At 68.4% G+C, this 447,605-nt stretch carries 432 protein-coding genes, 5 tRNA genes, 1 other RNA gene, 3 pseudogenes and 2 riboswitches (1 of these 443 running past the window's edge); of the genes and pseudogenes, 176 read left to right on the forward strand and 265 right to left on the reverse strand.

Annotated features, from left to right (window positions below):
- Positions 1-196: integrase core domain-containing protein (locus tag LHP98_RS08415; RefSeq protein ID WP_227252089.1), on the forward strand; the 196-nt coding region annotated here is incomplete at its 5' end.
- A gap of 409 nt (positions 197-605) precedes the next feature.
- Positions 606-1,001, forward strand: coding sequence for a hypothetical protein (locus LHP98_RS08420; RefSeq protein ID WP_227252090.1), 396 nt, complete (start codon positions 606-608; stop codon positions 999-1,001).
- A 348-nt stretch (positions 1,002-1,349) separates the two neighbouring features.
- Here the strand turns inward: LHP98_RS08420 and hisN are convergent, their stop codons facing one another.
- Together hisN and LHP98_RS08430 are read right to left on the reverse strand one after the other, a co-directional pair.
- The gene (gene hisN / locus LHP98_RS08425; RefSeq protein ID WP_227252091.1) at positions 1,350-2,153 is read right to left on the reverse strand and encodes a histidinol-phosphatase; all 804 of its coding nucleotides are present in this window, start codon (positions 2,151-2,153) and stop codon (positions 1,350-1,352) included.
- Positions 2,154-2,219: 66 nt separating this feature from the next.
- A complete protein-coding gene (locus tag LHP98_RS08430; protein WP_227252092.1) occupies positions 2,220-2,579 on the reverse strand; it encodes a helix-turn-helix domain-containing protein in 360 nt (119 codons plus the stop codon).
- Positions 2,580-2,914: 335 nt separating this feature from the next.
- Here LHP98_RS08430 and LHP98_RS08435 point away from each other — a divergent pair, with 335 nt between their 5' ends.
- Positions 2,915-3,889, forward strand: a complete 975-nt coding sequence (locus tag LHP98_RS08435; protein ID WP_227252093.1) for an NADPH:quinone oxidoreductase family protein — start codon at positions 2,915-2,917, stop codon at positions 3,887-3,889.
- Here LHP98_RS08435 and LHP98_RS08440 read toward each other — a convergent pair.
- Positions 3,877-4,728, reverse strand: coding sequence for a LysR family transcriptional regulator (locus LHP98_RS08440; protein ID WP_227252094.1), 852 nt, complete (start codon positions 4,726-4,728; stop codon positions 3,877-3,879). The genes LHP98_RS08435 and LHP98_RS08440 overlap by 13 nt on opposite strands.
- 124 nt (positions 4,729-4,852) lie before the next feature.
- On the opposite strand from LHP98_RS08440, the gene LHP98_RS08445 reads away from it, so the two are divergent.
- Positions 4,853-5,077, forward strand: coding sequence for a DUF1127 domain-containing protein (locus LHP98_RS08445; RefSeq protein WP_227252095.1), 225 nt, complete (start codon positions 4,853-4,855; stop codon positions 5,075-5,077).
- 154 nt (positions 5,078-5,231) lie between these two features.
- Positions 5,232-5,966 carry a Bax inhibitor-1 family protein gene (locus tag LHP98_RS08450; RefSeq protein WP_227252096.1) on the forward strand — a complete coding sequence of 245 codons (735 nt, stop codon included), beginning with the start codon at positions 5,232-5,234 and terminating at the stop codon, positions 5,964-5,966.
- A 64-nt stretch (positions 5,967-6,030) separates the two neighbouring features.
- Here the strand turns inward: LHP98_RS08450 and LHP98_RS08455 are convergent, their stop codons facing one another.
- From LHP98_RS08455 to gatC, 7 genes are all read right to left on the reverse strand, one after another.
- The gene (locus LHP98_RS08455; protein WP_227252097.1) at positions 6,031-6,723 is read right to left on the reverse strand and encodes a VIT family protein; all 693 of its coding nucleotides are present in this window, start codon (positions 6,721-6,723) and stop codon (positions 6,031-6,033) included.
- 70 nt (positions 6,724-6,793) lie between these two features.
- Entirely contained in the window at positions 6,794-6,961 is a 168-nt protein-coding gene (gene rpmG / locus LHP98_RS08460) for a 50S ribosomal protein L33 (RefSeq protein WP_227252098.1), read from the reverse strand.
- Between the two features lie 302 nt (positions 6,962-7,263).
- Positions 7,264-7,658, reverse strand: an RNA gene (rnpB, locus tag LHP98_RS08465) — RNase P RNA component class A.
- 11 nt (positions 7,659-7,669) lie between these two features.
- On the reverse strand, positions 7,670-8,353 hold the full coding sequence (locus tag LHP98_RS08470; RefSeq protein ID WP_227252099.1) for an N-acetylmuramoyl-L-alanine amidase: 684 nt from the start codon (positions 8,351-8,353) through the stop codon (positions 7,670-7,672).
- Positions 8,353-9,081, reverse strand: a complete 729-nt coding sequence (locus tag LHP98_RS08475; RefSeq protein ID WP_227252100.1) for a hypothetical protein — start codon at positions 9,079-9,081, stop codon at positions 8,353-8,355. The genes LHP98_RS08470 and LHP98_RS08475 overlap by 1 nt, the downstream gene beginning before the upstream one ends.
- Positions 9,082-9,142: 61 nt before the next feature.
- Positions 9,143-10,645 (reverse strand): Asp-tRNA(Asn)/Glu-tRNA(Gln) amidotransferase subunit GatA, encoded by a 1,503-nt coding sequence (gene gatA / locus LHP98_RS08480; RefSeq protein WP_227252101.1) that lies wholly within the window; start codon positions 10,643-10,645, stop codon positions 9,143-9,145.
- Positions 10,642-10,929: an Asp-tRNA(Asn)/Glu-tRNA(Gln) amidotransferase subunit GatC gene (gene gatC, locus LHP98_RS08485; RefSeq protein WP_227252102.1), complete on the reverse strand. Its 288-nt coding sequence runs from the start codon at positions 10,927-10,929 to the stop codon at positions 10,642-10,644. Before gatC ends, gatA begins: the two co-directional genes overlap by 4 nt.
- Before the next feature lie 157 nt (positions 10,930-11,086).
- Between gatC and LHP98_RS08490 the strand changes: the two genes are divergently transcribed.
- Together LHP98_RS08490 and LHP98_RS08495 are read left to right on the forward strand one after the other, a co-directional pair.
- On the forward strand, positions 11,087-11,794 hold the full coding sequence (locus LHP98_RS08490) for a metal-dependent hydrolase (protein WP_227252103.1): 708 nt from the start codon (positions 11,087-11,089) through the stop codon (positions 11,792-11,794).
- Positions 11,795-11,906: 112 nt separating this feature from the next.
- Positions 11,907-12,368 carry a CBS domain-containing protein gene (locus LHP98_RS08495; protein WP_227252104.1) on the forward strand — a complete coding sequence of 154 codons (462 nt, stop codon included), beginning with the start codon at positions 11,907-11,909 and terminating at the stop codon, positions 12,366-12,368.
- On the opposite strand, the gene LHP98_RS08500 is transcribed toward LHP98_RS08495, so the two are convergent.
- Complete coding sequence (locus LHP98_RS08500; protein WP_227252105.1) at positions 12,359-12,835, reverse strand: nucleoside deaminase; 477 nt, start codon at positions 12,833-12,835, stop codon at positions 12,359-12,361. The genes LHP98_RS08495 and LHP98_RS08500 overlap by 10 nt on opposite strands.
- A 76-nt stretch (positions 12,836-12,911) precedes the next feature.
- Between LHP98_RS08500 and LHP98_RS08505 the strand changes: the two genes are divergently transcribed.
- The 8 genes from LHP98_RS08505 to LHP98_RS08540 all read left to right on the forward strand — a co-directional run bounded on the left by LHP98_RS08505 (position 12,912) and on the right by LHP98_RS08540 (position 22,562).
- The gene (locus LHP98_RS08505; protein ID WP_227252106.1) at positions 12,912-14,225 is read left to right on the forward strand and encodes a pseudouridine synthase; all 1,314 of its coding nucleotides are present in this window, start codon (positions 12,912-12,914) and stop codon (positions 14,223-14,225) included.
- Between the two features lie 181 nt (positions 14,226-14,406).
- Complete coding sequence (locus tag LHP98_RS08510; protein WP_227252107.1) at positions 14,407-15,279, forward strand: 5-bromo-4-chloroindolyl phosphate hydrolysis family protein; 873 nt, start codon at positions 14,407-14,409, stop codon at positions 15,277-15,279.
- A 23-nt stretch (positions 15,280-15,302) separates the two neighbouring features.
- Positions 15,303-16,499, forward strand: a complete 1,197-nt coding sequence (locus LHP98_RS08515) for a toxic anion resistance protein (protein WP_227252108.1) — start codon at positions 15,303-15,305, stop codon at positions 16,497-16,499.
- Positions 16,500-16,801: 302 nt separating this feature from the next.
- Positions 16,802-17,752: a hypothetical protein gene (locus LHP98_RS08520; protein WP_227252109.1), complete on the forward strand. Its 951-nt coding sequence runs from the start codon at positions 16,802-16,804 to the stop codon at positions 17,750-17,752.
- A gap of 158 nt (positions 17,753-17,910) precedes the next feature.
- Positions 17,911-18,879 (forward strand): DUF2927 domain-containing protein, encoded by a 969-nt coding sequence (locus LHP98_RS08525; protein ID WP_227252110.1) that lies wholly within the window; start codon positions 17,911-17,913, stop codon positions 18,877-18,879.
- Positions 18,880-18,909: 30 nt separating this feature from the next.
- Entirely contained in the window at positions 18,910-20,004 is a 1,095-nt protein-coding gene (locus tag LHP98_RS08530; RefSeq protein ID WP_227252111.1) for an SPFH domain-containing protein, read from the forward strand.
- Positions 20,005-20,007: 3 nt separating this feature from the next.
- Positions 20,008-21,162: a primosomal protein N' (replication factor Y) - superfamily II helicase gene (locus LHP98_RS08535; RefSeq protein WP_227252112.1), complete on the forward strand. Its 1,155-nt coding sequence runs from the start codon at positions 20,008-20,010 to the stop codon at positions 21,160-21,162.
- Between the two features lie 104 nt (positions 21,163-21,266).
- Positions 21,267-22,562 carry an aspartate aminotransferase family protein gene (locus LHP98_RS08540; protein ID WP_227252113.1) on the forward strand — a complete coding sequence of 432 codons (1,296 nt, stop codon included), beginning with the start codon at positions 21,267-21,269 and terminating at the stop codon, positions 22,560-22,562.
- Between the two features lie 12 nt (positions 22,563-22,574).
- On the opposite strand, the gene LHP98_RS08545 is transcribed toward LHP98_RS08540, so the two are convergent.
- The 5 genes from LHP98_RS08545 to LHP98_RS08565 all read right to left on the reverse strand — a co-directional run bounded on the left by LHP98_RS08545 (position 22,575) and on the right by LHP98_RS08565 (position 27,466).
- Positions 22,575-23,291, reverse strand: coding sequence for a GNAT family N-acetyltransferase (locus tag LHP98_RS08545; RefSeq protein WP_227252114.1), 717 nt, complete (start codon positions 23,289-23,291; stop codon positions 22,575-22,577).
- Positions 23,292-23,351: 60 nt separating this feature from the next.
- A complete protein-coding gene (locus tag LHP98_RS08550; RefSeq protein ID WP_227252115.1) occupies positions 23,352-23,825 on the reverse strand; it encodes a DUF1993 family protein in 474 nt (157 codons plus the stop codon).
- A complete protein-coding gene (aspS, locus tag LHP98_RS08555; protein WP_227252527.1) occupies positions 23,825-25,603 on the reverse strand; it encodes an aspartate--tRNA ligase in 1,779 nt (592 codons plus the stop codon). The genes LHP98_RS08550 and aspS overlap by 1 nt, the downstream gene beginning before the upstream one ends.
- 145 nt (positions 25,604-25,748) lie before the next feature.
- On the reverse strand, positions 25,749-26,357 hold the full coding sequence (locus tag LHP98_RS08560) for an aminotransferase class IV family protein (RefSeq protein WP_413687634.1): 609 nt from the start codon (positions 26,355-26,357) through the stop codon (positions 25,749-25,751).
- Entirely contained in the window at positions 26,315-27,466 is a 1,152-nt protein-coding gene (locus LHP98_RS08565) for an aminodeoxychorismate synthase component I (RefSeq protein ID WP_227252117.1), read from the reverse strand. The genes LHP98_RS08560 and LHP98_RS08565 overlap by 43 nt, the downstream gene beginning before the upstream one ends.
- Before the next feature lie 165 nt (positions 27,467-27,631).
- Between LHP98_RS08565 and carB the strand changes: the two genes are divergently transcribed.
- Complete coding sequence (gene carB / locus LHP98_RS08570) at positions 27,632-30,961, forward strand: carbamoyl-phosphate synthase large subunit (RefSeq protein ID WP_227252118.1); 3,330 nt, start codon at positions 27,632-27,634, stop codon at positions 30,959-30,961.
- Between the two features lie 10 nt (positions 30,962-30,971).
- Here the strand turns inward: carB and LHP98_RS08575 are convergent, their stop codons facing one another.
- Both LHP98_RS08575 and LHP98_RS19695 read right to left on the reverse strand, forming a co-directional pair.
- Positions 30,972-31,451, reverse strand: a complete 480-nt coding sequence (locus LHP98_RS08575; RefSeq protein ID WP_227252536.1) for a hypothetical protein — start codon at positions 31,449-31,451, stop codon at positions 30,972-30,974.
- Positions 31,452-31,526: 75 nt separating this feature from the next.
- Positions 31,527-31,682 (reverse strand): annotated as a pseudogene (locus tag LHP98_RS19695) (HNH endonuclease); the annotation flags it as partial.
- 492 nt (positions 31,683-32,174) lie between these two features.
- On the opposite strand from LHP98_RS19695, the gene LHP98_RS08585 reads away from it, so the two are divergent.
- On the forward strand, positions 32,175-33,497 hold the full coding sequence (locus LHP98_RS08585) for a DEAD/DEAH box helicase (RefSeq protein ID WP_227252119.1): 1,323 nt from the start codon (positions 32,175-32,177) through the stop codon (positions 33,495-33,497).
- Here LHP98_RS08585 and LHP98_RS08590 read toward each other — a convergent pair.
- Positions 33,490-33,942: a hypothetical protein gene (locus LHP98_RS08590; RefSeq protein WP_227252120.1), complete on the reverse strand. Its 453-nt coding sequence runs from the start codon at positions 33,940-33,942 to the stop codon at positions 33,490-33,492. The two genes, LHP98_RS08585 and LHP98_RS08590, sit on opposite strands and share 8 nt — an antisense overlap.
- A 385-nt stretch (positions 33,943-34,327) precedes the next feature.
- Between LHP98_RS08590 and LHP98_RS08595 the strand changes: the two genes are divergently transcribed.
- Positions 34,328-34,906, forward strand: coding sequence for a thymidine kinase (locus LHP98_RS08595; protein ID WP_227252121.1), 579 nt, complete (start codon positions 34,328-34,330; stop codon positions 34,904-34,906).
- A 9-nt stretch (positions 34,907-34,915) separates the two neighbouring features.
- Here the strand turns inward: LHP98_RS08595 and LHP98_RS08600 are convergent, their stop codons facing one another.
- Complete coding sequence (locus LHP98_RS08600) at positions 34,916-36,550, reverse strand: methyltransferase domain-containing protein (RefSeq protein ID WP_227252122.1); 1,635 nt, start codon at positions 36,548-36,550, stop codon at positions 34,916-34,918.
- A 91-nt stretch (positions 36,551-36,641) separates the two neighbouring features.
- On the opposite strand from LHP98_RS08600, the gene LHP98_RS08605 reads away from it, so the two are divergent.
- Positions 36,642-38,261: an AMP-binding protein gene (locus LHP98_RS08605; protein ID WP_227252123.1), complete on the forward strand. Its 1,620-nt coding sequence runs from the start codon at positions 36,642-36,644 to the stop codon at positions 38,259-38,261.
- Positions 38,262-38,324: 63 nt separating this feature from the next.
- The gene (locus LHP98_RS08610) at positions 38,325-39,344 is read left to right on the forward strand and encodes a hypothetical protein (RefSeq protein ID WP_227252124.1); all 1,020 of its coding nucleotides are present in this window, start codon (positions 38,325-38,327) and stop codon (positions 39,342-39,344) included.
- Between the two features lie 25 nt (positions 39,345-39,369).
- Here the strand turns inward: LHP98_RS08610 and LHP98_RS08615 are convergent, their stop codons facing one another.
- The 6 genes from LHP98_RS08615 to LHP98_RS08640 form a co-directional block, all read right to left on the reverse strand.
- On the reverse strand, positions 39,370-40,572 hold the full coding sequence (locus tag LHP98_RS08615) for an SPOR domain-containing protein (protein WP_227252125.1): 1,203 nt from the start codon (positions 40,570-40,572) through the stop codon (positions 39,370-39,372).
- A 72-nt stretch (positions 40,573-40,644) separates the two neighbouring features.
- Positions 40,645-41,277 carry a uracil phosphoribosyltransferase gene (upp, locus tag LHP98_RS08620; protein WP_227252126.1) on the reverse strand — a complete coding sequence of 211 codons (633 nt, stop codon included), beginning with the start codon at positions 41,275-41,277 and terminating at the stop codon, positions 40,645-40,647.
- Between the two features lie 134 nt (positions 41,278-41,411).
- The gene (locus LHP98_RS08625; protein WP_227252127.1) at positions 41,412-42,608 is read right to left on the reverse strand and encodes a phosphopentomutase; all 1,197 of its coding nucleotides are present in this window, start codon (positions 42,606-42,608) and stop codon (positions 41,412-41,414) included.
- Between the two features lie 3 nt (positions 42,609-42,611).
- Positions 42,612-43,919 (reverse strand): thymidine phosphorylase, encoded by a 1,308-nt coding sequence (locus LHP98_RS08630; protein WP_227252128.1) that lies wholly within the window; start codon positions 43,917-43,919, stop codon positions 42,612-42,614.
- Entirely contained in the window at positions 43,919-44,311 is a 393-nt protein-coding gene (locus tag LHP98_RS08635) for a cytidine deaminase (protein WP_227252129.1), read from the reverse strand. Before LHP98_RS08635 ends, LHP98_RS08630 begins: the two co-directional genes overlap by 1 nt.
- A 74-nt stretch (positions 44,312-44,385) precedes the next feature.
- Positions 44,386-45,486, reverse strand: coding sequence for a cupin domain-containing protein (locus LHP98_RS08640; protein WP_227252130.1), 1,101 nt, complete (start codon positions 45,484-45,486; stop codon positions 44,386-44,388).
- 430 nt (positions 45,487-45,916) lie between these two features.
- Here LHP98_RS08640 and LHP98_RS08645 point away from each other — a divergent pair, with 430 nt between their 5' ends.
- Together LHP98_RS08645 and LHP98_RS08650 are read left to right on the forward strand one after the other, a co-directional pair.
- Positions 45,917-47,809 carry a propionyl-CoA synthetase gene (locus LHP98_RS08645; protein ID WP_227252131.1) on the forward strand — a complete coding sequence of 631 codons (1,893 nt, stop codon included), beginning with the start codon at positions 45,917-45,919 and terminating at the stop codon, positions 47,807-47,809.
- A 126-nt stretch (positions 47,810-47,935) separates the two neighbouring features.
- Positions 47,936-49,351, forward strand: a complete 1,416-nt coding sequence (locus tag LHP98_RS08650; protein ID WP_227252132.1) for a sigma-54-dependent transcriptional regulator — start codon at positions 47,936-47,938, stop codon at positions 49,349-49,351.
- A gap of 186 nt (positions 49,352-49,537) precedes the next feature.
- On the opposite strand, the gene LHP98_RS08655 is transcribed toward LHP98_RS08650, so the two are convergent.
- Positions 49,538-50,314 (reverse strand): NAD kinase, encoded by a 777-nt coding sequence (locus tag LHP98_RS08655; protein WP_227252133.1) that lies wholly within the window; start codon positions 50,312-50,314, stop codon positions 49,538-49,540.
- Positions 50,315-50,482: 168 nt separating this feature from the next.
- Here LHP98_RS08655 and glyA (LHP98_RS08660) point away from each other — a divergent pair, with 168 nt between their 5' ends.
- Both glyA (LHP98_RS08660) and LHP98_RS08665 read left to right on the forward strand, forming a co-directional pair.
- Entirely contained in the window at positions 50,483-51,766 is a 1,284-nt protein-coding gene (gene glyA / locus LHP98_RS08660; protein WP_227252134.1) for a serine hydroxymethyltransferase, read from the forward strand.
- Between the two features lie 113 nt (positions 51,767-51,879).
- Positions 51,880-52,710, forward strand: a complete 831-nt coding sequence (locus tag LHP98_RS08665) for a DUF817 domain-containing protein (protein WP_227252135.1) — start codon at positions 51,880-51,882, stop codon at positions 52,708-52,710.
- Here LHP98_RS08665 and LHP98_RS08670 read toward each other — a convergent pair.
- Positions 52,683-53,054: a hypothetical protein gene (locus tag LHP98_RS08670; RefSeq protein WP_227252136.1), complete on the reverse strand. Its 372-nt coding sequence runs from the start codon at positions 53,052-53,054 to the stop codon at positions 52,683-52,685. The genes LHP98_RS08665 and LHP98_RS08670 overlap by 28 nt on opposite strands.
- Before the next feature lie 101 nt (positions 53,055-53,155).
- Here LHP98_RS08670 and LHP98_RS08675 point away from each other — a divergent pair, with 101 nt between their 5' ends.
- Positions 53,156-53,929 carry an alpha/beta fold hydrolase gene (locus LHP98_RS08675; RefSeq protein ID WP_227252137.1) on the forward strand — a complete coding sequence of 258 codons (774 nt, stop codon included), beginning with the start codon at positions 53,156-53,158 and terminating at the stop codon, positions 53,927-53,929.
- 10 nt (positions 53,930-53,939) lie between these two features.
- On the opposite strand, the gene LHP98_RS08680 is transcribed toward LHP98_RS08675, so the two are convergent.
- The 10 genes from LHP98_RS08680 to LHP98_RS08725 all read right to left on the reverse strand — a co-directional run bounded on the left by LHP98_RS08680 (position 53,940) and on the right by LHP98_RS08725 (position 60,425).
- The gene (locus tag LHP98_RS08680) at positions 53,940-54,119 is read right to left on the reverse strand and encodes a CTP synthetase (RefSeq protein ID WP_227252138.1); all 180 of its coding nucleotides are present in this window, start codon (positions 54,117-54,119) and stop codon (positions 53,940-53,942) included.
- A 144-nt stretch (positions 54,120-54,263) separates the two neighbouring features.
- On the reverse strand, positions 54,264-54,617 hold the full coding sequence (locus tag LHP98_RS08685) for a TrmO family methyltransferase (protein WP_227252139.1): 354 nt from the start codon (positions 54,615-54,617) through the stop codon (positions 54,264-54,266).
- Positions 54,618-55,672: 1,055 nt separating this feature from the next.
- Positions 55,673-55,748, reverse strand: a tRNA-Ala gene (locus LHP98_RS08690).
- A 205-nt stretch (positions 55,749-55,953) separates the two neighbouring features.
- Positions 55,954-56,166, reverse strand: coding sequence for a hypothetical protein (locus LHP98_RS08695; RefSeq protein ID WP_227252140.1), 213 nt, complete (start codon positions 56,164-56,166; stop codon positions 55,954-55,956).
- Between the two features lie 141 nt (positions 56,167-56,307).
- The gene (locus LHP98_RS08700; protein ID WP_227252141.1) at positions 56,308-56,985 is read right to left on the reverse strand and encodes a response regulator; all 678 of its coding nucleotides are present in this window, start codon (positions 56,983-56,985) and stop codon (positions 56,308-56,310) included.
- Positions 56,982-58,331: a sensor histidine kinase gene (locus LHP98_RS08705; RefSeq protein WP_227252142.1), complete on the reverse strand. Its 1,350-nt coding sequence runs from the start codon at positions 58,329-58,331 to the stop codon at positions 56,982-56,984. The genes LHP98_RS08700 and LHP98_RS08705 overlap by 4 nt, the downstream gene beginning before the upstream one ends.
- A 109-nt stretch (positions 58,332-58,440) precedes the next feature.
- The gene (gene trxC, locus LHP98_RS08710; RefSeq protein WP_227252143.1) at positions 58,441-58,890 is read right to left on the reverse strand and encodes a thioredoxin TrxC; all 450 of its coding nucleotides are present in this window, start codon (positions 58,888-58,890) and stop codon (positions 58,441-58,443) included.
- Between the two features lie 61 nt (positions 58,891-58,951).
- Entirely contained in the window at positions 58,952-59,269 is a 318-nt protein-coding gene (locus tag LHP98_RS08715; RefSeq protein ID WP_227252144.1) for a DUF3775 domain-containing protein, read from the reverse strand.
- Positions 59,270-59,394: 125 nt separating this feature from the next.
- Positions 59,395-59,718: an AzlD domain-containing protein gene (locus LHP98_RS08720; RefSeq protein ID WP_227252145.1), complete on the reverse strand. Its 324-nt coding sequence runs from the start codon at positions 59,716-59,718 to the stop codon at positions 59,395-59,397.
- Positions 59,715-60,425, reverse strand: coding sequence for an AzlC family ABC transporter permease (locus tag LHP98_RS08725; protein ID WP_227252146.1), 711 nt, complete (start codon positions 60,423-60,425; stop codon positions 59,715-59,717). Before LHP98_RS08725 ends, LHP98_RS08720 begins: the two co-directional genes overlap by 4 nt.
- A gap of 196 nt (positions 60,426-60,621) precedes the next feature.
- Here LHP98_RS08725 and LHP98_RS08730 point away from each other — a divergent pair, with 196 nt between their 5' ends.
- Positions 60,622-61,284 carry a hypothetical protein gene (locus LHP98_RS08730; RefSeq protein WP_227252147.1) on the forward strand — a complete coding sequence of 221 codons (663 nt, stop codon included), beginning with the start codon at positions 60,622-60,624 and terminating at the stop codon, positions 61,282-61,284.
- A 34-nt stretch (positions 61,285-61,318) separates the two neighbouring features.
- On the opposite strand, the gene gcvP is transcribed toward LHP98_RS08730, so the two are convergent.
- The 6 genes from gcvP to LHP98_RS08760 form a co-directional block, all read right to left on the reverse strand.
- Entirely contained in the window at positions 61,319-64,159 is a 2,841-nt protein-coding gene (gene gcvP / locus LHP98_RS08735; RefSeq protein WP_227252148.1) for an aminomethyl-transferring glycine dehydrogenase, read from the reverse strand.
- Positions 64,160-64,258: 99 nt separating this feature from the next.
- Positions 64,259-64,618, reverse strand: coding sequence for a glycine cleavage system protein GcvH (gene gcvH, locus LHP98_RS08740; protein ID WP_227252149.1), 360 nt, complete (start codon positions 64,616-64,618; stop codon positions 64,259-64,261).
- A gap of 9 nt (positions 64,619-64,627) precedes the next feature.
- Entirely contained in the window at positions 64,628-65,737 is a 1,110-nt protein-coding gene (gcvT, locus tag LHP98_RS08745) for a glycine cleavage system aminomethyltransferase GcvT (protein WP_227252150.1), read from the reverse strand.
- A gap of 151 nt (positions 65,738-65,888) precedes the next feature.
- A riboswitch (glycine riboswitch) is annotated at positions 65,889-65,983 on the reverse strand.
- Positions 65,984-66,055: 72 nt separating this feature from the next.
- Positions 66,056-67,420 carry an MATE family efflux transporter gene (locus tag LHP98_RS08750; protein WP_227252151.1) on the reverse strand — a complete coding sequence of 455 codons (1,365 nt, stop codon included), beginning with the start codon at positions 67,418-67,420 and terminating at the stop codon, positions 66,056-66,058.
- Between the two features lie 87 nt (positions 67,421-67,507).
- Positions 67,508-68,839 (reverse strand): glutamate--tRNA ligase, encoded by a 1,332-nt coding sequence (gene gltX / locus LHP98_RS08755; protein WP_227252152.1) that lies wholly within the window; start codon positions 68,837-68,839, stop codon positions 67,508-67,510.
- 86 nt (positions 68,840-68,925) lie between these two features.
- Positions 68,926-69,354, reverse strand: a complete 429-nt coding sequence (locus LHP98_RS08760) for a DUF1801 domain-containing protein (protein WP_227252153.1) — start codon at positions 69,352-69,354, stop codon at positions 68,926-68,928.
- Between the two features lie 147 nt (positions 69,355-69,501).
- Between LHP98_RS08760 and LHP98_RS08765 the strand changes: the two genes are divergently transcribed.
- On the forward strand, positions 69,502-69,912 hold the full coding sequence (locus LHP98_RS08765; protein ID WP_227252528.1) for a metallopeptidase family protein: 411 nt from the start codon (positions 69,502-69,504) through the stop codon (positions 69,910-69,912).
- Positions 69,913-70,019: 107 nt separating this feature from the next.
- Entirely contained in the window at positions 70,020-70,949 is a 930-nt protein-coding gene (locus tag LHP98_RS08770) for an MBL fold metallo-hydrolase (protein WP_227252154.1), read from the forward strand.
- Positions 70,950-70,955: 6 nt separating this feature from the next.
- On the opposite strand, the gene LHP98_RS08775 is transcribed toward LHP98_RS08770, so the two are convergent.
- Entirely contained in the window at positions 70,956-72,746 is a 1,791-nt protein-coding gene (locus tag LHP98_RS08775; RefSeq protein WP_227252155.1) for an ABC transporter transmembrane domain-containing protein, read from the reverse strand.
- 138 nt (positions 72,747-72,884) lie between these two features.
- Here LHP98_RS08775 and LHP98_RS08780 point away from each other — a divergent pair, with 138 nt between their 5' ends.
- The 8 genes from LHP98_RS08780 to LHP98_RS08815 all read left to right on the forward strand — a co-directional run bounded on the left by LHP98_RS08780 (position 72,885) and on the right by LHP98_RS08815 (position 80,926).
- On the forward strand, positions 72,885-73,559 hold the full coding sequence (locus LHP98_RS08780; protein ID WP_227252156.1) for a haloacid dehalogenase type II: 675 nt from the start codon (positions 72,885-72,887) through the stop codon (positions 73,557-73,559).
- On the forward strand, positions 73,559-74,383 hold the full coding sequence (locus LHP98_RS08785; protein WP_227252157.1) for an alpha/beta fold hydrolase: 825 nt from the start codon (positions 73,559-73,561) through the stop codon (positions 74,381-74,383). The genes LHP98_RS08780 and LHP98_RS08785 overlap by 1 nt, the downstream gene beginning before the upstream one ends.
- Positions 74,380-75,342: a threonine/serine dehydratase gene (locus tag LHP98_RS08790; RefSeq protein WP_227252158.1), complete on the forward strand. Its 963-nt coding sequence runs from the start codon at positions 74,380-74,382 to the stop codon at positions 75,340-75,342. The genes LHP98_RS08785 and LHP98_RS08790 overlap by 4 nt, the downstream gene beginning before the upstream one ends.
- 152 nt (positions 75,343-75,494) lie before the next feature.
- Positions 75,495-76,280, forward strand: coding sequence for a 3-oxoadipate enol-lactonase (pcaD, locus tag LHP98_RS08795; protein WP_227252159.1), 786 nt, complete (start codon positions 75,495-75,497; stop codon positions 76,278-76,280).
- Complete coding sequence (locus tag LHP98_RS08800) at positions 76,273-77,004, forward strand: alpha/beta fold hydrolase (RefSeq protein ID WP_227252160.1); 732 nt, start codon at positions 76,273-76,275, stop codon at positions 77,002-77,004. The genes pcaD and LHP98_RS08800 overlap by 8 nt, the downstream gene beginning before the upstream one ends.
- A 30-nt stretch (positions 77,005-77,034) precedes the next feature.
- Positions 77,035-78,252 carry a TCR/Tet family MFS transporter gene (locus LHP98_RS08805; protein ID WP_227252161.1) on the forward strand — a complete coding sequence of 406 codons (1,218 nt, stop codon included), beginning with the start codon at positions 77,035-77,037 and terminating at the stop codon, positions 78,250-78,252.
- Positions 78,253-78,391: 139 nt separating this feature from the next.
- Positions 78,392-79,633, forward strand: a complete 1,242-nt coding sequence (locus tag LHP98_RS08810) for a mandelate racemase/muconate lactonizing enzyme family protein (protein WP_227252162.1) — start codon at positions 78,392-78,394, stop codon at positions 79,631-79,633.
- A gap of 48 nt (positions 79,634-79,681) precedes the next feature.
- The gene (locus LHP98_RS08815) at positions 79,682-80,926 is read left to right on the forward strand and encodes a hypothetical protein (RefSeq protein ID WP_227252163.1); all 1,245 of its coding nucleotides are present in this window, start codon (positions 79,682-79,684) and stop codon (positions 80,924-80,926) included.
- A gap of 7 nt (positions 80,927-80,933) precedes the next feature.
- Here the strand turns inward: LHP98_RS08815 and LHP98_RS08820 are convergent.
- Together LHP98_RS08820 and LHP98_RS08825 are read right to left on the reverse strand one after the other, a co-directional pair.
- Positions 80,934-81,010 (reverse strand) — tRNA-Arg (locus LHP98_RS08820).
- Between the two features lie 11 nt (positions 81,011-81,021).
- Entirely contained in the window at positions 81,022-81,483 is a 462-nt protein-coding gene (locus LHP98_RS08825; RefSeq protein WP_227252164.1) for a GNAT family N-acetyltransferase, read from the reverse strand.
- A 22-nt stretch (positions 81,484-81,505) separates the two neighbouring features.
- On the opposite strand from LHP98_RS08825, the gene LHP98_RS08830 reads away from it, so the two are divergent.
- Both LHP98_RS08830 and LHP98_RS08835 read left to right on the forward strand, forming a co-directional pair.
- A complete protein-coding gene (locus LHP98_RS08830; RefSeq protein WP_227252165.1) occupies positions 81,506-81,763 on the forward strand; it encodes a hypothetical protein in 258 nt (85 codons plus the stop codon).
- A gap of 152 nt (positions 81,764-81,915) precedes the next feature.
- On the forward strand, positions 81,916-82,632 hold the full coding sequence (locus tag LHP98_RS08835) for a hypothetical protein (RefSeq protein ID WP_227252166.1): 717 nt from the start codon (positions 81,916-81,918) through the stop codon (positions 82,630-82,632).
- A gap of 6 nt (positions 82,633-82,638) precedes the next feature.
- Here LHP98_RS08835 and LHP98_RS08840 read toward each other — a convergent pair whose 3' ends face one another.
- Positions 82,639-82,950: an ETC complex I subunit gene (locus tag LHP98_RS08840; protein WP_227252167.1), complete on the reverse strand. Its 312-nt coding sequence runs from the start codon at positions 82,948-82,950 to the stop codon at positions 82,639-82,641.
- A gap of 519 nt (positions 82,951-83,469) precedes the next feature.
- Here LHP98_RS08840 and uvrB point away from each other — a divergent pair.
- Complete coding sequence (gene uvrB / locus LHP98_RS08845) at positions 83,470-85,653, forward strand: excinuclease ABC subunit UvrB (RefSeq protein ID WP_227252168.1); 2,184 nt, start codon at positions 83,470-83,472, stop codon at positions 85,651-85,653.
- Here the strand turns inward: uvrB and LHP98_RS08850 are convergent.
- Both LHP98_RS08850 and LHP98_RS08855 read right to left on the reverse strand, forming a co-directional pair.
- Positions 85,650-86,282 (reverse strand): NYN domain-containing protein, encoded by a 633-nt coding sequence (locus LHP98_RS08850; RefSeq protein ID WP_227252169.1) that lies wholly within the window; start codon positions 86,280-86,282, stop codon positions 85,650-85,652. The two genes, uvrB and LHP98_RS08850, sit on opposite strands and share 4 nt — an antisense overlap.
- 95 nt (positions 86,283-86,377) lie before the next feature.
- On the reverse strand, positions 86,378-86,695 hold the full coding sequence (locus LHP98_RS08855) for an antibiotic biosynthesis monooxygenase family protein (protein WP_227252170.1): 318 nt from the start codon (positions 86,693-86,695) through the stop codon (positions 86,378-86,380).
- Positions 86,696-86,744: 49 nt separating this feature from the next.
- Here LHP98_RS08855 and LHP98_RS08860 point away from each other — a divergent pair, with 49 nt between their 5' ends.
- Positions 86,745-86,921, forward strand: coding sequence for a hypothetical protein (locus LHP98_RS08860; RefSeq protein ID WP_227252171.1), 177 nt, complete (start codon positions 86,745-86,747; stop codon positions 86,919-86,921).
- Here LHP98_RS08860 and LHP98_RS08865 read toward each other — a convergent pair.
- Positions 86,911-87,180, reverse strand: a complete 270-nt coding sequence (locus LHP98_RS08865; protein WP_227252172.1) for a hypothetical protein — start codon at positions 87,178-87,180, stop codon at positions 86,911-86,913. The two genes, LHP98_RS08860 and LHP98_RS08865, sit on opposite strands and share 11 nt — an antisense overlap.
- A 261-nt stretch (positions 87,181-87,441) precedes the next feature.
- Here LHP98_RS08865 and LHP98_RS08870 point away from each other — a divergent pair, with 261 nt between their 5' ends.
- The 3 genes from LHP98_RS08870 to LHP98_RS08880 all read left to right on the forward strand — a co-directional run bounded on the left by LHP98_RS08870 (position 87,442) and on the right by LHP98_RS08880 (position 88,307).
- Complete coding sequence (locus tag LHP98_RS08870) at positions 87,442-87,642, forward strand: hypothetical protein (RefSeq protein WP_227252173.1); 201 nt, start codon at positions 87,442-87,444, stop codon at positions 87,640-87,642.
- Positions 87,643-87,765: 123 nt separating this feature from the next.
- Positions 87,766-88,041 (forward strand): type II toxin-antitoxin system Phd/YefM family antitoxin, encoded by a 276-nt coding sequence (locus LHP98_RS08875; RefSeq protein ID WP_227252174.1) that lies wholly within the window; start codon positions 87,766-87,768, stop codon positions 88,039-88,041.
- A complete protein-coding gene (locus LHP98_RS08880) occupies positions 88,038-88,307 on the forward strand; it encodes a type II toxin-antitoxin system RelE family toxin (protein ID WP_227252175.1) in 270 nt (89 codons plus the stop codon). Before LHP98_RS08875 ends, LHP98_RS08880 begins: the two co-directional genes overlap by 4 nt.
- Positions 88,308-88,519: 212 nt before the next feature.
- On the opposite strand, the gene LHP98_RS08885 is transcribed toward LHP98_RS08880, so the two are convergent.
- Together LHP98_RS08885 and lepA are read right to left on the reverse strand one after the other, a co-directional pair.
- Positions 88,520-89,206, reverse strand: a complete 687-nt coding sequence (locus tag LHP98_RS08885) for a hypothetical protein (protein WP_227252176.1) — start codon at positions 89,204-89,206, stop codon at positions 88,520-88,522.
- A gap of 159 nt (positions 89,207-89,365) precedes the next feature.
- Positions 89,366-91,165, reverse strand: a complete 1,800-nt coding sequence (gene lepA, locus LHP98_RS08890; protein WP_227252177.1) for a translation elongation factor 4 — start codon at positions 91,163-91,165, stop codon at positions 89,366-89,368.
- A gap of 123 nt (positions 91,166-91,288) precedes the next feature.
- Here lepA and LHP98_RS08895 point away from each other — a divergent pair, with 123 nt between their 5' ends.
- The 3 genes from LHP98_RS08895 to LHP98_RS08905 are packed head-to-tail and all read left to right on the forward strand — an operon-like array spanning position 91,289 to position 93,313.
- Complete coding sequence (locus tag LHP98_RS08895; RefSeq protein ID WP_227252178.1) at positions 91,289-92,314, forward strand: LLM class flavin-dependent oxidoreductase; 1,026 nt, start codon at positions 91,289-91,291, stop codon at positions 92,312-92,314.
- Between the two features lie 38 nt (positions 92,315-92,352).
- Complete coding sequence (locus tag LHP98_RS08900) at positions 92,353-92,544, forward strand: 4-oxalocrotonate tautomerase (RefSeq protein WP_227252179.1); 192 nt, start codon at positions 92,353-92,355, stop codon at positions 92,542-92,544.
- A gap of 4 nt (positions 92,545-92,548) precedes the next feature.
- Positions 92,549-93,313: an alpha/beta fold hydrolase gene (locus LHP98_RS08905; RefSeq protein WP_227252180.1), complete on the forward strand. Its 765-nt coding sequence runs from the start codon at positions 92,549-92,551 to the stop codon at positions 93,311-93,313.
- Here LHP98_RS08905 and LHP98_RS08910 read toward each other — a convergent pair.
- Entirely contained in the window at positions 93,252-93,860 is a 609-nt protein-coding gene (locus LHP98_RS08910) for a TetR/AcrR family transcriptional regulator (protein ID WP_227252181.1), read from the reverse strand. The genes LHP98_RS08905 and LHP98_RS08910 overlap by 62 nt on opposite strands.
- A gap of 241 nt (positions 93,861-94,101) precedes the next feature.
- Here LHP98_RS08910 and LHP98_RS08915 point away from each other — a divergent pair, with 241 nt between their 5' ends.
- Entirely contained in the window at positions 94,102-94,416 is a 315-nt protein-coding gene (locus LHP98_RS08915; RefSeq protein ID WP_227252182.1) for a hypothetical protein, read from the forward strand.
- On the opposite strand, the gene LHP98_RS08920 is transcribed toward LHP98_RS08915, so the two are convergent.
- The 7 genes from LHP98_RS08920 to hrpB all read right to left on the reverse strand — a co-directional run bounded on the left by LHP98_RS08920 (position 94,401) and on the right by hrpB (position 100,848).
- A complete protein-coding gene (locus LHP98_RS08920; protein ID WP_227252183.1) occupies positions 94,401-94,847 on the reverse strand; it encodes a low molecular weight protein-tyrosine-phosphatase in 447 nt (148 codons plus the stop codon). The two genes, LHP98_RS08915 and LHP98_RS08920, sit on opposite strands and share 16 nt — an antisense overlap.
- Positions 94,844-95,524, reverse strand: coding sequence for a pyridoxamine 5'-phosphate oxidase family protein (locus LHP98_RS08925; protein WP_227252184.1), 681 nt, complete (start codon positions 95,522-95,524; stop codon positions 94,844-94,846). Before LHP98_RS08925 ends, LHP98_RS08920 begins: the two co-directional genes overlap by 4 nt.
- Positions 95,525-95,646: 122 nt before the next feature.
- On the reverse strand, positions 95,647-96,129 hold the full coding sequence (locus LHP98_RS08930) for a copper chaperone PCu(A)C (RefSeq protein ID WP_227252185.1): 483 nt from the start codon (positions 96,127-96,129) through the stop codon (positions 95,647-95,649).
- Positions 96,130-96,175: 46 nt separating this feature from the next.
- Positions 96,176-96,535 carry a DUF2946 family protein gene (locus LHP98_RS08935; protein WP_227252186.1) on the reverse strand — a complete coding sequence of 120 codons (360 nt, stop codon included), beginning with the start codon at positions 96,533-96,535 and terminating at the stop codon, positions 96,176-96,178.
- Positions 96,536-96,651: 116 nt separating this feature from the next.
- Complete coding sequence (gene rpmB, locus LHP98_RS08940) at positions 96,652-96,939, reverse strand: 50S ribosomal protein L28 (protein WP_227252187.1); 288 nt, start codon at positions 96,937-96,939, stop codon at positions 96,652-96,654.
- Between the two features lie 188 nt (positions 96,940-97,127).
- The gene (meaB, locus tag LHP98_RS08945) at positions 97,128-98,114 is read right to left on the reverse strand and encodes a methylmalonyl Co-A mutase-associated GTPase MeaB (protein ID WP_227252188.1); all 987 of its coding nucleotides are present in this window, start codon (positions 98,112-98,114) and stop codon (positions 97,128-97,130) included.
- Between the two features lie 322 nt (positions 98,115-98,436).
- A complete protein-coding gene (gene hrpB / locus LHP98_RS08950) occupies positions 98,437-100,848 on the reverse strand; it encodes an ATP-dependent helicase HrpB (RefSeq protein WP_227252189.1) in 2,412 nt (803 codons plus the stop codon).
- Positions 100,849-100,957: 109 nt separating this feature from the next.
- Between hrpB and LHP98_RS08955 the strand changes: the two genes are divergently transcribed.
- A complete protein-coding gene (locus tag LHP98_RS08955) occupies positions 100,958-102,148 on the forward strand; it encodes an MFS transporter (protein ID WP_227252190.1) in 1,191 nt (396 codons plus the stop codon).
- Between the two features lie 76 nt (positions 102,149-102,224).
- Here LHP98_RS08955 and LHP98_RS08960 read toward each other — a convergent pair whose 3' ends face one another.
- A complete protein-coding gene (locus tag LHP98_RS08960; RefSeq protein WP_227252191.1) occupies positions 102,225-103,130 on the reverse strand; it encodes a LysR family transcriptional regulator in 906 nt (301 codons plus the stop codon).
- A gap of 110 nt (positions 103,131-103,240) precedes the next feature.
- Between LHP98_RS08960 and LHP98_RS08965 the strand changes: the two genes are divergently transcribed.
- Genes LHP98_RS08965 through LHP98_RS08985 form a run of 5 tightly spaced genes read left to right on the forward strand, consistent with a single transcriptional unit; the run spans position 103,241 to position 107,429 of the window.
- Positions 103,241-103,963, forward strand: coding sequence for a LamB/YcsF family protein (locus LHP98_RS08965; RefSeq protein ID WP_227252192.1), 723 nt, complete (start codon positions 103,241-103,243; stop codon positions 103,961-103,963).
- 12 nt (positions 103,964-103,975) lie between these two features.
- Complete coding sequence (locus tag LHP98_RS08970; RefSeq protein ID WP_227252193.1) at positions 103,976-104,209, forward strand: acetyl-CoA carboxylase; 234 nt, start codon at positions 103,976-103,978, stop codon at positions 104,207-104,209.
- The gene (locus LHP98_RS08975) at positions 104,209-105,585 is read left to right on the forward strand and encodes an acetyl-CoA carboxylase biotin carboxylase subunit (protein WP_227252194.1); all 1,377 of its coding nucleotides are present in this window, start codon (positions 104,209-104,211) and stop codon (positions 105,583-105,585) included. The genes LHP98_RS08970 and LHP98_RS08975 overlap by 1 nt, the downstream gene beginning before the upstream one ends.
- Before the next feature lie 10 nt (positions 105,586-105,595).
- The gene (locus tag LHP98_RS08980) at positions 105,596-106,471 is read left to right on the forward strand and encodes a 5-oxoprolinase subunit B family protein (protein WP_227252195.1); all 876 of its coding nucleotides are present in this window, start codon (positions 105,596-105,598) and stop codon (positions 106,469-106,471) included.
- Complete coding sequence (locus tag LHP98_RS08985) at positions 106,461-107,429, forward strand: biotin-dependent carboxyltransferase family protein (protein ID WP_227252196.1); 969 nt, start codon at positions 106,461-106,463, stop codon at positions 107,427-107,429. The genes LHP98_RS08980 and LHP98_RS08985 overlap by 11 nt, the downstream gene beginning before the upstream one ends.
- A 31-nt stretch (positions 107,430-107,460) precedes the next feature.
- On the opposite strand, the gene LHP98_RS08990 is transcribed toward LHP98_RS08985, so the two are convergent.
- Positions 107,461-108,408, reverse strand: a complete 948-nt coding sequence (locus tag LHP98_RS08990) for a helix-turn-helix domain-containing protein (RefSeq protein WP_227252197.1) — start codon at positions 108,406-108,408, stop codon at positions 107,461-107,463.
- A gap of 254 nt (positions 108,409-108,662) precedes the next feature.
- Here LHP98_RS08990 and LHP98_RS08995 point away from each other — a divergent pair, with 254 nt between their 5' ends.
- The 10 genes from LHP98_RS08995 to LHP98_RS09040 all read left to right on the forward strand — a co-directional run bounded on the left by LHP98_RS08995 (position 108,663) and on the right by LHP98_RS09040 (position 119,796).
- Positions 108,663-110,447, forward strand: a complete 1,785-nt coding sequence (locus LHP98_RS08995; protein WP_227252198.1) for a hydantoinase B/oxoprolinase family protein — start codon at positions 108,663-108,665, stop codon at positions 110,445-110,447.
- A 10-nt stretch (positions 110,448-110,457) separates the two neighbouring features.
- Positions 110,458-112,548, forward strand: coding sequence for a hydantoinase/oxoprolinase family protein (locus LHP98_RS09000; protein ID WP_227252199.1), 2,091 nt, complete (start codon positions 110,458-110,460; stop codon positions 112,546-112,548).
- Positions 112,548-113,312, forward strand: coding sequence for an ABC transporter ATP-binding protein (locus LHP98_RS09005; RefSeq protein ID WP_227252200.1), 765 nt, complete (start codon positions 112,548-112,550; stop codon positions 113,310-113,312). The genes LHP98_RS09000 and LHP98_RS09005 overlap by 1 nt, the downstream gene beginning before the upstream one ends.
- On the forward strand, positions 113,309-114,043 hold the full coding sequence (locus LHP98_RS09010; protein WP_227252201.1) for an ABC transporter ATP-binding protein: 735 nt from the start codon (positions 113,309-113,311) through the stop codon (positions 114,041-114,043). Before LHP98_RS09005 ends, LHP98_RS09010 begins: the two co-directional genes overlap by 4 nt.
- Complete coding sequence (locus LHP98_RS09015; protein WP_227252202.1) at positions 114,043-114,957, forward strand: branched-chain amino acid ABC transporter permease; 915 nt, start codon at positions 114,043-114,045, stop codon at positions 114,955-114,957. The genes LHP98_RS09010 and LHP98_RS09015 overlap by 1 nt, the downstream gene beginning before the upstream one ends.
- A 3-nt stretch (positions 114,958-114,960) precedes the next feature.
- Complete coding sequence (locus LHP98_RS09020; protein WP_227252203.1) at positions 114,961-116,016, forward strand: branched-chain amino acid ABC transporter permease; 1,056 nt, start codon at positions 114,961-114,963, stop codon at positions 116,014-116,016.
- A 39-nt stretch (positions 116,017-116,055) separates the two neighbouring features.
- Complete coding sequence (locus tag LHP98_RS09025; RefSeq protein ID WP_227252204.1) at positions 116,056-117,234, forward strand: ABC transporter substrate-binding protein; 1,179 nt, start codon at positions 116,056-116,058, stop codon at positions 117,232-117,234.
- Between the two features lie 307 nt (positions 117,235-117,541).
- Positions 117,542-118,405, forward strand: a complete 864-nt coding sequence (locus LHP98_RS09030) for a LysR substrate-binding domain-containing protein (RefSeq protein WP_227252205.1) — start codon at positions 117,542-117,544, stop codon at positions 118,403-118,405.
- Positions 118,406-118,417: 12 nt separating this feature from the next.
- Positions 118,418-118,861: a GNAT family N-acetyltransferase gene (locus LHP98_RS09035; RefSeq protein WP_227252206.1), complete on the forward strand. Its 444-nt coding sequence runs from the start codon at positions 118,418-118,420 to the stop codon at positions 118,859-118,861.
- Between the two features lie 146 nt (positions 118,862-119,007).
- Positions 119,008-119,796 carry a hypothetical protein gene (locus tag LHP98_RS09040; RefSeq protein ID WP_227252207.1) on the forward strand — a complete coding sequence of 263 codons (789 nt, stop codon included), beginning with the start codon at positions 119,008-119,010 and terminating at the stop codon, positions 119,794-119,796.
- 3 nt (positions 119,797-119,799) lie between these two features.
- Here LHP98_RS09040 and argF read toward each other — a convergent pair whose 3' ends face one another.
- The 3 genes from argF to LHP98_RS09055 all read right to left on the reverse strand — a co-directional run bounded on the left by argF (position 119,800) and on the right by LHP98_RS09055 (position 123,434).
- Complete coding sequence (gene argF, locus LHP98_RS09045; RefSeq protein ID WP_227252208.1) at positions 119,800-120,726, reverse strand: ornithine carbamoyltransferase; 927 nt, start codon at positions 120,724-120,726, stop codon at positions 119,800-119,802.
- Positions 120,727-120,800: 74 nt separating this feature from the next.
- The gene (locus LHP98_RS09050; RefSeq protein WP_227252209.1) at positions 120,801-121,979 is read right to left on the reverse strand and encodes an aspartate aminotransferase family protein; all 1,179 of its coding nucleotides are present in this window, start codon (positions 121,977-121,979) and stop codon (positions 120,801-120,803) included.
- Between the two features lie 309 nt (positions 121,980-122,288).
- Positions 122,289-123,434, reverse strand: coding sequence for a serine hydrolase domain-containing protein (locus LHP98_RS09055; protein WP_227252210.1), 1,146 nt, complete (start codon positions 123,432-123,434; stop codon positions 122,289-122,291).
- A gap of 130 nt (positions 123,435-123,564) precedes the next feature.
- On the opposite strand from LHP98_RS09055, the gene LHP98_RS09060 reads away from it, so the two are divergent.
- The gene (locus LHP98_RS09060) at positions 123,565-124,197 is read left to right on the forward strand and encodes a GcrA family cell cycle regulator (RefSeq protein ID WP_227252211.1); all 633 of its coding nucleotides are present in this window, start codon (positions 123,565-123,567) and stop codon (positions 124,195-124,197) included.
- A gap of 357 nt (positions 124,198-124,554) precedes the next feature.
- Positions 124,555-125,595 carry a cytochrome-c peroxidase gene (locus tag LHP98_RS09065; RefSeq protein ID WP_227252212.1) on the forward strand — a complete coding sequence of 347 codons (1,041 nt, stop codon included), beginning with the start codon at positions 124,555-124,557 and terminating at the stop codon, positions 125,593-125,595.
- A 76-nt stretch (positions 125,596-125,671) separates the two neighbouring features.
- On the opposite strand, the gene LHP98_RS09070 is transcribed toward LHP98_RS09065, so the two are convergent.
- From LHP98_RS09070 to LHP98_RS09090, 5 genes are all read right to left on the reverse strand, one after another.
- A complete protein-coding gene (locus LHP98_RS09070) occupies positions 125,672-127,681 on the reverse strand; it encodes an AsmA family protein (RefSeq protein WP_227252213.1) in 2,010 nt (669 codons plus the stop codon).
- A 198-nt stretch (positions 127,682-127,879) separates the two neighbouring features.
- Positions 127,880-128,908 (reverse strand): hydroxyacid dehydrogenase, encoded by a 1,029-nt coding sequence (locus tag LHP98_RS09075; RefSeq protein ID WP_227252214.1) that lies wholly within the window; start codon positions 128,906-128,908, stop codon positions 127,880-127,882.
- 23 nt (positions 128,909-128,931) lie between these two features.
- Positions 128,932-129,438 (reverse strand): hypothetical protein, encoded by a 507-nt coding sequence (locus LHP98_RS09080; RefSeq protein ID WP_227252215.1) that lies wholly within the window; start codon positions 129,436-129,438, stop codon positions 128,932-128,934.
- Positions 129,439-129,752: 314 nt separating this feature from the next.
- Positions 129,753-130,817 carry a hypothetical protein gene (locus LHP98_RS09085; RefSeq protein WP_227252216.1) on the reverse strand — a complete coding sequence of 355 codons (1,065 nt, stop codon included), beginning with the start codon at positions 130,815-130,817 and terminating at the stop codon, positions 129,753-129,755.
- 584 nt (positions 130,818-131,401) lie between these two features.
- Positions 131,402-131,776 (reverse strand): hypothetical protein, encoded by a 375-nt coding sequence (locus tag LHP98_RS09090; protein ID WP_227252217.1) that lies wholly within the window; start codon positions 131,774-131,776, stop codon positions 131,402-131,404.
- 88 nt (positions 131,777-131,864) lie between these two features.
- Between LHP98_RS09090 and rimO the strand changes: the two genes are divergently transcribed.
- A complete protein-coding gene (rimO, locus tag LHP98_RS09095; protein ID WP_227252218.1) occupies positions 131,865-133,238 on the forward strand; it encodes a 30S ribosomal protein S12 methylthiotransferase RimO in 1,374 nt (457 codons plus the stop codon).
- Positions 133,239-133,573: 335 nt separating this feature from the next.
- On the opposite strand, the gene LHP98_RS09100 is transcribed toward rimO, so the two are convergent.
- The 7 genes from LHP98_RS09100 to LHP98_RS09130 all read right to left on the reverse strand — a co-directional run bounded on the left by LHP98_RS09100 (position 133,574) and on the right by LHP98_RS09130 (position 139,892).
- Entirely contained in the window at positions 133,574-133,933 is a 360-nt protein-coding gene (locus LHP98_RS09100; RefSeq protein WP_227252219.1) for a diacylglycerol kinase, read from the reverse strand.
- Between the two features lie 35 nt (positions 133,934-133,968).
- Positions 133,969-134,331: a YigZ family protein gene (locus LHP98_RS09105; RefSeq protein ID WP_227252220.1), complete on the reverse strand. Its 363-nt coding sequence runs from the start codon at positions 134,329-134,331 to the stop codon at positions 133,969-133,971.
- Positions 134,332-134,562: 231 nt separating this feature from the next.
- Complete coding sequence (gene metK / locus LHP98_RS09110) at positions 134,563-135,729, reverse strand: methionine adenosyltransferase (RefSeq protein WP_227252221.1); 1,167 nt, start codon at positions 135,727-135,729, stop codon at positions 134,563-134,565.
- 6 nt (positions 135,730-135,735) lie between these two features.
- Positions 135,736-135,783: riboswitch (SAM-SAH riboswitch) on the reverse strand.
- Positions 135,784-135,818: 35 nt separating this feature from the next.
- Entirely contained in the window at positions 135,819-137,303 is a 1,485-nt protein-coding gene (gene lnt, locus LHP98_RS09115) for an apolipoprotein N-acyltransferase (protein ID WP_227252222.1), read from the reverse strand.
- Positions 137,304-137,308: 5 nt separating this feature from the next.
- Entirely contained in the window at positions 137,309-138,208 is a 900-nt protein-coding gene (locus LHP98_RS09120) for a transporter associated domain-containing protein (protein ID WP_227252223.1), read from the reverse strand.
- A gap of 40 nt (positions 138,209-138,248) precedes the next feature.
- On the reverse strand, positions 138,249-138,752 hold the full coding sequence (ybeY, locus tag LHP98_RS09125; RefSeq protein ID WP_227252224.1) for an rRNA maturation RNase YbeY: 504 nt from the start codon (positions 138,750-138,752) through the stop codon (positions 138,249-138,251).
- Positions 138,753-139,019: 267 nt separating this feature from the next.
- Positions 139,020-139,892 (reverse strand): glycosyltransferase family 2 protein, encoded by an 873-nt coding sequence (locus tag LHP98_RS09130; protein WP_227252225.1) that lies wholly within the window; start codon positions 139,890-139,892, stop codon positions 139,020-139,022.
- A gap of 119 nt (positions 139,893-140,011) precedes the next feature.
- Between LHP98_RS09130 and miaB the strand changes: the two genes are divergently transcribed.
- The 4 genes from miaB (at position 140,012) to LHP98_RS09150 (ending at position 143,639) form a co-directional block, all read left to right on the forward strand.
- Positions 140,012-141,325, forward strand: coding sequence for a tRNA (N6-isopentenyl adenosine(37)-C2)-methylthiotransferase MiaB (gene miaB / locus LHP98_RS09135; protein ID WP_227252226.1), 1,314 nt, complete (start codon positions 140,012-140,014; stop codon positions 141,323-141,325).
- A 190-nt stretch (positions 141,326-141,515) separates the two neighbouring features.
- Positions 141,516-142,079 carry an OmpA family protein gene (locus LHP98_RS09140; protein ID WP_227252227.1) on the forward strand — a complete coding sequence of 188 codons (564 nt, stop codon included), beginning with the start codon at positions 141,516-141,518 and terminating at the stop codon, positions 142,077-142,079.
- A 5-nt stretch (positions 142,080-142,084) separates the two neighbouring features.
- Entirely contained in the window at positions 142,085-142,465 is a 381-nt protein-coding gene (locus LHP98_RS09145; protein WP_227252228.1) for a hypothetical protein, read from the forward strand.
- A 166-nt stretch (positions 142,466-142,631) separates the two neighbouring features.
- Complete coding sequence (locus LHP98_RS09150; RefSeq protein ID WP_227252229.1) at positions 142,632-143,639, forward strand: PhoH family protein; 1,008 nt, start codon at positions 142,632-142,634, stop codon at positions 143,637-143,639.
- Positions 143,640-143,939: 300 nt separating this feature from the next.
- Here LHP98_RS09150 and irrA read toward each other — a convergent pair whose 3' ends face one another.
- Positions 143,940-144,356, reverse strand: a complete 417-nt coding sequence (irrA, locus tag LHP98_RS09155; protein WP_227252230.1) for an iron response transcriptional regulator IrrA — start codon at positions 144,354-144,356, stop codon at positions 143,940-143,942.
- Between the two features lie 154 nt (positions 144,357-144,510).
- Here irrA and fabA point away from each other — a divergent pair, with 154 nt between their 5' ends.
- From fabA to LHP98_RS09170, 3 genes are read left to right on the forward strand one after another with little or no spacing between them, the layout of a single operon-like run.
- Positions 144,511-145,020: a bifunctional 3-hydroxydecanoyl-ACP dehydratase/trans-2-decenoyl-ACP isomerase gene (fabA, locus tag LHP98_RS09160; protein ID WP_227252231.1), complete on the forward strand. Its 510-nt coding sequence runs from the start codon at positions 144,511-144,513 to the stop codon at positions 145,018-145,020.
- A 24-nt stretch (positions 145,021-145,044) separates the two neighbouring features.
- Positions 145,045-146,271: a beta-ketoacyl-ACP synthase I gene (fabB, locus tag LHP98_RS09165; RefSeq protein WP_227252232.1), complete on the forward strand. Its 1,227-nt coding sequence runs from the start codon at positions 145,045-145,047 to the stop codon at positions 146,269-146,271.
- A gap of 10 nt (positions 146,272-146,281) precedes the next feature.
- Positions 146,282-147,070 carry an enoyl-ACP reductase gene (locus LHP98_RS09170; RefSeq protein WP_227252233.1) on the forward strand — a complete coding sequence of 263 codons (789 nt, stop codon included), beginning with the start codon at positions 146,282-146,284 and terminating at the stop codon, positions 147,068-147,070.
- A 65-nt stretch (positions 147,071-147,135) separates the two neighbouring features.
- On the opposite strand, the gene LHP98_RS09175 is transcribed toward LHP98_RS09170, so the two are convergent.
- A tRNA-Gly gene (locus tag LHP98_RS09175) sits at positions 147,136-147,209 on the reverse strand.
- 534 nt (positions 147,210-147,743) lie between these two features.
- On the opposite strand from LHP98_RS09175, the gene urtA reads away from it, so the two are divergent.
- The 5 genes from urtA to urtE all read left to right on the forward strand — a co-directional run bounded on the left by urtA (position 147,744) and on the right by urtE (position 153,793).
- A complete protein-coding gene (gene urtA / locus LHP98_RS09180) occupies positions 147,744-149,012 on the forward strand; it encodes an urea ABC transporter substrate-binding protein (RefSeq protein WP_413687704.1) in 1,269 nt (422 codons plus the stop codon).
- Positions 149,013-149,096: 84 nt separating this feature from the next.
- Positions 149,097-151,049: an urea ABC transporter permease subunit UrtB gene (gene urtB / locus LHP98_RS09185; RefSeq protein ID WP_227252235.1), complete on the forward strand. Its 1,953-nt coding sequence runs from the start codon at positions 149,097-149,099 to the stop codon at positions 151,047-151,049.
- Between the two features lie 5 nt (positions 151,050-151,054).
- Positions 151,055-152,356, forward strand: coding sequence for an urea ABC transporter permease subunit UrtC (gene urtC, locus LHP98_RS09190; RefSeq protein ID WP_227252236.1), 1,302 nt, complete (start codon positions 151,055-151,057; stop codon positions 152,354-152,356).
- Positions 152,353-153,096, forward strand: a complete 744-nt coding sequence (gene urtD / locus LHP98_RS09195; protein WP_227252237.1) for an urea ABC transporter ATP-binding protein UrtD — start codon at positions 152,353-152,355, stop codon at positions 153,094-153,096. Before urtC ends, urtD begins: the two co-directional genes overlap by 4 nt.
- A gap of 1 nt (position 153,097) precedes the next feature.
- Positions 153,098-153,793 carry an urea ABC transporter ATP-binding subunit UrtE gene (gene urtE / locus LHP98_RS09200; protein WP_227252238.1) on the forward strand — a complete coding sequence of 232 codons (696 nt, stop codon included), beginning with the start codon at positions 153,098-153,100 and terminating at the stop codon, positions 153,791-153,793.
- 112 nt (positions 153,794-153,905) lie between these two features.
- Here urtE and LHP98_RS09205 read toward each other — a convergent pair whose 3' ends face one another.
- The 31 genes from LHP98_RS09205 to LHP98_RS09355 all read right to left on the reverse strand — a co-directional run bounded on the left by LHP98_RS09205 (position 153,906) and on the right by LHP98_RS09355 (position 181,083).
- Positions 153,906-154,115, reverse strand: a complete 210-nt coding sequence (locus tag LHP98_RS09205) for a TOBE domain-containing protein (protein WP_227252239.1) — start codon at positions 154,113-154,115, stop codon at positions 153,906-153,908.
- Between the two features lie 150 nt (positions 154,116-154,265).
- Complete coding sequence (locus LHP98_RS09210) at positions 154,266-155,087, reverse strand: SIR2 family NAD-dependent protein deacylase (RefSeq protein ID WP_227252240.1); 822 nt, start codon at positions 155,085-155,087, stop codon at positions 154,266-154,268.
- Positions 155,084-155,302 (reverse strand): putative nitrogen fixation protein NifT, encoded by a 219-nt coding sequence (gene nifT, locus LHP98_RS09215; RefSeq protein WP_227252241.1) that lies wholly within the window; start codon positions 155,300-155,302, stop codon positions 155,084-155,086. The genes LHP98_RS09210 and nifT overlap by 4 nt, the downstream gene beginning before the upstream one ends.
- Positions 155,299-155,583, reverse strand: coding sequence for a nitrogen fixation protein NifZ (locus LHP98_RS09220; RefSeq protein ID WP_227252242.1), 285 nt, complete (start codon positions 155,581-155,583; stop codon positions 155,299-155,301). The genes nifT and LHP98_RS09220 overlap by 4 nt, the downstream gene beginning before the upstream one ends.
- A complete protein-coding gene (locus tag LHP98_RS09225; RefSeq protein WP_227252243.1) occupies positions 155,570-156,322 on the reverse strand; it encodes a 4Fe4S-binding leucine-rich repeat protein in 753 nt (250 codons plus the stop codon). Before LHP98_RS09225 ends, LHP98_RS09220 begins: the two co-directional genes overlap by 14 nt.
- 4 nt (positions 156,323-156,326) lie before the next feature.
- Positions 156,327-156,521, reverse strand: coding sequence for a 4Fe-4S binding protein (locus LHP98_RS09230; protein WP_227252244.1), 195 nt, complete (start codon positions 156,519-156,521; stop codon positions 156,327-156,329).
- Between the two features lie 18 nt (positions 156,522-156,539).
- Positions 156,540-158,015 carry a nitrogenase cofactor biosynthesis protein NifB gene (gene nifB / locus LHP98_RS09235; RefSeq protein ID WP_227252245.1) on the reverse strand — a complete coding sequence of 492 codons (1,476 nt, stop codon included), beginning with the start codon at positions 158,013-158,015 and terminating at the stop codon, positions 156,540-156,542.
- A gap of 137 nt (positions 158,016-158,152) precedes the next feature.
- The gene (nifA, locus tag LHP98_RS09240) at positions 158,153-159,919 is read right to left on the reverse strand and encodes a nif-specific transcriptional activator NifA (RefSeq protein WP_227252246.1); all 1,767 of its coding nucleotides are present in this window, start codon (positions 159,917-159,919) and stop codon (positions 158,153-158,155) included.
- A gap of 257 nt (positions 159,920-160,176) precedes the next feature.
- A complete protein-coding gene (rpoN, locus tag LHP98_RS09245) occupies positions 160,177-161,457 on the reverse strand; it encodes an RNA polymerase factor sigma-54 (protein ID WP_227252247.1) in 1,281 nt (426 codons plus the stop codon).
- A 51-nt stretch (positions 161,458-161,508) separates the two neighbouring features.
- Positions 161,509-161,811, reverse strand: a complete 303-nt coding sequence (locus tag LHP98_RS09250; protein ID WP_227252248.1) for a ferredoxin family protein — start codon at positions 161,809-161,811, stop codon at positions 161,509-161,511.
- The gene (locus tag LHP98_RS09255; RefSeq protein WP_227252249.1) at positions 161,808-163,118 is read right to left on the reverse strand and encodes an FAD-dependent oxidoreductase; all 1,311 of its coding nucleotides are present in this window, start codon (positions 163,116-163,118) and stop codon (positions 161,808-161,810) included. The genes LHP98_RS09250 and LHP98_RS09255 overlap by 4 nt, the downstream gene beginning before the upstream one ends.
- Entirely contained in the window at positions 163,118-164,218 is a 1,101-nt protein-coding gene (locus LHP98_RS09260) for an electron transfer flavoprotein subunit alpha/FixB family protein (RefSeq protein WP_227252250.1), read from the reverse strand. Before LHP98_RS09260 ends, LHP98_RS09255 begins: the two co-directional genes overlap by 1 nt.
- A 1-nt stretch (position 164,219) precedes the next feature.
- Positions 164,220-165,116, reverse strand: a complete 897-nt coding sequence (locus LHP98_RS09265; RefSeq protein WP_227252251.1) for an electron transfer flavoprotein subunit beta/FixA family protein — start codon at positions 165,114-165,116, stop codon at positions 164,220-164,222.
- Positions 165,113-165,448, reverse strand: coding sequence for a nitrogenase-stabilizing/protective protein NifW (locus LHP98_RS09270; protein ID WP_227252252.1), 336 nt, complete (start codon positions 165,446-165,448; stop codon positions 165,113-165,115). The genes LHP98_RS09265 and LHP98_RS09270 overlap by 4 nt, the downstream gene beginning before the upstream one ends.
- Positions 165,441-166,592, reverse strand: a complete 1,152-nt coding sequence (gene nifV / locus LHP98_RS09275) for a homocitrate synthase (RefSeq protein ID WP_227252253.1) — start codon at positions 166,590-166,592, stop codon at positions 165,441-165,443. Before nifV ends, LHP98_RS09270 begins: the two co-directional genes overlap by 8 nt.
- Positions 166,582-167,760 (reverse strand): aminotransferase class V-fold PLP-dependent enzyme, encoded by a 1,179-nt coding sequence (locus LHP98_RS09280; protein ID WP_227252254.1) that lies wholly within the window; start codon positions 167,758-167,760, stop codon positions 166,582-166,584. The genes nifV and LHP98_RS09280 overlap by 11 nt, the downstream gene beginning before the upstream one ends.
- Positions 167,757-168,335, reverse strand: coding sequence for a NifU family protein (locus LHP98_RS09285; RefSeq protein ID WP_227252255.1), 579 nt, complete (start codon positions 168,333-168,335; stop codon positions 167,757-167,759). The genes LHP98_RS09280 and LHP98_RS09285 overlap by 4 nt, the downstream gene beginning before the upstream one ends.
- Positions 168,336-168,347: 12 nt before the next feature.
- Complete coding sequence (locus LHP98_RS09290; RefSeq protein WP_227252256.1) at positions 168,348-168,668, reverse strand: iron-sulfur cluster assembly accessory protein; 321 nt, start codon at positions 168,666-168,668, stop codon at positions 168,348-168,350.
- 156 nt (positions 168,669-168,824) lie between these two features.
- Positions 168,825-169,361: a nitrogen fixation protein NifQ gene (locus LHP98_RS09295; RefSeq protein ID WP_227252257.1), complete on the reverse strand. Its 537-nt coding sequence runs from the start codon at positions 169,359-169,361 to the stop codon at positions 168,825-168,827.
- Positions 169,348-169,635: a ferredoxin III, nif-specific gene (gene fdxB / locus LHP98_RS09300; RefSeq protein ID WP_227252258.1), complete on the reverse strand. Its 288-nt coding sequence runs from the start codon at positions 169,633-169,635 to the stop codon at positions 169,348-169,350. The genes LHP98_RS09295 and fdxB overlap by 14 nt, the downstream gene beginning before the upstream one ends.
- Before the next feature lie 13 nt (positions 169,636-169,648).
- The gene (locus tag LHP98_RS09305; protein WP_227252259.1) at positions 169,649-169,846 is read right to left on the reverse strand and encodes a CCE_0567 family metalloprotein; all 198 of its coding nucleotides are present in this window, start codon (positions 169,844-169,846) and stop codon (positions 169,649-169,651) included.
- 5 nt (positions 169,847-169,851) lie between these two features.
- Complete coding sequence (locus tag LHP98_RS09310; RefSeq protein ID WP_227252260.1) at positions 169,852-170,328, reverse strand: NifX-associated nitrogen fixation protein; 477 nt, start codon at positions 170,326-170,328, stop codon at positions 169,852-169,854.
- Positions 170,325-170,798, reverse strand: a complete 474-nt coding sequence (gene nifX / locus LHP98_RS09315) for a nitrogen fixation protein NifX (protein ID WP_227252261.1) — start codon at positions 170,796-170,798, stop codon at positions 170,325-170,327. Before nifX ends, LHP98_RS09310 begins: the two co-directional genes overlap by 4 nt.
- The gene (gene nifN, locus LHP98_RS09320; protein WP_227252262.1) at positions 170,773-172,158 is read right to left on the reverse strand and encodes a nitrogenase iron-molybdenum cofactor biosynthesis protein NifN; all 1,386 of its coding nucleotides are present in this window, start codon (positions 172,156-172,158) and stop codon (positions 170,773-170,775) included. Before nifN ends, nifX begins: the two co-directional genes overlap by 26 nt.
- Position 172,159: 1 nt before the next feature.
- On the reverse strand, positions 172,160-173,659 hold the full coding sequence (nifE, locus tag LHP98_RS09325) for a nitrogenase iron-molybdenum cofactor biosynthesis protein NifE (RefSeq protein ID WP_319638934.1): 1,500 nt from the start codon (positions 173,657-173,659) through the stop codon (positions 172,160-172,162).
- Between the two features lie 162 nt (positions 173,660-173,821).
- Positions 173,822-175,357 (reverse strand): nitrogenase molybdenum-iron protein subunit beta, encoded by a 1,536-nt coding sequence (gene nifK, locus LHP98_RS09330; protein WP_227252264.1) that lies wholly within the window; start codon positions 175,355-175,357, stop codon positions 173,822-173,824.
- 81 nt (positions 175,358-175,438) lie between these two features.
- Positions 175,439-176,941 (reverse strand): nitrogenase molybdenum-iron protein alpha chain, encoded by a 1,503-nt coding sequence (gene nifD, locus LHP98_RS09335; protein WP_227252265.1) that lies wholly within the window; start codon positions 176,939-176,941, stop codon positions 175,439-175,441.
- 63 nt (positions 176,942-177,004) lie between these two features.
- A complete protein-coding gene (gene nifH / locus LHP98_RS09340) occupies positions 177,005-177,883 on the reverse strand; it encodes a nitrogenase iron protein (protein WP_227252266.1) in 879 nt (292 codons plus the stop codon).
- A 204-nt stretch (positions 177,884-178,087) separates the two neighbouring features.
- Positions 178,088-179,854 carry a cation:proton antiporter gene (locus LHP98_RS09345; RefSeq protein ID WP_227252267.1) on the reverse strand — a complete coding sequence of 589 codons (1,767 nt, stop codon included), beginning with the start codon at positions 179,852-179,854 and terminating at the stop codon, positions 178,088-178,090.
- 143 nt (positions 179,855-179,997) lie between these two features.
- Positions 179,998-180,252, reverse strand: coding sequence for a DUF6455 family protein (locus tag LHP98_RS09350; RefSeq protein WP_227252268.1), 255 nt, complete (start codon positions 180,250-180,252; stop codon positions 179,998-180,000).
- 111 nt (positions 180,253-180,363) lie between these two features.
- Positions 180,364-181,083, reverse strand: a complete 720-nt coding sequence (locus tag LHP98_RS09355) for a M48 family metallopeptidase (protein ID WP_227252269.1) — start codon at positions 181,081-181,083, stop codon at positions 180,364-180,366.
- Between the two features lie 98 nt (positions 181,084-181,181).
- On the opposite strand from LHP98_RS09355, the gene LHP98_RS09360 reads away from it, so the two are divergent.
- Complete coding sequence (locus LHP98_RS09360) at positions 181,182-181,427, forward strand: hypothetical protein (protein ID WP_227252270.1); 246 nt, start codon at positions 181,182-181,184, stop codon at positions 181,425-181,427.
- A 22-nt stretch (positions 181,428-181,449) separates the two neighbouring features.
- Here the strand turns inward: LHP98_RS09360 and LHP98_RS09365 are convergent, their stop codons facing one another.
- Both LHP98_RS09365 and LHP98_RS09370 read right to left on the reverse strand, forming a co-directional pair.
- Positions 181,450-181,947, reverse strand: coding sequence for a DUF4405 domain-containing protein (locus LHP98_RS09365; protein WP_227252271.1), 498 nt, complete (start codon positions 181,945-181,947; stop codon positions 181,450-181,452).
- A gap of 97 nt (positions 181,948-182,044) precedes the next feature.
- The gene (locus tag LHP98_RS09370; protein ID WP_227252272.1) at positions 182,045-182,296 is read right to left on the reverse strand and encodes a DUF167 domain-containing protein; all 252 of its coding nucleotides are present in this window, start codon (positions 182,294-182,296) and stop codon (positions 182,045-182,047) included.
- 63 nt (positions 182,297-182,359) lie between these two features.
- Here LHP98_RS09370 and LHP98_RS09375 point away from each other — a divergent pair, with 63 nt between their 5' ends.
- Complete coding sequence (locus LHP98_RS09375; RefSeq protein WP_227252273.1) at positions 182,360-183,460, forward strand: class II histone deacetylase; 1,101 nt, start codon at positions 182,360-182,362, stop codon at positions 183,458-183,460.
- A 306-nt stretch (positions 183,461-183,766) separates the two neighbouring features.
- Here the strand turns inward: LHP98_RS09375 and LHP98_RS09380 are convergent, their stop codons facing one another.
- From LHP98_RS09380 to LHP98_RS09390, 3 genes are read right to left on the reverse strand one after another with little or no spacing between them, the layout of a single operon-like run.
- The gene (locus tag LHP98_RS09380) at positions 183,767-184,243 is read right to left on the reverse strand and encodes a DUF2948 family protein (RefSeq protein WP_227252274.1); all 477 of its coding nucleotides are present in this window, start codon (positions 184,241-184,243) and stop codon (positions 183,767-183,769) included.
- The gene (murA, locus tag LHP98_RS09385) at positions 184,243-185,514 is read right to left on the reverse strand and encodes a UDP-N-acetylglucosamine 1-carboxyvinyltransferase (protein ID WP_227252275.1); all 1,272 of its coding nucleotides are present in this window, start codon (positions 185,512-185,514) and stop codon (positions 184,243-184,245) included. The genes LHP98_RS09380 and murA overlap by 1 nt, the downstream gene beginning before the upstream one ends.
- A gap of 11 nt (positions 185,515-185,525) precedes the next feature.
- Entirely contained in the window at positions 185,526-185,705 is a 180-nt protein-coding gene (locus tag LHP98_RS09390; protein ID WP_227252537.1) for a hypothetical protein, read from the reverse strand.
- Positions 185,706-185,806: 101 nt separating this feature from the next.
- On the opposite strand from LHP98_RS09390, the gene LHP98_RS09395 reads away from it, so the two are divergent.
- Both LHP98_RS09395 and LHP98_RS09400 read left to right on the forward strand, forming a co-directional pair.
- Positions 185,807-185,881, forward strand: a tRNA-Thr gene (locus LHP98_RS09395).
- A 415-nt stretch (positions 185,882-186,296) separates the two neighbouring features.
- Entirely contained in the window at positions 186,297-187,091 is a 795-nt protein-coding gene (locus LHP98_RS09400) for a lytic transglycosylase domain-containing protein (protein WP_319638929.1), read from the forward strand.
- 19 nt (positions 187,092-187,110) lie between these two features.
- Here the strand turns inward: LHP98_RS09400 and LHP98_RS09405 are convergent, their stop codons facing one another.
- From LHP98_RS09405 to LHP98_RS09430, 6 genes are all read right to left on the reverse strand, one after another.
- Entirely contained in the window at positions 187,111-188,229 is a 1,119-nt protein-coding gene (locus tag LHP98_RS09405; protein WP_227252276.1) for a sensor domain-containing diguanylate cyclase, read from the reverse strand.
- Positions 188,222-188,818, reverse strand: coding sequence for a heme NO-binding domain-containing protein (locus LHP98_RS09410; protein WP_227252277.1), 597 nt, complete (start codon positions 188,816-188,818; stop codon positions 188,222-188,224). The genes LHP98_RS09405 and LHP98_RS09410 overlap by 8 nt, the downstream gene beginning before the upstream one ends.
- 112 nt (positions 188,819-188,930) lie before the next feature.
- A complete protein-coding gene (locus LHP98_RS09415; protein WP_227252278.1) occupies positions 188,931-189,581 on the reverse strand; it encodes a hypothetical protein in 651 nt (216 codons plus the stop codon).
- 136 nt (positions 189,582-189,717) lie between these two features.
- The gene (locus tag LHP98_RS09420) at positions 189,718-191,271 is read right to left on the reverse strand and encodes a trimethylamine methyltransferase family protein (protein WP_227252279.1); all 1,554 of its coding nucleotides are present in this window, start codon (positions 191,269-191,271) and stop codon (positions 189,718-189,720) included.
- Positions 191,272-191,371: 100 nt separating this feature from the next.
- Positions 191,372-192,064 (reverse strand): HAD family hydrolase, encoded by a 693-nt coding sequence (locus LHP98_RS09425; RefSeq protein WP_227252280.1) that lies wholly within the window; start codon positions 192,062-192,064, stop codon positions 191,372-191,374.
- A gap of 67 nt (positions 192,065-192,131) precedes the next feature.
- Entirely contained in the window at positions 192,132-192,410 is a 279-nt protein-coding gene (locus LHP98_RS09430) for a DUF3572 family protein (protein ID WP_227252281.1), read from the reverse strand.
- 163 nt (positions 192,411-192,573) lie between these two features.
- Between LHP98_RS09430 and LHP98_RS09435 the strand changes: the two genes are divergently transcribed.
- Entirely contained in the window at positions 192,574-193,968 is a 1,395-nt protein-coding gene (locus LHP98_RS09435; RefSeq protein WP_227252282.1) for a diguanylate cyclase, read from the forward strand.
- Between the two features lie 33 nt (positions 193,969-194,001).
- Here the strand turns inward: LHP98_RS09435 and LHP98_RS09440 are convergent, their stop codons facing one another.
- From LHP98_RS09440 to LHP98_RS09455, 4 genes are read right to left on the reverse strand one after another with little or no spacing between them, the layout of a single operon-like run.
- Positions 194,002-194,535, reverse strand: coding sequence for a periplasmic heavy metal sensor (locus LHP98_RS09440; RefSeq protein ID WP_227252283.1), 534 nt, complete (start codon positions 194,533-194,535; stop codon positions 194,002-194,004).
- Positions 194,536-194,540: 5 nt separating this feature from the next.
- Entirely contained in the window at positions 194,541-194,915 is a 375-nt protein-coding gene (locus LHP98_RS09445; protein WP_227252284.1) for a dihydroorotate dehydrogenase, read from the reverse strand.
- 3 nt (positions 194,916-194,918) lie between these two features.
- Positions 194,919-195,518 (reverse strand): RNA polymerase sigma factor, encoded by a 600-nt coding sequence (locus tag LHP98_RS09450; RefSeq protein WP_227252285.1) that lies wholly within the window; start codon positions 195,516-195,518, stop codon positions 194,919-194,921.
- Between the two features lie 45 nt (positions 195,519-195,563).
- A complete protein-coding gene (locus tag LHP98_RS09455) occupies positions 195,564-196,100 on the reverse strand; it encodes an EF-hand domain-containing protein (RefSeq protein ID WP_227252286.1) in 537 nt (178 codons plus the stop codon).
- A gap of 196 nt (positions 196,101-196,296) precedes the next feature.
- Between LHP98_RS09455 and LHP98_RS09460 the strand changes: the two genes are divergently transcribed.
- Both LHP98_RS09460 and LHP98_RS09465 read left to right on the forward strand, forming a co-directional pair.
- A complete protein-coding gene (locus tag LHP98_RS09460) occupies positions 196,297-196,719 on the forward strand; it encodes a DUF983 domain-containing protein (RefSeq protein WP_227252287.1) in 423 nt (140 codons plus the stop codon).
- Entirely contained in the window at positions 196,709-197,302 is a 594-nt protein-coding gene (locus LHP98_RS09465) for an NUDIX hydrolase (protein ID WP_227252288.1), read from the forward strand. The genes LHP98_RS09460 and LHP98_RS09465 overlap by 11 nt, the downstream gene beginning before the upstream one ends.
- 105 nt (positions 197,303-197,407) lie before the next feature.
- Here LHP98_RS09465 and LHP98_RS09470 read toward each other — a convergent pair whose 3' ends face one another.
- From LHP98_RS09470 to LHP98_RS09485, 4 genes are all read right to left on the reverse strand, one after another.
- Positions 197,408-198,520, reverse strand: coding sequence for a fatty acid desaturase (locus LHP98_RS09470; RefSeq protein WP_319638930.1), 1,113 nt, complete (start codon positions 198,518-198,520; stop codon positions 197,408-197,410).
- 249 nt (positions 198,521-198,769) lie between these two features.
- On the reverse strand, positions 198,770-199,279 hold the full coding sequence (locus tag LHP98_RS09475; RefSeq protein WP_227252289.1) for a lipocalin family protein: 510 nt from the start codon (positions 199,277-199,279) through the stop codon (positions 198,770-198,772).
- Complete coding sequence (locus tag LHP98_RS09480) at positions 199,267-199,887, reverse strand: hypothetical protein (protein ID WP_227252290.1); 621 nt, start codon at positions 199,885-199,887, stop codon at positions 199,267-199,269. Before LHP98_RS09480 ends, LHP98_RS09475 begins: the two co-directional genes overlap by 13 nt.
- Positions 199,888-199,943: 56 nt before the next feature.
- Entirely contained in the window at positions 199,944-200,984 is a 1,041-nt protein-coding gene (locus LHP98_RS09485; protein ID WP_227252291.1) for an aldo/keto reductase, read from the reverse strand.
- 110 nt (positions 200,985-201,094) lie between these two features.
- Here LHP98_RS09485 and LHP98_RS09490 point away from each other — a divergent pair, with 110 nt between their 5' ends.
- From LHP98_RS09490 to LHP98_RS09505, 4 genes are all read left to right on the forward strand, one after another.
- Positions 201,095-201,727 (forward strand): ImuA family protein, encoded by a 633-nt coding sequence (locus LHP98_RS09490; protein ID WP_227252292.1) that lies wholly within the window; start codon positions 201,095-201,097, stop codon positions 201,725-201,727.
- 178 nt (positions 201,728-201,905) lie between these two features.
- Entirely contained in the window at positions 201,906-203,624 is a 1,719-nt protein-coding gene (gene metG / locus LHP98_RS09495) for a methionine--tRNA ligase (protein WP_227252293.1), read from the forward strand.
- Positions 203,625-203,833: 209 nt separating this feature from the next.
- The gene (locus LHP98_RS09500) at positions 203,834-204,256 is read left to right on the forward strand and encodes a hypothetical protein (RefSeq protein WP_227252294.1); all 423 of its coding nucleotides are present in this window, start codon (positions 203,834-203,836) and stop codon (positions 204,254-204,256) included.
- A 288-nt stretch (positions 204,257-204,544) separates the two neighbouring features.
- Positions 204,545-204,703: a hypothetical protein gene (locus LHP98_RS09505; RefSeq protein WP_227252295.1), complete on the forward strand. Its 159-nt coding sequence runs from the start codon at positions 204,545-204,547 to the stop codon at positions 204,701-204,703.
- Between the two features lie 51 nt (positions 204,704-204,754).
- On the opposite strand, the gene selD is transcribed toward LHP98_RS09505, so the two are convergent.
- Positions 204,755-205,822 carry a selenide, water dikinase SelD gene (gene selD / locus LHP98_RS09510; protein ID WP_227252296.1) on the reverse strand — a complete coding sequence of 356 codons (1,068 nt, stop codon included), beginning with the start codon at positions 205,820-205,822 and terminating at the stop codon, positions 204,755-204,757.
- Positions 205,823-205,964: 142 nt separating this feature from the next.
- Between selD and LHP98_RS09515 the strand changes: the two genes are divergently transcribed.
- Positions 205,965-206,345: a winged helix-turn-helix domain-containing protein gene (locus LHP98_RS09515; protein ID WP_227252297.1), complete on the forward strand. Its 381-nt coding sequence runs from the start codon at positions 205,965-205,967 to the stop codon at positions 206,343-206,345.
- A 127-nt stretch (positions 206,346-206,472) separates the two neighbouring features.
- Here LHP98_RS09515 and LHP98_RS09520 read toward each other — a convergent pair whose 3' ends face one another.
- Complete coding sequence (locus LHP98_RS09520; RefSeq protein ID WP_227252298.1) at positions 206,473-207,240, reverse strand: DeoR/GlpR family DNA-binding transcription regulator; 768 nt, start codon at positions 207,238-207,240, stop codon at positions 206,473-206,475.
- A gap of 124 nt (positions 207,241-207,364) precedes the next feature.
- Between LHP98_RS09520 and glpD the strand changes: the two genes are divergently transcribed.
- Positions 207,365-208,927, forward strand: coding sequence for a glycerol-3-phosphate dehydrogenase (gene glpD / locus LHP98_RS09525; protein WP_227252299.1), 1,563 nt, complete (start codon positions 207,365-207,367; stop codon positions 208,925-208,927).
- Between the two features lie 25 nt (positions 208,928-208,952).
- Complete coding sequence (glpK, locus tag LHP98_RS09530) at positions 208,953-210,437, forward strand: glycerol kinase GlpK (protein WP_227252300.1); 1,485 nt, start codon at positions 208,953-208,955, stop codon at positions 210,435-210,437.
- 95 nt (positions 210,438-210,532) lie between these two features.
- Here the strand turns inward: glpK and LHP98_RS09535 are convergent, their stop codons facing one another.
- Positions 210,533-211,273: an SDR family oxidoreductase gene (locus LHP98_RS09535; RefSeq protein ID WP_227252301.1), complete on the reverse strand. Its 741-nt coding sequence runs from the start codon at positions 211,271-211,273 to the stop codon at positions 210,533-210,535.
- A 128-nt stretch (positions 211,274-211,401) separates the two neighbouring features.
- Between LHP98_RS09535 and LHP98_RS09540 the strand changes: the two genes are divergently transcribed.
- The gene (locus LHP98_RS09540) at positions 211,402-212,523 is read left to right on the forward strand and encodes a hypothetical protein (RefSeq protein ID WP_227252302.1); all 1,122 of its coding nucleotides are present in this window, start codon (positions 211,402-211,404) and stop codon (positions 212,521-212,523) included.
- Here the strand turns inward: LHP98_RS09540 and galE are convergent.
- From galE to LHP98_RS09555, 3 genes are all read right to left on the reverse strand, one after another.
- Positions 212,520-213,506 carry a UDP-glucose 4-epimerase GalE gene (gene galE / locus LHP98_RS09545; protein ID WP_227252303.1) on the reverse strand — a complete coding sequence of 329 codons (987 nt, stop codon included), beginning with the start codon at positions 213,504-213,506 and terminating at the stop codon, positions 212,520-212,522. The genes LHP98_RS09540 and galE overlap by 4 nt on opposite strands.
- A gap of 67 nt (positions 213,507-213,573) precedes the next feature.
- Positions 213,574-214,230 carry an ABC transporter ATP-binding protein gene (locus LHP98_RS09550; RefSeq protein WP_227252304.1) on the reverse strand — a complete coding sequence of 219 codons (657 nt, stop codon included), beginning with the start codon at positions 214,228-214,230 and terminating at the stop codon, positions 213,574-213,576.
- A 15-nt stretch (positions 214,231-214,245) separates the two neighbouring features.
- Positions 214,246-215,433: a capsule biosynthesis protein gene (locus tag LHP98_RS09555; RefSeq protein WP_227252305.1), complete on the reverse strand. Its 1,188-nt coding sequence runs from the start codon at positions 215,431-215,433 to the stop codon at positions 214,246-214,248.
- A gap of 275 nt (positions 215,434-215,708) precedes the next feature.
- On the opposite strand from LHP98_RS09555, the gene LHP98_RS09560 reads away from it, so the two are divergent.
- A complete protein-coding gene (locus LHP98_RS09560) occupies positions 215,709-216,527 on the forward strand; it encodes an ABC transporter permease (RefSeq protein ID WP_227252306.1) in 819 nt (272 codons plus the stop codon).
- 8 nt (positions 216,528-216,535) lie between these two features.
- Here LHP98_RS09560 and LHP98_RS09565 read toward each other — a convergent pair whose 3' ends face one another.
- The 8 genes from LHP98_RS09565 to LHP98_RS09600 form a co-directional block, all read right to left on the reverse strand.
- Positions 216,536-217,498: a glycosyltransferase gene (locus LHP98_RS09565; protein ID WP_227252307.1), complete on the reverse strand. Its 963-nt coding sequence runs from the start codon at positions 217,496-217,498 to the stop codon at positions 216,536-216,538.
- 4 nt (positions 217,499-217,502) lie between these two features.
- Entirely contained in the window at positions 217,503-218,405 is a 903-nt protein-coding gene (locus LHP98_RS09570; RefSeq protein WP_227252308.1) for a hypothetical protein, read from the reverse strand.
- Positions 218,406-218,421: 16 nt separating this feature from the next.
- Positions 218,422-219,699 (reverse strand): rhamnan synthesis F family protein, encoded by a 1,278-nt coding sequence (locus tag LHP98_RS09575; RefSeq protein WP_227252309.1) that lies wholly within the window; start codon positions 219,697-219,699, stop codon positions 218,422-218,424.
- 35 nt (positions 219,700-219,734) lie between these two features.
- On the reverse strand, positions 219,735-220,610 hold the full coding sequence (rfbA, locus tag LHP98_RS09580) for a glucose-1-phosphate thymidylyltransferase RfbA (protein WP_227252310.1): 876 nt from the start codon (positions 220,608-220,610) through the stop codon (positions 219,735-219,737).
- Entirely contained in the window at positions 220,607-221,461 is an 855-nt protein-coding gene (gene rfbD / locus LHP98_RS09585; protein WP_227252311.1) for a dTDP-4-dehydrorhamnose reductase, read from the reverse strand. The genes rfbA and rfbD overlap by 4 nt, the downstream gene beginning before the upstream one ends.
- 138 nt (positions 221,462-221,599) lie before the next feature.
- On the reverse strand, positions 221,600-222,640 hold the full coding sequence (gene rfbB, locus LHP98_RS09590; RefSeq protein ID WP_227252312.1) for a dTDP-glucose 4,6-dehydratase: 1,041 nt from the start codon (positions 222,638-222,640) through the stop codon (positions 221,600-221,602).
- Entirely contained in the window at positions 222,637-223,209 is a 573-nt protein-coding gene (rfbC, locus tag LHP98_RS09595) for a dTDP-4-dehydrorhamnose 3,5-epimerase (RefSeq protein ID WP_227252313.1), read from the reverse strand. Before rfbC ends, rfbB begins: the two co-directional genes overlap by 4 nt.
- Before the next feature lie 105 nt (positions 223,210-223,314).
- Positions 223,315-225,717 (reverse strand): M10 family metallopeptidase C-terminal domain-containing protein, encoded by a 2,403-nt coding sequence (locus LHP98_RS09600; protein WP_227252314.1) that lies wholly within the window; start codon positions 225,715-225,717, stop codon positions 223,315-223,317.
- 149 nt (positions 225,718-225,866) lie between these two features.
- On the opposite strand from LHP98_RS09600, the gene LHP98_RS09605 reads away from it, so the two are divergent.
- Positions 225,867-226,796 carry a glycosyltransferase gene (locus LHP98_RS09605; RefSeq protein WP_227252315.1) on the forward strand — a complete coding sequence of 310 codons (930 nt, stop codon included), beginning with the start codon at positions 225,867-225,869 and terminating at the stop codon, positions 226,794-226,796.
- On the opposite strand, the gene LHP98_RS09610 is transcribed toward LHP98_RS09605, so the two are convergent.
- From LHP98_RS09610 to LHP98_RS09630, 5 genes are all read right to left on the reverse strand, one after another.
- A complete protein-coding gene (locus tag LHP98_RS09610; RefSeq protein ID WP_227252316.1) occupies positions 226,797-228,101 on the reverse strand; it encodes a UDP-glucose dehydrogenase family protein in 1,305 nt (434 codons plus the stop codon).
- Positions 228,102-228,201: 100 nt separating this feature from the next.
- Positions 228,202-230,541, reverse strand: a complete 2,340-nt coding sequence (locus LHP98_RS09615; RefSeq protein WP_227252317.1) for a DUF2793 domain-containing protein — start codon at positions 230,539-230,541, stop codon at positions 228,202-228,204.
- A gap of 84 nt (positions 230,542-230,625) precedes the next feature.
- Positions 230,626-231,525, reverse strand: coding sequence for a DMT family transporter (locus LHP98_RS09620; RefSeq protein ID WP_227252318.1), 900 nt, complete (start codon positions 231,523-231,525; stop codon positions 230,626-230,628).
- A gap of 22 nt (positions 231,526-231,547) precedes the next feature.
- Positions 231,548-232,150, reverse strand: coding sequence for a LysE/ArgO family amino acid transporter (locus LHP98_RS09625; RefSeq protein ID WP_227252319.1), 603 nt, complete (start codon positions 232,148-232,150; stop codon positions 231,548-231,550).
- Positions 232,143-232,535, reverse strand: coding sequence for an ACT domain-containing protein (locus tag LHP98_RS09630; protein ID WP_227252320.1), 393 nt, complete (start codon positions 232,533-232,535; stop codon positions 232,143-232,145). Before LHP98_RS09630 ends, LHP98_RS09625 begins: the two co-directional genes overlap by 8 nt.
- A 155-nt stretch (positions 232,536-232,690) precedes the next feature.
- Between LHP98_RS09630 and LHP98_RS09635 the strand changes: the two genes are divergently transcribed.
- Positions 232,691-233,584: a LysR family transcriptional regulator ArgP gene (locus LHP98_RS09635; protein ID WP_227252321.1), complete on the forward strand. Its 894-nt coding sequence runs from the start codon at positions 232,691-232,693 to the stop codon at positions 233,582-233,584.
- A 153-nt stretch (positions 233,585-233,737) separates the two neighbouring features.
- Here LHP98_RS09635 and LHP98_RS09640 read toward each other — a convergent pair whose 3' ends face one another.
- The 7 genes from LHP98_RS09640 to LHP98_RS09670 all read right to left on the reverse strand — a co-directional run bounded on the left by LHP98_RS09640 (position 233,738) and on the right by LHP98_RS09670 (position 242,257).
- Positions 233,738-235,876, reverse strand: a complete 2,139-nt coding sequence (locus tag LHP98_RS09640; RefSeq protein ID WP_227252322.1) for a methyl-accepting chemotaxis protein — start codon at positions 235,874-235,876, stop codon at positions 233,738-233,740.
- A 48-nt stretch (positions 235,877-235,924) separates the two neighbouring features.
- Entirely contained in the window at positions 235,925-237,337 is a 1,413-nt protein-coding gene (locus tag LHP98_RS09645; RefSeq protein ID WP_227252323.1) for a phosphomannomutase, read from the reverse strand.
- Positions 237,338-237,480: 143 nt separating this feature from the next.
- The gene (locus LHP98_RS09650) at positions 237,481-238,221 is read right to left on the reverse strand and encodes a YebC/PmpR family DNA-binding transcriptional regulator (protein ID WP_227252324.1); all 741 of its coding nucleotides are present in this window, start codon (positions 238,219-238,221) and stop codon (positions 237,481-237,483) included.
- Between the two features lie 170 nt (positions 238,222-238,391).
- The gene (locus LHP98_RS09655; protein ID WP_227252325.1) at positions 238,392-238,745 is read right to left on the reverse strand and encodes a hypothetical protein; all 354 of its coding nucleotides are present in this window, start codon (positions 238,743-238,745) and stop codon (positions 238,392-238,394) included.
- Between the two features lie 13 nt (positions 238,746-238,758).
- Positions 238,759-240,537, reverse strand: a complete 1,779-nt coding sequence (locus tag LHP98_RS09660) for an SLC13 family permease (protein ID WP_227252326.1) — start codon at positions 240,535-240,537, stop codon at positions 238,759-238,761.
- Entirely contained in the window at positions 240,525-241,445 is a 921-nt protein-coding gene (locus tag LHP98_RS09665) for a DMT family transporter (RefSeq protein ID WP_227252327.1), read from the reverse strand. Before LHP98_RS09665 ends, LHP98_RS09660 begins: the two co-directional genes overlap by 13 nt.
- Positions 241,442-242,257 carry a YmdB family metallophosphoesterase gene (locus tag LHP98_RS09670; RefSeq protein WP_227252328.1) on the reverse strand — a complete coding sequence of 272 codons (816 nt, stop codon included), beginning with the start codon at positions 242,255-242,257 and terminating at the stop codon, positions 241,442-241,444. Before LHP98_RS09670 ends, LHP98_RS09665 begins: the two co-directional genes overlap by 4 nt.
- Before the next feature lie 375 nt (positions 242,258-242,632).
- Here LHP98_RS09670 and LHP98_RS09675 point away from each other — a divergent pair, with 375 nt between their 5' ends.
- The 3 genes from LHP98_RS09675 to LHP98_RS09685 all read left to right on the forward strand — a co-directional run bounded on the left by LHP98_RS09675 (position 242,633) and on the right by LHP98_RS09685 (position 246,547).
- Complete coding sequence (locus LHP98_RS09675; RefSeq protein ID WP_227252329.1) at positions 242,633-245,026, forward strand: ligase-associated DNA damage response DEXH box helicase; 2,394 nt, start codon at positions 242,633-242,635, stop codon at positions 245,024-245,026.
- A gap of 252 nt (positions 245,027-245,278) precedes the next feature.
- Complete coding sequence (pdeM, locus tag LHP98_RS09680) at positions 245,279-245,926, forward strand: ligase-associated DNA damage response endonuclease PdeM (RefSeq protein WP_227252530.1); 648 nt, start codon at positions 245,279-245,281, stop codon at positions 245,924-245,926.
- Between the two features lie 60 nt (positions 245,927-245,986).
- Positions 245,987-246,547, forward strand: a complete 561-nt coding sequence (locus LHP98_RS09685) for a hypothetical protein (protein WP_227252330.1) — start codon at positions 245,987-245,989, stop codon at positions 246,545-246,547.
- Here LHP98_RS09685 and folD read toward each other — a convergent pair.
- The 15 genes from folD to ybgC form a co-directional block, all read right to left on the reverse strand.
- Positions 246,544-247,434 carry a bifunctional methylenetetrahydrofolate dehydrogenase/methenyltetrahydrofolate cyclohydrolase FolD gene (gene folD / locus LHP98_RS09690; protein ID WP_227252331.1) on the reverse strand — a complete coding sequence of 297 codons (891 nt, stop codon included), beginning with the start codon at positions 247,432-247,434 and terminating at the stop codon, positions 246,544-246,546. The two genes, LHP98_RS09685 and folD, sit on opposite strands and share 4 nt — an antisense overlap.
- A 4-nt stretch (positions 247,435-247,438) precedes the next feature.
- Positions 247,439-247,750: a chorismate mutase gene (locus LHP98_RS09695; RefSeq protein ID WP_227252332.1), complete on the reverse strand. Its 312-nt coding sequence runs from the start codon at positions 247,748-247,750 to the stop codon at positions 247,439-247,441.
- 65 nt (positions 247,751-247,815) lie between these two features.
- Complete coding sequence (locus tag LHP98_RS09700; protein WP_227252333.1) at positions 247,816-249,492, reverse strand: formate--tetrahydrofolate ligase; 1,677 nt, start codon at positions 249,490-249,492, stop codon at positions 247,816-247,818.
- 158 nt (positions 249,493-249,650) lie between these two features.
- Positions 249,651-250,265 (reverse strand): MOSC domain-containing protein, encoded by a 615-nt coding sequence (locus LHP98_RS09705; protein ID WP_227252334.1) that lies wholly within the window; start codon positions 250,263-250,265, stop codon positions 249,651-249,653.
- Positions 250,238-251,029 (reverse strand): methyltransferase domain-containing protein, encoded by a 792-nt coding sequence (locus tag LHP98_RS09710; protein ID WP_227252335.1) that lies wholly within the window; start codon positions 251,027-251,029, stop codon positions 250,238-250,240. The genes LHP98_RS09705 and LHP98_RS09710 overlap by 28 nt, the downstream gene beginning before the upstream one ends.
- Complete coding sequence (locus tag LHP98_RS09715) at positions 251,026-252,003, reverse strand: magnesium transporter CorA family protein (protein ID WP_227252336.1); 978 nt, start codon at positions 252,001-252,003, stop codon at positions 251,026-251,028. Before LHP98_RS09715 ends, LHP98_RS09710 begins: the two co-directional genes overlap by 4 nt.
- A gap of 92 nt (positions 252,004-252,095) precedes the next feature.
- Complete coding sequence (gene ftsH, locus LHP98_RS09720; protein ID WP_227252337.1) at positions 252,096-254,009, reverse strand: ATP-dependent zinc metalloprotease FtsH; 1,914 nt, start codon at positions 254,007-254,009, stop codon at positions 252,096-252,098.
- Between the two features lie 78 nt (positions 254,010-254,087).
- Positions 254,088-255,347 carry a tRNA lysidine(34) synthetase TilS gene (gene tilS, locus LHP98_RS09725; protein ID WP_227252338.1) on the reverse strand — a complete coding sequence of 420 codons (1,260 nt, stop codon included), beginning with the start codon at positions 255,345-255,347 and terminating at the stop codon, positions 254,088-254,090.
- A 20-nt stretch (positions 255,348-255,367) separates the two neighbouring features.
- Positions 255,368-256,198, reverse strand: coding sequence for a tol-pal system protein YbgF (ybgF, locus tag LHP98_RS09730; protein ID WP_227252339.1), 831 nt, complete (start codon positions 256,196-256,198; stop codon positions 255,368-255,370).
- A gap of 4 nt (positions 256,199-256,202) precedes the next feature.
- On the reverse strand, positions 256,203-256,730 hold the full coding sequence (gene pal / locus LHP98_RS09735; protein ID WP_227252340.1) for a peptidoglycan-associated lipoprotein Pal: 528 nt from the start codon (positions 256,728-256,730) through the stop codon (positions 256,203-256,205).
- Positions 256,731-256,818: 88 nt separating this feature from the next.
- Entirely contained in the window at positions 256,819-258,156 is a 1,338-nt protein-coding gene (gene tolB / locus LHP98_RS09740) for a Tol-Pal system beta propeller repeat protein TolB (RefSeq protein WP_413687673.1), read from the reverse strand.
- A gap of 110 nt (positions 258,157-258,266) precedes the next feature.
- A complete protein-coding gene (locus LHP98_RS09745; RefSeq protein WP_227252341.1) occupies positions 258,267-259,475 on the reverse strand; it encodes a cell envelope biogenesis protein TolA in 1,209 nt (402 codons plus the stop codon).
- Positions 259,476-259,479: 4 nt separating this feature from the next.
- Positions 259,480-259,959, reverse strand: a complete 480-nt coding sequence (gene tolR / locus LHP98_RS09750; RefSeq protein ID WP_227252342.1) for a protein TolR — start codon at positions 259,957-259,959, stop codon at positions 259,480-259,482.
- A gap of 3 nt (positions 259,960-259,962) precedes the next feature.
- The gene (gene tolQ / locus LHP98_RS09755) at positions 259,963-260,658 is read right to left on the reverse strand and encodes a protein TolQ (protein WP_227252343.1); all 696 of its coding nucleotides are present in this window, start codon (positions 260,656-260,658) and stop codon (positions 259,963-259,965) included.
- Positions 260,659-260,845: 187 nt separating this feature from the next.
- On the reverse strand, positions 260,846-261,253 hold the full coding sequence (gene ybgC / locus LHP98_RS09760) for a tol-pal system-associated acyl-CoA thioesterase (RefSeq protein ID WP_227252344.1): 408 nt from the start codon (positions 261,251-261,253) through the stop codon (positions 260,846-260,848).
- A gap of 99 nt (positions 261,254-261,352) precedes the next feature.
- Here ybgC and LHP98_RS09765 point away from each other — a divergent pair, with 99 nt between their 5' ends.
- Positions 261,353-261,805 (forward strand): CreA family protein, encoded by a 453-nt coding sequence (locus LHP98_RS09765; RefSeq protein WP_227252345.1) that lies wholly within the window; start codon positions 261,353-261,355, stop codon positions 261,803-261,805.
- Here the strand turns inward: LHP98_RS09765 and speD are convergent.
- From speD to ruvC, 6 genes are all read right to left on the reverse strand, one after another.
- A complete protein-coding gene (speD, locus tag LHP98_RS09770) occupies positions 261,802-262,230 on the reverse strand; it encodes an S-adenosylmethionine decarboxylase (protein ID WP_227252346.1) in 429 nt (142 codons plus the stop codon). The two genes, LHP98_RS09765 and speD, sit on opposite strands and share 4 nt — an antisense overlap.
- 11 nt (positions 262,231-262,241) lie before the next feature.
- On the reverse strand, positions 262,242-262,688 hold the full coding sequence (locus LHP98_RS09775; RefSeq protein WP_227252347.1) for a chlorhexidine efflux transporter: 447 nt from the start codon (positions 262,686-262,688) through the stop codon (positions 262,242-262,244).
- A 116-nt stretch (positions 262,689-262,804) separates the two neighbouring features.
- Positions 262,805-263,428: a hypothetical protein gene (locus LHP98_RS09780; protein WP_227252348.1), complete on the reverse strand. Its 624-nt coding sequence runs from the start codon at positions 263,426-263,428 to the stop codon at positions 262,805-262,807.
- A 144-nt stretch (positions 263,429-263,572) separates the two neighbouring features.
- Positions 263,573-264,598 carry a Holliday junction branch migration DNA helicase RuvB gene (gene ruvB, locus LHP98_RS09785; protein WP_227252349.1) on the reverse strand — a complete coding sequence of 342 codons (1,026 nt, stop codon included), beginning with the start codon at positions 264,596-264,598 and terminating at the stop codon, positions 263,573-263,575.
- A gap of 3 nt (positions 264,599-264,601) precedes the next feature.
- Positions 264,602-265,273 carry a Holliday junction branch migration protein RuvA gene (gene ruvA, locus LHP98_RS09790; protein WP_227252350.1) on the reverse strand — a complete coding sequence of 224 codons (672 nt, stop codon included), beginning with the start codon at positions 265,271-265,273 and terminating at the stop codon, positions 264,602-264,604.
- Positions 265,270-265,782, reverse strand: a complete 513-nt coding sequence (ruvC, locus tag LHP98_RS09795; protein WP_227252351.1) for a crossover junction endodeoxyribonuclease RuvC — start codon at positions 265,780-265,782, stop codon at positions 265,270-265,272. The genes ruvA and ruvC overlap by 4 nt, the downstream gene beginning before the upstream one ends.
- Before the next feature lie 319 nt (positions 265,783-266,101).
- Between ruvC and LHP98_RS09800 the strand changes: the two genes are divergently transcribed.
- Complete coding sequence (locus LHP98_RS09800; RefSeq protein WP_227252352.1) at positions 266,102-266,305, forward strand: DUF1127 domain-containing protein; 204 nt, start codon at positions 266,102-266,104, stop codon at positions 266,303-266,305.
- Positions 266,306-266,482: 177 nt separating this feature from the next.
- Here LHP98_RS09800 and LHP98_RS09805 read toward each other — a convergent pair whose 3' ends face one another.
- From LHP98_RS09805 to LHP98_RS09825, 5 genes are all read right to left on the reverse strand, one after another.
- Complete coding sequence (locus tag LHP98_RS09805) at positions 266,483-266,830, reverse strand: hypothetical protein (RefSeq protein ID WP_227252353.1); 348 nt, start codon at positions 266,828-266,830, stop codon at positions 266,483-266,485.
- A gap of 121 nt (positions 266,831-266,951) precedes the next feature.
- Positions 266,952-267,824: a 50S ribosomal protein L11 methyltransferase gene (locus LHP98_RS09810; protein WP_227252354.1), complete on the reverse strand. Its 873-nt coding sequence runs from the start codon at positions 267,822-267,824 to the stop codon at positions 266,952-266,954.
- A gap of 98 nt (positions 267,825-267,922) precedes the next feature.
- Entirely contained in the window at positions 267,923-268,582 is a 660-nt protein-coding gene (msrA, locus tag LHP98_RS09815) for a peptide-methionine (S)-S-oxide reductase MsrA (protein WP_227252355.1), read from the reverse strand.
- Positions 268,583-268,632: 50 nt separating this feature from the next.
- Positions 268,633-269,865, reverse strand: coding sequence for an MFS transporter (locus LHP98_RS09820; protein ID WP_227252532.1), 1,233 nt, complete (start codon positions 269,863-269,865; stop codon positions 268,633-268,635).
- A 73-nt stretch (positions 269,866-269,938) separates the two neighbouring features.
- Entirely contained in the window at positions 269,939-271,468 is a 1,530-nt protein-coding gene (locus tag LHP98_RS09825) for a cryptochrome/photolyase family protein (RefSeq protein ID WP_227252356.1), read from the reverse strand.
- A 253-nt stretch (positions 271,469-271,721) separates the two neighbouring features.
- Between LHP98_RS09825 and LHP98_RS09830 the strand changes: the two genes are divergently transcribed.
- The gene (locus tag LHP98_RS09830) at positions 271,722-273,296 is read left to right on the forward strand and encodes a 2-isopropylmalate synthase (RefSeq protein WP_227252357.1); all 1,575 of its coding nucleotides are present in this window, start codon (positions 271,722-271,724) and stop codon (positions 273,294-273,296) included.
- Positions 273,297-273,609: 313 nt separating this feature from the next.
- Here the strand turns inward: LHP98_RS09830 and LHP98_RS09835 are convergent, their stop codons facing one another.
- On the reverse strand, positions 273,610-274,365 hold the full coding sequence (locus LHP98_RS09835; RefSeq protein ID WP_227252358.1) for a PGN_0703 family putative restriction endonuclease: 756 nt from the start codon (positions 274,363-274,365) through the stop codon (positions 273,610-273,612).
- A 2-nt stretch (positions 274,366-274,367) separates the two neighbouring features.
- Positions 274,368-275,126: an SDR family NAD(P)-dependent oxidoreductase gene (locus LHP98_RS09840; protein ID WP_227252359.1), complete on the reverse strand. Its 759-nt coding sequence runs from the start codon at positions 275,124-275,126 to the stop codon at positions 274,368-274,370.
- 249 nt (positions 275,127-275,375) lie between these two features.
- Here LHP98_RS09840 and LHP98_RS09845 point away from each other — a divergent pair, with 249 nt between their 5' ends.
- The 8 genes from LHP98_RS09845 to LHP98_RS09880 are packed head-to-tail and all read left to right on the forward strand — an operon-like array spanning position 275,376 to position 283,629.
- The gene (locus LHP98_RS09845) at positions 275,376-276,413 is read left to right on the forward strand and encodes a rod shape-determining protein (RefSeq protein ID WP_227252360.1); all 1,038 of its coding nucleotides are present in this window, start codon (positions 275,376-275,378) and stop codon (positions 276,411-276,413) included.
- 37 nt (positions 276,414-276,450) lie between these two features.
- Entirely contained in the window at positions 276,451-277,470 is a 1,020-nt protein-coding gene (mreC, locus tag LHP98_RS09850) for a rod shape-determining protein MreC (RefSeq protein ID WP_227252361.1), read from the forward strand.
- Positions 277,463-278,002 (forward strand): rod shape-determining protein MreD, encoded by a 540-nt coding sequence (locus LHP98_RS09855; protein WP_227252362.1) that lies wholly within the window; start codon positions 277,463-277,465, stop codon positions 278,000-278,002. Before mreC ends, LHP98_RS09855 begins: the two co-directional genes overlap by 8 nt.
- Positions 277,999-279,945, forward strand: a complete 1,947-nt coding sequence (mrdA, locus tag LHP98_RS09860; RefSeq protein WP_227252363.1) for a penicillin-binding protein 2 — start codon at positions 277,999-278,001, stop codon at positions 279,943-279,945. The genes LHP98_RS09855 and mrdA overlap by 4 nt, the downstream gene beginning before the upstream one ends.
- A gap of 13 nt (positions 279,946-279,958) precedes the next feature.
- Positions 279,959-281,098 (forward strand): rod shape-determining protein RodA, encoded by a 1,140-nt coding sequence (gene rodA / locus LHP98_RS09865; protein ID WP_227252364.1) that lies wholly within the window; start codon positions 279,959-279,961, stop codon positions 281,096-281,098.
- A 9-nt stretch (positions 281,099-281,107) separates the two neighbouring features.
- Entirely contained in the window at positions 281,108-281,752 is a 645-nt protein-coding gene (locus LHP98_RS09870) for a DUF1345 domain-containing protein (protein ID WP_227252365.1), read from the forward strand.
- Positions 281,753-281,772: 20 nt separating this feature from the next.
- Positions 281,773-282,702 (forward strand): 2-hydroxyacid dehydrogenase, encoded by a 930-nt coding sequence (locus LHP98_RS09875; RefSeq protein WP_227252366.1) that lies wholly within the window; start codon positions 281,773-281,775, stop codon positions 282,700-282,702.
- Between the two features lie 54 nt (positions 282,703-282,756).
- Positions 282,757-283,629 (forward strand): DMT family transporter, encoded by an 873-nt coding sequence (locus tag LHP98_RS09880; protein WP_227252367.1) that lies wholly within the window; start codon positions 282,757-282,759, stop codon positions 283,627-283,629.
- A gap of 62 nt (positions 283,630-283,691) precedes the next feature.
- Here the strand turns inward: LHP98_RS09880 and LHP98_RS09885 are convergent, their stop codons facing one another.
- Positions 283,692-284,567: a MurR/RpiR family transcriptional regulator gene (locus tag LHP98_RS09885; protein ID WP_227252368.1), complete on the reverse strand. Its 876-nt coding sequence runs from the start codon at positions 284,565-284,567 to the stop codon at positions 283,692-283,694.
- Positions 284,568-284,771: 204 nt separating this feature from the next.
- Here LHP98_RS09885 and LHP98_RS09890 point away from each other — a divergent pair, with 204 nt between their 5' ends.
- The 7 genes from LHP98_RS09890 to LHP98_RS09920 all read left to right on the forward strand — a co-directional run bounded on the left by LHP98_RS09890 (position 284,772) and on the right by LHP98_RS09920 (position 293,001).
- On the forward strand, positions 284,772-285,278 hold the full coding sequence (locus LHP98_RS09890) for a TRAP transporter small permease subunit (protein ID WP_227252369.1): 507 nt from the start codon (positions 284,772-284,774) through the stop codon (positions 285,276-285,278).
- Positions 285,278-286,621: a TRAP transporter large permease gene (locus LHP98_RS09895; protein ID WP_227252370.1), complete on the forward strand. Its 1,344-nt coding sequence runs from the start codon at positions 285,278-285,280 to the stop codon at positions 286,619-286,621. Before LHP98_RS09890 ends, LHP98_RS09895 begins: the two co-directional genes overlap by 1 nt.
- Positions 286,622-286,667: 46 nt before the next feature.
- On the forward strand, positions 286,668-287,708 hold the full coding sequence (locus LHP98_RS09900; protein WP_227252371.1) for a TRAP transporter substrate-binding protein: 1,041 nt from the start codon (positions 286,668-286,670) through the stop codon (positions 287,706-287,708).
- Between the two features lie 77 nt (positions 287,709-287,785).
- Positions 287,786-289,153: a glutamine synthetase family protein gene (locus LHP98_RS09905; protein ID WP_227252372.1), complete on the forward strand. Its 1,368-nt coding sequence runs from the start codon at positions 287,786-287,788 to the stop codon at positions 289,151-289,153.
- Between the two features lie 42 nt (positions 289,154-289,195).
- The gene (locus tag LHP98_RS09910) at positions 289,196-290,575 is read left to right on the forward strand and encodes an aldehyde dehydrogenase family protein (RefSeq protein WP_227252373.1); all 1,380 of its coding nucleotides are present in this window, start codon (positions 289,196-289,198) and stop codon (positions 290,573-290,575) included.
- Position 290,576: 1 nt separating this feature from the next.
- The gene (locus LHP98_RS09915; protein ID WP_227252374.1) at positions 290,577-291,737 is read left to right on the forward strand and encodes an iron-containing alcohol dehydrogenase; all 1,161 of its coding nucleotides are present in this window, start codon (positions 290,577-290,579) and stop codon (positions 291,735-291,737) included.
- Positions 291,738-291,759: 22 nt separating this feature from the next.
- Positions 291,760-293,001, forward strand: coding sequence for an NAD(P)/FAD-dependent oxidoreductase (locus tag LHP98_RS09920; protein ID WP_227252375.1), 1,242 nt, complete (start codon positions 291,760-291,762; stop codon positions 292,999-293,001).
- Positions 293,002-293,015: 14 nt separating this feature from the next.
- Here LHP98_RS09920 and LHP98_RS09925 read toward each other — a convergent pair whose 3' ends face one another.
- The 3 genes from LHP98_RS09925 to LHP98_RS09935 form a co-directional block, all read right to left on the reverse strand.
- Positions 293,016-293,759 (reverse strand): hypothetical protein, encoded by a 744-nt coding sequence (locus LHP98_RS09925; protein ID WP_227252376.1) that lies wholly within the window; start codon positions 293,757-293,759, stop codon positions 293,016-293,018.
- Between the two features lie 179 nt (positions 293,760-293,938).
- Positions 293,939-294,619 (reverse strand): TerC family protein, encoded by a 681-nt coding sequence (locus LHP98_RS09930; protein WP_227252377.1) that lies wholly within the window; start codon positions 294,617-294,619, stop codon positions 293,939-293,941.
- A 113-nt stretch (positions 294,620-294,732) separates the two neighbouring features.
- Positions 294,733-295,719 carry a 2-hydroxyacid dehydrogenase gene (locus LHP98_RS09935; RefSeq protein ID WP_227252378.1) on the reverse strand — a complete coding sequence of 329 codons (987 nt, stop codon included), beginning with the start codon at positions 295,717-295,719 and terminating at the stop codon, positions 294,733-294,735.
- A 136-nt stretch (positions 295,720-295,855) separates the two neighbouring features.
- On the opposite strand from LHP98_RS09935, the gene LHP98_RS09940 reads away from it, so the two are divergent.
- The 5 genes from LHP98_RS09940 to LHP98_RS09960 all read left to right on the forward strand — a co-directional run bounded on the left by LHP98_RS09940 (position 295,856) and on the right by LHP98_RS09960 (position 301,148).
- A complete protein-coding gene (locus LHP98_RS09940; protein WP_227252379.1) occupies positions 295,856-296,422 on the forward strand; it encodes an SH3 domain-containing protein in 567 nt (188 codons plus the stop codon).
- A 239-nt stretch (positions 296,423-296,661) separates the two neighbouring features.
- Entirely contained in the window at positions 296,662-297,561 is a 900-nt protein-coding gene (locus LHP98_RS09945; RefSeq protein WP_227252380.1) for a cation diffusion facilitator family transporter, read from the forward strand.
- A 139-nt stretch (positions 297,562-297,700) separates the two neighbouring features.
- Positions 297,701-298,393, forward strand: coding sequence for a TetR/AcrR family transcriptional regulator (locus LHP98_RS09950; protein WP_227252381.1), 693 nt, complete (start codon positions 297,701-297,703; stop codon positions 298,391-298,393).
- Positions 298,390-299,577, forward strand: a complete 1,188-nt coding sequence (locus tag LHP98_RS09955; RefSeq protein ID WP_227252382.1) for a pyridoxal phosphate-dependent aminotransferase — start codon at positions 298,390-298,392, stop codon at positions 299,575-299,577. The genes LHP98_RS09950 and LHP98_RS09955 overlap by 4 nt, the downstream gene beginning before the upstream one ends.
- Positions 299,574-301,148, forward strand: a complete 1,575-nt coding sequence (locus LHP98_RS09960) for a 5-guanidino-2-oxopentanoate decarboxylase (RefSeq protein ID WP_227252383.1) — start codon at positions 299,574-299,576, stop codon at positions 301,146-301,148. Before LHP98_RS09955 ends, LHP98_RS09960 begins: the two co-directional genes overlap by 4 nt.
- Here LHP98_RS09960 and LHP98_RS09965 read toward each other — a convergent pair.
- Positions 301,136-302,296 (reverse strand): MFS transporter, encoded by a 1,161-nt coding sequence (locus LHP98_RS09965; RefSeq protein WP_227252384.1) that lies wholly within the window; start codon positions 302,294-302,296, stop codon positions 301,136-301,138. The two genes, LHP98_RS09960 and LHP98_RS09965, sit on opposite strands and share 13 nt — an antisense overlap.
- Positions 302,297-302,699: 403 nt before the next feature.
- Between LHP98_RS09965 and LHP98_RS09970 the strand changes: the two genes are divergently transcribed.
- Entirely contained in the window at positions 302,700-303,296 is a 597-nt protein-coding gene (locus tag LHP98_RS09970; protein ID WP_227252385.1) for a 50S ribosomal protein L25/general stress protein Ctc, read from the forward strand.
- A gap of 54 nt (positions 303,297-303,350) precedes the next feature.
- Here LHP98_RS09970 and LHP98_RS09975 read toward each other — a convergent pair whose 3' ends face one another.
- Entirely contained in the window at positions 303,351-304,025 is a 675-nt protein-coding gene (locus tag LHP98_RS09975; protein WP_227252386.1) for an FkbM family methyltransferase, read from the reverse strand.
- Positions 304,026-304,118: 93 nt separating this feature from the next.
- Between LHP98_RS09975 and pth the strand changes: the two genes are divergently transcribed.
- On the forward strand, positions 304,119-304,832 hold the full coding sequence (pth, locus tag LHP98_RS09980; RefSeq protein ID WP_227252387.1) for an aminoacyl-tRNA hydrolase: 714 nt from the start codon (positions 304,119-304,121) through the stop codon (positions 304,830-304,832).
- A gap of 114 nt (positions 304,833-304,946) precedes the next feature.
- Here the strand turns inward: pth and LHP98_RS09985 are convergent, their stop codons facing one another.
- Positions 304,947-305,984 (reverse strand): YcjF family protein, encoded by a 1,038-nt coding sequence (locus LHP98_RS09985; protein ID WP_227252388.1) that lies wholly within the window; start codon positions 305,982-305,984, stop codon positions 304,947-304,949.
- The gene (locus LHP98_RS09990) at positions 305,981-307,396 is read right to left on the reverse strand and encodes a YcjX family protein (RefSeq protein ID WP_227252389.1); all 1,416 of its coding nucleotides are present in this window, start codon (positions 307,394-307,396) and stop codon (positions 305,981-305,983) included. The genes LHP98_RS09985 and LHP98_RS09990 overlap by 4 nt, the downstream gene beginning before the upstream one ends.
- An 88-nt stretch (positions 307,397-307,484) precedes the next feature.
- On the opposite strand from LHP98_RS09990, the gene truA reads away from it, so the two are divergent.
- Both truA and LHP98_RS10000 read left to right on the forward strand, forming a co-directional pair.
- On the forward strand, positions 307,485-308,258 hold the full coding sequence (truA, locus tag LHP98_RS09995; protein ID WP_227252390.1) for a tRNA pseudouridine(38-40) synthase TruA: 774 nt from the start codon (positions 307,485-307,487) through the stop codon (positions 308,256-308,258).
- A gap of 381 nt (positions 308,259-308,639) precedes the next feature.
- Positions 308,640-308,924 (forward strand): hypothetical protein, encoded by a 285-nt coding sequence (locus LHP98_RS10000; protein ID WP_227252391.1) that lies wholly within the window; start codon positions 308,640-308,642, stop codon positions 308,922-308,924.
- 30 nt (positions 308,925-308,954) lie between these two features.
- Here the strand turns inward: LHP98_RS10000 and LHP98_RS10005 are convergent, their stop codons facing one another.
- From LHP98_RS10005 to LHP98_RS10025, 5 genes are all read right to left on the reverse strand, one after another.
- The gene (locus LHP98_RS10005) at positions 308,955-309,356 is read right to left on the reverse strand and encodes a response regulator transcription factor (protein ID WP_413687689.1); all 402 of its coding nucleotides are present in this window, start codon (positions 309,354-309,356) and stop codon (positions 308,955-308,957) included.
- Between the two features lie 99 nt (positions 309,357-309,455).
- On the reverse strand, positions 309,456-311,507 hold the full coding sequence (locus LHP98_RS10010; RefSeq protein WP_227252393.1) for an MFS transporter: 2,052 nt from the start codon (positions 311,505-311,507) through the stop codon (positions 309,456-309,458).
- 266 nt (positions 311,508-311,773) lie between these two features.
- Entirely contained in the window at positions 311,774-312,448 is a 675-nt protein-coding gene (locus LHP98_RS10015) for an adenylate kinase (protein WP_227252394.1), read from the reverse strand.
- A 1-nt stretch (position 312,449) separates the two neighbouring features.
- On the reverse strand, positions 312,450-314,414 hold the full coding sequence (gene acs / locus LHP98_RS10020; protein ID WP_227252395.1) for an acetate--CoA ligase: 1,965 nt from the start codon (positions 314,412-314,414) through the stop codon (positions 312,450-312,452).
- 437 nt (positions 314,415-314,851) lie between these two features.
- Entirely contained in the window at positions 314,852-316,501 is a 1,650-nt protein-coding gene (locus LHP98_RS10025) for a SulP family inorganic anion transporter (protein ID WP_227252396.1), read from the reverse strand.
- A 110-nt stretch (positions 316,502-316,611) separates the two neighbouring features.
- Between LHP98_RS10025 and LHP98_RS10030 the strand changes: the two are divergent.
- Positions 316,612-317,113 (forward strand): annotated as a pseudogene (locus LHP98_RS10030) (HugZ family protein).
- 75 nt (positions 317,114-317,188) lie between these two features.
- Here LHP98_RS10030 and LHP98_RS10035 read toward each other — a convergent pair.
- Together LHP98_RS10035 and LHP98_RS10040 are read right to left on the reverse strand one after the other, a co-directional pair.
- The gene (locus LHP98_RS10035; protein ID WP_227252397.1) at positions 317,189-319,477 is read right to left on the reverse strand and encodes a glycosyl hydrolase family 28-related protein; all 2,289 of its coding nucleotides are present in this window, start codon (positions 319,475-319,477) and stop codon (positions 317,189-317,191) included.
- A gap of 138 nt (positions 319,478-319,615) precedes the next feature.
- Entirely contained in the window at positions 319,616-320,014 is a 399-nt protein-coding gene (locus tag LHP98_RS10040) for a DUF4864 domain-containing protein (RefSeq protein WP_227252398.1), read from the reverse strand.
- A gap of 154 nt (positions 320,015-320,168) precedes the next feature.
- Between LHP98_RS10040 and LHP98_RS10045 the strand changes: the two genes are divergently transcribed.
- Positions 320,169-321,032, forward strand: a complete 864-nt coding sequence (locus LHP98_RS10045) for an alpha/beta hydrolase family protein (RefSeq protein WP_227252399.1) — start codon at positions 320,169-320,171, stop codon at positions 321,030-321,032.
- Between the two features lie 88 nt (positions 321,033-321,120).
- Here LHP98_RS10045 and LHP98_RS10050 read toward each other — a convergent pair whose 3' ends face one another.
- Positions 321,121-322,704 carry a lysine--tRNA ligase gene (locus LHP98_RS10050; protein WP_227252400.1) on the reverse strand — a complete coding sequence of 528 codons (1,584 nt, stop codon included), beginning with the start codon at positions 322,702-322,704 and terminating at the stop codon, positions 321,121-321,123.
- Between the two features lie 117 nt (positions 322,705-322,821).
- On the opposite strand from LHP98_RS10050, the gene LHP98_RS10055 reads away from it, so the two are divergent.
- Complete coding sequence (locus tag LHP98_RS10055; protein WP_227252401.1) at positions 322,822-323,241, forward strand: tellurite resistance TerB family protein; 420 nt, start codon at positions 322,822-322,824, stop codon at positions 323,239-323,241.
- A gap of 87 nt (positions 323,242-323,328) precedes the next feature.
- Here LHP98_RS10055 and dacB read toward each other — a convergent pair whose 3' ends face one another.
- Together dacB and LHP98_RS10065 are read right to left on the reverse strand one after the other, a co-directional pair.
- On the reverse strand, positions 323,329-324,789 hold the full coding sequence (dacB, locus tag LHP98_RS10060; RefSeq protein ID WP_227252402.1) for a D-alanyl-D-alanine carboxypeptidase/D-alanyl-D-alanine-endopeptidase: 1,461 nt from the start codon (positions 324,787-324,789) through the stop codon (positions 323,329-323,331).
- A 372-nt stretch (positions 324,790-325,161) separates the two neighbouring features.
- Positions 325,162-325,758, reverse strand: coding sequence for a nicotinate-nucleotide adenylyltransferase (locus LHP98_RS10065; protein WP_227252403.1), 597 nt, complete (start codon positions 325,756-325,758; stop codon positions 325,162-325,164).
- Positions 325,759-325,977: 219 nt separating this feature from the next.
- On the opposite strand from LHP98_RS10065, the gene ettA reads away from it, so the two are divergent.
- The 5 genes from ettA to LHP98_RS10090 all read left to right on the forward strand — a co-directional run bounded on the left by ettA (position 325,978) and on the right by LHP98_RS10090 (position 331,611).
- Positions 325,978-327,633: an energy-dependent translational throttle protein EttA gene (gene ettA / locus LHP98_RS10070; protein WP_227252404.1), complete on the forward strand. Its 1,656-nt coding sequence runs from the start codon at positions 325,978-325,980 to the stop codon at positions 327,631-327,633.
- 4 nt (positions 327,634-327,637) lie between these two features.
- Entirely contained in the window at positions 327,638-328,618 is a 981-nt protein-coding gene (locus LHP98_RS10075; protein WP_227252405.1) for a PIN domain-containing protein, read from the forward strand.
- A 1,284-nt stretch (positions 328,619-329,902) separates the two neighbouring features.
- Positions 329,903-330,088, forward strand: coding sequence for a hypothetical protein (locus tag LHP98_RS10080; RefSeq protein WP_227252406.1), 186 nt, complete (start codon positions 329,903-329,905; stop codon positions 330,086-330,088).
- A 164-nt stretch (positions 330,089-330,252) separates the two neighbouring features.
- The gene (locus tag LHP98_RS10085) at positions 330,253-330,459 is read left to right on the forward strand and encodes a cold-shock protein (RefSeq protein ID WP_227252407.1); all 207 of its coding nucleotides are present in this window, start codon (positions 330,253-330,255) and stop codon (positions 330,457-330,459) included.
- Between the two features lie 240 nt (positions 330,460-330,699).
- Entirely contained in the window at positions 330,700-331,611 is a 912-nt protein-coding gene (locus LHP98_RS10090) for an alpha/beta hydrolase (RefSeq protein WP_227252408.1), read from the forward strand.
- Here LHP98_RS10090 and LHP98_RS10095 read toward each other — a convergent pair.
- The 7 genes from LHP98_RS10095 to LHP98_RS10125 all read right to left on the reverse strand — a co-directional run bounded on the left by LHP98_RS10095 (position 331,608) and on the right by LHP98_RS10125 (position 340,073).
- Positions 331,608-332,441: an alkaline phosphatase family protein gene (locus LHP98_RS10095; RefSeq protein WP_227252409.1), complete on the reverse strand. Its 834-nt coding sequence runs from the start codon at positions 332,439-332,441 to the stop codon at positions 331,608-331,610. The two genes, LHP98_RS10090 and LHP98_RS10095, sit on opposite strands and share 4 nt — an antisense overlap.
- Before the next feature lie 75 nt (positions 332,442-332,516).
- A complete protein-coding gene (locus LHP98_RS10100) occupies positions 332,517-334,154 on the reverse strand; it encodes an ABC transporter ATP-binding protein (protein ID WP_227252410.1) in 1,638 nt (545 codons plus the stop codon).
- The gene (locus LHP98_RS10105) at positions 334,147-334,962 is read right to left on the reverse strand and encodes an ABC transporter permease (RefSeq protein ID WP_227252411.1); all 816 of its coding nucleotides are present in this window, start codon (positions 334,960-334,962) and stop codon (positions 334,147-334,149) included. Before LHP98_RS10105 ends, LHP98_RS10100 begins: the two co-directional genes overlap by 8 nt.
- Complete coding sequence (locus LHP98_RS10110) at positions 334,959-335,915, reverse strand: ABC transporter permease (RefSeq protein WP_227252412.1); 957 nt, start codon at positions 335,913-335,915, stop codon at positions 334,959-334,961. Before LHP98_RS10110 ends, LHP98_RS10105 begins: the two co-directional genes overlap by 4 nt.
- Before the next feature lie 12 nt (positions 335,916-335,927).
- A complete protein-coding gene (locus LHP98_RS10115) occupies positions 335,928-337,514 on the reverse strand; it encodes an ABC transporter substrate-binding protein (protein WP_227252413.1) in 1,587 nt (528 codons plus the stop codon).
- Positions 337,515-337,629: 115 nt separating this feature from the next.
- Positions 337,630-339,666, reverse strand: coding sequence for a CocE/NonD family hydrolase (locus tag LHP98_RS10120; protein ID WP_227252414.1), 2,037 nt, complete (start codon positions 339,664-339,666; stop codon positions 337,630-337,632).
- A gap of 263 nt (positions 339,667-339,929) precedes the next feature.
- The gene (locus LHP98_RS10125) at positions 339,930-340,073 is read right to left on the reverse strand and encodes a hypothetical protein (protein ID WP_227252415.1); all 144 of its coding nucleotides are present in this window, start codon (positions 340,071-340,073) and stop codon (positions 339,930-339,932) included.
- Between the two features lie 301 nt (positions 340,074-340,374).
- Between LHP98_RS10125 and betC the strand changes: the two genes are divergently transcribed.
- Entirely contained in the window at positions 340,375-341,880 is a 1,506-nt protein-coding gene (gene betC, locus LHP98_RS10130; protein ID WP_227252416.1) for a choline-sulfatase, read from the forward strand.
- A gap of 303 nt (positions 341,881-342,183) precedes the next feature.
- On the opposite strand, the gene LHP98_RS10135 is transcribed toward betC, so the two are convergent.
- Positions 342,184-342,840 carry an SOS response-associated peptidase gene (locus tag LHP98_RS10135; RefSeq protein WP_227252417.1) on the reverse strand — a complete coding sequence of 219 codons (657 nt, stop codon included), beginning with the start codon at positions 342,838-342,840 and terminating at the stop codon, positions 342,184-342,186.
- The gene (locus LHP98_RS10140; protein ID WP_227252418.1) at positions 342,840-343,454 is read right to left on the reverse strand and encodes a class I SAM-dependent DNA methyltransferase; all 615 of its coding nucleotides are present in this window, start codon (positions 343,452-343,454) and stop codon (positions 342,840-342,842) included. Before LHP98_RS10140 ends, LHP98_RS10135 begins: the two co-directional genes overlap by 1 nt.
- A gap of 84 nt (positions 343,455-343,538) precedes the next feature.
- Here LHP98_RS10140 and LHP98_RS10145 point away from each other — a divergent pair, with 84 nt between their 5' ends.
- Complete coding sequence (locus LHP98_RS10145; protein ID WP_227252419.1) at positions 343,539-344,441, forward strand: phosphotransferase family protein; 903 nt, start codon at positions 343,539-343,541, stop codon at positions 344,439-344,441.
- 106 nt (positions 344,442-344,547) lie between these two features.
- Here LHP98_RS10145 and LHP98_RS10150 read toward each other — a convergent pair whose 3' ends face one another.
- Positions 344,548-346,056: a bifunctional metallophosphatase/5'-nucleotidase gene (locus tag LHP98_RS10150; RefSeq protein WP_227252420.1), complete on the reverse strand. Its 1,509-nt coding sequence runs from the start codon at positions 346,054-346,056 to the stop codon at positions 344,548-344,550.
- 141 nt (positions 346,057-346,197) lie between these two features.
- Between LHP98_RS10150 and LHP98_RS10155 the strand changes: the two genes are divergently transcribed.
- Positions 346,198-346,536 carry a DUF952 domain-containing protein gene (locus LHP98_RS10155; RefSeq protein WP_227252421.1) on the forward strand — a complete coding sequence of 113 codons (339 nt, stop codon included), beginning with the start codon at positions 346,198-346,200 and terminating at the stop codon, positions 346,534-346,536.
- Entirely contained in the window at positions 346,533-347,594 is a 1,062-nt protein-coding gene (locus LHP98_RS10160) for a quinone-dependent dihydroorotate dehydrogenase (protein ID WP_227252422.1), read from the forward strand. Before LHP98_RS10155 ends, LHP98_RS10160 begins: the two co-directional genes overlap by 4 nt.
- A 130-nt stretch (positions 347,595-347,724) precedes the next feature.
- On the opposite strand, the gene LHP98_RS10165 is transcribed toward LHP98_RS10160, so the two are convergent.
- The 5 genes from LHP98_RS10165 to LHP98_RS10185 all read right to left on the reverse strand — a co-directional run bounded on the left by LHP98_RS10165 (position 347,725) and on the right by LHP98_RS10185 (position 352,695).
- Complete coding sequence (locus LHP98_RS10165; protein WP_227252423.1) at positions 347,725-347,961, reverse strand: Lrp/AsnC ligand binding domain-containing protein; 237 nt, start codon at positions 347,959-347,961, stop codon at positions 347,725-347,727.
- A gap of 28 nt (positions 347,962-347,989) precedes the next feature.
- Positions 347,990-349,519 carry an ATP-dependent DNA helicase gene (locus tag LHP98_RS10170; protein WP_227252424.1) on the reverse strand — a complete coding sequence of 510 codons (1,530 nt, stop codon included), beginning with the start codon at positions 349,517-349,519 and terminating at the stop codon, positions 347,990-347,992.
- A gap of 59 nt (positions 349,520-349,578) precedes the next feature.
- A complete protein-coding gene (locus LHP98_RS10175) occupies positions 349,579-349,767 on the reverse strand; it encodes a hypothetical protein (RefSeq protein WP_227252425.1) in 189 nt (62 codons plus the stop codon).
- Between the two features lie 162 nt (positions 349,768-349,929).
- Positions 349,930-351,222 (reverse strand): crotonyl-CoA carboxylase/reductase, encoded by a 1,293-nt coding sequence (ccrA, locus tag LHP98_RS10180; RefSeq protein WP_227252426.1) that lies wholly within the window; start codon positions 351,220-351,222, stop codon positions 349,930-349,932.
- A gap of 108 nt (positions 351,223-351,330) precedes the next feature.
- A complete protein-coding gene (locus tag LHP98_RS10185; protein ID WP_227252427.1) occupies positions 351,331-352,695 on the reverse strand; it encodes a 1-acyl-sn-glycerol-3-phosphate acyltransferase in 1,365 nt (454 codons plus the stop codon).
- A 182-nt stretch (positions 352,696-352,877) separates the two neighbouring features.
- On the opposite strand from LHP98_RS10185, the gene LHP98_RS10190 reads away from it, so the two are divergent.
- The 7 genes from LHP98_RS10190 to mtnA all read left to right on the forward strand — a co-directional run bounded on the left by LHP98_RS10190 (position 352,878) and on the right by mtnA (position 360,404).
- Entirely contained in the window at positions 352,878-354,848 is a 1,971-nt protein-coding gene (locus LHP98_RS10190; RefSeq protein ID WP_227252428.1) for a protein meaA, read from the forward strand.
- A 121-nt stretch (positions 354,849-354,969) separates the two neighbouring features.
- A complete protein-coding gene (locus LHP98_RS10195; RefSeq protein ID WP_227252429.1) occupies positions 354,970-355,332 on the forward strand; it encodes a DUF1127 domain-containing protein in 363 nt (120 codons plus the stop codon).
- Between the two features lie 60 nt (positions 355,333-355,392).
- Positions 355,393-356,094: a purine-nucleoside phosphorylase gene (deoD, locus tag LHP98_RS10200; RefSeq protein ID WP_227252430.1), complete on the forward strand. Its 702-nt coding sequence runs from the start codon at positions 355,393-355,395 to the stop codon at positions 356,092-356,094.
- Positions 356,095-356,105: 11 nt separating this feature from the next.
- Positions 356,106-357,425, forward strand: coding sequence for a serine hydroxymethyltransferase (gene glyA, locus LHP98_RS10205; RefSeq protein WP_227252431.1), 1,320 nt, complete (start codon positions 356,106-356,108; stop codon positions 357,423-357,425).
- Entirely contained in the window at positions 357,422-358,405 is a 984-nt protein-coding gene (locus tag LHP98_RS10210) for an aldo/keto reductase (protein ID WP_227252432.1), read from the forward strand. Before glyA (LHP98_RS10205) ends, LHP98_RS10210 begins: the two co-directional genes overlap by 4 nt.
- Positions 358,406-358,452: 47 nt before the next feature.
- The gene (locus LHP98_RS10215; protein WP_227252433.1) at positions 358,453-359,244 is read left to right on the forward strand and encodes a cation transporter; all 792 of its coding nucleotides are present in this window, start codon (positions 358,453-358,455) and stop codon (positions 359,242-359,244) included.
- A gap of 77 nt (positions 359,245-359,321) precedes the next feature.
- Positions 359,322-360,404, forward strand: coding sequence for an S-methyl-5-thioribose-1-phosphate isomerase (gene mtnA / locus LHP98_RS10220; RefSeq protein ID WP_227252434.1), 1,083 nt, complete (start codon positions 359,322-359,324; stop codon positions 360,402-360,404).
- A gap of 6 nt (positions 360,405-360,410) precedes the next feature.
- Here the strand turns inward: mtnA and LHP98_RS10225 are convergent, their stop codons facing one another.
- The 11 genes from LHP98_RS10225 to LHP98_RS10275 all read right to left on the reverse strand — a co-directional run bounded on the left by LHP98_RS10225 (position 360,411) and on the right by LHP98_RS10275 (position 367,921).
- Positions 360,411-361,190, reverse strand: coding sequence for a succinate dehydrogenase iron-sulfur subunit (locus tag LHP98_RS10225; RefSeq protein ID WP_227252435.1), 780 nt, complete (start codon positions 361,188-361,190; stop codon positions 360,411-360,413).
- Positions 361,191-361,203: 13 nt separating this feature from the next.
- On the reverse strand, positions 361,204-361,485 hold the full coding sequence (locus LHP98_RS10230; protein ID WP_227252436.1) for a hypothetical protein: 282 nt from the start codon (positions 361,483-361,485) through the stop codon (positions 361,204-361,206).
- Positions 361,482-361,811, reverse strand: a complete 330-nt coding sequence (locus tag LHP98_RS10235; protein WP_227252437.1) for a hypothetical protein — start codon at positions 361,809-361,811, stop codon at positions 361,482-361,484. The genes LHP98_RS10230 and LHP98_RS10235 overlap by 4 nt, the downstream gene beginning before the upstream one ends.
- Positions 361,796-362,206 carry a hypothetical protein gene (locus LHP98_RS10240; RefSeq protein WP_227252438.1) on the reverse strand — a complete coding sequence of 137 codons (411 nt, stop codon included), beginning with the start codon at positions 362,204-362,206 and terminating at the stop codon, positions 361,796-361,798. The genes LHP98_RS10235 and LHP98_RS10240 overlap by 16 nt, the downstream gene beginning before the upstream one ends.
- Positions 362,206-364,008 (reverse strand): succinate dehydrogenase flavoprotein subunit, encoded by a 1,803-nt coding sequence (gene sdhA, locus LHP98_RS10245; RefSeq protein WP_227252439.1) that lies wholly within the window; start codon positions 364,006-364,008, stop codon positions 362,206-362,208. The genes LHP98_RS10240 and sdhA overlap by 1 nt, the downstream gene beginning before the upstream one ends.
- A gap of 10 nt (positions 364,009-364,018) precedes the next feature.
- A complete protein-coding gene (locus tag LHP98_RS10250; RefSeq protein WP_227252440.1) occupies positions 364,019-364,390 on the reverse strand; it encodes a succinate dehydrogenase, hydrophobic membrane anchor protein in 372 nt (123 codons plus the stop codon).
- A 9-nt stretch (positions 364,391-364,399) separates the two neighbouring features.
- Entirely contained in the window at positions 364,400-364,786 is a 387-nt protein-coding gene (gene sdhC / locus LHP98_RS10255; RefSeq protein ID WP_227252441.1) for a succinate dehydrogenase, cytochrome b556 subunit, read from the reverse strand.
- 374 nt (positions 364,787-365,160) lie between these two features.
- On the reverse strand, positions 365,161-366,189 hold the full coding sequence (locus LHP98_RS10260; protein ID WP_227252442.1) for a MaoC family dehydratase: 1,029 nt from the start codon (positions 366,187-366,189) through the stop codon (positions 365,161-365,163).
- Between the two features lie 81 nt (positions 366,190-366,270).
- Positions 366,271-366,474 carry a DUF1737 domain-containing protein gene (locus LHP98_RS10265; protein WP_227252443.1) on the reverse strand — a complete coding sequence of 68 codons (204 nt, stop codon included), beginning with the start codon at positions 366,472-366,474 and terminating at the stop codon, positions 366,271-366,273.
- A complete protein-coding gene (locus tag LHP98_RS10270) occupies positions 366,474-367,022 on the reverse strand; it encodes an NnrU family protein (protein ID WP_319638932.1) in 549 nt (182 codons plus the stop codon). The genes LHP98_RS10265 and LHP98_RS10270 overlap by 1 nt, the downstream gene beginning before the upstream one ends.
- Before the next feature lie 38 nt (positions 367,023-367,060).
- The gene (locus tag LHP98_RS10275) at positions 367,061-367,921 is read right to left on the reverse strand and encodes an HpcH/HpaI aldolase/citrate lyase family protein (RefSeq protein WP_227252444.1); all 861 of its coding nucleotides are present in this window, start codon (positions 367,919-367,921) and stop codon (positions 367,061-367,063) included.
- Positions 367,922-368,120: 199 nt separating this feature from the next.
- Between LHP98_RS10275 and LHP98_RS10280 the strand changes: the two genes are divergently transcribed.
- Both LHP98_RS10280 and LHP98_RS10285 read left to right on the forward strand, forming a co-directional pair.
- Positions 368,121-368,429, forward strand: coding sequence for a hypothetical protein (locus LHP98_RS10280; protein WP_227252445.1), 309 nt, complete (start codon positions 368,121-368,123; stop codon positions 368,427-368,429).
- Positions 368,430-368,506: 77 nt separating this feature from the next.
- Positions 368,507-368,719, forward strand: coding sequence for a CsbD family protein (locus tag LHP98_RS10285; protein ID WP_227252446.1), 213 nt, complete (start codon positions 368,507-368,509; stop codon positions 368,717-368,719).
- A 118-nt stretch (positions 368,720-368,837) separates the two neighbouring features.
- On the opposite strand, the gene LHP98_RS10290 is transcribed toward LHP98_RS10285, so the two are convergent.
- Positions 368,838-369,590: a sulfite exporter TauE/SafE family protein gene (locus LHP98_RS10290; RefSeq protein WP_227252447.1), complete on the reverse strand. Its 753-nt coding sequence runs from the start codon at positions 369,588-369,590 to the stop codon at positions 368,838-368,840.
- 168 nt (positions 369,591-369,758) lie between these two features.
- On the opposite strand from LHP98_RS10290, the gene mdh reads away from it, so the two are divergent.
- The 17 genes and pseudogenes from mdh (at position 369,759) to lpdA (ending at position 386,056) form a co-directional block, all read left to right on the forward strand.
- Positions 369,759-370,721, forward strand: coding sequence for a malate dehydrogenase (gene mdh, locus LHP98_RS10295; protein WP_227252448.1), 963 nt, complete (start codon positions 369,759-369,761; stop codon positions 370,719-370,721).
- 85 nt (positions 370,722-370,806) lie between these two features.
- The gene (locus LHP98_RS10300) at positions 370,807-372,021 is read left to right on the forward strand and encodes a hypothetical protein (protein WP_227252449.1); all 1,215 of its coding nucleotides are present in this window, start codon (positions 370,807-370,809) and stop codon (positions 372,019-372,021) included.
- An 18-nt stretch (positions 372,022-372,039) separates the two neighbouring features.
- Positions 372,040-372,228 (forward strand): hypothetical protein, encoded by a 189-nt coding sequence (locus LHP98_RS10305; RefSeq protein WP_227252450.1) that lies wholly within the window; start codon positions 372,040-372,042, stop codon positions 372,226-372,228.
- The gene (locus tag LHP98_RS10310) at positions 372,225-372,890 is read left to right on the forward strand and encodes a class I SAM-dependent methyltransferase (protein WP_227252451.1); all 666 of its coding nucleotides are present in this window, start codon (positions 372,225-372,227) and stop codon (positions 372,888-372,890) included. The genes LHP98_RS10305 and LHP98_RS10310 overlap by 4 nt, the downstream gene beginning before the upstream one ends.
- Before the next feature lie 200 nt (positions 372,891-373,090).
- A complete protein-coding gene (locus tag LHP98_RS10315; protein WP_227252452.1) occupies positions 373,091-374,284 on the forward strand; it encodes a hypothetical protein in 1,194 nt (397 codons plus the stop codon).
- Positions 374,285-374,498: 214 nt separating this feature from the next.
- Positions 374,499-375,692: an ADP-forming succinate--CoA ligase subunit beta gene (gene sucC, locus LHP98_RS10320; protein WP_227252453.1), complete on the forward strand. Its 1,194-nt coding sequence runs from the start codon at positions 374,499-374,501 to the stop codon at positions 375,690-375,692.
- Positions 375,693-375,783: 91 nt separating this feature from the next.
- Entirely contained in the window at positions 375,784-375,942 is a 159-nt protein-coding gene (locus tag LHP98_RS10325) for a hypothetical protein (RefSeq protein WP_227252454.1), read from the forward strand.
- 74 nt (positions 375,943-376,016) lie between these two features.
- Positions 376,017-376,901, forward strand: a complete 885-nt coding sequence (gene sucD, locus LHP98_RS10330; protein ID WP_227252455.1) for a succinate--CoA ligase subunit alpha — start codon at positions 376,017-376,019, stop codon at positions 376,899-376,901.
- A gap of 2 nt (positions 376,902-376,903) precedes the next feature.
- Positions 376,904-377,416 (forward strand): DUF805 domain-containing protein, encoded by a 513-nt coding sequence (locus LHP98_RS19700; protein ID WP_227252456.1) that lies wholly within the window; start codon positions 376,904-376,906, stop codon positions 377,414-377,416.
- 22 nt (positions 377,417-377,438) lie between these two features.
- Positions 377,439-377,624: pseudogene (locus LHP98_RS10340) on the forward strand (succinate--CoA ligase subunit alpha); the annotation flags it as partial.
- A 3-nt stretch (positions 377,625-377,627) separates the two neighbouring features.
- Positions 377,628-378,305, forward strand: coding sequence for a hypothetical protein (locus tag LHP98_RS10345; protein WP_227252457.1), 678 nt, complete (start codon positions 377,628-377,630; stop codon positions 378,303-378,305).
- Positions 378,306-378,441: 136 nt separating this feature from the next.
- The gene (locus tag LHP98_RS10350; RefSeq protein ID WP_227252458.1) at positions 378,442-381,411 is read left to right on the forward strand and encodes a 2-oxoglutarate dehydrogenase E1 component; all 2,970 of its coding nucleotides are present in this window, start codon (positions 378,442-378,444) and stop codon (positions 381,409-381,411) included.
- A gap of 74 nt (positions 381,412-381,485) precedes the next feature.
- On the forward strand, positions 381,486-382,742 hold the full coding sequence (gene odhB / locus LHP98_RS10355; protein WP_227252459.1) for a 2-oxoglutarate dehydrogenase complex dihydrolipoyllysine-residue succinyltransferase: 1,257 nt from the start codon (positions 381,486-381,488) through the stop codon (positions 382,740-382,742).
- Positions 382,743-382,826: 84 nt separating this feature from the next.
- The gene (locus LHP98_RS10360) at positions 382,827-383,234 is read left to right on the forward strand and encodes a hypothetical protein (protein WP_227252460.1); all 408 of its coding nucleotides are present in this window, start codon (positions 382,827-382,829) and stop codon (positions 383,232-383,234) included.
- A complete protein-coding gene (locus LHP98_RS10365; RefSeq protein WP_227252461.1) occupies positions 383,231-384,196 on the forward strand; it encodes a glycosyltransferase family 2 protein in 966 nt (321 codons plus the stop codon). Before LHP98_RS10360 ends, LHP98_RS10365 begins: the two co-directional genes overlap by 4 nt.
- The gene (locus LHP98_RS10370) at positions 384,193-384,588 is read left to right on the forward strand and encodes an MAPEG family protein (RefSeq protein ID WP_227252462.1); all 396 of its coding nucleotides are present in this window, start codon (positions 384,193-384,195) and stop codon (positions 384,586-384,588) included. Before LHP98_RS10365 ends, LHP98_RS10370 begins: the two co-directional genes overlap by 4 nt.
- A 79-nt stretch (positions 384,589-384,667) precedes the next feature.
- On the forward strand, positions 384,668-386,056 hold the full coding sequence (lpdA, locus tag LHP98_RS10375; RefSeq protein WP_227252463.1) for a dihydrolipoyl dehydrogenase: 1,389 nt from the start codon (positions 384,668-384,670) through the stop codon (positions 386,054-386,056).
- A gap of 40 nt (positions 386,057-386,096) precedes the next feature.
- Here lpdA and LHP98_RS10380 read toward each other — a convergent pair whose 3' ends face one another.
- From LHP98_RS10380 to LHP98_RS10390, 3 genes are all read right to left on the reverse strand, one after another.
- Complete coding sequence (locus LHP98_RS10380; protein ID WP_227252464.1) at positions 386,097-387,008, reverse strand: pirin family protein; 912 nt, start codon at positions 387,006-387,008, stop codon at positions 386,097-386,099.
- A gap of 102 nt (positions 387,009-387,110) precedes the next feature.
- Positions 387,111-387,761: a GntR family transcriptional regulator gene (locus LHP98_RS10385; RefSeq protein ID WP_227252465.1), complete on the reverse strand. Its 651-nt coding sequence runs from the start codon at positions 387,759-387,761 to the stop codon at positions 387,111-387,113.
- Positions 387,762-387,793: 32 nt separating this feature from the next.
- Entirely contained in the window at positions 387,794-388,486 is a 693-nt protein-coding gene (locus LHP98_RS10390) for a M48 family metallopeptidase (protein WP_227252466.1), read from the reverse strand.
- A gap of 124 nt (positions 388,487-388,610) precedes the next feature.
- Between LHP98_RS10390 and LHP98_RS10395 the strand changes: the two genes are divergently transcribed.
- Both LHP98_RS10395 and LHP98_RS10400 read left to right on the forward strand, forming a co-directional pair.
- A complete protein-coding gene (locus LHP98_RS10395; RefSeq protein WP_227252467.1) occupies positions 388,611-388,943 on the forward strand; it encodes a TIGR02300 family protein in 333 nt (110 codons plus the stop codon).
- Between the two features lie 104 nt (positions 388,944-389,047).
- Positions 389,048-389,123: transfer RNA gene (locus LHP98_RS10400), tRNA-Ala, on the forward strand.
- A gap of 203 nt (positions 389,124-389,326) precedes the next feature.
- Here the strand turns inward: LHP98_RS10400 and LHP98_RS10405 are convergent.
- The 13 genes from LHP98_RS10405 to LHP98_RS10465 all read right to left on the reverse strand — a co-directional run bounded on the left by LHP98_RS10405 (position 389,327) and on the right by LHP98_RS10465 (position 404,616).
- Positions 389,327-390,133 carry a methyltransferase domain-containing protein gene (locus LHP98_RS10405; RefSeq protein ID WP_227252468.1) on the reverse strand — a complete coding sequence of 269 codons (807 nt, stop codon included), beginning with the start codon at positions 390,131-390,133 and terminating at the stop codon, positions 389,327-389,329.
- Positions 390,134-390,136: 3 nt separating this feature from the next.
- The gene (locus LHP98_RS10410; protein ID WP_227252469.1) at positions 390,137-391,750 is read right to left on the reverse strand and encodes an amidohydrolase; all 1,614 of its coding nucleotides are present in this window, start codon (positions 391,748-391,750) and stop codon (positions 390,137-390,139) included.
- Complete coding sequence (locus tag LHP98_RS10415) at positions 391,743-392,594, reverse strand: dimethylsulfonioproprionate lyase family protein (protein WP_227252470.1); 852 nt, start codon at positions 392,592-392,594, stop codon at positions 391,743-391,745. The genes LHP98_RS10410 and LHP98_RS10415 overlap by 8 nt, the downstream gene beginning before the upstream one ends.
- Entirely contained in the window at positions 392,591-393,430 is an 840-nt protein-coding gene (locus LHP98_RS10420; protein WP_227252471.1) for an ABC transporter permease subunit, read from the reverse strand. The genes LHP98_RS10415 and LHP98_RS10420 overlap by 4 nt, the downstream gene beginning before the upstream one ends.
- On the reverse strand, positions 393,427-394,341 hold the full coding sequence (locus LHP98_RS10425) for an ABC transporter permease (RefSeq protein ID WP_227252472.1): 915 nt from the start codon (positions 394,339-394,341) through the stop codon (positions 393,427-393,429). The genes LHP98_RS10420 and LHP98_RS10425 overlap by 4 nt, the downstream gene beginning before the upstream one ends.
- Before the next feature lie 4 nt (positions 394,342-394,345).
- On the reverse strand, positions 394,346-395,425 hold the full coding sequence (locus tag LHP98_RS10430) for an ABC transporter ATP-binding protein (protein WP_227252473.1): 1,080 nt from the start codon (positions 395,423-395,425) through the stop codon (positions 394,346-394,348).
- A gap of 31 nt (positions 395,426-395,456) precedes the next feature.
- The gene (locus LHP98_RS10435) at positions 395,457-396,560 is read right to left on the reverse strand and encodes a polyamine ABC transporter substrate-binding protein (protein WP_227252474.1); all 1,104 of its coding nucleotides are present in this window, start codon (positions 396,558-396,560) and stop codon (positions 395,457-395,459) included.
- Between the two features lie 68 nt (positions 396,561-396,628).
- Positions 396,629-397,834 carry an aromatic ring-hydroxylating oxygenase subunit alpha gene (locus LHP98_RS10440; protein ID WP_227252475.1) on the reverse strand — a complete coding sequence of 402 codons (1,206 nt, stop codon included), beginning with the start codon at positions 397,832-397,834 and terminating at the stop codon, positions 396,629-396,631.
- A gap of 1 nt (position 397,835) precedes the next feature.
- Positions 397,836-398,969 carry an aromatic ring-hydroxylating oxygenase subunit alpha gene (locus LHP98_RS10445; protein WP_227252476.1) on the reverse strand — a complete coding sequence of 378 codons (1,134 nt, stop codon included), beginning with the start codon at positions 398,967-398,969 and terminating at the stop codon, positions 397,836-397,838.
- Complete coding sequence (locus LHP98_RS10450; RefSeq protein ID WP_227252477.1) at positions 398,969-400,153, reverse strand: aminomethyltransferase family protein; 1,185 nt, start codon at positions 400,151-400,153, stop codon at positions 398,969-398,971. Before LHP98_RS10450 ends, LHP98_RS10445 begins: the two co-directional genes overlap by 1 nt.
- Positions 400,150-401,667 carry a phytoene desaturase family protein gene (locus LHP98_RS10455; RefSeq protein WP_227252478.1) on the reverse strand — a complete coding sequence of 506 codons (1,518 nt, stop codon included), beginning with the start codon at positions 401,665-401,667 and terminating at the stop codon, positions 400,150-400,152. Before LHP98_RS10455 ends, LHP98_RS10450 begins: the two co-directional genes overlap by 4 nt.
- A complete protein-coding gene (locus LHP98_RS10460) occupies positions 401,648-403,261 on the reverse strand; it encodes a phytoene desaturase family protein (RefSeq protein ID WP_227252479.1) in 1,614 nt (537 codons plus the stop codon). The genes LHP98_RS10455 and LHP98_RS10460 overlap by 20 nt, the downstream gene beginning before the upstream one ends.
- Complete coding sequence (locus LHP98_RS10465; RefSeq protein WP_227252480.1) at positions 403,258-404,616, reverse strand: aspartate aminotransferase family protein; 1,359 nt, start codon at positions 404,614-404,616, stop codon at positions 403,258-403,260. Before LHP98_RS10465 ends, LHP98_RS10460 begins: the two co-directional genes overlap by 4 nt.
- A gap of 135 nt (positions 404,617-404,751) precedes the next feature.
- Here LHP98_RS10465 and LHP98_RS10470 point away from each other — a divergent pair, with 135 nt between their 5' ends.
- Positions 404,752-405,393 carry a TetR/AcrR family transcriptional regulator gene (locus tag LHP98_RS10470; protein ID WP_227252481.1) on the forward strand — a complete coding sequence of 214 codons (642 nt, stop codon included), beginning with the start codon at positions 404,752-404,754 and terminating at the stop codon, positions 405,391-405,393.
- Positions 405,394-405,408: 15 nt separating this feature from the next.
- Here the strand turns inward: LHP98_RS10470 and LHP98_RS10475 are convergent, their stop codons facing one another.
- The 7 genes from LHP98_RS10475 to LHP98_RS10505 all read right to left on the reverse strand — a co-directional run bounded on the left by LHP98_RS10475 (position 405,409) and on the right by LHP98_RS10505 (position 411,300).
- Positions 405,409-406,041 carry a class I SAM-dependent methyltransferase gene (locus LHP98_RS10475; protein WP_227252482.1) on the reverse strand — a complete coding sequence of 211 codons (633 nt, stop codon included), beginning with the start codon at positions 406,039-406,041 and terminating at the stop codon, positions 405,409-405,411.
- Between the two features lie 19 nt (positions 406,042-406,060).
- Positions 406,061-407,383, reverse strand: a complete 1,323-nt coding sequence (locus LHP98_RS10480) for an ABC1 kinase family protein (RefSeq protein WP_227252483.1) — start codon at positions 407,381-407,383, stop codon at positions 406,061-406,063.
- Positions 407,384-407,435: 52 nt separating this feature from the next.
- Entirely contained in the window at positions 407,436-407,819 is a 384-nt protein-coding gene (locus LHP98_RS10485; protein WP_227252484.1) for a NifB/NifX family molybdenum-iron cluster-binding protein, read from the reverse strand.
- 24 nt (positions 407,820-407,843) lie between these two features.
- The gene (locus LHP98_RS10490) at positions 407,844-408,344 is read right to left on the reverse strand and encodes a lysozyme inhibitor LprI family protein (RefSeq protein WP_227252485.1); all 501 of its coding nucleotides are present in this window, start codon (positions 408,342-408,344) and stop codon (positions 407,844-407,846) included.
- 34 nt (positions 408,345-408,378) lie between these two features.
- Positions 408,379-408,570, reverse strand: coding sequence for a hypothetical protein (locus LHP98_RS10495; protein ID WP_227252486.1), 192 nt, complete (start codon positions 408,568-408,570; stop codon positions 408,379-408,381).
- A gap of 256 nt (positions 408,571-408,826) precedes the next feature.
- Positions 408,827-409,606, reverse strand: coding sequence for a GntR family transcriptional regulator (locus LHP98_RS10500; RefSeq protein ID WP_227252487.1), 780 nt, complete (start codon positions 409,604-409,606; stop codon positions 408,827-408,829).
- Between the two features lie 2 nt (positions 409,607-409,608).
- Positions 409,609-411,300 carry a glycerol-3-phosphate dehydrogenase/oxidase gene (locus LHP98_RS10505; protein WP_227252488.1) on the reverse strand — a complete coding sequence of 564 codons (1,692 nt, stop codon included), beginning with the start codon at positions 411,298-411,300 and terminating at the stop codon, positions 409,609-409,611.
- Between the two features lie 286 nt (positions 411,301-411,586).
- Here LHP98_RS10505 and LHP98_RS10510 point away from each other — a divergent pair, with 286 nt between their 5' ends.
- The 8 genes from LHP98_RS10510 to LHP98_RS10545 all read left to right on the forward strand — a co-directional run bounded on the left by LHP98_RS10510 (position 411,587) and on the right by LHP98_RS10545 (position 421,085).
- Entirely contained in the window at positions 411,587-413,122 is a 1,536-nt protein-coding gene (locus LHP98_RS10510; protein WP_227252489.1) for an FGGY-family carbohydrate kinase, read from the forward strand.
- Positions 413,123-413,166: 44 nt separating this feature from the next.
- A complete protein-coding gene (locus LHP98_RS10515; RefSeq protein ID WP_227252534.1) occupies positions 413,167-414,204 on the forward strand; it encodes an ABC transporter ATP-binding protein in 1,038 nt (345 codons plus the stop codon).
- A gap of 3 nt (positions 414,205-414,207) precedes the next feature.
- Positions 414,208-415,293, forward strand: coding sequence for an ABC transporter ATP-binding protein (locus LHP98_RS10520; protein WP_227252490.1), 1,086 nt, complete (start codon positions 414,208-414,210; stop codon positions 415,291-415,293).
- Positions 415,293-416,168 carry a carbohydrate ABC transporter permease gene (locus tag LHP98_RS10525; protein WP_227252491.1) on the forward strand — a complete coding sequence of 292 codons (876 nt, stop codon included), beginning with the start codon at positions 415,293-415,295 and terminating at the stop codon, positions 416,166-416,168. The genes LHP98_RS10520 and LHP98_RS10525 overlap by 1 nt, the downstream gene beginning before the upstream one ends.
- Complete coding sequence (locus LHP98_RS10530) at positions 416,165-417,022, forward strand: carbohydrate ABC transporter permease (RefSeq protein WP_227252492.1); 858 nt, start codon at positions 416,165-416,167, stop codon at positions 417,020-417,022. Before LHP98_RS10525 ends, LHP98_RS10530 begins: the two co-directional genes overlap by 4 nt.
- Positions 417,022-417,423 carry a DUF2160 domain-containing protein gene (locus LHP98_RS10535; protein ID WP_227252493.1) on the forward strand — a complete coding sequence of 134 codons (402 nt, stop codon included), beginning with the start codon at positions 417,022-417,024 and terminating at the stop codon, positions 417,421-417,423. Before LHP98_RS10530 ends, LHP98_RS10535 begins: the two co-directional genes overlap by 1 nt.
- Before the next feature lie 91 nt (positions 417,424-417,514).
- A complete protein-coding gene (locus LHP98_RS10540) occupies positions 417,515-419,218 on the forward strand; it encodes a carbohydrate ABC transporter substrate-binding protein (RefSeq protein ID WP_413687705.1) in 1,704 nt (567 codons plus the stop codon).
- Between the two features lie 73 nt (positions 419,219-419,291).
- Entirely contained in the window at positions 419,292-421,085 is a 1,794-nt protein-coding gene (locus LHP98_RS10545; RefSeq protein ID WP_227252495.1) for a thiamine pyrophosphate-binding protein, read from the forward strand.
- Here LHP98_RS10545 and LHP98_RS10550 read toward each other — a convergent pair.
- The 7 genes from LHP98_RS10550 to LHP98_RS10580 all read right to left on the reverse strand — a co-directional run bounded on the left by LHP98_RS10550 (position 421,082) and on the right by LHP98_RS10580 (position 428,877).
- Positions 421,082-422,224 carry an iron-containing alcohol dehydrogenase gene (locus LHP98_RS10550; RefSeq protein WP_227252496.1) on the reverse strand — a complete coding sequence of 381 codons (1,143 nt, stop codon included), beginning with the start codon at positions 422,222-422,224 and terminating at the stop codon, positions 421,082-421,084. The genes LHP98_RS10545 and LHP98_RS10550 overlap by 4 nt on opposite strands.
- 153 nt (positions 422,225-422,377) lie before the next feature.
- Positions 422,378-423,811, reverse strand: coding sequence for a gamma-aminobutyraldehyde dehydrogenase (locus LHP98_RS10555; RefSeq protein WP_227252497.1), 1,434 nt, complete (start codon positions 423,809-423,811; stop codon positions 422,378-422,380).
- An 11-nt stretch (positions 423,812-423,822) separates the two neighbouring features.
- Complete coding sequence (locus tag LHP98_RS10560; protein WP_227252498.1) at positions 423,823-424,629, reverse strand: ABC transporter permease; 807 nt, start codon at positions 424,627-424,629, stop codon at positions 423,823-423,825.
- Complete coding sequence (locus tag LHP98_RS10565; protein ID WP_227252499.1) at positions 424,619-425,563, reverse strand: ABC transporter permease; 945 nt, start codon at positions 425,561-425,563, stop codon at positions 424,619-424,621. The genes LHP98_RS10560 and LHP98_RS10565 overlap by 11 nt, the downstream gene beginning before the upstream one ends.
- Complete coding sequence (locus LHP98_RS10570; RefSeq protein ID WP_227252500.1) at positions 425,563-426,558, reverse strand: ABC transporter ATP-binding protein; 996 nt, start codon at positions 426,556-426,558, stop codon at positions 425,563-425,565. The genes LHP98_RS10565 and LHP98_RS10570 overlap by 1 nt, the downstream gene beginning before the upstream one ends.
- A gap of 94 nt (positions 426,559-426,652) precedes the next feature.
- Positions 426,653-427,831 carry an ABC transporter substrate-binding protein gene (locus LHP98_RS10575; protein WP_227252501.1) on the reverse strand — a complete coding sequence of 393 codons (1,179 nt, stop codon included), beginning with the start codon at positions 427,829-427,831 and terminating at the stop codon, positions 426,653-426,655.
- A 143-nt stretch (positions 427,832-427,974) separates the two neighbouring features.
- Positions 427,975-428,877 (reverse strand): LysR family transcriptional regulator, encoded by a 903-nt coding sequence (locus tag LHP98_RS10580; protein WP_227252502.1) that lies wholly within the window; start codon positions 428,875-428,877, stop codon positions 427,975-427,977.
- 492 nt (positions 428,878-429,369) lie between these two features.
- On the opposite strand from LHP98_RS10580, the gene LHP98_RS10585 reads away from it, so the two are divergent.
- Positions 429,370-432,009 carry a caspase family protein gene (locus LHP98_RS10585; protein WP_227252503.1) on the forward strand — a complete coding sequence of 880 codons (2,640 nt, stop codon included), beginning with the start codon at positions 429,370-429,372 and terminating at the stop codon, positions 432,007-432,009.
- Positions 432,010-432,148: 139 nt separating this feature from the next.
- Here the strand turns inward: LHP98_RS10585 and LHP98_RS10590 are convergent, their stop codons facing one another.
- The 6 genes from LHP98_RS10590 to LHP98_RS10615 form a co-directional block, all read right to left on the reverse strand.
- A complete protein-coding gene (locus LHP98_RS10590; protein WP_227252504.1) occupies positions 432,149-432,286 on the reverse strand; it encodes a helix-turn-helix domain-containing protein in 138 nt (45 codons plus the stop codon).
- A complete protein-coding gene (locus tag LHP98_RS10595; RefSeq protein WP_227252535.1) occupies positions 432,267-433,208 on the reverse strand; it encodes a response regulator in 942 nt (313 codons plus the stop codon). The genes LHP98_RS10590 and LHP98_RS10595 overlap by 20 nt, the downstream gene beginning before the upstream one ends.
- An 81-nt stretch (positions 433,209-433,289) precedes the next feature.
- The gene (locus tag LHP98_RS10600; RefSeq protein ID WP_227252505.1) at positions 433,290-433,889 is read right to left on the reverse strand and encodes a DUF4118 domain-containing protein; all 600 of its coding nucleotides are present in this window, start codon (positions 433,887-433,889) and stop codon (positions 433,290-433,292) included.
- Between the two features lie 176 nt (positions 433,890-434,065).
- Positions 434,066-437,398: a hypothetical protein gene (locus tag LHP98_RS10605; protein WP_227252506.1), complete on the reverse strand. Its 3,333-nt coding sequence runs from the start codon at positions 437,396-437,398 to the stop codon at positions 434,066-434,068.
- A 12-nt stretch (positions 437,399-437,410) separates the two neighbouring features.
- Entirely contained in the window at positions 437,411-440,788 is a 3,378-nt protein-coding gene (locus tag LHP98_RS10610) for a hypothetical protein (RefSeq protein WP_227252507.1), read from the reverse strand.
- A 1-nt stretch (position 440,789) separates the two neighbouring features.
- Positions 440,790-447,605: the 3' portion of a hypothetical protein gene (locus LHP98_RS10615; RefSeq protein ID WP_227252508.1), read on the reverse strand. It continues 1,521 nt past the right edge of the window; only the last 6,816 of its 8,337 coding nucleotides appear in the window; the start codon falls outside the window, past its right edge; it ends in the stop codon at positions 440,790-440,792.

The following is a 447,605-nucleotide window of genomic DNA, read 5'->3' on the forward strand; positions in this document are numbered from 1 at the left end:
CAAGGGCGAACTTGAAACCGCCATCGCCGCCTTCATCGATCACTATAACAACCACCGCTGTCACGAGAGCATCGGCAACCTGACCCCGGCTGATGTCTACTTCGGTCGCGGTGAAACCATCCTGGCCGAAAGGAGACGCATCAAACAGCAAACCATCCAAAACCGCCGCTTGAACCATCAGCGTCAAGCCGCATAGCCTGAAACAGGTGAGCCAGAGCCCTCTGCTCCAAAATCAGGTCGACTGCTCCAAATCTCTCGACGACGGACAGATGGAAAGTGAATCGGTTTCGCTGTTCGGAGGCGGAAACGGAGTTGCGCGCGAGCCACCGTCTAACGCCGAAGGAAGAACTGGGCACACCAGGCAGAGCTCGAATATCAGCTACCTCTCGGATCACTTCGTGCCGCCTTGGGATGCTTCCAACGGCCGCGAGACAAGAGCGGCGGCCTTCGGGCCGTTCCAGTTTCCGATCACAGCCTTGCGCGCGTTCTGAGTGCAGACGCCATCCTTGCTGCACCAGGCGTGAAAACCAGTGCCTTGCGCGACGAACCCAGCCCAGATGAGCGCTCAGCTATGGTCATTCTGGGTAGACGGCGATGCGCTCCCCATGTTCCATCCTGCCCCAAATCTGGGTCAACAAGAGCCTCAGATTTGGGTAACGCTTGACAAGTATATGCTCAGAAGCGGGGCGAGCCTGCCCGGCTTCGAAGCAATCTGCGCAATCTCCAAGGGGCTCGAGGTGTCGCTGGACTGGCTCGTTTCCGGAGCTGATTCCGCAGGCGACGGCGTTGAGCTCTTCGCGAAACGAGCGGCGAGACATGTTGTTCAGCTCTTTGCGGCGACCCTTCTCAGACACCGTGCAGAAGGCGCCGTGAGCTTGGTCGATGCGAGCACGATCCTCAAGCTCGCACCTGAAGAATCGGCCGCCGACCTTGGGGCGAGGGCAGGAGAAAAGGCGCGGGAACTGGTTGCGCAAGGCACCACAAAGGAAGACCATTCTTGAATGGAGACAGCGCCGCGCGGAACGCGTTGAAGAGCTTCCAAGGGAGCGGGTCGCAGACCTTACAGCATCGGCAACCGGCAACCGGCAACTGAAAGGTTGCCATCCTGCGCTGCGGCAAATCTTTATTCCATTGATTTCACTACATATTTTCTTGACACCAGAGTCTGCACACGACGAGAACCCGCCATTCCGGCGGTGTCTCGTCAAACCCTTTGATCAGCCCATGCGCCAAGCCGTTGAAAAACACCGCGCCGTTTTCGCGCCGTCCTCGGACCTTATGATCGCGCTCACTGAAAGGCGACGACGAGACCAGGGACATGCGGCGCGGCGGCGCGCCGCGCCGCTGGATCACCCTGCGTTCAGCAGCGCCAGCGCCTCGGTATGGATCGCCCGGTTCGCACAGGCCAGCACCTGGCCGCCCTGCGGGCAGGGCCGGCCCTGCCAATCGGTGACGATACCCCCGGCGGCCTCGATCACCGCGATCGGGGCCTGCACGTCATAGGGCTGCAGCCCGGCCTCGATCACCAGGTCGATCTGACCCGCCGCCACCAGCGCATAGGCATAGCAGTCGCAGCCATAGCGTGTCAGCCTCGCCCGGGCCGAGACGCGCCGGAAGGCTGCGCCCTGGTCGGCCGTGCCCACCTCGGGAAAGGTCGTGAACAGGATCGCCTCGGCCAGCGGTCGCGGCGCGCGGCAACGCAAGGCCGCCCGCCCCATCGGCCCGCTGACCAGGGCCCGGCCCAGGCCGCCTTCGAAGCGCTCGCCGATATAGGGCTGGTCGATCAGGCCGTAGATCGGCCCCGCCGCGTCCGACACCGCGATCAGCACGCCCCAGGTCGGCGTGCCCGAAAGATAGCTGCGCGTGCCGTCGATCGGGTCCAGCACCCAGGTCAGCCCGCTGGTGCCCGCAACCGCGCCGAATTCCTCTCCCAGGATCGCATCCTGCGGACGGCGGCGCGCCAGGATCGCCCGCATCCGTTGCTCGGACAGCCGGTCGGCCACCGTCACCGGATCGAAGCGGTCCGCCTCCTTGGTTTCGGCCGAAAGGCCGGATCGGCGGAAGTGCAGCAGCGTCGCCGCGCGTGCCGCTTCCGCCAATTCACGCGCCGTGGCAAACAATTCTGCCGCGACATCTTCGCTTACTCGCATCATCCGACGCTCCGTTGTCCTGCCCCGGCGCTATCGGTCGCCGGGAGGCAGGTCAAGCGGCGGGTGCAGTCAAGCCGCGTCCGACAGCACGCGGGCCAGGTCGAACAGCCGGCGGCGCTGCGCCTCGGGAATGGCATAATACGACCGCACCAGTTCCAGCGCTTCCTTGTCGGCCATGAAATCGCCCTGCGCGCCCTGCAGGGCTTCGTCACCGGACAGGCCTTCGAAGAAGAACGAGATCTGCACGCCAAGCGCGTCGGCGATGTCCCACAGGCGCGAGGCGCTGACGCGGTTCATGCCGGTCTCGTATTTCTGGATCTGCTGGAACTTGATACCGACCTTGTCGGCCAGTTGCTGCTGGGTCATGCCCACCATCCAGCGGCGATGCCGGATGCGCTTGCCGACATGGGCGTCGACGGGATGCTTCATTCTTAACTCCAGTACATGCGCAACACTCGCGCGGGTTCCCCCGACTGAATATAAGCAGATTCCGTGCCAAACTCTCCCAAACCGGGAAAAGAAAGTTGAAAATGCAATCGAATCGAAAACCTGTCCATTTGGACAGGTAGCATTATACAGCCGTATAACAAAACCGGCGTCAAGTGAGGTTAACACTCAGGGATGCCAACCTGCCCCGCCACTCGCCTTTAGGGCGATTTCCATTTCGCAATGCAAATCAAGCCTAATATTCGCATAATGCAACGGCTTGCCTTCCCACCGGGCGCCCGCCACCCTTGCAATGTCACGGCAAGGAAGGACGCCGCATGCGGGCATGGATGATTCGACAGCTGGACCGGCCGGCCGGCATCGAGACCGTCACACGGCCGGTTCCCGGCCCGGGCGAGGCGCTGGTGCGGGTGGCGGCGGCAGGGCTGAACTTCGCCGATCTGCTGATGGCCGAAGGCCGCTACCAGACCCGGGTCGCGCCCCCCTTCGTCCCCGGCCTGGAACTTGCGGGCACCGTTCAGGAGCTTGGCCCCGGGACGCAAGGTCCGCCGCCCGGCACCCGGGTGGCTGCGCATGTCGCGGGGGGCGCCTTCGCCGACTATGCCCTGGTGCCCGCCGACCGCCTGCTTGCGCTGCCCGACGCGATGCCGTTCGACATCGCCGCCGGCTTCCAGATTGCCTATGGCACCGCGCATCTGGCGCTGACCCATGCCGCCCGCCTGACCGCCGGCGAGACGCTGTTCGTCACCGGCGCTGCCGGCGGCGTGGGCCTGACCGCCGTCGAGATCGGCCACGACCTTGGCGCGCGGGTGATCGCCCAGGTCCGCGGGCCGGACAAGGCCGCTCTCGCCCGCGCCGCGGGGGCCGACGCGGTCATCGACAGCGCCGAGCCCGACCTCAAGGCCGCGCTCAAGGCGCTGGGCGGGGTGGACGTGGTCTATGATACTGTCGGCGGCCCCGGCTTTGACGCCGCGCTGCGCGCCACCCGACCGGGCGGGCGGCTTCTGGCCATCGGCTTTGCCGGCGGCGAGGTGCCGAAGGTGCCGCTCAACCTGCTGCTGGTGAAGAACGTCAGCGTCATCGGCTTCTGGTGGGGCGGCTACCTGGACTTCGCGCCGGACCTGCTGACTGCCAGCCTGGCCGACCTGATCGCCCGCTGGCAGGCCGGGCGCCTGCACCCGCATATCGGCCAGATCCTGCCGTTCGAGGCCCTGCCCGAAGGGCTGGCGCTGATCCGCGACCGCAAGGCGCAGGGCAAGATCGTGCTGCAGGTTGCCGATCAGGCGCGATAGGCGCAGCGCAACTCGGCGATCAGCGTGTCGATCACCTCGTCGCGCCGCGCCCCGCCGCGATAGAGGCACAGCGAGGTGCGCCCCAGCGCCGGCAGGGCCGTCTCGGCCGCAACCGGCGCGGTGCCGTCGGGCAGCGTGCCCTCCATCCGCACGGTCACCGCCAGGTCGGCCGCCACCGTCGCCTCGACCGCCTGTTCGCTTTCGCCGCCCGTGGCCATTTCCCAGGGAATGTCGGCTGCATCCAGCGCCGCCGTGGCGATCGGCCGGAAGATGCAGGTGTCCTTGAACCCCAGCCGCAGCGGCCGGCGCAGCCAGATCGCGCCGTCCGGCGCCCCCACCCAGACCAGCCCGCGCGACGACAGCACCTCGGCCGCCGGGTCGGGGCGTTCCTCGGTGGTCACGATCACGTCGAACTCGCCGCGGGCGAAGCCGTCTTTCAACAGCAGGGTGAACGACGACACCAGGTTCACCCGCACCCGCGGATAGGCCTGCGCCAGCCGCTTCAGGATGCCGGGGATCGCCGGATAGACCACGTCATGCGGCACCCCAAGCCGCACCTCGCCCTCATAGACGCCCGAGCCGAAGCGCGACAGCACCTCGTCGTTCAGCGCCAGCATCCGGCGCCCGTAGGACAGCAGTTGCTCGCCCTCGGCCGAAAGCGCCAGCTTGCGCGCGGCGCGCGAGAACAGCGACTGGCCAAGCGAGTCTTCCAGACGCTTGATCTGCATCGAGACGGCTGACTGGGTCAGATTCAGGAACCCCGCTGCCCGCGTCACCCCGCCGACGTCGGCGACGGTGACAAAGGACCGCAGGGCGGCAAGGTCAAGGTTGCGAGGCATATCACGATTCCTGAACGTTCGCGTCACAATCATTCGTTTCAAGAATACATCGAACAGGCGCATATATCAAGCATCCCGATCAGTGACTTGTCCAAGATCACGCAAACCGATGAAAGGTCACGCCATGCCCCGGTTCGTCTCTGCCCTCGGACGCCGCCGTCCCTTGCCGACCCTGTCCTGGCGGGCGGTGCTGCGCCACCTGTCCGACCGCCTGGCGCTTCGCCGCGAGCGTCTTCGCCTCGGCAGGCTTGATCCGCACCTCTTGCGCGACATCGGCCTCAGCGCCGAGGCTGCCGCCGCCGAAGCAGGCCGCCCGATCTGGGACGTCCCCGACCACTGGCGCCAGTGATGGCCAGTGATCGGGCGTGATCGGCGCTGCGACGGCACGGACGGATTTTTCGGCCGGAAATTCTTGAAATCGGCCGCGGCCTTCCCGATATTCGTCCCATGAGGTCGCGCCGGTTCCCCCGGCGTTGCCCTAAGGGACAACATCGGAGGCTTCAATGGCTCAATATGAAACGATCCGGACGGTGGGTGTCGGCACCCGCGCCCAGATCGACGAAGGGCTTCGCGCCCACATGAACAAGGTCTACGGGCTGATGTCTGTGGCAATGCTGGTGACGGGTGGCGTTGCCTGGGCGGTCGGCACCTCGGACGCGCTGCTGTCGATCCTGCGCAACCCGGCCGGCGGCATGACGATCCTGGGCTGGGTGGTGATGTTCGCGCCGCTGGCGATGGTCTTCGCCTTCGGTGCGATGATCAACCGGCTGTCCTATGCGGCGGCGCAGCTGTTCTTCTATGCCTTCGCGGCCGTGATGGGCCTGTCGCTGGCCTGGATCTTTCAGGTCTTTACCGGCGCCTCGATCGCGCAGACCTTCCTGGTGACGTCGATCGCCTTCGCCTCGCTGTCGCTTTGGGGCTATGTCACCAAGCGTGACCTCAGCGGCATGGGCACCTTCCTGATGATGGGCCTGGTCGGCCTGATCGTCGCCTCGCTGGTGAACCTGTGGCTGGGCTCGATGGGCCTGTCGTTCGCGATCTCGGTGATCGGCGTGCTGATCTTCGCCGGCCTGACCGCCTATGACACGCAGCGGATCAAGACCGACTACATCCAGCACGCGCAGGCGATGGACCAGGAATGGCTGGGCAAGTCGGCCATCATGGGCGCGCTAAACCTGTACATGGACTTCCTGAACCTGTTCATGTTCCTGCTGCAGTTCCTGGGCAACCGCGAATAAGGCTCAGGCAAGGTGCCAAGACCAAGGGCCGGGGGAAACCCCGGCCCTTCTTCGTTGCAGCGGCCTAGACCACCGCGCCGAAGAAATACCCCACGGCCCAGGTGACGGCCATGGCAACCGCCCCCCAGAAGGTGACGCGCGCCACCCCCCGCACCACCGGCGCGCCGCCCGCCCTGGCCCCCACCGCGCCAAGCACGGCCAGAAAGATCAGCGACAGCACCGTCACCCAAAGCGGGATCGACGCCTCGGGCACCAGCGCAGCGGTGGCCAGCGGCAGCGCTGCGCCCACCGCAAAGGTCAGCGCCGAGGCCCCTGCGGCCACCAGCGGCTGCGCCTCGGTGTGCTCCGACATCCCCAGCTCATCACGCTTGTGGGCGGCGAGGGCATCCTTTTCGTGCAGCGCCTCGGCCACCTGCCGGGCCAGGTCGGGCGTCAGCCCGCGGCCCTGGTAGATCGCCGCCAGCGCCCGCAGCTCCTCGGCCGGGTCGGCGTCGATTTCCTGCTGCTCGCGCGCCAGATCGGCGGCTTCGGTATCGGCCTGGCTTGAGACCGAGACATATTCCCCCGCCGCCATGCTCAGCGCGCCCGCCGCCAGCCCGGCCGCGCCGGCGATCATCACCTCGGCCCGGCCCGAGGCGGCGGCAACCCCGACAATCAGCGAGGCCGTCGAGACGATGCCGTCGTTCGCCCCCAGAACGGCCGCGCGCAGCCAGCCCACCCGCGAGACGAAATGGCGTTCATAGTGACTGCGTTCCATGGCCCGACTCCGCAAACGAAAACCGCGCCCAAGAGGCGCGGTCCGGCCGGAATCGTCAAGCAGCGTGCGCTTACTTGATCTTGCCTTCCTTGTAATCCACATGCTCCCGCTTCACGGGATCGTACTTCTTCACGACCATCTTCTCGGTCATGGTGCGGGCGTTCTTCTTGGTCACGTAGAAGTGCCCGGTGCCCGCCGTCGAGTTCAGACGGATCTTGATCGTCGTCGGCTTCGCCATCGTCGTGTCTCCTGTGCCGGGAAAACCGGTGCTTCCCCGCGAAATCCTTGAAGCCCGCCTTTTACGCGCGGCACAAGCGGAGTCAACAGCGAAACACCAGCGGCCGCAGCGAAATCGCGCGCCTTCGGCGCAGGCCTCTTGTCTCGGCTCTGGCCTGCGGCCAACCGCCTCGGACGGCGGGGGCGCTTCGCCCCCCGCACCCCCAGAGGGTATTTTGGCCAAGATGAAGCTGCATGGTCTTCATCTTGGCCAAAATACCCCGGGGGTGAGGGGGCAGCGCCCCCTTTCGACGCTATGGCAAAGCGCGCGGATGGCCTGTAAGCCGGATTCTGTCCCGGCGGTTGCCCGCCATGGATGACCATTCCTCTGCCGACCGCGTTGCCGCGGCGGTCAAGCTGCCAACCCGGGCCTCTCGGGCTGAAGCGTCCCTGCGGCGGTATCGGTTTCCCGACCAGCCCCGCGCGAGGCCCCTATTCGGCATTGCTCCGGGCGGGGCTTGCCATGCCGGTCCGGTTGCCCGTCCCGCGGTGGGCTTTTACCCCACCGTTTCACCCTTGCCCCGGGCGGACCCGGGGCGGTCTCGTTCTCTGTGGCGCTTTCCCTGGGGTTGCCCCCGCCGGGGGTTACCCGGCGCCCTTGCTTCATGGAGTCCGGACTTTCCTCGGACGTTGCCGCCCGCGGTCATCCAGCCATCCGCGCGAGGAGGACTTAGGCGGATGCGGACGGCCCGTCAACCGGGAAGCGCGCGGCCAGGTCGGCGGCCAGCGCGGCATCGGTGGCGTCAAGCGGGCCGCGCGCCCAGGGGCGGAACCGCAGGCGGAAGGCGGCAAGCAGGCGGTCCGGCGCGGCATCGGGGTAGCCGAAGCATCGGGCATCGGCGGCAAAGCGGGCCGGGTCGCCGGGGGCGGTCGCCTTGGGCCAGACCGCAAGGCCGGCCAGGGCCAGACGGCGCCAGTCGAAACGCGGACCGGGGTCGGCCTTGCGGTCCGGCGCCAGGTCGGAATGGCCGATCACCCCCTGCGGGACAATGCGCCACCGGTCCCGGATGCCCGACAGCAGCCGTTCCAGCGCCGCCATCTGCGGCTCGGCAAAGGGTTCGGCGCCGGTGTTCTGCAACTCGACGCCGATGGACCGGGAATTCACATCCCCCGCCCCGGCCCAATCCCCCGCGCCGGCATGCCAGGCCCGACGGGCCTCGTCGACCAGTTGCTCGGCCCGGCCGTCGCGGTCGATCAGCCAATGCGCCGAGACCTCGGCCGTCGGGTCGCAAAGCCGCGCCCGCGCCTCGGCGGCCGAGGGCATGGCGGTATAGTGCAGCACGACCAGCGATGGTCTGAGGCCCGCCCGCCGTTCGCCGTGGTTCGGCGAGGGCAAGCCTGCCGGCCCCGGCATCACTGCAATGCGGTGCGGAACGGGCGCGGGTCCCACGAGCAGGCAAAGCCGTCGCCGTCGGGATCAAGGCCCAGCTTGTCCTTGTCGGGGCCGCCCCTGGCAAGAAACTCCTGCTGTGCCTGGTCGGGCGAGGCGTATTTCGCACAGGCCGCCAGCGGGTCCTTCTTCACGATGGAAAAGCGTTCGTGCATCTGGGTGCCCGGGTTGTGCGTCGTGGCCAGCGCATATTCCACGATGTTCGGACCGGTGTCGCCGGGCCGCTGCGGCAGGTCCTTCGGCTGCACCACCACGTATTGCGCGCGGTTCTGTTCGATGCGGGCCTTGTCGCTTTCGATGGTCTCGCGCGATGCCACCGCCTGGAAGTCGTTCTCATCCGAGATGCCGGGGGCGGCATGGATCATCTCGCCCGATTCCTCCTTGATCCCGGCTGGCGCACCGCCGCGCGGCTTGTCGGTAGAGGTCGGAGCTGCAACCGGGGCGGCCGTCGACTTGCCCTCGGCGCGGTCGATGGCCGCCGAGGCAGAAGCCGCGTCGAAGCCTGGGGCGGGCGCCGCGGTGGCCCCGGGCGGCGGCGTATAGGTGTTGCGGATGTAGCTGTTGTAGTCCTGAAAACCGACGCCGCCGGAATCGGGCACCGACGGGGTGCAGGCGGCCAGGCCAAGCAGGGCGACAAGGGCGACCAGGGCGACTGGGGCGACTGGGACGACTGGGGCGGAACGGCGGATCATTGCTGCCTCATGCGGTCTTTGCGCAGGGAACCCACGGTTCCGAACGCCATTTTGGGCGCGCTTACCACCATTTTTCCGGCTTGGCCACAAATCCCGCCGCGCGCTCCAGCACATGGGCGTGATTGAGCAGGTTGCCCTCGTCCCAGGGGCGGCCGATCAGCTGCAGGCCCAGGGGCAGGCCCTGGCCGTCCAGCCCCACCGGCACCGCGATGCCCGGCAGGCCGGCTAGGTTCACCGTCACCGTGAAGACGTCGTTGAGATACATCTCGACCGGGTCGGCCGATGCCATCTCGCCCAGGCCGAAGGCGGCCGAGGGCGTGGCGGGGGTCAGGATCGCATCCACCCCATCGGCGAAGACGGTCTCGAAATCGCGCTTGATCAGGGCGCGCACCTTGCGGGCGCGGTTGTAGTAGGCGTCGTAGAAGCCCGCGCTCAGCACATAGGTGCCGATCATCACCCGGCGCTGCACTTCCGGCCCGAAGCCCTCGGCCCGGGTCTTCTCATACATCTCGGTGATGCCGTCGCTCTGCGCCAGTTTGGCGCGGTGGCCGTATTTGACGCCATCGTAGCGGGCGAGGTTGGACGAGGCCTCGGCCGGCGCGATCACATAATAGGCCGGCAGGGCGTATTTGGTGTGCGGCAGGCTGATGTCGCGGATCGTGGCACCGGCGTCGCGCATCATCGCGATGCCGCTCTGCCACAGCGCCTCGATCTCGGCCGGCATGCCGTCCATCCGGTATTCCTTGGGAATGCCGATGACCTTGCCCCGGATGTCACCAGTCAGGGCCGCCTCGAAATCCGGCACCGGCAGGTCGGCACTGGTGGAATCCTTCGGGTCGTGCCCCGCCATGGCTGCCAGGAAGATCGCCGCGTCGCGCACCGATTTGGTCATCGGCCCGGCCTGATCCAGCGACGAGGCGAAGGCGACGATGCCCCAGCGGCTGACCCTTCCATAGGTCGGCTTGATGCCGGTGATGCCGGCAAAGGCCGCCGGCTGGCGGATCGAGCCGCCGGTGTCGGTGCCGGTTGCGCCCAGGCACAGGTCCGCCGCCACCGCGGCGGCCGAGCCGCCGGACGACCCGCCGGGGGTCAGCGAGACGTTCGAGCCCTGCCGCCGCCAGGGGTTCACCACGTTGCCATAGCAAGAGGTCTCGTTGCTGCTGCCCATGGCGAATTCGTCCATGTTCAGCTTGCCCAGCATCACCGCGCCATCACCGAACAGCTTCGTCGTCACCGTCGATTCATACTCGGGCCGGAAGCCGCGCAGGATGTTCGACGCGGCCTGCGACGGCACGCCCCTGGTGCAGAACAGATCCTTGATGCCCAGGGGGATGCCGCAAAGCGAGGGCGCCTCGCCGGCCGCCAGCCGCGCATCGGCGGCGCGGGCCTGCTCCAGCGCGATCTCGGGGGTCTTGAAGACAAAGGCATTCAGCCCGTCGCCCGCATCCATCGCGGTCAGGCAGGCCATGGTCAGATCGACCGCCGAGATCTCGCGTTTGCGCAGCGCGTCGCGGGCGCCGGCGATGGTCAGGCTGTTCGCGCCAGTCTTGTCGGAAAAGCTCATTCCACCACCTTCGGCACCGCAAAGAACCCCTCGCGCGCTTGCGGCGCGTTCTTCAGCACCTGCGGCTGGATGTTGCCGTCCGTCACCACATCCGCCCGCCGCGCCAGCCGCATCGGCGTGACGCTGACCATCGGCTCTATGCCGGTCACGTCCACCTCGTTCAGTTGCTCCATGAAGGTCAGGATGCCCGACAGCTGCTCGGCCAGGGCCGGCAGAGCCGCTTCCTCGACCCGGATGCGCGCCAGATGCGCCACTTTCCGCGCCGTATCGATGTCGATCGACATTTCGATGTCTCCGCAGGGTTTCGCCCCGTTTAGCGGCCCCCGCCCGCCCCTGCAAGCACGAGGCGCCGCACCGCTGGCCCGGCCGCGGAAAGGTTGCCGCAGCGCGGCAATCGCTCTAGGCTGCAAGGCTGATCAGACCGGCACAAGGAGAAGCGACATGCAGATCACCTGGCTCGGCCATTCCGGCTTTCGCATCCAGATCGAGGACGCCGTCCTGCTGATCGACCCCTGGCTGACCGGCAACCCGATGTTTCCCGCCAACGGCCGGGCCGAGGCGCTGACCGGCGCGACCCACATCCTGCTGACCCACGCCCACGGCGACCATGCCGGCGAGGCGCGCGCCATCGCGCAGGAAGTCGGCGCCCCGATCGCCTGCATCCACGAAATCTCGGAATGGCTGAACGCGCAAGGCGGGGTGGAAACCATCGGCTTCGGCAAGGGCGGCACGCTGACCCTGGGCGGCGCCAAGGTGACCATGGTCAACGCCACCCACTCGGCCTCGATCGACTTTGCGGGCAAGGGCCTGATCCCCGGCGGCTCGGCCGCGGGGTTCATGATCGCCGGCGAGGGGCACGTGATCTATGTCACGGGCGATACCGACATCATGGCCGACATGGCCTGGATGGGCGAGTTGCACGCCCCCGACATCGGCATCCTGTCCTGCGGCGGGCATTACACCATGGACATGGAACGCGCGGCCTGGGCGGCACGCAAGTACTTCAACTTCCGCACCGTGATCCCCTGCCACTACCGCACCTTTCCGATCCTGGCGCAGGACGCCGAGGCGCTGCGGGCCGGCCTGCCACCGGGGATTGAACTGATCGAACCACAGGTGCTGGTGCCCGTCGCCTTCCCGAAGGGCTGACGCCTTTCCAGAGGAACCGGAATTCGAAGTCGAATTCCGTCCACGATTTCCGACTTCGGAAATCGTCTCCCGGCCGTTGCGTTTTCCCTTCCTTTCCCCGGTACGGCGCGGCATGGTCGCCGACGCCCTTGCCCGGACCCGTATCGCCATGTTCATCCGCTCGATCCACGACATCGTCGCCAACCGCCCCGCCCCCACCGTCGCCCCCGGCGACAGCATCCGCGAGGCCGCGCACCGGCTGGACCGGCACGACGTCGGCGCGCTGGTGGTGCTGGACGGCGCCCGTGTGGCGGGCCTGTTGTCGGAACGCGACATCATCCGCAAATGCATCGGCCAGGACCTGTCGCCCGACACCACTACCGTCGCCCAGGCGATGACGGCCGACCCGGTCACCGTGCAGGCCGACGACGGCCTCGCGCAGGCCATCGCCCATATGGAGGCCGGTCATTTCCGCCACCTACCGGTGCTGGACGACAGCGGCGCCTGCATCGGCCTGCTGTCGATCCGCGACATCCCGACCGAATACCGCATGATGGTCGAGCGCTTCCGCGAGATGAAATCCGCTCAGCCCTGATTGCGCCGCCCTGCGAAGAAGGCCTTGAGCAGCGCTTCGGCCTCTGTCCCGCCGATCCCGTCGTAGACCTCGGGTACATGGTGGCATTGCGGGTGCGAAAACACCCGCGCGCCATGCGCAACGCCGCCCGACTTCGGATCGCTGGCGCCGTAGTACACCCGCCCGATCCGCGCGAAAGACAACGCCGCCGCGCACATCGGACAGGGCTCCAGCGTGACGTACAGGTCATGCAACGGCAGCCGCTCGGACCCCGCCGCCGCGCAGGCCGCCCGCAAGGCCAGCACCTCGGCATGGGCGGTGGGGTCGCACAGCTCGCGCGTGCGGTTCCCCGCCTGCGCCACCACCGCCCCCTCGGGCGAGACGACCACGGCGCCCACCGGCACCTCGCCGCGCGCGCCCGCCGCCCGCGCCTCGTCCAGCGCGATCTCCATGAACGACCGGAACCGGCCCACTGATTGCCCTTTCATCTGTCCTCAAATATCCTCGGGGGTCCGGGGGCAGACAGCCCCCGGGGCTGGCCACCCCGCGCCAAGGATGACCGCCATGGCGCCGAATGAAAAGCCACCCGCAACCCCCAGCCCCCCGGGCGAGCGGATCGCCAAGGTGCTGTCGCGCCGCGGCGTCGCCTCGCGGCGCGAGGCCGAGCGGCTGATCGCCCTGGGCGAGGTCACCGTCAACGGCCGCGTCATCGACAGCCCGGCGCTGAACGTCACACCTCGGGACCGCATCACCATCTCGGGCCACCCGCTGCCCGCAGAAGAACCGCCCCGCCTCTGGCTGTACTACAAACCCGAGGGTCTGGTGACCTCGGCCTCGGATGAAAAGGGCCGCGACACCGTCTTCGACCACCTGCCGGAAGACATGCCCCGCGTCATGTCGGTCGGCCGGCTTGACCTCAACTCCGAGGGCCTGCTGCTCTTGACCAACGATGGCGAACTCAAGCGCAAGCTGGAACTGCCCTCGACCGGCTGGCTGCGCAAGTATCGCGTGCGGGTCAACGGCACCCCCACCGAGGCGCAACTGGACCCGCTGCGCCGGGGCATCACCGTGGAAGGCGAACGCTTCCAGCCGATGCAGGTCACGCTGGACCGGGTGCAGGGCGCCAACGCCTGGCTGACCGTGGGCCTGCGCGAGGGCAAGAACCGCGAGATCCGCCGCGCCATGTCGGCCATCGACCTGTATGTCAACCGGCTGATCCGCATCAGCTATGGCCCGTTCCGCCTGAACGAGCTGCAGCCCGGCCAGGTGGAAGAGGTCCGCCCCCGGGTGCTGCGCGACCAGCTGGGCGAATCTCCCGCCGAGGCCGGGGAAGACGCGCCGAAACCCCGCGCCCGCCGGCCCGCCGCGGCGGCAAAGGACGCCCCGGCGCCGCGGCCGCGCAATCCCGGCGACGGCATCAAGGCCCTTTCGAAGGCCTGGAAAGCGGCCACCACGCCGCGCCCCGGCCCGCGCCTGCGTGCCGAGGCGACCGGGGAGGACACCCCGTCCCGTCCGACACGCGGCGGCCGGGGGCCGTCCGCGGCGGCGCCGGCGCCACGCACGCCAGGCAAGGCCGCGGCCGGCGTGACGGGCAAGTCCGGTGCGGGCAAGTCCGGCGCGGGCAGATCTGCGGCGGCCAAATCCGCAGCGGGCGCCGGCGACCGGCCGGCGGGCGCGGGACGGGGTCCGAAGGGCGCAGGACAGGCGCCTCGGCCGGCGGCAAAGGCGGGGGCAAAGGCGGCGGCGAAGGCGGGGGCAGGCCGGGCGACCGAACGGCCGGCCCCCGGCAAACCGGCAACGGTGCGGCCGGCGCGAGACGGCGGGCGGACCGGCGCGGGGCCGGCCGGACCGAAGGGCCGACCGCGCGGCAAAGGCTGATCCGGGGAACATTCCTGCCGATTTCCCCCTGCCGCCGCTGGCAAGGCCCCCCACCTTGGGCTAGGATCGGGCGCAACCGCCGTGTTCGGAAGGAAAAGATGTCGCCCTCCGGCCTTCGCAACCTCTCGCTTGTGCTGTTGGTGATGCTGGTGCTGTACGTCGCCGGCTCTGGGGGCATGTGATGGCCCAGCGCTATGGCGGCCGCCATTCGCCACAAGGCAACCGCCCCGACGGCACGCCGCCCGCGCCGATCCCGGCCGCCGGCAAGCCGCCCGGAAGCTGGCGGACGACGGTGCTGTTCCTGACCGCCTTTGCCTTCCTGTTCCCGGCTTTCGGCGATGCGCCCTCGGCCATGCTGCTGGGCCTGGTCGCCGGCGGCCTGCTGGTCCTTTCGGCCTGGCTGTCGCGCGAAGGCTTGCGCGCCCGGGCCGCCTGGGAGGCGCGCAAGGTCGCCCGCCGCCCGGCGATCCCGCGCCTTCTGCTGGGTGCCGCGGCCACCGGTGCTGCCCTGTTCACCGGCGGCGTCATCGCGCATGGGCTGTCGATCTACCCCGCGTTCTACGCCCTGCTGGGCGCCGCCCTGCACCTGGGCGCCTTCGGCTTGGACCCGATGGCCGACAAGGGCATGGAGGGCGTCGATCCGTTCCAGACCGACCGCGTCGCCCGCGCCGTGGAGGAGGCCGAAAAGCGCCTGGCCGAGATGAAGAGCGCCATACTGCGGGCGGGCGACCGCGGGCTGGAGGCCCGGGTGGACCGCTTCGCCGCCCAGGCCCGGGCGCTGTTCCGCCGGGTGGAATCCGACCCGCGCGACCTGACCGCGGCGCGCAAGTATCTGTCGGTCTATCTGGCCGGCGCCCGCGATGCGACCGCCAAGTTCGCCGACCTCTGGGCACAGTCCCGCGACGCAAAGGCCCGCGCCGACTGGGAGGCGCTGCTCACCGACCTGGAAACCACCTTCGCCGACCGCTCGCAGGCGCTGCTGGAAAACGGCCGCACCGATCTGGATATCGAAATCGGCGTGTTACGCGATCGGCTCAAGTTCGAAACGCGCTGACACCCCCCCGCAGGAGGACACCCATGGCCACCGATACCACCCGCTCCGAAGCCGAGGCCCTGCTGGCCGAGGTGGACAAGGTTTCCGCCGTACTTCTGCCCGAGCCGATGTCCGAGGTGGTGGCCCTGCCGCAGGCCGCCCCCGACAAGGCCGCCGCGATCCGCAAGCGGATGGACGAGCTGGACCTGTCGAACACCCAGTCGGTCATCGCCTTCGGCTCGTCCGCACAGGCCGAGTTGCAGGTGATCAGCCAGGCCATGCTGCAGGACGTGAAGAACAAGGACGTCGGCCCCGCCGGCGAATCCCTGCGCCAGATCGTCAGCACCATCCGCGGCTTTTCCGGCGACGAACTGGACGTCAACCGCAAGCAAAGCTGGTGGGAATGGCTGACCGGCCAGGCCGCGCCGCTGGCCGAATTCGTCGCCCGGTATGAAGAAGTGCAGGCCCAGATCGACCGCATCACCGAGGAACTGCTCAGCCACGAGACCAAGCTTCTCAAGGACATCAAGTCGCTGGACCTGCTGTATGGCAAGACGCTGGCCTTTTACGACGAACTGGCGCTTTACATCGCGGCGGGCGAGGCCAAGCTGGCCGAGGCGGACGCCAGAGACATTCCGGCCAGAGAGGCGGCGATGACCGCGGCCGCCGAGGCCGACAAGGTGATCCGCGCCCAGGAACTGCGCGACCTGCGCGCGGCGCGCGACGATCTGGAACGCCGGGTGCATGACCTGCGGCTGACCCGGCAGGTGACGATGCAAAGCCTGCCCTCGATCCGGCTGGTGCAGGAAAACGACAAGAGCCTGGTCACCCGGATCAACTCGACGCTGGTCAACACCGTGCCCTTGTGGGAAACCCAGCTGGCGCAGGCGGTGACCATCCAGCGCTCACGCGAGGCGGCCGAGGCGGTGCGCGACGCCAGCGACCTGACCAACGACCTCTTGGAAGCCAACGCCCGGAACCTGAACGAGGGCAACCGCGTGGTGCGCGAGGAAATGGAACGTGGCGTGTTCGACATCGAGACGGTGAAGCGGGCGAACGACACGCTGATCGCCACCATCGAGGACAGCCTGCGCATCGCCGACGAAGGCAAGGCGCGGCGCAAGACGGCCGAAACGGAACTGGTGAAGATGGAGGCCGACTTGCGCGAAACCCTGGCAGCGGCAAGGGCGCGGACGATCCCGTCGCCCGCGGCTTCGGACACCGCCGCTCCCTTCGCCTGAGATCGCCGTCCGGTCCGGGCGGGTCTTTGTGCCGGCCGGACAGGGTGCGCGCTGACGTGATCGTTGCGCCGCGCGGTGCGGATTGCACTGTCCCGGCCTGTGGCGTCCGGGCGGGGTATCGGATGCGGTCGGACCAGATGACGGAACTTGTCATTCGACCACCCGGCCCTGTCGGGATTATACATCTCCCATAGCACGACCGGCCGGAAGCGGCCGCAGCCAAGACCCCGAAAACCAAGGTAAACCAACCGCCGGCGGGCCTGCGCCTGGCCGGGGCGTCTAGAGATTTGGGAGCAACGACCATGACCGACACCACCACCCGTCCTGCAGGCATCGGCGGCATCGACCTGTCCGGGATTGACGTCGCAGCCGCGATCTTCAAGGCCACCGGCGGCGGCTACGGCGCGCCGGGCACCAACCAGCCGGCTTCCGAAGGCACCCTGTCGAACTCGTCCGACTGGCTGACGAACTGGGGCAACGGCACACTCGTCGACGCGTTCGACTTCGACCAGCCGCCGCCTGCCGACCGCGACGCCCCGATCAAGCTTCTGGCCGAGCCCGAGGGCAGCCACCCGCTGATCGACCTGATGAAGGGCGACGACCAGCCCGCCTTCACCAATGGCGGACCCGAGGGAAATGCCTGCGCCCCGGTCGTCGTCGGCGCAATCGTGATCATCGCCGCGGTCGCCGTGGCCGCCGCCTATCTGGGCGGGGCCTTCGACGACAAGAAGCCCGACGTCGAAAAGCCCAAGCCCGAGGGCGAGAAGGACCCCGAAACGGGCCTGACCATCTGGCAGAACGACTACAGAGACCCCGACACCATGACCGACACGCTGCAATCGCCCGCCGAGATGATGGCCAGCCTTCTTGGCAAGGCCGGCGTGCAGGGTGTTGATCCCACCTCGGTCGAGATCACCGATCTGCTTGGCCGGCTGTCGGACAACATGGGCAAGGTCACCGACCTGGTCGGTACCGTCACCGGCGCGGCGAAATCGGGCGACACCGGGATGTTCGAAAGCGCCACGGCCGAACTGATGAAACTGGCCGGGCTCGACGGGTTCGAGTTCGACTTCGGCACCCCGGCGCCACAGGACCTGATGGACGGCGTGTTCGATGCCTTCGGGATTGCGGGCGGGCTGGACGGCGCCGCCTACAAGGAGGCCATGCACGACCCGGACTATCTGGTGACCATCACCGAAGCGACGACCGAGCTGTCTGCCTGGGTCAGCGCCTGGGGCGACGATTTCGCCTGACGGCCGGATCGGCGGCTCGTCTGACAGGTCGGGGCGGGCGGCGCACTGGCGCCGCCCGCCTCGGCCCGCTAGAGTGGCATCGAACGAACCACAGGACCGGACGCCAGCATGCAGCCCTACCTCTGTCTCCTGCACGCCTGGCGCGGCGGTGCCGTCTGATGCGCGGGCGCATTCCGGCCCGGAGCTTTCCGCTGACGGCGCGCCCGCTGGCCGCCGTTCTGGCCGCTGCACTGGCCCTGTCGGCCTGCGTCTCGCTTGTCCCGCCGCCGCCCGGCCCGGCGCCAGGGCCGGTGCCGGGGCCAGCCGCCCCGCAGCCGGAAACCGCGAAAAGTGCGGCCGCGCGGGCGTATTTCGCCAAGGTGCAGGCCTCGCTTCTGTCGCAGGGCCTTCTGCGCACCGATGGCGGCGGGCCGGACACGCCCTTCACCGACCGGATGCTGGCCGAGAACTTCCTGCGGATCGGGCTTTACGACGAGTATTCCCGCCTGGGCGGTGGTTTTGTGCGCGAAGAGGCCAGTTCCATCCTGCGGCGGTGGGAGATTCCGGTGCGCGTGGGCCTGCGCTTCGGCGCCTCGGTCCCGTCCGATCGCCGCGCCGCGGACCGCGCCCGCATCGGCTCGTATCTGGCCCGACTGTCGCGGACGACGGGTCACCCCATCGCCCTGGTGGACGGCGGCGCCAACTTCATCCTGCACATCGTGTCGGAAGACGAACGCGAGGCGCTGGGGCCCAGCCTGCAGGCCGACATGCCCGGCCTTTCGGCCCGCGACATCGCCGATGTGACGCATATGCCGCGCACCACCTACTGCTTGGTCTATGCCCTGTCCGAGGGCAACACCGGCGCCTACAGCCGCGCCGTGGCGGTGGTGCGGGCCGAACACCCCGACCTCTTGCGGCAATCCTGCTTTCACGAGGAAATCGCCCAGGGTCTTGGCCTGGCCAACGACAGCCCCGCCGCGCGGCCTTCGATCTTCAACGACGACGAGGAATTCGCCCTGCTGACGCGGCAGGACGAGCTGATGCTGAAGATGCTCTACGACCCCGCCCTGCGCCCCGGCATGAAGCTGACCGAGGCGCGGCCCATCGTCTTGTCGCTTGCCAACCGCCTGATCGGCGGGGATTCATGATCCCGCAACACGGCGGGAAAGGAGTGCACCATGGTCTTCGATTTCCTCAAGGGCGAATTCATCGACGTCATCTCCTGGCTGGATGACACCCGCGACACCATGGTGTGGCGGTTCGACCGGCGCGGCCAGGCCATCAAGTACGGCGCCAAGCTGACGGTGCGCGAAGGCCAGTCGGCGGTGTTCATCCACGAAGGCCAGCTGGCCGATGTCTTCGGCCCCGGCCTTTACATGCTGGAAACCAACAACCTGCCGATCCTGACCACGCTGCAGCACTGGGACCACGGCTTTTCCAGCCCGTTCAAGTCCGAGGTCTATTTCGTCTCGACCACCCGCTTCAACGACCAGAAGTGGGGCACCAAGAACCCGATCATGGCGCGCGACCCGGAGTTCGGCCCGATCCGCCTGCGGGCCTTTGGCACCTATGCGATGCGCGTCGGCGATCCGGGCAAGTTCATGACCGAGATCGTCGGCACCGATGGCGAGTTCACCGCCGACGAGATCAGCTTCCAGATCCGCAACATCATTGTCCAGGCCACCAGCCAGGTGCTGGCCAGTTCGAAGATCCCGGTCCTGGACATGGCGGCGAACCTGGAACAGCTGGGTCGCATCATCGCCGACCAGATCGGCCCCAAGGTCGCCGACTATGGTCTGACCATTCCGGAATTCTACATCGAGAACATCAGCCTGCCGGAAGAGGTGGAAAAGGCGCTGGACAAGCGCAGCTCGATCGGCGTGGTCGGCGACCTGACGAAATACATGCAGTTCAACGCCGCCGAAGGCATGGCCCAGCCGGGCGGCCTGGGCGGCGTGGTCGGCGCCGGGATGGCCGCCGGCATGGGCCTGGGGCTGGGTCAGGCGATCGGCCCCTGGGGGGCGGCGCCTGCCGGCCAGACCGCGCCGCCACCGCCACCGCCGCCCTCGACCGGACGCACCTGGCACCTGGCCGTCGATGGCGAAACCAGGGGGCCTTATGCCGAGGCCGACCTTGCAGCGCTGGCCGCCAAAGGCACGCTGACGCCCGCCTCGCTGGTCTGGACGGCCGGGCAGGACGGCTGGAAGGCCGCCCAGCTGACCGAGCTGCGGCGCCTGCTCTCCGAGGTTCCCCCGCCGCCGCCTGCCCCCTGAGCCATGCCCCTGCCCCCGCCCGCGACCGGGACCGAACACCGCTGGCCCTGCGCCCAGTGCGGCGCGCAGCTACGCTTTGCGCCCGGCCAGACCGAGCTGGTCTGCGACCATTGCGGCCATGTCCAGACCATCCCGCAGGCCGGCGACCGCCGCCGCGCCCGCGCGCTGCACGAACATGACCTCGCCGCCGGCCTGCGCGACGACCTGCCGGTCTCGGCGATGCAGGACGTGCGCACCACCACCTGCACCTCCTGCGGCGCGCAGATCGAATTCCGCGCCGCGACCCATGCCACCCAGTGCCCGTTCTGCGCCTCGCCCGTGGCGCTGGACAGCGGTTCCCACCGGCTGGTCAAGCCGCAGGCGCTGGTGCCCTTCGCGCTGACCCAGGCCCAGGCCCGCGCGGCGCTGATCACCTGGCTTGGCAACCGCTGGTTCGCGCCGTCGACGCTGCTGGAATATGCCCGCAAGGGCCGCGCGATGGACGGCATCTATGTGCCGTTCTGGACCTTCGACGCGGCCACGCAGTCGGACTACAGCGGCCAGCGCGGCGAGCATTACTACGAGACCGAGATGGTTCGCGTCACCGTGAACGGCCGCAGCCAGATGCAACCGCGCCAGGTGCGCAAGACCCGCTGGTATGCCGCCTCGGGCCATGTCGCGCGCGACTTCGACGATGTGCTGGTGATGGGCTCGGCCAGCCTGCCGGCCCGACTGGGCAACGAGCTGACGCCCTGGGACCTGTCGGCGCTGGTGCCCTATGACCCGGATTTCCTGGCCGGTTTCACCGCCGAGGGCTACACCGTCGCGCTGACCGAGGCCGATGCCGCCGCGAAGGCACAGATGGCCACGGTGATCGAGCGCGACGTCCGCCGCGACATCGGCGGCGACGAACAGCGGGTGCACTCGGTCGACACGCGGTTCTCGGACGAGACCTTCAAGCACATCCTGCTGCCGGTCTGGATGGCGGCCTACAAGTACAACGGCAAGAGCTTCCGCTTTCTGGTCAACGGCCAGACCGGCGAGGTGCAGGGCGAACGGCCCTGGTCGGCCTGGAAGATCGCCTTCGCTGTGCTGCTGGTGGCGCTGCTGGCCCTTGGCGCGGTCTACCTGAACGACCCCGCCAACCTGGGCCTGCCACGGCCGGACTGGATGAACTGACGCCGGGAAGCGGAATTCGAAGTCGAATTCCGTGCACGATTTCCGAAGTCGGAAATCGGCTGCCTGGCGCCACCCGCGCGCCCGCAACGAACCAAGGGAATGCCATGCAGACCGACTGGGAAACCGACGCCATCATCGACCGGCGCGACGCCTTCTACGCCGCCTCGCAGCGCGCCTTCATGCCCTACCGGTCGCCGCTGATCTTTCAACGCGGCGAGATGCAGTATCTGTGGGACGAGACAGGCCGGAAATACACCGACCTTCTGGGCATGAATGTCTGCATCTCGGTCGGCCATGCGCACCCCCGGGTGAATGCGGCGGTGAAAGCGCAGATCGACGAAATGCAGCATTGCACGACGATGTTCTACCACCCCGTGCCCGCGCATTTCGCCGAAGAGCTGGTGGCCAGGATGCCCGCAGGGCATGACTGGGTGGTGCATTTCACCGTCTCGGGGACCGAGGCCGTGGACCTGGCCCTGGTCATGGCCCAGGCCCACACCCGCAACATCGACATGCTGGCCTTCCGCAACGCCTATCACGGCGCCACCATCGGGGCGCAGTCGCTGACCGGGATTTCCGGCTTTCGCCACGACATGCCGCTGTTGGGCGGCATCCACCACATCGCCAACCCCGACCCCTACCGCGGCATCTTCGGCGACGACACCGGCGCCTATCTGGACGAGATCGACCGCACCATCGCCCATTCCACCAACGGCCGTCTGGCCGGCTTCATCTTCGAGGCGATCCAGGGTTACGGCGGCATCGTCGAGGTGCCGCCGGGCTACCTGAAGGCCGCCGCCGAGAAGGTCCGCGCCCGCGGCGGGGTGCTGATCGCCGATGAGGTGCAGTCGGGCTTCGGCCGCACCGGCAGCCATTTCTGGGGCTTCCAGGCGCATGACGTGGTGCCGGAAATCGTCGTCATGGCCAAGGGCATCGGCAACGGCTTTCCCCTGGCCGCCGTGGTGGCGCAGCGGCACGTGGCCGAATCCCTTGCCGGCAAGTTCTTCTTCAACACCTACGGCGCCAGCCCGATGTCCTGCGCCGCCGGCCGGGCGGTGTTGCAGGTGATTCAGGAAGACGGGTTGCAGGCGAACGCCGCCCGCGTCGGCGCCGGCCTGCGCGCCATCCTCGACCGGCTGCACCAGCGCCACGAGGTGGTGGGAGATGTGCGCGGCCGCGGGCTGATGCAGGCGATCGAGCTGGTGACGGATCGGCGCACGAAAACCCCGGCGACCGAGATCACCGCGCAGGTCTTCGAGCGCACCCGCGAGGCGGGCCTTGTGGTGTCGAAATCCGGTGCAAACCGCAACATCCTGCGGATGGTGCCGCCGATGTGCCTGTCTCAGGACGACCTGCCGCGGATCGAGGCGGCGCTGGAGGCCAGTTTCAAGGGCTTCTGACCGCGCCGCGCCTCAGGTCTCCAGCTCGGGATCGCCACCCGCACGGACCAGCCGCGTCAGGTCGGACAGGCGTTCGCGCTGGCGGCCCCTGGCGTCGAAATTGGCCGGTGCCAGCCAGGCCGCGAAGGCCTCGGTCAAGGCCGGCCATTCGCTGTCGATCACCGAGAACCAGGCCGTGTCGCGGTTGCGCCCCTTGACCACCAGGTGCTGCCGGAACACGCCTTCGAAGCTGAAGCCCAGCCGTTGCGCCGCCCGCCGCGAGGCCAGGTTCAGCGCGTTGCACTTCCATTCATAGCGGCGGTATCCGGCGCCGAAGGCCCAGCCCATCATCAGCCACATCGCCTCGGTCGCCGCCACCCCGCGCTGCATCTCGGGCGCAATGCAGATGTGCCCCACCTCGATCGACCCGGCCTCGGGGGCGATCCGCAGATAGCTGGCGATACCGCCGCAATGCCCCGTGGCCCGGTCGCGCAGCACCCAGAACCGCGGATCATCACCCGCCTCGCGCTCCTTGGCCCAGCGGTGATAGGCGCCAGAGGAGACGAACGGCCCGTAGGGCATGTAGTCCCACAGCCGGTCATGCCCGTTGAAGGCCCGGTGCAGGTCGGCGGCATGGATATCAGCCGACAGCGGTTCCAGCCGCACCACCCGGCCTTCCAGCGGCTCGTGCCCCGGTCGCGGCGGTGGCGTCCAGTCGGGCACCGGCGCGCCAAGTCTTGCCTCGTCCAACCTCAGCCCCCTGCCTGTCCTTCGCGCCAAGGCTACGCCGCGCCCTTGCGCGCCACAAGATCAGTCCTCGAACCGGAAGTCGGCCGGATAGCTGTGAAAACCGTCGAAATCCGCCTTGCCCAGCGGCACGCCCACGGCGCGCAGGGCAGCATAGCCCATGGTGATGTGGAAGAAGAAGTTCGGCAATCCGTAGAGGAACAGGAACTCGGCCCCGGTCTGCTCGATCTCGGCAAAGCCGGCGCGGTGGCGGATGATCCGCTCTTCCGCGCCTTCGAACTCGGCCGGCTTCATGGCGCCCAAGAGCGCCCGCGCCACCGCCAGCCTTGGCCCCAGCGCCTGCGGCAGGTCGGGCACCTCGCGCCCGGCCAGCGGGCAGGCGATCCGCAGCGCATACCCCGCTGCCACGCCGAACTGCCGCCGGGCGGGAAAGGCATCGGCCAGCCGCGCATCCAGCGCGTCGGGCCCCGCCACTGCCACCATGTCCGCGATGCGCGACAGATAGTGGCGAAAGACGGGGACCGAGGCCTGATACATCAGCTTTCCTTCGGAACCACCCGCAGCCGCAATTCGCGCAACTGCTCGTTCAACGGCTCGGAAGGCGCGCCCATCAGCAGGTCTTCGGCGCGCTGGTTCATCGGGAACATGATGACCTCGCGGATGTTGGTGGTATCGGCCAGCAGCATCACCAGCCGGTCGATGCCGGCAGCACAGCCCCCGTGCGGCGGCGCGCCATACTTGAACGCCTTGACCATGCCGCCGAAGCGCTTTTCCACCTCGCCGGCCGGATAGCCTGCCAGCTCGAAGGCCTTGAACATGATCTCCGGCTTGTGGTTGCGGATCGCGCCCGAAATCACCTCATAGCCGTTGCAGGCCAGATCATACTGATAGCCCAGCACGTCCAGCGGGTTGCCGTTCAGGGCGTCCATCCCACCCTGCGGCATCGAGAACGGGTTGTGCGAAAAGTCGATCTTGCCCTCGTCGTCCTTCTCGTACATCGGGAAATCGACGATCCAGGCAAAGCGGAAACTGTCGGTCTCGGTCAACCCCAACTCCCGCCCGATCTCGTTGCGCGCCTTCGCCGCCACCGGCTGGAACGCCTCGGCCTTTCCCGCCAGGAAGAACACGGCATCGCCTTCCTTCAGGCCCAGTTCCCCCCGGATCGCCTCGGTCCGCTCCGGCCCGATGGCCTTGGCGATGGGGCCGGCGGCCTCGGTCGTTCCATCCTCGGCCTTGCGCCAGAAGATGTACCCCATCCCCGGCAGGCCTTCCTTCTGGGCAAAGGCGTTCATCCGGTCGGCGAACTTGCGGCTGCCGCCCCCCGGCGCCGGAATGGCCCGCACCTCGGTGCCCTCGTTTTCCAGCAGGCTGGCGAAGATGGCAAAGCCCGAGCCGCGGAAATGCTCGCTGACGTCGCTCATCCGGATCGGGTTGCGCAGGTCCGGCTTGTCGTTGCCATACCACAACAGCGAATCCTTGTAGGCAATCCGCGGCCAGTCAGCATGCACCTTCCGGCCGCCCGCGAAATGCTCGAACAGCCCCTGCAACACCGGCTGCACGGCGGCAAAGACGTCGTCCTGGGTGACGAAACTCATCTCCACATCCAGCTGGTAGAAGTCGGTGGGGGAACGGTCCGCCCGCGGGTCCTCGTCGCGGAAACACGGTGCGATCTGGAAATAGCGGTCGAACCCCGCCACCATGATCAGCTGCTTGAACTGCTGCGGCGCCTGCGGCAGGGCATAGAACTTGCCCGGATGCAACCGGCTCGGCACTAGGAAGTCGCGCGCCCCCTCGGGGCTCGAGGCCGTGATGATCGGCGTCTGGAACTCGGTGAAGCCCTTGTCCCACATCGCCTGCCGCAGCCAGCGCACGACGTTCGACCGCAGCATCATGTTGGCGTGCATGCTGTCGCGGCGCAGGTCCAGAAAGCGATAGGTCAGCCGGGTTTCCTCGGGGTATTCGGTGTCGCCGAAGACCGGCAGCGGCAGCTCGTCCGAGGCGCCCAGCACCTCGACCCCGGTGACATAGACCTCGATCTCGCCGGTCGGGATCTTGGGGTTCACCAGTGCGGCATCGCGCGCCTTCACCCGGCCGTCGATGCGCACCACCCACTCCGCCCGCACCTTCTCCAGCGCCGCAAAGGCGGCACTGTCGCCATCGCACAACACCTGGGTGATGCCGTAGTGGTCGCGCAGGTCGATGAACAAGACGCCACCATGGTCGCGCACCCGGTGCACCCAGCCCGCCAGCCGGACGGTCTGGCCGACATCGGCCTTGCTCAGGCCCGCACAGGTGTGGCTGCGATAGGCATGCATCATCGTTCCCCTTTCCAAGGGCAGAAATTCCATCGCGCCGATACACCGCGCCCGGCCCCCCAAGTCAACCCCGCCGCCCCCCGCCCCGGCTTCATCTTGGCCAAAATACCCTCTGGGGGTCCGGGGGGCGAAGCACCCCCGGCGGTCAGCCGGCCCAGCGCGCCGGGATCAGCCCCCGCAGCGCATTGCCCAGCCACAGCCGCACCCGCGGCAGATCCTCTGCAGCCAGCACCTCCTCGGGGCAGCCGACCTCGGCCCGCAGCACCCCCGGCAACAGCCCGCAAGACAAGGGCGGCGTCCGCAGCCCCTGGCCGCGATCAAAGAAGACCGAGGTGATCGACCCGTCGCAAACCTCGCCCCGCTCGTTCAGGAACAAGACCTCGTCCAGCCCCGCCGCCAGCGACGCCCGCGCCCGGTCATAGGCCCCCCGCCTTGTGGACTTCACCCGCAACCACGGATCACCCGACGACAACCGCTCGGCCGCCAGCCCCACGCGCCACTCGGCCTTGACCGGGGGCAGCGCCGCCACCTCCCAGAGCACCGCGCCAAAGGCATCCAGCGTCAGCCGCAGCCGCGCCGGATGATCCGGCCCTGCCGGCACCACCTCGGGGCAGGCCCAGCCCAGCCATCCCGCGCTGCGCCGCAGCCGCGCCGCATGCAGCGGCCAGCGCGGGGCGGCCGTGCCATCCCACAGCACCGTCTCGATCAGCCTCAGCCCCGGCGCACCGCCGCCTTCACGAAGCGCGCTTTCCACAGCGCCTCCTCCCATTCTCCTTCGGCGGTGGACCCATGCACCACGCCACCGCCCACGTTCATCACGATGTCCGACCCGCTGACGGCCAGCGTCCGAATCGCCACGCTGAAATCCGCCCGCCCGAAGCCTGATCCGTCGTCCGGCGCCATCCACCCCACCGCGCCGCAATAGACGCCGCGCGGGAACGGCTCCACCTCGCGGATGATCTCCATCGCCCGGATCTTCGGCGCCCCGGTCACGCTGCCGCAGGGGAACAAGGCCCCCATCAGCCCCGGCAGCCCCACCGGCCCCGCCAGAACGCCTTCGACCGTGGACGTCATCTGATGCACCGTCGCATAGGTCTCGACGGCGAACAAAGACGGCACCCGCACCGACCCCACCTTCGCCAGCCGCGAGATGTCGTTGCGCAGAAGATCCACGATCATCAGGTTCTCGGCCCGGTCCTTCCCGGCCGCCCGCAACTCGGCCACGATCGCCGCGTCCTCGGCTGCATCCGCCCCCCGCGGCCGCGTGCCCTTCATCGGCCGGGTGACGATCCGCCCGCCGTCCACCCGAAAGAACAGCTCGGGCGAGCGCGACACCACCACCGGCCCCACCCCCAGATCGACAAAGGCCCCGTGCCCCACCGCCCCGGTCCGCCGGAGCGCGCCATAGAGCCCCAGCGCAGTCCCCGACACCAGCCGCGCCCGCATCGGAAAGGTCAGGTTCACCTGATAGCAGTCGCCCGCCGCGATGTACTCCAGCACCCGCGCCGCCGCCCGGCCATAGGCCCGCCGCCCCACCACCGGCTCGGGCGCCGTCATCCAGGTGCCCCGCCCCTCCTCGGCCGCCCGCGCCAGCACCGCCTCGGCCGACACCGGCCCGTCATACACCCCCAGCGCCAGCAGCGGCCCCGCCCGCCGCCGCGGCATCCGCCGCCGCAACCGGGCCTCCAGCGCATAGCCGGCCTCATAGCCCACATAGCCTGCCACCCAGGCCCCCGCCGCCCGTACCGCCTCGGCCCGCGCCAGCGCCGGCGCCACCTCGGCCCCCTGTTCAGCGATGATCACCTCACGCGGCCGGTCAAAGGCCGCCGGCCTCCCCTCTGGCCCATGTTCGACAAGGATCACCGCGCGCCCCCCTTTCGGACCCCCAGCAATAGGCCCATCCACCGCCCCGATCCAGCCCGCCGCAGACACCCCGGCCGCCGTTCCCGACAGGCGCCTTTGCCCCTTGCGCCCGGGCCGCGCCTGTCTATAACCCGCACAATTTTGCGCGACAGATGGGGGCCGACCATGCCGAAGCGGACAGACATCCATTCGATCATGATTATCGGCGCAGGCCCCATCGTCATCGGCCAGGCCTGCGAGTTCGACTACTCCGGCGCCCAGGCCTGCAAGGCGCTGCGCGAGGAAGGCTACCGCGTCATCCTGGTGAACTCGAACCCCGCCACCATCATGACCGACCCAGGGCTGGCCGATGCGACCTATATCGAGCCGATAACCCCCGAAGTCGTCGCCAAGATCATCGAGAAGGAACGCCCCGACGCCATCCTGCCCACCATGGGCGGGCAGACCGGCCTCAACACCGCCCTGGCGCTGGCCGACATGGGCGTGTTGGATAAGTTCAACGTGGAACTGATCGGGGCCAAGCGCCCGGCCATCGAAATGGCAGAAGATCGCAAGTTGTTCCGCGAGGCGATGGACCGGATCGGGCTTGAAAACCCCAAGGCAACCATCATCGCCGCCCCGAAGAAGGCCGACGGCAAGTATGACATCGCCGCCGGCGTGGCCGAGGCGCTGGCCGCCATCGAATACGTCGGCCTGCCCGCCATCATCCGCCCCGCTTTCACCCTGGGCGGCACCGGCGGCGGCGTCGCCTACAACCGCGACGACTATGAGGCCATCGTGAAATCCGGCCTCGAAGCCTCGCCCGTGGCGCAGGTTCTGGTCGATGAATCCCTCCTCGGCTGGAAGGAATTCGAGATGGAGGTGGTCCGCGACAAGGCCGACAATGCCATCATCGTCTGTTCCATCGAGAACGTCGATCCGATGGGCGTGCACACCGGCGATTCCATCACCGTGGCGCCCGCCCTGACGCTGACCGACAAGGAATACCAGATCATGCGCAACGGCAGCATCGCCGTCCTGCGCGAGATCGGGGTGGAAACCGGCGGCTCGAATGTGCAGTGGGCGATCAACCCGGCGGACGGCCGCATGGTCGTGATCGAGATGAACCCCCGCGTGTCGCGGAGTTCCGCACTGGCGTCGAAAGCCACCGGCTTCCCCATCGCCAAGATCGCCGCCAAGCTGGCCGTCGGCTACACGCTGGACGAGCTTGACAACGACATCACCAAGGTCACCCCCGCCTCGTTCGAACCCTCCATCGACTATGTCGTGACCAAGATCCCCCGCTTCGCCTTCGAGAAATTCCCCGGCTCGGAACCCAACCTCACCACCGCGATGAAATCGGTGGGCGAGGCGATGGCCATCGGCCGCACCATCCACGAAAGCCTGCAAAAGGCCCTGGCGTCCCTGGAAACCGGCCTCACCGGCTTCGACGAGATCGCCATCCCCGGCGCGCCCGACAAGGCCGCCATCTCCAAGGCCCTCAGCCTGGCCACCCCCGACCGGCTGCGCACCATCGCCCAGGCCATGCGCCACGGACTGTCGAACGACGAGATCGAAGCCATCACCGCCTTCGACCCCTGGTTCCTGGCCCGCATCCGCGAGATCATCGAAACCGAGGCGCAAATCCGCCGCGATGGCCTGCCCGTCACCGCCGAAGCCCTGCGCGCGCTGAAAATGATGGGTTTCACCGACGCCCGCCTCGCCAAGCTGACCGGCCGCGACGAGGCGCAAATCCGCCGGGCCCGGCAACGCCTCGGCGTCCGCGCCGTCTTCAAGCGCATCGACACCTGCGCCGCCGAGTTCGAGGCCCAGACCCCCTACATGTATTCCACCTACGAATCCCCCGCGATGGGCGACGTGGAATGCGAATCCCGCCCCTCGGCCGCGAAAAAGGTGGTCATCCTCGGCGGCGGCCCCAACCGCATCGGCCAGGGCATCGAGTTCGACTACTGCTGCTGCCACGCCTGCTTTGCCCTGACCGCGGCGGGCTATGAGACCATCATGGTCAACTGCAACCCGGAAACCGTCTCGACCGACTACGACACCTCGGACCGGCTGTATTTCGAACCGCTGACGCTGGAACACGTGCTGGAAATCCTGCGCGTGGAACAGGAAAACGGCACGCTGCACGGCGTGATCGTCCAGTTCGGCGGCCAGACGCCCCTGAAACTCGCCAACGCCCTGCACGAAAGCGGCATCCCGATCCTCGGCACCACCCCCGACGCCATCGACCTGGCCGAGGACCGCGAGCGGTTCCAGGGCCTCCTTCACGCCCTTGGCCTCCGCCAGCCCCACAACGGCACCGCCCGCTCGCGCGACCAGGCCTTCGCCGTGGCGCGCGACGTCGGCTATCCGCTGGTCATCCGTCCCAGCTTCGTCCTCGGCGGCCGCGCGATGGAGATCGTCCGCTCGGATGAGCAGCTGGAACGCTACATCACCACCGCCGTGCAGGTCTCGGGCGACAGCCCGGTGCTGCTGGACAGCTACCTTTCCGGCGCCGTCGAGGTCGATGTCGACGCCCTGTCGGACGGCACCAACGTCCACGTCGCGGGCATCATGGAGCATATCGAAGAGGCCGGCGTCCATTCCGGCGACAGCGCCTGCTGCCTGCCGCCGCACCAGCTCTCCGCCGCCACGGTCGAGGAGCTGAAGCGCCAGACCGTCCAGATGGCCCGCGCGCTGAACGTCGTCGGGCTGATGAACGTGCAGTTCGCCATCAAGGACGGGGTGATCTACGTGCTGGAGGTGAACCCCCGCGCCAGCCGCACCGTGCCCTTCGTGGCCAAGGCCACCGACAGCGCCATCGCCAGCATCGCCGCCCGCCTGATGGCGGGTGAGCCGTTGTCGAACTTCCCCATGCGCGCGCCCTACGCCGCCGATGTCGGCCCCGACAGCCCCCTGCCGCTGGCCGACCCGATGACGCTGGCCGACCCGATCACGCCCTGGTTCAGCGTCAAAGAGGCCGTCCTCCCCTTCGCCCGCTTCCCCGGCGTCGACCCGCTCCTCGGCCCGGAAATGCGCTCGACCGGAGAGGTGATGGGCTGGGACCGCACCTTCGCGCTGGCCTTCCTCAAGGCCCAGATGGGCGCAGGCACCCACCTGCCCGAAACCGGCCGCGTCTTCCTGTCCGTCAAGGACACGGACAAGACCGAGCCCCTTGCGGCCGCCGCCCGCGACCTCGTGGCGATGGGCTTCCAGATCGTCGCCACCCGCGGCACCTCCACCTGGCTAAGCGGGCACGGAGTGCCCAGCGAAAGCGTCGCCAAAGTCTACGAAGGCCGCCCGAACATCGTCGACCGCCTGAAGAACGGCGACATCGCCCTGGTGCTGAACACCACCGACGGCACCCAGGCCGTTTCCGACAGCCGAGACATCCGCCGCGTCGCCCTGATGGACAAGATCCCCTACTTCACCACGGCCGCGGCGAGCATCGCGGCCGTGGAGGCGATGAAGGCGCGGGGCGAAGGGTATGGGGTTAGGACGTTGCAGGGGTAAGTTTGCGTAACTAAACCCGCACTTCGACAAATCGATAATCCGGTTCTGGCAATTTCTCCAAATCAGTCGGTAAGATCTCTTTTGTTAGCGGAACAAAGAAGTCAAAACTGCCGATATGAAAGTGAAGCATGTTCCAGCGGTCCTCTACGTGTAAGAGTGTTGCCGAAGCTGATCCATCGTCATCGTTTAGCAGATGAGTTCCACAAATCAAATACCACCAGCGATCACCTCGTCTCGGTGATCGGGCAAAACTTCTTGCGGCGTTGTATTTGTCTCTTTGGGCGAAGGCTTCATCTGCGAATGAAACAGCCTCGAGTCCCATCTTGATGAGTAGCCGACATTGTGCGACTGGCTTTCTGGGCTCAGCGTAGACAAGCATTCTGTCTAAGCCGCCAGAAAGAATTCTGTTTTCAATTTCAACGTTCTTTGGATCGAGACCAATAGTATTCTTCCAAGGGGATGCGCTGAGTCTCCCAAGATCTGATTTCATCGAAGCCCATTTTCCACGCTTTGTGATGATGCCATTCGATATCCTCAGAATATTGAACGGATAGTCATCCAGCGCCTCACGCTCAACCGTAGTTCCAAAGTACTGATTGCATCGATTGCAGACTGAACCTTTAGGCGCGCAAAAAGAATCATCGCCTCCCAGAGACTCCGGAACAATATGCTCACGTCGGTCCGCTGGCTCGGTATTTGAACGGCAAAAAAGGCAAGGCATGGACAGCAACAACTCGCTGTGGTCAAGGTCTGGCGCACTCTTAGCTGCACGTCAGCATAGGCGAAAAGGGCTAGACGTCACATGCCAAAAGTCGCCTACCCCGCCCGATTTGTCCCGCGACAAATCGGGCCGCGCCTGCCTGCCCCTCGGCAGGCGCGTTCCGCGCCCGCCCAGGCAGGCGCGTCCCGATTTCCAACCCGCAGACCCAGCCGCACCCCCCTTGCCCTGCGGCCTCACGGCCTGCGGGCAATCGGGCCGGGCGACCGTCCACTGGACGGTCGCTCTCCGGCCCTCTGGGCGTCCCGTCCCACGCGGCGCTTGACTTGTCGCGCCGGAAGGCCCATCTCCGACCGGTCCGATGCCCGTGCCGCGTGAGCACCTTCTGGCCCGGACACCAGGTTCCCACCATCACGCAGGGGCGCCGCAAGCGGCACGGTCACCGGGGTTCCCTGGCGACGAGGGTCGTTTGCCCTCTGACGGAACGGACCTGACATGACCACCTTCGAAGCCCTGGGCCTTTCGCCCAAACTGCTGAAAGCCCTTGAGAAAACCGTGATGCGGGTGCCGACGCCGATCCAGGCGCAGGCGATCCCCGCGATCATGGCCGGCAAGGATCTGCTGGGCCTGGCGCAGACCGGCACCGGCAAGACCGCTGCTTTTGGCCTGCCGCTGCTGCACCGCCTGCTCGACATCGGGCATCCCCCCGGCCCCAAGAACGTGCGCGCGCTGATCCTTGTGCCCACCCGGGAACTGGCCAACCAGATCCGCGAGCATCTGGAGATCTTCACCAAGGGCACCGCGATCAAGGTGGTCATGGTGGTCGGCGGGGCCTCGATCAACAAGCAGTCGCAGGCGCTGGTGCGCGGGGCCGACGTGCTGGTCGCCACCCCCGGCCGGCTGCAGGACCTGATCGACCGCGGCGATGTCTCCCTTGAGAAATGCGGCTATCTGGTGCTGGACGAGGCCGACCACATGCTGGACATGGGCTTCATCCACGCCCTGCGCCGGATCGCCAAGCACATTCCCCTGCGGCGCCAGACCCTGATGTTCAGCGCCACCATGCCCAAGGACATCGACGAGATCGCCGCCACCTACCTGCGCGACCCGGTCAAGGTGCAGGTGGCCCCCCCCGGCAAGCCGGCCGAGAAGGTGTCTCAGGCGGTGCATTTCATTCCCAACGGCGACAAGGCCAAGCTGCTGGAGACCTACCTCAAGACGCATGAAGGCGAACAAGCGCTGGTGTTCTGCCGCACCAAGCACGGCTCCGACAAGCTGGCCAAGGTGCTGGGCGTCTGGGGCTTCAAGGTCGGCGCCATCCACGGCAACCGCAGCCAGGGCCAGCGTGACCGGGTGCTGGCCGAATTCCGCGCCGAGGAACTGGACGTGCTGGTCGCCACCGACGTCGCCGCGCGCGGCATCGACATTCCCACGGTGCGCCACGTCTACAACTACGACATGCCCAACGTGCCGGAAAACTACGTCCACCGCATCGGCCGCACGGCGCGGGCGGGGGCCAATGGCTCCAGCATCAGCTTCTGCGCCCCGGCCGAGATGGGTGAGTTGCAGGCCATCGAGAAGATCCTGAAAAAGGTGATCCCGGTGATCGGCGGCGCGCCCTGGGCGGCCGATGTGGTGGCGGCAGCGCCGCGGCCCGGCCAGAACCGCGGGCAGCGGGCGCAGGGCGGCGGGCGCCAGGGCCAGCAGCAGACCAAGAACCCGGCGAAGTCGGGGCCAAAGCCGGCTGGCCGGCCGCAGGCGCCCAAGCCGCGGGCGGCAGGCGGCGGGCAGGCCCCGAAGCGCAGCCGGACTAGCTGACCTCGTCTTCCAGGTTCAGCTTCATCTCCAGCAGCACCTGCTGGATGGCCAGGGTCTCGCGCAGCATCCGCTTGGCCTCGTTGATGGTGATCCGGCCGTCGCCGATGGCCGAGTTGTATTCGCTCATCAGCATGGCAAAGCGCTGCGCCAGGGCGACCACGTCCTGGTTCACCCCCTTGGACGCGGCGTTGCGCTTCTCGGCATCGTAGCTGAGGGTGATGCCGCGCAGGTCGCACAGCGCCGCCGTCACATGCGGAAAGCGCGCGGCGGACTCCAGCTCGGCCACCACGTCGATCGGCATGAAACGGTCGTCATGCTCGTCGCTGTCCGAATAGTAGCGGCCCAGCGTCGCCTTCGACTTGCCGGTGATCGCGCAGGCTGCCTCGATGCCCACGTCCTTCACCAGGGCTTCGGTGTGCTTCTTGAGATAGCTTGCTGTCGACATCCTGCGCCTCCGCGCCTTTGCGGCGACTCGTTCGGGGAAAACACCATCGATTTTCCCATTAATCCCGCAACAAGTCTTTGTCATGGATAAAGACGTTCCGGGCAACCGGGACTGTAGCGAGTGGCCGGTGTCCCCAGCATCGGCTTAGGGTGGGGGTTCGCCGTGCACGTGTCCTTCGGGGCGTGGGTCAGGCAACTTTGCAGTTGGCGGGTCTGGTTCGAGTGAATGGTTTGACCGGCGCTTGCCGGTCGCGTGGATGGTTTCAGGCCCGACGCACCCCCGCCCGTGTCTTTCCGGACCGTGTCGTTTCATGCCACCACCGGAACGCGGCCCCCACCCGCTCGCGCAGGCTTGCGTGCCGCTTTTTGCGGCGGTAGGCGGGGGCATGGCCAAGCTTCACTTCCATTATTCGACCATGAATGCGGGCAAATCGACCCTGCTTCTGCAGGCGGCCCACAACTACCGCGAAGGTGGCATGGAGACCTATCTGATCACCGCGCGCTTCGATGGCCGCGCGGGGGTGGGACGGATCGGCAGCCGGATCGGGATCGGCGCGGATGCCGATACCTTCGAGCCTGGCGAAGACATGTTCGCCAAGATCCTGGCCCGGATGGCGCAAGGGCCGGTCGCCTGCGTCTTCATCGACGAGGCGCAATTCCTGTCGCAGGATCAGGTCTGGCAACTGGCCCGCGTGGTCGATGACCTGAAGGTGCCGGTCATGGCCTACGGGCTGCGGGTGGATTTCCAGGGCAACCTGTTCCCCGGATCGGCCGCACTGCTGGCCTGGGCCGACGAGATGCGCGAGGTCCGCACCATCTGCCATTGCGGCCGCAAGGCGACGATGGTGGTCCGCAAAGGGCCGGACGGGCGGGCGCTGAAGACCGGCGAGCAGGTGGTGATCGGCGGCAACGAGACCTACCAGAGCCTGTGCCGCAAGCACTGGCGCGAGGCGATGGGCAAGTAGACCGCCGTTTCAGGCCGGTCTGGTGGCAACAAGGCCAACCACGGCCGACAGGCCGGAATGGCCCGCGCCTTCGTCCAGCACCTCTTCGGTCTCCTCAAGCAGGTCGATCCGAAGGTCGCCGAAGGCGTCGCGCAACAGCGCGGGGGTGTAGAGGTTCGCCTCTTCCGAGGGGCCGCCGGTGCGGTGGAGCAGTTGCCGCGGCGTGTAGCCGACCACGATCAGCGCGCCGCCGGGGCGCAGGGCGCGCAGCATCCCCTCCCATTTGCGCGCCCGCTGCTGGGGCGTGCTGAACTGCGAGAACACGTCGACCACGAGGTCGAAGGCGGCCTCGGGGTAGGGCCAGTCATGCACGTCGGCCTCGACCAGATGCAGCGTCACGCCATGGCGGGTGGCCAGATCGGCCGCCTTGCGCTGCGCCACGGCCGAGAAATCAAGGCTGGTCACCTGCCAGCCCCGCGCCGCCAGCCAGACGCCGTTGCGGCCCTCGCCATCGGCGACGCAAAGGGCCTTGCCCGCGGGCAGGTCCGCGGCGTGACGGGCGAGAAACGTGTTGGGCCCCTCGCCAAAGACGAAATCGGCGGTGTCGAAGCGGCTGTTCCAGCGGGCCAGGTCGGGGCGGATCAGGTCGGGGCGGATCAGGGCGGGGCGGGGCATCGGGGCGGCTTCCTCCTCGGGCGGGTCGAAGGCGGGGGCGGCGTGATCCTCGGCCGTGTCGGGGCAGGCATGGGCCGCCTTGCCGGCCCGCGCCCGCAGCGCGATCATCAGCCCGGCGACCACGATCAGCGCCATGCCGATCCAGGCCAGGGCCGACAGCGTTTCGCCCCAGATCGCCCAGGACCAGAAGGCCGAGGCGGGCAGGATGACGTATTCCAGCACGCTGACCCGGCCGGCATCGGCAATCTGGTAGGCCCGGATCATCATCCCGACGCCCAGAAGCGAGCCGGTGGCCTGGATGAAGGTCCAGAAATAGAAGGTCGAAGAGGGCCAGACCGGCCCGCGCATCAGGAACCCCTCCGGCCCCGCCGGCGCGACCACCGGCAGGACGGCCAGCACCGCCATGCCGATCAGGCCGAACAGGCCCAGCGCGGTGAAGAACCCCGCCAGCAGGGTCTCGGCGCTTTCCTCGGCGCACCACTCCTTGGTGGCGATGTTGCCCAGGGCATACATGGCGCCCGCTGCCACCGGCAGCACGGCCGCCAGCGAGGCGCCGGACAGGGCCTCGGGGCCAAGCACCAGGATGACGCCCAGGAAACCCGCGGCCACGGCCAGGATGCGGATGGGGCCGATGCGGTGGCCGTAGACGAAGCGCGAGATCAGCAGCACGAAGATCGGCGCGGTGAACAGGCCGGCAGCGACGATGGCCACCGGCAGGAAGGCCAGCGCGCCGAAGTAGATCAGCATCGCGGTGCCATGGATCGCCGACCGCGCCACCACCGACCGCAGCCTGACCGGTCGCAGCCGCAGGCCCAGAAGCGGCATCATCAGCCCCAGCAGCGCAAGCGCCATCACGGCCCGGGTGACGTGGAATTGCCAGAGGCCCGCCTCGGCCGCGATCACCCGGACATAATTGTCGGTGAAGCCGATGACCGTGGCATAGATCAGGATCAGCCCGGCGGCAAAAAGCGTTCTGTCGGCCTGGGCCATGATTGCGGAAAATCCTTCGCTTCCGTCCGCAGTCAAGCCTGCTAACCTGCGGACTGCGCGCTTGAAAGCGACATGCGGGGGAGGAGAAGAGATGGGCTGGCTGGCCGACGAGACGGGGTTGGGCAAGTGCGCGGCGAACCATGTGCCGCTGACGCCGCTGTCGCATCTGAAACGCGCGGCGGATGTCTTTGCCGAACGGACGGCGGTGGTCTGGAAGGACAGGCGACTCAGCTATGCGGACTATGCGGCGCGGGTGACGCTTCTGGCCAGCGCGCTTACCCGGCGCGGCATAAGGCCGGGCGACGTGGTGGCGACGCTGTTGCCGAACATCCCCGCCCAGGCCGAAGCGCATTTCGGCGTGCCGGCCTGCGGGGCGGTCTTGAACACCATCAACACCCGGCTGGACGTGGACACGGTGGCCTATATCTTCGGCCATGCCGGGGCCAAGCTGGTGCTGTGCGACAGCGCCTTCATCGCGCTGGCCGAGCAGGCGATCCGCAAGATGGACGGCGCTGCGCCGCAGATCATCGAGGTGGTGGACCACGGGCACCAGGCCTCGGGTCACTACCTGACCTATGAGGGACTGCTGGAAAAGGGCGATCCCGGGTTCGACTGGCTGATGCCCGAGGATGAATGGGAATCGCTGGCGATCAACTACACCAGCGGCACCACGGGGCGGCCCAAGGGTGTGGTCTACCACCACCGCGGCGCCTATCTGGCGACCACGGCGAATGCCATCGGCTGGCGGATGACGCTGTTCCCGGTCTACCTGACCATCGTGCCGCTGTTCCACTGCAACGGCTGGTGCCACACCTGGATGCTGCCGATGCTGGGCGGCACCCTGGTCTGCTGCCGCGACGTGACGGCGAAGGCGATCTACGATGCCATCGCCGACGAAGGCGTCACCCATTTCGGCGGCGCGCCGATCGTGTTGAACACGATGGTGAACGCAAGACCCGAGGAGCGGCGCGAATTTTCGCATATCGTCGAGGTGTTCACCGCCGGCGCCCCTCCGCCCGCCGCAACGCTGGCGGCGTTCGAGCCCTTGGGGTTCAACGTGACCCAGGTCTACGGGTTGACCGAGACCTACGGACCTTCGACCGAATGCCTGTGGCAGCCCGACTGGGACGGGACCGAGGGCGCCCGGCGGGCCGACTACAAGGCGCGGCAAGGCGTGCGGATGGCGATGCTGGAGGGCGCCGAAGCGCATGACACCCACGGCGTGCCGGTGCCGCGCGACGCCCATCACCTGGGCGAGATCGCGATGCGCGGCAACCTGGTGATGAAGGGCTACTACCGCAACCCCGAAGCCACCGCCGAGGCCTTCAAGGGCGGCTGGTTCCGGTCGGGCGACATCGCGCTGCAGCACCCCGACGGCTATCTGCAGATCACCGACCGGGCCAAGGACATCATCATCTCGGGCGGCGAGAACGTCAGTTCGGTCGAGGTCGAGGGCGCGCTGATGAAACACCCGGCGGTGAACCTTTGCGCCGTGGTGGCCAAGCCCGACGAGAAGTGGGGCGAGGTGCCCTGTGCCTTTGTCGAGCTGAAGCCGGGGCAATCGGCGACCGAGGCGGAGCTGATCGCGCATTGCCGGGACCTGCTGGCCGGGTTCAAGACGCCCAAGCACGTGATCTTTCACGAATTGCCGAAGACCAGCACCGGCAAGATCCAGAAGTTCGAACTGCGCGCGGTGGCCAAGCTGATCTGATTGTGCCCTGCGGCGGCGGCGGCTAAGGTTCCCCGGGGCAGGGAACGGGGCTGGCAGGGGCCGATGACGGCACTGAAGAAGTATCAGCGGCTAGAGACCTCGGGGCTTTGGCGCGAGGCTGCGGGTGGCCAGCGGCAAGAGGTGGTCGTCCGGCTGGGCGAGGCCACGCTGATGCTGACCGACCCGCGGTCCGAGGCCGTGCTGAGCCACTGGTCGCTGCCGGCGGTGGTGCGGCGCAACCCGGGCGAGCGGCCGGCGCTGTTCGCCCCGGGCGAAGAGACGGCCGAGACCCTGGAACTGACCGACGACGACATGATCGCCGCCTTGAAGACGGTGCAGGCGGCGGTGCGCCAGGCCACGCCGCGGCCAGGCCGGCTGCGGGCGGTGCTGATCGGCGGCACCACGCTGGCAATCCTGCTGGTCGCGGTGCTGGTTCTGCCGGGGGTGCTGAAGACCCACACCGCCAGCGTGGTGCCGGCGGCCAAGCGGGCCGAGATCGGCCAGCGCGCGCTGGACGACGTCACCCGCCTGACCGGCGCGCCCTGCGACGGGGCGCTGGGGCTACCGGCGCTGGCCAAGCTTTCGGAACGGGTCTTCGGCCCCGAGGACACGCCGATCCTCTACCTGCTGCCCGAAGGCCTGCTGCGCCCCGCCCACCTGCCCGGCGGCGTGATCCTGCTGCCAGGAAGTCTGGTCGAGACCGACACCCCCGAGGCACTGGCCGCTGCCGCCCTGGCGGAAGGCGTGGCCGCACGGGGCGATGACCCGCTGCTGCCGATCCTTGACCACGCCGGGCTGCGGGCAAGCTTCGAACTGCTCACCTCGGGCGAGTTGCCCGCCGCGGCGCTGGCGGGCTATGGCGAGGCTTTCCTGAGCGCCGCCCCGCCGCCGCTGGCCGATGCCACGCTGATCCAGGCCGCAAGGGACGCACAGGTGCCGCTCTCGGCCTATGCCCGCTGGCGCGATCCTTCGGGCAAGGCCACCGCCGGCCTGCTGGAGGGCGATCCCTACCGTGGTCTGATGCCCAGCCCGCTGTTGCCCGACGACGACTGGATCTCCCTGCAATCGGTCTGCAGCGACTGAACCGCCAGGCCGCCGCGCCGCCGGCCTAGCGGACGATCATCGCATCGCTGAAGCCGGCCTTGCGGGCGGCCGCCAGCGCCGCCCCCGCCTCGGCCGCCGAGGCGAAGGGTCCGGCATAGACCACCGTCAGCGCCCCACCCTTGAGCGACCCGCGTGCCACCGGCAGGCCCAGGGCGCCAAGCCGCCCGGCCGCGCCTTCGGCGTTCGAGGGCACGCCGAAGGTGCCGACCTGCACCATCAGCCGCCCGGCCGAAGCTTCGCCGATCTGCACCACGCGACGCCCGTCCGACTTGGTCGAGACCACCACGCCCTCATGCTCGGAGGTGCTTCCGTCCCGGTGGCGCACGATCACTGTCAGCGGGGGCTTCGGCTTTTGCCAGTCTTCGCGCAGTTCGGCCGGCACCGTCCGGGTCCAGACCTCGTCCTGCTGATAGACGCCGTCGACGGTCTGCTTGCCGCGGTTCGGGTTCAGTCGGTCATCCGTCCAGGCCAGCTTGTAGCCCGGCGGCGGCACGCCCGCAGGCAGCTTGTCCGAAGTCTTATCCACCGCCCCCGCGCCAGCGCCGGCGGTCGCCGTCACCTCGCCAGAAGCCGCGCCGCCATCGGCCGCCCAGGCGGCATAGCCGACCGGAACCCCGTCCAGGCTGCCGTCGACCAGGATCGGCAGGCTGGCCCCGTCCAGCGACCCGTCGCCCCGGGTGCACATCACCTTGGAGCCGCCGCCGCGCAGCTTGAGCCGCTGCGCGACCGGCGTGTCGGCCGGGCAGGCCAGGCGCAGATCGGCCCCCGGCGGCGGGGCCTCGGGCACCAGCCTGACCGTCTCAACCCCGGCCCGGGGCTTTGCCTTCGCCTTGGCCGTGGTCTTGGCCACCGGCTTCGGCGCCGGCTCGGCCGCCGCCATCGCGGTGTCGGCCGGAGCCGGGGCCAGAGTCGGATTCGGGGCCGGCGCGGGGGCTGCAGATGCAGCGCCCGCCATTTCGGTCGGGGCCACGGGGGCGCCCGAGGGCGGATAGCCGCACAGTTGCTTGCGGTCGCGCGTCACCCGCGGCACCCAGGTCACCTTGCCGCCGAAGCCCGCGCGCAAGAACACGCAGCCGGCGCTGTCGACGTATTGCTGGCCCTTGTAGGAACTGGGCGGCACTTCGGCCGGCTCCCTGAGCTGGGCCAAGGCCGGCGCGGCGGCACACACAGCGGCGAGGCAGGCCGCCGACAGAACTTTCCCGAACATGAACGACCCCCAAGCAGTCGCGCAAGTGTGGAACAACCGCTTGAGCGAGTAAAGAGGCTGCGCGCCGGGCCGCTACTTGGTGCCGAACATCCGGTCGCCGGCGTCGCCCAGGCCCGGCACGATATAGCCGTGGTCGTTCAGGTGGCTGTCCACCGCCGCAGTAACGATCGGCACGTCGGGATGCGCCTCCTTCATCCGGGCAATGCCCTCGGGCGCCGCCAGAAGGCAGAGGAACCGGATCTGCCTGGCCCCGGCCTTCTTCAGTAGCGACACCGCGGCGGCGCTGGAATTGCCGGTGGCCAGCATCGGATCGACCACGATGGAAATCCGGTCCTCCAGCTGGTCGGGCAGCTTGCAGTAGTATTGCACCGGGTGCAGCGTCTCGGGGTCGCGGTAAAGCCCGACAAACCCCACCCGGGCGGCCGGGATCAACTCAAGGATGCCGTCCAGAAGGCCGTTGCCGGCCCGCAGGATGCTGACCAGCGCCAGTTTCTTGCCCTCGATGACGGGGGCGTCCATCTCGCAGAGCGGGGTCTCGATGCGGCGGGTCGTCATCGGCAGCTCGCGGGTGACCTCATAGGCCAGAAGCAGGCTGATCTCGCGCAGCAGCTTGCGGAAACTGGCGGTCGAGGTGTCCTTGTCGCGCATCAGGCTCAGCTTGTGCTGCACCAGCGGGTGGGTGACGACGGTCAGATGATCCAGCATGGGCAGCCCTCCTCAGCGATCCTGCCCCGGTATCGACGCCGCGACGGACGCCGTCAAGCGCACCCCGCCGCCCGCCGCTTCATCTTGGCCCAAATACCCCGGGGGTCCGGGGGCAGCGCCCCCGGGGCGTCCGGTCAGAGGAAGCTCCGGCCCGCCCCCTGCGGCACGACCTGCAGGTGTCTCGCCACCGAGGCCGCCACATCGACAAAGCCGCGCAGCCCGATCCTGCGCGGGACGGCGCCCCAGCCCACCACCGGAACCCGCTCGCGGGTGTGCTCGGTGCCGTGCCAGGTGGGGTCGTTGCCGTGGTCGGCGGTGAAGATCGCCAGATCGCCGGGCCGCAGGGTGGCCAGGAACCGCGGCAGCGCGGCATCGAACCATTCAAGCGCGCGCGCGTAGCCCGACACGTCGCGCGGGTGGCCATACAGGCTGTCGAACTCGACAAAGTTCGCAAAGGTCAAGGAACCTGACTTGGCCTTCGCCCCCAACCGCACCAGATGTTCGAAAAGGTCAGCGTCGGATTTGCCCTTCCAGAGCTGACCCACCCCCCGCATCGAGAAGATGTCGCCGATCTTGCCGATGGCATGGGTCTGTCGCCCCGCGCCCTGCACCCAGTCCAGGAGCGTGGGCGAGGGCGGCGCGATGGCATAGTCGTGCCGGTTGGCGGTGCGGTGGAAGTCGCCGCATGTGCCGGTGAAGGGCCGCGCGATCACCCGGCCGACCTTCATCGCATGCAGATGCGGGGCCAGGTCGGCACACAGCTGCAACAGCCGGTCCAGCCCGAAGGCCTCTTCATGCGCGGCGATCTGGAACACGCTGTCGGCGCTGGTATAGCAGATCGGCCAGCCGGTCCGCAGATGCGCTTCGCAATGCTCGGCAATGATCGGCACGCCCGAGGCGTGGCAGTTGCCCAGGATGCCGGCTGTGCCGGCCAGCTTGCAGACCAGCGCCACCAGGTCGGGCGGAAAGGCCGGCACCGTCTTCGGGAAGTAGGTCCAGTCCCAGGGCACCGGCACGCCGGCCAGTTCCCAATGCCCCGAGGGCGTGTCCTTGCCGCGGGACACCTCTTCGGCCGCGCCCCACAGGCCCCGAGGCACCGCCGCAAACCCCTCCATCGCCGCGCCCGAGGCCAGCCGCACCGCCGCCCCCAGCCCCAGCCCGTCAAGGTTGGGCATCCGCAAGGGGCCCGACCGCCCCTCTTCTGCCTGGCCGGCAGCACAGGCCGCCGCGATATGTCCCAGGGTGTTTGCGCCCTCGTCGCCGAAGGCCGCCGCATCCGGCGCGCCACCGGCACCGACCGAATCCATCACGATCAGAAACGCCCGTGCCATCTTTCAGGCGATCCTCTTCATCACCAGGGGCGGCTCGTCCGGCACATCCGGGACAATCCGGTAGGCCGCCTGCACCGCCTTTACCGCGGCCTCGGCCGCCGCATCGCTGGCGGCATGCACCATCGCGATGGGCACGCCCGCGCCGGTTTCCTCGCCGATTCCCGCCAGGTCCGACAGGCCGACCGAGGGGTTGACCTTGTCGCCTTCGCGCAGCCGGCCGCCGCCCAGGTGCACCACGGCATTGCCCAGCACCTGGCCGTCGATCGCCGCCACATAGCCATCGGCCAGCGCCGGCACCTCGCGCACCACCGGAGCGGCCGGCAGCCGGTCTGGCCAGCGCTCGACGAAATCCGCCGGCCCGCCCTGCGCCGCCACCATCTGGCCGAAACGCTCGGCCGCCGCGCCGCTTTCCAGCGCCCGGGAGATTCGGCCGCCACCATCCTCGGCATCCGCCGCCAGCCCCGCCAGCGCCAGCACCTCGCCGCCCAGCGCCACCGTCAGGTCGCGCAGCGCCACGTTGACCGAGGTGCCGGTCAGCGTCTCCATCACCTCGATCACCTCAAGCGCATTGCCGGCCGCGGTGGCCAGCGGCTGCGACATGTCGGTGATCAGCGCCGCGGTCATGCAGCCCGCCCCCTGCGCCGTGCCGACCAGCGCCCGCGCCAGCGCTTCGGCATCGTCAAGCGTCTTCATGAACGCACCCGAGCCGCATTTCACGTCCAGCACCAGCGCCTCAAGCCCCGCCGCCAGTTTCTTCGACAGGATCGAGGCGGTGATCAGGTCGATGCTTTCCACCGTGCCGGTCACGTCGCGGATGGCATAGAGCCGCTTGTCGGCAGGCGCGAGGTCGGCCGAGGCCGCCACGATGGCGCAGCCGATCCGGGCCACCTGGGTGCGGAAATCGGCCTCGCTCAGGCCGGTGCGGAAGCCGGGAATCGCCTCGAGCTTGTCCAGCGTGCCGCCGGTGTGGCCCAGTCCGCGGCCCGAGATCATCGGGTTCATCGCCCCGCAGGCCGCCAGCGCCGGGGCCAGCAACAAGGACACGCAGTCGCCGATCCCGCCGGTGGAATGCTTGTCCACCACCGGGGCGGGCAGGTCCCAGGCCATGACCTTGCCGCTGTCGCGCATGGCGCGGGTCAGGGCGACGCGGCCCGCCTCGCCCAGGCCCTTGAGCAGCACGGCCATGGCAAAGGCCCCGGCCTGGGCATCGGTGACAGCCCCCGACGCCAGGCCCTGCGCGAACCAGGAGATCTCGTCCGCCGACGGCGGCACCCCGTCGCGAAGCTTGGCGATGATCAGGCGCGCGTCCATCAGGCCCGGCCCATATGCGCGGCCGAGAACACGCCGGGCAACAGGTCGGCCACCGTCATCACCTTGCGCTTGCCCTGGGTCGTGGCCAGGGTCACCCGCACCCCCTGCGCCGCAAATTCAGCGATCTTCTGGCGGCAGCCCCCGCAGGGCGGCACCGGCTCGGGGCTGTCGGCGATCACGCAGACCTCTTCGATCACGGTATCGCCGCCGGCCACCATGGCCGCAATGGCGCCGGCCTCGGCGCAGGTGCCCTCGGGATAGGCCACGTTCTCGACGTTGCAGCCGACATAGACGCGGCCCGAGGCGGCGCGGATCGCCGCCCCCACCTTGAAACGTGAATAGGGCGCCCAGGCGTGCTCGCGCACCTCGGTTGCGGCCTTCAGAAGATCCATGCCTGCGCCTCCGCCCGGTCTTGTTGCCCCGACTGTGGCCCTGCGCCGGGCCGAGTGCAAGCCGGGCGCGCGGGTCAGGGTGCGGGCACGGCGCGGGTGGGCGGGTTGCCGGGCAGGGTGACCTCAAGCAGTTGCAGGTCCTCGGTCGGCTCGGCGTAGCGGGTCGCAAGGCCCGGCGGGATGACGAAGGCATCGCCGGGCGACAGGCGGAACGGGTCCTTCCCCTGCCCTTCCAGCACCATGTGGCCCGAGATCACGAAGCTGAAGAGGATATCGCCCTCATGCACCGTCCAGGGCGAGGGTGCGGCGAAGGCATTGTCCAGCGGCCGCGCGACCAGCACGCTGGCCACCCCCTTGGTGGCGGCGTTCACCCCGGTATCGCGGGCCTCGAAGCCCGGAATGCGGAACGCGGCGAAGACGCCCTTGTCGCCGATGTCATGCACGAAGCGCTGGCCGTCCCATTCGCGGTCGGGGCGCAGTTGCGGGGTGGGCAGGGTCATCTCGTGGTCGATCTCGGTCAGGTGTTCGGCCGGCACGCCGATTTCCACCACCTGCACGCCTTCGGAATGCAGCACCTTGTGGCGGATGCCGGGCGGCTGGATGAAACAGTCGCCGGCATGGATGCGCAGCGGGCCGCCCTGGTCCTCGTACAGCACGTCGACCCAGCCGGCGACGCAGAAGATCAGCTGGAAGCCGACCTTGTGGTAATGCACCATGTCGGGCACCGGGCCGTCGGGCACCCGGATGTGGCTGGCGATCATCGCGCCGCCCAGGCGCGAGGGCACCAGATCGCGGTATTCCATCCCCGCCCGGCCGATCACCCAGGGCGCGCTGTCGGCCAGCCGCCGCACCACGAAGGCATGTTCGGTGGCGGGCAGGACGAGGGGCGGGTTCAGCTCGTCGATCTCGACGCGGGTGCCGTTCGGCGCGGTCAGTTCGCGCAGGCCGCCGGCAAAAGCGTCGGGGGCTTCGGTCAGGATGCGGATGGTGCCGGGGCCTTCCGGCGCGCCCTTCTCGATCCGCAGGCGCAGCCCGTGGCCCGAGACCACCGCGATCTGCGGGTTGTCGGCCGGATAGATCATGTCCAGCCGCATCCCCAGCGTCCCGGTATAGAACGGCAGGTCATCGCGCAGTTCCTTCGTCGGCAGCCGGATTTCGGCGCGCGTGTCCGTCATGTCTCTCTCCCTGGTCTTTGCTCCCATGGTGCGGGCGGCTCCGGCGATTTGCAAGCCGCGGCGTTTGCTGCCAGGGCCGGTCGATGACCAGGGTCAGCCGATAGTTCAACGTTAAACCATCAAGGCCTCGGCGCGCGCCGGCAGGCGTCGCGGCGGGGGTTTCACACCCCCGCACCCCCGTGGGATATTTCTCAGAGAGGAAGGCAGGGCCGAGGGGAATCGGGGGCCGGCGGGGCGGCGGGCAACTTTGCAAAATCGGCCGCAGTTCGCGGCAGGTTTCGCGGAAACCTGGGCTTTGCAAAAATTCGCAAGCTGAATACGCGAAATCCTGCAAACATTTTGTCACAGCCGTACGTTGTTCCCGGTAACATTGTTGCGCGGCAGGGGGGCCTGCCGTAACAGGGAAGCGCTTTGGGAGGAGGGCTGGCTGATGGGATACGCCGAGATCTATGCGCGCTGGAAGACCGATCCGGAGGGATTCTGGATGGATGCTGCGGGGGCCATCGACTGGGTGCGCAAGCCGACCACCGCCCTGAACGACAGCCGCGCGCCGCTCTACGAGTGGTTTACCGATGGCGTCGCCAATGCCTGCTGGAACGCGGTGGACCGGCATGTGCTGGCCGGACGCGGCGCCCAGCTGGCGATCATCCATGACAGCCCGGTCACGCATCTGCGCAAGGGCATCACCTACAAGGAACTGCAGGCCCGCGTCGCCAGCCTGGCCGGTGCGCTGCGCGCCAAGGGCGTGGAAAAGGGCGACCGCGTCATCATCTACATGCCGATGATCCCCGAGGCGCTGGAGGCGATGCTGGCCTGTGCGCGGCTGGGCGCAATCCACTCGGTGGTGTTCGGCGGCTTTGCGGCGAACGAACTGGCGGTGCGGATCGACGACTGCACGCCCAAGGCGATCATCGCCGCCTCTTGCGGGATCGAGCCGAACCGGATCGTTCACTACAAGCCGCTGCTGGATGCCGCCATCGACATGGCCGAACACAAGCCCGACTTCTGCGTGATCTTCCAGCGCGAGCAGGAAGTGGCCAAGCTGGTCGAGGGCCGCGACGTGGCCTGGCACACCTTCCAGTTCGGCGTGGAACCGGCCGATTGCGTGCCGGTCGAGGGCGATCACCCGGCCTATATCCTGTACACCAGCGGCACCACCGGCGCGCCGAAGGGCGTGGTGCGCCCGACCGGCGGCCACATGGTGGCGCTGATGTGGACCATGCGCGCGATCTATGACTGTGGCCCGGGCGACGTGTTCTGGGCCGCCAGCGACGTGGGCTGGGTCGTCGGGCACAGCTACATCTGTTATGCGCCGCTCTTGGCGGGCTGCACCACGGTGGTGTTCGAGGGCAAGCCGGTGGGCACGCCGGATGCCGGCACCTTCTGGCGGGTGATCAGCGAGAACAAGGTGAAGGCGCTGTTCACCGCGCCCACCGCGTTGCGGGCGATCAAGCGCGACGATCCGGCGGGCGAGTTGGTCACCGACTACAACATGAAGACGCTGAGGACGCTGTATCTGGCGGGCGAGCGGGCCGACCCCGACACCATCCTCTGGGCGCAAAAGCATCTGAAGGTGCCGGTGATCGACCACTGGTGGCAGACCGAGACCGGCTGGGCGATCGCCGCCAACCCGATGGGGATCGAGGCGCTGCCGGTCAAGATCGGCTCTCCGTCGGTGGCCATGCCCGGCTATGACGTGCAGGTGCTGGACGAGGGCGGCCACCCGATGGGCCCCGGCACGCTGGGCGCCATCGCGGTCAAGCTGCCGCTGCCCCCCGGCACCCTGCCCACGCTGTGGAACGCGGACGACCGGTTCCGCAAGTCCTACCTTGCCCATTTCCCCGGCTACTATGAGACCGGTGATGCCGGCTACATCGACGAGGACGGCTATCTCTACATCATGGCGCGCACCGACGACGTGATCAACGTCGCCGGGCACCGGCTGTCGACCGGGGCGATGGAAGAGGTGCTGGCCAGCCACCGCGACGTGGCCGAATGCGCGGTGATCGGGGTGGCGGACGAGTTGAAGGGGCAGTCGCCGCTGGGCTTCCTGTGCCTCAACAAGGGGTCGAACCGGCACCATGACGATGTGGTGAAGGAATGCGTCAAGCTGGTGCGCGAGCGCATCGGCCCGGTCGCCGACTTCAAGCGCGCGGTGGTGGTGGACCGGTTGCCGAAGACGCGCTCTGGCAAGATCCTGCGCGGGACCATGGTCAAGATCGCCGACAGCCAGCCCTGGAAGATGCCGGCGACGATCGACGACCCGGCGATCCTGGACGAGATCGCCATGGCGCTGAAATCGCTGGGGCTGGCGCGCGGCTAGGGCCGCGGACAGGAAACCGGGTGCGAGGCTGGACTTGCGCCCCGCGCCCGTGGCAGCCTGTGGGCGTGCAGCAGGGGCCAGACGCATGACGGCACTGAGCAGCGATCAGGCAAGAGGGCGGGCGCGATGACGCCGGGCCGCGCCGATCCGGCCCTGGTCCTGGCGGTGGGCGATCTGGCGTTGCCACAGGCGGCGCTGCGCCAGTCGCTGGCGGCGGCGGGGTTCACGCTGCAGCTTGCAGCCACGGCCGAGGATGCGCGGCGGCTGTTCCGGGCGCTGACCCCGCGGATCGTGGTTCTGGACCTGGGTCTGTCCGCGGCCGGTCCGCTGCTGGCCGAGATGTTGCAGGCCAAGCCCGACCTGGCGGTTCTGGCACTGGCCGCGTCGGAGGCGACCGACAGCGGGGGGGCGACCGCTCTGGCGGGCGCGCGCGACCTGCTGTTGCGTCCGCTTGACGCCGACCGCCTGCTCACCGCGCTGAAGACCGTCTGCGAGGCCGCACCCAGGCCCGGGGCGCGGCCACCGGCCGAACGCCGCAAGCCGGCGGGCGATCTGGCCTCGGTTCCGCCCGAACGGGCCGCCTTCATCGGCTCGTCCGAGGCGATGGAGCGGGTTCACCGGATCATCGCCTCGGTGGCCCGGTCGCAAGCGACGGTGTTCATCACCGGCGAAAGCGGCACCGGCAAGGAACTGGCGGCGCTGGCGCTGCACGCGCGGTCGAACCGGGCAAACGGCCCCTTCATCGCGCTGAACTGCGGCGCGATCCCGCCGGACCTGCTGGAAAGTGAGGTCTTCGGCCATATGAAGGGCAGCTTCACCGGGGCGATTTCCGACAAGCCGGGGGCGGCGGCGGCGGCCGATGGCGGCACCCTGTTCCTGGACGAAGTCTGCGAAATGGCCCTGCCCCTGCAGACCAAGATGCTGCGCTTTCTGCAGACCTCGACGATCCAGCCGGTCGGGGCAGTCAAGCCGCGCCGGGTGGACGTGCGCATCGTCTGCGCGACGAACCGGGACCCGCTGGAAGCCGTGCGCCGGGGCCATTTCCGAGAGGACCTGTTCTACCGGCTTTACGTCGTGCCGGTTCACATGCCGCCCCTGCGCGACCGCGGACCCGACATTATCGAGATCGCCGAGGCCGCACTTGAGCGTTTTGCAGCCGAGGAGGGCAAGCGGTTCGAAGGCCTGGCGCCCGAGACGCGGGCCTTTCTGCTGACGCAGGACTGGCCGGGCAACGTGCGCCAGCTTCTGAACGTGATGCGCAACGCGGTGGTGCTGAACGACGGCGGGCCGGTGACGCCCGAGATGCTGCCGCTGGCGATGGCGGGCACGGCGCTGAACTTCGACCTGCCGCGCGACGCCGAGACCCGCCCGGCCCTGGTGCCGGTTTCCGAGCCGGGGCTGTCGCTTGCCGAGATCGAGCGCCGCGCCATCGAGGCGGCGCTTGCCCGCCACGACGGCTCGATCCCGCGCGCGGCGCGGGAACTGGAGGTCTCGCCCTCGACGCTGTATCGCAAGCTCGACGCCTGGTCGAACCGGCGGTGAAGCAGCGGCGCGGCGCCGGGGCGCCGCAAGCCTCTTGCCTCGTCGTCGCCTTTCAGGCTCCTCCTCGGGCAGGGGGCGCTGCCCCCTGACCCCCGGGATATTTGCAGACAGATGAAAGCCAAGGGGCACCTTGTTGTTTCATCTGGCTGCAAGCACCCCGCCGGAGGCAAGGCCCGGTGGCCCCGGTCAGGCGAATTGTTCGGTCAGCAGGCGCTCTTCCAGGCCGTGGCCGGGGTCGAACAGCAGATGGTGGCGGATGTCGGGTTCGGATCGCACCGCCACCCAGGCCACGTCGCGCACCGACGACCGGCTGTCGGCGTCGGCCATGACCGGACGCCGCTCGGGTTCGATCACGTCGAAGCGCACCACTGCCGCCTTGGGCAGAACCGCGCCGCGCCAGCGGCGGGGGCGAAAGGCGGCCATCGCGGTCAGCGCCAGCACGTCAGAGCCGATGGGCAGGATCGGGCCATGCGCCGAATAGTTGTATGCGGTCGAACCTGCCGGGGTCGAGACCAGCGCGCCGTCGCAGACCAGTTCCTCCAGCCGCTCGCGTCCGTCGATCGAGATCTTCAGCTTGGCCGCCTGCGGCCCCTGGCGCAACAGCGACACTTCGTTGATCGCCAGCGCCTCGGTCACCTTGCCGCGGGTGTTCTCGGCCCGCATCGACAAGGGGTTCAGCACCGCCTCCTCAGCCTCCGCCAGCCGCTCGGACAGGCTTTCGTCGGAATAGGCGTTCATCAGAAAGCCGATGGTTCCGCAGTTCATGCCATAGACCGGCAGCACGTGCGCCGCATTGGCGTGCAGCGTCTGCAACATGAAGCCGTCGCCGCCAAGCGCCACGATCACCTCGGCCCGGCGCAGGTCCGATTGTCCGTAGCGCGCGGTCAGACGTTCCAGTGCCGCCATTGCCGCCGGTGCCCTGGATGCCGTGAACCTGATGCGCTGCGCCGCCCGAACCGCCATGCGCCCCCCTGTCTGCCCCGCCACCTTGGCCGGGCGATCCGGCAAACTCAACCCCTTGCGCCGTGTCGATTTCGCAGCCACCGCGACATCTGTCGTTTCCGGCCTTTTCCGGGGCATCCGCCTGCTCTACAACGCCGGGCAACCCGCCCCGCCCTGATGGAGACGCGCATGTCCGACACCGGCTTTTTCACCGAAACCCTGTCCTCGCGCGACCCCGCGATCTTTGGTGCAATCACGCAGGAACTGCACCGCCAGCGCCACGAGATCGAGTTGATCGCCAGCGAGAACATCGTCAGCCGCGCGGTGACCGAGGCGCAGGGCTCGGTGATGACGAACAAGTATGCCGAGGGCTACCCGGGCCGGCGCTACTATGGCGGCTGCGAGTTCGTCGACGTGGCGGAAAACCTGGCCATCGAGCGCGCCTGCCAGCTGTTCGGCTGCCGCTTTGCCAACGTCCAGCCGAATTCGGGCAGCCAGGCCAACCAGGGCGTATTCATGGCGCTGTTGAAGCCCGGCGACACCATCCTGGGGATGAGCCTGGATGCCGGTGGCCACCTGACCCATGGCGCGGCACCGAACCAGTCGGGCAAGTGGTTCCACGCGGTGCAGTATGGCGTGCGCAAGCAGGATCTGACGCTGAACTACGACCAGGTCGCGGAACTGGCGGCCGCGCACAAGCCGAAGATGATCATCGCCGGCGGCAGCGCCATCCCGCGGATCATCGACTTTGCCCGCATGCGCGCGATTGCCGATTCCGTCGGCGCGCTGTTGCTGGTGGACATGGCCCACTTCGCGGGACTGGTGGCGGCGGGCCTGTATCCCAGCCCCTTCCCGCATGCCCATGTCGCCACCACCACCACCCACAAGACCCTGCGCGGCCCGCGCGGCGGCATGATCCTGACCAATGACGAGGACATCGCCAAGAAGGTGAACTCGGCGATCTTCCCCGGCATCCAGGGCGGCCCGCTGATGCACGTCATCGCCGCAAAGGCCGTCGCCTTTGGCGAGGCGCTGCGGCCCGAGTTCAAGGTCTACCAGGCCCAGGTCATCGCCAATGCCAAGGCGCTGGCGGATGAGCTGATGAAGGGCGGCCTCGACATCGTCACCGGCGGCACCGACAGCCACCTGATGCTGGTCGACCTGCGGCCCAAGGGCGTGAAGGGCAATGCCACCGAAAAGGCCCTCGGCCGCGCCCACATCACCTGCAACAAGAACGGCATCCCCTTCGACACCGAAAAGCCCACCATCACCTCGGGCGTCCGCCTCGGCACCCCGGCGGGCACCACCCGCGGCTTCGGCGAAGCCGAATTCCGCCAGATCGGCCGCTGGATCACCGAGGTGGTGGACGGGCTGGCCGCGAACGGCGAAGACGGCAACGGCGCGGTCGAGGCCAGGGTGAAAGCCGCGGTCGAGGCGCTGTGCATCCGCTTCCCGATTTACCCGGACCTCTGATCCGCCTGCCTTGACAGCCGCAGGGCGCGCACCGCAGGGTCGCGCCCTGTTCCTTTCCGGCCAAGGCCCCGATGCCCCTCGCCCCGCCTGAAACCCGCAGTCTTGAACGCCGGATGGGTGACTGGGCGCGCGCCCGCCTGCCCTATGGGGTGGCCGAACTGGCGATGTTCGTGCTCAAGCAGGGCTGGGCCTGCCTGTTCGGCGGGCTGCTCCTGATCGCCATCGTCGCCTCCAAGGCAGTGTGGCAACCCGACTGGCCGCTGGCCCGCTACGACGCGCTGTTCCTGTTCGCCCTGGCCACCCAGGCGCTGTTCCTGTGGCGCAAGCTGGAAACCTGGGAGGAAGCGCGGGTGATCCTGCTGTTCCACCTGACCGGCACGGCGATGGAGTGGTTCAAGGTCCACGCCGGCAGTTGGGCCTATCCCGAGCCGGCGCTGTTCAAGGTGCTGGGCGTGCCGCTGTTTTCCGGCTTCATGTATGCCAGCGTGGGCAGCTACATGGCCCGGGTGATCCGCATCTTCGACATGCGCTTCGCCCCCTACCCACCGTACGCGCTGACCCTGGCTCTGGCCGCGGCCATCTACATCAACTTCTTCGCGCATCATTTCGGGCCGGACATCCGCATCGGTCTTTTTGCGGCCACCGTCCTGATCTATGGCCGCACCCGCATCTGGTTTCGCATCCATGACCACGACTGGTGGATGCCGCTGCCGCTGGCGGCCTTTCTGTCCAGCCTCGCGTTGTGGGTGGCCGAGAACATCGGCACGGCCACGGGCACCTGGCTGTACAACGGCCAGCGTCCAGACCACTGGGTCAGTCTGGCCAAGCTGGGGTCCTGGTATCTGCTGCTCTATGTCGCCTTCGTGACGGTCACGCTGGTGGTCCGCTCGGCGCTTTATCCGGCAGGCCGGGCGGTTCAGACGTATCCGCGCCAGACCAGATAGGCGATCACCCCGCCCGCCACGACCAGAAGGGAAAACGCGATCGAGGCCGCGATCGAGGCGAGCGTGGCCTTTCGCCGTGCGCTGCGGCCCAGTCGGGACAGGTAACGCAGACAGATGTCGTAGTCCCGCGCCACGCGGGATTCGTCCACCTGCACCAGAAGCTTGGGGTTCTGCGCCTTGAGCGCGGACAGGGCCAGGGCCTCGGCCGCGGCCCGCACATGGTGCGGCAGCCGGCGCCCGCCGCGGCGCAGCTTGTCCTCAAGCCCCTGACCGGAAATGCCCAGCCGGTCCTCAAGCAGAGAAGCCACCCGATCCGCCATCTGCGTGATCGTCACCGCACCCATGCATTCCCACCCGCGTTCTGCAGCGCGTCCGAGTATCCACGACGCACGGGCGCGCAGCAACGGCTCTGGCGGGCCACAATGCGTTTCGCTATGCAAACCCAATGCTTGCGACAATCCGCCACCACGCCCACCAGGCTGCCAGCGCCCCACCCCTGGTGGTCGCGCATGGCCTCTATGGCTCGGCCCGCAACTGGAATGTGATCGCCCGCCGCCTGGCCGACCGGCGCGAGGTCATTGCGGTGGACATGCGCAACCATGGCCAAAGCCCGCGGATGCCCAGCCAGGGCTATCCCGAGATGGCCGCCGACCTGGCCCAGGTGATCGGGTCGCTGGGCGGGCAGGCCGATCTGCTGGGCCATTCCATGGGTGGCAAGGCGGCGATGCACCTGGCGCTGACCGAGCCCGGGCTGATCCGGCGGCTGGTCGTGGCCGACATCGCGCCGGTCGCCTATGATCATGACCAAAGCCGCCACGCCCGGGCCATGCGGGCGCTGGACCTGGCCGGCCTGACCACCAGGGCCGAGGCCGACCGGCGGCTGTCGGAGACGGTCGAGGATCCGGGCTTGCGCGCCTTCTTCCTGCAATCGCTGGACCTGCGGGCCGAGGGCGGCCCGCGCTGGCGGCTGAACCTCGAGGTGCTGGAGACAGAGATGCCAAGGATCGTGGGCTGGCCGGGCACCGAAGGCCGCTTCGACGGCCCGGCCCTGTTCCTGACCGGAGCCGACAGCAGCTATGTCCGCCCCGAACACCGCGACCTGATCCGCGCCCTGTTTCCGAAGGCGCGGTTCGCAAAGATCCCCGGTGCGGGCCACTGGCTGCACGCCGATGCCCCGCGCGCCTTCGAGGAAACCGTGCGGGTCTTTCTGGACGCCTGAAGCTCCGGCCTCAGATCGTCGCCACCTTCTTGGCGACCAGCCAGGTCACCGGCAGGCCGATGGCAGCGCCAATGGCAGCGGAAATGACGATCGGCCTGAGCGTGTCCATCCCCATGGTCAGCGCCACAACCATGGCAATCCCGGCCAGAGTGGTCCCGATCACCGGGTAAAGAAGCAGGAACAGGCGCATGAGACAGTCCTCCGAAAGGGCGCGTCCGGCATGAAGCAGCACGCCCGGCCGCCAAGGGCCATGATCCACATCAAGACACATGCGTATTGCTGCATGTCATGCGGCACCGGCACGGCGAAACACCCGCGAATCGCGGCGCCCGGGTCAACTGCACGGCGCCTCGGCCTGGGGCGGAACGTCCACCCCGGGCAACCAGGGCTTGAGGTCCAGAACCGGCGTGCCGTCGAAGGCGTCGATGGCGTCCAGTTCCAGTTCTCCGGTTTCGGCGTCCAGTGCCAACAGCCGGACCACTGCCACCGCGATCGGGTTCGGCCTGGCCGGAGAGCGCAGGGCAAAGGTCCCGGTCGGCACGGTCCGGTGCGATGGCGTCTGCACGATCAGGTCGCGCCGGGCCTCGCCTGTCCAGTAGAGCAGGATCACCGACTCGCCTGCCGTCAGCCCGTCCAGCCCGCGCCGGTAAGGCGCGTCGATCAGAACGAAGAAACGCCCGCCCCGCATGCGCGCCTCGCGCAGGTTCCTGGGGCAGTTCCCCCGGCTCCAGGGCGACCGGATCCGGCCGATGAATGCAACGCCTGCAGACAGGGTTTCGGCGGGATCGAAAGGCAGGGTCTCTTCGCCGGGACGGCTGGTCCCTGCCGGATCAGGCTCTGCCGCGGGGCGCTCTGGATGCTGGTCCGGCCTGCGCATGTGCTGCCTTTCGCTGGCCGCCGGCGGCGCTGCGGTCAGGCGAAGGCCGCGCTCGGGATCGGGTCAGTCTTTCGCGGCGGGTCTTGCCTGCATGGAAGACGTGGCACAGAGATACACCTTCCCGGCCCCGTTGGCCGCGACCGGGGTAGCAGAGCAGCCGGTGACGCGGTCGTGGTGCGCCGCAGCAACGGCGCGCAGGGCCTGGAGGGCAAGCCAGACATGCGCGCGATCACGGCCGGGAGAAGCAGCAGGGGCGGCATTTACCGAATAGGCGTGGCTTGGCATTGGCGAAACCTCGGTATCGGGAGATGGACAATGCGGCCCTGAGCAGCGGGCCGCAACGAGGGACGTTTGGATCAAGGTTGCGGAGAGGCGCGCAGGCCATGTGACAGCATGGAACCCCGACCGCGCGACGGCGTTCCGACCAGCGGGTCGACAGGTGGGCCGCCAGGCATACCGCGAAGAACCACCCATGCCACGGGGGCAATGGGTTGCGTCGAAGAACCGGCTGATCTGCCAGGGCGCTGTTCGATCATGGGCTTCATTCTTCGACTCGTGCCGCAGATCGGCCGCTGGATCAACCGGGAACTGTATTGTGATCGTGGTCGCATTGTCGCAGGTGTTGACGTAAGGTAAACACGGCGCCCGCTCAGCCCATTGCTTGGGCATTCGGGAGTCTCTCCGGCCCGCCGCGCACGGGCCTATCCAGCCCCTGCCCCGAATCGCCCACGCCTTTCGGCCGATGCGGCCAGCGCCAGGGCGGCCGTGCCTCGACCGCCGCCAGGCCGCCTTGCCAGGACGGCCGCCCGGAATTGAAACGGGCCGCACGACGGCGGCCCGGGTTCAGCGTGGATGGCTCAGGTCTTTGGTGGAGCAGAGGGGGATCGAACCCCTGACCTTATCATTGCGAACGATACGCTCTCCCAACTGAGCTACTGCCCCAACGACCTTGGGCCGGGTAATTGGCCCATCGGGCGGGCGTTGTCAAGCCGGCCAGACGGCGGTCGCTTGCGGCGGCGGGCGGGTCGTCAGGGGGCAGGAAGGGGGCGGGCCGGCCGCCCCTCGACGGCTCCGGCCCGCCCTGGCCCGGCCTGGCCCGCCCCGGCCCGGGCTCGCTACCGCAGGGTGAACTGCGGCTGCCGGTCGGTCAGCGGCAGGCGGGATGTTCGGCGATGTCGCCCGCGTCGTCGCAGCCCGAACCGCCCTTGATGCGCGGCTTGCGGCGCTTGTCCAGGCTGTCGTCGGTCCGCGCCTGGACGAAAGCCTGGTCTGCCATGTCCCGGGCAAGGCTGGGCAGCGCGGAGAGGGCGATGGCGGCGGCGATGGTGATGGTGGTTGCGGACAGGATCAGGGGTTTCATGGCGTCCTCCTTGGGGGTTGTCGGTCGGATCAGCCTAGCCCCGCGGCAGGGTTCGGCGCAGGGCCGGAAGTCCGCCGAAGTTGTCTGCTTCGGTCAGACCATGGTCCCGCCGGGGAACCGCCCGCTTCGGATGCCGCGCCGTCAGTCCTTGCCGTGTTCCCGCGCCAGCATCGCCGCTTCCACCCGGTTGCGGACCTGCAGCTTCTGCAGGATCGAGGTCATGTAGTGCTTGACCGTCTTTTCCTGCAGGTCCAGCGCCTCGCCCACCTCGCGGTTGCTGCGGCCTTGCGCCACCAGCCGCAGGATTTCGCTCTCGCGGTGCGACAGCTCGTCCAGCGGGTTCGGCGGTGGGCGGTCGGTGCGACCGCGCATCAGCACCAGCAGGCGGCTGGCCAGCCCGGGCGCGACATAGGGCCGGCCTGCCGCAAGGTCGCGCACCAGCGCCACCAGTTCGCCGGCGCCCAGCCCCTTGAGCAGATAGCCCAGTGCCCCGGCCTTCATCGCCGCGACCAGGTCTTCCTGGTCTTCCGAGGCGGTCAGCATCGCCACCTGCGGCGGCTGCGGCAGGGCCCGGATCGCCGCCAGCGCCCCCAGGCCGCCGCCGCCCGGCATCGAGATATCCAGCAGCACCAGGTCGGGCGCCAAGTCGGCCGCCAGCCGGGCCGCTTCGATCCCGTCGGCCGCCATGCCCACAACGTCGATGCCGGGGGCATCGCGCAGCGTCCGGGCCAGCCCGTCGCGGTAGATCGGGTGGTCGTCGGCCACCACCACCCGGATTTGCGGCGGCGCTGCCCTGTCGTCCGGATCCGTCGCGCTCATCCCGCAGCCTCCCCGATGTCCAGTGTCATCCGCAGTTCGGCCCCGCCGTCGGGGCGGTTGCGCGTCTCCAGCCGGCCGCCCAGGCTTTCGACCCGGTCGGCCAGTCCCGACAGACCCATGCCGTCGTCGTCGTCGGCGCCGGGACCGGCGCTGCCGAAGCCGGGACCGCGATCCAGAACCGACAGCTGCAGCCGGTTGCCCTGCAGCCGCAGCCGCAGTTCCTGGCCCTGACCGCCGGCATGCCGCCAGGCGTTGGTCAGCCCTTCCTGCGCCACCCGGTAGGCACAGGTCTTTGCGGCCACCGGCAGGTCGGCACCGGGTGGGATGTCGATCGATGGCTGCACCGCGGCCCCGGAGCGTTCGGCATGCGCCTCGGCCAGCGCCCGCAACAGCGTGTCAATCGGCCGCCGCTCGATGTCCGGCAGCGACAGGCCGCGGGCGACCGAACGGATCTCGGAGATCGACCCGCGCACCGCGCGCTCGACCGCGTCCAGGTCGGCACGGGCCGCGCCGCCTTCGGGCACGGCGGCGCGCAACGCGTCCAGCCGCAGCGCAGCGAAACCCAGCAGCTGCGCCGGTCCGTCGTGCAGGTCGGCGCCGATCCGCTTGATCGTGCTGTCATTCAAGGCGGCCACCCGACCGGCCGCATCCTGCGCGCGCAGCCGCAGCGCGTGGTTGCGGCGCGACAGGCTTTCCAGTTCCGCCATCTGGCGGTCGATCGTCCAGCTGCCGCGCAGCACGATGGCGAACAGGCTGACGCCGATCGCCCCCATCACCGCCGTGACCGCCGCAAAGCTGGCCAGCCGGGCGCGGCGCAGATCGTTCTCCAGCTGCGTCGCCACCTCGTAGAACTCGGCCACCGCGATCACCTCGCCGCTGCCGATCTCGCGGATCGGGCTGTAAATTTCCAGCAGCGGCAGACCCAGCGCCGCCTCGGCCACGTCCTCGGCATCGCCGGTGTCATCGAAATCGGCGCGGACCTGGCCATCCCAGGCCAGCCGCAGGTTCTCGGTGACCTCGAAGCGCCGGCCGACCAGCGCCGCGGTCGAGGCATCGGCCAGCAGCCCGCCCTTGCGCCACAGCTTGAACGACAGCACCCGCTGGCCCAGCGCGGTGTCCTTGATCAGCCGGTCGATCTCGAGCCGCGCCTCGGGGGTCAGCCGTTCCCGTTCGGCCAGGTCCTGCATCAGGGGCGCGATGAAGCTTTCCATGTAAAGCGCTGTCGCGTTGGCAGAGTTGCGGACCACCACCTCTTCGATCCAGCGCGACACCCAGAGGCCCACCGCCAGCACCGCGAACAGCATCACCGCGCCGCCCGCCAGAGCGAACTGGCGCGCCAGGGACATCCGGGTCCACGGCCAGTCTGTTCCCGTCATACGCCCCCCGCACCACCTACTGCGGCAAGCCTAGCGCAGCCGGGCCGTCTTGGCACCCGTGGCGTTTGGGCCGAGGCTGTCAGCCCCCTGTGTGCTGGCGCACAAATGCCATGATATCGGCGGCCGGGCGGGCGCCCGCCAGCCGGGCAACCTCGCGGCCGCCGCGATACAGGATCAGGGCCGGGATGCCGCGGATGCCGGCGCGCGAGGCGATCTCGGGGTGGTCCTCGGTGTTCAGCTTCATCAGCCGCACCTGCGGCGCCAGCATCTTCGCGGCCTTGGCGAATTCCGGTGCCATGCTGCGGCAGGGGCCGCACCAGGGCGCCCAATAGTCCACCAGCACCGGCAGCCCGTCGCCGCGGGTCACCTTGTCATGCGTCGCGGCGTCCAGTTCGGCCACCCGTCCATCGGCCAGCGGGTCGCCGCAAGAGCCGCATTTCGGCCCCGCGGCAAGCCGCGCCACCGGCACCCGGTTGGCCTGCCCGCAGGTCGGGCAAATCAGCTTGACGGCATCCATCGTTGCAGGCATCGCGCACCTCACATTCCGCTTTCGGAATATATGTGCGACCGGGCGCGGCGGTTCAAGGGCCTCAGAGCAGGTCTTCTTCCTCGCCCGAGACATCCACGCCCATGGCGTCAAGACCCGCCTCAAGGTTCTCGGCCAGGTGCGGCATGCCCATCAGATAGTCGGCCGTCGGCGTGGTCGCCTCGGTAATGGCGGTCTCGACCGCCTCTTCGTAATCCTCGGCGTCGAAGGCCCCGCGACCCACCCAGGCCAGCGCCGTGAGATGCGCCTTCTCTTCGGCATTCATGCCGTCGATGAAGGCCCAGAGCTGGGCTTCCCCGGCCGCCTCCTCGCGCGCAAGGAAGATGACGTGCACAACCTTGCTGGGACTGATCTCGATCATCGGACGGGCCTCCTTCGCCACCATGGTCGCGCGCATCGCGGCGCGGTGCAAGGGCCAAGCCGGCCGCGCCCCCCGGAAGTGCTGCGAATTCCGGTCGCGGCATCTGCATGAAAAGATTTTTCGCATCACGCCAGAAGGCCGAAGGCCAGGCCATAGACCGTCGCCCCGATCAACGTCGCCGCCGCCACCGAGCGGCGGGGCAGGAAAGCCAGGACCGTGGCCGCCGCGCCCGCCGCCAAGGGAATCAACGCGCGCGGCACCGGGTGAAGCTGCGGCAGCACCGAGGCCACCACCAGCGTGGCAATCGCCGCCGGACCGGTTGCGGCCAGAAACCGCGCCATCATGCCGCCGGGATGCGGCTCGCGCCGCATCAGCAGCGTCGGCAGCGCCCGGAACCCCCAGTTCGCCGCCCCGGCCAGCACCGCCAACACCACCAGGTCCAGGTTCATCGCCGCAGCACCCCGGCCAGCGCGCCGGCAATCATCCCGGCCAGAATGCCCGTGGTGCCCGAAACCGCAAGGGTGCCGATCACCGTCGCCACCGCCGCCACCGCAATTGCCGGCAGCGCGGCGCGGCTGAGGATCGACAAGAGCAGCGCCAGGAACAGCGCCGTCAGCATGAAGCCCAGGCCGGCGCTGACCGCCGGAAAGGACTCGAGCGCCCCGCCGCCGGCCAGCGCGCCGACGCCGGTTCCGCCGACCCAGGCGACATAGGCCCCCAGGCCAAGGCCGAACATCCAGGGCTCTGAGAACCGCTGACCGCGCGCCAGCGCCCCCAGGGCCTGGCCGAAGACCTCGTCCGTCAGGCCCCAGGCCCAGGCCCAGGCATGGCGCCGGCTGGCCCCCGTGCCCGCCTGTTTCATCAGCGCCGGGCCATACAGAACATGCCGCAGGTTCATCGCGATCAGGGTGAAGGCCGCCACCAGCACCGGCGCCCCGCTGGTGACCAACGCCAGTGCCAGGAACTGCGAGGCGCCGGCATAGATCACCAGCGACAGCATCACCGCCTCGGGCGCGGTCAGCCCGGCGCGGGTGGCGGCGACGCCGAACGAGAACGCGATGGGGAAATAGCCCAGCGCAATCGGCAACGACTGGCCAAGGCCGGCAAGAAAGCCTGGACGAGGCGGGGAGTTCTGGACGAGACGCCGGTCGGTCATGCTGCGCCATCGCTAGCGGCCGCCGCGGCCGGTGTCAAAGCCTGTCGCCCGCGCCGCCGCGACGCCGGGTCGGGAATGGCCACCCTTGCCAGCCCGGCCGCTTCTGTTAGCCTTCGACCTTGCGCCTTTGGCCGAAATCCGTTTGTTTCCAGTCCAGACCGGCCGCGGCGCCGCCCTTTTCTCAAGGAGCCCGTCCATGCGCCTTTCGCAGCCTCCGACCGCCATTCTGCTTTCGCTTGGCCTTGTTACCGCCGCCGCCGCCCTGGCCGCCGCGCCCGCCTCCGAAGACATTCCCGGCAGCCAATTCACCTCGGGCAACTGGTCCGGCGGCGCCTGGGCAGACGACTCGGGCGCCTTCGTCGACTGCTACGTCGGCGTCGGCTACAACGAAGGCGCGCAGCTGTCGCTGTCGCTGACCGCCGACGATACGCTGACCGTCTACCTGTCGGCGCCCGGGGCCAGCTTCACGCCGGGGCAGTCCTACGACGCCGCGCTGATGACCGAGGTCGGCCTTCCCGCTGTCGGCCCTGCCTTCGGCTCGAACGAGGCCTATGTCGGCTTCGCGCTGGCCGGCATCGACGCTTCGATCGATTTCCTGACGCAGGGATCCTACCTGCGGCTCTACGGCATCGGCATCGACCAGGCCTTCGACGTCCGCGGCATGGGCGGCGCGCTGGCGCAGGCGCGGATGTGCCTCGAGGCGCAGACCGGCCCGGCGCAGACCGTCGCCACCTCGCCCGCGCAGCCGGAGAAGCCAGCGCTGGGCCGCCCTGCGGGAACCAAGCCGGCACAACTGTCCGGCCAGACCGCGGTGTTCAAGCGCCAGCACATGCCGTGCAAGGACGACACCTGCAAGTAACCGCCAAGCCGGGGGTGCGGAGCAGCGCCCCCGGCTATTCGGCCGCCTCGGCATAGGCCTCGACCGGCGGGCAGGTGCAGACCAGGTTGCGGTCACCATAGACATTGTCCACCCGCCCGACCGGCGGCCAGTACTTGTCCTCACGGAACGATCCGGGCGGGAAGCAACCCTGTTCGCGCGGGTATTTCCGCGTCCAGTCCGCCACCAGGTCTTCGACCGTGTGCGGCGCATGGCGCAGCGGGCTGTCCGCGGCTGCGATCTCGCCGCGCTCGACCGCCCTGATCTCTTCGCGGATCGCCAGCAGCGCGGTGATGAAGCGGTCGATCTCGGCCTTGGTCTCGGATTCCGTCGGCTCGACCATCAGCGTGCCCGCCACCGGCCAGCTCATGGTCGGCGCGTGAAAGCCGTTGTCGATCAGCCGCTTGGCGATGTCGTCCACGGTCACCCCCGCCTCGGCGAACGGCCGGGTGTCCAGAATGCACTCATGCGCCACCCGGCCGCGGTTGCCCATGTACAGCACCTCATAGGCCCCGCGCAGCCGCGCCGCGATGTAGTTGGCGTTCAGGATCGCCACCCGCGTCGCCTGGGTCAGCCCCGGCCCGCCCATCATCAGGCAATAGGCCCAGCTGATCAGCAGGATGCTGGCCGAGCCATAGGGCGCCGCGCTGACCGGCCCTTCGGTGCCCCCCGTCTCGGGGTGCCCCGGCAGGTGCGGCGCCAGATGCGCCTTGACCCCGATCGGCCCCATTCCCGGACCGCCGCCGCCATGCGGAATGGCAAAGGTCTTGTGCAGGTTCAGGTGGCTGACATCGCCGCCGATCTCGCCCGGCTTCACCAGCCCGACCATGGCGTTCATGTTGGCGCCGTCGATATAGACCTGCCCGCCGAACTGGTGCGTGATCCTGCAGACCTCGCGCACGGTTTCCTCGAACACCCCATGCGTGGACGGATAGGTGATCATGCAGGCCGCCAGCCGGTCGCCGGCCGCTTCGGCCTTGGCACGGAAATCCTCGACGTCCACGTCGCCGTTGGCCGAGGCCTTGACGACCACCACCTCCATCCCCGCCATCTGCGCAGAGGCCGGGTTGGTGCCATGCGCCGAGGTCGGAATCAGGCAGACCTTGCGGTCTTGCTCGCCGCGCGCCCGGTGATAGGCCAGGATGGTCAAAAGCCCGGCATATTCGCCCTGCGCACCGCTGTTGGGCTGCATCGAGAAGGCATCATAGCCGGTGATCTCGCACAGCTTCACGGTCAGATCGTCAATCGCCTCACGGTAGCCCGCCGCCTGGTCCGGCGGCACAAAGGGGTGCAGGCTGGCGAACTCGGGCCAGGTGATCGGCATCATCTCGGCCGCCGCGTTCAGCTTCATCGTGCAAGACCCAAGCGGGATCATCGCCCGATCCAGCGCAAGATCGCGGTCGCTGAGCCTTCGCATGTAGCGCATCATTTCCGACTCGGCCCGGTTCATGTGAAACACCGGATGCGTCAGATAGGGCGTCTCGCGCAGCATGTCCTCGGGAAAGCCCAGGGCCGCGCGGTGCGGCGGCAGGCCGTGAATGCCAAAGGTGCGCAGCACCCGGATCAGGATGCGCTCGTCCGTCGTCTCGTCAAGGCTGATGCCCACCCGGTTCAAGCCGATCTTGCGGAAGTTCAGCCCCTCGGCCCGCGCCGCGGCCAGGATGCCGGCCTGCCCCACGCCCACCTCGACGGTGATGGTGTCGAAGAACGCCTTGGGCGACACCTTCGCCCCCGCCGCCTTCAAGGCCCGCGCCAGCCGCTGGGTGCGGAAATGCACCCGCTCGGCAATCGCCCGCAGGCCCTTGGGGCCATGGAACACCGCATACATGGATGCCATCACCGCCAGCAGCGCCTGCGCCGTGCAGACGTTGCTGGTCGCCTTTTCCCGCCGGATGTGCTGCTCGCGGGTCTGCAGCGACAGGCGATAGGCCTTGTTGCCGTTCGAATCGACCGAGACCCCGACGATCCGCCCCGGCATCTGCCGCTTGTGCGCGTCGCGCGTGGCCATGAAGGCGGCATGCGGCCCGCCATAGCCCATCTGAACCCCGAAGCGTTGCGCGCTGCCGATGGCAATGTCGGCCCCCATCGCGCCCGGCTCCTTCAGCAGGCACAGCGCCAGCAGGTCGGTCGCCACCACCGCCACCGCTCCCGCCGCGTGCAGGGCCTCGATCTGAGGGGTGAAATCGCGGACATGGCCATAGCTGCCCGGATACTGGAAGATCGCCCCGAACACCTTCGACGGGTCCAGCGCCTCGATCCTGTCCTCGATGATCTCGATGCCCAAGGGCAGCGCCCGGGTGCGGATCACCGCAATGGTCTGCGGATGGCAGAACCGGTCCACGAAGAACCCCTTCGCCTTCGCCTTCGCCACCCGCTCGGCCATCGCCATGGCCTCGGCCGCCGCCGTCGATTCGTCCAGCAGGCTGGCATTGGCCACGTCCAGCCCGGTCAGGTCGCAGACCATGGTCTGGAAGTTCAACAGCGCCTCCAGCCGCCCCTGCGCGATCTCGGGCTGATAGGGCGTATAGGCCGTGTACCAGGCCGGGTTCTCCAGGATGTTGCGCTGGATCGCCGGCGGCGTGACGGTGCCGTAATAGCCCTGCCCGATCAGGCTGGTCATCACCCGGTTCTTCGCCGCCACCTCGATCATCTTCGCCGTCAGCTCATGCTCGGACAGCGGCGCCCAGCCCAAAGGCCGCGCCTGCCGGATGCTGGCCGGCACCGTCTGGTCGATCAGCGTCTCAAGGTCGGGCACGCCCACCGCCTTCAGCATCGCCTCCATCTCGGCCGGCGAAGGCCCGATGTGGCGACGGTTGGCAAAGTCGTAGGGGTTGTACTCGGTGGGCGTGAACGTCATCCGCTTCCGGGCCGCGCAATCCCGCGCCCTTTCATCTGTCCCACAATATCCCGGGGGGTCCGGCGGGCTGGCCCCCCGGTCCTCCGCCGGCCGCAAGGCCTAACCGATCAGTTCGGCATATTCGTCCTCGTCCATGAACTCATCCAGCACCGACAGGTCGGCGACCTTCATCTTGAAGAACCAGGCCGCCCCGGTCGGGTCTTCGTTCACCAGGCCGGGGGCATCGACCAGCTTCTGGTTCACCGCGACGATCTCGCCATCCAGCGGCGCCAGGATGTCCGAGGCCGCCTTGACGCTTTCGATCACGCAGACCTCGTCACCGGCCGACACCATGGCGTCGGTATCGGGCAGTTCCACAAAGACCACGTCGCCCAGCTGGGTCGCCGCATGCTCGGTGATGCCGACGACGACCACATCGCCCTCGACCCGCAGCCATTCATGTTCCTTGGTGTATTTCATCGTCTTGCCTCAGCGTTTGTAGGTTGTGGGATGGAAAGGCAGCGCCGCCACCGTCACTGGCAGCTTCTTGCCGCGCACCTCGCCCTGAAGGGGGGTGCCGACATCGGCAAAGGCGCGGGGCACATAGCCCATGGCGACAGGCGCCTCGACCGAAGGCCCGAACCCGCCCGAGGTCACCTGGCCCAGCGGCGTCTCGTCCGCCGCGAACAGTCCGGTCCCCTCGCGCATCGGCGCCCGGCCATCGGGCCGCAAACCCACGCGGCACCGCTCCGGCCCCTCGGCCAGTTCCTGCAGGATCCGTGCCGCGCCGGGAAAGCCGCCCTCGCGCGCGCCGCCGGTCCGGCGGACCTTCTGGATCGCCCAAGGCAGCCCCGCCTCGACCGGGCTTGTCGTCTCGTCGATGTCATGGCCGTAAAGACACAAGCCCGCCTCCAGCCGCAGGCTGTCGCGCGCGCCCAGGCCGACGGGCTGCACTTCGGGCATTGCCAGCAGGTCGCGGGCAAAGGTCTCGGCCCAGCCCTGCGGGACCGAGATCTCGAAACCGTCCTCGCCGGTATAGCCGGACCGGCTGACCCAGACCTCGCCGAACACGCCCACATCCATGAACCGCAGCGCCGCCACGTCCGGCACCAGCCGCGCCAGCGCGGCCTCGGCCAGGGGCCCTTGCAGCGCCAGCAGCGCCCGGTCGGTGATCGGCACCACCTCGGCCACCGCCGCCAGATGCTCGGCCATGTGCGGAATGTCATGCGCCTTGCGGGCGGCGTTGACCACCACGAACAGGTGATCGCCCCGGTTGGCGAACATCAGGTCGTCCAGGATGCCACCGGTCTCGTTGGTGAACAGGCCATAGCGCTGCCGCCCCTCGGCCAGCCCCGCCACGTCGACCGGCATCATCGCCTCGAACCCGGCACAGAGCGCCGCCATCCCGGCCTTGGGCCGCAGGATCACCTGGCCCATGTGGGACACATCGAACAGCCCCGCCGCGGCGCGGGTGTGCAGGTGTTCCTGCATCACCCCGGCGGCGTATTGCACCGGCATCTCGTAGCCCGCAAAGGGCACCATCCTGCCCTGCAATCCGACATGCAGGTCATGTAGCCCCAGCCGCAAAAGGTCGGTCACCCCGCCTCTCCCCAATGCTTGCCGGAACGCACCCGGCACCGTTCGCAGCAGTTCCCCTGCCGCCCGGTGCCCCCTCTGTCCCTGCCCGTTGCGGACGCCTGAGATCGTTATCCCTTCGGCGGGCGCCTGACGCGCCACTCTCCAGAGTCTTTTCGCAGGAACGGTCCCTTGCGCCTGAGAGTTTACCGGGGCGGTTGCTCCTTCGGCACCGGGGCAAGCGGCCCCGGATTCTCCCGATTCTGCGATTTCGGGATTACCGCATCGGCGCGGGGGCGGGCAAGCGAAAAGCAGGATGCGACTGTATACGGTCCGAAACCGTCAGACACCGGCCGGGGCCGGCGCGGTGCGCCGAAGGACCACCCGCCAGGCCAGCCAAGCCGAGATCAGACCGAAGACCACGCCCCCCGCCGCCTGCCCGATCAGCACGCCCGCCGCCCCCCACCACTGCGCGCCCAACAGGGCAAAGGGCAGCGTGCCCAGCGTGTGCCGGGCCCAGTTGATCAGCGTCGACTGATAGGCCGCGCCCAGATTGTTGCAGGTGGCATTGGCGACAAAGATCAGCCCGTTGAAAAAGAACAGCAGGCTCAGCGGGCCGCAGAACAGATAGACCAGATCGCGCGTCACCCCCTCGGCATGGAACATGTCGGCCAGGGGCGCGCGCAAGGCAAACAGCACCGCCGAGACGGCCACGATCACCATCCCGGTGAACCGGATCGCATCGCCGAAGCTCTGCCGCACCCGGTCCATCCGCTTTGCCCCCAGATTCTGGCCGATGATCGGCCCCAGCGCCCCGGCCAGCGCGAACAGCACCGAGAACGCCACCGGCGTCAGCCGCCCGGCAATCGCCATCCCCGCCACCGCCGCCTCGCCAAAACCGGCAACCAGCCGCGTCACCAGCGCCTGCCCCACCGGCGTCGCCAGCTGGGTCAGGATCGCCGGCCCCGAGATCGCCGACAACGGCCGCAGCACCCCCGCCAGCACCCGCCGGTCCAGGGGCGCAAAGCCGCCGATCCGCCGCCAGACCGGCCACAGCGCCATGCCCGCCATCACGATCCGCGACCCCGCCCCCGCCAGCGCCGCCCCCGTCAGGTCCAGCCGCGCCCACAGGATCAGAACCGGGTCCAGCGCCGCCAGCGCCACCGCCGCCCAGACGGTGACCATCATCGCCCGCCGCGCCTCGCCAAAGGCCCGCAGGATCGCCGCACCGACGATGCCCAGAATCAGCAAGGGCTGGCTGGCGGTATAGACCTGCAGGAAATGCACCGTTTCCTCGGCCGTCCGCCCGGTGGCGCCCAAAAGCCCCACGATCTGCGGCAACAGCACCCAGACCAGCGCCGAGAACGCGCTGCCGAAGCCCAGGCTCAGCACCAGCCCCGCCGTCGCCCGCTCCCGCGCCAACCCCGGATCGCGCGCGCCCACCGCCTGCGCCACCAGCGCCGAAACCCCGATCGACAGGCCAATCCCGAAGGCGGTGACGAAGAACATCACCGCCCCGCCATAGCCCACCGCCGCGGTCAGCACCGGGTCCTTCAGCCAGCCGATGTAGACCATGTTGATCAGGTCGACGACGAAGATCGCCATCAGCCCGACCGAAGAGGTCAGCGACATCACCACGATGTGCCGCAGCAGGCTTCCCTCGACGAACTTCGCCTGCGCCCCGCCCACCCGGCCTAACCCCTTCATCTTGGTTCAAGTACCCCACGGGGGTCCGGGGGTGTGAAACCCCCGGCTTCGCAACGGGTCCGGGGGTGTGAAACCCCCGGTGGTCGGTCACACAGCGGGACGCTTGGGCAGAAGCGGCATCACGTCGGCCATCTCGGGGCCCGCGTCCAGCCCCGTCAGCGCGCGCCGCAGCGGACGGAACAGCTCCTTGCCCTTGCGCCCCGTCGCCGCCTTCACCGCGGCGGTCCACTCGCCCCAGGTGTCGCGCGTCCAGGGCTGCGGCGGCAACAGCGCGAAGGCCTGCGCCACGAACTCCCGATCCGCCTCATCGACCACCGGCGCAGCCCCATCGCGGAACAAGGCCCACCAGCCCTCAAGGTCGGCCAGTACGGTGATGTTGCCTTTGGCCACCGCCCAGAACGCCTCGGCCTGATCCGCCGGCACGCCCAACCCAGCAATCCGCGCCTGCACGGCCGCAAACGGCAGCCCCTGCACATGGTGCCGGGTCAGCGGGAACAGGTCTTCCGCATCGAACTTCGTCGGTGCCGCACCGAAGCTGTCCACGTCGAACCCCTCGGCCAGCTCATCCAGACTCCCCGCCAGTTCCACCGGCTTCGACGACCCCAGCCGCGCCATCAGGCTCAGCAGCGCCATCGGTTCGACCCCCCGCGCGCGCAGGTCGCGCAAGCTCAGCGTGCCAAGACGCTTCGACAGCTCTTCCCCCTGCGCCCCGGTCAGCAGCGAATGATGCGCAAAAGCCGGCGGCGTGCCGCCCAGCGCCTCCATGATCTGGATCTGCGTCGCGGTGTTGGTCACATGGTCCGACCCGCGGACGATGTTCGTCACCCCCATCTCGATGTCATCCACCGACGAGGCAAAGGTATACAGCACCTGCCCGTCGGCCCGGATCAGCACCGGATCGCTGACGCTTGCCGCATCAATCGACACCGGCCCGATGATGCCGTCCGGCCACTCGATCCGCGTCTGGTTCAACAGGAACCGCCAGTAGCCCACCCGCCCCTCGGCCCGGAACGCCGCCTTCGCCTCCTCCGACAGCCCCAGCGAGGCGCGGTCATAGACCGGCGGCTTGCCCATCCCCAAGAGCTTCTTGCGCTTCAGGTCCAGCTCGCCCGGCGTCTCGAAACACTCATAGAACCGCCCGTCCGCCCGCAGCCGGTCGGCCGCATCGCGGTAGCGGTCATAGCGCAGCGACTGCTTCTCCAGCCGGTCCCAGTGCAGGCCCAGCCAGTCCAGATCGGCCATGATCCCGTCGGCATATTCCTGCTTGCTGCGCTCCTGGTCGGTATCGTCCAGCCGCAGGATGAACTGCCCCCCGGCCTTGCGGGCGATCAGGTAGTTCATCAGCGCGGTGCGCAGGTTGCCCACATGGATGTAGCCGGTGGGCGACGGGGCGAAGCGGGTGACGACAGGACGGGACATGCGGGCGGCTCCTTGGACGGCAACCTCCTGTCACAAGCACCGCCCCTTGTCCAGTTTGCCGCCCCCCCGCCGCACCCCGGGGCGGGTCACACCGGATGCACCGGCCAGCGCGCCGCGAGGTCCGCCAGCCCGACGCGGACCAGCTCCTCCAGCGCCGCCAGGTCCAGCCCCGCCAGCCGCTTCAGGTAAAGGCAGGCCTTGCCCACCCGGTGCGGCCCCAGCCGCGACAGGATCGCGCCGTAGTCGCGATAGCCGGGCGGGATGTAGAGCACGATCTCGGCCTTGCGCGGCGAAAATCCCGTCGCCGCCGCCTCGCCGCCATGGCCGCTGTCATAGCGATAGACATAGCGCCCGAAGCCCACGATCGACGGCCCCCACAGCCGCGCCTCCCACCCCGTCACCCGCCGGAACAGCGCCAGCAGCGCCTCGGCCTCGGCCTGCCGCGCCGGGTCCACCCCGGCCAGCCAGATCGCCACGTCCAGCGGCGCGCTTGTGGTCTTCGCGACATGGGCCATGCCGGATCCTACACCAGGACCGGCGACTTGCGCAGCCACCTCCGCCCGCCGGAATTCGAATTCGAATTCCGTGCACGATTTCCGACTTCGGAAATCGCCGCCCCCCGCCCCCTTCCGCCGCCGCCGCCGACGCCCTATCCTTGCGTGATGACAAACCCCGCGCCCGACTCCATCGCCCCCTCGCTGGACCTGATCGAGACCCTCGCCCGAGAGGCAGTGGCGACCCTGCCAGAGCCCTGGCGCGGCCCGGCCACCCAGGTCGTCCTGCGGGTCGAGGACTTCCCCTCGGACGACATCCTCCAGGCGATGGACCTGGAAGATCCGTTCGACCTGACCGGCCTTTACGAAGGCACGCCCCTGACCGAGAAATCGGTCGCCGACCAACCCACGCACCCCGACCTGATCTGGCTGTTCCGCCGCCCGATCCTGGACGAATGGGCCGAACGCGGCGACATCGCCATCGGCGATCTGGTCACCCATGTGATGATCCACGAGCTTGCCCACCACTTCGGCTGGTCCGACGAGGACATCGCCGCCATCGACCCCTGGTGGGAATGACGCACAGCTTCTGTGCATTGCCGCACCCCTGTTGACGGCCGCGTGAAACGCGGGCCGCGCCGGACGCTTTATCCTGTCCGTCGCGATCAACCGAAGAGGAGGACCGAATGACGACCCTCACCCGCCGTCAGGCCCTTGCGGCCGCCGCCACCCTGCCCCTGGCCGCCGCGCTGCCGCGCCCGACCCTGGCCCGGGCCGAGATGCAGGGGTCGGCCCTGCCGCCCTTTCACCGGTTTCGCCTGGGCAGCTTCGAGGTGACGACGCTGCTTGCCGGCACCCGCTCTGGCGACAAGCCGCAAGAGACCTTCGGCCTGAACGCCAGTGCCGAGGATTTCGCCACCGCATCGGCCGCGGCCTTCCTGCCGGCGGACAAGACGATGACCTTCTTCACCCCCACGCTGGTCAACACCGGCACCGAACTGGTGCTGTTCGACACCGGCCTTTCTGCCGACGGCCTTGGGGCCGCGCTGGCCGCCGCCGGCCTTGCGCCCGAGCAGGTCGATGTCGTCGTGCTGACCCACATGCACGGTGACCACATCGGCGGGCTGACCACGGCCGACGGCGCCGCGCCGTTCTTTCCGAACGCCCGCTACGTGACCGGCAGCGTCGAGCACAACCACTGGTCCGCCGCCGGAAACGAGGGCTTTGACAAGAACGTGCGGCCACTGAACGAGAAGACCAGCTTCGTCGAAGGCGGCGGCAGCGCCGCCCCGGGCATCACGGCCATCGAGGCCTTCGGCCACAGCCCGGGCCACATGGCCTGGATGGTCGAATCCCGGGGCCAGCACCTGGCGATCACCGCAGACACTGCCAATCACCATGTCTGGTCGCTGCAATTCCCCGACTGGGAGGTCAGGTTCGACGCCGACAAGGCGGCCGCGGCGGCCACGCGCAAGCAGCTTTTCGGCATGATCGCCGCCGACCGCATCCCGTTCATCAGCTACCACATGCCGTTTCCGGCCGTGGGTTACGTCGAACCGAAGGACGCCGGCTTCCGCCTGGTGCCGGCAAGCTATCAGATGCTGCTGGACGGCTAGGTCCGCCTAGAGCGCGCCGTCGGTGAACTGCAAACGGGCGAGGCGGGCGTAAAGTCCGCCTTCGGCCACCAGTTCGTCATGGGTGCCTTGCGCGGCGATGCGGCCGTCTTCGAACACCACGATCCGGTCGGCCCGCTTCACCGTCGCCAGCCGGTGCGCCACCACCAGCGTGGTGCGGCCCTGCGACAGATGCTCGACCGCCTCTTGCACGGCGCGTTCCGATTCGGCGTCCAGCGCGCTGGTCGCCTCGTCCAGCAGCAGCACCGGCGCGTCGCGCAGGATGGCGCGGGCGATCGCCACGCGCTGCTTCTGGCCGCCCGACAGCATGACGCCGCGTTCGCCCAGGAAGGTGTCATAGCCCTGCGGCAGCGCCGTCAGAAAGTCATGCGCGGCGGCGGCGCGGGCGGCGGCCTCGACCTCGGCGTCGCCGGCCTCGGGGCGGCCGAAGCGGATGTTCTCGCGCGCCGAGGCCGCGAAGATCACCGGGTCCTGCGGCACCAGTGCCATCGCGCGGCGAAAGTCGGCGCGGGCCAGGTCGCGCAGGTCGATGCCGTCCAGGGTGATGCGGCCGGCCTGCGGATCATAGAACCGTTGCAGCAGTTGCAGGATGGTGGACTTGCCCGCGCCCGAAGGCCCGACCAGCGCCACCGTCTCGCCGGGCCGGACGGTCAGCGTCACCCCGTTCAGGGCCGAAACCTCGGGCCGCGCCGGGTAGCGGAAGGTCACGGCCTCGAAGCCGATCTCGCCGCGCACCGGGCGCGGCAGTTGCCGCGGCGCCACCGGGTCCAGCACGCTGTCCCTGGTGTTCAGTATCTCGACCAGGCGCTCGGTCGCGCCCGAGGCCCGCTGCAACTCGCCCCAGATTTCCGACAATGCCCCCACGGCGCCGGCGACCAGAACGGCGTAGATCACGAACTGGATCAACTCGCCGATCGACATTTCGCCCGCCCGCACATCGCGCGCGCCAACCCACAGGACGCCGACGATGCCGGTGAAGACCAGGAAGATCACGATCACCGTCATCACCGCCCGGGTGCCGATGCGGCGGCGGTTGGCCTCGAAGCTCTTCTCGGTGACCTCGGCAAAGGTGGCGCGGGTCTGGCCTTCGTGGGTGTAGGACTGCACCGTCTGGATGGCGCTCAGCGCTTCCGAGGCCGACCCCGAGGAGGACGCGATCCAGTCCTGGCTTTCGCGCGACAGCGACCGCAGGCGGCGCCCGAGAATGATGATCGGCACCACCACGGCGGGAACGATCAGCAGCACCAGCCCGGTCAGCTTGGCCGAGGTCAGCATCAGCAGGGCCAGCCCGCCCAGCAACAAGAGCAGGTTGCGCAGGGCAACCGAGATCGACGAACCGATCACCGACAGGATCAGCGTGGTGTCGGTGGTGATGCGGCTCAGCACCTCGCCGGTCAGCACGCGCTCGAAGAAGGCCGGGCTCAGCGAGGTGACCTTGTCGAAGGTGGCACGGCGAATGTCGGCCACCACGCGCTCGCCCAGCCGGGTGACCAGATAGTAGCGCAGGCCGGTGCCCAGAGCCAAAAGCGCGGCGATCAGAAGAAAGGCGCCGAAGTATTCGTCCAGCATCGCCACGTTGTTCGAGTTGAAGCCGTCAACCACCCGGCGCACGGCCAGTGGCAGGACCAGGCTGATCCCCGCCGTCAGCACCAGGGCCGCCAGCGCGGCCAGGGTCAGCGCGCGATAGGGCCGCAGAAACGGGACAAGCCCCGATAGCGCAGCGACCCGGCGCGAGGTCGGGCGGTCTTCGGTCGGGGCTGTTTTCGGCTGTCGGGCCATGTCGTCCCTTCGGGTCTTCGGTCCTGCGGCGTTCCGGGGTTTAGTCGGCGCCGGTCCGGGGGGCAAGCCTTCCCTGCCACCTTGCCCCCCTTCCGTCGCCCGTCGCGCCGTGCAAGTGTCGGGGTCAGAGGAGGGTTCATGCCGAAATCCGTGATCGTCTTCGATGCCTATGGCACGCTGTTCGACGTGGCCGGTGCCGCCCGTCAGGCCGCCGTCAGCGCGCCGCGGCTGGCCGAGGTCTGGCCGCGGCTAGCCGAGGACTGGCGCCGGAAACAGCTGGAATATTCCTGGCTGCGGGCGATCATGGGCGCGCATGCCGATTTCGCCGAAGTGACCGCCGACGCGCTGGACTGGGCGCTCGAGGCCGCAGGCCTGGGCGCGGCGGCCGGTCCGTTGCGGCCACTGCTGCTGGACCTTTACCGCCGCCTGCCCGCCTATCCCGAAGCCGCCGGCGTTCTGGCGCAGCTTCGGGCACAGGGCAAGCGGCTGGCCATCCTGTCGAATGGCGCGCCGCCGATGCTGGCCGAGGCGGTGGCCTCCGCCGGCCTGGAAGGCCTGTTCGAGGCCGTGATCAGCGTCGAAGAGGTCGGGGTCTACAAGCCCGACGCCCGCACCTATGCCCTGATTCCCGCCCGCCTGGGCGCAAACCCGCGCGACGTCCTGTTCGTCTCGTCGAACGGCTGGGACGTGGCCGGGGCCGCGCGGTTCGGCTTCACCGCGGTCTGGGTGAACCGCGCCGGCCTGCCGATGGACCGCCTGCCGCACGGCCCCGCCCATGTGGTCCGCGACCTGACCCAGCTCGGGGGGCTGTGATGCCCGGCGTCTTTGCCGCCACCGACGGGGCCCGGCTCGCCTACCGCGACCAGGGCGACGGCTTGCCGGTGCTGTGCCTGGCCGGCCTGACCCGCACCATGGCCGATTTCGACGATGCCCTGCCGGCGCTGGCCGGTTGCCGGGTGATCCGGATGGACTATCGCGGCCGCGGCGACAGCGCCTGGACCGGGGCCGCGAGCTATTCCGTTCCGCAAGAGGCGGCGGATGCGCTGGCGCTGCTTGACCACCTCGGATTGGCGCAGGCGGCCGTGCTGGGCACCTCTCGCGGCGGGCTGATCGGGATGGTCCTTGCCGCCACCGCAAGGCATCGCCTGCTGGGCCTTTGCCTCAACGACGTCGGGCCGGAGATCAACCGCCCGGGCCTTGACCGCATCAAGGATTACCTCGGCCGCCGCCCCGCCGCGAAGACGCTGGCCGAGATGGCCGAGCGGCTGCCCGCCACCTCGCCCGGGTTCGACGGCGTGCCGGCGGTGCAATGGGCAGCCTTCGCCGCGCGGCTTTACCGCGAAAGCGACCGCGGGCTGGAGTTGCGCTATGACCCGGCCCTGCGCGAGGCCTTCCTCGCCGCCTTCGACGGCCCGCCCGCCGACCTCTGGCCGCTCTGGGCGGCAACGGCGGGCCTGCCGGTCGCCCTGATCCGCGGCGCGAATTCCGACCTGCTGTCGCCCGGGACGGTGGCGCGGATGCAGGCGATGCGCCCCGACCTGATCTTCGCCGATGTGCCCGGCCGCGCGCATGTGCCGTTTCTGGACGAACCCGCTGCCGTCGCCGTGCTGCAACGCTGGCTCGAGGCGATGCGATGACCCCCGAGGCCATACAGGCCGCCGCCGCCCGGATGCGCGGGCATGTCCGGGTGACGCCGCTGCTGAACGCGCCTTTGCTCGACCGGCTGGCCGGGCGGCGCATCTTCGTCAAGGCGGAATGCCTGCAGGTGACCGGCAGCTTCAAGGCCCGCGGCGGCTGGGCGGCGGTCTCGACCCTGCCGGCCGGCGCCAGGGGCGTGCTTGCCATGTCATCGGGCAACCATGCCCAGGGTGTGGCCTGGGCGGCGGCGGCGCATGGGGTGACGGCGGTGATCGTGATGCCGTCCGACGCGCCGCCGGTGAAGATCGAGCGCACCCGCGCCTATGGCGCCGAGGTGGTGCTCTATGACCGTGCCTGCGACGACCGCGACGCGCTGGCGGCGCGGATCGCCGCCGAACGCGGGCTTGCGCTGGTGCCGCCCTATGACCACCCCGAGGTGATCGCCGGGCAAGGCACGGTGGGCCTTGAGATCGCCGCCCAGGCCGCCGAGGCCGGCATCGACGTCGCCGAAGTGCTGGTCTGCTGCGGCGGCGGAGGCCTGGCCGCCGGCATCGCCACGGCGCTTGAAGTGCGCGCGCCCGGCCTGCGCGTCCGCACGGCCGAACCCGCGGGTTTCGACGACATGGCCCGCTCGCTGGCCGCCGGTCAGCGGCTGCGCAACCTCGCCGCCACCGGATCGGTCTGCGACGCGATCCTGACGCCCACGCCCGGTGCGCTGACCTTTCCGATCCTGCGGCGCCTGGCCGGCCCCGGCCTGGCGGTCACCGACGATCAGGCCCTGCGCGCCGTCGCGCTGGCGTTCTCTCATCTGCGCCTTGTCGCCGAACCCGGCGGCGCGGTGGCGCTGGCGGCGGCACTGCACGCCGACGACCTGCCCGAGACCGTCATCTGCACCGTCTCGGGTGGCAACGTCGACCCGCAGGTGTTTCGCGCGGCACTCGACCGCTTCGGGTGCTAGATGGCCGCCGTCAAGAAACGATTTCCGAAGTCGGAAATCGGGGACGGAATTCGACTTCGAATTCCGGTTCCCGGGGTCGGCGTTTCGCCAAACCGGAACATTTCCTGGCCCCCAATATGTTTCTCTGGCTCCTGTGCTTGAGGTTTCCGAACATGCCCCCGGTCTTTCTGCCCGACCTGCGCCTGAATGCCCGCCTTGACGGCCCCGAGGGCGCGCCGCCGCTGGTCTTCGTCAACGCCCTGGGCACCGATCTGTCGATCTGGGATGACATCATCGCTTGCCTGCCCGCCCATCGCATCCTGCGCTTCGATGCCCGCGGCCATGGCGCCAGCGACGTGCCCCCGGCGCCCTATGCCATGGGCACCCTGATCCGCGATGCCGAGCGGCTGATGGATCATTTCGGCCTGAAGGGCGCCGTGGTCGTCGGCCTGTCCATCGGCGGCCTTGTCGCCCAAGGGCTGGCCGTCAAGCGCAGCGATCTGGTCCGCGGGATGGTGCTGTCGAACACCGCCGCCCGCATCGGCACGGCCGAACAATGGCAGGCCCGCATCGCCAGCGTCCGCGACGGCGGCCTTGCCGCCATTGCCGAGGCCACGATGGAGCGCTGGTTCGGCCGCAAGTGGCGCGATACCCCGGCCATGCCGCGGCTGCGCGACATGCTCTTGGCCTGCCCGGTGCAGGGCTGGATGGGCTGCGCCGCCGCCATTGCCGGCACCGACTTCTACCAGACCACCGCCACCCTGCGCCTGCCCACCCTGGCCCTCGCCGGGGCCAACGACGGCTCGACCCCGCCCGATCTGGTGCGTGAAACGGCAGACCTGATCCCCGGCAGCCGCTTCCAGCTGATCCGCGGCGCCGGTCACCTGCCCTTTGCCGAACAGCCCGAGGCCTATGCCACCGCCCTGCGCACCTTCCTGACGGAGATTGGCCATGACTGAGATCCTGCTGATCCACGGCTCTTGCCACGGCGCCTGGTGCTGGCACCGGGTGATCCCGGCACTGGCGGCCCTGGGCCACAGCGCCCGCGCCATCGACCTGCCGGCGCATGGCAACGACCGCACCCCTGCCGCGCAGGCCACGCTGGACAACTATGCGCAGGCGATCCTGGACGCCCTGCCGCGCCCGGCCCTGGTGGTCGGCCATTCCGCCGGCGGCTACGCGATCACCGCCGCGGCCGAGCGCGACCCCGCCCGCATTGCCGGTCTGCTCTACCTCTGCGCCTATGCCCCGGCCTCGGGCCAGTCGCTGGCCGAGATGCGCCGCGCCGGCCCGCGCCAGCCGCTGGCCCCGGCGATCCGCGTCAGCGCCGACCGCAGCGCCTTTGCCTTCGACCCGGCCCAGACCGAAGCGCTGTTCTACCACGACTGCCCGCCCGAAGACCGGGCGCTGGCCGCACACCACCTGTGCCCCGAACCGCTGCGGCCGCAGGAAACCCCGCTCACCCTGACCAAGCGGTCGCAGTCGCTGCCCCGTTTCTACATCCGCTGCAGCGAAGACCGCGCCATCCCGCCCGAGTATCAGGCGGTGATGGCGCAAAGCGTCCCGCCCGGGAACCGCTTCACCCTGCCCACCTCGCATTCGCCGTTCTTCGCCGCCCCCCGGGCGCTGGCGGAAATCCTTGACCGCATCGCGCAAGGGGCTTTCGGCGCCAGCCCGGCCTGATATGGTCCGCGCCGACCAAAGGGCCCCCCGATGCCGAACCCGCGCCTTGCGCTGACCTTCATCCTGATCACCGTGGCGCTGGACGCCATCGGCATCGGCATCATCTTCCCGGTGATGCCTGACCTCCTGCGCGAGGTGACGGGCCTGTCCCTGTCGGACGCCGCCCTCTGGGCCGGCACCCTTGGCACCGCCTTTGCGGTGATGCAGTTCCTGTTCGGCCCGATCCTGGGCGCGCTGTCCGACCGCTTCGGCCGCCGTCCGGTGCTGCTCGTGTCCCTGGCGGTGATGTCGGTCGACTACCTGGTCATGGCCACCGCGGGCACGATCTGGCTCCTCCTCGGCGCCCGCATCGTCGCCGGCATCACCGCCGCCACCTACTCTACCGCCACCGCCTTCATCTCGGACATCACCCCGCCGGAACAACGCGGCGCCCGTTTCGGCCTGATCGGCGCCTGCTTCGGCGTGGGCTTCGTGATCGGCCCGCTGATCGGCGCCGGGCTGGCCGGCATCGACACCCGCGCGCCGTTCTTCGCCGCCGCGGCAATGGCCGCAGGAAACCTGGCGCTGGGCTGGTTCACCCTGCCCGAGACGGTGACCGACGCCACCCGCCGCCCGTTCCGCTGGTCCCGCGCCAACCCCCTGGGCGCGCTGCGCTCGGTCGGCCGCCTGCCCGGGGTGGGTGTCACGCTGACCTGCTGGCTGATCCTGGCCATCGCGATGAACGTCTACCCGACGGTGTGGAACTTCTACGGCCAGGCCCAATTCGGCTGGTCCTCCAGCATGGTCGGCGTCTCGCTGGCGCTTTACGGCGTCAGCTTTGCGCTCGGCCAGGCGGTGATCGTCGGCCCGGTGATCCGCCGCTTCGGCGAACACCGCGCGGCCCAGTTCGGCATGGCGGTCGACATCGTCACCCTCACCGCCCTTGGCCTGGTCACCTCGCCCGCAATCGCGCTGGCCATCATCCCGGTCACCGCCCTGGGCGGCACCGTCACCCCCTCGCTTCAGGCGCTGGCCTCGCGCGCCGCCCCCGCCGACGCGCAAGGTGAAATCCACGGAGTCCTCTCCAGCCTGAACGCCATCGCCACCATGGTCTCGCCCCTGCTGATGACCACCACCTTCGCCCATTTCACCAGGGCAGACGCCCCCCTGCACGCCCCCGGTGCGCCCTTCCTCCTGTCGGCTGCCCTGATGATCGGCTGCCTCGCGCTCCTCAGTCTCGCGGCCCGCCCGCGCCCCATCGCCGCCTGACCGCCCGTTTCCGCCACCCCAAGGTCGCAAAGGAACCGGCCCCCGGCCCGCCCGGCCCTTAGGCTTGCCCACTAGGAAATACTCCACGGGGGCCCGGGGGTGTGAAACCCCCGGCCCGTCGCCAGCCAGAGGCATGCCGATGAAACTCAAGGACCTCGAGATTTTCACCGTCGCCCCGCCCGCACCCGGCTGGGGCGGCCGCTACTGGATCTTTCCGAAGATCACCACCGACGACGGCATCGTGGGCTACGGCGAATGCTATGCCTCGACCGTCGGCCCCAAGGCCATGCAGGCGGTGATCGAAGACGTCTTCGACCGCCACATGCGCGGCACTTCCGCCGAAAACATCGAACTGATGTATCGCCGGGTCTATTCCTCAGGCTTCACCCAGCGCCCCGACCCCACCGTCATGGGCGCCTTCTCCGGCCTGGAAATCGCCTGTTGGGACATCCTCGGCAAGGCCCGCAACCGCCCGGTCTGGGCGCTGCTCGGCGGCCGGATGAACGATCGCGTGCGCAGCTACACCTACCTCTACCCCGAGCCGGGCCAGGACCAGGCCGAATTCTGGGTCAACCCGGACTGGCAGGCCGAGGCCGCCGCAAAGGCCGTCGCCCAGGGCTTCACCGCCGTCAAGTTCGACCCCGCCGGCCCCTACACCATCCGCGGCGGCCACCAGCCCGCAATGTCCGACATCTCGCGCAGCGTTGCCTTCTGCCGGGCCATCCGCGAAGCGGTGGGCGACCGCGCCGACCTTCTGTTCGGCACCCATGGCCAGTTCACCACCGCCGGCGCCATCCGCCTCGGGCGCGAACTGGAACCCTACAACCCGCTCTGGTACGAAGAACCCATCCCGCCCGACAACCTGCTGGAATTCGCCGAGGTGGCGCGGGCCGTCCGCATCCCGCTTGCCACCGGAGAGCGGCTGACCACCAAGACCGAATTCGGCATGCTGCTGCGGGCCGGCGGAGTGAAAATCCTGCAACCCGCCCTCGGCCGCCTCGGCGGCATCCTCGAAGGCCGCAAGCTGGCCGCCATCGCCGAGGTCTTCAATGCCGAGATGGCCCCGCATCTTTACGCCGGACCGGTGGAATGGGCCGCCAACATCCACCTCTCGGTGTCGATCCCCAACCTTCTCATCGCCGAGACCATCCAGACCGGCGGCGCCTTCCACCTGGCGCTGATCCGCAACAGCCTGACATGGGAAGACGGCTACATCCTGCCGCCCGAGGCGCCGGGCCTGGGCATCGACTTCGACGAAGACCTGGCCCGCGCCCACCCCTACACCGGCACCGGCCTGCACCTGCAGATGCAAGAGGCGCCCTGCGACCACCGCCACGGCAACCGCTTCGAAGGCGGCGCGCCCGCCAAGGCCCCGGCGTAACCGGATCGCAAGGGACTGCGCGCAGCATGGACCCAAAAGGGGCGCACCATGCTGCCAACGGGCCTTTCAATTCGCACGACCACGCTGCTGGCCCAGACCGGGCCGGGCGGCTCTGTCGCGGCGGTTGCCATCCTTGGCCCCGCTGCGCCCGCCAAGGATGCCGCGGGCATACTCAAGGCCTACCGCGCCGAAGTGGGCACCGAAGCCGAACAGAATGCAGCCATGCTGGCCCGCACCAAGGCCTCCGAAAAGGCGCTGGCCCAGGCGCGAAAGGCGCCGGAGGCAGAGGTTATCCGCCAGATCAACCGGATGAACCAATACCTCAAGGCAATGGAAAAGCTGGGAATTGATGCCACCGTCCGGCCCAACGTCCTGACCATCGCCACGGGCAAGGACGGGCTGACCCTACAGGCCACGCGCGGCGATAACCGGCTGGCCATCGCGGCAGACCGCATCGCGCAGATCGATACCGGCGGCGGGGCCGACGCGCTGACCGTTCAGGCCGATCGCGTTGGCACCATCTCCACCGACCGCCCCGATTCGCGCGCCGACCGCGATATCGACCGCGAAGCGCAGGGCAACGACGCGCTTGCCATCGCCGCCCGCATCGTGCGGTCCATCGAGTTGGGCGGCGGGAATGACGTGCTGGCCGCGCAGACGCAGATGATCTTCGCCGATCTTGGCGCGGGCAACGATGTGGCCGCCATCACCACAGACATCGCCCTTGGCGTTGCCGGCGGCGCGGGGGATGACGTCATCACCCTGACCGCCAGCCTTGGCGGCAGCGCGGCCCGCAGGCTGACGGAAACCGCCGACGGCACCCCCATCGCCGCCGCTCAGGCCGCCGCCACGCTTTACGCCGACACCGCCACCCGCCTTGCCGCCGCCGCCGCCGCCGCCAACACGGCCGACGTGGACGGCGGCGGGGGCAATGACGTGATCGCCGTCTCCGGCGCGCTGATGATCGGGGTTGCGGGTGGGGCGGGCGATGACCTCATCCGGGTCGAAGGCCGCACCGTCGCCCTGCACTACGGCCAAGGCGATGGGAAAGACGTGGTGGCCATCGGCGCGGGCACCGATGTGCTGGTGCAACTTGCCGCCCGGCCCGATGGCGGCTCCGATCCCAAGGGATTTACCGTTGAGCGCGACGCAGACCGGATGATCCTCCGATTCGCCGGCGGCTCCATCACCTTCACCGGGGTGCAGCAGGCCGGAACCATCGCCATCGCCCGCGGCTTCGGGGCGGCCGAAATCCTGTCGACACCCGCGCCGCCGGTGGACCTGCTTCTCTGACAGAAAGTGGCGGCCCCGGAAGGACTCGAACCCTCGACCCGCTGCTTAGAAGGCAGCTGCTCTATCCAGCTGAGCTACGGGACCTTGCGACGTTTCTAGCGAAGGGTTTTCGTCATGAAAACCGAATTCGGATCGTCCCAATAGCCCTCGAACGGCCCGCATTCCACGAACCCCGCCCGGGCATACAGCGCGCGGGCGGCAACGAAGGTGGGCTGCACACCGGTTTCCAGCGACAACCGGGCATAGCCGTCGCGGGCGGCCTCGGCCAGCAGATGGTCGAGCATGGCGCGCGACAGGCCGCGGCCGCGGTCCTCGGCCAGGACGTGCATCGACTTGATCTCGGCGTGGCCCGCGTCGATCCGCTTGAAGGCGCCCATGGCCACCGGACGGCCGCCGTCGCGCATCACGAAAAAGCGGATGCCGGGCGCGGCCAGCGCGGCCTTGTCCATCATGTGGATCGATTCCGGCGGCGTGTCGGCGTGCATGTCGGCGGTGTGGCGCTGGAACAGCAGCTCCAGGTCCGGCGTCAGCGGGGGCTCTTCGGCAATGGTCGGCATCGGCGTCTCCTTGCGCCCTTCAATGACCAAGCGACGTGCTGCCCGCAAGCCCCCCTCGGCCGATGCCGGAGAAGCCGACGTGCCAGCCGGACTGCGGCCTGGAACCGTCGCGCCATGCGCATCGCCCTGGCCCATGCCGACGGCGCCGCCCGCCGCCGCCGAGACGCGCCAGCACGGCAACATCGTCTTTGCCCCGCCTGCCGGATGGGCACTGGGCGCGGTTCAGGACGGCGGCACGCAGATGCTCTCGGACCGGCCGAACGACGAATGCAAGGACTGACGCATGTTCATCACCCCCGGCTACCGCGGTCAGGGTCGGCTTGACAGGTGCCTGTTCAGCCAGGTCACCCGCTTCATCGACGATGACAAGACGCCAAGCGGAGGGGGGCTGATCCCGCCCGCGTTCACGCCGTCAATGGCCGGCTGCTGGCGGTGCGACTTGTCGGCCGCATCGAGCAGATTGCCGTCCGGGCCGGCGCCCCGGACGAGGCGCAGGCCGCCGCCTCGCTGGCCATGTTTCAGCGCGACGTCGTGGCGATGCCGGACGCCGCGGCCCTTGTCAGCGAAGGCGCCGCACCGCTGATGCCGGCGCCGCGGCCGGGCAGTGTGCAGGGCCTTTTCTCGGGGTGTTCCATCCCCTGGGCCCTGGGCCTTGACGGCATGATGCAGATGCAGTGGGCGCATCGCTTGCTGAGCTTCTGGCCCGATTGCCTGTTCCATGACGGCACACCGCCCGCAGGCCTTGCCGCGTTCGACCGGCAGGCCCGGCTGGACAAGGGCGAACCGCTGTCCGACGGCACCCGGATCGACGGCGCGCTGTCCAGCGTCTTCTCTTCCGGCTGCACCCCCGGCAGCAGCGGCGAGCGCGGCGCCTTTGCCTCGACCTACACCGCGTTCTCGTCCGACGGTCGTCGGACCCAGGACGCCAGCGGCGGCGCCTTCGGCAATCTGATGAACGGCAGCGGCGATCTGACCGGCGGCTATGCGACAAGCAGCGAAAGCACCACCGCCGGCACCTACGAGGTGAAGGACGGCCTGCTGATCCGAACCCCGAACCATGGCGGCACACCGCAGGCTGAGCTGATCTTCAAGGTCGGGGACGAGACCATGATCGGCAGCCTGACGCTGGCCGGCGGCACCGCAAGATAGGCAGGCTCAGTGCGTCCAGGCGCCCTTGCGCTCGGTCGCGAAGTTCTCGCCATAGCCGCGCGGCCGGATGTTGGCCTTGCGCGCCTTCGGCTCGACCACCTCGGCCTCGACGCCTTTTTGCGCCGCATAGGCCAGTGCCGCCTCGCGCGTTTCGAATCGCAGCTTGACCTGGGTCTGGGTGTCGGTGGATGAGGTCCATCCCATCAGCGGATCAACTTCGCGCGCGCTGCCTTGCGCGAATTCCAGCACCCAGCCCTTGGCCTTGGCGGTTCCGGACTGCATGGCCGTCCTGGCCGGCTGGTAGATGCGGGCACGCATGAATATCCCTCCGTCACTTGGGCCGTTTGTCCCGCAAGGCGAGGGAAAGCGCAAGCGGCACGTATCCTGCGCGAGGTGGCATCGGAGGACATGGAAGGTGCTGTCGGCCGGTCACGGGGAGTGTGGGTGGGGTGTGGGGTGCGACCGGCCGACAGCCTAGTGTGCTGCTTGCCCGATCAACATGCCGCAAGATTTCCGGTCGCACAACCGAAAGATGCGCCTTTGACGATGATTTTCGCTAAAATTGCAGAAGATGCGTTAAGTCTTCATCAAGGGGACTGCAACCGAAGGCTGTATCTTCGGCGCCGGTCCCGGATCCGCCCCGCGGTTTCGGCCAGCCGGGCTCCCGGGCGCCGGCCGGCCCGAGGGCCGCCCCGGGCCGGTTTGCACAAGGGGCACCCGGGCCGCAGGCCCGCCGGCTGCAACGGGGCCGGACGGCAGGCCTGCGCCTTGGCGCGTTCCAGTGCTTGAACCGGAACAAAAACGGATCAAATCTGTAGGACCTAGGGAATCACCCCAATGCCCCACAACAACGCCAATGCCCTCGCGCCGCGCCCCGACGTGCTGACCAAGCCCAAGCTGGAGGGCGGGCGCAGCTTTGTCCTGCAGACGCCGTTCCAGCCCGCCGGCGACCAGCCCACCGCGATTGCCGAGTTGACGGCAGGCATTCAGGCCGGCGAGCGTGACCAGGTGCTGTTGGGCGCCACCGGCACCGGCAAGACCTTCACCATGGCCAAGGTGATCGAGGAAACCCAGCGCCCCGCCATCATCCTGGCGCCGAACAAGACCCTCGCAGCCCAATTGTATGGCGAATTCAAGGGCTTCTTCCCCGACAACGCGGTCGAATACTTCGTGTCGTATTACGACTACTACCAGCCCGAGGCCTATGTCGCCCGCACCGACACCTATATCGAGAAGGAATCCCAGATCAACGAACAGATCGACCGGATGCGCCACTCGGCCACCCGGGCGCTGCTCGAGCGTGACGATGTGATCATCGTCGCCTCAGTGTCGTGCATCTACGGTATCGGCTCGGTCGAGACCTATTCGGCGATGACGCAGGACCTGATCGTCGGCCAGACCTATGACCAGCGCAAGGTGATCGGGGAACTGGTTACCCAGCAATACCGGCGGCTTGAGGGCAGCTTTCAGCGCGGCTCGTTCCGGGTGCGGGGCGACAGCCTTGAGGTCTGGCCCGCCCACCTGGAGGACCGCGCCTGGCGGTTTTCCTTCTTTGGCGAGGAACTGGAAAGCATCGTCGAATTCGACCCGCTGACCGGGGCCAAGACCGACACCTTCCGGCAGATCCGCATCTACGCGAATTCCCACTACGTCACCCCCCGCCCGACCCTGGCCCAGGCCATCAAGGGCATCAAGGACGAGCTGTTCCACCGCCTCAAGCAACTGACCGGCGAGGGCAAATTGCTTGAGGCGCAGCGGCTTGAGCAGCGCACCCAGTTCGATCTGGAAATGATGGAGGCCACCGGCAGCTGCGCCGGGATCGAGAACTATTCGCGCTGGCTGACGGGCCGCGCCCCCGGGGAACCGCCGCCGACGCTGTTCGAATTCATCCCCGACAATGCCATTGTCTTTGCCGACGAAAGCCACGTCTCGGTGCCGCAGATCGGCGGCATGTACAAGGGCGACTTCCGCCGCAAGTTCACCCTGGCCGAACACGGCTTCCGCCTGCCCTCTTGCATGGACAACCGCCCGCTCAAGTTCGAGGAATGGGATGCGATGCGGCCGCAATCGGTGTTCGTCTCCGCCACCCCGGCAGCGTGGGAACTGGAACAGACCGGCGGCGTCTTCACCGAACAGGTCATCCGCCCGACCGGCCTGATCGACCCGCAGGTCGAAATCAGGCCCGTCGAGATGCAGGTCGACGATCTGCTGGACGAGGTGCGCCGTGTGGCGGCCAAGGGCCTGCGCACGCTGGTCACCACCCTGACCAAGCGCATGGCGGAAGACCTGACCGAATACCTGCACGAACAGGGCATCCGCGTGCGCTACATGCACAGCGACATCGACACCATCGAACGCATCGAGATCCTGCGCGACCTGCGGCTGGGGGCCTTCGACGTGCTGGTCGGTATCAACCTGTTGCGCGAAGGGCTGGACATCCCCGAATGCGGGCTGGTCGCCATCCTCGACGCCGACAAGGAAGGCTTCCTGCGGTCGGAAACCAGTCTGATCCAGACCATCGGCCGGGCCGCGCGCAACGCCGAGGGCCGGGTGATCCTTTATGCCGACCGCATCACCGGCAGCATGGAACGCGCCATGGCCGAAACCGACCGCCGGCGCGAAAAGCAAAGGGCCTACAACACCCTGCACGGCATCACCCCGCAGACGATCCGCAAGAACGTCGAGGACGTGCTGGCCGGCCTCTGGCAGGGCGACACCGACATGGCCCGCGTCACCGCCAAGGTGGAAAAGGCCCAGGTCGGCCAGAACCTGGCCGCCCACCTGGACGCGCTGCGTACCGCCATGCGCAAGGCCGCCGAGAACCTTGAGTTCGAGGAAGCCGCCCGCCTGCGCGATGAGGTCAGGCGGCTGGAAGCGGTGGAACTGGCGGTCGCCGACGACCCCCTTGCCCGCCAGGCCGCAGTCGAGGAAGCCGCGGAGATGGCGGTGAAATCCTCGGGCCGGTCCAACGCCGGCCGCGCCGGCCAGCGCGGCGGCGTGAAACGGCGGGGGCGTCGCTAGGCGGCGTCGTCCTTCGGCACCAGAGCCAGGTCCTTCAGCATGGGCCCGTCGGGACCATAGCTGCCACGGATCAGAAAGCCCGGCCGCAACACCTCGGGGTGAGTCGGCACCCAGTCGCGGAAGCGGTCGTTCGTCACCACCGAAGCCCGGCGCTTGCGGGCCTCGGCCAGAACCAGCGGGTCGGCCGGCTGGCCGCTGGCGGCCACCAGCACCTGTTTCTGTGGCAGGCCCAGGTCCTTGGACAGCTCTTGCGGGCCGATCCAGCCGTTGCCGATCTTGTAGCCGATGTTGGCGTCGAACCAGACCACCGGCTGGAACCCTTGCGCCTCAAGCGCCCGAAGCACCTGCGCCACCGTCAGAAGCGAAGGCCCCTCGGGGTTCCAGAACAGCACGTTCGAGCCGTCCACCACGATCCAGCGCGGCGGCGGCCGCTTGCCCCGGCCCGGGCGGCGCTTCGGCTCTTGCCTTGGCGTCTGGGTCGCCGGGCCGCGCGCGGATCGCAGCGCCATCACGAAACTGGCCACCGCAGCCAGCACAGCCAGCACAGCCGGCGTTGCCTTCGGGTCAAGGACCACGATCGTGATCACCACGAAGGCCAGGATGAAGAGGGCGAAGTAGACCAGGCGCATGTGCGTTCAGTATACCAGAGCAGTGGCGTGGCGACATCCGCGAAGCGGCGGACCGGCACGCCTATGCCAATACTCTGTCTTGATGCGGGTTTCCATCAGAACGCGGCGACAACCTCGTACATCACCGGCTCATAGCTCTTGCTCAGCTCGTTGATGTGGCGGTTGCGCTCGCGCATCTCGGGGGTGCGCAGCATGGCCTGGAAATCCTCGCGCCGCTGCCACTGCGAATAGTTGCACACGCGGGTGCGGGCGTCGTTCATGTGCAGGCCTGCGGCAATGAAGCCGGGCTGCTTCGAGATGCATTCGGCATAGGCAGCCTCCAGCGCCTCCATCAGGTCGAAGGCCATCGCTGGCGTGGTGTCGAAGGTGGTGATGACGGTCTGGCCTTGAAAATCCTTGGAAATCTGCGGCATGGTGTGGGCCTCCTTTTGCCCCATCCTGCCACGGGAGCGCGCAGAAATCATGCCCCTAATCGACCCCAAAGACCCTTTCTTTGCAAAGACTTGGGTTCGCTGGTCGGTCACCCTGGTGCCGTTGGGCTGGGGTCTGGTGGAATTCGCCACCGGCAGCCCCGGCTGGGGGGCGCTGTTCGCCGCCGCTGGCGCCTATGCCGGCTGGGTGCTGCTGGTCAGCAGGTGAGCAGGCCCCGCATCTCGCCGCTGTCGCCCTGCAGCGAGGTCTCGCGCAGCTTGCAGCCGGTCACCTGGGGAATCAGCGCAATCATGTCGGCGCGGATCTGCTGGTGCTCGCCGCGGTGGGCGTAGCCCAGGCGGATGACCTCGACCGCGTTGCCCTTCTGGTAAACGACATAGTGCCGGCCCGAACGGGTGACATCGGTGCGCTGCGCGCCGAACATCGTGGGGGTCGGCTGCGCACCGCAGGCCGCAAGGAAAATCAAGGGGATAAGCCGCTTCATGCCGGCAGGATGGCAGGCCGTGGTTAACAGGGCGTTAATCGGCGCCCGGGTCTGCGCGGCGACTGGCTGAGGTCTGGCAGACGTATGGCCTTGCGCCTGACGCTGCCAGACGGCCGCAACGGATTGCCCCCGGATCGGCGGCGGATTCCCGCGCACCGGGCGCCAACACCAACTTGTGGCAGTGCGGGGCGCGGCGCCGCGGTGCAGGCTTGCGCGGTCAACCCTTGAACCGGAGTTTCCCCGATGACCCTCAAACCGCTTCTTCTGCTGATCCCCGCCGCCCTGGCTCTGTCGGGCTGCCTGACCACTGACACCGAGCGCGGCCTGGCCGGCGCCGCCGGCGGCGCGGTGATCGCCGACGTCACCGGAGGCAGCGCCGTCACCGGCGCCGTGATCGGCGGCGCCGCGGGCGTGTTCTGCGACGACCTCGGCGTCTGCAAGTAAGACCCGGACGTCTTGCCGCCGGCCAGAGCGGTGGGGCTTGCGCCCCCGTGGCCGGCGACTTGATTTTCGGACAAAAGTGACGTATCTTCAGAAACGTCACTTTTGTACGAAACGGACAAAACCATGATCGAAGTCACCGTCTCCGAAGCCCGCGAAGGCCTGGCTGACCTGCTGGGCCGCGTGCAGCACGGGCATGAGGACGTGACCATCACCAAGCACGGCAAGCCGGTGGCGGTGATGATCTCGGTCGAGGCCATGGCCTATTACGAGGCCCTGGAAGACGCCGAACTGGCGAAGATGGGCCAGGCGGCCTATGCGGAATACCTGGCCGACCCGTCGACGGCCATCAGCCACGAAAAGCTGTGGGCCGAACTTGAGGCGGGCTTCAAGTCGGAATGACGCGCTACAGCATCGACTACGCCCCCAAGGCGGAAAAGCAGTTGCGGGCGGTCAGGGATGCCCGGCTGGCCCTGCGCCTGAAACGCGCCATCGACCTTCTGGCCGAGAACCCGCGCCCGGACGGCTGCCTGAAGCTGGTGGGCGAGGTGGACCAGTGGCGGGTTCGGGTGGGGGATTGGCGGATCGTCTATGTGATCGAGGACGGCCGGCTGCTGGTGCTGGTGGTGACGGTGGCGCCGAGGGGCGGGGCGTATCGCGGCTTGTGAGCGCCGCAAAGGACTCGGTTCAGCCCGGCGGCACGCCGGGCAGCGCCCGACCCGCCCCCCACGGGGCGGGCGCTACTCGCCCACCCCGCCGGGCCGGGCGCTGCGCTGGTCCAGAACCGATTTGGTGGCCTCTGCCGATTCTTGCGGGTTGGTACCCACTACACGAAAGCTGAACGCTTCGGTTGCACCGACCGAAGAATTGACAGCCTCAGCTATATAAACAGAATCTCAACTGAAGTTATTACGGTAGGGACCACAAGCAGAACGCCTCCGAAGGCAAGAAGAAAGGCGCATAGATAGCGTTGGATCACGCGCGAGTAATCGCTTGCTGTGAAATCCAAGTAAAGAATGTCTCTCGTCTTTGCCTTGTAAGCAATGTCGAGAAGTTCCTCCCATAGAGCCCGCTCCACTCTTCGACGCGAAGAAATTACATCAATCACAGCCTCTGAATTGACGTATCCTGAACCGGTGTAGAAGTGACCAGCAGCTTCGGCCTCAAATTCTTCCTCTATGACATTAGGTGACCGGCTTTCGAAGATTTCACTAATAAACTCATGGAAAGACTCCTGCAGCGAGGCCGGGAAACTCAATGAATCCCCGTTGAAAAATGGCGACGAGCTCTCACCCTGCAAACTCACATTGAAACGCGCGATGACCCTATCGAGGGCTGCGACAGTCAGTGCTTTCGTCTGGGTCTTTTCGGATTCCTCAATCATCCTTTGGGCTGTTGAAAACCGCGACACCTGTGTTGGGCAAAAGAGCAGAAACAGAAAAGAACCCAATCCAAAGACAAGGAGTCCAAAATACAAGAAATGCAAGCGCTTCTGTTCAACACTATCCCACCATCCTTGGACATCCATCGAAGGATTCGATAATTGATTCAGTCCGAAGAAGTCCAAGAAGAAATGATTGTATATAATTAGGTAGCCAATAAATGGCGCAAGAACGGTAGCGCGGGATACTCCAGACCCACCGACCCTAGCGAGAGAAGACCATTTCGTAAACTCGTTCAAATTGTGAAAGAACTTTCGCGCCCTTCCCATCCGACTAGCTGTCCCTCACCCATCCATCTTCAACGCCGAGATGAACGCCGTCTGCGGGATTTCCACTTTCCCGAACTGGCGCATCCGTTTCTTGCCCTCTTTCTGCTTGTCCAGCAGCTTGCGCTTCCGCGTGGCGTCCCCGCCATAGCACTTCGCCGTCACGTCCTTGCGCATCGCCGAAATCGTTTCGCGCGCGATCACCTTGGCGCCGATGGCGGCCTGGATGGGGATCTGGAACATGTGGCGGGGGATCAGTTCCTTGAGCTTTTCGCACATCATCCGGCCGCGGGCCTCGGCGCGGTCGCGGTGGACCAGCATGGACAGGGCGTCCACCGGCTCGGCGTTGACGAGGATCGACATGCGGACGAGGTTGTCTTCGCGGTAGTCGGTCAGGGTGTAGTCGAAGGACGCATAGCCTTTGGTCACCGATTTCAGCCGGTCGTAGAAGTCGAACACCACCTCGTTCAGCGGCAGGTCGTATTCGACCATGGCGCGGGGGCCGGCGTAGGTGAGGTTCAGCTGGATGCCGCGGCGGTCCTGGCAGAGTTTCAGGATGTCGCCGAGGTATTCGTCGGGGACCATGATGGTCGCCTTGATCCGCGGTTCCTCGATATGGTCGATGTAGGTGACGTCGGGCATGTCGGCGGGGTTGTGCAACTCGCGCATCGTCCCGTCCTTCATGTGCAGGTGGTAGACGACCGAGGGCGCGGTGGTGATCAGGTCAAGGTCGAACTCGCGTTCCAGCCGTTCACGGATGACCTCAAGGTGCAGCAGGCCCAGGAAGCCGCAGCGGAAGCCGAAGCCCAGCGCGGCCGAGGTTTCCATCTCGGCGGTGAAGGAGGCGTCGTTGAGGGCCAGCTTCTCGATGGCGTCGCGGAGGGATTCGAAGTCGGCGGCGTCGACCGGGAACAGGCCGCAGAACACCACCGGGACCGAGGGCTTGAAGCCCGGCAGCGCCTGGGCGCAGGGGCGGCGCTCGTGGGTGATGGTGTCGCCGACGCGGGTGTCGCGGACCTGCTTGATGCTGGCGGTCAGCACGCCGATCTCGCCCGGGCCCAGTTCGGGCCAGTCCACCATTTGCGGGCGAAGGACCGCCAGCTTGTCGATGCCGTAGGTGGCGTTGGTCGCCATCATGCGGATGCGGTCGCCCTTGCGGATGACGCCGTCGATGACGCGGATCATCACCACGACGCCCAGGTAGGCGTCATACCAGCTGTCCACCAGCATCGCCTTCAGCGGCGCCTCGCGGTCGCCCTTCGGCGCCGGCAGGCGGGTGACGATGGCCTCAAGCACCTCGGGGATGCCGAGGCCGGTCTTGGCCGAGATGGCGATGGCGTCGCTGGCGTCAAGGCCGATCACGTCCTCGATGTTGGCCTTCACCCGCTCGGGCTCGGCGGCGGGGAGGTCGATCTTGTTCAGCACCGGCACGATTTCGTGCCCCGCGTCGAGGGCCTGGTAGACGTTGGCCAGGGTCTGTGCCTCGACCCCCTGGGAGGCATCGACCACCAGAAGCGAGCCTTCGACGGCGCGCATCGAGCGCGACACTTCGTAGGCAAAGTCGACGTGGCCGGGGGTGTCGATCAGGTTCAGCACATAGGTCTTGCCGTCGCGGGCCGGGTATTCCAGCCGCACGGTGTTGGCCTTGATGGTGATGCCGCGTTCCCTCTCGATATCCATCGAGTCCAGCATCTGGGCCTTCATGTCGCGTTGCGCGACGGTGCCCGTGGTCTGGATCAGCCGGTCGGCCAGGGTGGATTTGCCGTGGTCGATGTGCGCCACGATCGAGAAATTGCGGATAAGGGAAAGTTCGGTCATGGGAAGGGCATATAGCCTGCCCTGCAAGGGCAAGGAAGGGGCCAGGTGGCGGGTCAGTGGACGCTTGACGCATCTGGTACGTATGTACAGGATATCGGATATCCCGCAGCGGGGGGGGCCGCGATGGACTGTGTGCATTTCCTGTCGACGCATCTGCTGGACCCGGCCAAGGGCGGCAAGCAGCTTTATGCGGACACCGTGGCGCAGGCGGTGCAGGCCGAGGCCTGCGGATACCGGGGCGTGGCGATCCCGGAGCACCACCTTGTCAACATCCTTCTGGTGCCCTCGCCCTTGCAGATGGCGGTCAAGATCGCCGCCCACACCCGGCGGCTGGCGCTGATGACCTCGATCTGCCAGTTGCCCTTGCGCGACATGCGCATCTTTGCCGGCGAGGTGATCCAGGCCCAGGCGCTGTGCGAGGGGCGGCTGAGCCTGGGCGTGGGCAAGGGCGCCTTCGGCTATGAGACGGCGCGCTGCGGCGTGCCGATGGACGAGACCAAGGCGCGCTTCGAAGACGCGCTGGCCCTGCTTGAGGCGCTGCTGACGCGGCCAGAGGTGGGCTGGGACAGCCCCTGGTACCGGTTCGACCCGCTGACCGTGATGCCGCGCCCGGAAGACCCCATTCCCTTGATGCTGGGGGTGATGGCGCCGCCCGGGATCGAGGCGGCGGCGGCGAAGAACTATCACGTCCAGACCACGCCGCTGTCGGCCACGCATGGCGTGCTGGAAAGCCAGGTCGCCGCCTTTCACCGCGGCCGGGCGCAGCACCCGGCGCCGACCAACCGGCTGTCGTTGCAGCGCGGCGTCTTTCTGGTGCGATCCGAGGCCGAGCGGCGCCGGATGGTCGACCTGGCGCAGCGCTATTACATGAGCTTCGACAATGTCTTTGGCGGGCCGGGGATCGTCGACCACGGGGTGATCCGGCCGCTGCCCCGGGCCCAGACGGCCGAAGAGCTGGGCGCGAACATCCTGATCTGCGAGAAGGACCAGATGATCGACCGGCTGGCTGCCTATGCCGAAATGGGCATCGACGAGGTCATTGTCACCTCGATCTTCGGCCAGCCGCAGGACGAGACGCTGGAGATGATGGCGCGGTTCGGGGCCGAGGTGATGCCGCACCTCTTGGCCCTGAAGCGCAAGGCCGCCTGAGCGGCGGGGTTCGAGTTCTGCAAGGAAAGGGGAAGGCGATGCCAGTCATCCGCATCGAAATGTTCGAAGGCCGCACGGTCGAGCAGAAGCGCGCCTGCGCCGAAGCGGTCACCCGCGCCTGGGCCGAGACCTGCAACGGCGATCCCGCACAGGTGATCGTGGTGTTCGAGGACCTGAAGCGCGAGAACTGGGCCACCGGCGGGCGGCTGGCCAGCGACCCCAGGGTCTGAGGCCATGCGGTCAGCCTATTCGGTGGCGGGCGACGGGCCGGCGCTGTTCCTGATTCACGGCATCGGCGCGCGGCGGGCCACCTTCGACAGCCTTGTCGCGGGCCTGAAGGACCGCTTCACCTGCATCAGCTATGACCTGCGCGGGCACGGGCTTTCGCCGCTGCCCGCGGAGCGGTTCGGGCTGGACGATCTGGTCGACGATCTTGAGGAATTGCGCGCCCGGCTGGGGGTGGACCGGGCGCATTTCGCCGGGCACAGCCTGGGCGGCATGATCGGCCCCGCCTATGCCCTGCGCCACCCCGAGCGGGTGCTGTCGCTGGGCCTGTGGTCCACCGCCGCCTTCCGCACCGACGACGACAGCGCCAAGGTGCGCGGCGTGGTGGCCCAGATGCGCGCGCAGGGCATCGGCCCGGTGCTGGACACGCTGACCGCGCGCTGGTTCACCGATGCCTTCTGCGCCGCGCGGCCGGATGTCATCGATTGGCGCAAGCGGCAGGTGATGGACACCGACCCGCAGGTGTTCCTCAACGTCTTCGACATCTATGCCGAGACCGAGATGGCGCCCTGGCTGCACCGGGTGACGGCCCCGGCGCAGATCATCACCGGAGAGCTGGACGGCGGCTGCAACCCGCGGCTCAACGCCGAGATCAACCGGGCGCTGCCGGGCAGCGAGCTGGTGATCCTGCCGGGCCTGAAGCACGCCATCTTCATCGAGGCGACGGACCGGGTGCTGCCGCATGTCCGCCGCTTTCTGCTGGCGCAAGGCTGAGGCGGATCAGGTCTTCGCAGCCTTGCAGGCCGCGTTCCAGCGCCGCCGCGTCCTGGCGGCGGGCATAGTCGGCCCAAAGCCCGTCAAGGGCGGCCATCACCGTGTCGGCCACCCGGTCGCGCGCCGGCTCCGGCCCGCCCGGCAGCAGGTCCAGCAGCGCGGCGCGGTAGGCCGCGTAAAGCGCGCGCTCGGTGGCGGCGATCTGGGGGTGCCATTGCGCGGCGGCCCAGAGGTCCAGCCGCAACCGCAGGTGATCGGGGGCCAGAAAGCGGTCGGAAAAGCCGGCCCGCAGGAACGCCCGCAGCCGGTCCTGTGGCCCACCGGCGGCGGACAGGGCGGCCTCGGTCGCGGCGCGCAGGTCGTTCGAGGCCAGCCGGTAAGCCTCGGCCAGCACCTCGTCCATGCCGGCGAAGTTGTAGGTGATGTGGCCCAGCGCCAGCCCGGCCTCGGCCGCCACCTTGCGGGCGGTCAGCCGGGCATGCCCGTCGCGCGCCAGCACCCGCAGCGCGGCGGCGGCAATCTGGGCGCGGCGGGCGGCGCGGGTCATCGCGGTTGACCGCGGCGAATCAGGTGCGCCCTCTGCCCCGGTCTGCCGCCTGGCGCGCGCTGCATGATCCCGCCCCCTATCTGGTGGTTTGCGGGGGCCAGCCTTCCATCCCTTGCGGATTTCGGCAATCCCCTGCCCAGCCGCGGTGCAGCATTGAAAGATTCGGTGGAAATCGGCATAATTCCGCTCAAACAATGACCGCAGTCAGAGGGTGACCCTGTCGGCGGCGATGAGGCAGAAGATGAAGAAATCTCTCGTTGTGGCGGCCTTTGCCGTTTGCGTGCTTCCCGTCACAGGCACTGTTGCAGCCGCCGGGCCGATCGAAAGCGCCTGCCTGCGGTCGGGCCGCGATGCCGCCAGCCGGGCGCTGTGCGGCTGCATCCAGGAAGTCGCGGACATGACGCTGAAGGGCAATGACCAGCGCCGGGCCGCCAAGTTCTTCCGCGACCCCGAACTGGCGCATGAAGTCTGGATCTCGCAGCGGCCCGACGACGATGCCTTCTGGAACCGCTACAAGCAGTTCGGCGAGATGGCCGAGGCCTACTGCGCCTTCTGAGGCCTGCGCAGCGCGGAAATCAGCCCCCGGCAGCCGGTCTCGATCAGGTCAAGGGTGCGGTCGAATTCGCCGGTGTACCAGGGGTCGGGCACATCGGCATCGGCCAGGAACAGCCGCAGCTCCGCCCCCGGCCCGGGGTGCAGCGCGCGCAGGTCTGACAGGTTGCTGCGGTCCATCGCCAGGATCAGGTCGAACCGGGTGAAATCCGCGCGGGTCACCTGCCGGGCGCGCAAGTCTGACAGGTCATAGCCGCGCCGCGCGGCGGCGGCCACGGCGGGGGGGTGCGGCGGGTCGCCCGCGTGCCAGCCGCCGGTGCCGGCGCTGTCGGCGGTGACGTTCAGGCCGGCGTCGAGGGCCAGGCGGCGGAACACGCCCTCGGCGGTGGGCGAGCGGCAGATGTTGCCCAGGCAGACGAACAGCACGGCGGTCATCGGGCACGGTCTCCGAACCGCCAGCGGGCGACGCTTTCGGGCAGCGCCAGCCCGGGCGGCAGGTCGGGGGCGGCGACGGGCGCGGCGGTGGCCAGCGCCAGCGGGATCAGCCCGGCCCAGACCGGCCAGGCGCGATCTTCGCCCGGGTCGGTGCCGCCGGGGGGTGCGGCGGCGATCTTGGCCGAGGCCTCGGTCAGGGGCAGCGACAGGATGGCGGTGGCCTTGAGTTCCTGTTCGGTCATCGGGCGCAGGGTGTCCCAGCGGCCGGGCCACAGGGTCTCGACCATGGCGCGCAGATGCGCCCGCTTGGCGGCCGGGTCGGTGACCGGCTGCGCCGTGCCGAAGACCATGACCGAGCGGTGGTTGACCGAATGCTCGAAGGCCGAGCGCGCCAGCACCATGGCGTCGGTAAAGGTGACGGTCACGCAGACCTGTGCGCCCCGCCCCGCCTTCAGGCTGCGCGAGGCGGCCGAGCCGTGCCAGTAGATCCGGTCACCCTCGCGCCATTGCAGGGTGGGAATGACCACCGGCGCGCCGTCGATGACGGTGCCGACATGGGCCACCGGCATGGCGTCGAGGATGGCCTCGATCAGGGCGCGGTCATAACCCGCCTTTTCCGGCATCCGGCGCAGCCGGGTGCGGGCCGAAGGGGCTGCGGCAGGGCGGGGGTGGGTCATGGCAGGCGGCGCCTTTTCGACGGGGTCGCGAGACACTTCCGCAACCCGGCGCAAGGGTCAAGGCAGGCCGGGGGCCAACGGGCCGGAGAGGATGTCTCCCCTCCGGCCGCCGCACGCGCCGATCAGCCGCCGGTGCCGTGGTCCATCTCGCCCTTGGCGGGCATGCGGGCATTGTCGATCGGCACTTCGACGGTGACTTCGGTGCCGGATTCGAAGACCAGCGTCAGCGGGAAGCTGTCGCCGTCCTTCAGTTCCGTGGTCAGGCCCATCAGCATGACGTGGTCGGCCCCACGCTTCAGCTCATGCATGCCGCCGGCGGCGACGGGAAAGCCCTCTTTCACCTCGACCATCTTCATCACGCCCTGGTCGTCCATGATATGGGTGTGCAGTTCCACCTTCTGCGCCACGTCGGCCTTTGCGGCGACAAGGCGGTCATCGGTGGCCCCCATGTTGTGCAGGGTGAAGAAGGCCGCGCCAGAGGCGCCGATGCCGCCCATGGTGCGGCCATAGGCGTCCATGACGTGGATCGAGGCGTCCTCGGCAAAGCCGGGGGACAGGGACAGGATGGCCGCGGCGGCGGCCAGGAACGTGCGACGGGACAGCATCTTGATGCTCCTTGCTGGTACAGTCTGGATCGGTTGCGAAGACGGCTCAGGCCGCCGCCGGGGGGCCCCGGGACCGCACCCGCAACCGCCGGCGCAGGCGCGGGGCGGGGGCCGAGACCGGCCGGCCCAGTCGCGCCCGCAGTTGCCGCGGCAGCAGCAGGGGCATCGGCAGCGCGGATGCCAGCGCCAGCCCGCCCAGCACGCAGTCGGGGCAGGCATGGCGATGCACCGCCGGCTTGCCCTCGGCATCCAGGCTGACAACGGCGGTGCCGCCGTCGGCGCAAATCTCCACCAGGACCGCGCCGCGCGCCTCGGCCCGGCCGATGGCGGTCTGCCCCGAGACCAGCGCAACGGCCAGCGCAACGGCCAGCACAAGCAACAGGCGAAGGGCATGGATCAGCCGCATGCCCCGTTTCTAGCGGCTTCGATCCGGCATTTCCAGCCCATCGGCCGGCGGCACAACGGCAAAGGCCCCGCGCGGGTGACGCGCGGGGCCTTGCATGGGTGCCTTGCGGCGCAGCGTCAGACCGCGGCCTGGGCCTTTTCGATCTCGCGCTTGATCTTGAGGGCGCTCGACGACAGCTCGTCATCCTTGGACTTGGCCAGGAAGGCATCAAGCCCGCCGCGGTGATCGACCGTGCGCAGCGCCGCCGCCGAGATGCGCAGGTTGAACGAGCGGCCCAGAACGTCGGACAACAGCGTCACTTCGTTCAGGTTCGGCAGGAAGCGGCGCCGGGACTTGTTGTTGGCGTGGCTGACCATGTTGCCGGTCATCGGGCCCTTGCCCGTCAGTTCGCAGACGCGCGACATCGCGGTGATCCTTCAGTTCTGGCAAAGGGACGTGGTGCAGGGAATCCCCGCCGTCCGAATTCGATTGCGGGCGTATAGGCGCATGGCCGGCGGGCGTCAAGCGATTCACCGCGGGGCAAAGTGCGGGCCAAAGCATGGGCAGAGCGCGGCAAAGTCTGGGTTCGCGCGCGGGCCTGCGCGCTCTGGCGTCAGCCGCGCCCCAGGGCGGCAAGCATCTCGGCCGCCGCCGCCTCGGGCGTCTTTGCCCCCTGCCCCACCTCGGCCGCCAGCCGCCCCATCAAGCCTCGCGCCGGTTCGCGGTCCAGCGCTGCCAGAAGGCCCTGGCGCACCTCTTGCCCGAACCAGTGCGCCGCCTGTTCGGCCCGCCGCGCCGCCCAGTGGCCCTGGGCGCGGCGCCAGTCGGCCAGGGCCTGCATCTCGGCCCAGGCCTGCGCGAGGCCCGCACCGGTGACCGCGCTGACCGGCATCGCCTTGGGAAAGCCCGGCGGGTCTTGCGGCCGGTGCCGCAACAGGTTCAGCGCCCCGGCATAGTCGGCGCAGGTGCGGGTGGCGGCGGCCAGCAGGTCGCCATCGGACTTGTTGACCAGGATCAGGTCGGCCATCTCCATGATGCCGCGCTTGACCCCCTGCAACTCGTCGCCGCCCGCCGGGGCCATCAGCAGCACGAACAGGTCGCAGGTCTCGGCCACCATGGTCTCGGACTGGCCGACGCCCACCGTCTCGATCAGGATGACGTCGAACCCCGCCGCCTCGCACAGCGCCACCGCCTCGCGGGTGCGGCGGGCGACACCGCCCATCTGGGCCTGGCTGGGCGAGGGCCGGATGAAGGCCTGCGGCTGGCGGGAAAGCCGTTCCATCCGGGTCTTGTCGCCAAGGATCGAGCCGCCCGAGCGCGCCGAGGAGGGATCGACTGCCAGCACGGCGACGCGCAGGCCGGCGTCGACCAGCATCATCCCGAAGGCTTCGATGAAGGTGGACTTGCCGACGCCGGGCGTGCCGGACAGCCCCAGCCGCAAGGCCTGCCGGTCGCCGAACGGCGCCCGGCCCAGCGCCGCCAGCAGCGCCACCGCCAGTGCCCGGTGATCGGCGCGCGCGCTTTCGACCAGGGTGATCGCCCGCGCCAGCGCCCGCCGGTCGCCGTTCCGGATCGCCGCCGCCGTTCCGCCGATGTCCATCCTGCGCCTCCGCCGTTTTCCGCCTTCTGCCCGACGCCGCGGGATTGCGCCAGAGAAAGGCTGAAGCAGCGGCGCGGCGCAAGGGCGCCGCAAGCCTCTTGCCTCGTCATCGCGCGCCAGGGGCGCGCGCCGCCTCGGTCAGGGGGCGCTGCCCCCTGACCCCCGGGGTATTTTCGCCAAGATGAAGATCCTTGCCGCTTCATCTTGGTCCAAATACCCCCGCCGGAGGCAAATCCGGCAAGACAAGGCAAGACAAGGCAAGACAAGGCAAGACAAGGGACGTGCGGCCGCGGTTGTGGCCTCTCCGCCTGACCGGCCCCGGTCAGGTGCCGCGCGGCTTGGCACGCAGGGTGGGTTCGGCCTGGGTCGGGTCTTCCGGCCAGGGATGCCTTGGGTATTGCCCGCGCATGTCCTTGCGCACCTCGGCGTAGGTGGTGGCCCAGAACCGCGGCAGGTCCAGCGTGACCTGCACCGGCCGTTGCGCCGGCGACAGCAGGGTGACGCGCAGGGGCAGCCGGTGCTGGCCCACGGTCGGGTGACGGGTGACGCCGAACATCTCTTGCAGACGCACCTCGATGGCGGGGTGGTCGCCGTCATAGTCGATCGGCACCGACCGGCCCAGCGGGGTGGTGAACTGCGACGGCGTCAGCCGGTCCAGCGCGGATTTCTGCTCGTGCGAGAGCAGCTCCAGCAGCGGCTTTGTCAGGTCCAGCGCCCGCAGGTCGGCCTCGCTGCGGCGACCCTTGAGATGCGCCAGCAGCCAGTCCGCCGGGCCGGCCAGCAGCGCCTCGTCCTCGACCTCGGGCCAGTCCGTGCCGCGCGCCAGCCGCATCCGCGCCCGCAGCCGGCGGGCGGCCGGCGTCCAGGGCAGGCCGATCTGGCGCAGCCCGTCCAGCGCCGCCCGGGCCAGCGCCTCGGGCGGGGCCTCGGGCCAGGGCCGCTCGTCCAGCACCAGCGCACCGAACACCTCTTGCCGCCGCGCCTGCACCCGGCCGTCGCGGCGGTTCCATTCCACCGTCTCGCGCCAGCCGATCTGGCCCGCGTGCAGGGCGCGGAACTCGGTCTCGGGCAGTTCGACCGCCTGCCGCACCATGGCTTCGCGCGGGTCGCCGTCCAGGTCGGTGGCCACGATCATCCGCGCCCTGGCCAAGCCCGAGCCTGCGGGCAGCAACGCGCCCTTGCCGCCCGACAGAAGATAGCGCGGCGCCTCACCCGGGCGGCGCAGGCCGATGCGGTCGGGGTAGGCCAGTGCCGCCGCCTGCGCCACCGACAGGCCTGGCACGGTGCCCAGCGGCACGGCGCGGGCCAGCCGCGCGGCCTCGAGCCGGATGCGGTCCAGCGTCGGGCGATGCGCGTCCGCCGGCGGCCGGTCCAGCGCCTTCAGCCGCAGCATCAGGTCCGGCCCCGCCCCGCGCAGCGGATCGCGGTCCTCCAGCAGCGCGGCCAGCGGCGCGGCCCCCGGCCCGGCCACCGCCAGCATATGCGCCAGCCGCGGGTGCAGCGGCAGGCCGGCCAGCAGCCGGCCATGCGCGGTGATGCGGCCGGTGTCGTCCAGCGCGCCCAGGCCCGCCAGCAGCGCCCGCGCCTCGGCCAGCGTGCCCGGGTGCGGCGGGGTCAGGAAGGGCAGCGCCCCGGACCCCCAGAGCGCCAGTTCCAGCGCCAGCGGGGTCAGGTCCGCGGCCTCGATCTCGGCCGGGGGATAGGCGCGCAACGCGCCTTCCTCGCCGCGGGTCCACATCCGGTAGCAGGTGCCTTGCGCCACCCGGCCCGCCCGGCCGCGGCGCTGCTCGGCCTCGGCCCGGGTCACCCGTTCGGTCACCAGCCGCGACATCCCCGAGGCCGGATCGAACCGCGCCCGCCGCGCCCGGCCGCAATCGACCACCACCCGGATGTCGGGCAGCGTCAGCGAGGTCTCCGCGATGGCGGTCGCCAGCACCACCTTGCGCCCCGGCGCCGGCGCCAGCGCGGCGCGCTGCGCGGCAAAGTCCATTGCGCCGAACAGCGGCCGCAGGCTGCAGCCCGGCAGGCCTTGCAGCAGGCCCTCGACGCGGCGGATCTCGCCCTCGCCCGGCAGGAAGACCAGCACCCCGCCGTCGGTTTCCTCGACCGCCTGCCGCACCAGCGCTGCCGCCGCCGCCTCGAACCGCAGGCTGGCGTCCAGCGGTCGCGGCAGCCAGCGGGTTTCCACCGCAAAGGCGCGGCCCTCGGCGGTGATCACCGGCGCATCGCCCATCAGCGCGGCCACCGGCGCGGCGTCCAGCGTCGCCGACATCACCAGCACCGCCAGGTCGGGGCGCAGCGCCGCCCGCACCTCCAGCGCCAGCGCGAGCCCAAGGTCGGCATGCAGGCTGCGTTCGTGGAATTCGTCGAAGATCAGACAGGACACGCCGGGCAGTTCTGCCTCGGACTGGATCATCCGGGTCAGGATGCCCTCGGTCACCACCTCGATGCGGGTGGCCGCCGAGACCTTCGCCTCGCCCCGGATGCGATAGCCGACGCGCCCGCCGACGGTCTCGCCCAGCGTCTCGGCCATCCGTTCGGCGGCGGCACGGGCGGCCAGGCGGCGCGGCTCGAGCATCAGGATGCGGCCGGGAAACAGGTCCGCCGCCAGCAGGTCCAGCGGCACCACGGTGGTCTTGCCCGCGCCCGGCGGGGCCTGCAGCACGGCGCGGCCGGCGGTCGCCAGCGCGGCGCGCAATTCGGGCAGGATGGCGGTGACGGGCAATGCGGTCATCCCCGCCTCTTGCCACGCCGGGCCGGCCTGTAACAAGCCGTGAAGGCCGGGGGCTTCCGGGTTGCCGTCCCGGGCGCTAGGGGAGTGTTTGCGCAAGCAGGAGACCGGCATGACCCTGGACGAAGCCAAGCGCGCCCGCGCGGCGGTGGCGGCGATGTTTGCCGCCAACGGGTTCACCATGGGCGCCTGGGCACCGCAGATTCCGCTGCTGCTGCCGCGCCATCAGATCAGCGAATTCACCCTGGGCCTGCTGATCCTGGTGCTGGGCCTGGGCGCGGTTTCCGCCATGCTGTTTGCCGGCCGGCTGATCGCCCGCTTCGGCACCGTGCCGGTGCTGCGCGTCTTTGCGCTTGGCATCGTGCCCAGCCTGCCCGCCGTGGTGCTGGCCCCGTCGCTTTGGCTGCTGGCCCCGGCCATGGCCGCCCTGGGGGCACTGATCGGCTGCATGGACGTGGCGATGAACGCCAACGCGGTCGAGGTCGAACGCCGGCTGGGCCGGGCGATCATGTCGTCGTCGCATGGCTTCTGGTCGCTGGGCGGCTTTCTGGGCGGCACCTTCGGGGCGGCGCTGATCGCCCGCGCCTCGGCCGAGGCGCAGGCGCTGGCGACCGCCGCGCTGGTGGCCGGGGTGGTCCTGCTTGCCCAGGCCGCCCTGAAGGGAGAGCCGCCGCACCCGGTGCCTGCCCCCGCCGGCGGCCGTCGGCGCGGGCTGTTGCCCCGCGCGGCGGGGATCTGGGTTCTGGGCGCGATGGCGCTGTTCTCCATGGTGCCGGAAGGCGCGGTGCTGGACTGGGCCGCGCTCTATCTGCAGGACGAGCTTGCCGCCTCGACCTTCGCTTCGGGCCTGGGCTTTGCGTTCTTCGCCGGGGCGATGGCGGTGATGCGCTTTGCCGGCGACGGCCTGCGCAACCGCTTTGGCGCGGTGCAGACGCTGCGGCTGTCCGGGCTGATCGGCGCGGCGGGGCTGCTGATCGGCGCGGTCGCCCCGGCGGCCCCCCTGGCCATCGCCGGCTTTGCGCTGGCCGGTCTGGGGGTGGCGAACATGGTGCCGATCCTGTTCTCGGCGGCCGGGAACTATCCTGGCCAGGCGGCGGGCGCGGCGATTTCGGCCGTCACCATGGTCGGCTATACCGGCATCCTGGTCGCCCCCGCCTCGATCGGCTTCGTGGCCGAGCATATCGGCTACCGGCCGACCTATGCCGTGCTGGCGGGGCTTCTGGTGGTGGTGGCGACGCTGGCCCCGCGCACCGCCATGGCCGACGCCCGTCATGCGCCCCCGGCGGCTCCGACCGCCCGCTGAAGCAGGCCCGCCGCCGGATCGGCGGCCAACAGCCGGACAAGGTCGCAGGCCTGCCGCAGCGGCATGACCGGCGAGGTCAGCCGCCGCGCCCCAGCGTCAGCGACAGGAAGGCGCGGAACACCTGCGCCGGGGCGGTCAGCGGGCGGTTGCGCGCCCAGCTCAGCCCGACGTCCATCGAGGGCACCGGCTCTTGCGTCGTGCGCTGCTCGATGCGCTGGCCTTCCAGCGACCAGGGCCGATAGACCATGTCCGACAGGATCGTCACGCCCATTCCGGCAGCGACCATCGAGCGCACTGCCTCGACCGACGAGGTCGAGAACACCACCTGCGGAACCAGGCCGTGCTGGTCCCAGTAGCGGCCGGCGGTGCGGCTGGCCTCATCCACCGTCAGCATGATGTATGGTTCGCGGGCAACGTCGCGCAGCGACACCTCGGGGGCCGAAAGCAGCGGGTGTTCCGACGGCAGCCAGACCCGACGGCGCGACCGGAACAGGGTTTCGGCCTCAAGCTCTTCGGCATTGCCCAGGTTCGAGGTCAGCATCACCGCCAGGTCCAGCCCGCCGGTGACCAGCGCGTTCTCGATCGCCGAGCGCGAAAGCTCGGACAGTTCCAGCGTGACGCCCGGATAGCTGCGCCGGAAGGCAGCGGTGTGGCGGGCCATGAAATAGCCGGCGACCGTATAGGTGACGCCCAGCCGCAACCGCCCGGTGACGCTGCGTTCCTCGCCCAGCGGGCTGCGTTCGGCATCGTCCACCGCGGCCATGATCGCCCGTGCCCGGCCCAGGAAGCGCGCGCCCTCGGGGGTGACCGACACGCCCTGCGCGCCGCGCTGCAAAAGCTGCACCCCCAGCCGCGCCTCAAGCCCCTGGATGCCCGCCGTGACCGCCGATTGCGAGATGTTCATCTCGACCGCCGCCTGGCTGATCTGCCCGGCCTCGGCGGCAGCGATGAAGTAGCGCAACTGTCTCAGCGTCAGGGCCATGGCGGCGTCTCATCGGATTTTTCGATACTGTAATGCAGATTTTCGTATTTGCCTATGCGAACCGAGTCGGTCCAGCATCGGGGCAATCCAGAAGAAAAAAGGGGGGTGCGATGCCGGTCACGGTGAATTGTGACATGGGGGAAGGCTTTGGCCTGTACCGCATGGGCGACGACGCGGGCCTGATGCCGCTGATCGACATCGCCAACGTCGCCTGCGGCTTTCACGCCAGCGATTTCAACCACATGCGGGCCACGGTCCGGCTTGCCAAACAGCATGGGGTCAAGGTCGGCGCACACCCCTCGCTGCCCGATCTGCAGGGCTTCGGCCGGCGCGAGATGAAGATCGGCCGCGAGGAAATGACCAACGCGCTGATCTACCAGATCGGCGCTTTGTGCGGGTTCCTCAAGGCCGAGGGGCTGCCGCTCAACCACATCAAGCCGCACGGCAGCCTCTATGGCATGGCCGCCCGTCAGGACGACATCGCCCAGGCCGTCTGCGACGCCGCCGATATTTTCGGCGTGCCGCTTCTAGGCATGACCGGCACGCTGCACGAAACCGTCTACCCGGCCCGCGGCCACGGCTTTGTCGCCGAGTTCTATGCCGATCTGGATTACCGCCCCGACGGCAGCCTGATCGTGACGCGCGAGCATGAGGCGAAGGACCCGGCGCTCATGGCCGCCCGCTGCGTGCGCGCCATCACGGAAGGCCGCGGCACCGCCATCGACGGCAGCGACATCCCGGTGCGCTGCGACAGCATCTGCATCCACTCCGACACGCCCAACGCCATCGACATCGCCCGCGCCGTCCGCGCCGCCATCCAGCCCTACACCTGAAAGGCCCCTCCGATGCCCCAGATCCAATCCCCCCTGCCCGGCACGTTCTACCGCAGCCCCTCGCCCGACAAGCCGCCCTTCAAGGCCGACGGCGACGCCGTCGCCGTGGGCGACGTGATCGGGTTGATCGAGGTGATGAAGTCGTTCCACGAGGTGAAGTCCGAAGTGGCCGGAGCCAATATCCGCTTCGCCTGCGACAACGAGGAGCCGGTGATGGCCGGCGCCGTGCTGGCGGACCTCGACTGATGCTGAAGAAACTCCTGGTCGCGAACCGGGGCGAGATCGCGGTGCGGATCATCCGCGCCGCCCGCGACCTTGGGATCGCCACCGTCGCGGTGCATTCCGACGCCGACACCGAAAGTCTGCATGTCCAGATTGCCGATGAGGCGGTGAACATCGGCCCGCCAGCGGCGAAGAAAAGCTATCTGAACATTCCGGTCCTCCTGAAGGCTGCAGAAGACACTGGCTGCGACAGCGTCCACCCCGGCTACGGCTTCCTGGCCGAGAACGCCGGCTTCTCGGACGCCGTCACCGCCGCCGGCCTGACCTTCGTCGGCCCCAGCGGAGACGCCATCCGCCTGATGGGCGACAAGGTCGCCGCCCGCTCGGCCGCCCATGCGGCGGGGGTGCCGGTGGTGCCCGGATCGGCGGGGCGCATCCATGACATCGACGAGGCCCGCCACATCCTGATCGACACCGGGTTCCCGGTGATGATCAAGGCCGCGGCGGGCGGCGGCGGGCGCGGCATCCGCATCGCCAACTCGCTGGCCGAATTCGAGACCGCCTTCCCCCAGGCCGCGACCGAGGCCCTTGCGGCCTTCGGCGACGGCGGGTTGTACATGGAAAAGGTCATCACCCAGGCCCGCCACATCGAGGTGCAGGTGCTGGGCGACGGCACCGACGCCATCCACTGCTTCGAACGCGAATGCTCACTCCAGCGCCGCCGCCAGAAGGTCTGGGAAGAAGCCCCCTCGCGCGCCCTTTCGCCCCGTCTGCGCGACGAGCTTTGCGCCTCCGCCGTGCGGCTGGCCCGCGCGGTGGGCTATTCCGGCGCCGGAACCATCGAATACCTCTACGACGACGCGGCCGACCGCTTCTACTTCATCGAGATGAATACCCGCATCCAGGTGGAACATCCGGTGACCGAGATGATCACCGGCATCGACCTGGTGGCCGAGATGCTCCGCATCGCCGGGGGCGAACCGCTGCGGCTGCGGCAATCCGAGATCACCCCGCGCGGCCACGCCATCGAGGTGCGCCTCAACGCCGAAGACCCGGCCCGCGACTTCGCCCCCTTCCCCGGCACCGTCACCGACCTGCGCATTCCCGGCGGCCCCGGCGTGCGCTTCGATTCGATGCTCTACGCCGGCTACACCGTGCCGCCGTTCTACGACTCGCTCCTGGCGAAGCTGATCGTCCACGCCGAGACCCGCGAGGCTGCGATTGCCCGCCTCACCCGCGCGCTGAGCGAGCTGCGGATCGACGGGCTGAAAACCACCAAACCGCTGTTCCTTGCCCTGGCGGCCGATCCGGCCGTGCAGGCGGGCGCGGTGCATACCCGCTGGCTGGAAGGCTGGCTTGAAACACACGCCGCCCGGCTGGTGCCGGAGCTGGAGCCATGAGGGAGGGACCATGACGATCCGTTTCAGCTTTGGGGGGGACGAGCACATCTTCGGCGAAGTCTCCGAGGAAATGTCGCTTGAGGCCTTCTTCACCTCGCTTTCCATGACCAACGCCGTCCGGCAGGCCGGCATCAAGGGCGTGACCGAGATCTGCCCGGCCAACGCCAGCTTTCAGGTCAAGTTCGACCCCGATGCGATCAAGCCGGCCGACCTGCTCAAGGAACTGCAGTCGATGGAAAGCGCGGCGTCGAAGTCCGACGCCAGCCTGCAGACCCGGATCATGGAAATCCCGGTGTTCTACCAGGACCCCTGGACGCATGAGACCCTGATGCGGTTCCGCGAGCGGCACCAGGACCCGTCCAAGACCGACCTCGAATACGCCGCCGACGTCAACGGCCTCGGCACGGTGGAAAACTTCGTCCAGGCGCATTCCAGCCAGCCCTGGTTCGTCTCGATGGTGGGTTTCGTCGCCGGCCTGCCGTTCCTCTACCAGATGGTCGAACGCAAGCGGCAGCTGCAGGTGCCGAAGTACCTGCGGCCCCGCACCGACACGCCCAAGCTGACCATCGGCCACGGCGGCTGTTTTTCCTGCATCTACTCGGTGCGTGGCGCCGGCGGCTACCAGATGTTCGGCATCACGCCGATGCCGATCTACGACCCGAACCAGCAGGTTTCCTATCTGCATGATGAGATGTGCCTGTTCCGCCCCGGCGACATCGTCAAATGGAAGCCGATCAGCCGTGACGAGTATGACGCCGACCTGCAGGCGGTCGAGGCCAACCGCTATGAGCCGGTGATCCGGCCGGCGACCTTCAGCCTGTCGGAGTTCAACCGCGACATGGCCGGCACCAATGCGCGTCTGATGGAGGCCCTTCATGGCCGTTAAGATCATCACCCCCGGCCTGTCGACCACCGTGCAGGACCTTGGCCGCCCGGGATATTATCACCTCGGCATCCCGATTTCCGGCGGGATGGACCGCTTTGCCCTGCGCGCGGCGAACATGCTGGTCGGCAACGACGAAGGCGCGGCCGTGCTGGAAGCGGTGTTCCTGGGCCCCGAGATCGAGTTCACCGCCGCCGCCACCGTCGCCGTCACCGGCGGCGATCTGCCGCCCAGACTGAACGGCGAGGAACGTGCCGGATGGGAGGCGTTTCCGGTCAAGGCCGGCGACCGCCTCTCCTTCGGCTTCCTTAAGGCGGGCGCGCGGGCCTATATCGCGGTCTCGGGCGGCATCGATGTGCCGGTGAAACTCGGCTCGCGCTCGACCTACACCCTCGGCGCCCTCGGCGGGCACGAAGGGCGCGCGCTGAAGGCGGGGGACGAGTTGCCGGTGGGCCAGGGCGCGGGCGGCAAGGGCAGCGTCCCGGCCAACCTTCGCCGCATGCCCGGCAGCCCGGCGGAACTGCGCATGCTGCCGGGGCTTTACTGGCACCGGATCACCGCCGAGGCCGGGAAGCAGTTCTTCGCCGATACGTGGAAGGTCGCCCCTGAGGCCGACCGCATCGGCTACCGCTTCCGCGGCGGCAAGGCGCTGGATTTCGTGCCGCGCGAGCCGCCGTTCGGCGCCGGCAGCAACCCCAGCAACATCGTCGACGCCTGCTATCCCTATGGCAGCATTCAGGTTCCCGGCGGCACCGAACCCATCGTGCTGCACCGCGACGCGGTGTCGGGCGGCGGCTACATGATGCTGGGCTGCGTGATCAGCGCCGACATGGACCTGATCGGGCAGTTGCAGCCGCACAGCCCGGCGCGGTTCGTCGAGGTCAGCATGGACCAGGCCCTGCAGGCCCGCCACGACCGCCAGGCCGCGCTGGCCCGCGTCCGCGCGCATCTTGGCCGCTGAAGGGGGCGCGGGGCGGATGGCCGTGATCAGATCAGGCCCTGCCGCCCCGCGCCTCTTTCGGCGTCACCCCGAAGCGCGCCCGGAAGGCGCGCGAGAACTGCGCCTGGTCGGTGAAGCCGCGGGCATAGGCGATCTCGCCGATGGCGCGGCGGTCGGCGGGGTTCTTCAGGTCTTCCAGCGCCGCCTGCAACCGGGTGTCCCTGATCCACTGACCCAAGGTGGTGTTGGTGTCGCGCAACAACTCGTGCAGGTAGCGCACCGAGATGCCGCAGCCCGCCGCCACCTCGTCCGGCCCCAGGTCGGGGTCGTCGATGTGGCGCCGCACGAAGGCCTCGATCCGCGCCAGATGCGCCGCCCGCACGCTGGAGGCGCCCGAGGTCAGCACCCGTTCGTCGGACTGGATGGCGAGGGCGAGCAGGTCCACCAGCTGGCGGCCGACGATGGCGCGGGTTTCCTCGGTCATCGCGTCATAGCGACCGGGGATCAGGTGGACCATGTCGACGAAGAGGCCATTCGCGCCGTTGGTGGCGTCGAATTGCAGGCTGCAAAAGCGGTCCGGCGCGCGGACGCGGCCGCCGAGCAGCGCCTTGGACAGCTTCATCACCCACAGGTCGGCCGGCTCGGCATGGCTGAATTCATAGGGCTCATGGCTGCGTTCCATGAAGAAGCAGCCCGGATTGCCGCGGATTTCCTTGCCGCCTTGGGAAAAGCGCAGCTCGGACTTGACCGGCAGGGTGACGAGGAATTCCTCGGGCCCCGGTTCGCGGAAATGCTTGGGCAGGCGGCGGTAAAGCAGCGGGTCCGAGGTCAGCCGCGACAGCGACACGCCGCCCAGGTCCCAGCTGGACAATTCGCCGTCAAAGGCCTCGGGCCGCGCGAAGGTCAGGTCCAGCGGGAAGTAGGCGCGGGCGATGGTTTCGTGCCAATGCCGGCTGCGCCCCGCCTGATCCACCCCTTGCGTGCTGATCGTGGTCTTCATCGCGGCACCCCCTGGTGGCGCTATCAGGCCACGCGCCGAACCACCTGTAAAGCGCCCGCTGCGACCCGCCGCAAAGGGTGCACGGAAACACAAGAACCCATGCGCCCGGCGCAAAGACGCTGTGCAAAGATCGCCGCTAGCCTTCCCCGATCAACGGCGCAACAGACGCCGCGCGACAGGGAGTTTCGGCGATTCGCACCGGCCATTGGCCGGGCCCGCCCCCTATTGCGCGGCTTCCCAAGGGAGGCTTCGGCATGACGAAGGGAACTGCAAGGAAACGGGCTGAGGTCGATCCGATCACGCTATCGGTCGTCCGCGGCATCCTGGAGACGACCCAGCGCGAAATGACGCTTTCGCTGGAGAAGACCGCGCGGTCGAGCGTGTTCAACCTGGCGCACGACTATTCCACCGCGCTGTTCAACGCGGTGCCCGAGATGATCCTGCAGGGCCAGGATATTCCGATCCACCTTGGGTCGCTGATCCCGGCGATGAAGGTGGTGGCGGGCTATTTCGGCGACGACATCCACGAAGGCGACCTGCTGATCCACAACGATCCGGCCTGGGGCGGGTCGCACGCCATCGACACCTGCTTTTACAAGCCGGTGTTCTGGAAGGGCCGCCTGAAATACTGGACCGTCTGCAAGGGCCACCTCACGGACGTCGGCGGCCCGGTGCCGGCCGGCTACAACCCGGGCGCCAAGGAAATCTACGCCGAATGCCTGCGCATTCCGCCCGTCAAGGTCTGGGACCGCGGCGTTCCGCGCAAGGACGTGCTGAACTTCATCTTCACCAACATGCGCGCCCGCCGCGACCAGGAGGGCGACTTCAACGCCCTGATCGGCGCCTGCCAGGTGGGTGAACGCGCGCTGCTGGCGATGCTGGAGAAATACGGCGAAGAGCAGGTCGATGCCTGCATCGAGACCCTGCTCGACATGGCTGAGAAACAGATGCGGACGCTGATCGCCAGCGTGCCGGACGGCGTCTACGAAGGTGCGGCGATCGTCGAGGATGCGGGCCACGGCTTTGGCGACATGACCATCACCGCCAAGGTGACGATCAAGGCCGACACCTGCCACATCGAGATCTCGTCGCCCCCGCAGATCCCTTATTTCATCAATAGTTACGAGGGGAACAGCTATTCCGGCGTCTATCTGGGCCTGATGATGTTCGCCCAGCTGCCGCCGCCCTACAACGAGGGCCTGTATCGCTGCGTGACGGTGAACATGGGCCCCAAGGGCACGCTGTGCAACGCGCAGGAACCGGCGCCGCACATGAACTGCACCACCACGCCGATGGAGACGCTGACCGACGCGGTGCGGCTGGCCTTCGAAAAGGCGGTGCCGTCCAAGGTCTCGGCCAGCTGGGGCCATGCCAACGGGCTGAACATCGCCGGCTGGGACAAGCGGCATAACGAGGAATACGTGACGATGGTGCTGGCCACCATCATCTCGGGCGCCGGGGCGACGCCGTCGCAGGACGGCTGGCACGCCTGCGGGCCGGAATGCTGCTTCGGCGCGCTGACCAGCGGCGACGTGGAACTGCTGGAATACAGCTATCCGATCATCATCCACCGCTACAGCCTGATGACCGACAGTGGCGGCGCGGGCAAGAACCGCGGCGGGTCGGGCACGGCCTGGGAGGTGGAACCGCTCAACGACGACATGACCTTCATCACCTTCGGCGAAGGCCGCCGCATCCCCGCCGTGGGCGCGGCGGGGGCCGCCAGCACCATGATCGACGAAAAGGTCGGGCGGCTGGAGCTGGTGGAAGGCGACCATACCCAGACCATCCGCGAGAACGTCATCAAGGTCATCAAGCCCGGCGACCGCATCACCAACATGAACCCCGGCGGCGGCGGCTACGGCAACCCGATGGAACGGGCCGTGGAAAAGGTCGTCTGGGACGTGAAGAACGGCCTCGTCTCGATCAACGGCGCGAAGGAGGATTACGGCGTCATCATCAAGGACCCCGCCACGCTGGACGTGGACATGCGAGCGACCGAAGCCCTGCGCGCCCGTCGCGCCGTGGCAGCGATTTAAGGGGAAGATGATGAAATCCGAATACAGACTGGGCATCGACGCCGGCGGCACCTTCACCGACTTCGTCCTCGCCGACCGCGAGGGGCAGGTGCGGCTTTACAAGGCGCTGTCCACGCCGCAAGACCCGACGCTGGCCATCCGCAACGGGCTGGCGCTGATTGCCGAAGACCTGGGCGTGCCGGCCGAACAGGTGGTATCGAACTGCGACCTCTGCATCAACGGTACCACTGTCGGCCTGAATGCGCTGATCCAGCACAAGGGCGCCAAGGCCGGGCTGATCTGCACCGCGGGGCATGAGGATTCGCTTGAAATCCGGCTGGGCCACAAGGAAGACGGCTACCGCTACGATCCCGAATATCCCCCCGCCACCATGCTGGTGCCGCGCTACCTGCGCAAAGGCATCCGCGAGCGCATCCTGTCGGACGGCAGCATCCGCGAGCCCCTGAACGAAGACGATGTCCGCGCCGCCTGCGAGGCGTTCAAGGCTGAAGGCGTCGAGACGGTGGCGATCAGCTTCGTCTGGTCGGTGCTGCACCCGGCGCATGAGGCCCGCGCCGGGCAGATCGTGCGCGAGATGATGCCGGGGGTGATCCTGACCCTGGGGTCGGAACTGTATCCCCAGGTCCGCGAATACACCCGCACCTCGACCGCGGTGGTCAACGCCTACCTCGCCCCGATCATGAAGCGCTACGTCGCCGCCGTGGACGCCTATTTCCAGGGCCTCGGGGCCAAGCAGCCGGTGCGCTACTACCAGTCGAACGGCGGCCTTGCCATCGGCCAGGCGATGACGGACCGCTCGGTCTATGCCATCAACTCGGGGCCGGCTTCCGCCCCGGCGGCGGGGCTGTATGTCTGCGAGCCGTTCGGCAAGACCGACGTCATCACCGTCGACATGGGCGGGACGTCGTTCGATATCACACTGACCAAGGACGGCAGCACCAACATCAACAAGAACATCGACTTCCTGCGCTATCGCATCGGCGTGCCGATGATCCAGGTCGAAACCCTGGGCGCCGGTGGCGGCTCGATCGGCTGGATCGACGAGATGGGATTGATGCAGATGGGCCCGCAAAGCGCGGGGTCCGACCCCGGCCCGGCCTGCTATGGGCAAGGGGGCAAGCTGCCCACCGTCTCGGATGCCAACATCGTGCTGGGCTACCTCAACCCCGATGGCCTGGTCGGCGGGCGGTTGCCGCTGGATGCCGGCAAGGCCCGCGAGGCGGTGAAGACCCACCTTGCCGACCCGCTGGGCATGAGCGTCGAACGCGCCGCCTATGGCATGTTCACCATCGTCAACGCCAATATGGTGAACGGCATCCGCCGCGTTACCGTGGAACGCGGCTATGACCCGCGCGACTTCGTGCTGGTCGGCGCCGGCGGGGCCACCGCGGCCCATATCACCGCGCTGGCCGATGCGATGGGGATCGATACCATCGTGCTGCCGAAGCTGGCCTCGGGGCTTTGCGCCTTTGGCCAGATCATCAGCGACGTGAAGTACAACTACATGGCCACCGCCCCCCTGCGGCTGGACAACGCCGCCGCCTACGCCCGCATTGATGAGCTGTTCGGCCAGATCGAGGCGCAGGGCATGGCGCATCTGAAGACCGATGGCTTCCACAAGAAAGACACCCGCACCCAGCGCAGTCTTGACATGAGATATGTCGGGCAAGTGCATGAATGCACGGTGGAAATCGATACCTTCAAGGTCGATGCCAAGTCGATTGCCAAGGTGATCGAGGCCTTCCACCGCCGGCACGAGCAGCTTTACACCTACGCCGAACCGCATTCGACCGTGGAAGTGGTGAACATCGAAAGCACCGTCTACGGGCTGGTGGACAAGCCGGAACGGATGATCATCGGCCACGGCGCCACGCCCGAAAAGGCGCTGAAAGGCCACCGCGACGCGGTGTTCAGCGCCGACGGCAAGCGGGTGAAGACGCCGATCTACGACGGCACCCCCTTGGGCGCCGGGGCCACCATCAAGGGGCCGGCGGTGATCGAAGAGGTCACCACCACCATCGTCATCGAACCCGGCTGGACCGCGCGGCTGAACGAAAGCGGCTCTTACCTGATCACCCGCGACCACAAGAAGGGGGCCTGATGAGCGTTCTGCATGCCGACAAGGTTTCGGTCGCCTTCGCCGGGCTCAAGGCCCTGGCGGAGGTGGACCTGACGGTCTCATCCGGCCAGATCCTGGGGCTGATCGGCCCGAACGGGGCCGGCAAGACCACCCTTGTCAACGTGCTGACCGGCTTTCAGGCCCCGACCTCCGGCGCCGTCCTGCTGGATGGCGCCCCCCTCACCGGCCTGAAACCCCACCAGCTGCGCCGCCGCGGCATCGCCCGCACCTTCCAGGGCGGACGATTGTTCAAGGACCTGCCGGTGCTGGACAACCTCGAAGTCACCGGCGTCGGCCTTGGCCAGTCCCGCCGCAGCGCCATTGCCGAGGCCGAGGCGATGCTCGACTGGATCGGCATCGCCGACCTGGCCCCCCGCATCGCCGGCACCCTGCCCTATACCGACGAACGCCGCGTCGCCATTGGCCGGGCGCTGATGGGCAAGCCGGCCTTCCTGCTGCTGGACGAACCCGCCGCCGGGATGAGCGCGCAGGAATCCCGCGACCTTGCCGCCTTGATCCGCCGCATTGCCGCCGACATGGGCTGCGGCGTGCTGCTGATCGAGCACAACGTCGGGCTGGTGCTGGACCTGTGCCATGACATCGTGGTGCTGGACAGCGGCGCAGTGATCGAGACCGGCGACCCCGCCGCCATCCGCGCATCGGAGAAGGTGCGCCACGCCTACATGGGCACCGCCGCCGAGACCGATTTGCCGATCCTGGAAGCCGGGCTGGAGGTGGCGGAATGAGCCTCTTGTCGCTCGCCAACGTCTCGGTCCGTTACGGCCGGCTGACCGCGGTCCGCAAGGTCAGCTTTGCCATGAAGGAAGGCGAGATCCTGTTCATCACCGGGCCGAACGGCGCCGGGAAATCCTCGCTGTTGCGGGCCATTGCCGGGGTGACGCTGCCCGCCAACGGCCGCATCGACTTTGACGGCCATGACATCACCGGCCGCGCGCCGGAGGACATTGCCCGGCTGGGGATTTCCATGGTGCCCGAGGGGCGCGACGTGTTCGGCGGCCTGAGCATCGAGGAAAACCTGATGGTCGGGACCGGGATGCACAGCCATGAGCGCGGCTGGCGGGCCCGGGCGCAGAACGAGCTGGCGGCGGTCTATGCCACCTTCCCGATCCTCAAGGAGCGCCGGCATTCGCAGGCGGGCCTGTTGTCCGGCGGCCAGCAGCAGATGCTGGTGATCGGCCGCGCCCTGATGACTCACCCGCGGCTCATCGCCATCGACGAACCCAGCCTGGGCCTGGCCCCCAACATCACCGACCAGGTCTACGAGCGCCTGATCGCGCTGCAAAAGGAACGCAAGCTGACCCTTCTCATCGTCGAGCAATCCTCGACCCGCGCCATGCTGGTGGGCGGGCGGATGATGCTGATGCGCGGCGGCGAAATCCTGCTGGACGGCGATGCCCGCGCGCTGGGGCAAAGCGAAGCCATGCAGGCCGCCTATTTCGGCTACGGAGACCATTGATGGGCCAGATCCTTCAGGTCGTCTTCGACGCGCTGTCGCTGGGGTCGCTCTACGCCTTGGCCGCGCTTGGCATCGCGCTGATCTTCGGGGTGATGAAGCTGGTCAACTTCGCCCATGGCGACGTGATCGCCTTTTCCGTCTTCGCCCTTCTGTGGCCCTCGGTCGATGCCGTCGCCATCATCTTCGCCGGCAACCTGCCGTGGTTCCTGCTGATCCCCTTCGTCCTCGCCATCGGCGCCGGTCTGTCGGTGCTGTCCGAGATCGTCGTCTTCCGCCGCTTCCGCCGCGCCAACCCGGCGACGATGATGATCGCCTCCTTCGCGCTGGGCTTCGTGATCCGCTATTTCCTGCTGATGCTGTTCTCCAGCCGGCCGAAAAGCATCTCGCTCCTGCCCGCCCTGTCGCAGCCGGTCGAGATCTTCGGCGCCCGCATTCCGCTGCTGCAACTGATCACCATCCTGATCACCATGGCGGTGCTGATCGGCCTGACCGCCTTCCTGCGCCGCACGAGGTTCGGCCTGGAAATGCGTGCGGCGGCTGAGAATTTCACCATGGCGCGAATGCTGGGCGTGCGCGCCAACCGGGTGATCATGGGGGCCTTTGCGCTGTCGGGTGCCCTCGCGGCCGCCATCGCGCTGATCCTGGGGTCGCAGACCGGCACCGCCAACATCATGATGGGGGCCAACGTGATGCTGATGGCCTTCATCGCCACCGTGATCGGCGGCATGGGCAGCCTAGCCGGCGCGGTGCTGGCGGGCTTCCTTCTCGGCGCCATCGCCACCGTCATGCAGACCATCCTGCCCCCCGACGCCCGCGCCTTCCGTGATGCCTTCGTCTACGGCGCGGTGATCCTGGTCCTGATCTTCCGGCCGCAGGGCATACTTTCCGCCCGCGGCACCAAGGAAAGGGTCTGAGGAATGGGCGCTTCCGTCATTCGCCGCACCATCGCCACGCCGGTCTTCCTGAGCCTGCTGCTGGTGGCCTTCGCCGTCACCGCCTGGGCGGTGGGCTCGCGGCCGTTCAACCAGACCATCATCGACATCTTCCTGCAGGTGATCTTCGTCGTCGGCCTGTGGATCTTTGTCGGCAATTCCGGCGTGATCAGCTTCGGCCACATCGCCTTTGCCTGCCTCGGCGGCTATGTCGCCGCCTGGACCACGATCAAGCCGATGATGAAGGGCAACGCCATGCCCGGCCTGCCCGACTGGCTGATGGGGATGGAGATTCCGTTCTGGGCCGCCGCTGGCCTGGGGGCCTTCTGGGCCGCCCTCTGGGCCTTGATCTTCGGGCTGGTGCTGATGCGGCTTTCCGGCATCGCCGCCTCCATCGCCACCTTCGCCATGCTGGCCATGGTGAATTCGATCTACTCGAACTGGGAAAGCGTCACCGCCGCCACCTCCTCCGTCGTCGGCATCCCCATCGTGCGCACCGTCTGGCCCTACCTGATCGCCGCCGTGCTGGCCGTCTTCGTCGCCTGGGCCTTCGCCATCTCGCGCCACGGCCTTGCGCTCCGCGCCGCGCGGGATGAGCCGACCGCCGCTGCGGCCAGCGGCGTGAACATCTCGCGGATGCGGCTGATCGCCTTTGTCATCTCGGCCGCCGTCATGGGCATGGGCGGCACGCTTTACGCCCATTCCATCGGCGTCGTCACACCCGATACCTTCTACCTTGGCCTGACCTTCACCACGCTGTCCATGCTGGTCGTCGGCGGCATGGGCAGCCTGTCGGGCGCGGTCATCGGCGTCCTCATCCTGTCCTCCCTCATCCAGGTGCTGCGCTGGCTTGAGGCCGGGGTGCAGGTCGGCGCCTCGACCTTCGCCCTGCCCGGCGGCGTGCAGGAAATCGCCCTGGGCGTGGTGATGATCCTGATCCTGATGTTCCGGCCCGCCGGCATCATGGGCAATTCCGAACTGAACCTGCCGAACCGCAGGTCCGACAAGGCGGGCCAACCCGCCCCGACCCGAGTGCTTTGAACCAAGAAGAAACCGAAGACCCAACAAGGAGACACGACCATGAAAAGACTGACCGCCTTCCTTGCCGCCACCACCTGCCTCAGCTCTCCGCTGATGGCGCAGGACGACCGCATCGTGGTGGGCTTCGCCACCGCCGAGACCGGCTTCATGCAGGCCTATGACAAGCCCGCGCAGGATTCCGCGATGATCCGCATCGCCGAGATCAACGCCGCCGGCGGCCTTCTGGGCAAGCAGATCGAAGTGGTGAACGCCGACACCAAGACCGACCGCGCCGAAGGCGCCAAGGCGGGCCTTTCCGTCATCGACGCCGGCGCCGACATGGTGGTGGTGTCCTGCGACTATGACTTCGGCGCCCCCGCAGCACTTGCCGCCGAATCCAGCGGCCTGATCTCGTTCTTCCTCTGCGCGGAATCGATCAAGGCCGGCATCCAGGGCGTCGGGCCGAACAGCTTCTCGGCCTCGGTCCTGGCCGCGGTGCAGGGCGCGACCATGGCGGAATGGGCATATACCAAGAAAGAGGCCCGCACCTTCTATCGCCTGCTCGACACTTGGACCGAATACAACAAGGGCATCTGCGACGGCTTTGACTGGATGATGCCGCAACTGGCCGATGCGAAACTGGTGGGCGAGGACACCTTCCTGAACGAGGATGCCTCGATCGCCGCCCAGATCACCCGCATCAAGGCCCTGCCCGAGGAACCCGACGCGATCATGCTCTGCACCATGATGCCGGGCGCCGTTTCGGCCATCAAGCAGCTGCGCGCGGCCGGGATCAACTCGGCCATCCTGAACGGCTCGGGCGTTGACGGCAGCTACTGGCTGTCGGCGGTGCCAGACCTGTCGAACTTCTACGTCCCGGTTCAGGGGTCGATCTACGGCGATGATCCGAACCCCGACGTCACCGCCTTCAACGCCAAGTACAAGGAAGTGACCGGGGGCGATCCCAGCACCCAGTACACCTATCCGGGTTACGTGATGATCGACGTCTGGGCCAAGGCGGTGGAACGTGCGGGCACCACCGAGACCGCCGCCGTGGTGGCCGAGCTTGAGAAGATGACGGCCGAGCCCACCCTGTTCGGGCCGCGCACCTTTACGCCTGAGCTGCACCACCAGAACCAGGCCCGCTACCTGATCGTGGAAACCAACGCCGGCAAGCCGGCCGTGGTGGACGAATGGACCATCTCGGCGCCGATCCCGGTCGCCGACCTGATGAAGTGAGGAACGGGCGGAAGGGGGCTGCCGTCCCCTTCCGCCGCCTTCTGCCGGCCGAACAGCCGGCGCAACACGGCCTTCACCGCCGCCCGCCGGGCCTGCCGCCGGGCCGCCAGCAGCGTGCGGCGATGTTCGGCCATCCGGCCCTCGGCGGTGCCCGGACCCGGCACGCGGGCCACAGCCGCGATCAGATCGGGGTTCGGGGGGTGAAACATGGCGCCCGTCCTTCGTTGCGGTTTCCTCTCGCAATATGCCAGAAAACCGGCGAGGATGCCGCACAACTCGTCTGCCCACCTTTAAGCACAGCTTTTAGATGACCCCGTTCGACTGGCGCACCCTCCCGCCCCTGCCCGCCTTGCGCGCCTATGAGGCCGCGGCGCGGTTGGGCAGCTTTTCCGCCGCCGCGCGGGTGCTGAACGTCACCCACCCCGCCGTGGCCCAGCAGGTGCGCGGGCTGGAACGCCACCTTGGCCTGCGGCTGGTGGCCGAGGCCGGGCGCAGCCTGCGGCTGACCGAGGACGGCACCCGCCTTGCCGCCGCGCTGAACTCGGGCTTCGCCGCCATCGCCGAAACCCTCACAACCCTGCGCCAGGCCGACCGGCACCGCGGCTTGCGCATCACCCTGACCCCTGGCTTCGCGCAGAACGTCGTGATCCCCGCCCTGCCCGAATTCTGGGCCGCCCACCCCGAGATCGCCGTCTCGCTGGTGCCCGAAACCCGGCTTTCCGACCTCGCGCGGGAAGGCTTCGATCTGGCCATCCGCGCCGGCTTTGGCCCCTGGCCGGATGGCGAGGCGCAGCTTCTGTGCCGCACCCGCATGGTGCTTGTCGGGGCGCCGGCACTGCTGGACAGCGGCGCCGACCTGGCCCACCTACCCTGGATCGTCAACCTGACCGACCCGGAGGAGGCCGAATGGATGGCCGCCCGCGGCCTGGACCGCAGCCGCCTGCAAACCCTCGATATCGAGAACCCGATGCTCGCCGTTGCCGCCGCCCTGCGCGGCCTTGGCCTGATGTTCGCCACCGAAGCCATGCTGCGCGATCCCATCGCCGCCGGCCAGTTGCGGCTGGTGCCGGGCTGGGACCTGCCGGAAACCGCCTACTGGGCCGTCACCCCGCACGGCCCGCCCCGCGCCCCGGTGCAGGATTTCCTGCGCTGGCTGGCCAAACGCCTGTAAAGGAACCCCCCGATGCCCGAGATCACCCTCCGCCCCCTGCGTGCCGAAGACGAAGCCGACTGGCGCCGGCTCTGGACCGGCTACCTGGACTACTACCAGATTTCGGTCCCCGAAGCCGTCTACGCCAGCACCTTCGCCCGCCTGTTGGGCAGCGACCCGCAGGACTTCCACGGGTTGATCGCCACGGTGGACGGGCAGGCAATGGGCCTGACCCACTACCTCTTCCACCGCCACTGCTGGAAGATCGAGAACGTCTGCTACCTGCAAGACCTCTATGTCGCGCCAGACGCCCGCGGCACCGGCCTTGGCCGCCGCCTGATCGAGGCGGTCTATGCCGCCGCCGATGCCAACGGCACCCCGGCGGTCTACTGGCTGACGCAGGATTTCAACGCCCCCGCCCGCCTGCTTTATGACCGGATTGCCAAGGTCACGCCCTTCATCCGCTACAACCGCTGATCCCGCCCGCCCCGGGCGCGCCCCGCTTCGTCAGCCGCCGAACCGACTGGCCCGGGCCGCGGGCCAGTTGGATTTGAAAACACGCGTCAGTTGTGGCATAATTCTGGGATTCATTGTTTCCCTTTCCAGAACGAAGGCGATTTGCCATGACCCTCGATCCTGTCTCTGCCGTGCAAACCTCTCTGGGCATCAACCGCACCGCGACAAAGATCGCGATCGGCGGTTTCGTGGTGATGGCGCTGGCCATCGGCCTGATGCAGATGCTGGACAACGACACGCTCAGCTTCTGGCAGCTGCTGGCCGCCCTTGTGGCGCTGATCGTGGTGATGATGGTGCTGACCCAACTGCCGCTTCTGGCGCGGCGCCTGCTGTGCTGGGTGATGACGCTGTGCCTGACCTTCGTCGCGGTCACGGCTACGGCGCAGGCGATCACCTTCAACGGCATCCCCTGGCTGGCCCCCTCGACCTGCATCCTGTCGTTCCACCTGGCCCCCAGCTGCGTCATTTCGGGCCCTGCCGCCGGCAGCGGTCCGGCCATCGGCGGCGCCGGTCTGTCCCTTGCCGGTGCCGCCCAGGCCGGCACCCTGCCACAGGCGCAGCTTCTGGGGCTGGCCGATCTGGCCGGCCAGGACACCGCCCGCGTCTTCATCCAGTTCGCCGGCTACAGCCGCGGCTGGGCCGAGAAGCTGGCCGCGGCCCTGGTGCAGTCCGGCTGGCAGGTCCAGGGCGCCGACCGCGGGGGCGAGCGCATCTCGGCCGCCGCCGGGCTGAACGAGGTGCGCTACTTCCATCCCTCCGATGCCGAACTGGCCGCCGCCCTGGCCAAGGCCGCGCAGGACTGGCGCGCCGGCGCACCGGTCGGCGTGGTCGACCTCTCGGCCACCAAATTCGGCCGGTCCGAGCCTGGCCTGCTGGAGGTCTGGATCAGCGAATAGCGCCTACAGCCCCAGGCACCAGCGCATCACCGCCTTCTGGGCGTGCAGCCGGTTCTCGGCCTCGTCGAAGATCACCGAATGCGGGCCGTCCATCACCGCGCTGGTCGCCTCGTCGTTGCGATGCGCGGGCAGGCAGTGCATGAACAGCGCGTCGGGTTTCGCCCGGCTCATCAGTTGTTCGTTGACCTGATAGGGCCGCAGCTGGTTGTGCCGGCGTTCCTTGGCGGATTCCGGGTCGTGCATCGACACCCAGGTGTCGGTCACCACCAGGTCAGCGCCCTCGACGGCGGTGAAGGGGTCGCGCTGGATGGTGACGCGGCTGCCCTTTTCGCGCGCAAAGGCGACCGAGCGATCCTCGGGGTCCAGGGTTTCCGGCCCGGTGAAGGTGAAGTCGAACCCGAACTGCCCGGCGGCGTGAAGGAAGCTGGCGCAGACGTTGTTTCCGTCACCGGCCCAGACCACCTTGCGGCCCGAGATGGGCCCGCGGTGTTCCTCATAGGTCATCACGTCGGCCATGATCTGGCAGGGATGGGTGCGGTTGGTCAGCCCGTTGATCACCGGCACGGTGGCGTGCTCGGCCATCTCCAGCAGCGTCGCCTCCTCGAAGGTGCGGATCATGATCAGGTCGACATAGCGCGACAGCACGCGGGCGGTATCGGCAATGGTCTCGCCATGGCCCAATTGCATTTCCTTGCCCGACAGCACCATGGTCTGCCCGCCCATCTGCCGCACGCCGACGTCGAAGGACACTCGGGTGCGGGTCGAGGGCTTCTCGAAGATCAGCGCGACCATGCGGCCTTGCAGCGGCTGGTCATCGTCGGGGGCGCCTTTCGGGCGGCCGTTGCGGGCGGTCTTCATCGCGCGGGCCGCGTCGATCATGCCCCGCAATTCGGTGGCGTCGGTCTTGTGGATGTCAAGGAAGTGGTTCATTTCGTTTCGCTTTCGGAACCCGCGGCCGGGGGCGCTGCCCCCGGACCCCCGGGATATTTATCGGACAGATGAAATCAGGCGGCTTTCGCGGTGGCAGTGGCGGCCTGGTCGAGGCGGCTGAGGGCCTCGGCGATGTCTTCGTCGGGGATGTTGAGCGCGGGCAGCAGGCGCAGCACGTTGTCGGCGGCGGCGACGGTCAGGACGCCCGAGGCGTAGCCGGCCTTGACCACATCGGTGTTGGTTGCGCGGCATTTCAGGCCCAGCATCAGGCCCTCGCCACGGACCGCCTCGAACACCTGCGGGTGGCGGGCGACCAGGGACTCGAGCCCCTGGCGGAAGAGCGCGGCCTTGCGGTTGACCTCGGCCAGGAAGGCGGGGTCGGAGACGATCTCGAGTACCTTGGCGCCCACCGCGCAGCCCAGCGGGTTGCCGCCATAGGTCGAGCCGTGGCTGCCCGCCGTCATGCCCTTGGCGGCGCGTTCGGTAGCCAAGAGCGCGCCCAGCGGGAAGCCGCCGCCGATGCCCTTGGCCACCATCATGATGTCGGGGGTGATGCCGGCCCATTCATGGGCGAACAGCCGGCCGGTGCGGGCGACGCCGCACTGCACCTCGTCGAAGATCAGCAGGGTGCCGGTGCTGTCGCAGAGGTCGCGCAGGCCCTTCAGGCACTGGTCCGGCACCACGCGGATGCCGCCCTCGCCCTGGATCGGCTCGATGATCACCGCGCAGGTCTGGTCGGTGACCGCGGCGCGCAGGGCGTCGTGGTCGCCCCATTTCACCTGGATGAACCCCGGCATCAGCGGGCCGAAGCCCTTGACCATCTTCTCCGACCCGGCGGCGGCGATGGCCCCGGTCGAGCGGCCATGGAAGGCGCCCTCGAAGGCGACGAAGCCGGTGCGCTCGGGCTGGCCGTTGTCATGGTGGAATCGCCGCGCCATCTTGATCGCCAGTTCCGCCGTCTCGGTGCCGGAATTGGTGAAGAAGACGGTGTCGGCGAAGGTCAGCTCGACCAGCATTTCGGCCAGCCGTTCCTGTTCCGGGATGCGGTAGACGTTCGACACGTGCCACACCTTGCGGGCCTGCTCGGTCAGCGCCTCGACCAGCGCGGGATGGGCGTGGCCCAGCGCGTTCACCGCGATGCCGGCGCCCAGGTCCAGGTATCGCCGGCCGTCCTCGCCCTCAAGCCGGCTGCCGGCGCCCCGGACAAAGGCAAGGTCGGCACGGTTGTAGGTCGGAAGCACGGGCGAGATCATGGACTTGTCCCCTGGAACGGAAGCCCTAGCCCTAAGGCCGGGGGAATGCGGGTGTCAACGGGAGAGGTGCCCCTTGCGGCCGGGCAGGCCAGACCGAACGCCTTATCGGCGACGCAGGATCGGCGAAATGCGCATGCAATCGGTCATGCCCCGCCCCTTAGCCCAAGGCTGCCGCAAAGGAAAGCCCCCTGCCGCTTGCCCTTTCGGAAATACTCCGGGGAGTGTGAGGGGCAGCGCCCCTCATCGCCCGAGGAGGAGCGGCACGCGACGACGAGACAAAAGACTTGCGGCGCAAGCCGCGCAATCGGATCACCGCGCTTGCCCGGCGCAAATCTCGGCCAGCATCGCGATGACCGGCGGGTAATACCCGGCGTCATAGCCGTCCTCGTCCTGCAGCACCGACAGGAAGCAGGCCACCCGGCCGGTTTCCGGGTTGGCCAGCAGGTACTGCCCGCCATAGCCGCCATGGCCCAGCCAGACCCCATCGGTGTTGGTCTGGTTGGAATAGCGCAGATGCGCCCGTGGCGGCGGCATCGGCACGCCGCCGTGGCGGGTCTCATCGATGAACCCGGCCGATCCGAACGGCCGCCCGTCCACCCCCGCCCCCAGCCGCGCGAAGACCGCGCCATAGCGGCACAGATCGCGTGCCGTCAGGCAGATGCCGCCGTTCAGCAGCGGAAATCCCACCCGGTCGGTCGCCACATGCAGCGCGCCCTCGACCCCCGCCGCATCGGCCAGGTCGGCCAGCCAGGCCGACAGCGGTCGACCGCCCAATGCCTCGGCCACCAGGCCCAGCACATCGGTGTTGGCGCTTTTGTAGAGGCTCGCCCCGGTGCGGTTCACCGTGTCCACCGCCCCCGGCGCCAGGCCGATGCCGCACAGGAATTCGCGGTTGGTCGCCTCAGGCCCCTCGGGCAGGCGCATGCCCGTCGCCGCCTCGTGCAGGAACACCGCCGCGGCGGGATCGTGGTAATCCTCGTCATAGCCGTTGGCGACGTTCATGTTCAGCACGTCCGCGATCCGCGCCCCGGCATAGCCCGGCCCGATGTCGGGCAGCACCTCGGCCACCGTCTGGTCCAGCCGCAAAAGCCCGTCTTCCCACAGCCGCCCGAGGATCAGGTTCATCGCCATCTTCGAGATCGACATGATCGAATGCGGCCGGTCGGGGCCGAAGTCCGGGGCGTAGGATTCGTACAGCAGCCGGTTGCCTTCGATCACCGCCATGGCGGAAAACCACGGGCTGGCGGTCAGCCGGCGCACCGCGTCATGCCGCGCAATGGAAAGGTCGGCCGACAGCCGCAGGTCCAGCACCTGCCCGGCGCGGCAGCTTTGGCCATAGCGCACCAGCCGGTGCAGGTTGTGGAACCCCTGCCGCCGGTGCGGGGCGGAATTCCAGCGCGGGCGGCGGTCCTCGCCCACACTCAGGTCGGGGTTGGGGTGGCTGCGCGGCGGCATCGGCGTCTCCTTCCGGTCCGGTTTGCGCAGCGTAAGACCGCGCCGCCCCGGCCGGCAAGCCCACGGCCCTTGCGGCCCCCCGCCCCGGCCCGCTAGAATGCCCGGAACAGATTGACAGGCGGAGAAACAGATGTCCTGGACGGACGAGCGTGTCGAGACGCTCAAGCGGATGTGGGCCGAGGGCCAGTCGGCCAGCCAGATCGCCAAGGAACTGGGCGGGGTGACCCGCAACGCGGTGATCGGCAAGGTCCATCGCCTGGGCCTGTCGAACCGCGTCGGCGGCAAGGACGAGGACGAGGCCGCCGCCGGCCCCGCCGCCGCCCCGGGCGCCGCGCGCGCCGAGGGCGTCACGCCGCTGCGGCCGGAACCCGCCGCCCCGCGCCCCGACCCCGGCCCGGCCGCCACCCAGCCACGCCCCAGCGCCGCCGAGCGCAGCGCCGCCCCGGCAGTGCCGGCCTCCAACGTCATGCCGCTGCCGGTGCGCAAGGCCATCGTGCCGGCCGGCCAGCCGCTGCCGCCGCAGCCCAGCCTGAACGAGATTTCCCCCGAGGCCCTTGCTTCGGTGCGCGAGGTCGAGAAGCGGGCCAAGAAGCTGACGCTGATGGAACTGACCGAGCGCACCTGCAAATGGCCGATCGGCGATCCGGCGACCGACGACTTCTGGTTCTGCGGCCTGCCCAGCCTGCCCGGCAAGCCCTATTGCGAGGCCCATGTCGGTGTCGCTTTCCAGCCGATGAGCGCCCGCCGCGACCGTCGCCGCTGACCATCGGCGCTGACCATCGCCAGGCCGCCACCTGACGCCTGCCGCTCGCCGCGGCAGCGCGGTTGGCCTGTGCATCCCGCAGGGGACTTCCCCTGTCCGGGATGTCCGGATTCGCTCTCGAACCCGGCAGTCTGCCCTTCTGTGCGCGGCAGAACCTCGGACCCGACCAGCTGCGACAACCCGCCGCAGCATGCCATTGCATACCGGCAGATTGCTTGTTTTCAAGGCGTTGCCCCCCGTAAGCGGCTGCTTAGAAGGCGGGTTTTTGACGCCAAGTTTAGAATTGATCCAGATCATGGCCGCCCGGACCTCACCGGGATGTGATCTGCCAGGCGCAGATAGAACCAGGAGAGAACCATGCGCATTTTGCTTGCCCTGACGCTTGCCACCACGGCGCTTGCGGGCGCTGCCTCGGCCGATCAGTTGCGCGATCGTGCCTTGGAAATCTACAAGCCGCTGCCGTCGACGACCCCGGCGGTCGCCGACAACCCGGCGACCCCCGAGAAGGTCGATCTCGGCAAGGCGCTGTTCTTCGATCCGCGGCTCTCGGCCTCGGGCGTGTTTTCCTGCTATTCGTGCCACAACCTGACCACCGGCGGCGACGACAACATGGAAACCTCGGTCGGCCACGGCTGGCAGAAGGGTCCGCGCAACGCGCCCACCGCGCTGAACGCGGTGCTGAACGAAGCCCAGTTCTGGGACGGCCGGGCGGCCGACCTGAAGGCTCAGGCGAAAGGCCCGGTGCAGGCCGGCGTCGAGATGGCCAACACGCCCGACAACGTGGTGACCACGCTGAAATCGCTGCCGGCCTATGTCGACTGGTTCGCCGGGGCCTTCCCGGGCGAAGCCGATCCGGTCAGCTTCGACAACATGGCCAAGGCGATCGAGGCCTTCGAAGCCACCCTGATCACGCCCGCGCCCTTTGACGCCTGGCTGAACGGCGATGATGCCGCGCTGTCGGATGACGCCAAGGCCGGTCTGACGCTGTTCATGGACAAGGGCTGCTCGTCCTGCCACAGCGGCGTGAACGTCGGCGGCCACGGCTACTATCCCTTCGGCCTGATCGAGAAGCCCGGCTCGGACATCCTGCCCGAAGGCGACAAGGGCCGCTTCGCGGTGACCGAGACGGCGGACGACGAATACGTCTTCCGCGCAGCCCCCCTGCGCAACATCGCGCTGACCGCGCCCTATTTCCACTCGGGCAAGGTCTGGGATCTGGACGTCGCGGTCAGCATCATGGCCGAAAGCCAGCTTGGCGCCGAGTTCAGCGAACAGGAGGTCACCCAGGTCGTGGCCTTCCTCAACAGCCTGACCGGCACGATGCCCGCGATCACCCTGCCGGTGCTGCCGGCGGAAACCGCCGAAACGCCGCGGCCGACCACGATGGTCACGCCGTAATCCTGCGGCACACTCCGTTTCGACACCTGGGGAAGACGGGGGGCGGCCGAAAGGCCGCCCTTTCCGCTTGCCGGGGTCAGTTGCCGTTCAGGATGTCGTCCAGCAGCTTGCCGGCCTCGTCGGTCAGCGCCTCCTGCGCCTTGCGCCGGGCGGCGTCCTGCAGCGTCTCGCCGTCGCCGGCGACGATGCCCTCTTCGGCCAGCTTGGCCTCAAGTGCTGCCTTGGCCGCCGCTTCGGCTTCGGCCGCCTCCTGCCGCAGCCGGTCCTCGGCCGCGCGCGCTTCGGCCTCCATCTTCTCGCGGGCGATGGATTCCATGTCCAGGCGGAAGCGGGGGGCGGCCCAGGGTCCGGTGATCAGCAAGGGCACCATCACGCCGCCGCTGCCGTCCGCCGCCGCCAGCGCGGTGGGCCGCAGCCGGTAGTTCAGCTCGCGCTTGCCCAGGCCCACCTCGCCCGATCCGGTGGCCGTCAGCCCGGGCGCCACCAGCTTGAGGTCGCTGTTCGACAGCACCCCGTCGGCAATGGCGAAGCTGCCCGCCACGCCGTCGAAGATGGTCTTCTGCCCCTCGCCGACAAAGCCCGGATCCAGCGTCCGCAGCATCCCCGCGATGTCCAGGCCGCGCAACTCGCCCTTGCCCAGCGACAGCGTTCCGTCGCCCTTCAGGCCCTGCATGATCTCGTCAACCGAATTGCCGACCCCCAGGAACTTGAGCGTCAGGTTGCCCTTGGCGACCAGCCGCTCCCAGCCCGAGAGGTCGGTCATCAGCGGCTGCATGTCCAGGCCCTTGAGAGTCAGGTCGCCGCCCACCGACAGGCCGCCGCGGCCGTTCACCACGAACTGCCCGGTCACGGTGCCGCCATAGGCCGCCATCTGGCGGATGTCGAAGACGGCGCGGGCGCGGTCGATGGTCAGCAACAGGCGGGTTTCGCCCAGCCGCGCCAGACCAAGGTCGACCGAAGGCGCCACCAGCGAGACCGCAGCATCCACCGCGCCCAGGGCCGAGACGTCCAGCGTCTCTTTCGGCCAGCCGTCGGCCTTCATGCCGCCGTTGACACCGCCGCCACGCTCGCCCCACAACCCGGCCAGCAGCAGCGGGCCGCTGCGCAGTTGCGCCGAGAGCATCGGCCGCGCCTCGCCCGGCTTCAGGTCCAGATCGCCGGTGATCTGGTTGGTGTCTGCGATGATGGTGGCGCCGCGCAGGTAGGCCGCGCCGGTGCCGTCCAGCGTCAGTTGCCCTTCCATCGTCAGCCGCTCGGCGCCCAGGCCGCGAGGCAGGATCGGGGTATCGGCGCCCAGCGCATGGCCCAGGGCCTCGAGATCGCTCAGGTCGGCTGTCAGCGCGCCTTCGGCGGCCAGCGGGGACCAGCCGGCGCGGCCCTCGAAGGCCAGGCTTGATCCGGTTTTCCGCACGCCCGCGCGGGCGGTCAGCGTCATCGGCACCACGCGGCCCTCGGTGAAGGCCGAGAAGACGCCGCCTTCGGCGGTGAGGGCGACCTCTTCGCCGCCGCTGACCGCCGTGAGGTCCAGCGTGAAGGGGCCGGTGAAATCGGGCACCTGCAGCGTCGCATCCACCCCGTCCAGCGCGATGCGTCGCCCCGAGGCGTGGTCGATGTAGCGGATCGTGCCGCCTTCGATGCGGCCGTCTGCCAGGGTGTAGGCGGTGCCCACGCCCGGCGTGGCCGGGCTGACCGCGCCGCCGCCGCCGAACACCCAGTTTTCCTGGCCGTCCTTGCTGCGTTCCAGCAGGATTTCGGGGCGTTCGGCGCGCAGGCCCAGGATCTGGATCTCGCCGCCCATTAGGGCGGTGGCGTTGATCTCGATCTGCAGGCTTTCGGCGGCGAACATCGGCCCGTCCTCGGTGGACCAGTCGGCATTGGCGATGCGCACCGGGCCGGTGGTGACGCCGAGGACCGGCCAGAACCGCGGGCTGACCTCGCCGTCGAATTCCAGCTTGCGGCCGGTCAGACGCTCGAACTGCGCCGCGGCGGCCTGGGCCACCCGTTCGGCCGGCACCAGGGCCAGCAGCCCGGCACCGACCAGCGCCAAGACCAGAAGCGCCCCCAAGGCCCGGACCAGCCACCGCATCGACGCCTCCGTTCTTTTCTTGTTTGGAAACAAGCCTAAGCCCGCAGGGGTTCCGCCGGCAAGAACGCGCTGCGGCGCGAGGCATCAATTCGCCGGGAGCGGCGGCGGCAGTGGCCTTGGCAGGACAAGGCGGGGGCTTCGCGCCCCCGCACCCCCGCGGGGTATTTTGGCCAAGATGAAGGGCCAAGATGGAGGGGGTCAGTTGCGGCTGACGGGGCGCGAGCGGAAGCGGGCGACGGTCTCGCGTTCGGCGCGTTTGCACAGGTTGGGCGGCAGGCCGCGGTCGAGAAGGGCCATGTCGGCCAGCACCATCTCGCCCATGCGTTTGAAGGCTGCGTCCAGCGCGCCGGCGCGGTGGGCGCTTTTCAACAGGCCCGGCAGGGCGCGGGCGGGGTGGCCCTGCGGCAGGGGCTCTTCGGGCCAGACGTCGGTGGCGGCGCGAATGTGGCCGCTGGCGACGGCGTCGATCAGGGCCGGGAAGTCGACCACATCGGCGCGGGAAAGCAGGATGAAGGCGGCCCCGGGGCGCATTGCGGCAAAGGCATCGGCGCCAAGAAAGCCGCGGTTTTCCGCCGTGACGGCGGCGGTGACGAAGACGACGTCGGCCTCGGCCAGCGCGGTGGGCAGGTCGACGGGGCGGGCCCCGGCCTCGCGGATGCGGGCCTCGGGCAGCCAGGGGTCGTGGATCGACAGCCGCGGCCGGAACCCCGCCAGCACCCGCGCCAGCGCCCGGCCAAGGTCGCCGAAGCCGATGATCGAGACCTCGGCCCCGGTCAGCAGCCGCGCCTGCGCGTTGCCGTCGCCGCCCCAGAGTTCCGTCCCCGCACCAAAGGCGGCATCCGCGCCGTGGATGTTGCGCAGCAGGCTCAGCGCGAAGCCAAGGCCGATCTCGGCCACCGGCTCAGCAAAGACCGCGCCGGTGGTGACGACATGCACGCCCCGGACAAAGGCCGCGTCATAGGGCATGTTCGGCAGCAGGTTCGATTCGACGTTGAAGGTGCAGCGCAGGCCGGTCATCGCCGCCAGGGTCGCTTCCGAAAGGGGCGGCTGGCCGATGATGTAGCGCGCCTGCGCCAGAACCTCGGGCGGCAGCGCGGCGAAATCCTCGTCCACCGTCTCGACGATGCGATAGCGGGCGCGCAGGTCCGCCAGCCGGTCGGGAGCGAAGATCAGCGCAAGGCTGCGCGGCAGCGGGCAGGAAATCACCAGCGGGCGGGAATCGGGCATGCAGACACCTCCGGACGCGCAGCCTATCCGTCGTTCCCGGCCATGCCCAGATGCGCCCGGATGCGTGCCGCCGCCGCCGCGGCAAACTTCGCCTTCAGGAAGCCGTGGCTTTCGAACGCCGGCGCCACGCCGCGCTCCAGCCGGACGACCCAGGTGTCGGGGCCGTCGCTGCTGGCGTCCCGCACCACCGTCACGGCGGTCAGGTCGGCGGCCGTCAGCCGGGTTTCCCAGACCTTCCGCCACAGCCGCCGCTCGATGACAACCGCACCGGGCGGATAGCGCCAGACCTGCCCCTCGCCCGTCAGCCCCATGGCCACGAAGGCCACGCCCACCGCCACTCCGCCGCCGACGATGAGGGCGAAGAACGGGCTCAGCAGGTTCGGCGGCAAGATCCCGCGGCCCAGTTCCCAGACCGGCATGACGACCGCGAAGGCGCCAGCCGCCATCAGCCCCAGCCGGATGACCAGGGGCATCGGCCGCTCGATCACCGGCATGTCGTCGGGCATCTCGTCGGGCATGTCGTCGGGCATGGCCCGGATTTCGCACAGGATCGTGGCATCCTTGCGACCGCTCTTCCCCGCGCCCGGTGCCGGCCCTGCGGCGACAACACCCATGAAACCGCCGGGCGACGTCCTGGCCCGCGCGCCGGACCCTCGACAGGCCGCACCGCCGAAGGTGCGAGGAGCGGGAAAGCAGCGGCCGCGCCAGGCCTTGCCGGGAAGAAGGACCCCGCCGCAGGCGTGTTCGCGTCAATCGAGCGGAACCGAGTGCGGTCAAGGCGGCAGCATCCCAAGCGGCAAAATGGTCGGCGCGAAGAGCCCATTGCCGACATTCAACAGTACGCTCAATACGCTTTCCGGTTGGACCACGCCGTTAAGAGCCGCTGTCCGTCAGGAAGCTGTCCTTCCTCAATCGTGCGTATCAACACTTGTCTAGCGACCTTTGCCGTACTTTCTACTGAAATCCGATCAGGCATCCGCGCAGCATGGACCATATCGCCCCGCACTTTGTATAGCGCTCTGATTTCTTGGTAAGTTCGATCTCTCACCCCTGTATCATCGGACAGGTAGGTGGCGACCATTCTTGATAGCGTTTTCGCTATGTCTCGCCCTCCGGGTCGGAAAAGCGCCTCAACGGACGACCACAAGAGCACCATAGCCGTCCCTAAACTATCCACATGACATGCCCGGTCATTGGATTGTATTGCGAGAGAAAACCCTTCATCCGTCATGAGGTCCGCGCCCCGTTCAATGTGCTGGGAGACCCAGAGTAACCCCACCAATGGATCAACGGCAGTTTGAAATGGAAGGACTTGCGACGATTGATTGAATTCGACCGGCCAAAGCACTGGTTCAGCGCCGCCAGCCACTTCCGAGAAGCTTGTATCACTTATAATAGGTACTCGAATAGCATTCGAAATTCTAAGCCGAAGAAGCGTTGCCAGAAACCAAATGCTGTTCAATCGGTCAAAGGCTCCAATGTTCACTCCTTCGTCAAGTGTTGCTTGGGCATAAACATCGACTGCTAGGCCGCCAGAGGCACTCTTCCAAGGTCCGGGGTGAGGCTTTCCATCTTCTGCCGGTGAAAACGCCAAGATGAACGGTGCCATAACATGCGCATAGGTTGGATCCAAACGAAGACCATTCGATATCTCGACGCTTTCTTTAACACTAATGCCGGTGAATGCAGCATACAGCCGCACTTTCACGGGGCTGATGCCTACCTTTCGTTTGCGTTCGATCTCATCCAGCTCAAAATATTCTTTAAGCGCGAGCGCTTTTTCGCGCCAGTGCAGCGCTCCACTAAGGTCGCCCTGTCGTTCTAGTTCTTCGGCTTTGTCCAAGGCTCTCTTTAGCGCCTGTGGCCCATACAAGAGTGCTTCGGCTTCGACTGCCACGTCCTTTTGCACCTATCGGCCCCACAATTTCTGTCAGAATCATTATCTGTCTCATGGTCGGGTGTCGTGCAAGACGTCTAGGAACGACAAGCTTTGGAAATGTGGGACGCCTTAACATCAGGGCTAGAGAACTGCGGAGGAAGTCGGATAGTTCTGCGCCGCGTCTGTCCGCTCCGTCCGCAAAGCGGACCTTCGCAGCTCTTTCCGACCGCCGCCGGCCCCGTCCCCAGGTCCCTTTCCGTGGCAAGCGGGCCGAGGCTGGCTCCGCACGTCGTGGAAACGGTTGCGACATTTCCACCTTGTCCGCCTGGCGAGAGTCTTGCCTGGTGACAACGCAAGAGTCCGACTGATCTGGGTCAATCACGCCATCAGACCGACCATCAGGACAGACCGGATCTGCGCCGATCCAGGCCCCTGTCAGGGACACCGTACCTTCGCCTGGGCACCCCGTGGCTAAGGCCAACCGGACCGACCCTGCGCATCCGGTTGGCTTCCACCCCCGGAACACCGCAGCCCAATGGCCCAAGGCCATGGGTCGAACTGTCCGGCACCTCCGGCGCCGGTTCCAGCCACCAATCGAACAACTGCAGCGCCGGTTACATCTCGCGCAGGATGAAGTCGAGCCGGCCGCTGACGAAGGCCCCGCGCAGCATCGGGCCGCGGGGGCCGGGGCGGTGCGTTTCGTCTCCTCCCAGCAGCAGGAACCGCAACAGCGGGGCGCGGACTTCGTTTGCCTCGGTCGCCGTCTCGGTCCGGGTGCCGGTGCCGACCTCCACCTCGTCGCCCCGCGGGCATTCGTCCAGCAGCTTGCGCTCGGCTTCGGTCAGCGGGCGGTCAGCACCTCGGCCAGCAAGGGCCGCCGGACCGGCACAGGTTGGGCGTGCTACGGAGTCTTTTGCGGCCTTGAGGGTGCCGCGGTCGGCCCAGGCGCGGTGGCCATTTCCTAACGAAAGGTAAAGTCGCCTGGGCAAGTCCTTGATTTTGCTACGGCCGAGACCTGTCCCATCATGGGACACGCCCTCTACCCCGGCCGGGCCATCTGGGCTATATCCCCGCCCCATGACCCGCAACCCGCCCGACCTCCGCCCCGATCTGGCCCACGCCCGCCTGGCGGCCGAGCCCGCCCGCCCCGGCCAGCCCCGGATCGGCATGGTCTCTCTCGGCTGCCCCAAGGCCCTGGTCGACAGCGAGCGCATCCTGACCCGCCTGCGCGCCGAAGGCTACGCCATCAGCCCGGATTATCAGGGCGCCGAGGCGGTGATCGTGAACACCTGCGGCTTCCTCGACAGCGCCCGCGCCGAAAGCCTGGAAGCCATCGGCGAGGCTTTGCGCGAGAATGGCCGGGTGATCGTGACCGGCTGCCTGGGCGCCGAGCCTGAGATGATCACCGGCACCCATCCGCGCGTGCTGGCGGTGACCGGCCCGCAGCAATACGAGGCGGTGCTGGACGCCATCCACGCCGCCGTGCCGCCGTCGCCGGACCCGTTCGTCGACCTCTTGCCCGCGACGGGCGTGTCGCTGACCCCCCGCCACTACAGCTATCTCAAGATTGCCGAGGGCTGCGACCACGCCTGCAAGTTCTGCATCATCCCCGACATGCGCGGGCGACTGGTCAGCCGGCCGACCAAGGCGGTGCTGCGCGAGGCGGAAAAGCTGGTCGAGGCGGGGGTCCGCGAGTTGCTGGTGATCAGCCAGGACACCTCGGCCTACGGCACCGACTGGAAGGGGCGGGACGACAGGTTCCCGATCCTGCCGCTGGCCCGCGACCTTGGGGCCTTGGGCGCCTGGGTGCGGCTGCACTACGTCTACCCCTACCCCCATGTCCGCGACCTGGTGCCGCTGATGGCGGAAGGTCTGATCCTGCCCTACCTGGACATTCCGTTCCAGCACGCCCACCCCGACACCCTGCGTCGCATGGCCCGCCCCGCCGCCGCCGCCCGCACCCTGGACGAGATCGCCGCCTGGCGCCGGGACTGCCCGGAGATCACCCTCCGCTCGACCTTCATCGTCGGCTACCCGGGCGAGACCGAGGCCGAGTTCCAGACCCTGCTGGACTGGCTGGACGAGGCCCAACTCGACCGGGTCGGCGCCTTCCGCTACGAGAACGTCCGCGGCGCGCGGTCGAACGACCTGCCCGACCACGTGCCGGACGAGGTGAAGGAAGACCGCTACGCCCGGTTCATGGAAAAGGCCCAAGCCATTTCAGCCGCGAAGCTGGCCGCGAAGGTTGGCACCCGCCTTGAGGTGATCGTCGACGAGGTGGACGCCGACGGCGCCACTTGCCGGACAAAGGCCGACGCGCCCGAGATCGACGGCAACCTGTTCCTGGACGAGGGGTTCGCGGACCTGACGCCCGGCGATATCCTGACCGTCGAGGTGGACGAGGCCGGGGACTACGACCTTTGGGGCAAACGCCTGACCGACCGGGCGTGATCCCGCAGAGCGGCGCGAAGGGCGCCGCACGGCCTTTGCCTCGTCGTCGCCTTGCAGGCTCCTCCTCGAAGGGGGGCGCTGCCCCCGTCTTCGCTGCCGCGAAGACTCCCCCGGGATATTTGAGGACAGATGAAACGGCACAGGCTTTCATCCGTCTTCAAATATCCCCGCCGGAGGCATCCCCGGCCGATGCCAGGCGCCGCGCCGGGGCACAGGCGTCGCGGTACGGCCGGGCGGCCGAGCCGGTTGCGCGCTTGCGCGCAGAGGCGAGAGAAAAGGCGTGCGGCGCGCCTTCGCGCCGCTCTGTTTCAAAACCGCGGGGTCCGGGCGGCCGGTCAGCCGACCAGCACCACGACCCAGGCCACCCCGCCCGCCAGCGCGGCAAGGGCCACACCGGCACTGCCACAGTCCTTGGCCTTTTTCGCGCGCGGGTCGGGGTCGGTCGAGATGTAGTCGACCACCTCTTCGATGGCGGTGTTCAGCAGCTCGGCCGCCAGCAGCACCAGCCCCAGCGCCAGGATCAGCGCGCGCTCACCGGGGGTCAGGTCCAGCGTGAAGGCCAGCGCGGCCGAGGCGACATTCACCAGCGTCCATTGCCGCAAGGTCTTTTCACTGGCCCAGGCGGCGCACCAGCCGGCCCAGCTCCAGCGCACCGTGTTGGCGAAGCGGCGCACTTCGGCCCGCAGGAATTCCATCTCCGGCGTCCTCCCCCACCCCAGACCGGGCAAGGTTAGCCGCCCGCCCGCCGCGCGTCGAGCCAGGCGCGGACACAGGTCACCACATGGGCGAAGCGGTCGCCGCCGAGGTGCACGCCGCCATACCAGCGGGTGACCACGACAACGTGGTCCAGCAGGCCCTCGCGGTCCAGCATGCGCAGGATCACCGCGCCGGCGCCGGTCTCGCCGTCATCGGCCCTGAGCGGCCCGCCATCGGTCAGCACGCAGGCCCAGCTGTTGTGGGTGGCGCGGGCAAAGCGCTTGTCGCGCTTCAGGTCGGCCAGGAAGGCGTCGATCCCGGCCCTTCCCGCGACCGGCCCGCCGCAGACGGCATAGCGCGAGCCGCGGTCGCGGACCACGTCGTCAAGCTGCAGCATGTCGGGCCGGGGCGGGGGCGAAGCTTTGGCCAAGGGGTCCTGCCGGGACTGTCCGCCGCAGGATAGTTCGCCGGGCCGGCGACGCAAGGCCCCGGGGCGGGACGGCACCGCGCCCCCTCGGGACGCGGGGTGGGTGGGTGGGAGCGGCCCGAGGGGGCGCTTTCCCGCCTGCGGGAAAGCAGGAAAGGCGCCCGTCAGGGCGCCCTCCTCACAAACCTTTGGAAAAGCCGGTCAGACCGCCTTTTTCAGCGCCTCGACCAGATCGGTCCGTTCCCAGCTGAAGCCGCCGTCCTCGGTCGGCGTGCGGCCGAAGTGGCCGTAGGCCGCGGTGCGGGCGTAGATCGGGCGGTTGAGGTTCAGGTGGGTACGGATGCCGCGGGGCGTCAGGTCCATGACCTCTGTCACCGCGCGCTCGATCACCGCCTCATCGACCTGGCCGGTGCCATGGGTGTCGACATAGATCGACAGCGGCTTGGCCACGCCGATGGCATAGGAGACCTGCAGCGTGCAGCGGTCGGCCAGCCCGGCCGCCACCACGTTCTTGGCCAGATAGCGCGCGGCATAGGCGGCCGAGCGGTCGACCTTGGTCGGGTCCTTGCCCGAGAACGCCCCGCCGCCGTGCGGCGCAGCCCCGCCATAGGTATCGACGATGATCTTGCGGCCCGTCAGGCCCGCGTCGCCGTCCGGCCCGCCGATCACGAAGGTGCCGGTCGGGTTGACGTGCCATTCGGTCTTTCTGGTCAGCCAGCCTTCGGGCAGGACTTCGCGGATGTAGGGTTCCACGATGCCGCGGATCACCTTCGAGGTCTGCCGCTTCGACGTGTGCTGGGTCGACAGCACGATCGAGGTCACCTCGACCGGCTTGCCATCGGCATAGCGCAGCGTCAGCTGGCTTTTCGCGTCCGGCCCAAGGGTCGGTTCCTTGCCGGACTTCCGCGCCTCGGCCAGGCGGCGCAGGATCGCATGCGAATACTGGATCGGCGCCGGCATGTATTCGGGCGTCTCGCGGGTGGCATAGCCGAACATGATGCCCTGGTCGCCCGCGCCGTCGCGGTCCACGCCCTGGGCGATATGCGCCGACTGTTCGTGGATGTAGTTGTGGATCTTGATCTTGTTCCAGTGGAACTTCTTCTGCTCGTAGCCGATGTCGCGGACGCAGTCGCGGACGATGCCGTCGATCCGCTCCATCATCGCCTTGGTCTTTTCCTTGGTGGACAGACCCACTTCGCCGCCCACCACGACGCGGTTGGTCGTGGCGAAGGTTTCGCAGGCGACGCGGGCGTTCGGCTCTTCCGTCAGGAAGGCGTCAAGGACGGCGTCCGAGACGCGGTCGCACAGCTTGTCGGGATGTCCCTCCGAGACGGACTCGGAAGTGAAGACATAATTCTTGCGGCTCATGGGAAGTGCTCCGTTGATGATCCCCGTCACGCCAGGAAGCCGTTGTGACGGTTCGACAGCGGCCGACTTACGCGGCGGCGTGACAACAATCAAGCGCCATTGCGCCGCAGCCGCAGCAGCGCCGGAAGGAAGAGCCCGGCCAGCAACAATGCGGTCAGGGGTCCGTCGCCGATCCGGGCATAGGGCGGCGGCGGCAAGGCACCGGGCAGGGCAACGTCCAAGACGCCGCGCGCTCCCAGCGGCAACAGCGCCGGTGCGCCGTCCAGACCGGCGACGATGCGGCCGCGGGCGTCGGTCACCGCCGAGACGCCGGTGTTAGCGACCCTCACCAGCGGCAGGCCCAGTTCCACCGCCCGCAGCCGGGCTTGGGCATAGTGCTGGTAGGGCCCGGTCAGGGTGCCGAACCAGGCGTCGTTGGTGATCTGCAGCAGCCAGTCGCCGCGCGGGGCGGCGGCCAGTTCCTGCGCGAAGATCGCCTCGTAGCAGATCGCCGGCAGCGCCCGGCCCAGGCCGGGGCCGAAGTCGACCGGCCGGCGCGTGCTGCCGGCCATATAGGCCGCCCCGGCCTGCGCTGCAAATGCACGGATGCCGAACCAGTCATAGGCCAGATCGCCGAAGGGCACGTATTCGCCGAACGGCACCAGATGGATCTTGTCATAGGTCGGCCCGATGCGGCCGCCCGGGCCGATCACCGCCAGGCTGTTCCAGGCCAACTCGCCTTCAACGCGCTGAATGCCGGCCGCCAGGGGAGTGCCCCCGGCGACCCCGGCCATGGCCAGCGCCGCGCCCTGGCCTTCGGTCAGGATGAAGGGCACGGCGGTCTCGGGCCAGACGATCAGCTCGACCGGCGCGGCGGCGGACAGCGCCAGCAGCGTGTCGAAGTTGGCACGGGCCTCATCGGGGTCCCATTTCAGGGTCTGCGCGATGTTCGGCTGAACCAGGCGGACGCTGCCGCCGGGCGCCGGCGGCTCGGGCAGCGCCAGCCGGTGCCAGCTCCAGCCGGCGACCACGGCCAGCGCCAGCGCCGGCACGGCAAGGCCCTTGCGGCCCCAGGCCAGCGGCGCCGCCAGTGCCAGCAGCGTGGCGGCGGTCATCCCGTTGGCGCCGATCAGCGCCGCAGTCTGCATCAGCGGCGTGTCCAGCCAGATGTGCCCCGGCAAGGCCCAGGGAAAGCCGGTCAGCACCTGGCCCCGGGCCAGTTCGACCGCCGCCCAGGCCAGAGCCACCGCGACCGCCCCGCCGCCCAGCCGCCGCGCGCCCCAGGCTGCCGCCCCCCAGAACAGCCCCAGCCCGAAGGCCATGCCCACAAGGGCGAACGGCGCCATCCAGCCATGCCGTTCCGGATCGACGAAGAAGGGCTGCACGATCCAGGCCAGCGCAAAGGCGAAATGCCCCGCACCGATCATCCAGCCGCGCCGGAATGCAGCCCCCGGCCCGGCCGCCCCTGCCATCCGCCCCAAGGCCAGCCCCAGCCCCGCAAGCGCCACCGGCCACAGCCCCAGCGGCGCCTGCCCAAGGGCGATCGCCACGCCGATCGCCGCATCGCGCAGCGCCGTCCTCGGGCCGGGGCGCATGCCGGTCAGGTCTCGGTCGCGCTGGCCGCCGTCGCCTGGCCCGGCAGGCGCAGCCGAAGCCGCTTGATGCGCCGCGCGTCGGCATCGACGATCTCGATCTGCACCCCGCCCTCCAGCGCCACGACCTCGCCGCGCGACGGCACCCGGCCGGTGCGCAGGAAGACCAGGCCGCCGATGGTGTCGATCTCGTCGTCGTCCTCGCCGCTGCGCAGGCGCAGGCCAAGGGTCTGTTCCAGCTCTTCCAGCGGCGCGGTGGACTGCGCCAGGATCACCCCCGGGGTTTCCTCCTTCCACAGCGCGCTTTCATCCTCATCGTGCTCGTCCTCGATCTCGCCGATCACGGTCTCGATCAGGTCCTCGATGGTGACCAGCCCGTCGACCCCGCCGTATTCGTCGATCACCAGCGCCATGTGGACACGTTCCTTCTGCATCTTCTGCAGCAGGACACCGGTCGGCATCGACGGCGGCGCATAGAGAATCGGCCGCAACAGGCGTTTCAGGCTGAACCGGCCGGTCTGGCCAAAGCCGTGCTGCAACGCGAGGTCCTTGAGCAGGACCAGGCCCTGCGGATGGTCCAGCGTGCCCTTGTAGACCGGGACCCGGGAAAAGCCGTGCTCGCGGAAGGCCGCGACCAGGTCATCCTTGCCGATGTCCAGCGGCACCGCCACGATTTCGGCCTTGGGAATGGCCACGTCATCCACCCGCATCCGGCGCAGCGCGCCGAGCCCAGGGCTGGAGACCGGCGCCGGTGCCGCGGGGTTAGCGGCCTCGGACTCTGCGTTGGGGGTGAAGGCGGACAGAAGCCGCCCGAAGAAACCGCGACCTGAAGGTTCGGCCGGCGGGTCGTCGGTCAATCCCGCCTGCGCCTCGGGCGCCGGGGATGACCCATCGCTGCTACTGCCCATCTGTCCTTTTTCCGGAACACACCCGTCCTGCGGGTGCTCTTCAATATGGGTCGGAAACCCCGAGCGATGCAAGTATGCGCACTTCGTGGGCTTCCATCAGGGCCGCATCCTCATCCTCAATGTGGTCGTAACCCAGAAGATGCAGCACGGCATGCACGATCAGATGAGCGGCATGGTCGGCCATCGGCTTGCCCTGCGCGGCGGCTTCGCCCGCGCAGGTCTCCCAGGCGATGGCGATGTCGCCAAGAGGTTCGGGGTCGTCGGGCGTGCCGGCGACGGGCGGTTCGGGTTCGGCGCCGATCACTTCGGGCGCCCGGTCCTCGGACGGCCAGGACAGAACGTTGGTCGGCTGCGGCTTGCCGCGGAAACCGGCGTTCAGCACGGCAATGCGCGCATCGTCGCAGCCAAGCAGCGCAACCTGAAATCCCTCGGCCCCGATCCCCAGCCCCTGCAATGCGGCCCGCGCCGCGCGCTCGGCCAGCGCCTCAAGCCCGATCCCCTGCCAGCGGGCATCCTCGATCACGGTCTCGACCAGCATCTCCATCCCGCGTCCCTAGCGCCTGCGACGACCCTTCTCAAGCACGGCCATCAGGCAAGCCCGCAATCCCTTCCCAACGGTTGCCTCCGGCGGGGGTATTTGGGCCAAGATGAAACGGCATGGGCTTCATCTTGGTCCAAATACCCCGGGGGAGTCTTCGCGGCACGCGAAGACGGGGGCAGCGCCCCCCGCGCCCGAGGAGACGCCTGCAAGGCGACGACGAGACAAATGACCTGCGGCGCCCCGGCGCCGCTCCGCCGGATCACCGCGCGGTCAGAACCACTGCCCCGGCTCCATCAGCCCCAGGTCCATCAACTGCTGGCTGTGCCAGTCGAACGGCACCGAATTGCGCCAGCGGAAGGTGGGAATGTCAAAGCGCGATCCGGGGTTCGTGCGCAGCGCCTTGGCGGTGCGGAACGAACCGACCGCGGCGGTCAGGTTGTGGTGCCAGGGGCAGGCATAGGTATTGTATTCCTCATCGGAAAAGGTGAAGTCCGGCCGCAGAAGCAGCCCGGGCCTGGTCCGGAAGATCGAGATGCGGTCGATCTTCCGCCGCGCCGGCGGGATGTGTTCCTCGAACCGCCAGCGCAGCCCGCCGTGGAAATCCATCTGCCGGTCGCGGGGTTCCCAATCGCGTTCGGGGTCCTTGCGGGCCAGCGCGTAATAGCCCGAGCGGTCAAGATGCGCGTCCTCCAGCGAAACCGCGTTGCTGTGGCGGTTCAGGTCGCCGGCATAAAGGTCGATCACATAGGTCAGCATCGCGTCGCGGCGTTCCTCGGTGTGGAACGACAACAGGTCGCGGATGGTTCGGGTCTCGCAGAACGGGAAGAACAGGTATTCGGCGTTGAAGCAGTAATAGACCCAGGTCCCCGCCGGCAGCGCGACGTTCAGCCGGTTCACCGCTTCGACCAGCGCGGATTCGGCAAAGACGTCATGCGCGATGACCTCGATGCGCCCGGCGAATTCCTCTGGTGCCGCGATCTCGGGCGGGGCCAGCAGCAGCACGCTGCCGAATCCCAGCGACAGGTGATGGCGCAGGGTCGAGGCCAGCTCGACCTCGTCCTCGGCCATGATCAGGCAGACCGGCGTCTTCGGCGGCGCGGCCTTCAGGCGGCTGAGATAGTCGGCAAGGTCGGTGTAGGTCATCGGCGTCCGGCGGCGGCTGCGCGGCCAGATTCGGCCAATCCGCGGCGCAAGGCAAGAGGGCCGGCGTTGCCGCCACTCCGCCCGCGGTGTAAGACCGCCGCTTCAGGAGGCACCGGCCGATGAGCGAAGCCAAGAAGCTCTACCTCAAGACCTATGGCTGTCAGATGAACGTCTACGACAGCGAGCGCATGGCCGAGGCCCTGGGCGCCGAGGGCTACACCCTGACCGAGCTGGCCGAAGAGGCCGACATGGTGCTGCTGAACACCTGCCATATCCGCGAAAAGGCCAGCGAGAAGCTATATTCCGACCTCGGCCGGCTGAAGCCGCTCAAACAGCGGAAGCCGGGGCTGAAGATCGGCGTCGCCGGTTGCGTGGCGCAGGCCGAGGGGGCCGAGATCCTGCGCCGGGCGCCGCTGGTCGATCTGGTGGTCGGGCCGCAGGCCTATCACCGCCTGCCCGAGATGGCGCGCGGGGCCGGCCGGGTGGTGGACACCGAATTTCCGGCGGAAGACAAGTTCGACCACCTGCCCGCCCGCAAGGCGCTGCGCGGGCCGACCGCCTTTCTGACCGTGCAGGAGGGCTGCGACAAGTTCTGCGCCTTTTGCGTGGTGCCCTACACCCGCGGCACCGAGGTCAGCCGCCCGGTCGAGCGGCTGCTGGCGGAAGCGCGCGATCTGGTGGCGCGCGGCGTGCGCGAGATCACCCTGCTGGGCCAGAACGTCAACGCCTACCACGGCGCAGGCCCAGGGGGCGCCTGGGGCCTGAGCCGGCTCTTGCGCGAGCTGGCGGGCATCCCGGGGCTGGACCGGCTGCGCTATACCACCAGCCACCCGAACGACATGGCGGATGACCTGATCGCCGCCCATGCCGAAGTGCCGCAACTGATGCCCTACCTGCACCTGCCGGTGCAGTCGGGCAGCGACCGCATCCTGCGGGCGATGAACCGCAAGCACACCGCAGACGACTATCTGCGCCTCGTCGAGCGCATCCGCGCCGCCCGGCCCGACATCCTGCTGACCAGCGATTTCATCGTCGGTTTCCCGGGCGAGACCGATGCCGATTTCCAGGCCACCCTGGCGCTGATCCGCGAGGTGCGCTTCGGCGCTGCTTTCAGCTTTGCCTATTCGGCCCGCCCGGGCACGCCGGCCGCCGAAAAGCCGCCCGTCCCGGCCGCGCTGGCGCAGGCCCGGCTGCACGAATTGCAGGCCCTGATCACCGCCCAGCAGCATGCCGCGCAGGAGGCCATGGTCGGCCGCGAGGTCGGCGTGCTGTACGAAAAGCCCGGCCGGCTGCCGGGGCAGATGGTGGGCAAGTCCGACCATCTGATGGCGGTGCATGTCACCGACCCGGACGGCCGGGTGGGCGAACTGGCGCGCGCGCGCATCACCGCGGCCTCGACGAATTCCCTTGCCGCCATTCGGGTTGCGGGCTGATCCGCAGCGCATCCCGGCAGCCGCCGAGGAGTTATCCACAGGATTGTTCGGGCAGACACCGCACGGTTGCGCCTGCCCTGCCGCGAAGATCGCGAATCAGCTTTACTTCGCGGAAGCCGGTCGCCAAACCTAAGCCGTCGGTCACGGTTCGGTGAAGGGGGCTCTGGCGGTGGATCGGAAGTCTCGCGCAATGCGCAGGGTCCTGGGTGCGGCGGCACTTGCAGTCGGCCTGGCGGGGGGATCGTCGCTTGTCGCCGAGACCAGCCCGACCGTGGTGGCCCCCGAGGTGACGGGCCAGATCGAATGGGGCGTCTGGATCGACGACGACGGCTGCATGCACTGGTGGGCCGACGGCGGCGAAGAAGGCTACATGGTGCCGCGCCGCAACCCCAAGACCGGCAAGCCGGTCTGCCTGAAGAAGAACACCTGCCTGGTCGAGAACACCGACACGCTGTTCGCCAGCGGCAGCGCCACGCTGACGGCGACGGGACGCAAGCGGCTGCAAGAGTTCTTTCTGAACGCCGGGGCCTTCGGCTATGCGATCTACGGTCATACCGACAGCCGCGGCTCGGACGGCAACAACCTCAGGCTTTCCAAGCGCCGCGCCCATGCAGTGGCCGAGGTCGCCCAGTCGGTCGGCGCCTCGGTCGAGCGCGAGATGGGCCTTGGCGAAGGCCAGCCGGTCGCATCGAACACATCTGCCGCCGGCATGGCGAAGAATCGCCGCGTCGAAATCGTCTGCTATCGGTGGTGACCCAGATGCAGGGCTTTCTCAGACTGTCCACGGGTGTTGCGGCGCTGCTGGCGCTGACGGGCTGCATCGAGACGCTGGAGGGCGGCCAGCCCTATGCCGGCGCCGGTTCGGTCATCGCCACCGGCGAGGACCAGGGCTACCAGAAGGGCGTGCTGAAAAACGGTGAGGCGGCGATCGCCTATGATCCGGACGGCTGCCAGAACTGGGTCATCGACGACGGGCTGGAGGGGTATTCCAGCCCGCGCTTCGACCCGGTCTCGGGCCTGCCGATCTGCAACGACCTCTATCCACCCGGCACCGTGCTGCGGCCCTACGAGACCGAGGCGGCCGGGGTGAAGGACCAGATCTCGGGGCCAGGCCGCAAGACCGTGGTCGTCAAGCGCTGAGCGCCGGACCGGGTTTCGGGCGAAGACGCCAGCGATCTGCACAAGACTGTCGCAACACTTTCACATCCGCGCGCAAGATGTTGTGGCGGGGATGAAAATCCTTGCCAGATCGTCCGGCAGGCCGCACCATTCCCGTGAAGGCCCTTTGACATTCAAGGAGACCCGATTGGGCATCAGCGCGCTGACCCCCCCGACCAAGCCCGAGGACATTGTGGAGACGCTCCTCGAATTTCCCGACAACCGGCTGTTGATCGAACTGTGCGGCGAGTTCGACCGCAACCTTGCCCAGATCGAGCACCAGATGGGGGTGCACATCCTGCGGCGCGGCAACCGGCTGGCGGTGGTGGGCGAAAAGGGCGCGCGGGACCAGGCCGCGGCAGTGCTGCGCAGCCTCTATGCCCGGCTGGAAGCAGGCCGCAGCGTCGGCGCCGGCGACGTGGACGGCGCGCTGCGGATGGGCCGGCCGGTGACGCCCTCGGGCGACAGCGAGCAGATCGAGCTGTTCAATCCGGGACTGGAGCTGCGCACCCGCAAGAAGCCGATCGAGCCGCGGACCGAGGCGCAGAAGGCCTATGTGGCGAACCTGTTCGCGCATGAGCTGGGCTTCGGCATCGGCCCGGCGGGCACCGGCAAGACCTATCTGGCGGTGGCGGTGGGGGTGACGATGTTCATCTCGGGCGCGGTCGAGAAGATCGTGCTGTCGCGCCCCGCGGTCGAGGCGGGCGAGCGGCTGGGCTTTCTGCCGGGCGACATGAAGGAGAAGGTCGATCCCTACATGCAGCCCCTGTACGACGCGCTGAACGACTTCTTGCCGTCGAAGCAGGTGGAAAAGCTGATCCAGGAAAAGCGGATCGAGATCGCACCCCTGGCCTTCATGCGGGGGCGCACACTGTCAAACGCCTTCGTGGTGCTGGACGAGGCGCAGAATGCCACCGCGATGCAGATGAAGATGTTCCTCACCCGCCTGGGCGAGGGCAGCCGGATGGTGATCACCGGCGACCGCACCCAGGTCGACCTGCCGCGCGGGGTGACCAGCGGCCTGTCCGAGGCCGAGCGCATCCTCAAGGGGGTGAAAGGCGTGTCGTTCAACTACTTCACCGCCAAGGATGTGGTGCGTCACCCCCTGGTGGCGCGCATCATCGAGGCCTGGGACAGCGACGAAGCCGCCTCCTGACCGGCGGTGATCCGGCGGAGCGGCGCGCTTGCGCGCCGCACGACCTTTGCCTCGTCGTCGCGCGCCAAGGGCGCGCTCCTCCTCAGGTATCGGGGGCGCTGCCCCCGAACCCCCGGGGTATTTGGGCCAAGATGAAGCGGCATCGGCTTCATCTTGGTGAAAATACCCCGCCGGAGGCATCCCAGGTCGATGCGGGGAGCCCTGCCGCAGGCCAGCCGTCGCGGCCGGGCCGGGCGGCCGGGCCGGTTGCGCGCAGAGGCGAGAGGAGAGGCCAGCGGCCGCCCTTGCGGCCGACCGGTTTCAGCGGCGCCGCAGGCGGATCACCACATCGACGCGGGCGATCTCGGTGCCCTCGGGGGCCTTGGGCAGGGCCGAGATGGTCAGGTCTTCCTTCGGGGCATCCGTCAGCGTGCCGCTGTCTTCCCAGAAGTAATGCGGATGGTCGTCCATCCGGGTGTCGAAGTAGCTGCGCGCGCCGTCGACCACGACCTCGTTCATCAGGCCCGCGTCGCAGAAGGCCCGCAGCGTGTTGTAGACGGTGGCAAGGCTGACCTTCTCGCCCGCGGCATCGGCCATCTCGTAAAGGCTTTCCGCGGTGACGTGGCGATCCTCGCCATCGCCGACCAGCAACTGCGCCAGGGCAAGACGCTGACGGGTCGGCCGCAATTGGCCCCGGTCCAGCCAGGCGGCGATACGGTCTTGCCCTCTTGGCATCATTGCGCAGATCCCTGAATCTGATGCTTATATATAGGCGCCGGGCCCGGGGATTCAACTGAAAAGCCGCACGCCGGTGCCGCCCGCCGCCCTTGCCCAGGGTTCCGTGCCTCTGATACACGCGGGGCCTGAGGGAACAGATGGGAAGGCCAGGCCGATGGGGCGCTATCCGACGAGGTTCGAACGCGAGGACCTGCTCGCCTGCGCGCGGGGCGAGTTGTTCGGGCCGGGCAATGCCCAGTTGCCCGAGCCGCCGATGCTGATGATGGACCGCATCACCGAAATCTCGGAGGACGGCGGCGAGCACGGCAAGGGCCACGTGGTGGCCGAGTTCGACATCCATCCCGACCTGTGGTTCTTTGCCTGCCACTTTCCCGGCAACCCGATCATGCCGGGCTGCCTGGGCCTGGACGGGTTGTGGCAGCTGACCGGTTTCAACCTGGGCTGGCGCGGCTGGGAAGGCCGGGGCTATGCCCTGGGCGTGGGCGAGGTCAAGCTGACCGGGATGGTGCGGCCCGACCGCAAGCGGCTGACCTACTTCGTCGACTTCACCAAGGCGCTGCAGACCCGCCGCCTGACGATGGGTGTGGCGGATGGCCGGGTGGAAGCCGACGGCGAAACCATCTATCTGGTTAAGGACATGAAGGTCGCCCTCTCGGCGAGCTGATCGGACAGGGAAAGGTTCAGCCCCATGCGTCGTGTCGTCATCACCGGGCTTGGCATCGTCTCGCCCATCGGCAATTCCGTGGCCGAGGTCGAAGCCAGCCTGCGCGCCGGGAAATCCGGCATCGTCTTTGCGCCCGACTATGCCGAGCGCGGCTTCCGCAGCCAGATTCACGGCCAGCCGCAGATCGTGCTGGAAGACCACATCGACAAGCGCGACCTGCGCTTCATGGGCGATGGCGCGGCCTACAACTTCATCGCCATGGCGCAGGCCGTGGCCGACAGCGGGCTGGCGCCGGACGAGGTGTCGAACGAGCGCACCGGGATCATCGTGGGGTCGGGTGGGCCCTCGACCAAGTCGTTCTTCAAGGCCCACAACATCGTGCGCGAAAGCGGCTCGCCGAAACGCATCGGCCCGTTCGGCGTGACCAAGGGCATGTCGTCCACCACCTCGGCCTGCCTGGCCACGCCGTTCAAGATCAAGGGGGTGAACTATTCGATCACCTCGGCCTGCTCGACCAGCGCCCATTGCATCGGCAACGGCACCGAGCTGATCCAGATGGGCAAGCAGGACGTGGTGTTCGCCGGCGGCGGCGAGGAACTCGACTGGACGCTGTCGTGCCTGTTCGACGCGATGGGCGCCATGTCGTCGAAATACAACGATGCGCCGACCACCGCGTCCCGCGCCTTCGACGCCACCCGCGACGGGTTCGTGATCGCCGGCGGCGGCGGCGTGGTGGTGCTGGAAGAGCTGAACCACGCCCTTGCGCGCGGCGCGAAGATTTATGCCGAGGTCACCGGCTACGGCGCCACATCGGACGGGCACGACATGGTGGCGCCCAGTGGCGAGGGCGGCGAGCGGTCGATGAATCTGGCGCTGTCCACCCTGCCCCAGGGCCGCAAGATCACCTACATCAACGCCCACGGCACCAGCACGGTGGCCGGCGACGTGACCGAGGTGAAGGCCATCCGCAACGTCTTTGGCGCCGACGCTGTGCCGCCGATTTCCTCGACCAAGTCGCTGACCGGGCATTCGCTGGGCGCGACCGGCGTGCATGAGGCGATCTATTCGCTGATCATGTTGCAGGGCGGCTTCATCTCGGCCTCGGCCAACGTCACCCAGCTGGACCCGGAATTGCGGCCCGAAGAGATTGCCACCGCCTATCGGGATGTGGCGCATGATTCGATCCTGTCCAACAGCTTCGGCTTTGGCGGCACCAATGCCACCCTCGTGATGAGCAAGTATCAGGGCTGAGGAGCACGCGATGGCCGGACTGATGAAGGGCAAGCGCGGGCTTGTCATGGGTGTGGCCAACGAACGGTCGATCGCCTGGGGCATCGCCTCGGCCCTGGCGGCCGAAGGGGCGGACCTGGCCTTCGCCTACCAGGGCGAGGCGTTCGGGCGCCGCGTGCAGCCGCTGGCGGCTTCGGTCGGGTCGGACCTCCTGGTCGATGTGGACGTGACCGATGAGGCCTCGCTGGACGCCTGTTTTGCGGTGCTGGCCGACCGCTGGGGCAAGCTGGACTTCGTCATCCACGCCATCGCGTTTTCCGACAAGGCCGAATTGACCGGGCGATTCATCAACACCAGCAAGGGCAATTTCCTGAATTCCCTGAACATATCGTGCTTCAGCTTCATCGACGTGGCACGCCGGGCGCAGGCGCTGATGCCGGACGGCGGCTGCCTGGTGACGCTGACCTTCCAGGGTTCGAACCGGGTGACGCCGAACTACAATGTGATGGGCGTGGCCAAGGCGGCGCTGGAAAGCGCAACGCGCTATCTGGCGAACGACCTGGGGCCGCAGAAGATTCGCGTCAACGCAATCAGCCCGGGGCCGATGAAGACCCTGGCCGGCAGCGCCATCGGCGGGGCGCGGGCGACCTACCGCCACACCGAGGAAAACGCGCCCTTGCGGTCGAACGCCACGCTTGAGGCGATCGGCGGCACGGCGGTCTGGCTGTGTTCGGACGGCGGCGCCTTCACCACCGGCGAGGTGGTGCATGTCGACGGCGGCTATCACATCCTGGGCTTTCCGCAGGCCGAGAACCTGTAGCGGGCAAGACCGAACCGAAGCCGGCGCGCAGGGCGCGGAGGATTCTTGCCGCAAATCAGGGATTCTGGAGCGGGTAGCGGGAATCGAACCCGCCCCATCAGCTTGGAAGGCTGAGGCGCTACCACTACACCATACCCGCCGCTCGCTGCCGTGAAGCACGTCTGGCTGTTCACGGCAGGTCGTGGTTATCCGAACTGCTTGCGCGCCGCAAGATGACCGAAGCAGGCGACCGGCCCGAACACCTGCTCCGATGGGTAGCACCAGCGGGCCGAGACCTTCGCGCAGTTGCGGGTGGACGGTCCGGACGGCGGGTTCGACAGGCACCAGCCGGAGGCTGCCGGACCCCGGGCGGTCCAAGCCGGACTCCGCTGTATTTCTGCGCTGCAGCACGCGTGAGCGCACAGGTTTTCAGCGGACCGGACCGGCGGCCGGTCATTCATAGGCCACGGATGTGACTTTGCCTTGCCGGTCTCGGCGGCAGCAAGCCTGCTTGCGATCGGGGTCGGCCGATCATGCCCCGAAAGACGGAATGTGCGGGGACACCAGACGGGAAACCGTCGCCACCGCATGCGGTGCAACAACTGTCGCCAGGTCAGGATCAGGCCCTCAGGCCCGGTCTGGAACGCCACCGGCGACCCTGAAATGGGGGAAAGCGATGAAACTGACACGACGTATGCTTCTGGCATCCGGGGCAGCCGCCCTTGCCGCGCCGCGCCTGGCCTTTGCCCAGGGCGAGACGATCAAGATTGGCATCCTGCATTCGCTCTCGGGGACGATGGCGATTTCCGAGACCACGCTCAAGGACACCATGCTGATGCTGATCGAGGCGCAGAACGCCAAGGGCGGCGTGCTGGGCAAGATGCTTGAGCCCGTGGTGGTGGACCCGGCCTCGGACTGGCCGCTGTTCGCCGAAAAGGCGCGCGAGTTGCTGACGGTGCAGAAGGTCGCCTGCATGTTCGGCTGCTGGACAAGCGTCAGCCGCAAATCGGTGCTGCCGGTGATCGAGGAACTGAACGGCCTGTTGTTCTACCCGGTGCAGTATGAGGGCGAGGAATCGTCGAAGAACGTGTTCTACACCGGCGCCGCGCCGAACCAGCAGGCGATTCCGGCGGTGGACTACTACCTGAACGAATTGGGCATCGAGAAATTCGCCCTGCTCGGCACCGATTATGTCTATCCGCGCACCACCAACAACATCCTTGAGGCCTACCTGAAGTCGAAGGGCATCGCCGCCGAAGACATCTTCGTCAACTACACCCCCTTCGGGCACAGCGACTGGTCGAAGATCGTCGCCGACGTGGTGGCCCTGGGCGCCGACGGCAAGAAGGTGGGCGTGATCTCCACCGTCAACGGCGATGCCAACATCGGTTTCTACAAGGAACTGGCGGCGGCGGGCGTGACCGCCGACAAGCTGCCGGTCATCGCCTTCTCGGTCGGCGAAGAAGAGCTTTCGGGCCTCGACACCTCGAACCTGGTCGGCCACCTGGCGGCCTGGAACTACTTCCAGTCCGCCGAAACCCCGGCCAACGCCGAGTTCATTGCCGCCTGGAAGGCCTTCATCAAGGATGACAAGCGGGTGACCAACGACCCGATGGAGGCGCATTACATCGGCTTCAACATGTGGGTGCAGGCGGTGACGGCGGCGGGAACCACCGACGTTGACCCGGTGATCGACGCCATGGTCGGGCAGACTTTCCCCAATCTCACCGGTGGGGTGGCCGAGATGCTGGCGAACCACCACCTGACCAAGCCAGTGCTGATCGGCGAGATCCGCGCCGACGGGCAATTCGACATCATCAGCCAGACCGAGCCCGTTCCGGGCGACGCCTGGACCGACTTCCTGCCGGACTCCGCAGTGTTGGAGGCCGACTGGAAAGACCTCAGGTGCGGCATGTACAACACGCAGTCGAAGACCTGCGTGCAGCTGACCTCGAACTACTGAGGCGCGAACCCTGTCGGGGCGGGGAGCCCGAATTTTCGACGAAAATTCGCTCCCGCCCCGTCGCCACCTTGTGCGGAGATACACATGCTGCGCGCGCTGTGCCTTGCGCTGACGCTTGTTCTCGGGCTGACGCTTCCGGCGCGGTCGCAATCGGGGTCCGAACCGCTGGCCGCGGTCGTCGCGAGACATGCCGAAGCCATCGCAAAGCCCTCGCGCCAGACCATTGGCCCGGTGATCGACGCGCTCGCCGCCAGCGGTGATCCGATGACCGCCGCCTTCCTTCAGGCCTGGGAGGCCAAGCACCTGGGCCAGCGCAAATCCGACGGCGCCTTCTTCCTGCTGACCCCGGACCCGGCCGGCTTCGCCCTGACCGCCCTGGACGGCACCCCCGCCGGCACCGCCGCGAAAGCCGACATCGCCGAGTTGAAGCCCAACGCCGGGGTGCGCGGCCTGATTTCCACCGCGCTGGTGCAGTTCACCCTCTCGGACCCTGATCCTGCCACCCGAACCGCGGCGCTGGACAGCATTGCCAAGGACCCGACCGCAGAAAGCCTGGCCCCGTTGCGGGCCGCCATCGACGGCGAGCCGGACCCGGCGCTGAAGGCCCGCAAGATCCGCCTTGAACGCCTGCTGACCCTGCAATTCGATCCCGACCATGCGGCCCGCATCGCCGCGATCGACGGCTTCGGCAGCGATCTTGGGCTGGATGTCCGCGCCGCCCTCTCGCCGCTGGTTGCCACGCGACGGCTGGCCGCCACCGCCGCCCCCGCAGGCGCCAACATCGCCCGCGAGTTGCGCCTCGGCCGCGACCTGACCCGGACCGAGGCCTACGACCTGCTGACCGCCGCCGGTCTTGCCCCCGAACGTCTGAGTCTTGAGGACCAGAGGGCAGCCCTGGCCGCCCACATCGTGGCGGGACGCACGGGCGGCATCCCGCTGGCCGAACTCGCCGACCAGGACGCCCGTGACCGCGCCTATTCGGCGCTTGAGGCCAGCGGAACCGTGCCCCCGGCCGCCACCGCCGACGAGGTCGCCGCCGCGCTGGCCGCCCACCGCTTCTACGACGTCTACAGCGAGCCCGACGCCGCCGTCACCGCCGCCGCCGCAGCAGCACTTGACCGCATCGGGCTGAAGGTCGGGGCCATGCAGGCCGCCGACCTGGGCCTCGACGCGCTCTCGCTCGCCTCGATCTACTTCCTTGCCGCGATCGGACTGGCGATCACCTTCGGCGTCATGGGCGTCATCAACATGGCGCATGGCGAGTTCATCACCCTGGGCGCCTACACCGGCTATGTGGTGCAACTCTTCGTGCCGGACCTGACCCTGTCGATCCTGATCGCTTTGCCGCTGGCCTTTGCCGTCACCTTCGCGGCCGGCGTGGCGATGGAGCGGCTGGTGATCCGCCACCTCTACAAGCGCCCGCTCGAGACCCTGCTGGCCACCTTCGGCATCTCGATCGCCATCCAGCAGGTGTTGAAGAACATCTTCGGCACCCAGGCCCGCCCGCTGACCGCCCCCGCCTGGCTGGACGGCGCGCTGAGCGTCAACGATGTCGTCTCGATCAGCACCATCCGCGTCGCGATCTTCGGACTGGCGGTCCTGTTCCTGGGCTTCTTCATCTGGCTCATGCGCCGCACCCGGCTGGGCCTGGAAGTCCGGGCCGTCACCCAGAATCCGGCGATGGCCGCCTCGATGGGCATCAACCCCGACCGCATCAACATGCTGACCTTCGGCATCGGCTCGGGCATCGCCGGCATCGCGGGCGTCGCCATCGGCCTGTTCGCCAAGGTCACCTCGGACCTCGGCTCCGACTACATCGTGCAAAGCTTCATGACCGTGGTGGTCGGCGGCGTCGGCTCGATCTGGGGCACGCTTGCGGGCGCCAGCATGATCGGCGCGCTGCAGAAGGTGATCGAGTTCCTGAACCCCTCGAACACGCTGGCCGCGCAGACCTACATGATCCTCTTCATCATCCTCTTCATCCAGGTTCGCCCGCGGGGCATCATTGCCCTCAGGGGCCGCGCGGCAGGAGACTGACGGCCATGCCCGTTTCATCCGTCCCCAAATATCCCGGGGGTCCGGGGGCAGCGCCCCCGGCGGCTTCCGCCCTTGCCCGGCGGGGCTTTCTGGCCCGCAACCCGTCGGTCTTGTGGTTCCTCGGCCTGCTGGCCGCGCTGTGCCTGACCATCACCGCGCTGTCGCCTGCGCTGGATCTCGACATGGTCTCGACCAGTTTCATCAAGACCCTTGGCAAGACGCTGTGCCTGTGCCTCGCCGCCCTGGCGATGGATGTGGTCTGGGGCTACGCGGGCATCCTGTCGCTGGGCCACATGGCCTTCTTCGCGCTGGGCGGCTACATGATCGGCCAGTGGCTGATGTATGCCCGCACCGAAGAGATCGTCCTCGCCGCCCTCGCCTCGGACCCGATCCCGCCCACCGCGGCCGAAATCGCCCAGGGCGTTGCCAGCCAGATTTTCGGCGTCGTCGGCTCATCCGAGATGCCCCTGATCTGGACCTTCGCCGATTCGCTGCCGCTGCAACTTGCCCTGGTCGTTCTGGTCCCCGGCACCCTCGCGCTGGTGTTCGGCTGGCTGGCCTTCCGATCGCGCGTCACCGGCGTCTACCTGTCGATCCTCACCCAGGCGATGACCCTCGCGCTGTCGCTGTTTCTCTTCCAGAACGACAGCGGCTTGCGCGGCAACAACGGCCTGTCCGGGCTGCAGAACCTTCCCGGCCTTTCCGCCACCGGACAGGACGCCGTCTCGCTGGCATTCTTCCTTGTCTCGGCCGCGGCACTTGGGCTGACCTACCTGCTCTTGGCCTGGGCGATCTCGGGCAAGTTCGGCTCGGTCCTGCGCGCCATCCGCGACGACGAGGCCCGCGTGCGCTTTCTCGGCTACCCGGTCGAGGGCTACAAGCTGTTCGTCTTCACCGGCACTGCCATCCTGTGCGGCCTGGCCGGCGCGCTTTACTACCCGCAGGCCGGCATCATCAACCCGGCGGAACTGGCCCCGATCGCCTCGATCTACCTTGCGGTCTGGGTGGCGATCGGCGGCCGCGGACGCCTTTACGGCGCGGTCATCGGCGCGGCCGTGGTCTCGCTGCTGTCGTCCTGGTTCACCGGCGGTCGCGCGCCTTCGCTTCCCCTGGGCTTTGCCAGCCTCGACTGGGTGGACTGGTGGCTTGTCCTGCTTGGCCTCTGTTTCGTCGCCGTCACCCTGTTCGCCCCCAAAGGCATCGGCGGGCTGTTCGACCGCTGGCAGGGTCGCCGCAGCCCCGACCGCAAGGGCGCCCCCCTGGGCCCCGACGACGGCGCGCTCCAGGAACGCGAGGCCAGCGAATGAGCGCACTGCTTGAGGTTTCCGGCGTCTCGGTCAGCTTCGACGGCTTTCGCGCCATCAACAACCTGTCGTTCAGCATCGGACCGGCGGAACTGCGCGCCGTGATCGGCCCGAACGGGGCCGGCAAGACCACCTTCATGGACATCGTCACCGGCAAGACCAGGCCCGACGAAGGCAGCGTCACCTGGGGTGAACGCTCGATCTCGCTTCTGAAACTGTCCGAGGCCGCGATTGCCCGCGTCGGCGTCGGCCGCAAGTTCCAGCGCCCCACCGTCTTCGAAGACCAGACCGTTGCCGAAAACCTGGTGCTGGCGCTGAAATCGAAGCGCGGCCCGGTCGCCGCGCTGCTTTACGCGCTGTCCGCCCAGGGCCGCGACCGCGTGCTGGAACTGGCGCAAGAGGTCGGCCTGGCCGACCACCTGCCGCGCAAGGCGGGGGAACTGAGCCACGGCCAGAAGCAATGGCTTGAGATCGCCATGCTGCTGGCGCAGGAACCGCGCCTGCTGCTGGTGGACGAACCCGCCGCCGGCATGACCCTTGCAGAGCGCGAACACACCACCGCCATGCTGGTGGAAATGGCCAGGACCCGCGCCGTGGTGGTGGTCGAACACGACATGGACTTCGTTCGCCGGCTGAACTGCAAGGTCACCGTGCTGCACGAAGGCTCGGTCCTGGCCGAAGGCACGCTGGACCATGTCACCCGCGACCCGGCGGTGATCGAAGTCTATCTGGGGCGGGGCTGAGATGCTGCAAACCAGGGGCCTCACTCTGCACTACGGCGGCTCGCAGGTCCTGCATGGCATCGACTTTGCCGCCCGCGCCGGCAAGGTGACCTGCATCATGGGCACCAACGGTGTCGGCAAGACCAGCTTCCTCAAGGCGCTGGCGGGCACCCATCCGCGCTCGGGCGGCAGTATCGCGCTGGACGGCCAGGACCTGCCCGTCCTGCGGCCACAGGACATGGCCGCCCGCGGCCTGGCCGTGGTGCCGCAGGGGCGGATGATCTTTCCCCTGCTGACGGTGCAGGAAAACCTGGAAACCGCCTTCGCCGTGCTGCCGCGGTCGGAACGCCGCATCCCGGCGGAAATCCACGACCTGTTCCCGGTGCTGAAGGACATGGCCCGACGCCGCGGCGGCGACCTTTCGGGTGGACAGCAGCAGCAACTGGCCATCGCCCGGGCGATGCTGATGCGGCCCAAGGTGCTGCTCCTGGACGAGCCGACCGAGGGCATCCAGCCCAACATCATCCAGCAGATCGGCCGGGTCATCGCCCATCTCAGGGCGCGCGGCGACATGGCGATCGTTCTGGTCGAGCAGTATTTCGATTTCGCCTGGGGCCTGGCTGACCAGCTTTACGTCTTTGACCGGGGCAGCGTCGCCCTTTGCGGCGCAAGGTCAGACCTCTCGGTCGATGAGGTGCGCCGTCACTTCTCGATCTAGGTGGCCCTGGGGGCGCCTGCGCAGACCGCGTTTCGCCCGCGACCGGATCGCGCCGCCCGCGCGGCCGGCACCGCCCGTCACCGTCACGCAGGGCGGTGGGCGGCGGCCGCCGTCATTCGTCGGTGCCGACCATCACATCCGTGGCCTTGACCACGGCATAGGCCTTTTCGCCAACCTTGAGGCCCAGTTCCTCGACCGCCTCGTTGGTGATCGCGGCGGTCACCAGGATGCCGCCGACGTCGATCCGGACGTGGCTTGTGACGGCTCCCGAGGTGATCCAGACCACGGTTCCCGGCAAGACATTCCTGGCGCTGAGTTTCATGGCGACGGTCCTCGTATGATATGTTCGAAGGAAAATATCGGATGATGTCGAAGAGACGTCCAGCCGACCCCGCCACGCCCCGTGGCAAAGGCGTTCCGGCGATGAAAATCCGACGCCCGGCGCCCGGAAAATGATCGGCTTGACCGGAAATCAGGCCGGCAGATGCTGCCCGGCCAGGTCCACCACCGCCTGCAGGGGCAGATCGACGACGGTGATTCCCAGTTCCTCGGTGAACCGCTGTTCCATCCGGGTCAGCGGCGCCTGCACCACGGCAACATGACCCGGGGCCGAGCGCTTGGCGATCTGGCGGGCAAAGGTGCGCAGCATCTGGTCGTCGAAGCGGGTGCCAAGGAACAGGAATGGCCGGCCGGTGCGGCGGTTCTGCACCTCGTCCGGGATCGGGGTCTGGATGTCGATCTCGGTCAGCACCTCGACATAGTCGCTGTCCGAAACCAGCACGTCCGACCCCGGCCGCACCATGCCGTGCGGCTTGTAGATCAGCGTCCGCCATGCCGGATCGGCGGCCGCGACCGGGGCGCCGGTGGCATCGTGGACGGCGGTCCAGACTTCGGCGGCGATGCGCTGGCGGCTGATCGCCTGAACCCAGCCCCAATCTGCCCCGTCAAAGGCGCGGATCAGGGCGTCGTCATACCAGGCGTCCACGATCAGCGGCGGGCGCACGGCGGCCAGCCAGCGCTGCAGCGGGTTCGGCGGCGGGCCGTCCGAGAAGGCACGGCGCATGATCGCGTCCAGCGTGGCGCGGAAGCGGCGGCTTTCCACGAATTGCGCCGCCGACCACAGGTTCCCGCTGACCCGCCGGGGCACCCGCACCTCGGCCTCGATCCTTGCACAAAGCTCGGCGGGGGTCGCGGGCAGCCCGCCCCCCGACAGCGCGGCCACGCCCGGCCCCAGCCAGGGCACGCGGGCGCCGCGCGCGACCTCGTCCAGCGCCCTGGCAAGACCGGCGTTCATCCGTCCTCTCCGGTGGACAGCCGGCGGGCCTCGACGGTGACCGGCAGGGTCGGCGGGGGGTCATAGGCCGGCATCTCGAACAGCCAGCCGTTCGACAGCCGCGCCCAGCCGCCCCAGAGGCCGGGCTTTTCGGTCTCGACGATCATCTCCTCAAGGTCCTTCTTGGCCACATAGGCCTCAAGCCCCTTTGCGGTCTGGCGGATCATCACTTTCATGGCCGGGTCTCCGGGTCTGGGCGGGAAAAGGGTGTCAGCTCGCGTTCGCGCATGCCGACGATGCTGGCGCGGACGGGGTATTCGACCGCGTAGATCCAGAACTGCTGCAGGAAGGTGCCGATGTCGCGGACATAGCCCACGTCGCCCTTGTGCACGACGATGTCGCCGATCTCATGCCCCCACATGGTGCCGTCGTTGCGCACGGTCTTGCGCGAGACCACCTTGTCGCCGGGGCTGAACGCCGGGTCGCGCCAGACCTCGATCTCTTCATCGGCTTGCATCGCGGTCCTCCGGTGCGGCCAGCCGCTCGGCGGCGGTCTGGCGGATGATATCTTCGGCGTCGTCCAGCAGGCGGCGCAGGATGTCCGGCCCGGCAGCTTCGGCCACGGCGTGGCGGACGCGGATGTCGGGATCGGCCACGAAGGGGCCGGGGCGGCGGCGGGCGGCCCTGCGGCGGACCTGCGGGTCGGGGTCCAGGACAAAACGGTCAAGGCTGGCTTCGGCGATGCGGTCGGCGACAGCGCCGCGCACCTCGGGGTCGGGGTCGGACTGCAAGAGCGGCAGCAGCCCCGGCTCGGCCCGACGCGCCACCACCGCCCGCACGGCGGAATCGGCGTCCTGCACCAGCGGGGAAAGATCGCCGGGCGGCAGGCGATGGGCCACCGCGATGCGGACGCCGCGGTCGGGGTCGCGCATCAGGCCGCGGGACTGCGCGGCGGGCAGCCGCAACAGCGCCATCGACCTTACGGCAGGATCAGGGTCTTGCAGCAGGGGCGGCAGGCGGAACAGCGTGGCCACCTGTGCGGCGTTCATCCGGGTCTCGAAATAAGGCGACGACAGGCAATCATCGGCCAGTTCGGGGTTCAGCACGAAGAACCGCCGGATGCGCGGGGCATAGCGGTCCTGCAGGCAGGCCCAGGCCGGGCCGCACTGGCCCTGCCCCAGCAGGGCGCGGTGGTCGCAGGCGCCACAGTCCAGCGGCTGCCCCTGCCAGTCGACCGGGGCCGGGCCCTCGGGCATGGGCTCAGGCCGGAACGCAGGTGTTCGGCACCGGGCAGACGGCGGCGCATTGCGGCTTGGGGAACTGGTCCTTGCATTCGGTGCACAGCGCCGCGTCGATGATGTAGGTCTCGCCCTTGAACTTGACGGCGGCGTTCGGGCATTCGAACTCGCAGGCGCCGCAGACGGTGCATTGCGACTTGATGATCTTGAGGGCCATGGGAATTCCTTTCGTGGCTCAGGCAGTCAGGGCAGCGGGCAGGGCGCGGCGGTCGCGGTAGACCGCGGCCACTGCTGGCTCGATGTAGTCATGGGCATGGGCGTCGATCGCCTCGATCCCGGCGGCGGCAAGGGCTTCGCGGGGGCAGTCGCCGATGCGGGCGCACAGCACCACCGGCACGCCTTCAAGGGTGCGGATCACCCGGGCAAGGCGTTCGTCATCGCCGGCGCCGTCGGTGCAGTAGTTGTCGGCCCGCCGGTGGGTGACGAAGCGGACGCCCTTGGCATCGACCTCATAGATCTTGAACTCGGTCGCGTGGCCGAAGTGCTGGTTGATCCGGCCGCCACCTTGCGTGCAGACCGCCACCAGAAGCGGGGTTTCCTGCGGCGCGACCTGCGCTGCCGTCGCTTGCACCGCCTGCGACACGGCGGCGCGGCGGTCCTCGCGTTCCTGCGCCACCCAGTCGCGCCAGGCTTCACGGGCGGCGGGGTCGTAGTCCACCGTCTCGGGCAGCTTGTCCAGGGTGAACTCCTGCCCGCGATCCTCACCCAAGAGGCCCACGGCATCAGCCCGGCACTGGCGGCAATGCCGCATCAGGTTCGCGCCGCCTTCGCAATCGTCCTGCAAGGCCTTCAACTCGGCCGCGGTCGGGCCGCGCTGGCCGGTCAGGCCGAAATGCGTGCCATGCGCCGGGTCGGAAATCAGCGGCATGATGTTGTGCAGGAAGGCGCCGCGGCGCTTGACCTCGCGGTTCACCTCGCGCAGGTGGGCGTCGTTGATGCCCGGGATCATCACCGAGTTCACCTTGACCAGGATGCCCCGCGCCACCAGCATGTCCAAGGACAGCATCTGGCGTTCGTGCAGCACGCGGGCGGCCTCGATCCCCGTCAGGCGCTGGTGGTCGTGAAAGATCCAGGGATAGATCTTCGCGCCGATCTCCGGGTCGATCATGTTGATGGTCAGGGTGACGTGGTCGATGTTCATCTCGACCAGTTCGTCGATGTGGTCGGGCAGCGCCAGGCCGTTGGACGAGAGGCACAGCTTGATGTCGGGAATCTGCGCGACGACCTGGCGGAAGGTCTCGCGGGTCTTGCGCCAGTCATAGGCCGCATCCCCCGGCCCGGCGATGCCCAGCACGGAAAGCTGCGGCACCTCGTTGGCCACGGCGATCACCTTGCGCGCCGCCTGGTCCGGGGTCAGCCGTTCGCTGACCACGCCGGGGCGGCTTTCGTTCGAGCAGTCATACTTGCGGTTGCAGTAGTTGCACTGGATGTTGCAGGCCGGCGCCACCGCCACATGCATCCGGGCAAAGTAGTGGTGCGCCTCTTCGGAATAGCAGGGGTGGTCCTTGACCCGCGCCCAGATGGCCGGGTCCATGTCGGCCGGACCTTCCGACGACCCGCAGGAGGTGGACGCGCAGCCGGTCATCGACTGGCTGAGGTCATCGCGCGAGACGACCTTGAGCGATCCCAGTGTCACCAGGTTAGCCGCCATGATCGCCCCCTATTGCTGCAGTTGCAGCATTTCCACAGCAAGGAACGTGCCAGATCGGAAAGGGACGAAAACCGGGGCTTTGGCAGGCCTGCCGCGACAGGCCGCGCGACTTTGTCGGGAAGCCGACAACGGCAGGCTCACAGCTTCTGAACCTCGATGCCATGCTTTTTCAGCGCATAGGCGATCTGGCGCGGGGTCATGCCCAGAATGCGCGCGGCCTTGGCCTGCACCCAGCCGGCCTGGGTCATCGCCGCCATCAGCTCGTCGCGCTCCATGTCGGCGGTCTTGCGGCGGCTGTCGGCGGGCGCGGATGCGGGCGCGGATGTGGGCGCTGGGGCGAACATGGGCGCCGGTGCGGGTTCAGGCACCGGCGGGGCGTAACGGGCCACCGGCTCGGACTGCGCCACCAGCCCGGAGGCCAGCCCGCCAATCGGCGAGGCGTCGGACTTCTGCAGCCGCCACAGGTCGGCCGAGAGGCAGGCGCCCTGCTGGCAGGCCAGCACGTCCAGCCCGATCACATCGCCGCTGGACAAGGCCGCCGCACGGTTCACGCAGTTCTCCAACTCGCGCACGTTGCCGGGGAACTTGCAGCGGCACAGCGTGTCAAAGGCGTTGCGGGCAAAGCTGAGCTTTGCGCCGTTCTCGCGGTTGAAGCGGTCAAGGAAGACCTGCGCCAGCGGCTGGATGTCGCCGGGCCGCGCCCGCAGCGGCGGCAGCAGGATCGGCACCACGCAGATGCGGAAGTAGAGGTCGGCGCGGAACTTGCCGCTGGCGACAGCCTCTTCCAGATCGCGGTTGGTGGCGGTGACCAGGCGGAAATCGACCTTGATCGTCCTGGTGCCGCCGACCCGCTCGAACTCGCCCTCTTGCAGCACGCGCAACAGCTTGGCCTGGAAGGCGTGGCTGATCTCGCCGATCTCGTCCAGGAACAAGGTGCCGCCGTCGGCCAGCTCGAACCGGCCCTTCTTCAGGCCCATGGCCCCGGTAAAGGCGCCCTTCTCATGGCCAAACAGTTCGCTTTCCAGCAAGGTTTCGCTCAGCGCCGCGCAGTTCACCCGGACAAAGGGCTTGTCGCGGCGGTCTGACAGGGTGTGGATGGCGCGGGCGAACAACTCTTTCCCGGTGCCGCTTTCGCCGCGCAAGAGGATGGCCGCGCGGGTTGGGCCGACCTTGCGGATGCGGGCGGTGACCTCGGAAATCGCCGGGCTGTCGCCGATGATGCCGTCGATGCTGACCGGCTTGGAAGGGGCCACTTCTGAGGCCATCGCCAGCGCCCGGCGCGATTCCTCCAGCACCCGCTCACGGTCGCGCGCGACCATGCGGCGGAAGCGCAGCGATTGCTCCAGCAAGGCCGAGACCATGGTCAGGACCGAGATGTCGCGGTCCCACCAGCCGGCGCCGTCATCGTCGGCCAGCCGATAGGCGCAAAGGACGCCGATCACCAGGTGGCTGCGGGCGTTCTCGCGCAGCGGCACGGCGATCAGCCGCACGGATTGCCCTTTCAGCGCCGGCGGCACGGAATCGGTGCCGAACTCCTCGCCCAGATCCCAGGTCGAGATCGGCACGCCGGTGCGGAACACCATCTGCGCCACCGGCTCGGGCAGGTAGTCGCCGTTCGGGCCGCGCTGCGACAGGCCCAGGCTGGTGGCGACCACCGCCCAGGGGTTGCGCGCGCCCGAGGTGATCGGGCGATCGGGTTCCACCAGCAGCGCCAGCGAGCCGTGGCACAGGCCCAGGAACGAGTTGAGGATGTTCAGCACCCCCGGCAGCGCGGCGATCGGGTCGGGGGTGCTGGTCAGCACCTTGGCCACCTCGAACACGGCGTTCAGGACCAGATGTTCCTTGCGGGCCGCCTTGACGGCTGCACGGGCCTGCGGGACGTGGGGGCGGGCGTCATCGTTCATCGGGGTCTCGGCTTTGGGCAGGCAGGGGAAAGGGTGCGACCCGCCTTGGATACAAGTCTAGCAGAACGGTCCAGACCCGGGCGCATTTCCACTGCCCGCGCAGGCCCGGTCGCGCGACTTCGCCGCAGTGCAGCAAGAGGGAATCCGCGCATCTGCCGCTTTCCTGCGCAACCTTGGGCAGAGCGCCCGATTGCTGGTCAGACTGCGAACATCGAGCGGGCCCGGGGGACGAATCATCCCGATAACCGCGATGCAGCTTAGCCTGCCGTCTCCAGCGTCTTGCGCCGCCGCTGAAACGATCCGGCGATGCCCAGCACCAGCCGGTATTTCGCCACCGTGCGGCGGGCCAGCGTCAGGTCGGCCTTGCGGGCCAGCGTCACGATGGCATCGTCCGACAGTGGCGCGTCGGGGTCTTCCTCGGCGATGACGCGGCGGACAAAGGCGCGGGCGCGGTCCTGCGACACGCCTTCTTCGCCGCCGGTCAGGGCACGGCTGAAGAAGGCGCGCAGCGGCAGCGCGCCCCTTGGCGTGTCGATCATCCGCCCCGCCGTGGCCCGGCTGATGGTTGAAGGGTGCAACTCCAACTCGGCGGCGATGTCGTCCAGCGTCAGCGGGGCCAGGCAGCCCGGACCCTGGTCCAGAAACTCGGCCTGACGGGCCACCAGCACGGCGGCGGTTCGCAGCAGCGTGGCGTTGCGCCGCTCCAGCGCCTGCGCCAGCGCGCGGGCTTCGGCCAAGGCCTTGCGGCGGAAGGCGGCGGCCGCGGGGTCGCGCGGGCCTTCCGGCAGGCGGTCGGGCAGCACCTGAATGGCGAAGGCGGCGGATCGGTGCAGCGTCACCTGCCAGCCGTTGCCATCGCGGGCCGCCACCAGATCGGGCGGAAAGATCGGTTCGGGATCAAAGGCATAGGCAAGGCCCGGCTTGGGGTCATAGGCGCGCAATTGGCGCGCGATCAGCGGAATGTCGGCCGGCTCGCAGTCGCACAGATCGGCCAGTTCGCGTAGCCGGCCCTCGGCCAGCAGCGGCAGATGGGCCAGCAGGGTTTCCATCTCCCAGGTCAGCGCGCCCGCTTCGCGGGCCTGCAGGGCCAGGCATTCCTCCAGCGAGCGGGCGAACAGGCCGGTGGGTTCCAGCCCCTGCAGGCGGGCCAGCAGCGCTTCGGCCTGCGGCAGGGTCAGCCCGGCCTCGGCGGCGATCCGGGGCAGCGGCGGGCCAAGCCAGCCGGTCGGCTCCAGCCCTTGGGCAAACACCAGCGCGGCCCGGTGATCGGCGGGGTCGGCAAAGGCCATGTCGATCTGCGTCAGCACATGGCCGATCAGGCTGGGCCTGTCGGCGGCCAGCGCCGCCGCGGCGTCGAAGTCGGCCACGCGGCCGCGCGGCACCGGCGGGGTGTAGCGAATGGCGGGGTTCGCTTCGGCCAGGCTGGCGATGTGCTCGGCCAGGTCCACCGCCGGCATCGACAGGATGGCGAGCGACGAGCGCATCTCGGCGCCCATCACCCGGACCTGTCGCTGCGCCGCAGATTGGACCAGTTCCATCAGCATGTCCCCAGCAGGCCCCCGCGCCGGTTCGCGGTCAAGCCGCCCGCCTCAGCCGAACTTGAACAGGATGCCGTAGCCGCCGCGCGGGTAGGACCATTCGATTTCGCCCGTCGCCTGGCAGACGATCCGGCAGGTGCCGCATTCCATGCAGCCGTCGGCGGCGACCTGCACCCGGCCGTTTTCGTCGGTCGAGTAGCACCCCGCCGGGCAGATGCGCGTCAGCGTCTTCAACTGCGGGCTGTCCTCGGCCTGGTGGTGAATCTTCACATGCGGGCGGCCTTCGTCGACCATGTAGCGGTTCTGGTAAAGCCGCTCCTCCATCCGGGCCGGCTTGTCGGGGGTCTTCGTCATCTCCAGGCCCTCGCCAGTTTGAACATGTCGGTGGCCACGGCCCACCACGAGCCGCGGCTTTTCTTCACGATGCCCAGCATCTCTCGTTCCTTGTCGCGCTTGGCCACGCCATCGACGCGGAACAGCGTCTGCAGGGCCGAACTCAGCGCCTTGGGATAGGCCCCGAACAGCGCATCGCGGTTCCGCTCCAGCGTGCCCGGCAGGTGGCGGTATTTCTTCATGTCCTTCATCACGAAGCTGTCGGCCAGCGCATCGCGATACAGCTTCAGCGCCGCCTCGGTGATCGGCACATCCGCCTTGCGCAGCGCGATGATCGCCTCGGCCGCCATCCGGCCGGTGGTCATCGCCAGGTTCGACCCCTCGCGATGCACCGCGTTCACGAACTGCCCGGCATCGCCGACGATCACCCAGCCGTCGCCGGTCAGCTTCGGGATGGCGTTGTAGCCGCCTTCGGGGATCAGGTGGGCGACGTATTCCTTCATCTCGCTGCCGCGCAGCAGCGGCGCGACCGAGGGGTGGCGCTTGAACCGGTCCAGCAATTCATAGGGCGCCATGCCGGTCTCGGCATAGTCCGACACCAGGCAGCCGACCCCGATCGAGATGGATTCCTTGTTGGTATACAGGAACCCGGTGCCGACCATGCCCGAGGTGACCGAGCCCAGCACCTCGATGACCACCCCGTCTTCCTCGCCGTTCAGGTTGAAGCGTTCGCGCACCTTTTCCTCGGTCAGGAAGTGGGTTTCCTTCACCGCCAGCGCGACATGGTTGGTCTTCAGTTCCGGCCGCAGGCCGGCGCGCTGGGCGACCAGGCCGTTCACGCCCTCGGCCAGCACCACCACCTTGGCGAAGATCGGCCCGCCCTCGCGGTCGGTCTGGATGCCGATCACCGCGCCGGCCTCGTTGCGCACCAGCCCGGTGACGGTGGTTTCGGTGATGACCAGCGCCCCCGCCTCGCGCACCTTCTTGGAAAACCACTTGTCGAACTGCGCCCGCAGGATGGTGTAGCGGTTGGGCCGCTCCTCGTTGAAATCGTCGCTGCGATAGTGGCTGCCGGTGTGGGCGCGGTCGTCCAGCACCCAGATGCGCTGTTCCACGACGTGGCGCTCCAAGGGTGCGTCGTCGCGGAAATCGGGGATGATCTTTTCCAGCGCGTCGGCATACAGGATCGCGCCCTGCACGTTCTTCGACCCCGGATATTCGCCGCGGTCGATCTGCAGCACCGAAAGCCCCGCCTTGGCCATGGTGTAGCTGGCGGCGTTGCCCGACGGGCCTGCGCCGACGACGATGGCGTCGAAATGCTCGGACATCACGCTTCCTCCAGGATGCGGGTTTCGCGGCCAAGGCGCTTGGCGAAGGCCTCGGTCAGGGCGGGCAGAACCTGCAGCGCATCGGCCACCACGCCCAGATGGGCGAATTCAAAGATCTTGGCCTGCGGGTCGGTGTTGATGGCGATGATCAGGTCGGCGCCTTCCACCCCGACGCGATGCTGGATCGCGCCCGAGATGCCGGCGGCGATGTAAAGCCGCGGCCGGATGGTCTTGCCGGTCTGGCCGATCTGCCGCTCGGACGGCATCCAGCCCTTTTGGATGACCGGGCGCGAGCAGCCGTATTCGCCGCCCAGCACCGCGGCCAGGTCACGGACCAGCTTGAAGTTGGCCGCGCTCTGCAACCCCATGCCGCCGGCGACGACGATGTCGGCATAGGCGAGGTTGACGTCATTGGTGGTGGCATCGGCGACGAATTCCAGCACCTTGGTGATGACGTCGTCCTCCGCCACCCCCAGCGTGTACCAGACACTGCGGCCACTGGGGCGCTTCATGTCCGGCTCGGGCATCGCCATGACGCGGGGCCGCACGGTGGCCATTTGCGGCCGGAAGTTCAGGGTGTGGATGGTGCACAGAAGCGTGCCGCCAAAGGTGGGGCGGGTGGCCGCCAGTGACATCTCGTGGTCGATTTCCAGCTCGGTCGCATCGGCGGTCAGGCCGGTCTTCAGCGTGGTGGCAACCGATCCCGCCAGGTCGCGGCCCAGCGTGGTGGCGCCCAGGAGCAGGATTTCCGGCTTGTAGGCGTTGACTAGCCCAGTCAGCGCGCTGGTGTAGGGCTCATTGCGGTAATCGGCCAGCACCTTGTCCTTGCAGATGTAGCATATGTCGGCGCCATAGGCCCAGGTCATGCGGATGGCGGTGCGGGTCGCCTCGTCCTTTTGCCCCAGCACCACGGCGCAGAGGTCCACCCCCAGCTTGTCGGCCAGCTTGCGGCCTTCGCCCATCAGCTCCCAGCTGACGGGATGGACCTCGCCGCGTTCCAGCTCGATGAAGACCCAGACGTTGCGGTAATCGCGGAAATGCTCGGGCAGTTCCTTGCGCATTCCGGCGCGGCCGGCGGCGGGTGCGGCGGGTTCGGACATCTCAGGCCCCTTTCCGGGCGGTCAGGTCCGCCTCGAGCTTCGGGTTGCGGGCGAACAGCAGGTCAAGCACGGCCTCGGCCACCTGGGCCGGGCGCTTGGCCTCGGTCGTCACCATCTCGGCCGGCTCCGACCGCGGCGACGGCGCGAAAACCTTTTTCACCACGGTGGGCGATCCGCGCAGCCCGCACATCATCGGGTTGGTGACGCCGGCCTGTTCGGCCGACCAGACGGTGACATTCGCCCGGGCCGCGCGCAGCATGTCGTGGATCGAGCCGCGGCGCAGGTCGTTGATGCCTTCCATCACGGTGATCAGGCAAGGCAGCTTCGATTGCAGAACCTGCACCCCGCCCTCGGCCCGGCGCCGCACGACGATCTCGCGCCGCGCCAGATCAAGCGAGTCGATGGCGGCGACATAGGTCAGCTGGTTCAGCCCCAGCCGCCGCGCGATCCCCGGACCGACCTGGGCGGTATCGCCGTCGATGGTCTGCTTGCCGGTGAAGACCACATCGACCGGCCGCTCTTGCCCGATGGTCGTCAGCGCGGTGGACAGCGCGAACGAGGTGGCCAGCGTGTCCGACCCGGCAAACCGCCGGTCGGTGATCAGCACCGCCTTGTCGGCCCCCAGCGACAGCGCCCGGCGCAGCGCGTCCTCGGCCATCGGCGGGCCCATGCACAGGGCCGTCACCTGCCCGCCGTACTGGTCGCGCAGGCGCAAAGCCTCTTCCAGGGCGAACAGGTCGTAGGGGTTGATGATGGTGGGCACGCCCTGCCGCATGATGGTGTTGGTCACCGGATGCACCCGGATCTGCGCGCTGTCGGGCACCTGCTTGAGGCAGACCACGATGTTCAGGCCCTTGAAACTGTCGGGCGCGGGGTTTCCGGTCAGGTCGTCGCTCATTTCGCATCCTCCGCCAGGCGCAGGGAGTTCAGCCCTACGAGCCGTTTCGCCTTCTGGTCGGCAAAGACCTTGAACACCCCCACCAGCCGCGGCGCGGTGCCGGTGAAATCCTCTTGCGCGCGGGCCAGGCAGTCGCGCAGCGCGGCGCGGGTGGCCTCGGCGTCCAGCCCGCTCAGATCAGCGGTGTCGAGGTAGGCGCCGAAGCGCTTCATGATGTGCAGCCGGGCCACGTTCAGGGTCTGCGCGTCGAACGCCAGACCCAGGAAGGCAAAGATCTCCTCGGCCGAGGACAGGCCGGACAGTTCGTCCAGCACCCGTGAGGCATCAGTCATGGCGGGGCTCCTCGGTCAGGGCCAGAAGGCCGGTCAGGTCGGCGCCGGTGGCGGGGCGCTTTTCGCGGATGGCAAAGGCGCGCAGATGCGGTTGCAGGCGGCGCGCGGTGGCCTCATCCGCCGGCAGTCCGCTGTCGGCCAGCGCCGCCCGCAGGCCCGCTAGGCCCGAATGCTTGCCGACCACCAGTTCCCGGCTGCGGCCAAAGCGGCCGGGGGCGCTGCGCGGGTCTTCATAGGTATCGGCACGCTTGAGGATGGCATCGACATGGATGCCCGCCTCGTGGGCAAAGACCATGCCGCCGACGATGGGCTTGGCCGCCGGCAAGGGACGCCCCGAGGCCTTGGCGACCAGCGTCGACAGGGCCGAGAGGCGCGGCAGGGCGATGCCGGTGTCGATCCCCCGCGCCTCAAGCGCCGCAGTGACCTCTTCCAGCGCGGCATTCCCGGCGCGTTCGCCCAGGCCGTTGACGGTGACCGACAGGTGCGTCGCCCCCGCCCGCCAGGCGGCCAGCGTGTTTGCCGTGGCCATGCCGAAATCGTTGTGGGCGTGGAACTCGACCGGCAGGCCGATGCGCGGCAGCAAAGTGCGCAGCAGCGCGCCGGTCTCGGTCGGGTCCAGCAGGCCCAGGGTATCGGCCAGCCGCAGCCGGATCGCACCGGCGCCGCGCGCGACCTGCGCCAGCGCCACGATGAATTCCGGGTCGCCCCGGCTGGCATCCTCGGCGCCGACGGAAACCCGCATCCCCTCGGCCGTGGCAGCCGTCACCAGACGCGCCGTCGCGTCCAGCACCTCGGTCCGTGTCAGCCGCAGCTTGCCCAGAATCTGCCGGTCCGATACCGGCACCGCGATGTGAACGCGCCGCACGCCGGTCTGCCGGGCCAGCGCCAGATCGCCCGCCCGCAGCCGGCACCAGACCACCGGCCGCGCGCGACTCAGGTCGGCCGCAAGAGTGCGGATGTCGGCCACTTCCTCGGCCCCCATCGCCACCACGCCCAGCTCCATTTCGGGCACGCCGGCGGCATCCAGCGCCCGGGCGATGGCGCGCTTTTCCTCCAGCGAGAAGGCAACGCCCGCCGTCTGCTCACCATCGCGCAGCGTGGTGTCGCACAGGATCGCGGGGTGGCGCGGCAGGTCAGCCTGCATGGGCCGCCTCCCGCGCCGGGGCCGCAACGGGCGCCGGGCCGCGCAGATCGGCCAGGATGCCGGGCAGAACCTCGATCACCCGGGCGATTTCGGCCTCGGTCGTCTCGGCCGAGAGCGAGAAGCGGACCACCCCATGCGCGACGGTGAAATGAATTTTCATCGCCCGCACCACGTGGCTTGGCTCGACCGCCCCCGAGGAACAGGCCGACCCGGTGGAAACCGCAATCCCCAGGGCGTTCAGCCTGGCCTGGATCGCCTCGCCCTGGACCAGATCGAAGGCAAGGGCCGAGGTGTTGGGCAACCGGTCGCCCAGATCGCCCAGGCGCGTCACGCCGCCAATGCGGGCCAGCACCCCGGTCTCAAGCCGGTCGCGCAGGGCCGCAATCCGCGGCGTCTGCGCCAGCGCCGCTAGCGCCAGATCGGCCGCAACGCCCGCGCCGACGATGCCCGGCAGGTTCTCGGTTCCTGCCCGCCGCCCGCGTTCCTGCTTGCCGCCGCGCAAGAGCGACCGGAACGGCGTGCCCTTGCGGACATAGAGCGCGCCCACGCCCTTGGGCCCGTGAAACTTGTGCGCCGACAGCGACAACAGGTCGACCGAAGTCTCCGAGACCCGCAGCGGCAGCTTGCCCGCCGCCTGCACCGCATCGGAATGGAACAGTGCCCCCACCCCATGCGCCAGTTCGGCCAGGCCATCCACCGGGAACACCGTCCCGGTCTCGTTGTTGGCCCACATCAGGCTGACCAGCGCCACCCGCTCGCTCAGGGCGGCGCGATAGGCGTCCAGGTCCAGCCGCCCCTCGCCATCCACCGCAATACGGTGGACCTTGATGCCCTCGAACCGCTCCAGCGCGTCGCACATCGACAGCACCGAGGGGTGTTCGACGGTAGAAACGACAACCTCGGTCCGCCCCGGCTGCACCGCCAGGGCAGACCGGATTGCGGTGGCATTCGCCTCGGTCCCGCCCGAGGTGAAGACGATCTCATGGTCCTGCGCGGCACCCACCAGCGCCTGCACCGACCGCCGCGCCTGCCGCAGCGCAGCAGCGGCTTCGGACCCGACGCCATGCGCCGACGAGGGGTTGCCGTAGTGCGTGGTGAAGAAGGGCAGCATCGCCGTCACCGCCAGCGGCGCGGTCCGGGTGGTGGCGTTGTTGTCCAGGTAGATCATCGCGCCACCGGCACGCAGCGGACCGGGCGGCCGAGGGCCGAGGTCATCCGCGCCGACAGCCCGCCCAGCGTCAGCCCGGCGATCTGGCAGCCGGCGCAGGCGCCGGTCATCCTGACCAGCACGCGGATGCCCTGGATATCCACCAGTTCCACGTCGCCGCCGTCGGCGATCAGCCGGGGGCGCATCTCCTCGATCACGGCGGCGGCCAGGGCCATCTCGGCGGCCGAGCCCACGGGGACGGCAGGCCGGGCCACCGCGGCGGGCAGGCTGATCTGCACCGGAGCGCCGCTGCGCCGCGCCCGCATCGCCGGCGGCTGGCGCGACAGGTCCGGCGGAAGGTAGACCTCGTCCGCGGCCAGCAGCCCTTCGGTCGCCATGGCCGCGGTGACGCGGGCCAGCACGCCTTGCAGGCGGCCGGTACAGTCGGGGCAATCCTCTGCGGCCCCCAGTGCGCGACGCAGGGCCGCCAGCGTGGTCAGCCGGTCGTCACGGATGGCCGCCTCGGCGCGGGCCGCATCCAGGCCGCAGGCGCAGGCGGCCAGCAGGTCGGACACGGCGGGATCATGGATCGACATCGCCGCGCCCCTTCAGCAGAACGACTTGCCGCAGCCGCAGGCGGCCTTGGCATTGGGGTTGTCGAAAACGAAGCCCGCGCCTTCCAGCCCGTCGACGAAATCGACGGTGGCACCGGTCAGATGCGCGCCGCTGTCCGGGTCGATCAGCACGGTAACGTCGCCGAAGGCCACCACCGCGTCATCCGGCTGGGCCTCAAGCTCAAGCGCCATGCCGTATTTCAGCCCCGCGCAACCGCCCGACTGCACCATCAGCCGCAGGCCCGCCACCTGCTGCCCGGCGCCCTGAATGGCCTTGCGGATGGCGCTGCGGGCGGGTTCGGTCAGGGCGATCATCTTGCGGCCTCCTGTCGGACGGGATGGGTCTGTCTGGGGTTCAGCAAGAAACGTGCCAGGCCATGCAGGCGAAGGATTCCAAGGAGTTGCAGGGTGACCAGCCCGGATGGCGCGACAATGGCGGGTTTCCGACAGCGACACTGAAAGGGGGGGCGTCTACTCGGGCGCGAAGCACGATGCCCATTCCGGGCAGTCGTCGCAAATGGGCGACAGGCACAGCGACAGCCCGTCATCCAGGCAGACCTGGCGATAGAGGAACTTCTTCCAACGCATGTTGCGGGTGTTGGCGGCGGCCAGCCCCGGCAGGTGCCGCGCGATCAGCGCCGTCAGGGCGGGCCGGTCGCACAGGCCCAGGTCTTCCCACAGATGCCGCGGTTCCAGCGCGCGGCGGGCGATGATCGCCGCCAGCGCGCGGGCGGTGGCGTCGCTGCGCCCGGCCCGCCAAAGGATCAGCGTCACCACCGCCTCCTGCTCGGGCAGCGGCGGCGGGGCGACCTCGGTCAGGTCGGGCAGCGCCAGCCCCGGCGCCCAGGCATCGCGCAGCGCCGCGATCCCGGGGCCGTCCAGGCCCAAGAGCGCCGGCAGACTGCCCTTGCCTGCCGCCCGTTCGGCCAAAGCATGGGCCAGGATGTCGCCAAAGTCGCGGCGGCTTAGGGCCGCAGTGTCTTCGGCTGCGGCGTCAAGCGGGGGCATGGCTCTGGCAGCCCGAGGGGCAGACCCGCGCGCAGGCGCCGCAGCCGATGCAGGCGCCTGCGGCCTCCAGCACCATGACCTTCTTGATGACCTCCTCGTCGTCCTCGTCGGCATCGACCAGATCGCCGTCCTCGGTCAGCCCGCGCAGGCCCATCACGCCGCGGCCGCAGACCTTGTAGCAGCGTCCGCAGCCGATGCATTTCTCCGGGTCGATGGCGACCAGGAATTCCGGCACCCACTCGGCGCCCCCGCGCGTCAGCCCCGTCATCGGCATCTCGCTGCCCCTTTCATTCCGCGGCCTGCTTGGCCCGTTTCAGTTCCTTGCGCGCCGCGTCCAGGTCGGCAAAGACCTGGAACGTCGCCGCCGCCACCTCGGGGATCTTCTGCCAGTCGGTCGGCAGCTCCTCGGCCAGATCGTGCAGGTTCATCTTCGCCGTGGTCGACCGCAGCGACAGCTTCTTCACCCGCTCCTCAAGCTCCGCCATCGTCATCACGCCCTCGCCGCCTCGGGGAATTGCTCGATCAGCGCCACCGCCTCGGCGACCAGCTTGTCGCCCGCCTCGGCCAGCTTGGCCCAGGTCGGAAAGCCCCAGCGATGCACGTCGCGCAGGTGGCGCGACATCACCACCAGCCGCCCGGCGATCAGCACCACGCGGCCAAAGCCCTCGTGGTGGAACTTGTCCATCTGGCCGGCCATGACGCCGGTGCGCTTCTCGATCATCAGCCCCACCGCGTCGTGGAACTTGGACAGCCGCCACAGCACCTCGGGTTCGGGGTCGCACATCATCGGGATCAGGCGGCGTTCCTCCGGCGTCACGATGAACTCGGCCAGCAGGTCGGCATCGGTCTTGGCGTCCCATTGGCCGTGGCCATCCTCGGCCCGGATCACCGCCACCAGTTGCCTCAGGAACGCGCTGTCGGGCATCACGCCGCCGCGCGGTTCGGTCAGGGCGTCCGGTTGGGTCATGCCAGGTCCTCGTCGTCCACGGTGAAATCGGGGCGCGCGGTCATGCCCAGCGCCTTGCGCAGGAACGGCGGCGGAGTGCCGTTCAGCATCACCCGCACCTGCTCCAGCACCGCCGCGATCGGCTCGGGGTCTTTCCGCTTGATCGGATGCACCCCGGCCTTGACCACCCGCGCCGCCGACGGCCCGCCGATGGCCAGCGCAAAGACCAGCGCGCAGCCTTCCAGCGCGGCGATCTTGGGGGCGATGCGGTCGTCCTGGTCGTCATGCCTGCCCGCGCCGGCGGTAAAGCTGTCGAACTCATGCGCCGCCAGAAAGCGGGCGCCGGTCCGCGTCACCTCATAGACCGCGAACTTGCGGGCTGATCCGAAGTGGGCGTTCAGGTTTTCCATATCGTCGGTGGCGATGGCGATACGCAGCGGCTTTTCGGCCGTTGGCGGGGCGGCATCAACCAGCCGCAGCGTGCGGGACATGCTCGAACTCCTGGGGGATCGGGGCCGCGCCGAAATCGGCGGGCCGGGCGGCGTGGGGAAGGGATTGGACGGTGTTGGCGATCTCGGTGAGGAAGGCGCGGGAGCCGCGATAGCCGACGCGAAGGGTGTCCTGCGCGCCGATGCGGTCGAAGATCGGGAAGCCCGCGCGGACCAGGGGCAGGTGCAGGCGGTCGGCGGCCTGGCGGCCGTGGGAATGGGTGATCAGGATTTGGGCGCCCTTGGCGGCGGCGTCGCGTTCCAGATCGCCCAGGTCGCCGACGATGACCTCGGCGGCCGGGACATCGGCCAATTCGGGCCGGTCCGAGGTGGTGACGGCGGTGACGATTTCGGCGCCCATGGCGGTGAGGGCGGTGGAGAGGGACAGGAGCAGGTCGGGGTCGGCGCCGAGGGCGACCCTGAGGCCGCCGGTGAAGAAATGCGCGTCAAGCTGCGCGTCCATCAGCCGGGCGCGGTCGCGCTTGAGGCTGGGGGGGGCGTCGGTGCCCGAGAGCTCCATCAGGGTGCGGATGAAGGCATCGGTGGGCTTGAGGCCGGTGACGCCGGAGAACACCCGCCAGGGCACGAAGGCGCGGTCCTCGATCAGCTTCGCGGCCGGGCGCATCGATTCCCCGATGGCGAGCGTGAAGGCGCTGCGGGGGATGCGGGCGATTTCCTCCAGCGTGGTGCCGCCGAGCGAAGTGCCGCGCCAGTCTTCCGCCAGGTGGCCGTCGAGCGAACGGGAAAGGTCCGGCAGCACGATGGGATTGAGGCCGAAGAGGCGGATCAGCCGCACCAGTTCCTCGACATCCGCCACGGTCAGCGCGCTGCCGCAGAGCAGGTTCACCTGCCGCAGGTCGGGGTCGCGGTAGATCGGGTCGGTCTCAGGCACCAGGGCGGCGATGATCGCCTCGACCGCCCGCGCCCAGCCGTCCTCAAGGCCGCCGGCGAAATCGGGGGTGGCGGCGTAGACGATGGCGGTATCGGCGAAATCCTTGCGGCGGGCCTTCATGGCGCGCAACTCGCCGGCGACGTCTTCGCCGCGGGTCTCGGTCAGCGCGGTCGAGGCGATGCCGATGAACCGGGGATTGGCGCGCTTCTTCAGGTTGCCGATGGCCTCCTCGATCTGCTCGGCCCCGCCCAGGATGGCCGAGATCTCGTTCATCGCGGTGGTCTGCAGAGGGATGGCTTCCTTGAAGTGCCGCACCATGTGGACCATAGCGAATGCCGTGCAGCCCTGCGCGCCGTGAAACAGCGGGATGGCCCCCTCGATGCCCAGATAGGCCATGGCCGCGCCCAGGGGGGCCGAGGATTTCAGCGGGTTGGTGGACAGCGCCCGCTTGGGGTGGGTGATGCGGGCCATGCTAGCAATCCTCGAAATCGGCGGGGTCCGAGGGCGCAAGCACTGGCATCAGCCCATGCGCCACCGGGCAGCGGCTGGCGGTCAGCGGCGGCAGCACGGTGGGCGAGACCAGCGGCGTGTCCCAGGGTGCGGGCGCGCGCAGGTCGGCCCACATCGGGTTGTTCACCGACCGGTCGATGGCCCGGACCAGATCGACCATGCCGACATACCCGGCATAGGGTTCATGCTTTTCCTGGTTCACGTCGACCCAGGGCACGCGGGCCTTCAGCGCCACGAACTGGCTGCGGCCGCCCGACATCAGCACATCGGCGCCGCTGTCACGCAGCAGGGCATACATCTCGCGCGGGGCCATGTTGTCGAACATGTGCGCGTCGGTCTGCATGATCTCGCGGATGCGGTCCTTGTCGGCCTCTGTCGCCTTGCGGGTCGAGGTGCCGACCACCTCCATCCCCAGTTCCTGCAGCGCCGAGACGACGGACCAGCTCTTGTGCCCGCCGGTGTAAAGCAGCACCCGCTTGCCTGCGACGCGGGGCCGGAAGGGTTCCAGCGCGGCGCGGGCCTTGGCCTCTTCCTCGGCCACCAAGGCCTCACAGCGGGGGATCAGGTCGGCGGGGGCGCCGCGGTCGACCAGCATCCGGCACATGGTGCGCAGCGCGTCGGAGGTATCCGAAATGCCGTAGAACGAGCCTTCGAAGAACGGGATGCCGTGGCGTTCCTCCAACCCCCGCGCCAGGTTGATGAGGGCCTGCGAGCAGACCAGCATCGTCACCCGCGCCCGGTGCGCCATGGCGACCTGGGCGTAGCGGGCGTCGCCAGTGATGGCGCCGAGGATGCGGATGCCAAGGCGGTCCAAGAGCGGCTTGACCTGCCACAACTCCCCCGACAGGTTGAAATCGCCGATGATGTTCACGTCCAGCGGCGACGGCGCTTCCGGCTCCACCGTGCCGATCACATGGTCCAGCAGCACCTGCCCGGCCAGCTTGTTGCCAAGGTTCTTCGACCCCACGAAGCCCGGCACGTTGACCGGGATGCAGGGGGTGCCAAGGTTCTCCGTCGCCGCCTTGCAGACCGCCTCGATGTCGTCGCCGATCAGGGCGGTGACGCAGGTCGCATAGACGAAGACCGCCGGCGGCTGTTCGGCCGCGATCACCTCGCGGATGGCGCGATAGAGCTTCTTCTCGCCATGGCCCATGACGATGTCCAGCTCGGAAAGGTCGGTGGTGAAGCCGCTGCGATAGAGTGTCGGCCCCGAGGAGGCCGAGCCGCGGTTGTCCCAGCCGTTGCCCCAACAGGCCAGCGGCGCATGCACCAGATGCGCCACGTCGACGATCGGTTGCAGGGTGATCATCGCGCCGTCGAAGGCACAGCCGCCCGCCGCCGCGCCGGGGGTCAGCGGCTTGGTGCAACCCTTCTTCCGCTCGGCCTCCGGCTTGGCGGTGTTCACGCCGCAGGCCGGTTCGTTCATCACGGCGGCAATGGTGGCTTTCAGGCTGTCGGCCATGGCGTCCTCGTGGTTCATCCGGATACAGCAAGGATCGTGCCAGGTTCCTTGCGGCCCCAAAGGCGCGGTTTTGTCGGACACCCGACAGGGCAATGGCGGAAATGAAACCGGCGACCCCCGGGTGGGGGCCGCCGGTCAGGCACGCTTGGGGACAGGGAAACCCTAGCGCGTCAGGTCGAACGAGATGTCTTCGCCGGAATTGCCGCTGTCGCCGTCCAGCTTGTCGAAGATGGCGTCCAAGAGCTTGACCAGCACGTTCAGCCCGCCCTGGTAGCCCCAGGTGGGGAAGCGGTGGTGGTGGTGGCGGTCGAAGATCGGGAAGGTCAGCCGCACCAGCGGCACGCCCAGGTCGCGTTGCAGGTATTTGCCGTAGGACGACCCGATCAGCATGTCCACCGGCTCGGTCGCCATCAGCGACCGCAGGTGCCACAGGTCCTTGCCCGGCCAGGCCTTGGCCCCGGCGCCAAAGGGCGAGGTGGCGAACAGCGCCTGCATCTTTTCCGCCCAGGCCTTGCTGCCGTTGGTGGCCAGGCAATGCTTCGGCTCGGCGCCCACTTCCAGCAGGAAGCGGGCCATGGCGTAGACGAAGTCCGGGTCGCCGAAGAGCGCGAACGACTTGCCGTGCAGATAGGCCTGGCTGTCGGCCATCGCATCGACCAGACGGCCACGTTCCAGCTTCAGGCTGGCGGGGATCGCCTTGCCGGTCAGCGCGCTGATCTTCATCAAGAGCTCATCAGTGGCCTGCACGCCCATCGGATAGTGGAAGGACGCCACGTCCTGCCCCTTGCCGGCGATGTAGTCCAGCGTCTTGGGGCTACAGTATTCCTGCATCGACAGCGTCGCCCTGGCGTTCAGCGCGGCCTTCGCCTCATCCAGCCCGGTGCCGCCGGCATACATCCGGAACTCGCCGTCCGACGGGGTGTCGTAGACCTCGGACACATCGCCCAGCACGGTGGCGGAAACGCCCATCAGCCCCAGCATCCGCTTCAATTCGCGGTTGTTGCCCACGGCATAGCCGTCAAAGCCCGGAATGATGTTCAGGCCCTCGCCTGCCACCCGCTCCTGCCCTTCCCAGAACTGGGTCAGGATACCCTTCTGCATGTTGTCGTAGCCATCGACATGGCTGCCCACGAACGAAGGCGTATGGGCGAAGGGCACCGGATAATCGGCCTCGACCGAGCCCTTTTCCTTGGCCTGACGGATGAAGGAATTCAGGTCGTCTCCGATGACTTCCGCCATGCAGGTGGTGGAAACCGCGATCATCTTCGGGTCATACAGCGCCTTGGTGTTGGCCAGGCCTTCGACCATGTTGTTCAGCCCGCCGAACACCGCCGCATCTTCGGTCATCGACGAGGACACCGCCGAGGACGGTTCCTTGAAGTGCCGCGACAGGTGGCTGCGGAAATAGGCGACGCAACCCTGGCTGCCGTGGACGAAGGGCATGGTGCCTTCATAGCCTTGGGCCACGAAGACCGCGCCCAGCGGCTGGCAGGCCTTGGCCGGGTTGATGGTCAGCGCCTCGCGGGCAAAGTTCTTTTCGCGGTAGTCCCAGGATTTGGTCCAGTCGCCGATCTCGGTCACCTTGGCGGTGGCGTGGCCGCATTCGAACTGGACGCGTTTGTTCTCCAGCATTTCCTGATATTCGGGCTCGCGGAACAGCGGGCCGTGGTCCAGCACCTTGTCTGCCGATTGGGGCATGGTCGGGGTCCTTCTGTGGGCCGTCCGCATTCCGGGACGCGCCTTGAGGGGAGGGGGGGGCGGGCCACGTGGGCCCGCCGCTTATTCGGCCGCGATGGCGGTGGGGGCGGTTTCCCAGGGCGCGTCGAACAGGCCCCAGACCGGGTTGTTGATCGCCAGGTCCATGTCGCGGGCAAAGATCGCAAAGCCGTCATAGCCGTGGTAGGGGCCGGAGTAGTCCCAGCTGTGCATCTGACGGAACGGGATGCCCATCTTCTGCACCGGGTATTTCTCCTTGATCCCCGAACCGACGAGGTCGGGCCGCACCTTCTCGATGAAACGCTCCAGCTCATAGCCGGTCACGTCGTCGTAGATCAGGGTGCCTTCCTTTACGTAGTGGCCGGTGCGCTTGTAGTCGTCGCCGTGGGCGAATTCGTAGCCGGTGCCGGCGATGACCATGCCGAGGTCGTCATAGGCGGTGACCACGTGGCGCGGACGCAACCCGCCGACGTAGAGCATGACGCGCTTGCCCTCGAGCCGCGGCTTGTATTTGGCCAGGATGGCATCGACCAGCGGCTGATACTTGGCGATCACTTCTTCGGCCTTGGCCTGGATGGTGGCGTCGAACTTGGCGGCAATGGCGCGGATCGAGGCGGCAATCTGGCTGGGGCCGAAGAAGTTGTATTCGATCCACGGAACCCCGTAGGTTTCCTCCATGTGCCGGCAGATGTAGTTCATCGACCGGTAGCAGTGGATCAGGTTCAGCTTCGCCTTCGGCGCGCGTTCGATCTCGGCCAGGGTGGCATCGCCCGACCAGTTGCCGACGACGTTCAGGCCCATCTCTTCCAACAGCCGGCGCGAGGCCCAGGCATCGCCGCCGATGTTGTAGTCGCCGATGACGTTCACGTCATAGGGGCCGGCCTCGTAGTCGACGTCCTTCTTGTCGAACACCCAGTCGCGCACCGCGTCGTTGGCGATGTGGTGGCCCAAGGATTGCGACACGCCGCGGAAACCTTCGCAGCGGACCGGGACGATGGTCTTGCCGATCTCCTTGTTCTTCTTCTTGGCCACCGCGTTGATGTCGTCGCCGATCAGACCGATCGGGCATTCCGACTGGATGGTGATGCCGTTGTTCAGCGGGAACAGGCCGTCGATCTCGTCAATCGTCTTGTCCAGCTTCTTGTCGCCACCAAAGACGATGTCCTTTTCCTGGAAATCGGTGGTGAACTGCATCGTCACATAGCTGTCGATGCCGGTGGTGCCGGTATAGTAGTTGCGGCGCTGGCTCCAGGAATACTGGCCGCAGCCGACCGGGCCGTGGCTGATGTGGACCATGTCCTTGATCGGACCCCAGACCACGCCTTTCGAGCCGGCATAGGCGCAGCCGCGGATGGTCATCACCCCCGGCATCGACTTGATGTTCGATTTCACCAGATCGCATTTCGACACGATGCCGGTCACCGGATCGGCTTCGCCCTCGGGCTCGGCCCCGGCCACGCCCAGGTGTTTGGCGCGCTTCTTGCGGGATTTCTCGGGATAGGCGGACAGGACTTCCTCGATGAGGGCCTCATAGTCCGGCGTCCCGCTGGCTTGGTCCTTGGCCATTCTTTTGGCTCCTGTTCCTGCTGTGGGGGTGGGGGCCGGGCCGCAGCCCGGCCGATGCGGCGATCAGGCCTCGGCGGCGGCGGCGATGGCGGCCAGCCGGTCTTCCTCGGTCTGCATGATGCCGAAATCCATCAGCATCTGTTCCAGCTCTTCCATGGTGATCGGGGTCGGGATCACGCCTTGCCCCGAGTTCGCGTGGATCTTGCGCGCCAGTTCGCGGTATTCCTCGGCCTGCTTGCTGCCGGGGGCATACTGGATCACCGTCTCGCGGCGCAGCTCGGCGTGCTGCACGATATTGTCGCGCGGCACGAAGTGGATCATCTTGCAGCCCAGCCGCGCGGCAAGGGCCTCGGCCAGCTCCAGCTCGCGGTCGGTCTGGCGCTCGTTGCAGATCAGCCCGCCCAGACGGACCCCGCCCGAGTTGGCATACTTCAGGATGCCCTTGGCGATGTTGTTGGCGGCATAAAGCGCCATCATCTCGCCCGACATCACGATATAGATTTCCTGCGCCTTGTTCTCGCGGATCGGCATGGCGAAGCCGCCGCAGACCACGTCGCCCAGGACGTCGTAGCTGACGTAATCGACGTCCTCATAGGCGCCGTTCTCTTCCAGGAAGTTGATCGCGGTGATCACGCCGCGGCCGGCGCAGCCAACACCCGGCTCCGGCCCGCCGGCTTCGGTGCACTTGATGCCCTTGTAGCCGATCTTCATCACGTCTTCGAGTTCCAGGTCCTCGACCGACCCGGCCTCGGCGGCCAGGTGCAGCACGGTGTCCTGCAGCTTGGTGTTGAGGATCAGCCGGGTGCTGTCCGCCTTGGGGTCGCAGCCGACGATCAGGATCTTCTGACCCATCTCGACCAGCGCGGCGAGGGTGTTCTGCGAGGTGGTCGACTTTCCGATACCGCCCTTGCCGTAGAAGGCGATCTGACGAAGCTTGCCCATGTCGGGGTCCCTTTCGGTTCAAGGATACTGACGAGACGGCAAGGCCGCCGCTCTCAGGGAACCGATCAGCAGGAAACGTGCCAGGTCCGGGAATTCTTCCAAATGATTTAAAACCAAAGGCTTGACGGAAATCGCCCGGTCGTTCGGTGGCTGTGGCACTTCCGACAATGTGTGTCGGATGCGACAGTCCGGGTGGTGCGGCCGCTATTCGGCCGATACCCCGGCCCGCAGCGGTTGCTTCATGGCCGCGCGCCGGGCCTGCAGGATGGCGACCGTCTGGCTGGCCGAAACGCCCAGCGTCTGCAGCGCCGTGCCGGCCAGTTCCAGGCCGGTTCCCAGCACCTCGGGCACCACCTCGGTCGCACCCAGGCTGACCAGCCTGCCGGCGTGTTCGGCGTCGCGCGCCCGCACGATCACCGCCACATCGGCGCGCTCGGCGCGCACCGCCTCGACCACGCGTTCGGCGGTGGCCGCGTCATGCATGGTGACGATCACCGCCTGCGCCTCGTCCAGCCCGCATTTGCGCAGGAACTCGCGCCGCATCGCATCGCCATAGACCACGTCGCGCCCGGCCGCCCGGCCGCGCCGGACCCCGTCGGTATCGCGTGAGATCGCCAGGAAACTGCGCCCCTCGCTGTCCAGCACGTCGCAGACCAACTGGCCCACGCGGCCATAGCCGATCACGATGGTGCGGCCGGGCCGGACCGGCCCCGGTTCGGACTGGGCGGCGTCGGCCGCCCCGGCCCGGGTGATGCGCTGGCCGGCACGATGGCCCATCCGGGCCAGAACCGGCGTCAACAGCAGCGTGCCCGAGGCGACCAGCAGCATGAACTGCTCGACCTCGCGGGTCATCAGCCCGCTGGAACTGCCCAGGCTGAGCACCAGGAAGGCGAATTCGCCACCACCGGCCAGCAGCAGGCTGGCCTCGATCACCAGGGGCCAGGCCAGCCCGAACAGCCGGGCCAGCAGCGCGATGACCGCCGCCTTGATCGCCACCATCCCGAAGATCGAGATCGCCAGCATCAGCGGCGTGCGTGCCACCTCGGCCAGGTCGATCCGCATCCCGACCGAGATGAAGAACAGCCCCAGCAGCATGCCCTTGAACGGTTCGATGTCCACCTCGACCTGGCGGCGAAACTCGGTTTCCGCCAGCAGCAGCCCGGCCAGAAAGGCCCCCAGCGCCATCGACAGCCCGGCGAACTGGGTGATCAGCGAGGTTCCGACCACCACGAACAGGATCGTCGCCATGAACAGCTCGCGGTTGTGGGTCCGCGATACCAGCCGGAACAGCCGGCGCAGGATGAAATGACCAAAGCCGACGATCAGCAGGATCGCCCCGGCGGCCTGGGCCAGGGCCAGGCCCAGCCCCAGCCAGACCGACAAGGTCGCATCGGCGCCCTGCGCGACGGTGGCCCCGAACACCGCGATCAGGAACAGGATCGGCACCACGGCAAGGTCCTGCGCCAGCAGGACGGCAAAGATGATGCGGCCGGCGATCGTGACCAGCCGGCGCTGCTCGGCCAGCAGTTGCAGCACGACTGCGGTTGACGACAGCGCCAGGCAGGCACCGATCACCAGACTGGATTCGATCGGGTTGCCAAAGGCAAAGGCCACGCCGCTGATCACCGCCGTGGTCAGCACCACCTGACCGATGCCGAAGCCGAACACCCATCGCCGCAGCGTCCAGAGACGCCCGAATGACAATCCCAGCCCGATGGTGAACAGCAGGAAGGCAACGCCCAGTTCGGCCAGCCGGTCAACGGCGTCCTGCGACGAGATGGTGATCCAGCCCAGCCAGGGCAGGTCCTCGGCCAGCCGGCCGATGCTGTTCGGCCCCAGCACCAGGCCCGCGACCAGAAACCCCACCACCGGGCTGACGCGCAGCCGCGCCATCAAGGGAATCACCACGCCGGCGATGCCCAGGAACACCAGCGCTTCGCGATAAACCCCGATGTCGGTTGTCGTTGCCATGGTTCCGATCAATCACGAAGCCGCCGCCGTGGCGAGCGGTCATTGCACCGCTTGCCCGGCGTCATTCTGGCACAGTGGCGGAAAAGTCGGCACATTCGCGGCCGCCGCCGCGGGGGCATTTGCGGCCGCCGCCGCGGGGGCCGTCAATGGGTGCAGAGCGACTCGATCGTCGGCTTGTTGGGGCAGAAGTCGGGCATCCTGCGGGCAGAGCCGGACCCGGCCAGCCAGGCGTTGCAGCGCGACGGGTTCTGGCAACCTTCGCAGCGCGCGACGATCTCGGCCAGTTCGTCGCGGGTCAGCCAGCCATCGACCACCGCCTGCGGCAGGTTCACCCCTGCCACCCGTGCCATGCCACGGGTCAACCACCAGGCCCGAGGGGCATCCGTGTATCCGATCATCGCGTTGCCTCGTCCGGCTCAGGGTAAGTGCCGGCCAGAGTGCCAATGCTGCGGCAGCCGCGCCTTGACGCAAATCAAGCGCGCGGACCCCGGTCCGCGCCCGCAACGGGCCTAGCCGCCGATCTCGCGCACCGCTGCGGCGACCACGGCCTTGCGCTGTGCATTCGGCGGGTGGCTGCCCAGGAACCGGTCGCCCGGGTCGGGCAGCCGGTCGAAGAAGGCCGCCCCGCGCAGCGGGTCGAAACCGGCCGACCAGGCGATCTGCGCGCCCAGCCGGTCGGCTTCCAGTTCGAACTCCTTCGAATACTTCTGTGCCCCCAGCTTGGCGCCCACGTCCTGCGCCGCCCGCACCTCTTCGGCCGAAAGCCCGGTGGCCTGCGCCAGCACGCCGGCCAGCATCGCGCCGGTCAAGGCCTGGTCCTTGCGGCGCGGGATGTGGCCGGCAACATGGTGGGCCGCCTCGTGCCCCAGCACGAAGGCCAGTTCGTCGGCGTTCTGGGCCATGGCGACCAGCGCCCCGGTGAACACCAGATAGGGCCGCCCCGAGGCATCGACGGTCTGAAAGGCATTCGGCGGCAGGTCGGGCCGGTCGTCCACCGCGATGGCGAAATCGCAATTGCGCAGGGCGTCGCGCGCGCGGCAGGCGGCCTCGGCCACCGGCTCGACCCGGGCCGCGACTGCCGCAAACCCGGCGATTCCGGCCGGAGGGCCGGCGACGGGCGCGCCCGGATAGGGCGCCGAAGGCGGCGGGACCGCAGCCACGCAGCCGGCCAGCGCGGTCGCGGCCAGCAGGGCAATCAGCGGAAAACGGACAGGGCGGGTCGCGGGCATCGGCCGCAGACTAGCAAATCCGCGCGCCGCGGAAAGACCGCGCCGGGGCCGCTCGCGAAAGGTTGCGCGGGCCGGCGGCGCGGGCTAGCCTTGCCGCCATGTTCACCATCGAGCACGAATTCGACGCGACTGTCGTCACCCTCATCGACGAGGGGGACGGCCTGCCCTTGATGGGCGACGTGGTGATCTCGGGCTTCGAGGATTGCGTGACGGTCGAACAGACCGACCCCGACACCGACGAAGTCCAGCGCATCACGCTGTCGATGACCCAGATCGCCGACCTCGCCGCCGCGCTGAACCTGCCCGAGGGCAGCTACCGGATCGACCGCGCCCCGAAGGCCTGAGCCAGGCCTGCCGAGTGCAGGATCAGCCGCCGCCAGCCAGCAGCGCTGCCGCCACATCGGCCTCGGTCTTGCCGGCCGCGGTGGCGATCTCCGACAGGCTCTGGCCCGCTGCCGGGGTGAAACCGGCCGCGGTCAGCGCCGCCGTCACCGCCTCGGGCGTCTGTCCCAGCACCGGAGCCAGCGCCTCGGGCGAAGCCTTCATCACCTGGGCAAACAGCCGGAACTGCGGCGGACCACCGGCCTCGGTGCCACCCGTCGGCACCAGGAAGACCGCGGCCGCCACCAGCGAGGCCACCAGCCCGACCGCCATCGGCCTGCCGCGCAGATAGTTCAGCATCGGCCGCCAGTTCTTCCAGATGTGCAGCACGAAGGGCAGGATCAGCACCAGGCTCAGCCATTCGTGCATGCCGTGAAAGCCCGAGGGTCCGATGTGGAAGAACAGCGCCAGCCCCGAGACCAGAGAGACCAGGAACAACCCGGTGATGAACGGGGTGGCGTAACGCGCAAAGACGGTGGGCATGGCAAGCGACCTTGGTTGCGATGGATTCCCTCATCTTTACGCGGCAGCGCAGCATTTCCGTCGCGGCAGGCGACGGAATCGTCCGGACCTCGGGGGATCAATCCAGCCGGAACACCTTGTCGCGGGCCTTGGCGCCGCGGATCAGGGTCAGCCGCGTCTTGGCCACGCCCAGCGCGCGCGCCAGCAGCACCTGTGCCGCGGCCGTGGCGCGGCCGTCCTCGGGCACCACCGTCACCGCGATGCGGATCGGCGGCCCGGGCTCCAGCGCCTCGCGCCGGGCGTTCGGGGTGACGCGCACCGCGATCTCGGCGCCGGGGGTGGCCAGGTCGGTCAGGTCGGGCAGGTCCATCTGGTTCCCTCTGGCCCTGCACCCTGCCCCGCGTCTAGGCTGGCCGCAAGGGAGGACCCGCCGATGACCACCGCCTTCTTCACCGACGAGCGCTGCTTTTGGCATGGCGGCGGCAACTACGCCTTCACCCTGCCGACGGGCGGTCTGGTACAACCCGGCGGCGGCCTGCCGGAAAGCCCCGAGACCAAGCGACGACTGCGCAACCTGCTTGAGGTGACGGGGCTGTTGCGCGACCTTGACGTCCGGTCGGCCCCCGAGGCCAGCTGGGAGGAGATGTCCCGCGTCCACCCCGAAAGCTACCTTCGGGCGTTCAAGGCAGCGTCCGACGCGGGCGGCGGAGAGCTGGGCCTGCGCACCCCGTTCGGCCGCGGCGGCTTCGAGATTGCCGCGCTGTCGGCGGGGCTGGCGACTGCGGCGCTGCGCGCGGTGCTGGCGGGCGAGGCGGCGAACGCCTACGCGCTGTCGCGCCCGCCGGGCCACCATTGCCTGCCCGACTTCCCCAACGGCTTCTGCCTCTTGAACAACATCGGCATCGCCATCCGCGCCGCCCGGGCCGAAGGCCGGATCGGCCCTGTGGCGGTGGTCGATTGGGACGTGCACCATGGCAATGGCACCGAGGCGGTGTTCTGGGATGACCCCGAGGTGCTGACCATCAGCCTGCATCAGGACCGCAACTACCCGCTCGACACCGGCGCGGTCGAGGCGCGCGGTGGCGGACTGGGCGAAGGCTACAACCTCAATCTTCCCCTGCCGCCCGGCTGCGGGCACGTTGCCTACCTGCATGCCTTCGACCGGGTGGTGCTGCCTGCCCTGTACCGCTTCCGTCCCGAGACCATCGTCGTCGCCTGCGGCTACGACGCCTCGGCGCTGGATCCGCTGGGCCGGATGCTGTGCACCGCGGAAACCTTCCGGGCCATGACACAGGCGGTGAAACAGGCTGCGGCAGACCTCTGCGGCGGCCGCCTCGTGCTGGTCCATGAAGGCGGATATTCCGAGGTCCACGTGCCGTTCTGCGGCCATGCGGCGATCGAGGAACTGGCCGGCAGCGCGATCCGCGCCCCCGACCCGCTGGCAACCACCCTTGAGAAACGCCAGCCTGCCGCGAGCTTCGACCGCTTTGCCCAGGCCTGGATCGACGAGGCCGCCGTCGCCCTGGGCCTCTGACCGAGGCTTCAAGACCGGAGCGGCCGCAAGCGCGGCCGCACGCCTTTCCTCTCGCCTCTGCGCGCAAGCGCGCAACCGGCTCGGCCGCCCGGCCGCACCGCGACGCTTCTGCTGGGGCGGGGCTCCCGGCATCGGCCGGGGATGCCTCCGGCGGGGATATTTATGGACAGATGAAAGCCCACGTCCTTTCATCTGTCCCCAAATATCCCGGGGGTGCGGGGGCTGGCCCCCGCCTTCCGAGGAGAAGCGCGCCTTCGCGCGCGACGAGACAAAGGACGTGCGCACGCTTGCGGGCGCTCCGCTGGATCACGCCCCGTGGTCGGGGGCGCGGCGCGAGGGGGCGAGGTAAGGCCGGGTCACGTCTTCCAGCCGCAGGTCCAGCGTCTCGACCTCCAGAGCCACGGCGCCGTCGCCGGCCAGCACCAAGGTCAGCCGCCCGGTGCCGTCGCGCCCCGGCGCCCAGTCCAGCGCCAGGATCGACAGCACCTGGTCGGCGTCGCGGCGATCGATGCCCTGGCTGCGCACCGCCCGCACATCCTCGACCGTCAGCAAGCTGCGAACGCGTTCGAACGGCCGGCCCTCGCGTTCCGCCGCCGCGCGGTCTTCCCAGCGGAACCGGTTCACCAGAACGGCGAACCGCCGCCGGCGGGCGTCGTAGCGCATCTCGGTCGCCGGCAGCACCGCGTCCTGCAGCAGGGCCGAGACGACGGGCACATCCGCCACCACCTGCGCCAGCAGCCGCAGCGGCCCCTCGTCACCGTCCTGAAAGCGCGCGTCCACCATCAGTTGCCCGTGATCCGTTCGATCTGCGCCCCGCAGGCCGACAGCTTTTCCTCGACCCGCTCATAGCCGCGATCCAGGTGATAGACCCGGCTCACCACCGTCTCGCCTTCGGCCGCCAGCCCGGCCAGGATCAGGCTGACGCTGGCGCGCAGGTCGGTCGCCATCACCGGCGCGCCGCGCAGCCGTTCGACCCCGGTCACCCGGGCCGTGCCGCCATGCACGTCGATCCGCGCGCCCATCCGGATCAGTTCGGGCGCGTGCATGAAGCGGTTCTCGAAGATCTTCTCTTCCAGCACGCTGACCCCCTCGGCGGTGCAGAGCAGCGCCATCATCTGCGCCTGCAGGTCGGTCGGGAATCCCGGGAAGGGTTCGGTCACCACGTCCACCGCCCGCACCCGGCCATTCTTGCGCGACACCTTCAGCCCGCGTGGCGTTTCGGTGATCGAGACCCCGGCCTCGTCCAGCTTCTCGGCAAAGGCGCCGACCAGCTCCAGCCGGCCGCCCAGGCACTCGACCTCGCCGCCGGCGATGGCCGGCACCAGCATGTAGGTGCCCAGCTCGATCCGGTCGGTCACCACCGGATGCGTGGCACCGTGCAGCCGGTCCACCCCTTGCACGGTGATCGTGCCGGTCCCCTCGCCGTCGATCTGCGCGCCCATCTTGCGCAGACAGCGGGCCAGATCGACGATCTCCGGCTCGCGCGCGGCGTTCTTCAGCACCGTGGTGCCGCGGGCCAGCGTCGCCGCCATCAGCGCGTTTTCCGTGGCGCCGACCGAGACGAAAGGGAAGTCCACCACCGCACCCTTCAGCCGCCCGCCCGGCGCGCGGGCATGGACATAGCCGTCGCGCAGATCCAGTTCTGCCCCCATCGCCTCCAGCGCCTTGAGGTGCAGGTCGACCGGGCGCGCGCCGATGGCACAGCCGCCGGGCAGCGACACCACCGCATGCCCGTCGCGCGCCAGCATCGGCCCCAGCACGAGGATCGAGGCCCGCATCTTGCGGACGATGTCGTAATCGGCCTTGTGGTTGTCGATGTTATGGCTGGACAGCGCCAGCACCAGCCCGTCCTGCAGCGCCGCCACCTCGGCCCCCAGCGACTGCAGAAGCTGCGTCATGGTGGCGATGTCCGACAGCCGCGGCGCGTTGGTCAGGGTCAGCGGCTCTTCGCTGAGCAGCGTGGCCGGCATCAACGCCAGACAGGCGTTCTTCGCCCCCGCGATCGGGATCTCGCCCTTCAGCGGGCCATTGCCCCTGACCAGAATGGAATCCATGCCCGCCTCACCTAACCCTTGTTCTTCTCGTCCGGCACGTCCCCGGTCCGCGCCCTGGCCTGCGCCTTGCGCCGCCCCATGTTCGCCTTCAGCGCCGCTTTCAGCCGATCCTGACGCGCCCCGGCCTGTGTCGGCGCCGCAGCAGGCTTGCCGGTGTTGCCCGGCATATCGGACTTGGGGGTCTCACGCATCGCAAACCCCATACCCCAGCGCGCGCCAGGGGTCCAGAGAGGCCGCGAAAAGGGGGTTGCGAACCGCCGGGCCTTCGTCTATCTCCGCCGCCACCAACGGCGCTGCAGTAGCTCAGTGGTAGAGCACTCCCTTGGTAAGGGAGAGGTCGAGAGTTCAATCCTCTCTTGCAGCACCATCTTTCCTCCTTTCAGATCAGGAAGATAGGCGCTATCAAGGGCTTAGATCGACTTCGGTTCCGCACCGGAGTCAGGCGATCCCTGCGTGTCCGATGGCGGTCGCAGGACCTGGTCGGTGCCGCTGGTGACGATGTGGACGGCGCCTTGCAGGCACGCGGGCCTGCATCGCCGTGCAAGCCGCAGCGCCGGCCCTCTGGCCGCGGTCGATCCTTCGCCCCGCGTCGGGCTGGTCAGGATCAGGTCAACCGGCGCGGTGGTTCGTCCCGGGGCACACCGGGCCAGGGTCGGACGGCGGCTGGTGCCGGCCCGGGGCCTGCGCCATCGTGTTGCGGGCGACGAAGACCCGGGCGAAGACGCTTGATTGTGAAGGCCGCGGCACTATTCTGCCGCGAAACGTTGTCAACAGGTGGTCCCGTGCATCTCAAGTCTTGCCTTTCCTGTCTATTCATTGCCTTCGTCACTCCGGCCCTTGCAGCGCCCTGTTCCGATACCGGTGGCAACTACGAAGCCTGGAAACCCGTGATGGCCGACGAGGCCCGCGCCGCGGGTGTCGGCAACCGCGGCATCGACGCGCTGATGGCCTCGTCCTATTCCAAGGCCACGATCTCGGCCGACCGCAACCAGAAAAGCTTCAAGTACAGCCTGGAGAAATTCCTTCAGGTCCGCGGCGCCGAGACGATCATCTCGCAGGGGCGCAGCCGCAAGAAGAAGAACGCCGAGTTCTACGCCGCGCTGGAACAGCAATACGGCGTGCCCGCCGGGGTGCTGCTGGCCATCCACGGCATGGAGACCGGCTTTGGCGGATTCATGGGCGACACCAATGTCGTCTCCGCCATCGCCACCCTGGCCTATGACTGCCGCCGCTCGGACTACTTCACCCCGCATCTGATCGGCGCGCTGAAACTGGTTGACCGCGGCTCGATCAGCGCCGCGACCGTGGGCGCAAAGCATGGCGAGCTGGGGCATACCCAGTTCCTGCCCGGCAATGCGTTGAACTACGGGGTCGACGGCAACGGCGACGGCCGCATCGACCTGACCAACCAGACCGATGCGCTGGCCTCGACGGCGAATTTCCTGCGCAAGAAGGGCTGGCGACCCGGCAAGGGCTATCAGGAAGGCGAGCCGAACTTTGCCGTGATCAAGGAATGGAACGCCGCCCGGGTCTACCAGCAGGCCATCGCGCTGATGGGCGCGCGCATCGACGGCTGACCAAGGCGCCTGGCCGGAATCATTCCCCCGGCACCGCCACGCGGGCGGAGGGGCCGTCGGTCGGGCCGTCGGTCGGGCCGTCGGGCGGGCGGGCGGGCGGGCGGGCGGGCGCGTTCAGGGCCCGCGGCAGGGCCTTGCCCTCGTTCACCCGGCCGCGCCCGGCCTGCTTGGCGGCATAGAGCGCGACATCGGCGGCAGCCAGCACGCCCGAGGGATCGGCGGCCTCGCCCTCGCGCACGATGACATAGCCGATGCTGCCCGAGATGCGGCAGATCTCGCCCTTGAACAGGATCGGCTGCTTCAACTCGTCCACGATCCGCTCGGCGATGCGGGCGATGCGCGGCCCGTCGGTCATGCCGGGCAGGATCAGCACGAATTCGTCGCCCCCCACCCGCGCCAGCGAATCCATCGCCCGGCAGACCCGGCGCAGCACCGCGGCCACCGCCACCAGCACATGGTCGCCGGCGGCATGGCCCAGCCAGTCGTTGACCTGCTTGAAATAGTCCAGGTCCAGATGCAGCAGCGCAAAGGCCATGCGCTCGCGGCATTGGCGGGCCAGCAGGCTGTCGCTGGCGCGGCGGTTGCGCAGGCCGGTCAGCGGGTCGGTCAAGGCCTCTTCCTCGGCCTGCACCCGCGCGCCGTCCAGCCGGCCGCTCATCGCCCGCATCTCGCCCATCACGGCGGCATTCGCCTCGGCCAGATACAGCACCTCCATCGTCATGTCGGTCGGGGCAAAGTCGGCGTCCGACAGGTGCAGCATTGCCACCGCGCGCGGGCAGTCGATGCCGAAGGACAGGTTCAGCAGCCAGCCATCGTCCGGGCGCCCCAGCGGCACCGCCACCCCGCGCAGCCGCAGCGCCGGCACCTCGCCGCGCGGGATCAGGTTCAGCTTGTGCCCGGCGCGGTCCGCAAAGGCCGCCATGTCGGCGATCCGCGTCGGGCCGCGCATCTCGAACAGGCTCAGGATCGACCGGCCGACCAGCCGCTGACCGGCGAACAGCCGCTTCAGCGTTGGGCCGACCTGGCGAACCCGGCCCGAGGCCGACAGCACGACGTGCATCGGCATCAGCCAGGCCAGCACTTGCGGGCGCAACGTAACTTCGGACCGCCGGCGGTGCCGGGACCGTCGCTCAGCCATGGGCCACCTCGACCGGTGCAAGGACGAATTTGCGGCCGCTGGCATAGTCGGCCTCGTGCAACCGGATCGACAGCACCACGCCGGTGCCTTCCAACGGCTCGGCCTCAATGACGACCAGCGCGCCGTAGTCATCGGCCATGGCGCGCAGGACGCCGATCAGCACGTGGCCCAGGCAGGGCATCGCCAGCGGGCAGGACAGGGTGAAATGGCCATGCGCCACCTCTTCCAGCAGAACCGGCGGAATCTGGATATCCGGCAGGGCCAGACGCGCGCGGTCGGGCAGTTCCTCGACCGACAGCAGGAAATCGGCATAGCTCACTCCGCCAAAGCGCAGCAGCCGGCGCGGCGCCTGATTGGCAGAGTTGGTCACGATATAGGTTCCCAGGTCTTCCAGAACCACGTCAGCGGGACGTTCCAGCACGGCCGAGGTGGCGTTCAGCACCTTGTGGAACAGCGCCATGTCATAGGGCAGCAGGGGTTCGAACCCCTGACCCATGAAACCGGCACGGGTCAGGATCTGCCCCCAGGGATCCGCCCCGAAGGTGGTCGAGACATAGCCCTGCAGGGCGCGCAGAAACAGACCGAACATGGGCAAGACCATCGTGATTCCCGCCGAAGGCTACTGCGCGCCAGTTAACAAGCCGCAAAAAACACATCCGTTGGTCAAGATTTTGGGCGGCGGCGCGGTGCAGGGCCTGCACTCAGCCCATCGGCTCGGCGGCGGCGCCGCGATGGTGCTTCCAAAGCAGGCCAAGCCCGGGCAGGAACAGCGCAAACCCGATCAGGATCGAGGGACCCAGCAGCAGCAGCGGACTGCTCTGCCACAGGGCCGGGTCGGTCAGGCCGGTCGGGCAAGGGCGGCAGGCGGGGCTGCAACGGATCAGCCGCAGGGCCGGCGCAGCCGCCAGCGCAGCACCCGGGCCAAGCCAGCGCAGCAGCACCGTCGGCAGCGGCACCGGCACGGCCGGCGGCATCGGCCGAGGCGCGGTCGCGGGCCGATACCGGCCGCTTCGCAGGGTCTCCGCCAGGCTGGCCACCGTGTCCGTGCAGGAGGTCCAGTCCGGGCGCGGCGGCAAGGCGCGCAACGCAGCCCGGGCGCCCGGCAGCAGTGCCGCCAGATGGCGCAGCGACATCTCCAGCCGCTCTGCCTTGCGGGCCGCCTCGCCGGTTTCCGCGGCCGGCAGGTCCAGCCCCTGAGCCCGGGCGACATCGTCGACGGCGTCCCAGATCTCCTCCTCGTCCAGGCCCAGACCCTGCAAGGCCGCGTCATCGGCAAAGTCAAAAGCCGGGCGGCCCGAGATTTCGGACAGCGCTTCCCGCAGGGCGTCTTCGATGCAGCGTCTCTCGGTCATGGCAGCAGCCTGCCACGCGACTCGGGCAGGATTCTGGCCGTCCCGACGCGGTCGCAAGGCATGACACAGCGTCAGGACACGCGGCCAAACCCGTGGGCTGCTTTGCGGCCCGGCCTGTCCCAGCATCGGACAGCGCTCAGAAATCCGTCGGCGCCCCGCCTTCCTGCTTGCGGCGGGCCACGAAGCGGGCCAGTTCCTCCTGTGCCGTTCCATCCATTTCGGGCGGCTCGAACTCGGCCATGATCTGCTTCCAGATCCGGTGCGCCCGTTCCACCGTCCAGACCGACCCGTCGGCCTGCCAGGCTTCATAGTTCCGCCAGTCGCTGACGAAGGGGGCGTAAAAGGCGGTCTGATAGCGGTCCTGGGTGTGCTGGCAGCCGAAGTAATGCCCGTTCGGCCCGACCTCGCGGATGGCGTCGAAGGCCAGGTCGTCGTCGGTCGAGGCAAAGGTCGCCGCTTCAAAATAGCGCTGGATCATCTGCAAGACCTCGCAGTCCATGACGAACTTCTCCGGGCTGGCGATCAGCCCGCCCTCCAGCCAGCCGGCGGCGTGGTAAACCATGTTCGACCGGCTCTGCACCGCCGACCACAGGCTGTTCGAGGTCTCCCACATCGCCTGCCCGTCCGGCACGTTCGCGGCACAAACGCCGCTGGCCCGCATCGGCACGCCGTAGAACCGCACCAGTTGCCCGGTCATCTGCGTCGCCCGCATGTATTCCGGCGTGCCAAAGGCCGGCGCGCCCGACTTCATGTCGACGTTGCTGGTAAAGGTGCCGATCGCCACCGGGCAGCCCGGCGCGATGAACTGCAGCAGCGCCACCGCGGCCAGCGCCTCGGCAATGGACAGCGTCACCGCACCCGCCATCGTCACCGGCGCCATCGCGCCCGCCAGGGTGAAGGGCGTCACCACCACCGGCTGGCCGCGCTTGGCCAGCCGCATCGCGCCATCCAGCATCGGATAGTCATGCTTCAGCGGGCTGACCGAGTTGATGTTGGTGTACATCCGCGGCTTCGCCTGGAACTCGGCCTCGGACAGCCCGCCGGCGATGCGGACCATCTCCATCACGTCCTCGACCCGCTCGGCGCCCAGGCTGTAGGCGTGACAGACCTTGTCGGTCAGCGTCAGCTTTTCATAGAGGCAATCCAGATGCCGGACCGAGGGGTGAATGTCCTGCGGCTCGACCGGGTAGCCGCCGGCGACGTGGATGCAGTTGAAATACTGCGTCAGCCGCAGGAAATCCTTGAAGGTCTCGAAGTCGCCGGACCGCTTGCCGCGCTCCATATCCCAGGCGTTGGGCGGCGACGAGACGTTGACGAAGACCATGTGCTTGCCGCCCATGACGATCTCGCGGGCCGGGTTGCGCGGCGTGATGGCAAAGGTCTCGGGCGCGCGGCCCACCATCTCCATCACGAAATCCTCGTCCATGCGGACGTTGGTGCCGTTGACGATGCAGCCGGCGTGCCTGAGGTGCGCCACCGCGTCGGGGTTCAGGAACTCGATCCCGATCTCGCGCAGGATGCGCATCGCCGCCTTGTGGATGCGCTGCACACCTTCGGCATCCAGCGGTTCGGTCGGCTGGTCAGGGTTGACCGGAATCCGCCAGGGCATCTGGTCGATGGTGGCCGAACCGGCCCGCGCCTTCATCCCGGCCCGGCCCCCGGCCCGGCGCTTGCGGCCATCATCGTTCATCCGATCGTCTCCCCGGCAAAGCTCTGGGCCGAAGGATGGCGCTGCCGCCCGCGCGACGTCACGTTGCCAGCGACGGAAACGAGTCGTTTTTCGGCCTTTGTCAGGCCTGCAGCCGGTCCAGCAGCGCCGGCAGCGCGCCGATGTCGGGCAGAACGGCCTCGGCCAGGGGGGCCAGGTCGGCGGCCGTCGCGATGCCGGTCAGCACCGCGATCGTGCGCATCCCGGCCGCGCGGCCGGCCTCAAGGTCATGCCGGCTGTCGCCCACCATCAGCACCCGGCCCGGTTCAAGCCCCTGAGAGACGGCAAAGGCCCGACACATGCCCGGGCCGGGCTTCGGACCATACCCCGAGTCGTAGCCGGCGATGAAATCCAGCAGACCGGTCAGCCCGTGCGCCGCCAGATGCGCCCGGGCCGGGGCCTCGCTGTCGTTGGTCGCCACCCCCAGCCGCAGCCCCCGCGCGCGCAACGCCGTCAGCAGCGGCACCAGCGGCACCGCCTCGGCCATCGCCACGCCGGCCGCCGCCTCGTCGATCGCCTCGCGCAGCGCGCCCAGGTCGCGGCCCGGCAGGTGCGGCAAGAGGGTGGCCGCGATGTCGGCGGCGGTGGCGGCGATCACCACGCTGTCGGGCCGGAAGCTGCGCTCGGCAGGCAGGAAACCGATCGCCTCGGCCATCTGGCCGGCATGGTTCTCGTCCCTGGCAAGGCCGGCCAGAAAGCCTTCGGCCCAGCGGCCCCAGCTGACGCGGAAGTCGAACAGCGTGCCGTCCTTGTCGAAGACGATCCCGTCGATCATGGTCGCCTGCCTTCCTTGCCGTCCCGGTGCTGGCAGCAGTGTTGACGGCTGCGGCGGCGAAAGGCAATCAGGTCCAGTTCGGCACCTCGCCGCCGGCCAGAACGGCTCGGGCGCGGGCGACGTCTTCGGGCGGAACGCCGGCCTCGCGGGCAAAGGCCAGCACCAGATTGTCCTCGGACAGGACGCAATCCAGCACCGACGCCAGCAGGTCGGGGTCGTCGGCGCGGGCGCGGATCGTCGCCGCGCTGGTGCCTGTCGCGGCCAGGAAGGCCCCGAAGGCCGCCTCCTGGCCAGCCAGGAAAGCCAGGGCCTGCAAGGCCAGGGTTTGGGCGGATTCTTGCCGCATCTGGACGTTATCCCCAGTGTAAAACCACTTATTCACAGCCTGTTCGCGGAGTTGTGCGCTAATCTCGCCGGCAATCCGGAAACCGGAAAGGATTTCTTAACCTTCTCGGTAACACATTGGTCACCATATGGCGGTGACTTTCACCAACAGATCAAGAGTGACCATGCACGGGCGAATCCTCATCGTAGATGATACGGCAACGAACCGGATCGTCTACAAGGTCAAGCTCAGCGACGCGTTCTACGAACCGCTGCTGGCTTCGGACGGCGAAAGCGGTCTGCGGCTGGCCCGGGAAGAGACGCCGGATCTGGTGCTTCTTGACCTCGCGTTGCCCGACATCGACGGGACCGAAGTCCTGCGCCGCCTCAAGGCCGACCCGATGACCCGCTCGATCCCGGTGATCGCCCTGTCGGCGTCGCGCAGCGGGGATGAGCGGTGCCGCGCGCTGGCCGCCGGGGCGGATGACGTGATCTCCAAGCCGTTCATCGACTCGGTGCTGATGGCGCGGATGCGCAACCTGCTGCGGATGCGGGAAGACACGCGCTTTGTCACCCGGGCCTGGGGCCAGGAGGCGCCGGCGCTGCTGGGCATGGCCGAGGCAGCGCAGCCGTTCGAGCCGGCGGGAACTGTGGCGCTGGTGGCGTCGCGGCCGGAACTGGCGCTGATCTGGAAGCATCAGCTGCTGCGAACCTTGCGTGACCGGCTGGTGGTGATGACGCGCGACCAGGTGCTGGCGCTGCCGCCCCTGCGCGACGCCACGACGCCCGACATCTTCGTCGTCGAGGCCGACCTCGACGCGCCGGGCGCCGGGCTGCGGCTGATCTCGGAACTGGGCAGCCATGCCGGCACCCGGCACAGCGCGGTCTGCATCGTCACTGCCGCGGAAGACGACGAAACCACCGTGATGGCCTTCGACCTGGGCGCCGACGACGTGCTGGCCCGCGCGGTCTGCGACCGCGAACTGGCGCCGCGTCTGCGCATCCTTCTGCGTCGCAAGCGCCAGGCCGACCGCATCCGTGCCACGGTGGAAGACGGCCTGCGGATGGCGATGATCGATCCGCTGACCGGGGTCTACAACCGCCGCTATGCAATGCCGCGGCTGGCCGGGATCGCGGCCCAGGCGGCCTCCGAGGCCTCGGACTTTGCGGTCATGGTGGTGGACCTCGACCGCTTCAAGTCGGTGAATGACCGCTTCGGCCATGCCGCCGGCGACGCCGTGCTGATCGAGGTGGCGCGCCGACTGTCGGAAAACCTGCGGATTTCCGACATGCTCGCGCGCATCGGCGGCGAGGAATTCCTGGTCGCCCTGCCGCAGACCAACCTGGCCGATGCCGAGCGCGTGGCCGAGCGGCTGCGCCAGGTGGTCGGCGACGATCCGGTGCTGTTGCCCACCGGCGAGCGGCTGCGGGTGACGGTGTCGATCGGGGTCGCGCTGGGGCACAGCGGGGCCGAGGCGGCCGAAGATGTCTCGGGCATGGTGGACCGGGCCGACCGGGCGCTGCTGGCCTCGAAGACGGCCGGTCGCAACCTGGTGACCTTCAGCCGCACTGCGGCGTAAACGGGGGCATGAACACCGGCCGGAACGGCGGCCTCAATCGCGATGTTCGCGGCGTCCGGCGCGGGTCAGCGCCTTGTCCAGCCGGTCGGCAAAGCCGGCCCGCGCTGCGGGCGTCAGCTCTTTCAGGTAGCGGGCGATCAGGTCGCGGCCAGTGGCCAGCATCTCGGCGTTGCGCGCGGCGATGGTGGCCAGCGCCGCGTCCAGCGCCGCCGGGTCCAGCGGGTCGGCGCGCAGCACCGCGATCAGCGCACCGAAATCGCCGCGCAGCGCCGCGCGGCCGTCCTTCAGCGCCGGGAAATTCTCAAGGAAGGCCAGGCGCAGCGCCTTGCGGTCCTCGCGGCTGAGGGCCTCGCCCAGGGGGCCAAAGCCGAAGTCGCGGTCGCCGCGGCCGGGCGGCCCGCCGTCGCGCAGGTAGGCGCCGGCGGCAAGGCCCGCAATGGCCAGGTTCAGCGCCAGCGACAGCGCCAGCAGGGCCTTGACCCAGCCCGCCGTGCGCGGCGCCGAAGGCGGGACGCCAGTCGAAGGGGCGGCGGTCGAAGGGGCGTCGGGGGGAACGGCATCGGACATCGGTTTCAGCCCTCGGACAGGAAGACCTCGGCGACCGGGACCAGTTCGATCCCGACCGAGGACGACAGGTAATCGTTCGTCAGCCAGCCCAGCGTCGCCGGATTGGCATAGCCCACCACCAGGCCCAGGGCCGCGGCGCAGCCCAGGCCCGCCACCACGCCCGCCCCCCCGAAGGCCGAGGCGAAGAGGACCCGAAGCCCGGGGCGCCGGGGCGTCCGCACCAAAGCCGGAGTCCGCCCGGCGGGTGCGCCCGTCGCCGCGGGGCGCGGCTGTTCGGCATGCGCCTCGGCCAGCACCCGGGCCAGGAAATCCTCGCTGGGCGGCGGCGGCGGGGTCGTCCGGGCTTCGGCCAGGAGACGGTCAAGATCAGGGTCGCGCATCGCTCAGTCTCCTTCGTATCCCAAGCCGTCGCGCTGGCCCGCCAGGGCCGACGCAAGCGCCCGCTTTCCCCGGGCGACCAGGCTTTCCACCGCCTCGACGCCCACCCCCAGGACCGCGCCGATCTCGGGGTTCGACAGGCCTTCCAGATGGCGCAGCACAACCGCCTCGCGCTGCCGGTCGGGCAGCGCCGCCAGGGCCCGCGTCAGCGCCGCCTGGCGGTCGGTCTCGATCAGCTGCGCCACCGCGCCCGGGCTGTCGTCCGCCACTTCCGGCGCGTCGTCCAGGCCGTCCTGCCGCCGCCGGCCGCGGGCCCGCAGCCGGTCGGTCGCCAGGTTCGACACCACCCGGTAAAGCCAGGTCGAGACCTTGGCCTCGCCCGTCCGCCAGCCCGGCGCCGCTCGCCACAGCCGCAGCAGCGCCTCTTGCGCCACGTCCTCGGCCTCGGCCCGGTCGCCGCCCAAGAGGCGGGCGGCAAACCCCAGCACCCGCGGCGACAGCCGCAGCACCAGGGTCCGCGCTGCCGCAGGGTCGCCGTCGGCGTATAGGACCAGAAGGTCCTCGTCCGTCATCGCCTCTGCCGTCAGATCGCGGGCCATGGTCATGCCGGGGTTCTAGCGCAAGGCATCCCTGCCGTGCAAAGGGACTGATCAGTTCCACCAGCCCCAGCCGTCGCCGCCACGGTTCTTGCCATGGCCGCGGTCGCGCTTGCCGTCGCGATGGCCCTGCATCCAGGCCTGCGCCTGCTGCATTTCGTCTTTCGACACCGCGCCGTCATTGTCGGCATCGGCCAGGTCGAACATCCGGGCCTCGACCTGGACGGCAGGCATCTCGGTGGCGGCCAGCTTGCCGTCCTTGTCGGCGTCCAGCCGCGTCAGCATCCGGGCGGCGCGGTCGGCCATGCGGGCCTGCATCATCTTCAGCTGCATCGCCGCCAGTTCGTCCTGGTTCAGAAAGCCGTCCTTGTCGGCATCGGCCTCGGTGAAGCGGGCGGTGCGGAAGGCGTCCAGCTCGGCCTGGGTGACCTTGCCGTCCTTGTCGGCATCCACCGCGTCGAACTGGTTCAGCATCATCGTCCCCATCCCGCCCGGCGCGTCCATCGGACCTTGGGCCAGCACGGCCGTGCCCAGTGCGGCAGCGGCAACAGAGACCAGGGCAATCGCGGCAAGGCTCTTGCGGTTTTTCATATTCGGTTCATCCTTGGTTTGCGTTGCGGGGGGCACCGCAGGCTGCAGCACCCCGTCATGGTTCTCAAACGCCCCGCCTGGGGGATTCCGTCGCGGCCCCTTGCGACAACTGGCCACAGCGACGCTGGGGCTTCCGTGAGTCAGAAAACGGTATATATGAGATAAATCTTACCGGGACTGTCCCGGACCTGGACCAATGATGTTGCAGACCGCCACACTTGACGACGCCGCCTCGCCGCTTCCTGACCCAGATGACCGCCCGTTCTGGCCGTCGATCCGGCGGGGCTGGCAATGCCGCTGCCCGAATTGCGGCGGCGGCCCGATGATGCGCAGCTATCTCAAGGTGCGCGACACCTGCCCGGTCTGCGGCGAGGAATTGTTCCACCATCGCGCCGACGACGGGCCGGCCTATCTGACGATCCTGATCGTCGGCCACCTGATGGCGCCGCTGATGCTGTTTGTCTTCACCCAGTGGCGGCCCGACCCGCTCACCTCGGCCACGGTGTTTTCGGTCGCTTGCGTGGCGCTGTCGCTGTTCCTGCTGCCGCGGCTCAAGGGCGTTCTGGTGGGGGTGCAGTGGTCCAAGCGGATGCACGGGTTCGGCCAGGATGACGGCTGAGCCGATTCGCCCCGCCGCAACCGTGATCCTGGTGCGCCAGTCCGCCGGCGGGCCACAGGTCCTGATGGGCCAGCGCGGCGCCGGGGCGGCCTTCATGCCGTCGAAATACGTCTTCCCGGGCGGCGCGGTGGATGCCGGCGATGGCTGCGACGGCCCGATGCCGCTGGCCGCGCCCTGCGCGGCGCGGCTGGCTTCTGCGCCGGTGCCGGCGGCGGCCCTGGTGGGCGCGGCGCTGCGCGAACTGGCCGAGGAGACCGGGCTTTCGCTGCGCCCCGACGCCCCGCCGCTGCGCTTTGTCTTCCGTGCCATCACCCCGCCCGGCCGCTCCCGCCGCTTCGATGCCAGCTTCTTCCTGGCCGATGCCGCGGGCCTGGCCGGCGACCCCGACGACTTTGCCCGCGCCTCGGACGAGCTTTCGCACCTGCACTGGATCGGCCTGGCCGAGGCGCGGGCGCTGGACCTGCCCTTCATCACCGAGGTGGTGCTGGCCGAGGTGACCAACCTCCTGGCCGGCGGCGACCAGCCTGGCGTGCCGTTCTTCGACAACTCGGGTCCGGTCCCGACCTTCCGTCGGATCGCCTGACCGCAGCGGCGCAAAGCGAAGGCGCCCACCCCGCTGTCCGCGGACCGGGCGCTTGCGTCTGTCAACGCGCCGCCGGCGTGCCCGCAAAGGGCGCGGCAGCGGGCGCTACTTGCCCTTGCGGCCCTTGCGCGTCTCGGGCGGCGTGGCGTCGTCCGGCGCGATCACCTCGGCGTCCTCGACATCGACGACGATGCCGTCATCCGACATCTCGGCCGCCATGCCGGACGCCGGGGCAGCGGCAGCGGCAGGGGCCGGGGCCGGGGCCGGCGTCGGTGCGACGGGCAGCGTATCGTCGATCATCTCGCCCGGATCGGCGCCCGATTTGTCCACCGGCCAGATCGGATGCGGCACCGGGTCCTTCGCGGTCATGAAATACTTCGAGAAGATCTCGCTGTAGCTCTTGAACACGTAGGCCTCGTTGCGGCGCTGGTAGTGGTCGCGCTTGGCGGCATACATCGCCGGCAGCTTGTACCACGACGCCTTGGGGTGCATGTGGTGCACCACGTGCAGGTTGTTGTTCAGGAACAGATAGGACAGCGGGCCCTTGTCCTCGACGATCACCGTGCGGGCGCGGAACTTCTCGTGCGCGCGGTGTTCCAGGAAGGTGCGGATCTTCAGCAACGAAGCGCCGAAGTAGGATGCCAGCACCCAGGCCCAGACCGGCATTGCGCCGAAGCCCACGATCCACAACAGCGCCAGCATCACGCCGATGCCGTGCAGCGCCCAGGCCAGGGCGATGCGGTCGTTGCCGCCCCTGATCTCGGCCAGGTCGGCCTTGACGAAAGCATAGTAGCTGATCGCCGGGCCGACCAGCATTCGCCCGGCCAGAGTGTTGTTGAACCGCATCAGGCTTTGCTGCCGCGGCGACAGGCTCTCCCAGACGGCCGGGTCAAGAAAGTTCGACTCGGGGTCTTCGTAGGGGTCGGTCAGCGCCGGGTCGTAGTGGTGCTTGAGGTGGGTGTCGCGGAACCGCAGGTAGGGGATGAACAGCCCGATGGCCGGGAACACCAGCAGGTGGTTCAGCGTCTCGTTCTGGGTCGGATGGCCGTGCAGCGCCTCGTGTTGCAGCGAGGAATGCTGTGCGACCGCCAGCGCGACCAGGATGAACGCGACCGGCCAGGCCGCCCAGAGCACCGACGTCGCCAGTGCCCAGACGACATAGGTCCCTGCCAGAATGTAGATTGTCGGCCATTCGGCCTGAGGAGTTTCGATGCGCATGTCTGACGCCTCCGTGTCTCACTCGCGCCTCGCGATACCACCTTCGCCGTTCGTCGGGAACCCCCCGGCGCTGCGAAGCATCCGCCCTTCCGGGGTCGGACGGCCTGGGTCCGGGCCGTCAGATGCCGAATCCGCAGGCCGGGCGCGGCGAAACTGCCGGTGGCGGGCCGGAACGACCGGATTCGCGCGCGCCCCTGCGATGATGTGTCGCTGCCCGTTCCGGCGGCATCCGCCCGGCCGGAGGGCCGGTCAGAACGGCCGCAGCCGGGCCCTGGAATAGCCGTTGAACGCGAAGATCTCGGCCGCCGCTGTCAGCCGGTCGGACGGAATGGCGCCGCGGTCCAGCACGAAGCCGAAGCTGCCGTCGGGCGTCGCCACCGCCAGCGTGCGATAGCCGCTGTCGACCCAGATCACCCACCAGTCCGCCATCCCCGGCACCGCCAGCCGCCCCGGCCCCGCCGCGCCCACCGGCCCCGAGACCGTCACCTCGCGCCCGTTCAGGCACAGCCGGGCCGCGATCGTCAGACCGCCGGGGCGGCGGGTGAACTCGGCTCCGCCCGGCCGGCAGCCGGGGGTTTCCGCCGCCGAATAGGCCGCCACCTGCCGCCAGCGCCCGTCCAGCCGCGCCGGCACGAAGGCCGCGACCGACCACAGGCCCGCCGCGGCCGGGCGGAACGCGGTCGCCGGCGGCGCCGCCGTCCGGACGCAGGCCGCCAGCAGCAGCAACAGCAGCGAGGCGGGCGGGGTCAGTCGAGGCACAGAGTCGTCCTCCGGCCACCGTCGTCGAGAATCTCGTTGCAGCCGAACAGCGGCTTGTAGGGGGCGCAGCTGCGCGACCGCGCCAGGCAGTCGCCGTCGCAATCCTTGCCCGAATCGCAGGATTTGCCGCCGTCGCGCGTATAGGTGACGCAGGCCCGGGCGCCATCGCCCGCCTTGGCCCAGACCCCCTTCTTCTTCTCGCAGGCGACCTGGGCCGCCGATTTCTCGACCTCGGGAACCGCCTCGGCCGCCTCGGGTGCGGGCGGGATGACCGGCTTGCCCTCGGCCGCCGCCTCGCCTTCGGCTGCCGGCGCGGCCATTGCGGACGGGCGCGGGCGCGGCTTCACGGCGCCGGGCGGTGGCGCCAGTGCGGCCGGCGTCCCGGCGGGCAGCGCGGCCGCACCGGAGCTGCCGGCCGGCGCTTCTGCCCCCGCCGCGGTCAGATCGTCCAGCACCGTGACCTCGATTTCGCCGCCGGTCACCGGATTCGGCCCGGCCGGCTTCTTCGCTGGGCCAAATGCGGGGCCAAGGGCGGGCACGCAGGCGGCCAACACCAGCGCCGCCAGCACGGCCATTGCCGCCTTGGGAAACAATCCTGCCATCGGCATCTGCCGCTCCTGCCCTTGGCCCATCTGCCCCGAAACGCCCCGCCGCCGCAAGCGGCTCAGTAGGGCCGGGCGTGTTCGCGATGCGCCGCCGCGATCTCGGCCAGCACCTCGGGTGCCAGCACCAGCCCCGCCGCGCCGATGTCCGTTTCCAGCTGGGCAACGCTGGTGGCCCCCAGGATCGGGATCGTCGTGAACGGCCGCGACCGGCAGAAGGCCAGCGCCATCTGGCAGGGGTCCAGCCCGTGCCGCGCGGCAATGCCCAGATAGGCCGCCACCGCCGGGAACACCCGCGGCGTGATCCGCCCGCCCATGTCGGGGTTGACCGCGCGCCTGGTGCCCTCGGGCGTCACGTCGCCGGCGTATTTGCCGCTCAGCAGCCCCGTCGCCAGCGGCGAGAAGGCCAAGAGCGGCATCTCCTCGATCAGGCTGAACTCGGCCCAGTCGGTATCGAACTGCCGGCACAAGAGGCTGTATTCGTTCTGCACCGATGCCATCCGCGGCAGGCCCAGCGTGTCGGCCAGATGCAGCCAGCGCGCCGCGCCCCAGACGCTTTCGTTGGACATCCCGATGGCGCGGATCTTGCCCTCGTCGATCAGCGCCCTGGCGGTGGTCAGCACGTCAGTCATGTGCGCCATCTCGGCCGCGCGGTCGGCGCCGTGCGGGGCATAGCTCCAGGCCTGGCGAAAGTGATAGCTGCCCCGGTTCGGCCAGTGCAACTGGTATAGATCGACGTAATCGGTCTGCATCCGCCGCAGCGACCCCTCCAGCGCCGTCCGCAGGCTGCGCCCGGTGATCGGCTCGCCCGGCCGCACCACCTGGCCCTTGCCGGTGACCTTGGTCGCGATCACCAGCCGCGACCGCGCGCCGCGCGCCGCCAGCCAGGTGCCGATGATCTCTTCGGTGCGGCCCACCGTCTCGGCGCGCACGGGGTTGGTCGGATACATCTCGGCGGTGTCCCAGAAGGTCACCCCCCGCTCCAGCGCCAGATCGGCCTGGGCCTGCGCCTCGGCCTCGGTGTTCTGGCTGCCCCAGGTCATCGTGCCCAGGCACAGTTCGGAGACGGTCAGGCCGGACCGACCCAGCGGAATCATCTTCATGGCGGCAATTCTTCCTTGTGCTGGCCTTTGCGGCCAAGGGTAACCGGACGGGGGGTGCCGTCCAACATGGGGAATTGAGAACAGAACGGGAACGCGATAAACTTCCCGGCATGTCTCTGCCGCGCCTCCTTGATCCGCGCCCGGCCGCGCCGCTGCAACCCCTGCCCGGCGGGGTGGCCAGCTTGCGCCGCGCGCGGGTGCATGAAATCTGCGGCACCTCGCGGCTGGCGCTGGCCGCGATGGTGATGGAGCTTTCCGAGGGCCCGGTGCTCTGGGTCTTTCCCGGCTGGCTCAACGGCCGCATCTTCCCCGACGGCTTGCTCGATTTCGCCGATCCGGCGCGCGTGGTCTTTGTCCGCACGCGGCGGCCGGAAGAGATTCTCTGGACCGTCGAAGAGACCCTGCGCTCGGGCGCCGTGCCGCTGGTGGTGGCCGAGGTCGCCACGGTGCCCGCGCTGACCCCGGTGCGCCGGATGAACCTGGCCGCCGAGGCCGGGACCGAGGCGGCGCATCACTGGGGCCGCATCGCGCCCCTTGGCCTTTTGCTGACCCCGGGCGACGGCGGCGCGGCCGGGGTGGAAAGCCGCTGGCGGATGGACGCCATCCCCTCCGGCTCGACCCTGATCGAGCGGCACCAGGCCTGGCGGATGCAGCGCCTGCGCGCCCGCGACGCCGGCCCCGGCGCCTGGACCGTCAGCCGCGACGAAGACAACCAGACCACCGTCGCCCGCCTGCCCGACTGAGGCCCCGCGGCATCCGCCGGGAAGCGATTTTCGCGCGAAAATCGTGCACGGAATTCGACTTCGAATTCCGTATCCCCGGCCGCCGCCGCGCGCGCCGGCCCGACCCTCTGGCCCTTGGCCCCGGCGCAGGATAAAAGCCCCCGACCGGCACGACCCGACCGGCACGAAAGGCGCGCGCATGGCCCGAATCCTCATCACCTCCGCCATTCCCTACATCAACGGGATCAAGCACCTGGGCAATCTCGTCGGCAGCCAGCTGCCGGCCGACCTCTTCGCCCGCTACAAGCGTGCCCGCGGGCACGAGGTGATGTTCATCTGCGCCACCGACGAACACGGCACGCCCGCCGAACTGGCCGCCGCCAAGGCCGGCAAGCCGGTGCAGGCCTATTGCGCCGAGATGCACCATGTCCAGAAGGACCTTGCCGCCGGCTTCCGGCTGTCGTTCGACCACTTCGGCCGGTCCTCGTCGCAGCGCAACCACCGGCTCACCCAGCATTTCGCCGGCAAGCTGGCCGACAACGGCTACATCTCGGAAGTGTCGGAAAAGCAAGTCTTTTCCATCGACGACAACCGTTTCCTGCCGGATCGCTACATCACCGGCACCTGCCCGAACTGCGGCTATGAGGCGGCCCGCGGCGACCAGTGCGAAAACTGCACCAAGCAGCTTGACCCGACCGACCTGATCAACCCGCGCTCGGCCATCTCGGGCAGCACTAACCTTGAAGTGCGCGAGACCAAGCACCTCTACCTCAAGCAGCGTGCCCTGCGCGACAAGCTTGAGGCCTGGATCGACTCGAAAACCGACTGGCCGATCCTGACCACCTCGATCGCCAAGAAATGGCTGAATGACGGCGACGGCTTGCAAGACCGCGGCATCACCCGCGACCTGCACTGGGGCATCCCGGTGCGCCGCGGCGAGGCGCCCTGGCCCGGCATGGAAGGCAAGGTCTTCTACGTCTGGTTCGACGCCCCCATCGAATACATCGCCTGCACCGCCGAATGGGCCGATGCCCATGGCCGCCCCGAGGCCGACTGGGAACGCTGGTGGCGCACCGACAAGGGCGCGGGTGACGTGACCTATTACCAGTTCATGGGCAAGGACAACGTGCCCTTCCACACCCTGTCCTTCCCCGCCACCATCCTGGGGTCCGGGGAACCGTGGAAGCTGGTCGACTACCTGAAATCCTTCAACTACCTGAACTACGACGGCGGCCAGTTCTCCACCTCGCAGGGCCGCGGCGTGTTCATGGATCAGGCGCTGTCGATCCTGCCCGCCGACTACTGGCGCTGGTGGCTGTTGTCCCACGCCCCCGAAAGTGCCGACAGCGAGTTCACCTGGGAAAACTTCCAGGCCAGCGTCAACAAGGACCTGGCCGACGTGCTGGGCAACCTCGTCAGCCGCGTCACCAAGTTCGCCCGCACCAAGTTCGGCGAAACCGTGCCTGCAGGGGGCGACTACGGCCCGCAGGAAGAGCAGCTGATCGAAGAGCTGTCCACCCGCATCCGCGACTACCAGCTCTGCATGGACGCCATCGAGGTCCGCAAGGCCGCAGCCGAGTTGCGCGCGATCTGGGTCGCCGGCAACGAATACCTGCAGGCCGCAGCGCCCTGGACCGTGGTCAAGACCGACCCCGAGCGCGCCCAGGCCATGGTCCGGCTGGGCCTGAACCTGATCCGCCTCTACGCCATCCTCGCCCGCCCCTTCATCCCCGACGCGGCCGAGGTGATGATGCAGGCGATGGGCAGCACCGACTGGACCTGGCCTGACGACTTGCCTGCCGCGATGCGGACGCTTGCCCCCGGCCAGCCGTTCAGCGTGCCGGAAAACCTGTTCCGCAAGATCACCGACGACGAACGCGCCGACTGGCAAGCGCGGTTCTCGGGCGTCCGCGCCTGAAAACCGGTGCCACCGGCCGCGCAAAATCGCTTGCCGGTTGCAGCCGGGGCGCCGGCACGCAGGAAAACCTGACCCCACTTGCGCATGACGGGGAATTTCATTTGCCCCGATGCGCAGGCTGAGGCAGATTTCGCGCATGCCTCCGGCCCGTTGGACCTTTTCGACCAAACCCGACAGGACGTGCAGACCTTGATCCTTGGGAGAATGACATGAAGCGTTTCCTTTCCGCCTTTGCCCTTTCGGCCGCCGTTCTGGCCGCTGCCCCCGCTGCGATGGCCGAAGACGCCGCCGCCCCGAATGCCGCTCAGCAGGCCGAGGCGCAATCGACCCTGCAGACCGCCAATGCGATGATCAACTACGGCCGCTCGAAGGGCGACGCCCTGGCGATGATCGCCGGCGTGCAGATGATGGTCGCCGTTGCCGAAGGCACCACGATCGAGGCCGGCGGCACGCCGATGGACCTTGGCAAGGTGCTGGATGAAGCCGTGGCACTGGCCGCCGGCGACGAACTGGTCGTCGCCAAGGCCGAGGCCCTGCGCGACGCCGCCGAGACCAAGACCCGTGGCGCCTGCTACTGGGAATACTGGTGTGACTGGTACGGCTACTGCGAATACTGGTACATCTGCTACTGATCCCGCCCGATTTCGGGCCTGAAAGGGGGCCAGGCCGCACCGTCGGCCTGGCCCCTTGGCTTTGCAGCCGCAGCACGCCGGAATCGCCCTATACGGGAAAAGGCGGAAAACGTCCCTTCGCAGGCGCAGAAAACCCTCAGGGCAGGCGAAAATTCGCCATCCCAGGCCCGAACCGGGAAGAATTTCCGCCCACCCCCGAAAAGACGGGAGGTTCGTGCCGCCTTTCGATGCTAGTCTCTCGGCATCGGCCCAATCGACCCCGAAGAGCTGCATCAAGGGAGAGACACCATGACCGACACCCTGACGCGCAAGCGCACCTCTGGCCTGGCTGCCGGCCCTGCGCTGCTGCTGTTCCTTGCCGTCTATGCCGGCGCGCTGGTGGTTTCGCTGGCCCCGCGCGGAACCTTTTCCACCACTCCGGCCAGCCTGATCACGGCGGGCGACTGACCCGGCACATGCCGTGCCCGCCCCCGTGCCCGTACCCGCTGCCCCCGCCGGTCAGCCGCAAACGGCCAGACCGGGCGGGCCTTCGGTAACCGTGCCGACCGCCGCCGCGGCGTCAAACCCGTGGCGGCGGAAGGTCTCCAGCACCGCCCCCACCGCCGCCGGCCGGCATGACACCAGCAGTCCGCCGCTGGTCTGCGGATCGGTCAGCAGCGCGCGGTCGATGCTGGCAAAGCCCGCGGGCAAGGTCACCTCGGCGCCGTAGCTGGCCCAGTTCCGCCCCGAGGCCCCGGTGATGTGGCCCTGCCCCGCCAGATCGCGCACGCCCGGCAAAAGCGGCACCGCCGCCCAGTCCAGTTGCAGGCCATGGCCGGCGCCGCGCGACATCTCCAGCGCATGACCGGCCAGCCCGAAGCCGGTGACATCGGTCATTGCCTGCACGCCGTCCAGCCGGGCCAGATCCGGCCCCGCCGCGTTCAGCCGCGTCGTGCTGTCGATCATCGTGGCATAGCCGGCGGCGCCCAGCGCGCCCTGCTTCAGCGCCGCCGACATCACCCCCACGCCCAGCGGCTTGCCCAGAACCAACACGTCGCCAGGCTGCGCCGCCGCATTGCGGCGCACCTGGTCGGGATGCACCAGGCCCAGCACGACCAGGCCATAGATCGGCTCGACCGAATCGATGGTGTGGCCGCCTGCAACCGGGATGCCCGCCGCCCGGCAGACCGCGGCGCCGCCCTCCAGGATGCGGCCGATGGTGGCCGTGGACAGCACGCTGACCGGCATCCCCACGATGGCCAGCGCCAGGATCGGCGTGCCGCCCATGGCATAGACGTCGCTGATCGCGTTGGTTGCGGCGATGCGGCCAAAGTCGTGCGGGTCATCGACGATGGGCATGAAGAAATCGGTGGTGGCGACGATGGCCTGGGTCTCGTTCAGCCGATAGACCGCGGCATCGTCCGAGGTCTCGATTCCCACCAGTAGCGCCTCGGGCACCACGCCCCCACCGGTGCCGCGCAGGATCTGCGACAGCACCCCCGGCGCGATCTTGCAGCCGCAGCCGCCGCCATGCGACAGCGAGGTCAGCCGTGGCTCGGCGCCGGCGCCCTTGGTCGTTGCGGTCATCGCATCCTCCGTCTTGACCGGCCGCGCATCGCGCCCGCGGCCCGGCTCTGCCCCAGCCTCTACCCGTCGCCCCGGACAAACGGAAGATGGTGCCCCGCGTTTGGACTTGAAGCCGCGGCCCGCTTCCCGCAATCCTGCGGGCATGTCCACGGCCGAACAGCCCGATCTGCCCGCCCGCCTGCGCATCCGCATCCATTTCGGCGACAGCTGGATGATGGGGCCGGGCAAGGCCGAACTGCTTGAGCGGATCGCGCGCACCGGCTCGATCGCCGCGGCGGGACGTGAAATGGGGATGAGCTACAAGCGCGCCTGGATGCTGACCGAGACGCTGAACGCCATGTTCCAGGCGCCGCTGGTGGACAGCACGCGCGGCGGCCCCGGTGGCGGCGGCGCGGTGCTGACCAAGACCGGCCAGCAGGTGCTGGCACAGTACCGCGCCTTCGAATCGCAGGCGGCCCTTGCCGGGGCAGAGGCGCTGGCCGCCCTGAAGACCCTGATGCGGGACAGTCCCGACGGAACCTGACGGCCCGGCGGCCTTTCGGGGCGGCCACTGGCGCCACTTCGCAGGGCCGCTGTGCTCATGTCCTTCCGGTCGGCACCTGGCGGGCATCTGCCTGGGCCTGGAACCGGCCCATGACCCTGCAGCCCGCTCAGCCCGGCGCGGCCACCTCCACCGCGGTGCCCCAGTCTGCGCAGCGGCGGGCCAGGTCGTCCGGCAGCGGGTAATCCGTGAAAAGCGTTTTCACCTCGGCCAGCGAGGCCACCCGCGCCGGCGCCGACCGGGCCAGCTTGGCATGGTCGCAGACCACGAAGACCTGCCGCGCCTGCCGCAGGATCGTCCGGCTCACCCGCACTTCGGCCAGGTCATAGTCCAGCAGGTCGCCGTCCCGGTCCAGCGCCGAACAGCCGATCACCGCGAAATCCACCTTGAACTGCGCGAAGACCTGCGTCGTCAGCTCGCCCACCAGCCCGCCGTCCGACCGCCGCAGCACGCCCCCCGCCACCACGATCTCGCAGCCCGGGTTCGCCGCCAGCGTGTTGGCCACGTTCACGTTGTTGGTGACCACCGTCAGGTTGCGGTGCCGCACCAGCGCGCGCGCCACCGCCTCGACCGTCGTCCCCAGGGTCATCATCACCGAGGCATTGTCCGCAATCGCCGCCGCGCAGGCCCGCCCGATGGCCGCCTTCCCGGCCGCATTCATCCGCCGCCGCGCGTCATAGCCGAAGTTCGCCACGCCCGACCGCGGCACCGCCCCGCCATGCACCCGGTCCAGATGGCCCAGGCCCGCCAGATCGCCCAGATCGCGGCGGATCGTCTGCAGCGTCACCTCGAAGCGCTGCGCCAGGTCCTCGACCACGACCCGCCCCTCGGCGCGGGCAATGTCCAGGATCTCGGTCTGACGAAAGCTCAGCGCCATGCGATCCTCTTTGCGCGCATTCCGTTCCTTGATCTTCGTTCTTGCAGCATTCGCACAAAAACGAAAGAACAAGTTGACCGAACCGCGAAAACCCCGCACCCTGCCGCCAAGACCGGAGGCGCCTTTGACCCAGACGGCCGATCTTTTCATCATCGGCGGCGGCATCAATGGCTGCGGCATCGCCCGCGACGCGGCCGGGCGCGGGCTGTCCGTCACCCTGGCCGAACAGGGCGATCTGGCGCAGGGCACCTCCTCGGCCTCGACCAAGCTGTTCCATGGCGGGTTGCGCTACCTGGAATACTTCAAGTTCCGCCTGGTGCGCGAGGCGCTTGAGGAACGCGAAACCCTGCTGGTTGCCATGCCCCACATCAGCTGGCCGATGCGCTTTGTGCTGCCCTTGCACCCCGACATGCGGTTCGAAGGCAACACCCCCGCCGGTCGCCTGCTGTCGCGCGTGATGCCCTGGATGCGCGGCCGCCGGCCGAACTGGATGATCCGCCTCGCGCTGGTCGCCTATGACCACCTTGGCGGCCGCAGGATCCTGCCGCCCACCCGCACGCTGGACCTTGGCCTCGACCCGGCCGGCAAGCCGCTGCAATCGCGCTTTCAGAAGGCCTACGAATTCTCGGATTGCTGGGTCGAGGATGCCAAGCTGGTCTCGCTCAACGCCCGCGACGCCGCCCGGCGCGGTGCCCGCATCCTGACCCGCACCCGCGTCATAGGCGCCGAACGCCAGGCCGACCACTGGCGGATCACCACCGAAACCCCGCAAGGCCCGCAGACCCACCGCGCCCGTGCCCTGGTCAACGCCGCCGGCCCCTGGGCGGGCGAGGTGCTGCGGCTGGCCGGCATCACGTCCACCGAAGGTGTCCGGCTGGTGCGCGGCTCGCACATCGTCACCCGCCGGCTTTACGACCACGACCGCTGCTATTTCTTTCAAGGCGGTGACGGCCGCATCGTCTTTGCCATCCCCTATGAGCATGACTTCACCCTGATCGGCACGACCGACGTCGATCACCCCGGCCTGCCGTCCGAGGCCCGCTGCACCGACCAGGAACGCGACTACCTCCTTGCCTTCGTCTCGCAATACTTCGCCCGGGCGGTGACCCCCGACGATGTGGTCTGGACCTATTCCGGCGTGCGCCCGCTTTATGACGACGGCGCGGCGTCGGCCAGCGCCGCCACCCGCGACTATGTGCTGACACTGAACGCCGACGGCCCGCCGCTTCTGAACATCTTCGGCGGCAAGATCACCACCTACCGCCGGCTGGCCGAGGCCGCCCTTGACCGCCTGTCCCCCGCCTTGCCGCAGATGACCGCCCCCTGGACCGCCCGCGCGCCCCTGCCCGGCGGCGATTTTCCGCATGACGGCGTGCCGTCCTTGCGCGGCGCGCTGATGGCGCAGCATTCCTTCCTGACCGAATTCTGGGCCACCCGACTGGTCCGCGCCTATGGCACCGAGGCCGCCGCCATCCTGGGGCGGTCCGGCAGCCCCGCCGAACTGGGCCGCGATTTCGGCGCCACCCTGAGCGAGGCCGAGGTGCTCTGGCTGATGACCCACGAATTCGCCCGCAGCGCCGAAGACGTGGTCTGGCGCCGCACCAAGCTGGGGCTGCGGATGACACCCGACCAAATCGCCGCCCTTGACGCCTTCATGGCCGAAACCGCAACGCGGGCCGCCGAATGACCGCCGCATCCGAACGGAGGGACTGATGACCCACATCCTGGCCATCGACCAGGGCACCACCTCGTCGCGCGCCATCGTCTTTGACGCCGCGCTGCGGGTGAAGGCCGTCGCGCAAGAGGAATTCGCCCAGCACTTCCCCGCCTCGGGCCATGTCGAGCATGCCCCCGCCGACCTGTGGTCCACCGTTGCCGGCACCGCCCGCGCGGCGATCGAGAAGGCCGGGCTGCGCGCCGCCGACATCGCCGCCATCGGCATCACCAACCAGCGCGAGACGACGCTGATCTGGGACCGCGCCACCGGCCAGCCGATCCACCGCGCCATCGTCTGGCAGGACCGGCGCACCGCCGACACCTGCGCCCGGCTGCGCGATCAGGGCCTTGAGACGATGGTCACCGACCGCACCGGCCTGCTGCTCGACCCGTATTTCTCGGGCACCAAGGTCAAGTGGCTATTGGACAACGTGCCCGGCGCGCGGGACCGTGCGGCGCGGGGCGAGCTGGCCTTCGGCACCGTCGATACCTGGTTGATCTGGCAGCTGACCGGCGGCAAGGTCCATGCCACCGACGCCACCAACGCCTCGCGCACGATGCTGTTCAACATCGCCACCGGCGACTGGGACGCCGAGCTTTGCCGGCTGCTGGACGTGCCAATGTCGCTCTTGCCCGAAGTCCGCGACTGCGCCGCCCCGTTCGGCGAAACGCGGCCTGACCTGTTCGGCCGGCCGATCCCGATCCTGGGCGTGGCCGGCGACCAGCAGGCCGCCACCGTGGGCCAGGCCTGCTTTGCACCCGGGATGATGAAATCCACCTACGGCACCGGGTGCTTTGCGCTGCTGAACACCGGCGCCGACCGGGTGCCGTCGAAGAACCGGCTGCTGACCACCATCGCCTACCGGCTGGGTGGCCGCACCATCTATGCGCTGGAAGGCTCGATCTTCATCGCCGGCGCGGTGGTGCAATGGCTGCGCGACGGGCTGAAGATCATCCGAGAGGCGAAGGAGACCCAGCCGTTGGCCGACACCGCCGATCCGACGCAGGACGTGATCCTGGTGCCCGCCTTCACCGGTCTGGGTGCGCCCTACTGGCGGCCCGATTGCCGCGGCGCGATCTTCGGGCTGACGCGGAACTCCGGCCCGGCCGAACTGGCCCGCGCCGCGCTGGAAAGCGTCGGCTTCCAGACCCGCGATTTGTTGCAGGCGATGCGGGCCGACTGGGGCGCCGCCGCCGACGGCGTCTTGCGGGTTGATGGCGGGATGACCGCCTCGGACTGGACGATGCAGTTTCTGGCCGACATCCTGGGTGCTCCGGTCGATCGGCCCGTGGTGACCGAGACCACCGCGCTGGGGGCCGCCTACCTGGCCGGGTTCCAGGCCGGGGTCTGCCCGCCGCCCGAGGACTTCCAGAAGACCTGGGCGCTCGAACGCCGGTTCACCCCCGCGATGGATGCCGCCACCCGCGACGTCCGCTATGCCCGCTGGGGCCGCGCCGTGGCGGCGACCATGGCGGTCTGACGGCGCAGGCGGTTTCCTAACAAATCGTTAAAACGGCCTGCCAAGCCCTTGAATTTCCAAGGCCCGCAGCCTGTCCCATCATGGGACACCCGGTTTCAGACATTCGACCAGCCGCCGTCGATCACATGGGCATGGCCGGTGGTGAAGCTGGATTCGTCCGAGGCCAGATAGACCACCAGGTTCGCAATCTCGTCCGCCGAGGCCATCCGCCCCATCGGCTGCCGGGCGATGAAGGCCTTTTTCGCCGCCTCATAGTCCCCCGTCGCCCGCAGCCTTTCGTCCAGGGACGGGCTTTCCACCGTGCCGGGACAGACCGCGTTGCAGCGGATGCCCCTGGTCACCATGTCCGCCGCCACCGCCTTGGTCAGCCCGATCACGCCGGCCTTGGTGACGCCATAGACGAAGCGGTTCGGCGCCGCGATGATCGACCCCACCGCGCTCGCCATGTTGACGATCGACCCGCCCCCCAACGCCACCATCCCCGGCAGGAAGGCCCGGCACATCCGGAACATCGCCGTCACGTTCAGGTCCAGCGAGAACGCCCAGTCCTCTTCGGTGCAGTCCAGGATCGTCCCGTTCGCCACGAACCCCGCGCAGTTGAACAGCACGTTCGTCTCCGGCAAATCCGCCGCGATCCGGGCCACCGCCACCGGATCGCGCACATTCAGCAGCCGCGTCTCCAGCCCCGCCGCGGCCAGGTCCTCTAGCGTCCTTGCGTTGATGTCGGTCGCGATCACCCGCGCCCCCTCGCGGTGCATGGCCATAGCCGAGGCCCGCCCGATGCCCTGCCCCGCCGCCGTCACCACCGCCACCTTGCCTTGCAGCCGCCCCGTCATCCTTGCCTCCCAAACGGAATTCCCTGCGGCCAACCTAGCCGGAGCCGAAGTGCCCTGCCAGTTCCTCTGCGCCCTTGCAGCCGGGGGCTGCAGAGGACTAGCCTCTGCCTCTGCCAGAGGAGTCCACCATGCCCCAGACCGTCACCGCCCGCGGCATCGCCTTCGACTTCGATCCGCGCGGCGGCACCCTGACCCGCCTGACCGTCACCGACGAGGGCGCCGAGATCGCCCCCCTGCACGCCGCCCCCTGGGCCGAGACCGAAGTCCCCCCCGACGCCCCGCCGCACCAGCGCTGGCTGAAGGGCGATTTCCTGGCCGCGCCCATGGGACCCGGCCCCGATGGTTTGCCCGCCGGCCTGCACGGCCCGGCGGCGAACGGCACCTGGGCCGTCACCCCCTCGGCCCCCGGCACCCTGCGGGCAATGCTCGACCAAGACATCCAGGGCGCCACCCTGATCAAGGAGCTGTCGGTCACCGACGACCACCCGTTCCTGTACCAGCGCCACCTGTTCGTCGGCGGCAGCGGCACCCTGCCGGTCTGCAACCACGCCATGGTCTCCGTGCCGAACGGCGCGAAGCTGTCGTTCTCTCGCAAGCGCTGGTTTGAAACCCTGCGCGAACCGCTGGAACCCGACCCCGCCCGCGGCCGGTCGTTCCTCGCCTACCCGCGCCGGCAGGAAGACCCGACCGAATTCCCCGCCGCCGACGGCAGCACGGTGAACCTGCACCGCTACCCCTGGGCCGAGGCGCATGACGATTTCATCTCGGCCGTCGAAGACCCCGCCGCGCGCCTGGGCTGGACCGCCGTGGTCCGGCCCGCCGAGGGCGACCTGTTCCTGTCCTTGCGCAACGCCCGCCGGCTGCCGATGACAATGCTCTGGCAGTCCAACGGCGGCCGCGACTATGCGCCCTGGAACGGCCGGCATCGCGGTTGCCTCGGCATCGAGGAAGGCGCGGCTCTGCCCGTTCTGGGCCTGTCGTCGCGCGAAACCCCCGACCCGCTGACCGCCGCCGGCCAGCCGCCTCTGCTGGTGCTGGACCCCTTCGGCACCGTCGAAGTGCGCCACATCCTGGGCGCGATCCGCTGGCCCGGCGGGCAGGCCGTGGCCGGCGTGATGCTGGAAGGCGACACCCTCACCGTCACCGGCGACTGGGGGGTGGAACGCAGGCTGCCCATCCGCGGCGGCTGGCTGGGGCTTGCGGACGGGCCGGCCGAGCCGAAGAAGCCCGCGCTGGACTGGGATCTTTAGCCCGCAAAGCCCGGCTTCTGAGCCCAGGCCCAGGCATCGCCGATCATCTGCCGCAAGTCCGATCGCTGCGGCTGCCACCCCAGCACGCTGACGGCGCGGGTGCTGGCGCAGACCAGGCTTGCCGCATCCCCCGCCCGGCGGGCGCCGATCACCACCGGCACCTCGCGGTTGGTCACCGCCCGGCTGGCCTCGATCACCTCGCGCACAGAAAACCCGCGACCCGAGCCAAGGCAGAACACCCCGTCGCCCCGCCCCTGCAGCAGCCGGCGCAGGCCCAGAACATGCGCCTCGGCCAGGTCGGCGACATGCACATAGTCGCGCACGCAGGTGCCATCGGGCGTGGCGTAGTCGGTGCCGAAGACCGTCAGCGCCGGGCGCCGGCCCGCCACCGCGTCCAGCATCAGCGGAATGAGATGCGTCTCGGGCCGGTGCTGTTCGCCCACCTCGCCCTCGGGGTCGGCCCCGGCGACGTTGAAATAGCGAAAGATCACATGGGCCAGGCCATGGGCCGCGCCAAAGTCGCGCAGGATGCCCTCGATCGCCAGCTTCGAGCCGCCATAGGCGTTGATCGGCTTCTGCGCGGCATCTTCGGTCAGCAGCACCCCGTCCTGGTCGCCATAAGTGGCGCAAGTCGATGAAAAGACGATATTCTTTACCCCCGCCGCAACGCAGGCCTCGACCAGGTTCAGCGCCCCGCTGACATTGGTGCGCCAGTAAAGCCCGGGGTCCTGCATCGACACGCCCACCAGCGACAGCGCGGCGAAGTGCATCACGGCGACGGGCCGATGCTCGGCCAGGGCCGCGTCGACGGCGGCGCGGTCCAGCAGGTCGGCCTTGACCAGCGGCCCCCATTTCACCGCCTCGGCCCAGCCGGTGGACAGGTTGTCGAAGACCACCGGCACGAAGCCCGCCCGCGCCAGCGCCTTGCAGGCATGCGCACCGATGTAGCCCGCGCCACCGGTGACCAGCACCCGATCCGCCATCTATTCCCCCTTGGGCCGTTCGGACCAAGGGGTAACGCAAGCGGGCGGGCTTGTCGAACCCGGCCGATCAGCGGGCCATGTTGCGCTGATGCTGGCGCAGCCCCTCGGCCACATCCTCGAACCAGGTCAGGTGGCCGTCTTCCAGCAAGAGCACGCCGTCGCAGAGGTCGCGGATCATCGCATCCGAATGATTGACGACGATCCCCCCCGCCCCCTGCATCCGGGCGCGGAACATCCGATCGGACTTGGTCCGGAAACCAGCATCGCCCACCGCTGTCACTTCATCGACCAGGTAGCAATCGAAGGCGATGCCCATCGACAGCGCAAAGGCCAGGCGCGCCACCATCCCGGACGAGTAGGTGCGCACCGGCAGCCGGAAATGCGCGCCCAGTTCGGCGAAATCCTCGGCGAAGGCGATCAGCTCGTCGCTGTCGACGCCGTAGATGCGGGCCACGAAGCGGGCGTTCTGCGCGCCGCTGAGGTCGGGGTGGAACGAGCCGGCAAAGCCGACCGGCCAGGACACCGACCCGTGCAGCCGGATTTCTCCGGACGAGGCCGCCTGGGTGCCGGCGATCATGCGCAGCAGCGTGGACTTGCCCGCCCCGTTGCGGCCGACCAGCCCGATGGTGCGCCCGCGCGGCAGCCGCATCGAGGTGCGGTGCAGCACCGTCTTGGTGACCCCGCTCATCCGGTAGGTCTTGGACAGGTTGACCAGTTCGATCACCTTGGTCCCCCGGGCCTAGCGACGGTCGCGCAGCGAATAGTACAGCATGACGGCGATGCCCCAGAGCATGAACAGGAACACCGCCACCACGGCCATGATCTTGCCGCGCTCTGGGAAGCGGGCACTTTCGGCCAGCGTCGGCGCGATGTGCGGCGCCAGGTAGCGGCTTTGCCGCCGCGCCTCGGTCTGCGCGGCCTCATGTGCGGCGCGCGCCGCGGCATAGGCGGTTTCGGCAAAGCCGCGATCGACCTGAAGGCGCTCATACTCGGCCACCACGTCGGCCATCACCTCGCCCTCGCCATCGTTGCCCAGGCCCAGCTTCTGCCGCTCGGCGGCGATGCGTGTTTCGATCACCTGGATGCGCTGTTCCATCGGGCCGATGCGCGGGTCTGCCTTGGCGCCACGGTCGCGCAAGAGGTCCAGTTCGACCCGTGCCGCGGCCAGTTCCTGCTGCAACCCGGCCAGGATGCCGCTTTGCGCAGCCAGATCGGCCGCCGGATCGACCAGCTGGTGGCGGTTGCGGAAATCGGTCACCGCCTGGCGGGCGGCGCGCAACTCGGCCTCTGCCTCGGCGAGTTCTTCCTGCGTGTAGCGGATCATGTCGGCAGCGGCGATGTCGTTCAGCCGGTTGATCATCGCGTTCGATCTTGCAAACACCGCCGTCGAGATGCGCCTGGCATCCTCGGCATCGAAGGCCAGCACCCGGATCTCGATCAGCCGCGTGCTGGCATTGTAGTAGACCGTCACCATGTCTTCCCAATAGCTGACCAGATCCTCGATCGTGCCCTCTGGGTCGAAGGCGAAGACCGGGTCGCCCTCGGCCTTGGACCACAGGGCGCGCAGGCCGACTTCGGTGTCGATTTCGGCCACCAGCGGCTGGCTGAAGATGTATTCATACAGGATGTCGGTGTCGGCCGAGCCGCTGCCCGAGATCGAGGCAAAGCCGCGCAGCAGCGACAAGGCGGACTCGGTCTGTTCCTGGTGCACCGAGAAAGCCACAGTCGAGGCATACTGATCCGCCGCCCGCGTCCAGAGATACCAGGCGCTGATCGCGGCAGGCAGCGCCACGCCCAGGACGAAGGACAGCGCCACAAGGTGGTGGCGCAGGCGAAACCGTCCGGGCCTTGCCGGGGGAAGGATGCGCAGGACGGTCGCCTCGGCCCGGCCGGACAGCGCCGGAGCGGCAGCCGAAGCCGGAGCCACGACGGTTGGCCTGGCTGGCGCCGGCGGACCGGGAGGCGTGAGTGTTGGGGCCGGGGGTTGCGCCGCCGGGGGCCTGTGACCGACCGGCGTGGCCTGTGCGGGGGAAAGCGGGCGTTCTGCGCTCACATCGTCCTCATGCCTTGACGGAAGGGGTTGCCCGCGGCCACAGCCAGACCGCAGGTTGTGCGGCCGCGCCCGCACGGCACGCCACGCTTGGCGCAACCCGCGGCGGATGCTAAGGAAACCGCAGACCCTGAAAGGACCCTCGCGCCCGCATGTGTGCGCAACCGATCCACCCAAGCGGGAATTCCCCGCCGCCCCCGCGGCGACCGCTGTTCAGCTTCCGGGCGGTCGGCGCGCTGATGCTGCGCGAGATGGCCACGTCCTACGGGCGTTCGCCCGGCGGGTTTCTCTGGGCGATCCTGGAACCCGTGGCCGGCATCGCCATCCTGACCTTCGCCTTTTCGTTCTTCTTCGCGGCCCCGCCGATCGGAACCAGCTTCGAGCTGTTCTACGCCACGGCCATGCTGCCCTTCACCCTGTTCACCACGGTCGCCAACCGGGTCAGCGGGGCGTTGGTGTTCTCGAAACCGCTGCTCAGCTATCCCGTCGTCACCTTTGTCGACGCGATCCTGGCGCGGTTTCTGGTCAACCTTCTGGCCGAGATCCTGGTCTTCTTCATCGTCATCACCGGCGTGCTGCTGTTGTTCGAGACCCGCGCCGTGATGGACATCGGCCGCATCGCCGAGGCGCTGGCGCTGGCGGCCTTCTTCGCCTTGGCGGTGGGCACGCTGAACGCCTACCTCTTCCTGCGCTTCCATGCCTGGCATGTGATCTGGTCGCTGATCTCGCGACCGCTGTTCCTGGTCTCGGGCGGGCTGGTGCTGTTCGAACGCATGCCCGAAGCGCTGCAGGCGGCGCTGTGGTGGAACCCGCTGGTGCATGTCACCGGGATCATGCGCTCGGGGTTCTTCCCCGACTATCCCGACAGCTACACCTCGGCGCTGTATGTCTGCGGCGTGTCGATGGCGCTGCTGCTGTTCGGGCTGCGGCTGCTCAGCTGGCATGCCAAGTGGCTGCTGCTGGAACACTAGGCGCATGGTCATGCCTTTCCCAGCGCCAGGCCCAGGTGCAGCGCGGCCTGCGACAGCCGGCCCTGGCGGTACAGGCCCAGGCGCGCCATCTGCGTCAGGCGATGCCGCAGCGGGCTGCGTCGCAGCGCCAGGAAATCCTGCAAGAGACGGCGGTTCTTCGGCGTCAGCAGGTGCTGGCAGGCGCGCAGGCCCCGAAGGTTGGCGTCGACCCGGTCGCGGTAGCGCCCGCCCAACGCCCGGACCATCCCGGCAGCGCGGGCGAGCGGCCCGTCGTTGCGGCCGATCTGGTTGCCGTCGTGCTGGCGATACAGCACCATCGGTTCGGGGTCGCGGATGAAGGTTGCGCCGGCGCCCGAGAGGACCAGGTAGATCCACCAGTCATGCAGCGGCACCTGGGCGGCCTGGGCGGCCGGCAGGCTGGCGCGGACGATGGCCAGGGCGGCGGCGTTCATCACCATGGCATTGCCTGGCAGGATGTTCTCGACCAGAGCGTTGGCAAAGCCCGGGTGGCGACGCCACGCCGCATCGCGCCCCTGCGGCCGCAGGTCGGCGTCGGTGAACAAACGGGCGCCGACCACCACGCCGGGTTGACCTGCCGGCAGATTGGCCAGCGCGGCCTGGGCGCGGCGCAGCTTGCGCGGCAGCCAGACGTCGTCCTGGTCGCACAGCGCGGTGATCTCGGCCGCCAGGGGTGCCTGCGACAGCAGCGCCAGGAAGGCCGCCGCCGCCCCCTGGCGCGGGCCTTCCGTCAGCCGCAGCGCCGCGCCCCGCAGGGCCGTATGGGCCTGAAGCCAGGTCCGCGACCCATCGGTCGAGCCGTCGTCCGAGGCGTAGACGCGCACCGAGACCCCCTGTTGCGCGTAGACGCTTGCCAACTGTTGCGGCAAGTGCCGCGCGCCGTTGCGCACGGCCAGAAGGACGCTGGCCTTCGGAAGGGCGAGGTCTTCGAACAGATCGAGAGCGACATGCATCGGCTCAGCCCTCCGTGACACGGGCCGCCGCACGGGCGGCGCGTTCGCGCACCACCGCCACCAGGCGGGCGTCGGCGGCATTGGCGCGCGCAAGGAATGCCAGCACTTCAGGCGCGCGGAGCACCGCCCTTTCAAAGCGGCAGGGAAGGGTCACCTCGCGCGGGACCGTCAAGCCGGGGTGGCCGGTCATCTCGATCGCAAGCAGCCCGATCTCGTCGTGAAGGCGGATGCTCTCATGGCTTTCCAGGCCACGGCGCATCTCGGCCGCGGTCATCGCCTCGGCGCCGGCCGGAAACAGGGCCCGGGCCTGGGCGTTCAGGAAAACGCCGGAATGGCGGTCAAGCGTGCGGATCATCCCGGCCGGATCGGTGCAGTCCGCGCCGGCCAGCGCCTCGGCCGCGCCGCGGATCTGCGGGTTCAGCGCCTGAAGCACGGCCGGCCCCTGGCGGTGCTGGTCGAGAAGCCAGGCGCAGATCGCAGCGACATGGTCCACCGGCCGGCGCACCAGGGTGAACAGGCGAAGCGGCCGCCGGGTGGCGCCGCCAAGCAGACAAAGCAGCTTGTACGGGGCCAGATGGCCCGAGATCCAGCCGCTGTGCTGCACCTGCCGGGCCAGCGCGGCGGGATCGCCTTGCAGACTCTCGGCATGCCAGATGCCGGGGCCAAGCGCCTGGTGCAGCACCTCGAAGAGGCGGCTGCCGGCGGCACTGCCGAGTTGGAGATAGACCACCAGCGGATCGCGCCTGGCATGGCCAGGCAGATCGACCAGCCGCGCACACCGGCCGTGGGTCTGGCCCGCCGTGCTGCGGTGCGGCTCCCGGTCGACGCCCGCGTCCGGCCTGCGATCGGAAGCGGGGTCGAAAACGGTCGGAAGGCCGTGGAACCCGGGTTGCGCCATGGCAATCATGTTCTGCCCCCTCCGCCTAGATCAGGCCGCGGTTGAAGGCGGCCTTGCGCCAGCCGATCAACGTGTCGTTGCCGTAGGGCCGTTCGACCAGCAGCGCGGTCAGTTCCTCTTGCTCGCCGGGTTGCAGCGGGGCGGTGATATTGCGGATGTCGAACAGGTTGAACATGCCGCGATACAGCCCATCAAGCTTGACCAACGGCATGCCCATATGCAGCAGAATCGCGGCGTTCTGGTGGATCTGGCTGCCCTCGATGAAGGCGTGCCCCAGTTCGGACCGGATCGCTTCCATCAAAATCCCCTCGTCCGCTTGCGTGCTGTCGTCCAGGTTCTTGCGAAGATAGGCCAGCAAGGTTTCCCGATCCTTTACGAAGGCGCGTCGGTTCAGGTCTTCCAGCGTCGCATCCAGCTGGATGTCGTGCTTCTCGACCTGCCTGGACAGCGTGTTCACCGGCGCGAAGAACCGCTCTTGCAGCGCAACGCGAATGCTTTCCGGGCGGACCCGTTTCCAGTTGGTCAGGTCCGAGGTGCGGGCGCGGGTGATCGCGATGTCGATCAGCGCATCATCCTCGTTCAGCGCCATGAGGTAGCGGCGCGCGCCGTAAAGCGCGGCAAAGGCCTGCGGACTCGAGGCACAGCGCTTCAGCACCTTCGACAGGCCCATTTCGCCGCGCTTGATCACCAGCGGGCGCACGTCGGTCAGCCGGTAGCCGCGCCAGAAGGCTTGGAACTGCGGGTGTTGCAGGATCGGCTGCGCCATCGCGATGCAGAACGAGCCCAGGTGATACTCGATCTCGAAATTCTCGGTGCTGCCCAGCACTTCCACATCCGACGCCATCATGTCGCGCAGGAAGGCGGGCATCCGCTCGGCCGAGAAGAAGATGCTGTCGTTGATCATCAGCAGGCGCGGGCAGGTCTGCTGCCAGCCACGGTCTAACACATGCAGAAAGCCGGTCTTGTAGCTGCCGAAGTCGCGGCCGAAGTTCGGCCGCTCGATATAGCAGTCGATCAGGTCGCGGCTGGCGCCCGGGTCCTTCAGCCGCAGCGTGTTCACCGCCAGGACATACAGCCCCTCGGCCCGGGCGGCGCGCAGCAGGCGGATCACGTCGGGCCGCAGCCTGCCCTTTTCATACAGCGCCAGCAGCAGGATCGGGCGGCCGTCATAGGCGGCCTCATGATGCACCTTGGGCTGTTTACCCAGGGTTTTCGCCCAGGTCTGCGCGGATTGCGCGGCCACGATCACCCGGGCTGCCGGGTAAAGGGCAAGCGTGTGCAGATAGCCCACAAGCTTGAGCATGGGTCAGCGTCCTTGGTCTGCGGTGTGAAGGGCGGTCAGCCGGCGATGTCGGCCAGGTATTTTCCGTAGTCGTTCTTGGCGTAGGCCTTCGCGCGAACGCGCAGCATGTCGCGGTCGATCCAGCCCATCCGATAGGCAATCTCGTCGGGGCAGCCCACCTGCAGGCCCTGGCGTTCCTCCAGCGTGCGCACGAAATTGCCGGCATCCAGCAGGCTGCCGTGGGTTCCGGTGTCCAGCCAGGCAAAACCGCGGCCGAGCAGTTCCACGCCGAGGCTGCCCTCGGCACGGTAGATCTCCAGAAGGTCGGCAATCTCCAGCTCGCCCCGGGCCGAGGGGCGGACCTGCCGCGCCAGCGCCGGCGCGCGGCCGTCAAGGAAGTAAAGCCCGGTCACGGCATAGTTCGACGGCGGTTTCGCCGGTTTCTCGATGATGGCGCGGACATGGCCCTGCGCATCGAAATCCACCACGCCATAGCGTTCGGGATCGGCCACGCGGTAGCCAAAGACGGTGCCGCCGTCGATGCGTGCATCCGCCGCCGCCAGATAGTCGGGCAGGCCGTGGCCGAAAAAGATGTTGTCGCCCAGAACCATGGCGCTGGGGGCCCCAGCGAGGAAATCCTCGGCCAGGATGTAGGCCTGAGCCAGGCCGTCGGGACTGGGCTGCACGATCCAGGTGAACCGCAGGCCGAAGGCACTGCCGTCACCCAGAAGGCGCTGGAACTGCGGCTGGTCGTCGGGGGTGGTGATGATCGCGATCTCGCGGATGCCGGCCAGCATCAGCACGCTGAGCGGATAGTAGATCATCGGCTTGTCGTAGACCGGCAGCAGCTGCTTGGACAGGCCCAGGGTGATGGGCCAGAGCCTTGTGCCGGACCCTCCGGCCAGGATGATGCCCTTTCGCGCAATCGTCATGCGTCAAGCTCCTTGAGAATGCTGTGCAGGCCCGGTCGCCAGTCGGGGCGCGGCACCCCGAAGGCAGCGGTGAAGGCCGTGCAATCCAGCCGCGAATTGGCCGGGCGGCGGGCCGGCGTGGGGTAATCGGCGGTGGTGATGTCTTCCACCTGCGCGGGAAGGCCGGCGGCGGCAAGGATGGCACGGGCGAAATCGGCCCAGCTGACATCGGGGCTGCCGGCGAAATGATGCGTGCCGCCGGGGGTGCCCTGCGCCATGGCCTGCGCGGCGGCCAGCAGGGCGGCGGCAATGTCGGCGGCGGGGGTCGGGCCGCCCACCTGGTCGGCCACCACCCGCAGCACGGGGCGTTCGCGGCCCAGGCGCAGCATGGTCTTCACGAAGTTCGCGCCATGGGCCGAGACGACCCAGCTGGTGCGCAGAATCAGATGCGGCCCGCCGGCGGCGCGCACGCCCTGCTCACCCGCCAGCTTGGTGCGGCCATAGGCGCCCAAGGGGCCGGTCGGGTCATCGGGGCGGAAGGGCTGCGTGCCGGTGCCGTCGAACACATAGTCGGTCGAGACATGCAGGAAGGGCAGACCCTTGCGCGCTGCGGCCTCGGCCATCGCGGCGGGGGCATCGGCGTTCACGGCCCGCGCCGCGTCTTCCTCGGCCTCGGCCCGGTCGACCGCGGTCCAGGCGGCGGCGTTGATCACCGCATCGGCGTCCGTTGCGGCCACCGCGGCGGCGGCCTGATCGGGGCGCGACAGGTCCAGCTCTTGCCGGCCCAGGAAGCTGGCCGTCGTGCCTTGCGGCAGCGCGCGCGCCAGTTCCCGCGCGACCTGACCGGTTCGACCGATGACCAGAAGCTTCATTCCGCGACCTCCTGCCGCCCGGGGACCCTGTCCCCCTTCAATGCCTCGATCTCTGCACGAACACCGTTAAGGCTTTCTTGCCGTGTTCGCGAAAAATTCTCTCTTCTTCTCCGCAGGCCCCAGTTCTGCCGGCGCCAATCACGCCCGCGTGCCCAGGCGTTGCCCCACGCCCTGCCGATCCAACAGCGGGCGCCACCAGGCCTCGTTGTCCAGATACCAGCGGACGGTGCGGCGCAGGCCTTCCTCGACCGTCACGCTGGGCCGCCAGCCCAGTTCCTCGCGGATGCGACTGGGGTCGATGGCATAGCGCGCATCATGGCCGGGGCGGTCGGCGACAAAGGTGATCTGGTCGGCATGGCTGCCCGGCTTGGGCCGCATCTCGTCCAGCAGCGCGCAGATGGTGCGGACAAGGTCGATGTTGCGCCGCTCGTTCTCGCCGCCGATGTTGTAGCTGCGGCCGACAGCCCCCTTCTGCACCACCAGAAGCAGCGCGTCGGCGTGGTCTTCGACATACAGCCAGTCGCGCACGTTCTCTCCCCTGCCATAGACCGGGATCGGCCGGCCGTGCAGCGCGTTCAGGATCGCGACCGGAATCAGCTTTTCGGGGAAATGGTACGGCCCGTAGTTGTTGGAACAGTTGGTCAGCACCACCGGCAGGCCGTAGGTCTCATGCCAGGCGCGGACCAGATGGTCGCTGGCCGCCTTGGACGCCGAATAGGGGCTGCGCGGGTCATAGGGCGTGGTTTCGGTGAACCGGCCGGTCGGGCCAAGCGAGCCGAACACCTCATCGGTCGAGATGTGGTGGAAGCGGAACCCCTCCGGCTTCCCGGCCCGTGTCCAATGCGCTCGGGCGGCTTCCAGCAGGTTGAACGTGCCGGTGATGTTGGTTTCGACAAAGTCCGCCGGGCCGTCGATGCTGCGGTCGACGTGGCTTTCGGCGGCCAGGTGCATCACCGCATCGGGGCGATGGGTGGCAAAGATGCGGTCCAGCGCGGCGCGGTCACGGATGTCGGCCTGCTCGAAGCTGTGCAGGTTCGATTGCGCCACCGGTGCGACGTTCGCCTCGCAGGCGGCGTAGGTCAGGGCGTCAAGGTTCACCACCTCATGCCCGCGGGCGACGGCCAGCCGGACCACGGCGCTGCCGATGAAGCCCATGCCGCCGGTGACCAGCAGCTTCATTCCGCGCCCTCCCACCGGAACGGCCGCGGCGCCGCGGCCAGCAGCGGGGCTGCGGCATCCTTGGCCGACAGAACGGGCGCCTCAAGCCCCCAGTCGATGCCGATTTCCGGGTCATCCCAGCGCACCGCGCCATCGCAATCGGGGGCGTAGACATCGGTGCACTTGTACTGCACCTCGGTGTCCTCGGTCAGGGTGACAAAGCCGTGCAGGAAGCCGCGCGGCACTAGGAGTTGGCGGCCGTTCTCGGCCGTCAGGTCCACCGCCACCCATTTCGCAAAGCTGGGAGAGCCGGCGCGGAAATCCACTGCCACGTCGCGGATCGCGCCGCGCGAGCAACGGACCAATTTGTCCTGGGCATGCGGCGGGGCCTGGTAATGCAGCCCGCGCAGGGTGCCCCTTGCGGCGCTGAAACTGTGGTTGTCCTGCACCCAGGTCAGATGGTCCAAACCCGCCTCGGCCATCCGGGCCGCGCTGAAGGTCTCGGCAAACCAGCCGCGCGCATCGCCGAACCGCCGCGGGGTCAGGATCAGCACGCCGGGCAAGGCGGTTTCGGTCACAAAGTCGCTCACGTCGCCTCCGATCCGGCCGAAGCGTCAATTCTGCCCCCGGGCCAAGCGGGTACAATTGGCACCCGAGCCTGTCAACATATGGTTAACGCTGCCGCTTTCGCGCGGTCAGCCGAACAGCAGGTCGTCGAACAGCAGGATGGGGTCGGTGATGCCGCGAATCTCCAGCCGGTCCTCGGCCGAAAAGACCAGCGTGACCGAACCGGCACCAAGGATGACGTTCTCGGGGGCAAGGACATCGGCGATGCTGCGCGCCCCGCCACCCCAGAGACCGGGATCAAGCCGGATCGCGTCGATATCGGTCTCGAAGTCGAGCACGAGGTCGCGTCCACCATTGAAGACGAAGACATCTGCCCCCGCGCCGCCCAGCAGCTGGTCGTCGCCGCCGCGGCCCTCGATCACATCGGCGCCGCCGTTGCCGGTGATCACGTTCGCCCCCGCGTCGCCGATCAGGACATCGGCGAACTGCGACCCGGCGAGGTTCTCGACGGCAAGGAACGTGTCGCCCGCCGCGTCGCCGGTGTTGGTGCCGGGCGACGACAGGTCGGCCCGCAGCCCGGCCGAGGCATCGGAGTAGGTGGCAAAATCCTTGCCGTTGCCACCGTCCAGCCGGTCGGCCCCGGCGCCGCCGCGCAGGGTGTCGTTGCCCTCGCCGCCGAACAACTGGTCGTTGCCGGCCAGACCCAGCAACATGTCCGCGCCGTCGTTGCCCAAGAGCAGGTTGTTCACGGCGTTTCCGGTCAGCGTGTCGGCGAAGCGGGTGCCCGCCAGGTCCTCGATCGCGACATAGACCGGCTGCCCGGTCGCCTCGACTGCCATCGGCACGGCCTGGGCCTCGGACAGACTGACCGAGAGTCCCACGCTCAGCGCAGAGAAGTCCACTAGGTCGCGGCCCTCGCCGCCGTCGATGGTATCGGACCCGGGCGAAGCCAGAAAGACATCGTCCCCCGCGGTGCCATAGATCAGGTCGGCGGCCTCGGTGCCGATGAATCGGCCGTCGGCATTTGTGCGCGCGGGCGGTTCGTGCCACAGCGGGAACAGGGTGGTGCGCGCCAGCGTGGCGGCCAGGATCGGCAGACCGTTCGAGGAGAAGATCTCCAGCACCTCGCCCCGCCAGCCGACGGTGCAGCCGGTGGCGGTCGGGGTGATGGTCAGGTCGGCCGCATCATGGACCCGGCCCCAGGACGACAGGTCGATGCGGTCGATGCCGACCTGAAAGTCGGCGATGCGGTCGGTCGCGCCATCGGCGTCCAGCACGAAGACATCGGCCCCTGCACCGCCAGAGAGCGTGTCCGATCCGGCCCCGTCGACCAGAATGTCGGCCCCCGCCTCGCCCGCCAGCACATCGTTGCCCGCGCCGCCCAGGATCAGGTCGCCCGCCGCCCCGCCGGTCAGGCTGTCCGCGCCCGCCGTGCCCGCAAGTGTCGGCGCCAATGCCCCCGGGTCCAGCCGCAGACGCGAGATTCCGGTGCCCTCGCCCGCCACGAAGACCTCAATCTGGCCGTTCACCACCCGCGCCTCAAGCGCGGTGATCGCCTCCAGCGCCAGTTCGGGCGTGTCCAGAAGCGTGGCGGTCAGCACCAGCCGGCCATCGGGCAGCAGCGCGAAAAGGTGCAAGCCCCCGTCGCCGCCGCCCGCCACGACGAAGGCGCGGTCGCCCAGGTTGACCGCCGCCACCGCCGAGACGCCGGCGAACCGCGTGTCCAGCGTGTCGATCACATGGTCGGTCACGCTCAGCCGCCCGTTCGCCGCGATCTCCAGCACCGACAGCGACGAGGACGAGGCGGAAGCGACAACCAGGAAGCTGCGCCCGCCCGACTCGATGGCGGCGACCGCGGTCGGGTCAGACATGCCCAGGCCGGCCGCGGCGCCGATGCGTCCCGCCTCGGTCAGCCGGCCATCGGCGCCAACTGCGTAACTGGTCACCCGGTCCCCGGCCAGCGACAAGGCAATGACGTAGGGCTGGCCGCCGATGCTGACGGCGGTCATCTTGCGGATGTCGATGCCCTGCAAGTCAGGGCCGGCCTCCAGCTCTTGCAGCAAGGTCATGGTACCGTCCTGGCCGCAGCTGAAGGCGTGGATCGACCCGTCGTTGGCCCGTGCCCCGTAGAAATACGTCTGCCCGCCGGTCTGCACCCAAGTCTCGGCCGAGATCACCCCGGCCAGGCTGCCGATCGGTCGAATCCAGCGGTCGAATGTCCCGTCGGTCTCCAGCCGGTAGGTCAGGGTGCGAGCCTGGTTCGCCCCCGAGGTGACCAGAACCGTCTGGCCGGCGAAGGGCATCAGGTCCAGCGTGCCCGGGGCGGGCAGGATGGTGGTTGCGGCCAGGCTGATCATGCCGACCTGCGTCATGCCGGCGTCGATCTCAAGCGCCAGAACGCCGCCACCCGCGCGGGTGATGGAGTAGAGCATCACAGTGCCGCCCTGCACCGTCAGCAGCAGGTCGTCGATCCCCGACACCATGTTGAGCGGTGCGTCGAGGAAGGTCTCGATCGTCTGAAAGGAATACACCCCGGCCCCCGCCACATGTTCCCCAGCGGTCAGGATTGCCGGGCAAAACCGATCAGGGCGGGCAGAAACCGCGGCGCAAACCGGGCATTTCGCTGCAATGCCGGTCGAATATGCGCGAAATCTTCACCTTTCGGCGGCAGGACAGGGGCATGGCGCAGGATCACGTCAGCATCGTCATGGCCACCCGAAACGGCGCGGCACATCTTCCGGCGCAGCTGGCAAGCCTGGCCTGGCAAAGCCATCGGAACTGGTCGCTGTTCGTCTCGGACGACGATTCGACCGATGCCACCCGCGACGTGCTGGCCAATTTCTCCCTGCCGCGTCCGCTGCGGTTGACCCGGGGTCCCTGTGCCGGAACCTCGGCGGCGAACTTCCTGTCCGCGCTGGCGCATCCTGACCTGCCCGATGGCCCGGTGGCGCTGGCCGACCAGGACGACGTCTGGCTGAAGGGCAAGCTCGCCCGCGCCCTGCGGCGGCTGGGGTCGGCGCCGGGGCCGGCGCTCTATGCCGCCGAAAGCCTGCTGTGCGACGCCGGCCTTCGGCCGCTGCGCCGTTCCAGGGCGCCGGGGGCGCAGCCGGGCTTTGGCAATGCGCTGGTGCAGAACCTGTTCGGCGGCCACACCCTGGTTCTGAACTCCGCGGCACTTGCGCTGGTGCGGCAGGCCCTGGCCCTGCTGGGGCCTGATGGTGCGCGCGGCATCGCCTATCACGACTGGTTTCTTTACCAGCTTGTCGCCGGGGCCGGCGGGCGGCTGCTGCTCGACCCGCTGCCGGTGGCGCTGTATCGCCAGCATGGCGGCAACGAACTGGGCGGCAGCGGCGATGCGCGGGCGGCGCTGCGGCGGCTGGCGATGCTGGCCTCGGGGCGGTGGGGCGGCGCGATGCGGGCGCAGGCGCAGGCACTGGCGCGCGTCGAAACCCTGCTCACCGCACCGGCGCGGCAGACGCTGACGGCCTACCTTGCCGCCCCGCCGGCCGGACTGCACCGGGCCAGGGCGCTGGCAGCCGCCGGCATCGGCCGCGCGTCGCGCGGGGGACAGGCCCTGATGCAGACCGCGGCGCTGTTCGGACGGGTCTGATCAGCGCCCGACGCCGGCGTACCGTTCGAAACCCGCGGCCTCAACCTCGGCCGGATCATAGATGTTGCGCAGATCAGCCAGGCGCGGCACCGCCATCTTTCTGGCCAGCCGGCCCAGGTCCAGCGCGCGAAACTCGTTCCATTCGGTCAGGATCACCACCAGGTCGGCCCCCTGTGCCGCCTGGTAGGCGTTGTCGGCCCATTTCACTCCCGGCAGCAGCGCCTCGCCCTCGTGCTTGCCTTGCGGATCGCAGACCCGGACCTTGGCCCCCGCCCCGACCAGAGCCGGGACCAGGGTCAGGGACGGCGCCTCGCGCATGTCGTCGGTGTTGGGCTTGAAGGTCACGCCCAGGATGGCGATGGTCTTGTCGCGCAGAACCCCGTCGCAGAGGTCCTCGATCTTTGCGACCATCCGCCGCTTCACCTCTTCGTTGACCTTGATCACGGTCTCGACGATCTGCATCGGCACCGCGTGGTCCTGGCCGATCCGGGCCAGCGCCTTGGTGTCCTTGGGAAAGCACGACCCGCCGTAGCCCGGCCCGGCATGCAGGAACTTCGACCCGATCCGGCCGTCCATCCCCATGCCCTTGGCCACCGCCTTGACGTCGGCCCCGACCCGTTCGCACAGCGCGGCGATTTCGTTGATGAAGGTGATCTTCGTCGCCAGAAAGGCGTTCGCGGCGTACTTGATCATCTCGGCGCTTTCCAGGCCGGTATAGACCACCGGGAATTCGCGCAACGAGAGCGGGCGGTAAAGCTCTGCCATCACCTTGCGCGCGCGGTCGCCCTCGACCCCGATCACCACCCGGTCGGGGCGCATGAAATCGTCGATCGCCGCGCCCTCGCGCAGGAACTCCGGGTTCGAAGCGACATCGAACACCGCGCCCGGATTGGCGGCGCGCACCGCCTCGGCCACCTTGCGGTTGGTGCCCACCGGAACCGTGGATTTCGTCACCACCACCGCGTAGTTGGTCAAGGCGCGGCCGATTTCCTCGGCCGCCGCCATCACGTAGCTCAGGTCGGCGTGGCCGTCGCCCCGGCGCGTCGGCGTGCCCACGGCGATGAACACCGCTTCGGCGCCGGCCACCGCCTGAGCGATGTCGGTGGTGAAACTCAACCGCCCGGCGGCGACGTTCTTGGCCATCAGCGCCTCAAGCCCGGGCTCGTAGATCGGCACTTCGCCGGCCTGCAGCCGCTCGATCTTCTCGGGGTTCTTGTCGACACAGACGACCTCGTGCCCGAAGTCCGAGAAACACACCCCCGAAACCAGGCCGACATAACCTGTCCCGATCATCGCGATCCGCATTTCGGCACCTTCCCAGACATATGGCGGCCCCACTTAGAGGACCGCCACAGGATCTGTCAAACACCGCCCGGTCGGGGCCGTGGAAAAGCCGGCGCTGCACTCAGTAGTCGGTTTCGATGTAGCAGCTCATCAGCGCGATGCCGATGACCGAAGACGTGCCGCCGACGCTGGCATAGCCGTAGAGGTTCAACAGCGTGGCGGCAGCCGGAATGTCGGTCGTGACGGTGCCGCTGGCGGTCGCCCCGGTGACCAGGTTGTTGACTTCATAGTTCAGCACCTGCGTGGTGCCGGGCGGTGAGAACAGCACCAGTTCATAGACGCTCGACCGGTCGGCGGTCGGAACCGGGAACGCCGCCCCAAGGTCGATCTTGCTGGCGGTGCCGGACCCGTCGTTGTGCAGGACCTGGACGTTCGCATCCGCAGCGTCCCACCCCATGCCGACCATGTTGACAATGCTCGAAGGCTCGACATCGGTCGGCGCCGCGGTCGAGTTGCGCAACCCGACAAAGGCCCGGTGCGTTGCCGTCGCGCCGCCGGTCGCATTGCCCCAGCGGCAGACGTAAAGGAACCCGCCAAGCGCGGCTGCCGTGCCGCCGATGCCGAACTGGTTGCCGCCACAGCGGAAGCCGGCCACCGCCGTGGTCGCCGCCGTGGTGACCAGATAGTCGATCCGGCGCATCATCGTGTGCAGGTTTGTCGTGGCAACGCTTGCGGCCGTGGCGGTTCCGGTCGCGGTCGGGGTCGCCAGCCCCAGCGCCGTCACACTGTTGGCATTGCCCTGCGGAACCCAGAGGCCCACCTTGTTGCGGGCCAGCAGCGGTTGCAGCGACGAATCCAGTCCCGACGGCCCCATGATCGCCGGCAGGATGCGCCCGCCGACATTGCGGCCGAACAGCTTGACACCGCCGGCCGCCGGTGCGGCCGGAGCGGAGATCACCGGAAGCCGCAACTGGCCGCCCTCGATCTCGACATCGGCCGCTCCGGCGAAGGCGCCGCCGTTGTTGTATTGCACCTCGCCGGATGCCCCGCCCGGGGAACCGCCGCCGCCGCCGGACGGCGCGGCCCAGCTGCCGTCGGCGCGCAGGAAGTTGGTCGTTCCGCCGCCCGAGGCCGGGGCCAGACCCTTGGCGCCGCTGGTGAAGGTGTCCAGCAGGGCGGTCGCCTGCGTGCCGGTCAGGTCTTCCGGATTGCCCGTCCCGGCCGTGGCCCGCCCCTTGAGCGTTGCGGTGGCGACATTGGCCAGCTTGGCATTGGTCACCGCTGCCGCCGCGATCACGGTCGCTCCGTCCCCGGTCGAGGTGACATCGCCGCTGTGGTTCGGGTGGACGTAGGCATTGGCCCCGGCGGCGATGCCGGCCAGCTTCGTCTCCTGCGCCACGGTGAAGCTGGCCGTGGTGTTCGTGAGCACCGTTGCCAAGGGTTGCTTGCCGTCAAGGGTGGCCTGCAGGCTGCCCACATCGGCCACCCCGATCGACAGCAGGGCCTTGACCTGTGCCGCCGTCAGCGCCTCGGGCGTGCCGGCGCCCGCCGTCGCGCGGCCCAGGATCGACCCGCTGGCCAGATCGGCCAGCTTGTCCAGCGAGACGGCAGCGGCGTCGATGGACCAGACCGTGCCCGTGCCGCTGACCGTGATGTCGCCCTTGTCGCCGTCGCTGACACCGCCGCCACTGCCGCCGGTGCCGACCACGATGGTGGTGCCCGCGGTGCGCAGCTTGACCTCGCCCGTCGTGGTGTTCAGCCACATCGTGCCGTCCGCCGGGGCGGCGGGGTCGCTTGCCTGGCCGCCCAGGTGCAGCGGTTGCGGCAGCGTCACCTCGCCGGTCGCCGCCGCCGCGGTCAGGGCGCTGAACCAGCTTGACCCGTCGGCGCTGACCTTGACCGAGAAGTCGTCCGCGCCCGCCGTGCCCATCTCGGCCCGGCCGGAAAAGCCGGTCTGGAACAGCAGGCTGGCGGTGTCGCCCGCCGCCGCCTTGTTCAGCTTCAGTTGATGCCCGGCCCCGGCGTGGGTCAACAGCGTCGCAGCCGAAGACACCGCCAGCCGGTTCGTCGCATCCGGCGTGGCCGCGACGCCGAGGCGCTGGAAGCTGGCCTCGTCGGCCCCCGCCGGCACTGCCCAGCCCAACCCGGTCCAGACCACCGGCCGGCCCTCGGCCAGAACCTGCGCGGTCCAGCCGGGGCGGGCGGTATGGAACTGCCAACCGGTCTCGGTCATCACCGCGACCTTGCCGTCCTGCCCGGCCCACTCGACCTGCCCGCCGGCGGCCACGATATAGCGGTCGCCGATCCCGGCCAGCGCCGGCGGCAGGGTCAGCGTCCGGCTGATCACCGCCAATTGCACGACCACATCCAGCACCCCCAGCACCTCGTTGTGGGTGACATGTTTTTGCGCCTGATTGGGCAGGATCAGGGGAAGCCCCAGGATGGTGGTGTCGTCTGCCATGAAAACCTCCGCGGGAACGCCTTGACGCGCGACCCTAGGAGAGCGTGCTGAAGGCCCGGTAACCCGACCGCGCGCCGCCGGGCCTCAGGGCGCAACACCGGTCGGCAGCGCCGCCCGGCCGGTTCGCGCCTCGGCCCAGGTGTTCAGACTGACCGCGCCGACGATCAGCGCGCCGCCGGCAATCACCCAGGGGTCCACCGCCTCGCCGAAGGCCAGCGCCCCCAAGGCCGCAGACCACAGGATCTGCAGGAAGGTCACCGGCTGGGTGACCGACAGCGGCGCGGCACCAAAGGCCCGCGACATGGCGTAGTGTCCGAAGCTGGCCAGCGCGGCAACCACCGCCAGCCAGGCCAGTTGCACCGCCCCGACCGGCTGCCAGACCCACAGCGCCAGCGGCAGCAGGCCTAGCGTGACGCTGACCGACATCACCGCGACCACCACCCCCGCGGGGGCGATCAGGCTCAGGCGCTTGGCAAAGAGGTAGCTGAAGGCGAAGCAGACCGTGGCCGCGATCTGGCTCAGGTGCCCCTCGGTCACCTCGCGAAAGCCGGGGCGCAGGACGATCAGCGTCCCCGCAAGCGCCGCCGCGACAACCATCGCCCGGCGCAGGCCCAGCGGCTCGCCCAGCAGCACCCCGGCCAGAACCAGCACGATGACCGGGTTCAGGAAGGCAATCGCCGACATCTCGGCCACCGGCACCCGTGCCATGGCGTGAAACCAGAACACCACCGCGGCCACATGCAGCACGCCGCGCCAACCGAACAGGCGCCAGACCGGCGCTGGAAAGCGGCTGCGCAGGATCGGCCGCAGCATCGGCAGGAAAAACACCACGCCAAAGCCAAACCGGATGAACGCCGCCTGCGCCGCCGGCAACTCGGTGCCCAGGTGCTTGACCACCCCGTTCACCCCCACGAAGGCCAGTCCCGAGGCCAGCATCCACGCCGCCCCCGCCAGAGGCCGCCCTTGGTCGGTTGCATCCGTCATGCCGGCGCTTCCACACCGGGCGTCAGGAAAACGCAAGCCCCGCCGCGATGATCCACATCGTCAGCCCCACCCCGATCTCCAGCGCCACCCAGGCCCGCGGGCTGGCAAACACCGGCGCCAGCAGGCGCGCGCCAAACCCCAGCGCGGCGAAGAAGCTGAACGAGGCCGCCGCAGCCGCCAGCCCGAAAGCCACCCCATGCGGCGCGTACTGAGCGCTGATCGAGCCGAGCAGCACCACCGTATCCAGATAGACATGCGGGTTGGCCCAGGTCAGGAACAGGCAGATCGCCAGCACCCGGCGCAGCGGAGCCTGCGCATCGGGCGCCGGCCGCAACGCCTCGCCCCCCTTGCGCGCGGCCAGGAACCGCAAGCCGCCATAAACCACCAGGAACCCGACTCCCGCCCAGCGCGCCAGCTCGGCAAGCCCGGGCAGCGCCTCGGAAGCGGCGCCGAACCCGGCAACCCCGGCCCCGATCAGCAGCGCGTCCGACGCCGCACAGACCGCCACCACCGCGCCCACATGCTCGCGCCGCAGGCCCTGTCGCAACACAAAGGCGTTTTGCGCCCCGATCGCAAGGATCAGGCTCAGGCTGGTCAGATACCCCGCAACGACGGCTTCAAGCATTCCGCGACAGCCGGTCCAGCACCTGCATCGCCTGCCTGGCCTGCGCCGCGGGCAGGAAGATGTGGTCATGGTGAAACCCCGCGATGACGTTGGCGCTGATCCCCTCGGCCGCCAGCGCGCCCGCCACCGCCGCGGTCAGGCCGACCGCCACCAGCGAAGAATGAACGCGCAGCGTGATGCGGGCCATCGGGCCTTGTGGCTGCAACCCCGCTTGCCGCAGCCGGTCCATCGGCGCCACCAGCGTCAGCCCTTCGTCCTCGGCCACCACGGCAAAGGGCTGCACCGCCTCAGGGACACGGTCCGCGCAGGCGAACCCCCAGTCCATCGCACTCAGTTCCGGCCTCATCCCTGCCAGAAGCCTCCCCAGGTCGCGTTCGCCCGTCATGCCCGTCCCTTCTTGTGACTGCCCCTTGGTAGCGTCGCCCATCGACCAAGGCGAATTAATCTTCCTTTGCCATCATAAGGCCGGCTAATCTTCAGCTCGGGCCCGATACCGCGAGGGGACCAGCAGCAAACCCCCGGCCACCGCGAGACACCGCCATGCTCGACCCCGCCCAGCTGGCCGCCCTGGCCGCCGTCCACCGCCGCGGCAGTTTCGATCTGGCCGCCGCCAGCCTGAACGTCACGCCTTCGGCGGTGTCGCAACGCATCAAGGCGCTGGAGGAAACCGTCGGCACCCTCTTGCTTCGCCGCGGCCAGCCCTGCGTGGCCACGCCCGTTGGCCTGCGCCTCATCCGCCACCATGACGAGGTCTTGCTGCTGGAATCCCGCCTGGCCAAGGACCTGCCGGCCCAGACGCGCGACAGCGCGACGCTGCGCATCGCGGTCAACGCAGACAGCCTGGCGACCTGGATCCTGCCCGTACTGGCCGAAGTGCCCGGGTTCCTGTTCGATCTGGTGATCGACGACCAGGACGTCAGCCAGGACTGGCTGCGCCGGGGCGAGGTGGTTGCGGCCCTGACCGGCCACCCCGGCCCGGTGCAGGGCTGCGACAGTCTGGCGATGGGCGCCCTGCGCTACCGTGCCACCGCCAGCCCCGGCTTCGCCGCCCGCTGGTTTTCCGATGGCGTCACTTCCCAGGCGCTGTCCCGCGCGCCCTCGCTGCGCTTCTCCGACAGCGACCGGCTGCAGGACCGCTGGTCCGCCCGCGTCACCGGCTCCACCCGACCCGGCAGCTTGCCGACCCACCGAATCGCCTCGACCCAGGGCTTCGTCGAGGCCAGCCTGCTGGGCCTTGGCTGGGGCATGAACCCCGAGGCTCTGGTGGCCCTGCCTCTGGCCGAGGGCCGGCTGGTCGAACTGGTGCCCGACACGCCGCTCGACGTGCCGCTCTACTGGCAGTTCACCCGCCTCGTCGCCCCGGCGCTGGACCCGCTTACACATGCGCTTCGGGCCCAGGCTGGCAGGGCGCTGGTGTCCCCGGCCAGACTGTGAAGCCGGCCTTCGGGGGCGGACGACCGCCCGAAAACCACCCCTCAGCCCGCCCGAAATACCGCCTGCGCCAAGGCCGCCCTGGCCGGTCTCCGGGCCGGTGCTGACCGCAGGGCGCCGAATTCAGGCATCAGCCGCCCACGCACCCGCCAGGCCTCAGGCGGCCGCCGACTGCAAAGGTGCCGCGGCCTCATCCGGCAGGCGGAAGCGATCGACCAGGCGGACCAGCAGGTCGGCCTGGCCATTCAGGCCGCGCCCCGAAGTCGAGGTCTGGTCCAGCACCGCGGTATTGCGCTGCATGTCGCCGTCAATCGAGCCGACCGCGCCGGCGATCTCGTCGATGCTGGTCGCCTGCGATTGGGTGTGCGCGATGATCTCGCCCACCTTCACGACGACATCGGCCACCGCCGTCTCGATCTGGCCCAGCACGCTGACCGAATCCATTACCAGGCGAACGCCGTCGGCAACCTGGGTCTCGCTGGCGCGGATTTGTGCGGTGATTTCGGCCGCCGCCTTGGCGGTGCTCTGCGCCAGCGCCCGCACCTCCGAGGCGACGACCGCGAAACCGCGCCCCGCCTCTCCGGCCCTGGCCGCCTCAACCCCGGCGTTCAGCGCCAGAAGGTTGGTCTGAAAGGCGATGGTGCCGATCAGGTCGGTGATCTTGCCGATTGCCCGGGACGATTCCTCGATCCTGTGGATCGCCCCCATCACCTGATCGGCCACCACGCGCGACGATTGTGCCCGGGCTTCGACATCCGCCACCGCGGCCTCGGCGCAGCGCGCCGTTGCGGTCGCGTCGCGCAGGGTGTCGGTCAGCATCTTCAACGCTGCCGCCGATTCCTCGACGGCGGCGGCGGATGACTGGCCGCGCATCGAGGAATCCTCCATCGCGGCAGCGATTTCGTGCGCGGTGTGGTTCAACGTCCGGCTGCTGATGGCGAGGTGGCGCAGCACCTCGACCAGATTGGCGGTCAGCGCGGCAATCTGGACCGAGATTTCCTGGAACACTCCGACATGGCCCGCGGGCATGGTGACGGTCAGATCGCCCTCGGCCAGCGCCCGCAGCACGCGCTGCACGTCGCCCAGGCCGCCTTGCGCAGCCTCGCCGATGGCATTGACGCCGCGGGCCAGGTCGGCAAGCGGGCCGGCGGCCTCGGCCTCGGGCAGACGCTGCGAGAAATCGCCCGCGGCACAGGACTCGATCACGCGGGCAAGCTCGCGCATGAAAGCCTCGCGCTGCTGCTGCTCGGACCGGAACAACCCAACCGCGGCGCCGATGGCGGCTGACTCGCGGATGCGCGAGGCGATGAGCGGCCGGTCGAAGTCGCCGCTCCGCATGCCGTCCAGCGCGCGCGAGATCGCCCGCAGCGGCCGCGATATGCCGATCGCCACGATGCCGCCGCACAGCATGAACAGCGTGGTCAGCACAGCCGTCACGCCGATCTGGGTCGATTTGGCGAAGGCCAGCTCTGCGTCGGCTGCGTCGCGGATCGCCATGATATGCCCGTGCAGCGTGTCTTTCAGCGACTCAAGAACGGGTTTGACCTCGGCATGGCGGTCGGTGATGTCCTGGCGCAGACCCTGCCCGGCAAGGGTCTCGTCCACAAAGGCGGCAAAGGCGGTCTGGTAGGCGTCAAGCTGGCCAAGGACCGCTGACCGCTGTGCGAGCGAACTGAAGTTGGTTACCGGAAACGCCCTGAACTCGGCCACGCGCGCGTTCAGTTCGTCCAAATACTCGGGCGTACCGCGCAGCATGAAATCCTTTTCATGCCGGCGCATCATCAGCATCTTGCTTTGCATCGCCGGGTTGCCGATCTGTTCAAGCGAGGCCTCGACCGTGTGAATGGCACCCCGCAACTCGCCCTGAAGACCGGACTCGGGGTCAAGACCCAGACGGCGGGTGCTTTCGATGATGTCGGAAAAGACGGTGCCGTAAGTGGCCGTCAGGTCGGCCAGGAAGGCCAGCAGCTCCCGCTCCTCCTCCATCGTGCCGATCTCTGCCATCAGGGTCTGCGCCCGGGTCATGGACTGGGACAGGTCGACCAGTTCCTGGGCATGGATCGCCAGCTTGTCCTCGTCCGCGTCGACAAGGAATTCCATTTCGATGCGGCGGGCCTGCTCAAGGTGAAGGTCGATCTCGTCCAGCGCGGTGTCCAGTTCGGCGGCCTGCTGAAACCGCCGCTCGGCCGCATCGCGCCGGCCTTCGGTGTGGTAGGAGAATGCCAGCAGGGCCAGCATCGAAAGGCTGACCGCAAGGGCGATGCCGAACAGGACGAAAGAGATTGACGGGCGCATGGGCACCACCCCGGATTGCGAAAGTGCCGGAATGCTGCGCGCCAGAAGTTAGGAAGCGGTGAATGCGTCCGGTCGGGGCGGCGCCTGGTCCAGCCCCCGGGCAATCGCGGCACAGGCGCGCGCGGCGATGTCTTCGGCGCGGGCGGCGGTCGCGGCCTCGGCATAGATGCGGAACTCGGGCGCGTTGCCCGAGGGGCGCAGATGCAGGATGTCGTCGCCGATGGCGGTGCCGCGCCAGCCGTCGGTGCGGTCGATCCCCTTCAGCGCGGGCAGGCCCGCGGCGGCGAGAAGCGGTGCCGGATCGGCCTCGACCCCGGCCAGGAAGGCACGCGCCACCGCCGGCTCGACCCCCTGCAGCCGCGCCGTGGCGGTGAAGCGGGCCGGCAGCCTGGCGGCCAGCGCCGAGACGGCAAGGCCGCGGGCGCGGGCTTCGGCCAGGGGCGCAAGCAGCGGCAACAGACAGTCGCGCGTTCGCAACTGCGGCATCGGGCCACAGGGGCCGCGGGCGGCAAAGCCAAGCAGGAAGCCGCCGTTCGGCTCATAGCCCACGACCCGCGCGTTGCCGATCCGCTCGGGCGCCATGTCGGCGATGACGTAAGGCGAACCGATCCGGGTACGGATCACCCGGAACCGGCCGGTCAGGTCGATGCAGGTGTTGGCCGAGACGGTGGTGACGACGGTCTCGGCCGCCAGCGCCTCGGCGGTCAGCGCGCCCAGAACGTCGCCCGGGATCACCTGTCCCGTCTCGTCGGCCATCAGCGGCCGATCGGCATCGCCGTCGGTCGAGATCAGCGCGTCAAGGCGATGCTCGGCCGCCCAGGCGGCGAACATGTCTCGCCATTCCGGCTCGATCGCCTCGGTGTCCACCGGCAGGAACCGGTCCGAACGTCCCAGCGGAACCGCCTGCGCACCGCAGGCGGACAGCACCTCGCACAGCAGGTCGCGGGCGACCGAGGAATGTTGCCAGACCCCCACCCGCAGCCCGATCAGTGCGCCGCCGTATGCACCGGAATAACGGGCGGCATAGCGCGCGCACGCGCTTTCATCCGCCGACAGCGTCGCGGAAAGCCGGGCCGGCGCGGCGCCCAGCGCCGACAGGATCGCTGCTTCGTCGGCCTTGGTGATCTCGCCTTCGGGGGTGTAGAACTTCAACCCGTTGCGGTCATCCGGGATATGACTGCCGGTGACCATGATCGCGGCCTGCCCGGCATTCAGCGCGGCCAGGGCAAGCGCCGGGGTGGGCAGCGCGCCGCAGTCGGTGACCGGCAGGCCCTCGCTGCGTGCGGTCCGGGCCACCACATCGGCCAGCGCGGGCGAGCTTGACCGCAGGTCGCGGCCAAGGTGCAGGCCGCCGCCATTGGGGCAGGCGCGCAGGAAGGCGCGGACGTGGTCGGCGACCAGGTCCGGCGTCAGCTCGGTAACCAGTCCGCGCAGGCCGGAGGTGCCGAATTTCGGAGCCATGAGCAGGGCCTTTCGTGCCGCGGGTCGCCAGCGTCAGCTAAGGCCGGCGGGCGGCATTTGGCAACCCTGCCGCAGCGAGCCGGTTTTCGCGCGAAAATCGGGCACGGAATTCGCGCGAATTCCGGCTTGCCTTCAGCGCCGCGTCAAAGCTTCGCGGCCACCTCCTCGGGGACATCGAAGTTGTGGGTGACCGACTGCACGTCGTCATCCTCTTCCAGAAGGTCGATCAGCTTCATCAGCTTGGTCGCGGTGTCGAAATCAACCTCGGTGCGGCTTTGCGGTCGCCAGACCAGCTTGGATTCGGTCGATTCCCCCAAGCTGCCTTCCAGCGCGTCGGAAACCGTCGCCAGATCCTCAACCCTGCAATAGATCCAATGCGCCTCGTCATCGGTCTCGACGTCGTCGGCGCCCGCCTCGATCGCGGCCATCATGACGTCATCGGCGCTGCCCGCCGACAGCGGATAGGAAACCTCACCCACCCGGTCAAAGCTGTGACTAACGCTGCCGGTCTGGCCGAGGTTGCCGCCGGCCTTGGTGAAATAGCTGCGCACGTTGCTGGCAGTGCGGTTCAGGTTGTCGGTCATCGTCTCGACGATGATGGCGATGCCGCCGGCGCCGTAGCCTTCGTAGCGGATCTCGGAATAGTCGCTGGCGTCGCCCATCTGCGATTTCCTGATCGCGCGGTCGATCACGTCCTTCGGCATCGACACCGCCTTGGCGGCCTTGACCGCCAGCCGCAGCCGCGGGTTCTTGTCGGGGTCAGGGTCGCCCATCTTGGCGGCGACGGTGATTTCCTTCGACAGCTTCGAGAACATCTTCGAGCGGATGCCATCCTGCTTGCCCTTGCGGTGCTGGATGTTCGCCCATTTCGAATGGCCGGCCATGGCCGTTTACCCCTTGGTCTTTTCGGTGCTGCGGTCCCTTACACCGGCAGGTGGCGGCTGGGCAACCCCGAGGCGCCGGGGGCCAGCCCCCCAGCCCATCGGTTTCTCGAACCGATGGCGCGACCAATGGACTACCCCCCCGGAGGTATTTCGGCCAAGATGAAGCAGGGTCAGTCGCGCGCGGGATCGGGCGAGGAGAAGACATGATCGATGCCGGCCGGGTCGGTGATCACCACCTCGGCCATCGGTGCCAGGCCCAGACCGCCGCCGAGGGCAAGGTCGATGCCCTCGACCAGCTGGCGAGCCAGGTTCTTGCGGTCCGCAAGCTTGACCGCATAGCCGTAGCCGGGGCCGCAGGTGTCCATCCGGCCGACCGGGGAAGCGGCCCAGTCGGCCCGGCAGGTGGTGCCGTCCGACAGCCGCAGGGTCAGCGTGGTGTCGGTCAGCCGCGCGGCCTGCGGCACGGGATTTCCCGGTGCCGCAACGCAGGCGGACAGCAGCAGGATCGGCAACAGGCGTTTCATCGGCATTCCCTTTCTAGAGTGGCCAGAGGATCGGGATCAGCGCCGAGGCGACCAGCATGGTCAGCAGGTTCAGCGGCACACCGACCTTGGTGAAGTCCGAAAAGCGATAGCCTCCCGGCCCATAGACCATCATGTTGGTCTGGTAGCCGACGGGCGTGGCAAAGGCGAGTGTGGCCGAGAACATCACCGCCACCACGAAGGGCCGCGGGTCGTGGCCAAGGTTCTGCGCCAGTTCGATGGCGACCGGCGTGTAGATCACCGCGACCGCGTTGTTCGACAGGAACTCGGTCAGCACCAGCCCGATGAAATAGACCGCCAGGATCAGCAGGAACGGCGACAGCCCCGCCAGCCAGGGCGCCACGCCCTGCACGATCAGCCCCACCGCGCCGGACTGGTCCAGCCCCTCGCCCACCGCCAGCATGGCGAAGATCATCGCCAGAAGGCGGCCGTCGATGAAGCTGAAAGCCTCGTCGCTGTCGACACAGCGGGTCAGCAGGATTGCCGCCACCGCAAGCAGCGCCAGCGCCTGGATCGGCGCCACGTCAAAGGCCGACAGCACCACGATGAAGGCCAGCGCGGCGATGGCGATCGGCGCCTTGGCGCGGCGGAACGGCTTGATCGAGGGGCGCGAGATGTCGACCAGGTCCATGTCGGCGGCCAGCCGCTGGATGTCCTCGATGGCGCCTTCCAGCAAGAGCGTGTCGCCCACCCGGACGACCAGATCGTCCAGCTGGCGGCCGATGTTCTGGTTCCGCCGATGCGCCGCGATGGGGTAGACGCCGTAGCGCCGACGCAGCCGCAGGTCGCCCAGCCGCTGGCCCTCCATCCGGCAGCCCGGGCCGATCAGCACCTCGACCGTCTCGGTCTTGACCGAAGACAGCTTGTCGACCAGATTCACGTCCGTGCGCCGCGCCAGGCCCAGAAGCTCGGTCATCTCGGTGCGCAGCACAACCCGGTCGCCGGCCTGCAGCCGCACCGGCGCCAGGTCGCGCCGCAGGCTGGCATCGCCGCGCAAGACGTCGATCAGCCGCACGCCGTCACGGCGGAACAGGTCCACCTCCATCGGCGGCTGGCCGATCAGGGTGCTGTCCTCGGGGATGGCGACTTCGGTGAAATACTTCATCTTGCGGCGGTCGCTGAGAAGCGTGCCCATCGACTGCCGCACCGGCAGCAGGTGCCGCCCTATGGTGGCCAGGTAAAGCCCGCCCACCACCGTCACCGCAATTCCCAGCGGCGCCACTTCGAACAGGCTGAAATGCTCCATCCCCGCCTTCACCGCCACGCCATCGACCAGAATGTTGGTCGAGGTGCCAATGAGCGTGATCATGCCCCCCAGCACGGTCATGTAGGAAAGCGGGATCAGCAGCTTCGACGGCGCGGTGCCCAGCTTGATGGCGATCTGGATCACCACCGGGATCATCACCGCCACCAGCGGCGTGTTGTTCATGAAGGCCGAGGCGACGGCGCAGAATCCGAACAGCACCACGACGGTCGCCTTCGGGCGGCCCTCGACGCGCGCCTCGGCCAGCTGGATCACCGCCTCGATCGCGCCGGTTCGCACCAGCCCCCCCATCACCAGGAACATCAGTGCGATGGTCCAGGGCGCGCTGTTCGACAGCACCGCCGTCGCGTCCTTCACGGGCAAAAGGCCGGTGACCAGCATCACCGCCGCACCGCCGATGGCGGTCACCTCGACCGGCATCGTCTCCAGCACGAACAGCGTGAACATGACGACCAGGATCGCCAGCGCCACCCAGGGTGCCCAGTCCGCCGGAACGCTCAGGCCGAACATGGCTTGCCCCCTGCCCTTGCCGCCACCCGCGGCTGCACCAGCGCCACGCCCACCAGCATCGCCGCCATCGCCAGCCAGACCAGCGGCGGGAACCGCTCGCCCAGCAGCAGCATGGCCCAAAAGACGCCAGTCACCGTGACGACATAGCTTGATTGCGCCGCGAACACAGCGCCCGCCGTGGCGGCCAGCCAGACATAGGTCGCGTACAGCGCCGCATGGCTGACCGACATCACCAGCAGTGCGATTTCTGACCGGTCGAACGGCGGCCCGGGCAGATAGAACTGCCCGGTCCCCAGCACCAGGGGCACGCACAGCACCAGCCCCACCGCCGAGGCGCCGAACATCGCCTGCACCGCGTCCATCCCTGCCGTACCGGACTTCGCCACCCAGGTCGCCTCAAGCGCATAAAACAGCGGCCCGATCATTGCCACCGGCAGCCAGCGCAGCATCTCGGGCGCCAGCGCCGCCCCTCCCGGCGCCGCGATCAGCCCCACGCCCGCCAGTCCCAGACCCAGGCCGGCCACCCGCAGCGCCGAGAACCGGTCGATCCCCGCCAGCACCGCCAGCGGCAGCGAAATCATCGGCACCAGCGCGATCACCAGCGACATCACCCCCGCCGGCAGATGCACCACCGAGGCATAGAAGGTATAGTTCGGCACCAGCGTCCCCAGCACCGCCACCACGACATAGAACCGCAGCGCGGGGCGGCTCAGCACCAGCCCGCGCCCGCGGACCAGACTGATCGCGCCCAAAAGCACTGTGCAGATCGCCAACTGCCAGAACATGATGCCGAAGGGCCCCTGCCCGGTCTCGGCCGCCATCTTGCCGGTGGCCTGGCTTGACCCCCAGCCGGTGCCCACCGCCAGCAGGATGGCGATCAACGCCCCCCGCCCCGGCCGGCCGCTCATGATGGCCCCGAGGGCGACAACCGCCCCCCCTGCCGCACCATCTCGACCCGCGTCGCCCGCCCGGTGCGGTCATCGGTCTCGACATAGACACCCGACAGGGTGGCCTCGCCCCCCGCCGGCTCGAACCGCGCCTTCGACATGCCGGTGACAAAGCGGCGCAACGGCTCCAGCTTTTCCATCCCGATCACGCTGTCATAATCGCCGCACATCCCCGCGTCGGTCATGTAGGCCGTGCCGCCCGACAGGATCTGCGCATCGCCTGTCGGCACATGGGTATGCGTGCCGACGACCAGCGACGCCTGCCCGTCGCACCAATGTCCCAGCCCCATCTTTTCCGATGTCGCCTCGGCATGCACATCGACGATCACCGCCTGCACCGCCTTGCCCAAGGGGTGCGTCTTCAGCACCGGCTCGATGGCGCTGAACGGATCGTCAAAGGGCTGCTTCATGAACACCCGGCCCAGCACCTGCGCCACCAGCACCCGCCGCCCGCCCGGCGCATCATAAACCCGCGAACCATGCCCCGGTGCCAGCTTCGACCAGTTGATCGGCCGCAACACCCGCGGTTCCTGCTCCAGGAACGACGCCATGTCCTTCTGGTCAAAGGCATGGTCGCCCAGGGTCACCACATCGGCGCCCGCCCCCAGCAGCAGCCTGGCATGCTCGCCCGAAAGCCCCATGCCCCCGGTGGCGTTCTCGCCATTGACCACCACGAAATCCAGCCCCCAGGCCGCGCGCAACCCCGGCAGCCGCTCGGCCACCGCCGAACGCCCCGCCTTGCCCATCACATCGCCCAGGAACAACAGCCTCATGCGCCCCGATTAGGCCGCAAGCCCCGTTCCCGCAACCCCCTCGGCGCCACCGCCCGCCCTTGCTGCCCTCCATGCCGGGCGAAATCCCCTGCCGCCGCCCGGAAATTCTCATCGCCTTGCCGCCTTCCTCTCTGCGAAAATATCCCGCGGGGGTCCGGGGGCGCGAAGCCCCCGGCTCCACCGCCGCCAAAGGCGATTCGCCCCGCCAGAGTCAACGCCCCCCGCGCCGACAAAGCGTGCCGACGTCAGCCATACGCAAGCCAGACGCAACGCAGATCCAACGCCGACCTATGTTCCAAAGCAAATTCAGCGCATTATCCAACCGCACGCCCGCCCCCGTTGACGCCAGACCCCAGACCCCTACCCTGCCGCCCCATGGCCGCCCTTCCCGCCCCCCTCGCCGCCTGGCTTGCCGCCAAGGGCTGGACGCTGCACCCCCACCAGCAGACCATGCTCGACCGGGCCGCCGCACCCGCCACCCTGCTCATCGCCCCCACCGGAGGCGGCAAGACCCTCGCCGGCTTCCTTCCCACCCTGGCCGAACTTGGCGCCTCGCCGCCCCCCGGCCTGCACACCCTCTACATCTCGCCGCTCAAGGCCCTGACCGCCGACATCCGCCGCAACCTGCGCACCCCGATCGAAGGCGCCGGCCTCGCCATCCGGGTCGAGGACCGCACCGGCGACACCTCGCAGACCACCCGCAAGCGTCAGCGCATCGACCCGCCGCACATCCTGCTGACCACACCCGAAAGCCTGGCCCTGCTGCTCAGCTACGAAGATTCCCCCAGGCTTTTCAAACCCCTGCAAAGGGTGATCCTCGACGAACTCCACGCCCTTGCGGACTCGAAACGCGGCGATCAGCTCACCCTTCTGCTCGCCCGCCTGCAGCGCCTGGCGCCAGACCTCCGCCGCATCGGCCTCTCCGCCACCGTCGAAGACCCGCCCGCGCTGGCCCGCTTCCTGGCCCCGGAAACGCAAATCCTCCAGGCCGACCCCGGCCCCGACCCCGACATCACCATGCTGGAAACGCCCCAGGCCCCGCCTTGGTCGGGCGGCGGCGGCCGCTACGCGATCCCGGCGATCCTGGCGCAAGTGAAGGCCCACCGCACCACGCTGATCTTCCACAACACCCGCGCCCAGGCCGAACTGTTCTTTCACGATCTCTGGCTACAGAATGACGAAAGCCTGCCCATCGGCATCCACCACGGCTCGCTGTCGCGCGAACAGCGCGAACGGGTCGAGGCGGCGATGACCGAAGGCAGACTTCGCGCCGTGGTCTGCACCGGCTCGCTCGACCTCGGCATCGACTGGGGCGATGTCGACCTGGTGATCCAGGTCGGCGCGCCGAAGAACGTGAAACGCCTCGTGCAAAGGATCGGCCGCGCTAACCACCGCTACAACGCCCCCTCCAAGGCCCTTCTGGTGCCCGCCAACCGCTTCGAGGTCGTGGAATGCCAGGCCGCCCTCGACGCCGCCCGCGCCCACGACCTGGACGGAGACCCCCGCGGCCCCGGCCCGCGCGACGTCCTCTGCCAGCACATCCTGATCGCTGCCTGCGCCGGCCCCTTCGCCGCCGACGATCTTTATGAAGAAATCGTTAACGCCCCGCCCTACCACAACCTGTTACGGGCCGACTTCGACGCCACACTCGATTTTGTGGCCACCGGCGGATACGCGCTGAAAGCCTATGACCGCTGGCAGCGCCTGAAATCTGCCGAGGGCCGCTGGCACCTGCGCGACCCCCGTTCCGCCGCGATCATCCGGCAGAACCTCGGCACCATCATCGACACCGAAACCCTCAAGGTCCGCCTGAAAGGCCGCTTCGGCGGCACCCCCCTGGGCGAGGTCGAGGAATCCTTTGCGGCCACCCTCACCCCCGGCGACACCTTCCTGATCGGCGGCGAGGTGGTGCGCTACGAAGGTCTCTCCGAGATGACCGTCGAAGTCACCCGCACCCCCGGCCGCGACCCAAAGGTGGCCGTTTTCAACGGCACCAAGTTCGCCACCTCGACCCAGCTGTCCGACCGCATCCTGTCAATCCTGAACGCCCCCGCCTGGCCCGAACTGCCCGCCCACACCGCGCTATGGCTGGCCCTGCAACGCCAGGTCTCGTCAATGCCCAGCCGCGACCGGCTGCTTTTGGAAAGCTTCCCGCACGAGGGCCGCGAACACCTGGTCATTTACGGCTTTGCCGGCCGCAACGCCCAGCAGACCCTCGGCCTTCTGGTGACGAAACAGATGGAGGATCAAGGCCTTGCGCCCCTGGGGTTCGTCGCCACCGACTACGCCACGCTGATCTGGGGCCTGACCCCGGTCACCGACCCCGCCCCCCTGTTCGCCGCCGAAACCCTGCGCCAGGGCCTGGAAACCTGGCTCAACGGCAACGCGCTGATGAAGCGCACCTTCCGCAACGTCGCCATCATCGCCGGCCTGATCGAGCGCAGCCACCAGGGCCGCCGCAAGACCGGCCGACAGGCCACCTTCTCCTCGGACATCCTTTACGACACGTTGCGGCGTTTCGACCCCGGCCACCTGCTATTGCAGATCACCCGCGAAGAGGCGATGCGCGGCCTGATCGACTTTGCCCGCATCGAACACCTCCTTGCTCGCACCCAAGGCCGCCTGGACCTGATTCGCCTGCCCCGCGTCACCCCCCTTGCGGCACCCTTGTTCCTGGAAACCGGCAAGGTGCCGATCCATGGCCGGGGCCGCGAGAAGCTGGCCGAGGCCCAGGCCATGGCCCTGATGCAGGCCGCGGGCCTGGCCTGACCCAGAGACGGGGGGCCAGAGACGGGGGGCCAGCCCCCCGAACCCCCCGGAGTATTTCCAAAAGGGCAAATGCAGACACCCGCTTGCCCTTGCCCTTTTCCAAATACTCCCAGGGGGTCTGGGGGCAGGATGCCCCCATCGCCCCAGCCGGTTGGCGCGGAACGCGCCAGAGGCGAGACGAAAGGCTTCGGCGAAGCCGTCCGTTTCGAAACCACCCTTGCCAGCCGCGCGAAGGCCGCCGAAAAGGCCCCGATGCACCACGCGCTGACCCTAGGCCCCGAGACCCTCCACGCGCTGCCCTCGGGCGCGCTCTCCTGGCCCGCCCGCCGCCTGCTGACTGTCTCCGACCTCCACCTCGGAAAATCCGCCCGCCTGGCCCGCCGCGCCGGCGCCCTGCTGCCGCCCTATGACACCCGCGCGACGCTGGCCCGTCTGGACGCCGATATCGAGGCGGCAAGGCCCGCCACCGTGGTCTGCCTTGGCGACAGCTTCGACGACCTCGCCGCCGCCGACAGCCTGGACGAGGCCGACGCGCTGTGGCTGTCGCGCCTGATGGCCGGGCGCGACTGGGTCTGGATGATGGGCAACCACGACCCCGGGCCCGTCGCCATCGGCGGTAGCCACCGGGCCGAACTGACGCTTGGCGCGCTGACCTTCCGGCACATTGCCGACCCAGGGCAATGCCTTGAGATCAGTGGCCATTACCACCCCAAGGCCCAGCTTGCCGGCACCTCTCATCCGTGCTTTCTGGCTGACACGGCCCGCATCATCCTGCCCGCCTACGGAGCCTATACCGGCGGCTTGCGCTGCACTGACCCGGCGCTGACCGCCCTCATGCAGCCCGGCGCGCTGGCGATCCTCACGGGGCGCAAGGCCCTGGCCATCCCGATGCCGCGCTAGGCAGTCGTCCCGAGGCGGTGCTAGGCTGGCCGCCAGCCGCCTATATCCGGAGCCTCTGCCATGCGCCGCCTCTGCCTCTTCGCCCTGATCGCCCTCTGCACCACCCCCGCCGCGGCCGACCCTGCCGCCGACTACGTCCGCCTGCGGCAGGCCCTGCCGACGATCCTGTTCGGCAACGACATCGGCCTGCATCTGCAGCTGAACGCCGAGGTCATCAAGCGACTTGAGGGGCGCTGGACCCTGGTCGCACCGCTGATGCAGGACGGCCTGACCTTCCCTGCGGCCGACGCCCTGGCCAAGGCCTGCGACAGGGCCGGCTACCAGGTCGCGCCCGAGGGCACGCTAGGCCTGACCCTAACCCTGCCGACAAAGACCAAACCCTACGTCATCCACCTGCGCTATGCTGGCGGCACGACCTACCTTGCCAGCGTCGACGAAGCCGGCCTGATGGCCCGGCTGTTCCCCGGCAAGGACTTCGAGGATCTGCAGCCGGACATGCTGTATTCGACGCTGTTGGGCGGCACCTGGCAAGGCTATGTCTCGCTGCTGCCGGCGGGTGACGATCTGGTGCTGATCCAGCCGCAGTCCCGCCCGCCGGAACTGCTGGCGCGCTGCCCCTAGACGGTCAGGCCTTCCGGCTCGGGCAGGCCGTTGGCCCGGCAGCAGGCGGTCAGGGTGTTGGCCAGAAGGCAGGCGATGGTCATCGGCCCCACGCCACCCGGGACGGGGGTGATGGCGCCGGCCACCGCGGCTGCACTGGCGGTGTGGACGTCGCCCACCAGCCTCGACTTGCCGTCGCGCTCGATCCGGTTGATGCCGACGTCGATCACGGTGGCGCCGGGCTTGACCATGTCGCCGGTGATCATCTCGGGCCGGCCCACGGCGGCGACCAGGATGTCGGCGCGGCGGCAGACTTCGGCCAGGTCGCGGGTGCGGGAATGCGCGATGGTCACCGTGCAGCTGTCGCCCAGCAAAAGCTGCGCCATCGGCTTGCCGACGATGTTGCTGCGCCCCACCACCACCGCCTCAAGTCCCGCCAGTTTGCCATGATGGTCGCGCAGCATCATCAGGCAACCCAGCGGCGTGCAGGGGACCATGCTCTTCTGCCCCGTCCCCAGAAGCCCGACGTTGGAAATGTGAAAACCGTCCACGTCCTTGGCCGGGTCGATGGTGTTGATGATCAGTTCGGAATTCAGATGAGGAGGCAGCGGCAACTGCACAAGAATGCCGTGAACTTGCGGATCGGCGTTCAGCCGGGCGATCAGCGCCAGCAGGTCGGCCTCTGATGTGTCGACCGGCAGCTTGTGTTCGAAAGAGGTCATTCCGACCTCGACCGTCTGGGTGCCCTTGTTGCGGACATAGACCTGGGACGCCGGGTCTTCGCCCACCAGCACCACGGCCAAGCCGGGGGTCAGCCCGTGCTCTTCCTTCAGCCGCGCCACATGCGCCGCCACCTGTTCGCGCACACCTGCCGCAAAGGCCTTGCCGTCGATCACCACTGCCGTCATCGGATCATCCCTTTCGCAGGCTGTCGGGGCCCAGGCGGCTTTCCTCGCGCGCGATGGACCAGTCGATGAGCCGCCGCCACAGCTTTTCCACCAGGTCAGGCGGCAGCCCGTAGGTCAGGGCGTGGCGGCGGACGTTCTGCACCACCTCTTCCACGCGGTTGTCGATCCGGGCCGGCAGGTCCACCGTCGCCTTGATCTCGGCCGCGCGGTCGATATAGCCCGCGCGCTCTGCAAACAGCCGGACCAGGTCGTCGTCCAGCCGGTCGATCTCGGCCCGGATCTGGGCCATGGTCGTGCAATCTGCGGGCTTCGGCATCGGTTCTTCCCCTTCTCAGGCCGCCCCCAGATACGGCGGCGGCCCGCAAAGGGCAATGCGGCGGCTTAGAACAGGCCTTCGACCTGGCCCAGGTCGTTCAGCCGGATCACCTCGGCGCTTGGCACCTTGGGCAGGCCGGGCATCGTCATGATCTCGCCGCAGATCACCACGATGAAGCCCGCACCGGCCGAAAGCCGCACCTCGCGCACCGGAACGGAATGCCCGGTGGGTGCGCCGCGCAGGTTAGGGTCGGTGCTGAAGGAATATTGCGTCTTGGCCATGCAGATCGGCAGGTGGCCGTAGCCCGCCGCCTCCCAGGTCTTGAGCTGGTCGCGGATCGACTTGTCGGCCAGCACCTCGTCGGCATGGTAGATGCGCCGGGCGATGGTCTCGATCTTGTGGAACAGGCTCATCTCGTCGGGGTAGAGCGGCGCGAAATTGGCGCCACCGCCTTCGGCCAGGGCCACCACCTTGCGGGCAAGGTCCTCGATGCCCGCGCTGCCATGTGCCCAGTGCTTGCACAGGATCGCCTCGGCGCCTTGCGCCGCGACATATTCCTTCACCGCGGCGATTTCGGCGTCGGTATCACTGAAGAAGTGATTGATCGCCACCACCACCGGCACGCCGAAACCCTTCACGTTGGCGATGTGGCGGCCCAGGTTCGGGCAGCCCTTCTTGACTGCCTCCACGTTCTCGGCGCCGAGGTCGGCCTTGGAGACGCCGCCGTTCATCTTCATCGCCCGCACCGTGGCCACGATGACGGCGGCCGAGGGCTTGAGGCCGGCCTTGCGGCACTTGATGTCAAAGAACTTCTCGGCGCCGAGGTCGGCGCCGAAGCCGGCTTCGGTGACGACATATTCCCCGAGCTTCAACGCGGTTTTCGTCGCGATGACCGAGTTGCAGCCGTGGGCGATGTTGGCGAAGGGGCCACCGTGGACGAAGGCCGGATTGTTCTCCAGCGTCTGCACCAGGTTCGGCTGCATCGCGTCTTTCAGCAGCACGGTCATCGCGCCATCGGCCTTGATGTCGCGGGCATAGATCGGCTTTTTCTCGCGGGTATAGGCGACGACGATGTCTCCCAGCCGCTTTTGCAGGTCTACCAGGTCGTTCGACAGGCACAGGATCGCCATGACTTCCGAGGCGACCGTGATGTCGAACCCGGTCTGGCGTGGAAAGCCGTTCGACACGCCGCCCAGGTTCACCACGATGTCGCGCAGCGCGCGGTCGTTCATGTCCATCACCCGGCGCCACACCACGCGGCGGGCATCGATCTGCAATTCGTTGCCCCAGTAGATGTGATTGTCGATCATTGCCGACAGCAGGTTGTGGGCCGATGTGATGGCGTGGAAATCGCCGGTGAAGTGAAGGTTCATCTCCTCCATCGGCACGACCTGGGCCATGCCGCCGCCGGCAGCCCCCCCCTTCATGCCGAAGTTCGGGCCAAGGCTGGCCTCGCGGATGCAGATCACCGCGCGCTTGCCGATGCGGTTCAAGCCATCACCCAGGCCGACGGTGGTGGTGGTCTTGCCTTCGCCCGCCGGCGTGGGGTTGATCGCGGTGACTAGGATCAGCTTGCCGTCGGGGCGGTCCTTCAACGAGGCGATGAACTCCTGCCCGACCTTGGCCTTGTCGTGGCCATAGGGCAGCAGGTGCTCGGCCGGGATGCCCAGCCTGGCGCCGATCTCCATGATCGGCTTCTTGTTGGCTTCGCGGGCGATTTCGATGTCGGTCTTGAAGGCCATGTCGCACTCCCTGCCCGGACATTTCGCCGGATGTTTCGTTAGCGACGTGATACCGGGGGAAATTCACTGCCCGAGTCCGGTTTGCGACGTGTTCGCCGCGAAATTCGGCGCCAGGAGTTTCCGATCGGAAAAATCGGAACAGTCGAGGGAACGGCGGGTCAGCCGGCCTTGCCCGCGCGGGCGGTGTCAAGATGCGCCCAAGGCCGCTGGTCGGGGATGTGCAGCGTCAGCGAATCGCCGATCCGCAGGGTGCCTTCGCGTTCCACCCAAGCCGTGACGCCGCGCTTGCCCTGGGCCGCGGTCTTGAACGCCTTGCCCTGCCCGCCGGTTGCGCGGGCCATGGTGATGGCGGGTTCCTGGCAAGGGCGGTTTTCCATGTCGACAACCAGTGTCACGCCATCGGGGCCTTGCAGGCGGCTTGAGGGCGGCAGGTGGCTGAAATCCGGCAGACCGGAAATCACCACGCTGGCGCCCAGCCAGGCCGGGTCGATGCGCTCCATTCCCAGGGTGGCGGCAACCTGGGCCATCTCTTGGGCACAGACCAGGCACAGCTGGCGGCTGTTGCGGATCGTCGTGCCGCGCGGATGCTGTCCCAGCACGCGGCTGCAGGACGGGCGGGTCAGGCCGGCGTGAGTTTCGTCTGCAAAGCCCGCGAAGGTCAGGGGCATCTCGGCGACCGGCTCGCCGAAGATCTCCAGCGCCTCGACCGGGCGGCGTTGCACGCCCAGCCAGGTGACGGTGCCGGTCAGGGCGGTGCGCAGCAGGGCGGGCATCGGGGCCTCGTCAGAACCAGGAACAGGCGGCGGAAGGGGAAAAGCGTGGTGCCGTCAGGTAGGCTTGGGTAGGCCAGCGTCAATGCCGCGTCGTAGGCGGCGATGAAGCGGGCGGCTTCGGCCGCGGACAGCCGGCCCAGGAAGGGGCGCATGGCGGTCGCGGCGGTGAAGGCGCGGACCGGGTGGCCTTCGGCTTGCGGCGCAAGCGGCTGAAGGTAGTCGGTCTCCCAGACCGCCAGCCGGCCAAGCGGCGCCAGCAGCAGCCAGTAGGTTTCCGGCGGGTGGGTCGGCGGGGACCATGAGGTGAAGTCGAAACGGTCGGGGAACAGCCGGGCCGCAAAGTCGCGCAGCAGCGCGTGCGAGGGGGCCAGCCAGTTGCGCGGCATCTGCACGGCAAGGGTGCCGGCCGGCGCCAGCAGGCCGGCAAGCCGCGGCAGAAGGGTTTCGTGATCGCCCAGCCAGTGCAGCGCCGCGTTCGAGAAGATCAGCGCCGGGGGCGTGTCGGGGCGCCAGGCGCCGATGTCGGTCCGCACCTTGTCCGCATAGCCCTGCGCGGAGTCCAGCATGGCCGCCGAGGCATCGACACCCACCAGACGGCGGCCGGGGAAGCACGCCGCCAGCGGCCCCGAGGCGGCGCCATCGCCGCAGCCGAGGTCGACCAGATCGCCCGGCGGCAGGTCGGGCACCTGCGCCAGAAGGTCCAGCGCGGGGCGCAGGCGCAAGGACCGGAAGGCCGCATGGGCCGCGGGGTCCCAGTCGGTCACAGCAGCTTTTTCCAGCGGAAAATCAGCCAGGGGATCAGCGCCGAAAGGAACATCAGCCCCAACGCCATCGGATAGCCCCAGGGCCAGTGGATTTCCGGCATGACGTCGAAGTTCATGCCGTAGATGCTGGCGATCAGCGTCGGCGGCAGGAAGACGAAGGCCACCACCGAGAAGACCTTGATGATGTCGGACTGGCGGATGTTGATCACACCCAGTGTCGCGTCCAGCTGGAACAGGATCTTGCGCTCCTGAGTGCCGGCGGTTTCCTGCAGCGACTTCACGTCGCGGACCAGCGTCTTGAGGCGCGCCTTGTCAAGGCCCTTGAGCATCGCCATCGCCGCCGCTCCCGAAGGGATGGAAAGGAACCCCAGGATGCGCTGGATCGTCGCCAGGCTTTCGCTGATCTTGCCGTTCAGGTCTTCGGCACGGCCGATGCGCTGGACGATCACCGCCAGCGTCTGCGCCTTGCCCTTGGGCCGGTGCGCCTCGAAGATTGACCGGCTCAGAAGCTCCAGCTTGCGCGACTCGCCCTCAAGAATGTCGGCCAGCCGGTCGACCAGCGTCTCCAGCAATGCCAGCAGGGTGGAACGGCCGTCGGTGCAACCCATCGGCTGGCTGGTCACCCGGTCCGCGAAGACCACCATCGAGCGCGGCGTGTGGTAGCGCACCGTGACCAGCCGCTCGGGCGTCAGGACAAAGGTGACGGGGCCGATCTCGGGCTCGCGTGCATCGGGCATGGCCACGACCTGGGCGGTCAGGAACAGCGCGCCGCGGTCGTCATACAGGCGGGACGAGACCTCGATCTCCTGCATGTCCTCGCGGGTGGGGATGTCCAGGCCAAGCGCGGCCTCGATGGCCGTTTCCTCGTCCCGGGTTGGGGCCTCGAGGTCGATCCAGACCATGTCGCGCAGGGCATCGGCGGTGGCGTCAGCCTGTTCCAGCCTTCCGCCCGAGGCACGGTATGCCGTGATCATCGCCGCTCTCCGCAAGGCCCGTTCGTGCCGACCCTATCCCAAGCCCACGCCAAAGCAAAAGGCCCCGCCGAAGCGGGGCCTTTGCTGCGCCGTCACAGCGGCGCGGGTTCCGGGTCGGGCTTCGGCGCCCGGGGTGGCTTCTTGGTCTTGGGAATGGCCGCGACCGAGGGCGCGCCACCACCGGGGGCGGGCTTGTCGGCATCGTCATCCTCGCCCAGCTTCTCGCCGGCAATGACCTTGCGGATTTCGTCACCCGTAAGGGTTTCGTATTCCAGCAAGCCCTTGGCCAGGCGCTCCCAGTCGTCCTGGCGCTCGATCAGGATACGGCGCGCCTCTTCAAAGCCCTCGTCGATCAGCCGCTTCACTTCCTGTTCGATCATCCGCTTGGTCTCGGCACTGACCGAGAAGCCGCCGGTGTTGCCCGAATAGCCATCGGCCGCCTCGGCATAGTCGATGTTGCCGACCACGTCGGACATGCCCCAGCGTAGCACCATGGCGCGGGCCAACGCCGATGCCTGCTGGATGTCGCCCGACGGCCCGTTCGAGACCGACTCTTCGCCCCATTTCAGGATTTCCGCAGCCTTGCCGGCCATGGTCATGGCGATGCGCTGTTCGCACTGGTCCTTGTGCCAGTTCAGGCGGTCCATCTCGGGCAGGCTCATCACCATGCCCAGGGCGCCGCCGCGCGGGATGATCGTGGCCTTGTAGACCGGGTCGCACTTGGGCAGCGACATGCCGACGATGGCGTGGCCGGCCTCGTGATAGGCGGTCATTTCCTTCTGGTCCTGGGTCAGCACCATGGAACGGCGCTCGGCCCCCATCATCACCTTGTCCTTGGCGTTCTCGAAATCGACCATGGTGACGAAGCGGCGGCCGGCGCGGGCGGCCATCAGCGCCGCCTCGTTGACCAGGTTCATCAGGTCGGCGCCGGAAAAGCCGGGGCTGCCCCGTGCGATGGTGCGCAGATCGACATCCGGCCCCAGCGGCACCTTGCGGGCGTGGACGGACAGGATCTTTTCGCGGCCCTTGATATCGGGGTTCGGCACGTGGATCTGGCGGTCGAAGCGGCCGGGGCGCAGCAGCGCGGGGTCCAGCACGTCCTTGCGGTTGGTGGCGGCGATGATGATCACGCCCTCGTTGGCCTCGAAGCCGTCCATTTCCACCAGAAGCTGGTTCAGCGTCTGCTCGCGCTCGTCGTTGCCGCCGCCGATGCCCACGCCCCGGGCCCGGCCCACGGCGTCGATCTCGTCGATGAAGACGATGCAGGGCGCGTTCTTCTTGGCCTGTTCGAACATGTCGCGCACACGGGATGCGCCGACGCCGACGAACATTTCCACGAAGTCCGAGCCGGAGATGGTGAAGAACGGCACCCCCGCCTCGCCCGCAATGGCGCGGGCGAGCAGGGTCTTGCCCGTGCCGGGCGGGCCGACCAGCAACGCGCCCTTCGGAATCCGGCCGCCCAGGCGGCTGAACTTCTGCGGGTTGCGCAGAAATTCGACGATCTCTTCCAGTTCTTCCTTGGCCTCGTCGATGCCGGCCACGTCGTCAAACGTGATGCGGCCCTGCTTTTCTGTCAGCAGCTTGGCGCGCGACTTGCCAAAGCCCATCGCGCCGCCACGGCCGCCGCCCTGCATCCGGTTCATGAAGAAGATCCAGATGCCGATCAGCACCAGGAAGGGCAGCCACAGCGAGATCAGCGACATGAAGCCGGATTGTTCCTGCGGGGTCGCCTGCACCTCGATGCCCTTGGCGATCAGCCGATCGGTCAGCACCTCGCCCTCGGGCTTGACGGTGGAATAGCTGGTGCCATCGGTGCCGCGCACGATCACCCGCTCGCCGTCCAGCGTGACGCTGGCCACCTTGCCGGCATCCACCTGCGAGATGAAGTCCGAGTACGACAGGCTGCGCGACGACATCGTCGTCTGCCCCCCGGAAAACAAGTTGAAAAGCGCCAGGATCAGCAGCAGCAGAACGACCCAGAAGGCGATGTTTCGTGCGTTGTTCACGAACGGACTCCCGTAATGCCCGCCAGCCCGGTTCGGACGGCGGTCTTGCCGAACAAGATAGTCAGATGCGCGCGGGGTTCAATGCGATAACAGGAAAGTTGCGAAGGAGGGATCGGTTTTCGCCGTCCAACCGGTGCCAAACCCCGCGCAAGGGGCTGCAACCAGCGCTTCTCCGCGCCAGACGCCGGGCGTGACCTCGAGCACCTGCCGCGAAAGCCCGGTCGCCCGCCAGTCGGGGCAGGCCTGCAACCCGGCAGAGCCAAGTGCGCGGATTTCCATGTCTCCCCCGGTCGGACCATCGACGCGCCAGCGCCGATCCCAGAGACCACCGGGCGTCGCGACAAGCCCGGAAAGGGCGCGAGGCTCGCGCGTCAACAGCAGATGGTCGGGCCGGACGCGCAAGCGGCACCCGTGCAGCGTGACATCCCGACCCTCACGGGCGGAATTCAGCAGGTTGAACTGCTTGTCGGTGCGCGGCGGCGGCGCCTTGCCAGAAAGCCAGGCCAGACCGGCCATCAGCACCTGCCGCTGCACCTCAGCGGGAAGGCCCTCGAAACCGGCGTAATCGACCCTCAGCGCGCCGGCCACTTCGCGGACATGGTCCCTGATCGCCTTGCGCAGCATGTCGTCCAGCGCCCATTTCGCGAACTGCAAATGAGACAAGGTCTGCCCGATCCTGGTCGCGTCGATGCCAAGCGGCGCCAGGGCCGCCATAGCCTTGCGTGCGCGCACGCGCTCGAACCTCGGGTCTTCATTGGTCGGGTCGTCGACCCAAGCAATCCCATGGCGCCGCAGATAGGCGCGAAGGCCTGCCCGCGTCGCATCAAGCAGCGGGCGCCCCCAATCGATGCCCTCGCCTTTCCAATTGCGTCGCAGGCCTACCAGACCATCCAGACCGGAAGCGCGCGACAGCGCCATGAGGAAGGATTCGGCCTGGTCATCCGCGGTGTGGCCCAGAGCGACATGCGTGACCCCTTGTTTGATGGCCCAACCGGCGATCAGGGCGCTGCGAGCCTGCCGCGCCGCATCCATCAGGTTTCCGGCAACCGGACCATGATCCCAGGTCAGCGTGTGGTGCGGGATATCCAGGGTCGCACAAAGAGCGGCGACCATTCGCGCCTCGTCGGCCGATCCGGGGCGCAGGCGGTGATCCACTGTCACCGCCTGAACAGGCACGCCCTGGTGCCGACACGCCCGCACGGTCAAGTGAAGCAGCGCAACGGAATCTCCGCCCCCCGACACCGCAACGCCGAGCTTTCGCGCCGGGTGCGGCGGAAAGGCATAGGCGACGGCCAGCAGAAGCTCGGCATCCTCGCCCTGATCCAGCGGCCAGGCCACTTTTTCCGCGGGCTGCGTCCTTACGGGCACCCCAGCCCCTGCATGGCGATGGGGGCCTGGGTTGCCGCCATCGTTCCGGGGTATTGGGTGGACACCTCGGCCAGGGTCACGCAGGCCTCGGGCGTCTGGCCCAGGGTGCCCAGTGCCTGGCCCAGTTTCAGCAGGGCGTCGGGGGCGAAGGCGCTTTGCGGGTCGGCGGAATAGGCGTCCAGATAGGCGCGGGCGGCGTTCGAGGTTTCGCCCAGGCTGGTCAGCGCCTCGCCGCGCAGATAGTTCGCCTCGGGGATCAGCGGCCCGCCAGGATAGGATTGGGCATAGGCCGCAAAGAGCTGTTCAGCCTGACGAAAGTCACCCTGACCGAGCACCTCCTTGGCCCGGTCAAAGTCTGCTTTCTCGGCCACGGCCATTTCCGGGCCGCCGGTCGTGCCGGCCGCGGTGCCGGTGGGCGCAGGCTCGGCCGGCGCGGCGGCCGCGCTGTCGCCGCCCAGCACCGAGGTCGCGCCCAGGTTCAGCGGGTCGCAGCCCTCGGTCAACTCGCACAGCCGGTATTCGATGTCGCCGATGCGGTTGGTGCCGTCGGCGACGACGCGGTTAAGCTTCAACTCGACCTGTTCGGTGCGCGAGGTCAGGCGGGCCAGTTCCGCCTCGATGGCATCCATCCGCTGCAACGCATCGCCGCCGCCAAAGCTGGCGGTTGCACCGGTGGACAGGGTCTCGGCCTTGAGCGTGTTGAATTCGGCCGCAAGCTGGCCCAGTTCGGCCCGGATGTCGGCCAGCGTCTGCGCCTTGTCCTGTGCCAGCGCGGCAAGGGGAAACGCCGTCAGCAGAAGGGCAAGGCGCAGAAGGCGCATGGCGTCAGACCCCCGCGCCCACCGCCAGAACCGAAACGGCGCGGCGGTTCTTGGCATAGCAGGCCTCTTCCGAGCAGACCTCGATCGGGCGTTCCTTGCCGTAGGAGATGGTCTTCATCCGGTTGCCGGCAACGCCCTGGCTGACCAGGAACTGCTGCACCGCCGCCGCGCGCCGGGCGCCAAGCGACAGGTTGTAGTCCCGGGTGCCCTGTTCGTCGGCATGGCCCTCGATCAGGACCGTGTAGCCCGGGTTCTGGTTCAACCAGCCGGCCTGGCCGGCCAGCACGCTGCGCGCCTCGGCCGTCAGCGTCGACTGGTCGACGGCGAACAGGACACGGTCGCCGACGGTCTGGTTGAAGTAGGCAATCGAACGCGGATCGCTGGGGTCGCCCAGACCGGTCGAGTCGATGTAGCCGCCGGCACCGCCCGCGCCGCCGGCTCCGGCGCCGCCGGCACCATAGCGGTCGGGGTTCTGGCAGGCGGCCAGCGTCAGCGCGGCCAGCAGAAGCAGGGCCTTGGGGGCAATCGTCATCGGGTTGTCCTTCTCGTTGGCTCGAATGGGGGCTTTGTGCCCTGTTTATCAGGTTTGCGCGCCCATGGGAATCGGGCGCGCGACACGTTTATGGCAGAAGCGGCGACCAGGCCGGGTCGCTGGCGGGGCCTTCGGTGGGGATCTGTTTCAGGTTCCGCCCGGTGATGTCGACCGACCACAGCGAAGACTGCCCGCCGCCGCCACTGGTTTCGCGGGTGAACATGATCACCCGGCCGTTCGGCGCCCAGGTCGGGCCTTCGTCCAGGAAGCTGGCGGTCAGCAGGCGTTCCTCACTGCCATCGGTGCGCATCACGCCGATGTGGAAGCGGCCGGCGTTCTGCTTGGTGAAGGCGATCAGGTCGCCGCGGGGCGACCAGACCGGGGTGCCATAGCGCCCCTCGCCGCCCGAGATGCGCTGCCCTTCACCCCCCGAGGCCGGCATGACATAGACCTGCGGTGCCCCCGAACGGTCGCTTTCAAAGACGATCTGGCTGCCATCGGGGCTGAACGACGGCGCGGTCTCGATCGACGGCGTGTTGGTCAGCTGCGACAGCTGCCCCGAGCGGATGTTCAGCGCGTAGATGTCGGAATTGCCGCCGCGTTCCAGGCTGAAGACCACGGTTCCGCCGTCGGGCGAGAAGCGCGGGGCAAAGGTCATGGTGCCCGGCTGTTCCTCCAGCGTGCGGCGGTCAAGGCTGCCCACGTCCATCAGGGTGATGCGGGGAAAGCCGGTCTCGTAGCTGGTGTAGAGGATGCGGTCGCCGGTGGGCGAGAAGCGCGGCGCCAGCACGATGGTGCTGCTGTCGGTCAGGTACTGGACGTTCGCCCCGTCGTAATCCATCACCGCCAGCCGCTTCAGCCGGGCGTTCTTCGGGCCGCTTTCGGCCACGAACACCACGCGGCTGTCGAAATAGCCGCCCTCGCCGGTGATCTTGGCATAGACCACGTCGGCCACCTTGTGCGCCATCCGCCGCCAGCCCGCGGTGGTGCCGGCGAACTGCAGCGCGGCACCTTCGATGGCGCGGCCGTTCAGCACGTCATAGGCGCGGAACTTGACCGTGATCCGGTCGCCCGCGGCCGAGACGGCGCCGGTGATCAGCACCTGAGAGTTGACGGCCTTCCAGTCCTCGAAGGCGACGCCGCCGTCGAAGCTGGTCACCCGGCTGATGTGCGCCTCTTCCGGGATCTCGCGGAAGAAGCCGGTTCCGACCAGGTCCGAAGCCACCACGCGGCTCAGTTCGCGGGCGTAGTCCCCGGCGCCGCCTTCGTCGACGAAGGTGGGCACGGCAATCGGCATCGGCTCAATCACGCCCGAGTCGATGACGATGCGGGGCGGGCTGCCATCCTGCGCCCTGAGAGGTGCGCCCATGACAAGCGCAAGGCCCAGGGCTGCCACGATGGTGAGAAATCGGAAATACGGTTTCATGTGCCTCAGGCTCCGTTTTTTCTTTGTCATTAGCCCGGTCAGGGGCAGGGGGTCAGGGGAAAACGGGCCGATGCGCGGCCCTTTGCCCAATTCGGTGCGGGGGAATGCGGTCATCGGAACCTCATCCCGTTGGCGTCGAAGACGAATTCCAGCACGCGCCAGGTGTCGTATTTGTCCGGCGGCAGCGGGATGCCGCCTTCGACATAGGCGCGCTGGATGGCGCGGCGGGCGGCGGCAAAGGCGGTATCGATGGCGGCCTGCGACGGGCCGTCGCCTTCGACCAGCCGGATGTCGCCCGGCTTGCCGTCGGGCGAGAACTCGACCCGCACCACGATCACGGTGCGCATGGTGTCGGTCGAGACGCTGCCCAGGTTCCACTTGTTGCCGATGGCCGAGCGGATGTCGCCGATCTCGCCCGCGTTCAGCGGCGGACCGGCGGGGCCGGTTGTTTCGCCGGTGCCTGCATCGGCCGTCTCGGCGCTGGTTTCTTCAGCCGCGGCCTCGGCCAGGGCGGCGGCAATGGCATCGGCGGCGGGGTCTTCGGCCGACTCCTCGCTCGGTTCCGCGGCGGCTTCGGCGGCGGCAACCTGGGTCTCTTCCGTGGGCGCTTCGGCCGGAGTCTCGGGCCGCACCGGCCGCGACTTCGGGCGGATCGAGGCGGTCATGCCCAGCGACTGGTCCTGCTCTTCGGTCGCCTCGGTGCGCAACACGTCGCCGGATTCCTCGGGCAGCACTTCCTCTTGTGCCTCCTGGGGCTGCTGCGGGGTCTCGCTGGGCGTCTCGCTGACGGCCTCTTCCGGAACCTCGGCGGTCTGGGCGTCTTCCGGCACGTCGACCGGATCGGGGGCCACGCGGTCGGCGGGCTTGGGCTTGGGCCGCACCGTGTCGGACAGCGACGGCAGCGGCTGCTCCTCGGGCGCGACGACCACCTCTTGCGGCTGCGGCTCTGGCGCTGGCGGCAGCGGGTCCGGCTCGGGCTGCGGCTGAGGCTCTGGGGCGGGTTCGGGCAGCGGTTCGGGCAGCGGTTCGGGTTGGGGCGCGGGTGGCGGCTCGACCGCAGGTTCGGCGGCGGGGGGGTCGGGCTGCACCGGCTCGGGTGCTGCGATTTCGGAGGGCTGTTCGGGGGGGGCAGCGGGGCCAGAGGGGGCCGCGGACTGCAACGCCTGGAACTCGGCCTCGGACATCATCGAGACCTGGGTGGCGATGATCTCGGGCGCGGGATCGGGTGCAAACAGCCAATCCCCCAGGACCACCCAGAGGATCGCCCCGGCATGCCCTACACCGGATAAGAGCGTGCCCTTCTGCAGCCGCTCCTCCATGGCCTCAGTCCTGGCCGCCTGCGGCCGCTCCGAAGTCGGGCCCCTGCGCGTCGGTCACCAGGCCGATGTTGGTGAATCCGCCCGCGTTCAGCGCGCCCATGACCTGCGCCACCCTTTCATAGGGCAGCGACCCGTCGGCCCGCAGAAACACCTTGTCGCTGGTCCGCTCGGCCGCGATGGCCTTGAGCTTGGGGATCAGTTCGGCCGCGGCGACCTCGGTGGTCATCACCATGATCAGTCCGTCGGCGGTCAGGGTGATGGTCAGCGGCTCTTCCTGCTCTGTCGGCAGGGCGCTGGCGGCGGTCTTCGGCAACTCGACCGGCACGCCCACGGTCAGCATCGGGGCTGCAACCATGAAGATGATCAGCAGCACCAGCATGACGTCGACAAAGGGCGTGACGTTGATCTCGCTCATCGCCGCGGCGGTGCCGCGACGGCGACGACGGTGTCCGCCGCCGCTTTTCTTGATGACCCCGGCACCCATGGCTCAGCTGTCCAACTGGCGCGACAGGATCGTCGCGAATTCGTCGGCAAAGCTTTCGTAGCCGGTCTGGATGCGCTCGCTGTCGGCGTTCAGCTTGTTGTAGAAGACCACCGCCGGGATGGCCGCGACCAGGCCCACGGCAGTGGCCATCAGCGCCTCGGCGATGCCGGGGGCGACGACCGCCAGGTTGGTGTTCTGGCTGATCGCGATCTGCTCGAAGCTGTGCTTGATGCCCCAGACCGTGCCAAACAACCCGATGAACGGCGCGGTCGAGCCGGTGGTGGCCAGGAACGACAACCCCTTGTTCAACCTTTCGCTTTCGCGCGCGATGGCGACGTCCATTGCGCGGTCGATGCGGGCCTGGGCACCGGCGATCAGCGCGCCGTCCTGCTTGTGGCTGCGCCGCCATTCCAGCATGCCGCTGGCAAAGACCTTCTCGCTGGCCCCCGCCGGCTCGGGTCCGATCTTCTCGTACAACTCGTCCAGCGGTTCGCCCGACCAGAAGGCGCGGTCGAAGACCCCGGCCTCCTTCTTCGCCGCGCCGAACATGATGTGTTTCTGGATGATGATCGCCCAGGACCAGAACGACATGACCAGAAGCATGATCATGACGATCTTCACCGTCAGCGTCGCGCGCGCGAAGAGGGCGAGCAAGGAGAAGTCGATCTCCTGCGCCAATGCGAGGGTTTCCGTTTCCATTCCGCCTGCTCTGTTATGGTCGGTCCGTTTCCCCGGCCCGTTAGAGCTGATTCTAGCAAGGGAGAAGGGGGATTGCCAACACAAGTTGGCGATGGGCGGGGCCTCGCCACCGCGCGGGCACGCCGGCGTGCCGGGGGCAGACGAAATTCGCGCGAATTTCGGGCACGATTTCCGGGCGGAAATCGCCTTAATGCATCGCCGGCGACAGCAGCGCCCGCACCTCTGCCGGCACCCGCGCCGCATGACCGTCGTCGGTCATGCAGACCAGCGTGACCACCGCCTGGAACAGCCGCTCGGCCCCGCGCAGCACCTCCTGATCAAGCACGATCCGCGCGCCGCCCATCTCGCGCAGGCGGGTGGTCACCGTCAGGTCGTCGCCGAACTTGCCGGGCCGCAGGTAATCGGCCTCGACCCGCCGCACCGCAAAGACCACGCCTTGCGCGGCCCGCAGCGCCACCTGGTCCACCCCCATCGCCCGCACCCATTCGCTGCGGCCGCGCTCGATGAACTTCAGATAGTTGGCATAGTAGACGATCCCCGCCAGGTCGGTATCCTCGTAGTAGACCCGCACAGGCAGGACATGGGTGTCAGACATCTCAGGGCCTCGCAACGGCTGCCGGCATTTCCTATTCTTTCGCGAACGGGAACGCCACCGCCCCGGCGCGCGTTTCCCCGCGACAGCAGGAGTCTCCCCATGCGCCTTGCCCTGGCCGCTCTGGCCCTGACCGCCCTTCCCGCCAGCGCCGAAGAGGTGGGCCGCGTCAGCGTCGACTGGGTCGGCAACGACATCATTGTCGAGGCCATCCCCGACCCGGAGGTGCAGGGTGTGACCTGCCACCTGGCCTATTTCGAGCGTTCGATCTACGACCGCCTGACCAATGGCAACTGGTTCGAGGACCCCAGCTATTCGGCGGTCGATTGCAGCCAGACCGGCCCCATCGTGCTGGGCGACATCGACACCGGCGCAGGCGGCGAAGCGGTGTTCTCGGAACGCCAGTCGCTGATCCTGAAGACACTTGAGATCACCCGCATCTACGACGCGCAGACCCGTGCCCTGATCTACCTCGCCCATGCCAGCGAGATCACCCAAGGTTCCGGCAAGATGTCGATTTCCGTCGTGCCCCTGCCGCCTGGGGTGACACCCTAGGGCACCAGCGCCACGTCGCTTTCCGGGTAGCGCAGGCCACGGTCCTGGACGTAGACATCGGCGTCGTCCAGCCGGAACGCCTGCATCAGCTGTCGGATCGCGGCCTTGCGGTCCAGGTCGGTCTGGCAGGTGTAGAGGTCGATGGTGACAAAGCGCCGGGCCGGAAAGGTGTGAAAGCTGATGTGGCTTTCGGCAATCATCACAAAGCCCGACAGCCCGCCCGGGTCTTTCTTGCAGTTCGGCCCGACCGAGACGACAACCGGCGCGCAGATCGGGTGCATCCCCATCTCGGCCGGCAGGGTCTCCAGCAGCGCCCGCAGCGCCGCCTCATTGGTCATCGCCGGGCCTGCGGCCCAATAGCCGTCAATCATCAGATGCACGCCGAACTGCATCGTGCGCGGGGCGGAGGGGTGTTCCAGCATCATCGCCATCCCCCTCAGCCGGCCGAACAAAAGGGCGCAGCGCAGACCGGGCGCAGCCAGTCGTATCCCAGGTGAAAGACATAGGCATAGGCCGCGTAAACCAGCGTCAGACCCAGGTCGATCAGCAGCGCCTCGCCCAGGCCGTGCCCGCCCAGAAACATCAGCACCGGCAGCGTGACCAGCACGGTCGAGATCTCGTGGCTGGCCGCATGCACCATCCGCCAGCGGTGCGGCCGGTCGCTGGCCAGCCGGCCGGTCAGCCGCAGGTCGACAAGGTCGAAGGCGGTGTTGTGGATCGGCGACCAAAGCAGCACCGCCGCCGACATGGCCAGCATCACCTCCGCGCCCTGGCCGGCCCCGCCGCCGCTGTAAAGGATGTAGAGCGGAACCGACAGCAGCAGCCCGCCCGCCTCATAGGCCAATGTCTGGATGAACCGCTCGCGCGGGGATCGCAAAGTCATGGGTCCTCCGAAATGCCGGATAAGGTAAAGGTCTGCCGGGCCAGAGTGGCCCAAAATCAAATGCGGCAATGTTACCTTGGGAACGACCGCGGCGGCAGTCGGGAATTCCGACCGTGCTAGCGCAGCAGCCCCGCCCGCGCCGCCAGCCGCAGGGCGTGGCTGGGGTCTTGTGTCATCGCCGGCAGCACCGGGTCATAGGCCGCCCGGATCAGCGCCGCGATCTCGGGCCGCAGGACCACCGCCTCGCCCGCCCGCGCCAGGGGCGAGCCCCCGGCAAACGCCCGGTCAGACCACAGCAGGATCACCTGCACCGCCTGCGCCAGGGCGAGGGCCTCGGCCGGGATCGCGGCCAGATGGTCGTCCATCCGCAGAAAGACGAAAGCCGCCCGGATCGCCCCCGAAGCATCGAACCTGAACGCGCGGTACTGGTTCGCCCCCTCGGCCGCCAGCCGGGCGCAAAGGTCCGCCAGCCCGGGCACCAGCCGATCCAGGTTCGGCACGTCCGGCAGTTCCGCCCAGTCACGGAAGAAAAAGATCATCAGGTTGGCGCCCAGTTCCGGGTCGGTTTCGGCCATCCTGTGCCCGGCCAGCGCCACCACCGCCTCGATCGCCCCCTTCACCACCGGCAGCGTGGCATCGTCCACCCCGAACACCACCGGCACGATCGGCCGCCCCCAGCGGGCACACAGGAACCCCCCGTCCCCGCGCGTGAACAACGCCTCGACCTCGCCCGCCTGCATCCCGGCCTCCCCTCGCAGCGGCACCGTCGCTAGCATCCGGGCAGACACCAGGGCAACCCCGCATGGTCTTGCCCTTTTCGAAATACTCCCAGGGGGTTTGGGGGCAGGATGCCCCCATCGTCGGGCCGGCAGCGCGCTTTCGGATCAGCCGTCGAACAGGGTGCCCTGCCCCGGCACTTTCGGCGCCTCCAGCCCCAAATGCCGCCAGGCCTTGGCCGCCAGCATCCGCCCGCGCGGGGTGCGCTGGATCAGGCCCTGCTGCAAGAGGTAGGGCTCGATCACCTCCTCGATGGCATCGCGCGGCTCGCTCAGGGCCGCCGCAATCGTCTCTACCCCCACCGGGCCACCGGCATAATTCTCGGCCAGCAGCACCAGATAGCGCCGGTCGGCGCCATCGAGGCCCAGGTGATCCACGCCCAGCCGGGTCAGCGCCCGGTCGGCCAGCGCGCGGGAAACCTTCCCCCCCGCCTCGACCAGCGCGAAATCCACCACCCGTCGCAACAGCCGCCCAGCGATCCGCGGCGTCCCGCGGGCCCGCCGCGCGATCTCGCGGCACCCCGCTTCCTCGGCCTGCACGCCCAGAAGCCGCGCGCCGCGGGTGACGATCTCGAACAACTCGTCCTCGGTATAGAACTGCAACCGCGTCGGAATGCCGAACCGGTCGCGCAGCGGCGTCGTCAGCAGCCCCAGTCGCGTCGTCGCGCCGACCAGCGTGAAGGGCTGCAACTCGATCCGCACCGTCCGCGCCGCCGGCCCCTCGCCGATCACCAGGTCCAGCGCGAAATCCTCCATCGCCGGATACAGCACCTCCTCGACCACCGGGGACAGGCGGTGAATCTCGTCGATGAACAGCACGTCGCGCGGCTCGAGGTTTGTCAGGATTGCCGCCAGATCGCCCGGCCGCGCCAGCACCGGGCCGCTGGTCATGCGAAACCCCACCCCCAGTTCCCGCGCCATGATCTGCGCCAGGGTGGTCTTGCCCAGGCCCGGCGGCCCGTGGAACAGCGTGTGGTCCATCGCCTCGCCGCGCATCCGGGCGCTGTCGATGAAGACGCGCAGGTTCGCCCGCGCCTCATGCTGGCCGATGAACTCCTCCAGCACCTGCGGTCGCAAGGCGCGGTCGCCATCCTCGGGCAGCTTCTCGGGGCGCAAGGCGCGGTCGGGTTCCATGCCTTACCTCGGCGCCAGCAGCTTCAGCGCGGCGCGGATCAGCGTCGCCGTGTCGGCCTCCGGGTCTTCGCGCGCCACTGTCGCCACCGCCTGCGCGGCATCGCCCTGCGTGTAGCCCAGGTTCAGCAGCGCCGACAGCGCGTCGGCGGTATAGGCGGCGCGGCGGGCGCCTTCGGGCGGCTTCTGCGGCCGGGCCGGGGCCGCGGGGGCGGCGGGTTCGATCACCTCGAAGGCCTCGGCCTTGGCCGAAAGGCGCACGCCCTGCGCCATGACCGAGGGCGCCTTGGACTTCAGCTCAAGGATCACCCGTTGCGCCAGCTTCGGCCCCACGCCCGGCGCCGCCTGCACTGCGCGGGCATCGCCCAGGGTGATCGCCCGGGCCACGCCTTCGGCCCCCAGCGCGCCCAGGATCGCCATGCTGGCCTTGGCCCCCACCCCCTGCACCGTCATCAACAGCTTGTGCCATTCCTTCTCAAGCATGGTCGGAAAGCCGAACAACTGCAGCAGGTCCTCGCGCACCAGAAGGTCGGTATACAGCGCACAAGCCTCGCCCACCGGCGGCAGCGCGGCCATGGTGCGGTCGTTCACATGCACGATGTAGCCCACGCCGCGGCAGTCGATCAGCACCGAATCCAGACCCTTCCAGTCGACCCGGCCGGCAATCTTGCCGATCATCCTGCCGCCCTCCGCAAGGCTTCCTCAAGCCGGCCCGAGGATTGCACGTGATGGGCATGGCAGATCGCCACCGCCAGTGCATCGGCCGCGTCCGGCCCGGCGATCCGCACCCCGGGCAGGTGCAGCCGCACCATGTGGTCGATCTGCACCTTGGCGGCATGGCCGACGCCGACGACGGTCTTCTTCACCGCGTTCGGCGCATATTCCCCCACCGCCAGCCCGAACTGCGCCGGCACCAAGAGCGCGATGCCCCGCGCCTGGCCCAGCTTCAGCGTCGCCACTGCGTCCTTGTTGACAAAGGTATGCTCGACCGCCGCCGTTTCCGGTGCATGGGTCCGGAACACCTCGGTCAGTTGGGCGTGCAGGCTGCACAGCCGCCGCGCCAGATCGCCCGTCTCGGCATCGCTGTGGCAGATGCCATTGGCGACATGGCTCAGGCGCGGCCCGGAGACGTCGATGATGCCCCAGCCAAGGTTCCTCAGCCCCGGGTCGATGCCGATGACGCGCATCCCGCCCCCCTGTTTCGTCGCATTTTAGCGATTAGCACGAAAAGTGAACATCCGCCAAGCCGCATGTTCAATCTTGAACACCGAGGGATACCGTAGTATGCATGCGCAGAATTCGACGGGGAGTCGCGCGGAAGCGACATTTCTCACCGCTTCGTGACGAACCCGCTGATAAAGATGGCGGAACTGCGTCAGCAGCCATGCAACGGCTGCAACTCGGCCTTGCGGGCCCACCGCTTGCTTTGCACATGCAGCACGATTATCTGGCATGACGAGGGGCAAAACGCCCCCGTTTTGAGCAGAACTGAAAAGGAACTTCATCATGGCCGCCATCGAAACGAGCCGCCCGGCACCGTTCGGCGCCATCACGACTTACCGTGCGTTCAACGCCCTTTCGAACGTCTTCTCGACGATCGGCATGTGGAACGACGCGCGTGTCACCCGCAAGGCCCTGTCCAAGCTCTCGGATCGTGAGTTGGACGACATCGGCCTGTGCCGTGGCGATATCGAGATGCTGGGGCGCTGAACCGCCTCTGACCTGAAAGAACGGTCGCCGGACATGCAAAGACCGCCGCGCAGGGCAACTTGCGGGCGGTCTTTCTGCTTTGCGGCCCAAAGGCGACGGCAGGGCGCATCGCCAGAAAAACCAAAGGCCGCCAGCGGCTGATCCGCCCGGCGGCCCTGCTGCACCGTTTCGAACACGTCAGGCCGGGAAAACCTCGCCCAGGAAGGCGGCGACAACGCGCGAGACCGGGTCGGCCGACATCAGCGTCGCGGCCAGCGGGTCAAAGCCCGTCCCGGTGGCCAGTTCGCCGACGCGCTGCTCATAGGTCTCGGCCCCGACCGAGAACAGGATCGCGCCCTTCAGCACAAAGCCGATCGCGACCACCAGCATCAAGGACCGCACAAGGCGCCCGATCGAACGCTCTCTGCGGAAGGTGGCCGAGCGGCCAAGCGTGCCGCGGGCTTCGAAGCCATAGCCCTTGCGCCGCAGCTTCTCGATGCGCTCGACGCGGCCGTAGAACTCATTGAGATTCGGGTCAGCCCACATCTCGGTCACCAAAATTGTACCCCGCCAAATAAAGACGCTGCTTTCGGAATGCGGCAGGATTTTGACCTTCCAGGCGCAGCGTCAGGACAGAAGAACGCACCTGCTGTGCTTTTTCAAGCCCCTACGCCCGTTCCAACACCAATGCGGACCATTCACCCAGATCGTTTCGATCCTGCAGACGGAATCCTGACGTAGCGTAAGCTTGAATCACGGATTCAGCCTGAACGACCAGAAGACCGGACAGAATCACCCGGGCGCCGGCCTGGGTATGCGACGCCATCGCCGGGGCCAGTTCGATCAGCGGGCCCTTCAGGATATTGGCGAAAACCAGATCGTAGGGCGCAGCGGCGCGCAGACGGCGGTGGTCGAAGCCCGCAGCCTCGAGGCATTCGATCCGGGCATCCAGCCCGTTGATCGCCACGTTGGCGCGTGCCACGTCCACGGCCACGGGGTCGATGTCGCTGGCAAGCACCAGCGCGTCCGGCAAGACCTTGGCCGCCGCCATGGCCAGCACCGCCGTGCCGCAGCCGATGTCGGCCACGCGACCGGGGCGGAAGCCGGCCGTCACCAGTTTGTCGAAGGCCAGCAGGCAGCCCAGCGTGGTCGAGTGATGGCCGGTGCCAAAGGCCATCGTGGCCTCGATCTGCAGCGCCACGCGACCGGGCGGCACCTTGTCGGCATCATGGCTGCCGAACACGAAAAAGCGGCCGGCATCCACCGGGTGCAGCTCGCGCTGGACCTTGGCGACCCAGTCGACCTCGGGCAGGTCCGAGACGAGAAAGGGTTTCGCGCCGAAGGCGGTGGCCAGGATTTCCAGCACGATGGCATCGGGCGCCTCGTGGAAATAGGCCGCCACTTCCCACCGCCCCAAACCGTCCTCAATCTCGAAGATGCCCACGCCAAAGGGCTCGGGCTCCATCCGTTCCAACGCGTCCGAAAGCGCCCGGGCGGCGTCCTGTCCGGCAAGCGTGGTCAGGGCGGAGTAGGTGGTCATGGCGGCCTCCGGTCAGGGTCTGCCGGATGCGTTACGCGCTTGCCCCCAAGCGCGCAAGCTGACGCGCAAGCTGACGCGCAACCGCGCTGGCAGGCAAGTCAGCCAGAGCTGACGCCGGTGCCGATCGGGCAGGCCACGCCGGTGCCACCCAGGCCGCAATAGCCGCCGGGGTTCTTGGCCAGGTACTGCTGGTGGTAATCCTCGGCAAAGTAGAACACCGGCGCGGGCTGGATTTCGGTGGTGATCCTGCCCTTGCCCGCCTTGCTCAGCGCCTGCTGGTAGGCGGCAAGCGAGCTCCTTGCGGCCTGCTCTTGCGCGGGCGTGAAGGTGTAGATGCCGCTGCGGTAGGTGGACCCGACGTCATTGCCTTGCCGCATCCCTTGCGTGGGATCGTGGTTTTCCCAGAACACCTTGAGCAGGCCTTCGTAGCTGATCACCTGCGGATCGTAGATCACCCGCACCACCTCGTTGTGGCCGGTCAATTGGGTGCAGGTTTCCTTGTAGGTCGGGTTCGGGGTGAAGCCGCCGGCATAGCCGACCATGGTCAGCCAGACCCCCGGCAAGGCCCAGAACTTGCGTTCCACACCCCAGAAGCAGCCCATGCCGAACATCGCCTCGGCCATCCCCTCGGGGACCGGCGATTTCAGCGCGATGCCGGTCAGGAAATGCGTCTCGGCAGTGGGAATCGGATCGGGCCGGCCCGGCAGGGCACGGTCGGGGGTGACCATCTCGGTTTTCCTGCGGTCGAAAAGGAACATCTGCGCCTCTCTGTCTGTCTGCGACAGATATAGGCGCCCCCGGCGGAAAGTCACTCTGCCGGCTGCGGCAATCCGCGCGAAAACATCGTTTCGTTGCCCGGTTCGGGGTGGCGCGGGATCAGCAGCACCAGCCCCACCGTCACCGCCGCCATGCCCGCCCCCAGGACGAACACCTTGTCCGGCGAAACCGCCCAGAGATAGCCCAGCGCCGCCGGCAGGAACACCGCCGCGATGTGGTTGATGGTGAAGGCCACGGCCTGGGTGGGGGCGATGTCGCGCGGATCGGCGATCTTCTGGAAATAGGTCTTCAGCGCGAAGGACAGCGAGAAAAAGAACTGGTCGGCGATGAAAAGCCCCCCCGCCACCATGATCCCCCAGCCGAACCAGGTCAGCCCGCCATAGGCCAGGAACACCAGCGTCAGGCCGATGTATTCCACCGCCATGACCTTGCGCTCGCCCCAGCGGCCCAGGGCGCGCCCCATCGCCGGGGCGGCAACCATGCTGACGGCAAAGTTCACCAGCAAAAGCCCGGTCATTTCCGACACCTTCATGCCGAACTGTTCCACCATCATGAAGCCGGCGAAAACCACATAGATCTGCCGCCGCGCGCCGGCCATGAACTGCAACAGGTAGAACAGCCAGTAGCGCCGCCGCAGCACCATGTGCTTGTGCTGGGGATGCGGCGCCTCGATCTGCGGCCAGGCCAGCGCGGCGAAGGCCACCAGCGCCAGGGTGATCCCGCCCGCGGCCATGTAGACCGTGCTGTAATCCAGCTCCATCCGGTTCCACAGCAGGACAATGGCGCCATAGGACAAGAGCGAGGCCGCCGAGCCGACCCCGACGATCCGCCCCAGCACCTGTGGCGCGCGGTCCCGGCCCAGCCATTGCAGCTGCAGCGACTGGTTCACCGTCTCGAAATAGTGAAACCCGATGGATGACAGCAGCGTGGTCACCAGCAGCCCGGTAAAGCTGGTGAACCAGGCCGTCACCGCCGTCGCCACGCCCAAAAGCGCCAGCGCGCCCAAGGCCAGCACCTGTTCGCGCAGCACCAAGAGGACCAGGATCACCCCCACGGCCAGAAAGCCGGGGATTTCCCGCACCGTGTGCAGCCAGCCAATCTCCTTGCCGGTGAAAGCGGCGACCTCGACCACGAAGTTGTTCAAGAGCGCGGTCCAGGTGGCAAAGCTCATCGGCAGGGCGAAGGCCATCAGATAGAGCAGCGCCTCGGGCCGCCGCCAGCGCGGCAGGGCTTCGGCCTCGGCAAGGGTCATGCGGCGGCGCATCATGTCCGGCCCTTACACCCGGCCCGGCCGTCCGGCCAGCCGAACCTTGTGCCCGTCACAATCGCAGCCACGATCACACTGCTTCGCCCCGGTCCAGCCGCGTCAGCAGCATTGCAGCATCGGCCAGCACCCGCGCCCGGTGGCCCGCATCCATCCGGTCCCAGGTCCGATACATCTGGGCCATCCGCGGATTGCGCACGAACCGCGCGCGGTGGCGGTCCAGGAACTGCCAGTACAGCAGGTTGAACGGGCAGGCCGCCTCGCCGGTCTTTTCCGCAACCTTGTAGCCACAGCCCCGGCAATGGTCCGACATCCGGTCGATGTAGGCGCCCGAGGAAACATAGGGCTTGGACCCCACCACCCCGCCATCGGCCCACTGGCTCATTCCCAGAGTGTTCGGCGCCTCGACCCATTCGAAGGCGTCGATGTAGACCGACAGATACCATTCATGCACCGCGGCCGGGTCCACCCCCGCCAGCAGCGCAAAGTTGCCGGTCACCATCAGCCGCTGGATGTGGTGGGCATAGGCCAGATCGCGGGTCTGAGCGACCGCCGCGCCCAGGCAGGCCATCCGCGTCTCGCCGTCCCAATAGGCCGCGGGCAGCGCACGGGAATGACCCAGCGCATTGGCCCCCAGATACTCGGGCCCCTTCAGCGCCCAGATCCCCCGCACATACTCCCGCCAGCCGATGATCTGCCGGATGAAGCCCTCGGCCGCGTTCAGCGGCACCTTGCCGGCCCGCCATGCGTCTTCGACGGCCCGGCACACCTCCAGCGGCCCTAGCAGCCCGATGTTCAGCGCCGCCGACAGCAGCGAGTGCGACAGCCACGGCTCGCCCTCCAGCATCGCATCCTGCTCGGCGCCAAAGGACGGCAGCCGGTGCGCGGCGAAATCCGCCAACGCCTCCAGCGCCTGCACTCGCGTCACCGGCCAGCCGAAGGGCCGCGCCGTGCCGAAATGGGCAAACCGCGCCTCGACCAGCGCCAACACCTCGTCGGTCACCGCATCCGGGGCAAAGCGCAGGGGCTGCGGCCGCAACAGGCCGCGCTCGGCCCGCTTGCGGTTCTCGGCGTCAAAGTTCCACTGACCGCCGGCGGGCGTATCGCCCTGCATCAGCAGCCCGGTCCTGCGCCGCATCTCGCGGTAGAACCACTCCATCCGCAACTCCTTGCGGCCCTCGGCCCAGGCCGCGAACTCGGCGTGGGAACACAGGAACCGGTCGTCGGGCAGCACCGAGACGTCCAGCGGCAGCGCCTGCAGGTCCGCCAGCACCCGCCACTCGCCCGGATGGGTGCAAAGCAGCGCCCCCGCCCCCACCTCGGAAGCCCGGCGCAGAATCTCCGCCACCAGCGTCTGCCCATTCGCCGGATCGTCCAGCCGCGAATAGGCCACCCGCCAGCCCGCCGCCTGCAGGTCTTTCGCGAAATGCCGCATCGCCGACAGGATCAGTGCAATCTTCTGCGGATGGTGCGGAACGGATGTCCCCTCGCCCATCCCCTCGGCCATCACCACCAGATCGCGTGCCGGATCGGCGGCCCGCAGGGCACTCAGGCCCGGCGAAAGCTGGTCGCCCAGAACAAGGATCAGGCGCGGCTTCGGCATGACCCTGCATGCCCCGCCGCCGCACCCGCGCGCAACCCGCGTTTCCCCTCTTTCCTTCGCGGAAATCCTGCCTATAGTCCGGCGCCATGACCAACGCGCCGCAGATCACCGCCGTCTGCCCCGGGCCCCGCCCGGTCCTCGCGCTTGGCCTGCTGCTTCTTAGCCGCCTCTGAGCGTGCCCAAGGGCGCGACCGCTCAGAGGTGAACAGCGCCCACAGAAGCGAAACAGGCTAAGACCCCAAGGATACACCCGATGACCGACACGACAGCGCAACCCCGCGTCCTGATCTTCGACACCACCCTGCGCGACGGCGAGCAAAGCCCCGGCGCCACCATGACCCATGAGGAAAAGCTGGAGATCGCCACCCTTCTGGACGATATGGGGGTGGACATCATCGAGGCCGGCTTCCCGATCGCCAGCGAGGGCGATTTCACCGCCGTCTCCGAGATCGCGAAGCGCGCGAAGACCAGCACCATCTGCGGCCTGGCGCGCGCCAACGCCAAGGACATCGACCGCTGCTGGGAGGCGGTGCGCCACGCCAAATCCCCGCGCATCCACACCTTCATCGGCACCTCGCCGCTGCACCGGGCCATTCCGAACCTGGACATGGACCAGATGGCCGAGCGCATCCACGACACCGTGACCCACGCCCGCAACCTCTGCGACAACATCCAGTGGTCGCCGATGGACGCGACGCGGACCGAGGCCGATTACCTGTGCCGCGTGGTTGAGATCGCCATCAAGGCCGGCGCCACCACGATCAACATCCCCGATACGGTGGGCTACACCTATCCGATGGAATCCGCCCAGATCATCCGCATGCTGCTTGAGCGGGTGCCCGGTGCCGACAGCATCATCTTCGCCACCCATTGCCACAATGACCTGGGCATGGCGACCGCCAACGCCCTGGCCGCCGTGCAGGCGGGTGCGCGGCAGATCGAATGCACCATCAACGGGCTGGGCGAACGCGCCGGCAACACCGCGCTGGAAGAGGTGGTGATGGCGCTGCGGGTCCGCAACGACATCCTGCCCTACCGGACCGGCATCGACACCACCAAGATCATGAATCTCAGCCGGCGGGTCAGCCAGGTCTCGGGCTTCCCGGTGCAGTTCAACAAGGCCATCGTCGGCAAGAACGCCTTCCTGCACGAGTCCGGCATCCACCAGGACGGCGTGCTGAAGAACGTCCAGACCTTCGAGATCATGCGCCCCGAGGATATCGGCCTGCACGCCAAGAACATCGCCATGGGCAAGCATTCGGGGCGCGCCGCGCTGCGCGCCAAGCTCAAGGAACTGGGCTACGATCTGGCCGACAACCAGCTGAACGACGTGTTCGTGCGGTTCAAGGCCCTCGCGGACCGCAAGAAGGAGGTCTACGACGACGACCTGATCGCGCTGGTCGCGGACGAGCAGACCAACGACGCCTACGAATACCTGCAGCTCAAGAAGCTGCGGGTGGTCTGCGGCACCGAAGGCCCGCAAGAGGCCGAGATGATCCTGTCGATCGACGGCAAGGATCACCACATCGACGCCACCGGCGACGGGCCGGTCGATGCGGCCTTCATGTGCGTCAAGATGCTGTTCCCCCACAAGGCGCGGCTGCAGGTCTATCAGGTTCATGCGGTGACCGAGGGCACCGACGCGCAGGCCACGGTCTCGGTCCGGCTGGAAGAGGAGGGGCGGATCGTCACCGGCTCGTCCGCCGATACCGATACGATCGTGGCCTCGACCAAGGCCTACATCAACGCCCTGAACCGCCTGATCGTCCGCCGCCAGAAAACCGCGCCGGGCGAGGATGTGAAGACCGTCAGCTACCACGGCGAATGACCCCCTGCGCCTGGTGTCCCATGATGGGACACCAGGCGGCCGCAAGGAATTCAAGGGGTTGGCGGGCCAGTTTAACGATTTGTTAGGGAATTGCCTCGCTTCGACCGGCCAACACAGGCCAGCGCCCGACTGCGGGGGCGGGCGCCTTCGCTGGCGCGGGGTAATCGCTTTATCCTGCGTCTGCTCCCCCGGTTGAAACCGTGGAGGGACTGCGCAGGAGCGCCCGCCCGGGGGGCGGTCGGGCGCTGGCAGGGGGCGCTGCGCGCCTGTTAACCCGGCGGGGAAAAGCTGTCGGCCGTTGTTTGCGTGAGCGTCACAGCACCCCGAACCGCACGCGCAGCGCCTCGGCATGGGCTTTCAGGTCCGGCGTCCTGGACCACTGCCGCAGCAGCTCGGCCCAGCGGACCGGCGCAAAGGTCACGTCGTCGCCTTTCACCGCGCGGGCGAAATCGGCGATTTCGGCCTGGTGGCGGGCGATGGCCTCGGGCGAGACCGGCTTGCCGCTGGCCCAGGTGGCCGGAGCGGCGTGGAGGTAGACCAGCACGGCGCCGCGGGCGCGTTTGGTGGCCTGCGTCCGCAGCCCGTAGGCGTGTTTCACCAGTTGCACCGCATCCAGGCAGCGGTAGGTCTGGCGGCCTGCCGCAAGGGCCTGGCGCAGCGCGGTGAAGCGGGCCATGCCGGGGCCCCAGTCGCGGCTGTCGAAGGCCTCGGAAAACGTCGAGGCCTTGGCCGGGCGGAACGGCTCATACCGCTTGGATTCGATGCCGACCAGGGTGGTGGCGGTGGTCACGGCGGCGTCCAGCCAGGGGTGGCGGCCGCCACGCCAGGGAAAGTGCATCTCGGCCTCGATCTCGACCGTCCGAGGCTGGCCCATCGGCACGCCGGGCAACGGCGGCAACAGCGCGGGCCGGTCAAGGAACCAGCCGAAGGCGTTGACGGCCAGGGCCGCAGAAGAGTCCGGGCTGTCGAACTTGCCCGAGGCGACCTCGTTGCCGGGGCAGCGGGAGAGCGCGGCGAGGACGGCCTCTGCCGGCACGCCGGGCAGGAAATTGGGCATGCGATCAGGCAAGCTCAGGCACCCTTCATCTCTTGCAGGGTGTTGCCGCCATCGACCACCAGCATCGCGCCGGTGACGTAGGAGGCCTCGTCGCCGGCCAGGAACAGCGCGCAGGCGGCGACCTCGGCCGGGGTGCCGGGGCGGCCGGCGGGGGTGGCGCGGCCAGCCAGAATCTCGCCCTCGGACGAGCTTTCGGTGGCGATCCAGCCGGGCAGGACGGCGTTGCAGGTGATGCCCTGGCGGCCGTATTCCAGCGCGACCGAGCGGGTCATGCCGGTGACGGCGGCCTTGGCGGTGGCATAGGCGCTGCTGCCGTCGATGGTGACCAGCGGGCCGGTGACCGATGCGATGTTGACGATGCGGCCATGGCCGCGCGCCTGCATTCCCGGCAGGGCGGCGCGGCAGCAGTGGAAGGTGGTGTTGATGTTCAGCGCCATGTGATGCGCCCAGGCGGCGTCGGACCAGCCGGCCAGGCGCTGCCGGTCGACGTCGCGGCCGGTCTGCACCATGCCGGCGTTGTTCACCAGCACCTCGACCGGGCCAAGCTGCGCTTCGACGGCGGCGAACAGCGCGGCCACCTGGGCCGGGTCGGTCAGGTCTGCGATATGGGACATGCAGCCCAGGTCGGCCGCCCGGTCGTGGATGCGCGCGGTGGTCGCGGTGATGCAGACCCGTGCCCCCGCGGCCGTCATTGCCCGGGCGATGGCAAAGCCGATTCCCCCCGCCGCCCCCGCCCCGGTGACCAGCGCCACCCGTCCTGCCACGCCCGCCATTGCATCCCCCGTTCGCCTCATGTTGCGGCCCAGAATGACGCGATGTGGGATGAGGTCAATTCGGACCGGAAGAGACCGCCGTTTTCGCCCTGAAAACATGTGATTTCTGCATCTACGCGAATGTGCGCGCGCACCCGCCGGCGGCGTGATACAAGGCCTTTCGCTCTTCGGCGCAGGTCCTTATATGAAGGCGCCCGCCTCAGACCCTGAGTCGCCGGGACAATGCTGCTTGCACGTGGGGACTTTCGAATGTCGTTCTTTCCCGGCCTATTCTCGTCAGATATGGCGATCGACCTCGGCACGGCGAATACATTGGTCTACATCCGCGGCAAGGGCATCGTGCTGAACGAGCCCTCGGTGGTGGCCTACCATGTGAAGGACGGCAAGAAGCAGGTCCTCGCCGTGGGCGAGGATGCCAAGCTGATGCTGGGCCGCACCCCCGGCACCATCGAGGCGATCCGGCCGATGCGTGACGGCGTGATCGCCGACTTCGAGGCGGCGGAAGAGATGATCAAGCATTTCATCCGCAAGGTGCACAAGCGCTCGACCTTTTCGAAGCCCAAGATCATTGTCTGCGTGCCGCATGGCGCGACCCCGGTGGAAAAGCGGGCGATCCGGCAGTCGGTGCTGTCGGCGGGCGCCAAGCGGGCCGGGCTGATTGCCGAACCCATCGCGGCGGCCATTGGCGCGGGCATGCCGATCACCGAACCCACCGGCAACATGGTGGTGGACATCGGCGGCGGCACCACCGAGGTGGCGGTGCTGAGCTTGGGCGACATCGTCTATGCGCGGTCCGTCCGGGTCGGTGGCGACCGGATGGATGAGGCCATCGTCAGCTATCTGCGGCGGCACCAGAACCTGCTGATCGGGGAATCCACCGCCGAGCGGATCAAGACCAGCATCGGCACGGCGCGGATGCCCGACGACGGCCGCGGCGCCAGCATGACGATCCGCGGCCGCGACCTGCTGAACGGCGTGCCGAAGGAAACCGAGATCAACCAGGCCCAGGTGGCGGAAGCGCTGGCCGAACCGGTGCAGCAGATCTGCGATGCGGTGATGCAGGCGCTGGAGGCCACCCCGCCCGACCTGGCGGCCGACATCGTGGACCGCGGCGTGATGCTGACCGGCGGCGGCGCGCTGTTGGGCGATCTGGACCTGTCGTTGCGCGAACAGACCGGGCTTTCGATCAGCGTGGCCAACGAGTCACTGAATTGTGTTGCGCTGGGCACCGGGAAAGCTCTGGAATACGAAAAGCAGCTTCGGCATGTGATCGACTACGACACCTGATCGCCGGTCGGCGGCAGGGCATCAAGGCGAGGCACGCGTGGCCCGGACCCGGACAGATTCGGCGGAATACTACCGCCCGCTGCGGCGCCTTCTGGTGGGCGGGCTGGTGGCCGTGCTGCTTGGGCTGTTCCTGCTGTGGCGGATCGACAGCCCGCGGGTGGAACGCTTCCGCGCGGCGCTGGTCGATGCGGTGGTGCCGAACCTGGAATGGGCGCTGTTGCCGGTGGCCAAGGTCGCCGGGATGGTCGAGGATTTCGAATCCTACACCCGCATCTATGAACAGAACCAGGAGCTGAAGCGCGAGTTGCAGCAGATGAAGGCCTGGAAAGAGGCGGCGCTGCAGCTGGAACAGCAGAACGCGCGCCTCTTGGACCTGAACCAGGTGCGGCTGGACCCCAAGCTGACCCATGTCACCGGTCAGGTGCTGGCCGACAGCGGCAGTCCGTTCCGCCAGTCGGTGCTGCTGAACGTCGGCGCCCGTGACGGCATCCGCGACGGCTGGGCCTGCATGGACGGCATCGGGCTGGTCGGCCGCATCTCGGGCGTGGGCGAGCGGACGGCGCGGGTGATCCTGGTCACCGACACCAACAGCCGAATCCCCGTCACCATCCAGCCCTCGGGGCAGAAGGCGCTGCTCAGCGGCGACAACAGTCCGCTGCCGCCCCTGGAATTCATCGAGGACGCCGACGAGGTTCGACCGGGCGACCGGGTGGTGACTTCGGGCGACGGCGGGGTGTTCCCGGCGGGCCTGCTGGTGGGCCAGGTGGTGATGGGCAACGACCGGCGGCTGCGGGTGTCGCTGGCGGCGGACTACCAGCGGCTGGAGTTCCTGCGCGTGCTGCGCAGCCACGAGCTGGTGCCGATCACCGATGCCGGCGGGCTGGTGGCACCGCCATTGCTGCCCTCGATACCGCAGCCGGAGGTGGATGCCGAAGGCGAGGCGGCCGCACCGCCGGCGCCCGGCGGCGGCGATGTCGAGGGGACAGGCTCGGGCGATGCCGAAGGCGGCGATGCGGCGACCGGCGGCGGCGCGGGAGCGGGCGCGGCCGATGGATAGGTTCCTGCGCGCCGATCCCTGGGGCTACCGGGCGCTGTTCCTGGCGCTGGCGCTGCTGCTTCTGTTCCTGCGCCTGTTGCCGCTGGGCAGCCGGCCCGGCGCCTTTCCCGGCCCCGACCTGCTGTTGTGCCTGACCTTTGCCTGGATGATGCGGCGGCCCGATTACCTGCCGGTCGGGCTGATCGTCGCCGTCACCCTGGTCGAGGATCTGGTCCTGATGCGCCCGCCCGGGTTGTGGACCGCGCTGATCGTGCTGGCGACCGAATTCCTGCGGTCGCGCACCGCGCTGACGCGCGAATTGAACTTCGTCACCGAATGGCTGCTGGCGGCCGGGCTGATGCTGGGCATGCTGATCGCCTACCGCTTCGTCTTTGCGCTGTCGTTCCTGCCGCAGCCTTCGTTCGGGCACGCGCTGGTGCAGATCCTGTGGTCGGTGCTGGCCTATCCGGTGGTGGTGGGCCTGTCGCGGCTGAGCTTCGATCTGAAGAAGCCCGCCACCGGCGAGATCGACGATTTCGGGAGGCGGCTGTGAGGCGCACTCCGAAGGACAGCGAGGACAGCGCCCGCACCATCAGCCGGCGCAGCCTGATGCTGGGCGGCGCAATGACCGCCATGGTCGCGGCGCTGGGCGTGCGGATGCGCTACCTGCAGGTCGATCAGGCCGACGCCTTCCGCCTGCTCGCCGAGGAAAACCGCATCAGCATCCGGCTGATCCCGCCGACCCGCGGCCTGATCCAGGACCGCAACGGCAAGCTGATCGCCGGCAACGAACAGAATTACCGCGTGGTCATCACCCGCGAACAGGCCGGCGACGTCGAGGTGGTGATGCGCCGGCTGGCCGGCATCATCCCGATGACCGCCGAAGAGCTGCAGGAAACCATCGACGATGTCACCCGGCATTCGGCCTTTGTTCCGGTGATTGTCCGCGACCGGCTGAGCTGGGACGAATTCTCGAAGATCGCGGTCAATGCTCCGGTCCTGCCCGGCGTGGTGCCCGAGGTGGGCCAGTCGCGCATCTATCCGCGCGACACCGATTTCGCCCATGTCGTGGGCTATACCGGCCCGGTGTCGGAAAAGGACCTGGAGGGCCTGGACGACCCCGATCCGGTGCTGGCCTTGCCAAAGTTCCAGATCGGCAAGATCGGTGTCGAGAAGTGGATGGAAGACACCCTGCGCGGCGCCGCGGGCACCAAGAAGATCGAGGTCAACGCGGTGGGCCGGGTGATGCGCGAGCTTGAGCGCCAGGAGGGCGACCCCGGGTCCGACATCCGGCTGACCATCGACGCCGACCTGCAGAACTTCGCCCAGGCGCGGCTGGGCGAGGAAAGCGCCGCGGTGGTGCTGATCGACATCGCCAACGGCGACGTGCTGGCCTGCGCCTCGTCGCCCTCGTTCGACCCCAACCTGTTTGTGCGCGGCATCAGCCACGTCGACTATGGCGCGCTGACCGACAACGACCACCGGCCACTGGCCAACAAGGCGGTTTCGGGCGCCTATCCGCCGGGATCGACCTTCAAGATGGTGACCGCGCTGGCGGCGCTGGACGCCGGGGTGATCGACGAAAGCCACAAGGTGCGGTGCCCGGGCTATCTGGAGTTCGGCGGTCGCCGTTTCCACTGCTGGAGCCGGGGCGGGCATGGCACGGTGTCGCTGACCCGCTCGCTGACCGAAAGCTGCGACGTGTTCTATTACGACGTGGCGCAGAAGGTGGGGATCGACAAGATCGCCGAGACGGGCCGCCTGCTGGGCCTGGGGCTGCGCCACGACCTGCCGATGAGTGCGATCACCGAAGGCAGCATGCCCGACAAGGCCTGGAAGCTGGAACGCCACAAGGCCGAGTGGATGATCGGTGACACCATCAACGCCTCGATCGGCCAGGGCTATGTGCTGTCTTCGCCGCTGCAGCTGGCGGTGATGACGGCGCGCATCGCCAGCGGCCGGGCGGTGGCGCCGCGGCTGGTGCGGATGATCGACGGGCAAGAGGTGCCGGCCCCCGAGGCCCCGCCGCTGGGCCTGAACGAGGCCAGTCTCGCGGCGGTCCGCAAGGGCATGTACGAGGTGGTGAACGCCGAGCGTGGCACCGCCAAGTCGTCGCGCATCGTCGAGGCAAGCCTGGCGATGGCAGGCAAGACCGGCACCAGCCAGGTGCGCAACATCACCGCGGCCGAGCGCGCCCGCGGCGTGGTGTCGAACGACCAGTTGCCGTGGGAGCGGCGCGACCATGCGCTGTTCGTGGGCTTCGCGCCCTTCGACGCGCCACGCTATGCCATTGCGGTGGTGGTGGAACATGGCGGCGGCGGGTCAACCGCGGCGGCGCCGATCGCGCGCGACGTGATCCTGGCGGCGATGACCGGGGGGGTGCCGCCGCTGGAGGCCTATCCGGCCAGCCAGCGCGGCCGGATCGAGAGCATGCTGAAGGACCTGCCGCTGCGCGACCCTGCGACCGGCGCAGCACCCGAGGCCGAGAAGGCATGAGGGGGCGCGCAGCATGACCTATCTCGAGAACCGGCTGAAGCAGGTGCCCAGCGGGTTGCGCAAGGTGCTGTTCCTGAACTGGCCGCTGGTGGTGCTGATCTGCACGGTGGCGGCCGTCGGCTTCCTGATGCTGTATTCCATTGCCGGCGGCGATATCGACACCTGGGCGCGGCCGCAGATGCAGCGCTTTGCGGTCGGGCTGGTGTTGATGTTCGGCGTGGCGATGGTGCCGATCTGGTTCTGGCGCAGCATGGCGGGGGTAGCCTATCTGGTGTCGTTCCTGCTGCTGATCTTCGTCGAGGTCGTCGGCGAGGTCGGCATGGGGGCGCAGCGCTGGATCGACATCGGGCCGATCCGGCTGCAACCCTCGGAGATGATGAAGTTCACCCTGGTCCTGCTGCTGGCCGCCTATTACGACTGGCTGGACATCAAGCGGGTGTCGCGGCCGCTGTGGGTGCTGGTGCCGGTGGTGCTGACGGTGTTGCCGACGGTGCTGGTGCTGATGCAGCCGAACCTGGGCACCTCGCTGATGCTGCTTCTGGGCGGGGCGGCGGTGATGTTCGCGGCCGGGGTCAGCCTGTGGTATTTCGCGGCGGTGGGCGGGATGGCGGTGGCGGCGGTGGCGGCGGTGTTCCTGACCCGCGGCACGCCCTGGCAATTGCTGCACGACTACCAGTATCGCCGGATCGACACCTTCCTTGACCCCACCGCCGACCCGCTGGGTGCGGGCTACAACATCATCCAGGCCAAGATCGCGCTGGGGTCCGGCGGCTGGTCGGGCAAGGGCTTCATGCAGGGCACGCAAAGTCGGCTGAACTTCCTGCCCGAAAAGCACACCGATTTCATCTTCACCACCCTGGCCGAGGAATTCGGCTTTGTCGGCGCCTTTTCGCTGCTGGCGCTCTACGCGCTGATCATCGGGTTCTGCCTGGTGTCGGCCTTGCAGAACCGCGATCGGTTCTCGTCTCTATTGATCATCGGGGTGGCGGCCACCTTCTTCTTCTACATCGCGGTGAACCTGTCGATGGTGATGGGGATGGCCCCGGTGGTGGGCGTGCCGCTGCCGCTGCTCAGCTATGGCGGGTCGGCGATGCTGGTGATCCTGGTCGGCTTCGGCCTGGTGCAAAGCGCCCATGTCCACCGGCCAAGGTAGGGGGGCGCCATGACTGCGCCGCGCCGGACCGTCCGCCTTGCCCCGCGCCACGGCCGGTTCCTTGCGGCCTTTGCCGCGGGCGCCGTGGCGGGGGCCGGGCTTTGGGCGGCGGGATTGCCGGCCGCGACCGGCGCCCTGGTGGCCGCCAACGCCTTCTTCGCGATCTATCTGGCGCTGATGGCGCATCTGGCGCTGGCCACCGGCCCGGCCGAGCTGCGCCGCCATGCCGAGGCCGATGACGAAGGGCTGGCGCTGATCACCCTGCTGGCGCTGTTCGCCATCGCCACCAGCCTGGTCGCCATCCTGATCGTGCTGAACCAGGCTGGCGGGGCCGGGCCGGTGGCCAGCGCGCTGGCGCTGGCCGCGGTGCCGCTGGGCTGGGCGATGGTGCATACGCTGGCCGCGTTTCGCTACGCGCATCTCTTCTACGGCACCCGCTCGCACGGAATGGCCTTTCCGGGAACCGAGACGCCGGGGCCGTCGGATTTCCTGTACACCGCCTTCACCATCGGCATGACGGCACAGGTGTCCGATGTGGCCGTCACCACGGCCCCGATGCGCCGCGCCGTGCTGGCGCATTCGGTGCTGTCGTTCTTTTACAACACCGTCATCCTTGCCCTTGCCGTGAATGCCGCCTTGCGGCTGTCGGCCTGACCCAGCGGAAAGCCCTGCCGATGCCCATGGTCCTGTTCGCCGCCCCCGCCCTTTGGGACGACTACACCGAAGCCCTGCCACGCGCGCTGGCCGAGGCTGGTGTCGCGGCGACCATCGTGACACAGGCGCCCGATCCGGCGGCGGTGGATTACATCGTCTACGCCCCCTCGGCGCCGTTGCAGGATTTTGCGCCGTTCACCCGGGCCAAGGCCGTGCTGTCGCTTTGGGCGGGGGTCGAGCGGATTGTCGGCAATGCCAGCCTGACCCAGCCGCTGTGCCGGATGGTCGATCCCTGGCTGACCGAGGGGATGGTGGAATGGGTGGTGGGCCATGCCTTGCGGCATCATCTGGGCATGGACCGGCACATCGTGAACCCCGGCCATGTCTGGGACCAGACCTGCCCGCCGCTGGCCCGCGACCGCCCGGTGGCGATGCTGGGCCTGGGCACGCTGGGCCTGGCCTGCGCGCGGGCGCTGCAGGCGCTGCACTTTCCCGTCACCGGCTGGAGCCGCTCGCCGAAGGACGTGCCCGGCCTGACCTGCCTGCAAGGCGAGGCGGGGCTGGAGCAGGCGCTGCGCGGCGCCCAGATCGTGGTGACGCTGCTGCCCAGGACGCCGCAGACCGAGAACCTGCTGAACGCCCGCACCCTGGCCCTGCTGCCGCAGGGTGCCGCGATCCTGAACCCCGGCCGCGGCGCGCTGATCGACGATGCGGCGCTGCTGGCGGCGCTGGACAGGGGCCACATCGGCCACGCCACGCTGGACACCTTCCGCGTGGAACCCCTGCCGCCCGACCACCCTTTCTGGGCGCATCCGCGCGTGATCGTCACCCCGCACATCGCCGCCGACACCCGCCCCGCAAGCGCCGCGCGGGTGATTGCCGAGAACATCCGCCGGGGCGAGGCGGGCGAGCCGTTCCTGCATCTGGTCGACCGTGCGCGCGGCTACTGAAGGCGTCGCTTTCGGAACAGACGGTGGCACGGCAGGCCCTAGCCTGCGGCGACCATGACCTACCGCTCCGGTGCCCTTCTTGTCGTGCTTGCCGCTTCGCTGTGGTCGCTGATGGGCCTGGCCATCCGCCAGATCGACGAAGCGGGAACCTGGGCGGTGCTGCTGTGGCGGTCCGCCGGGGCGATTCCGGTGCTGGGGGCCTGGATCGTGGTCACTTCGGGCGGCCGGCCCATGGCCCAGATCGCCGCCACGGGATGGGCCGGCGTGGTGGGGGGCCTGTCGCTGGTGGCGGCCTTCGCCGGGGCGATCTATGCGATCCAGTCCACCACCGTGGCGAATGCGGTGTTCCTGTTTTCCGCCTCGCCCTTCCTTGCCGCGCTGCTGGGCTGGCTGGTGCTGCGCGAACCCGTCCGGCCGGCCACCTGGGCCGCCATCGGCCTGGCCGGCATCGGCATGTATGTGATGGTACGCGAGGGGCTGGCGGCGGGGGCGCTGGCGGGGAACCTGGCCGCGCTGGGCTCGGCGCTGGGATTCGCCGCCTTTACCGTGGCGCTGCGGGCGGGGCGGGTGGCGCAGGCGATGCCGGTCAGTTTCCTGGGCTGCGTGTTCTCGCTGGGCGTTGCGGCGGCGGTGCTGGCGCTGACCGGGCAGGATGCCGTGCCGCCGGTGCAGGACATCGCGATTTCGGCCGCCATGGGGGCGGGCATCCTGGCCGTCGGCATGGTGCTTTATACCCTGGGCAGCCGGGCGCTGCCGGCGGCCGAGGCGACGCTTCTAAGCCTGGTCGAGGTGATGCTGGCGCCGGTCTGGGTCTGGCTGGTGCTGGACGAGACGGCGACCGCGGCCACCTTCGCGGGTGGCGCTGTGGTGCTGGTCGCGGTGGTGCTGAACGCGGCGGCGGGAGCGCGGCGGATGGTGCGGGCGTGAGTCGATTTCCGAAGTCGGAAATCGTGCACGGAATTCGACTTCGAATTCCGCGCTCGTGCCGGCTACCGCCCGCCCACCTTGGGTGCCCGGAACACCCGGGTCCGGGCGAAGTAATCCTCCAGCCGGTTCAGCCGGGTCTGGACCTGGTCGGCAAGCCGGCCCTGGACCTGGGCCAGCAGCGCCTCGACCACCACCAGGATCGCGGCGGTGCTGTCCCAGGCGGCGGGCACCTCGATGGCGCAGGCCAGGGTGTGGCAGGCATGGGCGGCGGCGGGAGACATCCAGCGGTCGGTGATCAGCACCACCTCGGCGCCCTGCTCGGCCGCCGCTTCGGCGAACTGGACGGCGTTCGATTCGTAGCGGCGGATGTCGAAGATCACCGCCACGTCGCCCGCCCGCAGGTCCAGCAGCGCTTGCTGCCAGTCGGTCAGGTGGTCGGCGAGGAAGCTGACCTCGGGCCGGATCACCCGCAGCAGCGTGGCCATGTAGTCGGCATGGGCATGGGTCAGCCGCCCGCCCATGATCGCCACCCGCCGGGCCGGATCGGCCAGCAGCGCCGCCGCGCCAAGGAAATCGCCGGCCGGGATCTGGCTGAGCGTGGCGTCGATGTTGGCCACCACCCGCACCGCGAAATCCTGCAGCGGATGCGATGCGGGCTCTCGCCCGGCCTCGTGCAGGGTCAGGGGCGCCACCAGCAGCCGCTCGACCTCGGCCCGCAGTGCTGCCTGATAATCGGTATAGCCGCGGAACCCCAGCTTCTGCACCAGCCGCATCACCGTGGGCGACGACACGTCGGCCGCCCGTGCCAGGGTGGTGATCGAGCCCAGCGCCGACATCGGAAAGTGCGACAGGATATGCGTGGCCGCCTGCCGCTCGGCCCGGGTCATCTCGCCCAGCGCCGCGCGCATCCGGCCTTCAATCGTCAACGGCTGGTCCATGTCCCCGCCCCACACCTGGCCCTCAACCCGGGAATGTAACGATCTTAACAGAGAATCGTCGCCCGGAATATTCTTGACAGTCACCCGGCCACCGGGGAACGCTGACAGGAAAACGGGGAGACGACTCGCACCATGGCCAAAGCCATCGCCGTGCCCTTTCTGGCGCGGTCTACCGTGCATTCCGGCAAGGGACGGGGCTGAGCCATGCCCCGCGCCCTGATCGCCTTTGTCCACCTGGTGGAAAAGCTGAACTACGGCGTCGGCCGCTTTGCGATGTATCTGCTGTTCGTGCTGATGGCCGTGCTGATGTGGTCGTCGATTTCCAAGGCCATGGGCGCGCCGTCGCTGTGGACGCTGGAAATGGCACAGTTCGTGATGGTGGCCTATTACGTGCTGGGCGGGCCCTATGCCTGGCAACTGGGCACCCATGTCCGGATGGACCTGTTCTATGCCCGCCAGTCCGTCGGCAGCCGCGCGTTGTGGGACGCCTTCACCGTGCTGGCGGTGATCTTCTACCTGGGCGTCATGCTGTACGGCGCGATCGACGCCACCGCCTATTCCTTTGAATACGGCGAGCGCTCGCCCACCGCCTGGCGGCCCTATCTCTGGCCGGTCAAGGTCACCATGGTGATCGGCTTCCTGCTGATGCTGCTGCAGGCGCTGGCCAGCCTGATCCGCGACATCGCCCATCTGCGCGGGGTGTCGATCTGATGCCGCAGGAGATGATCGCCCTTCTGATGTTCTCGACCATGCTGATGCTGATGATGACCGGCCAGCGGGTGTTCGGGATCATCGGTTTCGTCGCCGTGGTGGCCGCGCTGGCGCTGTGGGGCACCGGCGGCGAAAGCATGGGCTTCACCCAGGCGATGAAGCTGATGAAGTGGTATCCGCTGCTGACGCTGCCGATGTTCGTCTTCATGGGCTACGTGATGAGCGAATCGCGGCTGGCCGAGGACCTGTACCGGATGTTCCACGTCTGGTTCGGGCCGGTGCCGGGCGGGCTGGCGGTGGGCACCATTCTGCTGATGGTGCTGATCTCGGCGATGAACGGGCTGTCGGTGGCCGGCATGGCCATCGGCTCGACCATCGCCCTGCCCGAGCTGCTGCGGCGCGGCTACGACAAGCAGATGGTCAGCGGGGTGATCCAGGCCGGATCAAGTCTGGGCATCCTGATCCCGCCCTCGGTGGTGCTGGTGCTGTACGCCATGATCGCCCGCGCCCCGGTCAGCGAGCTTTGGCTGGCCGGCATCCTTCCGGGCCTGCTGATGGCGGGGATGTTCATCCTTTATGTCGTGGTCCGCTGCACCATTCAGCCCTCGCTTGGCCCGGCGATGTCCAGGACCGAGCGGGAGTCGATCACCTGGGCCGAGAAGGCTTCTTCGCTGCGGGCCGGCGCACTGCCCTTCGTCATCTTCTTCGCGATGATGCTGCCCTTCGTGAAGGGCTGGACCAGCCTGGTGGAATCCAGCGTGATCGGGGTTGCCGCCACGGTCGCCGCCGCCGTCCTGAAAGGCCGCTTCACCCGCGAGGTGTTCGAGATCGCCACCCGCAACACGCTGGCGATTTCCTGCATGTTCATGTGGGTGATCCTGGCCGCGCTGTCCTTCGGGGCGGTGTTCGACGGGCTGGGCGCGGTGAAGGCCATCGAGACGCTGTTCACCGAGCAACTGGGCTTCGGCCCCTGGACCATCCTGATCCTGATGCAGCTGTCGTTCCTGGTGATGGGGATGTTCCTCGACGACACCGCCATGCTGGTGATCGTGGCGCCGCTTTACGTGCCGCTGGTGGCCAAGCTGGACCTGGGCATCCCGCCCGACCAGGTGCTGATCTGGTATGGCGTCTTGTACACCATCACCTGCCAGATCGCCTATCTGACCCCGCCTTTCGGGTATAACCTGTTCCTGATGCGCGCCTTCGCGCCGCCGGAAATCACCATGGGCGACATCTACAAGTCGGTCACGCCCTTCGTGCTGGTGATGGTCGGCGCGCTGGCACTAATCATGGTCTTCCCCGAGATCGCGCTGTGGTTGCCGCAGAGAATTTACCCCGACTGAGATCAACAACCGGCGGGCCAACCGCCTTTCAACACGGAGGTTACCGATGACGACTTCAAGACGTTCCTTCCTGACCAAGGGCGCCCTTGCCGGCGCCGCCGCCCTGGCCGCTCCGACCGTTGCCCGGTCGCAAGAGGTGATCAAGTGGCGGATGCAGACCTATGCCGGCGCCGCCCTGGGCGAGCATGTGGTCAAGCCCGCGGTCGAGCTGTTCAACCGCCTGGCCGCCGGCCAGATGGAGATCGAACTCTTCTACGCCGACCAGCTGGTTCCCACCGGTGAGCTGTTCCGCGCCATGCAGGACGGCACCATCGACTGCGTGCAGTCGGATGACGACAGCATGGCCAGCCCGACTGAAGTCACCGTCTTCGGCGGCTACTTTCCCCTTGCCCTGCGCTATTCGCTCGACGTGCCGGCACTGTTCAACAAGTACGGCCTCAAGGCGATCTGGGAAGAGGAATACGCCAAGGTCGGCGTCAAGCACATCTCGGCCGGGTCCTGGGACCCCTGCAACTTCTCGACCAACAAGCCGATCAAGTCGCTGGCCGACCTGAGCGGGTTGCGGGTCTTTACCTTCCCCACCGCCGGCCGCTTCCTGACCCAGTTCGGCGTCGTCCCCGTCACCCTGCCGTGGGAAGATGTCGAGGTCGCCATGCAGACCGGCGAGCTGGACGGGCTGTGCTGGTCGGGCATCACCGAGGTCTACACGGTGGGCTGGTCGAACGTGACCAAGTACTTCCTGACCAACAACATCTCGGGCGCCTGGATCGGCCACTTCTTCGCCAACATGGAGCGATGGAACGCCCTGCCGCCGAACCTGCAGGAACTGCTGGCCAGCTGCTTCGAGACCAGCCACATGTACCGCCAGCACTGGTACTGGGCCGGCGAGGCGGACCTGCGGGTGAACGGCGGCAAGCTGGAACTGACCACCATTCCGGACGAGGAATGGAAGACCGTGGAAGACGCCGCGGTGAAGTTCTGGGACGAGATCGCGGCGGAATCCGAGATCAAGGCCAAGGTCGTGGGCATCATCAAGACCTACAACGAGACGATGACCAAGGCCGGCGTGCCCTACCGCTTCGGCTGACGGACACCGCAGACCAATCGGACGCGCGGGGGAAGCCCCTCGCGCGCCCTTGCCGATGACAGGAGGATGGCTGCAAGATGCCCGGCAACATGACATTCGAGGCCCTGAAAGAGGCCGTCGCCCGCGGCGAGATCGACACCGTTCTGGTGGCCGCGCCCGACATGCAGGGCCGGCTGATGGGAAAGCGTTTCCACGCCGAGTTCTTCGTCCGCGGCGGCCATGAGGAGACGCATTGCTGCAACTACCTCCTGGCCGTGGACATGGAGATGACCACGGTGCCCGGCTACAAGACCAGCAGTTGGGAAAAGGGCTACGGCGACTATGTGATGAAGCCGGACCTTGCCACCCTGCGGCCGCTGCCCTGGCTGCCCGGCACCGCGCTGTGCCTGGCCGACCTGCTGGAGCATGCCACGCATGAAGAGGTGCGGGTTTCGCCCCGCGCCATCCTCAAGGCCCAGGTGGCGCGGGCGCGGGCCATGGGCTTCGAGCCGATGATGGCGACCGAGCTTGAGTTCTACATCTTCGAGAACAGCTATGAGGCCCTGCGCGATGATGGGTTCGCGGGCCTGAAGCCGATCAGCGCCTACAACGAGGATTACCACATCTTCCAGACCACCAAGGAAGAGGGGCTGATGCGGGCCGTCCGCAACGGGCTGCACGGCGCCGGCATCCCGGTGGAAAACACCAAGGGCGAGGCCGATGCCGGCCAGCATGAGGTGAACTACCGCTATTCCGACGCGCTGGACGCGGCCGACAATCATGTGGTGGTCAAGCAGGCGGTGAAGGAAATCGCCCATGCCGCCGGCAAGTCGGTGACCTTCATGGCCAAGTATGATCACCGCAAGGCGGGATCGTCTTCCCACGTCCACCAGTCCTTGTGGACGCTGGACGGCAAGCCCGCCTTTGCCGACAAGGGCGATCAGCACGGCATGTCGGCGCTGATGAAGCACTTCCTGGCCGGTCAACTGGCGCATGCGACCGAGATCACCGCCTTCCTTGCGCCCTATGTGAACAGCTACAAGCGGTTCTGCATCGGGCTGTTCGCGCCGACCAAGGCGGTCTGGAGTGCTGACAACCGCACCGCCGGTTTCCGCATCTGCGGGCTGCACAGCAAGGCGATCCGGGTGGAATGCCGCATTCCCGGCAGCGACGTGAACCCCTATCTGGCCTGTGCCGCGCTGCTGGCGGCGGGGCTGGACGGGATCGAGAACCGGCTGGAGCTTGAGCCGGAACTGACCGGCGACATGTACTCGGCCAAGGGCATCCGCGAGATTCCCAAGACCCTGCGCGAGGCGGCCACGGCGCTGGCCGGGTCGGCGATGCTGCGGCGGGCCTTCGGCGACGACGTGGTGGATCACTACCACCACGCCGCGCAGTGGGAGATTTCCGAGACCGACCGCGTGGTCACGGATTTCGAACTGCAGCGGCTGCTGGAGCGGGCATGACGGGGCAACCATTCGGGGCAGGCGCCCCAAGAAGGTGAGACGATGAAACCTGTACAACTGATTTCCCCGGTCGATGGCCGGGTCTATGCCGAACGGATGCCGCTGAGCCTTGAGGCCGCGCAGGCCGTCGCCGCACGGGCGAAGGCGGCGCAGAAGGGTTGGGCCGCGCGGCCCCTCGAGGACCGCATCGCGCTGGTCAAGGCCGGCGTCGCCCGGCTGAACGAGATGAAGGACGTGGTGGTCGAGGAACTGGCCTGGCAGATGGGCCGGCCCACCCGCTTCGGCGGCGAATATGGCGGCGTGAACGCGCGGACCGAATACATGGCGTCCATCGCCGCCGAGACGCTGGCGCCGCAGATGATCGAGAACTCCAACGCCTTCCGCCGCTACCTGGCGCGCGAACCGCTGGGCGTGGTGTTCATCGTGGCGCCCTGGAACTACCCCTACCTGACGACGATCAACACTCTGGTGCCCGCGCTGATCGCCGGCAACACCGTGGTGCTGAAACACGCCAGCCAGACCCTGCTGGTGGGCGAACGCCTGGCCCAGGCCTTTCATGAGGCGGGGGTGCCCGAGGACGTGTTCCAGAACGTCGTCCTTGACCACGCCACGACCGAGGCCCTGATCGCCGCCCGCGCCTTCAACTTCGTCAACTTCACTGGCAGCGTCGCCGGCGGGCAGGCGATCGAACGCGCCGCGGCGGGCACCTTCACGCCCCTGGGGCTGGAACTGGGCGGCAAGGATCCGGGCTACGTTCGCGCCGACGCCAACCTTGACGCCGCCGTCGACACGCTGATGGACGGCGCCATGTTCAACGCCGGCCAGTGCTGCTGCGGGATCGAGCGGATCTATGTCCACGAAAGCCTGTATGACGCCTTCGTGGAAAAGGCCGTGGCCTGGGTGAATGCGCTGAAGCTGGGGAACCCCTTTGACGCCGCCAGCACGCTTGGCCCGATGGCAAACACGCGCTTTGCCAAGGTGGTCCGCGACCAGATCGCCGAGGCGGTGGCGCAGGGGGCGAAACCCCTAATCGACCCGGCGAACTTCCCCGCCGACGACGGCGGCGCCTACCTCGCGCCGCAGGTGCTGGTGAACGTCACACACGCGATGCGGGTGATGATGGAGGAAAGCTTCGGCCCCGTCGTCGGCATCATGAAAGTGAAGGACGACGCCGAAGCCCTGCGCCTGATGAACGACAGCCCCTATGGCCTGACCGCCAGCATCTGGACCGAAGACTACGACACCGCCAGCGCCCTTGGCGCACAGGTCGAGACCGGCACCGTGTTCATGAACCGCGCCGACTACCTTGACCCCGCCCTGTGCTGGACCGGCTGCAAGGACACCGGCCGCGGCGGCAGCCTTTCCTACCTGGGGTTCCATTCGGTGACCCGCCCGAAATCCTATCATCTCAAGAAGGTGTGACATGCCTCACGGTGTTCCGAACCGGAACTGGTCCTACCCCACCGCCATCAAGTTCGGCGTGGGCCGCATCGGCGAACTGGCCGAGCATGCGAAATCCATCGGGCTGAAAAAGCCCTTGCTGGTCACCGACAAGGCCCTCGCCGCCCTGCCGATCACCGCCGCGGCGCTGGAGGTGCTGGACGCCGCGGGCCTTGGCCGCGCGGTGTTCTCGGACGTGGACCCGAACCCGAACGAGGCCAACATGGCCGCCGGGATCGCGGTCTACAAGGACGGCAAGCATGACGGGGTGATCTGCTTCGGCGGCGGCTCGGCGCTGGACCTTGGCAAGATGATCGCGCTGATGGCGCACCAGAAGAAGGGCCTCAGCGTCTGGGATCTGGAAGACATCGACGACTGGTACACCCGCGCCGACGCCGCCAAGATCGCGCCCATCATCGCCGTGCCCACCACCGCCGGCACCGGCTCCGAGGTCGGCCGCGCGGGCGTGCTGACCAACAGCGAAACGCACAAGAAGAAGATCATCTTCCACCCCGCGCTGATGCCGAAGGTCACCCTCTGCGACCCGGCGCTGACCGTGGGGATGCCCAGGTTCATCACCGCCGGCACCGGGATGGACGCGCTGGCACATTGCCTTGAGGCCTATTGCAGCCCCTTCTACCACCCGATGAGCCAGGGCATCGCGCTGGAAGGCATGCGGCTGGTGTTCGAGAACCTGCCCAAGGCCTACAAGCACCCCGACCACCTGATGGCCCGCGCCCACATGATGAGTGCGGCGGCGATGGGCGCGGTGGCCTTCCAGAAGGGGCTGGGGGCGATCCATTCGCTCAGCCACCCCATCGGCGCGGTCTACGGCACCCACCACGGCACCACCAACGCCGTGGTCATGCCCATGGTGCTGGATTTCAACCGCAAGGAAATCAAGGACCGGCTGGCGGCGGCGGCGGCCTATTGCGGCATCAAGGGCGGCTACAAGGGCTTCCGCGCGCGGATCATGGGCCTGCGCGACGAGCTGGACATCCCGGCCAACCTGACCAAGCTGGGCGTCACCGACCCCGATCTGGACATGCTGACCGAGATGGCGCTGGAAGACCCCTCCTGCGGCGGCAATCCGGTGAAGATGACCAAGAAGAACACCCGCAAGCTGTATGAGGCCTGCCTCTGACCAGCGCCCGCGGCCTGAACCGATGACCCGGCACGTCACCACGGACGTCGCCGTCCTTGGCGCCGGCGTCATCGGTCTGGCCGTGGCCGAACGGCTGCTGGCCGAGGGCCGCACGGTCACCCTGGTGGACCCGGGCGATCCCGGCATGGGCACATCCTACGGCAATGCCGGAACCATCGCGGATTACGCGGTGAACCCGGTCGGCACGCCCGACGTCCTGCGCGCGCTCCCCACGCTGCTGTTCGACCGCACGTCGCCCCTGGCGATCCGGCGCGAGGCGCTGCCCTCGCTGCTGCCCTGGCTCTTGCGCTTTGCCTTTCAGTCCCTGCCCGGCCCCGCCCGCCACAACGGCCTGGCCATCGCGGCGCTGCTGCAAGGTGCCGGGCCGCTGTGGCAGGGCCTGGCTGACCGCATCGGGGCGGCAGGCATCCTGCAACCCCGCGGCGCGCTGTATCTCTACGAGACCGCCGCCCAACGCCGCGCGGCCGAGGCCGACATGGCGGGCCGCCGTGCGCTGGGGGTGACGGTCGATCTGCTGAACGGCCCCGAACTGGCGCAACTGGAACCCGCCCTGCCGTCGATGGCCGGCGCGGCGTATTTCCCCAAGGCGGTCTTCCTGAACGACCCCGGCGCGATGATGCGGGCGCTGGCGGCCCGTGTCACCGCCAAGGCGGAACACCTGCGCGCCCCGGCCCAGACCCTTAGCCGCACCGCCGACGGCGTCATCGTCGAAGGCCCCGGCTTCCGCCTCCACGCCCGCCGCGTGGTGATCGCCGCCGGGGCGCATTCGCGCAAGCTGGCCGCCCAGGCCGGCGACCGTGTGCCGCTGGACACAGAACGCGGCTACCACGTCGAATGGGACATGGCCGCGCCGCGCTTGAGCCGCCCCTGCTGCCCCACGGCCCGTGGCTTCTACCTGTGCCCGATGTCCGGCCGCTTGCGTGCCGTCGGCACGGTCGAACTGGGCGGCCTGACCCTGCCACCTTCGGCGCATCGCATCCGCAAACTGGTCGAGGGCGCGCGCGCGATCTTCCCCGACCTGCCGGAAAACCCGGATCGCGACTGGATGGGCTTCCGCCCCAGCCTGCCCGACAGCCTGCCGGTCATCGGCCCCTCGCGCGGCGGGCCCGAGGTGATTCATGCATACGGCCACGGCCATCTGGGCGTCACTTTGGCTCCGGTCACCGCCCGCATCGTCGCCGACCTGATCGCTGGCCGCATGCCGGAGATGGACATTGCGTCCCTGCGACCGGGCCGATTCTGAGGCCCCGGACTGCCTTAGAGACGCTGGTCCAGCCCGGCCGTGTCCAACCGGGTGACGACGCCATCTTCCGATAGGCGGGCGTATGTTTTGCCCTGAAAGCTGAACTCCTGCGCGACGAAGCTGACCTTGCCGCCATCCTGTCGGGTGACCGGCCCGGAGGTGCCGAAGGCCTTGCTCAGCACCGCGTTCAGAACGAACAGGTCCATCTCGGCGGCCTTGTGCTGGTCGGCATGCATGGCCAGCAACTGCTCGGTCTTGACCTCGCCGTAGGCCGCCGCGACCTCGGGCCGGGCCAGACTGTCCGCCTGGATCGTGCTGAACCTGATGGTGCTGGCGTTCGCGCCCATGCTGCCGACCAGAGATTCCAGGTAGTCCGCCGCTTCATCGGCGGCCCGGAACGACGGCACCCCGAACCGGCCGGATTGCGCGTGGGCATAGGCCCCAAGCGCCATCGAATTCACCTTGCGCCGAAACCCGTTCTCCTGCTCGAACTTCAGCTCTCCGGCCTCCCAGACGGCCATGGCCGCTTCGGACTTGGCAATCGCTGCAGCCGGATCACGGACAAACTCAGGATCCTTGTAGGCTTCGTAGCCACCGAAATCGTTGTGCGACGAAGATCTGATCGTCGTCGTAGCCGAGCGCTGCGCGGAGGACATCGCAGCTGCGGCGGATGGCGCGGTCTGTGCAGGACCGTTCACCTTGGACGGAAGCCCGAACAGCCCCGCAGTATAACTCTTGAACGGCGAAACCGTCACCATGACCCGCAATCCCCATCGTCTCACGCGCCCAATCTTGCTGCGAAACACTGAAGGCCGGGTGAACGCAGACAAGGCGCGACAGCGGGCACCGGACGCAGGGGCCGAACGGTGGTCTGCCCCCGGCAAAGCGCGGGGTGGGCGGGTGGGAGCGCTTTGCCGGGGGCAGCCGCGCCGCGGCTTCAGCCTAGGGCGCCCAGGATCACCGGCTCGACCTCGTGCCAGCCTTCCCACATCATCTTGAGCGCGACGTAGAGGATGATCGCCAGGCCGATATAGGCGATCCAGCTGTACTTGTTCAGCAGCCGGGCGATGAAGCTGGCGGCAAAGCCCATCAGCGCGATCGACAGCATCAGGCCGATGATCAGCACCGTCGGATGGTCCTTCGCCGCGCCGGCAACCGCCAGCACGTTGTCCAGGCTCATCGACACGTCGGCCACCACGATCTGCGTCGCCGCCTGGCGGAAGGTCTTGCGCGGCCCGCCGCCCGCGACGCTGCCGTCGGCGTTCAGGTCCTGCCCGGTCAACGCCTCTTCGGCGCGGTTGTCGTCGCCATGGCCTTCACGCAGCTCGCGCCACATCTTCCAGCACACCCAGAGCAGCAGGATGCCGCCGGCCAGCAGTAGGCCGACGATCTGCAGAAGCTGGGTCGTGGCCAGGGCAAAGCCGATCCGCATCACCGTGGCGGCGATGATCCCCACCAGAATCGCCTTGGCGCGCTGTTCCTTCGGCAGTCCGGCCGCCGCCAGGCCGATCACGATGGCATTGTCGCCGGCCAGCACCAGGTCGATCCCGATGACCTGCATCAGGGCCGTGAACCCTTCGGGCGTGAAGATTTCCTCGAAGCCATAGATGAAGTTCATTATGGCTTCGCTGCTGAATAAGCTCATGGCGTCCCGGTTCCGCGCTCCTGTTGCTTCGCTTCCTAGGCGTTTGGCCGGATGGTTTCAACCATCCGTCGCAGCGCCCGTGCCGCCTACAGCATCCCCGGGACCACCTGGTCGGGCGGACGGTGGCCGTCGGCGAAGGTCTTGATGTTGATGATGACCTTCTCGCCCATCTCGATCCGGCCCTCCAGCGTGGCCGATCCCATGTGGGGCAGCAGAACCACGTTCGCCAGCTCGCGCAGGCGCGGGTTGATCTCGGTGCCGCGCTCATAGACGTCAAGGCCCGCCCCGGCGATCTCGCCCGCGCGCAGCGCGCGGGTCAGCGCGTTCTCGTCGATCACCTCGCCGCGCGAGGTGTTCACGATCACCGCGCTTGGCTTCATCAGCTTGAGCCGCCGCGCGTTCAGCAGGTGAAAGGTCGACGGCGTGTGCGGGCAGTTGATCGACAGGATGTCCATCCGGGCGATCATCTGGTCCAGGCTTTCCCAGTAGGTGGCTTCAACCTCGGCCTCGGCCTCGGGGCGCAGGCGGCGGCGATTGTGGTAATGCACCTGGCAGCCGAAGACGCGGGCCCGCCGCGCCACCGCGGTGCCGATGCGGCCCATGCCCAGGATGCCCAGCCGCCGGCCCGCCAGCCGTCCGCCCAGGTTGGCCATCGGCGACCAGCCTTCCCACTGGCCCGACTGCATCATCGCCAGGCCCTCGGGGATGCGCCGGGTGACGCCCAGGATCAGCGCCAGCACCATGTCGGCGGTGTCCTCGGTCACCACGCCGGGCGTGTTCGACACCAGGATGCCGCGTTGCCGGGCGGTGGCCACGTCGATGTGGTCCACCCCCGAACCATAGTTGGCGATCAGCTTCAGCTTCTCGCCGGCCTGCGCGATCAGCCCGGCGTCGATGGTGTCGGTCAGCGTCGGCACCAGAACGTCGGCCCGGCGCATCGCCTCGGCCAGCTCGTCGCGACTCATCCGTGTGTCGGGGTCGCGCAACTCGACGTCGAAAAGCTCCTTCATCCGCGTCTCGACAGCCTCGGGCAGGCGTCGCGTGACGACAACACTCAGGCGCGGCGTAGGCATGGTCTCTCCCTCAAGGCTTCCATTGGGCGCGTCGCTGGGGCAGAGTGGGACGAAGCGGGGCGGATCACAAGCCCCGACGATCAGGCAACATCGCCGCGGGGCCAGAGGGCCTTGGGGCGGCAAGGCGGGCAGGTCCATGCGCACCGGATTGCGGGCGATGCTTCTGACGGCGCTGTTGGCGCCCGGCGTGCTGTCGGCACAAGAGACAGCCACCCCGCCGGAAGAGGCCCTGGTGCAGCCCGCCGCCGCCAAGCCGGACAAGAACTGCCGCCCGGGCTTCGGCTGCGTCACCAACCTGCCGCTGCCGCGCTTTGTCAGCCTGAAGGGCGACGAGGGCAATGCCCGGCGCGGCCCCGGCCTGACCCACCGCATCGACTGGGTCTTCACCCGGCCCGGCATGCCGCTGATGATCACCGCCGAATTCGAGCATTGGCGCCGGGTGGAAGACCAGGACGGCGCCGGCGGCTGGGTGCATTACGCGCTGCTGTCGGGGGTGCGCAGCGTGCTGGTGACGCTGGACATGGCCGAGATGCGCAGCAGCCCCGACCTGCAGGCGCAAGTGCTGGCCCAGGCCGAGATGGGGGTGATCGCCAAGGTGCTGGAATGCACCCCCGACTGGTGCCGCCTTTCGGCCGAGGGCCAGAAAGGCTGGGTGCAGAAGACCGCACTCTGGGGCGTCGCCCCCGGCGAAACCATCGAATAGCCGCAAGGGCGCCTCTGGCCTGAAAAGCGGCGTGGCCCCCGCGCCGCGCGACGACCGGGCAACAGCAGGGCACCCCGCCGTTCACCGCTTCTCGCGCGCGCGGGCGGGCGGGCGGGCAGGCGGGCGGGCAGGCGGGCGCGCCGCCCGGCCACCGCCGGAGCCGGGCGCAAGCTTGGGGATTGCAGCGCTGGCCGATCCGGGTCAGAACGCCCCATGAACTTTTCCTCCGGTGCCGGGACATGGCCGATCCCTCGAAGACCCAGCTGACGGTCACCGCCGGACTTGCCTCGGTCGGTGTGGCCGGCACCCTGGTCGCGCTCAAGCTCTGGGCGCTGGCCGAGACCGGGGCGCTGTCGGTCGCCGCCTCGCTGGCCGACAGCGCGCTTGACCTGGTGATGTCGGTCGCCGCCGCCGCTGCGCTGATCTATGCCGCCAAGCCCGCCGACGAAGACCACGCCTTCGGCCACACCTCGGCCGAGGATCTGGCGGCACTGGCGCAGTCGGTGTTCATCCTGGTCTCCTCGGTCATCATCGGCGGCTCGGCGATCCTGCGGCTGGTGTCGGGCGGCCCGTCGCAACTGCAGGCCGAAGGCCGCGGCATGGTGGTGATGGGCATCTCGGTCGCCCTGACCCTGGCGCTGGTCTGGTGGCAAGGCCGCGTCGCCCGCGCCACCGGCAGCCGCGTGGTCGCGGCCGACCGGCTGCACTACCTCAGCGACCTGCTGCCCGGCCTGGGCGCCATCGTCGCGCTGTTCGCCTCGTCGCGCCTGGGCCTGCCGCAGATCGACGCCGTCATCGCGCTGGCCGCCGCAGGCTTCATGATCCTGGGCGCGGTGCGCATCGGGCGCGGCGCCTTCGACGCGCTGATGGACCGCCGCGCCGACCCCGAACTGATCGCCGGCATCGCCGCCATCGCCCGCGGCTGGCCCGGCGTGCATGGCTTTCACGACCTCAAGACCCGCACCGCCGGCAGCCGCGTCTTCGTCAACCTGCACATCGAACTGGACGGCGACCAGACCCTGCGCGAGGCCCACGCCATCGGCGCCGGCCTGCGCCGTGCCATTCTTGCGGCCTATCCGCAGACCGATGTCATCATCCACAAGGACGTGGCCGCAAAGGATGGCAACCCCGGCACCTGAGCGGCTGCAAACGGGCTTGCACTGCCTGCGGCGCTGTGATTACACACTTGTATAACAACCGCAGCTTCGCCCTGGCCCCGCCATGCACCCCACCGCCCGCTCGCCAGCCCGACTTCCAGCCCGACCCGTGGCCCAGCCGATGGCCCAACTGGTCGCCCCGCCGGTCGAACGCCGCGCCTTCTTTCGCGACACCGAGGCAAACCGCCGCGAATCGCTGATTGCGGCCACCCAGGCGCTGGTGGCCGAGGGCGGGCCGCAAGCCGCCACCGTGCGCGCCATCGCCGCCCGTGCCGGGGTCACCCCCGGGCTGATCCGGCATTACTTCGGATCGAAGGACGAGTTGATTCGCGCCGCCTACACCATGTTGGTGGACGGCATGACGGACAAGGGCGCCGACGCGCTGGAAGGCGTCGGGGCCGATCCCGAAGAACGGCTTGCCGCCTTCGTGGCCGCCTCGCTGCGCCCGCCGGTGGTGGACGGCCGCACCGTCGGCCTCTGGGCCGGCTACCTGCACCAGGTCCAGCAGGACGCGGGCCTTCTGGCCCAGCATGAAAAGGGCTACCTGCGCTACCGCGACCAGTTGCAGGCGCTGATCGCCGACCTTGGCCGCGCCGAGGTGACGGCGACGCAGTTGCGGCAAGAGGCCATCGCCTGCAATGCCATCCTCGACGGGCTGTGGCTGGAAGGCTCGGTCCTGCCACATGGCTTTGCCCCGGGCGAGTTGGTGCGCATCGGCCTGCGCGCCACCGGCGCCATCCTGGGCGTGAACCTGACCCGACACACCACCTTCATTCCCGAACTCTACCCGACAGCCGGAAAGACCGAGACATGAGATACGCCAGCGTTACCGAGCGGCTGAAACACCTTGGCTCGGCCAAGTGGGACCTGCATTTCCGCGCCCGCGCGCTGGCCGCCGCCGGCCGCGACATCCTGGAATTCACCATCGGCGAGCCGGACGTGCCCACGCCGGCAGCGCTGATCGAGGCCACCACCGCCGCGATGAACGCCGGCCGCACCGGCTATTCGAATGGCCGCGGAGAGCCGGGCACCGTGGCCGCCGTCGCCCGCCGCTATGCCGCCCGCCGCGGCCGCCCGATCGGCACCGACCAGGTGGTCTGCATTCCCGGCACGCAGACAGCTCTTTACGGCATCCTGCGCACGCTGGTCGAACCGGGCGACGAGGTGCTGCTGGGCGACCCCTACTACGCCACCTACGAAGGCCTGATCGCCCAGACCGGCGCCAGCCTGGTGCCGGTGCCGCTGCGCCCCGAGCACGGCTTTCGCCTGCAGGCCGCCGATGTGGCCGCCCGGATCACGCCGCGCTCGCGCGTGCTGTTCCTGAACACCCCGCACAACCCCACCGGCGCCGTGCTGCGCCGTGCCGACCTGGCCGCCCTGGGCGAGATCGCCCGCGCCCACGACCTGTGGATCGTCTCGGACGAGGTCTATGAGGAACTGGTCTTCCCCGGCGTCGCCTTCACCTCGCCGCTTGACCTGCCCGAACTGGCCGACCGCAGCGTGGTTGCCGCCTCGATTTCCAAGTCGCATGCGGCGCCGGGTTTCCGGTCCGGCTGGGTCGTCGGCCCGACCGAGTTCATCAGCCGCATGCTGCCGCTTGCAGAAACCATGCTTTTCGGGGCGCAACCCTTCATCGCCGACATGACAGCCCTTGCGGTTTCCGAACCTTCCCCGGTGGCGGCCGGCATGGCCGACCGCTTTGCCCGCCGCGCCGCGATGTTCCTTGACGGGCTGGACGGCGTGGCCGGGATGCGGGTGCATCACCCCGAGGCCGGCATGTTCACCTTGCTTGACGTGCGCGCCACGGGCCTGTCGGGCGAGGCCTTCGCCAACTCGCTTCTGGAGGAGCACAGCGTCGCCGTGATGCCCGGCGAAAGCTTCGGCGGCAGCCTTGGCGGCTGGCTCCGCGTCTCGCTGACCCAAAGCGACGACCGCACCGCCGAAGCGATCCGGCGCATCGCCGCCCATGCCGCCCGCCTGCAGGGCCACGCCGCATGACCACAGTGGGCGAACGTCTGGTGCAGGGCCTGGCGGCGCGCGGCGTCGAGGTGGTCTTCGGCATCCCCGGCGTGCACACGATCGAGCTCTATCGCGGCCTGGCCCAGGGCCTGGTCCGCCACGTCACCCCGCGCCACGAACAGGGCGCGGGCTTCATGGCCGACGGCTATGCCCGCGTCACCGGGCGGCCCGGCGTGGCCTTCGTGATCACCGGCCCCGGCCTGACCAACACGCTGACCGCGATGGCCCAGGCGCGGGCCGACAGCATTCCGATGCTGGTGATCTCGGGCGTCAACCGCCGCGCCTCGCTGGGCCGCGGCCTGGGCCTCTTGCACGAACTGCCCGACCAGGCGGCGATGGTCCGCGCGCTGTGCCCGACCGAGACGCTGACCGACCCGGCCCAGCTTGGCCCCGCGCTGGACCGCGCCTTCGCCGCGATGCTGACCGGCCGCCCCGGCCCGGCGCACCTGGAAATCCCGACCGACGTAATGGGTCTGCCCTGCCCCGACCTTCCCCCGCCCGCCGTGTTGCCCCCGCCACCGACGGCGACCCCGCAGACGCTGGCCGAGGCGGCGGCCCTGCTGGCCCGCGCGCAGCGCCCGGTGATCCTGATCGGCGGCGGCGCCCGCTTCGCCGAGGAGGAGACGCGCGCCCTCGCCGAGGCGCTCGACGCCCCCGTGATCCAGACCGCCAACGCCCGCGGCCTGATGCACGGCCACCCGCTGACCGTTCCCGCCTCGCCCAGCCTTGAGGCCACCCGCGACCTGATCCGCGCCGCCGACGCGATCCTTGCCCTCGGCACGGAACTTGGCCCCACCGACTATGACATGTACGTCAACCACCGCCTGCCCGACCTGTCCGGCATGATCCGGGTCGATCTTTGCGCCCGGCAACTCGCCCGTCACCCCGCCCGCCTGACCATCCAGGCCGAGGCAAGGTCCTTTGCGGCCGCCCTTCTGCCGCTGCTTTCGCCCCGTCACGCCCAAGGCGCCGAACGCGCCGCAACGGCCCGCAAGGCGGCCCGCGCCGAACTCGCCACGCTCCACCCCGCCATGCCCGAGCAACTGGCGATGGTCGAGGCGATCCGCGACGCGGCCCCCGGCAGCCTGATCGTCGGCGACAGCACCCAGCCTGTCTACGCCGCGAACCTGTTCTACGACCACGACCGCCCCCGCGGCTGGTTCAACGCCGCCACCGGCTACGGCGCCCTTGGCTACGGCCCCGGCGCCGCGATCGGCGCCGCCATCGCCGCCCCCGGCACCCCCGTCACCTGCCTGATCGGCGATGGCGGCCTGGGCTTCGACCCGGCCGAGTTGCGCGTCGCGGTGGACGAAGGCCTGCCGGTGACCTTCGTGGTCTGGAACAACGCCGCCTTCCGCGAGATCGCCGAGGCGATGACCGCGGCCCAGACCCCGGTGATCGGCTGCAGCCCCAGCCCCTTCGACATGTCCCACCTCGCCGCCGCCTGCGGCCTGCCCTTCGCCCGCGTGCCGCAAGACCCCAAAGCCCTGGCCGCTGCCCTCAGGGCGCCCTGTGATGGGCCAAGACTGATCGAGGTTCAGGCCCGCTGAGCGCCGTCCCGCGTGCGCAGCATCAGTGCGGCCAGCGGAAAGATGCACATCAGCACCACGGCGGCAACGACAAAGGCCGCCCGCAGCCCGAAGGCCCCGGCGATGAACCCCAGCATCGGCGGGCCGAAGAAATAGCCGAAGTAGCCCAGCAGCGTGGCCCGCGCGACGGCCCGCGCCCGCGCCTCGGGCGGACCCAGCCGCCCCACCAGCGAAAACGCCGTGGGCGCGATGACCGAAGACCCGATGCCCATCACGATGAACCCGGCATAGGCCATGCCGGGCGACACCGCCTGGCTGGCGATCAGTGCCCCCAGGGCCGAGATTGCGGCCCCGCCCTTGAGCAGCGTGAAGGGGCTGATCCGTGTCACCAGCCCCTGCCCGGCCAGCCGCGCAAAGCCCATCGTCAGCGCCAGCGCCGCCGGCCCCATCGCGCCCTGCCCGGGGCTGCCGCCCAGCGTCTGCTCGATGTGCAGGGCCGACCAGTTCTCGGCCGCGTTCTCGGTCAGAAAGGCGATCAGCACCATGCCGCCGCCGATCACCGGCACCAGCCCGAGGCCCCCGCCCGAACCGCCCTTCGGCCGCCGCAAGCCGTGGATGCGGCCGTCCCGCTCCCACGTTGCCAGCGCGCAGAGCAGGCCGAAGGCCGCCATCGTGCCCATCACCCAGGCCGGCGACCAGCCCCAGCCGCGCATCACCCCGGTGCCCAGCGCGCCGCCGGCATAGCCGAAGGAATAGGCGGCGTGGGTCAGGTTCATCAGGTGCAAGCCGCGCTCGGTCTCGATCTGCGCGGTGCGGGCGTTCATCAGCACATCGGTCAGCCCGGTGGCCGCGCCGCAGGCCATCATCGCCAGCGGAAACAGCCACACCACGGCCGTCTGCCCTGGCAGCGCGAAGACCAGCGCCATCGCCCCGGCCGAGACCGGCAGCGCGACCCGCCCCAGCCCGGCGCCGAGGACGGGCGCCAGCAGCATGGCGGTGACGGCGGCGATCGGGGTGAACAGGATCAAGAGGCCCAGCCGCGCCTCGTCCACGCCCAGCATGGCCTTCAGGTCCGGCAGCACCGCCGCGAAGGTGCCCCACAGCACGCCCATGGCCGCAAAGGCCGCCACCGCCGGCCGCGCGGCGATCAGGGTCTGGGCAACGGGCATTGGCGGCTCCGGACTTTCCGAACCCGACAGCTAGCCCGACCGTCCGGTGCCGTCCATCCTGCCGGCGACACCGCAAGGCCGCGAACCGGCGGTGATCCGCAAGGGCGCAGGCAGGCGGGGGCCAGCCCCCGCACCCCCGGGGTATTTTTGCCAAGATGAAGGGAAAGCAGCTTCATCTTGGCCCAAATACCCCCGCCGGAGGCACCTTTGCGCCGACGGCCCGCTTGCGCGCAGAGCCGGGATGAAAGGCTTGTGGCCGCCCTTGCGGTCGCCTTGCCGGAAAACGCCGGTCGCCCCCGCAGCTTAGGCTTTTTACGGCTTTCCCTGCCGCCGATTCCCCGCTATAGGCCCCGGGTCGCGCCATGCACCCTTGGAGGATGGCGGACTTTACAGGAGAAAACCAATGGCTCGCGAGATCCCGGATCTTCAGGCCGTGGTACGGACGGGGACAGGCAAGGGGGCCGCCCGTCAAGCCCGCAGAGAGGGCTACGTACCCGGCATCATTTATGGCGACGGCAAGGAGCCGACGCCGATCAACCTGAACTACAACTATCTGCTCAAGCGCCTGCGTCAGGGCCGCTTCCTGCAGACGCTGTTCAACCTCAAGGTCGAAGGCCAGCCCGACGGCCATGTGATCTGCCGCGGTGTGCAGCGCGACGTGGTCAAGGACCTGCCGACCCACGTCGACTTCATGCGCATCCATGACGAATCGCGCATCAACCTCTACATCCACGTGACCTTCATCAACCACGAGGCCAGCCCCGGCCTCAAGCGCGGCGGCACGCTGACGGTGATGCGTCCCGAGGTCGAGCTGGAAGTGATGGCGGGCGACATTCCCGACCACATCACCGTCGACCTGTCCGGCAAGCAGATCGGCGACGTGATCCACATCAACGACATCGAACTGCCCGCCGGTGCCAAGCCGACGGTGGCGCGCAACTTCGCGGTGGCCAACATCGCGGCTCCGGCCGGCATCGCCGCCTCGACCGAGGAAGAGTAAGGCCACCGGCCTGACAGGACCACAGGATGCGGGGGGCCCTGGTGCCCCCCGTTTTCATTCGGCGATGCGCTGGAACACCAGCGTCGCCCCACGCGAGCCGTGGATCGAATAGGCGAAGCCCTCGGCGGCCAGGGCATCGAACAGCCGGCGCGTGCCCTGCGGCCCGTAGCGGCCGGGATGGATCTCGACCACCAGCAGCCGGACCCCGGGCAGCGGGCGGGCCAGAACCTCAAGCTCGGCGCCCTCGATGTCGCAGCACAGCACCGTGGGCCGGACCTCCGCGATCAGCCGGGCGATCGGCAAGGCGGGCACGCCCTCGCGGCGCACCCCCGGCCCCCAGCCCTCGGGGCCTTCCAGCGACGAGGCCCAGAAGGTTGGCCGCAGGCCGAATTCCACCGTGCCCTCGCCCTTGGCCACCACGGCGGCGTGGATCACCCGGACCGCGCCAAACCCGTTGGCGGCCAGATTGGCGCGGGCCAGCGCCGCCGTTGCCGGCCCCGCCTCGACGCCGGTCACCGCAGCCTCACCCAGCACCCCGGCCGCCAGCGCGCACAGGAACCCAAGGCCCGCGCCCAGATCGACAAACCGGTCGCCGGGCTGCAGGTGGCGCAGGATCGCCTCGGCTTCGGTATGTTCGTAGCGTCCGGTTTCCAGCGCCTTTTCCAGCGCGCCGTGGACCTCGGCCGCGGGCAGCGACAGGGTCAGACCGCGCAGGGTGAAGCTTCGCATGGCTCAGGCCGGTTGAGGGGGCGGCGCATCGCCGCTATACCCGGACAGGCTGGCCCGGATGGGGCGCAACATCAAGGCGGCAGGGCGAATTCGGTGAAACTCTTCGTGGGCCTTGGCAATCCGGGCGCGAAATACGCCGGCAACCGGCACAACATCGGCTTCATGGCGGTGGACCGGATCGCAGCCGACCACGGCTTCGGCCCGTGGAAGAAGGCGTTCCAGGGGCAGGCCAGCGAAGGCCGCCTTGGCGCCGAAAAGGTGGTTCTGCTCAAGCCCGAGACCTTCATGAACCTCAGCGGCCAGTCGGTCCGGGCGGCGGTCGATTTCCACAAGCTGGACCTGGCCGATCTTGTGGTCTTTCACGACGAGCTGGACCTTGCCCCCGGCAAGGCCCGCGTCAAGCAGGGCGGCGGCCATGCCGGGCACAACGGCTTGCGCTCGATCCATGCACACCTGGGGGATGCCTATGGCCGGGTACGGCTGGGCATCGGCCATCCGGGGCACAAGGATGCGGTCGCGGCCTATGTGCTGCACGATTTCGCCAAGGCCGAACAGGACGGGCTGGACGACCTTCTGCGCGGGATCAGCGATGGCGCGGCGGCGTTGGCGGCCGGGGATGCCACGCGGTTCATGAACGCGGTTGCCCTGCGCACCGCGCCGCCGCGGACCTTGGCCGCCGCCGGTCAGCGACCCGCGCCGGCACCCGCAGAGGCGCCCCCAGAGGTGCCCCCAGCGACGCCCGCCGAGGCGCCCGCTTCCCTCGAGACCCGCAGTCCGATGCAACGCCTGCTGGACAAGTTCCGCTGACGCGGCGGCGGAGGGGCGGTCGCGGTGTGGACCATGGGCGCGGCGATGGCGCTGGCTGCGGCCGATTGCCGACGCCGCATGGCGACGTCCGCGCGAATTCCCGGGCGGGGCCGGTCAGGCCTGGCCGCCGGTACCCTTGGCCGAACCGCCGCGCGGCAGCATCCCGGCCAACGCCCGGCTGACCAGCGCCGAAACCTTTGGCCGCTCGACCGCCCGGAACGGCAGCGGCCGGCACAGTTCCATCGCGGCAATCCCGATCCGCGCCGTCAGCGCGCCGTTCACCACGCCCTCGCCGAACCGCCGCGACAGCTTGGACAGCACGCCGCCGCCGGCGACCGACCCGATCAGGTCGTCGGTCAGCGCCACCGCCCCGGTCGCCACCAGCGAGGCAAAGACCTTGCGCATGAGCTTCCAGCTGCCCAGCGTGCCGGCCCGGCCGCCGTAGATCTCGGCGATCCGGCGGATCATCCGCAGGTTGGAAAACAGCGCCACGGCCACGTCGGCCAGCGCCATCGGCACCAGCGCGGTGATCAAGGCAACCCGCCGCGCCGCCGCCTCGATCTCGGTCCGGACCAGCGCGTCCAGCGGACCCAGCACCTCGGTCTCGGTCAGGTTCAGCAGCGCATCGGCGTCCAGCACATCCTCGGCGCGCTCCTTGTAGCGCGACAGGCCCCAGGCCGCTTCGGCCCTTCCGTCGTACAGCGCCAGCACCGCCGCGGTCACGCCACGCGCCTGCGCAAGGTCCGCCTCGGCATGCGCCGTCTCGGCCCGCGCCCGCAGGGCATCCAGCCGGGCCAGCCGGGCGAACCCGGCGATCTCGCGCAGCGACATCAGCACCGCCGCCACCACCACGACCGACACCAGCACCACCGCGATCCAGCCCAGCAGCGCGTTGCGGGCCAGAAGGTTGGTGACGAAATCCCAGGCCGCGACCGACAGGACCAGGGTCACAAGTGCCCCGAAGGCCCAACCGGCAAACCGGCGCAGCCGGTTGGGCGGGGCGGTGGCGATCGCCGCAACCGCCTGCATCGCCTGGCCGTCGCCGCGCAGTGCCGCGTCGGGCACCGGCGGCGCCGCGGCGGGATCGGCCTCGTCATCCTCCAGCTCGATCAGGAAGGGTTTCCGCGAGAAGGGATTGGGGGCCTCGCTCACAGCCGGTCTCCGATCAGGAATTCCACCGCCCGGTCCAGGCGGATGTGCGGCGGACCTTCGCCCGGACGCAGCACCAGCCGGGCCGGGGCAAAGCACATCACGCCATATTCCGCATCCAGCCACTTCGCCGCCCCCGAGCGTGCCGGCGACAGCACCCGCGCCGGGTCGCTGGGCAGCGCACCGGGATACATCACCGCCGGCCGCCCGGTGGCCAGCAACCGGCCCTTCACCGCCGGCAACCGGTGACCGTCGCGCTCCACCACTTCCTCGACCGTCGCGCGCAGGCCGGCCAGCGACAGCGCCGCCACCTCGGCCCCGGCGAATTCCGCCCGGCCCTTCGCCTCGACCAGCATCGCCTCGGCGATCGCTGTCAACTGGGCGTGCTGCTCGTGGTGCAGGTGGTCGGCCTTGGTGGCGGCGAACAGGATCTTCTCGACCTTGCGCGCCCCCAGGATCGCCGCCAGCCAGCCGGTGCGCCCCACCCGGAAGGCCATCAGGATCTCGGTCATCAGCCGGCGCATGTCTTCCACCGCGCGCGGCCCCTGATGGATGGCCCCCAGCACGTCCATCAGCACCACCTGCCGGTCGATGCGGGCAAAGTGATCGCGAAAGAACGGTGCCACCACGCGGTCCTTGTAGGCCGCATAGCGCCGCTCCATCTCGCGCCAGAGGCTGCCGCGGGGGCTTTCGGCCGGGCGGCGCAGCGGCGCAAAGGTCAGCACCGGAGAGCCGGCAAGGTCGCCGGGCAGCAGGAACCGGCCCGGCGTGCAGTCGGAATGGCCGGCCGCGCGGGCGGCCTGAAGATAGTCGGTAAAGACCCGTGCCAGGGCCTGCGCCTGCGGCTCGTCCAGCCGCGACGCTCCGTCCTGGGTCCGCACCAGGGCCAGGAAGGCCGCGCCCTCGGGCCGCTCTTCCAGCCGGACCAGCGTTTCCTGTGCCCAGGTTTCGTAGTCCTTCTCCATCAGCGACAGGTCCAGAAGCCATTCGCCCGGGTAGTCGACGATGTCCAGGTGCACCACCGTCGGACCGCGAAAGCCGCCGAACCAGCCGCCGGGCCGCACCCGGAACGACAGCCGCAGCTCGGAAATCGTGCGGGTGCTTTGCGGCCAGTGCGGCCGGTCGGCCAGCAGCGCCTCCATGTGGCCCTCGTAGTCGAACCGCGGCAAGGTGACGTCGGGCTGCGGCTGCAGGAAGACCGCCTCGATCCGGCCTTCCCGCTCGGCCGTCAGTTGCGGCATCCGGCCTCGCGACAAGAGGTTGGCGATCAGGCCGGTGATGAAAACGGTCTTGCCGGCGCGGGACAGACCGGTGACGCCCAGCCGGATGACCGGTTCGAAGAGGTATTCCGAAACCCGGGATTGCACGCCCTCGACACTGCGCGCGATGCCGTCTGTGATGCCGAAGAGAGCCAAGCTTGGGTCCTTTCCGGCGCCAAGATAGGCCCGGTGGGATGCATTGGAAAGGTGGACAGGTCAAGGCCCTTGCGCTAAGCGCCGCGACATGGCGCGCTTTGCCCTCAGGATCGAATACCATGGCGGGCCGTTCTGCGGCTGGCAACGGCAGGCAGAGGGGCTGCCCTCGGTGCAGGCGGCCGTCGAGGCGGCGCTGGGGCGGCTGGAACCGGCCGAGCACCGGATCGCCGCGGCAGGGCGGACGGATGCGGGCGTGCATGCCACGGGCCAGGTCGCGCATGCCGATCTGGCCAGGGATTGGGACCCGTTCCGCCTGTCCGAAGCGCTGAACTGGCACCTGAAGCCCCTGCCGGTGGCGGTGACAGCCTGCGCCCGGGTGGCCGACGACTTCCACGCCCGCTTTTCGGCCGTGGAGCGGCGCTACCTGTTCCGCATGGTCGCCCGCCGGGCACCCGTCACCCTTGACGCCGGTCTGGTCTGGCAGGTGCGAGAGCTGCCCGATCCAGCCGCCATGCGCGACGCCGCGTCGCACCTGGTGGGCCGGCACGACTTCACCACCTTCCGCTCGGCCCTGTGCCAGGCCGACAGCCCGGTCAAGACGCTGGACGAGATCGCCATCGACGAGGTGCCCTGCCCCGGCGGCCACGAGATCCGCTTCACCCTGCGGGCGCGCAGCTTCCTGCACAACCAGGTGCGCTCGATCGTCGGCACGCTGGAGCGGGTGGGCGCCGGCGCCTGGCCGCCGGCGCGCGTGGCCGCGGCCCTGGCCGCCCGCGACCGCGCCGCCTGCGGCCCCGTCGCCCCGCCGCAGGGGCTGTATCTCACCGGGGTGTCCTATCCGGCCGACCCCTTCGCAGGATGACCCGTCGCCCGGGGGCGCTTCGCCCCCCACGGCCTTGCGGCCTCCCCCCGAGGATATTTTCGCAGAGAGGAAGGCCATTAACGTTAATCCGGCGTTTACCCGAATCGCCGGACACTGGCCGCGCGGTACAGGCGGGGACGCCGATGACCGCCAGAGGGGAAGGCGCCCTGCGGCTTGACCTGGTCTCCCGCGGGGTGCCCGACCTCTTTCCTCCTGCCTTCCTCTCTGGAGAAATATCCTCGGGGGGAGGCCGCAAGGCCGTGGGGGGCAGACAGCCCCCCGGCGACGCCGGCCAGGGGCGAGACGGTGGACCGGAGACGGTGGACCGGCGGGCGCATTTGGCTTAGGGGTGCCAGGGCAAAGAAGCATGAGGCGCTCGCGATGACCCTGAGCCAGTTGATCCTGACCCAACTTGCCGATCCGTTCCGGATCGGGCTGATCATCGCGCTGGTTGCGACCATGGCGCGCACCCGCGCCGCGACCGGCACGGCCCTGCCGCTGGCGGCGGGTGTTCTGTTCGTCGCGGTGATCCTGCCCACCACCATGGGCCGCGGCCTGGCCGAGCCGCTGTGGCGGCAGGTCTCGGCCGGGGTGCTGTCGAATGCGGTGATCCTGGGCATCACCCTGGGCATCTGGACCGCGATCCGCCGCGCGCGCGGCAACTGAGCGGCAGCCAGGCCAGGGCTTGGGCGGATCTCAGGCCAGCAGGCGGCGCACTTCGCGGCGCAGGATGTCCAGTTCGAACGGCTTGGCGACGAAACCGTCGGCGCCCAGTTCTCGGGCACGGCGCTGGTCCTGGGCCGAACCGCGCGCCGTCATCATCAGGATGCGCACGCCCGCCATGGCCGGATCGTCGCGCAGGCGGTGACAGATCTCATAGCCCGACAGCCCCGGCAGCATCACGTCGAGCAGCACCAGGTCCGGCACCTGCGCCCGGATCATCGCAAGCGCCTCGGTGCCGTCGGCCACGCGGTCATGCGCATAGCCTTCGCGCCCCAGCACGAACTCCAGCGCCAGGGCGATGGAATCGTCATCCTCGACGATCAGCACCCGCCTGGGCGGGGCCACGACGTCAGAACCGGCTGAGTCCTTGGGCATAAGCAAGGCGAACCTGACAGCAGGAAAAGGGAAAAGGGACAAACGAATATTGCCGCAGAAAGAAGGACGGGCCGGGAAACCCCGGCCCGTCCGGGCACATCACCGACCCTGGTCGGCGAAGATGTCCTTCTTGTGGGTACCGCCCGGCACGAAGAGCGCGCCGATGACCACGGTCATCACCGCCACCACGATGGCGTACCACAGGCCGGCGTAGATGTTGCCGGACTGGGCCGAGATCGCGAAGGCGGTCGCGGGCAGCAGGCCGCCGAACCAGCCGTTGCCGATGTGATACGGCAGCGACAGGCCCGAGTAGCGGATGCGGGTCGGGAACAGTTCGACCAGTGCCGCCGCGATCGGGCCATAGACCATCGTCACCAGCAGGATCAGATAGGTCAGCACCGCGATCACCGTCAGTTTCTGGGCCGTGAAGATGTCGATGAAGTTCGCGGCCTTGGCGACGGTGGTGTTCTTCTCGGGCACCAGCGGATAGCCCGCCGCGGACAGCGCCTCGTTCAGGCCCTTCTCGAAGGCACCCTTCACGCCGCTTTCCTTGGCAACCAGCGCCGAAGCCTCGTCGTACTTGGCCAGCGTCTCGGTCGGAACCGGCACACGGGCATAGTCCACCACGGCCTGGGCCTTGGCGACCGCAACCGTTGCTTCGTCGAGCTTGGCCTTGGCGGCGGTCTTCGCCGCCTCGTCGGTGCCTTCATCGGCCTTCTTGGCCACCTTGTCGGCGGTGCTCATGACTGCCTTGGCGGTGGCCAGTGCCTTTTCGGCATCGCCCAGCGCGGTGGCCTGCGCCGGGTCCATGGCCTTCTTCACTTCTTCCAGCGCCGCCTTGGCGTCGGCGATGGCCTTGCTGTTCTGGGCGGCGTCATAGGCCGTCACTTCGATGTCGCCGACCTTGACGGTCGCGACCGAACCGGCCGGCCCGTCAACCGTGGTCGAGTTCACCGAGGTCCGCGACAGCTGCGCCTTCACGATGTCGCAGCTGTTGTTGAACTTGGCGGTCCCCACCGGGTTGAACTGGAACGAGCAGTTCAGCGGGTCGGCGGTCACCACCACCGGCACCTGGTGGGCGGCGTGCATCGCCGGGTTCGCGGTCTTGGTCAGGAAGGTGAACACCGGGAAGTAGGTCACCGCGGCGATCAGGCAGCCGGCCAGGATGATCGGCTTGCGGCCGATGCGGTCCGAGAGAGAGCCGAAGAAGATGAAGCCCCAGGTGCCCAGGATCAGCGACCAGGCCACGAAGACGTTGGCCGAGAAGCTGTCGACCTTGACGACGTTCTGCAGGAAGAACAGCGCGTAGAACTGGCCCGAATACCACACCACGGCCTGGCCGGCGGTCAGGCCGAACAGGGCGATCAGGGCGAACTTGCCGTTTTTCCACTGGCCGAAGGCTTCGCGCAGCGGTGCCTTCGAGGCGGAACCCTCTTCCTTCATCTTCTTGAAGGCAGGCGACTCGTTCATCTGCAGGCGGATGTAGAGCGACACCGCCAGCAGCACGATCGAGCCGAGGAACGGGATGCGCCAGCCCCAGGCGTTGAACGCCTTCATCATCGCCGGCGTGCCGTCGGCGTTGAAGGTGGCCAGACCGGCGGCATCAAGCACCGGCTGCTCGGGGAAGTTGCCGTTGACGTAGCCCTGCACCGACAGGATGACGACCAGCGACAAGAGCAGACCCAGCGTCGCCGTTGTCTGGATGAACGAGGTGAAGTAGCCGCGCTGGTTCTGCGGCGCGTGTTCGGCCACATAAACCGCCGCACCGCCGTATTCGCCGCCCAGGGCCAGGCCCTGCAGCATGCGCAGGGCGATCAGGATGATCGGCGCGGCGATGCCCCAGCTGTAGTAGTTGGGCAGCATGCCGACGATGAAGGTCGACAGGCCCATGATCAGGATGGTCATCAGGAAGGTGTACTTCCGGCCGATCAGGTCACCCAGCATGCCGAAGAACAGCGCGCCGAACGGGCGCACGATGAAGCCCGCCGCAAAGGCGAGCAGCGCGAACACGTTGCGCGTCGATTCCGGGAACGGCGTGAAGAACTGCGCGCCGATGATCGCGGCGAGCGAGCCGTAGAGATAGAAGTCGTACCATTCGAAGATCGTCCCGGCGGAAGATGCCAGAATGACCTTCTTCTCCTCCCGGGTCATGGGACGTGCCCGATCGCGCACGTCCGTGGATGCCATTGCCATCGTATCCTCCTTGTTGCCCCGCCGGAAATGGTCGGGGCGGTCCCTTTCGCATTCGGCCTCTTGCCCGCCCGCGAAAGACGGGCCGGGCCCCTGGGCCCGCGACCCCGCTTGCGGGGCCTCGGGTCGGGCGAGAAGGGCATCCCGCATGGTCGCGCGAGCCGCCTCCCCCTCCGGTCATTTCGCCTGCGCCCGGGGGTTCCTCCTGCCCCGGATGCCGGCCTCGCTCAGGCCGCTACCCGCCCCATGATCTGGCCAAGGGCGGCGCGGATCGCCGCGATGGAACCCATCGCGTCGATCCGTTCCAGAACACCTTTTCCCTCGTAATAGGCGATCAGCGGCGCCGTCTGGGCGTGGTAGGCCTTCAGCCTTTCGCGCACCGTTCCGGCCGTGTCGTCGGCGCGGCGCTTGAAGCCCGTGCCGCCGCATTTGTCGCAAGTGCCCGCCACCGCGGGCTGCTTGAATTCGTCATGATAGCCTTCGCCGCAGGCGGCGCAGGTGTAGCGGCCGGAGACCCGGCCGACCATCGCCTCGTCGTCCACCTCAAGGCTGACGGCGGCGGTGACACGCTGGCCATTGCCGGCCAGCAGCGCGTCCAGCGCCGCGGCCTGGCCGTCGGTGCGCGGAAAGCCGTCCAGGATGATGCCGCGGGCCACGTCGGGCTGCGCCATGCGGTCCTTGAGGACAGCCAGCACGATCTCGTCGCTGACCAGCTGGCCTGCCTCCATCACCGCGCGGGCCTTGCGGCCGGCCTCGGTGCCCTGGGCCACCGCGGCGCGCAGCAGGTCGCCGGTCGAAAGCTGGATCAGACCGAAGTCCTCTTCCAGCATCCGCGCCTGCGTGCCCTTGCCGGCCCCGGGGGGGCCAAGCAGGATCACCACGGGGGCCTTGTCCGCTGCCATCTCAGCCCCGGTGCATCCGGTTTTCGATCAGGTCGTCCACCACTGCGGGGTCGGCCAGCGTCGAGGTGTCGCCCAGGGCGCCAAAGTCGTTCTCGGCGATCTTGCGCAGGATGCGGCGCATGATCTTGCCCGAGCGGGTCTTCGGCAGGCCGGGGGCCCACTGGATGAGGTCGGGCTTGGCGATCGGGCCGATTTCCTGGCGGACCCAGGCTTCCAGTTCCTTGCGCAGGGCATCCGACGGCTCGACGCCCTTCATCAGGGTGACATAGGCATAGATGCCCTGGCCCTTGATGTCGTGCGGGTAGCCCACGACGGCGGCCTCGGCCACCTTCTCATGCGCGACAAGGGCGCTTTCGACCTCGGCGGTGCCCATCCGGTGGCCCGAGACGTTGATCACGTCATCGACCCGGCCGGTGATCCAGTAGTAGCCGTCGGCATCGCGGCGGCAGCCGTCGCCGGTGAAGTAATAGCCCTTGTACTGGGTGAAATACGCCTCCTCGAAGCGCTCATGGTCGCCCCAGAGCGTGCGCATCTGGCCCGGCCAGCTGTCGCCGATGCACAGCACGCCTTCGGTTTCCGTCTCTTCGTGCACCTTGGCGGTCGCGGCATCCAGCACCACCGGCTTGACGCCGAAGAACGGCAAGGTGGCCGAGCCGGGCTTGGTGGCAATGGCGCCGGGCAACGGCGTCAGCATGTGGCCGCCGGTCTCGGTCTGCCAGAAGGTATCGACGATGGGCTTGGTGCCCTTGCCGACGTGCAGGTTGTACCAGCTCCAGGCCTCGGGGTTGATCGGCTCGCCGACCGATCCCAGCACCTTGATCGACGACAGGTCGTGCTTTTCCACCCATTCCGGGCCAAGGCCCATCAGGCTGCGGATCGCGGTGGGCGCGGTGTAGAACTGGTTGACCCTGTGCTTGGCGCAGACCTCCCAGAACCGGCCGGCGTCGGGGAAGGTGGGCACGCCCTCGAACATCAGCGTGGTGGCGCCGTTGGCGAGCGGGCCGTAGATGATGTAGCTGTGGCCGGTGACCCAGCCGACATCGGCGGTGCACCAGAACACGTCGCCGTCATGGTAGTCGAAGGTCAGCTGCTGGGTCATCGAGGCATAGACCAGATAGCCGCCCGAGGTGTGGACCACGCCCTTCGGCTTGCCGGTCGAGCCCGAGGTGTACAGGATGAACAGCGGGTCTTCCGCGCCCATTTCCACATAGGGGCAATAGGGCTTGGCCCAGTCCATCTGCTGGCGCAGGTCGATGTCGCGGTCGGCGATCCAGTGGATCTGGTCGCCGGTGTGCTTGACCACCAGGCATTTCACCCGGTCGGAACAGTGCAGCAGCGCCTTGTCGGTGTTGTCCTTCAACGGCGTCTTCTTGCCGCCGCGCGGGGCGTAGTCGGCGGTGATCACCACCTTGGCGTCGCAGTCGTTGATCCGGTTCGCCAGCGCATCGGGCGAAAAGCCGGCGAAAACGATGGAATGGATGGCGCCGATCCGCGCGCAGGCCAGCATGGCGTAGGCCGCCTCGGGGATCATCGGCAGATAGATCACCACCCGGTCGCCCTTGCGCACGCCGACCGACTTCAGCACGTTGGCCATCCGCGAGGTTTCTTCCAGAAGCTTCGCATAGGTGATGTGCAGCGCCGGGGTCTTGGGATCATCGGGTTCCCAGATGATCGCGGTCTGGTTGGCGCGGGAAATCATGTGGCGGTCGATGCAGTTCGCGCTGACGTTCAGCGTGCCGTCCTCGAACCACTTGATGTCGACGTGACCGACGTTGAAGTTGGTGTTCTTCACCACCGTGAAGGGCTGGATCCAGTCGATCCGCTGGCCGTGTTCGGCCCAGAAGGCATCGGGATCGGTGATCGAGGCCTCATACATCTTGGCATAGGTCTCGGCGTCGATATGCGCGTTGGCGACAAAATCGTCCGACGGGGCATGCAGGGCATGCGCATCAACGTGGTCTTTCATGGCGTCCTCCCGAAAGATCGCAGACCCGGCCCTGGCCTGCGCCCATACCGCCCGGGGCTGCCCCGGACAAAGCTTCTCTGACTCATTGTAACGCATCGTCAATTTTCTGGTAACCCCTTTTAACGCAAACATTTTTCTGTCAACAAATTAACGCCAATGCCGTCAAGTCTGTAAATTGTGACAGGAATGAGGCGGATTTGCCGCGCGTTTTCAAGGCGCTACAGATTGACAAGGGCGGCGCCGTCAAGGGCCGCTGCGAAGCGGCGGACCAGCCAGGGCCCGCCGGGGCGCACCGCAACCCTGCGGCGAGCGCAGCGGCAGGCCAGACGATTCGACGGCCGCCGGGGCGCCACGCTTCGGCGCAGCAACCGGAATTCGAAGTCGAATTCCGTGCACGATTTCCGGCTTCGGAAATCGTTTCCCGCCCGCCGCCGCCTCTAGCTGCGGCTGGCGGCGCATTCGCGCAATGCGGCCAGATCGGGCAGATAGCGCGCATGCGGCTCGCGCAGGCCCTGTGCCAGCAGCACCGCCCGCACCTGCGGCGGCGCGCCCACGATGCACAGCTGCCCGCCCTTGCGGTGCAGCTTGCGCGCCAGCACGTCAAAGCTCTTGGCGCCGGAACTGTCGATCATCGGTACGTCGGTGAAATCGACGGCAAAGATCCGCGGCCGTTCGGCGATGCGGTCCAGCACCCCGCCGACCTGCGCCGCCGCGCCAAAGAAGAACGGCCCGTTCAGGTGGTAGATCATCACGTCGCTCATCGGCGGACCGCCCTCTTCGACCGGCACCTCGCCTTGGCGCAGGCCGGTCGCATCCGACATCCGCTTGATGAACACCAGGCCCGCGATGGCGAAGCCGACCACGATGCCCTCGGTCAGATCGCGGAAGACGACCAGCAGGAAGGTGGTCAGGATGATCAGCGCATCGCCGCGCGAGGCGCGGACGAGGTTCCAGAATTCCTCTTTCTCGACCATGCCCCAGCTGACCAGCGCCAGCACTCCGGCCAGGGCGGCCAGCGGGATATAGGCGGCATAGGGGGCGGCGACGGCCATGAAGGCCAGCAGGAACAGCGCGTGCAGCATGCCCGAAACCGGGCCATGGCTGCCCGCGCGCACATTGGTTGCGGTCCGCGCGATGGTGCCGGTGACGCAGAACCCGCCGAACAGCGCGGCGCCGATGTTGGCCACCCCCTGCCCCACCAGTTCCGCGTTTGACCGGTGGCGGGCGCCGCTCATGCCGTCGGCCACCACCGCCGACAAGAGTGACTCGATGGCGCCCAGCAGCGCGAAGCTCAGCGCCCAGGGCAGCGCCGCGGTCAGTGCGGCGGCATCCACCGCGGGCAGCACCGGCAGGGGCGGCAGGTTCGGCAAAGCGCCGAAGCGGCTGCCGATGGTCTCGATCGGCATGCCCAGCGTGGCGGTGCCGATGGCGGTCAGCACCACCGCGATCAGCATGCCGGGCCAGTGCGGCTTGAACCGGCGCACGGCCAGGATGGTGACGATGGTGATCAGCGCCACGCCCACCGCTTGCGGCGTGACGCTGCCCTTGGCGTCCCACAGGCTCTGCAGCTTGGCGATGATCTCGGCCGGCTCCGGTCCGGCCAGGGTCAACCCGAACAACTCCTTGATCTGGCTGGCGAAGATGATCACACCGATGCCCGCGGTAAAGCCGACGGTCACCGGATAGGGGATGAACTTGATGTAGGTCCCCAGCCGCAGCAGGCCCGCGACGATCAGGATGAACCCCGACAGGAAGGTGGCCGTGATCAGCCCCGGCAGGCCAATGGCCATGACGCAGGCCGAGATCAGTACGATGAAGGCCCCCGCCGGCCCGCCGATCTGGTAGCGGCTGCCGCCGAAGGCCGAGACCAGGAAGCCGCCGATGATGGCGGTGTTCAGTCCGCGCTCGGGGCCGACGCCGCTGGCGATGGCAATGGCCATCGACAGGGGCAGCGCCACGATGGCAACGGTCAGCCCGGCCAGCGCATCGGCCTTGAGGTTGCTGGCGCGATAGCCCTCGCGAAAGACGGTGACGATCTTTGGTAGGAACTCGTCCGGGACGCGGTTCGTGCGGGTCAGATCGGTCATCAAGGGCACCGGGGCCAAGTGCGGACTGCCAGAAATTGCTGGCCTGTCGGTCTGAATGGCGCCAGAAGACTCTGGCCTCTTCTTGCTGTCAACAGCGTTCTGGCCGACCCATGACCGATCCCTCGCCCCCGCGCCGCCCCGACCCCGTCGCCCCCGCCGATGCCGAGGCGCGGACGCTGGCGCGCGACCTGCTGGCGCGGGCGGATCATGCCGCACTGGCCTGGACCGACCCTTCCGACGGCACGCCGGGGATCAGCCGGGTGGCCTTCGGGCGGGCGCCGGACGGCTGTCCGCTGACGCTGGTGTCGGGCCTTGCGCCGCACCTCGGGGCGCTGCGGGCGCACCCCGCCTGCGCCGTGCTGGTGGGCGAGGTGGGCGCAAGGGGCGATCCGCTGACCCACCCGCGGCTGATGCTCCGGGCCCGGGCCGAGATCGTGCCGCCGGCGGGGCCGCGATGCCCTGCGCGGCCCCTGGCTGGCCCGGCACCCCAAGGCCAGGCTCTACATCGACCTGCCGGATTTCGCCTTTGTCCGGCTGCATCCGCTATCGGCGCTGCTGAACGGCGGCTTTGGCCGGGCGTTCCGGCTGACCGCGACCGATCTGCTGGGGTAGCGCATGGCACAAGGGCGGGGACGGTCGCCCAGACCGCCCCCGCCCGCCCCGTGGCGCCCGGCCCCGGCCGGGGCCTCAGGTCGTCGTGTCCATCCGGAAGACCGCCACGACCTTGCCCTTCACCGCCTCGCCCCAGCGCAGTTGCACCTGGTTGCCCGACGCTCCCTGCTCGGGCAGCGCGTTCGGGAAGACATAGCGCGCGGCGTTCGCTGCCGTGGTGATCGCGCCTTCCGGGCAGATGCTTTCCACCATCCGCACCCGCCCGCCGAACGGAATGTAGCCTGCGGCGTCGATGGTCCAGGTGTCGGCGGCGGTGTTCTGGGTGTGGGTGACGACCAGCGGGTTCATGATCGTCTGGTCGACCTGGTTGAAGGTATTGCCTTCCACCCGCACATTGCGCGACCGGGCAAAGTCCAGCGCGGCAAAGCTGGTGTCCACCATCTCGACCCGGTCCACCGTGGCGTTGAACACCCGGAAGGTGTTGCTCGTCAGGGCAAAGCCGTTGAAGAAATGCCCGGTGCCATAGGGTTTCACCACCAGCCAGCGGAACGCCGACGACACGTTCGAGGCGATGAAGATGTTGCCGGTCACGTTCAGCCCGCCGAACGAGAACTCGGCGTTGAACTCGGGCTCGACGTCATGCTCGTTGCCCCATTCGATGAAGCAGTTGTCGACGTAGTTGCCGCTGACGACGGTGGCGACGTTGGTCTGGGTGAAGATCAGCCCCGCCAGCCGCACGCCCGAGGTCTGGTCGTCGCCCTGGAAGAAATGGTTGGACTGCACCATGTGGCTGGTGCCGTTCATCACCGCAAAGTGGCGGAAGCGCACCACCCGGTTGTTGCGGATCTTGGCGTCGTTGGCCTGGATGTTCAGCGCAATCGTGGTGCGGCTTTGCGCCGGCAGCGACTGTTCGTTCGACAGGAACTGGCAGTGGTCCACCTGGATTCCCTGGCAACCGGACCCGGTCGAGGTGATGCCGCGGTCGAGCGGCCGGTTGAAGGTGCAGTTGTCGAAGCGGTTCACCGACCCCGCCAGCGGCAGCAACACGCCCGAGGCAAGGCCAAGGCAGTTGAACTCCAGCTCCTGCATCTCGAACCGCGACATCTGCGAGAAGCCACTGAAATCCAGCAGGTACTTGAACCGGGTGAAGGTATAGGTCCGGGTGCCGGCAGCGCCGTACAGCGGCTGCGACAGTTCCACCGTGCCGGCACCGATGTCCTTGGCCTTGACATAGACTTCGCGGCCCACGCCGGTGGCCTGCACCAGCGCACCCAGCGGCACGTTGGCCACGTTGACCACGCCGGTCAGCGTGGTCGCGGCGGCGGTGGAATAGGTGGCGACCGAGGTCACCACCTCGCTGGTCCAGGCGGTCGAGGTCACCGCGTTGATCGAGCCGTTGCGCAGCACCCGGCGGTTCGAGAAACTGGTCAGCCCCGAGATCGCCGCCACGTCCACCGGCGCGGTCAGATCGACCCGGCGGCCCGACATGTCGAAGGTGACGTGGTCGCTGAAATAGAACAGCGCCTGCAGGGCCCGCCGGAACCCCTCGGCATCGCCGCCATAGGCCGCGGAATAGGTGTCCAGATCGAAGTTGCGCGTCAGCACCAGCCGGTTCGCGGCCGGCTGGGTGATGGTGCCGACAAAACGGATGGGGGAATTCACCGTCAGGTTGCCGGCGATCAGGTAGGTCCCCGAGGACACCAGGATCGACCGTCCCGCCGCCGCCAGGTCGGCCGCCTGGAAGGCCGCGAAATCGTTGGCCACGCCATCGCCCACCGCGCCATAGTCGCGCACGTCCACCACGTCGACCAGGCCGCGCAGGAAGACCTCGGTCACGTCCTCGACCACGATGTCGTCGATCCGCACCACGCCGCCGGTCGATCCGGTCAGGTCAAGCCCGACATGGGCGAAGACCGGCTCCAGCCCCCAGGCCAGGTCCACCCCCTGCCGGTTGCCGGCGCCGATGATGGTCTGAAGCGTGACGATCTCGCCATAGCTCAGAAGCTGCACCGAGGCATCGGTCTGCGGCACGCCGCCGACGTTGCTGCCACCGGCATTGCCGGCCCAGGCGGCGATGCGTGCCTCGGGCAGGTTGCCCGACACCGCCTTCAGCTTCACCGTGATGCGGATGTACATGTCCGGCCGCAGCGGCGTTTCGGCAAAGGCCCGCAGCTTCTGGGTGGCCGCCGTTTTCTGCAACTCAAGGCAGCTGCCGAAATCCTGGTCGTTCGAAACCAGCGCGGCGTTCGGGGCCCCGGAATACGAGGCATCGCCCGGCACGCCGTTTGCGCTGGACCAGTTCGCGAGACCCGCCGAAAACGGCGGCGGCATCAGGACCAGCCCTTCGGTAATCGCCTTGTTCATCTGCACATTCCCTTGCCGAATTGCTTCCGACGCGCCGCCAGGACGGGGCCGCGCCCTCGGGCAAGGGAAGTATCAACGAAGGGTTAACCGGGTCTCAGGCGGGCGCGCGGGGCACCGGCGCCGCGCGCAACGGCCGGCTCAGGCGGTGACGTCCTGGCTGTCAAGGATCACCACCCCGTCGATCCGCCAGCCTTCCGGCGTCTCGACCATCTCATAGCCCAGGACGTGCACCCGCCCCGCGCCATCGGTGATCTGCACCTTCTGCCACAGCTGGCCGTCGCGGTCCTCAAGACCCAGCATCCGCACCTCGGCCGGGCGATGCACCATCGGATATCCCTGCACCACCATCCGGCCGAACCTTTCGGACGTGCCGAACATCGTCTGGATGCCGGGGCTGGCATAGCTGAAGGCGGTGGCGAAGTCGTCTTGTCGGAAGGCGTCGATCTGGGCGCGGATAGTGCCCTCGATCGGCGCCTCCTGCGCGGCGGCGGGCAGGGCCAAGGTCAGGATCAGGGCGGCGACACGGGCAAGGCGCATGGGGCGGGCCTCCGGGCTGGACAAGGGTCAGCTAGCGCCCCCGCCCCGCCCGTCAACGCCCCCCCCGTCAACGCCTGCCCGCCAACGCCTACTTGACAGCTCCCCGCCCGCCGCGCTGTCCTTGGGCTTTCCCAAGCCTGAAGGAACCCCCGCCATGCGCGCCGCCCTTTGCCTGCTTGCCGCCCTTGCCGCCGCCGCCCCTGCTCTGGCCCAGTCGGAAGAGACGGTGACCATCGACACCCCCCTCGGCCCGGTGATCGGCACGCTGGAAACCCCGGCCGGCGACCCCGCGCCGGTGGTTCTGCTGTTGCACGGCTTCACCGGCAGCCGGGACGAGTTGCCCGTCGCCGGCACCGAAGAGGGCGTGTTTTCCCGCACCGCCCGCACGCTGGCCGAACAGGGCATCGCCTCGCTGCGGATCGACTTCCGCGGTTCGGGCGAAAGCCCCGGCGCCTTTGCCGACACCACCTTCGAAGGCCAGGTGGCCGACGGCCTGGCCGCGCTGGCCTGGGTGCAGGCGAACCCCGCCGTCGACGGCCAGCGCCTTGCCGTCCTGGGCTGGAGCCAGGGCGGCCTTGTCGCCACCGCCGTCGCCGGCCGGTCCGACACGCCCGATGCGCTGGTGCTGTGGGCCGCCGTGGCCGACCCGAAGGAAAGCTTCGGCGGCATCCTCGGGGCCGAGACCCTGGCCGCGGGCCTGGCCGCCGGCGATGCGCCGATTCCGGTCAAGCTGCCCTGGGCCGAAATCCAGCTGAAACGCGGCTTCTTCGAGGGCATCCAGAGCTTTGACCCCAAGGCCGAGCTCGCCGGCTACGCCGGGCCGCTGTTCGTGGCCCACGGCACGCAGGACACCACCGTCCTGCCCCACGCCGCCGACGATTTCCTTGCCGCGCATGACGGGCAAGAGGTGAAGTGGACCGCCGAGATGGACCACGTCTTCAACGCCTTCACCGGCCCCGACACGCTGGACCAGATGCTGGGCGAAACCATCGGCTTCCTGAAGCCGCACCTCCAGTAAACCCGGGCGCCGATTTCCGAAGTCGGAAATCGTGGACGGAATTCGTCTTCGAATTCCGTATCCCGAAGTCGCGCAATGGGGGGGTGCGTCAGGCCCCGACCAGCTCGCCCTTCAGCGCGCGGGCGATCAGCGCCTCGGTCTCGGCCACGCCGTACAGCGCGATGAAGCCGCCGAAGCGCGGGCCTTCGCTGGCGCCCAGCAGCACCTCGTAGAGGGCCTTGAACCAGTCGCGCAGCGGCTCGAACCCGTGGTCCTTGCCCACCGCATAGACCACCGCCTGCAAGGCCTCGGGGTCATGGGTGCCTTCCCAGACCGCCAGCCGCGCCCGCAGGTCCTCGATCGCCGCGCGCTCGCGCTCGTCGGGCAGGCGGAAAGCGCGAGTGGGGGCGATCTTGTCGGCAAAGTAGCGCACCGCAAAGCCGGCGGCGGCGTCCAGGTCGGGGTGCGTCTCGGGGCTGGCCTCGGGCGCATAGGCCTTGATGTAACCCCACAGCCCGCGGGCATTCTTGGCGCCCGACACCGAGGCCAGGTTCAGCAGCATCGCAAACGGCACCACCATGTGCGACGCCGGCGGCTTGCCGTTGTGGATGTGCCAGACCGGGTTGTTGACGCGGGCCTCCAGCTCCTGCTCGGGGAAGGCCTTCAGTTGCTGGTGATACTCGTCCACCGCCTTGGGGATCACGTCCCACCACAGCCGCTTGGCGGTCTTGGGCTTCTGGTACATGAAGTAGCTGAGGGATTCCGTCGCCGCATAGGTCAGCCATTCGTCGATGGTCAGGCCGTTGCCCTTGGACTTGCTGATCTTCTGCCCCTCGAAATCCAGGAACAGCTCATAGGTGAAGTGGTTGGGCTTGCGGCCGCCCAGCACCTCGCAGATGCCGTCGTAGATCGGCGTGTTGGTGCTGTGGTCCTTGCCGTACATCTCGAAGTCGACGTCCAGCGCGGCCCAGCGGGCGCCGAAATCGGGCTTCCACTGCAGCTTCACATGCCCGCCGGTGACCGGCAGCGTCCATTCGCGGCCCGTCTCGTCATCGAAGGTGATGGTGTGGTTCACCTTGTCGATGTGCTTCATCGGCACATACAGAACGCGCCCCGTCTCGGGGTGGATCGGCAGGAAGCAGGAATAGGTCTGCTGGCGCTCCTCGCGCAAGCTGGCAAGCATGATCTCCATGATCTGCTCGTAGCGTTCGGCGGCCAGCCGCAGCGTGTCGTCGAAGCGGCCCGACTTGTAGAACTCGGTCGCCGAGAAGAACTCATACTCGAAACCGAAGGTGTCCAGGAACCGCCGCAGCATGGCGTTGTTGTGGGCGCCGAAGCTTTCGAACTCGCCATAGGGGTCGGGCACCGATGTCAGCGGCTTCTGCATGTGCTGGCGCAGCATCTCTTGCTGCGGAACGTTCTCGGGCACCTTGCGCATGCCGTCGACGTCGTCGGAAAAGCAGATCAGCCGCGTCGGGATATCGCTGATGATCTCGAACGCCCGGCGGATCATCGTCGTGCGCGCCACCTCGCCGAAGGTGCCGATATGCGGCAGGCCCGAGGGGCCGTAGCCGGTCTCGAACAGCACATAGCCCTTGGCCGGGTCCTTGCCGCCATAGCGTTTCAAGACCGCGCGCGCCTCTTCGAACGGCCAGGCCTTCGATTTCATCGCAGCGTCGCGGAGCGCGGTCATGGAGGGAATCCTTTGCGGGCGGGCCGGAAACCCCTTGTCCCCGGCCTGCCGTCCTCTATTGCCGTGGCCCCGCCCCGTCAATAATCTCCGCCCCGCAATGCCCTGAAGGAGCCGACCATGACCGATACCGCGCCGATGTCGCCGCAAGATGCCCTGGTGGCGGTGATGGTGGCCTGCTCGGCGGCCGACCAGAACATGCGCACCGCCGAACTGGTGGCCATCCAGCGGGTGGTGAACCACATGCCGGTCTTCGCCAGCTACGACGCCGACCGCATCCGCCGCGTCAGCCAGACCGTGTTCGACCTGTTCGAGGAAGAAGACGGCCTCGACGCCCTGTTCGGACTGATCCGCGGGGCCCTGCCCGAGCGGCTGTTCGAGACGGCCTATGCGCTGGCCTGCGATGTGGTGACGGCGGATGGCAAGCATTCCCAGGAGGAGCTGCGGATGCTGGAAGAGGTGCGCGAAGAGCTGAAGATCGACCACCTGCATGCCGCGGCCATCGAATGGGGCGCGCGGGTGCGGCACATGATGCCCTGAGCGCAAACCGTGGCAGACGGAATTCGAAGTCGAATTCCGTGCACGATTTCCGACTTCGGAAATCGCCTGCTTCCCCGGCCGCCCGGCTTAGCCGTAAAGCGTCGCCCAGCGGCTGATCAACTGCCCTTGCATCCGGCGCGCGCGCTTGGTCCAGCCTTCGGCGCCGGGCGGATCTTCGCGCTCGGCTGCGGGCACGGCGTCGCGGCGGGCAGGATCGCCCGAGAAGATGGCAAAGACCATCTCCCGCCCACTGGGCGGCACGATGTGCCCGGCCAGGCCCGAGACGAAGTTCAGCGTGCCGGATTTCGCCAGAACCGTCACCGGGTGCCCCTCGATCACGCGGCCCTTGTCGTCCTTCATGCCGACGTCGCGCAGGATCGGTCGCAACCCCCGCCGCCGGGCGTGATCGGCCAGCAGCACCTTGACCATGTCGGAAGCGGTGATCCGTGAGTCACCGCCCAGCCCCGAATGATCGGCAAAGCGGGCGCCAATGCCAAAGGCGGTCTGCGCCCAGGCCGTCATCGTCGCCGCAGAGGACGCCAGCCCCCCCGCCCCGCTGGCCGCCAGACCGCTGCATTCCGCGGTCAGGTTGGTCGAGAACTTCAGCATGTCGCGCAGCACGTCCGGCAGCGCTTCGCTATCCACCCGGCCGATCTCGCTGCCCTGCGGCAAGGCGATGACTGGCGCGGCCGGCGGCAACTCGATGCCCTGCGCGCGGGCCAGCGTGCGGAAGACTTCGGCCACATAGACCCCGGGCAGACGCACTGGCAACCACCGGCTGCCGCCCTTGCCCAGCGCCGCCGAGGCCACCGTCCAGTCCTCGTGATCCGGGCCGCGGTCATAGGTGAACAGCGGGGTCTCGCGGCGGGCGACCGACATCCGGGCCATCTGCACCAGCGGCAGAAAGCGCTCGCCGCGCGCATCCATCTGCACTGCCCAGTCGTCGCCGGCCTGCTTCCACTCGAAGTTCACCCGGTTGAAGTTCAGGCAAAGGCCGGAAATCGCCGGGTTGTAGCCGACATGCACCGGCTGATCGTCCGAGACGCGGTCCAGCGCCGGCAACGCCTGTTCCCAAAACAGCAATGCGCCCGTGACGCCACGCAGGCCGGCGGCCGCCAGCCGCTCCACCAGGTTGCCCAATTGGTCGGTCTGCAAGGTTGCGTCGCCGCCGCCCGCCAGCACCAGGTCGCCCTGCACGATGCCGCCAATGATCGGACCCGTCGCCAGCACCCGTGTCGCGAAGCGGTGCCCCGACCCCAGCCGCTCCAGCGCGTAGAGCGCGGTCACCGCCTTGGCGACCGAGGCCGGCGGCAACGGCGCCTCGGCCGACCTCGCCTCCAGCACCACGCCGGTTGCCGCGTCGGCCAGCACATAGGCCACCGTGCCGCCCAGCTCGGCCGCGGCAATCAGGCGTTCGGCGCCGGCCGGGGCCGCCGCCGGCCAACCGCCCCGCGGCACCGGCCGGGGCGAACGCTCGATGACCTCGGCCAGCCCCGGAAAAGCCGCCCCGGCCAGAACCCCCGCCAACACGCCGCGCCGCGAAATCACACCCGAATCTCCACCCGAATCTCTGCCCGAATCTCTGCCCGTATCCCCGATGGAACACCCCTTTCGGCATACTCGATTCGGGGAATTCCGCCAGCCCCGCAAACCCGACCCGGGTCAGAGGGGGGCGCTGCCCCCGTCTTCGCGAAGGCGCGAAGACTCCCCCGGGATATTTTTTGCAGAGAGGAAGGCAGGGGCACGCGTCTGCCTTCCTCTCTGGGAAAATATCCCCGCCGGAGGCCCCGGCCAGTGCCAGGAGCCAAGGCCCGGAGAGGGCGTCGCGCCGATGCCGGGCGGCCGAGCCGGTTGGCGCGCTTGCGCGCCAGAGGCGAGAGACAAGGCGTGCGGACGCGCTTTCGCGGACGCTCCGCCGGATCACCGCCGCCAGCCGCCCCGCGCGCGGATTTCTGTCGATGACGCATCGTGCATCGGCAGGTTCACGAAGACCCAGGCCGGGGCCTTGCGCCGCGCTAGGTTCTCGCCCCGGTGAACCCGGTTGCCGCGGAAGATCTGTGCCGCCACCGACAGGCGCGCCTTCAGCCCCGAGCCGGGCCGGGCCAGCACACCCACCGCCACCAGGGCCATGATCTCGCGCCAGCGGCCCCATTTGTGGAACTGCACCAGATTGTCGGCCCCCATGAGCCAGACGAAGGCCACCCCCGGATAGATCGCCTGCAGGCGCTTCACCGTGTCGGCGGTGTAGACCGTGCCCAGCCGCGCCTCGAGGTCGGTGACCACCACCCGGGGGTGCCGCATCAGCGCCCGCGCATGCGCCAGCCTGTCGGCCATCGGCGCCGGCTGGCGGGCTTTCAGCGGGTTGCCGGGCGAGACCAGCCACCACACCCGGTCGATCCCCATCCGCTTCAGCGCCTCGCGCGTGACATGCACATGCCCCTCATGCGCCGGGTCGAACGACCCGCCCAAGAGGCCGATGACCATCCCGCGCCGCGCCACTGGAAATCCTGCAGGCATCCCGTTCCTCCGCCCTCACGGCCATGTGACCCGAAACCGCTAACACCTACAATGGCTTGCCGCAGGACACCCGGCCAGACCGGGCGAGGACGCCGGATTTCCGGCCCATCATCCCCCAGGCCCGATCCATGCCCGGCCGACCGCGCCACGCGCTCTGACCGTTGCAGCGCCGCCGCCGGCCCGCTACATGCACGGCAACCCGCGACAAGGAGCACCCGCATGGCCAGCTACCAGTACGTCTATCACATGGACGGCGTCTCCAAGACCTATCCCGGCGGCAAGAAGGTGTTCGAGAACATCCGCCTCAACTTCCTGCCCGGGGTGAAGATCGGCGTCGTCGGCGTCAACGGCTCGGGCAAGTCGTCGCTCCTGCGGGTCATGGCCGGCTGGGACAAGGACTTCACCGGAGAGGCCTGGGCCGCCAAGGGCGCCACCGTCGGCTACCTGCCCCAGGAACCGCAGCTGGACGAGGCGCTGAACGTCCGCGGCAACGTGATGGAGGGGGTCAAGGCCAAGCAGGCCAAGCTTGACCGCTACAACGAACTGGCGATGAACTACTCCGACGACACCGCCGAGGAAATGTCGGCCCTGCAAGACCAGATCGACGCCGAGAACCTGTGGGATCTCGACAGCCAGGTCGACGTCGCGATGGAGGCCTTGCGCTGCCCGCCCGACGATGCCGACGTCACCACCCTGTCCGGCGGCGAAAAGCGCCGCGTCGCGCTGTGCAAGCTCTTGCTCGAAGCGCCCGACATGCTGCTGCTCGACGAACCGACCAACCACCTCGATGCCGAAACCATCGCCTGGCTGCAAAAGCACCTGATCGAATACAAGGGCACCATCCTGATCGTCACCCACGACCGCTATTTCCTGGATGACATCACCAGCTGGATTCTGGAACTCGACCGCGGCCGCGGCATTCCCTACGAAGGCAATTACTCGGCCTGGCTGGAACAGAAGGCCAAGCGTCTGGCGCAAGAGGCGCGCGAGGATCGCTCCACGCAAAAGACCCTGGAACGAGAGCTGGAGTGGATTCGCGCCGGCGCCAAGGCCCGGCAGGCCAAGCAGAAGGCCCGGATCAACGCCTATGAGGAAATGGCCTCGAAATCCGAGCGGGAAAAGATCGCCACCGCGCAGATCATCATCCCCAACGGCCCGCGTCTGGGCGGCAAGGTGATCGAGGTGGAAAACCTCGCCAAGCACTACGCCGACAAGCAGTTGATCGAGGGCCTTTCCTTCGCCCTGCCCCCCGGCGGCATCGTCGGCGTGATCGGCCCCAACGGCGCCGGCAAATCGACCCTGTTCCGCATGCTGACCGGGCAGGAACAGCCCGACAGCGGCACCATCACCCTGGGCGACACGGTGAAACTGGCCTACGTCGACCAGTCGCGCGATTCGCTCAACCCCAACAAGACGGTGTGGGAGGAAATCTCCGACGGGCTGGAAATCCTGGAACTCGGCGACGCCACGATGAACAGCCGCGCCTATTGCGGGGCGTTCAACTTCAAGGGCGGCGACCAGCAGAAGAAGGTCGGCCTGTTGTCAGGCGGCGAACGCAACCGCGTCCACCTGGCCAAACTCCTGCGCGCCGGCGGCAACGTGCTTCTGCTCGACGAACCCACCAACGACCTCGACGTCGAAACCCTGCAAGCCCTTGAGGCCGCCCTGGAAGACTTCGCCGGCTGCGCCGTGATCATCAGCCACGACCGCTTCTTCCTCGACCGCCTCTGCACGCATATCCTTGCGTTTGAAGGCGACGCGAAAGTGGAATGGTTCGAGGGCAACTTCGAGGCCTACGAGGAAGACAAGGTGCGGCGTCTGGGCCCGGATTCGATCGAGCCGAAGCGGGTGAAGTACAAGAAGTTCACGAGGTGAGGGGATGTCTCACGCCCTATTCTTGGACGCCAATGTCTTCCTGTCCTTCTACGCTTTTGGAAAGGATGATTTGGAGGAAATGGCGAAAGTCGTCAAACTGATTGGCGATGAGGAAATAACGCTCCATACGAACACACACTTGGAGTCTGAGATCAGACGAAATCGTGAAGGAAAGATCGGCGAGGCCTTTTCAAGCATAAAATCGTTGAGCTTCTCAAGAGAGTACCCACACTACTTCAATGACTACCCAGAACTTGGTCAGATTAGAACAAAGCTGAAGGAAGTTTCGCTGCTCCACTCCAAGCTAGTAGACCAAGCTCGGAAGGACATTGAGTCAAGATCATTGCGTGCAGATCATTTAATAGAAGGCCTTCTCAAGCTTGGCACCCGGGATGACGTATCCAATCTTGAAGTTGAAGCCGCTTTGCGTCGGTGCGATTTAGGTGAGCCGCCGGGCAAGAAGGGTTCAATTGGAGATGCAATCCACTGGCTGAGCCTTTTAAAGAAGCCTGTCCACGCCATTTCTATTGTTTCTTTAGATTCAGATTTCTCAAATCCCCTTGACCCGCTGAAGATCAACCCATTTCTTGGGGATGAATGGAAGCGTGTGAAGAAATTCGGCCAACCTCACCTCTATCGATCACTTTCAGACTATTTCAAAGCACAATTTCCAAAGATCACACTTTCGGATGAGTTTGAGAAAGATGAGCTCGTCAAGAAGCTGGTCCAATCAGCGAATTTCTCCGAAACCCATCAAATCATAGAGCGACTTACGCCGTTTTCGAGCTTCACGAAGGCACAAGTCCGAGGGCTATTCAACGCTCTGCTCCAGAATACGCAAGTGGGTTGGATCGCCACAGATCCGGATGTGAAAGACTTCTACTTGACCCTAAGGGGTCAAGCCGTTCACCTCGATGGTCGTGAACTCAGGGCTGCTTCTGAGCTATTGGAAGTGCACGAAGACTATTTTGACATTCCATTCTGACGAAGGACAGTTTTAGTGGTCCTTGGTCGCATCTGAACATGCACCCCCCGCCCGATTTGTCCCGCGACAAATCGGGCCGCGCCTGCCTGCCCCTCGGCAGGCGCGACAAGCGCGCTACCCGGCCCTCGCAAGCGTGCTCGGGCGTTCGGCGGGAAAACAGTCCACTGGACTGTTTTCCGATCCGCCTCACCCCAGGCAGGCGCGCCCCGATTTCCAGCCCTGCGGGTCCCCGCCGCACCCCCCTTGCCTTGCGGCCTTGCGGCCTTCAGTCCATCGGGCCGGGCGACCGTCCACCGGACGGTCGCTCTCCGGCCCTCGGCCCCCCGCGTCCAACGCAGGGCGGGGTGGACCCCGCCCGACTCATTGCACCGACGAAGACACCCATTCCCCCGGCCGCACAACGAACCCGCGCTGCGCCGGGGTGTGGCTCACCACAAGACATGCGCCGCGACACCGGCATGGTCACCCGAGGGCGGGGGTCACCCCGCCTCTCCTCAGCCACCCGCAGCGGCGGGGTGAACCCCGCCCTGCCGCCAATGCGCCGACGAGAAGTCCCGATCTTCGCGTCGGGCTTCGCGCCGGGCCTCGCGCCCGTGTATCACCGGGTTGTTGTGGCCAGACCAGACCTGCGCCGCAAAGTCGGATTCGTCGCCGATGTGATGCTGCCGGAACCGGGGTTGCCCAGGCCCGACCTCGCCCTTCCGCCGCGGGGCGGGGCTCAGCCCGCCGTTCTTCCGGCCAATCGGCGGCGGCGGCGGGGCGAAGGCCCGCGCCTTGCGCATCTGCACCCGGAGCCGCGCCTTGATCGCCCCCCAAACCGTGTGCCGAAATCCTTGCGTCCCTCAGAATGGTCCACGGGACCGACTTGCCCCCAGCCGGATGCCCGGGGTCGGGCCTCACCCCGTCCGGCATCTGCCAAATGCAATGCAGATGGTTCGGCAGCATCCCCCGGCCTCAATCCCGAGCGGACGCGCGGTCCGGGTCTGTGCCACCGCCCGCCGCAAGGCTGCGACCGCGCGCACCAGAAGGTCGCCGCCCCGCACGGCCAGGCAGGCCGTGAAGAGCGCCCGCGCCCGCGTCCGTTTCGGTTGCACGCAGTTCGGCCTGAAAGCCGTCCCGCGGACCCGATCCTTAACAAATCCCTAAAATGGATTCGTAACCCATTGGAATCCTTTGCGGCCTGAGGTGTCCCATCATGGGACACGCCGCCACCTTTCCGCATCCCCGCCCCACTTTGGCCCGAATCGCCCCCGATTCTGACCCTAGGGATCAACGGAGGATACCATGGCCATCGTGGCGGTTCTTTTCGGCGGAATGCTCGGGTTCGTGGCCGCGGTCGCCGCCCTCCTCCTCGGCGCCAGCCTCGCCAGCGCCGTCACCCTCTGGGTCGTGACCGGCCTGGTTGCCGTCGCCCTCGCCGGGGTCTTCGCCCTGTCGCCCCGCCACGAACCTGCCCCGCAGAAGGCCTGAGCGCCGCAAAAATTCTTGCCTTCCGGCGCGACCTGCCTAATATTTCCCGGCGCGACGTTATCTCTCTCGATCTGTCTCCGACCTTCGGCCACAGCTATCGACTACAGCTGACTGCGCCAGGCCGCCGCACTCCCGCGGGCGGCATTTCGGAAGGAGACCTCACGATGGCCAAGGGCACCGTGAAGTGGTTCAATGAGACCAAAGGCTATGGCTTCATCGCGCCGGAAGGCGGCAAGAAGGACGTGTTCGTCCACATCACCGCGCTTGAGCGCGCCGGAATCCGCAGCCTGAAGGACGGCCAGGCCGTGACCTTCGACATCGAAGCCGGCCGCGACGGCCGCGAATCCGCGACCAATCTGGCGCTGGCCTGATTTCTGCCGAAGAACGACGGAAAGGCGGTCTGCTGAGGTCCGCCTTTTTCGCATTCCGCGAAGCCTTGCGTCCCGCCCGCGTGCAAGGCTGAGGGCAACCCGGTTTGCCCCGAGAGACGGCCCGGCTGGCGGGCCTCCGGCCAGGGTTGCCTGTCGCGGGCGGCAGATCGGTGACGGCGTGTTGCCCAACGGACCTAGGTGCCGCAAGATCGCCGGGCCTTCCTTTGCCGGAACCCCAGAATGCCCGACCCCGACTATTCCCGACTGATCGATGCCCCGACCTGGGCCTTTATCCGGGCTACGGAAGCCGCCTATCCGGCCGATACCGCGGCGCTGGGTATCGCCGATCAGCGGGCGATCTATGACCGCATGTGTCGCGCCTTTTTCCGTGGCTATCCGGAGGGAGTGACGGCGCTGGATCAGAGCATCGCAGGCATTCCCTGCCGGCGCTATCCGGGCGCCGGGCCGGCCAGCGTGCTCTATGCCCATGGCGGTGGCTTTGTGGTCGGAGGCCTGCACAGCCATGATGACGTCTGCGCCGAAATCCGGGCGGCCACGGGCCTGACGGTGATCTCGGTCGCATATCGCCTGTCCCCGGAACACCCGCATCCGGCCGCTCTCGACGATGTCTGCGGGGTGATCCGGGCCACTCCGGGCGCACTTGTCCTGGTCGGCGACAGCGCGGGAGGAAACCTGGTGGCGGCAGCGGCACATGCCCTGCGCGACCCGCGCCTGCTGGGCCAGGTGCTGATCTATCCGGGGTTGGGGGGCGACCGGGGCCGGGGCAGCGCTGTGACCCACGCCTTCGCGCCGATGCTGACCGCCGCCGATCTGGCGTTTTATGCTGGCATCCGGCACGGCGGCATGGCGCCGCCGGAGGGGGATGCGACGGTGTCTCCGCTGCAGGACGCAGAGTTCTCGGGGCTGCCGATGACCCTGGCGATCGGAGCGGAATGCGATCCGCTGCATGACGATGCCATTGAATATGCTGAAAAGATCAGCGCTGCCGGCGGGCTGGCCCGGGCCGTGACAGCCACCGGGCTGGTGCATGGCTACCTGCGGGCGCGGGCGACGGTGCCGCGGGCCGCAGAGAGCTTTGACATGGTCTGCAAGACCATCGCGGCCTTTGCCGAGGGGCGCTGGCCGTTCTAGACCGCGAAGAAGGGCGCCGCCTTCATCGTGGCAGGCACTGGAATGCCCATGCGAGTGAGGATGGAGGGGGCCAGGGCAAGCTGGTCCAGCACAACATCCGGGGCCGGCATGGGCGAGGCGCCGAAGTAGTAGAAGGCGAAGTCCTGCTGCGCCTCGCCGGTACCGCCGTGGTGGCCGCGGGCGTCCTGCCCATGGTCAGCCGTGACGATCACCTCAAAGCCGCCGCGGCGCCAACTGTCGATGAACGGCGCCAGCGTCGCGTCCATGGCGAAGCAGGCGTGGTCCATTTCCTCGCAGTCGTGGAAGAAGCGGTGGCCCATGCTGTCCAGCGTGCAGGTGTGCAGGATGCCGTAGTCGATGCCTTGCACCTCGGCCAGCCGGGTGAGCGTGCCGAACAGGTCGTAGTCGGCCGGGGTCATCTGGTTGGCGTGCCCGTAGCCGTGCATGGTGTGGAACCGGCCATGAGTGATCGGGCCGCCGGGTTCGTCATATTCGATGTCGCGCACCACGTCGAACGGGGCGCGGTTGAAGAATTCCGACCAGTAGCTGTGGGTCACGGCGCCGGTCTTGCGGCCGGCCTTGGACAATTCCGAGAACACGTCGGGAAACTCCAGCCGGCGGATGTCGGCGTTGTCCCAGATGCGGTGCACCTGCGGCGGCAGGCCAGTGTGGATCGAAGCGTAACACGAGGCAGAGGTCGAGGGCAGCACCGAGCGCATCCGCCAGACCCGCGCCTCGCCCGATTGCACCCAGCCTTCAAGGTTGCCGAACAGCCGCCGCCAGTTGGCGTAAGGAACCCCGTCGAGGATGATGAGCAGCAGTTTCGTCACGTCCGGTTCCCGTCTGGTCAGTGTAAGGCGGACCTATGGCAAACCGCCATACGTTCCGCGGGCGCGGCCCCGGCGCTAATTCCCGGCGCTTTCCATCTTGCGATGCGCGATCACCTGTTCCAGCCAGCCGATTTCCATCTCGGGGACGGACGACAGCAACAGGTCGGTGTAGTTGTCGAAGGGCGGGGCCAGCACGTCGGATTTCTGCCCGTAGCGCACCACCTCGCCCTTGTACATGACCGCGATCTTGTCGGCGATCGCCTTCACCGTCGCCAGGTCGTGGGTGATGAACAGATAGGCCACCTTCTCCAGCGCCTGAAGGTTCAGCAGCAGCTTCAGGATGCCGTCCGCGACCAGCGGGTCCAGCGCCGAGGTGACCTCGTCGCAGATGATGAGCCTGGGCTTGGCCGCCAATGCGCGGGCGATGCAGACGCGCTGCTTTTGCCCGCCAGACAGTTCGGCCGGGTAGCGTTGGGCATAGCCCTTGCCCATCTCGATTTCATCCAGCAGCTCTTGCACCCGGCGGTCGCGCTCGGCCCCGCGCAGGCCGAAGTAGAATTCCAGCGGCCGGCCGATCAGGGTGCCGACGGTCTGGCGCGGGTTCATCGCCGTGTCGGCCATCTGGTAGATCATCTGGATTTCGCGCAGGTCGTCGCGCGAGCGGCCCTTGAGATCGGGCGACAGCACGCGCCCGGCAAAGGTGATGCGCCCGGCCGAGGGCGGCAAAAGGCCGGTGATCACCCTCGCCAGGGTGGACTTGCCCGATCCGCTTTCGCCCACAACGGCCAGGGTCTGGCCGGGGGGAAGGTCCACCGTCACCCGTTTCAGGACGTCGAAATGGGTGCCGCGGTAGCGGGCGGTGATGCCTTCCACCTGAAGGACCGGCGGCGCCGGGGGCTTTTCGACATGTTCGAGGCTGCGGACCGAGACCAGCGCGCGGGTATAGTCCTGCTGCGGGTCGTGGATGATCTGGGCCGTCGGCCCGATCTCGACCATCCGGCCGTGCCGCAGCACCATGATCTCGTCCGAGACTTGCGCCACCACGGCCAGGTCGTGGGTGATATAGAGCGCCGCGACATGGGTGTCGCGGATCGCTTCCTTGATCGCGGCCAGCACGTCGATCTGCGTCGTCACGTCCAGCGCCGTGGTCGGTTCGTCGAAGATCACCAGATCGGGGCGCGGGCACAGCGCCATGGCCGTCATCGCCCGCTGCAATTGCCCGCCCGAAACCTGGTGTGGATAGCGGTTGCCGAACCCGTCGGGGTTGGGCAGGCCCAGCTTGCGAAACAGCGAGATCGCCCGTGCCTCGGCCTCGGGGCGGGACATCAGGCCATGCGCGAGGCTGGCCTCGATGACCTGCTCCATCAGCCGTTTGGCCGGGTTGAAGGCGGCGGCGGCGGATTGCGCGACATAGGTCACCTCGCGGCCACGCAAGCTGCGCAGATCTTGCGGGCCGGCCTGGCGGATGTCGCGGCCATTGAGCCGGATCGTGCCACCCGTCAGCCGCACGCCGCCGCGGCCATAGGCCATGGCGGACAGGCCGATGGTGCTTTTGCCGGCACCGGATTCCCCGATCAGCCCCAGCACGCGGCCACGCTTCAACGTCAGATCGACGCCGTGGACAAGGGTGACCTCTCTGGCCGGTTCGCCCGGCGGGTAGCTGGTGGCCTCGATCTTGAGGCCGCGGATGGAGAGCAGGGTGTCGTCAACCACCGCGGCCCCCTTTCAGGCTGGAGGTGCGGGTCAGCACCCAGTCGGCCACCAGGTTGACACTGATCGCCAGCGCGGCAATGGCGGCGGCGGGCAGCAATGCGGCCGGCTTGCCGAAGATCAGCCCGTCCTTGTTCTCTTTCACCATGCCGCCCCAGTCGGACAGTGGCGGCTGCACACCCAGGCCCAGGAACGACAGGGTCGAGATGAACAGCACCGCGAAGATGAAGCGCAGGCCGAACTCGGCCACCAGCGGCGACAGCGCATTGGGCAGGATTTCGCGGAAAATCACCCAGGTCCCGCCTTCGCCGCGCAGCCGGGCGGCCTCGACATAGTCCATCACGGCAATGTCCATGGCGACCGCCCGCGACAGGCGGAAGACGCGGGTGCTGTCCAGGATGCCCATGACCAGGATCAGCACGGTCAGGTTCAACGGCAGGACCGAAAGCATGACAAGGGCCACGATCAGCGACGGGATCGCCATGACCAGATCGACGATGCGCGACAGCAGCTGATCGACAAAGCCGCCTGAAACGGCGGCAAGAAAGCCCAGGAACGCGCCCATCGAGAAGGCCAGTGCCGAGGAGGCGAGCGCCACGAAGATCGTGACCTGGCCGCCGTAGATCAGCCGCGACAGGATATCGCGGCCGATGGAATCGGTGCCCAGCCAGTAGTCGGCCGAGGGGCCTTCCCAGACCTTCCCGGCCGAGGCGTCGATCGGATAGGGCGCGATCCATTGGGCGAAGACGGCTGAAAACAGGAACAGGCCGGTCAGCGTCAGGCCGATCAGGGCGCTTAGCGGCGGTCTCATTTCGGGTGCCTCAGGCGCGGGTTGGCGATGATCGAGATCACGTCCGCCAGGATGTTGAGGAAGATGTAGACCGCGGCGAAGACCAGGCCCACCGCCTGCACCACCGGCAGGTCGCGCTTCGAGACATGATCGACCAGGTATTGCCCCAATGCGTTGTAGCCGAACACCACCTCGACCACGACGACGCCCACCACCAGGTAGGCCATGTTCAGCATCACCACCGAGACGACCGGCGCGATGGCATTGGGAAAGGCGTGGCGCCAGATCACCTGCATCGGCGTCAGGCCCTTGAGTTCCGCCGTCTCGATATAGGCCGACTGCATGACGTTCAGGATTGCCGCCCTGGTCATCCGCATCATGTGCGCCAGCACCACCAGAACCAGCACGATCACCGGCAAGGCCACCGCGTTCAGCTTCTGCCAGAAGGTCATGCCGCCGTAGATCGAGGCCACCGGCAGGAACACCGGAAAGACCTGGGTCAGCAGGTAGATGACGAAGTAGGCCGCCACGAATTCGGGCAGGCTGATGGTAGTCAATGTCAGGCCCGAGATCAGCTTGTCCTGCCATTTGCCGGCGTGACGGGCGGCGATCAGGCCCAGGATGATGGCCAGCGGCACCGAGATCACCGCAGCGCAGCTGGCCAGGAACAGCGTGTTGCCCAGCCGCTGCCCGATCGACTGCGCAATGTCGGCACCATTGGTCAGCGCCGTGCCCAGATCACCCGTCAGCACGCCACCCAGCCAGGCGAAGTATCGCTCCAGCGGCGGACGATCGAGACCCAGCTTCTCGCGCAGGTTGGCCAGCGCCTCGGGCGTGGCCTGCTGGCCCAGGATCGCCTGGGCGGTATCGCCCGGCAGCGCCTCGACGCCCAGGAAGATCACCGCCGATACGGCGAGAAGCAGCAGAAGGCCCAGCGCAATGCGCTGGACCACCAGTTTCAGGATGGGATGCACGAGGCGCCGGCCCTATGCCAGCCAGCAGCGCACCTGCGCCCGGCCGTTCATCAACTCGCCATTGGGGTCGTCCACCCAGCCGGCGATCTTGTCCGACACGCCCGAGACGAAGTCGTTGAACATCGGCAGGATCAACCCGCCCTCGTCGCGCAGGATCTGGGCCATCTCCTTGTACATGCCCTTGCGCTTGGCAGCGTCCAGTTCGCCCCGGGCCGCCAGCAGCAACTCGTCGAACTTGGCGTTCTTGAACTTGGTGTCGTTCCATTCGGCGGTGGACAGATAGGCGGTTGTGTACATCTGGTCCTGCACCGGGCGACCGCCCCAGTAGCTGGCGCAGAAGGGTTCGACGTTCCAGACGTTCGACCAGTAGCCGTCATCGGGTTCCAGCTTCACCTCAAGCGGAATCCCCGCGGCCTTGGCAGAGGCGGCGAACAGGTTCGCGGCATCCACCGCACCCGGGAAGGCGCCCGGCGCCGTGCGCAGGATGATTGGGCTACCGTCATGGCCCGACGCCTTGTAGTGCTCGGCCGCCTTGGCCGCGTCAAAGTCGCGCTGCTCGATGCTGTCGTCGAACAGCGGATAGGCGGCATTGATCGGAAAGTCGTTGCCGCGCGACCCCAGGCCGCCCAGGATCTTGTCCACCATTTCCTGCCGGTTGATCGCCAGCTTCAGCGCCATCCGCAGGTCGTTGTTGTCGAAGGGCGCCTTGTCGACATGCATGATGAAGACATAGTGCCCGCGGCCCGCCGCGGCGCGGATCTGGATGCCGGCGGCGCCCTTCAGCAGTTCGACGATCTTCGGATCGACCCGGTTGATCATGTGGACCTGGCCCGACTGCAGTGCCGCGGTGCGGGCGGTGTTGTCGTTGATGACCAGGATCTCGACCTCGTCGGCATGGCCGATCGTGCTGTCGAAGTAATTGGCATGCTTGACGAAGGTGTGCCGCACGCCCGGCTCGTTCACCACCACCTTGTAGGGGCCGGCGCCAATGCCCGAGGTCGGGTTGTCCACGCCGCCACCGGGCTGGATCATCAGGTGATAGTCGCCCATCAGATAAGGCAGGTCGGCGTTCGGCGCGACCAGCTTCAGGGTGACCATGTCGCCTTCGGCCTTCATCTCGGCGATGCCCTGCACGATGCCCAGCGCGCCCGACTGCGCCTTTTCGTCGGTGTGCCGCTTCAGCGTGGCCACCACATCCTCGGCGGTGACGGTCTGGCCGTTGTGGTATTCCACGCCGGCGCGGATCTTGAACTTCCACTCGCTGGCGTCGGGGGATGAGCTGATCTCTTCGGCGATGCGGTTGTCGATGCTGCCGTCGGGGTTGACGTCGACCAGCATCTCGCCCCAGGTCATGTTCACCTGATAGGGCACTTCCGAGGCCGCAAGTGCGGGGTCCAGGCTGTTGGTGCTTTCGCCGCCGGCCATGCCGACGCGGATCACGCCGCCCTTCTTGGCCTCTTGCGCCAGCGCGGTCTTGGAAAACAGCGCCGAGGCCAGCCCCGCCGTGATGCCCATGGCCGAGGCGCGGCCGACGAATTCGCGCCGGGTCATGCGGCCACGGCGCACCGTTTCGATCATCCGGTCCAGTTGGTCCGTCATCGTTCTTCTCTCCCTGTCTCGGCCCGATTTTTCCCGGCCCGTTTGTTGATTTGTCACTCACTAAACCGCGAAGGGGCTGGCGGGGCAACGATTCTCGCCCCCGCCAGGTCGCGGATCACACAAAGCGGCGCTCCACCTCCTCGTCCCAGTGCCGTTCCAAGACCAGCACCTCGCCCTCCCAGGCGGTGAGGTGGGCGCGCATCCGAAGGTGGCTTGCCGAGGCCGTCATTTCGGCCTCGGCCCGGGTTTTCACCCGCCATTCCCCGCGCGACAGGCGCTGTTCCCAGACATGGACCGCCCGCGCACTGAGCGGATCGTCGGGATGGATTTCCCAGCGTTCGCTCATCGTCTCGCCGCTGCACAGGCCATGCGCCAGATTCTCGGCGTCGCCGAGGTCGTCCTCGACCACCAGCGCCTCGGTCCCCGCGATCAGGTCGCGCTCGATGATCCGCCGGCTCTTGCCGCTGCGGATCACCCGATGCTTCCAGGGCGCAGCATGCTCCGCCGGCGGCGGCACCCATTCGGCCGCATCGGCGCCCCGCTGCACCGGCAAGGTCAGGCGCCCTGCCGTCACCGTCAGGCACCCGGCTTCCGGCGAGGGCCAGACGAAGGGCCAATAGCTGTTCGACAGCGCCAGCCGCAGCCGATGCCCCGCCGCCAGCCGATAGCCCATCTGGTCCAGCTTGAAAGCGACCTCGACCGCCTGCCCCGGCACCATCGGCGCGGGCTGCGCCATGCCGCCGCGATGGCACAGGTTCAGCATGCCATGCGCGATCCGCACACTCGCCCCGTCCGGCGCCACATCGCAGAGCCGCGCCACCACAAAGCCCAACGGCCGGTCCGAGGCCAGCCGCAGCCGCAGTTCCGCCGCCCCCAGCAATTGCAGGTCCTCGGCCAGAACCGGCCCGTCGAAACAGACCGACAGCGCATCGTCTGCCGCCTGGTTGCCCGGCATTTCTGCGTTCAGCCCCATCGGAAAGAACTCGCCCGCCGCCAACCCCAGATGCTGCGGCGTGGCCACGCTCACCGAAAACGCGCCCGCCCCTACATCTTGGCCCAAATACCCCGCGGGGGGTCCGGGGGGCGCGAAGCCCCCCGGCGCCGCCAGATGCCAGACCTGCGGCACGACGCGCAGCGACGGCCAGGCGCCCTCGGCCACCCAATGCCCCGCGCGGTGCACCGCGCTGGCGTCCGGCGGCCGGGAATGCAGGATGTAGGCGCGATAGGCCGGGTCAGCCTCGGCGCCATTCTCGATGCCCTTCAGCCAGCGATCCCACCAGCGGATCGCCATCTGCAGGAAGCCCACCTGCGGCCCCGGCACGGCGGTCTGCGGATACTGGTGCACCCAAGGGCCCACCACGCCCTTCACCGGCGCCGGTGCCCCTGCCACCATCGCCGCCACAGTGTTCATGTAGCCGTCCGCCCAGCCGCCCCAGACCATCGCCGGCACCCGGTTGCGCGCCCAGTTCTCGCAGACCGAGCCATGCGCCCAATAGCTGTCGCGCGCCTGGTGCCCCGCCCAGAGCGGCGCCAGCCAGGGCTCGGCCTCCAGCCGCTGCAACCACGTCTCACGCCAGTCCGGCCGCAACACCGGGTCCGGCGGACGGCTGGAATAGGACAGCATCACCGCCCCCCAGCCGAAGTTCTCGCCCAGAAGGCAGCCGCCCTTGAAGTGGATGTCGTCGGCAAAGCGGTCGCTGGTCGAGCAGACCGACACCACCGCCTTCAACGCCGGATGGCCGTTCCAGGCCGCCTGCAGGCAGTTGAACCCGCCCCAGCTTTTCCCCATCATTCCGACCGCGCCGGAACACCAGGGCTGCCGCGACAGCCAGTCGATCACCGACAGCGCGTCGTCCATCTCCTGCTGGCCATACTCGTCCAGCATCAGCCCGCCGCTGTCGCCATTGCCGCGCATGTCCACCCGCACGGCCGCATAGCCATGCCCGGCAAAATAGGGATGCATCCTTTCATCGCGCGGCAAGGTCCCGTCGCGCTTGCGGTAGGGGATGTATTCCAGCACCGCCGGAACCGGTCGCACCGCTGCATCCGCAGGCAGCCAGACCCGCGCCGACAGCCGCACGCCATCGGGCATCACGATCCCCATGTCCTCGTGCTCGACAACGCGACATGGGAAATCAGTGCGGATGGTCATCGGTGGCTCCTCTGCCGCCATCTGACCCCGCAGCGCGGTCCGCTCCGCGCCCGAACCCGCCGCCGCATCGCCGGAAAACGACAAAACCGGGGCCGACCGGAGCGTGTTCCTGCCTTGGTCAAGGCAGGCCCCGCTCATGGGGCGACGTTTGTCCGGCCGGTGGTCTTCACCAGATCGCCGGTCCCGCAGTCCTCAAGCTTCGCCATCGTCGAATCCTTCGAAAGCCGGATCGAGACACAGGCGGTCCTGCCGGTGACACGGGATCAGGCGTCGCCGGCACAGAGCGCACCCGTCCGGGTGATGCCGATGCCGTCACCGGCAATGGCCGGCAAGGCCATCCAGCGCCGCACCCTCACGGCGACGCCCGTGGCCCGGTCGGTGATGGTCACGGGTTCGGTGATCGCCATTGGGTCCGGAATCTCCCGGGCGCTGCTGTCGTTTCCCCGGTGTGCAGCACCGTGCCCCAGGGCGTGATGCGCATGCCGCCGCAGGAAGACGTGCCACGGACGATGGTCTCGACCAAGCGTTTCGCCAGCAAAATGCGCTGCACGCAGGGGTACAGCCTGCCCGCCGCGACACCGGCGCGACAGGGCAATTGCGCCGGGAAGACTGCCGGGCTTCGGTTTCCGGCGGAGAAGAGTCCCAAGCGGGCTACCGGTGCCGCATCTGCACCCCTATGCTGGCGCGGCCTACGGTGAGGACCCCTGCATGACCACCCGCCCCAACATCCTGATCCTGATGGTCGACCAGTTGAACGGAACGCTGTTCCCCGACGGGCCCGCGCCGTTCCTGCATGCGCCCAATCTGGCGCGGCTTGCCGCGCGGTCGGCCCGGTTCGCCAATACCTACACGGCCTCGCCGCTCTGCGCGCCCGCCCGTGCGTCGTTCATGTCGGGCCAGTTGCCGCGCCGCACCCGGGTCTACGACAACGCGGCCGAGTTCGCCTCTGACATCCCCACCTTCGCCCACCACCTGCGGAGGGCGGGCTATCAGACCGCGCTGTCGGGCAAGATGCACTTCGTCGGCCCCGACCAGATGCACGGGTTCGAGCAGCGCCTGACCACCGACATCTACCCCGCCGATTTCGGCTGGACCCCGGACTACCGCAAGCCGGGAGAACGGATCGACTGGTGGTATCACAACCTCGGCTCGGTCACCGGCGCCGGGGTGGCCGAGATCACCAACCAGTACGAATACGACGACGACGTCGCCTTCCAGGCGGTGCAGAAGCTGTATGACCTGTCGCGCGGGGCCGATGCGCGCCCTTGGTGCCTGTCCGTCAGCTTCACCCACCCGCATGACCCCTTCGTCGCCCGCCGCCGCTACTGGGACCTCTACGAAGGTGCCGCCGAGCTGGAACCGCCCGCGGCCATTCCCTATGACCAGATGGACCCGCATTCCCAGCGCTTGCTCGATGCCTGCGACTGGCGCGCCTTCGACATCACCGCCGACCAGATCCGCCGCGCCCGCCAGGGTTATTTCGCCAATATCTCCTATATCGACGACAAGATCGGCGAAATCCTCACCACGCTCGAGACGACCCGGCAAGAAGCCGTCGTGGTGTTCCTGTCGGACCACGGCGAGATGCTGGGCGAGCGCGGGCTGTGGTTCAAGATGAACTTCTTCGAAGGCTCGGCCCGGGTGCCGCTGATGATCGCCGCCCCCGGGCTGGCGCCGGGCCTGGTGGAAACCCCGGTCTCGACCATCGACCTGACGCCGACCCTCGCCGCGCTGGCCGGCGTGGACCTCGGCGAGGTGATGCCCTGGACCGACGGGGTGAACCTGGTGCCAGTGGCCGCAGGGGCGGCGCGCGGCCCGGTGCCGATGGAATACGCCGCTGAAGGCTCGATCACCCCGATGGTGGCCCTGCGCGAGGGGGCCTGGAAATACATCCGCTGCCCGGCCGACCCGGAGATGCTGTTCGACGTGGCGAACGACCCAGAGGAACGCGCGAACCTTGCCTCCGACCCGCGTGCAGCGGCGGTGCTGGCGCATTTCCAGGCCCTCGCCGAGGCCCGCTGGGACATTCCCCGCTACGATGCCGAGATCCGCGAAAGCCAGGCCCGGCGCTGGGTGGTCTATCAGGCGCTGCGCAACGGCGCCTATTTCCCCTGGGATTACCAGCCGCTGCGCGCGGCATCCGAGCGCTACATGCGCAACCACATGGACCTGAACGTGCTGGAGGAGTCCAAGCGCTTCCCCCGCGGCGAATGACGGTGATCCGGCAGAGCGGCGCAAGCGCCGCACGCCCTTTGTCTTGTCGTCGCCTTCGCTCCTCCTCGGGCAGATTGGGGGGCCAGCCCCCCAAACCCCCCGGGATATTTGAGGACAGATGAATGACAGCAGATTTCATCTGTCTTCAAATATCCCCCGCGGAGCGCCACGGCCGATGCCGGGAGAGCCGCCGGATGTGAAGCGTCACGTTGATGCCGGGCGGCCGAGCCGGTTGCGCGCTTGCGCGCAGAGGCGAGAGGAAAGATGTGCGGCGCTTGCGCCGCTCTGCTGGATCACCCCCGGTCAGGCGGCGAGCGATTTGATCAGGTCGGGCCCCAAGGCGCGGTTCGAGTTCACCCGCTTGTCTACCCTGTAGGGCGGGTGCAGCACGCCCTTTGCGGTGGGTTTCATCAGCAGCGCCGCTCCCTTGCCCGCCTCGCCCAGCCACAGGGGCCAGTCTGCCGCCTCAAGGATCACCGGTTCGCGGTGGTGCAGTCCGGCCATGCCCTCGCCGGCCTCGGTCGAGACGATGGCCAGGGTGTCGATGTCCTGCCAGCGCTGCCAGACGCCGGCCAGTGCCATCGGCTCCCCGTCCGCACGGGTGAAGTACCAGGGCAGGCGTTCGCCCTGTGGCCCCTCGCTCCATTCGTAAAAGCCGCTTGCCGGGACCAGGCAGCGGCGCGACCGGATCGCCTCGCGGAAGGCGGGTTTGGTGGCCACCGTTTCGGCGCGGGCGTTGATGATCAGCGGCCCGTCGGTGGGGGTCTTGTACCAGGCCGGCAGAAAGCCCCAGCGCATTGCCCGCAGTCGGCGCTGGCCGGCGTCCGAGGTGACCGTGGCGATGGGGGTCGTCGGGCAGACGTTGTAGTTCGGCACCGGAGGCAGGTCGTTCCCCGGCACCGCGCCGAACAGCGCTGCCAGCGCCTCGTTTGGGTGGGTGATGGTGAAGCGGCCGCACATCAGCGGACGCGCAGGGCCACGGCGCGGCTGGGGGTCGTGGCGGGGTCGCCGGGCATCGAGACGTAAGGCTCGGACACCTCCAGCCGATCCACCGGCAGGGCCTTCAGCGCTTCGGCAAAGCCGCCGTCCCAGAGCGTGCCCTTGACCGTCAGCACGATCACCCCGCCGGGCCTGGTGATGCGCACCAGTTCCGGCAGCGCCTCGGCGCCGACATGGCCGGTGGTGAAGACGCCGGTCGAGATCACCGCGGCGAAGCGGGCATCGGGGAAGTCGAGCGGTTCGCCCAGCACCGCGCGCGACAGACGGGCGTAAGCGCCCTTGCGGGCAGCGACCTTCAGCATGCCTTCGGAAATGTCCACGCCCCAGACCTCGGGCCAGCCAAGGATGCCGAACCACGGGCCCGCCAGCCCGGTGCCGACGCCGGCATCCAGGATCGGGCCCTCGCCACGCGGCAGGTGACGCGCCAGCAGCGCCAGACCGATCGAGGGGTGGCGGTAGCCCGCCTTCGCCATCTCGGCGTCATAACCCTCGGCCCAGGCGTCATAGGCCGCCGCCACCTCCTGTGGTGCCTTGGCGTCGTAGACTGCGCCCAGGTGTCCGCCGTGTTCAGCCATGCCGTGCCCCCTTGCTGCCCGGCGCAGAATAGCCAAGGCTGCGGAAATGTATAACCTTTCCCGCGCATCCACAGGAGGCCCCGCATGACCGACGATGCCGAGATCGACGCCCTGATCCGCCAGTTCCCCGCCTTGCGGGCCTTCGACGGGCGGCCCGAACGGATGGGGGGCCTGACCAATCGGGTCTATCGGGTGGGCGACGCGGTGCTGCGGCTGCCGGGAAAGGGCACCGAAGAATACATTGACCGTGCCAACGAGGCGGCTGCCGCCCAGGCGGCTGCGGTGGCCGGGGTGTCGCCGGAGGTGATCCATGCCGACCCGGCAAGCGGCATCATGGTCACCCGCTTCATCCCCGGCACCGTCACCATGTCACCCACCGCCTTCAAGGCCCGCCCGGGCAGCCCCGCCCGCGCCGCCCGGGCCTTCGCGCGCCTGCATGCATCGGGGGCACGGTTCCCGGCGCGGTTCGAGCTGTTCGCCATGATCGACGATTACCTGCGGCTGCTGTCGGGCAAGGACATGGCCCTGCCCGAAGGCTATCACGACGTGCTGCGCGAGGCCGAGGTGGTGCGGGCCGCGCTGGCCGCAAGGGAATTGCCGCTGGCGCCCTGCCACTGCGACCCCTTGTGCGAGAACTTCCTGGATACCGGCAGCCGGATGTGGATCGTCGACTGGGAATATTCCGGCATGAACGACCCGATGTGGGACCTGGGCGACCTGTCGGTCGAGGCCGGCTTCGATGACGCGCAGGACGCCGAGATGATGCAGGCCTATTTCAACGGCCCGGCCAGCCCGCGAGACTGGGGCCGGATGGTGATCTACAAGGCGATGTGCGACCTCTTGTGGACACTCTGGGGCCTGATCCAGCTGGCCAACCAGAACCCCGCCGACGACTTCCGCACCTACGCCGATGGTCGATTCGCCCGCTGCCGGGCGCTGATGGGCACAGGGGACTTTGCCCGGCACCTGGCAGCCATCGCTGCATGATCTGGCTGGACCCCGATCTTTCGTCGAAAGATCGGACCCGCAAAGACCAAATGTGGGGCGATGCAGTCCAAGCCCCGATTTTTCGTCGAAAAATCGGCCTCCCGTCCTAGCCTCCCAGCTTCTTGATCCGGCCGTCCAGCACCACGGTCACAGTGCCAAGCTTCTCGACATAGGCCATCACGTCGTTCGCGACGAGGTGCCCGGTCGGGCCGTCGGTGACCACCCGGCCGCCGCCCAGCGCCGAATACCCATCGCCACCGCCCAGGATGTAATCGTTCACGGCGACGGTGTAGAGCTTGTCGGCCTCAAGCGGCGCGCCGCCGACCATCACTTCGCTGACCCGTGACCCGGCTTCGGCCGAGGCGTCGAAGGCGAAGCTCAGGCCCGAGACTTGCGGGAAGCGTCCGGCGCCCTTTTCCACCTGGCTGACGCCATTCTCCAGCGCCAGCAGTACCTGCGACCCCGGCAGTTCGGTCACCACGGTGACGTTGCCGAACGGCAGTTCGGTCAGGATGTCGCGCCGGGTCAGCTTGGCGCCGGCGTCATAGGTCTTGTCGCCGCGAATGCCGCCGCCGTTCATGAGCGCGATGTCGGCCCCGGTCTCGGCCCGCATCGCATCGGCGATCAGGTTGCCCATGGTGGCCTCTTCGGCCCGGACCACGTTGCGGCGGCTGTCCAGCCCTGCGCCAAGGGTTGCGATCTCCTGGTTCAGCGTCTGGTCCATCGAGGCCCGCAGCGCATCGGCCATCGCCTGCGTTTCCGGGTCGGGTGTCACCGTCGCGGTGTCGATGAAGCGGAAGGAGGGGGTCCAGGAGACCTCGCGTTTGCCATCCTCTTCCGACACCTCGACGGTCAGGTCGATGGGTGTCAGAAGCTGCGCGTCCACGCTGGTCTCGACATAGGCCGTCACCCCGTCATAGGCGGTGGCGTAGGAATGGTCATCGCCCGACAGCACCACGTCGAAGACGTGGGAGGCAATCAGCGCGCGGTCGTTTTCCATGTTGGTCTGGACCACGCCGACCACGATGTCGGCGCCCTCGTCGCGGGCCTTCTTCGCGGCCTCGATGGCGGTATCGACCGTCGGCAGGAACTTGAGGCTGCCGGTGGAACTGACCTCGGGCGAGGTATCCTGCGCCACCGGAATCAGCGCCACCTTCAACCCGCCAACCTCTTTCACCATCACGCCGCCCAGGCCCTCGATGGCGCTGCCGTCATCCTTGGTGATGTTGATCGCAGCCCAAGGGTACTTCGACGCCTTCATCTTCTCAAAGAAATTCTCCGGCCCGAAGTCGAATTCGTGGTTGCCCGGCACGGCCAGGTCAAACGGCACCAGATTGGTGAAATCCACCGTGTTCTGGCCCTGATCGAACCCCGAGGCCAGCGATGGCGAGAGCATATCGCCGTTGAAGAGATACAGGGTGTTGGGGTTCGCAGCGCGTTCGGCCCGTGCCACTGCGTTCAGACGCGCAAACCCGCCGCGGCCGTCCTCCTCTTCGAAATTGTAGACGTCGCCCACGCCCAGAAGCGTCAGCTTCACGGTTTCGGCGGCAAGAGGGGCGGCAAGGCAGGTGGTGCCCAGGATGGCGGCCCAAAGGCCACGGGAAATCATCGTCATGGCGATTCTCCTGTTGGTTTATGCAGTGACTATCCTGCCACTGTGGGATGCGCGGCCAGACCTGTCAAAGCCTGCGGTGGTCCAACCCACCGCTCAACCCGCCACATTGACCTTGGGGCCGTCCCGGGGCAAAAGCCGGCCATGCTGATCTACAAGATCTTCCGCCGGCCCGAATGGGATGCCTTCCGCGCCGCCGGCGAAACCGCCGGTGCCCCGGTCGATGTCGCCGATGGCTACATCCACTTTTCCACCGCGGCCCAGGTGGCCGAAACGGCGTCGAAGTGGTTCGGCCTGGAAAGCGACCTGGTGCTGGTGGCGTTCGAGTCCGACACGCTTGGCCCGGCGCTGAAGTGGGAACCCTCGCGCGGCGGCGCGCTGTTCCCGCACCTTTACCGGCCCCTGCGCCTGGCCGAAGTGGTCTGGGACAAGTCGCTGCCCTTGGGCGCGGCGGGGCACATCTTTCCGGAGGGCGTCTGGTGAGACTCGCGGAACGTGTTGGTCTGGCGTGGTTTTCCCGGATGGAGCCCGAGCGGGCGCACCGCATGGGCCTTCTGGCGGTGCAGATCGGCTTTGCGCCACAGCCCGGGCCGGTCGCCTCGGGCCGGCTGGCGTGCGACCTGGCAGGGATGCCGCTGTTGAACCCGGTCGGGCTGGCGGCTGGATTCGACAAGAACGCCACCGCGGTCGACGCGCTGTCGAAAAGCGGCTTCGGGTTCCTTGAGGTGGGCGCTGCAACGCCGTTGCCGCAGCCGGGCAACCCCGCGCCGCGGCTGTTCCGGCTGGCCGAGGACCGGGCGGTGATCAACCGCTTCGGTTTCAACAACGAAGGCGCCGAGGTCGTTGCCGGCCGCCTTGCCCGGCGCAAGGAAAGCCGGGTGCCGGTGGGGCTGAACCTGGGCGCCAACAAGGATAGCGCCGACCGCGCCGGCGATTTCGCGCGCGTCTTGGCAACCTGCGGCCCCCATTGCGACTTTGCCACGGTCAACGTGTCCAGCCCCAACACCGAACGCTTGCGCGAGTTGCAGGGCGTGGCCGCCCTGACCGCGCTGCTTGAGCGCGTCATGGAAGCCCGTGCCGGATTGCCCAAAGCCATCCCGGTGTTCCTGAAGGTCGCCCCCGACCTGAACGACGACGAACTGTCTGGCATCGCCGAGGTCGCGCTGGCGTCCGGCCTGGCGGGGATCATCGCCACCAACACCACGCTGTCGCGCGAAGGCCTGAAAAGCGCATCGCAGGCAGAGGCGGGCGGCCTTTCCGGCGCGCCCCTGTTCGAGAAGTCCACCCGTGTGCTGGCCCGGCTGTCGCAACTGACCGAAGGCCGCCTGCAGCTGGTCGGCGTCGGCGGCATCTCCTCGCCACAGGACGCCTATGCCAAGATCAAGGCCGGTGCTTCAGCGGTGCAGCTTTACACCGCGCTGGTCTACCAGGGCATCAGCCTGGCCCCGCGCATCGCCTGGGGCCTTGAGGCGCTGCTGCGCCGCGACAAGCACGCCAATGTCGCCAGCGCCATCGGCACCGACCGCACGCGCTGGCTTTGAGCGGGCAAGAGCAAGAGCCTCCGGCGGGGATATTTGCAGACAGATGAAATCGGCAGGACCTCCTTGCCTTTCATCTGTCTCCAAAATATCCCGGGGGTCCGGGGGCAGCGCCCCCGGCGGTGTCCGCCCCTCAGAACGCCTTGAAGGTCATCGTGGTCAGCGTCCGCTGGATGCCCGGCAGGTCGAACAGCTTCGACGACAGGAAATGCCCGGTGTCCTCGCCGTCGGGGATGTAGACCTTGGCGATCAGGTCGTATTCGCCGCTGGTCGAATACAGTTCGCTGACGACCTCGCGGTCCCAGATCTCGTCGGCGACCTCATAGGTCTTGCCGGGGGTGCAGCGGATTTGGACGAACACCAGCGCCATGTAGGACTCCCTTGTCTCGGGCGGCAGATTAGCCCTGCTCGGCGTCCAGCGCCAGCGGCACTGGCGCCAGCGCGCGCAGATCATCGACGCCCAGCGGGCGCTTGGGCAGGCCCAGCCGGTTGCGCACCACCCAGTGCAGGCGCTGTTCGGCGCGGGTGATCGCCACATAGGCCAGCCGCTTCCACAAGGGCACGCCGGCCTCGGACCGGCCGGCCTGGGCGGCGGCCCAGAGGTCGGGGGCGAAGACCTGCACTTCGGGCCATTGCGAGCCTTGCGCCTTGTGGATGGTGACCGCCGCGCCATGCAGGAAGGCCGCGCCCATGGTGGCGGCATGGGGGATGAAGGGTTCCTCCTCGCCCGGCCTTTCGATCTTGATGATCGAGGCGGCGGAGAGCTGCGGGTCCTCGGCGCCCAGCACGTGCAGCCTGGCGAACCCCGGGCGGCTGCCGGGACCCAGGTAGATGACCTGAGCGCCCTTGATCAGGCCGCGGGCCTCCAGGTCGATGCGTTTCTTGCGGTGCTTCAGCGGCAGTTCGATGCCGTCGCAGATCAAGGGCTCGCCCGGCACCAAGTCGAAGTCGGAGGCGCCTTGCGCGGTGCGGAAGGCGGTGATCAGCTTGATCCGCGTCACGTTGCGCCACACCAGAACCGGGCTGCGCGCCATCAGGTCGGCGTCCACCCGTTCGGCCCAGACCACCCGGTCGTCCTTGCGGGCGGCGTCGCGCACCAGCGCCTCGAAAGCCTCGAACCCCAGCCGGTCATCGCCCAGCGCGTGGGCCAGATCCAGGATCGGGCTGTCGGCGGTCTGGCGGTGGATGCGGTGCAGGATCAGCTTGGCGGGGGTGGCCATGCGGTCGAACACCATCTCGCCCGACTGGCCCACGGGGGCCAGCTGGGCCGGGTCGCCGAACAGCACCAGTCGGGGGAATATCTCGCGCAGGTCTGCGAACTGGCGTTCGTCCAGCATCGAGGCCTCGTCCACGAAACCCACGTCCAGCGGGTCTTCGCGCCGCTTCCAGCCCTTGATGAAGTCCGATCCCTTCAAGCCCGCGGCCGCGAGGGCGCCCGGAATCGACGCCACTTGTTGGTAAAAGCCAAAGGCGCGGTCCAGCGCCTGGTCGGTCAGCCCCTCGACCACCGGCCGTGTACCCTGCCCGGCCAGCCACTCGGCGATCTTTTCATACTGCGGGTCGTAGACCGGGGTATAAAGGATGCGGTGGATCGTGGTGGCCGGCACCCCGCGCAGCCGCAGCACTGAGGCCGCCTTGTTGGTGGGCGCCAGGATGGCCAGCGTCCGGCGGTCCTTGCGGCGGCGGCCCTCCCAATCGGCCGAGACCACCTCGACCCCGGCCTCTTTCAGCGCGCGGTACAGGCTGCCCAGAAGCATGGTCTTGCCCGACCCCGCCTTGCCGATCACCGCCATGACCATGGCCTTGCCCTCGACCGCGGGCGACAGCGCGCCATCGGCAAGCTCGATCCCCTGGCCCGAGAACTCGGCGGCCAGCCGGTCCCAGGCCTCGGCCTGATCGTCAGACAGGGTCAATTCCGCGCGCGTCATGGCCGCGACCTTAGCCATGCGGCCGGGCAAGAGCCACCCCGGCCCGGCTCAGGTCGGCGTCAATGCGGGCGACCGGTGCGCGTGGAACCCTGCGCCGAGGACATCGGCTGCCCATCCCGAAGACCGGCAACCTCGGCTTCGGCCACCGCAAGGGCCTCTTCGACACGGACTGCCAGCGCTGGAAGGTCGTTCTTCTGCGCATAGGCCATCAGATCCCTCAGCACATCGAAAACCCAGTCATGCCGCATGACGCCCCCAAGCCTGCAAAACCGTCCGGCGACCGGCTGCACCCGTCCTGGATGTATTTCAGACGCCATCGCTCAACTGAGCGTTGCCTTTGCGGGAATCTCAAGCAAAAAAACCGTCGCACCCAGGCCGGTGCGGCGGTTCGCTGCGTCGAAATCCTGCGATCAGTGGTCGCGGCTGGCCTCGAGCGTGTCCTCGAAGGTGCGCAACCCGGTGCGCGGGGCCTGCACCAGCACCGCCATGTTGCCCGGCTTGTGCTGGTTGCGCCGCATCAGCATGTGCGCCGCCGGGATCTCGGCCCAGGGAAAGACCTCGGACATGCAGGGGTCCAGGCGGCGTTCGATCATCAGCCGGTTGGCGGCGCTGGCCTGGGCAAGATGCGCGAAGTGGCTGCCCTGCAGACGCTTCTGGTGCATCCACATGTAACGCACGTCGAAGGTGCAGTTGAAACCGCTGGTGCCGGCGCAGATCACCACCATGCCGCCCTTCTTGCAGATCAGCGACGACACCGGGAAGGTCGCCTCGCCGGGGTGTTCGAAGACGATGTCGACATTCACGCCCTTGCCGGTGATGTCCCAGATCGCCTTGCCGAACTTGCGGGCTTCCTTCAGCCAGTCGTTGTATTCGGGGCTGTTGACCGTGGGCAGCTGCCCCCAGCACTTGAAGTCGTTGCGGTTGATCACGCCCTTGGCGCCCAGGCCCATGACGAATTCGCGCTTGCTTTCATCCGAGATCACGCCGATCGCATTGCCGCCCGCGGTGTTCACCAGCTGGATCGCATAGGAGCCCAGGCCGCCGCTTGCGCCCCAGACCAGCACGTTCTGGCCCGGCTTCAGGTCATGCGGGGCATGGCCGAACAGCATCCGGTAGGCGGTGGCCAGCGTCAGCGTGTAGCAGGCCGCTTCCTCCCAGGTCAGATGGCGCGGCCGCGGCATCAGCTGCTGCGCCTGCACCTTGGTGAACTGCGCGAAAGACCCGTCAGGGGTCTCGTAGCCCCAGATCCGCTGGGTCGGCGAATACATCGGATCGCCGCCGTTGCAGAATTCGTCGTCGCCGTCGTCCTGGTTGCAGTGGATCACCACCTCGTCGCCCACTTTCCAGCGTTTGACCTTGTCACCGACCGCCCAGACGATGCCCGAGGCGTCGGACCCGGCGATGTGATAGGGCTGCTTGTGGCCGTCGAAGGGGCTGATCGGTTCGCCCCGGCTGGCCCAGACGCCGTTGTAGTTGACGCCGGCCGCCATCACCAGCACCAGCACCTCGTGGCTGTCCAGCTTCCAGGTGTCCACCACCTCGACCTGCATCGCCGTATCGGGCTCGCCATGGCGTTCGCGACGGATCGCCCAGGCGTACATCTTTGCCGGCACATGGCCGAGGGGCGGCATCTCGCCGATCTCGTACAGATCCTTCTTCGGAGCGTCGTAGCTGACGATCTCGGCGGGCTGGTCCAGGGCCATTGGGCGCTCCTCTCAATTGTGCCGCGCCGCAGAATCGGTCGGCTTTGGAGCGAAGAATTAGGGGGCTGTGCGCAACTTTGCAATAGTGGCAAAGTCGATTTTGTAATTTTATGTCTGCCGCAGCGCAGAATTTTCGTTGGGCGGCAAGGGCACCGAGGCGGCGTAGAACGCCAGCAGGTCAGCCTGCCCCGGCGCCACCTGCAGGCCGGGCGTGACGATCCCGCGCGCCAGCAGCGGCGTCAGGCCCTCGTCCAGCGTGGCCCGCAATCCCTGCGGCGGCAGCTTCAGCACCGCGCCCGCCGCCACCAGCCGCGCGACCAGCGCTTCGACCCGCGCCGCCAGTACCTCGCGGCTGTCCGCACCCGTGCCCAAGGCGGCAGCCACCAGCGGCACCGGCAGCACCGGCACCACCGCCGCGATGCGCTGCATCAGACCGGCGCCCAGACTGGTGACCGTGCCCCCGGCCGCCAGATGCGCCCGCAGTGACATCGGCGCCCCGAATCCGGCCGCTGCCGTGCCAAAGCCCCGGGTCCGCCCCCGCCACCGCGCCCAGAGGAACCGCGCCGAGGCCCAGGCCACCCGCAAGGGCCGGTTGCGGAACCGCCGCCCGCCCTGCCGTGCGGCCTCGACCAGCACCCGGTCTTCCAGCACCCGGTCATAGGCCAGCCCCACCGGCACGAAGACCACGTCCCGGCCCGCCGGATCGAAGCCTTCCACGATATAGCTGAGCAGGCCCAGCTTGGCCGGCCCGACGCGGCCATCCAGGCTCAGCCCGCCCTCTGGGAACATCGCCTGTGTGGTGCCTTCTTCGGTGGCCATCTGCACGTAACGCGCCAGCACCCGGCGATACAGCGCATTGCGGCTGCCGCGCCGGATGAAATAGGCCCCCATCGAGCGGATCAGCGCCGACAGCGGCCAGACCCGCGCCCATTCGCCCACTGCATAGGAAATCGCGCTGCGTTCCGACACCAGCCAGGTCACCAGCACGTAATCCAGGTTGGACCGGTGGTTCATCACGAAGACCACCGTCGCCTTGGGGTCAATAAGGCGCAGTTCCTGGTCCACCTTGCCGACGCGCACGCGGAACAACAGCCGCGAAAGCCCCTTGGCTGCCCGGGTGGCAAAGCCGAAATAGACCGTGGCGGAAAACGCCGGAACGATCTCGCGCGCATAGGCCCGAGCCTCTTCAAAGGCCACCTCGCCCGGCACCCCGGTCGCGGCCGCCTGAGCCGCCGCCGCCTCCATCACCGCCGGGTCATAGGCCAGCCGCACCACCATGTCCGAGCGCCGCGCCAGCTTGAACCATTCGATCTTGCGATCGAGCCGCGCGTTCAGCCGCGCCAGGGCCTTCTCGGCCCGCCCGCGAAAGAACCAGCGCACCGAGGGAAACAGGAAGTGCGTGGCAAAACTGACCGCGGCAAAGCCGAGGATCAGGATCAACAGCCAGACCGGAACCGCGACCGTGTCGAACATGGCCGCAGCCTATCCCATTCAGGCCTTGCCGCAATGCGCTTGCTGTTCACCAAATAACCCAGGGGTCCGGGGGCTGGCCCCGGTCCGCCTTCGCCGCAGCGCAGCGATTGACAGGGGAAGGAAATGAACGCTATTCCGGCCAGGAACGAAATATTCTTGCGCACCCGAGTCGGAGACCTGCCATGACCAAAGACGCCCCCAAGGTCGCGCCCTGGCTGTTCCGCACCTACGCCGGCCACTCCACCGCCGCCGCCTCGAACGCGCTCTATCGCGGCAACCTGGCCAAGGGCCAGACCGGGCTGTCGGTCGCCTTCGACCTGCCCACCCAGACCGGCTATGACAGCGACGATCCGCGCGCGAAGGGAGAGGTCGGCAAGGTCGGCGTCCCCGTCTGCCACCTTGGCGACATGCGCGCGCTGTTCGCGGATATCCCGCTGGACCAGATGAACACCTCGATGACGATCAACGCCACGGCGCCCTGGCTCCTGGCGCTGTACATCGCGGTCGCGGAAGAGCAGGACGCTGACGTGGCCGCGCTGCAAGGCACAGTGCAGAACGACATCATCAAGGAATACCTCAGCCGCGGCACCTACATCTGCCCGCCGAAGCCCAGCCTTCGGCTGATCACCGACGTCGCCGCATACACCGGGCAGCACTTGCCGAAGTGGAACCCGATGAACGTCTGCAGCTACCACCTGCAGGAGGCGGGCGCGACGCCCGAGCAGGAACTGGCCTTCGCGCTGGCAACGGGTGTCGCGGTGCTGGATGATCTGAAAGGGAAGGTTTCTCCCGCAGATTTCCCCGGAATGGTGGGCCGCATATCGTTTTTCGTCAACGCCGGCATCCGCTTCGTGACCGAGCTGTGCAAGATGCGCGCCTTCGTCGACCTCTGGGACGAGATCTGCGAACACCGCTACGGCATCGCGGACGCCCGCTTTCGGCGCTTCCGCTATGGCGTGCAGGTCAACAGCCTTGGCCTGACCGAGCAGCAACCGGAAAACAACGTCTACCGCATCCTGATCGAAATGCTGGCCGTCACCCTGTCGAAGAAGGCCCGCGCCCGCGCCGTGCAGCTGCCGGCTTGGAACGAGGCGCTGGGCCTGCCCCGCCCCTGGGACCAGCAATGGTCGCTGCGGATGCAGCAGATCCTGGCCTATGAGACCGACCTTCTGGAATACGACGACCTCTTCGACGGCAACCCTGCCATCGACCGCAAGGTCGCGGCGCTGAAGGACGGCGCCCGGGCCGAACTGGCGCAGATCGACGCCATGGGCGGCGCCGTGGCCGCGATCGAGTACATGAAGGGCCGGCTGGTCGAGGCGAATTCGGACCGCCTCGCCCGGATCGAGGCGAAAGAGACCACCGTCGTCGGCGTCAACCGCTTCACCACCACCGAGCCTTCGCCGCTGACCACCGGCGAGGGCGCCATCATGGTGGTGGACGCCGCCGCCGAGGCCGACCAGCTGGCCCGCCTTGCGGCCTGGAAACAGACCCGCGACGGGGCGGCGGTCAAGGCCGCCCTTGCCGCACTGCGGCAGGCTGCGGAAACCGGCGCCAATATCATGCCGCCCTCTATCGCCGCCGCGAAAGCCGGTGCCACCACCGGCGAATGGGCCGCGGTGATCCGCGCCGTCTTCGGCGAATACCGCGCCCCCACCGGCGTCTCCAAGGCCCCCAGCAACCGCACCGAAGGCCTCGACCCGATCCGTGCCGCGGTGGACGCTGTCTCATCGAAACTTGGCCGCCGGCTCAAGTTCCTGGTCGGCAAGCCCGGCCTGGACGGCCATTCCAACGGTGCCGAGCAGATCGCCGCACGCGCCCGCGACTGCGGCATGGACATCACCTATGACGGCATCCGCCTGACCCCGGCCGAGATCGTCACCGCCGCCGAGGACCAGCAGCCCCATATCATCGGCCTGTCGATCCTGTCGGGCAGCCACCTGCCGCTGATCACCGAAACGCTGGAACGGATGCGCGCGGCCGGGCTGTCGCATATTCCGGTGGTCGTCGGCGGCATCATCCCCGACGAGGACGCGGTGCGCTTGCGCGCGATGGGCGTGGCCGCCGTCTACACGCCCAAGGATTTCGAGCTGAACCGCATCATGCTGGACATCGTCGCGCTGGTCGACCCCGCCCCCGTGGCCGCCGAATAGGTCGGGCCAGCGGGTGGCGGAACGCCGCACCACGGGCCATGGCGGAAAAGCATGACGCAGATCAAGGATTTCGCCCCCCGGCGAGACTAGTCAAGCTGCGGAAATTCGCAGGAGACTGTCCATGTTCGAACGCATCAAGGCTTTCATCGAACGCTGGAACGAGTTGAACGAGGTCGAGTCTCTGACCGACCATGAGCTTGACGATCTGGGCCTGACGCGCGATCAGGTCCGCGCCTTTGTCCGCATCCCGCATGACGTGCCCGACCGGGTGCTGGCGATGGCCGAGATCTTCGGCGTTCCTGCCGAAGAGGTGCAGCGCGACCATGCGCAGTATCTGGAAATCCTGGAGACCTGCTGCACCTGCGCCGACCGTGGCGCCTGTGCGCTGGCGCTGCAAAAGGGCGACCTGACCCGCGCCTGCGACTGCGGCTTCTGCGTCAACGCCCGCACCTTTGCCGACATGGCGCCGCCCCGCGCCGCCTGACCCCTCTTGCGCCCCCCGCCGCGCGCCGCTTTGATGGCAGGCGGCAACGAAGGGGGACACATGAGCTTTCACATCGGCGCGAAACCGGGCGAGATCGCCGAGACCGTCCTCCTGCCGGGCGATCCGCTGCGCGCGAAGTGGGCAGCCGAGACCTTCCTGACCGCCCCCGAGCAGGTCAATCAGGTCCGCGGCATGCTGGGCTACACCGGCACCTGGCGCGGCCACCGGGTCACCATCCACGGCACCGGCATGGGCATGCCCTCTCTGTCGATCTACGTCAATGAGCTGATCCGCGACTATGGCGCCAAGACCCTGATCCGCATCGGATCGGCCGGCGCCCTGCAGCCGCATGTCAAGGTCCGCGACGTGGTGCTGGCGCAGTCCGCCGCCTCGATCCACACCCCGTCCTCCACCCTTTTCCGCGAGGTCAACTTCGCCCCCACCGCCGATTTCGGCCTGCTTTCCGCCGCCCACCGCGCGGCTCAGGGCAAGGCGCAGACCCATGTCGGCATGATTTTGTCGTCGGACGCCTTCTACGACGAACGCGAAGACCTGTCGCAGCAGCTTCAGCGCCACGGCTGCCTTGCGGTCGAGATGGAGGCCGCCGAGCTCTACACCCTCGCCGCCCGCCACAGCGCCCGCGCGCTGGCCGTTCTCACCATCTCCGACCACATCCTCACGCATGAGGCCCTTCCCGCCGAAGACCGCGAGAAGAGCTTCGCCGCCATGGTCGAGATCGCCCTCGAAGCCGCGTTTTCCTGAAAGTCCCAGCCATGCCCCACCTAGCCCGCCGCCCCTGGGTGCCCGACCCTTGCGAGACCCTGATCCAGCAGATCGCCGAAGGGGCCTCGGCGCCCTCGGCGCAAGTCGCCGCCCGGATCGAGGCGCTGATCGAGCGCAATCTGGAAATCCACGACCGCGACTGCTTCAACCTCAACCCCGCGACCAACGTGATGAACCCCCGCGCCGAAGCGGTGCTGGCGCGCGGGCTGGGGTCGCGGCCCAGCCTGGGCTACCCCGGCGACAAGTACGAGATGGGGCTGGAAGCCATCGAGGAAATCGAGGTCATCGCCGCGGAACTGGCGGCAGAGGTCTTTGGTGCCACCCACGCCGAGATTCGCGTGGCCAGCGGCGCGCTGGCCAACCTTTACGGCTTCATGGCGCTGGCCAGGCCGGGAGACGCGATCATCGCGCCGCCCGCCAGCATCGGCGGCCATGTCACCCACCACGCCCCCGGTTGCGCCGGGCTGTACGGGCTGCAAACCCACGACGCCCCCATCGACGCCGACGGCTTCACGCTGGACATCCCCGCGCTGCGCGCGCTGGCGCGGAAGGTTCGGCCCAAGATCATCACCGTCGGCGGCAGCCTGAACCTGTTCCCGCATCCGGTGGCAGAGGTCCGGCAGATCGCCGACGAGGTGGGTGCCAAGGTGCTGTTCGACGCCGCCCACCAATGCGGCATCATCGCCGGCGGCGTCTGGGCCAACCCCCTGACGCAAGGCGCGCATCTGATGACGATGAGCACCTACAAATCCCTCGGCGGCCCCGCCGGGGGCCTGATCGTCACCAGCGACGCGGGCATCGCCCGGGCCCTGGATGCCATCGCCTTCCCCGGCCTGACCGCCAACTTCGACGCTGCCAAGTCCGCCGCGCTGGCGCTGACGCTCTTGGACTGGCGCGATCACGGGCGGGCCTATGCGCAGGCCATGGTTGCGCTGTCGCAAGCCCTGGCGCGCGAATTTGCCGCCCTTGGCCTGCCGGTTTTTGCCGCCGACCGGGGCGCCACCCAAAGCCACCAGTTCGCGCTGGAGGCCGCGGCTTTCGGCGGCGGCCAGGCCGCGTCGAAAACCCTGCGCAAGGCCGGTTTTCTGGCCTGTGGCATCGGCCTGCCGATCGCCGAAGTCCCCGGCGACCTGAACGGGTTGCGCATCGGTACGCCGGAACTGGTGCGCCGCGGCGTTACCCCGGCCGACGCCCCTGCTTTGGCCGTGCTGATCGCGGAAGGCCTGCGCTCGAACGCCCCCGAAACTGTTGCCCCCCGAACCAAGGCCTTGCGCGCCAGGTTCCGGGGCCTGCACTACGTGAGCCAATGAAACAGCGCCGGCTCGGGGCGAACGGCCCGCTCGTTTCCGCCCTGGGCTTCGGCTGCCTGTCCTTCGGCGGCATCTTCGGCCCGACGACCGAGGCCGAATCCTTGCACACCCTCGACGCCGCCTGGGAGGCCGGCATCACCTTCCTCGACACCGCCAACATCTACGGCAAGGGGGTTTCCGAAACCGTCATCGGCCGCTGGCTTGCCACCCGCCCCCACCGCCCGCACATCGCCACCAAGGCCGCCTTCACCGACGACCCGGCCCGGCGCATCGACAACCGGCCCCGGCACCTGCGGGCCGAGCTGGAAGGGTCGCTGAAACGGCTGGGCGTGGATCACGTCACCCTATTCTACGCCCACCGGCATGACCCGCAGGTTCCGGCGGAAGACCTGGCCGGCACCATGGCCCGGCTGGTGGCCGAGGGCAAAATCCTCGGCTACGGCCTGTCGGAAGTGGCGCCACATACGCTGGAGCGTGCCCATGCCGTGCATCCGGTCATGGCGGTGCAGAACGAATATTCGCTCTGGACCCGCCTGCCCGAACTGGGCCTGATCCAGCGCTGCGCCGCGCTTGGGGTGGCCTTCGTACCCTTCTCGCCGCTGGCCCGCGGCGTCTTCGGCTCGCCGATGGCCGACCCGGGCACCTTTGCGCCGGGCGAGTTCCGCACCCGTATCCCGCGCTTTCATCCCGAGAACTGGCCCGCCAACCGCGCCCGCCTGCAAGCCTTTCACACCTTTGCGCAAGCCGGCGGCCAGAGCCCCGCCGCACTGGCGCTGGCCTGGCTTTTGCACCGCGGCGACCACCTGATCCCGATCCCCGGCACCCGCAGCGCCGCCCACCTGCAAGCCTGGGCTTCAGCCCCGGAAATCACCCTCACTCCCGCCGACCTGGAACAGATCGACCACCTGCTGCCCCCCGGATGGGCCTGGGGCGACCGCTATGACGACGCCCAGTCCGCCACCGCCGAGCGCTACTGCTGACCGGTCGCCGCTTTCGATGACCCGCATCCCGCGCTATGGTCGCGACCATGACCGACACGCTGCGCTTTTCCGTCACCGGCCTGGACTGCGCCAATTGCGCAGCCCGGGTGGAGACCGCCGCCCGCAGCCTGCCCGGCGTCACCGCCGCACGCGCCTCGCTGACCGCCGGCACGCTTGAGGTGGACCGCGCCCCCGGCGGCCCCACGCCGCAGGCGCTGGCCGAGGCTGTTGCAGCGACGGGCCATGACCTGGCACCACTGGGCGCGCCCCGCGACCCGGCCTATGCCCGCATCCTGGCCTGGGTGGTGGCGCTGAACCTTGGCTACGGCGTCTTCGAGATCGCCGCCGGCCTGATCGCAGGATCGCAAGCGCTGCTGGCCGATTCGCTGGATTTCATCGGTGACGGGCTGATCTCGGGCCTGGCCCTTGCCGCGCTGGGCTGGACCGCCCGCACCCGGGCGCAGACGGCGCTGGCGCAAGGGGTGTTCCTTGCGGCCATGGGGCTGGCCGTGCTGGCCGGCACCCTGGGCGAGGCGTTCCGCCCCGAGCTGCCGCAATCGGCGCTGATGGGCGCCGTCGGCGCCGGGGCTTTGGCGGTGAATCTGCTCTGCGCCCTTCTGATGATGCGGCACCGGGGCGGCGATGCCTCGGCCCGCGCGGTCTGGCTGTTTTCCCGCAACGACGCGCTGGGCAACCTTGCCGTGGTCGCTGCCGCCGGGCTGGTGGCGGCTCTGAACAGCCCCTGGCCGGACATCGTCATCGCCGCCGCCATCGCCGCGCTGTTCCTCGCGTCAAGTGCTGCCATCCTGCGCGACGCCCGCCGCGAACTGGCCGCCTAGCGCCCATCTGCCACACCCCCTTGCGGCCCCCGCCGATGCCGCCGTAAATCGGCCCGGTCCCAGCCGCGGAGGCACAGATGAAGATCGACGGAACCCCCTATCGCTCGATCTGGCGCGAGGGCGAGGCGGTGAGGATCATCGACCAGCGCTGGCTGCCGCATGAGCTGCGCGTGGTCGCCCTGCCCGACCGCACGGCCTTTGCCACCGCGATCCGCGACATGTGGGTGCGTGGGGCGCCCCTGATCGGGGCGACGGCGGCCTATGGCATGGCGGTGGCGCTGCGGGCCGATGCCTCGGACGCCGGGCTGGAAGACCACTGGCAGGTGCTGCACGAGACCCGCCCCACCGCGATCAACCTGCGCTGGGCGCTGGACCGGATGCGCGCCGCGCTGGCGCCGCTGGCGCCCGCCGACCGCCCCGCCGCAGCGATGCGGCTGGCCGACGAGATCGCCGATGAGGACGTGGAACTGAACCGCCAGATCGGCCTGCACGGGCTGAAGCTGATCGAGAAGATTGCGGCCCGCAAGGGAAGGGTCAACATCCTGACCCATTGCAACGCCGGTTGGCCGGCGACGGTGGACTGGGGCACCGCCACCTCGCCGATCTACCACGCCCACAATGCCGGGATCGACGTGCATGTCTGGGTCGACGAGACCCGGCCGCGCAACCAGGGCGCCCAGATCACCGCCTGGGAACTGAACGCGCACGGCGTGCCGCACAGCCTGATCGTCGACAACGCCGGCGGCCACCTGATGCAGCATGGCATGGTCGACATGGTGATCGTCGGCACCGACCGCACCACCGCCAACGGCGACGTCTGCAACAAGATCGGCACCTACCTCAAGGCGCTTGCCGCCAAGGCCAACGGCGTGCCGTTCTATGTGGCGCTGCCCTCGCCCACCCTCGACTGGCGGGTCCGCGACGGGGTGAAGGAAATCCCCATCGAGGAACGCGCAGAGGCCGAGGTGACCCATGTCCAGGGCCTCGACCCCGAGGGCCGGATCGTGCAGGTCCGCATCTCGCCCACCGGCACCGGTGCTGCGAACCCCGCCTTCGACGTGACCCCCGCGCATCTGGTCACCGGCCTGATCACCGAACGCGGCGTCTGCGCCGCTTCCCCCGCGGCGCTGAAGGCGATGTTCCCCGACCTGTCGGCCTGACCGCCGTCAGATTGCCCGGTCCAGCATCATCTTCTTGATCTCGGCAATCGCCTTGGCCGGGTTTAGCCCCTTGGGGCAGGTCTTGGTGCAGTTCATGATGGTGTGGCAGCGATACAGCTTGAACGGGTCTTCCAGGCTGTCCAGCCGCCGGCCCGTCGCCTCGTCGCGCGAGTCGATGATCCAGCGATAGGCGTTCAGCAGCGCGGCCGGGCCAAGGTAGCGGTCGCCGTTCCACCAGTAACTGGGGCAGGCCGTGCTGCACGAGGCGCACATCACGCATTCGTACAACCCGTCCAGCTTCTTGCGGTCCTTGATCGACTGCTTCCATTCCTTGCCGGGCGGGTTGGTCCGGGTTTCCAGCCAGGGCATGATGCTGGCGTGCTGGGCGTAGAAATGGGTCAGGTCGGGGATCAGGTCCTTGACCACCGGCATGTGCGGCAAGGGATAGATCTTCACCTCGCCCTTCACCTCATCAAGGCCATAGATGCAGGCCAGCGTGTTGATGCCGTCAATGTTCATGGCGCAGCTGCCGCAGATGCCCTCGCGGCACGACCGGCGGAAGGTCAGCGTCGGGTCGATCTCGGTCTTGATCTTGATCAGCGCGTCCAGAACCATCGGGCCGCAGCTGTCGAGATCGACGAAATAGGTGTCGACCCGCGGGTTCTGCCCGTCATCGGGGGTCCAGCGGTAGATGCGAAAGGTGCGCAGGCGCGTGGCGCCTTCAGGCTTGGGCCAGGTCTTGCCGGTGCGGACCTTGGAATTCTTGGGAAGCGTCAGCTGCACCATGGTCTTCAGCCTTTCAGTCGGACAGGTCGTAGAATGGCCGCCGCGGCGGCTGGCCGGATTTGGACATCACACAGGTCTCATAGACGGCCGAGGGGTCCTTGCCCATCAGCCAGTCGGTCGAGACCGACAGGTCCAGGTTGCCCAGAGCCTTGCCGTCGGACCGCGCGCCGATGCCGACCTGACCGCGCGGCTGCTGGGCCAGGCGGGCGCGGTCCAGGCATTCGCGCTCGGCCTGTTCGACCGTGATCGGGCCGCAGGCGGCCAGCAGCAGGGCAAGGGCCAGCGCAGGCCTCATGCCTTCAACGGGGGCACGCCGGCGGCGGCGAAGCAGGCCTGTGCCGAAGGCGTCAGCGCCAGGTTGCGGATGTTTTCCTTGGTCTGGGTGCCGGCCTCGACGCCGACGTCGCGCGCCAGCATGCGAACCTCGGGCATCGAGGCGGCATTCAGGATGCAATCGGTCGCAGCCGCGGCCAGCCCGGCGGGCATGTCGCGGTTGACCACCGGGAACACCACGTCATAGGCCGCCCGGCGCACCGTCTTGTCGGCCATCTCCTGCGGGTCGCAGGCGGCCAGCGGCAACAGGGCGGCCGGAAGAAGGATGCGCGTCAGTTTCCAAAGCAATAGCCTGTTCCTCCCTGCATCACGCCGCCGCCCGCACTGCATCCCCCGGATTGAACGGGGCGCGGTGCGGCGGCAGAACCTGACATCGGTTCGCTTGCGGACGGCGCAGCCATCCCGGTGCTTGTGCCCGGCTGAAGGGCCGCCACACGCGCCAGGCAGGCATTATAGTGCGACTCGGTCATTCCTCTGACCATTGATTTGCCGATCAGGGTTCCAAGCGCCGAAGCCCCGCTGCTGTAATTGCCTGCTGACGCCGACCGGTCCTTCGCAGCCTCATAGGCGGCCTTACATTCCAGCGCGGTCTGTGCCGGACGCCCCTGGTATTGCAGGAAGTCTTTCTCTGAACACGCTGTCAGAGCCAGAACCTGCAGAACCAAAACGATACGCTTGAACATCAGAACTTTCTCTCTGCCGGGGCGATCTTCTTCAGGCTGATGCCGCCTTCGTCTTCGGCGGTGAGCGGGTCCAGGTGGACCGGGCGGTAGTCCAGCCTTACCTTGTTGCCGTCCACCCATGCCAGCGAGTGCTTGCGCCAGGTCCGGTCGTCGCGGTGCGGGTGATCCTCGTGCGCATGCGCGCCGCGGCTTTCGGTGCGGGCGTGGGCGCCATAGATCGTGGCCAGCGCGTTGGGCATCAGGTTGGCCAGCTCCAGCGTTTCCATCAGGTCGCTGTTCCAGACCATCGACCGGTCGGTGACGTTCAGATCACCCATCTTGCCGGCGATGGCAGTCATCTTCGCCTCGCCCTCGGCCAGGGTCTTTTCGGTGCGGAAGACAGCGGCGTCGGCCTGCATGGTCTTTTGCATCTGCAACCGCAACTCGGCGGTGGGGATGGCGCCCTTGGCGTGACGGAAGCTGTCGAAGCGTGCCAGGCATTTGTCCACTTCGGCCGTGTTGGTGGCGGGAACCGAGGCCTGGCGGTCCACCACCTGCCCGGCGCGGATCGCCGCGGCGCGACCGAAGACCACCAGGTCGATCAGCGAGTTCGAGCCGAGGCGGTTGGCACCGTGAACGCTGGCGCAGCCGGCTTCGCCCACCGCCATCAGGCCCGGGAAGATGCGGTCGGGGTGGTTCAGTTGCGGGTTCAGCACCTCGCCCCAGTAGTTGGTCGGCACGCCGCCCATGTTGTAGTGCACGGTGGGCAGCACCGGGATCGGATCCTTGTGCAGATCGACGCCGGCGAAGATGCGGGCGGATTCAGTGATGCCGGGCAGCCGCAGTTCCAGCGATTCCCGCGGCAGGTGGCTGAGGTTCAGGTGGATGTGGTCGGCATTCGGCCCCACGCCCCGGCCTTCGCGGATTTCGATCGTCATGCAGCGGCTGACATAGTCGCGTGGGGCCAGGTCCTTGTAGTGGGGGGCATAGCGCTCCATGAAGCGCTCGCCGTTGGCGTTGGTCAGGTAACCGCCCTCGCCCCGCGCGCCTTCGGTGATCAGGCAGCCCGATCCGTAGATGCCGGTGGGGTGGAACTGCACGAACTCCATGTCCTGCAAGGGAAGGCCGGCGCGGGCGACCATGCCGCCGCCGTCGCCGGTGCAGGTATGGGCCGAGGTGGCGCTGAAGTAGGCCCGGCCGTAGCCACCTGTCGCCAGCACCACCATCTTGGCGTTGAAGACATGCAGCGTGCCGTCGTCCAGCTTCCAGGCCACGACGCCGGTGCAGGCGCCATCGGTGATGATCAGGTCAAGCGCGAAGTATTCGATGTAGAACTCGGCCCGCTGCTTGAGGCTTTGGCCGTAGAGGGTGTGCAGGATCGCGTGGCCGGTGCGGTCGGCTGCGGCGCAGGTGCGCTGCACCGGCGGGCCTTCGCCGTATTCCGTGGTGTGGCCGCCGAAGGGGCGCTGGTAGATCTTGCCCTCCTCGGTGCGACTGAAGGGCACGCCGTAATGTTCCAGCTCGTACACCGCCTTGGGGGCCTCGCGCGCCAGGTATTCCATGGCGTCGGTGTCGCCCAGCCAGTCCGACCCCTTGACGGTGTCATACATGTGCCATTGCCAACTGTCGGGGCCCATGTTGCCCAGAGAGGCCGCGATGCCACCCTGGGCGGCGACGGTGTGGCTGCGGGTCGGGAAGACCTTGGTCACGCAGGCCGTGCGCAGCCCCTGTTCCGCCATGCCCAGCGTGGCCCGCAGGCCCGCGCCGCCGGCGCCCACCACGACCACGTCGTAGTCATGCACTTCGTAAGAGTAAGCCGTCATGTTGGTTCCTTCAAAGCGCGATCAGGACCAGCGCGTAGATGCCGACGGCGCTGACCGTCCAGCCGAAGGCGACACCGCCGATCAGGGCGATCTTGCGCCAGGTGCCGCGGAAATAGTCCTGGCTCATCATCTGCGCGCCCATCACGAAATGGCGCAGCCCGACGATCAGAACAAGCGCCGTCAGGATCGCCGGGAACGGGCGCGAAAAGGTCTCCAGCACCTCGGCCCGGGTGCTGCCCAGGGCCTTGCCGAAGACGTAGAGCCAGGTCGGAATCAGAAAGGCCAGGCCCACGGCGCTGACCAGCATCGACCAGTGATGCTCGGTGCCGACATGGGCGGCACCGCGGCCTTCGGCACGCTTGCGGGGGGTCAGGTAGCGCATGGTCGGCCCCTATTGCACAAGAAGGATGGTGATCACGGTCAGCACGACCGAACCGATGATGATGCCCCAGCCCAGGCGTTCGGAGGTGCGCAGGTCAAGGCCGCGGCCGGCGTCATAGAGCAGGTGCCGCAGCCCGGCGAGGTAATGATACCAGACCGCCCAGAGCGAGCCGGTGAAGACCAGGTCACCGAACCAGCTGGTGGCGACGGCATTGGCAACCTCGAAGTAGTGGTCGCTGACCGCCGCCGCGAACAGCCACCAGAACGCCAGCATGCCGCCGAACATCAGCGCGTGCCCGGTAACCCGGGTCAGGATCGAGCTGACCGAGGTGATCTGTATCCGGTAGATCTGCAGATGCGGGGACAGGGGCCGATCGACCCGCTTCGCATTCTCCATGGCGGTTCCCTTCGTCGCTGGCCATCCCGGCATCCGGAGATCGCGCTTTTCTTGCCCCTGCATAGCGCCTTCCCGGTCCCCGAGTCACGGGGGCAGAGACCACAACGGTCGTTTGTTTGCGATACCACTCAAGGTTTTTCACAATTGTGATCACGTTTTTCGGGGGCGTGATCACAATATCTCCGACCGATGGCGACTCGGCTGCACGGGCCGACGCTGCGGTGCGGCACCCTGGCTTGCATCACCGCCCGCATTCGGGATTTCACCGGGTGCTTTCACCGGGGGCAGCAACGGGGGGAGCAACGGGGGGAGCACCGGGGGGAGCACCGGGGGCAGCACCGGGGCGGTGGGGCCGCAGCGCTTGCGTTTCCGGCCTAGACCGGGACCAGCGCCCAATAGTCCAGGTCCAGCAGGACCTCGGGCAGGTATTTGCCGTCTGCACCCTTCAACGCAAAGGGCGCCGCGCCCTGCTTCACGGCCACCAGCCGCAGCCGCAGCGCGCCAACGCCGCGGGCGGCGGTGTCGGCGCGGTCCAGCACCTCGGACCAAGCCTTCACCGTGTCGCCGGCAAAGCAGGGGTTGGCATGCGCGCCGCCGTTCAGCGCGACAATCATCTGGGCGTTCGCCAGGCCATTGAAGCTCAGCGTGCGGGCCAGGCTGATGACATGGCCGCCGTAGATCAGCCGCCTGCCGTCATCGCGGAAGGTGGCGTCGAAATGCACCTTGGCGGTATTCTGCCACAGCCGCGTGGCCAGCATGTGCTCGGCCTCTTCCACCGTCACACCGTCGACATGGTCGATCTGCTCGCCCACTCGGTAGTCGCCCCAGCGGTGCGGCTCTCCGGCCAGGGCAAAGTCGTAGTTGCGGAAATCCAACCCGGGGGGCACCACCAGGGCGCTGGCGGGCACCGCGGATTGCAGATCGGGAACCACCGGGTCCGGCGCGGGGGTGGCGCGGGATTTGCGCACCATCACCCAGCGGACATATTCCAGCACCGCCTCGCCCCGCTGGTTCAGGCCGCGAGTGCGGACCCAGACCACGCCCGACTTGCCGTTGCTGTTCTCCTTCAGCCCGATCACCGTGCTTTCGGAACGCAAGGTATCGCCCGGCCAGACCGGCGCCAGCCAGCGGCCCTCGGCGTACCCGAGGTTGGCCACGGCGTTCAGGCTGATGTCGGGGACGGTCTTGCCGAACACGGTGTGGAAGGCGATCAGATCGTCCATCGGGCTGGCCGGCAGGCCGCAGGCGCGGGCGAAGTCATCGCTGGAATACAGCGCCCCGCGCGCCGGATAAAGCGCGTGATACAGCGCCCGCTCGCCCCCCGACAGGGTGCGCGGCACGGCGTGGACGATGGTCTCGCCCAGGCGGTAATCCTCGAAGAAACGGCCCGGATTGGTCTTCATCTTCGCTCCTCTTGCGGCCAGGAAACGGAATTCGCGCGAATTCCGTGCACGATTTTCGCGCGAAAATCGTTTCCCTTGCCGTTACATCTCGCCCAGCTTGAGGTCTGGGTCATAGTTTCCCGGCACCTCTTTCACCACCGCCTGCCCGCAGCGCATCACCCCGCGGGCGGCATCGAAGGCATAGGTGGGGCCTTCGTGCAGCGTCCACCCCTTGGACAGCGCCAGCGAAACCTTGTGGCAGAAGGCCGAGGTGTCGTCGTCGCTGAGAAAGCGGTAAAGCCGCATCAGGCGCCCCAGGGCACGTAGCCCATCCAGTAGTGGATCAGCATGATGGCCACCACTGCGCCCGCCGTCGCGAACATCGCGGGCCGGTTGCGGCCTTCCTTCACCGGCTTCGGCTCCCATTCCGGTTGCGCCCGGTTGATCACGACGATCGTCGTCACCGCCCAGGCCAGCAGGCCGCCGAACAGGATGAGACTGGCAAGATCACCGTTCACCAGCAGATGCGCCAGCGCCCAAAGGGCAAAGCCGGTCAACTGCGGATGCCGCAGCTTGCCGATGATCGGCGCCCGCATCCCGTCGGCGGCATAGAGGAACACCGCCCCGATCATCAGCAGGTTGTTGATCCCGACCAGCGCCGCACCGCGGCTCCACCACTGGCCCTGAACGGGGTCATAGCCCTTGTACATCAGCCAGATCGAGGCCAGTAGCGCCACCGCCACCAGGGCCTTGCCGGGGTTGCCCAGGCTGGCCCGCAGGTCGGGCGCCAGCCGCTTGAAGAGATGCGCCCCCCACCAGAGCGCGACGCCAAGGATCAGAACGATCAGGGACATGGACCTTCTCCCGTGAGTTGCCTGCCCGCACCCTGCCGTCAATTCGCCAGGGCTGCAATCGCCTCGGCGCGGGCCAGCGTGGCCTTCGCCGTCTCGATGTGCAGGTTCTCGACGATGCGCCCCTCAACCACCGCCACGCCGCCGCCGGTGGCCAGCACGGCGTCATAGGCGGCGATCTGGCGGCGGGCGAGGTCGATCTCGGCCTCGGTCGGCGCGAAGGCGGCGTTGGCGATCTGCACCTGCGCCGGATGCACCAGGGTCTTGCCGTCAAAGCCCATGTCGCGGCCCTGGTGGCATTCGGCCCAAAGCCCCTCGTCATCCTTGAAGGCGTTGTAGACGCCGTCGACGATCAGCTTGCCATGCGCCTTGGCCGCCAGCAGGCACAGGCCAAGCCCGGTCTGCAGCGGCAGACGGTCGGGCCGGAAGCGGCTGTTCAGCTCTCGCGCCAGGTCGTTGGTGCCCATCACCATGCCCTTCAGCTGGGGATGCGCTGCGATCTCGGCTGCGTTCAGCATGCCGGCCGCCGATTCCATCATCGCCCAGAGGTCGGTGCCCGGCACCGCCGCCGCAACCGCGTCCAGATCGGCCGCCCGGTTCACTTTGGGCACCAGCACCGCGTCGACCCGCGCGCCACCGGCAATCGCCTTGTCCATGGCATCGGCATCGGCCCGGCCCCATTCGGAATCCAGCCCGTTGATCCGCACGATCCGCAGCCGGTTGCCATAGTCGAAATCCCGCAGCACGCGGGCCAGCAGGTCGCGCGCATGGGGCTTTTCGTCCGGCGCCACGGCATCTTCCAAGTCGAAAATGATGGCGTCGCAGGGCAGCTCGCGCGCCTTCTCCAGCGCTCGTTCCTTTGAGCCGGGGATATACAGGACCGAACGGCAGGGGCGGGGCATGGGCGAATCCTTGCAGCAATTTTCTTGCGCGTGAATGCCGTTCTTCGCCACTTTCTTCAAGCCCTGTTCTGCCGCAGCGCAGAAATTCCGGCCACGGGCGCACGCCGCGTTAACCACGCTTCAGCGGCTTTCATCCGATCCTTTGCCGATCCGGGCCTGCCGGCCCAGAAAGTCCGGCCACCAAGGAAAGGCAAACCACATGACCCGAACCACGCTTGCCCTGTCGCTGGGCTTTGGCGGCGTGATCCTGGCGACCCAGATGGTTCAGGCCCAGGCGCAATGCGGCCCCCGCGAGGCGATGGTGGCCCAACTGGCCGAACGCTATGGCGAGACGCAGCAGGCGTTGGGCCTGGCCTCGGCCGCGGTGATGGAGCTTTTCGCCAGCGCCGAGACCGGTACCTGGACACTGACACTGACCTCGCCAGACGGCACCATGTGCCTGATGGCGGCGGGGCAAGCCTTTCAGGCCAGCGATGCGCCAAAATCCGCCAAGGGCGATCCGGTCTGATCTTCGCCGGGAACCCTTTGCGGAACAGCGCGTTGTTCCGTCACAGCAACCGAAACCGTGATGGAAAGGACCTCGCGATGAGCAGTTCCAGCGACAAGATCAAAGGCATGGCCAATGAGGCCGCAGGCAACGTCAAGCAGGCCGTCGGCAAGGCCGTCGGAAACGAACAGATGCAGGTCGAGGGCGTGATCCAGGAACGCAAGGGCGAAGTCCAGCAACTGGCCGGCAAGGCGAAAGAGGCGGTGAAGAACGCCGCCGATGCGTTGAAGAAGGGCGTTGACCGCGTCTGAGCGGTCTGGTCTCCAAGGGGCGCCTGCGGGCGCCCCTTGTCTTTCCTGACGTCCAAGAACGGAATTCGCGCGAATTCCGGTCACGGTTTTCGCGCGAAAATCGGCTCCGGGGCCTGCGTCAGGCGACCAGCCCCCATCCCCCGTCCCACAGCAGCTTGAGCGAGATCGCAAGCAGCGTCCAGGTGACAAGCTGGAAGAACAGTCGCTCGGGCAGCCAGCGCACCAGCCGCACCCCTGCGAACACCGCCAGCGATGCCGGCACGAACAGCAGTGCGGCGAGCTTCAGGTTGCCCGGGCTGAGCTGCCCGAGATGCCAGTAAGGCAAGAGTTTCACCGCGTTGATCGCCGCAAAGGCAATCGTCGAGGTGCCCGCGAAGACGGCCTTCGGCATCCCCAGCGGCAGGGTGTAGACCTGCCAGGGCGGCCCGCCGGAATGGCTGACGAAACTGGTGAACCCGGTGACAAGGCCCCAGAACAGTCCCGGCCCGACCCTTGCCGGGCGGGCCATCCGCCCGGCCGTTTGCCGCACCAGCAGGCGGGACGCGAAGGCCACACCGATGCCTCCCACCAGCGCAGTCACAGCCGCTTCGGGCACCACCCGCGCCGTCGCCCAGCCCAAGGCGATTCCCACCACCGCCCCCGGCAGCACAATTGCCAGCACCCGGCGGTCGAAGACCTGTCGATAGGCCCAAAGGCCGAAGACGTCGGACACCACATAGACCGGCAGCAGCAGCCCCGCCGCCGCCACCGGCGAAATCGCCAGTGCCAGCACCGGAACAGCCAGCATGCCGATCAGCGGCAGCCCGCCCTTGCTGAGGCCGACCAGCACCGAGGCCGTTACGGCCGCCACCCAGAATGTTGCACCGTCCATGGTGCCCTCCCGGCCGTTACCGCTAACCCCTTCGGCCCTTCGCAGGAAGGCCCGAATTTCTGCATGCAATGGTATACCGCAGCCCTTTGGGGTGCTGGACAGAACCCGTGGAAGCGGCTACCCCTCGGGCCGACTCGCACGCCCACCCCCTGCAGGAGACATCAAGCCATGGCCCGACCCAAGATCGCCCTCATCGGCGCCGGCCAGATCGGTGGCACGCTCGCCCACCTCGCCGCGCTCAAGGAACTTGGCGACGTCGTTCTGTTCGACATCGCGGAAGGCACGCCCCAGGGCAAGGCGCTGGACATCGCCCAGTCCGGCCCGTCCGAGGGTTTTGACGCCGACATGACGGGCACCAACTCCTACGCCGACATCGCTGGCGCCGACGTCTGCATCGTCACCGCCGGCGTGCCGCGCAAACCGGGGATGAGCCGGGATGACCTCTTGGGCATCAACCTCAAGGTGATGAAGTCGGTGGGCGAGGGCCTCAAGGCCCATGCGCCGAACGCCTTTGTCATCTGCATCACCAACCCGCTGGATGCCATGGTCTGGGCGCTGCGCGAGTTTTCGGGCCTGCCGCACAACAAGGTGGTGGGCATGGCCGGCGTGCTGGACTCGGCCCGCTTCCGGCACTTCCTGAGCCTCGAATTCGGCGTCTCGATGAAGGACGTCACCGCCTTCGTGCTGGGCGGCCATGGCGATACCATGGTGCCGCTGACCCGCTATTCCACCGTCGCCGGCATTCCGCTGCCCGACCTGGTGGCCATGGGCTGGACCACGCAGGACCGTCTGGATGCCATCGTCCAGCGCACCCGCGACGGCGGGGCCGAAATTGTCGGCCTGCTGAAGACCGGCTCGGCCTTCTACGCACCCGCCACATCGGCCATCGAGATGGCGGAAGCCTATCTCAAGGACCAAAAGCGCCTGTTGCCCTGCGCGGCCTACGTCAAGGGCGCCTATGGGCTGGACGGCATCTATGTCGGCGTGCCGACGGTGATCGGCGCCGGCGGCGTGGAACGCATCGTCGACATCACGCTGAACCCGGCCGAACAGGCGATGCTCGACAAGTCGATCGAGGCCGTGAAGGGCCTGGTCACCGCCTGCAAGGGCATCGACGCCTCGCTGGCCTGAGCCGGCCCCGAATCCCGCACTTGAATGCGCAGCCCCCGGCTGCGCATTCTGCGTTTCAGACGGCCCTTTCCGAAAGGTGACGCCCATGAAAGCCGCCCTTGCCGCCCTGCTGCTGCTGGCCACCCCGGCCGCGGCAGAAATCGCCGTGTCGCAGTCGATCGGCCAGAACGGCATTGCCGCCACGCTGGCCACGCTGGACGCGGTCGATCAGCCGACCCCCGCCGAACGCTTTGCGCTGGGCGGGCTGCGCTTCCTGTCGGGCATTGAATCGGCGCTGCAGCTGCAATGGCGCACCGGCATGGATCAGGCGCTGGGCCAGGCGGGCGACACCACCGGCCTGCCGCTTCTGCGCCTGCCGCTGCCGCCCAACCCGTCTCCCGAGCCCTTTCAGGGCGCATTGCTGAGCCAGCTTTTCGCCGACGTCGATGCGAAGATGCAGGCCGCCCGGCAAGACCTTGCCGCCCTGCCCCAAGGCCAGGACTTCGCGCTGGAGGTTGCCTTCGCCGACCTCTGGTTCGACGTGAACGCCAACGGCGCGCGCGATGCGGGCGAAGACGCCGGCGCCATCCTGGGGCCGCAGCTGATGGGCTGGCAATGGGCCGAGCGCGACCCTGCCCTGCCGTTGCCGGTGATCCGCTTCGACACCGCCGACGCGGCCTGGCTGGCCGCCTATGCCCACCTGCTGTCGGGCATCTCCAACGTGGTGCTGGCCTATGACCCGGCCGAGGCCATCGACCGGGTGATCGCCGCCCGCATGTCGCTGAAGGTGGCGCCCCCGTCAACCGGCCCGGACTACAGCTTTGACGCCTCGTTCGGCCAGTTCATGGACACCTTCGCCATGGTCGAAGGCGCGGTCAACAAGGCCCCCGATGTGGCCCGCGCCCAGGCCGCAAAGGCGCAATTCCTGGGCATGGTCGAACAGAACCGCCGGTTCTGGACCCTTGCCGTGCAGGAGACCGACAACGACCGCGAATGGATACCGGCCGAGGGCCAGACCTCGGCCCTGGGGTTCGACCTGCCGCCGGGCACCGGGCCGCAATGGCTGGCCGTGCTGGCCGATGGCGAGGCGCTGCTGACGGGTCGGCTCTTGCTGCCCTACTGGCGCGGCCCCGGCGGTCAGGGCGTGAACTTCGGCCGGATGTTCGACGATCCCCGCCCGATCAGCGTGACCGGCTGGCTACAAGGTTGGGCCGCGGTGCCCTATATGGAACAGGGGCCGGTGGTCAGCGATGAAAACCTCCGGCGGTTTGACGAGATGATGCTTGGCAATGCCGGGCTGATGATGGTGTTCCTGAACTGACCGGCCTTGGCGCCGAACATGGGTGAGATGATGAACTACTCCAAATCCGGCGGCGCCAGCACCGCCAAGCCCGGCCCGCGGCCGAAACGGATGAACTCCAAGGGCGCCCCGCCGGCCAAGGCGGACGACAAGGCGGCGCTGCTGGCCCGGATGAAGGCCGCCTCGATGCAAAAGCCGCCCGCCAAGCCGGCCAAGCCGTCCGAGTGAGCGCCTCGCCCTACCTTGCGCCCGGCTTTTATGACCGGGCGCTGGCAGACGGCCGGCACCGCGACATCGTCGGCGGCCGCTGGTCGGAAACGGCGGCGGCGCAGATGGCGCTGCTGCTGGACGAAGGGCTGCGGCCCGAGGACCGGCTTCTGGACATCGGCTGCGGCTGCCTGCGGCTGGGCCACCGCGCCGCGGCCTACCTTGCGCCGGGGCACTACTGGGGCACCGATGCCAGCCTTGCGCTGATGCGCCGTGGCCATGAGGCGGAACTGAGCGACGAGACCCGCGCCCGCCTGCCCCCCGGCAATCTGGTCGAAGACGCCGACTTCGGCTTTCCCGGCCTGCCCGACAGCATCGACATCGCACTCGCCTTCGCCGTCTTCACCCACCTGCCGCCCGACGCCCTGCCGCGTGCGCTGGCGCAGGTTCGTGCCCGTTTCCCCCGGCTGCGGCGGATGCTGCTGACCGTCTTCCTGGCCCCCCAGGGCCACGCCGGCCCGCACCGCCAGCCCGACGGCGTGGTCACCCACCCCGACCGCCCGCCCTGGCACCGCCCGGCGGCGCAGGTGGAAGCCGAGGCCCGCGCCGCCGGTTTCACCCCCGACTGGCGCCCCCGCCGCCTGCCCCGCAGCCAGCGTCTGCTGGCCCTGACGCCGGTCTGAATGGCCGAAAAAGGGCGGGGGCCAGCCCCCGCACCCCCGGGGTATTTGAGCCAAGATGAAGGGAGCCGCTTCATCTTGGCTCAAATACCCCCGCGCTGAGCGCATTCTTCGCGGCCGCGGGGGATTCCCTACCGTCAGCAGCCTTGACCCCCGGCTTGGCCCGGCCGCATCCTTGCCGCCAAGCTGACAGGAGACTGCCGATGCGCCTTTCCGTCCTTGCTGCCGTCTTTGCCCTGCTGCCCGGGATGGGCCTGGCCGAACGGTCGCCGCTGTCGGCGGAGATTGCATCGTCCGGCATTGCCGCCACCGAGGCGCGGCTGGCCGGGCTGCCTGACCCGACGCCGCCCGATCTGTTCGCGCTGGCTGGCTTGCATTTCCTGTCCGGGGTCGAGCGCGCCCTGCAATTGCGCTGGCAGACCGGAATGCAGGCCGACTGGTCGGAACTGCCGATCCTGCGGCTGCCGATCCCGGAGAACCCCGCCGCGCGTGCCTTTACCGGCACCGATCTGGTCGATCTGCTGACCGGGCTTGCGGCCGACATGGACGCCGCCCGCGCCGCGCTTGACCGGCTGGGCCCGCGCGATTTCGCGCTGGAAATCGCCATGGCCGACCTGTGGTTCGACATCAACATGAACGCCACCCGCGATGAGGGCGAGGGCATCGGCGACGTCGCCCTGAATGCCATCGGCGGCCGCCGCGCCGCTGTCGACGTTCTGGACCCGGCGATCCGCTTCGACACCGCAGATGCGGCCTGGTTGTCGGCCTATACCCATTTCCTGTCGGCCTTCGCCAATCTGGCGCTGGCCTATGACCCCGGCCCCGCCGTCGACCGCGTCAGCGCCTCGGCCAAGGCGATGAAGGAGATGTGGGGCCCGACCCCGCCCTCGAACGCCTTTGACATGATGTTCGGCCGCCAGGTCGACCGCGTCGCCATGATCCTGATGGCCGCCGCGCAACAGCCTGACCCCGCCCTGACCCGCGCCGCCCACGGCCACCTCTTGGCGATGATCACCGAGAACCGCCGGTTCTGGGCGCTGCTGCGGTCCGAAACCGACAACGCCGGCGAATGGGTGCCGAACGACCGGCAGACCTCGGCCCTAGGCCTCTTCGTGCCCGACGGCACTGGCGACCGCTGGCTGGCCGTGCTGGACGAGGCCGAACAGATGCTGAAAGGCGACCGTCTCGCCCCACACTGGCGCTATGGCGCCGATGCCGGCATCAACGTGGCGAAGCTGTTCGAGAACCCGCCCGCGATCGACCTTGTGGCCATGGTTCAGGGCCAGGGATTCCTGTCCTATGCCGAAACCGGCACCGTCATGAGCCTGGGCGCCTGGCGCGATTTCGAACGCCTGGTCCAGGGCGATTCCATGCTTTTCGCGGTGTTCCTGAACTAGGCCGAAGGGCACCGGGGACGAATCACGTTAGCGCTCTCAGCCGGGGCTTCGGTGCCGCCGCGATTCGCTCATGTGATCACACGTTTTCCACCTGTGATCACAAACTGCATTTTCCCGGCCCGAAACCCGGCCCCGGGCGCATTTGCGTTTGTCGGGACTTGCAGTTCCGTGCCAGAACCCGGGCCAAAGCCACAGAACGACGGGACGGACCCCCATGAACATCCACGAATATCAGGCCAAGGCGCTGCTCCGCAGCTACGGGGTCCCGGTCTCGGACGGCCGCATCGTCTATCGCGCCGAAGAGGCCAAGACCGCGGCGAGCGAGTTGGACGGCCCGCTCTGGGTGGTCAAGGCGCAGATCCACGCCGGCGGCCGTGGCAAAGGGCACTTCGTGGAAGACGAGGCTGGCGAGAAGGGCGGTGTCCGGCTGGCCCGCAGCGTCTCGGAAGCGGCCGAATTCGCCCGCCAGATGCTGGGCCGCACGCTGGTCACCCTGCAGACCGGCCCGGCCGGCAAGCAGGTCAACCGCATCTACATCGAGGACGGCAGCGACATCGCGCGCGAATTCTATCTTGCGCTGCTGATCGATCGCAAATCCAGCCGCATCTCGATCGTCTGTTCCACCGAAGGCGGGATGAGCATCGAGGACGTGGCGCATGACACGCCGGAAAAGATCCTGACCATCACCGTCGACCCGGCCACGGGCCTGCAGGATTTCCACGGCCGTCGCGTGGCCTTTGCGCTGGGGCTGACCGGCCCGCAGGTCAAGCAATGCGTCGGCATCGTGCGCAACCTGTACCGGCTGTTCACCGAAAAAGACATGGACATGGTCGAGATCAACCCCTTCTGCGTGCTCAAGGACGGCACCCTGAAGCTGCTTGATGCCAAGATGGGCTTTGACGGCAACGCGCTCTATCGCCACCCCGACATCCTGTCCCTGCGCGACGAGACCGAGGAAGACCCCAAGGAACTGGCGGCAAGCAAGTTCGACCTGAACTACATCGCGCTTGAGGGCGAGATCGGCTGCATGGTCAACGGCGCCGGCCTGGCGATGGCCACCATGGACATCATCAAGCTTTACGGGGCCGAGCCCGCCAATTTCCTTGACGTCGGCGGCGGCGCCAGCAAGGAAAAGGTCACCGAGGCTTTCAAGATCATCACCAGCGACCCGAACGTGAAGGGCATCCTGGTCAACATCTTCGGCGGCATCATGCGCTGCGACATCATCGCCGAGGGCGTGATCGCCGCGGTCAGGGAAGTCGGCCTCAAGGTCCCGCTGGTGGTGCGGCTTGAAGGCACCAACGTGGACCTCGGCAAGAAGATCATCAATGAAAGCGGCCTGAACGTGATCGCGGCGGACGACCTGTCGGACGCGGCAAAGAAGATCGTCAAGGCGGTAAAGGCGTAGGAAAACGGTTCGGGCGAACATCCTGGTCCTTGCCCTGAGATGAAATGACCGGACAGACGACTGCCGCCACCAAACGGAAAGGGAAGACTCCATGCGCCTGATCCTCGTTGCCCCCACCCTGATCGCGCTTGCCGCCCTTGCGGCCTGCGGCGGCACGCCCAGCGACAGCGCCGAGGTCTGTGCCGAGCAGGCCGCCATGGCCCAGGCCGGCACCGCCGACGGCGGCCAGATCACCATCACCTGCCCGTAAGGGCCGGCGATCCCGACCAAGACCCTGCGGCGGGCCGGTCCCGCCGAAAGAAGAAATTTCTGAAGGAGGCCCCGATGGCCGTACTCGTCACCGCAAATACCAAAGTCATCTGCCAGGGCTTCACCGGGTCGCAGGGCACCTTCCATTCCGAACAGGCCATCGCCTATGGCACCCGCATGGTCGGCGGCGTCACACCCGGCAAGGGCGGCAGCGAACACCTGGGCCTGCCGGTCTTTGACAGCGTGCATGAGGCCGCCGAGAAGACCGGCGCCGATGCGACCGCGATCTACGTCCCGCCGCCCTTTGCGGCCGACAGCATCCTTGAGGCCATCGACGCCGAGATTCCGCTGATCGTCTGCATCACCGAAGGCATCCCAGTGCTGGACATGATGCGGGTGAAGCGCGCGCTGATCAATTCGAAGTCGCGCCTGATCGGGCCGAACTGCCCCGGCGTGCTGACCCCCGGCGAATGCAAGATCGGCATCATGCCGGGCAGCATCTTCTCCAAGGGCTCGGTCGGCGTCGTGTCCCGCTCTGGCACGCTGACCTACGAGGCGGTCAAGCAGACCACCGACGTCGGGCTAGGCCAGACCACCGCCGTCGGCATCGGCGGCGACCCGATCAAGGGGACCGAGCACATTGACGTGTTGGAAATGTTCCTCGCCGATCCTGCCACCACCTCGATCATCATGATCGGCGAGATCGGCGGCTCGGCGGAAGAGGAGGCGGCGGAATTCCTGGCCTCGGAAAAGAAGCGCGGCCGCTGGAAGCCCACCGCCGGCTTCATCGCCGGCCGCACCGCGCCCGAAGGCCGGCGCATGGGCCACGCCGGCGCCATCGTGGCGGGCGGCAAGGGCGATGCCGGCAGCAAGATCGAGGCGATGAAATCCGCCGGGATCGTGGTGGCCGACAGCCCCGCGGGCCTGGGCGAAGCGGTACTGAAAGCGATCAAGGGGTAGGTATGGGACCGGCGCGAGCCATACGGACCGGCTTTGCCAAGTCCTTCCAGTTCTCGGGGCGGGCTTCCCGCTCCGAATTCTGGTGGTTGGCGCTTGCCGCAGTGGTGTTGACCGGACTCGCATCGGCCTTGGACGGAATCGTGTGGCCGAGACTGACCGCACACCTCTGGCTCAACTTCGGCGATGAAACGGCGCGCATGACGGCAGGGGTAGTGGTCTCGCCATTGGCCGCCATGGCCGCGTTCGCCTGCGTGATGCCCGTTTCAGCAGCAATGATGCGCCGCCTGCATGATGCCGGATTCTCCGGTAGACTTGCGCTTGTTCCGCTGGTGGCAGTCTGCTTGGTCATTGCCGTCATAGCACTCTCTGTATTCGCATTTCCTACGACCAGGGCTTTTCAACCAATCATGATTTGCCTGCTGATCCTTGGTGCAAGCCTTCTTCTCACGGTCGTTTGGCTCAGCGCACTGTCGCAGCCCGGCCCCAACCTCTACTCCCCCCTCCCTCCGAGGTAACCCAATGACCGAACAATCCTCCACCGCCGGCTTCATCGCCGGCCGCACCGCCCCCCCCGGCCGCCGCATGGGCCATGCCGGCGCCATCGTGGCGGGCGGCAAGGGCGATGCCGGCAGCAAGATCGAGGCGATGAAATCCGCCGGGATCGTGGTGGCCGACAGCCCGGCGGGCCTGGGCGAGGCCGTGCTGCAGGCGATCAAGGGGTAGAACATGGCGCGTCTGGCAGGTGCAATCGCAGCCCTTTGCCTTGTCTCCTTCGCGGCGGCGAAGGCGCCTGCCGGCGAACGCCCGTTTTCAGCTCAAGACACCATGTCCATCTGCGTTGCGGTGGCACACCAGCCGGACACCGCAACCAGGGTTCTTGAATCGGAAGGCTGGTCTCAGGTTCCTGGCGACGCCGCCGGCACCTATCACGACGACATCGCAGTGGCCTTCATCGCGGCCCAGTATGTGTTTCCAAGACCGGTTCATGGCACAAGCGAAGGCGCCGACCTTTGGCAGGAAGCCTGGCCCGTTGCCAAAGGCTTCGCCGACCGGGTCTTGACCGATGAACATGCGACGCTCTTGCGCCACGCAGAGTCAGGGGCGGTTCTCCTCACCCTCACCGAGGGCACGAAACTGAAGACTGGCTTCTCCTGCCTGCTGGCGGTTCCCGCCACGCAGTTGCGGGGAAAGTCCTACTTTCCGAAACTCCGCGCGCCGACAGCGCCAGCGCTAAGCCTGACGACAGTCGAATTCTTCTACTCCCAAACCGTCCGCACTGGCCTCAGCGTCACCTCCGCCTCGATTGATTCCAAGGGGCTGGGCACGGACGCGAATATCCAGACCGGCATAGGTGCGGCTTTCTACAGCAACGTCTCTCATCCGAAGTGGGCTCTGGAACCATGATAAGAACAGCTGACCGACAAGGCCGATTCTTCAGAAAAAACATGTATCTGCGGCGAATGCGAGGGTTTCCGGCCAGCCTTGCCGCGCCCGCACGCCTTGTCCAAGACAGCGGTCCCACCCTGCTTGAGGTAACCCCATGACCGAACAGATCCCGACCAGCCAGTTCCACGCCTCAAGCTTCCTGCAGGGCGCGAACGCCGACTACGTTGACCAGCTGCACGCCCGCTATGCGGCCGACCCCAACAGCGTCGATGCGCAATGGGCTGAATTCTTCCGGGCGCTTGGCGACAGCGACATCGACGCCAAGCGCGCCGCCGCCGGGCCGTCCTGGGCGCGCACCGACTGGCCGCCCAGCCCGCAAGACGACCTGACCGCGGCGATGACCGGCGAATGGCCGGCCCCGCCGCCACCCAAGGACAGCAAGGCCGCCGCGCAGAAGATCGCCGCCAAGGCCGCCGAACAGGGCGTCAACCTGACCGAAAGCCAGTTGCAGCGCGCCGTGGTCGACAGCATCCGCGCGCTGATGATCATCCGCGCCTACCGCATCCGCGGCCATCTGGTGGCCGACCTTGACCCGCTGGGGATGCGCGACCAGACCCCGCACCCGGAACTGGACCCTGCCTCCTATGGCTTTGCCGAAGCCGACATGGACCGGCCGATCTTCATCGACAACGTGTTGGGCCTGACGCATGCCTCGATGCGCCAGATCATGGATCTGGTGAAGCGCACCTACTGCGGCACCTTTGCGCTGCAATACATGCACATCTCGGACCCCGAGCAGGCCGGCTGGCTGAAGGAGCGGATCGAAGGCTACGGCAAGGAGATCCACTTCACCCGCGAAGGCCGCCGCGCCATCCTGAACAAGCTGGTCGAGGCGGAGGGTTTCGAGAAGTTCTGCCACGTCAAATACACCGGCACCAAGCGTTTTGGCCTGGATGGCGGCGAGGCGCTGATTCCCGCGATGGAAGCGATCATGAAGCGCGGTGGGCAATTGGGCCTGCGCGAGATCGCCATCGGCATGCCGCACCGCGGTCGGCTGAACATCCTCGCCACCGTGCTGCAGAAGCCATACAAGGCGATCTTCCATGAATTCCACGGCGGCAGCTACAAGCCGGACGACGTGGAAGGCTCGGGCGACGTCAAGTATCACCTGGGCGCCTCGTCGGACCGCACTTTCGACGGCAACACCGTTCACCTGTCGATGACCGCAAACCCCAGCCACCTTGAGGCGGTGAACCCTGTCGTGCTGGGCAAGGTGCGCGCCAAGCAGGACCAGAACGGCGACCCGCCGGACGAACGGATCAGCGTGCTGCCGCTTCTTCTGCACGGCGACGCGGCCTTTGCCGGCCAGGGCGTGGTGGCCGAGTGCTTCCAGCTTTCGGGCATCAAGGGCCACCGCACCGGCGGCACTATCCACATCGTGGTGAACAACCAGATCGGCTTTACCACGGCGCCGCACTTCTCGCGCACCTCGCCCTACCCCACCGACATCGCGCTGATGGTCGAAGCGCCGATCTTCCACGTCAACGGCGATGACCCTGAGGCCGTGGTCCACGCCGCCAAGGTGGCGATCGAGTTCCGGCAGAAGTTCCACAAGGACGTCGTCATCGACATGTTCTGCTACCGCCGCTTTGGTCACAACGAAGGCGACGAGCCGATGTTCACCAACCCGGCGATGTACAACCGGATCAAGCGTCACAAGACCACGCTGCAGCTGTACACCGAACGCCTGGTCGCCGACGGCCTGATCCCGGAAGGCGAGATCGAGGACATGAAGGCCGCCTTTCAGGCCCGCCTGAACGAGGAATTCGAGGCCGGGCGGAATTTCAAGCCGAACAAGGCCGACTGGCTGGACGGCCGCTGGAAGAACATGCAGCCGAAGGACCTTGAGACCTACCAGCGTGGCGAGACCTATCTTCCGCCCGAAGTGCTGGAGGAGGTTGCATCCGCGCTGACCCGGGTGCCCGCAGGCTTCGAGTTGCACAAGACCGTGGTCCGCCAGCTTGAGGCCAAGAAGGAAATGTTCGCAACCGGCCGCGGCATCGACTGGGCCACCGCCGAGGCGCTGGCCTTCGGCAGCCTTCAGATCGAGGGCTTTCCCGTCCGCCTGGCCGGCCAGGACTGCACCCGAGGCACCTTCAGCCAGCGCCATTCCGGCTGGATCGACCAGGCGACCGAGGAACGCTACTACCCGCTGAACCACATCCGCGCCGGCCAGGCCCGGTATGAGGTGATCGACTCTGCCCTGTCGGAATACGCCGTGCTCGGCTTCGAATACGGCTATTCGCTCAGCGAACCCAATGCTCTGACGCTTTGGGAAGCGCAGTTCGGCGACTTCGCCAACGGCGCGCAGATCATGTTCGACCAGTTCATCAACGCGTCGGAATCGAAATGGCTGCGGATGTCGGGACTTGTGGTCCTGCTGCCGCACGGCATGGAAGGCCAGGGGCCGGAACACTCATCCGCCCGCCTGGAACGCTTCCTGCAGCTTTCGGCCGAGGAAAACTGGATCGTCGCCAACTGCACCACGCCGGCGAACTACTTCCACGCGCTGCGCCGCCAGCTGCACCGCGATTTCCGCAAGCCGCTGATCCTGATGACACCCAAGTCGCTGTTGCGCCATCCGCTCTGCGTCTCGGACACGCAGGATCTTCTCGCCCCGTCGTCGTTCCACCGCGTGCTCTGGGACGATGCGCAGAAGGGCCACTCCGCGCAGAAGCTGCAGCCCGACGCCAAGATCCGCCGTGTCGTCCTGTGCTCGGGCAAGGTCTACTACGACCTTCTGGCCGAACGCGATGCGCGGGGCATCGACGACATCTACCTTCTCCGCGTCGAACAGCTTTACCCGGTGCCGACGATCTCGCTTACGGCCGAACTGTCACGCTTCCCCAAGGCCGATTTCGTCTGGTGCCAGGAAGAGCCACGGAACCAGGGCGCCTGGAGCTTCATCGAGCCGGAACTGGAAACCCTGCTGACCAAGGTCCGCAGCAAGACCACCCGGGCGAAATACGTCGGCCGTGTCGCCGCAGCGGCCCCCGCCACCGGCCTTGCCAGCCGCCACAAGGCCGAACAGACGACACTCGTCAACGCCGCGCTGACGATCTGAGCTTCACACCCCGCGCCCGGTCGTGGCGCGGGGGCACCGAAATGGCGCCGCGATGGGCGCGGGAGAAAGACGAAATGACTGACGTGATGGTACCCGCCCTTGGGGAATCCGTGTCCGAGGCCACCGTGTCCACCTGGTTCAAGAAGCCGGGCGACGCCGTGAAGCAGGACGAGATGCTGTGCGAGTTGGAAACCGACAAGGTTTCGGTCGAGGTCCCCTCGCCCGTCACCGGCGTTCTGGCCGAGATCATCGCGCCCGAGGGCACGACGGTCGCCGCCAACGCCCGGCTGGCGATCGTCAGCGAAGGCGGCGCCGCCGCCGCGCCCACGCCCGCGCCGGCCGCCAAGGCCGATCCGCAGGCGAAAGCCGCCGCCCAGGTCGGCTCTCCGGGGGCCGGCCCCGAGCAGGTGACGCCCCGCCCCGAGGTCGCCGCCAGCCCCTCGGCCCGCAAGGCCATGGCCGAAGCCGGCCTGACCCCCGAACAGGTGCAGGCCACCGGCCGTGACGGGCGGGTGATGAAGGAAGACGTCGCCCGCACGGTGGCCGGCGCCCCAGGCGCCGCCGCCGCCGCCTCTGCCCCGGCACCCTCGCCCGCCGCCATTCCCCGCGCCCCGGTCCCGGCCGAGGACGCTGCCCGCGAGGAACGGGTCAAGATGACCCGCCTGCGCCAGACCATCGCGCGCCGCCTGAAAGACGCCCAGAACTCCGCCGCCATGCTGACGACCTACAACGAGGTCGACATGTCCGGCATCATGGAGCTGCGCAACACCTACAAGGACAGCTTCGAGAAGAAGCACGGGGTCAAGCTCGGCTTCATGGCCTTCTTCGTGAAGGCCTGCTGCCATGCCCTGAAAGAGGTGCCCGAGGTCAACGCCGAGATCGACGGCACCGACGTCGTCTACAAGAACTATGTCCACATGGGCGTCGCCGTCGGCACGCCCACCGGCCTTGTGGTGCCGGTGGTGCGCGACGCCGACCAGATGGGCTTTGCCGCCATCGAAAAGAAGATCGCCGAACTGGGCCTGCGCGCCCGCGACGGCAAGCTGTCGATGGCCGAGATGCAGGGCGGCAGCTTCACCATCTCGAACGGCGGCGTCTACGGCAGCCTGATGTCCTCGCCCATCCTCAACCCCCCGCAATCCGGCATCCTCGGCATGCACAAGATCCAGGACCGCCCGGTGGTGGTCGGTGGCCAGATCGTCATCCGCCCGATGATGTATCTGGCGCTGAGCTACGACCACCGCATCGTCGACGGCAAAGGCGCCGTGACCTTCCTCGTCCGGGTGAAAGAGGCGCTGGAAGACCCCCGCCGCCTGCTGATGGACCTGTAAGCGGGCAACGTAGGATGGGCAATCTTGCCCATCCTGCGGGCGATGGCGCGCAGCGAACACCTGTCTCCAATCCCTAGGCCCCCCATGACCCGTCCCCACGTCCCCCTCGCCCTGATCGGCATCGTTTGCGGCCTTCCCGCCGTCGCCCAGGACCGCGCCGCCGCCTACGGCCAGGTCCTTGACCGGGCGATGACGGAATTCCGCGTCTTCCTCACCTGCACCGCGCTGGAGCCAAGCGCCCAGGCCTCTGTCCGCGACATCTGGAAGAAGCAGGTCACCGAGACGCTGGCCGTTCTGGCGAACAACGGCGTCTCGCCGCCCAACCTGGTGGCCTTCACCGCCAGCGCCCTGCCGGGAAGCCTGACGCTGCCACCCGACACGCCCTTCTCCGAAGTCATCGCCTTCTGCGCCGAAGACCCCGACTGGATGCAGCGTCTGGTCCGGCTGGAGTTCACCCGCCTGCCCCAGGCCCTTGCCAAAGCCGCGCCATGACCGGCGCCCCGGTCGCCCTCTTGGCCTGCATGCGCAACGAGGGGGTCTTCCTTCTCGAATGGCTGGCCTATCACCGGGTGATCGGCTTCGATCCGGTGCTGGTGGCGACGAACGACTGCACCGACGGATCAGACGCCCTGCTGGACCGGCTAGCGGCCGCGGGCGCGGTGGTGCATCTGGCCAACCCCACACCCCCGGGCGAGGCGCCACAGGATCACGGCATGCGGCGCGCGCTGGCCTGGCTGTCCGACAGCCCGGCCGAGTGGCTGGCGCATCTCGACAGCGACGAATTCCTCAACGTCGCCCATGGCGCGGGCCGGGTGCAGGACCTGCTGGCCCTGGCTGGCGCGGCGCATGTGATCGCCCTGCCCTGGCGGGCCTTCGGCGACAGCGGCCTGACCGACTGGCCGGGCGAGACGCTGCCCGCCTTCACCGCCTGCGAGGCCGCGCCCGGCCCCGAGACGACCAAGTTCAAGTCGCTGTTCCGCTTCCGTGCCTTTGCCCATTGCTCGGACCACATGCCGACCCGGCCGCGGATTGCCGCGCCGCGGGTGGTGAGCAGCGCCGGGGAACCGCTGGACGGCGCGGTGCTGCTGGGCCCGCCGCGGGCCAGGTATCGCCCGCTTGACCGCGCCTTGGCGCCGGGGGCCTGCGTGAACCACTATGCCGTCCGCTCTCGAGATACCTTCCTGATGAAGAACGACCGCGGCGATGGCCAGGGCAAGACCAGCGACAAGTATCACCTGAACGGCCGCTGGCACCGCATGGCCAACCGCAACGAGGCACAGGACCGATCGATCCTGCGGCATTGGCCGGCGACCCGGGCCGAGATCGACCGCCTGCGCGCCCTGCCCGGCGTGGCCGAGGCCGAGACCGACTGCCTGGCCGACTTTGCCGCCCGCAAGGCGCGGCTGCTGATCCCCGCCACCCTTCGCGCCTGGACCAAGGGAGCTGCTGCATGACCCCCGAACTGACCGCCCTTGCCCTGTGCGGCCTGTTGCAGGCCGTGCAATTCCTGCTGTTCGCCGTGCCCGCGAACCTGGAACTGGGCACCCGCTACACCGCCGGCCCACGCGACAAGCCGCCCGAGCATGGCCTGTCCACCCTGACCGGCCGGCTGCAGCGGGCGATGAACAACCACTTCGAGGGGCTGATCCTGTTCACCCTTGCCGTGGTCGTGGTCACCGTCGGCGGCCAGTCGTCAGCCGTGACGCAAGCCGCCGCCTGGGCCTTCCTGGGCGCGCGTGTTCTCTACATCCCGGCCTACGCCCTTGGCTGGCGCCCCTGGCGCTCGGTCATCTGGAGCGTCGGCTTCTTCGCCACCCTCCTGATGCTGGCGGCCGCTCTCATCTGACGTCTGGCGCAAAGCCATACGTCTGCCATACGTAAACCATACGCGGCGCCGACGCGCCGAACCCGAAAGGACCCGACCCATGGCTGACTTCGACGTGATCGTGATCGGCGCCGGCCCCGGCGGCTATGTCTGCGCCATCCGCGCCGCGCAGCTGGGCCTCAAGGTCGCCGTGGTCGAGGGGCGCGAGACGTTGGGTGGCACCTGCCTGAACGTCGGCTGCATCCCCTCGAAGGCGATGCTGCACGCCACGCATGCCCTGCACGACGCCCAGGAAAACTTCGAGAAGATGGGCCTGATGGGGGCCAAGCCCAAGGTCGATTGGGACCGCATGCTGCGCTACAAGGACGATGTGGTGACAACCAACACCAAGGGCGTCGAATTCCTGTTCAAGAAGAACAAGGTGACCTGGCTGAAAGGTTGGGGCAACATCCCCGAACCCGGCAAGGTCAAGGTCGGCGACGAGGTGCACGAGGCAAAGCACATCGTGATTGCAACGGGGTCCGAGGCATCGGTCCTTCCCGGCATCACCCTGGACGAAGAGGTGATCGTGACCTCGACCGGCGCCCTTTCCCTGCCGAAGATCCCGAAAAGCATGGTGGTCATCGGCGCCGGGGTGATCGGGCTGGAGATGGGCAGCGTCTATGCCAGGCTGGGGGCCGAGGTGACGGTGGTGGAATACCTCGACGCCATCACGCCCGGCATGGATGCCGAGGTCGCCAAGGCCTTCCAGCGCATCCTGCAGAAGCAGGGCCTCAAGTTCATCCTGGGCGCCGCCGTGCAGGTTGTCGAGAAGACAAAGAAGGGCGCCAAGGTGGCCTGGAAGCTGCGCAAGGACGACAGCCCCGGCGAGATCGAAGCCGATGTCGTGCTGGTCGCGACGGGCCGCAAACCCTATACCGCCGGACTGGGGCTTGCAGGCCTTGGGGTCGAGATGGGGCCGCGCGGCACGATCCTGACCGACGGGCAGTATCGCACCAATATCAGCGGCTTGTATGCCATCGGCGACGCCATCGCCGGGCCGATGCTGGCGCACAAGGCCGAGGATGAAGGCATGGCCCTGGCCGAGATCATGGCCGGCAAGTATGGCCATGTGAACTATGGCGTGATCCCCGGCGTGGTCTACACCACGCCCGAGGTGGCCACCGTGGGCCTGACCGAGGAACAGCTCAAGGACCAGGGCCGCGCCTACAAGGTGGGCAAGTTCAACTTCATGGCCAACGGCCGCGCCAAGGCGGTGTTCCAGGGCGACGGCTTCGTCAAGATGCTGGCGGACAAGGAAACCGACCGTATCCTCGGCTGCCACATCATCGGCCCTGGCGCCGGCGACCTGATCCATGAGATCTGCGTGGCGATGGAATTCGGCGCCAGCGCACAAGATATCGCGCTGACCTGCCACGCCCACCCCACCTATAGCGAGGCCGTGCGCGAAGCCGCCCTTGCCTGCGGCGACGGCCCGATCCACGCCTGACGGGCAGTCTTCTGCGGGCCCCTCAGGCCCGCAGAAGACCCTAGTGCGCCGGACGAATGAAGGTGCCGTTGCGCAACTCGGCGAAGGCTTGGCGCAACTCGGCCTCTGTGTTCATCACGATCGGCCCGGCCCAGGCCACCGGCTCTTCAATCGGGGCGCCGCTGATCAGAAGAAAGCGCACGCCCTGCGGCCCCGCGGTCACCGTGACCGTATCGCCGGCGCCGAAGCGCACCAGCGTGCGGTTGCCCGACAGGTCGCGGATGTTGACCTCACGCCCTGCCACTTCCTTTTCCAGCAGCACGCCCTCGGGCGCGGCGGCATCGGCGAAACGGGCAGCGCCGTCAAAGACATAGGCAAAGGCACGGCGGCGGGTGTCGATGCGGAATTCCTTGCGGCGGCCGGGGGGCACCGAGATATCCAGATACTGCGGATCGGCGGCAATGCCGTCGACCGGGCTTTTCACCCCGCGCCAGTCGCCGATCACCACCCGGATCGTGGTGCCGTCATCCTCATGCCGCTCGGGCAGTTCGACTGCAGAAATGTCCTGATAGCGTGGCGCGGTCATCTTCAGGGCCTTGGGCAGGTTTCCCCAAAGCTGGAAGCCGTGCATCCGGCCCTGCCCGTCACCCTTGGGCATCTCCTGGTGCAGGATGCCGCGCCCGGCGGTCATCAGTTGCAGCGAGCCCGGCCCCAGAACGCCCCGGTTACCCAGCGAATCGCCATGTTCCACGGTGCCGGCCAGCACATAGGTGATGGTCTCGATGCCGCGGTGCGGATGCCACGGGAACCCGGCCGAATAGTCGCGCGGATGGTCTCCACGGAAATCGTCGAACAGCAGGAAGGGATCGGCTTCGGTCGGGTCCTGAAAGCCGAAGGCGCGGTGCAGGTGGACGCCGGCACCCTCGATATGCGGCTGGGCGCGGCGGGCTTCCAGAACGGGGCGGATCGACATGGCCGGTCTCCTTGAAAGGCAAATCTTGCAGCCAAGATGGGGCGAAAGGGGCGCCCGACCAAGGCGCAAATGCACATGCTGATTGTGCATGGATGCAGAGGCTCACCCCGCCAGATGCCGCAACCCCTGGGTCACGTCGGTCCGGACCGCAAGCCGCAGGCCAGGCTCATCGCCCGCCCGCAGCGCAGCCAGGATCATCCGGTGGTGCGTCGGCGGCTCGCGCCGGTTCAGCCTTGCGTAGACCGCGCGCATGGTGGGACCAAGCTGCAGCCAGACCGTCTCGGTCAGGGCCAGCATCGCCGGGGTCTGGGCGCGCAGATACAGCGCGCGGTGAAACTCAAGGTTGGTGCGCACATAGGCCACCGCGTCTTGCCGCAGCGCGGCCTCGGTGTTCTGCGCGTTGATCGCGGTCAGGCGCTCGATCAGCGCGAAGTGTGCCCGCGGCAGCGCACGTGCGGCCATCTCGGGTTCCAGCATCGCCCGCACAGCGGCCAGTTCTTCAACCCGCTCGGGCGAGAGCTCGGGCGTGGACAGACGGCCGGACGACGACATCGTCAGCGCCCCTTCGGCCACCAGCCGCCGCGCCGCCTCGCGTGCGGGTGTCATCGAGACGCCGAACTGCCGGGCGATCCCGCGCAGCGTCAGCGCCACGCCCGGCGCCAGCTCGCCATGCATCACCTGCTGGCGCAACGTGCGATACAGCCGCTCATGCGCAGCGGCATCCGGGGCCGGGGGGCGGGTCGGCAAGGCCATGCCGTACAGGGAAGCAAAGCCCCGCCCGGGGGTCAATCCCCGAAGCGCAACCGGTGCAGGTCTTCGCCATGCGCCCGCAGCCAGGCCCGTTCCCGCCGCCAGTCTGGGCAGATGTCCGAAACGACCTGCCAATAGGCTGGTGAGTGGTTCATCTCGACCAGATGCGCCACTTCATGCGCTGCAACGTAATCCAGCACCGAAGGCGGCGCGAGGATCAGTCGCCAGGAATACATCAGCCGCCCGTCCGGACTGCATGAACCCCAGCGCGACCGCGTATCCCTCAGGGTCAGTTGCAGATAACCGCGCCCCACCAGGCCCGCATATCGGGTGGAGGCCGTCGCCAGCCGGTCCCGGGCCAGGGTCTTCAGCCAGGCCGCCACCCGCACCGCCGCCACTGCCGGATCGCCGGGCACCAGGAGGCGACCACCGTCCACCCGCACCGACCGGCCCGGCCCCGGTTCCAAGCACAGCGGCACCCCTTCGACCGGCAGCGTGGTCCCCAGCGCGACCCGCGCCCCCGCGGCTTCGGGCATCCCGGCCAGGGTGGTGCGCAGCCAGTCTTCTTGCGCCATCAGGAACCCCAGCGCCTCGCGCTCTCGCGCGCGTTGCGGCAGGGTCAGCGTCACCTTGCCGTCCAGCCGCGATACCCTGAGCGAGAACCGCCGCGCCCGGGCCGAGCGGCGCAGGTGAACCTCGACCGGCGGATTTCCCGGCAAAACCGGCATTCTTTTCCCTTGCAAAGCGGTTGCGCAGGGCGCATCTGCGCCATGTGACAAAGCCTTTGACAGCCGCCCCGCGCTATGGCAAGGGGCTGCTTTCCGGATTGCCCGAAACCGAAGGGACCAACCCATGCCCAAGCAAGAATGGGGCACGAAGCGCATCTGCCCGACCACCGGCAAGCGCTTTTACGACCTGAACCGCAGCCCCGTCGTCAGCCCCTACACGGGCGAAGTGGTGGACATCGAATCCGTCCGCCGCAAGATGGCCGCCGCGGTGATCAGCCGGGTCGTGCCCGAAAAGGACGACACCCTGGTCGACGAGCTTGAGGTGGACGAGGATCTGCTGGAAGCCGCCGTCCCGGACGATGCCGAGCTGGACGACGACCTGCTGGAAGACGACGCCGACGACAACGTTTCGCTGGACGAACTGGCCGACGTTCCCGGCGACGAGGAAGACGTCTGACGCACCTGCGATCCGGCCCGGGGGCCTGCATTTTCCACTTGCAGCCCTCCGCGCCTTCGCCTAGACACCCGGCACCGCGGCGGGAACTCCGCGGGACCTCCGGTGGGGCCGTAGCTCAGTTGGGAGAGCGCTTGAATGGCATTCAAGAGGTCAGGGGTTCGATTCCCCTCGGCTCCACCAGTCACTTCCATCCAAACCATTGAAATAGCTTAGGCCGCCAGACAGGCCGCCGCTCGCAAAGCGGTTGTGTGTCGGCTTGGGCGGTGTTGAATCGGTCCGGCTGGTGCCGCTCAGGGCAAGGCCACGCCACTTGAGTCATGGGTGAGGCCGAACCGGGTTCCGCCTCAAGGCCATGCGGTCGGTCGGGGCCCGTGCCTGGTGCGTCAGTGGTCCATGGCCCGACCTGGACGGCCCGGATCGGCCGGTTTCTTCGCGCGAAGGTGGGTCGGGCAATGCTCGCCGCTGTCGAGAACGGGGATCATGCGGCGCCAGATGTCGATGTTGCGGTCGACGAAATCGCGTCCCAGGGTCCTCGCCGCACGTTCGCCGATGTCTCCCTGCAGGCCGGCAAGTTCTTCGCGCGCCCGGGTTCGATACCAGAGGTTGCGCGACTGGATGTCGATGCTGTCAAAGCCCGCCACCGTCATCGCGTCACGGTAGCGCTCCGGCGTCGCCATGCCGAAATCAAGCCCTTCGGCCGCGATGTAGGCGGCCATGCGCGGTGACACATCTTCGGTGCCGATCAGCCAGTCGGAGGCCAGGAACCAGCCGCCGGGCCTCAGCACGCGAAGGACCTCTGCCATCAGGGCGTGCTTGTCGGAAATGTGGATGATCGAATCCTTCGAGAACACCACGTCGAAGGTGCAGGGCGGAAAGGGCAGCGGGCCGGGGGCGACCTTGGCCAGGCCGATGCGCGCGCCGAGACCGGCCTTTGCCACCAGGGCACGGGCATGGCTCAGCACCGCGTCCTCGACGTCGATCCCGGTGACGTAGCCCGCGCCGTGGGCACGGACCAGGGCAATGTCGATGCCACCCGCGCCGCAGCCGATGTCCAGAACGGATCGTCCTGCAAGAGCCTGCGTGCCGATCACGCGGGCGACCTCTTCGGCGCCGCCGGGGGAAAGAAAGCCCTCACCCCATATGGCCTCAAGCATGGCGATCATGTGCGGCGGATAGTGCTCTTCGCTCATCGGTCAGTCTCCAAACGGGGCGGCGGCATGCACGGGGCGGCCCTTGAACAGGGTCAGAAGGACCTGCGTTTCGGAAATCGCCTCTGGTGCACAGGCGAAGATGTCCTGGCTCACCACGATCAGGTCGGCCGAAAACCCCGGCCGCAGAAGGCCAGTGAACCCGCTGCGCCAGCAGGCCCGGGCGGCCTGCAAGGTATAGCCCAGCACGCATTCCTCGACCGTCAGGGTCTGGTCGGGCTGGAAGGGCGCCCGGCGTCCCTCGGACCGGCGGGGCTGGCGGGTGACGGCGGTCTCGATGATCTGGAACGGGTTCAGCGTGGTGACCGGCCAGTCCGACGACAGGCACCAGTCTGCACCGGCGTCCAGCATCCGACGGAAGGCATAGGTGTCGGGCCAGCGCGCGGGGCCGATCATGTCCAGCGCGATGTCGGGCACCGTGGGGTCGAAGCGGGCCCAGAGCGGCTGGATGTTGGCGGTGGCCAGCGAGGCGAGACGGCCAAGATCGGCGCGGTCGGTCAGTTGCAGGTGGGTCAACTGATGCGCGGCAGGCCAGGGACCGTTTGCCGCGCGGGCGGCCGCAAGGCCATCAAGCGCGCGGCGCGCGGCGGCATCGCCGATGACGTGGACGTGGATGGCGAAGCGGGCAGCGTCAAGCGCGGTGAACAGAGCCCCGGTCTGGTCGGCGCCGAACATGCAGGGGGCGTTGCCGCCGGGGGCATCGGCATAGGGCGTCAGGCAGGCGGCGGTGCGGTTCTCGAACACCCCGTCCATGAAGAACTTGGCCGAATGGGCATGGAAATCCGGCCCCGGATGCGCCGCCCGCAGGGCCGACAGGCGGGCGACGGCGGCCAGTGGCGTATCGGCCTCGGTCACCAGGGCCGCACCCGCGACCCGCAGGCTGAGCGCGCCGGTCGCCGCGGCTTGGGCATAGATGCCGGCCTCCAGTTCGGTGATGCGCGGGTCAAGAACACCGGTAATGCCATGCGCGTTGGCATGGGCCTGCCCGGCGCGCAGGCCTTCAAGCCAGGTGTCGTCGGACAATTGCGGCAGGCGGGCCACTGCCCAGGGGATGGCTTCCTCGTGCAGCATGCCGGTCGCGCGACCGCCGGTGTCACGGACGATGTGGCCGTTCGGCGGGTCGGGCGTGGCGTCGCCGATCCCGGCCAGCGCCAGTGCGCGCGCGTTCAGGCAGGCGTTGTGGCAGCTGGAATCGTAGATCACCACCGGGCGGTCGGGCACCACGCGGTCAAGCAGCGCTGCGGTCAGGTTGTGGTCGCCGAACAGCCCCGGCTGCCAGCCCGCCCCCAGGACCAGCGGCAGATGCGCCTTGGCGCGGGCATGGGCGGCAAGGCTGGCCAGCAGGCCGGACTCGGAGGTCACGTCGTAAAGCTGGGCCGCAGTCGCCAGGTCCGTCCCGCCGGACAGCAGGTGGATATGGGCGTCCTGGAACCCCGGCAGGACCAGCCGGCCGCCGGCGTCGATCTTGTGTGCGGCCCCGGGCGGGGTGCCCTGCCCCAGCGCCGCGATGCGGCCGTCACGGATCAGGCACCATTCGGCAAAGGGGCGCGCCGGGTCCATGGTGCGGATGCGGGCGTTGTGGATCAGCAAGTCAGCCAAGGCGCAGCGCTTCAAGCTGGGGCCAGTCGGGGGCGGGCAGGACATGGGCGGGGGCCGCCACGTCGCCGGTCCAGCCGAACAGGCACAGGAAGGGGATGCGGCCGACCTTGGTAAGATGGGGGCGGTGCGGCGGGTTCCAGACCGGCCGGTGGGCGGGCTTGATGACCAGTGGTCGGCCGGGGCCGAAGCGCCAGCCGTGCGGACCGGTGAGAGGCACGTAGAGCTCGGGGGCGGCGTGGGCATGGTCGCGGTACAGCACGTGGGGGGCAATCAGGAAGACCCCGAAGTCGAAGTCCCGCGCCGGGATCGCAGCCTCTTCGCCGATCAGCGAGGCGAAGGCGTGGCCGGTGGCAAAGGCCTCGCCGATCTGGTCGCGCGGATAGCTGTCGTAGGTGATCCAGGCTAGATGCGGCACGGCGGCGGCAAGCGTGGCGGCCAGCGCCGGTTGGTCGGGCGCCAGGGCCGCCAGCGCGGGGGCAAGGCAGGTGTCGACCACGGCGTTCCGGGCCGGGACGGCAGCGGTCACCGGGCCGTCGCGCCATTGCGCGATGCCGTGGCGCATCTCGGCCACGCCGGGGCCGGGCAGGTCCGCAAGGTAGCGGTCGGCTTCGTCCATCAGCGCCCGGATCAGTGCCGCGGCCCCGGGCGCGGGATCGGCGGGAACCGGCAGGCCACGATCCGCCAGCACCTGCGTCGGCGGGCCGCGGTCGTCGGCCGATGCCACGCGATAGGCCTCAAGCTGCGCGGCCGACAGGTGCCCCTCGGCATGCAGCCGCATTGCATGTCCATAGCGCGTCCGGCCCGAACCCGGCGCGCCCAGCGGAATGCCCAGAAGCCCGCTCACTCGTTCGCCCGGTAGGCCAGCCGGGCATCCTGCACCCGCCGCCGTTCGGCCCGGTTCAACACAATGCCGGCGACCAGCACGCCGGTTCCGACGACCAGCACCATCAGCGTGGCCAGCGCGTTGACGTCAGGCGTGACGCCCAGCTTGACTTTCGACCAGATCAGCAGCGGCAGGGTGGTGCCCCCCGGCCCTGTGGTGAACGAAGTGATCACCACATCGTCGAGCGAAATGGTGAAGGCCAGCAGCCAGCCCGACAGGATGGCGGGGAAGATCACCGGCAGGGTCACGTCGAACAGCACCTGCCAGGGGCGCGAGCCCAGGTCCATCGCCGCCTCCTCGATGGCGCGGTCGGCCTGAAGCATCCGGGCCTGCACCACGGTGGTGACGAAGACCATGGAAAAGGTGATATGCGCCAGCGTCACGGTGGTGAACCCGCGCTGCCCCGGCCAGCCGACCCATTCCGCCAGCATGATGAAGAACATCAGCGAGGAGATGCCGGTGATCACCTCGGGCATGATCAGCGGCGCGGTGACCAGGCCGGAAAACAGGATGCGTCCGCGAAATCTGGTGAACCGGACCAGGGCGATACCTGCCATGGTGCCAAGGATGGTGGCGATGGTGGCCGAGACCAGCGCGATCTTCAGCGACAGCAGCAGAGCGGCCATGATCTGCTTGTTCGAGAACAGCGACTCGTACCATCGGGTCGAAAACCCGCCCCAGACCGTGGCCAGGCGGCTTTCGTTGAAGGAATAGACGATCATCGACAGGATCGGCACGTAGAAGAAGGCAAAGCCGAAGGCCAGCATCGAGATGAGGAAGACCGGACGGCGCTTCACTTGCTGCCCTCCGCCCGGGCCTGGAAGTGGCTGTAGACCATCGTCGGCACGACCATCAAGAGCAGCAGCATCACCGCCACGGCCGAAGCCATCGGCCAGTCACGCGCCGAGGCGAACTCGTCCGAGATGACCCGGCCGATCATCGGGCTGGCGGCATCGCCGACCAGCGTGGGGATCACCAGTTCCCCCGCAGCCGGGATGAACACCAGCATGCCGCCGGCAATGATGCCCGGAATGCTTTGCGGCAGGGTGACGTCGAGGAACACCTGATGCGGGCGACTGCCCAGGTCCAGCGCGGCCTCGTCCAGCGTGGGGTCAAGGCGTTCAAGGCTGGCATAAAGCGGCAGGATCATGAACGGCAGGTAGGTGTAGACCATCACCAGCACGACGGCGAAGTTCGTGTTCATCATCGGGATGGACTTCACCGCCCAGTCCATCGGGACAAGCAGGTTCCAGGCATCGGTCAGAAGGCCGTTGAACCAGCTGTTGCGGCCCATCAGCCCCATCCAGGCATAGACGCGCAGCAGGAACGAGGTCCAGAACGGCAGGATCACCAGCATCAGAAGGATGCTGCGCCAGGCTGGCGCAACGCGGCACAGGCCCAGCGCCATCGGGTAGCCGATCAGCAAGCACAGCACCATGGCCAGCCCGGCGTTGACCAGCGATGTCAGGAAGGCGCGCAGGTAGAGGCCGTCGCTCAGGACCCGGGTGTAGGATTCCCAGCTGAGCACCGGATACTCGCCGCCCCAGCTGATCGGCGGAGCGGTCGAGGTCTTGGTGGCTACGCTCATAGCCACGACAATCAGGAACGGGACCAGGAACAACACCAGCAGCCAGAGATAGGGCGCGCCGATGACAAGACCTGCCCAGCCCTTGCGGTCGAACCAGCGGCCAAGGCGGGTTTCGGCCATGGCGTTACTCCGCCAGCACGATCGCGGCGGCGGGATCGAACGACAGCCAGACCCGGTCGTCCCAATCGGCCACGCGCGCGCCTTCGTCGCCGCGCCGGGCGTTCACCGCATGCGCCGCAACCAGCACGCCCGAGGGCAGCACAATGCGGTAGAGGCTGTCCTTGCCGAAGTAGGCCAGATCCTTCACCAGCCCTTCAAAGGCATTCGCCCCAGCCGGCCTGTCTTTCGAAATCCGCAACTTCTCGGGGCGCAGCGCCAGCGTGAGCGGCTGCCCCTCGATGACGGCAGGAACGTCGCGCGCAGCGACCCTGCCGCCCAGCGCGGGCACGTCCAGCAGCAGATTGCCGCCATCGCGCCCGGTGGCGCGGGCTTCAAATGCCGTGATCGAACCGATGAAGCCGGCAACAAAGCGGCTGTTGGGGAATTCGTAGATCTCAGTCGGGCTGCCGATCTGTCGAACCTGGCCCTTGTCCATCACCGCGATCCGGTCGGCCAGCGTCATCGCCTCTTCCTGGTCGTGGGTCACGACGATGAAGGTCACGCCGGTACGGGCCTGGATGCTCATCAGCTCGAACTGGGTGTGTTCGCGCAACTTCTTGTCCAGCGCGGCCAGGGGTTCGTCCAGCAGCAGCAGCTTGGGCTGCCGGGCCAGCGCGCGGGCCAGCGCCACGCGCTGCCGCTGGCCGCCGGAAATCTGGTGCGGCTTGCGGTCCGCAAAGGGCGCAAGCTGCACCAGATCCAGCATCTCGCGCACACGGGCGGCGCGCTCGTCCTTGCCGATGGACTCGTGCTTCAGGCCGTAGGCGATGTTCTTCGCCACCGTCATGTGCGGAAACAGCGCGTAGCTTTGGAACATCATATGCACCGGCCGCGACCAGGGCGGCACGCCCGCCATGTCGCGACCGTCCAGGAAGATGCGTCCGGCCGAGGGTTCCTCGAACCCCGCCAGCATCCGCAGGAGGGTGGTCTTGCCGCAGCCCGACCCGCCGAGAAGCGCGAAGACCTCGCCCTTCGAGACGGTCAGCGACACGTCGCGGACCGCCTGGAAGCTGCCGAACAGCTTCGAGACCCCTTCGATGCGCAAGAAAGGATCGGGCGCGGGCTCTGACATCGCCTCAGCCGCCCGTCTTGATCTCGGTCCAGACCCGGGTCATCGCCTCTTCCTGTTCGTCGGTCTGCGGCGTGGGAGTGTAGAGCCGCGCCATCACCGTGGCATCGGGGTAGACCGCAGGATCGGAAGCGATGGCCGGGTCGACAAAGGCGGTCGCGGCCTTGTTGGCATTGGCATAGCCGGTGAAGTCGGTGCAGGCGGCGGCGACCTCGGGGCGCAGCAGGTAGTCGATGAAGAGATAGGCGTTTTCCAGGTTCGGCGCGTCCGAGGGGATGCACCACAGGTCGAACCAGGCCGGCGCGCCAGTCTTGGGCACATAGTAGGCAAGGTCGATGTCGATGCCCGCCTCGGCCGCGCGGGCCTTGGCGACACCATAGTCGCCCGACCAGTTGTTCACCGCGCAGACCTCCTGGTTCGGCAGCGCGGTCAGGTAGTTGGAATTGTCGAAGGTGGCGATGTAGGGACGGATCGCCGCCATCGCCTCGGCCAGCTTGCGGTACTCTGCCTCGCCCGCGGTGTTCGGGTCCAGCCCCAGGTACTTCATCACCATGAACCCGGCGTCGGTGGGGCTGTCCAGGATGGAAAGCCCGCAATCGGCCAGCTTCGCCGCGTTCTCGGGGTTCATGATGGTGTCGAGCGATTCCAGATCGGCATCGGGCAGGCGTTCCTTCACCATCGCAAGATTGTAGGTCATGCCCACCGAGCCCCACATATACGGCACGCCGTACTGGTGGCCGGGGTCAAAGCCCTCGATCACCTTCAGGATGTCGGGGTCCAGGTTGCCCCAGCCGGTCAGCCGGGCAAGGTCCAGCTTCTGGAACACGCCCGCCTGCACGAAGCGGCCCAGCGACATGCCCGCGTGCAGCACCACGTCATAGCCGGTTGAACCCGCGAGCATCTTGGCCTGCGCCTCTTCGGAACTGGCATAAAGGTCGTAGACCACCTCGATCCCGGTCTCGGCGGTGAAATCGGCGACGGTGGTTTCGCCGATGTAGTCGGACCAGTTGTAGACATTGACCGTCCCGCCCTGCGCCCAGGACGGGCGAACATAGGGCATGGCAAGGCCCCCGGTCAGGGCCGCAAGCGTGGAACGACGAGTGATTCGCATGGGTCTTCCTCCTCTGCTTTCGGCGCCCTCTTGCGGGGCGTTGATTTGATCAAAAGCTTACCGACATGTCAGCCTGTGCCAAGCATTTCCTTGTTCCGGGCGGCCATTTCCCTTTCTTCGGGCGGTTCGGAAAGCCGCATCACCGGCAGCAGCGCCCGCAGCCCGTCATGGTGGCGGCGCAGTCCCCATTCGTGGTCCGAAAGGTGGAAGCCGTCGAAGGCCGAAGAGCGCATCGATTCGTTCGACCAGACCGTCAGCTTCTGGTCCTCGACCGAGGTGTCGCGGTCGATCCGCTGGGCCAGGTAGCGCGACAGCCGCTGCACCCGCGTCTCGTTGGCCCGGCGGTAGCTGCGGCCGGTCAACAACGTGCTGTCCGCGGCGCGCGGCAGGTCGTGGTAGAACTGCGCGCCCTCGGGGGTGAAGGCAAAGACCGTGTTGGGGAAGAGACCATAGTAGGTCCAGCTTCGCCGCAGGTGCGGCGGCAGGTCCGGCCGCTCGGGGACATGTTTCACATAGTGCCGAACCGACCAGCGCCGCCCCGGCCGGTCGCCGAAGACCCCGACCGAGACATGCAGCCCGCCCGCAAGGTAGATGTCGCGATAGTCCCGCCCATACAACTCTTGCAGCGACGGGTGGGCCAGGGGGACATGGTAGCCCTCATTGTCCACGTCGCGCACGGCTTTCCAGTTCACCGGCAGCTCGGCCTGCCAGGGGGCAGTGCTGGCGGGCAGCAGCGCGGCCGCGCCATAGGCCGCAAAGTCGGCGGCATAGGGGGCCAGAAGGTCGGCAACGGCGGGTTGCGGTCCAGAATGGAACCGCAGGAAGACGAAGCCGTGGAAAATCTCCATCTCGATCGGTTTCAGGGCGAATTCCGCCCGGTCGAGCCGGCCGAAGCTGTCGGGCTGTGCGGCCCCGCGCAGACTGCCGTCCAGATTGTAGACCCAGCCGTGGAACGGGCAGACCACGGCGCCGCGGCATTGACCCTGTGCCCCGTCCACCACCCGGGCTCCGCGGTGGCGGCAGAGGTTGTGAAAGGCCCGCACCTGCGCGTCCTGCCCACGCATGACAACGGCCCGTTCGCCCAGAAGGTCGAAGGTCAGCCAGTCGCCGGGGGCAGGGATGTCGTTCACATGTCCCGCCACCTGCCAGTGGTTGAGAAACACGGTCTGCCGCTCAAGGTCGAACAACGCCGGCGAATGGTAGGTCCAGGGCGGCAGGCCAGAGCGGTCCCAGTCGTTGGGGATAGGCAGGGACTGTAGCGGCATCTCCGTCATCTCAACCCTCCATCTGCTGCAACACCCAGCGGTGAAAACGGCGAATCTCGTATTCCTCGGGCATCAGCCGTGCCGCGCGGAACGCGGGCGAGCGCATACCGCGCTGGTTCATCTCCGACGCTGCGCCATCCTGCTGCATCACGATCTTCGCAAAGGCTGCGACCGCGGCGGCATCAAAGCCGGGCTGGGCCAGCGTTTCGGCCGGGAAATGCCATTCGGCGATCAGCCGCGTCCGTTCCGCCCCCTCGGGCACCAGCCGGACCGAGCGGACGTAGTCGACATGGGCCACGACATAGACCGAGGGCCAGAGTGTGACGAAGTTGTACCCGGCCGCGCGTTCCGCCGGCGTCAGCCCGGGGAACACCGCGCCGCAGGGGGCACCGTCCATCGTCCAGGTCTTGGCGCCGGGGCGCAGGGCGGGTCCTTGCGCGTCGTCGGGCGTCCAGCCCAGGGCCTCGGTCTGACCCATGATCCCGCGGCCGTAGATCGGGACCATCTCGCACAGTTCCGGGTGGATGCCGGGGCAATGCAGGCATTCCGAGTAGTTTTCCCAGAAGGTCTTCCAGTTGCAGGCAATTTCGGTTTCCCACCGGTGACCGGTGGCAAGGCTCTGCATCGGCCAGTTGTCCAGTGTGGCAAGGCCGACGTCAGCCCAAAGCTCACCCGGCTCGGGGGCAAGGTTGAGGAACAAAAACCCGTTCCAGACCCGGGTTGAGACCGGGCGCAGACCATGGGCGTCACGGTCGAAGTCTGCGGTTGGGATGGCGTGGCCGGTCGCCAGCAGACGCCCGTCTGCCGCCGCAAAGGACCAGGCGTGGTAGGGGCAGCGGATCAGCTTGCCCAGGGGTTCCTCGGTGGCCCTGCACAGTTCAGACCCCCGGTGCGGGCAGGAATTGTGCCAGGCCCGCAGCGTGCCGTCGCTGCCGTGCGCCACGATCACCGAGGCGTTGCCGACAGTCGCACGGCGCAGGGTTCCCGGCGCGTGATCCTCTAGCCGGCCCACGCAGACCCATTGCCGCGCGAAAATCGTCTCCATCTCGCGTGCGTGCCAGTCGGCCCCGACATAGGCTTCGCGCGGCAGGCCCAAGGGGCAATGGTTCAGGCGCGGCGACAGCGGGTGGCGGTGGTCGTCCATCAAACCCTCCCTGCCGGGGTGGCACGGCGACGGGGCGGGTTGAAGAACGGCCGCTCGACCACCGTCACCGGCAGCATCAGCTTGACATATTGCAGTTCGCGCAGGGCATAGATTTCGACCCAGAGGTTCCCGCCTGGCAGATTTCTCGCCTTGACCTGCGCCAGGGCGATGCTGGCCTTCAGCGCGGGCGACCAGGCCGCCGCGGTGACGAAACCGGCCTCGGTCCGCTTGTCATGGTACAGGATCGAACCTTCGGCGCTGACGTTGCCGGGAATGTCCAGGCCGACAAGCGCCCAGGCCGAGCCGGCCTGCTTTTCGGCCAGCAGCGCCTGGCGGCCGGTAAAGTGGCCCTTGTCCCAGTCGATCATCCAGCCCAGGCCCATCTCAAGCGGGCTGCGCGGGCGGTCCTCGCGCAGCGCCTGATGGGCGGGTACGAAGTCCAGGTTGGTGATGATGAACCCGGCCTCGATCCGCGCCAGGTTCAACGCATCGCTGCCGATGGGGCGGATGCCCCAGGGCGCGCCGGCGGTCATCAGCCGGTCCCACAGCGGCAGGGCCAGGGCCGGGTCGATCCAGAGCTCATAGCCCAGATCGCCGGTGAAGCCGGTGCGCGAGATGGTGACCTCGCCCGCCGCAAAGGCAAAGCGGGCCATGCGGAACGGTTTCAGCGCTTCGACATCGAACCCCGCCGCCGCCAGCACACTGGCCGAGCATGGCCCCTGCAGCGACAGTGCAGCGATGTCCTGGGTCACCTCGGCCACCTGCACGTCGAACCCTTCGGCCGAGTCCAGAAGCCAGGGCAGGTGCCGTTCCTGGCAGCAGATCAGGAAATCGTCCGGCCCGTTGCGGAACAGCGTGCAGTCATCCAGCAGCTTGCCGTCGTCGTCGCACCAGGCGGTGTAGTGGACCGCGCCGACCGGCAGGGTCGCGGCATTGCGCAGGGTCAGGCGGTTCAGGTAGGCGGCGGCGTCGCGCCCGGCGATGCGGTACTTCACCATCGGGCACAGGTCGTAGACCGAGGCCGCATTGCGGATGGCGGTGTATTCCATGTCCACATCGCCAAAGCACAGCGCGGCCATGTACCCGCCCCATGGCCCCCAGCGGCTCAGCACGTTCGCGGCCGCAGTGCGCGGGTGGAACGGCGTCTGCAGCAGCGGCGTGCGGAAATGGCCAAGCGTCGTCATGCCCGCGCCTCCAGCAGCGCGCCTGCGGCGTTCCAGCCCGCCGCGCCGTTGATGCCGCCGCCGGGGTGGCTGCCGGCTCCGGCCAGCCACAGGCCGTCTACCGGGGTCGAGTAGTGCGCGGCACCGAACTGAGGGCGGTTGAACAGCATCTGCTCGACCGCCAACTCACCGTGGTGCCAGTTGCCACCCACCATCCCGAACCGAGCCTCGATGTCCTGCGGCATCAGCAGGTCCGCGTGGCTGACCAGCCCGCGCAACCCCGGCGCATGGGCTTCGAGCACGCCGAGCGCAGCCTCAAGCAGCGCCGCCCGTGCGGCCGAGAGCCCGGCCCGAGGCGCATGCGGGGCATATTGCACGATGGCCGACAGCACATGCGCGCCCTCCGGTGCTTGGCCCGGCTCATGCGCGGAGGGCAGGATCGCCTCGAGCACCGGCGAATCTGGCACCTCGCCGTATTTCACCGGGTTGAAAGCCGCCTCGACGACCTCGGATGAGGGCGCGATGACCAGCCGCGACCGCAGGTCGGCGCCCCGGAAATCCGGCGCGTCGCGCAAGGCCAGATGCAGCTTGGCCGCCCCGCCGCGTGACCGGATGTGACCCGTGGCCCGGTAGAACCCGGCATCCAGCGCCGCCGCCCCGACCAGCCCGTGGAAGGTGGTGCGCGGGTGAATGGCCGAGACCACCAGCCCCGAGCGGATCTCCTCACCGTCGGCCAGAAGCACACCCACCGCCCGGCCACCTTCGACCAGCACCTGCTGAACCGCAGCCGTGGTGCGGACCCGGACCCCCGCCGACTCGGCTGCCCGGCCCAGGGCCGCCGCCAGCGCCGCCATGCCGCCCTTCGGCAGGAGCGAACCCTCACCCCGCGCCAGCCGGTCCAGATAGAGGATCAGCGAATTGGGCGAGCGCGGCCCCAGCCAGGCCCCGAGAGTGGCGTCGAAGGCGAGCAGGCCCTTCAATCTGTCGTCAGTCAATTCGTCCTCGGCCACGTCATGGACGTTGATCAGGATCATCCGCAGAAGCTCGCGCAGATTGGCGCGCCCCAGCGTCCGGATGCCAAGGGCCTGGCGGGCAAGGCCGGGCCAGCGGTTCTGTCCCGACAGCCGCGGCGGCGGCATCTGCCGGAACGGCGCCAGCACGCGGGCAAAGGCGGACAGCTTGGCCTGCAGCGCCGCCCAGGCGGCGGCGTCGGGGCCGGTGGTCTGGCCGCCCCGGACCACCAGGTGATCGCCGGTTGCCGAAACCACCGTGGTCGCAAGCGGCGGGTGAAAGACCAGGCCGTGCCGCGCCAGGCCCATCCCGTCGACCATCCGCGAATCCAGGCCCTGGGTCAGATGCGCCAGCGCCGGCGCGCGAAACCCGGGGGCAAATTCCCGCTCTCCGGCGCCGCCGCCAACCTTGCCTGTGGTCTCCAGCAGAACCACCTTGCAGCCCGCTGCCGCCAGGCGCGCGGCACAGGCGAGGCCGTTGACGCCGCCGCCGATGACCAGCACGTCAGAGGACCGCGTAGGCATCGCGCATCCCCCGCTTCATGCCGGCCTCGCGCAGCACTTCTGCCGCCGCATTCCGCCCCGGCGCGCCCATCACGCCGCCGCCCGGATGGGTGGACGATCCGCACATCCACAAATCGCGGATCGGGCTGCGGTACTGCGCATAGCCGGGGACCGGGCGGTTGAACAGCAACTGGTCGAAGGTCAACTCGCCCTGAAAGATGTTGCCCTCGGTCAGGCCCACTTCGGCCTCCAACTCCCGCGGCGTCCGCACCTCGACATGCAACACGCGGTCCTTGAACCCCGGCGAATAGGTCTCGATCTGGTTCAGGCAGGTGTCGCGAAAGGCGTCGCGATCGGCGTCGGTCCAGTCGCGGCCTTCGATCTTCGGCGGGGCGTATTGCACGAAGCAGGACATGAAGTGCTTGCCCGGCGGCACCATGGTCGGGTCGATCATCGTCGGGATCATCACGTCCTGGAACGGGTCGCGGCTGAAGCGGCCGGCCTTCCAGTCGTCATAGCCGCGCTCCATCCGTTCGATCGAATCGGTGAAGTGCAAGTCTCCGCGGACGTTCGGCGCGCCTTCGGGCAGGGCCGGAAACACCGGCGCCGAATCCAGCGCGATGTTCAGCTTGCCGGACGAGCCGCGGATCTTGAACGTCTTGACTCGACGCACGAATTCGCCCGGCAAAACGGCCTCGTCCACATGCCGCAGGAAGGTGCGCTTGACGTCCATGTTCGAGATTACCCGGCGGGCGCGCAGCACGTCGCCGTTGGCCAGCACCACCCCGCTGGCCCGCCCCCCGGTGACGTCGATCCGCTCTACCCCCTGCCCGGTGCGCACCTCGCCGCCGGCAGCCTTGAGCGAGTCGGTCAGTGCCCGTGTGATCGCGCCCATGCCGCCACGGGCAAAGCCCCAGGCGCCGACGTTGCCATCGACGTCGCCCATGTAGTGATGCAGCAGGACATAGGCGGACCCGGGGCTCATCGGCCCCAGCGCCGTGCCGATGATGGCCGAGACGGCGAGATAGCCCTTGATCACCGGGCTTTCGAAATACTCGTCCAGGAAGTCGGCGATCGACATGGTCCAGAACTGCACCATCCGCGCCCGCATCCGCTCTGACAGCGCGCCCATCTGCTTGCCCAGCCACAAGAGCTCGGACAGGTCGCGCGGCCGCAGGCTCGAGGGGTCGGGCGGCGTGCGCATCAACATCGGCCGGATGAAGCGGCAGAAGCGCAGGATGTCGCGGGCGTAGATGTCATAGGCTTCGGCGTCGCGCCTGGAGTGGCGGGCGAATTCCCGGCGGTTCGCGTCATGGTCGCGGAACATGCCCAGATAGCCGCCGCCCTGCTGGAAGACCGCACCGCCCTCATAGGGCAGGATCTGCAACCCGTGCTTCGGCAGCTCTAGATCGCGCATGATCTCGGGGCGGAACAGCGACGAGACATAGGAGCAGTTGGAATAGGTGAAGCCCGGGTAAAGCTCGCGGCTGACCGCAGCGCCGCCGATCCAGTCGTTCTTTTCGACCACACAGACCTTCATCCCGGCGCGGGCCAGGTAGCAGGCCGCCACCAGCCCGTTGTGGCCCGCACCGATGACGATCGCGTCGTGGATCATGCGTCCTCGCGCAGCTTGCCGTCGGCCTGGTCCTGCAAGGTCAGGTCCACCGCCTGTTCCACCGCCTGCAGCGTGTCGGAAAGGCAGGCCGCATCCAGCCCGTGCGACTCGCACATGAACCATGGCTCGCGCGAGTCGGGTTCGACGATGATGCCCAGATCGTGCAGGTAATATGCCATCCGGTCGTAGAAGCTGTAGTCGCTGGTCTTCCAGTCGCGATAGTTGTCGGGCGGGGTCGCCGCGAAGAAGATGCCGAACATCGACGGGTGGCCCGAAAAGCTGTGGACGATGCCGCGGGCGGTCAGGATCGCTGAAATCCCCGCCTTCAACCGCTCGCCATGGTTGGCCAGAGTCTCCAGCGCCGGGGTCTCGTCCAGGATGCGCAGGGTTTCCTCGGCTGCCGCCAGCGAGACGGCATGGGCGGTGTAGGTGCCGCCGTGGCTGGCCCCGCCGAAGCGGAAGGTGCGCATCACCTCTTCCCGCCCGGCCACCAGCGCAATCGGATAGCCGTTCGCCACCGCCTTGGCGAAGGTGGTGATGTCGGGCCGTACCCCCAGGATGCCCTGAATGCCGCCCTTGCCAACCCGGAAGCCGGTCTTCACCTCGTCGATGATCAGCAGCACACCGTAGCGGTCGCACAGGGCGCGGGCCAGTTGGACATAGTCCTTGCGGGCCGAGATGCCGCAGCAGTTGCCCTGGATGGGCTCGATCAGCATTGCGGCCAGCCGGTCACCGTGGGCCTTGAACGTGTCTTCCAGGCGCTGAAGGTCGTTCATCGGCACCAGGTGGGCCAGCTTGCGAACGGTGGGCGGGATGCCCTTGCCATAGGGAACCACCTCTGGATCGCGGTTCGCGCCCGGGTTCCAGCCGTCGAGGTCCGCCATCCACATCGCCGCGTCGAACAGCCCGTGGTAGCCGCCTTCGACCAGCAGATATTCCTCGCGTCCGGTGTAGGCGCGGGCCAGCCGCAGCGCCGCCATCACCGCCTCGGTGCCCGAGTTCGAGAACCGCACCAGTTCGGCCGCCGGAACCATCCGGGCAATCTGGTCGGCCACGACCAGTTCCTTTTCGGTCGACAGCGCGAAGACGCCGCCCACCTCCATGCCCCGGCGGGCGGCCGCGTCCACGCGGTCGTCGGCATAGCCCAGGATCGCCGGCCCGTAGCCCAGCCGGTAGTCGACATAGCCGTTGCCGTCGATGTCCCAGACTCGCCCGCCCTTGCCGCGCGCGACATAGACGGTGCGGTCGTCGCCCCAGTAGCGAAAGGTCGAAGACACGCCCAGCGGCAGCCGTTTCACTGCGCGGCGGAACTGCGCGTTGGATTTCGTCAGGTCGCGGTGCGGCCGGGCAGTCATCGTATTTCTCATGCTCTGTTGCGGGTGATTCAGCTTCCCATGCCACTGACTGATGTGTCAATCAGTGATCTCCCCCCTTTCCTCCCGGCCGACTTGGGCTAGAAAGGGCCGGCCCGTCAGAAAGGAAATCCGGTCTTGGCCGACACTGAAGCGTCCAGCCCAGAGCGGCCTCCGCGCACCATGAGCCGCGAGGCGCGCCGAACGCAGCTGATCGAATCCACGATCCGGACGCTGGCGACGCGTGGCTACGCGCGCACCACTCTGACCGAGGTGGCCAGGACCGCCGGGCTTTCGCATGGCCTTGTGCTGTTCCACTTCGAGACCAAGGAAAGGCTACTGTCCGAAACCCTGGCCTGGTTGGCCGAGGAATACCGCCAGAACTGGCAGGCCGCCCTGGGTTCGGCGGGCGATGACCCGGCCGACCAATTGGCCGCAATGATCGAAGCGGATTTCGCGCCTACGATCTGCACCCCCGAACGCCTTGCGGCCTGGTGCGCCTTCTGGGGCGAGGCGCAAAGCCGCCCCCTGTACCAGGCGGCCTGCGGCGAAAAGGACGAGGACTATACCCGGACCCTGGAAGCGATCTGCGCAAGAATGATCCGCGACGGAGGCTACGGCCTGGACCCGGTCTTCACTGCCCGCATTCTGCGCGTGACCGTCGAAGGCGTCTGGCTGGACATGATGACGATGGCACGGCCCTATTCCGTGCAAGAGGCGCTGGACACTGTGCGCCTGGCCGCGTCGCTATGCTTTCCACGGCATTTTCCGCGGGCCTGAGGGCGGAAGGTCAGATCAGGCCGCCCGGCTGCCCGGCCTGCGGGCAACGATATACGGGCCGTGCGGATTCTCGCCAAAGACATGTTCTTCGACGATCTCGAAACCGGCGTTCAGGATGGCCAGGCGCAGATCGGCCCGCGTCAGCCTGTTGGCCGGGGGAAACATCCCGATGCTGCGCAGCACCAGGAACAGGCCGCGCAGCTTCAGCCCCATGTCGGCAAAACACCAAGTCTTGCCGATCATCAACCCGCCAGGTTTCAGGTTGGCGTGGATGCGCGCAAGTGTCCCGTTGAGGTCATCCACCAGATGCAGCACCTGGAAGGCGCAAATCACATCGAAGGGCCCGCCGTCGAAGGCGCTGATGGCATCGGCTTGCACGAAGTGCAGGTTCGCCGGCGCAGGTTTGGCTTTCGCGATGCGCAGCATCTCGGCGGAAAAGTCGGTCGCCGTCCAATCCGCGACATGCGGCGCCAGCCTGATCGCGGTGGACCCCGTGCCGCAGCCGATTTCCAGCACCCGGTCGGTCGGGCGCAGGCGGCTGGCGGCATCGGCCAGCATCGCCTCGTAGGCGGACTGGTCCTTGATCGGGCGCGCGGCGTAGCGCGCGGCGATCCGGTCCCAGAACCGGATATGTCTGGTCGTGCTCATGTCGGGCCTCGTCCTGGGGTCACAGATGCGGTTCGATCAGGGCGCGCAGGTTGACCTGGGCCTTCATCCGCGTGGCCAGCATGTAGATGCCGCCGAACTTGCGCTGCAGGAACAACGTGTCCATCGGCGGAATCTGGAAATGCTCGCGGTCCTCGGCCATGGCCATGCCGGATTCGCGCATGCGAAGCGCAAGGTCGGTGGCACCAAAGTCGAAGGCGCCGTCGGTGCGCAGCGGCTCCAGAGACATCTCGAACATCTCCAGCATCGCCCGTTCCAGCCGCTCGGGCGTGCCCTCGGCGAGAAAGCCGATCTCCATCGCGGCGGCGCGGACACCGTCCCGGTCGCCGGCCAGCCCCGCCCGCAACAGGCGGCGGTAGAGGTCCGCGAAATCATCAGGAAAGGCGCGGGTGGCGCCGAAATCCAGCAAGATCACCTGCCCGGTCGCGGGGGCGTAGCGGTAATTCGCGAAGTTCGGGTCAGTCTGCATCAGCCGGAACTCGAACAACTCGCGGAACAGCAGATCGATCAGCAGCGTCAGCACCCGGTTGCGTTCGGCCTGCGGGGCGCCGTCAAGGTCGTCGATCGGCCGGCCTTCGACATGATCCATTGCCAGCACGCTTTGCGTGGTCAGGTCGGGGTGCAGCCTGGGCACCAGATATTCGGGCCGGTCGGCCAGTAGCGCGCCGAACTGCGACAGGCAGCGGCCCTCGCGTTCATAGTCGGCCTCTTCGTGCAACTGCCGCTTGGCCTCGGCCAGCATCGGTGCGATGTCCACGCCCTTGGGCACCAGCCCCGAGATGCGCATGAGCGAGGCGACGTTGTCCACGTCGCTGTCGATGCTGCGGCGCACGCCGGGGTATTGCACCTTGATCGCCAGGTCGCGGCCATCCTTCGTCCGTGCCCGGTGAACCTGGCCGATCGAGGCCGCGGCCAGGGGATGCACATCGAATTTCTGGAACCGGCGCAGCCAGTCAGGGCCCCAGGCCTCGGCCAGCACCTTCTTCAGTTGCGGTCCTGGCATGTGATGGGCATCGGCGCGCAGCCGGGCCAGGATCTGGGCCAGTTCCGGCGGCAGCATGTCGCCCGCGTCCATCGAGATCAGCTGGCCCATCTTCATCGCCGCGCCGCGCATGTGCGCCAGTTGGTCGGCCACCTTGCGGGCATTGGCGGGCGTCAGAAGCAGGTCGCCCATCCTGGGTCGCTGGCCCCGCGCCAGTTGCCGCGCGCCCTCGGCCGCAACGCTGCCTGCGATCGAGGAGGCCAGCCCACCCAGCCTGGCCAGCCGCGACAAGCGCGAGGCTGGCACGGCAATGGCTTTCGTCACGATCTTGCGATGCGGCATCTGGATGCTCTTTCTGGTTCGGGTTGGTCGGGCGGCGGTCCGGTTGGCCGGATCAGGAACAACCTTCGCAGCCACCGGCTTCGTCGTGGTCGTCATGCCGGTGCGGCGTCGCCGGGCGCAGGTTGCCCGATGCCAAATCGGCCGCCGCCTCGGCTGGAACGGTCTCTTCCGTGGTGACTGCCAGCACACCGCGCGCGGCCATGCGGCGCACGAAACCCGCGCCTGCGCTGCCGGCGATCACCGCCTCAACCGCGTCCAGCGGATGCGGACCATCGCCATGGAATTCGTGGATCGACATCGCTTTCGGCAGGTCCAGGCGGGCAACTTCGCGCGCCGGGCAGCCGGGGGATGCCTCGAAGATCAGGAACCGGCGCGTCTTGCCGGCATGGGCAGTCACGGTGCGAAAATTCTGGCTGGCGACGGCGATACGCATCATTGGGATCCTTGTCGGCTGCCGGGTCTAGCGGGCGGCCGAGGCTTCTAGAAACAGCGCCTGGTCGGCGATGAGGTGCATCATGCAGGTCGAGGCGGCCACCATCCGGTCGGGCTTGCCGAACCGCAACATGGCCTCGAAAATGCAGCGCTTTTCGGACCAGTCCTTCCACGCGGCCTGATAGAGGGCGAAGTCGTCCACCATCTTCGGCCCGCCTTTTGCGATCTGGGCGGCATGCTGCCGATCCAGCGCCTCGGCCTGCGCTGCCATCGCGGCATTGGCCGCGTTCAGCCGGTCGGTCCACCACCCGGTTTCGGCGTTCACGCAGATTGCGGCATCGACCTCGGTCGCGCCATTGACGGCCGCAAGGCAAGCGTCGGCAGCGCGGCCGACGCAGGCCTTGCGATCTGCGTCGGTGGTCGCTGCCGCAACGCAGGCGGCAGTCGGCTCGGGTGAGGGGATCGTCTGGGCGAACCCTGCCTGCGAGAACGCAAAGGGAATGAAGAACAGCAAGATTTTCGATCGCATGGGTCTGACTTTCCGGGCTGCGAAAGGCCCGTCGTCAAGACGGCAGGGCCTTCCGATCAAGCAGGAGCGCACGTTGCCCGAGCACGAATGCCATCGAGCAAGCGTTGTCATCAAGCACGCCGGCGCGGGCGTCGTCTGTGACCTTGTCACGTATCGAGCTGAGCGAAGCGCGCAGGGCAAGGCAGGCCAGTGTGGCCGCCGCACCCGCAAGGCCGAAGCGCGCCATTCCAGGAATTCAAGTTCTGCCTGGAACGGCATCCGCCAGGCGGCAAGGCACCCTGTCCGCAGCCTGCATGTCGCGTTGCAGCGTCGCGTCGGCCGAAACCGGGGTGATCGGTCACCGCATCCGCGCGGGCAGGGTGGCAGCAGGCTTGCGGGTGGCCGGCATTCGAATTCCGTCCCACTTCCGGATCGGCAGTCTCCGGCACCGCAGGGACACTTGGGTGTTCACGTGGCCATCGGGTCCGACAAGGCCGTCCGCTTCAGATGCGGGCAGAGCGGACCGAGACGTGCAGGCGCGACCGGTCGGTCAGGTACAGTGCCACGTAGTATTCGATCGGAACGTCGCGTTCGTCGTTGGCCACCGATTCCACTCGCAGGGCCGGGCGGCCGGCCTCGACCCCGAGAAGCCTGGCATCTTCGTCCGCCAGCGCGACCGACTCGATCCAGCGGTCGGCGCGGGCGAAGTGAATGCCGTATTGCCGCGACAGCGTGTCGTACAGAGACCGGGTTTCCAGCCCAAGGCTTTCCAGGCCCGGAACCAGGCTTGCGACCATCTTCCAGCGCACGATGGCGCGCGGATGGCCGTCGACCATCATCACCCGGTCGATCGACACCACCGGTTCGGATTCGTCGATCTTGAGGTAGCGGCGGACGCGCGGGCCTGGCTGGTCCATCGCCTGGCGCAGGATGCGCCGCGACACGATCCGGTTCTTGTCGGAAAGCTCGCCGGAAAAGCCGACGGCGGTGGACACGAAATCCTGGTCGTCACGGCGAGCCCGGACAAAGGCGCCCTTGCCCTGCAGACGGTAGATCACCCCTTCGTTAACCAGTTGCGACAGCGCCTCGCGCACCACCGTGCGCGAGACCTGGAACTGCTGGCACAGTTCCGCTTCCGACGGCAGGCGGGCATTCGGCTCAAGCCCGTGGTCAAGGATTAGGGCGGTAAGCGAGGATTTGACGCGGAACCACAGCGGAGTGCGGGCGGGGTGGCCCGCCGCCTCGGGCGAGGCGGCACCCGAAACCGGCTGTGATGCGGTCATCGTCATCCGGGTTGTGTCCGTCCCAGGTTCACCAGGTGTCTCTCTTGCAGCAGGCGACGGGTCTCGGCCCGTTCCGCCTGGGTGCGGTCGTCACTCCATCCCAGCGCACGCGACGCGACCTGAGCGATCTCGTCCAGGCGCGTATCGGTGAGCAGACCTTCGAACCCCATGAGCGTGCGCCGCAACACGATGTCCTGCAGGTGGGTCACCCGCTCGGCGGCACAGATAGCCCCGATCTCGGCGGGCGTATAGGCGGCGAGGTCGGAAAACTGCCGCGAATCCGCCGCTTCGGCCGCGGCGATGCGTCGCGCGCCACTGCCGTAGCGGTCGCACAGGATGCGGGCACGGACCGCGTCGATGCCGGTGTCCTGCGCCAGGGCCTGCACCCAGCGCGCCTTTTCTGCAGCCTCGCGCGGCAGCTCGCGCGCGCCGCCAATCGCCAGCGTATCGGTACGGCAGGTCCTCGGCCGCCCGCGCCAGGCCAGCACCCAGTCGACCACCTGTTCGCCGAAGGCACGGTATGTCGTCCACTTGCCGCCGACCAGGACCAGCGTCTCGAACGGGCGCCCGGGGGCGGGTCCGTGGCGGTCAAGCCGGTGGTCCCGGCTGATCTGGCCGGGGACATCGGCCTTTTGCAGCGGCAGGGGCCGCACCCCGGCCATGGCAAAGACGATCTCCGAGCGGTCGAAGCTTTGCCCCGGCAGGACCGGGCGGAGAACGTCGAAGATGTAATCGATCTCGGCTTCGGTGAAGTTGCGGTCGTCGGGGTCGTCGGTGCGCACATCTGTCGTGCCGACATAGAGGTGGCGTTCGTCCAGCGGCAGGGCCAGGCAGGCGCGGTGGTCGGCAGTCTCGAAATACAGCATCCGGCCGGCCATGGCGCGGGTCAGGTCGGGCTTGTCGATCACCAGGTGGGTGCCACGGGTGCCGCCGATCAGCCGGCCCCCGAAGCCGAAGCCCCCCTGCACCCGGTCGACCCAGGCGCCGGCGGCGTTGATGACCAATTTCGGCCGGACCTGAAAAACCTTTCCAGTGACCCGGTCGGTCAGGTCGATGGCGCCGTCGTGCTGCGCTCCGGCGGCGACATAGGGCAGCGCGAAGCTGTCGGCACAATCGGCCTCGGCATCGGCGACCAGTTCCAGAACCAGCCGTTCGGGATGGGTGATGCGGGCGTCGTAGTATTCGCCGACGCCAAAGACGTCGGGCCCCAGCACCGGCATCTCGCGCCGGGCGGCATCGCCCGACAGCATCCGGTGGTTCGGCATGGTCTGATGCGCGCGGCCGAAGACGTCATACAGCTTCAGCCCGATCCAGACCGGGACCAGACCCTTCGGCCCCGGCCGGGTGGTCAGCCGCAGGAACCGCGCCAGCGCCGTCAGCGCGCCGCCGAAACGGTTTTTCAGCGGCACCCAGATCGGCTGCGGATGCACCACATGGTGAGCGTTCTTGAGCAGCAGGTTGCGTTCCACCAGTGACTCACGTACCAGCCGCGCCTCGCCGGTTTCCAGATAGCGCAAGCCGCCATGGATCAGTCGCGAGGGCGCAGCACTGGTACCTGACGAGAAGTCACCCGCCTCGACCAGCAACGCCCCCACCCCTTGTGCTGCCAGATCGCGGAACACGCCGACGCCATTGATCCCGCCCCCGACAATCAGGATGTCGGGCACGCGCCCGGCGCGAAGCCGTTCGATCAATTCCCCCCTCGCTTGCATTCCCGCCCAACCTCCCCAGACGCATCGCGAGAGGATGGCAAAGCATACTTGTTATTACAAGATGCAAGATCGAGACATTGGACAGAGCGACCTTGCTGCGCCACGCACTGCGGGAATCTTGCCGCAGCACAGCAATTGGTGTCAGTTGTGCAATAGTTGGGCGCTTCCGCAAGGGCACTTGACAAGGTGCGGGGCAGATGTAGCGTAACTCGTTATTACAAGTGGTCGGTCCGTCCCATGCCGGACCCGACCTATCAGGGAGGAGGCCATGGGTTCTTGCGTGATCGGCATCGACGCCGGGGGCACGATGACGAAGGCTGCGCTGTTCGACCTGACCGGACGCGAACTGGCCTGCGCACGCAGCCGGAACGTGATGCTGTTTCCGCGGGACGGCTGGACCGAACGCGACGCTGATGCGATGTGGCGAGCCGCGACCGATGCGGTGCGGCATGTGCTGGCCGAAAGCGGTACCGCGCCCGCGGATGTGCTGGCGGTGGCCGTCTCGGGCTATGGCAGCGGGCTTTACCTGTTGGACCGGGCCGGCAACCCGGTCCGCAATGGCATTGTCTCGACCGACGGCCGTGCGGTCGCGATGATCGCCGGCTGGCAAGCGGATGGGCGTGCCGCGGCCTACCAGGGCGAGGTTCAGCAATATGTCTGGCCGGGCCAGTCGTCGGTGCTGCTGGCATGGCTGCAAGAGCATGAGCCCGAGGTTCTGGACAAGACCTACCGGGTGGCGTTCTGCAAGGATTTCCTGCGCACGCGTCTGTGCGGCGACCTGTCCACCGATTTCACCGACGCCGGCAGCGCAGGGCTGCTGGACTGCCGGACTGGGACCTATTCGCGGGCGGCCCTTGAGGCCCTTGGACTTGAAGTCTGGGCCGACAAGCTGCCCGAGATCGGCCGCTCGGACGAGGTCGTGGGCGGGGTCAGCGCCGAGGCCGCGGCCCTGACCGGGCTCAGGCAGGGCACGCCGGTGGTTCGCGGCACGGTCGACATGTCGGCCTCGGCGCTGGCTTCGGGGATTGTCCGCTCGGACCAGATGAGCGTCATCGCCGGCACGTTTTCCATCGCGGCCACGCTGCACACGGACGAACCGAAGACCGACACCACGCCGATGCTGCAGTTTCCCTATCCGCTGGGCGGCTGGCTTGCGGTGCAGGCCTCGGCCACCTCGGCCTCGAACTTGGAATGGCTGGTCAAGACCGTCCTCGCACACGGCGGGGCGCCGACCGGCGGCGGCGACATCTACGACACCATCAATGCTGCCGTGTCACGCCGGATGGGCATGCCGAGCGAGACGATGTTCTTTCCCTATCTTTTCGGCGGTCCCGACGGGGCGCCTGCGGGCCTGATCGGGATGAGCGCGCAGACCGGCTTCGACGAGATCATGCAAGCGGTGTTCGAAGGCATCGTATTCGCCCACAAGGCCGACATCGACCGGGCGCTGTCGGGCCGGCATGCCGCCCGACCGAAGGTGATCCGTCTGGCCGGCGGCGCCTCGCGCAGCACCTGCTGGTCAGAGATGTTCGCCGACATCCTGGGGCTGCCGGTCGAAGTGCCGGTCGGGTCCGAGTTCGGCGCGCTTGGCGTCGCGATCTGTGCGGCGGCGGCGGTGGGCGCATATGGCTCGCTGACCGAAGCGCAGACGGCGATGGCGGGCATCGCCCGGCGGCACGAGGTGAACGCCGACCGCGGTGCCCCGCATCTGGCAAAGTATCCGCGGCACCGGGTGCTGGAGCAGGCGCTTGCGGCAGCCCGGTCGGGCAATGCCGCTGCCGTCGCCTTCGGAGGCGCGACGTGATCGAGTTGCAGGGCGTCAGCAAATCGATCACCGGGCGGGTGCACATGCAACGCACCGACCTTGTGCTGCAGGACGGCACGATGAACGTGCTGCTGGGCCCCACGCTGGCCGGCAAGACCACGCTGATGCGGCTGATCGCCGGGCTGGACGTGCCGACCGAGGGCCGGGTGATCGACCGCGGCCAGGATGTCACCGGCGTGCGGGTGCAGGACCGCAAGGTGGCGATGGTCTACCAGCAGTTCATCAACTACCCGTCGATGACCGTCTTCGACAACATCGCCTCGCCCTTGCGCATCCTGGGCTGGGATCGGGCGCGGATCGAGGCGGCGGTCCGAAAGACGGCCGGGATGCTGCGGCTTGAGCCGCTCTTGGACCGCAAGCCGCTGGAGCTGTCGGGCGGCCAGCAGCAACGCTGCGCATTGGCCCGGGCGCTGGTCAAGGAGGCGCGGATCGTCCTTCTGGACGAGCCACTGGCCAACCTGGACTACAAGCTGCGCGAGGAGTTGCGCATCGAGATCCCCCGCATCTTTCAGGAATCCGGCGCGATCTTCGTCTATGCCACGACCGAGCCGGAAGAAGCTCTGCTCTTGGGCGGCAACACCGCGACGCTGTGGGAAGGCCGGATCACCCAGTTCGGCCCGGCGCCGCAGGTCTACCGCCAGCCGGTCGATGCCACCACGGCGCGGGTCTATTCCGATCCGCCGATGAATTTCGCCGCGGTGCGCAAGCAAGGCAGCCGGCTGGTCTTTGCCCGCGGCGTGCAGGCGATGGCGGGCGAGACGCATGAACGGCTGGCCGACGGCGACTATCTGGCCGGGTTCCGCGCCAACCACCTGCGGATGAACGCGCATTCCGGCGTGGCAGTGCGGCTGGACTGCACCATCGGCATCTCCGAGATCACCGGGTCGGAGACCTTCCTGCACCTCGATCACGCGGGCGACCGCTGGGTGGCGCTGGTGCATGGCGTACACCACCCCGCCCCGGGGAGCGCGGTTCCGATGTGGCTTGACCCCGCCCATGTGTATCTGTTCGAGCCAGGCGGCCGTCTTGCCGCCCCGGCGCCCTATGCAGGGATGGCCTGAGCGATGGCGCAGATCACCCTTTCCGGCCTGGCGCACAGCTACTTTCCCTATCCCAGGGGCGAGCAGGACTATGCGCTGAAGACCATCGACCTGACCTGGGAAGACGGCGGGGCCTATGCGCTGCTGGGCGCCTCGGGCTGCGGCAAGACCACGCTGCTGAACATCATCTCGGGGCTGCGGCGGCCCAGCCAGGGGCAGGTGCTGTTCAACGGCCAGGACGTGACCGACGCCCCCACCACGGCGCGCAACATCGCGCAGGTGTTCCAGTTCCCGGTGGTCTACGACACCATGACGGTGCGCGAGAACCTGGCCTTCCCGTTGCGCAACCGCGGCATGGACCGCGGCTATATCGACGCGCGCGTGCAGGCGGTGGCGCGGATGACGGGCCTCGAGGACCGGCTGAGCCGCAAGGCGCAGGGCCTGACGGCGGATGAAAAGCAGAAGATCAGCCTTGGCCGCGGCATGGTGCGCGAGGACGTCAACGCGATCCTCTTCGACGAGCCGCTGACGGTGATCGACCCGCAGATGAAGTGGGAATTGCGCACGCAGCTGAAGGCGCTGCACCGCGAGTTCGGCCACACCATGATCTACGTCACCCATGACCAGACCGAAGCGCTGACCTTCGCCGACAAGGTGGTGCTGATGCACGAAGGCCGGGTGGTGCAGCTGGGCACTCCGGAAGAGCTGTTCGCCCGGCCGGCGCATACCTTCGTGGGCTATTTCATCGGCTCGCCGGGGATGAACCTGTTCGACGCCAGCGTCGACGGGTCCACCGCCCAGGTCGGCCGCCACCGCATTCCGCTGGATGCCGATTACGGCGCGCAGGCGGGCCGGGTGCAAATCGGCATCCGGCCGGAATTCGTGACGCTGGAGCGCGACGGCGACCTGCCGGTCACCCTCCAGCGGGTCGAGGACGTGGGCCGCCACCGCATCGTCCGCGCCAGCCTGGACGGGATGGCGCTGGCCGCCGTGGTGCCGGAAGGGGTGGAGATCCCCGCCGATGCCAACAGCGTCACCTTCGACGCCGGGCAGATCGGCGTCTTCGTCAACGACTGGCGCATCGCGCCGCGCGGCCGGGGGGCAAGCTGATGCAGAAGACGCAGAACAACCGCGCCTGGTTCATGGTGCTGCCGGTGTTCCTGCTGGTAGCGTTCTCGGCGGTGCTGCCGCTGATGACGGTGGTCAACTACGCCTTCAATGACACCTTCGGCGAGAACGTCTTTTTCTGGGTCGGCACCGACTGGTTTCAGGACGTGCTGACCGATGACCGGATGTGGGCGGCGCTGAAGCGGCAGCTGATCTTTTCCGCCATCATCCTGGCCATCGAGGTGCCCTTGGGCATCGCCATCGCGCTCTGCATGCCCAAGCGGGGGATCTGGGCCTCGCTCTGCCTGGTGCTGCTGGCGCTACCGCTGCTGATCCCGTGGAACGTGGTCGGCACCATCTGGCAGCTGTTCGCGCGCATCGACATCGGCCTCTTGGGCTATACGCTGGACCAGCTGGGGATCAGCTACAACCTGGGCCAGAACGCCACGGCGGCCTGGATCACCCTGATCGTGATGGATGTCTGGCACTGGACCTCGCTGGTGATCCTGCTGTCCTATGCCGGGCTGCAGGCCATTCCGCAGGCCTATTACCAGGCCGGGCGCATCGACCAGGCCAGCCGCTGGGCCGTGTTCCGCTACATCGAGCTGCCGAAGCTGAAGGGCGTGCTGCTGATCGCGGTGCTGCTGCGCTTCATGGACAGCTTCATGATCTATACCGAGCCCTTCGTCGTCACCGGCGGCGGCCCCGGCTCGGCCACCACCTTCCTGTCCATCGACCTGGTGAAGATGGCGCTGGGGCAGTTCGACCTTGGCCCCGCCGCGGCCTTCTCGATCATGTATTTCCTGGTGATCCTGCTGGTCAGCTGGGCGTTCTACACGATCATGGTCAACCTCGACCGGGAGGACGTGCCGAAATGACCGCCGTCGCGACCGCCCTGCCCCGCCGCCGCCCCGCGCGCAGCCTTTCGGCCGGCACCGCCGTGTCGCGGGTGGCGCTGGTCCTGTACATCCTGTTCCTGCTGGTGCCGATCTACTGGCTGGTCAACATGAGCTTCAAGACCAACGTCGAGATCCTCAGCACCATGACGCTGTGGCCGGCCCGGCCGACGCTGCAGAACTACGTCAACATCTTCAGCGACAGCACCTGGTACATGGGCTATGTCAACTCGCTGATCTACGTGCTGATGAACACGGTGATCAGCGTCACCGTGGCGCTGCCGGCGGCCTATGCCTTCTCGCGCTACAGTTTCGTCGGCGACAAGCACCTGTTCTTCTGGCTGTTGACCAACCGGATGGCGCCGCCCGCGGTCTTCGCGCTGCCGTTCTTCCAGCTCTATTCCTCGATCGGGCTTTTCGACACCCACATCGCCGTGGCGCTGGCGCATTGCCTGTTCAACGTGCCCTTGGCGGTCTGGATCCTGGAAGGCTTCATGCGCGGCGTGCCGAAGGAAATCGACGAGACGGCCTATGTCGACGGCTACTCCTGGTTCCGCTTCTTCACCCGCATCTTCATGCCGCTGATCGCCAGCGGCATCGGCGTCGCGGCGTTCTTCTGCTTCATGTTCTCCTGGGTGGACCTGCTGCTCAGCCGCACGCTGACCTCGGTCAACGTCAAGACCATCGGCGTGGCGATGACGCGCACCTCGTCGGCCACGGGCCTGGACTACGGCACGCTGGCCGCCGCCGGGGTGCTGACCATCGTGCCCGGCGCCGTGGTGATCTGGTTCGTCCGCAACTACATCGCCAAGGGCTTTGCCCTGGGGAGGGTGTGATGAACGCCCGGGGCTGGACCGGCCTTTACCTGGGCACCGCCGCCGCGATGCTGGTCATCCTTGCGGGCATCGTCGCCGCCGTTCCGCGCGAGGACGGCGAATTCCTCTGGACCGAGCAGATGATCAGCGGCGGCTGGATGGCCTGGAGCTTTCCCATCGCGCTGTTCTTCTGGGTGATCGCGGCGACGCTGATCGTCTTTACCCTGCTGGCCGTCCGCTACCCGGAAACCCCCAGGGTCGGAATCCTGCGGATCGAAACAACGCGCGGCGACCGGCTGTTCATCACGCTGCTGGGCAGCGCCTTCATCAACCTGGCTTGGCTGGGCCTTGGCCTTGGCCCGCAACCCTATGCCCTGATCCCCTGCGCGATCTGGGCCGTCATCGTTTTTCGCTGGGTGTGACCCGCCCCGCGCGACAAGGCCGGCGCAGAACCGGCCCGCTGCACGACAAGACGCTATGGTTCAACATGAGGAGGATGGAATGAACCGTTTGATGTTTACGACGACAGCGGTGGGCCTTGCGCTCTCGCTGCCGGCCTTTGCCGACATGGAGGCGGCAAAGACGTTTCTCGATACAGAAATCGCCGGGCTGTCGGTGCTGGACCGCGCCGGCCAGGAAGCCGAGATGCAATGGTTCGTCGATGCGGCCGCGCCCTATGTGGGCATGGAGATCAAGGTCGTCTCGGAGACCATCACCACCCACACCTACGAAAGCCAGGTGCTGGCGCCCGCCTTCACCGCGATCACCGGCATCAAGATCACCCATGACCTGATCGGCGAAGGCGACGTGGTGGAACGGCTGCAGACGCAGATGCAGTCGGGCGAGAACATCTATGACGCCTACATCAACGACAGCGACCTGATCGGCACCCACTGGCGCTATCAGCAGGCGCACAACCTGACGGACTGGATGGCAGGCGACGGCGCGGCGGTCACCAACCCGGGCCTCGACCTGGACGACTTCATCGGCCTCAGCTTCACCACGGGGCCGGACGGCAAGCTGTACCAGCTGCCCGACCAGCAGTTCGCCAACCTCTACTGGTTCCGCTACGACTGGTTCACGGACCCGAAGACGATGGAAGAGTTCAAGGCCAAGTACGGCTATGACTTGGGCGTGCCGGTCAACTGGTCGGCCTATGAGGACATCGCCGAGTTCTTCACCGGCCGCGACATGTCCTACATCGGCGGGCCCGCGGAAGGCGTCTATGGCAACATGGACTACGGCAAGAAGGACCCGTCGCTGGGCTGGCGCTACACCGACGCCTGGATGTCGATGGCCGGCATGGGCGACAAGGGCGAGCCGAACGGACTGCCGGTGGACGAATGGGGCATCCGCGTGGATGAAAATTCGCGCCCCGTCGGGTCCTGCGTCGCCCGGGGCGGTGCCACGAACGACGCGGCGGCGGTCTACGCCATCACCAAGGCCGCAGAGTGGCTGCAGAAGTTCTCGCCCCCCGCAGCGCAGGGGATGACCTTCGCCGAAGCCGGCGCCGTGCCGGCGCAGGGGTCCATCGCCCAGCAGATGTTCTGGTACACCGCCTTCACCGCCGACATGGTCAAGCCCGGCCTGCCGGTGATGAACGAGGACGGCACGCCGAAGTGGCGGATGGCCCCCTCGCCGCACGGCGCCTACTGGTCGGAAGGCACCAAGATCGGCTATCAGGACGCCGGATCGTGGACGCTGCTCAAGTCCACCCCGGTGGACCGCGCCCAGGCGGCCTGGCTCTATGCCCAGTTCGTCACCTCGAAGACGGTGGACCTGAAGAAGGCCGACGTCGGCCTGACCTTCATCCGCAAGTCCACCATCGAAAGCCAACACTTCACCGACCGTGCGCCCAAGCTGGGCGGGCTGATCGAGTTCTACCGCTCGCCGGCCCGTCTGGCCTGGTCGCCGACCGGGACCAATGTGCCGGACTATCCGAAGCTGGCGCAGCTGTGGTGGCAGAACATCGGCGACGCGCTGTCGGGCGAGAAGACCGCGCAAGAGGCGCTGGATGCGCTGTGCGCCGAGCAGGAGAAGGTGCTGATCCGGCTTGAGAAGGCCGGCGTTCAGGGCGACATCGGCCCGAAGATGAACGAAGAGCAGGACCCGCAGGTCTGGCTGGACGCCCCCGGTTCGCCGGTGGCCAAGCTGGACAACGAGGACCCGGACCCGATCACCATCTCGTATGACGAGCTGATCAAGTCCTGGAACTGAGCTGACATTTGCGGCCGGCGGCGCCTGTCGCCGGCCGCATCCCTTTCCACGCCCTGCTGTCGGAGCCAAAGCAATGACCCATCCGAACCCCCATATCGGCGACATGCTGGCCGAAATGCTGGCGCAATCCGGGGTGGATTACGTCTTCGGCATGCCCGGCGGCCAGACCACCGCGCTGCATGACGGCATCTCGCGCCGGCAGGACCGCATCCGCCACATCCTGATGCGCGACGAAAGGAACGCCGCCTATGCCGCCGACGGCTATGCCCGGCTGACCGGCAAGGTCGGCGTCTGCGACGTGACCGTGGGGCCGGGGTCGAACCTGCTGCCGGCCGGGTTTCTTGAGGCGCTGAACGCCTCGATCCCGATGCTGGGCATCATCGGCGAACTGCCGTCCGACTGGCTGGCCCTGCGCGAGAAGGGCATCGCCAGCCAGGGCTATGACCAGCTGGCACTGTTCAAGACCTGCTCGAAGGCGGCCTTCATGGTGCCATCGGTCGCCGCCCTGCCGGACCTTCTGCGCACCGCCCTGCGGATCGCCACCGCCCCGCGCCCCGGCCCGGTGGCGCTGATCATCCCGCATGACATCTTCGATGCCGACTGGGACGAGGCCGCGCTGCCGGTGGTGGTGGACGACCGCACCCGCCGCATCCCCTATCTGCGCAGCGTGCCGCCCGCCGACGACATTGCCCGCGCTGCCGCGCTGATCCGCAAGGCGCAGCGCCCGGCGCTGGTCTGCGGCGGTGGCGTCCACGGCTCGGACGCGGCGGCGGACGTCACCGCGCTGGCCGACATGCTGGACGCGCTGGTCGTGACCTCGCTTTCCGGCAAGGGCGCGGTGCCGGAGACCCGGCCCTATGCCGCCGGCGTGCTGAACCCCCTGGGCGCCAAGGCCGCCATCGACCTGGTGCCCGAGGCCGACCTGGTGATCTGGTGCGGATCGAAGGTCAGCCAGAACACCGGCATGAACTGGACCCTGCCGACGCCGGAACAGGCCACCATCACCATCGACATCGACCCCTTGGAGCATGGACGCACCTTCCGCCCGACGATCCCGCTGTTCGGCGACGTGCGCGACACCGTGCGCGCCCTGCACGCCGCGCTGGGCAAGGGCACGGCGGGCACCAGGCCCGACTGGATGGAGCGGATCGCCAAGATCAAGGCCGCCTGCGAGGCCGAGACCGCCGAGGAAATGGCCTCGACCCAGGTTCCGGTCCTGCCGCCCCGCGTCGCGGCCGAGATCGGCAGGCGGCTGGGCGAGGACGATATCATCGTCTCGGACGCCTCTTTCGCGGCCGGCTGGATTGCCGGCTACATCCCGGCGCGCAAGCCGGGGCGGCAGTTCCTGTTCGCCCGCGGCCAGGGGGGCCTTGGCTATTCCGTCCCCGGCGCCATCGGCGCGGCCACCCAGCTTGCCCCCGGCGCGCGGGTGGTCACGCTGGCCGGCGACGGGGCGTTTTCCTACACCATCGGCGAGCTGGCGACCCAGGCGCAATACAACCAGCGCATCGTCAACGTGGTGATCAACAACGGCAAGCTGGGCTGGATCAACCTCTGGCAGGAGATCTTCTTCAAGAACCCGATCTCGTCCTCGCTGGAGACCCAAGGGGTGGTGCCGGGCTATGCCGCGGCGGGCATGGCGATGGGGCTGAAGGGGTTCTACGTCGAGAAACCCGACGAGATCGGCGCGGCACTGGATGCGGCCTTTGCCCATGAAGGGCCTTCGGTGGTGGAGATTCGCATCGACGACCGCGCGACACCGCTGCACGGCTTCAAGCGCCGGATGCGCGAGACCGAGGACAAGCCGCGGCCGCGCCCCGGCACGGTCTACAAGCTGCGCGCCTGGAAGGTCTCGCCCGACCTTTAGGCGGCCGCGGTCAGGCAGGCCAGCAGCGCGGCCTCGTCCAGCGCCACCGGGTTGCCGGCCATGGAGCTGGAGGTCAGTGCCTCACGCGCCACCCGGGCGTGCAGCGCGGGGTCCAGCCCCATCGCCGTCAGCCCCAGCAGGCCGGCGTCGCCTGCCCAGGCGTGCAGGGTCTGTGGCGCATCTGTCGCCGCGCCGCCAAGCACCCTGGCGATGGTCGCGCAAACCTCGGCGATCCGCCGCGCGGTCTCGCCCGCCGCCACCTCGCGGTTGGCCGCCAGCACCGGCCCGATCAGCGCGCCGCAGACCGCCCCATGCGGCGCCGGTGACAGCCCGCCGATCACCCCGGCCAGGCCATGCACCGCGCCAAGGCCCGCATTGGCCAGCGCCATGCCGCCGGTCAGGCTGACGAAGGCCATCTCGTCGCGCGCCGCAGGGTCTTCGGCCTGCATCAGCCGCGCCAGCGCCACCAGGCCGTGGCCGATGGCGGGGGCGGTGATCGCGTCGGTGAAGGGCGTGGCCTTGCGCGACAGGTAGGGTTCGATCACCTGCACCACCGCATCAAGGCCCGAACCCAGGGTGACCGACCAAGGACTGTGGTCGGTCAGCGCCGGATCGACGATGGCCAGCCGCGGCAGCATCCGCGGGTCGCGCAGGCTGACCTTGCGGCCATGCTCGGGCAGGCCGATCACCGCATTGCGCGTGGCCTCGGCCCCGGTGCCTGCAGTGGTGGGCAAGGCGACGAAGGGCAGCGGGTTGGCAGTCAGCGGCAGGCCCTTGCCCACCACCTCAAGGTGGTCCATCGGCCCGCCCGGCGCGGGCAGCAAGGCCGCCAGCGCCTTGCCGAAATCCATTGCCGCACCGCCGCCAATGGCGACCACCCATGCGGGCGCAGGTCCTGTCCTCAGCCTGGCCAGCGCCACCTCCAGCAGCGGAAGCGTCGGTTCGGTCGGGCAGGAGACAACCGTGATTTCAGCCCCTTCTGCCCGAAGCGCGGCCAGCAGCCAGTCGGCCCGTCGGGCCGATCCACCATGCACCAGAACGCCGCGCGGACCCCAGGCCCGGATCAGCACCGGCGCACGCGCAGCGGTGCCGCGACCGAACTGGATCTGGCCCGGCAGCGCGATGGCGAAGGGGGTCATGGTCGGTCTCCTTGGCGCCTTCGCCTTGGCGTCACAAGCTCGCCAATCCGGCAGCCCGTTTCAAGGCCGTTCTGTCCGCTGCCTGCATCGTGCTGGGCCTGCGGCATCGGCCGATCCGTCGGCAGGGCAAGAATCGTGACCACGCCAGGGGCATCATCCGTGCTTGACCATGACGTGCCGCACCACCGTGTAATCCTCAAGTGCATAGACGGACATGTCCTTGCCGTAGCCCGACTGTTTCATCCCGCCATGCGGCATTTCGTTGACCAGCATGAAATGCGTATTGACCCAGGTGCAGCCGTAGCGCAGCCGTGCCGCCGTGGCCATGGCGCGGCCGACATCCCTTGTCCAGACCGAGGAGGCCAGGCCATAGTCGCTGTCGTTGGCCCAGGTCACCGCCTGTTCGACGTCCGAGAAGGGCGTGATCGAGACCACCGGGCCGAACACCTCGCGCCGGACGATTTCGTCATCCTGTTTCGCGCCGGCGATCACGGTCGGTCGGTAATAGAAACCCTTGTCCATCGTCTCGCCGCCGGTGGTGACTTCGATGTGATTCAGCTCGCGCGCGCGGTTGACGAAACTTGCCACCCGGTCTCGCTGGCGCAGGCTGATCAGCGGGCCGATCTCATTCGTCGCATCGTCGTCGTTGCCAAGCTGGATGGTGGCGACGGCAGCGGACAGGTCGGCCACCAGATTGTCATAGACCTTCTTGCCGGCGTAGATGCGGCAGGCTGCGGTGCAATCCTGGCCTGCGTTGTAATAGCCGAAGGCGCGCAAACCATCGACGACCTCGGCCACGTCGGCATCATCGAAGACGATGACAGGCGCCTTGCCGCCCAGTTCCAGATGGGTGCGCTTCACCGTCTTCGCCGCGGCATCCAGCATCTTGCGGCCAGTGGCAACGTCGCCGGTCAGCGAGATCATGTCGACACCAGGGTGGTTGATCAGGCTGTTGCCTACCGAATGGCCGCGCCCCGCAATCACGTTCACCACCCCTTCGGGCAGTTCCTCGGCCAGGATGCGCGCCAGTTTCAGCGCGGTCAGCGGGGTCTGTTCCGAGGGCTTGAAGACCACGGTATTGCCGCCGCCGATGGCGGGGCACAGCTTCCAGGCCATCATCATCAGCGGATAGTTCCAGGGCGCGATCGACGCGACGACACCGATCGGATCGCGCCGGATCATGCTGGTGTGGCCAGCCAGGTATTCGCCTGCGACCATGCCGTGCTGGGTGCGCACGGCGCCGGCGAAGAACCGGAAGCAATCCACGATGGCGGGGATCTCGTCATTCGTGGCGGCGTTGATCGGCTTGCCGCAGTTCAGCGCCTCCAGTGCGGCGAAGACCGCGCCCTCGGCCTCGATCCGGTCGGCGATGCGAAGCAGCGCGGCGGCGCGTTCGGCCGGTGTCGTACGGCTCCAGCCGTCGAAGGCGCGGCGCGCGGCGGCCACGGCGGCATCGATCTGGCTGGTCGAGGCCTCGGCCACGTTCAGGATCAGCTCGCCCGTGCGCGGGTTCAGGATCGGCTCGGGCGCTTCCTGTCCTGGCTGGAATTCGCTGCCGATCAGCAGCGCGGTGTCGAACTGGGTCATGTCTGTCTCCTTCATTTGCCCGCGCCGGCAGTGTGTTCGCCATCGCGGGTCAGGTAGTAGGCGGCAAGAATGGGCAGGAAGGTCATGGCGACAACGACGATCGCGACGACATTGGTCACCGGACGCTGCCGGGGGCGCACCAGTTCGGTCAGCATCCAGATCGGCAGGGTGGACTGCTGGCCCGCGGTAAAGGTGGTGACGATCACCTCGTCGAAGGACAGCGCAAAGGCCAGCATGCCGCCAGCCAGGAGCGCCGAGCCAAGGTTCGGCAGAAGGACGTAGCCGAAGGTCTGGAAGCCATTGGCGCCAAGGTCCGCCGAAGCTTCAAGCACGCCGCCGTGCAGCCGGCGGAAACGGGCAACGGCATTGTTGTAGACGATGACGATGCAGAAGGTGGCGTGGCCCAGGATGATGGTCCAGACCGAAAAGGGAATGTCCACCACCGAAAAGGCAGAGCGCAGCGCCATTCCGGTGATGACGCCGGGCAGCGCGATGGGCAGCAGGATCAAGAGCGAAACCTGTTCGCGCCCGAAAAAGCGGCTTTGCGCCATGGCGGCGGCGACCAGCGTTCCCAGGACCATGGCGATCAGCGTCGAAACCGCGGCAACCTGCAGCGACAGCCAGAGTGGCGGCCAGATATCGGCCCGGTTCCAGGCCACGGCGAACCATTTCAGGGTCAGGCCAGGCGGCGGGAACTGGTAGCTTTTCTCTTCGGTGGTGAAGGCATAGAGGAAGATCAGCAGGATCGGCAGGTGCAGGAAGGCAAGCCCCGCGCCGGCGGCGATCTTCAGGCCGGGAGAGGCGCGCTCAGAGGGCATCGAAGGCCCCCAGGCGTTTCGCGATGGCCAGATACACCAGCATGATCACGATGGGCACCACGGCGAAAGCCGCGGCCAGCGGCAAGTTCCCGGCGGTGCCCTGGAACTGATACACTGCCAGGCCGATGAAGCGGGCCGAATTGCCGATGATCTGGGGGATGATGTAGTCGCCAAGCGTCAGCGAGAAGGTGAAGATCGACCCCGCCACGATGCCCGGCAGCGCCAGCGGCAGGATCACCGTGCGGAACGCCTGCCCGCGGCTTGCGCCCAGATCGGCCGCGGCCTCCAGCATCGAGCCCGGCACCCGCTCCAGCGCCGCCTGCATCGGCAGGATCATGTAGGGCATCCAGATGTAGACGAAGACGATGAAGGTGCCGACGGGTGAGGTCGACAGCGACGAGCCGCCGAACCATTGCTCGTCGAGCGCGCGGCCCAGAAGCGGCCCCGCACCGGCCCGTTCGGCGAGCCAGGTGACGATGCCTTCGCGGGCCAGGATCAGCTTCCAGGCATAGACCTTGACCAGGTAGGACGACCACAGCGGCAGCATGACCCCCAGGTAGAACAGCGCCTTCCAGCGGCCGCGGGCGAAGCGGGCGGCGAAATACGCGATGGGAAAGGCGATCACCGCACTGGTCAGCGTGACCAGAACCGCCATGGTCAGGGTGCGCAGGATGATGTCCAGGTTCTGCGCCCGGAACAGCTCGGCATAGGTCTTCAGGGTGAACTCGGGCACGACCAGGCCCGAGAATTCGTCGATGGAATAGAAGCTCTGCAAGAGCAGCGCCGCCAGCGACCCCAGATAGACCACGCCCAGCCACAGCAGCGGCGGGGTCAGGAGCAGCACAAGCAGCACCCGCGGATGCCGCCAGAAGACAGCGGTCAGCCGGTCGGCGGGGCCGCGCTCGGGCAGGACGGCGGGCGCGTCGCTCAGCATCAGCCCTCCATCACGTGCAGGGCGGCGGGGGCGAAGACGGGCGAGGCCTCGCTGCCGATGTCGGGGATCGGGTCTCCGGCGGGGACATAGGCGGCAACCTCGACCTCGCCGATTCGCAGCACGACGCGCGACCCCGCACCCAGGTAGCGCACGGCCGAGACGGTGCCCCGGACCGGGCCAACAGCGGCCAGCCGCACCGATTCCGGCCGCAGGCTTGCCCAGGCGGCGGGGCCACCCAGCGCGCGGGTCAACTTGGGCGGCAGCACGTTCGACGAGCCGACGAAATCGGCGACGAAGCGTGACTTCGGCCGTGTGTAGACGTCTTCCGGCGTGCCGATCTGCGCGATCTTGCCTTCGTTGAACACGGCCAGGCTGTCGGCCATCGACAGCGCCTCGTGCTGGTCATGGGTGACGAAGACGAAGGTGATGCCCAGCCGCTTTTGCAGTGCCTTCAGCTCGTCCTGCATCGCCTCGCGCAGCTTGAGGTCAAGCGCGCCCAGCGGTTCGTCCAGCAAGAGCGCGCGCGGTTCGTTGATCAGCGCGCGGGCCAGCGCCACACGCTGCCGCTGCCCGCCGGAAAGCTGCCCCGGCCGGCGGTCACCGTAGCCTTGCAGTTTCACCAGCGCCAGCAGCTCTTCGGCCTTGTCCCGCCGCCGGCGCCGATCCACGCCCTTGACCATCAACCCATAGGCCACGTTCTCCCGCACCGTCATGTGCGGGAACAGGGCATAGTCCTGGAACACCGTATTCACGTTGCGCCGATTGGGTGGCACATCGCTGACGTCCTGCCCGTGGATCAGGATGTGACCTGCGGACGGCTTCTCGAAGCCCGAAATCAGTCGAAGGCAGGTGGTCTTGCCCGAGCCGGACGGCCCCAGCATGGCAAAGAACGCCCCTTCGGCGATGGTCAGATCGACCGAGTCCACCGCGCGCACCGCGCCGAAATGGCGCGAGACGGCACGGAATTCGACGGCCGGGGTCGGATCAGGGGTCATGGGGGCGTCCGGTCGGAGGTGGAACATCGCGGGCAGAGCCTGCCCGGGCAAGAGAGCGGGGGGCCGGACCGGCCCCCCCTGCCGCTGCTGCGCCTCAGCGCCCGCCGATCACGCCGATATAGTCGCTGACCCAGCGATAATAGGGCACGCAGGCCCCTTCGCCCTGCGCGCAGTTGGCGACGGGCGTACGCCAGAACCGGATTCGGTCGAAATCGTCCAGGCCGTTGGCGGTGCAGCCCTCGGCCGTCTGCATCCCCCGCCCGTCGGTGCAGGCGGCCGGCACCGAAGGCACCGCGCCGAACCAGACCGAGAGGTCGGATTGCAGGTTCGACGACAACTGGTGTTCGAACCACATGTAGGCGCAGTTGGGGTGTTCACTGTCCACATGCAGCATGGTGGTATCGGCCCAGCCGGTCGCGCCTTCCTGCGGGATGACCGAGGCGACGGGCTGCCCCTCGCCCTTCAGCAGGTTCACCTGGAACGGCCAGGAACCCGAGGCCACCACGCCCTCATTCTTGAAGTCGTCGATCTGGATGAAGGCATCGTGCCAGTAGCGGCTGACCAGTTTGCGCTGCCCGCGCAGCAGGTCCAGTGCGGCGGCATACTGTTCCTCGTTCAGTTCGTAGGGATCGGTGATGCCCAGTTCCGGTTTGTGGGTCATCAGGTACTGCGCGGCATCGGCAATGTGGATCGGTCCGTCATAGGCCTGCACCCGACCTTCGTTCGACTTGCCGTCGGGCAGGTCCATCTTTTCGAAGACCACGTTCCAGCTGGTCGGCGGTTCCTTGAAGACGTTGGTGTTGTACATCAGGACGTTCGGGCCCCACATATAGGGCACGCCATAGTGCTTGCCATCCAGCGTGTGCCAGGGTGCATCCTTCAGGCGGTCGTCGACGGTGGACCAGGACGGGACCAGAGCGGTGTTGATCTCCTGCACCCGCTTGCCCGCAATCAGTCGCAGCGAGGCGTCGCCGCTTGCCGTCACCAGATCAAAGCCGCCCTCGTTCATCAGCGCCACCATCTCGTCGCTGGTGTTGGCGGTCTTGATGCTGACCTTGCAGCCGGACGCTGCCTCGAACTTGGTGACCCAGTCGAAGGCCGGGTCGGTCTCGCCCCGTTCGACATAGCCGGCCCAGGCGACGATCGACAGCGCGCCCTCTCCGGGGCCGATCTCGGTCATCTGCGCATGGGCGGGGGACAGCGCCGTGGAAAGGCCCAGCACTGCGGCAAGGGTCAGCGGCGCGGCATGCGTCATCCGTTGGGTTCTGGTCATGGTGGAACTCCCTGGTGGTGGTGCGCCCGCGGGTCAGCCGGTCGGGCGCGGCCGGTTTTCCGGTCTCGACGCGCATGCTGGGGCTGGCCCCGAGCTTTCGCAAACACAAAATCAGGATGGGCGGTATCGGGTTTTCCGATGGCTCACCGCTCGGCCTGGCCGGTCTGGGCCGAGCGGACGAAGTTCAGGGCCGGACCGGAAAGCGGCGCTCCACGGCGCCAGGCCAGACCGACCTGGACCGAAGGCAGATCGCCCGAGACATCGCGGATCTCGATCCGGTCGCCTTCCAGCGACCAGGGTCGGTAGACCAGACTGGGCAGGATCGCCAGCCCTGCGCCGGTGGCGACAAGGCTTCGCACCGCTTCGACGCTGCGGGTGCGGAAGGCGATTTCCGGCTTCACCGGCAGAGCTGCGGTCAGGCGGCGCATCGATTCCTCGATCTCGTCCACCATGAGCTGGATCATCGGCCGCCCGGCCAGTTCATCGAGACCTATCGATTCCTGCAGAGCAAGCGGGTGGCCCAGCGGCAGCCACAGCCGGTAAGGCGAGACGAGCAGCGTCTCGACATGCAGCGCCATGCGGTCGCGGACCGAAGAGGTCAGCAGGACCGCCACGTCCAGTTCGCCGCCGATCAGCAGATGTTGAAGATAGTCCCCCGAATCCTCGATGACGTTCAACTCGATCAAGGGAAAGGCCCGGCGAAACCGCTGCAGGATGTCGGACAGCACATAGCCCGCAACCAGCGATGTCACGCCCAGAGAAAGCCGTCCTCGCACCTCTTCGGCATCGTCGCGAAAGGCGGTCCGGGCGGCCGCGACATCGGCCAGGATCTGGCGTGCATGGCGCAGGAAAACCGAACCGCGATGGGTGATCACCAGGCCGCGCGCCTGCCGCTCGAAGACGCTGACGCCAAGATCGTCCTCAAGCGCCCGGATCGCCTCTGTCACACTGGACTGCGAGATCGACAGCGCCCGCGCGGCACCCGAGACGCTGCCCGCCTCGGCCGCGGCAACGAAGAACTGAAGCTGGCGCAGGGTGAAGGCCATGTTGCTTTCGGACCGATCCGAAGCCGATGTTTTCAGGTTCGTCGCACCGGACGCAAGCCCGCTTGCGCGGCTGGGTTCCGGCGGGGCCGTCCGGACCCGGGGAGACCTTGCGGCCTCTGGTGTGCTTCGGTCGTCGCCAGCCCAAGCGCGAACCGGCAGGGGCCAAGGCGCATCCTGTCCCGATCCTCCCCGGATCGCAGGGTCTTCTGGTCGAAGAGGTGCCGACAGAGCCGTGAACGGCGGCGAATCCCTGAAGGCTCCGCATTCGCCGGACCCTTTGCAGCATCCGTTGTCGTCGCCGGGGTGTATCCTGTGATTTGTCGTCGCGATTGCCGGCCCACGCTCCGACCATGCGACCCTCCACACCCCTGCTGGAACCCTGTTCCGCTGCCGCTTCGGGGTCTGGCCCTGCGGCCGAAGGACTGCGCGCGCCACGTTGCCAGAACTCTTGGCACAGGTCACAGTCGATTTGTGTCCACAAGGTGCAGCGCGATGCGTTTCGTCTTCCCGCTTTTGCTGGCGCTGGCTTCGGTCGCGTCGCCCTGCGCGGCCGAGGGCCGCTTTGCCCTTGTCCTTGCCGAGGCCGATTATGATCACCTGCGCGACCTGAAGAACCCGGTCTCCGACGCGACCGCCATGGCGGCGCTCCTGGAAGACCTTGGTTTCGATGTCACGCTTGAGACCGACCGCGACGCCCGCCGCACCCGCCGCGCGCTGGACGATTTCGCCGCGGATGCCGCCGGCGCCTCGCTGGCATTGGTCTATTATTCCGGACACGGCACCGAAGTGCAGGGCGAGAACCGCCTGTTGCCCACCGACACGCTGGTCGACAGCCCCGAGGCTCTGGCGGCTTCATCGCTGCCATTGTCCGAGGTGGTGGCGACCCTGGCCGCCGTCGCGCCTTCGGCAATTCTGCTGGTCGATGCCTGCCGCAACGATCCCTTCGCCGGGACCCCGCTGGAAGACCTGTCGCGCGGCGCCGTGCCCTTGGCGATTGACGGCCCTCCCCCGGCAATCGCCCCCGGCTTCGCCCGGGTCGGCCGCGCCGAAGGGCTGGTCTATGCCTTTGCCACCGCGCCGGGTGACACCGCATCGGACGGCACCGGCGAGCATTCGCCCTTTGCCGAGGCCCTGTTGCGCCACTTGTCCACGCCGGGGCTGGAGTTGCGCACCGCCCTGACGCTGGCCACCCAGGACGTCTATGACCGCACCCGCGGCGACCAGACGCCCTATTTCGAATCCGGCCTGCCCGACCTGATCTTCACCGCCGGGCAGCCCGGCGCGCTTTCGGAACGTGACGCGCTCTTGCTGGCCATGGCCGACCTCTCGCCCGACCTGCGCACCGAGATCGAGCGCCTTGCGGCCGACCGCAAGATGCCGCTCGCCCCGCTTTACGCCGCCCTTCTGTCGGCGGACCTGGCCGAAAAGGGCGCCACCGCCCGCAGCGCCGCGCTGATCGAAGCCGCCGATGCCTATGCCGATTTCCAGGCCAAGCTGCTGTTGTTGTCGCCGACAGACCCGCGCGTGGCCGAGGTCCGCGCCGCCGCCACTTCCGACATGGACCTTGGCGCCGTCGCCACCGCCTTCGACCGCTATGACGAAGCTGCCGCGCTGGACGCCGAAGCTGCCGCCGCTTCGGAAGACGTGTTCGTCGCACGCACCGTCTCGCAGGCCGAGACGCTGCTCTTGAAGGCCGACGCCGCCCGCAGCCGGCTGGACCACGCCACTGCGCTGGCCGCCTTTGCCGAGGCCGAGGCGCTGCTGGCCCGGATCGAGCCGCTGGGCCTTCCGCGCACGGCGATGAAGGCCCGCACTGGCGCGCTCTGGGATGTGGGCGACTTGCAGGTTCTGCTGGGTAACACCGGCGCGGCGCTGGCAGCCTATCAAGCCTGGCAAGGCATCGCTGCCGCCCGCAGCGCCGCAACTCCGGACGATGCCGAGTTGCTGCGCGATCTTGAGGTCAGCCACAACAAGATCGGTGATGTCCTTGCGGCCTCCGGCGACCTTGCGGGCGCGATGGCCGCCTATACGGCGGCCCAGGCCCTTGCCGCGGTGCTGGCCGACCGCGACCCGCAAGACCGGAAGGGCCAGTCGGACCTGGCCGTCAGCCACATCAAGCTTGGCGACATCCGCGCCAATCAGGGGGATGCGGCCGGGGCCGAGGCCGACTTCCGCGTGGCGCTGGCGGTCATGCAGCAACTGGCCGCGCGCGATCCGGCAAATGCAGACTGGCAGCGCGACCTGGCCGTTGCGCAGGAACGGCTGGGCGATACCCTCATCTCTCGCGGCAACCTGGCCGGCGCCGAAGCGGCCTATCGCGCCGCACTGGCCATTCACGAAGCCCTTGCAGCGCGCGACCCGACGAACCTGGACTGGCAACGCGATCTGGCGGTGGGCCAGGAAAAGACCGGCGACATCCTGGCCGCGCGGGGCGACCTTGCGGGGGCAGAGGCCGCCTATCGCGCGGGCCTTGTCATCGCCGAAAGGCTGGTGGCGGAAGACCCGGCGAACAGCCTCTGGCAGCGCGACCTGTCGGTCAGCCACAATTCCATCGGCGATCTACTGCTGCAGCAAGGTGACCTGGCCGGCGCCGAGGCCGCCTATCGCCGCGCGCTTGTCCTGCGTGAGGCGCTGGCCGCCCAGGACCCCGCAAACAGCGACTGGCAGCGCGACCTGTCGGTCAGCCACAGCAAGCTGGGCGACGTCCTTTCTTCCCTGGGCGACCTTCCCGGGGCCGAACGCGCCCACCGCACCGCACTTGCGATTGCCAAGGCTCTTGCGGCGCGCGATCCATCCAATACCGAGTGGCAACGGGACCTGTCGGTGTCCGGCGAACGCCTTGGCGATGTGCTGCTGAGCCGCGGCGACATGGTCGGCGCCGAAGCCGCATACCGCGCCTCGCTTGCCATCGCCGAGACGCTGGCAGCCCGCGATCCGGCCAACACCGAATGGCAGCTCGACCTGGCTATCAGCCGGATCAAGCTGGCCTTCTTCACCCCCGATCCGCGGGCCGGGCTGGACCAGGCCCTGGCGCTGCTGCTGCAATTGCAGGACCAGGGCCGTCTGCCCGCCAACTATGTCGCCGTGATCGAGTCGGTCCGTTCGACCCTCGCCAGCCTTCCCGCGCCATAGGCGGACGGAAGCGCGCTGTACTGGCGGATTCCCCGCAGAAACGAAGGCTTTCTCGTACATGTCGAACTGCGTGGGCCGGATGACGCCCCCCGCAGACCGCGGTCTGCGGACGTGACCGTTCTCCCGGAGTGGCCGCGTGCTACCTCTCGGCCAGGCGGTAGCCGACGCCCTTCTCGGTGAAGATCCTGTGCGGGTTGACGGCGTCGCCCAGCTGGCGGCGCAATTGGCGGATGTAGACCCGCAGATACTGCCCGTCCTCAACACGGGCCGGGCCCAAGAGGGCCCTCAGGATCATGTCCTGGGTGACCAGCCGGCCACGGTTGCCGGCCAGCATCCAGCGCCTCGACCTTGCCGGCCTCGTCCGAGCGGGCCGAGAGGATCAGCACCGGAACCGCGCTCCAGCCGCGAATTTCGCGCAGGACGGCGAGGCCGTCAGCGGCGGGCAGACCGAGGCCAAGGATCACCAGCCCCGGGCTTTCGCGCGCAGTGTCGGCGAGGGCTTCGCGGGCGGTGGCGGCCTTGATCACGGAATGGCCTTCGGATTGCAGGGCCACCCGCAGGAACCGTCGGATCTGCGCCTCGTCATCGGCCACCAGGATGCGGGCGGGGTCGGTCATGCGCTGGCGGGCGCTGCCGATCAGTTCGGCCAGGTCCAAGGGCGCCAATCGCGCTCGCAGCGCTCCATGGCCAAGGCGGGTCAGGTCCAGGAGGTTCTGCACGTAGCGATCCAGCCGCTCGCCCTCATCGCGGATGTTCTCGGCCAGATCCTGCCGGGCAGCGGGCGGCAGGAAGGGGGTTTCAGCCAAGCTGCAGGCTGCGCCGATGATGGTGACCAGCGCCGCCCGCAGATCGTGGCAGACCGACGACAGAAGCGCCGTGCGCGGGCGTTCCATCTCGGTCGCAAGCTGGGCCGGGGCCAGCTGTTCGGTCTGGCGCTGGCGTTCCAGCCCAAGAGCGATCTGGTCGATCAGCGCCTCAAGCAGACGGCGGTCGGTGCGGGCAATGTCGCGTTCATCCGGGAAGGCAATGCCGAGGTCGCCCAGCTTGCGGTCGCCGGTGGCGATGGGCAGGAAGAACCAGCGCGCGGTGGGCAGGGTGTCGGAACCATGGACTGCAGGCTGTGACTTGTCCCCGGCGAATTGTGCAGCGGACTGGTCGCACGCCTCAAGCCGGTCTTCGGGTCGAAAGCCCCCCACCACCTGCAACTCGCCGCCGGCACCGGATCAGCAGCACCGCCTTGCAGCGCAAGGTCAAGGCGATGTGGCTGACCGAGGCCCAGATCACGTCATCCGCCGTGGCGGCCGAGGCCACCTTGCGGCTGACGTCGAACGGCCTGTTGGCGCGGTCGGCAGGGGCGGCCTGGGCAGTGACTCCGGCGCGCAGGCGGGACGCGAGGTTGCCGGTGAACAGCGCGAGGCGGCGTGGAACAGGCCCAGGGTCAGCACCTCGCCCTGGCGCGAGACGCCCAAGGCAAAGCGTGGCTCGGTGAAGAAGAAGTCGTGGGCGAAGAAGCCCAGGACTGCGGCGGCCAGCGCCGGGCCAAGGCCGCGCCGGCTGTGGACGACGACGACCGAGGTCATGAAGATGACGGACAGGCTGGCCACCGGAAACGGCCGCTCGGCGGCATAGGCCAGGATCGCATCGGCGACGTCGCGCTCGGCCTCAAGCGTGGCCGGTTCGGTGCCCAGCCGCTCGGCCAGCCGCAGCGAGGTGGCCAGCCGGCGCGGCCAGCGGCCGGGGATGGCATTCGCCGCCATGTGTTCGCGCAGTTGCGCATCGACACGCTCGGCGGCCGTGCGTATCCGCAAGGCCCGCAGTGCCGGTTCCTGGCCCGAGTTGCCCGTCTCATCGGCGGTCCACGGTTCCCGGATCGACGACACGGCTGCTGGACACGCTCGCATTGCCGACGTGTCGACGGGTCAGGGTTTCGACGCGGTGCGAATGCTGCCGGCAAGCAGTCCCCTGTGCATTCGGCGCCTTGCAGGCGAACTGGTCGGCGATCCTGGGGCTGAACCGGTTCCACTGAAGACGCGCCCGGAAACGGCGCCCGGACGTGTTACCGGATCGCGTTTCCAGGGTCACTTGACGCGGCTGCCGTAAGGGCGGCCAGAAGCGCGGCCCAATCGACCGGGGGTGTTCCGTCCGGGTTCCAGATCAGGTGGTCGGCCGGGGTCGTGGTGTCGGGCGCCGCCGGATAGGCGGTCGGCGCGACGCGACCGAAACCATCGCCCGCATTCAGCGCCTTGAGCGCGGCCACACAGTGTTCGGGCGCGACCGGCAGCAACCCCGCGCGCAGGCCAAGCATCTGCTCGATCAGTTGCACCCGGGCGGCGGCGACCTGCGCCGGACGGCCATCCGCAAGCGTATCGTCGAACAATGCCGCGGAAAGCGCGCTGTCGAAGGTCAGGCCGCGCCGCCAGAGATGCGCAGTGCCGGTCAGCAAGACCGCGTCATCTACCACCACCGTGGTTGCGGCAAGGTGCAGCTTGCGTCCGACGCCGGCGATCGGGCTGAACAGCACCACCCGGTCACCGGCGGCATCTGCAAGGCGCTTGAGTGCGGCCTTGACCCCCGCCGTGCGGATCGCCTCCAGCTTGGCGGTGCGGTCGGGCAGCCAGCCTTCGGCCACGCAAAGCACGACCGACAGACCCGGCCGCGCATCAAGCCGGGTTTCTAGCGCTCCGATCAGGTCGATGGACCCGGCATTCGCGGACTGCGTGTCGATCGCGGGGGTCTGCAGATAGACGAAGTCCTCGGCCCGGGCGATGGCCGCCTGCGCGGCGCGGGCAAAGCCCTGCACGCCCGATCCGGTCTTCCACAGCACCCGGTCCACTGCAGCGGCCAGCGCATCGTCATCGAAGGTCGACGTGTCGATCAGGCTGTCAAGAGTGCCAAGGCCCAGCGAGGAAAGCGCGGTGTCGATCCGGCCTTTCAGCGTGGTCCAGGACTGGCCGGGCTGGAAGTTGGGAAAAACCCCGGCCATGGCGCGGAACACGGCATCGCCCGCCATGCCCGAGGCCAGGGTTTCCAGGGCAGCGGTCCAGACCGAAGCGCCGGTTGGGGCGGCGGCCGGGGTCACCGGGGCCGCCGCGCGGGTGAGGAACGTCTGAAGATCGGCCGCGCCCCGTTCATCGGCAAGGGGGCGCAGCGCATCGGCCGCAGGCCCGGCGAAGGATACCCCCTCGCCGTGGATCTCGGGCGCAGCCGTGACACCGGGGTGGCCAAGACGCGCGGGCGGCGCTTCGTGCCAGGGCGCGCGGCCGGGTGTGGCGCCGATCAGACCGGTGTTGCCGCCGGGCTCGTGCGCGAGCAGTTCCGCGCGCTCCTGGCTGGGGCCCGGGGCACCGAAGGTGGTGACGAAGGGCGCGCCACCGCGTGCGCGGTGCACCCGCGCCGGCCCACCGGGCACGGCGGCCACCGGCAGCGAACCCGCGGGCGTCTGGCCGAAGGCGGGGGTCACGGTGACCAGCGTGTCGGTCGCGGCGGCGGCGTTGGGCAGGCTTGCCGCGGTGCGGTCGGCAGGCAGGACCGATGCCGGGTCGACCAGTTGGCAGGCCCCCGCGGCCAGTGTCCCGGCAACGGCAAGAAGCCTCTGACCCGCAGCAAGCGCGCCGGCTCCGCGGGTAAGCGGCACGCCTTGCTCGGGCACCCATAGGGTGACGCCCGCAGGCGTCGAGCCGTCGGCGGGAAGCGAAAGCACCGCCCCCCCGGCAAGCGGCGGGCGCGCGAAGCGGATGTCGGTATAGACCCGGTCATCGCTGCCGGTGACGATCAGAAGATCGGCCGACAGGGTGACCGAACCGTCCGCGGCACCGGCAGTGCCATCGGGAAGCGGCAGCACCAGAAGCGCTTCTCCCTGCGCGTCGGCAAGTCCTGCTGCACCGGTCTGCCGGAAGCGGCGGCCGGTTGTGGTGTCGCGCCCATGCGTCCACAGCCGCACCCAGGCGCCCGCCGGAAGCGTCCGGTCGAAGTGGACGGCGACGCTCTGCCCGGTCACCGTGCCCCCGGCAGCCGTGCCGGAACCCGCAATCGCGCGAACCGTGAGGGCCGGGTCGTTGACATCGGCAAGCAAGGTCGCAGGCAGCGCGGGCGGCGTCTGGGCGCCCCAGTCGGCATCAAGTTCCGGCACCATCAGCGTGGCATTCCCCGCCCCAAGCACCGCCATCGCGGCCGTGGTGGCGGCGTCGGTCGTCAGGTGCACGGGGGCTGCAGCCGTATTCGGGAACGCGGTCACTCGGCGGCGGGGGTCCTGCTGCGGGTTCGTTGCATTGCCGGCCCGGGTCTGGCCGGTCAGATGTGCCTCGACCTCGACCACAGCCACCCGCAGGAAGTCGCGGGCAATCGGATGGGCACCACCAATCCAGGCGGCGAATGGGGTAGCGGTGGCGATCGGGGCATAGGGCCCAAGCGGCAGGGGGGCAAGGCGTGCGACGGGCGCGGTGTCGGTGTCGGGGTCGGCAGGTGCCGCGCTGAGCGTGATTGCGGCCGAGGCGCCCAACTGGAACAGCCGGTTGTTGGCGTCCAGTGCGGTCAGGCCGGTGGTCTGAATCCGACCACCAAGGTCGGCGGCTATCGGTCCCTCATGCGCCGAGACAAGATGCACGATGCGGCCGGTGGCAGCCGCCGCCGTCCGCTGCTCGGCCGGGTTGGTCGAAGCAAACAGGTTTTCCCATTGCGCGGTCTGGGCCATGAAGTTCAGCATCACCGCCACCGAGCCGGCATCAAGCGGCCGGCCGCGGCGGTCGAAGGCCCAGAGCTTGACGCTGAGCGCTCCGCCAGGGCGATTCTTCAGGATGACGCGGTCGTCCATCCCGGGACGGGCCAGGATCGCCGCCGGCGTCTCGGCATTTGCCAGGGTGCCGCCTGAAAGGGCAAGTCCGATGTAGGTCGCCTTGTCGGCGTCGGTCGAGATGTCCGAAGGGTACACCGGCCCGAAAAGCGAAAGCGTGTCGGCGGTCGAAAGCACTCCCGGCGCGATCTCAAGTGCCAGGCAGGCGAGGCGGGGGCGGGCCGGAGTGGGAGCGCTGGGGAGCGCGCCGCCTTCGGGCCGGGGGACGACCGAGGTCAGTGCGGCAAGCCGCTCCGCCACCTCGGGCAGAAGCCTGTGTAGAACGACCGTCGCGCCGGTGGCAAAGGCAGGCGTGCCGTCGGCCTTGCGCAGTCCGGCCAGCGGGCGCTGTCGCGGGTCGGCAACGATATGCCACGAGGCAAGTCCGCCGGCGGCCGCGTGCCACTCGATGGCCCCGGTCAGGATCAAGGGGCAGGCGAGGTCGGCATCGGGCAGCGGGATGGACAGCGTGGGCGGTTCGTTCGCCGGGTCCAGGAACCACGGACCGATGGCCGGCGAGGCAAGGCCCAGGGTGTTCGGCGCAGGACTGAGCAGGACCATCGGGCGGCGTCCTCAGGTTAGCGTGATGTCAAGCGGTGGTGCGGTGCGCCCCACAGGGTCGATCAGGGTGGCGCGGAAGCGGGTGCCGACGGGCGTCACGAAGCCCGGCGCATCGTCCACCGCCGCAAGCAGGACCGGGATCCCGCCGATGGCCATTTCGGCCACGATCCGCATCGGCTGCCCAGGCAGCGCGCGGTCCAGCCGCACGCGGTAGGGTCCCAGGGCGGGTGGGGCAAGCGGATCTGGGTGGGTGGCGACAAGCACCGCGTCGGTTCGCCCGCCGGCAACGGCCGTCCCGTCCCAGCGATCAAAGGCCAGGGCCGCGGGTGGATCGGGCGGGATCACAGCCACGGTCACCGGGTCGGACACCCGGCTCCAGAGCCCCGCCATTGACGAGCCGGACTCTGGCGCGCCTTGGGCGTCGGCAAACCAGGTGTGGTTGACAAAGGCGGCAAGCCGCGCCGAAGGCTTGACCTGAGCCGCGCCGATGTCGCGGAAGACCGCCACCTGTGCCCCGGTCGCAGGGTCGGCGGTGCCGAAGGGCAGCGTCGCGACGACCGGGGCCGCCAGCGGATCGACCCGCCCGGCACGGCTGCGGTAAAGCCGCGCGGTCTGGCCCGCGGTCACGCCTGCCGGCAGGGTGACCGTCACTTCGGCGACCAGCGCAGGCTCGCCCGCCTCGGGTGGCACGATCCGGACCTTGACGCTTGGTCGCGGCGGCGGATCGCTGTTCGGCACGCCGTAAAGCACCAGATCGGCAGCCGAGAGGTCGGGCCGGGCGCCGGACACAGCGCTTTCGGGCACGATCTTGTAGCCATTCAGCACCCGCGACGACCCCGAAACCGCGTGCCGAAAGCCCAGCATCCCCGGCGCCGTCTCGACCACCACGCCGTCGAGGCGTTCATAAAGGTAGTCGGGGAACTCGCCCTGCCGGGCGCGGTAGGTGCCCGCGCGCGCGGCGCGGTTGGCATTGGCGCGAAGCGCGTCGGCGGTCGCGGTGTCGCCGGTCGCGACAAGATGCGCCAGAAGCCGCGTCTCGTCTGTGTAGTAGACCGCCCAGCCGATCGGCGAGCCGGCGGGCTGAGCCCAACTCCGCTCGACCCAGGCGAGGCCGGTCGCGTCCGGCCGAGAACTGTAGAGCAGTGTCTCGGGGATCGGCACCGGCACCGGTGCGCGCGGATCGGCCATCCGCAGGCGGACCACCTCGGAGCGCACCGAAAGCTGGCCGCCGGTGTCTTCCCATTCCGCCGACAGCAGCATCCGGCGCAGTTCCATCGGCTGAAGGATCGGCCCCTGGAAGCGGACCGGCACCGCGCGGCCTGGCGACGGGGCGCCCGGACCGGGCGGAGGGATCGCAACGGCGGTGCCCACCGAAGCGACCATCACCGGCAGCGCAATCGGGGCGCCGGGCACGGCGCCGTCGGCGATGTGGCTGGCATGGACGCGCACCCGCGCCAGCAGGAAGCTGCCTGGCGCCAGCGCCGCAGCTTCGGGCAGCGGGATCAGTGCGTCGATCTGCCCGCCCTGCAGCGCGGCTTGCGCCGCCGCCGGCTGGCTGTAGGTCGCCCGGATCGTCGGGCGCGGCGGCCGGGGTCTGAGGCCGGCTGCCGCATCCGTCGCCGCAAAGGGCGACCAGCGGCCGAAGCGGTCGCATTGCGCGACGAAGTAGCGGGCCGTATCGGCTGCGGCCCGGCGGTCGAACAGCGTGCCCCGCCCCGGCGTGTCATCCGGCGGGCTGGTGCCGTCGGCCACCTGCACGCCAAGCGCAAGCGGCACGCGCCAGCCGTTGTCGGCGCTGGGATTGAGCGGTCGGTAACTCCCCGCGGGTGCGGGCTGGCGGCGTCCGAAGGCGAGTGTCGCGGCAACCCGAACCCCGGCGACCGCGACGCCCACCTCGCGCACAGCCGCGGGCGGCAGGGCGGGCAGCCATTGCAGATGGCTGGCGGGGCCGGCACCGGGCATGTCGGGCGGATCCAGCGGCGCCAGCCGGTCGGCCACCGCAAGGGTGGACAGCGCCATGTAGTCCCGCCCCTCGTCAAGGAACTTGCCGTGAATCTCGTGGCCCTGCGCGCGCAACAGCCCCTCGATCCGCTCTTGCACCTCACGTCGGACGCTTTCGGCGGTGGCGGTTCGCTCATCCAGCGGCACACCGGCGATGGCGACCCGGTAGCCGGCCTGCGCGGCCTGCGACGCCGGGTCCTCGGCAGGCGGCATCGGTTGGTCGCGGAAGTAACCGAGCACCCGGTAGAACACCATCCGGTCCTCGACCTCGACGAAATCCTTGTCGCGGTCCTTGTAGCCAAGGTAAGTCGCGGTCCCGGCGTCGGCCTGCGCCTGCAGCACGCGGATCAGCCGCGGCGTCTGGAAGGTGCTGGTCTGGCCCGGCCCGCTGGCCAACGGAACGCCCGCGGCATCGGTCACTGTCTCGATGACGGTCTGCAGAAGCTGCGGGTCGGCATCGTTGATCAGCCGGGCAAGGTCGCCGTCGAGCGGCTTGAAAAGGCTTTCCACACGATCGCGCTCCTCGGGTTCGGAAAAGCCCGGGGCGGCGGCGGGGGCCGGGGCATCGGTGGTGTCCTGCAGCGGGCGGCGCTTCGGCGCCTGGCGGTCCACTCGATTGGCGGCAAGCTTGCGCGGCTCGGAGATCGACATGTAGCGCGGCCCGCCCTCGGTGGGCAGGTTCAGCGCGCTGATCGTCTGCCACGCCAGCTTCTGCGGGTCCTCGCCGGCGATCCACAGGATGCCCTCGATCACGCCCTCGCCGGTCACGTGCAACTCGCGGATACCGGGGGCGGACAGGATGTAGGGGTCGGCAGAGCGGCGGCCGACGAAGGCCGGCCCCTGGGTCAGCGAGGCCATGTAGGCTTCGACCGCAAGTCCATCTCCCGCCAGAGCCCGCGATGCGATCCCGGCAAGGCCGCCCCCTGCGGGGGCCAGGCGAAGGCGCGCGGGGTCGATCTCGGGGCGAATGGCCCTGGGTGGCGCAATGACCGGAAGCGGCCGGATGTCGCCCGGCACCGCGATCGGTGGCCGCGGATCGGGTTGCGGCTGCAGGTCCGGCACCTGTCCACGTTCGCGTCGGACAATCAGATGAACCCAGATGCAGGTCGCGCCCGGCCCGCCAAGGCTGATCGTGACGGGTTGCTGCCTGGTGACCGCAACCGGCAGCGCAAGCAGGCCCGCGGGGCCGGCAAAGGTCGCTTCGGTGCGGTACTGCACGTCCTTGCGCGATCTTGGCACCGCGCGCTGAAGGATGAAGGGGGCCACCGGAAGGCCGAGGAAGGGATGGTGGCTGACCCGGACATGGTTGCCCGGCTGGGCGTGTGGCTCGTCAATCGCGGCGGGCAGCGCGTGGGCATTGAAGAGCGCGGGGTTCACGAAATCTGCCATCCTAGAACCCCTCGTCCTCAATCATCGCCGGCAGCGCCGGAAGATGCCGCCGGCCGACAAGCGAACCGCCGCTTGTGGCCAGATGCAGGACCAGTTGACCACCCGCCGCCGGCGGTGCGACCGGCGCCGCGATGGTGAACAGCACCCGCGTCCAGTTCAGCGTCGTCACCGCAGGCAGCAGCACCGCACCGGTGCCGGCAATCTCCAAGCGGTCGGGTGCGCAACGAATGCCAATAATCGCCGATCCGCCCGACTGGATTGCCGTCTCGCGCCGAAGCGGCTCGGGCGCGTCCAGCAGCAAGCCTGCCACGCTCCAGACCCCGCCGTTGCCCCTTTGCCAGATCAGCGTGCTGCGCGGCACCTCGCCCGGCAGCGGCAGGGTGTCGGCTCCGATTGCGGCAAGTGCGGCACCCAAGGCCGCGTCCGACACGGTCGGCCCGCCCAGAGGTGCGACAGGCAGCGCACTGCCTTCCGGCATCAGCAGATCCCCGGCCCGGAACGGCGACACCCCGCTGGTCGGGAAGCCCAGGGCCGCCAGCATCGCTTCGGGACCGGTGTAGCGCGAGGTCACGAAGCGCGTGGCACTGATGGTGCGCGGGTCGCTGTCGTTGATCCGAGGGGCGATCAGGCTGAAATCGTACATCGCGTTCGGCACAAGCGGGAAGGTCCCGGCCAGCGAGGCGCCACCCCAGACCGGCAGGTCGGGCAGGCAGGGCGCCGCCAGTTGTGCTGTGGTGACGTTCTGAACGAAGGCGTTTTCCAGCACGAACGGGGCGGTGAACCAGTCGTAGATTCCCGTCAGCGGCTGCTTCACTTCGGCGCGGGACGCGTCGTCGGGTTGCGGCGGCGGGTCGGTCCGGCGCACGTCGAAGCCGATCTTGCGCCCGTGTGCTTTCAGCAGGTCTTGAAGGTGGCGCGTCGAGAAATGCGCCCAGAGCGGATCGTCGGTGAACACGAAGCTGCGCCCGTCGGCCGGATCGACCAGCGTGAGGTAGCGCACAAGGTCGGCCGGGTCGAAGCGGTATTCGTTCAGCCCGTCGCCGGTATCGTCCGCGGCCAGGTCCTCAAGTGCGGTGAGGAACTCGAACACCTGCGGATCGGCGACATCGGTCCATTCGCCCGAGGGCGGCGTCCCCGGCGGCGTATCGGTGCCGTCGCCGGCCGATTGCCAGTCCTGCCAGGACCAGTCCACCTCGATCCGGTAGCGGCGGCCAGGCACAAGCAGGATCGGCCGCTGTTCGGTGATCGGGGTCAGCGTCACGCCGATCAGCGTATCGCGCAGTTCGTCGCGCGCCGTCTGATCCTGCGCGCGACGGTCCTCGGCGCGGCTGTCCACGGCGCAGAACCCCACCAGCGTGACCTCGACATTCGGTCCGCTGACGATCTGGAAGCGATCCACGTCGCGCAGGATGGCGGGCTGGGCGTATTCCACCAGCAGGCAGCGTCTGCCGCCTTCGGCCTCGCGCGCCAGGATGGTTGGCGTCCAGGGCTGCTGACGGCCCGCGTCATCAAGTGTCACGACGAAGGGCAGCGCCAGGCCACCGTCGCCGGGCGTGCCGTCGGGCAACTGGTCACCCCCGCCCATGCTGTCGGGCCGCAGGCAGACCTCATGGAGCACGGCCTTGCCGTCACCGCCCACCACCGCAATGCTGCGGATGCCGGTCGCGGCAAGGTCGATGTCGTGGAAGCCGGGTTTCCTGGCGAGCGTCTCGCCTTTGGCGACCACCGCGCCGGTGCCGTCCTTGGCCTCGGCGATCACCGGGCTGTCGCCTGGAACCCGAAAGCGCAGGACGACGCGCGACGCCGGTTCGGAAAGCGAAATGCCAAAGCCATGCGCGGCAAAGCCCATTTCCGGAATGCCGTCCTGCCCGTCGGTCGGCGTGCCGTCCTGCTTGCGCTTCACCTCGTCGCGCGGATGCAGGGCGGCTTCGTCGCGCAGGTCGAAGAAGGTCGCACCCTCATGGCGGAAGGCCGAGGTCTTTTCCCGCAGGGGCGCGCGGGCGAAGTCGAAGCAGGCCGCTGCCGCCGGCGCCTTTTCGTTGCAGCAGATGCGGTAGAGCCAGCTTTCCGACCCGCCGCCTTGCAGATGCACTTCGGTCATCGGCACATCGGACCGCAGGCGGATCACCTGCTCGACGCGCTGTTCCGCTCCGGTCTGGCCATCGGCCACGCCATTCCCGTCGGCGGCGATGCCCTTGGCCTCGGCGATGCCCGAGAACAGCATGATGTAAAGACTGAGGTCACGGCAGGGCCGCGGCAGGACGATGCGCATCCCGTCGCTCGGGAAGCGGATTTCCATCTCGCCGTCCTGGCCCGGCACGACGGGGCCGCCGCTTTCGTCCACTGCGTCACCCACGCCCAGCGTGCGGTTGGGCGACAGTGCCGCAAAACGGAATCCCGCATGCTCGAACTCCGACTTGCCGTCGAAGCCGCGGGACAGGTCGCGGAAGGTCTCGCAGGCGCCGGCAGCCTTGAAGTCGCCGACGCAGCACAGGCGGACGATGTGGATCGCCTTCGCCCGCAGCGTGATCGTCACCAAGACGATGTCGGCGGGCGCATCCAGGGTTGCCACGATCAGGCTTGATGCCGGACCGTCGGCCTCGGTCTTGTGGGTGCCGCCCGCGGCGTCGGTGTATTCGAACCGGACGGCGCCGCGACCGGGCCGGAAGAAGGCGATCTCAAGCGATCGGCAGCGCTGCTTGAGACGCAGTTCCGCGCCGGGGGCGGCGACCGCGATGTCGGGCACACTGTCCGAACCTGATTGCGCACCGGCGGGGGGCAGCAGTTCCACCCGGTCGGTGACGACGATGGGCTGCGCCGCGGAAAGCCCCGTCAGCACGAAGGCATCGGTCGTCAGGCGGGTATAGTCGCCGTGCTTGAGGGATGCGAAGTCGAAGCAGGTCTTCTGCCCACCGGTTTCGCCGTCCCGGGCGGGCAGGCTGTCGCAAACCATCAGCGTCAGCCGCCCGCGCCGCACCGTCCGGTCAAGCCGGCCAAGCCAGGGCAGCGACTGCCGCGCCGCACCCGCGGCCCGCCCCGCCGGCAGGCGGTAGCCGCGCGATACGGCCTTTCCGCCCACGCTGACCGTCTGCGGCAGCGCCGCGATGCTGCCGGCATAGGTCGTCATGCCCGCCGCGGCGAGGGTCGAGACAAAAGCCAGGCCCGAGACCTCGGCCGCGGCCGTGCGCAGGCCCGGCACACCCGACAGGAAGAAGCGGCTGGGATAGGCGCCCGTCGCCGGCGGGGTCTGCCGCATCCGCACCGCGTGCGGCCCGGTCTCGACCGCGTCTTCGCCGTGGACGCAGGCGCGCGCCGGTTGCGGCAGCGGCTCGCACAGGTCGCCGACCGTGGTCCCCGGATCGCCCGCCGTTCCGGCCCCGCCCCCGGTCATCGGGACGGCCCAGCCGAACGGATCCCAATCCAGCAGCTTGAGGCTCTGCTTCTCTTCGCCCGAGGGCAGCGGCCCGCCGGTGCCGCTGGCATCCGGCTGCCGGGTGGGCGAGGTCATCCAGGCGGCCTGAAGCCTGGTGCCCGAGGGGTCGGCCACTTGCAGGCCCGTCGTGGTGTCGATCAGCCGCACCCCGCGCAGCCGATAGGCATACTTCAGCCGGTTCGAGCCGAACCACATCTCGCCGGACGGCTGACCCTCAAGGTCGAACTGCGCGCCGGCGGTGGATGCGACGTTGACCGAGTGACGGAAGTTCAGCACCGGCGCGGTGTCGGCCCAGACGGTGTGGTTGTCCTTCGGCGCGACGCCGGTATTCAGGATCGTGCCGTCAGTCTGCTCTTCCAGCCGGATGATCGGCGCGCCGGCCAGAGCGGTTCCGAGGGGCGCCGCTTCGCCCATCACGCGGAACAGCCGGTCGGTCAGGCTGACCGAGACCACCGGCGGATCTGGCTGGACCACATCCTCGCCCAGCGGGTTTCCGATCTCGAAGCTGACACAGCCTTTCAGCGAGAAGAACCACATGTCCACTTCACCGCAGAACTCGCCATCCAGGAACACGTCGTCGGGCTTGTAGGTCAGCGTGATGTCGCCGCGCGCAGAGACCGAGACGACGACAAGGTCAAGCTCGCCCGACACGAAAAGCCCGCCCTTCACGAAAAGCGGGTCAGTGCCGAAGCCGACGAGGATCGAGGCCGATGCGTTCAGCTTGATCGGCCCGGCCGACCAGTTGAGCCCCATCCCCGCGCCGAACCCGATCGAAAAGCCCTCGAAGCTGAACTCGGGCTTGCCGCCCAGCGAAGGCAGGCCGTCTGCCTCGATCATCAGATAGGCCCAGGCCTGCAGGTCCAGCGTGCCGGGCAGGATGGTGATGGTGATCGGTTCACCGCCGCGGCCGGCCTGGCCGTCCGAGCCGATGCGCACATAGGTGCCCACGCCCGAATAGGGGAAGTAGGCACCGAAGGGCACGGTCAGGCTCAGCAGGCCCGGGATGCTGTAGCTGGCCGATACCGCAATGGTCACCGCCTCGTCGTCGATGATCACCAGCCCGGTGATGCCGGCGGTTGTGCCGGTCTTGGCATCGGTCGGCGTGGTCTCCGGGATCGACAGGATCGCAACCTCGACGCCAAGGATCACCTCGGGGTCGGGGAAGGCCACGACAACCATGCCGGTGACCGAGAACGAGAACGAGGCATCCGGCAGGGTGCCAAGCACCACCCCAAGGCCCAGCGCGTGCTGGTCCTTCTTCGCCCGATACTTGTCCTCGGGGTTCTTGCGCCACCAGCCCAGTTCGCGCGTGACCACGTCGGGCGAAGGCGTGATGTCGCGTTCGCCGTTGATCGCGGTCTGGCCGATGAAGCCGTGGATCGCCATGCCGGTCGTGCCAAGCGGAATGCCGACCGGGAAGATGACCTTGACGTAGAGGCTGACGAAAGTGAACGGCTCGGGCAGCGTCTCGTTCTTCATCGCGAAGGCGGCCGAGGCGCTCATCTGCAACGGAATGACCTTGACGTCCACGCCCGCCTTGATCGTGCCATCCGGTTCGATCCGCAGCCGCCCCTCGCCTTCCAGCGTGCCTGGAATGTTCACCTTCGCGACGAGGCCGCGCAGGCTGAACGAGGGTAGGCCACCGCCGTCGAAGGTCAGCCGGAAGGTCGCCTCGGAAATCTCGACCACGCCGATGTCCAGCGCGATGGCAAGCCGCGCCTCGATCCAGAACGAGCCGGTCCCCAAGGCAACTTCGACCACGCGCAGAAGGTCGCCCAGCACGCCCGAGATCTGCCAGCGGCCCGGGTCCTCGATGGTCAGCGAGTCGGTCTTGTAGACAAAACCGATCTGTTCCCAGAAGTCCGCGCCGGAGCTGTCGAACTCGACCCCGACCTTGTTGTAGCGGATCTTGACCGGGTTGTCGGGGTCGGTCTTGAAGCCCAGCACTCCCCCGTCGATGTGCAGTTTGACGGTGTAGTCGGCGGTGAGGCTGATCTTGTAGGCCCCGCCCGGGTCTGACAGCGACCGTGCCTCGGCCTGCGCCTCGACCGCTATCACGGCGAACTCAGAACCCGGAGCGATCAGCGGGTCGGCATCATCGCCGAACTTGATGTTCGAGGCGATCATCACACCCGCAAGGGCGCCAACCCGTGCGGCCGAGCCGATGGTGTCGGTGCCGAAGTCCACGCCCGACAGCAGCATCGGTCCGAAGCCGGCGGCGGCAACCAGTGTCGGCGTCTCGTTCCAGAACAGCCCGCGCGGATCACCATCGGACTTGATGCCCAGCACGATGCGGGTAAAGCCGGTCAGCTCGTCATGAATCCACTTGCCGTAGATCGTCAGGACCTCCTGGCTGACATCGACCGGCTGGCCGCCCAGCGGCGGCAGCGCCGGGTCGTCCGGGCTCCAGGCATATTCGAACTCGGCAAGGTTCGGGACCAGTTCGGTCCAGGGCGCGTTCGGCTTGTCCCAGCCGACGACAATCTTGATGCGATAGGGCGTCTGCGGGCTGCGCGCCTCGGCCGGGACCGGGTCGCGCCCGGCGGCGGGAACCAGGCTGCGGCGATCTTCCGGCGGGGTGGCGCTGGCAATGGTGCGCACGACCGCCCCGGCGGCCGGCGTGCCGCCGATGGCGTGGACATCCACCCGGCGATACAGGACGCGGGTCTGCTCCGCGACATGCGCGGTGTCGCGGCTGGTCGGCCAGGTCGTCGGCTGGTCATGGTTCGGGTCGCTCAGGACCAGCCGCTCGGGGTTGTCCTCGGCATCGGTCAGGCCGTAGGTCGCGGTTTCATCCGGCGTCAGCACAACGCTGCCCGGAATGCCCTGTCTTTCAACCCACGAGACGATGCGCGTGCTGGCCAGAGCCGGGTCGGTCGAACCCGCGGCAGCGCTGGTCAGCAGCGAGACCACCTTGCCGGCCCGCTCGGCCGCAAGGCCGTCGTTGTAGCTGTCCGAGCCGATGTCGTCGCAGCGGCCGACCACAAGAAACCGCGCGCCCGGGTAATTCGCGGCCCAGGCCAGAAGATCGCGGTGCACCGTCGCCTCGCCGCCACTGCCCAGCGCCTGCGCGGGCTTGCGGAACTCGGCCCGCATCGCGGCGGTGGGGCTGGCGAAGGCCGGCTGCCAGCCTTCGACGCTGTCGGTATCGTAGGTCATGAACACGCGAAGGTTTCGGTCGTGCTCATCCGTCCCGGCCGCGCCGCCGACCAGGAACCGCAGATGCGCCAGCCCGTCATCCGGCACGGACACCTGCGCCACGTCGGCCGGGTCAAGCGTCGCCTGTTCCGAGATCGCCCGCATCGCGGCCGATGCATGAAACTCGGACAGATCGAAGGTCTCGATCACCTCGGACGGCACCAGGACCACAGCGGGGGAAGCGCC

This window comes from Rhodobacter sp. Har01 (assembly GCF_020564565.1).
Classification (GTDB): Bacteria; Pseudomonadota; Alphaproteobacteria; order Rhodobacterales; family Rhodobacteraceae; genus Pseudogemmobacter.

Coding starts and splice junctions, on each gene's coding strand:
- LHP98_RS08450 (WP_227252096.1), top strand. CDS start 5,232: ATGGCTCAATATGAAACGATCCGGACGGTGGGTGTCGGCACCCGCGCC.
- ettA (WP_227252404.1), top strand. CDS start 325,978: ATGGCCAGCTACCAGTACGTCTATCACATGGACGGCGTCTCCAAGACC.
- LHP98_RS09255 (WP_227252249.1), bottom strand. CDS start 163,118: ATGTCCGAGCATTTCGACGCCATCGTCGTCGGCGCAGGCCCGTCGGGC.
- LHP98_RS10035 (WP_227252397.1), bottom strand. CDS start 319,477: ATGAACAAGGCGATTACCGAAGGGCTGGTCCTGATGCCGCCGCCGTTT.
- LHP98_RS09075 (WP_227252214.1), bottom strand. CDS start 128,908: ATGCCCGATTCCCGCCCGCTGGTGATTTCCTGCCCGCTGCCGCGCAGC.
- selD (WP_227252296.1), bottom strand. CDS start 205,822: ATGACCGCAACGACCAAGGGCGCCGGCGCCGAGCCACGGCTGACCTCG.
- LHP98_RS08930 (WP_227252185.1), bottom strand. CDS start 96,129: ATGCTGTCCCGTCGCACGTTCCTGGCCGCCGCCGCGGCCATCCTGTCC.
- nifA (WP_227252246.1), bottom strand. CDS start 159,919: ATGAACGATGACGCCCGCCCCCACGTCCCGCAGGCCCGTGCAGCCGTC.
- LHP98_RS08705 (WP_227252142.1), bottom strand. CDS start 58,331: ATGTCCCTGGCGCGCCAGTTCGCTCTGGCGGGCGGCGCGGTGATGCTG.
- LHP98_RS10075 (WP_227252405.1), top strand. CDS start 327,638: ATGTCTCACGCCCTATTCTTGGACGCCAATGTCTTCCTGTCCTTCTAC.
- LHP98_RS09505 (WP_227252295.1), top strand. CDS start 204,545: ATGACCGACACCCTGACGCGCAAGCGCACCTCTGGCCTGGCTGCCGGC.
- sdhC (WP_227252441.1), bottom strand. CDS start 364,786: ATGGAGAATGCGAAGCGGGTCGATCGGCCCCTGTCCCCGCATCTGCAG.
- pal (WP_227252340.1), bottom strand. CDS start 256,730: ATGACGATTGCCCCCAAGGCCCTGCTTCTGCTGGCCGCGCTGACGCTG.
- LHP98_RS08915 (WP_227252182.1), top strand. CDS start 94,102: ATGAAGAAATCTCTCGTTGTGGCGGCCTTTGCCGTTTGCGTGCTTCCC.
- LHP98_RS09130 (WP_227252225.1), bottom strand. CDS start 139,892: ATGACCTACACCGACCTTGCCGACTATCTCAGCCGCCTGAAGGCCGCG.
- LHP98_RS10225 (WP_227252435.1), bottom strand. CDS start 361,190: ATGGTGCAGCTGACGCTTCCCAAGAATTCCAAGGTCCGCACCGGCAAG.
- LHP98_RS10425 (WP_227252472.1), bottom strand. CDS start 394,341: ATGGCCGAAACCCGCCTTGGCCGCTGGTTCGACCGCAAGGGCTGGGCA.
- trxC (WP_227252143.1), bottom strand. CDS start 58,890: ATGCCTGCAACGATGGATGCCGTCAAGCTGATTTGCCCGACCTGCGGG.
- LHP98_RS08520 (WP_227252109.1), top strand. CDS start 16,802: ATGACCGACACCACCACCCGTCCTGCAGGCATCGGCGGCATCGACCTG.
- LHP98_RS10575 (WP_227252501.1), bottom strand. CDS start 427,831: ATGACCAGAACCCAACGGATGACGCATGCCGCGCCGCTGACCCTTGCC.
- LHP98_RS10460 (WP_227252479.1), bottom strand. CDS start 403,261: ATGATCCACGACGCGATCGTCATCGGTGCGGGCCACAACGGGCTGGTG.
- LHP98_RS08595 (WP_227252121.1), top strand. CDS start 34,328: ATGGCCAAGCTTCACTTCCATTATTCGACCATGAATGCGGGCAAATCG.
- LHP98_RS09490 (WP_227252292.1), top strand. CDS start 201,095: ATGTCTCTGCCGCGCCTCCTTGATCCGCGCCCGGCCGCGCCGCTGCAA.
- LHP98_RS10270 (WP_319638932.1), bottom strand. CDS start 367,022: ATGTCCCTGATCGTTCTGATCCTTGGCGTCGCGCTCTGGTGGGGGGCG.
- LHP98_RS08515 (WP_227252108.1), top strand. CDS start 15,303: ATGGCCACCGATACCACCCGCTCCGAAGCCGAGGCCCTGCTGGCCGAG.
- LHP98_RS09920 (WP_227252375.1), top strand. CDS start 291,760: ATGACCCGGCACGTCACCACGGACGTCGCCGTCCTTGGCGCCGGCGTC.
- LHP98_RS10445 (WP_227252476.1), bottom strand. CDS start 398,969: ATGGACGACCACCGCCACCCGCTGTCGCCGCGCCTGAACCATTGCCCC.
- LHP98_RS09430 (WP_227252281.1), bottom strand. CDS start 192,410: ATGCGGCAAGAATCCGCCCAAACCCTGGCCTTGCAGGCCCTGGCTTTC.
- LHP98_RS09700 (WP_227252333.1), bottom strand. CDS start 249,492: ATGGCCTTCAAGACCGACATCGAAATCGCCCGCGAAGCCAACAAGAAG.
- LHP98_RS08880 (WP_227252175.1), top strand. CDS start 88,038: ATGACGCGCTACAGCATCGACTACGCCCCCAAGGCGGAAAAGCAGTTG.
- nifD (WP_227252265.1), bottom strand. CDS start 176,941: ATGGCCAAGGACCAAGCCAGCGGGACGCCGGACTATGAGGCCCTCATC.
- LHP98_RS09515 (WP_227252297.1), top strand. CDS start 205,965: ATGTCCACGGCCGAACAGCCCGATCTGCCCGCCCGCCTGCGCATCCGC.
- LHP98_RS08965 (WP_227252192.1), top strand. CDS start 103,241: ATGCCGGTCACGGTGAATTGTGACATGGGGGAAGGCTTTGGCCTGTAC.
- fabA (WP_227252231.1), top strand. CDS start 144,511: ATGGGGCGCTATCCGACGAGGTTCGAACGCGAGGACCTGCTCGCCTGC.
- LHP98_RS10510 (WP_227252489.1), top strand. CDS start 411,587: ATGGGTTCTTGCGTGATCGGCATCGACGCCGGGGGCACGATGACGAAG.
- LHP98_RS09005 (WP_227252200.1), top strand. CDS start 112,548: ATGAGCGTTCTGCATGCCGACAAGGTTTCGGTCGCCTTCGCCGGGCTC.
- LHP98_RS10385 (WP_227252465.1), bottom strand. CDS start 387,761: ATGGCCTTGCCGACCCGCCCCCCGGCCCCGGATGCCGCTGCGCATGAG.
- hisN (WP_227252091.1), bottom strand. CDS start 2,153: ATGATGCGAGTAAGCGAAGATGTCGCGGCAGAATTGTTTGCCACGGCG.
- LHP98_RS10360 (WP_227252460.1), top strand. CDS start 382,827: ATGACCCGTCCCCACGTCCCCCTCGCCCTGATCGGCATCGTTTGCGGC.
- LHP98_RS09885 (WP_227252368.1), bottom strand. CDS start 284,567: ATGGACCAGCCGTTGACGATTGAAGGCCGGATGCGCGCGGCGCTGGGC.
- rpoN (WP_227252247.1), bottom strand. CDS start 161,457: ATGGAACTGGTCCAATCTGCGGCGCAGCGACAGGTCCGGGTGATGGGC.
- LHP98_RS08440 (WP_227252094.1), bottom strand. CDS start 4,728: ATGCCTCGCAACCTTGACCTTGCCGCCCTGCGGTCCTTTGTCACCGTC.
- LHP98_RS08895 (WP_227252178.1), top strand. CDS start 91,289: ATGGACTGTGTGCATTTCCTGTCGACGCATCTGCTGGACCCGGCCAAG.
- LHP98_RS10090 (WP_227252408.1), top strand. CDS start 330,700: ATGCCCGACCCCGACTATTCCCGACTGATCGATGCCCCGACCTGGGCC.
- LHP98_RS09875 (WP_227252366.1), top strand. CDS start 281,773: ATGCCCATGGTCCTGTTCGCCGCCCCCGCCCTTTGGGACGACTACACC.
- LHP98_RS09420 (WP_227252279.1), bottom strand. CDS start 191,271: ATGAACGATGATGGCCGCAAGCGCCGGGCCGGGGGCCGGGCCGGGATG.
- LHP98_RS10210 (WP_227252432.1), top strand. CDS start 357,422: ATGAAACAGCGCCGGCTCGGGGCGAACGGCCCGCTCGTTTCCGCCCTG.
- LHP98_RS09465 (WP_227252288.1), top strand. CDS start 196,709: ATGACGGCTGAGCCGATTCGCCCCGCCGCAACCGTGATCCTGGTGCGC.
- LHP98_RS09970 (WP_227252385.1), top strand. CDS start 302,700: ATGGCTCGCGAGATCCCGGATCTTCAGGCCGTGGTACGGACGGGGACA.
- ruvC (WP_227252351.1), bottom strand. CDS start 265,782: ATGCGCGTCATCGGCATCGACCCGGGGCTGAGGAACCTTGGCTGGGGC.
- gltX (WP_227252152.1), bottom strand. CDS start 68,839: ATGTCCCGTCCTGTCGTCACCCGCTTCGCCCCGTCGCCCACCGGCTAC.
- LHP98_RS10540 (WP_413687705.1), top strand. CDS start 417,515: ATGTTTACGACGACAGCGGTGGGCCTTGCGCTCTCGCTGCCGGCCTTT.
- LHP98_RS08600 (WP_227252122.1), bottom strand. CDS start 36,550: ATGGCCCAGGCCGACAGAACGCTTTTTGCCGCCGGGCTGATCCTGATC.
- galE (WP_227252303.1), bottom strand. CDS start 213,506: ATGGCGGATCGGGTGCTGGTCACCGGTGGCGCGGGCTACATCGGTGCG.
- LHP98_RS09205 (WP_227252239.1), bottom strand. CDS start 154,115: ATGAAACTCAGCGCCAGGAATGTCTTGCCGGGAACCGTGGTCTGGATC.
- LHP98_RS08970 (WP_227252193.1), top strand. CDS start 103,976: ATGCCCCAGATCCAATCCCCCCTGCCCGGCACGTTCTACCGCAGCCCC.
- LHP98_RS09615 (WP_227252317.1), bottom strand. CDS start 230,541: ATGGCAGACGACACCACCATCCTGGGGCTTCCCCTGATCCTGCCCAAT.
- LHP98_RS10170 (WP_227252424.1), bottom strand. CDS start 349,519: ATGACGCGCGCGGAATTGACCCTGTCTGACGATCAGGCCGAGGCCTGG.
- urtD (WP_227252237.1), top strand. CDS start 152,353: ATGAGCGCACTGCTTGAGGTTTCCGGCGTCTCGGTCAGCTTCGACGGC.
- nifK (WP_227252264.1), bottom strand. CDS start 175,357: ATGCCCCAATCGGCAGACAAGGTGCTGGACCACGGCCCGCTGTTCCGC.
- LHP98_RS08900 (WP_227252179.1), top strand. CDS start 92,353: ATGCCAGTCATCCGCATCGAAATGTTCGAAGGCCGCACGGTCGAGCAG.
- LHP98_RS09250 (WP_227252248.1), bottom strand. CDS start 161,811: ATGACGAAGACCCCCGACAAGCCGGCCCGGATGGAGGAGCGGCTTTAC.
- LHP98_RS09565 (WP_227252307.1), bottom strand. CDS start 217,498: ATGCATGTCGCTCTCGATCTGTTCGAAGACCTCGCCCTTCCGAAGGCC.
- LHP98_RS09020 (WP_227252203.1), top strand. CDS start 114,961: ATGGGCGCTTCCGTCATTCGCCGCACCATCGCCACGCCGGTCTTCCTG.
- LHP98_RS09825 (WP_227252356.1), bottom strand. CDS start 271,468: ATGCCGAAGCCGCGCCTGATCCTTGTTCTGGGCGACCAGCTTTCGCCG.
- LHP98_RS08800 (WP_227252160.1), top strand. CDS start 76,273: ATGACTGAGATCCTGCTGATCCACGGCTCTTGCCACGGCGCCTGGTGC.
- LHP98_RS09890 (WP_227252369.1), top strand. CDS start 284,772: ATGCCCCGCGCCCTGATCGCCTTTGTCCACCTGGTGGAAAAGCTGAAC.
- LHP98_RS10260 (WP_227252442.1), bottom strand. CDS start 366,189: ATGAAGACCAATCCGGGCCGTTTCTTCGAGGATTACCGCCTGGGCGAG.
- LHP98_RS08535 (WP_227252112.1), top strand. CDS start 20,008: ATGCCCCTGCCCCCGCCCGCGACCGGGACCGAACACCGCTGGCCCTGC.
- LHP98_RS09500 (WP_227252294.1), top strand. CDS start 203,834: ATGAAGCGTTTCCTTTCCGCCTTTGCCCTTTCGGCCGCCGTTCTGGCC.
- LHP98_RS09940 (WP_227252379.1), top strand. CDS start 295,856: ATGCGCACCGGATTGCGGGCGATGCTTCTGACGGCGCTGTTGGCGCCC.
- LHP98_RS08990 (WP_227252197.1), bottom strand. CDS start 108,408: ATGAAGACCACGATCAGCACGCAAGGGGTGGATCAGGCGGGGCGCAGC.
- LHP98_RS09145 (WP_227252228.1), top strand. CDS start 142,085: ATGCAGGGCTTTCTCAGACTGTCCACGGGTGTTGCGGCGCTGCTGGCG.
- LHP98_RS08655 (WP_227252133.1), bottom strand. CDS start 50,314: ATGGCGGTTCGGGCGGCGCAGCGCATCAGGTTCACGGCATCCAGGGCA.
- carB (WP_227252118.1), top strand. CDS start 27,632: ATGCCGAAGCGGACAGACATCCATTCGATCATGATTATCGGCGCAGGC.
- LHP98_RS08910 (WP_227252181.1), bottom strand. CDS start 93,860: ATGACCCGCGCCGCCCGCCGCGCCCAGATTGCCGCCGCCGCGCTGCGG.
- LHP98_RS08575 (WP_227252536.1), bottom strand. CDS start 31,451: ATGAAATCAGATCTTGGGAGACTCAGCGCATCCCCTTGGAAGAATACT.
- murA (WP_227252275.1), bottom strand. CDS start 185,514: ATGGATTCCATTCTGGTCAGGGGCAATGGCCCGCTGAAGGGCGAGATC.
- LHP98_RS10120 (WP_227252414.1), bottom strand. CDS start 339,666: ATGACCATCCGCACTGATTTCCCATGTCGCGTTGTCGAGCACGAGGAC.
- LHP98_RS09060 (WP_227252211.1), top strand. CDS start 123,565: ATGTCCTGGACGGACGAGCGTGTCGAGACGCTCAAGCGGATGTGGGCC.
- LHP98_RS10015 (WP_227252394.1), bottom strand. CDS start 312,448: ATGGCAGCGGACAAGGCCCCCGTGGTGATCCTGCTTGGCCCCCCCGGG.
- LHP98_RS09855 (WP_227252362.1), top strand. CDS start 277,463: ATGGATAGGTTCCTGCGCGCCGATCCCTGGGGCTACCGGGCGCTGTTC.
- LHP98_RS09350 (WP_227252268.1), bottom strand. CDS start 180,252: ATGATCGGATACACGGATGCCCCTCGGGCCTGGTGGTTGACCCGTGGC.
- LHP98_RS10125 (WP_227252415.1), bottom strand. CDS start 340,073: ATGGCGATCACCGAACCCGTGACCATCACCGACCGGGCCACGGGCGTC.
- LHP98_RS09695 (WP_227252332.1), bottom strand. CDS start 247,750: ATGCCGAAGCCCGCAGATTGCACGACCATGGCCCAGATCCGGGCCGAG.
- LHP98_RS09520 (WP_227252298.1), bottom strand. CDS start 207,240: ATGGCGCTGAGCTTTCGTCAGACCGAGATCCTGGACATTGCCCGCGCC.
- argF (WP_227252208.1), bottom strand. CDS start 120,726: ATGAACCACTTCCTTGACATCCACAAGACCGACGCCACCGAATTGCGG.
- LHP98_RS09665 (WP_227252327.1), bottom strand. CDS start 241,445: ATGAGCGGCCGGCCGGGGCGGGGGGCGTTGATCGCCATCCTGCTGGCG.
- LHP98_RS10440 (WP_227252475.1), bottom strand. CDS start 397,834: ATGACGGAGATGCCGCTACAGTCCCTGCCTATCCCCAACGACTGGGAC.
- LHP98_RS08605 (WP_227252123.1), top strand. CDS start 36,642: ATGGGCTGGCTGGCCGACGAGACGGGGTTGGGCAAGTGCGCGGCGAAC.
- ybgC (WP_227252344.1), bottom strand. CDS start 261,253: ATGTCTGACACCCATGTCCTGCCTGTGCGGGTCTACTACGAGGATACC.
- aspS (WP_227252527.1), bottom strand. CDS start 25,603: ATGCATGCCTATCGCAGCCACACCTGTGCGGGCCTGAGCAAGGCCGAT.
- LHP98_RS08815 (WP_227252163.1), top strand. CDS start 79,682: ATGCTGCCAACGGGCCTTTCAATTCGCACGACCACGCTGCTGGCCCAG.
- hrpB (WP_227252189.1), bottom strand. CDS start 100,848: ATGACCGCATTGCCCGTCACCGCCATCCTGCCCGAATTGCGCGCCGCG.
- LHP98_RS08475 (WP_227252100.1), bottom strand. CDS start 9,081: ATGATCCGCCGTTCCGCCCCAGTCGTCCCAGTCGCCCCAGTCGCCCTG.
- LHP98_RS09050 (WP_227252209.1), bottom strand. CDS start 121,979: ATGATCTCGCCCGTGCTTCCGACCTACAACCGTGCCGACCTTGCCTTT.
- LHP98_RS09670 (WP_227252328.1), bottom strand. CDS start 242,257: ATGAGGCTGTTGTTCCTGGGCGATGTGATGGGCAAGGCGGGGCGTTCG.
- LHP98_RS09000 (WP_227252199.1), top strand. CDS start 110,458: ATGAAATCCGAATACAGACTGGGCATCGACGCCGGCGGCACCTTCACC.
- fabB (WP_227252232.1), top strand. CDS start 145,045: ATGCGTCGTGTCGTCATCACCGGGCTTGGCATCGTCTCGCCCATCGGC.
- LHP98_RS10395 (WP_227252467.1), top strand. CDS start 388,611: ATGCCCAAGCAAGAATGGGGCACGAAGCGCATCTGCCCGACCACCGGC.
- ccrA (WP_227252426.1), bottom strand. CDS start 351,222: ATGGCCCTGGACCAGCCCGCCGAGATCGTCAGCTACGACGCTCCGAAG.
- rfbA (WP_227252310.1), bottom strand. CDS start 220,610: ATGACGATTGCGCGAAAGGGCATCATCCTGGCCGGAGGGTCCGGCACA.
- LHP98_RS08430 (WP_227252092.1), bottom strand. CDS start 2,579: ATGAAGCATCCCGTCGACGCCCATGTCGGCAAGCGCATCCGGCATCGC.
- LHP98_RS09925 (WP_227252376.1), bottom strand. CDS start 293,759: ATGGTGACGGTTTCGCCGTTCAAGAGTTATACTGCGGGGCTGTTCGGG.
- mdh (WP_227252448.1), top strand. CDS start 369,759: ATGGCCCGACCCAAGATCGCCCTCATCGGCGCCGGCCAGATCGGTGGC.
- LHP98_RS09620 (WP_227252318.1), bottom strand. CDS start 231,525: ATGACGGATGCAACCGACCAAGGGCGGCCTCTGGCGGGGGCGGCGTGG.
- msrA (WP_227252355.1), bottom strand. CDS start 268,582: ATGTTCCTTTTCGACCGCAGGAAAACCGAGATGGTCACCCCCGACCGT.
- LHP98_RS19700 (WP_227252456.1), top strand. CDS start 376,904: ATGGGACCGGCGCGAGCCATACGGACCGGCTTTGCCAAGTCCTTCCAG.
- nifN (WP_227252262.1), bottom strand. CDS start 172,158: ATGGCCCGCATCACCCACCCCAAGCGGGCGCTGTCCACCAACCCGCTG.
- LHP98_RS10025 (WP_227252396.1), bottom strand. CDS start 316,501: ATGACCGATCTGACCCGCACGAACCGCGTCCCGGACGAGTTCCTACCA.
- LHP98_RS09025 (WP_227252204.1), top strand. CDS start 116,056: ATGAAAAGACTGACCGCCTTCCTTGCCGCCACCACCTGCCTCAGCTCT.
- LHP98_RS10045 (WP_227252399.1), top strand. CDS start 320,169: ATGCGCGCCGCCCTTTGCCTGCTTGCCGCCCTTGCCGCCGCCGCCCCT.
- LHP98_RS10085 (WP_227252407.1), top strand. CDS start 330,253: ATGGCCAAGGGCACCGTGAAGTGGTTCAATGAGACCAAAGGCTATGGC.
- LHP98_RS09270 (WP_227252252.1), bottom strand. CDS start 165,448: ATGACTGATGCCTCACGGGTGCTGGACGAACTGTCCGGCCTGTCCTCG.
- LHP98_RS08920 (WP_227252183.1), bottom strand. CDS start 94,847: ATGACCGCCGTGCTGTTCGTCTGCCTGGGCAACATCTGCCGCTCGCCC.
- LHP98_RS08530 (WP_227252111.1), top strand. CDS start 18,910: ATGGTCTTCGATTTCCTCAAGGGCGAATTCATCGACGTCATCTCCTGG.
- LHP98_RS10175 (WP_227252425.1), bottom strand. CDS start 349,767: ATGCGGCATGACTGGGTTTTCGATGTGCTGAGGGATCTGATGGCCTAT.
- LHP98_RS09810 (WP_227252354.1), bottom strand. CDS start 267,824: ATGACCACCTACTCCGCCCTGACCACGCTTGCCGGACAGGACGCCGCC.
- LHP98_RS09945 (WP_227252380.1), top strand. CDS start 296,662: ATGGCCGATCCCTCGAAGACCCAGCTGACGGTCACCGCCGGACTTGCC.
- pcaD (WP_227252159.1), top strand. CDS start 75,495: ATGCCCCCGGTCTTTCTGCCCGACCTGCGCCTGAATGCCCGCCTTGAC.
- LHP98_RS10315 (WP_227252452.1), top strand. CDS start 373,091: ATGCGCCTTTCCGTCCTTGCTGCCGTCTTTGCCCTGCTGCCCGGGATG.
- urtB (WP_227252235.1), top strand. CDS start 149,097: ATGCTGCGCGCGCTGTGCCTTGCGCTGACGCTTGTTCTCGGGCTGACG.
- LHP98_RS08635 (WP_227252129.1), bottom strand. CDS start 44,311: ATGGATCTTCTGAAGGCCGCAACCGAGGTGCGCGAGCACGCCTGGGCG.
- LHP98_RS10055 (WP_227252401.1), top strand. CDS start 322,822: ATGACCGATACCGCGCCGATGTCGCCGCAAGATGCCCTGGTGGCGGTG.
- LHP98_RS10490 (WP_227252485.1), bottom strand. CDS start 408,344: ATGCGATCGAAAATCTTGCTGTTCTTCATTCCCTTTGCGTTCTCGCAG.
- nifT (WP_227252241.1), bottom strand. CDS start 155,302: ATGAAAGTGATGATCCGCCAGACCGCAAAGGGGCTTGAGGCCTATGTG.
- LHP98_RS08490 (WP_227252103.1), top strand. CDS start 11,087: ATGCAGATCACCTGGCTCGGCCATTCCGGCTTTCGCATCCAGATCGAG.
- LHP98_RS09305 (WP_227252259.1), bottom strand. CDS start 169,846: ATGGCGGAGCTTGAGGAGCGGGTGAAGAAGCTGTCGCTGCGGTCGACC.
- LHP98_RS10515 (WP_227252534.1), top strand. CDS start 413,167: ATGCAACGCACCGACCTTGTGCTGCAGGACGGCACGATGAACGTGCTG.
- LHP98_RS08805 (WP_227252161.1), top strand. CDS start 77,035: ATGCCGAACCCGCGCCTTGCGCTGACCTTCATCCTGATCACCGTGGCG.
- LHP98_RS09805 (WP_227252353.1), bottom strand. CDS start 266,830: ATGTGGGCTGACCCGAATCTCAATGAGTTCTACGGCCGCGTCGAGCGC.
- LHP98_RS09610 (WP_227252316.1), bottom strand. CDS start 228,101: ATGCGGATCGCGATGATCGGGACAGGTTATGTCGGCCTGGTTTCGGGG.
- LHP98_RS09900 (WP_227252371.1), top strand. CDS start 286,668: ATGACGACTTCAAGACGTTCCTTCCTGACCAAGGGCGCCCTTGCCGGC.
- LHP98_RS08685 (WP_227252139.1), bottom strand. CDS start 54,617: ATGCGGGGCGGGCGTTTCTTCGTTCTGATCGACGCGCCTTACCGGCGC.
- LHP98_RS10405 (WP_227252468.1), bottom strand. CDS start 390,133: ATGAGCGAAGAGCACTATCCGCCGCACATGATCGCCATGCTTGAGGCC.
- acs (WP_227252395.1), bottom strand. CDS start 314,414: ATGAAAGACCACGTTGATGCGCATGCCCTGCATGCCCCGTCGGACGAT.
- LHP98_RS08615 (WP_227252125.1), bottom strand. CDS start 40,572: ATGTTCGGGAAAGTTCTGTCGGCGGCCTGCCTCGCCGCTGTGTGTGCC.
- LHP98_RS09660 (WP_227252326.1), bottom strand. CDS start 240,537: ATGTTCGGCCTGAGCGTTCCGGCGGACTGGGCACCCTGGGTGGCGCTG.
- LHP98_RS10165 (WP_227252423.1), bottom strand. CDS start 347,961: ATGGCGCTGGTGTTCGTCCAAATCCGCTGCACCCCCGGCAAGACCTAT.
- LHP98_RS10105 (WP_227252411.1), bottom strand. CDS start 334,962: ATGAGACCGCCGCTAAGCGCCCTGATCGGCCTGACGCTGACCGGCCTG.
- meaB (WP_227252188.1), bottom strand. CDS start 98,114: ATGGACATCGGCGGAACGGCGGCGGCGATCCGGAACGGCGACCGGCGG.
- LHP98_RS10390 (WP_227252466.1), bottom strand. CDS start 388,486: ATGCCGGTTTTGCCGGGAAATCCGCCGGTCGAGGTTCACCTGCGCCGC.
- LHP98_RS08925 (WP_227252184.1), bottom strand. CDS start 95,524: ATGACCCACCCCCGCCCTGCCGCAGCCCCTTCGGCCCGCACCCGGCTG.
- LHP98_RS10525 (WP_227252491.1), top strand. CDS start 415,293: ATGCAGAAGACGCAGAACAACCGCGCCTGGTTCATGGTGCTGCCGGTG.
- LHP98_RS08935 (WP_227252186.1), bottom strand. CDS start 96,535: ATGCGGCTGATCCATGCCCTTCGCCTGTTGCTTGTGCTGGCCGTTGCG.
- LHP98_RS10265 (WP_227252443.1), bottom strand. CDS start 366,474: ATGCGGCTTTACCGCTTTCTCAGCGACGACGACACCTCGGCCTTCTGC.
- LHP98_RS09220 (WP_227252242.1), bottom strand. CDS start 155,583: ATGCAAGCCGATGAAGAGATCGAGGTCTGGCGCGACCCGGCGTTCAGC.
- lepA (WP_227252177.1), bottom strand. CDS start 91,165: ATGACCGAACTTTCCCTTATCCGCAATTTCTCGATCGTGGCGCACATC.
- LHP98_RS09575 (WP_227252309.1), bottom strand. CDS start 219,699: ATGCTCAAGCTTGTGGGCTATCTGCACACGCTTGCCCTTTACCCGGCA.
- LHP98_RS10605 (WP_227252506.1), bottom strand. CDS start 437,398: ATGGTCCTGCTCAGTCCTGCGCCGAACACCCTGGGCCTTGCCTCGCCG.
- LHP98_RS10545 (WP_227252495.1), top strand. CDS start 419,292: ATGACCCATCCGAACCCCCATATCGGCGACATGCTGGCCGAAATGCTG.
- LHP98_RS09905 (WP_227252372.1), top strand. CDS start 287,786: ATGCCCGGCAACATGACATTCGAGGCCCTGAAAGAGGCCGTCGCCCGC.
- LHP98_RS08725 (WP_227252146.1), bottom strand. CDS start 60,425: ATGACCGACCGGCGTCTCGTCCAGAACTCCCCGCCTCGTCCAGGCTTT.
- LHP98_RS09040 (WP_227252207.1), top strand. CDS start 119,008: ATGACCCTCGATCCTGTCTCTGCCGTGCAAACCTCTCTGGGCATCAAC.
- LHP98_RS09170 (WP_227252233.1), top strand. CDS start 146,282: ATGGCCGGACTGATGAAGGGCAAGCGCGGGCTTGTCATGGGTGTGGCC.
- LHP98_RS09650 (WP_227252324.1), bottom strand. CDS start 238,221: ATGGCCGGCCATTCGAAATGGGCGAACATCCAGCACCGCAAGGGCAAG.
- speD (WP_227252346.1), bottom strand. CDS start 262,230: ATGATGCTGGAACACCCCTCCGCCCCGCGCACGATGCAGTTCGGCGTG.
- LHP98_RS09625 (WP_227252319.1), bottom strand. CDS start 232,150: ATGCTTGAAGCCGTCGTTGCGGGGTATCTGACCAGCCTGAGCCTGATC.
- truA (WP_227252390.1), top strand. CDS start 307,485: ATGGCGCGCTTTGCCCTCAGGATCGAATACCATGGCGGGCCGTTCTGC.
- LHP98_RS08780 (WP_227252156.1), top strand. CDS start 72,885: ATGCCGAAATCCGTGATCGTCTTCGATGCCTATGGCACGCTGTTCGAC.
- LHP98_RS09425 (WP_227252280.1), bottom strand. CDS start 192,064: ATGATCGACGGGATCGTCTTCGACAAGGACGGCACGCTGTTCGACTTC.
- LHP98_RS10195 (WP_227252429.1), top strand. CDS start 354,970: ATGTTCGAACGCATCAAGGCTTTCATCGAACGCTGGAACGAGTTGAAC.
- LHP98_RS09820 (WP_227252532.1), bottom strand. CDS start 269,865: ATGCGCCGCCGCATGACCCTTGCCGAGGCCGAAGCCCTGCCGCGCTGG.
- LHP98_RS09540 (WP_227252302.1), top strand. CDS start 211,402: ATGCCCCAGACCGTCACCGCCCGCGGCATCGCCTTCGACTTCGATCCG.
- folD (WP_227252331.1), bottom strand. CDS start 247,434: ATGACGGCAGTGGTGATCGACGGCAAGGCCTTTGCGGCAGGTGTGCGC.
- LHP98_RS10115 (WP_227252413.1), bottom strand. CDS start 337,514: ATGACGGACCAACTGGACCGGATGATCGAAACGGTGCGCCGTGGCCGC.
- LHP98_RS08500 (WP_227252105.1), bottom strand. CDS start 12,835: ATGAAAGGGCAATCAGTGGGCCGGTTCCGGTCGTTCATGGAGATCGCG.
- miaB (WP_227252226.1), top strand. CDS start 140,012: ATGAGCGAAGCCAAGAAGCTCTACCTCAAGACCTATGGCTGTCAGATG.
- mtnA (WP_227252434.1), top strand. CDS start 359,322: ATGAAGATCGACGGAACCCCCTATCGCTCGATCTGGCGCGAGGGCGAG.
- LHP98_RS09895 (WP_227252370.1), top strand. CDS start 285,278: ATGCCGCAGGAGATGATCGCCCTTCTGATGTTCTCGACCATGCTGATG.
- LHP98_RS09445 (WP_227252284.1), bottom strand. CDS start 194,915: ATGCGCGACCCTGATCTTGACCGTCTCCTGGCCGAAGCCCGGACGACC.
- LHP98_RS09265 (WP_227252251.1), bottom strand. CDS start 165,116: ATGAGCGACGACCTGACCGGAAACCCCGCGCCCGACAGTTTCAAGGGC.
- LHP98_RS09260 (WP_227252250.1), bottom strand. CDS start 164,218: ATGTCCGAACCCGCCGCACCCGCCGCCGGCCGCGCCGGAATGCGCAAG.
- LHP98_RS09450 (WP_227252285.1), bottom strand. CDS start 195,518: ATGACCATGGCCCGCGATCTGACGGCAGAGGCGATGACGGACGAGGAC.
- LHP98_RS08870 (WP_227252173.1), top strand. CDS start 87,442: ATGACCCTCAAACCGCTTCTTCTGCTGATCCCCGCCGCCCTGGCTCTG.
- rfbB (WP_227252312.1), bottom strand. CDS start 222,640: ATGAAGCTGCTGGTCACCGGCGGCATGGGCTTCATCGGCAGCGCCGTG.
- LHP98_RS08825 (WP_227252164.1), bottom strand. CDS start 81,483: ATGCCGACCATTGCCGAAGAGCCCCCGCTGACGCCGGACCTGGAGCTG.
- LHP98_RS09950 (WP_227252381.1), top strand. CDS start 297,701: ATGGCCCAACTGGTCGCCCCGCCGGTCGAACGCCGCGCCTTCTTTCGC.
- LHP98_RS09035 (WP_227252206.1), top strand. CDS start 118,418: ATGCCCGAGATCACCCTCCGCCCCCTGCGTGCCGAAGACGAAGCCGAC.
- LHP98_RS10145 (WP_227252419.1), top strand. CDS start 343,539: ATGACCGACGATGCCGAGATCGACGCCCTGATCCGCCAGTTCCCCGCC.
- LHP98_RS10520 (WP_227252490.1), top strand. CDS start 414,208: ATGGCGCAGATCACCCTTTCCGGCCTGGCGCACAGCTACTTTCCCTAT.
- LHP98_RS09675 (WP_227252329.1), top strand. CDS start 242,633: ATGGCCGCCCTTCCCGCCCCCCTCGCCGCCTGGCTTGCCGCCAAGGGC.
- LHP98_RS10450 (WP_227252477.1), bottom strand. CDS start 400,153: ATGACGACGCTTGGCCATTTCCGCACGCCGCTGCTGCAGACGCCGTTC.
- LHP98_RS09280 (WP_227252254.1), bottom strand. CDS start 167,760: ATGATCTACCTGGACAACAACGCCACCACCCGGACCGCGCCGCTGGCG.
- irrA (WP_227252230.1), bottom strand. CDS start 144,356: ATGATGCCAAGAGGGCAAGACCGTATCGCCGCCTGGCTGGACCGGGGC.
- LHP98_RS09485 (WP_227252291.1), bottom strand. CDS start 200,984: ATGAAGATGATTCCGCTGGGTCGGTCCGGCCTGACCGTCTCCGAACTG.
- LHP98_RS10485 (WP_227252484.1), bottom strand. CDS start 407,819: ATGATGCGTATCGCCGTCGCCAGCCAGAATTTTCGCACCGTGACTGCC.
- LHP98_RS08790 (WP_227252158.1), top strand. CDS start 74,380: ATGACCCCCGAGGCCATACAGGCCGCCGCCGCCCGGATGCGCGGGCAT.
- LHP98_RS08810 (WP_227252162.1), top strand. CDS start 78,392: ATGAAACTCAAGGACCTCGAGATTTTCACCGTCGCCCCGCCCGCACCC.
- urtA (WP_413687704.1), top strand. CDS start 147,744: ATGCTTCTGGCATCCGGGGCAGCCGCCCTTGCCGCGCCGCGCCTGGCC.
- LHP98_RS10230 (WP_227252436.1), bottom strand. CDS start 361,485: ATGAGGCCTGCGCTGGCCCTTGCCCTGCTGCTGGCCGCCTGCGGCCCG.
- LHP98_RS09100 (WP_227252219.1), bottom strand. CDS start 133,933: ATGGAATTCCTGCGGGCCGAAGTGCGCCGCTTCGCCAACACGGTGCGC.
- LHP98_RS08775 (WP_227252155.1), bottom strand. CDS start 72,746: ATGGCCCGACAGCCGAAAACAGCCCCGACCGAAGACCGCCCGACCTCG.
- LHP98_RS08495 (WP_227252104.1), top strand. CDS start 11,907: ATGGTCGCCGACGCCCTTGCCCGGACCCGTATCGCCATGTTCATCCGC.
- tolQ (WP_227252343.1), bottom strand. CDS start 260,658: ATGGAAACGGAAACCCTCGCATTGGCGCAGGAGATCGACTTCTCCTTG.
- LHP98_RS08980 (WP_227252195.1), top strand. CDS start 105,596: ATGACGATCCGTTTCAGCTTTGGGGGGGACGAGCACATCTTCGGCGAA.
- LHP98_RS08760 (WP_227252153.1), bottom strand. CDS start 69,354: ATGGCCCATGTCGCGAAGACCACAAGCGCGCCGCTGGACGTGGCGATC.
- LHP98_RS08695 (WP_227252140.1), bottom strand. CDS start 56,166: ATGAAACCCCTGATCCTGTCCGCAACCACCATCACCATCGCCGCCGCC.
- LHP98_RS08455 (WP_227252097.1), bottom strand. CDS start 6,723: ATGGAACGCAGTCACTATGAACGCCATTTCGTCTCGCGGGTGGGCTGG.
- LHP98_RS09705 (WP_227252334.1), bottom strand. CDS start 250,265: ATGCCCGCCCTGCTGCGCACCGCCCTGACCGGCACCGTCACCTGGCTG.
- LHP98_RS09355 (WP_227252269.1), bottom strand. CDS start 181,083: ATGCCCGCGACCCGCCCTGTCCGTTTTCCGCTGATTGCCCTGCTGGCC.
- LHP98_RS09470 (WP_319638930.1), bottom strand. CDS start 198,520: ATGCGCATCGAAACTCCTCAGGCCGAATGGCCGACAATCTACATTCTG.
- LHP98_RS09415 (WP_227252278.1), bottom strand. CDS start 189,581: ATGACCGAGAGACGCTGCATCGAAGACGCCCTGCGGGAAGCGCTGTCC.
- LHP98_RS09345 (WP_227252267.1), bottom strand. CDS start 179,854: ATGGCAACGACAACCGACATCGGGGTTTATCGCGAAGCGCTGGTGTTC.
- LHP98_RS08640 (WP_227252130.1), bottom strand. CDS start 45,486: ATGACGGACACGCGCGCCGAAATCCGGCTGCCGACGAAGGAACTGCGC.
- fdxB (WP_227252258.1), bottom strand. CDS start 169,635: ATGCCGATGACGGGGCTGACGCGCGGGGGCGCCGAGTGGGTGCCGGAA.
- LHP98_RS09480 (WP_227252290.1), bottom strand. CDS start 199,887: ATGCCGATGGCAGGATTGTTTCCCAAGGCGGCAATGGCCGTGCTGGCG.
- LHP98_RS10240 (WP_227252438.1), bottom strand. CDS start 362,206: ATGTTCAAGCGTATCGTTTTGGTTCTGCAGGTTCTGGCTCTGACAGCG.
- LHP98_RS10435 (WP_227252474.1), bottom strand. CDS start 396,560: ATGCGAATCACTCGTCGTTCCACGCTTGCGGCCCTGACCGGGGGCCTT.
- LHP98_RS09845 (WP_227252360.1), top strand. CDS start 275,376: ATGTCGTTCTTTCCCGGCCTATTCTCGTCAGATATGGCGATCGACCTC.
- LHP98_RS08420 (WP_227252090.1), top strand. CDS start 606: ATGTTCCATCCTGCCCCAAATCTGGGTCAACAAGAGCCTCAGATTTGG.
- LHP98_RS09055 (WP_227252210.1), bottom strand. CDS start 123,434: ATGCCGCCGCGCAGCCACCCCAACCCCGACCTGAGTGTGGGCGAGGAC.
- LHP98_RS10190 (WP_227252428.1), top strand. CDS start 352,878: ATGACCAAAGACGCCCCCAAGGTCGCGCCCTGGCTGTTCCGCACCTAC.
- nifE (WP_319638934.1), bottom strand. CDS start 173,659: ATGGCCGACAGCCTGAAAGCCACCATTGCCGCCGTGATGAACGAACCG.
- LHP98_RS08770 (WP_227252154.1), top strand. CDS start 70,020: ATGACGACCCTCACCCGCCGTCAGGCCCTTGCGGCCGCCGCCACCCTG.
- LHP98_RS09560 (WP_227252306.1), top strand. CDS start 215,709: ATGTGTGCGCAACCGATCCACCCAAGCGGGAATTCCCCGCCGCCCCCG.
- ybeY (WP_227252224.1), bottom strand. CDS start 138,752: ATGGAGATGCTGGTCGAGACCGTGATCGAGGATGCCCGCTGGCAGGGG.
- LHP98_RS10580 (WP_227252502.1), bottom strand. CDS start 428,877: ATGGCCTTCACCCTGCGCCAGCTTCAGTTCTTCGTTGCCGCGGCCGAG.
- LHP98_RS09310 (WP_227252260.1), bottom strand. CDS start 170,328: ATGACCCAACCGGACGCCCTGACCGAACCGCGCGGCGGCGTGATGCCC.
- LHP98_RS08665 (WP_227252135.1), top strand. CDS start 51,880: ATGGGTGACTGGGCGCGCGCCCGCCTGCCCTATGGGGTGGCCGAACTG.
- LHP98_RS09365 (WP_227252271.1), bottom strand. CDS start 181,947: ATGCCCACCGTCTTTGCGCGTTACGCCACCCCGTTCATCACCGGGTTG.
- LHP98_RS10475 (WP_227252482.1), bottom strand. CDS start 406,041: ATGAGCACGACCAGACATATCCGGTTCTGGGACCGGATCGCCGCGCGC.
- LHP98_RS10500 (WP_227252487.1), bottom strand. CDS start 409,606: ATGACCGCATCACAGCCGGTTTCGGGTGCCGCCTCGCCCGAGGCGGCG.
- LHP98_RS09295 (WP_227252257.1), bottom strand. CDS start 169,361: ATGCCCCCGCTTGACGCCGCAGCCGAAGACACTGCGGCCCTAAGCCGC.
- LHP98_RS10140 (WP_227252418.1), bottom strand. CDS start 343,454: ATGGCTGAACACGGCGGACACCTGGGCGCAGTCTACGACGCCAAGGCA.
- LHP98_RS10480 (WP_227252483.1), bottom strand. CDS start 407,383: ATGCCGCATCGCAAGATCGTGACGAAAGCCATTGCCGTGCCAGCCTCG.
- LHP98_RS09380 (WP_227252274.1), bottom strand. CDS start 184,243: ATGGTGGACGCGCGCTTTCAGGACGGTGACGAGGGGCCGCTGCGGCTG.
- LHP98_RS09140 (WP_227252227.1), top strand. CDS start 141,516: ATGCGCAGGGTCCTGGGTGCGGCGGCACTTGCAGTCGGCCTGGCGGGG.
- LHP98_RS08730 (WP_227252147.1), top strand. CDS start 60,622: ATGCGCCTTTCGCAGCCTCCGACCGCCATTCTGCTTTCGCTTGGCCTT.
- LHP98_RS10080 (WP_227252406.1), top strand. CDS start 329,903: ATGGCCATCGTGGCGGTTCTTTTCGGCGGAATGCTCGGGTTCGTGGCC.
- LHP98_RS10005 (WP_413687689.1), bottom strand. CDS start 309,356: ATGCCCAAGGACTCAGCCGGTTCTGACGTCGTGGCCCCGCCCAGGCGG.
- LHP98_RS08625 (WP_227252127.1), bottom strand. CDS start 42,608: ATGGCACGGGCGTTTCTGATCGTGATGGATTCGGTCGGTGCCGGTGGC.
- LHP98_RS08470 (WP_227252099.1), bottom strand. CDS start 8,353: ATGCCGGGGCCGGCAGGCTTGCCCTCGCCGAACCACGGCGAACGGCGG.
- LHP98_RS10280 (WP_227252445.1), top strand. CDS start 368,121: ATGACCCGAACCACGCTTGCCCTGTCGCTGGGCTTTGGCGGCGTGATC.
- LHP98_RS09645 (WP_227252323.1), bottom strand. CDS start 237,337: ATGGCTCCGAAATTCGGCACCTCCGGCCTGCGCGGACTGGTTACCGAG.
- LHP98_RS09685 (WP_227252330.1), top strand. CDS start 245,987: ATGCGCCGCCTCTGCCTCTTCGCCCTGATCGCCCTCTGCACCACCCCC.
- LHP98_RS08525 (WP_227252110.1), top strand. CDS start 17,911: ATGCGCGGGCGCATTCCGGCCCGGAGCTTTCCGCTGACGGCGCGCCCG.
- LHP98_RS09390 (WP_227252537.1), bottom strand. CDS start 185,705: ATGCGTGAGACCCCCAAGTCCGATATGCCGGGCAACACCGGCAAGCCT.
- lnt (WP_227252222.1), bottom strand. CDS start 137,303: ATGCGCCCCGGCCCGAGGACGGCGCTGCGCGATGCGGCGATCGGCGTG.
- LHP98_RS09840 (WP_227252359.1), bottom strand. CDS start 275,126: ATGGCGGGCGTGGCAGGACGGGTGGCGCTGGTCACCGGGGCGGGGGCG.
- LHP98_RS09010 (WP_227252201.1), top strand. CDS start 113,309: ATGAGCCTCTTGTCGCTCGCCAACGTCTCGGTCCGTTACGGCCGGCTG.
- LHP98_RS08650 (WP_227252132.1), top strand. CDS start 47,936: ATGACGCCGGGCCGCGCCGATCCGGCCCTGGTCCTGGCGGTGGGCGAT.
- LHP98_RS08680 (WP_227252138.1), bottom strand. CDS start 54,119: ATGCGCCTGTTCCTGCTTCTTTACCCGGTGATCGGGACCACTCTGGCC.
- LHP98_RS09910 (WP_227252373.1), top strand. CDS start 289,196: ATGAAACCTGTACAACTGATTTCCCCGGTCGATGGCCGGGTCTATGCC.
- odhB (WP_227252459.1), top strand. CDS start 381,486: ATGACTGACGTGATGGTACCCGCCCTTGGGGAATCCGTGTCCGAGGCC.
- sdhA (WP_227252439.1), bottom strand. CDS start 364,008: ATGACGGCTTACTCTTACGAAGTGCATGACTACGACGTGGTCGTGGTG.
- rpmB (WP_227252187.1), bottom strand. CDS start 96,939: ATGTCGCGCGTCTGCGAACTGACGGGCAAGGGCCCGATGACCGGCAAC.
- lpdA (WP_227252463.1), top strand. CDS start 384,668: ATGGCTGACTTCGACGTGATCGTGATCGGCGCCGGCCCCGGCGGCTAT.
- deoD (WP_227252430.1), top strand. CDS start 355,393: ATGAGCTTTCACATCGGCGCGAAACCGGGCGAGATCGCCGAGACCGTC.
- LHP98_RS08505 (WP_227252106.1), top strand. CDS start 12,912: ATGGCGCCGAATGAAAAGCCACCCGCAACCCCCAGCCCCCCGGGCGAG.
- LHP98_RS10250 (WP_227252440.1), bottom strand. CDS start 364,390: ATGCGCTACCTGACCCCCCGCAAGCGTGCCGAAGGCCGCGGTGCCGCC.
- LHP98_RS09640 (WP_227252322.1), bottom strand. CDS start 235,876: ATGCGCCCGTCAATCTCTTTCGTCCTGTTCGGCATCGCCCTTGCGGTC.
- LHP98_RS10300 (WP_227252449.1), top strand. CDS start 370,807: ATGAAAGCCGCCCTTGCCGCCCTGCTGCTGCTGGCCACCCCGGCCGCG.
- LHP98_RS09630 (WP_227252320.1), bottom strand. CDS start 232,535: ATGACGGGCGAACGCGACCTGGGGAGGCTTCTGGCAGGGATGAGGCCG.
- LHP98_RS10285 (WP_227252446.1), top strand. CDS start 368,507: ATGAGCAGTTCCAGCGACAAGATCAAAGGCATGGCCAATGAGGCCGCA.
- sucD (WP_227252455.1), top strand. CDS start 376,017: ATGGCCGTACTCGTCACCGCAAATACCAAAGTCATCTGCCAGGGCTTC.
- gatC (WP_227252102.1), bottom strand. CDS start 10,929: ATGTCGATCGACATCGATACGGCGCGGAAAGTGGCGCATCTGGCGCGC.
- betC (WP_227252416.1), top strand. CDS start 340,375: ATGACCACCCGCCCCAACATCCTGATCCTGATGGTCGACCAGTTGAAC.
- ybgF (WP_227252339.1), bottom strand. CDS start 256,198: ATGCGCCTTCTGCGCCTTGCCCTTCTGCTGACGGCGTTTCCCCTTGCC.
- LHP98_RS08645 (WP_227252131.1), top strand. CDS start 45,917: ATGGGATACGCCGAGATCTATGCGCGCTGGAAGACCGATCCGGAGGGA.
- LHP98_RS09780 (WP_227252348.1), bottom strand. CDS start 263,428: ATGCAGGCGGGCGAGGTCGAGGCGTTGTTCACGCGCGGGGACGGGGGG.
- LHP98_RS08540 (WP_227252113.1), top strand. CDS start 21,267: ATGCAGACCGACTGGGAAACCGACGCCATCATCGACCGGCGCGACGCC.
- LHP98_RS09960 (WP_227252383.1), top strand. CDS start 299,574: ATGACCACAGTGGGCGAACGTCTGGTGCAGGGCCTGGCGGCGCGCGGC.
- urtC (WP_227252236.1), top strand. CDS start 151,055: ATGCCCGTTTCATCCGTCCCCAAATATCCCGGGGGTCCGGGGGCAGCG.
- metK (WP_227252221.1), bottom strand. CDS start 135,729: ATGAGCCGCAAGAATTATGTCTTCACTTCCGAGTCCGTCTCGGAGGGA.
- urtE (WP_227252238.1), top strand. CDS start 153,098: ATGCTGCAAACCAGGGGCCTCACTCTGCACTACGGCGGCTCGCAGGTC.
- gcvP (WP_227252148.1), bottom strand. CDS start 64,159: ATGACGTTCACGCCCACCGAGTACAACCCCTACGACTTTGCCAACCGT.
- LHP98_RS09210 (WP_227252240.1), bottom strand. CDS start 155,087: ATGAACGCCGGTCTTGCCAGGGCGCTGGACGAGGTCGCGCGCGGCGCC.
- LHP98_RS09930 (WP_227252377.1), bottom strand. CDS start 294,619: ATGAACTTCATCTATGGCTTCGAGGAAATCTTCACGCCCGAAGGGTTC.
- LHP98_RS08855 (WP_227252170.1), bottom strand. CDS start 86,695: ATGCCGCAGATTTCCAAGGATTTTCAAGGCCAGACCGTCATCACCACC.
- LHP98_RS10555 (WP_227252497.1), bottom strand. CDS start 423,811: ATGACCCAGTTCGACACCGCGCTGCTGATCGGCAGCGAATTCCAGCCA.
- LHP98_RS09405 (WP_227252276.1), bottom strand. CDS start 188,229: ATGGCTGAGCGACGGTCCCGGCACCGCCGGCGGTCCGAAGTTACGTTG.
- LHP98_RS10370 (WP_227252462.1), top strand. CDS start 384,193: ATGACCCCCGAACTGACCGCCCTTGCCCTGTGCGGCCTGTTGCAGGCC.
- LHP98_RS10565 (WP_227252499.1), bottom strand. CDS start 425,563: ATGCTGAGCGACGCGCCCGCCGTCCTGCCCGAGCGCGGCCCCGCCGAC.
- LHP98_RS10610 (WP_227252507.1), bottom strand. CDS start 440,788: ATGGCAGATTTCGTGAACCCCGCGCTCTTCAATGCCCACGCGCTGCCC.
- LHP98_RS09605 (WP_227252315.1), top strand. CDS start 225,867: ATGGCGCAGGATCACGTCAGCATCGTCATGGCCACCCGAAACGGCGCG.
- LHP98_RS08785 (WP_227252157.1), top strand. CDS start 73,559: ATGCCCGGCGTCTTTGCCGCCACCGACGGGGCCCGGCTCGCCTACCGC.
- pdeM (WP_227252530.1), top strand. CDS start 245,279: ATGCACCACGCGCTGACCCTAGGCCCCGAGACCCTCCACGCGCTGCCC.
- tolR (WP_227252342.1), bottom strand. CDS start 259,959: ATGGGTGCCGGGGTCATCAAGAAAAGCGGCGGCGGACACCGTCGTCGC.
- LHP98_RS10345 (WP_227252457.1), top strand. CDS start 377,628: ATGGCGCGTCTGGCAGGTGCAATCGCAGCCCTTTGCCTTGTCTCCTTC.
- LHP98_RS09030 (WP_227252205.1), top strand. CDS start 117,542: ATGACCCCGTTCGACTGGCGCACCCTCCCGCCCCTGCCCGCCTTGCGC.
- LHP98_RS10530 (WP_227252492.1), top strand. CDS start 416,165: ATGACCGCCGTCGCGACCGCCCTGCCCCGCCGCCGCCCCGCGCGCAGC.
- LHP98_RS09455 (WP_227252286.1), bottom strand. CDS start 196,100: ATGAAAAACCGCAAGAGCCTTGCCGCGATTGCCCTGGTCTCTGTTGCC.
- metG (WP_227252293.1), top strand. CDS start 201,906: ATGGCCCGAATCCTCATCACCTCCGCCATTCCCTACATCAACGGGATC.
- LHP98_RS10585 (WP_227252503.1), top strand. CDS start 429,370: ATGCGTTTCGTCTTCCCGCTTTTGCTGGCGCTGGCTTCGGTCGCGTCG.
- LHP98_RS10050 (WP_227252400.1), bottom strand. CDS start 322,704: ATGACCGCGCTCCGCGACGCTGCGATGAAATCGAAGGCCTGGCCGTTC.
- LHP98_RS08670 (WP_227252136.1), bottom strand. CDS start 53,054: ATGGGTGCGGTGACGATCACGCAGATGGCGGATCGGGTGGCTTCTCTG.
- LHP98_RS08955 (WP_227252190.1), top strand. CDS start 100,958: ATGACCCTGGACGAAGCCAAGCGCGCCCGCGCGGCGGTGGCGGCGATG.
- LHP98_RS10535 (WP_227252493.1), top strand. CDS start 417,022: ATGAACGCCCGGGGCTGGACCGGCCTTTACCTGGGCACCGCCGCCGCG.
- tolB (WP_413687673.1), bottom strand. CDS start 258,156: ATGAAACCGTATTTCCGATTTCTCACCATCGTGGCAGCCCTGGGCCTT.
- LHP98_RS08610 (WP_227252124.1), top strand. CDS start 38,325: ATGACGGCACTGAAGAAGTATCAGCGGCTAGAGACCTCGGGGCTTTGG.
- LHP98_RS10010 (WP_227252393.1), bottom strand. CDS start 311,507: ATGACCCGGGAGGAGAAGAAGGTCATTCTGGCATCTTCCGCCGGGACG.
- LHP98_RS10215 (WP_227252433.1), top strand. CDS start 358,453: ATGACCGACACGCTGCGCTTTTCCGTCACCGGCCTGGACTGCGCCAAT.
- LHP98_RS10305 (WP_227252450.1), top strand. CDS start 372,040: ATGGGTGAGATGATGAACTACTCCAAATCCGGCGGCGCCAGCACCGCC.
- LHP98_RS10495 (WP_227252486.1), bottom strand. CDS start 408,570: ATGGCGCGCTTCGGCCTTGCGGGTGCGGCGGCCACACTGGCCTGCCTT.
- LHP98_RS10455 (WP_227252478.1), bottom strand. CDS start 401,667: ATGCCTACGCGGTCCTCTGACGTGCTGGTCATCGGCGGCGGCGTCAAC.
- LHP98_RS09570 (WP_227252308.1), bottom strand. CDS start 218,405: ATGATTGCCATGGCGCAACCCGGGTTCCACGGCCTTCCGACCGTTTTC.
- LHP98_RS10135 (WP_227252417.1), bottom strand. CDS start 342,840: ATGTGCGGCCGCTTCACCATCACCCACCCAAACGAGGCGCTGGCAGCG.
- LHP98_RS09225 (WP_227252243.1), bottom strand. CDS start 156,322: ATGCCCGAGGGCCCGGCCCCGGTCGACTGGCAGGGGCAGCCGCTGGAC.
- LHP98_RS08995 (WP_227252198.1), top strand. CDS start 108,663: ATGACGAAGGGAACTGCAAGGAAACGGGCTGAGGTCGATCCGATCACG.
- LHP98_RS09965 (WP_227252384.1), bottom strand. CDS start 302,296: ATGCCCGTTGCCCAGACCCTGATCGCCGCGCGGCCGGCGGTGGCGGCC.
- LHP98_RS09655 (WP_227252325.1), bottom strand. CDS start 238,745: ATGAAACGCCTGTTGCCGATCCTGCTGCTGTCCGCCTGCGTTGCGGCA.
- LHP98_RS10550 (WP_227252496.1), bottom strand. CDS start 422,224: ATGACCCCCTTCGCCATCGCGCTGCCGGGCCAGATCCAGTTCGGTCGC.
- LHP98_RS09070 (WP_227252213.1), bottom strand. CDS start 127,681: ATGCGGTGGCTGGTCCGGGCCTTGGGGGCGCTTCTGGTCTTGGCGCTG.
- LHP98_RS09065 (WP_227252212.1), top strand. CDS start 124,555: ATGCGCATTTTGCTTGCCCTGACGCTTGCCACCACGGCGCTTGCGGGC.
- LHP98_RS10150 (WP_227252420.1), bottom strand. CDS start 346,056: ATGACGATGATTTCCCGTGGCCTTTGGGCCGCCATCCTGGGCACCACC.
- LHP98_RS09715 (WP_227252336.1), bottom strand. CDS start 252,003: ATGATCACGGCATACCGTGCCTCGGGCGGAAGGCTGGAACAGGCTGAC.
- LHP98_RS08550 (WP_227252115.1), bottom strand. CDS start 23,825: ATGTATCAGGCCTCGGTCCCCGTCTTTCGCCACTATCTGTCGCGCATC.
- LHP98_RS09285 (WP_227252255.1), bottom strand. CDS start 168,335: ATGTCGATCCATGATCCCGCCGTGTCCGACCTGCTGGCCGCCTGCGCC.
- LHP98_RS09360 (WP_227252270.1), top strand. CDS start 181,182: ATGTTCACCATCGAGCACGAATTCGACGCGACTGTCGTCACCCTCATC.
- LHP98_RS08445 (WP_227252095.1), top strand. CDS start 4,853: ATGCCCCGGTTCGTCTCTGCCCTCGGACGCCGCCGTCCCTTGCCGACC.
- ruvB (WP_227252349.1), bottom strand. CDS start 264,598: ATGGAACCCGACCGCGCCTTGCGCCCCGAGAAGCTGCCCGAGGATGGC.
- LHP98_RS08590 (WP_227252120.1), bottom strand. CDS start 33,942: ATGTCGACAGCAAGCTATCTCAAGAAGCACACCGAAGCCCTGGTGAAG.
- rodA (WP_227252364.1), top strand. CDS start 279,959: ATGACCTATCTCGAGAACCGGCTGAAGCAGGTGCCCAGCGGGTTGCGC.
- LHP98_RS09080 (WP_227252215.1), bottom strand. CDS start 129,438: ATGCCCGACGACATGCCCGACGAGATGCCCGACGACATGCCGGTGATC.
- LHP98_RS09440 (WP_227252283.1), bottom strand. CDS start 194,535: ATGTCCGATGCCGTTCCCCCCGACGCCCCTTCGACCGCCGCCCCTTCG.
- LHP98_RS09105 (WP_227252220.1), bottom strand. CDS start 134,331: ATGCTGCAGCTTGACGACGTGGTCCGCGACCGCGGCTCGCGCTATGCC.
- LHP98_RS10275 (WP_227252444.1), bottom strand. CDS start 367,921: ATGCCCCGCCCCTGCCGTTCGGTCCTGTATATCCCCGGCTCAAAGGAA.
- nifV (WP_227252253.1), bottom strand. CDS start 166,592: ATGCAGGCTGACCTGCCGCGCCACCCCGCGATCCTGTGCGACACCACG.
- LHP98_RS09120 (WP_227252223.1), bottom strand. CDS start 138,208: ATGGGCAGTAGCAGCGATGGGTCATCCCCGGCGCCCGAGGCGCAGGCG.
- LHP98_RS09375 (WP_227252273.1), top strand. CDS start 182,360: ATGACCACCGCCTTCTTCACCGACGAGCGCTGCTTTTGGCATGGCGGC.
- LHP98_RS09775 (WP_227252347.1), bottom strand. CDS start 262,688: ATGACTTTGCGATCCCCGCGCGAGCGGTTCATCCAGACATTGGCCTAT.
- LHP98_RS09880 (WP_227252367.1), top strand. CDS start 282,757: ATGACCTACCGCTCCGGTGCCCTTCTTGTCGTGCTTGCCGCTTCGCTG.
- gatA (WP_227252101.1), bottom strand. CDS start 10,645: ATGAGCTTTTCCGACAAGACTGGCGCGAACAGCCTGACCATCGCCGGC.
- LHP98_RS08750 (WP_227252151.1), bottom strand. CDS start 67,420: ATGAAGGGGTTAGGCCGGGTGGGCGGGGCGCAGGCGAAGTTCGTCGAG.
- LHP98_RS08850 (WP_227252169.1), bottom strand. CDS start 86,282: ATGCGCCTGGTCTACTTCGCCCTCTTCATCCTGGCCTTCGTGGTGATC.
- LHP98_RS08700 (WP_227252141.1), bottom strand. CDS start 56,985: ATGAGCGCGACGGATCCGGACGACAGGGCAGCGCCGCCGCAAATCCGG.
- LHP98_RS09635 (WP_227252321.1), top strand. CDS start 232,691: ATGCTCGACCCCGCCCAGCTGGCCGCCCTGGCCGCCGTCCACCGCCGC.
- LHP98_RS10325 (WP_227252454.1), top strand. CDS start 375,784: ATGCGCCTGATCCTCGTTGCCCCCACCCTGATCGCGCTTGCCGCCCTT.
- LHP98_RS08975 (WP_227252194.1), top strand. CDS start 104,209: ATGCTGAAGAAACTCCTGGTCGCGAACCGGGGCGAGATCGCGGTGCGG.
- rfbD (WP_227252311.1), bottom strand. CDS start 221,461: ATGAAGCTTCTGGTCATCGGTCGAACCGGTCAGGTCGCGCGGGAACTG.
- gcvH (WP_227252149.1), bottom strand. CDS start 64,618: ATGAAATACACCAAGGAACATGAATGGCTGCGGGTCGAGGGCGATGTG.
- uvrB (WP_227252168.1), top strand. CDS start 83,470: ATGCCCCACAACAACGCCAATGCCCTCGCGCCGCGCCCCGACGTGCTG.
- LHP98_RS09015 (WP_227252202.1), top strand. CDS start 114,043: ATGGGCCAGATCCTTCAGGTCGTCTTCGACGCGCTGTCGCTGGGGTCG.
- ruvA (WP_227252350.1), bottom strand. CDS start 265,273: ATGATCGGCAAGATTGCCGGCCGGGTCGACTGGAAGGGTCTGGATTCG.
- LHP98_RS10290 (WP_227252447.1), bottom strand. CDS start 369,590: ATGGACGGTGCAACATTCTGGGTGGCGGCCGTAACGGCCTCGGTGCTG.
- LHP98_RS10350 (WP_227252458.1), top strand. CDS start 378,442: ATGACCGAACAGATCCCGACCAGCCAGTTCCACGCCTCAAGCTTCCTG.
- LHP98_RS08765 (WP_227252528.1), top strand. CDS start 69,502: ATGACAAACCCCGCGCCCGACTCCATCGCCCCCTCGCTGGACCTGATC.
- LHP98_RS08435 (WP_227252093.1), top strand. CDS start 2,915: ATGCGGGCATGGATGATTCGACAGCTGGACCGGCCGGCCGGCATCGAG.
- LHP98_RS10560 (WP_227252498.1), bottom strand. CDS start 424,629: ATGCCCTCTGAGCGCGCCTCTCCCGGCCTGAAGATCGCCGCCGGCGCG.
- sucC (WP_227252453.1), top strand. CDS start 374,499: ATGAACATCCACGAATATCAGGCCAAGGCGCTGCTCCGCAGCTACGGG.
- LHP98_RS09800 (WP_227252352.1), top strand. CDS start 266,102: ATGGCCGCCATCGAAACGAGCCGCCCGGCACCGTTCGGCGCCATCACG.
- LHP98_RS08960 (WP_227252191.1), bottom strand. CDS start 103,130: ATGGCCCTGACGCTGAGACAGTTGCGCTACTTCATCGCTGCCGCCGAG.
- LHP98_RS09870 (WP_227252365.1), top strand. CDS start 281,108: ATGACTGCGCCGCGCCGGACCGTCCGCCTTGCCCCGCGCCACGGCCGG.
- upp (WP_227252126.1), bottom strand. CDS start 41,277: ATGCTGGATCATCTGACCGTCGTCACCCACCCGCTGGTGCAGCACAAG.
- LHP98_RS09745 (WP_227252341.1), bottom strand. CDS start 259,475: ATGGAGGAGCGGCTGCAGAAGGGCACGCTCTTATCCGGTGTAGGGCAT.
- LHP98_RS10155 (WP_227252421.1), top strand. CDS start 346,198: ATGCTGATCTACAAGATCTTCCGCCGGCCCGAATGGGATGCCTTCCGC.
- LHP98_RS09290 (WP_227252256.1), bottom strand. CDS start 168,668: ATGATCGCCCTGACCGAACCCGCCCGCAGCGCCATCCGCAAGGCCATT.
- LHP98_RS09535 (WP_227252301.1), bottom strand. CDS start 211,273: ATGACGGGGCGGCTGCAAGGCAAGGTGGCGGTGGTGACGGCGGCGGGG.
- LHP98_RS09370 (WP_227252272.1), bottom strand. CDS start 182,296: ATGGACCTGCCCGACCTGACCGACCTGGCCACCCCCGGCGCCGAGATC.
- LHP98_RS09955 (WP_227252382.1), top strand. CDS start 298,390: ATGAGATACGCCAGCGTTACCGAGCGGCTGAAACACCTTGGCTCGGCC.
- LHP98_RS09935 (WP_227252378.1), bottom strand. CDS start 295,719: ATGCCTACGCCGCGCCTGAGTGTTGTCGTCACGCGACGCCTGCCCGAG.
- LHP98_RS08630 (WP_227252128.1), bottom strand. CDS start 43,919: ATGGACGCGCGCCTGATCATCGCCAAGCTTCGCGACGGGGTGCCGCCG.
- rpmG (WP_227252098.1), bottom strand. CDS start 6,961: ATGGCGAAGCCGACGACGATCAAGATCCGTCTGAACTCGACGGCGGGC.
- LHP98_RS09975 (WP_227252386.1), bottom strand. CDS start 304,025: ATGCGAAGCTTCACCCTGCGCGGTCTGACCCTGTCGCTGCCCGCGGCC.
- nifH (WP_227252266.1), bottom strand. CDS start 177,883: ATGGGCAAGCTTCGTCAGATCGCCTTCTACGGCAAGGGCGGTATCGGA.
- LHP98_RS09830 (WP_227252357.1), top strand. CDS start 271,722: ATGACCGACACGACAGCGCAACCCCGCGTCCTGATCTTCGACACCACC.
- LHP98_RS10365 (WP_227252461.1), top strand. CDS start 383,231: ATGACCGGCGCCCCGGTCGCCCTCTTGGCCTGCATGCGCAACGAGGGG.
- glpK (WP_227252300.1), top strand. CDS start 208,953: ATGACCCACATCCTGGCCATCGACCAGGGCACCACCTCGTCGCGCGCC.
- LHP98_RS08860 (WP_227252171.1), top strand. CDS start 86,745: ATGCCCCTAATCGACCCCAAAGACCCTTTCTTTGCAAAGACTTGGGTT.
- nifX (WP_227252261.1), bottom strand. CDS start 170,798: ATGTCCCGCACGCTGCGGCTGGTTGATGCCGCCCCGCCAACGGCCGAA.
- LHP98_RS08985 (WP_227252196.1), top strand. CDS start 106,461: ATGGCCGTTAAGATCATCACCCCCGGCCTGTCGACCACCGTGCAGGAC.
- LHP98_RS08675 (WP_227252137.1), top strand. CDS start 53,156: ATGCTTGCGACAATCCGCCACCACGCCCACCAGGCTGCCAGCGCCCCA.
- LHP98_RS09915 (WP_227252374.1), top strand. CDS start 290,577: ATGCCTCACGGTGTTCCGAACCGGAACTGGTCCTACCCCACCGCCATC.
- LHP98_RS10570 (WP_227252500.1), bottom strand. CDS start 426,558: ATGACCCCTGATCCGACCCCGGCCGTCGAATTCCGTGCCGTCTCGCGC.
- glyA (WP_227252431.1), top strand. CDS start 356,106: ATGCCCCACCTAGCCCGCCGCCCCTGGGTGCCCGACCCTTGCGAGACC.
- LHP98_RS08720 (WP_227252145.1), bottom strand. CDS start 59,718: ATGAACCTGGACCTGGTGGTGTTGGCGGTGCTGGCCGGGGCGGCGAAC.
- LHP98_RS09230 (WP_227252244.1), bottom strand. CDS start 156,521: ATGGCCCTCAAGATCATCAAGTCGCAATGCACCGTCTGCGGCGCCTGC.
- LHP98_RS08830 (WP_227252165.1), top strand. CDS start 81,506: ATGACCAAGCGACGTGCTGCCCGCAAGCCCCCCTCGGCCGATGCCGGA.
- LHP98_RS08875 (WP_227252174.1), top strand. CDS start 87,766: ATGATCGAAGTCACCGTCTCCGAAGCCCGCGAAGGCCTGGCTGACCTG.
- LHP98_RS08840 (WP_227252167.1), bottom strand. CDS start 82,950: ATGCGTGCCCGCATCTACCAGCCGGCCAGGACGGCCATGCAGTCCGGA.
- LHP98_RS08905 (WP_227252180.1), top strand. CDS start 92,549: ATGCGGTCAGCCTATTCGGTGGCGGGCGACGGGCCGGCGCTGTTCCTG.
- LHP98_RS08510 (WP_227252107.1), top strand. CDS start 14,407: ATGGCCCAGCGCTATGGCGGCCGCCATTCGCCACAAGGCAACCGCCCC.
- rimO (WP_227252218.1), top strand. CDS start 131,865: ATGACCCGCAACCCGCCCGACCTCCGCCCCGATCTGGCCCACGCCCGC.
- LHP98_RS10065 (WP_227252403.1), bottom strand. CDS start 325,758: ATGCCTGCAGGATTTCCAGTGGCGCGGCGCGGGATGGTCATCGGCCTC.
- LHP98_RS09435 (WP_227252282.1), top strand. CDS start 192,574: ATGCACGGGCGAATCCTCATCGTAGATGATACGGCAACGAACCGGATC.
- LHP98_RS09410 (WP_227252277.1), bottom strand. CDS start 188,818: ATGTTCGGTCTGTTTCTGCGCGCCCTGCAGGGCTATGTCTCGACCACC.
- LHP98_RS10380 (WP_227252464.1), bottom strand. CDS start 387,008: ATGTCGATCCGCCCCGTTCTGGAAGCCCGCCGCGCCCAGCCGCATATC.
- glyA (WP_227252134.1), top strand. CDS start 50,483: ATGTCCGACACCGGCTTTTTCACCGAAACCCTGTCCTCGCGCGACCCC.
- LHP98_RS09460 (WP_227252287.1), top strand. CDS start 196,297: ATGATGTTGCAGACCGCCACACTTGACGACGCCGCCTCGCCGCTTCCT.
- LHP98_RS09765 (WP_227252345.1), top strand. CDS start 261,353: ATGCGCCTTGCCCTGGCCGCTCTGGCCCTGACCGCCCTTCCCGCCAGC.
- LHP98_RS10000 (WP_227252391.1), top strand. CDS start 308,640: ATGACCCTGAGCCAGTTGATCCTGACCCAACTTGCCGATCCGTTCCGG.
- LHP98_RS08715 (WP_227252144.1), bottom strand. CDS start 59,269: ATGATCGAGATCAGTCCCAGCAAGGTTGTGCACGTCATCTTCCTTGCG.
- nifB (WP_227252245.1), bottom strand. CDS start 158,015: ATGGCGGCTAACCTGGTGACACTGGGATCGCTCAAGGTCGTCTCGCGC.
- LHP98_RS10040 (WP_227252398.1), bottom strand. CDS start 320,014: ATGCGCCTTGCCCGTGTCGCCGCCCTGATCCTGACCTTGGCCCTGCCC.
- LHP98_RS10465 (WP_227252480.1), bottom strand. CDS start 404,616: ATGACTGCCCGGCCGCACCGCGACCTGACGAAATCCAACGCGCAGTTC.
- LHP98_RS08585 (WP_227252119.1), top strand. CDS start 32,175: ATGACCACCTTCGAAGCCCTGGGCCTTTCGCCCAAACTGCTGAAAGCC.
- LHP98_RS10185 (WP_227252427.1), bottom strand. CDS start 352,695: ATGTTCGACACGGTCGCGGTTCCGGTCTGGCTGTTGATCCTGATCCTC.